Origin of the sequence: Xanthomonas vesicatoria ATCC 35937 (assembly GCF_001908725.1) — a bacterium.
GTDB lineage: Bacteria > Pseudomonadota > Gammaproteobacteria > Xanthomonadales > Xanthomonadaceae > Xanthomonas > Xanthomonas vesicatoria.
In genome coordinates this window covers 2,357,501-2,785,000 of sequence record NZ_CP018725.1, presented here as the reverse complement: position 1 = coordinate 2,785,000, position 427,500 = coordinate 2,357,501, and the positions used below count along the sequence as shown (strand labels likewise).

Below are 427,500 nucleotides of genomic sequence, written 5' to 3'. Positions count from 1 at the left end.
ATAACAGGCTGATACCGCCCAAGAGTTCATATCGACGGCGGTGTTTGGCACCTCGATGTCGGCTCATCACATCCTGGGGCTGTAGTCGGTCCCAAGGGTATGGCTGTTCGCCATTTAAAGTGGTACGCGAGCTGGGTTCAGAACGTCGTGAGACAGTTCGGTCCCTATCTGCCATGGGCGTTGGAAGTTTGAGAGGGGCTGCTCCTAGTACGAGAGGACCGGAGTGGACGAACCTCTGGTGTTCCGGTTGTCACGCCAGTGGCATTGCCGGGTAGCTATGTTCGGAAGCGATAACCGCTGAAAGCATCTAAGCGGGAAGCGCGCCTCAAGATGAGACTTCCCGGGGCACAAGCCCCCTAAAGGAACCATATAGACTATGTGGTTGATAGGTCAGGTGTGTAAGTACAGCAATGTATTGAGCTAACTGATACTAATGATCCGTGCGGCTTGACCATATAACCTCAAGTTGCCTTGGTCCCAACGAACGTTGGTAGATCATCAAACGCAAGCTACGTCACAAGTTAACTATGCGAGGCTGAGCGCCGTAGGTGCTTCCATACGCAAACGCTTGCACACCCGTGCTCACGTTTGAGGAAGCAACAACTGGCGACGCTCCAACCGTCTCCCTGGTAAAATTAGCGCTGTGGAACCACCCGATCCCATCCCGAACTCGGAAGTGAAACGCAGCTGCGCCGATGGTAGTGTGGCTCAAGCCATGCGAGAGTAGGTCATCGCCAGGGGCTTTACCCGAAACCCTCTATCCGAAAGGATGGAGGGTTTCTTTTTGCCTGACATGCGGCAACACCAATCCCAACACCGTCGCAGCCAGCCGCTGCCTCGCTTGGCTGCAGGTGTTCCGATACCCAAGCAGCAAGGCCACTTCCTGCCAGGCAGGAACTTGCGGCTACTGGCCGGTTGAGCCATCGCATGTCGCCTACGGCCAATTGCGTTGCTCGCTTTATGCATACAGAGCGGACCATAGGATGGGCAATCCAAAGTGACTTGATTGCTTTTCAACGTACAGGCCTCCATATGGTGCTGTGCCGGTGCGTGACCGGCTATTTCTGGATGCCCTGATGCCGGAGTTGCCCGAAGTCGAAACTACCGTGCGCGGACTTGCGCCGCATCTGGTCGGGCAACGTATCCACGGGGTGATTCTGCGCCGGCCTGACTTGCGTTGGCCCATCGCCGAGCAGATCGAACGCTTGCTTCCCGGAGCCACCATTACGCAGGTCCGTCGACGTGCCAAGTATCTGCTGATGGATACTGATGCCGGAGGTAGTGCGTTGCTGCATCTGGGGATGTCCGGCAGCCTGCGTGTACTGCCCGGCGATACCTTGCCGCGTGCACATGATCATGTGGATATCAGCCTTGAAAACGGCCGCGTACTGCGCTTCAACGACCCGCGTCGGTTCGGTTGTCTATTGTGGCAATCCGATACGCAGCAGCATGAGTTGCTCGCTGCGTTAGGTCCGGAGCCATTATCACAAGCATTTACTGGCGATTATCTTTATGCGCTGTCGCGCGGCCGTCGTGCTGCGGTCAAGACCTTTCTAATGGATCAGGCCGTGGTTGTTGGGGTCGGCAATATCTATGCGGCTGAAAGCCTGCATCGGGCGGGAATCAGTCCGCTGCGCGAGGCTGGAAAGGTGTCGCTCGAGCGGTACCGGAGCCTGGCGACTGCTGTAAAAGACATCCTGGGTTATGCAATCCAGCGTGGTGGCACGACGTTGCGCGACTTCATTAGTCCGGACGGTGCACCCGGGTATTTCGAGCAGGAATTGACGGTCTACGGTCGCGAGGGCGAGCCTTGCAAACAGTGCGGGCGTGCCTTGAAACACGCAACGATTGGGCAGCGCGCGACGGTGTGGTGCGGTCATTGCCAGCGTTGAGGTCTAGCAGCACTCTTGAGCAGTTCGAGGCTGCCTCCAGGCCAGGTAGATCTTCTCGATCGGCGTGCCGCTTCAACGGATGAACGGCCGGCCAGGCGATGATTGGCGCTACGTTCGCAGTGAAGATGCAAACGACTAGTCGCCGCGCCTGCACCACGCCACAATCAATACGTCCTGCGTTTGGAACAGCGTTATGCTCATGTCACGGCCTCGTTTCATTTGCCTGGCGGCTAGCGGGCTATTTGCGTTACTGCTTCTTGGCAAGACGCGTGCAGATGAGTCCGCGACAACCAGCCTCGCAGCAGTCGAGCGCATCCAGTTGCGTAACGATGTAGTGGAGCTGACCACTACACCCGCATTTGGTGGCCGCGTTCTGTCCTTCAACCTGCGCGGGCAGCCCAGCGTGTTGAAGATCGGAGCGGCAGTGGATCGGCAGCCCTCGCCTATGGTATCTGCCAGTGCGGGCGATATCCCGTATCTCGGTCACGATGTGTGGGTAGGGCCGCAGAGTCAGTGGTGGCTACATCAGCAGGTCAATCGAGAGCGCAAGGCCTCCGCTGCGGTGTGGCCGCCAGATCCGTATCTGTCGCTGGCCACCACGCGTGCCGTGATGCGTGCACCGACCGAGGTGCGTCTGCAGGGCGAGCCCAGCCCTGTGACCGGCGTGCAGCTGAGCAAGCGCATCGCGCTGTCTCCTGCACGTGCCGACACGGTGGAGGTGCAGGCCACAGCGCGTAATATCCGCAGCGAGGCGATTGCCTGGGATCTGTGGTTCAACACACGGGTTGCGGCGAGTACGCGGGTCTTTGTGCCGGTCGCCAATGCCGGCGATCTTCGGGTGCAACCACCGAGCGAGCCAGGCACGGTGCCGCCAGCGTTCGACCACCATGCAGGCATCGTGGCGTTGCGTGCCGACGTACGTGATGACGGCATGGTCCAGCGCGGCAAGGTGTTGTTGCAGCCATCGGCGGGCTGGATGGCTGGTTTCGCCGGCGAGCAAATGCTGGTGATCCGCTTTGTACACCAGCCATTGGCTGCGATCCATCCGGAACAAGGACAGGTGGAACTGTATCTGGATGCCCCACCCCTGCACCCCGAACAAGGGTTGCTGGAAATGGAAGTACATGCGCCGTATCGCCAGCTCGCGCCGGGCGCACAGATGCAGGCGCAGGAGCAGTGGACGCTGCTGCCGTACAGCGGGCCGGACGATGCGCAGGCGCAGCGAAGATTCCTGTGCAACAAGGCGAAAGAGCTGGCATTGGACAATGCCTGCGACGCGACCATTGCGAGACCTTGACTGGCGCGCGCGCGTCCGCGCCGGGCTGTGGCTATGATGGCGCCATTCCCCGATCAGACCGATGCGCATGCAACGACGCCACTTCCTGAAGAATGCTGCTGCCGCCTTGGCCGCGCTCGGTTTGCCGGCATTGCCGCAGTGGGCGTTGGCTGCCAAGGCCGTGGGGCTGCGTCGGCTCGGGCAGCCGCAACCGTTCGACTATGCATGGCTCAAGGGACAGGCGCGTGCGCTGGCGAAAGCGCCGTACAAAAGCCACAAGCAGGTGTTGCCAGGCCCGCTGGAAGCGCTGAACTGGGATCAATATCAGTCGATCCGCTATCGACAGGACCACGCGTTGTGGGCCGACGGCAACGGCAAGTTTCAGGCGAAGTTCTTCCACCTGGGGCTGTACTTCCATACCCCGGTGCACATCTACGACATCGTTGATGGCAAGGCGCAGCAGCTGGCCTATGACCCGGCTGCATTTGATTACGGCAGCAGCGGGCTGGGCGGTAAGCAGTTGCCCAAGGATCTGGGTTTTGCCGGTTTCCGCCTCAATACACGCAAGGACACCGACCGCGACTTTTCAGCGTTTCTGGGCGCCAGCTATTTTCGCGCGGTAGGCAAGGAAGGCCAGTACGGGCAATCGGCGCGCGGGCTGGCGATCGATACCGGCACCGGTGGACCGGAAGAATTTCCGGACTTTATTGCGTACTACCTGGAGCAGCCGGCCGACGACTCCGACACCGTGGTGGTCTACGGCCTGCTGGATTCGCCCAGCGTCGCCGGTGCCTACCGCTTTGCCATCACCAATGGCGACGTGCTGGTGATGGATATCGACAGCGCGCTCTACCCGCGTAAAGCCATCGAACGGCTCGGCATCGGCCCGTGCACCAGCATGTACCAGGTCGGCGAAAACGACAGCCGCATGGATTGGGACTGGCGCCCGGAGATCCACGACACCGATGGCCTGGCGATGTGGACCGGCGGCGGCGAATGGATCTGGCGCCCGCTGTGCAACCCGCCGCACCTGCGCTTCAACATGTTTGTCGATGAGAACCCGCGCGGGTTCGGGCTGCTGCAGCGCGACCGCAACTTCGACCATTACCAGGACGACGGCGTGTTCTACGAGAAGCGCCCGTGCCTGTGGGTGGAACCCAAGAGCGGTTGGGGCAAGGGGTCGGTGCAGTTGGTCGAGATCCCGACCGTGGACGAGACGTTCGACAACATCGTGGCGTTCTGGAATCCGCAGGCCAAGCCGCAGCCGGGGCAAGAGCTGCTGATGGGGTATCGGTTGTACTGGGGCGCGCAGCCGCCGGCCAGCTCGTCGTTGGCGCATTGCGTGGCCACCCGCACCGGCCTGGGCGGCATCGTCGGGCAGAAGCGCAGCCATTTTTCCTGGCGCTTTGCAGTGGACTTTGCCGGTGGCGACTTGCCGGCGCTGGTGAAGGATGCCAAGACCAAGGTCGAGGCAGTGATTCAGGTGTCGCGCGGCAGTACCGAGATCGTGTCGGCGCGGCCGTTGCATGAGCTCAAGGGCTATCGCGCCATGTTCGACCTGGTGCCGCCGGATGACAGCACGCAGCAGATCGACATCCGCCTGTATCTGCGCGCCAACGGCAAGCCGCTGACCGAAACCTGGCTCTACCAATGGACGCCGCCGCCGGCGAGCGAGCGCAAGATCTATTGAGTGGGTGGCGGTACGCGCGCCACGCATCGCGCGGTGTCGCAGGCACGTGACGTCGTTGCGATCTCGGGCGATCGGAGCTAGAAGCAAAGACGTTGCAGTGATCTCGGCGCTGTGGGTAGATGCCGACATGCATGCACTGATCGCAACTGCGACAGACTGCCGTTGTCCCAGCCCTGCGTACTTGTTGCGTGGCAAATGCGAGCACGGTGTTGCACAGCGAGTCGATCAGGTGTGGATGACGCCGGGGATCGGCGTGCGACCTCGGGCATGCCGCGTCTGCCAATGCCCTCACGCACGTCGCGTCGTGGGGTGATTGCCGTACAAGACGGTGTGTGTCTGCGAGAGCGTTTGTCTGTCGACGCGTTGCGTATGCTGCAGGACGCACTCACCGTAGTGAGTGACGTATCGCCGGAGTTTACTAAGCTCAGGCCGAAGAGGCGTTGTTGACCAGGTGCATGCGCGCACGCGGTCGTGCGCAGGCCAGTTCCACGCGGAAGCAGGTGCCGTTCTTGCCGCTGGTGATGTGCAGCTCGCCCTGATGCGCCTGCGCGATCTGCGCGGCCATGTGCAGGCCCAGATCCACTTCCGGCAGGGGCCGGCCGGCGGTATGCACATGCGTGGAGGCATGCAGCACATCCAGCCGGCGCGGATCGATGCCGTCCAGGTTGCAGACCTCGATGCGCAGGCGCCCCCGTTCGGTGACCGCGACCGCCTTGATCAACGAACTCTGCTGCCCCTGCACCACTGCGTTGATCATCATGCTGCCGAACATCTGCGCCAGACGCACCGCATCGCCATGCACCGGCTCGTCGATGGCCACGTGCGTGGACAGCACCTGGTTGGGGTAGGCGGCGCGGGTTTCGTCGACCACTTGCGACAGCGCATCGAGCAGGTCGCTGCCGTTGCCGTAATCCAGTTGCAGCCAGTCGCGCTCGATACCACGCGCAAAATCGCAGGCGAAATCGATCAGTTCTTCCATGCGCTGCAGGCTGCGTTGCAGGCTGCGGATGGCGCCGCCCTGGCGCTGGTTGAGCGGGTCGATGGCGAGCACGTCGACCACCGCATGCATGGATTGCAGCGGGTTGCGCAGATCGTGGCCGAGGATGCCGATGAACTCTTCGCGCAACCGTGCCGAGGCGCCAGCGCGGCCCAGTTCGCTGCGCGCGCGCCGCGACTCCTGCGCGCTCTCTTCGGCGCGCTGTTCGGCCTGGATCTGCGCGGCCAGCAACTGCGCAAGCAGCTCGACCTTTTCCACCAGTTGCTGGTCCATGACCCGCGGTAGCGGATCCAGCGCGCATAAGGTGCCGAACACGCTGCCATCGTCGAAACGGATCGGCACCGAGACGTAGCTTTCGAAGCCATACAGTCGCGGCGAAGGGTGGTCGCGGTAAGCCGGGTCGTCGGAGGCATGGCCAAACCACACCGCGTTGCCCTTCACTCGTACGCTGTCGCAAAAGGTAGTGGCCAAGGGCAGCTCATCGCCGGGCCCCAAGCCAAAGGACAGTTCGTCGCGTACCTGGCAGGTGATCCAGCGCGCTTCGGTGACCCGCGCGATGGCGGCAAAGCCCATGCCGGTGAGGCGGGTCAGAATGTTCAACACATCGGGAACCGACGATAGCCGGCCAACACGCGCGATATCGGCGCGCAACTCGGGAGGAAGCGGATTCATGGGTGCCTCCCGACAAGTGGATAAACGCAAGTTTACAGGACCGCGGTTGGGCCTGGTTGCACGCCAAGCCCGCTGCAATCGATGCCATCCAACCCGATTCCGGGCGCCGTCCACAATACGTCTTGTCGGCCTGTGACGGCGAGGCCGCTGCCAATCTATGCCTGCAACGGCTTAGCGATGCATTCGAAGCATAGAGCTACGTGCGAAATTCGCGCTGCCGTTCAGGGGATGCAGCCAATGGCGTCGTGGTGAGCGCAGCTGTCCACGGTGCTGTGCTTCCGCCGGGCTGATCAAGGCGACGGATGATTCGTGCATTTGTGCCACACCGCGATCCACCTGGGATGGCGGCATCATGCCGCGGTTGGCGGCGTCGGCTAACGCTGCCGGTCGTCGGCCAGGCCAGGCCGAGCGATGCTGCTGCGTCGCCAGCGCCCGCAGGATGCCGCTAAATCAGGCCCCGGCAGACGGCAGCGGCAAGGCGATCTGCAGTGGGTCGATGCGCCCTTCGCCACGCATGATCTTCTTGAACTCGGGGCGGCTGACCGACACGTAACGCTCGTTGCCGCCGATCTCCACTTGCGGGCCGTCCTGTACCGCATGACCTTGCGCGTCAACGCGCACGGTCATGGTGGCCTTGCTGCCGCTATGGCAGATGGTCTTGATCTCTTCCAGTTCGTCGGCCCAGGCCAGCAGGAACTGGCTGCCCTCGAACAGCTCGCCGCGAAAATCCGTCCGCAGGCCGTAGCACAGCACCGGGATGCGCAGCCGGTCGACCACTTCGCTCAGCTGCCAGACCTGCGCGCGGCTGAGGAACTGCGCTTCGTCCACCAGCACGCAATGCAACGCTCCTTCGGCGGCGATGTCGCGTTCGACCAGCTGTTGCAGTTCGGTGTCGCGATCGAACGCGCGGCCGTCTGCGCGCAGGCCGATCCGCGATGCGACCACGCCGCTGCCGGCACGGTGGTCGAGCTTGGGCGTCAGGATCAACGTACGCATGCCGCGTTCGCGGTAGTTGTGCGCCGACTGCAGCAAGGTCGTGGTCTTGCCGGCATTCATCGCCGAATAATAGAAATAGAGCTTGGCCATCGGGCGATTTTACCGGGCCGGGCGGCCGCCTGCAGCGCGCAGTGTCGAACGGTGACGCTGGGCCATCCACGCTGCGGCGGCTGGAACGCTGCACCACAGCTGCGGGCGCGTGGTCGGATGGGCAAGGCCAACGCCAACGCGCGCAGTGGGTTGGCGCCGATGCTGTGCCGTGACCTACCCCCTTGGTACGAACGCGTCCGTCCCCCTGCCCAGCTGAACCCATCGCGCCGGCCAGCCGCAGGCCGCCCCGGTACAATGGCGCGCTCTGTCGGAAGCCTCTATGCACGGTCTCAATCCCCCGCAAAGCGCCGCAGTGCTGCACTGCGAAGGTCCCTTGTTGGTGCTGGCCGGTGCCGGCAGCGGCAAGACGCGCGTGATCGTGGAAAAGATCGCGCACCTGATCGCCACCGGGCGCTACCCGGCCAAGCGTATCGCCGCGATCACCTTCACCAACAAGTCGGCCAAGGAAATGCGCGAGCGTGTGGCCAAACGCATCCGTGGCGATGGCGCCGATGGCCTGACCATCTGCACCTTCCATGCGCTGGGGTTGAAGTTCCTGCAGATCGAACATGCCGCGGCCGGGTTGAAGCGCGGTTTCTCGATCTTCGATTCCGACGATGCCGCCGCGCAGATCAAGGACCTGATGCATGGCGCCAAGCCCGATGCGATCGAAGACGCCAAGAACCTGATCTCGCGCGCCAAGAATGCCGGTTTATCGCCGGAACAGGCGATGGCCGCAGCACGCAGTAACCGCGAGAAGGAAGCCGCCAGCCTGTACGAGCGCTACCAGGCGCGGCTGACCACCTTCAATGCAGTGGACTTCGACGATCTGATCCGCCTGCCGGTGCAGATCCTGGAAGCCAACGAAGAGATCGTGATGGGCTGGCGCGAACGCATCGGCTACCTGCTGGTGGACGAGTGCCAGGACACCAACGATGCGCAGTACCGGCTGCTGAAGATGCTGGCCGGCCCGCGCGGCAACTTCACCTGCGTGGGCGACGACGATCAGAGCATCTACGCCTGGCGCGGCGCCAACCCGGAAAACCTGCAGCAGATGGGGCGCGATTATCCGGCGCTGGAAATCATCAAGCTGGAACAGAACTACCGTTGCTCCAATCGTGTGCTGCGCGCGGCCAATGCCTTGATCGCACACAACCCGCACGAGCACTTGAAGACGCTGTGGAGCGACCAGGCCGACGGCGAACGCATCCGCGTGTGGGAGTGCCGCGACAGCGAGCACGAGGCGGAGAAAGTGGCGGCCGAGATTTCGTTCCTGGGCACTGCCAAGCAGGTGCCATGGAGCGATTTCTGCATTCTGTTCCGCGGCAATTTCCAGTCGCGACCGCTGGAAAAAGCAATGCAGCTCCTGCGCGTGCCGTACCACCTCACTGGCGGCACCGCGTTTTTGGAGCGGCAGGAGGTCAAGGATGTGCTGTCGTGGCTGCGGCTGATCGTCAACCCCGAGGACGACGCGGCGTTCCTGCGCGCAGTGCAATCGCCCAAGCGCGAAGTGGGGGCGACCTCGCTGGCACGGTTGGCCGAGCTGGCCAGTGCCAAGTCGGTACCGATGTCGCGCGCAGCCGAATCGATGGGCGCATTGCAGCATCTGCCGCCGCGCGCGGCCAATGGCTTGAGCGCCTTCACCGATATCCTGCGTGACATGCGCGAGCACTCGGCGAGCATGCCGGCTGGCGAGCTGGTGCGCATGTTGGCCGACAAGTCGGGCCTGCTCAACGACCTGCGCAATCAATCCAAGGACGAAACCGGCTTTCAACGCCGCAAGCGCAATCTGGACGAGTTGGCCGAGTGGTTCGAAGGCGGCCCGCGTGGCGCGAGCGCCAGCGATCTGGCCGCGCAGCTGGCGTTGCTGTCGCGCAACGACAAGGACGACGGCGGCAACCAGGTGCGCATGATGACCATGCATGCGTCCAAGGGCCTGGAATTCCGCTATGTGTTCATCGTCGGCTGCGAAGACGGCGTGCTGCCGCACGAAGTGAGCCTGGAAGAAGGCAATCTGCAGGAAGAACGCCGTCTGCTGTACGTGGGCATCACCCGCGCCAAGGAGCAACTGTGGATGAGTCACAGCAAGCTGACGCGCAAGTTCGGCGAGCATGTGCGGCTCAAGCCGAGCCGGTTCTTCGATGAGATTCCGGCCGAAGAACTGCAGCGCGATGGCGCCGACCCGGTGGCCGATGCCGAGCGCAAGAAAGAGCGCGCCAGTGCCGGGCTTGCGGCGATCCAGGCGTTGTTCGACTAGCAGCGACTGATCAGAGTGCTTGTCGTCGGTGAGCGCGGCCGGCGCTCGGTGCGTGGTGAGCGTTTGGCACCACGGTCTGCACGCGTCCAAGTAGTAGCGGCGATGTGTCGATCGTTGCAGGCGTGTCAGGTTCAACACTCAGGCCAGTAGCTGCTGCGCGTGAGCAGCATGCAGCATTGCACTGGCGGCGCGTCAGAGGGCAGTTGTCGAAAGACCTAGGCGTGGCTGCATGCGGCATGCTCTGCGGCCTTGACCGTCGACGTCGACGGTCAAGGTGGCGATACGTGCATGTACGGCGCTAATCCTCTACTGGAGTAGTGCCAGTTCCTGTCAGCTGTAACGCGTGCCGAGACTTGCCAGTCACACGCCTGCACGGCAGTCTGGTTTTCCCTGCTGCAGGAGTGCGCCGTGACTGTCGTGATCGAAACCCCACGCTTGCGCTTGCGCACGCTCGATCCCGAGCGCGATGCCGATGCGGTGCTGGTCTTGGTCAACGACCCAGGGTTTATTGCCGGCATCAACGACCGCGGCATCCGCACGCGCGAGCAGGCGCGCGATCATCTGCGCGATTGGGCGCAGGCGCACCAGGAAAAATACGGCTTTGCGCACTGGGCGGTGGAGACACGCGAGCAGGGGGCGTTTGCCGGCACCTTGGGCTTGTTGTGCCGCGAGACCTTGCCGATGCCGCATATCGGTTTCGCCCTGTTGCCGGCGTATCGCGGCAAGGGCTATGTGACCGAGGCCGGGCGTGCGGTGCTGGACTACGCGCGCGATGCGCTAGGGCTGTCGCAGGTGTGCGCGATCGTCTCGCCGGACAATCCCGATTCCATCCGCGCATTGGAAACACTCGGGCTGCACCTGCAAGGGGAACGGGTGCTGAGTCCCGGCGATGCCCCGGTGCTGTACTACACGATCGACCTGCGCGGCATGGATCGCCGGGCAGGGGCCGGCCTGTCTCCGGGCTAAGCGCGGTGCGCAGGACGGCTGCATCGGTCCAGGCGCGCGGTCGATATCGAAAGGGCCGCGCACCCCCGGATACTGCTGCGCCACCCGTCCACATCCCTCTGCCGACGACTCGCTAGGCTTGTCAGCTACTTTGAACAAGGACATCCGCATGCCATTGCTGGTCAATGCCTATTCCACGCTGCGCGAAGCCCTGTGGCCGGACTTTCTGCCGCACGCCGCCGTGCAGCATCGCGACCATGCCGATCCGGAACTGGCCAACCATCTGCATGGCTTTGTCGGCTATGTGAATCAGGCGGGCGACGGGCAGATGACCCAGGCGCGCTATCACCTGATGCGGCATGTGCAGCGGGTGCGGCAGCACTTCAGCTTCGAAGTCGACGACAGCGCGTTTGGCGATCTAGCGCAGTGGGCCGAGCAGGCCAATGCGGTGTGTTTTCTGGCAGATGGCAGCGTGCGCGACCCGCAGGGGCGGGTACTGATCAGCCAAGGCGAGCCGGCGCTCGATGATCAGGCGCAGGTGCCGTACCCGCCGGATGCGCTGGAGCGGCGAGCGCATCACCTGGCACAGCTGAGCGCACAGGGCATCCGCGTGCCACCGAGCTTGCCGCCGGTGGCCGGCGAGGGCGAAGCGCGGGTGCGCGATGCAGCGGCGGTGACGCAACGGATGTTGGCGTTGTTTGCGGTGGCTTTACGCGCGGAGATACTGGCCGCCGGCGATGCGCCACCGGCGTTGGACGAGGTAGAGGCGCGCCTGCCCGGCGTGACGGCTGCGCTGTCGCCGCAGGAGCGGGCCTTCTTCGCCGAGGCGCATCCGGAAGACCAGATGCTGGCCAACTTCGGCTGGCGTTACGAAAGCCTGGCCGTGTTGCAGTGGGCGCTGGGCCTGGCCGACACCTTGCCGCAGCCGACTGCCCTGTGCGACGTGCCGCTGGCCGCGCAGACGGCGCTGGATCATGCGCAGGCGCCTGCGCGCACGGCGCTGACACTGCGGCCGTTGCCCGAACTGTTGGATGCACTGGACCTGCATCTGCGTCTGCACTGGGCTGTGCGCCAGGCCGGTCACACCCACCAGGCACCTCCGGCCGACCTCGTGGCCGGGGTGGTGTACGAGCGCCACTACGCGCTCAACTGGCTGCTGCACTTCGAAGACGCGGACTGGGATGAGGTGGATACACCGACCTGAGGTCCGTGGCCTGACTGAGGCGAGGGCATCGGACTTGCCGGTCATGCATCGGCAACTGCGCGGCGCTTGGAATTGGGTTCACTGATCCAGCGCCAAGACCGAGAGCCCAATGCCGGAGCTGCGCCAAGCAGAGGATAGCCATTGACACCGCTGTGGCGATTGAGGCGCTGATGTCCTGCGCTGGCAGTGCGTGTCACGACGGTCCGGTTGTCTTGAGCATTACCTGTTCCGGTCTGCGAACGCCTTAAAGATCAACCGCAGTACTGCCACTGCGGTGATCGATCGACGCATCCCGCAGATCATGCGCCAGCCGCATCCAGTCGTGCCTGCAGCGTCGCCAGCGCGTCCTGCAGCTCGGCGACCGTGGTTTCCAGGCCCTGCACCCGCGCCTCCAGCGCAGCGGTGTCGGCGCCGCGCGGCGTGCTCTCGCGCGCTGCCGCAGCAGCCTGCAGCGCGTCGAGATCCAGCTCGCCGCTGAGCAGATGCATGTAGCGGTCCTCGCGCTGGCCGCTGGCGCGCGGCAGTTGTACCGCCAGGGTGCGCTGGATCAGCCGGTCCAGGTGATGACGCACATCGTCGGCATCGTTGAAGCGCGCCAGCCGCTCGCTGCGTGCGAACAGCTCGCCCAGGGTTTGCGGGCCGCGCAACAGCAGCAGGCCGATCAGGGCCACCTGCTGGCGGGTCAGGTCCAGCACGCTGCCCAGCTTGTGCTCGTAGCGTTCGGCGCGCGAGGAAAACTGCTGGCGCACCAGTCCCAGCGTTTCCAGCTGACGCAACGCGTGATGCACCACGCCGGTCTGCAGGTTCAGCACCGGCTCGCGGGCAGTCTTCTGATTGGCGGCCACCTGTGCGGCGTTGACCGTGAGCGGGTAGGCGTCCGGGGTGGTGGCCTCTTTCTCGATCAGGCAACCGAGCACGCGGGCCTGGGCGGTATCGAGAACGGGCGGGGGCGAGGTCTCTGTCATCGGTGACTCCGGGGCAATCAGCGCACAAGGATATGCTGATCCTGTGCCGGTGTTCTTTAAGGCTGTTGCGATCAGCCGGCGCGCGTCGCCAAGCGGTTGTGGAAGGCGACGCGGGCGCCATCGCAGCGATCGACGGCCACGCGTGTCCGCCCACGACAGTCATGCAGGGCCGATGCAGCGGCACCTGGCCATCGGTGCCTGTCGCCTCGATCGGCAATGCTGCCGGCAGCAACAGCGAGCGGCTTGGCGCGAACCCGTTAAAATCGCGGGCTTCATGACTGCTCCTGTTCTGGTGGATGCCATGCGCCCCTCGCTTTACGCCCCGTTGTCCCTGCTCGCCTGCACCGCGCTGGCCCTGAGCGCCTGCAAGCCCGGCCAGGAGGAGATGGGCCAGCGTGCGCATGCCGCTGCCGTGTCCGCCAACGCGACGCAGGCCTCCACGCCCGCTGCCGGCGCCATCCCGGCCGGCGACGACAATCTCAATGCAGTGCTGTGGATGCAGCGCTCGGAGGAATACCGCGCGGTTGCCGAGCAGACCTATCGTGCGGCGGCCGACAAGCTCGATGCCGCGCTCAAGCAACCCAACTGGGACGCGCTGGTGCCGGAAGAACGCGGTAATGCCGCTACCGGCCTGAAGCCCGCCGTGGTGCTGGACGTGGACGAGACCGTGCTGGACAACTCGCCCTACCAGGCGCGTCTGCTGCGCGATGGCAAGGAATACGACGAGTTGAGCTGGGACCAGTGGGTGGCCGAGAAGAAGGCCAAGCCGATTCCGGGCGTGGTGGATTTCGCCAAGGCCGCCAACGCCCGCAGCATCACCCTGATCTACATCTCCAACCGCGCCGTGCACCTCAAGGACGCCACCTTGGCCAACCTGCGCAGCGCCGGTCTGCCGGTGGCCGACGACAGCGTGTTCCTCGGCCTGGGCACGGTGGTGCAAGGCTGCGAGCAGAACGGCAGCGAGAAGAACTGCCGTCGTCAGCTGGCCGGGCAGAAATACCGTGTGCTGATGCAGTTCGGCGACCAGCTGGGTGATTTCGTGCAGGTCACCGCCAACACCAGCCAGGCGCGCGGCGCGCTGCTGCAGCAGTACCACGACTGGTTCGGCGAGCGTTGGTGGATGCTGCCCAATCCCAGCTATGGCGGCTGGGAGCCGGCACAATTCAACAACGATTATTCCCAACCCTGGCAGACCCGCCACGACGCCAAGCGCGCCGCACTGGAGCTTGCACGATGAGCCGTCCCCCCTTGCCGCTGGCCGCGCACGAGCGGCTGATCTTCGCGCTGGATGTGCCCGGACATGACGAGGCGATTGCCTGGGTCGACCGCCTGGGCGACGCGGTGGCGTTCTACAAGATCGGCATGGAGCTGCTGGCGTCGGGCGAGTACTTCCATGTGCTCGATGCCCTGGCCAAGCGCAACAAGCGCGTGTTCGTCGACCTGAAGTTCTTCGACATCCCCGCCACCGTGGCCGGCACCATCCGCCGCCTGTCGCAGTGGCCGGTGAGCTATTGCACCGTGCACGGCTGGCACGCCGGCATGCTGCAGGCCGCCGCTGAAGCCAACCAGGGCGACATGCGTTTACTGGCGGTGACCGTGCTGACCTCGATGGGCCGGCCGGACCTGGCCGCGATGGGCATCGACCGCGAACCGGTGGACGTGGTGGTGGAGCGCGCGCTAGCCGCCCAGGCCGCCGGCATCGACGGGGTGATCGCCTCCGGCCAGGAAGCCGGCCCGATCCGCCGCGCCACCGGCCCGGCCTTTTCAATCGTCTGCCCCGGTATCCGCCCGGGCGGCCCGGTCGGCGACGACCAGCAACGCACCGTCGGCGTGGCGCAGGCCTTCACCGATGGTGCCGACGCGATCGTCGTCGGCCGGCCCATCCGCCTGGCTGCCGACCCGGCAGCCGCTGCCAGCGCCATCCAGGCCGAAATCCGCGCGGCAGTGGTCCAGCACCGGGACTGACAGCGCCTGGGGCCATGACTTGACGGATCCAGGCCCAACGAAATCAATAAGTTAAATGATGGGAATTAAAGTGTTGCTTTAACGTTAAGGGCTGGGTACGATGCCGGCGTCCGATGTCAGTCGGAAGTTGTGCCACTCATTGTCCACCGGGCTTGTCCCGGTTTTCGAAGGGATCGGGCCTTGTGCCCGATCCTTTTTTTTGCGTGTCGCCCGTCGCCGCTGCGCCGCTGCCGCCATCCGATTGCTTCCTGTGCTTGAGGCGTGTCTTCGGCACATCGCACACGCTCCGGCACTACCTCGCCAAGTCGTAAGGGGACCGCCTTTGGCCGGTACCGGGCGCTGCGCCGGCGCTCAACGCGCCGGTGCGGCCTTGCAGTAGCGGTCGATGAACTGCTGGTGGGTCGGCATGACGTCCACGCAGTGGCTGATGGTCTGCGCCACGCTGGACAAGAAGCCTTCGGCGTCGGTGTCGGGCACCTGGTCCACCAGCGGGTGGTAGCCGGTCGGCAGGATGCCCTGGCCTACCATCACCTGCACCCAGCTGATCTCGGCAAACATCTCCTCGGCATTGCGGTAGAAGCGCCCGCTGTCGCGGAACAGGTCCAGCGTGGTCTGTAGTTCCGGGGTGATCGGCATGTGGCGGCAATGCCGCCAGAACGCGCTGTCGTCGCGCTCGGTGGCGTGATAGTGCAACAGCAGGAAATCGCGGATGCGGTCGAACTCGAATGCCAGCCGGTCGTTATAGCGCTGCACCAGCACCGGGCTGATGCCCTCGCGGGGGAACAGCTCCAGCAACCTGGAAATGCCGGACTGGATCAGATGGATGCTGGTCGATTCCAACGGCTCCAGGAACCCGCTGGCCAGCCCCAGCGCGACCACGTTGCGATTCCAGAACTGCTTGCGCCGCCCGGTAGTGAAGCGCAGCGGGCGCGGGTCACCCAAAGGCCTGCCATCGAGGTTGGCGAGCAAGCTGGCGGCGGCTTCGTCGTCGCTGATGTGCGCGCTGGAATACACATAGCCGTTGCCAGTGCGGTGCTGCAGCGGGATCCGCCATTGCCAGCCGGCCGCGCGCGCAGTGGAGCGCGTGTACGGCGTCGGTGGGCCTACTTTTTCGCAGGGCACCGCCAGTGCGCGATCGCATGGCAGCCAGCGCGTGAAGTCGTGGTACCCGGTATGCAGCGCGTCTTCGATCAACAGCCCACGAAAGCCCGAGCAATCGATAAACAGATCGCCAGCGATGACCTGGCCGGACGCCAGCTGCAACGACACCACATGGCCCGACTCGGGATGCAGTTGCACCTGGTCCACCATGCCTTCGATGCGACGCACGCCGCGTGCTTCGGCAAACCCACGCAAGAAGCGCGCGTACAGCGAGGCATCGAAGTGATAGGCGTAGGCGATATTGGCCAGCGGCGAGTTGGCCGGCACATCGCCGGCCGAGGTCATGAACTTGCCGCGGGCGGCGGCCACGGTGTTGAGCGTGTAGGCGCCCAGCGGCTGCGCCTTGCCGCGCGCGTGCTGCTTGATCCAGTACTGATGGAACGGCAGCAGCCCGAGCGGATGGCCGATCTGGCTACCGAACCCATGGATATATGAAGTCCCTGGCCGTTGCCAGTCGACGAATTCGATACCCAGCTTGAAGCTGCCCTGGGTCTGGCGCACGAACTCGGCCTCATCGATGCCGAGCAGGTTATTGAAGGCCTTGATGTGCGGCACGGTGGCTTCGCCCACACCCACGGTGCCGAGCTGCTCGGATTCGATCAGCTGCACGTTGAAGGTGGGGCCCAGCACGCGCGCGAAGGCGGCGGCCGCCATCCAGCCGGCGGTGCCGCCACCGACGATGACGATGTTGCGAAGCGGAGCGGGGATCATGCCTGCACGTTCCTGATCAAGAGGGGACGAACAAACGAACGGGGCCAGCTGGCCCCGTTGCGAAAGACCACACGCGCGCAGCCGCACGCGTGTGGCGATGACGATCAATCAGAACTTGGCGCCGAGTTCCAGTACCACGCTGCGCGGCACATAGTTGATCTCGCCGGTGGTGTTGAGGCTGATATCCGGGTCGAACTGCCCATTGCTGCCGAAGCTGTTGTAGGCGTACGCGCTGTAGTTCTTGAAGTTGAACGCGTTGAGCAGATTCACGCGCGCGTTGAGCTTGAAGTCCCCGACCACGGTGAACTCCTTGGTGGCCTGGAAGTCCACCGTGCGGTAGCCCCAGATATCGCCACCGACCAGGAACTTGCCGCTGCCCGGCGGGGTGACACCGACCTGCTGGCAGGTCGCGCCATCGGGATCGGTGAAGCCGAAGCAGGCGATCGTGTTGATCGGCTCGGGCGTTGCCAGCACCAGCTTGGCGCCCAGCGTCACACCCCAAGGGATATCGATCGAGCCGGACGCCACGAAGCGATGTGCGGCCACGGCATCAGACTTCACGAACGGATAGCCGCGGATGGTCGCCTTGTCGAAACCGTACGGCTCATCGATGTTGCGGTTCTGGCGCGCGCTGGTGTGGGTGTAGGACAGGGTCAGGCCCCAACCGGATTCCTTGGTGTACGGCTTGTCGGCCGATAGCAAGACCTGGCTGTTGCGCTGCTCCAGGCCGTTGCTGCCCAGAATGGTGTTCTGGTAGCCCGGCACCGGCTCGCCCCACGGCACGTTGCCGTTCTGGAAGTAGGAGCCATCCGGATAGCGGTTGATCAGGCCCATCGCAAAGCCGTCGTAGCTCAGGATGCGCTGGAAGGTCACATCGGTCAGCCAGTCGCCCACCTGGTTGGTGATGCCGATGCTGTACTGGTCGCTGTACGGCGTCTTGAGCTTGTTGTTGAACATGAACAACTCGGCGCTGCCAGCGACACCGGGAATGGTATTGAGCTGATCGATGCCGTTGAGATAACGCGGGTCGAACGCAACGCACGTGCGGTCTGCGCGATAGCACTGCTGGGTTGCCGGGTTTTCGAAATACACCGCCACTGGCGACAACGCCGCCTTGCTGGTTTCCAGGGCCAGCTGCTCGAACAGGTTGCGGTCGTACGAACGCGCGGCACCGCCATGCAGGATGGCGGCCTCGTCACCGAAGAAGTCGTAGGAGAAACCGAAGCGCGGCGCCCAGGCATCCTTGAAGTTCTTGCGGTTGTTGCCGGTGCTGATGTAATCGGCCACGTTGATGCCGCTGGGCAGCAGACGGTTGGCCCATGGCTGACCGGGGTTTTCCGCATCGTTGGCGTACAGCGCGTCGACGAAGACCTGCGAGGTCACGAAGTCGGTGTAGGCCGGTGTGTCCTCGTAATCCCAGCGCACGCCGATGTTGATCATCAGCTTGTCGGTGGCTGCCCAATCGTCCTGCAGATAGATGCCGTACTGCTTGGACGGTGATACCACCGTCGCCCGCTGGCCGGGCGTGGTGTAGGGCGCAATGAAGTCGACGCGATACGGCGTGGATTCCACGCTGCCGCCGTTGACGCGGTAGCTGAACTGCGGATTCAGCGCGGCCGCGTCCTGCGAGGTCAGCTCGATGTCCTTGTAGTTCACACCCATCTTGATGGTGTGTTCGCCGTGCCACTGGAAGCTGGTGAAGGTCAGGTCGTTCTGCAGGAACCAGCCCTTCTGGCTCTTGCGCTGCGCATTCGCGCCACCGGCCGAACCGGTGGTCAGGAAGGTGCGCTCATCGATATCGGTGGAGCCGGCACGCGGCTGGAAATACGTGTAGACGATGCCGTTGCCCAGCGTGCGCGGGGTCGGGTTGTTCTCCGAGTTTTCGGTGCCGACGATGACCTCGTTGAACCAGTTGTCGGCACTGTGCTGCCAACGCAGGTTGGTGCGCTTGTCCTTGTTGATCTTGTCGGTGGCCTGCGCCAGCGTATTCGTGCCGCCGACATTCGCGGTCTGGGTTTCGTCGCGGTAGATCGTGCTCAACTCGATGCGATCGCGATCGGTGGGCTCGAAATCGATCTTGCCGAAGAACAGATCCTCTTCAAACGGCATGTTGGCCGGGCCGTACTGGCTGGCCAGGTTGGACGGCAGCTGGTTGACGAAGGTGGCCGCCTCGGCGCTCGGCTGCACGCTCTTGGGCGCAACGTTTTCCTTGCCTTCGTAGGCGACGAAGAAATGCATGCGGTCCTGGATGATCGGACCACCCAACGCAAACCCGTATTCCTTGGTCTGCGAATCGATCTTGCCGTTCTCTTCTTCGTCGGGCCGCTTGTCGCGCAGGTCCTGGTCGGTGTAGCGGTAGAACACTTCGCCGTGCAGCTCGTTGGTACCGGACTTGGTCGCCGCTGTGATCGCCGCACCACTGATCTGGCCGTATTCGGCCTTGTAGTTGGAGGTGATCACCTTGTACTCGCCGATGGCGAGCTGCGGGAATGGATTGCCCTGCGTGTCGCTCTGGCCGGCGACGCCACCGCTACGCACGTAACTCTTCTGGCCTACGCCGTCGATATACAGATTACCGGCGCTGGCGTTGGACGCACCGCCGCGCAGCTTGGTGTTGCCGTTGCCATCGACCTGAAACACCATGCCCGGCACGGTATCGGCAAACTCCAGGAAGTTGCGCGTGGCCTGCGGCAACTGCTGGATCTGCCGTGCAGAAATAGTGTTGCCCACTTCGGACGTCTTGACGTCACGAATCATCGGCGCGCTGACCGTCACCGTGTCCAGTGTGGTCGCATCACCAGCAGGTGCTGCGGCCGTCTCATTGCCAAGATCCACCGTGGCGCTGGAGGCCACAGACAAGGTCACCGTGCGGCTGATGCCGTTGGATTCGACGGTGTAGGTGCCCGGCTGCAACCCGACGATGGTGTAGTTGCCGTTCGCATTGACCGGCGCACGTCGCACCGAGCCGGTGGCGACATTGGTGACGACGACTTCGCTTCCGCTCTGCGCGGAGGCGACCTGGCCGCGCAACGTGGCGTTGCTGGACTGGGCCATGGCCGGGGTGGTGGCGAACAACGAGGCGGCCAGGGCGCAGCACAACAGGCTGCGCGCCGGCAGGGTGGAGACGGTACGGTGCTTCTTCATGACTTTCCCCCTCCCAGGGGTAAAGCGCGAACCAGTGGAGTGACTGGCGCGTCGAGGTTGGTACTTTGATGTGAGTGATACGGAGACAGCGGGCAACAGCAACAAACGACAGCAACTGCAAACAAAGACCGCAAGGAGCAGAAAAGCGGTTGGAACACGCGGCGCGCGTGATGCATGCGCACTGCGGTATGCGTATCGGATGCGCCGCTCGGCACCAGTAAACGTTACCAGTCCAAGACGTCACCATTTCCGTGCGCAGGAAGACACAAGCATGCAAAACCCGCGGTCTGCAACAGCCGGTGTTGCAGACGCAGGGCCGGCTTACCAGATAATGCGGGCGCTCAAGAACAGGGTGCGCGGCGGGGTGGAAATCGCGCCGTACTGGTTGATGCTCACGCGCGGGTTGTACACGCCGGCATCGCCCCAGTCGATGGCGTACTGATCGTAGTTGCGGAAGTTCAACGCATTGATCAGATCGCCGCGCACCTGCACGGTGAGTGCGTCGGTGACATGCATGTCCTTGGACAACGACAGATCCAACTGGCGCGTGCCGAAGATGTCGCCGCCGGCCAGGAACTTGCCACCGGGTGCGTCCACCGACACGATGCGGATGTTGTCCGAGCTCGGGCCGCCGTACTGGTCGAACGACACCGCCTCGTTGCGCGGCGCTACCGTGGCCAGCGTCAACTTGGCCGAGGCGCTGATGCCCCAGAACAGATCGTAGATCCCGGTGACCACCAGTCGATGGCGCGGTACCGAGTTCAGATCAAGGAACGGGTAGTTGGCGATCGTGGCTGCATCGAAGCCGTACTGATCGTCGTTGCCGCGGTTGCCGCGTGCGCGCGAGAACGTGTACGCCGCGGTCAGGCCCCAGCCGCTTTCCTTGGTGTAGGCCTTGTCGGTGGACAACAGCAACTGCGCGGTCTTGGTTTCGACCCCGTTGTTGCCGATGATCAGGTTGCCGAAGCCCGCCGGTGACTGGGTCCACGGCTGCGCACCGGCCTGGAAGAAATCGCCATTGGGATAGCGATTGCCAAGGGTCAGGATCAAGCCGTCCTTGCTATGGATGTAGGACACCGTACCCGAGTTGCTCCACTCGCCCACGCGTGTGCGCAGGCCGATTGAATACTGGTCCGAATACGGCGTCTTCAAATCGTTGTTGAGCAGGTCGATCTCGCCGTTGCGCACACGCGCATCGACCAAACCGCTCAAACTGTCCGGGTTGCTGACAAAAGATGGATTGAAGTTGGTGCAGGTGCCCGGCGCCGGCGTGCAACCGGAGGATTCGACAAAGCGGACGGTGTACTGCGACAGCGCCGACTTGACCTGCTCCAGGCCCATGATGTCGAACAGGTTGCGGTCGTAGCTGCGCCCGGCACCGCCGAACAGCACCAGCGATTCGTCACCACGGAAGTCATAGGAAAAACCAAGGCGCGGCGCGAAGTTGTTGTTGTCCTGTTTGCGATTACGGCCGTTGCTGATGTAGTCGTTGATGTTCACGCCACCCTTGGCCAGTTGTTCGGCATAGGTGGCGCTGACCGCCGGGTCGGTGCCCGGGCCGTTCAAGGCGGCGATCACTTCCGGCGGGGTCACGTTGTCCAGGTAGGACGGAATCTTTTCGCCATCCCAGCGCACGCCAATGTTCAACTGCAGCTTGTCGTTGACGTCCCAGTCGTCCTGCAGGTACAGGCCCAGCTGTTTGCTGGTGGTGGTCACCGACGGCGCGGCGCCGGCAAACGGCAGATTGAAGCGCACCTGATAGGGAATGGGCGCGGTGCCAGCACCATCGGCCACCGCGTAGTAGAACGACGGGTTGGCCGCAGAATTTTCGCTCTGCGTCAGTTCCACTTCCTTGTACTTCACGCCCATCTTGATGACGTGACTGCCGTGCCACTCGATGTTGTTGAAGGTCAGGTCGTTCTGGAAGCTGGGTCCTTTCTGGCCCTTGCGCTGGATCGCCAGGCCGCTGGTGGCGTCGTCGTTGAGCAACACATCGTCTTCAGCGGTGCCGCGCGTGTACACGGTCTGGCTGCCGATGGTGTAGGCGGTCGGGTTGAACAAGACGTCCTCGTACGACACCCGCGCTTCGTTGACGTAGTTTTCGCCGAAATGCTGCCAGCGCAGGTCGTAGCGTTCTTCGGAATTGAGATTGGTCTTGGCGGCGATGGCGGTGTTCTGGTCGCCCACGCTGTCGCGACTTTCTTCGTCGCGCACCTTGGCGGTGAGCTCCAGGCGATCGTTGTCGCCGATGTCCCAGTCGATCTTGCCGAAGTACAGGTCTTCGTTGAACGGACGGGTGACCGAGCCCAGACGGCTCTGCACGCCGGCCGGCAAATCGTCGCTCAGTGCGCTGAAGGCGTCCGGCACCGCGACCGGGTTGGCCGAGACCTCAAAGCCCTTGCCTTCGTAGCTGAAGAAGAAATGCGCCTTGTCCTTGACGATCGGCCCGCTCAGTGCAAAGCCGTATTCGTCCTGGTGGGTCTTGCGCTTGTTGCCGTCGGCATTGGGCGCGCCGGCACGCTCGTCGGCCTGGCGCGCGCGGAAATCGGTGTTGGTGGTGCGCCCGAAGATCTCGCCGTGGAATTCGTTACCACCAGATTTGGTGGACGCCACGATCGCCGCCGACCCCACCTGGTCAAACTCGGCCTTGTAGTTGGAGGTGATGACCTTGTACTCGCCGATCGCCAACTGCGGGAACGGGTTGCCCGCGCTCTGCTGCTGGCCGGAGACGCCACCGAACAGGTAGCTCTTCTGGCCCACGCCATCGATATAGACGTTGACTGCCGAGCTGGCCTGCGCACCGCCGCGGATGCGGCTGTTGCCGTTGGCATCGGTCTCGAACTGCATGCCCGGCACGGTGTCGGCGAATTCCAGGAAGTTGCGCGTCAGCTGCGGCACCGTGTTGATCTGCTTGAGCGAGATGTTGGTGCCCACCTCGGAGGTTTTGACCTCCTGCAGCGTGGTGGCGGTGACCTGCACCGCGTCCAGCGTGGTGGCATCGCCCGCAGGTGCCGCCGTTGCATCGCCACCGCCGCCCAGATCCAGGCTGACCGACGAAGCCACCGACAGGGTCACGGTTTTCTCGGTACCTGGGCCGGCATCCACCTTGTAGGTGCCCGGCGGCAGGCCGACCAGCGCATAGGTGCCGTCCGCACCGGTGGTCGCCCGTCGCACTGCGCCGCTGGCGACGTTGGTCGCGGTCACGGTGGTGCCTGCCTGGGAGGTGGCGACCTGCCCGCGCAAGGTCGCGTTGCTGGACTGGGCCATCGCCGGCGCGGCGGACAACAACGAAGCGGCGAGCGCGCAGCACAGCAAGCTGCGGGCCGGCAGGGTGGACACAGTGCGGTAGGTCTTCATGACTTCCCCCTCCCAGGGGTCAGGCGCGTACCGGCAAAGTGGTCGGCGTGGCGCGGGTGATGCGTTTTTCAAGGACGACAGAGCGGCAACAAACGAGCGGCAGGCGTTATAAAAAACATAAGAAAGTGTAAATAATTAGTGAAGATGCGAGATGGCGCAGTGTTTAACCGTCGGATGCGCCACGTGGGGCACTGGACGCACGCACAATCAGCTCTGGCACCATTTCCGAAAACGCCGGCGGCGCGGCATCGGCAGCCGGCGCCGGCGCATCCACCAACTGCTGCCCCAACAGCAGGCGCAACGCGCGGGCGCCGAGCCCTGCAATATCCACGCGCATGGTGGTCAGCGCGGGCAGCACGTAACGCGCCATCGGCACATCGTCGAAGCCGGCCAGCGCGATGTCGTGCGGCACCTTCAACCCGGCATGGCCAAGCGCGAACAGGCAGCCCAGCGCCATCATGTCGTTGGCAGCAAACACCGCATCCGGGCGTGCGTCCTGTGCCAGCACCTGGCCGGCGCGGTAGCCGGATTCTTCGTCAAAGTTACCGGGCAACACCCACGGCTGCGCATCCGCGTCCAGCGCCAACTCGTCGCGATAGCCACGCAGGCGCTCGTGCGCGTCGAAGTTGTCGTCAGGGCCGGCGATGAAGGCGATGCGGCGGTGGCCGCTGTCGCGCAGGTGGCGTGTCATCACCCGCGCGCCGCCGTAGTTGTCGACATTGAGCACCGGGCGCTGGCTGGCGCTGCCGGCGCAGTTGAGCAGTACCGCCGGCAGGCCGCCAGGCAATGCGTCTTCATGCACGCCCGAATCTCCCAGCGACGGCGACATCACCACCACGCCGTCCACGCGCCCAGGTAGGCGCTCGAGTGCGCGACGCTGCGCCTGCGGGTCGCCGTGCGAACTGGATACCAGTAAGTGGTAGCCCTGGTCGCGCGCCACCTGATCGATGCCGCGAATCAATTCGGAAAAGAACTCGCCATGCAAATCCGGCAGTACCACACCGATGGTATGGGTGCGACGGCTGCTCAGGCTGCGCGCAGCGTGATGGGGGATGTAATTCAGTGCCCGCGCCACTTGCAGTACGCGCTCGCGCACCGACTCAGCCACATGCTGATGCCCGTTCATGGTGCGCGACACCGTGGCCACCGACACCTGCGCCTCGCGCGCCACATCCTTGATGGTGACGCTGCCGCCTTCCGAACGGGGCCGACTCATGGGGCTTTCTCCAAAACAAGGCGGTGGCGACCGCACGCCCGCACAGGGCGCACGGTCCGCTGGCGCAGAACGTTCGTGTCGCACAGGCTCATGAATGTCATCGGCCCCATCCGATGGCGACCTCGAAGCGAGATGGCGCGCACGCTAGCAGGAACTGCAAGCGCTTACATGATGCGCTGCACCATTCGGTCAAACATAGCTGGGACAAGGGCTGCGACCTGATGCGTGGACAAAGTTGTCCGAATGAGACAACAGCAGCCAATGTCGGACACCGGCTGACATCGTGCGGGAAACTACGAAAACGTAACATCTTCGGACCATACCGGGGCGCACGGGCGAGCTGCGCCTTGCCGCCGATGCATTCAGACAGCAAGATGCGCCGATCGATCAGGGGAACATCGTGCGCATGTCGTCATTTACCGTCCGCGCCGGCCGGTGTCAGTCCATCGCGTGGATGCTGTTGGCTGCGCTATGCGTTGGCGGCTGCCAGCGCAACGACACCGCCGCCCCCTTGCCCGGTGCCAAGGCCGAGCCAGCCGCCGCGATGCAGTCGATGACCCTGCCGCTGCGGCGCAACGATCTGGTCGCCTATGCGCGGATCCGGGTAACGCCTGCGCAATACACCCAACTGGAAGCGGCCTGGCGCAGTGGTGCCAGCCGTTGGCCGCTGACCGAGTTGCCGTTACCCAATGAAGTCGGTGCGCTGCTGGGGTCGTTGTCGGCGCCCGATGCCGAGCGCCGACTGCAGCAGGCCTTTGACGCGCAGCTGGCCGGGCAGTCGCGCGGCATCGCCCAGGCGGCGCAGTCGCTGGGCCAGTTCGGCGTGCAATACCTGCGCAGCCGCAGCGATTACCAGCCCGAGCAGCGCGCCCATTACGTGCAGTTGGTCGACGCGCTGAGTGCCTGGGCCGCCACCGCGCCGCTGGCCGATCGCCCGCGCGCCAAGGCCAGCATCTCCGATCTGGTGGCGGCGGCCCGCGCCACCGGCATCACCTCTGACGCCGACCTGCAGCGGCTGGGCATGGAGGAAAGCCTGCGCCGGCTGGGACCTTTCTGGGCAGCGTGCAAGAAGGTGCTGGAGCGCTACGACCTGTCGATCGACACCAGCCTGGATGCGCTGCGCACCGGGTTGATCAAGCAGGACGGCGACAGCGCTCAGGTGCGGTTGCGGTATCCGCTGGCCGCGCATGCCATCGACCTGACCGTGGCGCTCATCAAGCGCGATGGCCACTGGTACCAGCAGCAGACCCAGAACGAGGTCCAGGCACTGCTCGACGCCATGCCGGCTCCGCCCCTACCTGACGCTGCGGCAGCTCCCGATACGGCGCCGGCACCGCCGGCACCCGCCACGGGCGCCGGGCAACGCCCGGCTGGGCGATAATGACCGCGATGCCAGAACAGAATCCCCTGCCGTTTCCAGACGGCCAGCCTGCCCCGACCACCCCTACCGCTGCCGACCCCGGCGCGAGTGCGGCTGCCTTGTCGTCGCCCTCCGCCGTTGTGACGCCAGAGGCGGCGCCGGCAGCGCTGCTGGCTACTGCGCGTCAGGCCAAGCGCCCGTGGTGGGCGCGCCTGCTCGGCCGCCTGGCCGACCCGTGGTTGAGCCTGACCATCGAGCCTGAGCAACCCGGGCGCTATGACGACGGCAAGCCGGTGGTCTATGTGCTGGAAGACTACGGCCTGTCCAATGCGCTGATCCTGGACAAGGCCTGCCGCGAAGCCGGCCTGCCCTCACCCCTGGTGCCGCTGCCGGGCGACCCGCTGGAGCGTAAGCGCGCCTATCTGGCGCTATCGCGGCGCAGCAGCAGCAACTCGCTGATCCCCGAGCAGCGCGGTGGCAAGACCCATTCGGACTCGCTGGCCAAGTTGCTGCAGGCGCACCGCGTGCGCGCCGACCTGGACGTGCATCTGGTGCCGGTGTCGATCTTCGTCGGCCGCGCGCCGGACAAGCAGAGCGGCTGGTTTGCGGTGCTGTTCTCGGAAAACTGGGCGTTGGTCGGCCGCTTCCGTCGCCTGCTGTCGGTGCTGCTCAATGGCCGCACCACCATCGTGCGTTTCGCGCCGCCGATCTCGCTGCGTCAGACCATGGCCGAAGGCCTGCCGCCCGAGCGCACCCTGCGCAAATTGCAGCGCGTGCTGCGCACGCATTTCCGGCGTATCCGCGAGGCGGTGATCGGGCCGGATCTGTCCACCCGCCGCCTGCTGGTGGACCAGGTGCTGGCCGCCGAGTCGGTACGCGAAGCCATCGCCATCCAGGCCAAGCGCGACAATTCCAAGCCGGTCGATGCCTGGCGCAAGGCGCACGCCTACGCCTGGGAAATCGCCGCCGACTATTCCAGCCCGGTGGTGCGCTCGGCCAGCTTCCTGCTCACCCACGTGTGGAACCGCATCTACGCCGGCGTGCTGGTGCATCACCTGGACAAGCTCAAGCAGGCCGCACCCGGGCACGAAGTGGTCTACGTGCCCAGCCACCGCAGCCACATGGATTACCTGCTGCTGAGTTACCTGTTGTACGAACGCGGCATCGTGCCGCCGCATATCGTGGCCGGCATCAACCTCAATCTGCCGGTGGTGGGCACGCTGCTGCGCAAGGGCGGCGCGTTCTTCATCCGCCGCTCGATCAAGGGCAACGCGTTGTATTCGGCAGTGCTGAGCGAATACGTCGCGCAGCTGGTGGCCGGCGGCTATTCGATCGAATACTTCGTCGAAGGCGGGCGCTCGCGCACCGGGCGTCTGCTGCAGCCCAAGGGCGGCATGATCGCCATGACACTGCGTGCCTACCTGCGCCAGCCGCGCAAGCCGGTGCTGTTCCAGCCCGTGTACATCGGCTACGAGAAGCTGATGGAAGGCAACAGCTATCTCGACGAGCTCACCGGCCGGCCGAAGGAGAAGGAATCCATCTGGGGCCTGCTGTGGTCGATCCCCAAGGTGCTCAAGCAGAACTACGGCCAGGTGGTGGTGAACTTCGGTGAACCGATCGCGCTCAACGATGTACTGGCCAAGCACGCCCCGGATTGGGACGGCGAGCCGCTGCCGGAAGACGCCAAACCCAGCTGGCTGGCACCGGCGGTGGACACCTTGTCCACGCAGATCCAGACCCGCATCAACTGCGCCGCCGACGTCAACCCGATCAACCTGCTGGCGTTGGCGCTGCTGTCCACGCCCAAGCACGCGATGGGCGAGGCCGACCTGATTGCGCAGATCGAGTTGTGCAAGAAGCTGCTGGCGGAAATGCCGTATTCGGACCGCGTCACCGTCACCCCGCACACCCCGGCGCGCATCATCACCCACGCCGAAGAGATCAACGTGCTCACGCGCGTGTCGCACCCGCTGGGCGACGTGCTCAGCGTCAGCGGCGATACCGCGGTGTTGCTGAGCTACTTCCGCAACAACGTGCTGCACCTGTTCACTGCGTCCTCGTGGGTGGCGTGCTGCTTCCAGAACAACCGCCGCATGAGCCGCGCCGGTCTGATCCGCCTGGGTCGTACGGTCTATCCGTTCCTGCAGGCCGAGCTGTTCCTGCCATGGAGCGAAGACCGTTTTGCCGAGCGCATCGAGCAGACCATCGACATGTTCGTACGCGAAGGCCTGTTGCTCAACGTCACCGACGACGACGGCATCCTGACGCGCAACACCGGGCAGACCGACGAGGTATTCCGTCTGCGCGCCATCGGTCACTCGTTGCAGCAGGCATTCGAGCGCTATTACATCGCCATTTCGGTGCTGGTGAAGAACGGCCCCGGCGTACTCGGTGCTGGCGAACTGGAAAGCCTGTGCCAGCAGGCCGCGCAGCGTCTGAGCCTGCTGTACGCACCGGCCGCTCCGGAGTTTTTCGACAAGACCCTGTTCCGCAGCTTCATCCAGAAACTGCGTGAGCTGCGCCTGGTGTGGCCGGACGAGAACAGCAAGTTGCTGTTCGACGAACGCCTGGATGCATGGGCCAAGGATGCCAAGTTCATCCTCGGCCGCGAACTGCGCCACACCATCGAACGGGTCAGCCCGGAGGCGGTCAAGCCGGGTGTGGTGCTGCCGCCGGAGTGAGGCAGCTGTCGTGGCGGTAAGAGCCGCCGGTTCGGTCGAGTGGGAAACGGTGCGACATCGCGCGCTGCAGGGCAGCGGCAGCAAACCGAACGCGGTGGTGCCGCTGAAGTGGGACAGCGCGACAGAGACACAACACGCGCGCAACGCAGAGAAACAACCAGCGCGGCATCGAGGCACCACACCTTCAGCAATGACCCGGTGATCTTGCTCCCATCGGGAGAAGGTGTCGCGCAGCGCCGGATGGGTAAGACTGCAGGCAACCGTGAAGCCATGCAGCACATCGCCTCACCACACAGCGAGCCGCAGCAAGGCTTCACACAACGGTTGCGCCCGTTTCATCGGCCGCTTGCGCGCAGGCAGATAGCATCGGATCACCTTTCACAGTGATCGAGCGCATCGCAATGCCGATGCGTTTGGCAGGAGATTCCATGCGCGCAGCCATCCATACCCAATTCGGCGATCCCGCCAAGGTGCTCGAACTCGGCGAACGGCCCGTGCCGCAGCCCGGTAAGGGGCAGGTGCGTATCGCCATGCGCCGCTCGCCCATCCACAACCACGACCTGTGGACCGTGCGCGGCAACTACGGCTACAAGCCACAGCTGCCGGCGATCGGCGGCAGCGAAGGCGCCGGTGTCATCGACGCCTTGGGCGAAGGCGTGAACGGCCTGCAGACCGGGCAGCGCGTGGTCGCTGCCGGCGTGCACGAGAGCTGGGCCGAGTACTTCCTGGCCGATGCAGCCGGCGTGGTGCCGCTGCCCGCCGCGCTGGACGACGAACGCGGCTGCCAGTTGATCGCCATGCCACTGAGCGCCCTGATGCTGATCGAATTCCTTCGCGTGGAAAAAGGCGACTGGATCGTGCAGAACACCGCCAACGGCGCGGTCGGCAAGACCGTGGCCATGCTCGCCGCCGCGCGCGGCATCAACGTGATCAACCTGGTCCGTCGCGATGCGGGCGTGGACGAACTCAAGGCGCTGGGCATCGGCAACGCCGTGTCCACCGCGCAGGATCACTGGCAAGACAAAGTACGCGCGCTGGCCGGCGATGCGCCGATCATTCGCGCCGTCGACTCGGTCGCCGGAAGTGCGGCTGGTGAGCTGATGGGTCTGCTTGCCGAAGGTGGCGAGCTGGTGTCGTTTGGTTCGATGACCGGCGAGCCGCTGCAGATCTCCAGTGGCGATGTGATCTTCAAGCAGGCCACCGTGCGCGGTTTCTGGGGCAGCAAGGTCATGCAAGCCACAAAACCCGAGGACAAGCGCCGCATGATCGGCGAGCTGCTCAAGGCCGCCGTCGATGGCAGCCTGGCCCTGCCGGTGGAAGCGGTGTTCGATCTGGAAGACGCCGCAAAAGCGGCAGCCGCAAGCGCCGAACCTAGCCGCCGCGGCAAGATCCTGCTGCGTGCAGGCTAGGACAAGGGAGCGGGCTGCTCTAGGAAGCTTGCAAATTTTCACCATCGGACAGATCTACGAGAATCGCTTTGAACTCCTCTATTTCGCTGGCGCGCCGCAGTCGCCCCATTGGTGTGTTTAACGTTCGAATACGTACTAGACGGAGCTGATAATGGGACTGTGTGTATCCAAAAATTCGACGAGTGTTTACGGCGGCGATTCGTCTTCCGCTGCTTCAACTAGCCCGATACCACAAGGTGCGTCAGCGGGGCCGACCCCAAGCACGCGGTCTTCGGCACTTGACGGGTTATCGCTACGCTCGATGGCGGCACGTCCATCGCATTCTCAATGGTCCTCCATCCGGACCAGTCTCCGTTTGAGTGAACCGAGCGATAGTCGTTTGACGAGAGCCATTAACGTGCTTGGCGATCTCTACCGCAGCTCGCCTACATTCAGGGCTGTGGCGGGCACGATTCGGGACGAAGGGGGCGTTGACATTCGCGAGGGGAACGTCAACGTCGCGGCCACGAATCTGACCAATCGCGCCATTCTCCTTTCGCCGCAAACGCTGTCAAATGCCGGGAGTGGAGATGGGCCTTCCCTGGTTAGCGCGCTGGTGTTCGAAATGAATAATCTAGCCCGTAGTTCCGAAGCAGAGGCCGTGTACGGCCTTGCCCAATACGGCGCATTCAATGCAGCCAGCTACGCGCGAGAGCTCGAGCGCATCGAGTACAACAGCGGCCTGTCGAGCGCCCAGATCTTTGAGGAAGCACGTGGTGCATTACGCGCCCATGGAGAGGGCGATCACCCTGACCGTTGGTTTCTTCAGGAGCATCCTCAGAGTAGAGCTCTGGAACCGATGTACAGTTCGTTTGAGGAGTCGCTTTTGTATCAGTACGAGTGTCAACACGCAACCGTTTACGAAAACGAGTTCCACCGACGCTACAATAACGCGTGACTGGTTTCTGATCCGAGCTGGAACTGCAGAATGTTTTGGAGCGCCCGCGCCGTAAGCGTGGGCCGGACGCGTAGCGGGGAGGGCGGTGAGGCACAGCGCAAGCTACTAACGCGAATAGCCTCAGCCTGCGACCACCACATCAGACAAGTCTGCATGCATCACCGACTGAATCAACTGCCTGTCACCGGCTTGCCGATACTCATCACCACAAAAGCAAGCCCAAGCAGCCGCAAGCACAAACCTCACGCCGGTTCGTCGGGCACCAGTTCCATCTCCAACCGCGTAATGCAGTCCTTGAGATGCAGCTTGCGCTTCTTCAAGCGCTTCATCTGCAACTCGTCCTCCACGTTCGCAGGCACGCGCTGAATCTCCTCGTCCAACGCGCGATGGGCGCGTCGCAACTCGGCGATCTGCTCGGTGATCTCGGCGGGTGAGAGAGTTTCCACGGCTCCGAGCATACACAACCACGGGCCGTCCGCGTCACCCGGGGCGCTTGCCAACCCGCCCGTGGCTGCGACAATGCTGGTGCGCCGCTGGGGAAAACGGCGGCGCGCCCCACCTCATCATTGCCGCGCGGCCATGGCCGTCGAGAAAGGAGTCTTTACGATGCGTTTGCGTTCTTCCCTGCTGGCCCTGAGCCTGCTCACCGCCGCCAACCTGGCCACTGCCGCCGACGTCGCCAAGTACGACGGTTTCCTGTGCTGCAACCTGCGCACCGACGGCAGCTGGATCAGCGACAGCAACTACGCCGAAGACGGCAAGCGCGTGCTCCCCGTCGGCACCCCGGTCAGCGTCACCGGTTTCGGCCGCAACCGCGTCAACCTCAAGATCGCCGGTGACAAGCAGTCCATCGGCAACGACTACAGCCGCGATCTGGACAACACTGCCTTTGCCGCGCGCTACGTGGTCACCGCCGATCCCAAGCTCAAGCTCGCCACGTATCCGCCCAAGATTCGCCAGGCCATCATGGACGGCAAGCTCACCGGTGGCATGACCCGCGAACAGGTGCTGATGGCGGTCGGCTATCCGATCAGCAGCGAGAACCCGAATCTGGAAGCCTCGCTGTGGCGCTACTGGCGCGACAGCTTTTCCGAATACCAGGTGCAGTTCGGCCCCAGCGGCAAGCTCGTCAAGGTGACGGCGGATCCGCAGGTGTTGAATCTGGTCTGGCTGCCTTGATTCACATGGAGGCTGCGCATTGAGCGTGATCGCCACTCAGCGGGCTAGTCATTTCGGCACTTCGGCAGACACAGAGAGCGCACAGCACTCCGACCCGCATCTAGCGTGCGGGTGGCCATTCAAGCAGTGCCACGCCGTTTCTTCCCGCTGGGGCTCGACGATATCGTTGAATAGGTGACTTGATCCGTTGGTCGCTATCAGCACCGCGCGTCGCTCCGGGTAAGACGGGGGTATTGTTTCGCAGTCAAAAACCGCTATTTGTGAGTACTTTATGCAGCGCGATCCAGCTCTTTATCCCAAAGACGATAATGGCGACACCCTTTGGCACATCGCGCAGCAGGGCGTGGACCTTTCCAAGCCGCGCGAGATTGCCTTTTCCGTGGTGTTCCCGAGCAAGGAATCGGCACTGGAGTTCTCGGTGACGTTGCTGCGCTTCGAGCAGAAAGTCCGCTGCTGTCATTACCCGGCAACACGGCATTCCCCATGGATGTCACCGTGTACCCGACCATGGTGCCGACCTACAAGGCGATTTGCGCGTTCGAGGAAGAGTTGGCGACGGAGGCCAAGCCCTTGGGTGGCTTGAACGATGGATGGGAATTCTCGGTGGACACCCACGGCGTCTGATGTGCGCGGCAGGTTGTTGGAGAGCGCGGCGTGCGGCTCTCCAACATGTTGGTCGGCATCAACGCGGCGACTGCGGGACGCGTCGCAGCTGTGACACGTCGTAGCCCATCGCCGCGATGCGCTCAACCGCTTGTTGATAATCGGCATCGGACACCTGTGGGGTCCGTGCCATGTACCAGACGTAGTCGCGCTTGCTCCGCGCCACGATGGTCTGGGTATAGTCGGCATCGCGCCAGGCGATGACATATTCGGCCTTGAATGGCCAGATGAATTGCATGCGCCACAGCGCGCCATTTCCCTCCTTTGCGACCTGCCCGATCGGATGCATGGACTTGAGCGGTGCCTGGAAGCTGCCCTTGCGAAACGTGAAGGTGGTCTGGATACGACCATCCGGTCGCAGCGCATAGCTCTCTACTGCATCGTAGGCCTTGCGTTCGGGACGGGTCGGAATATGCGCGATGACATACCAGTCGCCCATGAAGCGCGGCACGTCGACGCTGTCGGCGTGGGGCAGGGCGGAGCGCGGCTCGCTACCGCTTGCACTGCCGTAGACCGCAAGGGTGAGTAAGAACAGCATCGACGCCTGGCGCATGGCAACTTCTCTCAAGAGACTCAATGCATGGGCATACGTTGCGATGGCGCATGTGGATGCAGCGTGCAATGCGCTGTCTACCGAAAGTCGCGATGCTATCGATCGTTGACGGGCGCTACCGTTGCGACGGCTGCTCGGACACATTGAAGAATGGGATTGCCGCAGATTGCTGCGGTGGTCAGGCGGGCTAAGACAGGATCGCAGGATGTCGCGTCGCAGCGCGACAGTCGGCGCGCGTGCTGGCAATCAAGCGCCATGCCAGTGCAGGGCCAGGAGCACTTTTAGAGCGACTGATACGTAGCCAGCGCTCGTCAGGGTGTGTGGATGGCGCACCTAGAACCGTAGCGCGCGGATGGTCGATGCCACGCTGAGCATTGAACGGGCCGGCCTGGCGATGAGCGCCGTCGTTCTATCGGCCGCTCTGATGCACATCGGCCGACGGCCCCATGAGGGACCGATCACAGCGAACGTGACCCCCCATGTCACCACGGCGAGACGGCATCCTTTCCGTACGGGTAGATCGTCGCAATCGTGCCGTCCGCCAGATGCTCCAGCGGTGTCATCTTGATGCTGCGCAGATGCGTTTGGCCTTGCGACAGGCTGGAGTCGTGATAGAACAAATACCACTGGCCGGCGAACGCGCAGATGGAGTGGTGTGTGGTCCAGCCGATGACCGGTGCCAGCAACACGCCTTGATAGGTGAACGGGCCGTAGGGCGAATCGCTGGTGGCGTAGCAGATCAGGTGGGTGTCGCCGGTGGAGTACGACAGGTAATAGCGGCCGGCGTGATGATGGACCCAGGGGCCTTCGAAGAAACGACGGGCATGGTCGTCGGCGCGTAGCGGGGCGCCGTGTTCGTCGAGGATCTCCACCTCGCGGGTGGGCTCGATCAACTGCCGCATGTCTTCGCGCAGGCGGCCGACGCGTGGGCCGAGCGCAGGCATTGCGCCTTCGGGTTCCTGATGGGTCTGTGCGTGGACGTTGTCGCGGTAGTGCTGCAGCTGGCCGCCCCAGATGCCGCCGAAATACAGGTAGTGCTCGCCGTCGGTGTCGCGGAACACAGCCGGGTCGATCGAGTAGGTGCCTGCGATCGGTTCGGCTTCGGCCACGAACGGTCCTTCGGGGCGCTCGCTCACCGCCACGCCGATCTGGAAGATGCCGTCGGCGCGTTTTGCCGGGAAATACAGGTAGGTCTTGCCGTTGCGCTGTGCGGCATCCGGTGCCCACATCTGGCGCTGTGCCCAGGGCACAGCGCGCACGTGCAGCACTTCGCCCAGGTCTTCGACCGGTGCAGTGGGATGCGCCATGCGAAAGACGTGGTAATCCTCCATGCCGAAATGCGAGCCGTCGTCGCTGAAGGCCACGCCGGCATCGATGTCGTGCGAGGGATAGATGTACAGCGCCCCGTCGAACACGTGTGCCGACGGGTCGGCCGTGTAGAGGTGGGTGACCAGCGGTGCGGAGATGGCGGTGCGCGCCAGGGCCTGCAGTGTGGCGGCTTGCAGTTCATCGGACATGCGCGTACCTGTGCATGAGGTGGGAGGAGGGGGTTAGGGCGACGCGAGTGGTGCGGCCTGACGGCGCGCGCCCAGTTCGCGTTCGATACGGATTTCCAGCGGTTTGTCGATCTCGTACAGCACCAGCAACGCAGTGCCGAGGAGGAACGGGATGGACGCGTACACGCTGATGGCCAACCGGATGCCGTCGGTGACCGCGCTGCTTTGCTGCGGCAGCGTAGCGTCGTAGCCATAGAAGGCGAGCAGCCCGGCGACCAGTGCACCACCGACGCTGAGGCCGATCTTCAGGCCGCACAACATCGCCGAAAAGATGATGGCAGTAGCGCGGCGGTGGTTCTTCCACTCCGAGTAATCGGCCACGTCGGCAATCATCGCCCACAGCAGCGGGATGGTGATGCCGTAGAAAAAACCGTGCAGCACATAGGAGGCGAACACCCAGCCGATGGCGGTTGCCGGATACACGTAGAAGGCCAGCAGAAACAGCGTGGAAATCAGTAGCGCGCCACCAAACACGTTGCGCTTGCCGTAGCGGTCGGCCAGGCGTTTGGAAAACCCGATACCTACGATCATCGCCAGGATGCCGCCGGCACTGAACACGCTGAAGGCCGAGGTCGCTGCGTCCTGCGGCCATTGCAGCGCCGTCATGCCGGCATCGTTGAGCACGCTGTTGATGCCGCCAATGAAGCGATTGAAGCCTGCGCTGTCGAGAAACTGCGCCAGCGCGCCCGCGTCGAGGTAGTACTTGAAGTAGTAGATGTACATCCCGCCCTTCATGGCGAGATTGATGAAGACCAGAATCGTCAGTGCCAGCATCACCAGCCAGGGCTTGTTGCGTACCAGGTCGGTGAGGTCCTGGCGTACGCTGCTGCGCTGTTCGGCGATCGGCAGCACCCGCTCGCGCGTGGTGAAAAAGGTGATCAGGAAGCACAGCGTGCCGACTGCCGCGAACAACCCCATGGTGTTGCGAAAGCCTTGCGCCTTGTCGCCATTGCCCAGGATCAGCACCAGCGGCAGCAGCAGCACCTGGATGATGAACTGCGCGAACGTCACCGCCAGGAAGCGGTAGGCCGACAGACTGTTGCGCTGCTCCATGCTGCCGGTGAGTACACCGCTCAGCGCCGAATACGGCAGGTTGTTGGCCACGTACACCAGCATCAGCAAGGTGTAGGTGGCGAAGGCATAGGTGATCTTGCCGTGCTCGCCCAGCGCAGGCGTGTTGAAGGCGGCCAGCGAGAGTGCGCCGAACGGCAGCGCGGTCCACAGGATCCACGGGCGGAATTTGCCCCAACGGGTGCGGGTGCGGTCGGCCAGGATGCCGATGATGGGCGTGAATACGAACGCGCCGAGCAGGCCGACCACAAAGATCAACGTGGCCGCTGCGCTCGCCGGGATGCGGAACACATCGGTATAGAAGAACGCCAGAAACGTGACCAATGTCTGGAAGATCAGATTGGCGGCCAGGTCGCCCAGGCTGTAGCCGATCTTTTCGCGCACGGAGAGCTGCTGTGACCGATCGTTCATGAGGTGCGGCGGGCTCGAAGAGTGCTGCGGAAAACGCCGCGGCGCGCGCTACGCCGCTGGCCGCGACCTATCTGGATCGCGACCGCGGGCGCAGCAGCTGAAGTGTCCGGTAAAACATCGTGCGCCGTCGTGCACGCAGCAAAGACGGCGCACGCGCTGCGCGCTGCACGCGAAGAGCGTGTACATCGCGAACATCGGACGCACCCGGCTGCCAACGGCGAGCTCGTTTCGATGGTCACCGTCAAAATGTGCCGCGGATGCCGAGCATGACGGTGCGCCCCGGTTCGTACAGGTCGTAGGTGGCGTTGGGCCATGCATAGGTGGTGCGCAGCGGCTCGTCGGTGATGTTGGTGACGTTGAGGGTGAGTTGCGGCTTGGAGGGCAGCCAGTCCAGCGCGTAGCTGGCCGATAGATCCAGCTGGCCGCGCGCGTCGGCATTGAGGCGCGCGTACGGGATGCCGTTCTGATTGGCGCCGGAGATCACCATGTCGTCGTTCCAGGTATAGGACAGGCGCACCGACGCGGCGTTCTTTTCCCAGTACACGGTGCCGTTCCACAGGTTGGGCGCCACGCCGACCGCCACCGCCGGGATGCCTTCGCCTTCGGAGGATTGGGTGACATGCGTGTAGTTCACGCTGAAGCCCATGCCATCGACCAGCTTGTCCAGCGGCTGCACCCAGATCGCTTCGGTGCCGCGGATGTTGAGCACGCCATCGGCATTGACCTGGGTCTGCACGTCCACCGTGGCGGCATTGGGGCCGCCGCGCTGGTCCAGGCCGGCCTGCTGGATCGGCAGCAGGCTCTCGTACGGCACGCCCAGATCGTTGAAGGGAATGCGGCGCACGCCATTGACGGTGAAGCCGCTGATGCGCTTGTTGAACAGCGTCAGGCCCACATAGCCTTCGCCGCCGGTGTACCACTCGCCGCCGAAGTCGACATTCGTGGACAGGTACGGCGCCAGGTTCGGATTGCCCTGGGTTGCGGTCTGCGCGGAGGGGTCGCTGAAGTTTGTGTTGGGCAACATCGCGCTCGGGTCCGGGCGGGTGAGCGTGCGCGAGCTGGACAAGCGCAGCACCACGTTGTCGGCCACGTCCCAGGCTGCGTTGAACGAGGGCAGCGTTTCCTTGTAGTCGGAATCGAGCACCTGCACGCGGCGGATGCCGTTGATGGTGACCGGGCCGGTGATGGTCTGGTCGGTGGTCACGTAACGCACGCCGGCGTTGAAGCGCAGCGTGCGGTTCCACACTTCGGTTTCGGCGTTGGTTTCGATGTAGAAACCCAGGTTCTTTTCGCGGATGCCGCCGGCCGAGGCGCCGGTGTTGGCCGAGTTGGTTTCCGGCGCAGAGTCGCGCAGCGCGTAGTAGTTGGTGTCGCCGAGGAAGCGGTTGAAATCGGCGGTGATGAAGCCGTCCGGGCCGGGCCGCAAATAGCCGGCCAGCGCCGAGTTCGGGATTGCCGAACCCGGGCCGCCGTTGCAGATGGTGCCGCCGCCACCACGGCAGACCACCTGCTCCCAGGCGATGCTGTTGTCGAAGCCGCGGATGGTGCGCTCGGCCTGGTCGTAGGCGGCGCCGATCTTGATGTTGCGCTTGTCTTCGCCGAACTGCAGGTCGGCACGTGCGCCGCGGGTTTGCGTCACGCGCTTTTCGTTCTGAATATTGACCCGGCCCCCGTTCCAGCCCCAGCCCAGGTTGGGGTCGTTGAGATCGAGCGGGCTGCTGATCGACGGGCGGTCGCCGCCTTCATTGCGGTAGTCGACGGTGGTGAACGGCGAGGTGACCAGGATGCTGGGCGACTCGCGGTCCAGCCAGCTGCGCGTGGCATTGGCCTGCACATTGAGCTTGATGTCCTGGTCGGCGCCGAACAACAACTCTGCACCCGGATTGACGCTCCAGAACTTGACCTCCTCCCGGTACGGGCGCGCTTCCAGAAAGTACTGCGCGTTGGCGAAGGTGGCACTGGTGACCACGTTGTTCTGGTCCAGCTGCATGCCCAACGGAATCATGTTGCCGTTGCGGCCGATCAGATTCATGCTGATCCGCTCGGTGGTGCGCTTGGCTTCGGAATACAGCGTGTCCAGGTAGAAGTGCATGCTGTCGGAGGGGCGCCATTCCAGCGACATCACCGACGCATCGCGGTCGCGATCGCCATTCATGTAGACCTGGCGGCCAAGGCGCGGAATCAGCGCGTCGCTGATCTGGTCGATGCTCAAGCCGGGGTTGCGTGCCAGCAGCCACGCCGCGTCGATGGTCTCGCCGGTGGTCAGGCCGCTGCCGGCGGTGGCCGGCACGCGGTCGGGGATGCGCCAGTTGCCACCGCCATTGACGTTGCACGCCGTTGGTTGATTGGTGGCTGGTGTGCCCGCCGGCGGCGTGAGGCCGCATTGGGTGTAGGTCAGGCCGGGGTTGGTCCAACCCACGCTCTCGAAACCGCGCACGCCCAGTTTGCTGCGCACCGAAGCCACGCCGAACAGCGCGCCGAGGGTGCCTTCCTCGTTCGTCCAGCTGCCCATGAAGGCGCCACGCGGGGTGGTCTTTTCGCTGGTGCTGTTCCAGTCGGCCTGCGCCTGATAGGTGAAGTGCACACCCGGGCGATCGAACGGGCGTGCGCTGCGCATGTCCACGACACCGGAGACGCCGCCTTCGAGCATGCTGGCAGTGGGAGTCTTGCTGACGGTGAGCTGGGTGAAAAATTCCGTAGGAAACAGGTTCAGGTCGACTTCGCGATTCTGGTTTTGTGCATTCAACCCGATCGAGGCGGTGGCGATGCTGGCGCCGTTGAGCGTGGTCTTGGTGAAGCTGGTGCCCAGGCCGCGAATGGCGATGTTGAGGCCTTCGCCATTGACGTCGCGCGACAGCTGCACGCCGGGGATGCGGTTGAGTGACTCGGCGATGTTCATGTCCGGGAACTTGCCGATGTCCTCGGCAAACACGGTGTCGGCAAAGCCCACCGAGTCGCGCTTGGCATCGGTGGAAAACTGGATGCTGCGTCGGTAGCCGGAGACGGTGACGGTGTCGAGCTGGGTCACTGCGGCGTTGTTGCTGGCTGTGGCCGGTGGCGTTTGCGCGGCGTTGCTTGCGTCGCTGGACTGTGCCCAGGCGGCAGTGCTGGCCATGCCCAGCAGGATGGACCCCAACGCGCAGGACAACGCGGTTCGTGCGTAGCTGTTCTTCACCGTAATCCCTTCCCTAACAGGTGAGCAGACGTCCCACGCATCGCCCCTGCGCAGGAAGTGCCGCTGCCGGGGAGCGGCGCGGCGATGATGCGATGGGGGAACGGGCGATCAGTGGCATTGGATGTTAGCGCTACCAAATTCAGAACATCACGCTGCATGGCAGCATAGTTGCCGGGGCATAGCGCGCCGGCGTTGTCGCGCTTCCCCAGCATTTGGACGAGCGGCTGCGGCGTGCTGCACTGCGCGATGGATTTATCGCATTGCCGTGGTAATGGTAGCGCTATCACCCGTGGCGCAAGGCCACCTTCGTGCAGGTGCAGTGGTCGATGATTCGAACCGGACAACGCGCAGGCGAGCTGCATGCGCCCGTCGATGCTGCGAGGTACCGCAGCAATTGCCAGCGCACATGCGCGGCGGTTGTGCGCTTGAAGGACGCGCGCGCATGAGCGATGTGCCTGCGGTCGACGCTGCCGGGCCCGGGGCGCGCCTGGGACGGGTGCGCTGGCGTGTGTGTGCGCTGCTGCTGGCCGCAACCACCATCAACTATGTGGACCGCCAGGTGCTGGGCGTGCTGGCGCCGTTCCTGCAGGCCCAGATCGGCTGGAACGAGATCCAGTACGGTTACATCGTCACCGCGTTTCAGGCCGCGTATGCGCTGGGACTGCTGTGCAGCGGCGCGGTGATCGACCGCTTCGGGACGCGGCTGGGCTATGCGTTGGCGATCGGCGTGTGGAGCCTGGCGGCGATGGGGCATGCATTGGCCACCAGCGTGGTGGGGTTTGCGATTGCGCGTTTTTTTCTGGGCCTTGGCGAATCCGGCAATTTTCCCGCCGCGCTCAAGACCGTGGCCGAATGGTTCCCGCGCCGCGAGCGCGCGCTGGCGACCGGCATCTTCAATTCCGGCTCCAACATCGGCGCCATCGTCGCGCCGTTGCTGGTGCCGGTGATCGCCACCGCGTGGGGCTGGCAGGCGGCCTTTCTGTTCACCGGCGTAGTGAGCGCCACCTGGCTGGTGGTGTGGTGGTGCAGCTATCACCCTCCCGAACAGCAACCCGGCCTGTCGACCGCAGAACTTGCGCATATCCGCAGCGATGCGCATGAGCCGGTGCAAACGCGTCTGTCGTGGCTGCAAGTGTTGCGGCATCGCCAGGCTTGGGCATTCGTGCTGGGCAAGTTCATCACCGACCCGATCTGGTGGTTCTTCCTGTTCTGGCTACCCAAATTCCTGCACGCCGAATATGGCTTGAGTTTGCTGCAGCTGGGAGCGCCGTTGATCGTGATCTTTGTGCTGGCCGACATCGGCAGCATCGCCGGTGGCTGGATGGCAGGGCGGTTCATCGCGCGCGGCTGGAGCGTCAACCGCGCGCGCAAGACGGCCATGTTGATCTGCGCGATCTGCGTGGTGCCGATCGTGTTTGCCGCGCGCGCAGACAACCTGTGGGTTGCGGTGGGGCTGATCGGGCTGGCCACCGCCGCGCATCAGGGGTGGTCGGCCAATCTGTTCACGCTGCCCTCGGACATGTTCCCGCGGCACGCGGTGGCCACCGTGGTGGGCATCGGCGGTTTTGCCGGCGCGGTGGGCGGCATGTTGATCGCCACCTTCATCGGGTTCTTATTGCAGGCCACCGGCAGCTACGTTCCGGTGTTTCTGATGGCCGGCTCGGCCTATCTGCTGGCGTTGGCCGTCGTGCATGCTCTGGTGCCGCAGCTGCTGCCGGCGCAGCTGCCTGCAGCCAACCCAACGCCTTCAACATCTTGAGGAGTCACCATGTACCCGCACACCGCGAGAATCGGGCTGTTGCTGGCGGCAAGCATCGCATCGGTGGCGCAGGCCGCGCCGCTGGCAGCGGGCACAGCCAAGTTTCTGGGTAGCGCTTACAGCCCGCAGCAGGCGTCGGGCTTTGCGCAATACTGGAACAAGCTCACCCCGGAAAACGGCGGCAAGTGGGGCACGGTGGAAGCGGTACGCGACCAGATGGACTGGGGTGCGTTGGATACCGCTTACCGGTTCGCCAAAGCCAACGGCATGCCGTTCCAGATGCATGTGATGGTGTGGGGCAATCAGCAGCCGGAGTGGATCAAGACCTTGCGCCCGGCCGAGCAGCGCCGCGAGATCGAGCAGTGGTTTGCCGCCGTGGCCCAGCGCTACCCGGACATCGACCTTTTGGAAGTGGTCAACGAACCGCTCAACGACCCGCCGAGCAAGGACGATACCGGCGGCGGCAATTATCTGCAGGCGCTCGGCGGAAACGGCGACAGCGGCTGGGAATGGGTACTGCAGTCGTTTCGACTCGCGCGGCAGCATTTTCCCAATGCCAAGCTGATGATCAACGACTACAGCATCACCAACAGCGCACAAAGCACGCATAAATATCTGCAGATCGTGCGGTTGCTGCAGCGTGAGCAGTTGGTGGATGCCATCGGTATCCAGGAGCATGCGTTCGAGACCACACCGAACGTGGCAATGTCCGTGCATCGCACCAATCTGGATGCATTGGCCGCCACCGGCTTGCCGATCTACATCACTGAGTTCGACCTGGATGGGCCAAGCGATGCGCAGCAGCTGGCCGATTACCAGCGCGTGTTTCCAATTTTCTGGGAGCACCCGGCGGTGCGCGGCATCACGCTGTGGGGATTCCGCCCCGGCTTGTGGCGCGATAAGGAAGCCGCCTATCTGGTGCGTGGCGACGGCAGCGAGCGACCGGCGATGCGCTGGTTGCGCGATTACGTGGCCGCCCACCCCGGCACGCCTGCGCCCTGACGCGTGCGCTGCCTGACCCATCCCGTCTTGATCGGTGCCCCGACCCCATGCCCACACCCTTGCCACTGACCCTGCACGACGACCGCCTGTTACCGGCCGACCCCGGCACGCGCGCGATCGCGCGCCGCTTGTATGCGCAGATCGCCACGCTCCCCATCATCAGCCCGCATGGCCACACCGACCCGGCCTGGTTTGCGACCAACGCGGCGTTCGCCAATGCCACCGAGCTGTTGCTGGTGCCCGATCACTACGTGTTCCGCATGTTGTACAGCCAGGGCATCGCGCTGGATGCGCTGGGTATTCCGCGCGCCGACGGCACGCGCGCGCCGGTGGACCCGCGTGCGGCCTGGCGCGTGTTTGCCGAACACTTCGCGCTATTGCGCGGCACGCCGTCGGCGTTGTGGCTCAACCATGTCTTCCATGCCGTGTTCGACCTGCGCATCCGGCTGGATGCGGCCACTGCCGACCATTATTACGACCACATCACTGCCGCACTGCAGACCCCGGCATTCGCACCGCGTGCGTTGTTTGAGCGCTTCAACATCGAGGTGATCGCCACCACCGAGTCGCCGCTCGACAACTTGCAGCATCACGCCGCCATCGCCGGTAGCGGATGGACCGGACGCGTGCTCACCGCGTACCGCCCGGACCCGGTGGTGGACCCGGAGCATGAGCAGTTCGCCGGTGCGCTGCAGCAGTTTGGCGCGCTCACCGGCGAGGACGTGCTGACCTGGCCCGGCTATTTGCGCGCGCATCGGCAACGCCGCGCATTTTTTGCCGCACACGGCGCCACCTCCACCGATCACGGCCACCCCAGCGCCGCCACCGCCGACCTGTCGCCGGGCGAGGCGCAGCGCCTGTTCGAGACCGTGGTGCGCGGCGCTGCAACGCCGCAACAGGCCGAGCTGTTCCGCGCGCAGGTGCTGACCGAAATGGCCGCGATGAGTCTGGACGACGGGCTGGTGATGCAGCTGCATCCGGGCTGCTTTCGCAATCACAACCAGCCGCTGTTCCAGCGCTACGGGCGCGACAAGGGCGCCGATATTCCGATGCGCACTGACTATGTGCATGCGCTCAAGCCCCTGCTGGATCGCCACGGCAACGACCCGCGCCTGCGCCTGATCGTGTTCACCCTGGACGAAACCAGCTACAGCCGCGAGCTGGCGCCGCTCGCGGGGCATTACCCGTCGCTGCTGCTGGGTCCGGCGTGGTGGTTCCATGACGCGCCGGAGGGCATGTGGCGGTTCCGCGAGCAGACCCTGGCCAGCGCCGGCTTCTACAACACGGTGGGTTTCAACGACGACACGCGTGCGTTCCTGTCGATCCCGGCCCGCCACGATGTAGCGCGGCGCGTGGATAGCGCGTTCCTCGCCAAGCTGGTGGCCGAGCATCGGCTGGAGGAGGACGAGGCTGCGGAGATCGCGGTGGATCTGGCCTACCGCCTGCCCAAGCAGGCCTACAAGCTGTGAGAGCGGGCAAGCGCATCACGTGCGCGCAGGCGGCGACGGGCGCATTGCAGGCGGCATGCGTCGTGGGAGTGAGCGGATGACACCTGCAGCTGCACAGCGTCACGCGCACGCAGCCAAGACGGGTGCGAAGACGTGCGATGCGCCTATGTCGCTACCGCGGGCCTTGGCTAGGCGGGCTTTGCTGTCTCGCCTTGGCAGGCGCGCCCGTGACCCGGGCCCGGACATGCGGCAGCAGCACGTCCGGCGCGCTCTGAGTGCGGGCCTGGTCGCGCTTGTCTGCATCGTCAGTGCAGCAGCGGTAGCAGATGCAGCGGCAGCAACGCCAGGCAGCGCGCCGCGCGAGCGGGTGTCGCTGGACGCGGGCTGGCGTTTCCAGCGCGGTGATCCGCCGGGTAACACCGCGGAGCTCGATTACGACGTGCGCCCGGAGGTCGTTCGCAGCGAGGATGGCAAGGTGGCCGACGCGCGCCCGGATCAGGCGCAGCAACCGCAGGTATCGTCGACCGCGGTGCTCAAGCCGTGGATCCTGCCAACCGCCAACGCACTCATTGCCGACCCGGCGCAACGGCATCGACGCCCACCCGGCAATCCCGGCAGCAACGTCGCGTATGTACAGACAGGCTTCGACGACAGCCGCTGGCAACCGGTGGACCTGCCGCACGACTGGGCCATCGCCGGGCCGTTCCTTGCCGATGGTCCGTACGGCGGCATGGGCCGGCTGGCGAGCTGGGGTGTGGGCTGGTATCGCAAGACGCTGGATATCCCTGCCAGCGACCGCGGCCGCTCGCTGTTTCTCGATCTCGATGGCGCGATGTCCTATGCCACGGTCTGGCTCAACGGCACGCTGGTCGGCGGCTGGCCATACGGCTACAGCTCCTGGCGCGTGGATCTGACGCCGTATGCGATTGCCGGTGCGCGCAACCAGCTGGCGATCCGTCTGGACAATCCACCCGACTCGGCGCGCTGGTACCCCGGTGGCGGGCTGTATCGCCATGTGTGGCTGACCAAGACCGCGCCGCTGCATATCGCCCAGTGGGGCACGCAATTGACCACGCCCCAGGTGTCGAAGGCATCCGCACAGGTGCAGTTGGCTGTGACGCTGGACAACGCTGCGCATACCCCAGCGCAAGCGCAGGTCAGCACGGCCATCTATGTGCTCGACCCAGCAAGGGATACGCCTGGCGGCGAAGCGGTCGCGCAGATCCCCGCAACGCAGATTGCGGTGCCCGCCGGCGGCAGTGCCCGCGTGCAGGGCACCGTGCAAATCGAGAGCCCGCAACTATGGGGACCACCGCCCACCCAGCAGCCGCATCGCTACGTGGCGGTGACCGAGGTGCGCCAGAACGGCCAACTGGTGGACCGCTACAGCACCCCGTTCGGCATCCGCGGCATCGTGTTCGATGCCGACAGGGGCCTGCTGGTCAACGGCGAGCACGTGCCGATTCGCGGGGTCAACAACCATCACGACCTCGGCGCGCTCGGTGCCGCGTTCAATGTGCGTGCCGCCGAGCGCCAGCTGCAGTTGCTGCAACAGATGGGCGCCAATGCCATCCGCATGAGCCACAACCCGCCTGCGCCGGAGCTGCTGGAACTCACCGACCGCATGGGCCTGCTGGTGGTGGACGAGGTGTTCGACAGTTGGGAGATGAAGAAGACGCCATTGGATTTCCATCTGGTGTTTGCGCAATGGCACGAGCCGGATCTGCGCGCGATGTTGCGGCGCGACCGCAACCATCCGTCGGTGGTGGTGTGGAGCGTGGGCAATGAAGTCGGCGAGCAATACACCGGCGAGCAGGGTGCGGCAATCGCGCGCAAGCTGCATGCCATCGTGCACGACGAAGATCCCAGCCGCCCGGCCACGGCGGCGATGAACTACGCCTCGCCCGACATGCCGTTACCGGCTGCGCTGGATGTCATCAGTCTCAATTACCAGGGCGAGGGCATTCGCGATACGCCTGAGTTCGAGGGCACCGAGCGCATTCGCAAGCAACCGCAATATCCGGCATTCCATGCGAAGTTTCCGCACAAGGCGATCCTCAGCAGCGAAACCGCCTCGGCATTGAGCAGCCGCGGGGTGTATCTGTTTCCGGTGAGCCCGGACACCAGCGCACCGGTGCGCGAGGGGCGCGGCGGCGATGCGGTGGCGCATCAGGTCAGCGCCTATGAGTTGCATGCAGTGGACTTCGGTTCCAGTGCGGACAAGGTGTTCGCCGCGTTGGACCGGCACCCGTACGTGGCCGGCGAATTCGTCTGGACCGGCTTCGATTACCTGGGCGAGCCCACGCCGTATTACAGCTCGCGCAGCTCCTATTCGGGCATCCTGGATCTGGCGGGGTTTCCCAAGGATCGCTACTGGCTGTATCAGGCGCGGTGGCGCCCGGAACTGCCCATGGCGCATCTGCTGCCGCACTGGAGCTGGCCCGGCCGCGAGGGCCAGGTGTCGCCGGTGCATGTGTTCACCTCCGGCGACGAGGCCGAGCTGTTCGTCAACGGCATCTCGCAGGGGCGCAAGCGCAAGGGCGCGCTGCAGTACCGGTTGCGCTGGGACGATGTGCGCTATCAGCCCGGCGAGCTGCGCGTGCAGGCGTACAAGGACGGCAGGCCGTGGGCCAGCGATCGCGTGCAGACGGCCGGCCGCGCGGCGCGCATGCAGCTCACGCCAGACCGCAGCCGCATCGACGGCGATGGCCGGGATCTGAGCTTTGTCACCGTGCGGCTGCTGGATCGCGATGGACGTCCTGCGCCCACTGCCGGCGACCGCCTGCGGTTTCGCATCGATGGTCCTGGCGAGCTGGTCGCCACCGACAACGGCGACCCCACCAATCTGGAGTCGTTCGGCGCGTCGCAACGCAACGCCTTCAATGGGCTGTGCCTGGCGATCGTGCGGGCCAAGGCGGGCGCACGCGGCACCATCACGCTGCATGTCGAATCGGATAGCCTGGATGCCGCGCAGGCGCAGATCGTGGCGCAGTGATGGCAGTGCGCACGCCCCGTCGCCTGCGGCACCTCACCTTGGAACCTGCCATGCACAAACACGTTCCCGCCCTTGCGACCCTGTTGCGCAGTGCCACCGTGGTCGTTGGCGCCATCGCGCTGCCTGCTTTCGCGCGTTGCGACACCGCCGGCACATCGCTCAAGCATGCGTATGCGGATGCATTCCTGCTCGGTACCGCGGTCAATGCCGAGATCGTCTCCGGCAAGGACGCTGCGGCCGCAGCGCTGGTGGCCTGCCACTTCAACGCGGTCACGCCGGAGAACGTGATGAAGGCCGAGGTCGTTAGTGGTTCTTCGTGGATGCCCAGGGCGCGCCCAACACCTCGGCCGCGCAGATCGAGCGCATGCGCGCGCATATCGCAAGCGTCGCGGGGCGCTATGTCGGCAAGGTGCAGGCCTGGGATGTGGTGAACGAGATCATCGACGAGGACGGCGGCTACCGCTCCACCAACTGGGTGCAGCGCGTGGGCGATGGCGACGTCGTGGTGCGTCATGCCTTCACCTTTGCGCAGCGCTACGCGCCGGATGCGGAGCTTTACTACAACGACTTCAACGCATGGCGGCCGAGCAAGCGCGACGGCATCGTGCGCATGGTCAAGATGCTGCAACAGGCCGGTATCCGCATCGACGGCGTTGGTATGCAAGGGCACTGGGGGCTGGACTACCCCAGCTTGCGCGACATCGAGGACGCCATCGACGCCTACGCCGCACTCGGTATCAAGGTCATGATCACCGAGCTCGACGTGGATGTGCTGCCGCTCACCAAGGAGGGCCAGGTCATCGGCACCGGATTGGCGCACAAGCAGTTCCAATTGCCGGAATTCAAGCGCTTTCTCGACCCCTACCGTGATGGGCTGCCGCCCGCTGTGCAGGCGCAACTGCGCGATCGCTATGCGGAGTTGTTCGCGCTGTTCTGGCGTAAGCGCGACAAGCTTGCGCGCGTGAGTGTGTGGGGCGTCAGCGACGGCATGTCGTGGAAGAACGATTATCCGGTGCCCGGCCGCACCAATTACCCGCTGCTGTTCGACCGCAATCATCGGCCCAAACCCACACTGGACGCGGTGTTGGTCGTGCCTGCGAGGGCTGGTCGATAGTCGCGCTCGCCAGGACGCGCGCGAAACCTGCACGCAAGATGGCATGATGCACCCACCTGGATTTTCGGACGTTGCGATGCGCTTGCCGCCCTACCTGTTGTTGGCCGTTCCACTGTTGGCGATTGTCGCTGCCTGCACCAAGAAGGATCCGCCACCACCGCGCTTTCCGGCCATCGGGCATGTGGAAACGTTCGATCGTCGCTTCGGCGATGTGGTTGCCGCCGACGCGCGCATCGAAAAGCTCACCGAAGGCTTCACCTGGTCCGAAGGCCCGGCATGGGTGCGCAACGGCGGCTACCTGCTCTTTACCGATGTACCGGAAAACAAGCTGTATCGCTGGTCCGAAGAGGCCGGCCTGTCGGTGTTGCTGTCGCCCTCGGGCTATGTCGGCCCGGAGCAGGCCACGCTACGCGAAGCCGGTGCCAACGGGCTGTATGCCGAGCCCGGCGGCACCGTGTTGCTGGCCGACTCCGGCACCCGCATCGTCGCCAGGCTCGACCCGGCCACACGCACGAAAGCGCCGCTGGCAACCAGCTTCGATGGCAAACGCTTCAATAGTCCCAACGATGTCGTCCGTCGCGATGACGGCGTGGTGTTCTTCACCGACCCGCCGTACGGCTTGAAGGATCTGAACGACTCGCCGGTCAAGGAGCTGCGCTTCAACGGCGTCTATCGCTTGGACACCGATGGCAGCGTGCATCTGCTCGCCGACAGCCTGAGCTTTCCCAACGGCATTGCACTCTCGCCCGATGCGCGCACCCTGTATGTGTCCAATTCCGACCCGAAACGGCCGATCTGGATGGCGTACGCGCTCGACGCCGGTGGCGCGGTGACCGGCAAGCGTGTGTTCGCCGACGCCTCGGATCTGGTCGCCAAGGACGCTCCCGGCCTGCCGGACGGCATGGCGGTGTCGGCCGACGGCCACCTGTTCGCCACCGGCCCCGGCGGCGTCATCGTCTTCGATCCAGCCGGCCAGCGCCTGGGCCGTATCGAAACTGGCGAAGCCGTCTCCAACTGCGCGTTCGGCAACGACGGTCATACGCTCTACATGACCTCGCACGCGATGCTGGCACGCGTGCGCGTCAAGTCGCTGGGGTTGCAGTTCGTGCGTTGACGCGTCCGACGCATGCATGCGCGGCTTGGTTGCGTTCGCAGGCATCTGCAACTGCACTGTCCGAGCCGCAGATGCCATGGGTTAGAGCAGCCAGCACAACATAGCGAGTGTGGCGGGTGCGGACGGGCCGGAGTGCACACGTGGCACATGCCGCATCGAGCACCGGCCGCGCGCGTCTGAGCACCGTCCTTTTGTTAGCTGCTCTACTCTGCCAGCGTTCTCGCATCCAGCATCAGCAAGTCATCCAGCTCCGGGCTGCCGCCGCGGTTGGCGCTGCCTGCCGCCAGATACAGCTGACCATCGATGCTGGCCGCCTGCGTGCCATGTCGCCCCTGCGGCAGCGGCGCCAGCGTGTTCCAAACCGCAGTATGCGGGTCATAGGCTTCCACCTCGTCGTGCGCCTTGACCTGGCGCATGCTCTCGCCGCCGATGATGAGCAGCTGGCCATTGCGTGCAATTGCGGTGGCGCCCGCACGCTGTGTCGGCAAGGCCGCCGGTGCCACGGACCAGGTGCCGTGTTGAATGTCGTAGATGTCCACTTCCGGAATCGTCTGCGCCAGCGTATTGCCGCTTTCATGCGCGGACCTGCGCCCACCGGCGGCATATAGCTTGCCGTCGATCACTGCCGCATGAAAATGGTCGCGCGCATGCGGGGCATCGGCCAGCTGCGTCCATTGCTGTGTCCTGGTATCGAAGGCATCCAGCCATGGCACATAGCCGCTCATGTGCCCGCGGGTGTTGCCGCCCACAAGATACAGCTTGCCCTCGTGCGCAACCGCGCCTGCCGCACCACGCCGACGGTGTGCGGGAATCTCCGGCCCCACCTGCCAGCTGTCTGTCTGCGGGTCGTAGATCAGCATGTGGGTCAGCGAGGCTTCCTCCGGATAATCGCCGGTGAATCCGCCTACAAAATACAGCTTGCCCGACAGCGCGACTGCCTGCGCGTGGCTCACCATCAGCGGTGGTGCACTGCCTTGCGACCAGCGATGCGTTCGGGTGTCGAAGATCTCCAATGGCCGCTGGTCGCGCCCGCCGATCAGATACAAGCGCTCGCCGATGGCCACCAGACTGTTCTCGTGACGCGCGTGCGGTTTGCGATCGGTGCGGATCTGTTTCCAGATCCCGTCCGCATCGGCTTGATCATGTGAGGGCCGCTCTGCGGCACGCGCTTCATCGATCGGCAGTGCGAGCGGGGGCGCGGCTAATGCGAGCGCGGTGATGACGGCCAGTGCTGACAGTTTCAAGGACTCTTCCATCCGATGACCACGTGGGAGAGAGTGTATCGGCGCGCCGCCGCCGCGTCTTCGTTGCGAGCAGACTGATCCGCAGGTCACCGATCACGTACCGATGCGTTCTTTGATTTGGTCAGCTTTCGCGTACATGCAGCCGCTTGTATTGGTGTCATCATTTCAGGATGCTGCAATTCAATCGAGGACGTGCGCGATATACCGCATGCGTGCAGTAGTCGTCGGTACCCATCATGCATCGTCGACGCATGCCACTGGCGAGCACGCACCACTTTTTTGCGATTAGCTGATTGGCTTTGCGCGGGCAGTCAATACAGCGGACACGGGTGGACGATGGCCGGCCGCGGCAGGCCTTCACGTTGACTGCATCGCGGATGCGAACACTACCTGTCACGCTTCCTATCAGGACTCTTCGCATGGCGCGCACTGCGACAAGCCACACTGCCGATCTGTCACCCCCGAAGAACGTCGCGCAAGCGGCCGCGCGCGGCCCGAAGCTGCGTGAGCAGCATGGTCGCGGCGGCACCGCAATTGGTGTGGCGCGGGCGCGCGATCTGTCCGCGCGGAAGTCGCTATCTGCACAGACGATCCGCCGCATGCATTCGTATTTCGCGCGTCACAGCGTGGACAAGCAGGGCAAAGGCTGGGCGGACGCCAAGGCACCGTCGGCTGGGTACATCGCCTGGCTGCTGTGGGGCGGCGATGCCGGGCAACGCTGGGCAGAGAAGGTGCTGCGGCAGCTGGACGAGCGCTCCGCCACCAAGACGGCCGCCTCACCGAAGCGGGGCATCAGTAGTACCGCTGCCGGAGGCACGAAGGCAGCGACAACGGCTAGCGCAGCCAAGGCAGGCGCACCTAAGAAGGCCGTCAAGAAGGCCGTTGCGAAGAGGACCGCCACTCAAAAAACGGTGAGCAAAAAAGCGCTTAGCAAAAAGGGCGGATCTAATGGCGTAGCGAGGAAAGCTGTAAAGAAAGCAGCCAGTAAGAAGACAGCAGCCAAGAAGGTGCCTGCCAAGCAAGCTGGCGTCCGCAATAGCACTGCAAAGAAACGTGTTACCGCGCGTGGCTCAAGTCCGAGCGGCACGAAAAAATCAGTGCCTTGGGCCAAGCCCAATCCGGTCAAAAAGTCGGCCTCAACATCGCTGTCTCCTGCTCAAAAGGCCAAGGCCAAAAAGCGCGCCAAAGCCGCAGGCCGGTCTTATCCGAACCTGGTCGACAACATGGCAGTGGCCAGCAAACGCAGAAGCACCACGCTTGCGAGCAAGCCGGGTGCCACGAAACGAACGGCCACAAAGCAATAGCCACGGCCGGCGGAACTCCCTCATCGGGCCACGCTACGCCAGCGTCAGAAGCGTGGCCGCAATGGAGCAGCGGCCTTATCAGGCCGGGGCCCAGAAGACATTGCCAGCAGTCAGCACCCAGGCGTCTACGGCGGGTACAGCGCGGCGCAACTTAAGCGGACGCTTGCGACATAGCGATCCAGACACCGACCCTGCCTGCTCGCCGGCGGCGCACGCGATAATCCAGCGCGTTAAGGCGCGGGTCGGTGCCGCTTGCTATCGCCGCGGCATCGGTCCGAGCAGTACTTCACTTCGTGCCACACCTTCTCCCACTTCTTACGCCAACGGAATGGCCTGCCGCATTGCACGCAAGCCTTCTCCGGTAGATCCTGTTTTTTGCGTGCTGCCATTTCGAAAGTGGGTAACGCATATCGTGGTACACACGGAGGTCAAGCATGTCACAGGTATGACCTACAAAAAATGGCTAGCTGAGCTTAAGGGAGGTAGGTCAATTAAGAGAGATATTGACTTAAATTAAGAAGCAGCTACGCCTCTTGCGGTAGATAAGCGGCAACCGCTTCCTTGATCTTGTCGGCCAGACCATAAATATCGTCAATCGAGCTGATATCGATCTGTTCCTCTTCCTTGTTCTGATTGAATACGCCAATCCGCAATTTTTGAAGATTATTGAAGCGGATTCTGCAAATCGGTTTTCGGTTGTTGTCATCAAGAAGAACCGCGCAATAGCTTTGGGCATCTCTCATGAACACTCGCTTTCCAGGCACGAGTTCACGAACGATAGCGCGCACAACATGAAATCCCTCGATTTCCTCTGGGGTGGTAATAACCGTGTTGTCAGATGAGAGATTTGATGCTGCCGATGCAGCTTGCTCGGAAACAATGCTTGGAGTGTACTCATGGATAGAGATTGCTTCGGGCGCCATCGCACCCTTCAGTCTTTCATTTATCCTCTCGCTGACTAGCTGCTCAAAGGCTCTGCGTGTAATGGTGGTGAACTGTTCTCGAATAGCGGGTGTGAAACGTCGACTTCCAATAAGTTCGGCCGAGACCAGTTTGACGAAGTCTTCGGTTGGCTGATGCATCAATTCCGTAAGTCGTGTCTGAATAGCTCGAGTGTATTTTAATTCATTCGCAGTCGTCAGGATCGTCTGAAGATCAAAAGCTGACTTAGCAAATTTTTTCAGTTCTTCAACGTCCCGATCCTTGAAGTCCAGGACGTTGAACTCGAAGAATGGCTTTTCGTCCATCTTGTTCGGTTGCTCCAGATCTGTAAAGAACCGATAGACCAGACCGTTTGTGAGAACTCCAAAGCGTGCTGCTGTAACATGGAAATAACGGAAAAGTTGGCTGGCATGATTAATGCTGAGCTCTGCTCCAGCTTTCTTGCATTCAAATAAAATAATGGGTTTGCCATCGCGAAGAATTGCGTAATCTACTTTCTCTCCCTTCTTCGTTCCAACATCGGCCACGATCTCGGGTGTGACTTCTAGAGGGTCAAAAACGTTGTAACCCAAAATCTGTATAAGAGGCATCACCATAGCATTTTTGGTGGCTTCCTCTGTTTGAATCAATGCTCGCGTTGTGCTTATGCGCGTTGCCAGAACACGTAATTGATCAACAAAATCCATGTAGCTTGCTCCGTTCCCCGTTGTTTTTGTCTTCTACCACAGCCTGTGTTGATATGGGAAGCCGCTACCGTTTGTAATTTTAAGTAGATGAGTTCGCTTAATTCTTTGCCTCAATCATAAAAATGATGGTTCGCCCCTTCTCTATTGAGCAACTGCGCTCCTGAGATGCTCGGCGTTGCCAGCAGTCCTGAAGTTTTGTCATCTGCGGGTGGTGTAGTCTCCATTAAGGCCAACTGCATCATGAAAGAGCAAACCATGATCCGGCTTTCAGAGCACGACCAGACCATCCCAGTCCTTCCCAGCCGCTCCATCGCGCAGACGCTGGCGTTCTATCGTCGGCTTGGCTTCGAGGGCGAGGCGCATCCGCATGACGCGGGGTACGCCATCCTGCGGCGCGGCGATGTGGAGCTGCACTTCTTCGCGCACCCGGATCTGGATCCGGCGAGCTGCTATGCGGGCTGCTATCTGCGGGTGAGCGATGTCGATGCCATCCATGCAGCGATGCAGGTAGCGGCGCTCCCGGCCCGGGGAATTCCAAGGGTCGACCCGGTGGGCGACAAGCCCTGGGGCATGCGCGAATTTGCGATCGTGGACGAGAGCGGCAATTTGTTGCGGATCGGGCAGGTCATCGGCGACCGCTGACCCATGCTGCAATCGCGCGGCGTTCGATCGCAGGTCGGCGCCGCCATTGACGTCATGCGTGGAGCAGCACAGCGAGGATTGCATCGGGCACCCTTGCCGATCGGACGGCCCGATCCCGATGCAGCAACCTGGGTCGAGCGAGCAGCCCACACGCCGGCGGCCATCCTGGCTCCACCACGTGGCTCAGGCACTCAACGCAGCAAGGACCGCGTCCACCCGGCCTGGCGTGGCATCGCCCAGCGCGGTATAGCCGCTGGTCAGCGCATCGATAAAGCGCGGATCCGTAGACAGCGCACCGAACACGGCATCCACCGCGACAAAGCGGGCGATATCGCCGGCTGCATCGCCGGTAGCTGCACGTCCCAGCGCGCTCAGGGCATCGTTCAAGGGGTCGGCCAGGGCCACGCCGTTGCGCGCCTGCCGGCGCACGAACTGCAGCCACGCGGCGACCGGCAAACAGAGGCGGTCGATGGGCCGGCCCGCGGCAAGTGCGTCGTCGATGGTGGCGAGCAGGCGCACCGGAATCTTCTGCGAGCCATCCCAGGCGATCTGCGCAAGCAGATGGCGGATGGCGGGATTGCGGAAGCGCGCAAGAATCGCGTCGCTGTAGCGCTGCGCATCGAAGCCGTCCATCGGCTGCAGTGTGGGCGCGATGTCTTCTCGCATCAGCGCTTCGGCGAACGCCGCCAGCGGCCGATGCGCCATGGCATCGGCAACGGTTTCCAGCTGCAGCAAGCTGCCCAGATACGCCAGCGTGGAGTGCGGGGCATTGAGCAGGCGCAGCTTGGCGCGCGCATGGCCGGCGATGTCGTCGCTGAGCACCACGCCAACGCGCGCCAGGTTGGGGCGGCCGTTGCAGAAATCGTCTTCGATCACCCACTGGCTGTATCGCTCGCGCTGGATCGGCCAGGCATCGTGCAGGCCGGTCTGCGCCTGTACCTGGGTGCGTAGTGCCTCGTCGGTGGCCGGGGTGATGCTGTCGACCATCGAGCGCGGGAAACTGACGTGCTGCTTGATCCATTCTGCAAGCGCTGCGTCGTGCTGGCGCGCCAGCAGCAGTACTGCACGGCGCAGCAGGTGGCCGTTATCAGTGAGATTGTCGCAACTGAGCACGGTGAACGGTGCAAGGCCGGCCTGCATGCGCCGGTGCAGCCCGGCCACCAGATAGCCGACTGCACTGCGCGGCGCGGCGGGGTTGGCGAGGTCGTGCACGATGTCGGGGTGATGCAGGTCGAGCGTGTCGCCGACCAGGCAATAGCCTTTTTCGGTGATGGTGAGGGTGACTAGCCGCACGGCGGGATCGGCCAGGCGCGCGAGCACGGCGGCTTGCTCTTCGGCGGCGCACAGCACCTGGCGGATGGTGCCGATGATGCGCAGTTGCGGGTGCTCATCGAGCAGGGCGAGGGTGTAGAGGCCATCTTGCGGGCGCAACGCGTCGCGCACCTGCGGGCTGTGCAGCGAGACGGCGCAGATGGCCCAGCTGGGATCGTCTGCGAGCAGGTCATCGATGTAGACGGCCTGGTGTGCGCGGTGGAAGGCGCCTGCGCCCAGATGGACGATGCCGATGGTGGTTGTTGCTGGATCGTAAGCGGGCGTTGAAACCGCTGGCGTCAGGGTGGCAAGGGTATCGAGCGAAAGACGTGGGGCTTGCATCGTGGTGTCCGCGCACTAGGGAGTTGGTGGAGTCGCCTGCGCCGTCCCCAACCCCGCTCCGTGCCGCGGCACGCGCGCCAGTGGTGCGCAAGCAGTGCCTTATCGCCCCGAGGGGAGAGGGGCTTAGGGCGATCGCGGCCAGAGGATTTGTTCGCCATGTCCGCAGGGCGAGGGGGTTCTGAAAGGCGCTAGTCGTTGGTGACGGTAAAGCGTTGCTTGCTGCGGATGTCGCTGCTGGATGCGCCGATCTGCACTTCATAGGCGCCCGGGTCCACAGCGTAGGTCTTGCGCTGCTCGTCGTAGATACGCAGCGCATCGGCGGCCTTTAGCGTGAAGGCGACCTCGCGCTGTTCGCCCGGTTGCAGGGTCATGCGTTGAAAACCACGCAGCTCCTTGCCGGCCCGTTCGCGCTTGGGATCGAGCGGATGCAGGTACAGCTGCACCACTTCGTCGCCGGCGCGCTTGCCGGTGTTGCGCACCTTCAGCGTCGCGCGCAACGTGCCATCGGCGCCGAGGGTGGTGCGGTCCAGGCGCAGGTCCGAGTAGGCAAATTGCGTGTATGACAATCCATGGCCGAACGGGTACAGCGCGGTGCCGGTGAAGTAGCGATAGGTGCGCCCGCGCATGGCGTAGTCATCGAAGGCGGGCAGGCGCTCGGCTTCCTTGTAGAAGGTGATCGGCAGGCGACCACCCGGGCTGGCCTGGCCGAACAACACATCGCCCACCGCACTGCCGCCGCGTTGGCCGGGATACCACGCCAGCAGGATCGCCGGTACATGCTGCTGCGCCCAATCCACCGCCAGTGCAGAGCCGGTGGTCAACACCGCCACCACCGGCGTGCCGGTGGCCTGCAGCGCCTGCAGCAGCTCGCGCTGCGGTTTGGGCAGGCGCGTATCGGTGCGGTCGCCACCGGCAAAGCCGGGATAGTTGACGTCCATCTCCTCGCCTTCGACATCGCCGGTGAGGCCGCCGACGAACACCACCACCTCCGCGTTGCGTGCGGCGTCCACCGCTTCCTGCAGCGGGGGTTTGGCGCCGGGCATGCGCCAGGCCAGACGTACACCGGCGTCGCGGGTGGCTTCGTAATACTCAACGCGCAGGTCGTAAGCCTTGCCGGCTTCCAGGCGCACGCTGGCATTGCCGCCGCGCATGCGCGGTGCATCGCGCCACTGGTCGATCAGCAACGTGCCATCCAGAAACAGACGCACGCCATCATCGGCGGCGATCTGCAGGTCGTAATCACCGCTGACCGGCGGCAACAACTGGCCGTGCCAACGCACGCTGAAATCGTCTTTCTCCAAGGCCTGCCCGGGCTGCAGCTCGCCACGGCCCAGCGCATCGTCGGTGGGCGCATTACGGTCCCAGCGGAAGGCGATGCGTGGGTCGATGCGGGTCAGCACCGGTTGCCCGGCCAGGCTGCGCCCCTTGAAGTACTCACCGGTCAGTCCGTTTTGTTTGGCATCGGCGGCCGGGCGCAGATAGCGCGCATCGATCGGTGCGGCGGCGTTGGGGTCTTCGCGTCCTTCCACCAGATCGCTGCCGCGTGCGTACACCACCTCCGCCTGCGGCGCCGCATCGCGGATGCCTTGCAGGATGGTCACCGGCGCGGCGGGTGTGCCGTAATAGTTGCCCAGCAGCGACATCGGGTCATCGGCGGTGGGGCCGACCACGGCGATGCGCTTGAGCGTGGGTTTGAGCGGCAGCAGGCCGTCGTTCTTCAGCAACACCAGCGATTCGCGAGCGGTGCGGCGTGCCAGCGCATCGTGCTGCGGCGATTGATTCACCGAGGCAGGAATCTGCGCCCAGGCCACCTTTGCAGGCGGGTCGAACATGCCTAAACGCATGCGCGTGGTCATCAGGCGCTTGAGCGAGGTATCGATGGTGGCTTCGTCGATCAACCCGGCGCGCACCGCCTTGGGCAATGCCGCATAGGTGTCGCCGCAATCCAGGTCGGTGCCGTGCTTGACGCCCAGTGCGGCGGCGGCCTCGGGCGTGGGCACGATCTTGTGGTTCTGCCAGATATCGCGGATCGCTGCGCAGTCGCTGACGATGTAGCCATCAAAGCCCCAGTCGCGGCGCAGGATGCCTTCCAGCCGCGTGCTGGCCGAGGCGGACTCGCCGTTGACGCGGTTGTAGGCACCCATCACCGCGGCCACATGGCCTTCCTGCACCAAGGCCTGGAACGCCGGCAGATAGGTCTCATGCAGATCGCGTTCGCTGGGGTGCACGTCGAAGTGGTGGCGGTCCGCTTCCGGGCCGCTGTGCACCGCGTAGTGCTTGGCCGTGGCATCGAGCTTTCGGTACGGGCCTTGCTGCGCCTGCAGGCCCTGCACGAAAGTCACGCCCATGCGCGCGGTCAGGAACGGATCTTCGCCGTAGGTTTCCTGACCACGGCCCCAGCGCGGGTCGCGGAAGATGTTGATGTTGGGCGACCAGAACGTGAGCCCCTGATAACGCTTGTGCTCATCGCGTGCCAGAAAGGCGTGGTGCTTGGCGCGTGCCTCGTCGCTGATGGCGGTGGCCACCTCGGCCATCAGCGGGGTGTCGAAGGTGGCTGCCAGCCCGATCGCCTGTGGAAACACCGTGGCGCCACCGGCGCGCGCCACGCCATGCAGTGCCTCGTTCCACCAGTCGTAGGCGGGCACCCGCAAGCGCGGGATCGCCGGTGCGGCGTTCTGCATCTGCGCGGCTTTTTCCTCCAGCGTCATGCGCGACACCAGATCGGCAGCGCGTGTCTCGAATGGCAGTTGGGTGTCCAGATATGGCGGCGGGGGTGTGGCCGCCTGCGTGTTGCCGGCGGCCAGGGCAATCGCCAGCAGCAGGCCGGCGGCCAGGGCGCGGCGTGGGGTGGCGGTGAGACGGGTAGGGTGCGAATGCATGGTCAGTCCTCCTTGGTGCGGTCTGGTTGCAACCGGGCGAAGGGCCCGATCATGCTGCCGACGAAGCCGCCGGCCTGTGCGGTGCTGAGAAAACCGGCATCGTCGTTGCGGCGTAGCGACTGCCAACCGGCACCGTTGGCGTCGTAGTCGAAGCTGTAGGTGCCACCATCGCCGCTGATCTGCAAGCGCAGCTGCGTTGTGGTGGCCGGGATGCGGGTGTGCGCCAGTGTCGTGGTGGTGGTGCCGTCGCGCTTGTCGACAAAGACCTCTAATGCAGCGCCCTCGCGACGCACGCCCAGCGTGTACCACGCGTTGGCGTTCTGGAAGGCGGCCAGCCCGGCCTGCACGCCTGCTTGGGTGGGCACCGCCAGCGCGGTGCTGGCGTAAAAACGCGTGTGTTGCTGGCGGCGTGCAACAAACGCGGGCGTGCCGCTGCCCTCCAGCCCTTGCTCGGTTGCATGCAGAGTCAGCCAACCGGCGCGTGCCTGCGTATCGGCCACCGTGCGCTTAGGCACGCGCAGGGTAAGCCATTCGCGCTGCAAGGCAGTGGCAGTGAAGTCGTCGTGCCAGGTGAAGTTGCCCGACAGCGGCGCCTGATCGGCAGTGGCGGTTGCGCCCGCAGGTGCATTGGCGATGTAGGGAATCGGTGCGCCGGCGGGCAGAATCGACGGCCAGCCATCGCGCCATTGCACCGGCAGCAAAAACGTCTCGCGCCCGGTGTTGTAGCGATCGCCGGAATACGGCCGGCTGGCCAGGAACACCGCCCACCATTGCCCGTCCGGTGCTGCGACAAAATCCGCATGGCCGGCATTGCTGACCGGATGCGCACGGTCGGCAGGCAGATCGCGCTGGGTCAGGATGGGGTTGTGCGGCGAGGGCGCGTACGGCCCCCACACGTTGCGGCTGCGCAACACCACCTGCGAATGTTGCGGCCCGGTGCCGCCCTCGGCGCACGACAGGTAGTACCAGCCGTCGCGTTGATACAGGTGCGGGCCCTCGATCCAGATCGGCTTGCTGGCCAGGTCCACGCCGCCGTTGAGCAACACCTTGCGTGGGCCGATGGGCCGATTGCTGGCGATGTCGAAGCGCTGCATCCAGATCGCGCGGTGGCCTTCGTATAACGGCGTGCCTTGCGGTGGGCCGTTGTTGAGCAGATACGCGCTGCCGTCGGTGTCGAAGAACAGCGACGGGTCGATGCCGTCGATGCCTGGCAGCCAGGTCAGTTGCGACCAGGGGCCGGCGGCGCTGCTGGCGCTGGCGATAAAGTTGCCACCGCTATCGACCGCCGTCCCCACCACATAAAAGCGCCCGTCATGGTGGCGAATACTCGCGGCGAACATACCGCGCGAGACGGTCAGGCCGTCGTAGTTGAGCTGTTCGCGCCGCTCGACCACGTTGCCAACCTGCGTCCAGTGCACCAGATCGCCGCTCTCGAATACCGGAATCGCCGGGAAATACGCAAAGGTGGAATTGACCAGGTAGTAGCGCTCGCCCACGCGTGTGATGCTGGGGTCCGGATAGAAACCGGCCAGGATCGGGTTGCGGTATTGACCGGCCGCCAACGGCGTGGCGAACACCGCATCGTCGCCGCGATAGTCGAACCAATCGAAGGCGACATTGGCTCCGGCGCTGGCCTGCGCCTGCGCCACGACAGGCACAAGCGCGGCCATCAGCACGCTCAGCGCGGCCGGCAACAGCCGCATCACCAATCCCACATCGCGCCGTCTTCCAGGCGTGCAATCGGCAGCTGTTTAGGCACATACGGATACTTGGCGGCCAGCGCCTCGTCGATGTCCACGCCATGCCCCGGGGTTTCGCCGCAATGCAGGCGCCCGTCGCGGAACACGTAGTCGTGCGGAAACACCGCGTTGGCCTCGTCGGAATGGAACATGTATTCCTGGATGCCGAAGTTGGGCACCCAGGTATCGAAGTGCAGGGCCGCGCCCATGCACACCGGCGACAGATCGGTGGCGCCGTGGAAGCCGGTGCGCACCTGATGCAACGCGGCAAAATCCGCGAGCCGTCGCACGTGGGTGATGCCGCCGGCATGCACGATCGTGGTGCGGATGTAGTCGATCAGTTGCTGCTCGATCAGGTGCTTGCAGTCCCAGATCGAATTGAACACTTCGCCCACTGCCAATGGCGTCACCGTGTGTTGGCGAATGATCTCGAACGCACGCTGGTTTTCCGCTGGCGTGGCGTCTTCCAGCCAGAATAGCCGGTACGGCTCCAGATCGCGGCCCAGGCGCGCGGCCTCGATCGGGGTGAGCCGGTGATGCGCATCGTGCAGCAGCTCGATCTCATTGCCGTGATCGCTGCGCAATTGCTCGAACAACTTCGGCACAACGCCCAGGTAACGCGGCGTGGACCACACCGTTTCGGTAGGCAGTTCGCTTTCGGCGGGCTCGTACGGCTTGCCGCCGCTGGAAATGCCATAGGTCTTCTTGATGCCGGGCACGCCGCATTGCGCGCGAATGGCGATAAAGCCCATCTCGCGGAAGCGGCCCACCTCGTCGCTCGTTTCGGCGATATCGCGGCCGTTGGCGTGACCATAGACCAGCGCACCTTCGCGCGAGCGCCCGCCCAGCAGCTGGTACAACGGCAGGCCGGCCATCTTGCCCAGGATGTCCCACAGCGCTACGTCCACTGCGGCAATCGCGCTCATCGTCACCGGGCCACGGCGCCAATACGCACCGCGGTAGAAGAACTGCCAGATGTCCTCGATGCGCCCGGCATCGCGGCCGATCAGGTTCGGTACCAGGTGTTCCTGCAGGTACGCCGCCACCGCCAGTTCGCGACCATTGAGCGTGGCATCGCCCAGCCCGGTGATCCCTGCGCGGGTGCGAATCTTCAAGGTGACGAAGTTGCGCCCAGGGCAGGTGACGATGACGCGCGCCTCGACGATCTCGCGGTCGCGGGCAGAACCTTGCAGCGGTGCAGGGGAGTCGGAAGTCTGTGACATCGGGGTCTCGCTCATGGGGAAGAGGCGGAAGTGATGGGAAGTTCGAACGGGCCGGCCGGCAGGCCGCTGCGGTCGTACAAGGTGCAGACCGGGCTGTCGGCCCAGCAGTAGCGCACGCGGGTGGCGGCGAGGCCGGAAGGAACACGCAGGCTGGCCTCGTGGCCCTGCAGCGTGGCGCTGGTGTAGCGGCAATTGTTGGCTGCCGCAGCGCAGACTTCAAAGCCGATCGGTGCGTCGTTGCCGTAACTCAGCAACGCCGCATCCACGTCGTCGAAGGCAATGCGGATGGCATCGCCATCGCGACGTGCGCTGCGCGGCACCGGGCCGGACGGCGCAATCGCCTCGCCATACACCACATGCCGCGCCGCGCGCGCCAGGCGCCGCCCAAGCTCCTGCTTGTTGGCAGGATGGATGTCGTAGCGGTCGCCGATGTCGATGGCCACCGCCAGGCCCGCATGCGCATCGTCGGCAACGAAGCGGCGCTGCGCTTCGCGCAGCTGCGCCCACCCGCTTTCCACCGGGTGCATGGGCGGCGCGCCGTAGTTGGCAAGCTGCACCACCAGCAGCGGCAGCGTTGCACCGAAGCGTGCACGCCAGTCGCGCTGCCAGGCCTGCAGCAGCGCGGGATAATGCACCGCATCGCCGGCATTGGATTCGCCCTGGTACCACAGCACGCCCCGCAGCCCCAGCTGGCCGAGCGGGGCGATCATGCCGTTGTACAAGGTGGTCAGCCCGGCCGCCGACGACCACGGCGCGCGTGGCGGTGTGCCGAGTTGCGGCGACACGATCTGGTACTGCCACGGCGCATCCAGCGGCAGCGTGCTGCCATCGGCAAACTGCAGCGCACGCGACGATGCATCGCCCAGCAATCCACCGCGGCGATAGGTGTTGAGCACGTTGAGCACGATGCTGTTGCGCCCGGCATGCAGGTGGCCGCGCGGCAGCGTGTAGCGGCGCGGCTGGTCGGCGCCGTAGCTGCTGCCCACGCCGCGCCCATTGACCCAGGTTTGATCCAGCTCGTCCACCGGCCCAAGCAACAAGCTGGCGTCCTGCGCGGCCTGCGCGGCGCTCAGCTCAATGGTGGTGCGGTACCAGACCATGCCATTGAAACCGACCAGCTGCGGTACGCCCCAGTCGTCCCACGCGCCCAATGCCGCCGGCGCGGTTTGCCAGGCGCCGGGCGCATCCGGTTGCCAGGGATCGCCTTCGCCGTGCGCATGCCACCAGCCCTCCCACAGTGCGCCCCAACGCGGCGCGGCCTCCACCGGATCGCGTGCGTAACGCGCCAGCACATCTAGCGCCGGGCCATCGTCGCCTGCGGCACGCAATGCCGTGTCGCCGATCCAGGCCTGCAGCTGCGAGCCGCCCCACGAGGCGTTGATCAGGCCCATCGGCACATCGACGGTCTTCTGCAATTCGCGTGCGAAGTAGTAACACGCCGCAGAAAAGTCCTTCACCGTTTCCGGCGTGGTGAGCTGCCATTCCGACTGGCCACCGAAACGCGTCTGCGGGGTGGGGCTGGATTGCGCAGGCACCTTGAACATGCGGATGGTGGGGTGATCGGCATCGGCAATTTCGCTGCGTGCATCCAGCGTGCGATGCACCTGCAATTCCATGTTGGATTGGCCCGAGCACAGCCACACATCACCGATCAGCACATCGCTCACTTGCTGGGTGGTGCCATCGGATGTGCTGGCCTGCAAGCGGTACGGGCCACCGGCCGCGTGTGCAGGCAGGCGCGCCTGCCAATGCCCGTCACGGTCGGCGCGTGCTTGTACCCGCTGCGTCTCCAGTTGCACGGTGACGCGCATGCCCGGCGCCGCATCGCCCCAGACCTTGACCGGTGCATCGCGCTGCAGCACCACATGGTCTTGAAAGAGCGCGTGCAGCAACGGCGCATCGGCAGCCTGTGCAGCGCTGGACACTATTGCCGCAGACAGCAGTACCGCCAGGGGTGTCATCACGCGCGTGCTCATTTCGGATTTCCTGGTGCGTAGGGAAACGTCAATGCCTGGTAATACGCCAGCGGATGCGCGGGCGGCGCCACGTCGGCCGGTAATGCACGCCCGGACACGCTCTGGAAATAGGCGATGCTGGCATCGCGCCACCACTGCGCCTCGTTCTGCTGGATGGCCAAAAAATCGCTTACCTGCCGATAGCGCGGCGCATCGATCTTGCCAGCCAGGCCTTGCCAGGTCGCGCGCATCGCACGCACTTCGTCCACGCCATGGTCGTAGTGCCAGACCAGCTCGTCCCAGAGCGGCCGTCCCGAGGCCATGCGCCGGTCCCACGACACATGGTGGAACCACAGCAGATACTGCTCGGGCACGCGTTGCACATCGCCGAACACGCGCGCCACCGGCGCTGCGTATTGCGCTACCGCGTTGCTGCCGCTGGCGCTGCGATCGAAACCAATGCCATTGCGATCGGCGCGGTGGTAATACACCGGGTCCCAATCGGGGCGCTCGCTGCCGGCATCCCACGGCGCCGGGCCGTAATGGTGGCCGCGCCCCATCAGGTGATGCAGGCCCAGCGGCGTCATGTAGTCCACCACCGCCTCGCGCGAGCGCAGCATCATGCCCACCACCGGCGTGACCACGGCCGGATCGTTGGACAACGTCATACGCACCCAGTCCTGCGCGATCGCCTCCGGCGACAACGCCGGATTCCACGCCAACCGCCCGTAGGCATACCAGTTGGCCTGATCGAAAATCGAGCCGCTCCAGTTGTGATCGGCACCGATATTGGCCACGCCGGCAATGCCGGTGAGCCGCGCCCGCTTGCCGGAGTTGAACAGCGTGCCGTCCACCGTCTTGGCGACGGTCGAGCCCTTGCCGCGCGCATAGGTATCGGCCTGCAGGGTTTCGGCAAATAGCGTGCCCAGATAGGCAAGGTGGGTGGAAAAGCCCAGGTATTCCTTGGTGATCTGGAACTCAGGCATCAGCGGCGTCTTGCGCATCGCGCCGAACAACGGATGAAACGGCTCACGTGGCTGGAAGTCGATCGCGCCGTTCTTGACCTGCACGATCACGTTGTCGCGGAAGGCGCCATCGAGCGGCACAAACTCGCTGTACGCCTGTTTGGCGCGATCGTCCGGTTGCTCATGCGAATACACGAACGCGCGCCACATCACCACGCCCCCATGGGGCGCCAGCGCGTCGGCCAGCAGGTTTGCGCCATCGGCATGCGAGCGCCCGTAATCCTGCGGACCGGGCTGGCCTTCGGAGTTGGCCTTGACCAGGAACCCGCCAAAATCCGGAATGCGCGCGTAGATCTCGTCGGCCTTGGCACGCCACCACTGCTGCACCTGCGGGTCCAGCGGGTCGGCGGTTTTCAAGCCCCCAATCTCGATCGGTGCACTGAAGCGCGCGCTGAGAAACACGCGGATGCCGTAGGGACGAAACACCTTGGCCAGTGCCGCGGCCTTGTCCAGATACTGCGGTGTCAGACTCCAGGCCTTGGCATTGACATTGTTGAGCACGGTTCCGTTGATGCCCAGCGACGCATTGGCGCGCGCATAGTCGGTGTAGCGCGGATCCAGATAGCCGGGCAGGGTCTGCCAGTTCCATAACGATGCACCGGCATAGCCGCGCTCCACCACGCCATCCAGGTTGTCCCAGTGGTTGAGCATGCGCAGCTGCAAGCGCGGCGATTCGCGTACGTCGAGCGCGCTGACCGGCTGGCCGGTCTGCAGCAGGCGCAGGAAATGAAAGACGCCATACAACGCACCGACGTCGCTGCCGCCCACGATGGCAGTGGCGCGATGCCCATCCACGCGCACGGTCTGGATCAGATACCCCTCACGGCCCAGATCGTCGGTTTTCAGCTGCAATGCGGTGATCTGCGGTGCGCTGGCGGCGCCCAGCAAGATCGCACCATCGGCAGTCACTGTTGCAGCGCTGTGCAGGGCATAGCCGAGCAAGCCCTGCACCCCGCGCGTCAGCTCATCGCGCGCGGCATGCAGGGTGGGCGAGTCGCTGGCAATCACCAAGGTCTGCGCGTTTGCCCGCAACGGCTCGGCATCGCGCACCTTCTGGTAGCGCAACCAGAGCTCGTAACCATCTTCGGCATGTACCGGCGCCGCCGGCAGCAGCACACCGCCCAACAACACCAGCCACATGAGCGCCAACGCACGCGTGCATGCGCGACTGCGTCCCATCGGGCGTGCGCTCATGCCGTACGCTCCGATGCGGTAGTAGCGCCTGTGCGCATCTCCCCGCTCTGTCTGCTTCCCGGTACCATGGCTTGCATCCTCATGCTCGCAGCTGCTGCACGTTGATCGGCAGTACCACGCGTGCTTGGACCAACATTCGCTCGCACTTGAAGAGGCCACGCTTGGAGAAGGTCAGGAAATCGGTCCGCCGCACCAGCCGCGCGACCACCATCGACGAGGTGGCGGCGCTGGCGAAAGTGTCGCCGATGACGGTCTCGCGTGTGGTCAACAACACCGGCAGCGTGCGCGACGCCACCCGTGAGCGGGTGATGCGTGCGGTCGACAAGCTCGGCTACACGCCCAACCTGGCCGCCAGCGCGCTGGCCGCCGCGCAGAGCACGCGCATTGCGCTGATCTACAGCGACCCCAGTGGCGCGTATCTGCGTGAATTGCTGCTGGGCGTGCTGCGGGTCGCCTCGCGTACCTCGATCCAGTTGGTGATCGATTGCTGGGACGATCTCGACGCCGATGCCGAACGCAAGGCTGCACGCAAGCTCGCCAAGGGCGTGGCCGGGGTGATCCTGCCGCCACCGTTGTGCGAATCCCGCGCCGCGGTGCTGGAACTGGTGCGCGCCAAGGTGCCGGTGGTGGCGATCGCGTCCAACCATTTCAGTCCCGACGTGGCCTGCGTGCGCATCGACGAATTCGCCGCGGCCAAGGAGATCACCGAGCATCTGATCGCGCAGGGACATACCCGCATCGGCTACATCGCCGGGCATCCCAACCTGTCGGCCAGCACGCGGCGTTTCGAAGGATTTCAGGCTGCGCTTGCGCACGCCGGCCTGCGTCTGGACAAACATCTGGTGCAGCCGGGCGACTACACCTACAAGTCCGGCTTGGTCGCGGCCGAAAAGTTGCTCGCACGCAAACGTCGCCCCAGCGCGATCTTCGCCAGCAACGACGACATGGCCGCAGCGGCCATCTCGGTGGCGCACCGACGCGGGCTGGACGTACCTCGCGATCTGTCGGTCGTGGGCTTCGACGACACCTCCGCAGCCACTGCCGTCTGGCCGGAACTCACCACCGTGCAGCAGCCCATCGCCGCCATGGCCGATGCCGCGCTGGACATCTTGTTGAAGACGATTCGCGCCAAGGAACGCACGTCGAAGATGGTCGATCATGTGGTCGCGCACCTGCTGGTCAAGCGGGATTCGGTGGCCGCACCGATCGCAATCGATCCGACCGAGTAAGAGCGGCTAACGCACCACAGTGTCGCTGCAAGATGGGCGCTAGCTGCCTATTCCTGTCGCACGCATGCGACGTGTTGTCGGCGCAGCGATCCCCCTGATCGCAGCGCTATGGGTCACCCATCTCGATACCTCACACGCTCGCTTGCAGCGCGCTGTGGCCCTGCAAGCGGGTGTCATGCACGCGCAGCGCGATACGGCGCGCGTGCATGACACACATCAACGCGTCAGATACTGATTGATCAGGTTCTCGTAGGCTTCCTGGCGGCCGCTGACCTGCGTGGGCACATTCCCGGCGGCGTAGGTGGCCAGGTCCGCCAGGGTGCTCTTGCCGGAGGCGAAGTCCGCACCGGCGCCGCTGTCGAAGCTGGCGTAGCGCTCGGCGCGCCAGGTTTCCAGCGGCGAGGCCGTCAGCAGCGCATTGGCCACTTCCAGTCCGCGTGCGAATGCGTCCATGCCGCCGATGTGGGCCAGGAACAGATCCTGCGGGTCGGACGATTCGCGCCGCACCTTGGCGTCGAAATTCAGGCCACCCGGTGCCAGCCCGCCCTGCCGCAGCACCACCAGCATCGCGCCGACAGTGTCGTACAGGTCGGTCGGGAACTGGTCGGTGTCCCAGCCGTTCTGCGGGTTGCCGCGGTTGGCGTCGATGCTGCCCAGCAGGCCGGCATCGGATGCCACCTGCAGATCGTGCTCGAAGCTGTGGCCCGACAAGGTCGCATGGTTGGCTTCGATATTGAGCTTGAAATCCTGGTCCAGGCCGTGCTGGCGCAGGAAGCCAATCACCGTGGCGCTGTCGAAGTCGTACTGGTGCTTCATCGGCTCCATTGGCTTGGGCTCGATCAGGAAGTTGCCTTTGAAGCCGATCGCACGGCCGTAATCACGTGCCAGAGTGAGGAAGCGCGCCATATTGTCCTGCTCGCGCTTCATCTGGGTGTTGTGCAGGCAGGCATAGCCTTCGCGGCCGCCCCAGAACACGTAGTTCTCGCCACCGAGTTCAACGGTGGCATCGATCGCGGCCTTGACCTGCACGGCCGCACGCGCGACCACGTTGAAGTCCGGATTGGTCGATGCGCCATTCATGTAGCGCGGGTGCGAGAACAGGTTGGCGGTGCCCCACAACAGCTTGATGCCGGTGTCGGTCTGGCGCTGCTTGGCGATGCCGACCATGTGCTTCAGATTTTTCTCGTACTCGCCGATGTCATCGGCATCCGGCGACAGGTCGATGTCGTGGAAGCAGTAGTACGGCACGCCGAGCTTGGTGAAGAATTCGAATGCGGCATCGGCCTTGGCTTCGGCGCGGCCCAGTGCGGTATTGCCCGCGTCCCACGGATACGCACGCGTGCCCGGGCCGAACGGATCGGCGCCATTGCCGCAGAAGCTGTGCCAATAGGCCACGGCAAAGCGCAGGTGCTCGGCCATGGTCTTGTCGCCGATGGTCTTGTTGGCGTCGTAGACCTTGAACGCGAGCGGGTTGTCGGAGTCGCGGCCTTCGAAGCCGATCTTGCCGATGCCGGGAAAATATTCCTTCGCGCCGATGTAAACGGTGTTGCTCATGGGGTGGACTCCTGCAGAAAGGGGGGCGTCACGGGGGAGAGGGATGGCATCGGCACACCGCAGCGATGGAATGCGTAGGGGCCGGTGGCGCCGCGTCGCTGCAGCACATGCAGCGGATCTGTGCATGCGTGTTCTGCGTTGCGACGCAAAAAATGTTAGCGCTACCAAAAAGCCGACTGAAAAAAGCCGCGCCATACAGCGAAGCCGAAGGTGTCATGCCGATCCCAGCTGAAACGGTCCTGCGGACTTTACCCAGCCCGCCGTCGAAAGGCTTGCTGCGCTGCGAGATGCGAGCTGTTCCATGGCCGGGCGAGGGATATGCTTTGGGCCACGCGGGAACGTGCAGACCTCGCCTGCCATGGGGGGGGCACCTTATGCATGCGGCCACAGACACGGCCGGACAGGCCTGCAAGCAGGCAATCACAAAAACCTGCAACGCAGACCAGTCGCGCAACGGCGACCTGCAGCGCAGACGGCCCATCAGGAGGGTCCGTGGGTAGACGGCCTGCCGGAAGCCTTGCATGTGCGAGGAAGAGCCAGCGAGAGAAGGACCAAGCCAGGAAGCATCAACAGCAAACCAGGATTGCGGCGGGAGACGCATCTCCGGCACATCCGACCCAAGCCTGGCCCGCGCACCGGCGCCCAGCGCTTCCCTCCAGACTGCGTCAGCCAGCCGGCCAGCCGATGCGCTGCGGCCACGTGGGGGACCGGACAACGAGCAGATATGGCCACACACGGACCCAACGGCTGCCCGCCGGTCACCCGGCCACCCCGGCCGCTACAATGGGAGGCTTATGACCGCTGTCCTGCCGCTGCCGCAACCCCTGGCCGACCCCGCGCCGCGCGACCCGCGCCAGCGGTTGCAGCGTGAGCAGCTGCGCCTGGGCAAGCGGCTGCAGCGCCAGGTGGGCCAGGCGATCGCCGATTTCGGCATGATCGCCGCCGGCGACAAGATCATGGTGTGCCTGTCCGGCGGCAAGGACAGCTACACCTTGCTGGACATGCTGCTGCACCTGCAGCGCAAGGCGCCGGTGCCGTTCACGCTGGTGGCGGTGAATCTGGATCAGAAGCAGCCGGACTTCCCGGCCCATGTGCTGCCGGCCTACCTGCGCGAGCTGGGCGTGCCATTCGACATCGTCGAGCAAGACACCTACTCGGTGGTCAGCCGGGTGATTCCGGCCGGCAAGACCATGTGTTCATTGTGCTCGCGGCTGCGGCGCGGCGCGCTGTATGCCTATGCGCAAGCCCATGGCGTGACCAAGATCGCGCTCGGTCATCACCGCGACGACATTGTCGCTACGTTTTTCATGAACCTGTTTCACCATGCGCGTCTGGCTGCGATGGCGCCCAAGCTGCGCAGCGACGACGGCGCGCACGTAGTGATCCGCCCGCTGGCCTACGTGCGCGAGGCCGACATTGCCCAATACGCGCAGGCGCGGCAGTTCCCGATCATTCCGTGCACCCTGTGCGGCAGCCAGGAAAATCTGCAACGCCAGCAGGTCGGCCGCATGCTGCAGCAGTGGGACCACGAGCAGCCGGGCCGGGTCGAGCAGATTGCGCGCGCGCTCGGCGACGTGCGCCCCGAGCAACTGGCCGACCGCGCACTGTTCGATTTCATGCGCCTGGGCCGTGCGCCCGATGCCCCCACCTCTGCGCACGATTCCACCGCCTGGTTCGCCGCCGGCGATGCCACACACGACAGCGACTGACGCGCCCGCCCGGTCGCCGTCGGTCTTTCACCTCCACGTTTCTCTTCTTCGGTCTTACGCATGTTCTTTCGCAATCTCACCCTGTTCCGTTTTCCCACCACGCTGGACTTTTCCGAAATCGAAACGCTGCTGCCGCAGGTGCAGCTCAAGCCGGTCGGCCCGCTGGAAATGAGCTCGCGCGGCTTCATTTCGCCGTTCGGCCGCGATGAGCAGGAAGTGCTCTCGCACCGTCTGGAAGAGTTCCTGTGGCTCACCATCGGTGGCGAGGACAAGATCCTGCCCGGTGCGGTGGTCAACGACCTACTCGAGCGCAAGGTCGCCGAGATCGAAGAGAAGGAAGGCCGCCGCCCCGGCGGCAAGGCCCGCAAGCGGCTCAAGGACGACCTGATCCATGAGCTGCTGCCGCGCGCCTTCGTCAAGAGCTCGCGCACCGACGCGATCTTGGACCTGCAGAACGGCTACATCGCGGTCAACACCTCCAGCCGCAAGAGCGGCGAAAACGTGATGAGCGAGATCCGTGGCGCGCTCGGCAGCTTCCCGGCGTTGCCGCTCAATGCCGAAGTGGCCCCGCGCGCCATCCTTACCGGCTGGATCGCTGGCGAGCCCTTGCCCGAGGGTTTGAGCCTGGGCGAAGAATGCGAGATGAAGGACCCGATCGAAGGCGGCGCGGTGGTCAAGTGCCAGCACCAGGAACTGCGCGGCGACGAGATCGACAAGCATCTGGAGGCCGGCAAGCAGGTCACCAAGCTGGCGCTGGTGCTGGACGACAATCTGTCGTTCGTGCTCGGCGACGATCTGGTGATCCGCAAGCTCAAGTTCCTCGACGGCGCGCTGGACCAGCTGGAACACAGCGACGACGACGGCGCACGTGCCGAACTCGATGCCCGCTTCGCGCTGATGAGCGCCGAAATCCGCCGGCTGTTCCTGCTGCTGGAAACCGCGCTGAAGCTGAGCAAGGCCGAGTAAGCGCAACGTCGAGCGATGGCGTTGTGTCGTCGCGATCGGATGCTTGAGTCAAAAGCCTGACGAGTCGAGTGCGCGGCATCCATGCCGCCACACGGTCCCGCAATCGGTGAGGCACCGCACCAGAACGTTTGCTGGCTGTTTTGTTAAAAAACATGCGTACCGAGCAACTCGATTGGTCCTTGCCCGCTCACCGTCGCGGGACCTTACGCGGCATGGATGTCGTGTAAGAGCCTACAGGGACGGACTTGCGGCGTGTCCTGCGATGGTGGGCGGGCAAGGGCCCTGCAACCAGGCCGCAATCCGCCGCTCTGCAGCTGTTCCATTCGCGCTATCCAGGACTTCGGAGTGCGACGCCCAAAGCACAGGACTTGGCCGTGGTGAGCGGGCAAGGACCCTGCGGCCAGGTCGCAACTCTAGCGACGTCGGCTGCGCCCATCTGGCGGTGTGCAGCGTCGTTTGCCAACCACTCGAAGAAGTCGCGACAACATCGAATGCATCAATCGCCCATCTCACCACCTGACACATCGCAGCGCTATCCTGTGCCCATGTTCAAGCTCGTCCGCCGCCTCGTTGCGCCCGCCCCGCAGGTTGTCGAACGCGACTGTGTGCGCGTGCAACTGGAAGGCCGCGACATCGACGTCCTGCGCGTGCGCGACCCGCGTGCGCGGCGCATCAAGCTCAGCGTCGACGAACGCGGTGCGCGTCTGACCTTGCCGCTGCGGGCGAGCCTGATCTCCGGCGAACGGTTCCTGCATGCGCACCTGGATTGGCTAGGCACGCAGCTCTCGCGGTACCAGCAGGTCGATGCGTTTCCTGCATTGCAGCGTGGCGTGCCCGGGCTGCTGCCGTTGCGTGGCGTCTTACTGCCGCTGCACTGGCACGAGGGCCGTTACACGCGCATCGAGGTCGATGAGGCGGGCGCGCATTTCCACGTGCCGTCCCGGCTGGGCGACGCCGGCCTGCGTCGCGCGCTGAAAGAGTTCTACGAAGCGCAGGCACGCGCCGATGTCGGCCGCTGGTTGCCCACCTATCTGCCCGGATTGCCGCGCCCACCGGCGCGCCTGCGGCTCAAGGTGATGTCGTCGCAGTGGGGGTCGCTTGCGCCGGATGGCTCGATGGCGCTGGACCTGGCGTTGGTACTCGGGCGCCCCTCCGCGTTTGAATACGTGCTGGTCCACGAGCTCTGCCATCTGCTGCAGGCCAATCACTCACCCGCCTTCTGGGTCGAAGTGGAACAGCGCTTCCCCGCCTGGCGCGACGAGCGCAGCTACTTCCACGAACACGGTCGTCAACTCAAGGCGCAACTGCGGCGGTTGTTGCAGGCCGAGTGACGCAGGCCTCGTTGCCAGTAACCACGGCTCCCGTGGCCCTGTAATCATCGGTAGGCGTGTTGCATCCGGCAATGGCTCAACAACACGGCGCCGCATGCCGATCAGCCCTGATGTCACATCTTGGTTAGCGCCACGCGTATGAAGCAGCTCTGGCAAGTTGCCGGCAGGCCTGCGGCGGCAGCCAGGCAAAGCGCGTTGTCAGGGCACTCTCCGTTGCCGCTGCCCCTGCATCCAGCGCAGGGCTCGACGTCCAGCGCTCGGCGTCACACGCCACCGACCACACCTGCTGCAACAGCAGGCGATCCTCCGCAGTCAGCTGTGGCGTCGCGTGCACCGTGTCGAAAAACGTCCACGGCGCACTCCACCGCTCGAAGGATTCAATCGCAGTGACCACACGCAAGGGATCCGCCATTGCGCCGACTTGCCTGCCGATCGCACCTGCTTGCATCACGGCTGCGGCAGCGTCGCCAAAAACCCATTGATCACCGCCGCCACCGCCTGCGGTGCCTCCATATGCACATGGTGGGCGCCCGGCAGCAGGTGCAGGCGCGCGTCCGGCACCATGGCCACACGATGATCGCGCAGGGCGTCGGAAAAATACGGTTGGCCCGGCGTTGCGAAGATGGCTTGGGTAGGGCACACGATGGAGGCCAGCAGCGCATCGATTTGCGCTTCGGTCATGCGGATGGCGGTGGGCAAGGTCAGGCGCGGGTCGGTGCACCAGCTGTAGCCGCCTTCGACCACGCGCAGGCCGCGCTCCACCAGCAGGCGCGCTGCCGGCTCGGTGAGTTGATTGGCCATCATGCGTGCGCGCACTGGCGCTTCCATCGAGCTGAAGACACGCAGCGGCCGTTGCGGCAGGGTCCGGGTCGAGCGCACGGAGTCGCGCAGCCGCTCTGCGGTGCTTTCCACCGGTTCGGCCAATGCACCCAGTGCTTCGATCGCCACCAAGGCCTCGACGCGCTCCGGCGCGGCGGCAGCCATCAAGCTGGCGACGCCGCCACCCAGCGAGTGGCCCAACAAGGTAAAGCGGTCCCAACCCAATGCGTCGGCCACCTGTAGCAGGTTATGAATTGCGCTGCTCAGCGTGTATTCGGCGCCTGTCGGCAGCCAGGCACTGTGGCCGTGACCGGGCAGGTCGAGCAACACCAGATCCAGATCGGGCGCGCGCAGGTGTGCACTGAGCGGGACGAAGCTGGCCGCGTTATCAAGCCAGCCGTGCAATGCCAGCACCCGGCGTGGCCCGCGTTCGGTGTTGCGCAGACCGGTGACGCGTCCAATGGCCAGCTCGCACGCAAACGGCTCCAACCTCACGCGCGCCGCGCCACTGCGGCCAGTGCCTGCGCATGCGCCGGACTGGCGTTGAGACACGGGATATAGCTCAGTGTGGCGTTACGCTCTGCCAGCGTTTCGGCAAAGCCCAGCGCCACTTCTTCCAGCGTCTCGAGACAATCGGTGGCAAAGCCCGGGCACACCAGATCGAAGCTGCGCACGCCGCCTTCGGCCAGCGCCCACAGCGTCGGTTCGGCATACGGCTGCAGCCAACGTTCGGCACCGAAGCGCGACTGGTAGCCCATCTGCCACTCGTCCGCGCCCAGGCCGAGCGCGGTGACGATGGCCTGCGCGCTGCGCTCGCATTGCTGCGGATACGGGTCGCCGGCATTGGCCACGCGTTGCGGCAGGCCATGGAAGGAGAACATCAGCTTCTCGCTGCGCCCGTGCACCTGCCAGTGCGCACGGATGGAATCGGCGATCGCCGCCACCCAGCCGGCGTCCTCGCAATAGTCCTGGATCACGGTGACCTCGATCTCCGGCGCGCTGGGCCGCCATGCATCCACCACGTCCTGGATCGAGGCGGTGGTGGTGGTCGAATATTGCGGATACAGCGGCAGCACCACGATGCGCTTGATGCCGCGTGCGCGCAGGCCATCGAGCGTCTTGCGCAAGGCCGGCTCGCCGTAACGCATGGCCCATTCCACCTGCCAGTCCGGCATCGCCTCTTTCAGGCCCTCGGCCAGGCGGCGCGTGTAGACCGCTAACGGCGAGCCGTCAGGCAGCCACACCTTGGCGTATTTTTCCGCCGACTTGGGGCCACGGATCGGCAGGATCACCCCGTACAGCAGCGGCTTCCAGAACAGCGGCGGGATCGCGACCACGCGACGGTCGCTGAGGAACTCGGCCAGGTAGCGGCGCACGGCCGGGGCGGTCGGCGATTCGGGGGTGCCGAGGTTGACGACCAGCAGGGCGGTATCAGGAGTGGTGTTCATGCCGGCCATTCTGGCAGAGCCGGGCAGGACTGCCGAGGACAGCGCATCAATCGTCCCGATCTGCGCCGTCTTGCCGCCGGATGCGCTCACCACCGATTCATTGCGCCAGCACTAACGTCGCGGCATTGCTATCTTTGACGGATCGTCCTTTGGAGCTTGTCATGCCTCGTTTGTCGCGTCTGGCCCTGTTGTTGTCGCTGACCTTCGCCGCCGGCCATGCCGTCGCCGGCCCGGAAGAAGACCAGCGCGCACGTAATGCGGTGCGGGTGCTCAACGAGATCATGAAGATTCCCGAGCAGTCCATTCCGGACAAGCTGCTCGACGAGGCACGCGCCATCGTGGTCATCCCCGACACGCTCAAGGCCGGCCTGGTGATCGGTGGCCGCCGCGGCCACGGGTTGATGTCGATGAAGAACGCCGACGGCAGCTGGTCGCAGCCGGTGTTCGTCAAGCTCACCGGCGGCAGCATCGGCTTCCAGGCCGGTGTGCAGTCCTCCGACGTGGTGCTGGTGTTCCGCAACGACCGCAGCCTGGACAACATCGTCAACGGCAAGTTCACCCTTGGCGCCGACGCCGGCGTGGCCGCAGGCCCGGTAGGCCGCAACGCCGCCGCCGCCACCGATGGCCAGCTCAAGGCCGAAATCTGGTCGTGGTCGCGCGCGCGCGGCCTGTTCGCCGGCGTGGCGCTGGATGGCGCGGTGCTGCAGATCGACGATGCCGCCGACCTCAACGCCTACGGCGGCGGCGCCACCCCGCGCATGATCTTCGAAGGCCGGACCAACGAGCGCCCGTCCACCGACGTCATCGCCTTCCGCGACCGGCTGGAAGAAGTCACCTACACCGCGCGCACCAATCGCACCAGCGATGGCGACAGCGACGAGACCGCGCCACCGCCAGTGGCGCGCGCGCCAAGTGCGGCTCCGGCAGCGCAAACGGCCCCGCCGCCGCCGGCCAACGAGGCCAGCACGGTGCCGATGCAGCCCAGCACCACGCCGCCTCCACAGCAGGGATTCCAGCCGGTATCCGATGGCGAAATCCGCACCGAATCACTAGACGGCAACCGCTGACCGGCTGTCATCCCCCTGCGCGGTGCGCTGGGGTATCCTGAGCCTTCCTTCTTTTCAGCAAGCGAGCAGATCATGGGCGGTTTCAGCATTTGGCACTGGCTGATCGTGCTGGTGATCGTGTTGCTGGTGTTCGGTACCAAGCGGCTCACCAGCGGTGCCAAGGATCTCGGCAGCGCGGTCAAGGAATTCAAGAAAGGCATGCACGACGACGACAAGCCGGCCGGCAAGCTCGGCGACGACTCCCGCACTGCCGAGCAGGCGCGTGAGGCGCAGGCCGAACGCGACCGCGACGCGCGCTGATCCGGAGCAGCGTCGGTGTTTGACATAGGTGTTGGCGAACTGACGCTGATTGCGATCGTCGCCCTGGTGGTGCTCGGTCCCGAGCGTTTGCCCAAGGCGGCCCGTTTTGCCGGACTGTGGGTGCGCCGTGCGCGCATGCAGTGGGATTCGGTCAAGCAGGAGCTCGAACGCGAGCTGGAAGCCGAAGAACTCAAGCGCAGCCTGCAGGACGTGCAGGCCTCGCTGCGTGAGGCCGAAGGGCAGCTGCGCAGTACTCAGCAGCAAGTCGAAGAAGGCGCGCGCGGTTTTCATGACCAGGCGCGCGACCTGCACGACGAACTCGGCCGCGATATCGACATCCGTACAAGCGCCACCCCGGTGGCGGCACCGCTGGAGCTACCCGCCGACGCGCCGGTGGTGCTGGAGCAGGGCAGCTTGCAGCCGCATGCCCACGTGCCGGGCCCTTCCCCGGTGATCGCCCAGGCGCAGCCGGTTGCGCCAGCGCCCCGGCAGACGCTGGTGCCGGCACCGCACGGCAGCCTGGCTTCCGCACCGGTGAGCGCGCAGGGCACTACCGCGCCAACGACCGCAAGCAACGGCAGCACCCAGGAGAAAGCGCCTTGAGCCTGTTCGACGACGCACAGGCCGAGAGCAGTCTGATCGAGCACCTGGTCGAATTGCGCGCCCGTCTGGTGCGTGCGCTGATTGGCCTGGGCGTGGTGTTGCTGGCATTGCTGCCGTTTTCGCGCGCGATCTATTCCTGGCTGGCCGCACCGCTGGTCTCGCAGCTGCCGCTGGGGCAGACCATGATCGCGATGAACCCGGCCGGCGCGTTCTTCGCCCCGCTCAAGCTGACCTTCTTCGTGGCGGTGTTCTTCAGCGTGCCGTGGCTGCTGTACCAGGCCTGGGCATTCGTCGCACCCGGCCTGTACCAGCGCGAGAAGAAGCTGGCATTTCCGTTGCTGGCCTCGGCGGTGGCGCTGTTCTACATCGGCTGCGCGTTTGCGTATTTCCTGGTGTTGCCGGCGGTGTTCCACTTCCTGACCACGTTCAAGCCGGACGTGATCGCCATCACCCCGGACGCCAATTCCTATCTGGATTTCGTGCTGGCGATCTTCTTCGCCTTCGGCGCGAGTTTCGAGCTGCCGGTGGCCTTGGTCATCCTGGTGCTGCTGGGCTGGGTCAGCCCCAAGCAGCTCAGCGAGGGCCGCGGTTACGCCATCGTCGGCATCTTCGTGCTGGCCGCCGTGCTCACCCCGCCAGACGTGGTCTCGCAGCTGATGCTGGCCATCCCGATGTGCCTGTTGTATGAGCTGGGCATCATTGCCTCGCGTGCGGTGGGGCCGAAGGCGAGTTAGAGCGCGCCGCAGTACGGCTGCTAGTAGGAGCGCACTCGTGCGCGATGAAGCCTACCGGTAGAGCTGCATCGCGCGCAAGCGCGCTCCTACGGTCGCCGTGGCACGGGTACAAACACACTCCCGGACACGAAGGTGCTGACAGACGCGTAGGCTGCATCCAACCACCAGGTTGGATCGAAAATGCCGAAAACCGCATCGGAGCAGCTGTTCGAGACCTTCTGCGCCCACCATCGTTTGGACTGTCAGCGGATTGCCGAGACGTCCGCAAGCACACCCGACTATCACGTCCAGCTGGGCAGCACGGTGGTGGCCGTCGAGATCAAGCAGATCGAAAGTAGACGGGGAGTCGGTCCAGACGGTGGATGGTCCCGAACCATTGGCTGCAACGTCCGTCACAAGATTAACGAGGCGCGTGCCCAGCTGCGCGCCGCCGCTAGTGCGGGCATGCCGGCCATCTTGTTGATTCACAACACGGTCGATCCGATGCAGTTGTTCGGTACCGAAGAGCATGACTTTCTCAGCGCCATGTATGGCGAGCTGACGGTCCGAATCAATGCGTCTGGTCGTGCGGCAAGCGGTCTTTTCCACGGGCGCAATGCGCGCTTGCGGGAGACTGACAACACGTCTTTCAGTGGCGTGGGGCACCTGCATGCAACGCGCTCAGGTGCGGAGGTGATCGTTTACGAAAACGTGTTTGCAGCGCGTCCATTGCCATTTGGCGCCACACCCGACTGCATCACGACCGTTCGGGTAGAGCTCGACCAAACAGTCTGACGCTGCAGACCCGGATCGAACTTCGTAGGAGCGCACCCGGGCGCGATGGGCTTTGCCGCAAGTCTCGGGCGCCGAGGCGAGCTAGATCCTCCGCGCTCGCCAGAATGGCTTCTGGTAGGAGCGCACTTGTGCGCGATGAGGCCTCACCGGTAGAGCTGCATCGCGCGCAAGCGCGCTCCTACGGATGCTGCGGTATCAGGCCATCAGGCCGCAAACACGTCCGGGCGCGAGGGCGGGGCGGGCTGCGCGGCGGCGCCTTCGTGGGTGAACATCTGCTTCCACGCGGCATAGACCGAGCCGGCGAAGACCGGCATCAGCACCGCCATCAATAGCAGCTGCGCCAGCCACATCGCCACGGTTTGCCCCGCGACCAGGCCGACGATCAGCGCGACGATCATCACCGCGAAATAGATCGCGAAGATGGCGATGAAGGCCAGCACGAAGAACACCAGCATCGCCGGCAGGTTGTGCAGGCTGGCGCGCAGGCTCTCGCGCAGCGCATGGCCGCCGGTGCTGCGGTCGAACATCACCTGCGGCGGCATCACGAACAGCGCCAGCGTCATCGCCGCGAAGGTGGCGATGGTCAGCAACAGCCACAGCAGGATGCGCCCGGCCGGCAGGCTGGCGGCAAGCTGCTCGATCTGCACCGGGTCCGGCTGCGCGCCGGACTGGCTGATCTGGTTGATCTTGATCATCACCTCGGACAGCTGCTGCAGCCCGCTGGAGCCGATCATCACCAGCAGCAGCACACCCAGCAGCAGGCCGGCGATCAGCTGCGGCAGCAGCGAGACCAGCAGGTGCGGCGCGCGGCCGTCCTGCAGGCCGTGCAGCAGGTGCGATGGCTTGGCAATGCGGCCTTCGTCGACCTCGCGGATCGCCCACAGCATGCCGCCCATGAACAACGGGCCGGCCAGCACCAGCAGGAACTGCAGTGCCGGGCCCAGCAGCGGCACCAGCACCGACAGCGACACCACCAGCGAGGCGGCCACGCTCCAGATCACCCCCAGCGAGCCAAGCGCCAGCGGCGCCCGCTTCAGCAGCGAGAAACCGGTCAACAGCCATTCTGCGCCGGCAGATGCCGGCACCTTGCGAATTTCGCTCATTCCCATTCCGGATCGATACGCGCGCCGGACCATCCGGCGTATGGCGATTATCGCTGCTTTTACGTGTGCGCGGCGGGATGAGCGTTCACTGTTTGCAGGCCGCGTGCGTGATGCACGAACCGGCGCAGCAGCTTGCGGGCGACCGGGGCGGCGGTGACCTCGCGGGCGACCGTGCGGGCGCAGTGGCCGTGGCGGGCAATGCACTCGGCACGCGCGCGGACGTAGCCGCGCATGTGGTGGGTGGCGAACTCCGGGTGGAACTGCACGCCCCAGGTGGCCCGGCCCCAGCGAAAGGCGTGGCAACGGTCCTGACGCGAATGCGCCAGCACGATGGCGCCGTCCGGCGCGCGCACCACCGTCTGCAGGTGGGTGGCATGGGCCGGGAACTGCGCTGGAAGGCCTGCAAACAGCGGGTCCTGTTCGGCCGGCGGGTGCAGCTCCAGCGCGATGGTGCCGGACTCGCGGCCGGCCGGGTTGTAGTCGACTTCGCCGCCAAGGGCGTGGGCCAGCAGCTGGTGGCCGTAGCAGATGCCCAGCAACGGCTTGCCGTCATGGGCGGCGTCGCGCAGCCACTGCGCACTGCGCTCGCTCCAGTCGGCACGGTCGGTGACGAAGGCGGCCGAGCCACTGATGATGATGCCGGCAAAGCTGCCCCGGTCCGGCAGGTCGTCGCCATTGGCGACATCGATTACTACCGTCTCGTGCTCGGCGAGCCCGGCCGCCACGCGGATCCAGTGCGGAAAGCGGCCGTATCGCTTCATCTCCGGCACGGGGTGACCGGTTTCGATGATCAGGAACGGCAAAACGGACATGCGCGACAACCCGGACACCACAGATGCCCCCGATTGTAGGCGGCAGTGGCGGGGTTTTTTCAAGCGGCGGCCCAATACGGACGCTGCGGGTCATTGCCGAATGACATGTCCTGATTCCCTCGCAGCTGGATGGCGGTGGTGGTGACGGGCGTTGCCGGCGGTGGCACGCCGTATATAACGGCAGAAAAGCGCATGACTGGACTGACAGGGCCTTGGTGCCGTCGCTGTGGTCAGGTTGACGCAAGGTTCGGCTGGATTGATATGGAAAAACGTCGAATCGTGTATAGCCATCAACACACTGTGCTTGACGGCTGCGGAGCACGTCACGGTGCCGGCGTGCTGCATCCCAGGCGTTCATCCATGCAATGTGCTGGGAGCCACTTGTCCAATACGCAGCGCGTGTCGCACACGTCGTCGATACTTCGTATCGAACAAGTCGCTCGCGGGCAGGTTGACTAAAAATTTTGGGCATGAAAACCCATGCCACCCATCCAACTGCATTCCGCACAAACTCGCCTTACGCTCCTGAAGAAAAGCCCAGGCTAACGAAGGATCAGGCAGCGGCCAGCACCAGCGGCACGCATCAACCCCTTGGACTGCCGCCTAGAAAACGGCGGAGGATGGAGTCGGATGACCGAGGAGCGTCGACGCGCGACAGGCAGCCCCTTACGGCAAGCGCCGTAAAAAAAGAGCACACCGATGCCAGCGAAGGCGCATGGGACAGGCGCTTTCGGCACTGGCAGCCCCCGGCCGTAAAAAACGAGCGCATTAAAACCGAGCGGTACCCCGACAAGGTGAGCGCCGACGTCGGCGCCTCTTCATCGCATCGTCGGCCCCAACGACCGACGCAGCATGGTTTGGAAACAAGGGAAAATTTTCGACCTACCGAGCGGCAACCCGAGCGAATCGTAGGAAAACGATCGCGCGAAGAGCAAGAACCCGATCGCCAGTCAAAGCGCTCAGGCCATGGCACGCGGCTGACAGCCGAACTGCGCAGGGCCGAAGATCATCTGGACGTGGCGGCACAAAAACGGCTACAGGCGCAGCGACAGCAACAGCGGCGACAGTTGAGCGAGCCTCACGGAATCGGGCGGAACCACAACGCCGGCCTGTGCGTATCGATGGCATGCGACAACGAGCTGGCCGATCGCATGCGCGGCGGGATGGCGTTGCCCTTCCTGGAAGAGAGTTTGCATGCGCAAGTCAACGCCAGTCGGCTCGACAAATACCTTCAGCTGGTTGCCAATGCACAGCGGGTAACGCCCCGCGATCTCGATCGTTGCACCGAGCTTGCAGCGCAGTACCTCTACCAGACCGGGTGGTTCGAAGGCACATCGCTGAAGCAGCTGGCGCATGTGGGCAACAAGCTGAGCAAGCACCCGCACCAGCCCGCGTGCATGGAGGCAATCGCGTGGATCGCAGGGCAAGTCGATCAGGCCGATGATCTTGTGGGGCTGGGTAGCTACCCGTCCGCTCTGCTCCTGAACGCCTTCGCAAAAAATATCGACAGCGGTCGGTGTGAACGCGCGGTGGCGCGTGTGGCACGTCACCTGCTGCGTGATGACCACGCCTGGCAGTCTCTGAATGGGCTGCAGATCAGCCTGGCACTCAATACCTTCAGCAAGTGGTCCGATCATCCGGATTGCCAGGTCGCGGCGCATCGGCTCGCCGCGCGTGTTGCAAGCGACAACCGCTTGCGTCATACGATGGATGCCCAGGGCGTGGCAACCACGCTCAACGCCCTGAGCAAATGGCCCGACACGTCGGTCTGTGGAGCCGCCGTCGGCGCGCTGGCCGAGCGGCTGGCCGACGAACCCGAGTTGCGCGAGGACCTCAGTCCGCAAGAACTGACCAATGCGCTCAATGCCCTGAGCAAATGGCCCAATTCTCCGGTCTGTGCGGCCGCCGCCAGTGCGCTGGCCGGGCGGCTGACCGACAAGCCCGCGTTGTGCGCGGCCTTGCATGGGCAAGGCGTGTCCAATGTGCTCAACGCCCTGAGCAAATGGCCCGACGACGCGGTCGGTGCGGCCGCCGTCGCTGCGCTCGCCAGGCAGCTCGCAGACGATCCCGAGCTGCGCGAAGACCTGGACCCGCAAGGCGTGTCCAACGTACTTAACGCCCTGAGCAAATGGCCCGACGACGCGGTCGGTGCGGCCGCCGTCGCTGCGCTCGCCAGGCAGCTCGCAGACGATCCCGAGCTGCGCGAAGACCTGGACCCGCAAGGCGTGTCCAACGTACTTAACGCCCTGAGCAAATGGCCCGATACGCCGGTCTGCGCAGAGGCCGCCAGTGCGCTGGCCGAGCGGTTGGTCGACGATCCCGAGTTGCGCCAGGCCCTGGACCGCCAAGGCGTGGCGAACGTGCTCAACGCGTTGAGCAAATGGCCCGATACGCCGATCTGTGGGCAGGCCGTCAGTGCGTTGGCCTGGCGGCTGGCCCATGAGCCGGAGTTGTGTACGGCCCTCGACGCGATCAACCTGACCCAAGCGCTGGGTGCCGTGAGCAAATGGCCCGACGACCAGGTGTGTGCGTCCGCCGGCAGCGCGCTGGCCGCGCGGCTGGCATGCGAGCCCGATGTGTGCGACGCCCTGAAGCCGCAAGAAGTGGTCACCGCGCTCCATGCCCTGAGCAAAGGGCCTGACAATGAGGTCTGCGCGTCCGCCGGCAGCGCGCTGGCCAAGCGGCTCACCGATCCTGCTGTGTGCGCGGCGCTCGATCCGCTGCTGATGGCCGTCGCGCTCAAAGCCTTGAGCAAGTGGTCCGATAATGCGAGCTGTGCGTCCGCCACCAGCGCACTGGCCCAGCGGCTGGCATGCGAGCCCGATTTGCGCACGGCGCTCCACCCGCAAAGCGTGATCGTCGCGCTCAACGCCCTATCCAAATGGCCCGACATGGCCGATTGCGCCGAGGCCGTCAGCGCGCTGGCCGAGCGCCTGGCTGACGATCCCGGCTTGCGCGAGGCACTCAACGCGGTAGACCTGACCAACGCGTTGAATGCCTTGAGCAAATGGCCAAACAACCAGGCCTGTGCCGAAGCCGCCAGTGCGCTAGCCAGGCGCGTTGTCGACGATGGCCTGTTGCGCACTGCCTTCAATTCACTGGACGTGGCCAATGCATTGAATGCCTTGAGCAAATGGCCCGACAAAGCGGACTGTGCGGCCGCCGCCAATGCGCTGGCCGGCCGGCTGGCCGACGATCCGGAGTTACGCACGGCCTTCAATCCATTTGACGTGGCCACCGGACTCAACGCCCTGAGCAAATGGCCCGACAACGAAGATTGTGCGGCGGCGGCCAGTGCACTGGCCGCACGGCTGGTCGACGATCCTGGGTTGCGTAACGCCCTGGATCCGCAAGCCTTGGCCATCACGCTCAACGCCCTGAGCAAATGGCCCGACACGACGGTCTGTGGCGACGCGGTCAACGCATTGGCCGCGCGGCTGGCATCCGAGCCCGATGTGCGCCAAGCGCTCAAGCCGCAAGAGGTGGCCAACGCGCTCCATGCCCTGAGCAAATGGCCGGACAACCAGGTGTGTGCGGCAGCCGCCCGCGCGCTGGCCGAGCGGCTGGCCGACGACCCTGGGTTGGTCCAGGGGCTGGACCCGCAAGGCGTGGCAAGCGTGCTCTATGCCCTGAGCAAGTGGTCCGACACGCCAATCTGTGGGGCCGCCGTCAGCGCGCTGGCCAAGCGGCTGGCCAACGAGCTCCGGCTGTGCAAATCCCTGGAGCCCCACCACGTGGCGAGCGTGCTCAACGCCCTGAGCAAGTGGTTCGGCACGCCTGTCTGTGCGGCTGCCGCCAGTGCGCTAGCCGGGCGGCTGGCCGACGATCTGGAGTTACGCCAGGCCCTGCCCCCGCATGGCGTGGCGAGCGTGCTCAACGCCCTGAGCAAATGGCCCGACACGCCGGTCTGTGGTGACGCGGTCCACGCGCTGGCCGAGCGGCTGACCAACGACCCCGAGTTGTGCGGGGCCCTCGACTTTTCCAGCGTGCCCCTAGTGCTCAACGCCCTGAGCAAATGGCCCGACACGCCGGTCTGTGGCGACGCGGTCCACGCGCTGGCCGAGCGGCTGACCAACGACTCCGAGTTGTGCGGGGCCCTCGACTTTTCCAGCGTGCCCCTAGTGCTCAACGCCCTGAGCAAATGGCCCGACACGCCGGTCTGTGGCGACGCGGTCTACGCGCTCGCCGCGCGGCTGGCCGACGATCCCGGGTTACGCCATGCCCTGGACCCGCAAGGCATGGCCAATGCGCTCGGCGCCATGAGCAAATGGCCCGCCGACGAGAGCTGTGCAGCAGCCGCCATGGCGCTGGTCGCGCGGCTGACCGACGATCCGGACTTGCGCGAGGGCTTCGGCCCTATCGACGTGACCCAAGCGCTCAACGCCCTGAGCAAATGGCCCGGCTCCCCGGCCTGCGAGACAGCCACCGACCTGTTGGCTGCGAAGCTGGCCAACGAGCCCGGCTTGCGCAAGGCCCTGGACGCGCAAGGCGTGGCCATCGCGCTCAACGCGCTGAGCAAATGTCTCGCCAGGCCGGTGTGCCAGTCGGCATTCGTGCTGCTCGCCGAGCGCGCAGGCTCGGCCGAGCAGCCGTGGCGGCAGTTCCAGATGCGTGGGATCGCGGTGATGGCCAACGCGATGTCCCGGCTGTTGCACCTAGACGATGAGGACGATGAGGACGATGAGCAGTTCCGGACGTTGGGTGTCGCCAAGCTGCAGGCGATGGCCGGACACCTCGACCTGCACCGCGAGCGGTTTGCGTCCGCCTCGGCCGCCGAAATCGGCGTGCTCTTCAAGGCCCTTGCATCGGCGGGGCTGCAACGCCAGATGCGTCCGCTGGGGGAGCCGGCGCTGGAGCGGGTGTCGGCCCTCATCGGGGACGATGGATTACGCCAGACCAGCCTTGAGGGGATCGGCAGCCTGTGCATGGGACTGTTGCCGCTGATCCGCAGTCCGGAGCTCAGGCCCCGCCATCGGGTCCAGGCATTGCGCGTGTTCGATGCGTTGCAGCCCATCGTCGCACGCAAGATCGACCTTTATCTGCGTGGCGGCGAGGAGGGCGCGTCGGCCGACATCGAAGAACATGCAACACGCTGCCCGGCGCTGACCTTCTACCAGGTGCTCAAGGCCTACGCGGTGGTGAGCCGGCAATGGAAAGCGCGCCATCTTGACGGCCCGCGCAAGCAGCTGCGCCAGCGCCGCGACGAGCTGGTGAAGTGGGTGGACCTGACGCTGGCGCGCACGCGCGAGGCGATCGAGGTGGACCTCGGCGAGATGAGCTGGAACCTGATCGCGCAGATCGAGGCCGGCGAGCAGGTGTTCGACGCCCTGGACCTGCGCATGGCCAAGGAAGCGCCGACGATCACCCAGGCCCATCCACCGACCCGCTTCGACCTGGACAGTGGGCGCTTGAGCATGTCCACGGTTCCCGGTCGGCCGGTGGCGCCGGCGCCCGGCCGCGGCAGCACGACCCATGTGGTGGTCGATCTGGTGGGCAAGGAGCTGTCGACCAATCGGTCCGAATCGGACAAGCCGTACTCGCTGTTTGCACGCCTGACCGGGCTGCCGCTGGTGGAGGTGCAATTGCCTGGTGACCTATCGACCTTCATGCTCGCGCGGACGTTCAACTACAACGGCGAGCCCTGGCGCTTCGACCTGTTCGGCGGCAGCCGCGCCGCGCGCAGCAAATCCGGTAGCAGCAGTCTGGTGATGTCCCAACGCAAGGAGTCAGCGTCGCTGTTGCCGGCATTCCGCTATGCCGACACCGCCCCGGGCAGCAGCCTGATGCAGCTGGCCGCCAAGCTCGCTCCGCAACGCGAGGACTGGTCGCGCATGCAGCGCTCGCTGCTGGAGATGGTGCCCAGTGGCCATGTCGTGGAGGGCACGCTGCGCCTGGGCGTGTTCGATGACGTCGAGGGCCCTGCGCATCCGTTCAAGCCGTTGGCGGTGGATGGCACTGCCCTGGCGCTGTGCCCCAACGATGGCTGCGGTTTCCTGAAACTGGAGGTGGCCTTGTCCATTCCGGCCTTCCGCAAGCACTACGATGCCTGGCACGCAGTGCAGGCGAACCAGGCCACCGAGGAGCAGCGCGAGCTGGTGGCCAAGGACAAGGGCCCTTCGCTGATGCCAGCGCAGGCGCTGCACCATTACCCGCGCGATGCGGCGGCACTGGAAGAGGCGCACGCGGCGATGCAGGACCGGCTGCAGACACTGGAGCCGACGGGCGATGACCCGTTATGGGTCTACAGGCCGCTGATCAGCGGCGGCTACCAGGGGCAGCGGGTGCGGGCGGTGCCTTCGGCCGACGACAAGGTGCATCTGCCGCTGCAGCGCAGTCAGGCCTTCGACCTGGCCGGCGGCCCGCTGCTGCTCGGCAAGCCCCCCTACGACAAGGAGAATCTGCTGCCGGTGCCGGAGCAACGCATCGCCACCGTGGCCAAGGGCGACGCCACCGCCGCGTTCCTCTCGCGGTGCTTCGGCATCCAGTACAGCTACACCGGTTTCGATGATCGTTCCGGCGCCGATCCGCAGATGCTGCACAGCAAGGGCATGCTGGTGGTGGTGCCCGAGCAGCAGTGGCCGGCCGCGTTCAGCGACACCGACCTGGCCTGCTCCAAGGAAGATCTGAAGACGCTGTCGTGCTGGACGAGCGGCCGCGACCGCGGTGCCTTGCCGCGCGACATCCTCAGCACCGGCAGCCTGCGGCTCAAGGACATCGTGGAGCCTGGGCGCCTGGGCGCACTGCCGATTGACGAGTTGCGCAAACGCAACATGGATACCGACGGCGACGATGCGTTTGTCTACGCAGGCTACCCCAAGCTGGCGGCGCTGATTTCGCGGGTGATGGTGGATCGCCAGGCCCAGCGCGGTCGGCAGCAGTCCTTCAAACCGCCGAAGACGGCCACGCCGGCCATCGACACGGTCAGCGGGCACTACCAGCCCGGGCGGCTGTCGGAGATCATGTCCCTCAAGCGCGGTCAGCGCATTACCTCGGCGGCGGCCACGCTGGCGTCGCGTTTCATGGCGCAACCGGACGCGCTGCGTGAAGCGATGGCGCGCGACATGATGTTCGGCACCTACGATGGCATCGAGCGCGAGTTGCGCAACGGTTTGCGCGAGCTGCTCGAAGAGCAGGTCCGCGATCCAGTGGTGTTGGCCACTCTGCGCGTGCAGGCGCGCGATGCGATCGAGCGCGCGCATCTGCCCGAAGCGCGGGAAGCGGCCGCATTGCTGCACGCGCAGCTGCTTGCGCTTGAGACGGGCTCGGCCGCCGACAGCGCCGCGCCGGCGTTGCCCGAGGCCTTGGCCGAGGCGTTTCCCGGCCTGGCCAAAGCCTACGCGGCCGCCTCTGGCGTGCAGGCGCGCATCCACGCCATCCTGGACAACTACCCGGTGTGCCGGCTATCGCATGCGCAGTTCCCGGATGGGCAACCCGGGCTGGTCCCCGGCGAGCCGGAACTGACCATGCGCAACCTGTTCACCATTGCCATCAAGGTCGGCACCGATGCGCTGAAGTCCGACACCGGCACGGCGTTGTTCGCCAAGATCGTGGAGGCCTGCGAACGGTCCGAGCGCAGCTTCGCCGAGCGGGTCCGCGTCCCGCCATACAGCAGGGCGACCGCCCGGGCCATGCAGGACGGGCGCTTCGATCCCGAACAGACCAAGCTGCTGCTGCAGCGCATGCCATCGATGGCCGCTGGCGTCATGGAAGACGCGCTCGAGGCGCTACAGCAGGCCGGCTGGATCGCCCGCTCGCAGCCGCCGGCCGAGCGGCTGCGCGCCGTGCAGCCGCAGGACATTGCGGCTGAGGCACAGGCCTTGCTCGGGCGCGCTCGCCAGATGGAGCCGCAGGTCACCGACATGCTGCAGCGCATTGCCGCCCGCCACGGTGGGCAACTGGCCGGCACGCAGCATCAACTGAAGTCCTACGGCTCGTTGCAGGAAAAGCTCAAGCAGCGGGTGGCACTGAAAAAGCAGACGCTGGAAGAAGCGGCGGCGGGCGTCAACGATGCGCTGCGCTACAGCGTGGTGCTGGAACCGCAGGACTTCACCACCGGTCTGCGCGCCACGCTGGCTGCGCTGGACGATCAGGGCCATGCACGGGTCAAGCTGACCAATCAATTCATCGATTACCCGCCAGTCTTCAAGGCCATCAATGTCACGCTGCGCAGCCCGGAGGGTGCACTGTGGGAGATCCAGTTCCACACGCCGGAGACCTTCGCGCTCAAGGAGCGCTTCCACGATCTGTACAAGCGCGCCCATGCGCTGGCGGTTGGCGGTGCGTCGCGGGCCGAGCAACGCACCTTGCAGGCGCCTGCACTGGAGGCCTTCAAGCGCGTGGCCTCGCCGCCAGGATGCGAGGAGATCGACAACTGGCAGGAAGAGGCCGTGCCGGCGTTGCCAAGCGCGACGCCCACGCCCGGCGCCGAGCAGACTGCCGGCATTGCAGACCCATCGTCGGCATCCGGTGTGTTCGACACCGCCGCAAGCAAGCAAGCGGCGCTGACCCCTGTGCTCGACACGCTGGCCGAAGGCTTGGGCGCGCGGCTCTGGGGCAACGTGCGCTACGACGCCAAGCAGGGTCGGATCGAGCAGGTGCAACAGGCCCCGTTCCAGAAATCGGTCGCCTCGATCAAGGACAAGATCCGGCACCATCTGCGCGCCGGCATGACTGCCGAACAGGCCGCGCAGAGCGTGGGCGATGCGCTGCGCTATGCGCTTGAGCTGCCGTCCGAGGGTTTCGTGATCAAGGTGCTGGCGGCACAGGACGCACTGCGTCGGCAAGGAATCACGTGCGTGAACCTGAAAAATTACTTCACCTCGGGAGACGGCACCTACCGGGGCATCAATGCCAGCTTCACCGACGCCGAGGGCTACGCGTTTGAAGTGCAGTTCCACACGGCCGAGAGTTTCAACGCCAAGGCGCAAACGCACCTGCCTTACAAGCGGATGCAGTTGGCGCAGAGCAGGCTGGCCAAGGAGCAGCAAAAACCTCAACCCGATCCGGTCAGGCAGGCAAAACTGACGCAGGAGATCGCAGCGCACCAAAAGGCCATGCACGAGATGACCGCCAAGGTGCGCAAACCCGCCGGGGTCGAGCGTCTGGGAGCGCGCGCATGAGGCCAATCCATCTTCCGGAACGTGGACAAGTGCGACAGTTGGAAAGATCGAGCTGCGGGCCAGATGGCGTCTCCACCATGACGGCATGAGCGCCGAGTTGCACTAGTGCGCAACATCGAGCGCGTGCGTCGGTCGCCGTCATCGCGATCGAGCGCTCGGCGTACGAAAACGGCGTGGAAACCGGGCACGCTTCTGCGTGCGTGCCCACCGACAACGTGCCTGAGCGAAAACGGGCGATCGGCAGGGATCGGTCCCACTGTGCGCAAAAAATTCTCTACTCAATCCCCGACCCTCGATGCCTTGCGGCCTCGAGAATCCCCCCGATCATGCACGCGCGTGCCGGTCGCAAACCACGCCCAAGCGGCCTGCTCACCAGCACGGAGGATCCGCTCACTCCCGCGGCGGCAATACCGACAGCACTTCTTCAATGGTCGTCAGCCCGGCAGCGACCTTTTCCAGCCCGGTGCGGCGCAGGGTGCGCAGTCCACCGCCGCGCGCGGCCTGGCTGAAGCTGGCAAGGTCGGTGTCGGCGCGGATCAGGCTGCGCAGGCGCGAGCTGACCGGCAGCAATTCGTACAGGCCCACACGCCCGAGATAGCCGGTGCGGCGACATTCCAGGCAGCCTACCGGTGCATGCACGTTGAGCGTTTCCGGCAGCGCTTCGCCCGGTTCGCGGATCGCCGCCCAATCGTCGTCGCTGAGCGTGTGCGGGCGCTTGCAGTGCACGCACAGGGTGCGCACCAGACGCTGTGCCAGCACGCCGTTGAGCGTGGAGGCGACCAGGTAATGCGGCACGCCCAGATCCAGCAGGCGGGTGATCGCCGATGCCGCATCGTTGGTATGCAACGTGGACAGCACCAGATGCCCGGTCAGCGAGGCCTGCACCGCCATCTGCGCAGTTTCCAGGTCGCGGATTTCGCCGATCATGATGATGTCCGGGTCCTGCCGCAGCAGCGTACGCACGCCGCTGGCGAAGTCCAGGTCGATGTTCTGCTGCACCTGCATCTGGTTGAATTCCGGCGCGATCATTTCGATCGGGTCTTCCACGCTGCACACGTTCACATCCGGCGTGGCCAGGCGTTTGAGCGTGGAATACAGGGTGGTGGTCTTGCCCGAGCCGGTGGGGCCGGTGACCAGCACGATGCCGTGCGGGCGCTCTACCAGTGCACTCCAGCCGGCGGCCTCTTCCGGGCTAAAGCCGAGTTGTTCGATGCTCTTGAACGCCGAATCCGGGTCGAAGATACGCATCACGCATTTCTCGCCGAACGCGGTGGGCATCGTCGACAGCCGCATTTCCACCTCGCGCCCGCCCGGCGAGCGGGTCTTGATGCGGCCGTCCTGCGGGCGGCGGCGTTCGGCCAGGTCCATGCGGCCCAGCACCTTAATGCGGCTGACCACCGCGGTCATCACCGACGGCGGCACTTCCAGCACCTTGTGCAGCACGCCGTCGATGCGGAAGCGCATGCGCCCGGCCTCGCGGCGCGGCTCCAGATGGATGTCGCTGGCCCGCTGCTCGTAGGCGTATTGCAGCAGCCAGTCGACGATATGCACGATGTGGTGGTCGTCGGCGTTGACGTCGCCGGCGCGGCCCAGTTCCACCAGCTGTTCGAAGCTGGGCAGGCCCGCGTTTGATTCAGTACTGCGCGCATCACCACGCGCGCCGCGCACCGATTGGGTCACGCCGAAGAACTCCATCGTGTAGCGATGCAGGTCCAGCGGGTTGATCAGTGCCAGCTCGATGCGGCGGCGGCTCAAGTGCTGCACATCGGCCAGCCACTCCAGCGCCAGCGGCTCGCTGGTGGCGATCAGCACGCGCTCGGCATCCAGGGCCAGCGGCAGGATGCGGTGGCGGCGCGCATACGCATGCGAGACCACCCCGGTGACCGCGGCCACATCGATGCGGGTGGGGTCGATGCGCAGATAGCGTAGCCCGGTGCGGGTGGCCAGCCATTCGGTGAGCCGCTCCAGCCCCAGCTCACCGGCGGGCGCCTGCGCGGCGTGCAGCTTGAGGTTGGCCAGCAGCACCAGTGGATGCACGTCGCTGGCAGTGCGCGCGCCGGCGGCGGAGAACTGCACACGTTCGTGTTCGTGCGGCACCACCATGCCGTCGGCGAGCAGGGCGGCGGCCACCGGGTCGAACATCAGCCGGCCGCGCGGCAGGATCGCCGCTGCGCTGTCCGGGTCGGCGTTGCGCCGCTGTTCCATGCTGGTGGTTCCCCTGCCGCGCTGCTCCCGCGGCAAAGCGCCGCGGGTGGGCCGGTATACTAGCGCACCCCTTTCGCACGGCCCTTGCTGCATGTCCGATTCCCGCCGCGTTCCAATCACGTTCCAGGGCCTGATCCAGACCCTCAACCAGTACTGGGCCGATCAGGGCTGCGTGCTGATTCAGCCGCTGGACCTGGAAGTGGGTGCGGGCACGTTCCATCCGGCCACCTTCCTGCGCGCGCTGGGACCGGAGCCGTGGAACGCCGCCTACGTGCAGCCCTCGCGCCGTCCCACCGACGGCCGCTACGGCGAAAATCCCAACCGCCTGCAGCGCTACTACCAGTACCAGGTGGCGATGAAGCCCAACCCGGACAACATCCAGGACCTGTACCTGGGCTCGTTGAAGGCACTGGGCATCGACCCGCTGGTACACGACCTGCGCTTTGTCGAAGACAACTGGGAATCGCCCACGCTCGGCGCCTGGGGCCTGGGCTGGGAAGTCTGGCTCAACGGTATGGAAGTCACCCAGTTCACCTACTTCCAGCAGGCCGGCGGGCTGGAGTGCAAGCCGGTGCTGGGCGAGATCACCTATGGGCTGGAACGGCTGTGCATGTATCTGCAGAGCTGCGACAACGTCTACGACCTGGTGTGGACCTACGGCCCGGACGGCGCTGCAGTGACGTACGGGGATGTGTACCACCAGAACGAAGTGGAGCAGAGCGCCTACAACTTCGAGCATGCGAATGTGGAAGAGCTGTTCCACCGCTTCGATGCCTGCGAAGCCGAAGCCAAGCAGCTGATCGAGGTCGGCCTGCCGCTGCCGGCGTACGAGCAGGTGACCAAGGCCAGCCACGCCTTCAACCTGCTGGATGCGCGCCGTGCGATCAGCGTGACCGAGCGCCAGCGCTACATCCTGCGCGTGCGCGCGCTGGCGCAGGGCGTGGCGCAGGCATATCACGCGCAGCGCGAGAAGCTGGGGTTTCCCGGGGTGAAGAAGTAACCCAGAGCCCCTCTCCCGCCGGGAGAGGGGTTGGGGTGAGGGTACGGGGCGCAGCCCTAATGCACCCAAGCTCCATCGGCTTCGCCCGTACCCTCATCCGCCCCTTCGGGGCACCTTCTCCCGACGGGAGAAGGGAACACGTAAAGGTCCACGTCATATGAGCGAACAACTTCCCCTGCTGATCGAACTGGGTACCGAAGAGCTGCCGGTCAAGGCGCTGCCGGGTCTGGCGCAGGCTTTCTTCGATGGCGTGCTGGCCGGGCTGGAAAAGCGTGGCATTGCAGTCACCCGCGGCGATGCCAAGCCGCTTTCCACACCGCGCCGCCTGGCGGTGCTGCTGCCGGGCGTGGCCACCGAGCAGCCGGAGCAGCGCTCCGAGGTGCTGGGGCCGTATCTCAACATCGCGCTGGACGCCGAGGGCCAGCCGACCAAGGCGTTGGCCGGCTTCGCTGCCAAGGCCGGGATCGACTGGACCGCGCTGGAGCGCACCAGCGATGCCAAGGGCGAGCGCTTCGTGCACCGCGCGGTGACGCCGGGCGCGCAGACCGCCGCACTATTGCCGGACATCCTGCGCGAGGCCATCGCCGCCATGCCGATCCCCAAGCCGATGCGCTGGGGCGCGCACGATTATGCGTTCGCGCGGCCGGTGCAGTGGCTGGTGCTGCTGTTCGGCAATGACGTCATCCCGGCCGAACTGTTGGGCGTGCGGGGCGATCGGATCACCCGTGGTCATCGTTTCATGCACGAAGGCGAGGTGTCGTTGGCGGCGCCGGGCAATTACATCGACGCGCTGCGCAGCGCGCATGTGCTGGTGGATGCCGAGGCACGTCGCGCGCGCATCGTCGAAGAGGTCGAAGCGGCCGCCAAGCAGGCCGGTGGTAGCGCGCGCATCAGCGACGACAACCTGGAGCAGGTGGTCAACCTGGTGGAATGGCCGTCGGCGGTGCTGTGCAGTTTCGAGCGCGATTTCCTGGCGGTCCCGCAGGAAGCGCTGATCGAAACCATGGAGATCAACCAGAAATTTTTCCCGGTGCTCGATGACGGCGGCAAGTTGACCGAACAGTTCATCGGCATTGCCAATATCGAATCCAAGGACGTGGCCGAAGTGGCCAAGGGCTACGAGCGGGTGATCCGTCCGCGCTTTGCCGACGCCAAGTTCTTCTTCGACGAAGACCTCAAGCAGGGCCTGGAAGCGATGGGCGCGGGCCTGGCCAGCGTGACCTATCAGGCCAAGCTGGGCACGGTTGCCGACAAGGTCGCGCGCGTGGCTGCGCTTGCCGAAGCAATTGCGCCGCAAGTGGGTGCCGATCCGGTGCAGGCGCGTCGCGCCGCGGAGCTGGCCAAGAACGATCTGCAATCGCGCATGGTCAACGAATTCCCGGAACTGCAGGGCATTGCCGGGCGGCATTACGCCAAGGCCGCCGGCGAGCCCAGTGAAATCTCGTTGGCGATCGATGAGGCTTACCAACCGCGTTTTGCCGGCGATGACATTGCGTTGTCGCCGTTGGGTAAGGTGCTGGCGATTGCCGAGCGTCTGGATACGTTGGCCGGTGGATTTGCAGCCGGCTTGAAGCCGACCGGTAATAAGGACCCGTTTGCGCTGCGGCGCAATGCGTTGGGGTTGGCGCGCACGGTGATTGAGAGTGGGTTTGATCTGGATTTGAAGGGACTAATTCAGCACGCCTACAACTTAGCAAAGCAGTCGGCGTCTGAAGTTGTGCTGCGGCAGAAGAAGGATGCTGCAGACAAAATACGTGCGATAGGTGTAGATGCTCCCACGTCACATGCGAGTCAGCGATCGCTGCACCATGAAGAACTGACTGAACTTTTTGACTTCATCCTCGATCGCCTACGCGGCTACTACGCCGACAAGGGCGTGCCGGCAACGCATTTCAACGCTGTGGCCGCGTTGTTCTCCGTCGCGCCCGAAGGCACTACTGCACCGCACGGCGTAGGAGCGCACCTGGGCGCGATCCACGGCTCCCTCTACGACTTCGACCGCCGCATCGATGCCATCGGCATCTTCGCCACGTTGCCCGAAGCCGAAGCCTTGGCCGCGGCCAACAAGCGCATCCGCAACATCCTGCGCAAGGTCGATGGCGAGATTCCCGGCGACATCGACACCGCGCTGCTGCGCGAACCGGCCGAAGAAGCATTGGCCGAAGCGGTGGAAGCGGCCATCGGCGACACCGGCGATGCGCTGCACCGCCACGACTACGTCGCCGTGCTCGCGCGCCTGGCTCGTCTGCGCCCGCAGGTGGATGCGTTCTTCGACGGCGTAATGGTCAATGCCGATGACCTGCAGCTACGTGCCAACCGCCTGGCGCTGCTGAAGAAGCTCGGCGACCGCCTCGGTAGCGTTGCCGCCATCGAGCATCTGTCCAGCTGATGTCCACCGCTGCGGGCGCGACGCAGTGGCAGAGCGCCCAGGCCGCGCTGGCGCGCCGCGACATGGCTGCGGCGGCGACTGCGTTGCAGGCCGTATTGGCGGTGGAGCCAACGCATGTGTCGGCCCGCGTGCTGTTGGCCGGCACCGTGCTGGCGAGCGGCAAGATGCGCGAAGCGGTCACGCAGCTACGCTTGGCCGCGCGCGATCTAGGCGACGATGTGACGCTGCGTTGCCGTGTGGCGCAAGCGCTGCTGCGCGTTGGCGAACATCGGCCGTTGCACGCGCTGCTGCGGCATCCATCGGTATTGCAGTGTGGCGATGGCGCGACGCTGGCCTTGCTGGCGCATGTGCACCAATCCCTGGGCGAACATCCCGAAGCATTGGCGATGATGCAACGCGCGCAGGCCTGCGGATTCGATGGGGCGGATTTCCGCTTTTTCCTTGCCGTGCAATTGCAGTTCAATGGGCATCTAGATGCGGCAGCGCAGGCGCTGGAGCAGACATTGGCGCAGAAGCCCGGCTACGGCCGTGCGGCGCTGACGCGTGCGCGTTTGCACCGCCAGAGCGCGAGCAACAACCATGTCGCGCCATTGCGCCAGCAGTTGCAGTGCGCTGCCCCCGGAAGCGAAGACCGTGCCGGGCTGGCGTTCGCGCTGTACAAGGAGCTGGAAGATCTGGGCGATATCGATGCTGCCTGGGATGCCTTGCAACACGGCAATGCGGTCATGCACGCACGCTTGCGCCATGATGCCGACGCCGAGGCGTCGCTGTATGCGCAGTTGGGCGCATTGTCCGATCAAGGCGTCTTTGCAGCCCAACCAGCCGATGCTGTACAGGGCCCGCAACCCATCTTTGTGCTCGGCCTGCCACGCTCGGGCACGACAGTGCTGGAGCGCATGCTGGGCAACCATTCGCAGATTGTTTCTGCAGGCGAACTGAGCGACTTCGGCCATCAATTACGTTGGGGCGCGGACCAGGCCGGCCGCAGTCTGCTGGATGCAGGCCTGTTGCAGGCCCTGCCCACGCTGGACTACGCACAGGTCGGGCAGCGCTATCTGGAGCAGACGCAGTGGCGTGCAGGGTCGGCCCGCTGGTATATCGACAAGTTGCCTGCCAATGCGGTGGCGATCGGGCCGATTGCACGTGCCTTGCCCGGCGCGCTGATCGTACATCTGGTGCGCGAGCCGATGGCGGTGTGTTTTTCCAACTATCGCGCGCTGTTTGGCGATTCCTATGCCTACAGCTACGACCTGCAGACCTTGGCGCGCCATTACCAGGCCTATCACGGTTTGATGGCGCATTGGCGCGCCGCGCTACCGGGTCGGGTGATCGATGTGGACTACGCGCAGATGGTGCGCGATCCATCTGCGGTGTTGGAGCAATTGATGACGCGCTGCGGGTTGGCGATAGAGCCAGGGCAGATCGACATCACCCGCAATGCCGCAGCGTCGGCCACGCTGAGCAGCGTGCAGGTACGCGAGGGCGTGCATGCACGTAATGTGGAAGCGTGGCGCCGCTACGCAACGCACCTGGAGCCGTTGAGGCAGGCTTTGTTGCAGGCGGGCATGCTCGAAACAGCCGCTCGCACTAAGCCCGGCTGACAGAACGCGTGCTCGCGGCCAGGTGGACGCGGCCTGCTGTTTGATCCTCATCCGCACACCGCCACTTAGGCAGGTGCGATGTCCTCCCTGCTTGCGGGACCCTGTGGCCGGATGGATGCGGCGTGAGAAACCCGAGTAGACGGATGCACGGAGTGTCCTGACAGGCCCAGGCGATGGCGAGTAGGCGCTGTTCTTGCGCAGGCCCGCATCGTCGGGTGGGTGCACATCGGCCGCTCGTTGCGACAAAGGCCGGATTCGGTGCGGTGAACGAGCCATTGGTCTGGGTCTGGCCAATTTGCGCGACTTGGCCTACCAGCGTTTATTCAAGCACCGTAGATCGCTGCTCCAAGTCCAATTCAGGCGTACCCGCGTCGGCGGGATGGATAAAAAAGACCGGCAGTCATGATGACTGCCGGCCGTTGGTCACAACCGATGACTCACTGCGCGCCGAAGCGCCAGTTCAACTCCAGCATGTAGGAACGGCCGTAGCCGGTGTAGTTGAAGATGTTGTAGTACGGGTAGTCGGTGTAGGTGCGATCGCGCGGCGGACGCTCATTGGTCAGGTTGTTGACCGTGGCCGTGAGCGAGATGTCGTCGTTGATTGCATAGTCCAGCGTCGCATTGAAGGTAGTCCAGGGGCCGACCTTGCGTGCGCCTTCGGCCGCATAGCCATCGGTGCTCTGGCCTGCGGTGAAGTTGGGCGTACGGCCGTAACGCTGGCCGAACAAGGTGGTGGTCCACGCATCCTTCTGCCAGGTGATCGAGGCATTGGTGATGCTGCGGAACTCGGACGAGAAGAACGGCTCGCTCAACAGGTCGCGCACCGGGTCTTGCGGGAACTGCTGGCTTTCGTGCTTGAGGGTCAGGTTGTACTGCGCATCGAACACAAACAGGCCCCATGTCTCGGTGGCCAGGTTGTAGGTCGCCTTGGTCAGCATGCCGGAGATTTCCTCGTTGGAAATATTGACCGGATTGATACGGATGTTGCTCAGGCGATTGGGTACCGGCGCATCGGTGGCCGTGCGGTCGATGCGCGACAGCGCGTCCACGCACGTCGGCGAGTTGATGTCCAGCGCGCCGAGTCGGCAGGCCGATTCGTTCTGCAGCAATGCGTCGGTGCTCAGGTCGCTGACCTTGTCATCGATCTTGATGTTGTAGTAGTCGGCATTGACGCTGAAGCGTGCGTTCGGCGACCACACCACGCCGGCACCCCAGGACTTTGCGGTGATCGACTTCAGGTCCGCATTGCCGGACCGACGGCCCTGGATGCTGGTGCCGGCATAGGTGCAGTCAGAGATCGGCACGCCGGGTTCTTCGACCGCGCAGCGGTAGTAGTCGTTGACGCCCTGGAAAAAACCGCTGTCGCCAGCGAACGAGAACGCCATGTCCGGTGCCTTGAACGCAGTGGCGTAGTTGCCGCGGAACAGCAGCGAATCGATCGGACGGAACTCCAGCGCAGCCTTGTAGGTGAACTTGGAATCGCCACCGCCGCCCTGGTTCTTGTAGTCGTCGTAGCGACCGGACAGGTTGGCGGTCAAGGTGCTCAGGATCGGCACCCGCATTTCGAAGGCCGCCGCCCAGTTCTCGCGCTTGCCGCTGCCCTGGGTGCCGGTCAGCTGGTAGAAGTCGCCGGCAATCACACGCGGGTCGGTCGGATTGGTCCAGTACTGATTACCGGCCTGCAACACGCCGGCAACGCCGACCGCACCAGCCGGCATGTTGAACAACTCGGTATTGGTCAGTTGCAGGTTGACGTTCTGGGTCCAGGTCCTGGACTTGGTACGGATCTCGTCGTTGAAACTGCGGTACTGCGCCGGCGTCAACGCGCGATAGAAGTTGGCATCGTTGGGAGAATAGATCGGGTAGCCGTAGTACTCGCCTTGCGGCGCGCCAAGGAACTGTTCGCGGAAGAAATCTTCGATGCGGTCAGCCAGCGGCCACTGCTGACGGCTTTCGATGCGGTATTCCGAGCGTGCGTAGTACGCATCGTAGGTCCAGTTGCTGGCCCCCAGGCCGCCTTTCAGGCCAAGTGCGATGTTGTAGGAGTCGGCGGTCTGGCGGTTGTTGTTGAAACCGTTGTCACCGGTTTCTTCCGGTGCAAAAACGCGCTGATAGCCTTCGAGCTGCTGGCTGTCCTGGTTGTAGAACAAGCCGCCAGTATCGGAAGAGGTCTGCCAGAAGCGGGGTCCGCCATTGACCTCGACCTTGGTGCGATTGAGCAACAGGGTCGAGTACAGCTCGACGTTGTCGTTGAACGCATAGCTCAGGTTGGCATAGCCGCTGGCACTGCGTTCCTTGTTAAGGATGCTGGCGTAGCCCGGCTCGGTACGGCTGCTGCAGAAGTTGCCACGGTTGACGCGGTTGTCGTATTGCACCGACCCATTGAATAGCGCGCCCAGCGCAGCGCAGTTGTCTGCACCTGGATCGACATAAGTGGCCGGGGGGCCGGCGAGGTTATGCAGCGCGATACGCGAGCCGTAACGCAGCGTCGGGTCCGGATTGTCGTTGGTGGAATCGAAATCGCGGCGCTGATAGCCGTAGATCGGGTCCTGGTTGTTGAGCTGCAGGCCCCACACGATATTGGCGCCGCCGATCTCGTTGCCGCCGGTGAGCTGAAAGCGCTGGTTGTTGCCGCCACCGCCGTCATAGGTGCCCATGCGGTAATTCATCTGCACGCCGTCCATGCGCTTTTTCAGGATGATGTTGACCACCCCGGCGATCGCGCTCGAGCCGTAGATCGACGACTGGTTACCGGGCGCCACGTCGATGCGCTCGACCATGCCTACCGGCACGCTGGCCAGATCGACGAAGTTGCTCTGGCCGTTGTAGAGCAACGGGTAGTCGGCCATCGGCCGGCCGTCGATCAGCACCAGGGTGAAGCCGGGATCCAGGCCGAGCAGGCTCAACGACTTGGCGCCGGCGGTGAAGCCTCCGCTGAATTGGCCATCCTGCACAGAGCCGGTCGCCATCGGTTGCGAGCGCAGCACGTCGTAGACGTCCTTGAAGCCGCGGCGTTGGATGTCCTGGGCGGTGATCGAGAACACCGGGGTTGCGGTTTCGACCTGGGAACGGGGGATCAAGGACCCGGTCACCGTGACCTTGTCCAGTTGAGTGACTTCACCTTGCTCTTGTGCCATCGCAAGCGATGGCATGGTCAGGGCGGTGCAGACGGCAGTAACCAGTAGATGACGCTTCATGAAACGAACCTCTCTCTCCAAAGGTACGGACGGGCGTGCGACAAACGGGGGAGCCGCGCGCAATGGGTGTCAACGAAACGTTAACAACGCACCGACTGTACGAGTTCCTGTCGGTGCCGTATAGGCGTGTTTCCTCAGATTTTTTGTCCCTTCACGCCCAGGCTGGGTATCCTTTGCCGATGCTTAAAGCCGTCTTTGCTCTCTCCCTGCTGTGCACCCTGTTCGTTCCGCTGCAAGCGGTGGCCCGGGCAACCATCGACAAGATCGAGATCAAGGGCTTGGACGAGGGCGACGATGCCGAGATGATCGAGAACATCGAGGTCTCCCTGTCTCTGTACGAGGCCGTCGGTAAGGAGCAGGGCGAGTCGCGATTGGAGTACTTGCTGGCGCAGGCGGAGCGGCAGACGCGCGAGGCGCTGGAGCCGTTCGGTTACTACTCGCCCACCATTGAACTGGCCGCGCCGCGCAATGGCGACAAGGTGACGGTGGTGATCACGGTGAACCGTGGCGAGCCGGTGCGGGTGCGCACCTCGCATATCTCCATCACCGGCTGGGCCGAACAGGACCGGTATTTGGGGCAAGACCTCAAACAGTTCGAGCCGCGCGAGGGCCAGGTGTTCAGTCATCCGCAATACGAAGCCAGCAAGGTGCGCATCACCCGGCGCCTGGCCGAGCGCGGGTACTTCGATGCCGATTTCACCCAGCGCCGGGTCGCGGTGACACGCGCCGAACACGCTGCCGACATTGACCTGAATTGGGATAGCGGCCGCCGCTACGACATGGGCAAGGTGCGCTTCGACTACGATTATTTTCGCGAGGGCCTGTTCGACCCGCTGGTGTATTGGGACGAGGGCAGCTACTACCACGAAGGCAAGCTGGACCGATTACGTGAGTCGCTGACCAAGCTGGATTACTTCAGCACCATCGATATCCAGCCCAAGCCCGAAGAAGCCGATGCCGATGGCCGCGTGCCGGTGGACGTCAAGCTCACCCGCGCCAAGCGCACCATCTACACTTCCGGCCTGAGCTACGGCAGCGAGAGCGGCGCCGGTGTGCGCGGCGGGGTGGAGCGGCGTTATGTCAATTCGCGTGGCCACAATATGGACACGCAGCTGGACTACGCGCAGAACCGCAAGAGCCTGACCACCAGCTACCGGGTGCCGGCGTTCCGCTGGCTCGATGGCTGGTACACCGCCTCGGCGCGGCTGTACGACGAACAGACCGAGTACATCGATCTGCGCAACGTCAAACTCACCGGCAGCCGCAGCGGCCAGATCAACGAGCGCTGGAGCGCCATCGCCTCGATCAATGCCTTGCGCGAGCGCTGGCGCTTCAGCAGCGGCAACGATTTCGAAGGCGCGGTGTACGAAACCTCCACGCTGATCTATCCGCAGCTGCAGGCCAACTACGTCAATGTCGACGACCGGCTGTTTCCGCGTCGCGGTGTGTCGGGCCAGGCGTTGATCCGAGGTGGCGCCGAAGGTGCGGGCTCGGACACCAACTTCGGCCAGCTCTATGGGCAGCTGCGCTGGTTTCTGGGTGCCGGCGACAACGGACGGGTGATCCTGCGCGGCGAAGGCGGCACCACCTGGACCAGCGATCTGGTGGCGATGCCGCCCAGCCTGCGGTTCTTTGCCGGCGGTGCTAACAGCATCCGCGGCTACGCCTTCCGCGAAGTGGGTCCACGCACGCCCAAGCCGGACGAATTTGCGCTCGGTGCCAAAAACGTGGTCACCGCCAGCGCCGAGTACGAGCATTACCTCAAGGGCGGCCCCTGGGGCGGGGCGGTGTTTGTCGATAGCGGCAGCGCCTTCGACGACCGGCCCGACTGGCATACCGGCATCGGCTTCGGCGTGCGTTGGCGCTCGCCAGTGGGGCCGGTGCGCGTGGATATCGCACACGGCTTGAACGATCCGGACTCGCAGTTCCAGCTGTACATCGATATCGGGGCCAACCTGTGAGCACACCCACGCCGCCCTCCGCACCGCGCCGCGCGCGTTTCTACCGGCGGCGCCGGTTCTGGGTGGGCTCTGGCTTGACCGTGCTCGGGCTGGTGCTGCTGGCCTTGATTGCGATCTATTGGTTGCTGCAGACCGTGGCCGGGCGCGACGTGTTGCTGGCGCAGGTGGTTGCGCGCCTGCCGGTGGGTGCCAGTTTTACCTATGGCAGCGTCGAAGGCCCGGTTGCCGGCCCGCTGACACTGCGCAATGTCGACTTCAAGTATCAGGACATCCACTTCACCGCCGAGCGCGTGTATCTGGAGCCGGACCTGCGCCCGCTACTCGGTCGCAAGCTGCAACTGGACGCGGTGCAGGTCAGCAACGCGACATTGAATCTGGGCAAGAGCGACGAACCGTTCAAGCTCCCCAGCTGGCCAGAATCGCTGCCGCAGATCAACGTGCCGCTGGCGATCCAGGCCGACAAGATCGATGTGCAGAATCTGCGCATCACCCGTTTGCAGCAACCGATGATCGTGCTGCGCAAGATGCAGGGCGGGCTGGAAGTGGCGACCGGCGAACTGCGGACGCGCGATCTGGTGATCGATACCGACATGGGCGATTTCCGCCTGCATGGCGATTACATCCCCAACGACGATTACCACGCCGATCTCACCGCCACCGCGGTGCTGCCGGCCGCACGCGGCCGCACGCCGGCCAGCCTGGGCCTGGTCGCGCGCGGTGACCTGGACAAGATGGAAGTGGCCATCGCCGGCCGCGCCCCGGCCCCGCTGCAGGCCAGCTTGGTCTTCACCGGTCGCGACGACCCGACCTGGGCGTTCAGGGCCGTCACCGAGGCACTGGATACCTCACTGTTGATGCCGCCCGCCAACGGGCAGTACGCCGCACCGGCCACCCCGATCGCGTTGAACCTGAGCGCGTCCGGCAAGGGCGGCAAGGCAGACCTGCAAGGCAGCGTCAAACAGGGCGAATTGAGCGCCACCTTGCAGCCGTCGCACATCAGCCTGCAGGAGCAGGTGTTGACGGTCGAACCGTTGGTGATCGACACCTTCGAAGGCCGCACCCAGTTGCGCGGCACCGCCGATTTCCGCGATACGCAGAATCCGAGCTTCCGTTTTGCGGTCAATGCCAATGGCCTGCGTTTCACTCCCACGCCCGACCCGGCCACCCCCGATGCACCGGCGGTGCCGGTGGAATTGCTCGATGCGCGCCTGGGCGTTGCCGGCAATCTGAAGGCATGGGCGGCGATCGGCCGCGCCACCGTGGAGCGCGACGGCCAGCAGGCCGCGCTGGTGTTCGACAGCCGCGGCAACGACCAACGCGCGCAGCTCAAGCAGGTGCAGGCCACGACCCCGGGCGGCTCGCTGGATGTCACCGGCGAAGTGGGCTGGGCACCGGAGTTGCAGTGGGATGTCACCGCGCAGCTGGCCAAGTTCGACCCGGGCTATTTCGCGCCGGGCTGGAACGGCAATCTGTCCGGCAAGATCGCCTCCAAGGGCCGCCAGCTGCCGGCGCCGGCCGGCAGCGTCTCGCCAGGCTTCGAAGCCACCGCCGATATCCCGGCCCTGACCGGCCAGCTGCGCCAGCGCGCGCTGTCGGCCAACGGCAAGTTCGCCCTGCGTGGCGAACAGGGCGAGGGCGAACTGCAGCTGTCGCTGGGCAATAGCCGCGTCACTGCCAAGGGCAAGGTCGGCGACCAGTTGGACATCGCCGCGCAACTGCAGCCGCTGCAGCTGGACGACGTGCTGCCTGGCGCCACAGGCACCGTGCGTGGGCAGTTGCAGGTCAGCGGCAAGCGCGACGCACCCGACATCACCGCCGACATCGCCGGCAATGGCCTGCGCTGGGACACCTACACCGCGCAGAGCATCAGCTTGCGTGGCCGCCTGCCATGGCGCGGCAGCGATGGACAGCTGGCCTTGCAGGGCACCGCCATCGACGCTGGCGTGGTGCTGGACAGCGTGCGGGTGCAGGCACGCGGCGCGGTGGAAGCCCTGCGTCTGGACGCCGACATCGCCAACAGCATGGCCAGCGTGGCGCTGCAGGGCGATGTCAAACGCAATGGCGAGCGCTGGCAGGGGCAGGTCGCCACGTTGCGGATCACACCGTCCAAGGGCGATGCCTGGGCACTGCGGCAGCCTGCGCAGTTCAACACCGACGGCGCGGCCTTTACCTTGTCCGACACCTGCCTGGGCGCAGCCACCGGCGGCGCGCTGTGCGCCAGCGCCAACTGGCCCCGCGAGGGCATGGTGGTGCATGGCGACGCCTTGCCGCTGTCGCTGGTGCAGCCGTGGTTGCCCAAGCAGGAAGGCCGGCAGATCTATCTGCGTGGCGAGCTGTCGCTGGACGGCAGCTTCAAGCCGCGCGGCAACGCGTGGGAAGGCAGCCTGCGCATTGCCTCCCCCGAAGGCGGCATCCGCCTGGGCGAAACCCGCTATGCAGCGGTGGCCGGCAATCCCAATCGCGGCGAGTTGTTGCGCTACGACCAGTTCAGCGTGCAGGCCGATTTCACCCAGCAGCAGATCCAGGCCAAGCTCGGTGTCGGCTTCCAGGGCGCGGGCTTTGTCGATGCCAAGTTCAATACCGGGTGGGATGCCTATGCGCCGCTCAACGGCGAGCTGTATCTCAATATGTCGCGGCTGTACTGGCTGGAGCTGGTGGTGGCCGATGTGGTGCGGCCCAAGGGCCTGGTCGAAGGCCATGTGAGCCTGCGCGGCACCCGCGACAAGCCACTGCTGGGCGGCGACGCCACCTTGAGCGATTTCACTGCCGAATACCCGTCGATGGGCCTGACCCTGAGCGAGGGCAAGGGCCGCTTCGACGCGCTGCCGGATGGCTCGGCCAAGATCACCGCCGCGGCCAAGTCGGGCGAGGGCACGCTCACCGTCGATGGCGGGCTGTCGTGGTTCGGCACCAGTACGCCGCTGCTGCTCAACATCCGCGGGCAGAACGTGCTGGCCTACAACACCAGCGAGTTGCGCGTCATCGCCAATCCGGACATGCAGTTCGGCATCACCGACAACACCATGCAGTTGCGCGGCAAGGTCACCGTGCCCGAAGCCGATATCGATCTGGAACGCCTGGATCGCGGCACCTCCGTGTCCGAAGACGTGGTGGTGCTGGACCCGGTCGACCCGGAAGCCGCGCCATCCTCGCTCTTGGATATGGATCTGGCCATCGTGCTGGGCGACAAGGTCAACATGAGCGGCTTCGGCCTGAAGGGCGGGCTGAGCGGGCAGATGCAGATCCGCGCGCGCCCGGGGCGCGAAATGACCGCCAATGGCGGGCTGGATGTGCGCGGCCGCTACAAGGCCTACGGCCAGGACCTGACCATCAGCCGCGGCCAGCTGACCTGGAACAACAACATCGTCTCCGACCCGCGCGTGAGCCTGCGCGCCGAGCGCAAGATCGGCGATGTCACCGCCGGTATCGACGTCAGCGGCCGTGCCGAATCGCCACGCGCCGATGTGTGGTCGGAACCGGCGATGTCGCAATCCGAAGCGCTGTCATACCTGGTGCTCGGCCGCGGCCTGTCCACTGCCAGCAGCGACGAAACCCAGCAGGTCAGCGCCGCCTCGGCCGCACTGTCGGCCGGCAGCAGCCTGATCGCCTCGCAGATCGGCGCCAAACTCGGCCTGGACGAAGCCGGCGTCAGTCAATCCAGCACGCTGGGCTCGGTGGTGGGCTTCGGCAAGTACCTCTCGCCCAAGTTGTACGTCGGCTATGGCGTGTCGATGATCGGCGGCGGCTCGGTGCTGACCCTCAAATACCTCCTCAGCCGCGGCTTCGACGTGGAGGCCGAATCCAGCACGGTGGAGACCAAGGGGTCGATCAATTGGCGGCGGGAGAAGTAGGGTAAGGGAGTTAGGCGGCGCAAACTATGTCTCTCTGCGTCTCTGCGGCATCTGCCGCTTGTAGCTGGTGGGCCTCATTGCGTGGATCCAAGGCTACGCTGCTTGCATCGGCATGGAGCTTCCGAGTGATTGTGAGAAGGCTCCATTCGGACAGGCTTCTGTCTGACCTTTAAGTCGCATTGCACATTGATTTTCAGGTATTTCAGGCGAGCGAGCACGGCACGGCGGCTGCGAAAAGAAGATGGCTAGAAGGTTTCTCGTCTTTAAGGTCGGTTACATCATCTTTTTTTCCGGTGTTCTTTCTGATGCTTCCGCGATCTGGAGTGGACTCGGCATTGGCCAAAGCAGCAAAGCTGGTTTTCTTCTCGGAGTTATTGCTGCTGGTGGGGCCGGCAATCGCCTATGCGAAAATGCGTAGGCGTTAGGTGCGAACTTTGCATGATCAGGGTTTCACGCCATAAAAGCTTTTCAGCCTCATGTGCGCTGAACATCGCCATCGATGACGTGTCGAGCTGTGACGGACAGCCATTACGCACTCTTTATGCCCGCCCAGTAGCGCGCGAATAGTGCCTTTATGCCAGCCAGGGCTACCTTGGCACTCCCGCACAGCAGTGCGTTGAGCCAAACACGATGTGTATCCTGATTTTGCGAGGTCCTCAGGCCGATCCGGCGCCGTTGGTGCCGATGCAGTTGCCCGAGTGTGCTGGCCGTGCGTTGCGCACGCTGGCGTGTGCCGATGTGGATTGCTTGATCGCCGAGTTGCATGCGGCAGCTAGCGACGCCGAGGTGGAGCTGGTGTTGCTGGATTCGGGCGATCTGCCGTTGTTCGAGCGCAGCTGCGCCCGCGCGTTACGTGCTGCGGTGGATGCATTGCCCACGCCGTATATCGAGCTACATACCGATTCGGCGCAGGAGCTGGAGCCGTGGCTGCATCCGCAGCATGCGCCGTTGGCGGTGGTGATTGCCCCGCACGATGCGTCGCGTGCGTATGCGATGTCGCTGGGGATCGCGGCGCGTTGCCTGCCGTCGTTGCACGCGCCGTTGCGCGTGGCTGCCTGAGGCCGCCAGCATGTCGATCATGATCGTACGTGGGCCGGAAGCATCATCGCCGCTGGTGCGTGGGCCGCAGCCGTTGCCGAGGGCGGTGATCCGCCAGCTGGTGCAATGCGCCGGCGATGCAGGCAAGACGGTGGCGCTGCGGGCCTGCGGGTCGGAGCAGGAATTGCTGGATGCCTTGCGCGTGGCCGGGCAGGCGCGGATGGAAATTGCGCTGATCGATCCGGGCAGCTGCGTGGACAGCGTGCGGCTGCACCGGGTGCTGGCGTCGTTGCGCTATCCCTATGTAGAAACGCACGACGATAGTGCCGACCGGCCGGAGCGCTGCCTGCCCGCCGGCTTGGGCGAGTGCGTGGCGACGGTGCGCGGTTATTGCGCGCAGAGCTACCTGCTCGGGCTGGAGATCGCGTTGGAACATCTGGGCTGTACGGAGATTCAGGGCGATGTCCACGTCGGTACCTGAGCCGCGCCAGCTGCATTATTTCGCCGACTACGAAGGCTATTGCGATGGTCGGCCGGTGTTGTGGGGGCAACTCGCCCACAGCGTGGAGGTGCCCGCCGATGGCGAGCTGGATGCCGCCGGACTGGTGTGCGCGTTGCGGCGTCGCGCGGCCGAGGCGCATGGGCTGGAAGCGGGGCAGATCCGGTTGTGTCAGGTCACGCGCTTGTAGCGATCATGCTGCGGCCGCACGTTCCGGCAGCTGCGTCGGTGTCGCGGCCAGCACAGACACACGTTGCGTCCGCACACAACGGCGCCACCCGAAGGTGGCGCCGTCGTTCTGCTGTCACTGCGCATCACTCAACGCAGCGCTTGTGCTGGCCGATTACTTGGCCGCGCCGCTGTCCGGCACGAACTTGATCAACTGATTGCTGGTCGCAGCGGTGCCGAAGTTGAAGCGGCCATAGCCGGCGCCCCAGTACAAGGCACCATCGACCACTGCCGGCGAGCTGATGACCGAGCCGGTGGCGTCATAGTTCCACAGCGTGGCGCCGGTGTCGGTGTCGAGGGCGACCATGTTGCCGGCCATCGAACCGGCATACAGCAGGTTCGGCGACACCGTCAGCGAGCCCTGGCCGCCGGCCGGCACGGTCGGATTCACGCGGTTGATGCCGGGCACCTTGACCTGCCACTTGATCTTGCCGGTAGCCGCATCCAGCGCTGCCCACGAGCCGCCGTTATGGCTGACGGTGTTGTCCGGTCCCAGGGTGTAAGTGGCGTTGGAGCTATTGTTGATGGCCACATAGACCTGCGATTTGTACGGGTCGAACGCGGTGCCCCATTCGACGCCGCCGGTGGTGCCGCCGGGACCGACCTGGGTGGACCACACCTTGGCGCCGGTCTTGGCATCGAACGCCCAGTAGATGCCGCTCTTCTGCCCTGCGCCAACCAACTGCTGCGGCTTGCCGTTACGCCATACAGTGAACAGCTGGACGCCGGCACCGCCGAAGTCGTAATCAGGCCCGGTCAGGTTGGTCGCCTGCGTATTGGGGCACAGGCCGTTGGTGGGCGCCACGATGCACGACAGGTTCCATGCGTCGTAGCCCTGTGCGCGATCGGCCCACACCAGCTTGCCGGTGTCCATGTTCAACGACACCACCGAGTCGACGTAGTTATCCGGCGCCATGCAATTCAGTTCGTCCTGCACGGTGAGCTCGCTACCGCGGTACGAACGCGCATTGGAGACGCAGTTACCGACGCTTTGCGGAATGTTGTAGTTGTTGCCGGTGCCGAAATACAGGCGGCGGCTGATCGGGTCGATCGCCACCTGGCCCCACACCGAGGCGCCGGTGTAGCCCTCGGGCACGTTGTAAAACTGCCACAGCTTCTTGCCGGTGTTCAGATCCAGCGCCACGACGCTGCCGCGGAAGCTGAAGGTGTGGTTGGGCGCCAGATTACCCCAGTCGCCGGAAGAGATCCCGACGTAGATGCGGTTGCCGTAGATCACCGGCGAGGAGGTGATGCGCGCCTGCGGGTTGGCTTCGGCGGTGGTCTTCCACAGCAGTTTGCCGGTCTTCTTGTCGATCGCCAACACGGTGCCGGCAGCCTGGTCGCCGACGATGATGCTCTTGGCGCTGATGGCGGGGGTGTTGCGCGTCACCGAGGCCGCGTTGCCGGTGTAGTCGGACAACTTGGCTTGCCAGTTCGGCTTGCCGCTCTGGGTGTCCACGCTATACAGGGTGCCGCCCCAGTCAGGCACATACAGGGTGCCGCCTTCCACGCTTGGCGTGGCCGAGATGTCGCCGGTGGTGGTCAGGGTCCAGGCCGGCTTGAGGCCTTTGACGGTGGTGCGGTTGATCTTCCACTCACCCGGCGCGAAGCGAGAATTGAAGTAACCGCCACCGGCGGTGGGCCAGGTGGTAGGGCTCGCGAACGGGAGGTTGCTGCCGAAGGCGCTCCACACCTGGCCGGAGCGCGCGAATGCCTGGGCATCCAGGGATGAAACCGACTGTTGTGCGGTAGCGGAGCCGGACTGGGCGAAAGCCACTGCGCTGGCAAGCAGGCAGGGAATGAGCGTCAAACTGCGTAACCGCAAGCGGCGATTGGAGTTGGTCATCACGGCATGTCCATTGGTGGAAGGAAGCGCTGGATCCCCCCGGATCTGCGTGGTGCAGATCGCCGATTGCGGTGTCCACGCAACACACGCACACCCCTGTGTTCATGCAACGGTTGGGACCGTTTGCATCTGGTGGCACCAGCTTGAAAAATTTGCGTTCAATATGTGCGCTGATCGCACAAATAGTGATGATTCATCACTATTACGCGTCACTGCGATAGAAAAAATGATTCAGTGCAACGGGGCCTAATCCTGACGCAAATCATTGGTTTGCAAAAAGTAACCAGGAAATCTTGCGCCACCTTGTGCGGCTGATCGTAGTTGGATAAGGCGCTGCCGGCGCCACAGGCAGCGCGTCACGGAGTCTCGGTGGGCGGCCACCCAATCAGTGGGACGATGACACCGCTCCCTCCCCCGCGGGAGAGGAGTTGCGGTGAGGGTATGAGGCCAAGCCCTGATGTATCCCCGCGCAAGGCTCCCAGGACCTTCATCCGGCGCTTCGCGCCACCTTCTCCCGGTAGGAGAAGGAAGCATCCAGTGCCTGCGCAGCGGTGGGCGCTACCAGCGGTGAATTCGGCGCGTCACGCGCGTTGAGGCGCATGCGCATCTGCATGCACTGCTGCGGGAGCGATCAACTCCAGCTGCGCGATCGCATCCCGCACCACCTCAGGCACCGTGGCATCCACATCGACCGACACGACGTCGGCCTCGTCCAACGGCAGTTCCAGCGTCTGCAGCTGGCTGTCGAGCAGGCTGGGCGGCATGAAGTGGCCGGCGCGTGCGCTCAGGCGTGCGGCAATCACATGCGGTGCCGCATGCAGGAACACGAAGCGCATCGGCACGCCGCTGCCGCGCAGCAATTGGCGGTGCGTGCCGCGCAATCCTGAGAACGCCAGCACCACCGATTCGCCGGCATGCACGCAGTCGCGCAAGGTGGCGGCCAGCAGTTCCACCCATGGCAGACGCATGGCATCGGTCAGCGGTTGGCCGGCCGCCATCTGCGCGCGCGCAGCCACGCTGTGGTAGTCGTCGGCATCCAGAAAACGGAAGCGGTAATGCGCGGCGAGCGCCTGCGCGATGGTGGTCTTGCCGCTGCCCGAAACACCCATCACAACGATGACCAAGGGCGAAGCGGACGCGGGCGTGGCAGGTACGGCGGTGTCCATCACGTCAGGTTATATCTCCGGATCGATTCGGCATTTGAGCCGATTTGACGTTGGCGGCAGCCGATGCGTGGTGTAGCGTCGGCGCTCCTTGCCAGGTCAGCGGGCACCCAGCGTAACGGCGTGCCCGGCCGGGTACAACGCATCCGAAGGTCTGTCGATGACGTCAACACCCGCACCGTCTCCTGCATCGGCGCGCCTGCGCTGGCGCGAAAAGCTGGGCTACGGCGCCGGTGATCTGGGCCTGAATCTGTATTGGGCCAACATCTCGGCGTTTCTGCTGATCTTCTATACCGACACCATGCATCTGCCGGCCGCAGCGGTGGGCACGATGATCCTGCTGACCAAGATCGCCGATGCGATCGCCGACCCGGCCATGGGCGCCATCGCCGACCGCACCCGCAGCCGCTGGGGCAAGTTCCGCCCGTATCTGTTATGGGGTGCGGTACCGATGGCGCTGACCGGCGTGCTCGCCTACACCACGCCGGATCTGGACCAGAACGGACGCATGCTGTGGGCCACGGTGACGTTTCTGGTGATGATGCTGGCCTACACGGTGGTGAGCATCCCGTACTCGGCCTTGTCGGGCGTGATCACCGCCGACAGCAAGCAGCGCACCGGCCTGATCAGTCTGCGTTTCATCGGTGCGTTTGCAGGCACCACCTTGGTCAATTACTTCACGATGGATCTGGTGCGCTGGTTCGGCGGCGGCAACGATGCGCTGGGATGGCAGCGCACGATGATGCTGTATGGCGCCATTGCGGTGGCGCTGTTCGTCAGCGTGGCATTGACCACGCGCGAGCGCGTGCAGCCGCCGCCGCAACAGCGCACGCCGGTCCGCCGCGACATCGCCGATCTGCTGCAGAACAAGCCGTGGTGCGTGCTGTTCGCGCTGTCGTTGATCATCATGATCACCATCACCATGCGCGGCGGTGCAGGTGTGTACTACCTCAAGTATTACGTGCAACGCCCGGATCTGGTCGGCTTGTTCTTAGGCTGCTATTCGGTGGCGTTGGGCGTTGGCGCGGCAATCACGCCGCTGCTGACCCGGCATTGGGACAAGCGCCGGCTGATGTGCGGGCTGATGGTGCTTGTCGGCCTGCTGAGCTGTGCGATGTTCTTCGTGCCTGCCGATGCGGTCTGGGCGATCTTCGGGTTGAACATGCTGATCGGCCTGGCCCTGGGGCCGAAGTCGCCGCTGGCGTTTTCGATGTACGCCGATAGCGCCGACTACACCGAATGGCGCACCGGCCGGCGCGCGACCGCGATGACATTCGCGGCGGCGACGTTTTCGCAAAAGCTCGGCGGCGCGCTGGCCTCGGCCGGCATCGCCTGGGTGCTGGCCGGGATGGGCTATGTCGCCAACAGTGCGCAGTCCAGCGGGTCGTTGACCGGCATCGTGCTGTTGCTGACGGTGATCCCTGGGGCGGTCGCGCTGCTGGCTGCCTGGACCATGCGTTTTTATCCGCTGGACGATGGCTTGCTGAGCCGGATCCAGCACGAACTGGCCGCGCGCAAGCGCAACGAACCGGAGCACCCCTGACCGTGTCTGCAACGCCCACTGCCGCGTCCGACCCACTGTCCACCTTGATGGCGCCCAGCGCCGATGGCACGCGTTACGCGCTCTACAGCCCGACCGCCATGCCCAACGCCGGCGGTTTTTTGTGGAACCGCCGCATGATGTTGCAGCTGACCTGCCGTGGCTACGCCACCGGCCAGTTCATGCAGCCGGAGCCATCCAAGTACGCGCATGCGCCGGTGCTGGAAGCGCGCAATTTCATGATGCCGGAACAGCCGTACTACGCGCACCACCCCGGGCGGTTCTTCTATCTGAAGGATGAAGACAGCGGTGCGCTGTACTCGGTGCCGTACGAGCCGGTGCGCGCGCAGCCGCAGGCCTTTGAATTCTCCGCCGGCAAGCACGATGTGCGTTGGCGCGTGCAGCATGACGACATCGTGGTGGAACTATGCGTGGCCCTGCCTACCGACGATGCGGTGGAGCTGTGGGAATGTCGCGTGCACAACGCCTCCGCGCGTGCGCGGCGATTGAGCCTGTATGTGTACTTCCCGGTCGGCTACATGTCGTGGATGCATCAATCCGGCGGCTACGAGCCGGCACTGGGCGGCATCGTCTGCCGCAGCGTGGCGCCCTATCAGAAGGTGGACGATTACTTTCGTCAGCGCGACTTCAAGGACTGCACCTTCCTGCTGCATGAGCAACCGCCGGTAGCGTGGGAGGCGCAACAACTGGCATTCGAAGGCGAGGGCGGGCTGCATGCGCCTTCTGCCATCCAGGCCGAGCAGCTGGGCAACAGCGAGGCGCATTACGAAACGCCGGCCGCCGCGTTGCAATATCGTCTGCATCTGGAAGCCGAGACGGCCAGCGTGTACCGCTTCGCATTCGGGCCGGCCAAGGACGATGCAGAAATCGCCGCGCTGCGCGCACGCTATCTCTCGCAGGAAGGCTTTGCCGAGGCGGCACGCGCGTACGCGCAGTATCTGCAGGCCGGCCGTGGCTGCGTACAGATCGCAACGCCCGATGCGGCGCTGGACAACCTGGTCAACCATTGGTTGCCGCGGCAGGTGTTCTATCACGGCGACGTCAATCGTCTGACCACCGATCCGCAGACGCGCAACTATCTGCAGGACCATATGGGCATGGCTTATCTGCAGCCGGCCACTGCGCGTGCGGCGCTGCTGCATGCCTTGTCGCAGCAGGAGCCCAGCGGCGCGATGCCGGACGGCATCCTGCTGGTGGAAGGCGCCGAGCTGAAGTACATCAACCAGGTACCGCACACCGATCACTGCGTGTGGCTGCCGATCTTCCTGAGCGCGTACCTGGCTGAGACCGGCGATGCCAGCATCCTGGACGCGATCGTGCAAACCCATGACGGGCAGCGCCTGAGTGTGGCCGAGCGACTGGATGCGGCCATGCAATGGCTGCTGGACGCACGCGACGCGCGTGGCCTGAGTTTCATCGCCCAGGGCGACTGGAACGACCCGATGAACATGGTCGGCTGGCGCGGCAAGGGCGTGTCCGGCTGGCTCACCGTGGCCACTGCCTACGCGCTGCGGCTGTGGTCGGACATCTGCGTCGCACATGGGCGCACGGCGCAGGCCGAGACCTTCGGGCAGGCGGTGGGCACGGTCAACGCCGATGCCAACCGCGAACTGTGGGATGGCAATTGGTACGCGCGTGGCATCACCGACGATGGCGTGCGCTTCGGCATCGCCGACGATGTGGAGGGCCGCATCTATCTCAATCCGCAAAGCTTTGCGCTGTTGGCCGGAACCGCCAACGCGGCGCAACGCGCTGCGCTGCTGGAGGCGGTGCGCGAGCAACTGCACACGCCGTATGGCCCGGTGATGCTGGCCCCGGCCTACACCCGCATGCGCGACGACGTCGGTCGCCTCACTCAGAAGTGGCCGGGCGCTGCGGAAAACGGCGCGGTCTACAACCACGCGGTGGCGTTCTATCTGTACAGCCTGTACCAGATTGGCGAGGCCGACCGCGCCTGGGAAATTCTGCGTGCACTGCTGCCAGGGCCGACCCGCGAGGATGTGTTGCAACGCGGTCATCTGCCGGTGTCGCTGCCCAATTACTACCGCGGTGCCTGGCACCAGTATCCGCGTACCGCCGGGCGGTCCAGCCAGTTGTTCAACACCGGCACGGTGGCGTGGGTGTATCGCTGCGTGCTGGAAGGGTTGTTCGGCCTGGTCGGCGAGGGCGATGCGTTGGCGATCCGCCCGCAGTTGCCTTCGCACTGGCCGCACGCGCAGGTGACGCGCCAGTTTCGTGGTGCGCAGTTCGATGTCGTGCTGACGCGCGAAGCGGGTCGCACGGCGATAGAGGTGCTGGTGGATGGCGAGGTCTGCACCGACCAGCGGGTGCACGGCGTCGTCGCTGGGCGGACGTATCACGTGCAGGTGAGTTTGCCCCGGCTAGAAGCGGCTAACAAAAGGTAGCGAGGGCCCGCCTGGGCAGTGCAGTGGCTCTATTCGCTGCATCTTCCTGGATGCACTCAAAAGCTCAGCTGGTCGAACGCGCGGCGCCCTCACCGCTCGCGGGACACGCCGTTAACCCGTCCATGGGGGCTCGATGGCGGCATCCATGCCGCCAACGGTCCCACAAGCGGTGAGGGCACCGCGCCAGACAGTTGGCTGGTTCTTTTATTGAAGAACGAGGACACCGCACCAGAGCGTTGATGGTTGCTCTGCTGAAAATTTGCACACCGACCATCGTGACTGGTCCTTGCCCGCCGACCATTGCGGGACCTTACGCGGCATGGATGCCGCGTAAGAGCCTACACGGACGTACTTGCGGCGTGTCCTGCAATGGTCGGCGGGCAAGGGCCCTGCAGAAAACTTACGGCGTCGAACGCGCGGCGCTCTCACCGCTCGCGGGAAACGCCGTTAACCCGTCCATGGGGCTCGATGGCGGCATCCATGCCGCCAACGGTCCCACAAGCGGTGAGGGCACCGCGCCAGACAGTTGGCTGGTTCTTTTATTGAAGAACGAGGACATCGCACCAGAGCGTTGATGGTTGCTCTGCTGAAAAATTTGCACACCAACCATCGTGACTGGTCCTTGCCTGCCGACCGTCGCGCGACCTTACGCAGCATGCATGCCGCGTAAGAGCCTACAAGGACGGACTTGCGGCATGTCCTGCGATGGTGGGCGGGCAAGAGCCCTGCAGCCAAGCCGCGGGCCAGCCGCTCGGCAATGGATCGGCCTGAAGGCGGCTTGTTGGCCGCTCCAGGGACGACGCATAAGATGGCTGAGCGCCCCGCCAATCCGAGGTGTTCCGCTGTTGCGATCCCCACTCGCAACTCCCACTGCGTAAACTCCCAGGCTCGCATCGCGCCGCCTGGGAACGCCCCTTGGTATCAAGCTGGATCCTGTTGCTGGTCTCCGTCGGCTATGCCGCGCTGCTGTTCGGCGTGGCGTGGTGGGGTGACCGCCGGCCGATGTATCCGGAGCGGCCATGGCTGCGGCCGGCGGTCTACAGCCTGGCGTTGGCGGTGTACTGCTCGTCGTGGACGTTCTACGGCGCGGTGGGCTCGGCGGTGCGCAACGGCATCGGTTATCTGCCGATCTATCTGGGCCCGCTGCTGTTGCTGCTGTTCGGCTGGCGCATCATCGAGCGGCTGGCGCTGATCGCACGCGCCGAAAACACTGTCTCCATCGCCGATTTCATTTCCTCGCGCTACGGCCGCTCGCGGCGGCTGGCCGCATTGGTGGCGGTGATCGCGTTGGTGGGCATCGTCCCGTATCTGGCGCTGCAGTACAAAGCGGTGGCGATGAGCCTGGAGGTACTGACCGGGCATAGCAGCGCCGGGCGCGGCATCTTTGCTGATCCGGCGTTGTATGTGGCGCTGTTGATGGCGTTGTTCGCCACCTTGTTCGGCACCCGTCAGGTGGATGCCACCGAGCATCACCATGGCATGATGCTGGCCATCGCGCTGGAGTCGGTGATCAAGCTGATCGCCATCGTGGCGGTGGGGCTGTTTGCGTGGTTGTGGCTAAGCGATCACCAGCTGCACATTGCCGATTCGGCGCGCACATTGTTCGAGCACACCCCGTCGGTCGGCTTTATCTCGCAGACCTTGCTGAGTTTTCTGGCGGTGATCTGCCTGCCCCGGCAGTTCCATGTGGCGGTGGTCGAATGCAGCGATGTGGGCGACATCCGCCGCGCGCGTTGGTTGTTCGGTGCGTACCTGGTGATCATCTCGGCGATGGTGGTGCCGATCGCCTCGGCTGGCATCGCGCTGTTCGGCAAGGGCAGTGCGGTGGTGGATGATGCGGTGGTGCTGGCGCTGCCGCTAAGCCAGGGCAACACGGTGCTGGCGCTGGTGGCGTATGTGGGTGGGTTTTCGGCGGCCACCGGCATGGTGATCGTCGCCAGCATCGCCCTGGCCACCATGGTCAGCAACGACCTGGTGATGCCGGTGCTGCTACGCCGCCGCGGCAGCGCCGACGCACGTGCAGCGGTGGCCTCGCGCGTGCTGTGGATCCGCCGCGTGGCGATCCTGCTGCTGGCGCTGGTGGCCTATGGCTATCACCGCAGCGTGGCCGACGACACCACGCTGGCGGCCTACGGATTGATGGCGTTTGCGGCGGTGGCGCAATTTGCGCCGGGCGTGATCGGCGGGTTGTATTGGCGTGGTGCCAGCCGCAAGGGCGTGGAAACCGGCATGGTGCTCGGCTTCATGACCTGGATCTATACGCTGCTGCTGCCGGCCGCCACGCGTGCGGGCTGGCTGCAGCCGGACTGGTTGGTGGAGGGTCCGTTCGGCATCGAATGGCTTCAGCCGCAGCAGTTGTTCGGCATGCGTGGCTGGGACCCGCTGGCGCACGGCACCTTCTGGTCGCTGCTGATCAATGTCGGCGCGATGATGCTGGTGTCGGCACGCTGGCGCCCGGGTGTGGACGAGCGGTTGCGCGCCGCGCCATTCCTGGACCCGTATGCGCAGCGTCCGGCGGTGGCCGGCGACTGGCCTGGCCATGTGCGCGTGGCCGACCTGCAGGCGTTGGCCGAGCGCGTGGTGGGCGAACGGCATGCGCACCGCGCCTTTGTCGACCAGGCAGTGCTGCTGGAACGCGAGCTGCAACCGACGGTGGTGGCCGATCGCGCCTGGGTACAGTTCACCGAGCGCCTGCTGGCGGCCTCCATCGGCGCGGCGTCGGCGCGGCTGGTGTTGACCAGCCTGTTGCGTGGCTCGGGCATGGAGCTGGGCGAAGTGGTAGCGGTGCTGGACGAAGCCGGCCAGGAATTGCGCTTCAATCGCGAGATCCTGTCCACCACGTTGGAAAACATCAGCGCCGCGGTCAGCGTGGTCGACCCGGAGATGCGCCTGACCGCGTGGAATCGGCGCTACCAGCAGCTGTTCGGTTATCCGGACGGCATGTTGTACGTCGGTCGCCCGGTGGCCGACCTGATCCGCTACAACGCCGAGCGCGGCGAGCTGGGCGAGGGCGATATCGAAGACCAGATCGATCGCCGCATCCGCCACATGCGCGCCGGTTCGCCGCATGTGTTCGAGCGCACCCGCAGCGACGGCAAGGTGATCGAAATGCGCGGCCAGGCGCTGCCCGGCGGCGGCTACGTCACCAGCTACAACGACATCACCGACTACAAGCGCGCCGAACGCGCGCTGCTGGACGCCAACGAAAACCTGGAGCAACGCGTCGCCGACCGCTCGCGCGAAGCCGAGCTGGCGCAGCAGTCCAAGACGCGTTTTCTGGCCGCCATCAGCCACGACGTGTTGCAGCCGCTCAATGCCGCGCGGCTGTTCGCCTCGGCCTTGCGCGAGAGCCATCAAAATAACGAAGAACAGCGCCATCTGGCCGAACGTGTAGATGCGTCGCTGCGTGCGGCCGAGGAATTGCTCGACGGCCTGCTCGACGTCTCGCGCCTGGATGCCGGCGGGCTGCGGCCGACGGTGGAGGATTTCGATGCCAGCGCGTTGATGCACGAGCTGGCCGCGCAGTACGCGCCAGTGGCGTCCAGCCGCGGGCTGCGTTTGCAGGTGCATAGCCGGCCGATCTGGGTGCGCAGCGACCGCCGTCTGCTGCGGCGGGTGATGCAGAACTTCCTGGCCAATGCGCTGCGCTACACGCGGCAGGGCCGCATCGTGCTGGGCATGCGTGGGCGCGGCGCGTTGGTGGAGTTGCAAGTGTGGGACACCGGGCCAGGCATCCCCGAGCATCACATGCGGCAGATCTTCGAAGAGTTCCGCCGCTATCAGCAGCCGTTCGATTGGGGCGAGCAGGGCCTGGGCCTGGGCTTGTCGATCTGCCAACGCATCTCGCGCCTGCTCGATCACGATCTGAGTGCGCGCAGCCAGGTCGGCCGCGGCAGCATGTTCTCGATCCTGTTACCGCGCGTGGCGCCGGTGCCGGCAGCGCCGTTGTTGCCGGTGCCGGCCGCGCGCGCGCGACCCAATGGCGAATCGCTGGCCGGCCTGCGCGTGCTGTGCGTGGACAACGACCGCGAAATCCTCGATGGCATGCGCGCGCTGCTCGGTCGCTGGCAGGTGGAGGTGATCACCGCCAGCACCGTGGATCAGGCGCTGGAATGCGCGCGCGAGCAACCGGATGTGATGCTGGTGGACTATCACCTGCACGACCGGCTCGATGGTCTGGACACGCTGGATGCATTGCAGGCCGCCGCATCGACCCCGATTGCCGGCGCCTTGCTGACCGCCGATGGTCGCGACGAACTCAAGCAACTCGCACGCGAACGTGGCTACCGCCTGCTGACCAAGCCGGTGAAACCGGCGTCGTTGCGTGCGTTTCTCAGCGCGTATCACGACGCGAAAAAGCGCTGACGGGCCCCAGAGCGGCTAACTACACGATTGCGCGGCCGCCAGGCGGGCGTGGTCGGTGCTCGGAGCCGATAGGGACCACGCGTATACCGGTTCTGAGCGCGCCGCTCGCACTCTTGATGATCGCTCGCTACGTCGTGTCAGCCACATGATCGGATGGCAGCAGCGTGCCTGCGCGCGGCGGGCATGCCGGTAACGCCTCGTCGCGCTCATGCGCGCTCCTACAGACAACAGTCGAAAGCGTGTCGTTGAACAGGGCGCTTACGCCGCGGCGCTGAGGTGTTCGTACAGGATCACACTGCCGACGATCACCAGGATCACGCCGCCGAGGATCTCGGCGCGTTTGCCGATCAACGCGCCCAGCGCGCGACCCAGCATGATGCCGGCGGTGACCATGCTGAAGGTGCACAGCCCGACCACCACTGCCACCACGCCGATGTGCACATCCAAAAATGCCAGGCTGACGCCCACGGCCATTGCATCGATGCTGGTGGCAAAGCCGGTGGCGGCCAGTGCAAGCAGGCCGTTTTTCTTGGGTGCATCGCTCTGATCGTTATCGTCGTCAGGATCGGCACGCATGCCGGCCACGATCATATGCACGCCCAGTGCGCCCAACAGGCCGAACGCAATCCAGTGATCGAACGCCTGCAGATGGCTGGAGGCCGCCCGGCCAAGCAACCAGCCGATCACGGGTGTGATCGCTTCGATGCACCCAAAGATCAGGCCGGCGCGCAGCGCATCGCGCCACTGCGGTTTGCGCATCGCCGCGCCCTTGCCGATCGCTGCGGCAAACGCATCGGTGGACATCGCAAAACCGATCAACACAATGGAAAAAGGAGACATCGACACTCTCGGGCTGGGCACGGTCACAACGGCATGCGCCCGCGCCAACCGTCGTCGTACGCGCATGCCGCTGGTCTCGCCAAACCACGATTGGTTGCCTGCACCACGGCGCAACGGCCGAGTATGTTGATGCAGGCGCTTTCGATGGACGAAAGCAGGCTACTCCCCAAGGGGCGCGCAGTGTAACAACGCAAAACCCGCTTTCGGGCATTTTGCCCGCACGCGAAGGTCGGTCTGATCTTTATAGCCATTGCTATTGCGGCCGGGGCTGATGCGGTTCTTCAGTGTTTTGAGGCGTCAAAGCCAGAGAAGCATGTGCAGGCAACGGACCGCTGCGGCGTCCGATAGCCTTGGCTGGGTGACGAACCGTCGCTATGCCAGTGAAGCAAGCAGTAAAAAGCGCGGGAGAAGCCGTAGATGTGGAGTGCTGTCAGCAGTGCGATATGGAACTTTATGCTTGGACTCGCGTGCATGACCCAGCGCCTGCTTGGTGCTGCCTTTCAAGCGGTCGATGCAGGGATGCAGCGAGCAGCACCGATGCGGCGCTCTGTAGAGCGCTTCGATTTGCGCGGCTTGCGACGTGGAAGGGCTGCATGCGAAGCCGCGGCGTCGAGTGCGATGGTGAGATCGGCATCGCAGCCTGCGGAAAGATCACGCAGTGCTGTACGTAAAAAGGCAAGCCAGACACCGGGAGTCAGCCGCCGGAGGCGTGCAACACCGGCACCGACTCAAGCTCCCAGCGCGGACTGCGGCTACGGCAACGCTGCGGAGATTTCCGCCGTCGCCGCACACAAGGCCTGCAGCGCCGCGTGCGGGCCGACCAGTTCCGGGCGGCGCGCGATGAACGGCACCGTGAGCGTGTAGGTCGCACTGCCGCGTTGCAGGATCGGCGCAGTCAGATCGACTACGCCCACCACCGCCTCGCTGGGTTGCATGGCGTAGCCATCGTTGCGTGCCTGCGCTGCGGCGGCCAGGAACGGCGCACGCTCGAACGGCACCTCGCTGGCGTCCAGCATGTCCAGCCAGCGCGCCTGCACCTCCGGCTGCTGGAAGGCGAACAGCACCAACCCGGAACTGGAATGGGTCAATGGGCGGCGGTGGCCCGGGCGCACCACCAGGCCCAGGTCGCTGGGCACGTCCATCTGCGCGATCACCACGATCTGGTCGCCGGACGGCGCCGCCAGGTGGCAAGGCTGGTAGATCGCATCGGACAGGCGCCGCATCACCGGCAACGCGGCCTCGCTGATGCTCTGCACGTGCGGCTGTTGCATGCCGAGCATGAACAGGCGATTGGTCAGCACGTAGTCGCCCTCGCCGTCGCGGGTGAGGTAGCCGCGTTCCTCCAGCACCTGCAGCATGCGGAAGATCTCGCCGCGCGAGCGGCCGATGCCCTGTGAGATCGCGCCCATGCTCATCGGCTGCGCCTGGCGGGCGAGCAGCTCCAGGATATCCAGTCCCTTGTCCAGGGCCGGCGCGCGGTACTTGGCGGGTTCGGTGCTCATCCGTTTGCGGGTTCCAGGCAAGGTGCGGCGCGCCAGGGTACAGGCAACGCGGGCAGGGGTCAGCGGGAGACTGTGCGTGCAAATATAAACAAAGATTTTATATTTGCATGGCGTGGGCGCGCGCAGTACGCTCGCTCGATTGCAACGCAAGCGCCACAGCCTTGGGAGGGGAACGGTCGCATGCATCACAGTGACATTGCCGCGTCACCGCGCGGCAACCTGGCGCGTACCGCCCTGGTGCCCCTGGTGTTGATCGTCAGCCTGTTCTTTTTGTGGGGCATGGCCAACAACCTCAACGACATCCTGATCAAGCAATTCAAGAAGGCCTTCGAGCTGACCGACCTGCAGGCCGGGCTGGTGCAGAGCGCCTTCTACATGGGCTATTTCGTGTTTGCGATGCCGGCGGCGATGTTCATGCGCCGCTACAGCTACAAGGCTGCGGTGGTGCTCGGCTTGCTGCTGTACGCATGCGGGGCGTTCCTGTTCTATCCGGCCGCGCAGGTGCACACCTACTGGCTGTTCTTGCTTGCTTTGTTCGTCATCGCCAGCGGCCTGGCGTTCCTGGAAACCACGGCCAATCCACTGGTCACGGTGCTTGGCCCGGCTGATGGCGCGGCGCGGCGCCTGAACCTTGCGCAGGCCTTCAATCCGCTGGGTTCGATCACCGGCGTGCTGGTGGGCCAGCATTTCATCTTCTCCGGCGTGGAGCACACCCCGGCCGAGCTGGCGGCAATGGCGCCGGCTGCGCGCGATGCGTTTTTCGCGACCGAATCGTCTGCCGTGCAGATGCCGTACCTGATCATCGGCGCGGTGGTGGTGCTGTGGGCGATCCTGATCGCGCTGGTGCGCTTTCCCACCGGCGCGCCGGAGAGCGACAACGGCGTGGCGCCCAAGCGCGCACGCTTCGGCGAGCTGCTACGCAACCGGCGCTTCATGTTCTCGGTGGTGGCGCAGTTCTTCTACGTGGGCGCGCAGGTCGGCATCTGGAGTTACCTGATCCGCTACCTGCAGGATGCGGTGCCGGGTACGCCGGAAAAAACCGCTGCTACCTATCTGACCATCTCGCTGGTGCTGTTCATGGCCGGCCGTTTTGTCGGCACCGCCTTGCTACGGTATCTGGCGCCGGCAAAATTACTGGCCAGTTTTGCCACGATCAACCTGGTGTTGTGCGCCGTCGCCATCGCGTTGCCTGGCTGGACCGGGTTGTACGCGCTGGTGGCCGCCAGCGTGTTCATGTCGGTGATGTTCCCGACCATCTTTGCGCTGGGCCTGGATGGCATGCACGACGATGCCCGCAAGTTGGGCTCGTCGTTGCTGGTGATGTCGATCATCGGTGGCGCACTGCTCACTGCGGTGATGGGTGCGGTCTCCGACATGGCCGGTATCCACTGGGCGATGGTGGTGCCGGGTGCGTGCTTCGCAGTGATTTTGTTGTTCGCGTTGCGTGCACGCCGTGCAGCGCCCGTTATTGCGGGAGCCTGAGCATGCCGCGTCTTTGCTATGTGTTGGACCTGCACGACGATGCGGACTTGATCGCCGAGTACGAGCGCTGGCATCAACCCACCGAGGTATGGCCGGAAGTGGTGGCCTCGCTGCAGCAGGCCGGCATCCAGGAACTGGAGATCTTTCGCAGCGGCGACCGGCTGGTGATGCTGATGGACGTGAGCGAGCACTACGATCCGGCCGCGAAGGCGGCGCGTGATGCGGCGGACCCGCGTATCCAGGCGTGGGAGCAGTTGATGTGGCGATTCCAGAAACCGCTGCCCGATAGTGCGCCGGGCGAGAAGTGGCGGCAGGCCGGACGGATCTTTGCGCTGACTGAGGCGATCGACGCGCAGCGCTAGGCCGCGCCCTCATCCGCCTGCGGGCACCTTCTCCCGCAGGCGGGAGAAGGGCGTGATCTGACACGGGCGGAAGAGGGGCGTGATTCGGTTTGGCTCGGTCGTGTTGGGACGGCTGCGCCATGGACCCACCGCCGGGCATCTGCAGCGCCCTGCGGTCAGCTGTTGGCGTTCCGCGACGTCGGAGACCTATGACCCCCCGTCCCGGACGAACGACGCCTTCCTTCTCCCGCACGCGGGAGAAGGTGCCCGAAGGGCGGATGAGGGCGCCGGTCAGCCCTGTCGATTGGCTGCCAGGTCTTCCACCCAGAAACGTCCATCCGGGTAGCTGAATTCCGCAATCGAAGACGCGTGCATCTCTGCGGAAAAACCCGGGACTTCAGGGGCAAGATAACGGCCATGCTGGATGCGTACCGGGTCCAGGAAGTGCTGATGCAGGTGGTCGACGAATTCGATCGCACGGTCTTCCATCTGGCCGGTGATGGCGACGAAGTCGGCCATGGCCAGGTGCTGCACCAGCTCGCACAGACCCACGCCGCCGGCATGCGGGAACACGCGCACGTTGAACTTGGCGGCCAGCAGCAGGATGGCGAGGTTCTCGTTGACGCCGCCGACGCGCGCGGCGTCGATCTGGATCAGGTCCACCGCGGCGGCCTGCAGCAACTGCTTGAACATCACCCGGTTCTGCGTGTGTTCGCCGGTGGAGACCGGCACCGGCGTAATGCCCTGACGGATCGCCGCGTGGCCGAGTACATCGTCCGGGCTGGTCGGTTCTTCGATCCAGGCGATGTCGAATTCGGCGAGTTGGCGCATCCAGTCGATCGCCGGGCCCACGTCCCAGCGCTGGTTGGCGTCCACCGCCATCGCGATGTCCGGGCCGATCGCTTCGCGTGCCAGGCGGCAACGACGGATGTCGTCCTGCACGTTGGCGCCGACCTTGAGCTTGATGGTGCGGAAGCCATCGGCCACCGCCTCCTTGGCCAGGCGCACCAGCTTCTCGTCCGAGTAACCGAGCCAGCCAGGCGAGGTGGTGTAGGCGGGATAACCCTGTTCGATCAACTGCGCGATGCGTTGCGCACGGTGTGGTTGCGCCTCGCGCAGGATCGCCAGCGCTTCGTCGCGGGTGAGTGCGTCGGTGAGGTAGCGGAAGTCGATGGTGTCGACCAATTGCTCGGGCGTGAGCTCGGCGATATAGCGCCATAGCGGCTTGTTCGCCGCACGTGCGGCCAGGTCCCAGGCGGCGTTGATCACCGCGCCGATGGCCATGTGCATCACGCCCTTTTCCGGGCCCAGCCAGCGCAGCTGCGAGTCGTTGGTGAGCCGGCGCGCAAAGGCGCCGAGATCGGCGATGACCTCCTCGACCGACAGGCCGACCACATGCTCTGCCAGTGCTGCCACCGCGGCGGTCTGCACATCGTTGCCGCGGCCGATGGTGAACACCAGGCCATAGCCGGCCAGGTCATCGGGGGCATCGGTGCGCAGCACCACATAGGCGGCCGAGTAATCCGGATCCGGGTTCATCGCGTCCGACCCATCGAGCTCGCGCGAGGTGGGGAAGCGGACGTCGTGGGTTTCGAGGGCGATGATGGTGCGCATGAAAATCCTGGGCGGTGAAAGATGGAATAAGAACGGACCGACAAGAACGAAAACAGGGAATTGCTTTAGCCCTTCTCCCAACGGGAAAGGGGTTGGGGTGAGGGAACGAACGCGTAGCGTCGGCTGGTTGACGCATGGCAGGGCCCGTGCGCTTGCAACTCAAATCACTGAATCGAGTGCACGACCAACTGCGTATCGCCATTGAGGCGCTACAACGTTTGGACACTCAAACGCAGCCGCCCACTCGCTGAAGACCTGCTGATGATGCGTTAGCAGCCGCATCGAGGTAGCACACCAACCAACAGCGGCATTGCGTCGATTTGCGCGACGACGTGGTGCCGTACCCTCACCCCAACCCCTGTCCCGACGGGAGAGGGGCTTGAGCTGCAGCGCGCACCCATCGTTGCTCGGCGACGTCTACGTTTGTTGTTCGGCTTTTGCCGCAAAAGAAGGGTCTGAGTGGTGGAGTGCAACGCGTTACCAAGCTCTCAATCCCGCAACCCTCTCCTGCAGGCATGCGGCCTCAAGCCGCATCGCGTGGATGCGCCACGACCGGCTGGCGCTGGCGACCCAGTCCTTCGATCTCCAGTTCCATCAGATCGCCCGGCTTCAGATACACCGGTGGCTTCTGGCCCAGGCCTACGCCCGGCGGTGTGCCGGTGCTGATCACATCGCCCGGCATCAGCGTCATGTAGCGGCTGATGTGGCTGACCAGTTCGGCCACGCCGAACACCATCGTGCGGGTGCTGCCGTTCTGGTAGCGGTGGCCGTTGACCTCCAGCCACATCGACAGGTTCTGCGGGTCGGGCACTTCATCGCGGGTGACCAACCAGGGGCCGATCGGGCCGAAGGTGTCGGCGCTCTTGCCCTTGACCCACTGGCCGCCGTGCTCAAGCTGGAACTCGCGCTCTGACAGGTCGTTGATCACCGCATAGCCGGCCACATGAGTGAGTGCTTCGTCCACCGACACATCGCGTGCGATATCACCGATCACCACGCCCAGTTCCACTTCCCAGTCGCTCTTGACCGAGCCGCGCGGGATGATGACGGTGTCGTTGGGGCCGCACACGGCGGTGGTGGCCTTCATGAAGAGAATCGGCATCTTCGGCACGTCCATGCCCGATTCCGCGGCGTGGTCGGCGTAGTTCAAGCCCACACAGATGAACTTGCCGATGCGGCCCACTGCAGCGCCATAGCGCTGCTCGCCCTCGATCAGCGGCAGCGTGGATACGTCCAGCGCACGTAGTTTTTCAAGGCCGGCATTGGTGATGTGCTCACCGGCGACATCGTCGATCACACCGCTGAGGTCGCGGAGGTGGCCTGCGCTATCGATCACGCCGGGACGTTCGTGGCCTTCGGCGCCAACACGTACGAGTTTCATGCAGTCTTCCTTTGCAGGGGAGGAATGGAGCTGGCAGCCACCTGTTGCAAAGTTCAGCAGGTGGACGACGCGCCCGGAACAGGACTATCGGTGATGCGTACTGGCAGCAGGCCACGTCAAGCATGGAATGCGGCGTGTTGCCAGCGTACTGCGTGCGGCTTGGGCACCACTGCGAGCGGCCATAGGGCGGCCGCTGCACAGCAGTGTGGTCGGCGGCGTTTAGTTGGACCAGCCCCCGTCGATGATGTGGGTCTGGCCGGTGGTGAACGAGGATTCGTCCGATGCCAGGTACACCACCAGCTGCGCGATTTCGCGCGGGTCGCCCAGGCGGCCCATCGGCTGGCGATCGGTGAAGCTCTTCCACACCGCCTGTTCGTCGCCGCCGAGCGCTTTCACGCGCTGGCCCAGCGACGGCGTCTTGATAGTGCCGGGGCAGATTGCGTTGCAGCGCACGCCCTGTGCCACGTAGTCGGCGGCAATCGCCTTGCTCAGGCCGATCACCGCCGCCTTGGTCACGCCATAGACGAAGCGGTTCGGCACGCCCTTGATGCTGGAAGCGACCGAGGACATGTTGATGATGCTGCCGGTGCCGCGTTCGAGCATGCCCGGCAGTACCGCCTTGCAGGTGTAGTACATCGCATCGACGTTGATCGAGAACGAACGGCGCCATGCCGGCTCGTCGCAGTCGAGAATGCTGCCCTGATGCACGTAGCCGGCGCAGTTGAACAGCACATCGAACGGGCCGTGCTCGGCGACCAGTGCGGCAATTGCCGAGGCGTCGGTGACATCCAACAGCTGGGTGGTGATCGCATCCGATTCGGCGGCCAGCGCCTGCAACGCAGCAGCGTCGATGTCGGTGGCGATCACCTGTGCGCCGGCACGCGCGCAGGCCAGCGCGCTTTCGCGGCCGATGCCGGCACCGGCGGCGGTGATCAGGCACCGCTTGCCCTGCAGACGGGGATTGGGAGTGGCGGGGATCGAGACAGTCATACCGATGGGGTTCCGTGGGTTGGGGCCGCCGGCCATGGCAGACGATAGAACGTACGTGCGTTGTCGCCGAACACCGCATCAGCGTGTTCGGCGGCATGACGGGTGACGAGTTGCTGTGCGAGATCGAACCATTGCGCGTAATCGGCACGCTGGGTCAGCACCGGCCAGTCGCTGCCCCAGAGCAGCCGCTGCGCACCGAAGCGCGCAAACAGGTGCGCAACATAGGGCTCCAGTGCATCCATGCCGGCGCCGGGCGCGGCTTCGGTGAGCAGCCCGGACAGCTTGCAGTGCACGCTGGGATGCTGCGCCAATGCGGCCATGCCGGCGGCCCAGGCAACGAACTCGCCGGCCGCAATCTGCGGTTTGCCGCCATGATCGATCACCACGCGCAACTGCGGATGGCGTTTCAGGCGAGCCTGCAGTGCCGGCACATGCACGGCGCGAATCAACGCATCGAAGGCCAGATCGTGCGCCAGCATCGCATCGAAGGCGGCATCCAGATCGGCTCCTGCCAGCCATTGCGCATCGGCGATGTCCTGCACCATCGGGCGCAGCCCCTTGAGCAGACCGCCGCCCGCGCGCAACAGTGCGCCGATGCGCGCAGCAGCATCGGGTGCAGCGAAGTCGACCCAACCGACCACGCCGGCAATGCGTGGCTCATCGCGTGCCAGTTCGAACAGGTAACAGGTTTCCGCCTCCGTTGCGGCCGCCTGCACGACGACCACGCTGCCAACGCCGGCCGCATCCAGTGCGTCGTCCACATCGTGTGGCGCGAAGTCGCGGTAAAGCGGCGCCAGCGCGGGCGTCAGCCAGTCATAGTCGCCTCGGGCCAGGTGCCAGAAATGCAGATGCGCATCGATGCGGCTCATGGCGTGGGCAGGTCCGCTTCGAGCAGCCCGCCGTCGCGCAGACGCTGCCACAGCGCAGGTGGGATCGATGCCTGCAGGCGTGTGGCGACCGATTGCACCTCGGCCAGCGTGCGCATGCCGGCCACCACTGTGGTCACCGCCGGATGCGCCAGCGGGAACTGCACGGCCGCCGCGCCGATGTCCACCTCGAACGCCGCGCAAGCCGCATACAGACGCTGCGCATGCTGCAAGGTGGCGGTGTCCACCGGGCCGTAGTTATAGGTGGCGCCGGGGCCGCGTGCATCGCTGAGCAGGCCGGAACTGTACGGACCGGCAGACAGGATCGACACGCCGTAGCTCTGCGCCTGGTCGAGCAGCGCACGCGCGCCGTGCTGTTCCAGCAGCGTGTAGCGCCCGGCCAGCATCACGCAGTCGAGCGGGAAACGCGGCAACACCTCCAGTGCCACGTCCTGCTCGTTGACGCCCAGCCCGATCGCCCCGCACGCACCGGATGCCTTCAACTCCGCCATGGCCGGCAAGGCCTCCTCCAAGGCCTGCTGCAGCACGTGTGCGTGGTTGTCGCCGTGGGTCAGCGCACCGATGTCGTGCAATAGCAGCACATCGATGTAGTCGGTTCCCAGGCGCTCCAGGCTGGAGGCGAACGCGCGCCGCACGCCGTCGGCGCTGTAATCGAATGCGGCGCGGCGGCCGGCCACCGCAAAACCGTCGCGCCCGGCAACGGCCTGCGCGTCGTCGTAGACGCAACGGCCAACCTTGGTCGACAGCGTGTAGGTATCGCGCGGCACGCCGGCCAAGCCCCGGCCCAGGCGCGCCTCGCTGAGCCCGTAGCCGTAATAGGGCGCGGTGTCGAAGTGACGGATGCCGGCCTCGAATGCGCCCGCCACTGCAGCCAGCGCGTCTGCCTCGGCGACCTCGGCGTACAGATTGCCGATCGGTGCAGCGCCAAATCCCAGCGCCGACAGCTGCACGTCGGTGCGACCCAGGCGTTGCCGCGCCACGCGGCTCACGCGCCACGCTCCGCAAGGCTGGTGCAGGCGGGAGCAGCATCTGGACGGCAGAGGCTTTGCATTTCGATGTCCACCAGCCGGCAGGTGCCCGGCTGTTCGCATATGAATATGGCAATCATCAATGAACAGATCACGCTGCAGCGCAGCATGACAGGAGGGAAGCTGAACTTCGCAAGCGGGATTGGGTGACCGGCGTGATTTGCTGCCTTGCACGCGGCGGCTGTCGTCATATGGTCGGCGGGTCGACAGCTAGACCAGATTCACCGGTCAGGCTGGATGCCTCTTTACTGCAACGTCAGTAACGACGATGGAGTAACAAAGCGTGAGATCCAGGAAGCAGGCCCACTTCTCGTAGAACACGACTGCCCATCCAAGCACTCATCCGCATACGCTGCAGAAATCGCCCTGCTGCCGCACGCCGCCAGTGCACTCCCGACCGCGGGCGTGCCTGCTTCCGCAGCACAGCCACGCGCAGTGCAGCGCGTCAGCGCGGTCCCGCCTGCTGTAACCGCGCGATGCAGCTATTTCAAAATCCGGACGCCGCATCACGAGTTCCTATAACGCGGCTTGCACGGTTGCCTCGCACTGATGGGTCAGGCTAGATACCAGCCCTGATCCGATGAAGCTGATGCATGCCAGATACGACACGGCGCGATTTGTTCAAGGTGTTGGCAGCCGGCGCGCTGGTTGCGCCATTGGCGGCTGCAGCGCAGGCCCCGGCGGCGCCATGCACACGCACGCTGCAGGGCGCGCGGGGCATCGAAGGCCAGCGCAAGGCCGACCTGGGCAACGGCACCTATCTCAACCCCATCGTGGCCGGCGATCACCCGGACCCCACCATCCTCAAGGATGGCGACGACTACTACATGACGTTTTCGTCGTTCTTTTCGTACCCGGGTATCGTGCTGTGGCACTCCACCGACCTGGTCAACTGGACCCCGATCGGCCCGGCACTCCGCCAGGAACTGGGCACGATCTGGGCGCTGGACCTGTGCAAGCACGACGGCCGTTACTTCATCTACATTCCGGCCAATCCCGACGACAAGGGCTGGTCGATCTTCGTGATCTGGGCCGACGACATTCGCGGGCCGTGGAGCGCGCCGATCGATCTGGACATCGCCGGCTGCATCGACCCCGGCCATGTCGTGGGCGAAGACGGCAAGCGCTATCTGTTCGTCAACGGCATTCGCAAGATCCGCCTGCGCGACGACGGCCTGGCCACCGACGGGCAGCTAGAGCCAGCCTACGCGCCGTGGCGGTATCCCGACGACTGGGTGGTGGAGAACTTCGCCCCCGAAGGCCCCAAGCTCACCTGGCACAACGGTTGGCTGTATCTGGTCACCGCCGTCGGTGGCACCGCCGGGCCGGTGACCGGGCACATGGTCATCGCCGCGCGTTCGCGCTCGGTGCACGGGCCGTGGGAACACTGCCCGCGCAATCCGCTGGTGCGTACTCTGTCCGAACAGGAGCCGTGGTGGTCGCGCGGACATGCCACGCTGGTGCAGGGCCCGCGCGGCGATTGGTGGCTGGTCTATCACGGTTACGAAAACGGCTTCCGGACCCTGGGCCGGCAGACCTTGCTGGAGCCGATCGAGTGGACCGACGACGGCTGGTTTCGCGCCACTGGCGGCGACCTGTCCAAACCGTTGCGCACGCCGGCGCGCGCTGCCATCGGCAGTGCGAATGCGGCGAGCGGCTTCGCATTGTCAGATGATTTTTCCACCGACCGATTCGGCACCCAGTGGAGCCTGCACGCGCCCAAGCCCGGCGAGCAGGCGCGCGTACGGCGCGCCAACAAGGCGTTGACGCTCACCTGCGCCGGCACATCGCCGATCGACAGCGCACCGCTGACCTGCGGCGTGCCCGATCGTGCGTATGCGGCCGAGGTTACGTTGGAGCTGGTTGGCAATGCCGAAGGCGGCATCCTGCTGTTTTACAACCACAAGGCCTTCGTCGGTATCGGCTTCACCGCCGACACCATGAAGACCTACGAATATTCAGAAGAGCTGGTGTGGGCACGCGCGCCCAACATCCATCGCCGCATCCGCGTGCGGCTGACCAACGACCGCCACATCGTGAGCTTTGAATACTCGTTCGACGAGGGCCGGCAATGGACGCGCCATCCTACGCGCATGGAAGTGTCCGGATTCCACCACAACGTCTTCGGTGGATTCTTGAGCCTGCAGCTGGGCGTGTATGCCGCGCAACAAGGCGAGGTGGTGCTGCGCGATTTCAGGTACCGCGCGCTGGGTTGAGAGCGGCGCACGTGGGCCCCAGCGAACGGCACTACGTGGCGTCAGTGCCTGGGCTTGCGTAGAGGGCGGGGCCATGATGGCCCCGCCGCTAAACTCAACCGCAGCAATAGCAAACGTTGCCTTGCCCCAGATCGCCACCAAACTCCGGACACTCGGCCTTGCAGGCCCATGCACTACACGATTCGGCCTTCGGCTGTGCGCCGTCCACGGCCATCACCTGGAACGCACCGAAGCCGGTGCTGGCCAGAAACGTCGCTGCCATCAACGCACTGCGCAAGCTTACCCAACGCTTTTTCATGCATTACTCCCTCAACGTTGCAAAAGCCGCTGGCGCATCCGTGCGGCCCAAGGCGGCGACCAGATCCTGCACCCGCTCCGTGGTATCGAATACGCCAACATGGGAGTGGCGCACGCGCCCGTCCCCACCAATGGCCATCAGCAGCGGCACATTGCGCGCGCGGAACAGCATCAGCGCGCGACGATCGGTCAACGTGACCACCGGAAAATCGAAGCCATGCACATGCGCATAGCGCGCGGCCTGCGCCGCATCGCAGTGGCAAACGCCCAGCAGTTGCGGCCGACCCGGCAGGTTGGCCTGCAGTTGTCGCGCAGCCCGTACCACGGTCGGTGCCGAACGCTGACAATACGGGCAGGTGGTGGTGAAAAAGAACAGTACCTGCGCCTGCCCTTGCGGCGCACCCAGCAAATGGCGCTTGCCTTGGGCATCGGTCGCTTCGATCTGCGGCACATACATGCCTTCGTACGGCGTAGTGATGCGCGTCTGCATCCACTGCTGCTGCACGCGCAGTTGTCGGTTCTGCCACGCCAGCACTGCGATCAATGCACATGCCATCAGCAGGCCAATCCATAGCCAGGGAAAACGTTGCGCCATGCCAGCTCCGAAGCATCCTTGATACCCGAGCCTTGCCCAGCTATCAGCTCATGGTCAATGGTGATATCGACAACTGCGATGTCGTGCGGTGCACAGCTGTGGAGACGGTCACGCCCCGGCGCTTGGGCTTGCCAGTCCTGTGTCGGCTGGCATCGTTCGATTGCGCAATGCCTGCCGACGGCGGGCGCGAGCCCTGCTGGCATCGGTCAGCCGACATGCGGCGTGGCTTCGACACGCCCAGCAATCGGTGGGCGTGCAGTTGGCGACGCGTTGGCCACGCCAGCTACTGGACGCCACGCACGAACAACAGGTCCAGATCGCGCATCGGCACGAAGTTGGCCTGCCTGAACTGAAAGGTCAGCGGATCGATCTTTTGCAACGTGCCATCGAAGCACACGCTGAGAATGTCGCGTGCGGCTTGCTTGCGGATGGTTAGTTGAAAGTCCTTGATCGGGCCATTCCAGTTCTTTCCGGTGGTCAGTACATAGCGCAGGTTGGCCCAGCCCAGTCCGTTCTCGCCCTCGCGCCGTTGCATGCTGGCCTTGGTAGACGGGTCGATGCAGGTGCTCTTGGCATACGATTCCAGCAGGAACGCGCTGCTCTGCGGCACGCCGGTGGACAGACTGGGCGCGTAGACATGGCGGATCTGCACGCTGCCTCGTGCGGGAAAGACCTGCTGCCAGACGAAATACTCGCTGAGCGTGAAGCGTGGCTGCTGGTCCTGGTCGATCCAGCGCGCCGGCAACGGCTTGCGCCCTGTCGGCACGTCGCCCGACTCGGCAAACGTGGCGATATCGTCGGTGCTCCAACCGCTTGCCGCGAATGCCTTGGATATGTCGCTACCATCGTCCAGCAGCACCACCAGCTTGCGCGTGGTGGTCACCGGCTTGCCGTCTACCCACACCTTGAAATCGGTCAGTTCGCTGTGATCGGCCATGCCGAAATACATCGGCGGCATCGGGAAGGCGACCGGCACGCTCAATGCGCGCTCGCTGTGGTTGGTGAACACGTAATTCACCTGCACGCGCTCCTCGCTGAGCAACAGCGCTTCCTTGTCCATGCTGATATCGGGCTGATGCAGCAGCTGGATCGTGCCGTTGTCGTCGCCGAAGCTGCTGTCGTTGGCCTGCGCAGTGGCGCAACCGAGCGAAGCCAGCACGAAGGCCAGCACAAGCGTGCCGCGCGGAAAGGTAAATGGCTGCATGGATCCCCTGGAGACGGCACGCACCGATGCGCCGCAAGTGCACAGCATGCCACGCGGCTACAGATCCGTGGAGCGGGATACAAAGCATCCACCGAGCATGGCGTAGAGTCGACGCCCCGCGCACCCCGATTCCCGCTCCTAATGCCTTCCTACGTTTGCCTGCTGGCTGTCGCCGCAGGCCTGTTGCTGCCACTGCAAGACAGCCGCGCTGCTGCGTCCGACCGCAACGAGCCCAGTGGCGTTGTCCCAACCTGTCTGGTCGATGCGTACAACAGCTGTCCGTCCTGGATGCCGTCGCAGCGTGAGATGCGCAGGGTGCTTGCCGATTATTTCTGCGATGCCGCCGATCGCAGACTGGTCCGCCCACGCGTGAGTCGCGTGGTGCGCGCGGAGACCTCGCAGATCAGCTGCGCTGCGCTGGGTCCGAAGCCGAATTCCAATTTCGTGTGTGCGGGCGATATGTATTTCATTGGCCCAGATGGCCGCACCGATTTCGTCACCTTTAGCCCGACCATGCACCGTCAGGACGATGGACGCTATGCGATCTATGAAGGCGATGACGAAAACGAAAACGAGGTGTGGCATGTGCCCTCCCCGCAAAGCGCATCGAAGGTCTGCACGGACCAGTCGTTGCACTGACAACCTTATGGCTGACGCCCTCCGTTGCAGCTTCGCTGAGGTAACCAGCCCGCGCTGAGGGTGCGCGCACCCGCTCGCTGCGTTGCGCTCAGTCCTCTTCCGGCGGCGGCAATACGATGCCGTCGGCGTCGATGGCGAGCTTGCCGGCCATCAGCACCGCTTGGGTGCGGTTGGTGACACCGAGCTTGCGCAGGATCGCGGTGACGTGCGCCTTGATCGTGGCTTCGGACACGCCCAGGTCGTAGGCGATCTGCTTGTTGAGCCGGCCTGCGCCCAGCATCTGCAGCACGCGGAATTGCTGCGGGGTGAGATCGCGCAGCCGCTGACCGACCTCGCGCTCTTCGCTATCGGTGGGCGGCAGATTCTGCGCTTCGGCGGGAATCCAGCGTTCGCCGTCCAGCACCGTGGCCAACGCCCGGCCGATGGTGTCCGAATCGGCGGACTTGGGAATGAAACCGAACGCACCATGGTCAATGGCACGCCGCATCACCGTGGGCTCTTCGCGTGCGGAGACCACCACCACCGGCAACTGCGGATGCAGCGAGCGCATATGCACCAACGCACTGAAGCCCTGCGCGCCCGGCATGTTGAGATCCATCAACAACAGGTCCGCGTCCGGTTGCGCATCGGCCAGCGTGTACAAGGCATCCACGTTGTCGGCTTCGAACAATTGCACGCCCGGCATGACCCGCTGCACCGCCCCGCGCAAGGCCTCGCGAAACAGGGGATGGTCATCAGCAATCAGCAGGGTGGTCATTGAGGGGCCGGGAATCGGGAGTGGGGAATCGGGAATTGCAAAGGCAACAGCGAAGCAGCGGGGCAAGCAGCAACGACAACGAGCAAGACGGCGAAAGCGGGGTGGCGAAGTTAGTGTGGCGTGTTGGAAAGATCAAAATCGACGTGGGGAGGAATGGCCTGGGGACCGTCTCCACGAATCCCCAGGCCCGCTGATTCACCCCACTGCTCAGGGACCGCTTCAACGATTCCCCATTCCCGATTCCGACGCGCGTCAGCGCGTCAAACGTTCGCTCACCAAAGAATCCACCACCGACGGATCGGCCAGGGTGGAGGTGTCGCCGAGTTGATCGGGTGCGTTTTCGGCGATCTTGCGCAGGATGCGGCGCATGATCTTGCCCGAGCGCGTCTTCGGCAGGCCGGGAGCCCATTGCAGGTGATCGGGCGAGGCGATCGGGCCGATCTCCTTGCGCACCCAGCTCACCAGTTCCTTGTGCAATTCCTCGCTCGGGGTTTCGCCGGCGATCAAGGTCACGTAGGCATAGATGCCCTGGCCCTTGACGTCGTGCGGGAAGCCGACCACCGCCGCTTCGGCGACCTTGGGGTGGGAGACCAGCGCGCTTTCCACTTCGGCGGTGCCAATGCGATGGCCGGACACGTTGATCACATCGTCCACGCGGCCGGTGATCCAGTAATAGCCATCGGCATCGCGGCGGCAGCCATCGCCGGTGAAGTAGCTGCCCGGATAGGTACGGAAATAGGTGTCGATGAAGCGCTGGTGGTCGCCGTAGACGCTGCGCATCTGACCCGGCCACGAATCCAGCAGCACCAAATTGCCTTCGGTGGCGCCTTCCAGGATCTTGCCCTCGGCATCGACCAGCGCCGGCTGTACGCCGAAGAACGGCAGCGTGGCCGAGCCAGGCTTGAGATCGACCGCGCCGGCCAGCGGCGAGATCAGGATGCCGCCGGTTTCGGTCTGCCACCAGGTGTCCACGATCGGGCAGCGGCTGTCGCCGACCACCTCGTAGTACCAGCGCCAGGCTTCCGGATTGATCGGCTCGCCCACGCTGCCGAGCAGGCGCAGGCTCTTGCGCGAGGTCTTCTTGACCGGCGCCTCGCCGTCGCGCATCAGTGCGCGGATCGCGGTGGGCGCGGTGTAGAACAGGGTGACCTGGTGCTTGTCGATCACTTCCCAGAAGCGCGACACGCTGGGGTAGTTCGGCACGCCTTCGAACATCAGCGCGGTGGCGCCGTTGGCGAGCGGGCCATACACGATGTAGCTGTGGCCGGTGACCCAGCCCACGTCGGCGGTGCACCAGTAGATGTCGTCCTCGCGCAGGTCGAACACCACTTCATGCGTGTAGCTGGCGAACAACAGATAGCCGGCGGTGGTGTGCAGCACGCCCTTCGGCTTGCCGGTGGAACCGGAGGTGTAGAGGATGAACAGCGGGTCTTCCGCATTCATGCGCTCGGGTTCGCATTCGGCCGGCTGGCCATCCACCACATCGTGGAACCAGCGGTCGCGCGGTGCCTGCATCTCCACCGCGCCGCCGGTGTGGCGCACCACCAGCACGGTTTCGACGGTATTGGTGCCGGGAATCTTCAGCGCCGCATCCACGTTGGCCTTGAGCGGAATCTTCTTGCCGCCGCGCAGGCCCTCGTCGGCGGTGATGATCAGCTTGCTCTGGCAATCGATCACGCGGTCGGCGATCGAGTTGGCGGCAAAGCCGCCGAACACCACCGAATGCACCGCGCCGATACGCGCACAGGCCAGCATGGCCACGGCCGCGTCGACGATCATCGGCAGATAGATGGTGACCCGGTCGCCCTTCTTGACGCCGAGATTGCGCAGGGCGTTGCCGAGCTTGCACACGCGCTCATAGAGCTCGCGATAGGTCACCGGGTAGGAGGCGGCGTCCGGGCTGTCGGGTTCGAACAGCAGCGCGGTCTTGTCGCCGCGCGTGGCCAGCTGGCGGTCCAGGCAGTTGACGCTGGCGTTGAGCTCGCCGTCGCCGAACCAGCGGATGTGGAAGTCGTCCAGCGCGAAGCTGACGTCCTTGACCTGGGTGGGTTGCTTGAACCAGTCCAGCCGCTGTGCGGCCTTGCCCCAGAACTGCTCGGGATGCTCGATCGATTCGCGGTACAGCGTTGCGTACTGCTCGCCATTGACGCGCGCGCCCTTGGCGAACGCGGGATCGACGGGATAAACATCAGCCATGGCACCCTCACTTGCGATGAACTTGTCGGAAGAGGGCGCTGCTGCTGCCCTCGGTAGGCAATCAGTGTGCCGTATCCATTCTGTCCCGGTGGTCAACAGCGCGTTAGACCATGGTCGTAACCAGGGGCGTGCGTTGGCGCACATCCATTGCGGGTCCTGGTGCGACCATCGGTCACCTTGTGGAATGCTGCGTTGCAGCTACGACCAAAGGCGAATAGGCTCCGAAGCGCGGACTGCCTCACGCTCCGCACAGCATCGCCATCAAGCGCGAGGCCTTCATTGGGGAGAGGGTTCCATGAAACACCGTACTGCACCGTTGGTGCGCCATCCGTTGGCGGCCGCCTTGTTCGTGGCCAGCATCCTGCCGGGCGTTGCGTTTGCGCAGACGCCAAAGGAAAAGGCACTGGAAGCCCGCATTGCCGAGCTCGAGCGCCAGGTCCAACTGCTGGTGACCGCGCAGCAACAGCAGCAGGGCCAGATTGCCCAGACGCAGACGCAGGTCACCGAGGTGCGCACCCTGCAGGCGCAGACGCCGGCGCCTGCACCCGCGGTTCCGGCCGGCAAGCGTCCGATCCAGATCACCAGCATCACACCGAACGCAGCGGCGGGGACAACGTTCCGTTACGGTGGTTTCATCAAGGCCGACTTCATGACCACCCGCACCAGCGACGGCGCATTGCCTGAAGGTGCGGTGGGGCGTTACCTGTATATCCCGACGCAGACGCCTGTCGGGGGGCAGGCATCGAGCACCGATACCGACTTCCATGCCAAGTTCTCGCGCTTCAACCTGGGCGTGGACACGGTCACCGAAAACGGCGACAAGCTCACCGGCTTCATCGAACTGGATTTCTTCGGCAACGCGCTGGCCAACCAGGTCAACAATCTGTACGGCGGCACCCTGCGGCATGCCTACATGAGCTGGAACAATTGGCTGGCCGGCCAGACCTGGTCCAACTTCATCGACGCCACGATCCTGCCGGAAGCGGCCGACATCGTCGGGCCGACCGATGGCGCGCTGTTCAGCCGTCAGACCCAGATCCGCTACACGCGGGGCGCTTTCAGCGTTTCGGCAGAAAATCCCGAAACGCTGACCACGCCCTACCAGGGCGGCAACACCATCCTGGCCTCGGATCACGGTGCGATGCCGGATCTGACCGCGCGCTACAACTGGAAGGGCACCTGGGGCACGTTCGGTCTGTCGGCGATCGCGCGCCAGTACCGCACCCGCAGCGCACTGACCAACGACACCGACTTCGGCGGCGCCATCGCCGGCGGCGGCCGCTGGATCATCAATTCCAACAACGACCTGCGCTATCAGCTCAGCTATGGCGAAGGTCTTGGCCGCTATCTGGGCCTGGGCAACGGCTCGGATGTGGAAATCGACATGGACGGCAATATCCAGACCGTCAGCACCGTGGCCGGTTGGCTGGCCTGGCGCCACGACTACAACGCCAAGTTGCGCAGCACCATCATGTATTCCCGCGTGGATTACGACCACGACATCACCAATACCGGTGGGCTGGCGAGCAAGTCGCAGCAGAGCATCCGCGCCAATGTCTTCTATTCGCCGCTGCCCAAGGTGGATGTGGGTGCAGAGTTGATGTACGGCCGCCGCGAAGCCGAAAACGGCGATTCCGGCGACATCTCGCGCCTGCAGTTCACCACCAAGTACAGCTTCTAAGATTCACCCCGCCGGTGGCCCGCCACGTATGTGGGCGGGCCGTGCCGCCCGCACTCCAGGAGACAGACCATGACCGTCTCGAATGACGCACTGATCGCCAAGATCGATGCCAATCCGAAGTACCACGCGCTCAAACGCCAACGCAACACGCTGGGCTGGACGCTGACCGTGCTGATGTTGCTCGCCTACTACGGCTACATCGGCCTGATTGCCTTCGACAAGGAATTCCTTGCCAAACCGATCGGCGCCGGGGTGACCTCGATCGGCATTCCGATCGCGATCGGGGTGATGGTGTTCACCATCATCATCACCGCCATCTACGTGCGTCGTGCCAACAACACCTACGACCAGCTGACCGCGCAGATCCTGGAGGAAGCCCGCAAATGAGCAAGACTTCGCGCCTTCTCCTGATTTTGGCCGGCCTGCTGCCGGCCGGCCTCGCGCTGGCCGCCGGTGGCGACATGGGCCAGGTCGACAAGCAACCCACCAACTGGGTGGCGATCGGCATGTTCGGCTTCTTCGTGCTGGGCACCTTGTGGATCACCAAGTGGGCTGCGGCCAAAACCAAGTCGGCCTCCGACTTCTACACCGCAGGCGGCGGCATCACCGGCTTCCAGAACGGCCTGGCGATCGCCGGCGACTTCATGTCGGCGGCCTCGTTCCTGGGCATCACCGCGGCGGTGATGGCCAATGGCTACGACGGCCTGATCTATGCGATCGGCTTTCTGGTCGGTTGGCCGATCCTGACCTTCCTGATGGCCGAACGGCTGCGCAACCTCGGCAAGTACACCTTCGCCGACGTGGCCGGTTATCGCTTCGCGCCGACCGCCATCCGCAGCTTTGCGGCGTCCGGCACGCTGGTGGTTGTGCTGTTCTATCTGATCGCACAGATGGTCGGTGCCGGTGCATTGATCAAGCTGCTGTTCGGCCTGGACTACTGGGTGGCGGTGACCCTGGTCGGCGTGCTGATGATGGTCTACGTGCTGTTCGGCGGCATGACCGCTACCACCTGGGTGCAGATTATCAAGGCAGTGCTGTTGCTGACCGGCGTGACCTTCATGGCCGTGGCGATCATGTGGCACTTCAACTTCAGCTTCGAGGCGTTGTTTGCCGAGGGCGTGCGGGTGAAGACGGCAATTGCGGCCAACGGCGGTGCATCGCCTGAGGACGCAGCCAAGGCCGGCTTGTCGATCATGGGGCCGGGTGGTTTCGTGAAGGATCCGATCTCGGCGATCTCGTTCGGCATGGCGCTGATGTTCGGCACCGCCGGCCTGCCGCACATCCTGATGCGCTTCTTCACCGTTCCCGATGCCAAGCAGGCACGCAAGTCGGTGCTGTGGGCCACCACCTGGATCGGCTATTTCTACATCCTGATCTTCATCATCGGCTTCGGCGCGATCGCGCTGGTGCTGACCAATCCGCAGTTCGCCGATGTCACCACCGGCACCATCCACGGCGGCAAGGGTGCGGCCAACATGGCGGCGGTGCTGGTCGGCAATGCAGTCGGCGGCAACGTGTTCATGGGCTTCATCTCGGCGGTGGCCTTCGCCACCATCCTGGCGGTGGTCGCCGGCCTGACGCTATCCGGTGCCTCGGCGGTGTCGCACGACCTGTATGCCACGGTGATCAAGAAGGGCAACCCGGCGCCGGGTTCGGAGCTGAAGGTCTCGCGTGCCACCACCCTGGTGCTGGGCGTGATCGCGGTGCTGCTGGGCATCGTGTTCGAGAAGCAGAACGTGGCCTTCATGGTGTCGCTGGCGTTCGCCATCGCTGCCTCGGCCAACTTCCCGGTGCTGATCCTGTCGCTGTTGTGGAAGAACTGCACCACCCGCGGTGCGGTGGTCGGCGGCTTCCTGGGCCTGATCTCCTTGCTGGTGCTCACGGTGCTGTCGCCGTCGGTGTGGGTGGACACGCTGGGTAACGCGGCCGGGTCGGCGCCGTTCCCGTACACCTCGCCGGCACTGTTCTCGATGACCATTGGCTTTGTCGGCATCTGGTTGTTCTCGATCCTGGATCGCAGCCCGCAGGCGGCCAACGAACGCGCAGCGTTCAAGGCCCAGCAGATCCGCGCCGAAACCGGCCTGGGTGCGAGCGGTGCATCGGGTCACTGAGTGCAGCGTCGCTAAGTAGTCGCAAACGCCGGCCTAGTGCCGGCGTTTTTGCGTTTGGTCGAAGTGAGGAGACTGGGCAGCGTCGCTGCTGCCACGCCTCTACGATCATTCGCCCCAGCACGGCCTTCGTGCGCGACGGCGGGCTGGCGCTGGCGATCAATGCCAACTACTTCCTGCCGTTCGATGGCGGGCATCTGTTCGACAAGGCGTTCGTGCCGGCAGCCGGGCAGGGCGTCACCGCCGAAGGCCTGGCCATCGGTGACGGCCATCTCGATTCGGCCGCCGCCACCGGCGATGCGCGCGTCGATGCCGCGTTTTGTGTAAGCGCACGCAACGCCGCGCGCATCGTGCGCGGCAGCTGCCCGCCGGGCACGCGCCTCGGGGTGGGCGCCGGCCCGCTGCTGTTGCTTGGTGGCAAGCGCCAACCACGCGAAGCCAGCCGCGCCGACTACTACGACGGCGCCGAACCGCGCAGCGCGCTGGGCCTGGACCGTGCCGGCAAGACCCTGTGGATGGTGGTGGCCGATGGCCGCCAGCCCGGCTACAGCGCCGGCATGACGCTGGACGCGCTCACCGCCGTGCTGCAGCGGCTCGGCGCCAGTGCGGCGATCAACCTGGACGGCGGCGGCTCCAGCACCCTGGCCGCGCGCGTGGACGGCCGCGTGCGCACGCTCAACCGTCCCATCCACACCGGCATTCCGGGACGCGAGCGGCCGGTCGCCAACCAGTTGGGGGTGCGGAGCGTGGGGCAGCCCTGAGGCGTCGGCAGGTGGCGGGGGTACCATTGGTGGTTTGAACCACGGCCCCCGCCATGAAGATCGCCTCCTGGAACGTCAACTCGCTCAACGTGCGGCTGCCGCACCTGCAACAGTGGCTCACCGATTTCGCGCCGGACGTGGTGGGCATCCAGGAAACCAAGCTGGAAGACCACAAGTTTCCGGATGCGGCGCTGGCCGCGCTCGGTTACCGCAGCGTGTTCTGCGGGCAGAAGACCTACAACGGCGTGGCGATCCTGTCGCGCGCGCCGGCGCTGGACGTGCAGATGGGCATCCCCGGGTTCGATGACGTGCAACAGCGCGTCATCGCCGCCACCGTCGATGGCGTGCGCATCATCAATCTGTACGTGGTCAACGGCCAGGACGTGGGCACCGACAAATACGCCTACAAACTACGCTGGCTGGAGGCTGTGCACGACTGGATCGCGCAGGAGCTGCAGCGCCATCCGCAGTTGGTGGTACTGGGCGACTTCAACATCGCACCGGATGCGCGCGACGTGCACGACCCGGTGGTATGGAACGAGGCCCACATCCTCACCTCCGCCGCCGAGCGTGCCGCACTGGAAAAATTGCTGGCGCTGGGCCTGCACGATGCGTTCCGTTTGCATCACGACGACGCCGAGCAGTTCAGCTGGTGGGATTACCGTCAGGCCGCGTACCGCCGCAACCTGGGGCTGCGCATCGACCTGACCCTGGTGTCGGATGCGTTGCGCGCACGCGCGGTGGGGGCGGGCATCGACCGCGAACCGCGCACCTGGGAACGTCCCAGCGACCACGCCCCGGCCTGGGTGCAGCTGGCGGAGGTCGGCGCATGAGCGAGCGTCACCTGCGGCGTAGTACCCACAAGATCGGCGACGTGACCTTGGGGCCGGTGCACCGGTTGAGTTGCCATTGCGGCGCGGTGCAGATCGACCTGGAGTTACCGAACGGCCTGATCGATCCACGCCGTTGCGATTGTTCGATGTGCCGCCGCCGTGGCGCCATCGTCGCCTCGGTCACGCTCGATGGCCTGCACGTGCTGCAGGGCGAAGAGGTGCTGCGCCTGTATCAGTTCAACACGCACACCGCCGCGCACTATTTCTGCGGCGTCTGCGGCATCTATACCCATCACCGCCGCCGCTCCAATCCCAACGAGTACGGCTACAACGTCGGCTGTCTGGAAGGGGTCAACCCGTATGCGCTGAACATTGCGGTGCCGGTGGAAGAGGGCGTCAATCACCCTGCAGATCGTCGTGCTGCCGGCAGCTGAGACGACAATGCCCGGGCAAGCCCGGGCATTGTCGTAAACGCAATGGCGCGACATGGCGCAACCAGCAAAACCAGTGAACAGCCCTCAGCGCGAAAGTGCCGGCTCGGACTCTGCGTGGACGATGCGTACGCTACGATTCTTGCACCCACTGCTTGCGACCATGATGGCCGCACGCACGTTTGGTCAGAACCGATTAGCGCACACGTCCGCGGGTAAACAGGTTGACGATGGCCAGCAGAATCACCGCACCCACCAACGACCAGACGAAGGTCATCACCGTGATCGCCTGATTGATGCCGCCGCCTAAGAACCAACCGGCAATCATCGCACCAACGATACCGACCACCACATTGAGAATGATGCCCTGCTGTGCATCGCGACGCATGATGATGCTGGCCAGCCAACCCACGATGCCGCCGATGATCAACCAGATGATGATGCCCATGGTGCCAATCTCCTCGTTCGCTTGCACCGGGAGCGGTGCATGGGCGCCATTGGACGCAGCGTGCCGTGAAGCAGCTGTCGAGCGCGATGAACGATTTGGTCGAATGTTCGGTTTGGTGCATAAGGCGTGACAGCGCACGCGAGCTGGCAGGTCGGACCGGTGCAGCTGTGGCTGCGTCCGCACCGGCATGGCGAGCGCGGCGAGCCGCAGGCACGTCAGTTGCTTGGCCCGGCATTGGGGATCGACTCTGCGCGGGTGCCACTGGAGCGCGACGCGCGAGGCCGACCCTCCCTGCAGCCGGCGCTGCCCGACTGGGATACCGGCTGGAGCCACAGTGGCGACTATCTGCTGGTTGGGCTGGGTCGCGGCGTGCGGCTGGGGGTGGATCTGGAACGTATCCGCGCACGCCCGCGCCTGCTGGACATCGCGCAGCGTTTCTTCCACCCCGACGAACTGGCGTTGCTGGCGGCGCGGGGGGCCGACGCACAGCAGGCGCTGTTTTTCCGCCTGTGGTGCGCCAAGGAGGCCTTGCTCAAGGCCTACGGGCATGGCTTGTCGTTCGGCCTGCATCGGCTAGCGTATACGCTGGCGCCAGATGGCGCATTGCAGCTGCAGTGGTGCGACCCCGAACTTGGCGATGCCACGCAGTGGCAGCTGCACGAATGGTGGGCCGCGCCCGACTGCCGCGCCGCGCTGGCGTTTTATCCTCAGCCCGCCACGTGAGGCGCCGCGCCAAACGGCAAGATCGGCTGACGGAACTGCGCCACGCCATCGATATCGCGCAAGGTCACCGTCAATACGCCACTGGCGCCGTCGATCTCCACCTCGCCGAAGAACTGATACCCGGCCAGCGGTGAGGTGTTTGGCGCGGGCGGCGCCTTCTGGAACACCACCGTCGGGCCGAAGGTGGCATCCAGCGCATTCGGGCCGAAGCTGCCGGCATTGAGCGGGCCGCCGACGAATTCCCAGAACGGCTCGAACTGCTGAAACGCGGCGCGGTCCGGGTGGTAGTAATGCGCGGCGCAATAATGCACATCGGCCGTCAGCCACACCGTGTTGCGGATGCGCGCGCGGCTGATGAAACGCAGCAGTGCGGCGATCTCCTGCTCGCGTCCGCGCGGCGCGCCATCATCGCCATTGGCGATTGCTTCCCAGCGTGGGCGCCCGTTGCCATCTTCGCCATCGGGGACCTGCAAACCGATCGGCATGTCGGCGGCGATCACCTTCCACTGCGCGCGTGAGCCGGCCAATGCGCGCTGCAGCCAGGCCAGCTGCTCGGCGCCGAGAAATGCGGTCTCTGCGCTCGGCGTGGGTTGCAGGTTATCGCTATTGGCGCCGCGATAACTGCGCATGTCCAGCACGAACACATCCAGCAGCGGGCCATAGCTGATCTTGCGATAGATGCGCCCATCGCCGTCGGCGCGCACGCCGCGCATCGGTGCGTATTCCAGGAACGCTTTGCGCGCGCGCGCGGCCAGCACCTGGATATCGCGCACCTGGTAGCGCGTATCCAATTGCTTGCCGGGCGACCAGTTGTTGGTGGTTTCGTGGTCGTCCCATTGCCACAGCTGCGGCACCTCGGCATTGAAGCGGCGCACATGGTCGTCGAGCAGGTTGTAGCGGTAGTTGCCGCGAAACTCGTCCAGCGTTTCGGCCACCTTGCTCTTGGCCGCGGTGGTGAGATTGCGCCAGCGCTTGCCTTCCTCGACGATGAGTTCGGCCGGGACCGGGCTGTCGGCATAGATGGTGTCGCCGCTATGCAGGAAGAAATCCGGGTTGCGTGCGCGCATCGCGCTGTAGATGCGCATGCCGCCGACGTCGGGATTGATGCGGAAGCCCTGGCCCACGGTGTCGCCGCTCCAGACAAAGCGCACATCGCGGCGCGTCTGCGGTGCGCTGCGCAGATGCCCATGCACCGGCGCACTCAGCACACCGCTGTCGGCGTCCTCGAAGCGCACCCGATAGAAGATGTCCTGGTCGCACGGCAACCCGTCCAGGTCCACGCGCGCGGTGAGATCGTGGGCGGGTACGGCCATGCCTCCCTCCACGCGACGCGCCTGGCGCAGGCTCGGGCGCGTATCCCACTCCACCCGCAGCCGTGCGGGGCGGTCGGCGCGGCTCCATAGCAGTGCGCGGCCGTCCAGCACATCGCCGCTCTGCACCCCATCGGTGATCATCGGCCGCCCGGAGGGCGCGGCCAGACTGCGTGCAGACCAACCGCCAGCTGCCGGCAGCAAGAGTCCGGCGCCCAAACCTTGCAACACGCGGCGGCGGTAGGGATTGGAGGCGGTCATGGGGTGTCCTTCGCGCAGCGGGGAGCTTGCAGATGTAGCGCCGCTGTCTTACCGCTGCGTGTCTGTCACGGGCACCGCTCCAGGCCGCGTGCCCGGGATCACGTCGATGCCGGCCAGGGAGGCGCGGCATCGCGAGCGCCGGCCAGCATGCCCGCGATGCGTCGCCGTATCGCGCCACCAAGGCCGTGAAGTGCCGGCCGACTGCGCCGATGCGGTCCGGTTGCTTCAGATCATTCCCGCGAGCATCGACGCTTCCCCATTCCCCATTCCCGCCACTCCACCGTCAACTGCGATAATCGCGCCATGAACGATGCCGCACTTCCCTCCGATGTTTCCGCCGCGCTCGAACGCGGCCTGCAGGCCCAATCCCTGGATGCGGCGTTTGCCGCTCCGCTGCTGCGTTACCTGGCCCTGCTGGTGCGCTGGAACAAGACCTACAACCTCACCGCCGTGCGCGACCCACGCGAGATGGTCACCCGGCATCTGCTCGATTCGCTTGCCATGCAGCCGTACATCGCCAGCGGCACCCTGGCCGATCTGGGTACCGGCCCCGGCCTGCCTGGCATTCCGCTGGCCATCACTCGCCCGCAGTTGCAAGTGACCCTGGTGGAAAGCAACGGCAAGAAGGCGCGCTTCATGCGCGAGGCCTTGCGTCACCTGGCACTGGACAACGCGCGCGTGGCCGAGTCGCGTGCCGAAGCGCTGGATGAGCCGGCCGCCTACGACCACCTCACCGCGCGCGCACTGGATACGCTGGCCGGCATCATCGACGTGGGTGGTCACCTGCTGCGCCCGGGCGGCAGCCTGCTGGCGATGAAGGGCCTCTATCCGCACGAAGAGATCGCCGCATTGCCCGACGGCTGGACGATGAGCGAGGTGCACCCTTTGCAGGTGCCCGGCCTGGACGGCGAACGGCATCTGGTGGTGGTACGCAAGGCCTGAGCCAATCGGTCTCAAAGCGCCCTCACCCCAACCCTCTCCGCAGGCGGGAGAGGGAGTGAGCAGCGTCCCCGACAAGCTCAGCGCCTGTCTTCGCTGGACAGGCACACCAGCACCCTTCCCCCGCTTGCGGGGGAAGGTGCCCGCAGGGCGGAGGGGGGCAGTGCCCGACACTCCAGCCACATCAGCGCAACCGCCCACGTGCTCCCGACGGCAGGAGAGGGAGCTCAACAGCCACCGCCGGCAACAGCCCATTGGGACTTCCGGCCCATGGCAGCTCACGCGCGGGCTGCCATGATCGGGCGTTCGTTTCAGATCAGGCTCTCCGCACGTGACTTCTCCGCTCGCCGCCGCACTCTCGCTCGCCCTGCTGGGCGCAGGCTTCGCTTTCAGCTCGGCGCAGGCCGCCACGCCGCCGGCCACGCTGACTGCCGAAGCACCTGCCGACGCGCGCTTCCGCGCGATCTACGAAAAAGAGTGGGCATGGCGCCAGGCCGAGACTGGCCAGGCCGACGAAGACACCGACACCACTGGCGACAACACCAAGCTGCCGGACGTCGGCGCGGTCGCCCAGCAAGCGCGTCTGGCGGTGTGGCAGGGTGTGCTCAAGCAGTTCGACGGTATCGACCCGAAACAGCTCTCGCCCGCCAACCAGATCAACCTTGCGATCTATCGCCCGCAGGTGGAAAACCTCGCGGCCGAGGTGCGCCTGCGCCTGTACGAGATGCCGTTCAATTCCGATAGCTCGTTCTGGTCCAACCTGGGCTTCATGGCGCAGCGGCCGATGAAGACCGCTGCCGAGTACCGCGCCTACATCGCGCGCTTGAACGATGTGCCGCGCTATTTCGATCAGCAGATCGTCAACATGCGCACCGGCCTGGCGCGCGGCTTCAGCGTGCCGCGCGCGGTGCTGGACGGGCGCGATGTCTCCATCGCCACCGTCGCCGAGGTCAAGGACCCCACCGACTCCCCCTTCTACGCGCCATTCAAGCAATTGCCGACACAGATCCCGGCTGCGGAGCAGGCGCAGCTGCGCGCGCAGGCCAAGGCTGCGGTCAGCGGCGCGGTGCTTCCGGCCTACGCCAAATTGCTGACCTTCTTCCGCACCGACTACATGCCCAAGGCGCGAACCACCCTGGCGGCCGAAGCGCTGCCCGATGGCAAAGCGTTCTACCGGCAGCAGATCCGCGAATACACCACGCTGGAATTGACGCCCGAGCAGATTCACCAGATCGGCCTGGACGAGGTAGCGCGCATCCAGACCCAGATGAACGCCATCATCCAGCAGGTCGGTTTCAAGGGCAGCTTCGCGCAGTTCCTGACCTTCCTGCGCACCGACCCGCAGTTCTACGCCAAGACCCCGCAGGAGCTGCTTGATCGCGCCGCATGGATTTCCAAGCGTGTGGACGGGCAGGTGGGCAAGTTCATCGGCACGCTGCCGCGCGGGCGTTTCACCATCAAGCCGGTGCCGGACGACATTGCCCCGTTCTGGACCGCCGGGCGCGGTGGTGCGACGACCTACTGGGTCAACACCTACAACCTGCCGTCGCGGCCGCTGTACAACCTGCCGGCGCTGACCCTGCACGAGTCTTCGCCCGGGCATTCGCTACAAGGCTCGCTGGCGCTGGAGCAGGGCGACCAGCCCGCGTTCCGCCGCGAAAACTACATTTCCGCCTATGGCGAAGGCTGGGCGCTGTACACCGAAAAGCTCGGCCAGGAGATGGGTATCTACGAGACCCCGTACGAAGAATTCGGCCGGCTCACCTACGAGATGTGGCGCGCCTGCCGGCTGGTGATCGACACCGGCGTGCACCACGACGGCTGGAGCCGCGACCAGGCGCTGGCCTATCTGCGCGACCGCACCGCACTGAGCGAACACGAAGTCACCACCGAAGTGGATCGCTACATCTCCTGGCCCGGCCAGGCGCTGAGCTACAAGCTGGGCGAGATCACCATCGTCAAGCTGCGTGCCGAAGCCGAACGCGAGCTGGGCGATCGCTTCGACATCAAGGCCTTCCACGACGCGGTATTGAAGCAGGGCTCGGTGACCTTGCCGGTGCTGGAGCAGCAGGTGCGTGCGTTTATCGCCGACAGCAAGGCGCGCCCGGCTGACGCCAAGCGGGCGCGCAACGCGGCGCCGTGACGCGTGGGGGCACTGGGAGCGGCTGACAGCACCATCTGTGGAGCGGCTGGTCTGTGGTTTGGCTGCAGGGCCCTCGCCCGCCCACCGTCGCGGGACACGCCGTGAATCCGTCCATGGAGGCTCTTACGCGGCATCCGTGCCGCGTAAGGTCCCGCGACGGTGAGCGGGCAAGGACCAGTCGCGATGGTCGGTGTTCATGGCTTTCAACAAAGACCCCCAGCAGACTTTCTGGTGCGGTGTCCTCGCCAATTGCGGGATCGTGTGGCGGCATGCATGGATACCGCCACCGAGCATCCAGGGATCGATTCACGGCGTGTCCCGCAAGCGGCGAGGGCCCCGCGCGCCCGGCCGACTCGTGCTTTCGCCCCAAGTATTTGATTGCATCTGAACCACGCTACGGACTCGAAATTCCGTGTCCTGGAGCGAAGGCAATGCGGATGGATCGTCTGTGAACGACGCTACGCCGTGCATGCGATTGTGTAACTACCCCGGCCCCGATACGCTGCGCCCATGTTGTTTCGCCGCGCCCGCCTGTTGCACCCGTTGCTGCGCCTGATGGCGTTGGCGGTGCTGGTCATGGGCGTGCTGGTCGCACCGGTGGCTTGCGCGCTGGGCGATGTTCACGCGCTGGCGCACGACCAGATGCATCTGGAAGACACCGCACCGCACGGCCATGACGGTGCCGACGAAGGCGATGCCGGCGAGCGCGATGGTGCTGGCCTGATGCACGCCCTGATGCACAGCGGCTACTGCCACGGCCAGAATCCGGCGGTGTTGCCGGCGCTGGCCTGGCTGCCGCCGTCCACGCAGACCCAGGCCCAGCCAGTGGGCGTTTTTGCTTACTACCGCTCGCACCTGAGCGAGACAGGATTGCGTCCCCCGATCGCGGCCTGATGCCTTGCCGGCGGCTGCCGGCCTGACCATCGATCCCGATTCGCGGAGACACCCTCATGTGGTTGCGACTGGCGGCATTTGCCGCCTTCGCGGTCGTGCCGTGCGCCATGGCGCAGGACGTACCGCCCCAAACTGTGCTGACCCTGGACGACGCCATTGCGCGCGTCGCCGCCAAGCATCCCGATCTGCATCTGGCCGACGGCCAGCAGGCCGTGCTCACCGCCGAGGCGCAGCGCGATGCGTTGCGCCCGCCGCTGCGCGTTGGTGCGGAGATCGAAAACGTGTTCGGCACTGGGCCGACCCGCGCGCTGGACCAGGCCGAGCTCACCCTCACCCTGGCCAGTGTGCTCGAACGCGGCGGCAAGCTGGATGCGCGCCGCACGCTGGCGCAGGCACGCATCGATGCGCTGGCCCCGCAACGCGCCATCGCGCGGCTGGATGTACTGGCCGATGTGGCGCGACGCTACCTGGCCATCATCGCCGCCCGCCAGCGCCACACCATCGCGCTGGAAACCCTGACGCCGCGCCAACGCACCGTGTCCGCCGCCCGCCAGCGGCTGCAGGCCGGCGCATCGCCCGAATCGGTCCTGCTCACCGCACACGCCTTGCAGGCGCGTGCGGAACTGGACCGTGACCGTGCCCAGCTGGAGGTGGCCGCGGCAGGTCGGCAACTGGCGCTGCTATGGGGCGCGCGCAGCATCGAGGCCGGCCAGATCAGCGGCGATGCCCTGCAATTGCCGGCCATTCCGGAGTTCGAGGTCATGGCGCAATTACTCGACAGCACGCCGGAGCTGGCACGCCTGAACAACGAGCAGCGCCTGCGCGATGCGCGGTTGCAGCTGGCCCGCAGCCAGGCCAGCCCGGACCTGGACTGGCAAGTGGGTGTGCGCCGGCTCGAAAGCAACAACGCCACCGCGCTGGTCGGCAGTGTGTCGCTCGCACTCGGCAGTGCCGGCCGCGCGCAGCCGGAGATTCGTGCCGCACAGGCCGAGCTGTCGCTGCTGGACATCGAGCGCCAATCGCAGGCCTTGCAGCTGTACGCCACCTTGGCCGATGCGCACGGGCGCTACCGCGCCGGCCAGCTGGAAGTGGCGCGCATGCGCGACGAGGTGCTACCCGCGCTGGCACGCGCCGACACCACTGCAGAGCGTGCGTATCGCGCCGGAGCCACCAGTTACCTGGATTGGGCGCAGCTGCAGGCGCAGCGCAGCGATGCACGACAGCAGCAACTCGCTGCCGCCGTCGAAGCGCAGACCGCGTTGATCGAAATCCAGCGGCTGACCGGGCAACCGTTTGTCGTCACGGCGCAGGCAACGCCATGAGCGCGCGCACCGTGATGTCCACGCATGGCTATGCGCTGGGTGACTCCCTGCTGCCCACCGGGGTGGTCGGCACGCACGCGGCAACCGCATTGCGCACGCGGGGTGACCGCAATGGGCGCACGGCCGCCAACGCGCGCTGTGCGCCTTCTCCATTCGCTGCACTGGTCGGTGCACTGCGCCAGCCTTTCAAAGGAATTCCATCGATGACGCACTCCATTCTCGTGCCGCTGCTGCTGGCGCTGGTGCTTGGCGGTTGCGGCCGCACCGAAGAAGACGGCCATGCCCGTGCGGGCGGTCAGGCAGGACACAGCGAAGAGGGCGGCGGCGATCATGCCGACGAAGCGGCCAAGGGCGCGCACGGCGGCCGGCTGCTCAGCCAGGACGGCGACAGCGTGGAGCTTGCGATCGCCGAAGACGGCCGCCCGCCCATGTTCCAGGCCTGGTTGTATCGCGATGGCAAACTCCTGCCGGCCAGTGCCGGCAGCGTGGAGATCAAGACCACGCGGCTGGGCGGCAAGGTCGACACCTATTCGCTGCGTGCGCACGACGACGGAAGCCTGCTGGCCGCCAGTGAGGTGGGCGAGCCGCACTCGTTCGATGTGGAAGTGCGCGCCAGCGTGCAGGGCAAGACGCATCGCTGGACCTATTCCAGCTACGAAGGCCGCACCACGATTGCCGCTAAGATTGCGCAGGACGCGGGCATCCGTGTGGCGCCGGTGGGCGCCGGCAGCATTGCCGATCAGCACGAAGTGCAAGGCTTGCTGACGCCGGCGGAAGGTGCGCAGGCGCAGGCGACCGCGCGCTTCCCCGGGCCGGTGCGCAGCTTGCGCGCCAACGTCGGCGATCAGGTGCGTGCCGGCCAGGTGCTGGCCACGGTGGAAAGCAATCTCAGCCTCACCACCTACGCGGTCACCGCACCGATCAGCGGCACCGTGCTGGCGCGTAACGCCAGCCTGGGCAGCAACGCGGGCGAGGGCCAATCGCTGTTCGAGATCGCCGATCTGTCGAGCCTGTGGGTGGATCTGCACATCTTTGGCGCCGATGCCGGGCATATCGCCGCCGGCGCGCCGGTAACGGTGACGCGCATCAGCGATGGCGTGGTGGCGCAGACAACGCTGGAGCGCGTGTTGCCGGGCACGGCCACCGCCAGCCAGAGCACGGTGGCGCGCGCGGTGCTGCGCAATACCGACGGGTCGTGGCGGCCAGGGTCGGCGGTGAAGGCGCGGGTGACGGTGGCGCAGCAGCCGGCAGCGATGGTGGTGCCGGTGGGGGCGTTGCAGCGCTTTCGCGAGTGGGACGTGGTGTTCGTGCAGGTGGGCGAGGTGTACGAGGCGCGGCCGGTGATCCTGGGGGCGCGCGATGCGCAGCAGGTGGAAGTGGTGTCGGGTGTGGCGCCGGGCGACACGGTGGCGGTGGAGCAGAGCTATCTGGTGAAGGCCGACATCGAGAAGTCGGGGGCGTCGCATGATCATTGAGCGCGTTGGTTTGGGTGGTGTTACGTTGTCGAGTGAAGGCGTTTGTTGGGTGCAGGGGGATGTGCCACTTCCAAGGTGTTCACGCCCTTCCGGCCTAGAGCAAAGGCTTTCACGCCCTGTCGGGCGCGAGTTACTTTTCTTTGCTTGTGCAAAGAAAAGTAACCAAAAGAAAGCACACCCCGTCCTCGCGCCCTCCGCGCCTGCGGCGCTGCGGGTGCGCAAGTCCGGCAGAAATTTTTGTAAGGGACATCCCTGTCCCTTACAAAAACGTCGCGCATCCATGCGCGCCGCCCTGCGGGTTGTATCTGCCAGCCTTGCCGCTGCGGTATGGGGCCCCGAAAGCAAACAACAACAACAACAGCAACAGCAACAACAACAACAACAACAGCAACAGCAACAGCAACAACAGCAACAACAGCAACAACAGCAACAACAGCAACAACAGCAACAACAGCAACAGCGTGAACGAAAACTACGACAGTGCTGGTGCGTGGGTGGATGTTGTTATGGCGTGGTGCGGCGCGTTCCTGTGGGGGGGCGGCGCTTTCTGTCGGTGGCACGATCAGGGCGACGCTCGGCACCTTGCGGTGCCATGTCTGCACGTGGGGGGGCGCCATGCTGACCAACATCATTCGCTTTGCGATCGCGCAGCGGTGGTTGATGCTGGCGTTGACGGGGGTGTTGGTGGCGATCGGGGCGTGGAGTTTTTCGCGCTTGCCGATCGATGCGACGCCGGACATCACCAATGTGCAGGTGCAGGTCAATACCGCAGCACCCGGGTATTCGCCGCTGGAGTCCGAACAACGGGTGACGTTTCCACTGGAGACGGTGCTGGCGGGATTGCCGGGGCTGGAGTCCACGCGCTCGCTGTCGCGCTACGGGCTGTCGCAGGTGACCGCCGTGTTTGCCGATGGCACCGATCTGTACTTTGCGCGGCAGCAGGTGGCCGAGCGTTTGCAGCAGGTCAAATCGCAGTTGCCGGCCGAGCTCGAGCCACAATTGGGGCCGATTGCCACCGGCCTGGGCGAGATCTTCATGTACACCGTGGAGGCCAAGCCCAATGCGCGCAAACCCGATGGCACGGCGTGGACGGCGACCGACCTGCGCACCCTGCAGGATTGGGTGGTGCGGCCGCAGCTACGCAATGTGCCTGGCGTTACCGAGGTCAACACCATCGGTGGCTACGCGCGGCAGATCCATATCACGCCCGATCCTGCGCGGTTGGTCGCGTTGGGCTTTACCCTGGATGAGGTGGCCAATGCGGTAGAGGCGAATAATCGCAATATCGGTGCCGGTTACATCGAACGTAACGGGCAGCAGTTTCTGGTGCGCGTGCCCGGGCAGGTGGATGACATCGCGCAGATCGGCGCGATCGTGCTGGATCGCCGCGAAGGCGTGCCGATCCGGGTGCGCGATGTGGCGCAGGTGGGCGAGGGCCGTGAGTTGCGCACCGGTGCGGCCACGCAGGACGGCACCGAAGTGGTCCTCGGCACGGTGTTCATGCTGGTCGGCGCCAATAGCCGCACCGTGTCGCAGGCCGCTGCCGAGCGCCTGAAAGTGGCCAACGCCAGTCTGCCGGCCGGCGTGCAGGCGGTGCCGGTGTACGACCGCACCGCGTTGGTGGACCGCACCATCGTCACCGTCGCCAAGAACCTGATCGAAGGCGCGTTGCTGGTGATCGTGGTGTTGTTCTTGCTGCTGGGCAATGTGCGGGCGGCCCTGATCACCGCGGCGGTGATTCCGTTGGCGATGTTGTTCACGCTCACCGGCATGGTGCGCGGTGGCGTCTCCGGCAACCTGATGAGCCTGGGCGCGCTGGATTTCGGCCTGATCGTCGATGGTGCGGTGATCATCGTGGAGAACTGCCTGCGTCGCTTCGGCGAAGCCCAGCTGCGGCTGGGGCGCGTGCTCGAGCGCGACGAGCGTTTCGAGTTGACTGCCGACGCCACTGCCGAAGTGATCCGCCCCAGCCTGTTCGGCCTGGGCATCATCACCGCAGTGTATCTGCCGGTGTTCGCGCTCACTGGCATCGAAGGCAAGATGTTCCACCCGATGGCCATCACCGTGGTGCTGGCGCTGAGCGGCGCGATGCTGCTGTCGCTGACCTTCGTGCCGGCCGCGATTGCGTTGTTGCTCGGCGGCAAGGTGGCCGAGCATGAAAACCGCGCGATGCGCTGGGCGCGCGGAGTCTATGCGCCGTTGCTCGACCGCGCGCTGCGCCACGGCCGCTGGATCGGCATTGCGGCCCTTGCGACGGTGGCGTTATGCACCGTGCTGGCCACGCGGCTGGGCAGCGAATTCATCCCCAATCTGGACGAAGGCGATGTTGCCCTGCATGCCTTGCGTATTCCTGGCACCAGCCTGGAGCAGGCCATCACCATGCAATCCACCCTGGAAAAACGCATCAAGCAATTTCCGGAAGTGGCGCATGTGTTCGGCAAGCTCGGTACCGCCGAAGTTGCCACCGATCCGATGCCGCCATCGGTGGCCGATACGTTCCTGATCATGCATCCGCGCGACCGGTGGCCCGATCCGCGCAAGCCCAAGGCGCAGTTGCTGGCCGAGATCGAGGAAGCGGTGAAGCAGCTGCCAGGCAACAACTACGAGTTCACCCAGCCGATCCAGATGCGCATGAACGAGCTGATTTCCGGCGTGCGTGCAGATGTGGCGATCAAGGTCTACGGCGACGATCTGGACACCCTGGTGAAGGTGGGGCAGCGCGTGCAGCAGATCGCCAGCAGCGTGCCTGGCGCCGCCGACGTCAGCCTGGAACAGGCCACCGGTCTGCCGATGCTGGCGGTGGTGCCCGACCGCGCGGCGCTGGCGGGCTATGGGCTCAATCCCGGTGTGGTGCAGGACACCGTGGCCGCCGCGGTGGGCGGGCAGGAGGCCGGGCAATTGTTCGAAGGCGACCGCCGTTTCGACATCGTGGTACGGCTGCCCGAGGGCCTGCGTCAGGACCCGGCCGCCTTGGCGGATCTGCCGATCCCGCTGCGCGGCGATGGCGAGCGTGGCGATGTCGACGAATCCAGCCGCGCGGCCGGCTGGCGTAGCGGCGAGCCGACCACCGTGCCGTTGCGTGAGGTCGCCAATATCGAGACCGTGCTCGGCCCGAACCAGATCAATCGCGAAGACGGCAAACGCCGCATCGTCATCACCGCCAACGTACGCGACCGCGATCTGGGCAGCTTCGTGACGGAGGTGCAGCAACGCGTGCAGGCGGAGGTCGCATTGCCCACCGGTTACTGGATCGGCTACGGCGGCACCTTCGAGCAACTGATCTCTGCCGGCCAGCGCCTGGCCTGGGTCGTACCAGGCACCTTGTTGCTGATCTTCGCGCTGCTGTACTGGTCGTTCGGTTCGTTGCGCGATGCGGTGGTGGTGTTCAGCGGCGTGCCGTTGGCACTCACCGGCGGCGTGGTCGCGTTGGCCATGCGCGGGTTGGCGTTGTCGATCTCGGCCGGTGTCGGCTTCATCGCGTTGTCGGGCGTGGCGGTGCTCAACGGCCTGGTGATGATCGCCTTCATCCGTGGCTTGCGCGCCGACGGCATGCCGTTGGAGCAGGCCCTGCGCGAAGGCGCATTGTCGCGCCTGCGGCCGGTATTGATGACCGCATTGGTCGCCGCGCTGGGCTTCGTGCCGATGGCCTTCAACGTCGGCGCCGGTGCGGAGGTGCAGCGCCCGCTGGCGACGGTGGTGATCGGTGGCATCGTCTCGTCCACCCTGCTGACCTTGCTGGTGTTGCCGGTGCTGTATCGCTGGTTGCATCGCGCGCGGCCGGGGCGGCGTGCACCGAAGGCGGTGGGTTGAGGCGGGGCACGATCCCGGCAGGTGCCTCTGCCGGGATCTGGGTGGCCGCAAAGTCAGTAGAGGCCGGGTAACGGCCGCCGGGCACCGGGCGGCACCCAACGGCGGTGCAGGCTAAGTGCTTGCGGCACAAGGAATTGCCGTGCATAATGCGCGGCTCGCTGTGCCCGGGTCGCTCCGGATGGCGGCACCCAGCGCGATGGGGTTGCCGGCCGGTTCCAGCGTAAGTTCTTGATTCCCAACGTTGCGTGGCAGCTTGATGCTGTCGGGGCCGCCGCTCCCCAGGCTATGGGTGGCAATTCATTTATCGAGGTGCGTAATGTCCCGCGTATGCCAAGTGTCCGGCAAGCGTGTGCAGACGGGTAACAACGTCTCCCACGCAAACAACAGAACCCGTCGTCGCTTCCTGCCCAACCTGCACGAGCGCCGTTTCTGGGTCGCCAGCGAAAACCGCTGGGTGAAGCTCCGTGTCTCCGCGCATGCATTGCGCACCATCGACAAGAACGGGATTGATGCCGTTCTGAAAGAGCTGCGTGCGCGCGGCGAAAAGGTCTGAGGAGTAAGCAGTCATGGCAAAAGGCAAGCGTGACAAGATTCGTATGATTTCCTCGGCCGCTACCGGCCACTTCTACACCACGGATAAGAACAAGAAAAACACTCCGGGGAAGATGGAAATGATGAAGTACGACCCCGTCGTGCGTAAGCACGTGATGTACAAGGAAGGCAAGATCAAGTAATCCACCGATTACCCGATCTGCATCCAAGCAAACACCCGCCGCAAGGCGGGTGTTTGCGTTTGTATCGAGCCCCTCTCCCACCGGGAGAGGGGTTGGGGTGAGGGTACGGGCGAAGCCGCGCATTACTGGCCGAGCAGTGTCCGTAGTTCTTTGCGAGCGCAATGCGTGTTACTGGAGCATGGATTAGGCTTCGCACGTACCCTCATCCGCCCTGCGGGCACGGAGAAGGGAGCACTAACGGGAAGCTCGCCGTGCAACGCCTCGGTCAAAGCCCTCGTGCACCCATTTGCGCATCCAGCCGCGGATACATCCCCAGCGCATTGCCTTCAGACACCTTGTGCTTAGCCAGTCAAGGTCAAAATCGACAGCGGTGCGTGACAAAGCCCCTCTCCCCTCGGGAGAGGGGTTGGGGTGAGGGTATGGGGCGAAGCCGCCGCAATGATTCTGAGTGCACGAGGCTTCGCACGTACCCTCATCCGGCCCTTCGGGCCACCTTCTCCCGGCGGGAGAAGGGAGGGAGAAGGGCTACAGTCCACGCGCACGCAGCTGTGCGTCCAGGCGTGGATACACGCGCCGCGCATTGCCTTCGAACACCTTGCGCTTGTCAGCGTCCGAGATCGCCAGCGCATCGATGTAGCGTTTGGTGTCGTCGAAGTAGTGCCCCGTCTGCGTATCGATGCCACGCACCGCGCCGACCATTTCCGAGCCGAACAGGATGTTGTCGACGTCGATGACCTCGAACAGCAGGTCGATCCCGGGCTGGTGATACACGCAGGTATCGAAGAACACGTTGCGCATCACGTGCGTGGCCAACGACGGCTTGCCCAGCATGTCGGCCAGGCCGCGGAAGCGACCCCAGTGGTACGGAACGGCGCCACCGCCATGCGGGATGATGAAGCGTAACTCGGGAAGGTCGGTAAACAGGTCGCCTTCCAGAAATTGCATGAACGCGGTGGTATCGGCATTGAGATAATGCGCGCCGGTGGCGTGGAAATTGGCGTTGCAGCTGCCCGACACATGCACCATGGCCGGCACGTCCAGCTCGACCATTTTTTCGAAGAAGGGGTACCAGGCGCGGTCCGTCAATGGCAGGCCGGTCCAGTGGCCGCCGGACGGATCGGGATTGAGGTTACAACCGACAAACCCGAGCTCGGTGACGCAGCGGTCCAGCTCGGCGATCGAACGTGCGATCGACACGCCCGGCGATTGCGGGAGCTGGCACACACCGATAAAAGTGTGTGGATACAGCTGCACCACACGGCCGATGAGATCGTTGCAATGCCGCGTCCAGACCTGGCTTACCGCCTCGTCGCCGATGTGGTGCGCCATGGTGCTGGCACGCGGCGAAAAGATCGTCATGTCCGCACCGCGCTCGTGCAGCAGGCGCAATTGATGCTGCTCGACGCTTTCGCGCAGCTGATCGTCGGAGATGTGCTGATACACCGGTGCTGCCAGATGTGGGTCGTTGTAATGCGCAATCTGCGCCTTGCGGAACGCATCGTGTGCAGCGGGTGCGGTGGTGTAGTGGCCGTGGCAATCGATGATCATGATGATGCTCGTTGAGGTGCGAATCGGGATCTACAGACACAGCCGGGTGAAGGCATGCAGCGCGTGACAGTCGCCGCCGCTGCGGATGCGCGGGTGCCAGTCGACTGCAGGCGCTGAGTGCGTATGGCATCGACGACCACATCCCCGAAACGTCGTTCGCACGGACGCGACTGTTTGACGCTGACGCAGCAGCATGTGCGTACCGCAAGTGCATCGTGGCCTGCCTCAAGCTGCATCCCTTGCCTCACCTGCAGCCAAATGCGCCCACCACGTAGGAGCGCACCCGGGCGCGACCGGCACCCGATCCGCTTTCCATCTGCAGCGAAACCGCCTGGCATGCGCCGGACAGGCAGGGCGTTGCCGATAGGCAACTGGACGTTGCGCCGATGCTCGATCCGCACCGACCCAAGCGCGCTCGAATCGTGACGCAAACGGCGGGCAGCGCAGCAGCCATCGGGCGCGTGCAATGCGCATGCTGCAATGCGCCGGCGCAGGCCAGCCTGACGCCGCCAACCCAGGATGCGAATGGCAACGGCGCTCACCCAAACAACACCCCATCGAACAATTTGCGTGCCGTCCTGACCACGGCGGCGCGCACCACCGCGCCCTGTGCATCGCATTCGATGACGCAGCCGGTCATGCCGCTGGGGTGTTCCACCTCCAGCGGCACGATGCTGCCGCCCGGCAGCTGCGCCAGCGCGTGTGCTGGCGACTCCGGCAGCAGGCACGCGTTGGCAACCGTGACCGCACCCAGTACCCCGATGGACGCATGGCAGCGGTGCGGGATAAACGAGCGCACGCTGATCGCGCCACCGTTGCGCGGTGGCGCCACCAGCATCATCTTCGGCACGGTCGCGGCGCCCACCTGGCCCAACTGCATCAAGGGGCCGGCCTGCAGGCGAATGGACTCCAGCCGCGCCTTGAGAGCCTCATCCGCATCCAGCGTGGCGCGGTCTTCATAGCCACTGATCCCGACATCGCTGGCGCGCATCACCACGCATGGCATGCCGTTGTCGATCAGCGTCACCGCCACCCCATCGAGCGTGTCCACGGCGCGCCCGGTCGGCAACAGCGCCCCGCACGAAGAACCCGCGATCTCGGCGAATGCCAAGGCAATGGGCGCGGCAGTGCCCGGCACGCCGTCGATGCGCGCGTCGCCCGCATACGTGACTTGGCCGCCGGGCGTGCACACGGTGGCCGTTGCTAGGGTACCGGTGTTGCGCATGAAGATGCGTACCTCGGTCTGCCCGTCGCGGGTGGGCAGCAGGCCGCGCTCCAGCGCGAACGGTGCCACGCCGGCCAGCATGTTGCCGCAATTTTGCGCATCGCTAACCTGCGCCTGGTCGACGGCCACCTGCAGGAACAGATAGTCCACATCGGCATCGGCGCGTGTGGAGCGCGATACCACCGCGACCTTGGAGGTGAGCGGGTCGGCACCGCCCATGCCGTCGATCTGGCGCAGGTCCGGCGAGCCGTAGGCGCGCAGCAGCAACGCATCGCGTGCGGCGGTGTCGGCGGGCAGGTCGTCGGCCAGAAAAAAGCCGCCCTTGGAGGTGCCGCCGCGCATCCACATCGCACGCACCTGCTCAGACATAGCGCAGCCCCTTGGCCGCCAGGCGTTCGCGCATGGCGTAGATATCCAGGCCCAGTTCGCCGCGTGCCAGGCGCTCGCGCTTGATCAGTTCGCGCGCTTCGCGGGCCTGCGCTTCGGCCAGCACCGCGTCCGCCGTGGTGCGCGGCACCACGCACACGCCATCGTCGTCGGCCACCACCACATCGCCGGGTTGGATCAGCTGCCCGGCGCAGACCAGCGGCACGTTGACCGAGCCCAGCGTCTCCTTGATGGTGCCCTGCGCGCAGATGGCGCGGCTCCAGGCCGGGAACTGCATGGCGGTGAGGTCGCGCACGTCGCGCACGCCGGCATCGATGATCAGCCCGCGGCAGCCGCGCGCCTGCGCCGAGGTGGCGAGCAGGTCGCCGAAGTAGCCGTCGCAGCAGTCGCTGGTGGGGGCCACCACCAGCACGTCGCCGGGCTGCAGCTGTTCGAGGGCCACATGCATCATCCAGTTGTCGCCTGGCGGTACCGACACGGTGACGGCGGTGCCGGCGATGCGGCAGCCCGCGTAGATCGGGCGCAGCCGGTGATGCAGCAGACCGGTGCGCCCCTGCGCCTCGTGCGCGGTGGCCACGCCGGCCTGCGCCAGCCCGTCAACGAGGGCGATCGGCGTGCGTGCAACCTGGGTGACGACCTGGCTCATCCATCCATCCTCGTTAGTGCTGCGCCGAGTCTGCGTGGCGAGAGTCAACCAGCTCAACATTCATTTGAGGTATGCGTATTGGTTTTGCTTATAGTTAGAGCATGCCGTCGACACCCGAGCCGAATCTTCGCCATCTGCATGCCCTGGTCGTGGTGCACCGGCTGGGCAGCATCAGCGCGGCCGCGCCGCAGGTGAATCTGTCGCAGCCGGCCTTGACCCAGGCGGTGGCGCGCCTGGAACAGCAACTGGGCGTACGGCTGTTCGAACGGCAGCCCGGCGGCATGGCGGCCACCGAGGCCACCGGCCTGGTGGTGCCGCGGATCGAGCGCGCCCTGGCGCATCTGGGCCGTGGCATCCGGGTGGCGCGACGTGCGCTGCGGCTGCCAGCGCGCCCCGGTCTGGAGCGACGGGTCTCGTTGGGCCAGCTGCAGGCGCTGGTGGCGGTGGATGTGGCAGGCAGTTATTCGCTGGCGGGGGTGCAACTGGGTGTGTCGCAGCCGGCGGTCTACCGCGCGGTGCAGGCGTTTGCCGATGTGATCGAGGTGCCGCTGACCGTGCGCCGCGGCAAGGCGATGCAGCCCACGCCGGTGGCAGAGCGGCTGCTGCGGCAGGTGCGGTTGGCGCTGGCGGAGGTACGCGCCGCGCTCGACGAAGTGGCGGCCCTGCGCTCGCAAGATGCCGGGCGGGTGGTGGTGGGGGTGATGCCGCTGGCGCGGGCGATCCTGTTGCCGCAGGCGTTGGCGCGGTTTGCGCGTGCGCACCCGGCCGCCAGCATCAGCGTGGTCGAAGGCCCGTATGCAGAGTTGCTGGCGCATCTGCGCGAGGGTGGGCTGGACCTGCTGATCGGTGCGCTACGCGACCCGTTGCCGGTGCGCGACGTGCTGCAGGAGCCGTTGTTCGACGACGAGCCGGTGATCGTGGCGCGCAGTGGGCATCCGTTGGCCGGCAAGGCGTACGCATTTGCGCAGCTGCTCGACTACCCATGGGTGATGGCCGCGGCGGGCACGCCGGTGCGCGAGCGCTGGGAGCGCATGTTCCGTGATCGGCAGCTGGAGCCGCCGCCGCTGCGCATCGAATGCGGCGCCGAGCTGACCGTGCGCGGCCTGTTGCTGGAAGACGATTGGCTGACCCTGATGTCGCGCGACCAGTTCCTGTTCGAGCGCCGCGCCGGCCTGCTGCGCGAGATCGGCAGCGCCGGGCCGCGCCTGCGTCGGCAGATCGGCATGACCACGCGGAGCGACTGGCACCCCACGCGCGCGCAGACCGCGTTCGTGCAGACGCTGCGGCAGGTGTGCGCCGAACGCTCGCATCCGGCGACGGCAGATGCCGGCCCGTTTCGCCATTGCAACCAGCCGATCGGCACTGCGTCGTTGCGTTTACACGCAGCCGGGTCAGAATCGGCTTCCTCATGAGAACGGAGCGCTGATGCTGCCCAACTGGTCGCAAGGGACCTGGCTGCTGGCACTGGACTGGGCGATCCGGCTGGCCGCGCTGCTATGGATCCCCAGCCGCACCACGCCTGGCGCGGCACGCAGCTGGTTGTTGCTGATCGGCTTTGTGCCGGTGGTCGGGTTGCCGTTGTATCTGTTGCTCGGCCAACCCTGGGTGTCGCGGTTGCGCGTGGAGCGGCAGGCCACCGCCTCGCAGGTGATCCGTGAGCAGCAGTTGCCCTTGCATGCGCTGCGCTGGACGCCGCAGGCCGATACCAGCAGTGCCGAGGTGGTGCCGTTGATCGAACGGCAGGGCGATTTCATGCCCACGCTGGGCAATGCGGTGGAGTTGCTCGACGACTACGCGCAGTCGCTGCAGGCCCTGATCGCCGCGGTCGATGCCGCCGAAAAACGCGTGCATCTGCTGTATTACCTGATGTTCGACGACGCCGTGGGCGATGCGGTAGTGGCGGCGCTGCAACGGGCAAGCGCGCGCGGCGTGCGTTGCCGCGTGCTGCTCGATGCGGTGGGCGCCAAGCGCGGTCTGCGGCGTTACCGCAAGCGGCTGCAGGCCGAGGGCATCGAGGTGCTGGCGGTGCTGCCCGGCGGCCTGCGCTGGCGCCGCAGCGGGCGCATGGATCTACGCAATCACCGCAAGATTGCGGTGGTCGACAACCAGGTGGGCTTTGTCGGCTCACAGAATCTGGCCGAAGCCGGATTCATCGATGGCGTGCCCAATCGCGAGCTGGTGGCGCGCGTGCGCGGGCCGGTGGTCAATCATCTGGAAGCGGTGTTCGCCAGCGACTGGTTCACCGAAACCGGGCAGCGCCTGGATGTGTGGCCGGATGCGCCGGTGTGCGAGGCCAATATCGCCACCCAGCTGCTGCCCAGCGGGCCGGCGTATCCATTCGAAAACGCGCGCGATGCGATCAATGCGGTGATCCATCTGGCACGACGCAAGGTGGTGCTGGTCACGCCATACTTCGTCCCGGACGAAGCCTTGCTGAGCGCCTTGCGCATCGCCGCGGTGTCGGGCGTGGATGTGCAGCTGATCCTGTCCGAGCGCAACAACCAGCGTCTGGCGGCGTGGGCGCAGGATGCGTATTTCGACGAGCTGCTGCGCTGCGGGGTGAAGATTGCGCTGTATCGCCCGCACTTCCTGCATGCCAAGCACCTGAGCATGGATGAGGACATTGCACTGGTGGGTTCGATCAATCTGGATATCCGCTCGTTCGCGCTCAACGCCGAGATCGGCATGCTGTGCTACGACCGCACGGTGGTGCAGCGGCTGCGCGAGATCGAACAGGACTATCTGGCCAACGCGCGGCAGCTGGACCTGGCGCAATGGCAGCGTCGCCCGGCCTGGCGACGCAGTCGCGAAGGCATCGCACGGCTGGCCGATGCGTTGATGTAGGCGCGTGCGGTCAGTCCGGGCCAATCACCTGGAAGACGTTTCCCTCCGGGTCGCGGCCTTCGTATATCTGGTACGCAAAGCCGGGGTAACGCTCGAGTTCACCCACCGCGATGCCTGTGCTGCGCAGGTGCGCGCGATGGACGGCAAGATCGCGGGTGATGGCAAACACCAGCTGAGTGGTGGAGCCGGCCGGCGAGCGTGGCGCGTCGGATCCCGGCCATGCCGTCTGCCGTCGGTACCTGTCGTCCGCCAGGTGCAATGCCAGCGCGATCTGGCCCGCCGCCAGAACGACCCACTGATCGGCGATCTCCTCGATGACGGCAGCGCGAAGTGGGTCTGGTAGAGCGCCTTGACCGCAGCGACATCGCGCACATGGAGGATGCGCCTGACCAATGCGATGGACATCCTGTGGACCTCCTGCGGTGGTTGCCGCGCGTGGGCGGCCGATCGCAAGCGCTTCCGACGCTCTGGGTGCGCGGGTACCGGTCCGCCCCGGGGTGCCGCTGGCGACGCCTGCACAACGAAGGGCGAGCGATCGGTGCGGTGCGGCCATCGCCTACAATGATCCGATGAACCAATCGCGTGATCCCGGCGATGCAGTGATCGCCATCATCGGAGGCGGCGCTTCCGGCGTGCTGGTGGCATTGCAGCTGCTGCATCAGGCAACCACGCCGCTGCAGATCGTGTTGATCGAGCCGCACCCGGTGCTGGGCGAGGGTGTGGCGTATTCCACCGCGCGGCCCGAGCATCTGTTGAACGTGCCCGCCGCGCGCATGAGTGCGCTGGTCGATGCGCCGCAGGACTTCGTTGCCTATCTGCGCGAGCATGCGTGTTGCCCGGAGCTGGACGATGCGCAGCTGGCGCAGCACTTCGTGGGGCGGCGGCATTACGCGCCGTACCTGCGTGAGCGCCTGCAGGCTGCAGTTGCCGCCAGTCCGGCCAGCCTGCACGTGCGCAGCGCACGTGTGCAGCGGCTGCAACCCACGGCGCAGGGCGCGCAGTTACAGCTGGACGATGGACACACGCTGCAAGCCGATGCCGTGGTGCTGGCGGTGGGCAATGCGTTGCGGCCGCTGCCGGTGCGCGGCGCTGCCGGCCTGTCGCCAACCCAGCGCGTCGAGGCCTGGGACACCGAGGCAGTGGTTGCGCTGCCGCCGGAGGCGGCGGTGTGCATCGTCGGTTCCGGCCTGAGCATGGCCGACACTGTGGTGACGCTGGCTGCGCAGGCGCATCGCGGCGCGGTGCATGTGGTCTCGCGGCACGGTCTGTTGCCGTTGCCGCACGCGCATGGCAGCAGCGCCGACTTCGATCCACAACCGCTGCTGGCACTGTCGCTACGCGCGCGCCTGCGCCGCCTGCGCCAGCTTGCGCGGGATGCACAGGCGCAGGGGCGGCCGTGGCAAAGCGTGATGGAACGGATCCGCCCGTTGAGCCAGGCGCTGTGGCAGACGCTGTCGGTGGGCGATCAACGCCGCTTCCTGCGGCATGTGGTGCGCTATTGGGATGTACATCGGCATCGCATTGCAGCGCCAGTGCATGCGCAGTTGCAGGCGATGCAGGCGCGTGGGCAACTGCAGTTGCATCGGGCGCGGCTGGATGTGGCCTTTGAGGTGGGTGCATGCGTGCGCGTGAGCGCGGGCGCTGCCAGTGCCGGGCATGCGTTGCAGTTGGATGTGCACACCCTGGTCAATGCCACGGGCGTGGAAATGCGTGTGCAGGCAATGCGTAACCCGTTGCTGCAGCAGTTGCTGGGGCAGGGCGTCGCAGTGGCCGGGCCGCATGGGATCGGGGTGGACACCGACGCCGATGGCTGTCTGATCGATGCCGATGGTCGCGCCAATCGGCGGCTGCGGGCGATCGGAAGTCTACGCATCGGGTCGCTGTGGGAGAGCCTGGCGGTGCCTGAGTTGCGCGAGCAGGCGCAGGCAATTGCGCGGGATGTGTTGGTAATGCTGGGCGTTGTTCCCTTCTCCCCTCGGGAGAAGGTGCCCCGAAGGGGCGGATGAGGGTACGAGCGAAGCCTCGGGCCACCAACCATTGGGAGTGGCTTCGCCCCGGACCCTCACCCCAACCCCTCTCCCGCCGGGAGAGGGGCTTGTTTCCTTCCCCCACAGGGAGAAGGTGGCGCGAAGCGCCGGATGAGGGTAGGTGCGAAGCCTCGCAATCCCAAACCGCTTCATCGCAGTCTCAGCCGCAGCGACGCCACAACCGGTAAAATGCGCCGGTGGATGTCTCTCATTTGCTCGATCATTTAAACCCCGCCCAGCGCGAGGCCGTTTCCGCACCGCCGGGGCATTACCTCGTGCTGGCCGGCGCCGGCTCCGGCAAGACGCGCGTGCTGATCCATCGCATTGCCTGGCTCAACGAAGTCCAGGGCGTGCCCAACCACGGCATCTTCGCGGTGACCTTCACCAACAAGGCGGCCGGCGAAATGCGCCACCGTACCGACTTGCAGCTGCGCAACGGCAGCCGCGGGATGTGGATCGGCACCTTCCATGGGCTGGCCCATCGCTTGCTGCGTCTGCATTGGCAGGACGCGCGGTTGCCCGAAGGCTTCCAGGTCATGGACAGCGACGACCAGTTGCGCCTGGTCAAACGCGTGGTGCAGTCGCTGGAGCTGGACGAGAGCAAGTATCCGCCCAAGCAGATGAGCTGGTGGATTAACGAGCAGAAGGACGAAGGCCGCCGCCCGCAGCACATCCAGCCCGAGCCCAACGACGACTGGACCGAAGTGCGCCGGCAGGTATACGCCGCCTATCAGGAGCGCTGCGACCGCTCCGGCCTGCTGGATTTTGCCGAGCTGCTGCTGCGCGCGCATGAGCTGCTGCGCGACACCCCGGCATTGCTGGCGCATTACCGCGCGCGCTTCCGCGAGATCCTGGTGGACGAGTTCCAGGACACCAACGCCATCCAGTACGCTTTCGTGCGCGTGCTGGCCGGCGAGACCGGGCATGTGTTCGTGGTCGGCGACGACGACCAGGCCATCTATGGCTGGCGCGGTGCCAAGGTCGAAAACGTACAGCGCTTTTTGAAGGACTTCCCCGGCGCGCAGACGGTGCGGCTGGAGCAGAACTACCGTTCCAGCGCCAATATCCTGGGCGCGGCCAATGCGGTGATCGCGCACAACCCTGACCGGATCGGCAAGCAGCTATGGACCGACTCGGGCGATGGCGATCCGATCGATCTGTATGCGGCCTACAACGAAGTGGACGAAGCGCGCTATGCGGTCGAGCGTGCACGCCAGTGGGTGCGCGATGGCGGCAGCTATGGCGAAGTGGCTGTGCTGTATCGCAGTAACGCGCAGTCGCGCGCGCTGGAAGAAGCGCTGATCTCCGAGCAGTTGCCGTACCGCGTGTACGGCGGCATGCGCTTCTTCGAGCGCGCCGAAATCAAGGACGCGCTGGCCTACTTGCGCTTGCTCACCAATCGCAGCGATGACGCCGCGTTCGAACGCGCGGTCAACACACCCACCCGCGGCATCGGCGATCGCACGCTGGACGAAGTGCGTCGTCTGGCGCGTGCCAATGCGCTGTCGTTGTGGGAAGCGGCGATGTTGGCCACGCAGGAAAACAGCCTGGCCGCGCGTGCGCGTAACGCCCTGGCCGGCTTCCTGAGCCTGGTCGGCCAGCTGCATGCCGAAACCGGGCAGATGGAACTGGCCGAACGCATCGACCATGTGTTGATGCGCTCGGGCCTGCGCGAGCATTGGGCCAAGGAAAGTCGCGGCGGGCTGGATTCGGAATCGCGCACAGAGAACCTGGACGAACTGGTCTCGGTGGCCTCGCGCTTCACCCGCCCGGACGACGAAGACAGCCAGGGCATGACCGAACTGGTCGCCTTCCTCGCCTATGCCTCGCTGGAGGCCGGCGAAGGCCAGGCGCAGGCCGGCGAAGAAGGCGTGCAGCTGATGACGCTGCATTCGGCCAAGGGTCTGGAATTTCCGATCGTGTTTTTGGTCGGGCTGGAGGATGGCCTGTTCCCGAGCGCGCGTTCGCTGGAAGAGAGCGGCCGGTTGGAAGAAGAGCGGCGTTTGGCGTACGTGGGCATCACCCGCGCGCGGCAGAAACTGGTGCTGTGCTACGCCGAATCGCGGCGCATCCACGGCCAGGACAACTACAACGTGCCTTCGCGCTTCCTGCGCGAGATCCCGCGCGATCTGCTCAACGAAGTGCGCCCGAAGGTGCAGGTCTCGCGGACTGCGTCGTTGGGCGCGGCGCGTGGCGGCCCGGTGCATGGCATTGTCGAAACCGCACCGATCAAGCTCGGCGCCAATGTCGAGCACCCTACCTTCGGTGGCGGCGTGGTCGTGGACTACGAAGGTGCCGGTGCGCATGCGCGGGTGCAGGTGCAGTTCGACGAAGTCGGCGCCAAGTGGCTGGTGATGGCCTACGCGAACCTGACGGTGGTGTAGTCGGCGGGCTGCTTCCAGCGGTGTGGTGCTGTCATGAACGATGGCAATTGGTTGCGCTGAAACAGCCGCAGCGGTCCTTGCTCTGGCGCGGATAACGGTCCCATGGTGATGACGTGCCGCCAGCCGGCCGCTGAGATCTCATTCCTTCGTCGTGCCCTCACCCATCCCCTCTCCCGCAGGCGGGAGAGGGGCAACTGTGTGTGCTGGCGTGAGTTCCCATGCCGTTGAGACATCCGGACTGGCAAACGCCCCGCTTGGCTCCCTTCCCCCGCTCGCGGGGAAAGGTGCCCGAAGGGCGGATGGGGGCAATCGATCAGCTCATCCAGCACCTTTCAGCGTCCATCACCCGCGTTGGCGGAGCACGAAGGCCGCCCGCGTATGCTTGTGTCTCGATGACACCGCTGCGACGCGACTGCAAGACCCGGACATTGGCCATTGGTGGCATGCCAACCTGCCGAGACCCGTTGGTGCATCGCTCGATGCATTCGCTGCTGCATCCATGCCACCCTATCGCCACTTGATTGCACACTGGGCGCGCGACTGCATGCAGACAGAAAAACAGAAGATGCTGGCAGGCGAACTGTACAGCGCGACCGATGCGCAGCTGCAGGCCGATCAGGCGGCCGCGGCCGAATGGATGCTGCGCTATAACGCAGCTGTCGTGCACACGGCCGCACAGCGACATGCACTGTTGCGGGAGCGCCTGGCCGACGTTGGGGACGGTGCGGTGATTCGTGCGCCGTTCCATTGCGATTATGGCTACAACATCCGTTTGGGTGCCGGGGTGTTTCTCAACTTCAACTGCGTGATCCTGGATATCTGCGAGGTGCACATTGGCGACGGCACGCAGATCGGCCCCGGTGTGCAGATCTACGCGGCCGATCACCCGCGCGATGCCGCCGGGCGTGCCAGCGGCCTGGAATTCGGGCGGCCGATCCGCATCGGGCGCAATGTGTGGATCGGCGGCGGGGCGATCATCCTGCCGGGCGTGACCATCGGCGACGATGCGTTGATCGGCGCCGGTGCGGTGGTGACCCGCGATGTACCGGCAGGCGCGACAGCGGTCGGCAATCCGGCGCGCCTGCGCGAGACGCGCCCGGACCCGGATGCGGTTGCCACCGATTGAGCGTCGCGCGTGCCGCGTCGTGGTCTTCGTCGTCGATCGCAGATGCGCTGCGTGGTCCGCATCGCGGAGACAGGAAAAGCAGGGGCAAGCCCTGGCAGCAACAGCGACATAGCGACTGCAACCCCACACGCACGCTAGTCAGCACCAGCACCAGCAAAGCAAAGCAAAGCAAAGCAATCAAGACAGCAACATCGGCAGCATCACACCAACCCGGCCAGCGGCATCGCCGCACTGATCCGCATCAAGGCCCGCTCCACCCGCACATGCCACGGTACGTTCTAGTCCATCGGCAGCAATGCCACCCTTGCAGGAGGTCACCATGTACAAACGTATTCTTATCGCCATCGATGCATCCGAGTTGTCGCATCGCGGCCTGTTTCAGGGGCTGGAATTGGCCAAGGCCACCGGTGCCAAGGTCGACATCGTCACCGTGTCCGAGCCGTGGGCGATGGGCATGTACGATGCGATGGGCTGGAGCGTGGGGTATGAGGCGAGTCCGGAATATCGCAGCGAGCGCGAAGCCGCTGCCGAGAAGATTCTGCGTCCTGCGCTGGAACTGGCGGCCGCTGCCAATATCAAGGCCACGCCACGGCATGTGCTGGACCGTTTCGCGGCCGAAGGCATCGTGCAGACCGCCGAAGAATGCAAAAGCGATCTGATCATCATGACCTCGCACGGACGACGCGGCGTGCGCCGCATGCTGCTCGGCAGCCAGACCGTGGAAGTGCTCACGCACAGCACGATTCCGGTGCTGGTGATTCGTTGAGGCCGATTCCGATGGCGATGCGAGTGCTACGGAGAACGGCCACATAGGCAGCCTATTGCGTCGTTTCACGTAGGTGCGCACCTGGGCGCGATGCGGCGTTGCCGGTGATGCCAGTCGCGCCCAAGTGCGCTCCTACGCAGGATCTCTGGTTTGCGTCGTGCACGAGACGGGCAAACAGGCGACACTGGGTACGCGGCCCGATTCGCGCGCGTGTTGGTAGGAGCGCACCTGGGCGCGATGTGGCATTACCGGTCATGCCATCGCGCCCAGACCACCGCTTAAACCTCCATGGGCTCCAGCTGCGCCGCAAAGCGTGGTGCCGGTCGGACGAGCCGACGCAGTGCTTCGGCATGCACCAGCGGGGAGCCATGGGTGGGTGTGACTGCACCGCTGCGGATCGGTGCGTACTCGGGCGGTAGGTGCTGGCCCAGTTCGCGCATGAAGCGCCACATCGGCATGTAGTGGCCGCGACGCGGCGGCGGTGCGTGCGGTGTGGCGCGGCATTGGCGGCGCCACTGCATCGGCGGCATGCCGAACCGTTGCTGGAAGGCGCGCTGGAACTGCCGCTCGGAGGCAAACCCCATTTCGTAGAGCAGCCAGGTCAGGCTGCACTCCGGGTACGCCCGCAAATAGCGGTGCGCCGTGCACAGCCGCTGCTCGCGGATATAGCTGGCCACGCCGCCGCGCGACTGGAACAGCCGGTACAACGAGGCACGCGAAAGTGCGAACGCCTGTTGCAATGAGTCGGTGCCAAGCTCGGACTCGCCGATGTGCTGCTCGATATAGGCCAACAGATCGATCATCAGCGGCGCATGCGCCTCTATGGCCGAGGACGCTTGCGGAACGATGGCGCTGTAATAGCTGATGCTCATGCGGCACTGCCTGCGGCCCACTCCCCGGGGCCTGTCCTGTGATCAACCGAAAAAAGCATCGCCAACCCATCACGTCTATTTCACGAAGTCGGCCGTGCATCACGCATCGACACGATTGAGACGATTTGTCGGGTGAGCGCACAGGGCCATTCCTAGACTCGCCGCAACGCTGAAGAGGCGTCATCGCACGGCCTGCCGCTTGGGTCCGCGTGGTGCGGCAGTTGCGGGCACGCCCGCAGCACCGGCGTCGCACGCAGGCTCCAGGCGATCGGCCGGGCCGGCGATATCCAGGCCACAAGACAGCGTCCGTGCTCCGCACGTCGGCGCCACGGGCAAGCTCAATCGGAGATCAGGCATGGCCAGCAGTCAGAAGTTCATCGCCCGCAATCGGGCCCCACGCGTGCAGATCGAATACGACGTAGAGGTCTACGGCGCGCAGAAGAAGGTGCAGATTCCGTTCGTGATGGGCGTGATGTCGGACCTGTCCGGCGCCAACGCCGGCGAGCTGCCCTCGTTGGACGAGCGCAAGGCGTTGGAGATCGATGTCGACAACTTCGACAGCCGCCTGCAGTCGATGCGCCCGCGTGCGCAGTTCAAGGTGCCCAACACGCTCACCGGCGAAGGCGAGCTGGCGGTGGATATCACCTTCGAGAGCATGGACGACTTTTCACCGGCCGCCATCGCACGCAAGGTCGCGCCATTGGCCAAGCTGCTGGAAGCGCGTACCCAGCTGGCCAATCTGGACACCTACATGGATGGCAAGGCCGGCGCCGAGCAGTTGATTGCCAATGCCATCCGCGACCCGGCGTTGTTGCAGTCGCTGGTCTCGGCGGCCAAGCCCGCCTCCGAGCTGGAAGGAGCCTGACGCCATGTCCGCGACCGAAGCCGCACTGGCCAGCAGCAGCACCGAAACAACCGAGCAGGGCGATTTTGCCGCACTGCTCAATCGCGAGTTCCGCCCCAAGAGCGAGCGCGCCAAGGAAGAAGTGGAATCGGCGGTCCGCACGTTGGCCGAGCAGGTGCTTGCGCGCAGCGATGTGGTCAGCGAAGACGTCTCGCAAACCATCAAGGCCTATATCGCCGAGATCGACCGCACGCTGACCGAACAGCTCAACCAGATCCTGCATCACGCCGATCTGCAACAGCTCGAAGGTGCGTGGCGCGGCCTGCACTATCTGGTCAACAACACCGAGACCGACCAGCAGCTCAAGATCCGCGTGCTGAATATCAGCAAGAAAGAGCTGGGCAAGGTGCTCAAGCGCTACAAGGGCACCGCGTGGGATCAGAGCCCCATCTTCAAGAAGGTCTACGAGCAGGAATACGGCCAGCTCGGTGGCGAACCGTATGGCTGCCTCGTCGGCGATTACTACTTCGACCAGAGCCCGCCGGATGTGGAGCTGCTCAACGGCATCGCACAGGTGGCCGCGGCGGCACACGCCCCGTTCATCGCTGCGGCAGCGCCCAAGCTGATGGGCATGGACAACTGGAACGAGCTGTCCAATCCGCGCGATCTGGCCAAGATCTTTTCCACGCCCGATTACGCCGCGTGGCGTTCGCTACGCGAGTCGGAAGATTCCAAATACATCGGCCTGGCGATGCCGCGTACGCTGTCGCGCCTGCCGTACGGCGCAGTCACCAGCCCGGTGGACGAGTTCGATTTCGAAGAAGACACCGCCGGTGCCGATTCAAACAAATACACCTGGCAAAACGCGGCCTATGCGATGGCGGTCAACATCAACCGCTCGTTCAAGCAGTACGGCTGGTGCTCGCGCATTCGCGGTATCGAGTCTGGCGGCGCAGTGGAAGGCTTGCCCACGCATACCTTCCCCACCGACGACGGTGGTGTGGACATGAAGTGCCCCACCGAAGTGGCGATCACCGACCGTCGCTCGGCCGAACTGGACAAGATGGGCCTGATGCCGCTGGTGCATCGCAAGAACTCGGACATGGCCGCCTTCATCAGCGCGCAATCCTTGAACAAACCCGACGAATACGACGACCCGGATGCCACCGCCAATGCCGCACTGGGTGCGCGTCTGCCGTACATGTTCGCGTGCTGCCGCTTTGCGCATTACCTCAAGTGCATCGTGCGCGACAAGATCGGTTCGTTCTCCGACCGCGAACAGATGCAGAGCTGGCTGACGCGTTGGGTGACCCAGTACATCGATGGCGACCCGTCCAATTCCAGCGAAGAAACCAAGGCACGTAAGCCGCTGGCCGCGGCCGAAGTGGTGGTGGAAGAAGTAGAAGGCGCGCCGGGCTATTACAGCTCCAAGTTCTTCCTCAAACCGCATTACCAGCTAGAAGGCCTGACCGTGTCGTTGCGCCTGGTCTCGCGTCTGCCGTCGGCCGCCAAGGCCTGATCCGGCGTCTTTGCGTCACGGCGACGACGTGCGCTCTGCACGTCGCGTCATCCGTGTTTTCCACTTAGCGAAGGAGCAGTTCCATGGCGTTCGACATGCATATCAAGTTCGGCAGCGGCAAGGTCAAGATCGAAGGCGCGTCCAACCACAAGAAGCACAAGGGCGAGATTCCGATCCTGGCCTGGTCGTGGGGCGCGAGCAATTCCGGCGACCTGCATACCGGTGGCGGGTCGGCCAGCGGCGGCAAGGCGCATATCCAGGACATCTCCATCACCAAGTACGTGGACGGCTGCTCCAACGCATTGCTCGATGCGGTGTGCACCGGCGCACGTGTGGAAAACGCCTGGTTGTACGTCACCAACGCCACTGGCGAGCAGAGCGACTTTCTCACGCTGGAACTGAGCGAAGGCGTACTGATCACCTCGCTGTCTACCGGCGGGTCTGGTGGCGAAGATCGCTTGACCGAAAACGTGACGCTGCACTTCGGCAAGTTCAAGTACGGCTTCCAGCCACAGGACGACAAGGGCACGGCGCAGGGCGGGGCGAAGGAATTCACCTACGACATCCAGGGTGTCGCCAAGGCATAACGCGCCACGCACACCGCGTGTGCAATCGCCGGATGGCGGAGCGGATGGGAGATCGGCGTGCACCACGCGTCCATGCCGGTTGCATCGCACCGCCTGGGGTTCTCCGGCAACCGCGCGCGTGCGTCTGCTGCTGCACCCGATGCCTGCAATGCAATGACCAGCGGTGTCCACAGCGACACCGCCCCCTTCTTCGATGAGGACATGCGCGATGGATGCCACCGCACACAGCCTGCTTGCCCGTGGCGAGCCGGCGCAGGCATTGCAGCAATTGGTGCAGCAGGTACGCCGGCAGCCGGCCGATGCTGCGCAGCGCGTGTTTCTGTTTCAGCTGCTGGCGGTGCTGGGCCAATGGTCGCGTGCGGCCGACCAGTTGCGTGCCTGCGGCGAGCTGGATGGCACCACCCAGCCGTTGGTGCAGACGTATCTCACTGTGCTGCAGGGCGAGCAGACACGGGCGCAGGTGTTCGCCGGCACCCAGTTGCCGCACGTGATCGGCGAGCCGGCCGAGTGGCTGGCACTGCACCTGCAGGCGTTGCGCCTGTCTGCGCAAGGCCATGGCGCCCAGGCAAGCGCGCTGCGTGCGCAAGCCTTCGAATTGGCACCGGCAAGCGCGGGCGTGCTGGATGGCGAACGCTTCGCATGGCTGTCCGACGCCGATGCACGCTTCGGGCCATGTATCGAACTGATGCTCGACAGCGGATATGCCTGGGCACCGTTGCAGCAGATCCATCAGCTGCGCTTCGAAGCGCCGGTGGACCTGCGCGACACCGTGTGGGCGCCGGTAAGCGTGCTGTGGCGCAATGGCGGGCAAGCGTTTGCGTACATGCCGGTGCGTTACCCCGGTAGCGAGCATCTGGATGCCGGCGAGCTGCAACTGGCCCGTCGCACCGAATGGACCGAAGGTGCCCAGGGCGAAATCGGCCTGGGCCAACGCATGCTCAGCACAGAGTCGCGCGAGGTTGCGCTGCTCGAAGTGCGCGCGCTGCAGTTCGACGCGTCCTGATCGTCATGGCCGAGCTCACCACCACCGAACGCCTGCAACCCTCGCTGCTGGACCGGCTCACCGATGCCGCGCCCAGCCAACGCGAAGAGAGCCGCGAGCAACGCGTGATCTCGGCAACGCGCCTGCGCGAATGCGTGATCCGCGATCTGTCGTGGCTGTTGAATGCAGTGAACCTGGACACCAGCCGGCCGCTGGATGCGTACCCGCAGGTGCGTAACTCGGTGCTCAATTACGGCATCCCCGATCTTGCCGGCGCAGCGGTGGCCGGGATCGATGCGGCCGCGCTGCAGCAGCGCATTCGCGAGGCGATCCTGGCGTTCGAACCACGGCTGATTCCCGACACGCTGCGCGTCAGCGTGCATGCCGATGCCGCGCGGATGGACAAGCGTTCGTTGTTATTCACCATCGAATCGGAAATGTGGGCCCAACCGCTGCCGTTGAACCTGTATCTGAAGACAGCGCTGGACCTGGAAACCGGCAGACTCGAAGTGATGGAGGGCCACGGCTAAGCCCATGGACCCGCGCCTGCTCCCGTACTACAGCCGCGAATTGCAGCACGTGCGCGACATGGGCGCCGAGTTTGCGCGCGAGTACCCCAAGATCGCCGGGCGGCTGGGATTGGATGCGTTCGAGTGCGCCGACCCGTATGTGGAGCGCCTGCTCGAAGGCTTTGCGTTTCTGGCCGCGCGCGTGCAACTCAAGCTGGACGCGCAGTACCCGGTGTTCACCCAACACCTGCTGGAAATGGTCTACCCGCATTACCTGGCACCGCTGCCGTCGATGGCGGTGGTGCAGTTGGAGCCGGACCTCAAGGACAGTGGCCTGAGCGCCGGTGTCAGCGTGCCGCGCCATAGCGCGCTGCGCAGCCTGATCGGCGCCGGTGAGCGCACCGCCTGCGAGTTCCGTACCGCGCACGCGGTGACGCTGTGGCCATTGCAGCTGGCCGAAGCCAAGTATCTGGAATCGCCGGCGGCATTGGCGGCGGCAGGCATCGTGTTACCTGCCGGGCGCAGCGTGCGCGCCGGCATCCGATTGCGCTTCGAGTTGGTGGGCGGTGCCCAGACCCAAGGCCTGGCGTTGGACCGGCTGCCGTTGTTCCTGGCTGGTGCCGATGGCCTGCCCAAGCGGCTGTACGAACAATTGCATGCCGACACCAGCGCCGTGCTGGTGCGCGGCAGCGATGCGCAGGGCGCCACGTTGCAACTGCTGCAAGGCGCCGATGCCTTGCAGATGCGCGGCTATGCCGACGAAGACAGCCTGATCCCGTACGACGGGCGCTCGTTCAGTGGTTACCGGCTGCTGCAGGAATACTTCGCGTGCCCGGAGCGCTTTCTGTTCGCCGAACTCACCGGTTTGCGCGCCGCATTGCGTCGCCTGCACGGCAGCGGTTTCGAGGTGGTGATCTTGCTGGAGCGCAGCGTGCCCAGCCTGGCGGCCGCAGTGAGCGCCGAACACTTCAAGCTGTTCTGCACGCCGGCGATCAATCTGTTCGAACGTCGCGCCGACCGTATCCATCTGCAAGCCGGCCAACACGAGTACCACGTGCTGGCCGACCGCACCCGGCCGATGGATTTCGAGATCCATCATCTGGGCGAGGTGGAAGGCTTTGGCGACCGCCAGGAACCGGAGCAACGCTTCACCGCGTTCTATGGCGGCGATGCACGCACCTGGCATGCGCGGCATGGTGCGTTCTACACCCTGCGCCGCGAGCCGCGCCTGCTGTCGGCGCGGCAACGCCGCGATGGCGCGCGCTCCAGCTACGTGGGCAGCGAGGTGTTCGTCAGCCTGGTCGATGCCGACGACCAGGCGCATGCCAGCAACTTGCGTCAGCTCGGGCTGCAGCTGTGGTGCACTAACCGCGACCTGCCGCTGCATATGCCGGTGGGCAAGGGCACCACCGACTTCAGCATGGACAGTGGCGTGCCGGTATGCAGCGTGCGCTGCGTGGCAGGGCCGACCAAGCCGCGTCCGGCCATCTCAGACGGGCAGAGCGCGTGGCGCTTGCTCAGTCAATTGCAGCTCAATTACCTGTCGCTGTTCGAAGACGGCCCCGATGGCGCCGCCGCGTTGCGCGAAATCCTCACCCTGTATTGCGACCCGTTCGATGCGTCTGCGCAGCGGCAGATCGAAGGTGTCAAACAGGTGAGCGGCACACCCATCGTGCGGCGCATTCCGGTGCCAGGCCCGATCACTTTCGGCCGCGGGCTGGAGATTACGCTCACCTGCGAGGACGCCGCTTTCGAAGGCACCGGTGCGTTTCTGCTGGCCTCGGTGCTGCGGCACTTCTTTGCGCGCTACGTCTCGGTGAACTCCTTCACCGAAACCGTGTTGCGCACCACCGAACGCAACGAGGTGGCCCGATGGCCCGCCCAGCCCGGCACGCGCCCGCGCCTGTGAGCGCCGCGGCTGCCGCGCTGGAACAGGCGCTGCAGACCCGGCCGCAGGACTTCACCCCGTTTGCGGCCTTGCGCGCGATCGAGCGCTGCCATCCGCAGCAACCGCGGCTGGGCGAATCCGCCCGCGCCGTGGACGACGTGGTGCGGCTGCGCCACACCCCGTCGCTAGCCTTCGCACCGCATGCGCTGGACCGCTACACGCCGGCGCAAGGCGAACAACCGGCTGTGTTGCATGGGCTGTTTCTTGGATTGTTCGGCCCCAACGCGCCGTTGCCGCTCCACCTGACCGAATATGCCATCGAGCGGGCGCTGCAAGCCAAGGACGGCACCTTTGCCGCGTTTGCCGACGTGTTCCATCACCGCATGCTCAGCCTGTTCTACCGCGCGTGGGCACAGGCGCAGCCCACCGTACAGGCCGAGCGGCCGGCCAGCGATCAATTCCGCAGCTGGCTGGATGCGCTGGTCGGTATCGCCAGCCCGCACCTGCGCGAGCGCGATGCACTGCCGGATGACGCGCGCCGCTACCACGCTGGCCGGTTTGGTGCAGCCACGCGCACGCCGGAAGGGTTGCGCGCCGTGCTGCAGCAGTTGTTCGACTGGCCCGTGCAGGTGCAGGAATTCATTGCCGAATGGATGCGGCTTCCCGCCGATGCGCACCTGCAACTTGGCTGTGGTCCGCGCAATGCGAGGCTCGGTGTGGATAGCGTGGTCGGTGCGCAGGTACGCGGCGCGCAACAGTGTGTGCGCATTCGGCTGGGCCCGCTGCCGCGCATTGCGTTTCAACGCTTTCTGCCCGGCGGTCATGCCTTGCGCCAACTCACCGCCGCGGTGCGCAGCTATCTGGGTGACGAATTCGGCTGGGAGCTGCAGTTGCTGCTCAAGGCCGATGAGGTACCCACCCCGCAGCTGGCACGCAACAGCCGCTTGGGCCTGGACACCTGGATCGGCCGTCGCGCCTGGAGCATTGCCGACGCGGACGAGGTGCTGCTGCGCCCATCGGGCTGACGCGCACTGCCTCCCTTTCGCTCACACGCAACGTACCGACTTCGAAGGATGCACCAATGGCCGAGATCTCCCGCAGCGCCCTGTTCGGCAAGCTCAATCCACTCGCCTATCGCGGCATCGAAAGCGCCACGGTGTTCTGCAAGCTACGCGGCAACCCGTATGTGGAGCTGGTGCACTGGCTGCATCAGCTGCTGCAGCTGCAGGATTCGGACCTGCACCGCATCCTCAAACACTTCCAGCTCAATCCTTCCACGTTGGCGCGCGATGTCACCGCCGCGCTGGATGGCCTGCCACGCGGCTCCACCGCCGTCACCGACCTGTCGGCCAACGTCGAAGAAGCGGTGGAGCGCGGCTGGGTGTATGCCTCGCTCAGCTTTGGCGAGGCGCAGGTGCGCACCGGTTACCTGGTGGTCGGCATCCTGAGCGTGCGCGGCTTGCGCAACGCGCTGCTGGCGATCTCCAAAGAGTTCGACAAGCTCAAGCCTGCGGTGCTCAACGAGCACTTCGCCGAGATCGTGGCCGGCTCCCCGGAAGATGGCTTGCTGCCCAGCGATGGATTTTCGCTTGGTCAGACCGCAGCACCCGGCGAAGCGAGCGGCGCCATCGCACCTGCCGCACTCGGCAAGCAGGAAGCACTGAAGAAATTCACCACTGACCTCACCGCACAAGCGCGCGAGGGCAAGCTCGATCCGATCATCGGCCGTGACGATGAGATCCGCCAGGTGGTCGACATCCTGATGCGCCGCCGCCAGAACAACCCGATCCTGGTCGGCGAGGCCGGCGTGGGCAAGACCGCGGTGGTGGAAGGCTTCGCGCAGCGCATCGCCCGTGGCGATGTGCCACCCGCATTAAAGGACGTGCAATTGCGCACGCTCGATGTGGGCCTGCTGCAGGCCGGTGCCAGCATGAAGGGCGAGTTCGAACAGCGTCTGCGCGCGGTCATCGACGAAGTGCAGGCCAGTCCCAAGCCGATCATTCTGTTCGTCGACGAAACCCACACCCTGGTCGGCGCCGGCGGTGCCGCCGGCACCGGCGATGCGGCCAACCTGCTCAAGCCGGCACTGGCACGCGGTACCTTGCGCACCGTCGGCGCGACCACGTTCGCCGAATACAAGAAATACATCGAAAAAGACCCCGCATTGACCCGGCGATTCCAGGCCGTGCAGGTGGATGAGCCGGACGAGGCCAAGGCGGTGCGCATGATGCGCGGCGTCGCCTCGATGATGGAACAGCACCACAGTGTGCAGATCCTGGACGAGGCGCTGGAAGCGGCAGTCAAGCTCAGCCACCGCTATATCCCCGCGCGCCAGCTGCCGGACAAATCGGTGAGCCTGCTCGACACCGCCTGCGCTCGCGTCGCGGTCAGCCTGCACGCGACGCCGGCCGAGGTGGACGATAGCCGCCGCCGGATCGAAGCGCTGGAGACCGAGCACGCCATCATCGAGCGCGAGCGTGCGATTGGCATCGTGGTGGAGGAGCGTGCTGCCGCATGTGCCGGCTTGCTGGAAAACGAGCACGGCCGACTGCGCGATCTGGAGCAACGGTGGGTTGCCGAGAAGGCATTGGTGGACGAGCTGTTGTCGCTGCGCGCACGCCTGTGTAGTGGTAACGCGCCGGTGGAAGGCATGGGTAGTGCGTTGGAAGCGGAGGCCGAGGCTGACACCGATGCAGATGCAGATGCCGCACAGGCGGCGTCTGGTGACACCGCGGTGCTCGACGCACCGGTACAGGTTGATCGCGACACGCTGCTCGCACGCCTGCAGCTGGTGCAGGCCGAACTAGGCGGACTCCAGGGCGAATCGCCCTTGATCCTGCCCACGGTCGACTACCAGGCGGTGGCCGCCGTGGTCGCCGACTGGACCGGCATCCCGGTCGGGCGCATGGCGCGCAACGAGATCGACACCGTGCTGCGCCTGCCCGAACTACTGGCCAAGCGCGTGATCGGCCAGGACCACGCCATGGAGATGATTGCCAAGCGCATCCAGACCAGCCGCGCCGGCCTGGACAACCCGGACAAACCGATCGGCGTATTCCTGCTCGCCGGCACCTCCGGCGTGGGCAAGACCGAAACCGCACTCGCGCTGGCCGAAACGCTATACGGCGGCGAACAGAACCTGATCACCATCAACATGAGCGAGTACCAGGACGCGCACACCGTCTCCTCACTCAAGGGCGCACCGCCGGGCTACGTCGGCTACGGCGAAGGCGGCGTGCTCACCGAAGCGGTGCGACGCAAGCCGTACTCGGTGGTGCTGCTGGACGAAGTGGAGAAAGCCCACCCCGACGTCCACGAACTGTTCTTCCAGGTCTTCGACAAAGGCTGGATGGAAGATGGCGAAGGCCGCCGCATCGACTTCCGCAACACCTTGATCATCCTCACCAGCAACGCCGGCACCGACCTGATCGCCAGCCTGTGCAAGGACCCGGAACTGATGCCGGATCCGGAAGGCATGGCGAAGGCCTTGCGCGAGCCGCTGTTGAAGGTGTTTCCGCCGGCATTGCTCGGGCGGCTGGTGGCAATTCCGTATTACCCGCTGAGCAACGACATGCTCGGGCAGATCGTGCGGTTGCAGTTGAATCGCATCAAGCAGCGGATCGAGGAGCGCTACAGGATTCCGTTCGAGTACGACGACTCGGTGGTAGAGCTGGTGGTGAGCCGGTGTACCGAGAGCGAGTCGGGCGGACGGATGATTGATGCGATTTTGACTAATTCGATGTTGCCTGAGATCAGTCGTAATTTCCTTCGTGGGGTTGCAAATAGATCACTCGTTGGTTACCTAAAAATACATGTCTGTGACGAAGAATTCTGCTATTCGAGCAGTTTTATTTGAAGTTTATAGGGGAACTATTTTATTGGGTGAGATTGTTTGGTGCGTATTGCGAAATTTGTACGGTTAAATATTTAAATAATATACTTGGAGGAATGTATGGCATATCCAACTTGGAAAAAAATAAGGGCAACCCACAACGTGGCGCCAGCTACCTGGGGTCGAACATATACACGGCATCTCGCAAGCCATGCGGCTGAGACTCAGTTTAAAGTTGACATTGTTACTCATGCGGGTGGTGAGACTGGGGACTTAAATCCTCAAAACTATACTCTTTCTTACCTTGCAGGTTCGTCTTTCCAGCCAGCAGATGCAAGATTGATATAAACTTGTAATATTTTTTTAATATGTTATGCGGCGCTCTGGGATTATAGATTGAGCTAGTTGCGAGCTTGTTCAGGACGCAACTATTCAGGAGCATTAACCCTTAGAGCGTGTTATGAACTTGAGGCTTGCGCGGCTATCGTAAGCGGATGAAGCCACCACGCCCGTATCCGACCGACGTCTCCGATGAAGAATGGGCATTTGCTGCACCCTACTTGATGCTGATGGATCCGCAGGCGCGGCTGCGCAAGCGGGCCACGCGCTGGCTACGACGGCTACAAGCGCAAGAAGGGCAGCAAGGTGCACATGGCGGTGGATACGCTCGGTCACCTGCTAGCACTGCAGGTCACGCCAGCCGACGAGCAGGAACGCGCCGAAGTGCGATCGCTAGCGCAGGAAGTTCAGCATTTCACAGGAGATACGGTGAAACTGGCCTTCGTCGATCAAGGCTACACAGGCGAAGGACCGGCCGAAGCCGCGCAGGAGGAAGGCATTGAACTGCACGTCGTAAAACTGCCGGAGGCCAAGAAAGGTTTTGTATTGCTGCCGCGCCGTTGGGTCCTGGAGCGCAGTTTCGGTTGGGTCAATCGGTTCCGACGCCTGGCGCGTGATTACGAACGCCTGCCGGAAACCCTGGCAGGACTCCACTTCGTTGTCTTCTCCATCCTCATGCTTGGAAACGCAGCGTCTCTATTTCAAAGTTCATAAAACGCTCTAGTAGATGTATTAGCTGATGGGGTGGCAGCGAGTGCTGACGACAGCGCTCTAGCCAGACGGATTCGTATGCAATATGGGAGAAGACATGAGCCAGTGCGAAGAATGCGGTAGGACTGGGAGAGGTAAAGTTATCCACCATAAAGTGACTTGCTCCTTCCGCAACAGAATGGCGTCTACAACTGGACCTGCGCGGACCTCGGGTCGCATTGCGAAAAGGAACGAGGCCGAAATGCAGAGGCTGCTGGGCGCGGCGTATGGCCAAAGGAAGAGGGAGATTCAGGGTGACATCACCCCCTTTCTCCATTTGCCCTTAGAGGTCGGTAAGGATGGCCGGGGCTACACCTCACGCAAAGCCAGGACGAAGATCAATAACACGATCTCGTCAACACGCAAGCTATATTCCAGAAAAGAAGATTTACCGGATATTCCAAAGATGTTGAAAAAGAAGGCTGCAGATAAGAAAAGCAAGCACTTTCGCTTCAGTGACCGTAACAGCAACACTAATTTTAAGGTCGGTTCTGATGTGACATACGTGGAATACACCGGAGCAGACTTTACTGGGACGCGTACGGCCAGCGACACCCCTCGACCGAGGAGCCCAAGGCCTGAAGACACGGGTGAAGCGCTGCCGGTGCCCAATATGCGCTACGAGCAGACGCATCAAGCCGCTTACAGCTTCACGGGCGAACCGGGACATACCATTCACGCGCCGACCCAAGCCAACCAAGTTGCCGATTGCCAAATGGAAGCCCTGATCAGGGGCACACCAGGAGCTTTCATCGCGCGTGAAGACACGTACGAGCGCTCCGCGATCTGGGCGTTTCGCCCGGTTCAGGAAGGGTACGAGGGGTACACCGTGAGCTATATGCGCCGCAATGTTTCTGACGACGCATCGCAGGACGCGGAGGCTGACGATTGAATGTAACGGGCCAGATTCACTCTTCGGTAGACGAGGGTGACTTGCGGGTAGATGAGCGGGTATCGGTAACGGTGTAAGGTTAACTTATCGATCGACAACAGCGACTTGCGGTGCCGACAAGCCACTCAATGACCGCAAAGGATGCATCTACGGCGGCTGTGCTTGCGCGTCGGCGGTCAATGCAGTTTGTTTGCGCTTCCATCGCCGGATGGGTTTGTCTCCGGCGCAGCAAAGGGTGCATGCAACATCGGTCAGCGAGCGCTGTGCGCCCGCTTGGCGCTGCCTTCGGCAATGTGCCGGTTTTGTGGCGGTCCAAGCCAGTCGGGAACAAGACGCCAGGCGCGCTTTACCCATCTTCGCGACCGAAGAACAGAGCGCGTGCTCCAAGAGACAATGCTTCGCTCCCTGCTATCGGTAAGCTATGCCGTTTTGGGGGGAGGCATCAATGAACTACGATGCGTCGCGATCCGGATTTCATGCAGGCTGTCGAGCGAGCGGCCGTGCAGGCCTGTCGCTAGACAGTGCGTTTCAAGTTGAGTCTCTGCAAACAAGACATGCCAAGGACGATCGATGCAAGAACGTGAAGGAGGGTCTGCCAGATGGGGCGAGTTGTTGCTCGTGGTGACGATTGCGTTTGGGCTTTCGATCTGGTCCAGCATTTCGGCAGTGGCGCGCGATGCCGTCGAGCCGGTCTTCTCCGACGCGAGCCTGTGGGGCATGGTGTTCTACGAACTGCTCGTTCTGGCGATCTTGTTGCCAGTGCTGTGGTTCCGCGGATGGAGGCCGCAGTCATTGGGGCTGCAGTGGCAGCTGCGCGATTTGGCGGTGGGGCTCGGCTTGCTGGCGGTGTGTCTGTTGGTTACCTATCCACTGACGCTGGTGAGCTGGAGCTCGGGGAGCAACACGAATCCATTCGATGCGATGGTCGTCGGGCGGCTATCGATCACGGCTGTGCTGGCCATCTCGCTGATCAACCCGATCTTCGAGGAAGTGTTCGTGTGCGGTTACGTGATCCGCGCCCTGGAGTCGCGGCATGGCCGGGCCTTCGCGGTGAATGTAAGCGTAGCGATCCGCACCTCGTATCACCTGTATCAGGGTCCGATTGGCGCCATCAGCATCTTGATGCTCGGTCTGATCCTGGGTTGGTGGGTGGCCCGGCGAGGACGACTGTGGCCGGCGATCCTGGCGCATGGCGCGCTGGATCTGCTGGGGTTGATGGTCTACACCTGAGTGGCCTGGCGTCGCCGAGATGTCGCACACTTGCGCCCTGGTCGAAACTAGGGCGAGGCGATGGCAGGGCGATATGGATGGTGCGGAATACTGGTGGGGTTGGTGGCCTTCGGCGCGGTGGCGGCTGGTCCGGCGCCCGGTGAATACAGTACCAAGCAAGGCTGGGGCAGCCTGCAGGTCAGCGCCACGGATGGAGCGCGCCACTTCGAGATTCTCGCCGTCGGCACCAACGGCCACACCTGTTCGCTGGAGGGCACGCTGCAAGGCGACAAGGCGGAAGTAAGCGATGCCAGCGACGCGCCTTGCAAGCTATCGTTCAAGCCAGTGGCGGGTGGCTTCAGCATTGCCGCACTCACCCAGGATAGCTGCCGCGATTACTGCGGCATGCGCGCGGGTTTTGAAGGTGATTATCTGCAGTTGCCGACCGGCTGCACCTCCGCGAGCAGTAACCGACGACGTGAGGCGTATCTGCGGGACTACCGCGGCAAGCGCTATGCCGAAGCACTTGCCGGCATGCAGGCGTTTGCGGGCGAGTGCGGCGAGTTCCTCACCTGGCTCGATCGCGACCGTTTCGCCAACGACCGCGCGCTCTCCCTGCTACGCCTGAACCGTCCGCAGGAATGCCTGGCGGCGCTGGACGGCACCATGGCTAGCCGCAGCCACGATGAGGCCTCGTTCCAGGCGGAGCTGGATCAAAACAGCACGATGCTTCCGCCAAGCGACTGGGACGCCTACCTGCCTATCGCCAAGTCCACCTGGTTCAATCGCAAGCTCTGCGAGGCGGCCAAGCGCTGAGCGTGGAATGTCTTGCACTGTTGCGATCAACTAGCGCCGACTTAAGGCATCGTGCCGATGGTCGTTCGTGTGTGACTGAGAGTGTTGAAACTGTCAGCAGCCATTGCGCTCAGTAGCGATCATTGCTGGCGTCGCCTCAGGCTGCTGGGGTTATGTAACGCCGTCAGGGACAAAGACTCATATGGTGCAGACCTTTTTTGTGTTGAAGAAAACTGCAGCTCACCGAGCTGAGCACGATTAGACATGACTACATTAAAGGCAAGCGTGGAGACAGCGAAGATTCCCCAGTTCTCATTGAAGCGGGAGACGTTTTGACGGGTTAGGGGCTTCGGTCCGATGTAAAAATATGCTCAACGTCATCTAGCTGGGTCATGGCCGAAGACGTAATCTTCGACGGGGCAAACGATGTCTTGGGTACCGAATAAGCGCAAATCATTGCCTCCCGGCAGGTTCCGGGACGGCGCCAGCGAATGGGAGTTGCTGCAAAGCGATCCTGGCATCAACAGCTTGGCCAATGCCGTTGTCGACGCCAACGACGATGATTTCGACTGGGTTGGTAGCGTACCTGGGCGGCCTGGTCCTTACAGCACCACCTGGAATCTGGTCTATGCGGCCAGAAAGCCGGATGGGAAAGGCGGCTTCGAAGTGCCCTGCGGTGAGTCCGGCGACGGCGCCATCAAATTAAATGGGCAGTTTCAGGAAGTGGGCGCAGCCTCGACGCCGCATGGAAAATTGCGCAAGCCTCCTGTCTGCCACGTCATCCCCTGGGTTTTGTTATCCATCGCGCTGGACGAACACGCGCAGCTCGCCAAGAAAACGCTCAAGAGCGACTTTAAACGCTTCCTATGCTGGGGCGATGTCAGCAATTTGCGCACTGGGCACAATGGCTGCAACGCGGGTGGTACGAAGGTGACGGCGCTGACGGCAACCTCGTCGCAGAAAGCCCAAGCCTCGATATTCGTCTCAGCCTGCGCCACGACGTACGAAGGTTTGTATGGATCCAGATTCGAAACGTGATTACCGGGACGTCGCAGGCGGCACTAGATGGTGCAGTATTGATGTGGCCTTGAGCGACGGGTGTGAGAGGCGAACAGGCTCGATCTTTATTGCCATTGGCGAGGCATGCGATCGCTGTGGGCAAAAGCGATGACGAGCACCTGATGCGATATCGCGCAACAATACACGCATGCACAAACTCCTGCTCGCCCTGGTCTGCATGCTCGCCTCCCTCACCGCCACTGCCGCGTCCGCTCCGGAGCGGATGCTGATTTTCAGCAAGACCGCCGGGTTCCGCCACGAGTCGATTCCGACAGCGGTGGCGACGCTGCGGAAACTTGCGCAAGAGCAAGGCATGGCGGCCGACCACAGTGAGGACGCGGGCGTTTTCACTGCCGACAATCTGGCGCGTTACCGCGTAGTGGCATTCGCCAGCACGACAGGCGAGATTCTGGCGCCGGCGCAGCAGCAGGCGTTCGAGGGGTTTATTCGGAAGGGCGGTGGCTTCCTGGGTGTGCATTCGGCCGCCGATACTGGGTACCAGTGGCCCTGGTACGGGCAGCTGGTCGGGGCCTGGTTCAAGAAACATCCGCCGGGGCTGCAGTCCACGCGTGTACAGCCCGAGCGAGAGGGGCAGGCGCTTGGCAGTGCTTGGCCGATCACCGATGAGATCTACAACTACCGGAACAATCCGCGCGGGCAGGTGCAGGTGGTCGCCACGGTGGACGAGCGGCTGTATGCCGGTGGCACAATGGGTGCCGACCATCCCATTGCCTGGTGCCATGGCGTTGATGGCGGCCGGGCCTGGTACACCGGGCTGGGCCACGATGCGGCGGTATATGCGAATGCGGATTTTCTGGCGCAACTGCGCCAGGGTTTGCGCTATGCCGCCGGGCACGTGCCCGGCTGCTGAGTACGTTAATCGCCTGTCACCAACGAGTGGCTGACCAGGCTTTTTGTAATAAGCCTCCGGCCGCGCGATACGCAGTGGTCATCGCGCGGCACGCATAAGCATGCTAACCCGCTGCCTCGAGAATCAGCTCGGACACTTCGCGCGGGCGCGAGACCAGCGATAAATGGCTTGCCTGCAATTCAACTGTCTTTGCGCCCATCCGCTTTGCCATGAACTTCTGCAGGTCCGGATTGATGGTACGGTCGTTGCTCGACACTGCGTAGAAGCTCGGTTTGGAATGCCAGGCCGCGTCCGTGACCTTGCCTGCGAGCAGGGGCTTCTGGAATGGGTACTGCGTCGCGTAGAGAACCTGCGCCCTTGCTTTCGGGAGATCGCCAGCGAAATCACGTAGAAAGGCGTCTTCGCTGAGCCTGCCCTCGTCACCGTCATAGACAATTCCCGCACTCGCCGGCGGTGCAGGATAACGTTTGGCAAGCGCCGCAAAGTCTTCGTTTGCATCCGGTGCGCGTGCCGCGATATAGACCAACGCCGAAACAGCGGGGTGCCCCCCTGCTTGTGTCACGATCATTCCGCCGAAGGAATGACCCACCAAGACGGTGGGACCATCCTGGCGGTCGAGTACGCGCTGCGCTGCTGCGACCGAGCCGGCCAGCGTTGTCAGTGGATTTTGGACCGATGTGACGTTGAGGCCTTTCGACTGCAGGAGCGGGATCACCTCGCTCCAGCATGAGCCATCGGCAAACAACCCATGGACAAGAACGACATTCTTGGCTCGCGGTGGGCGACCCAACGCAGTAGGAGCTGCTACCGCTTTCGCTCCCACCAGCGATGCTGCAGCGCCGCCAATCAAGGCAGCTGAGAACGTACGTCGGCTTACGGTCATTGTGGTCTCCTTTCATGAGGTTTGGTTTGATGGGCTATGTGCAACGAATGCCGCGACCCAAGCGCACATCAAGATCCGCCTGGATCGCGATACGGGTCACTTAGCAGGTGAGTCCGTGGGTCTTACGAGCTCAAGCGAGCGCGTGCATACCAATCGCGTGCGGTGTGACTAGCGGGCTGATGGTGAAGACGATCAGGACAACGCTGGTCGGGTCAGAAGCAATATCCGCTGTCACGCAGCCCACCGTGTGGTCAGCGGATCGCTAATGTAGAGAGTGCTCGTTACGACGGAGTAGATGCATGCCAGCATTGAGGATGTGCATCCTGTTCCTTGATAGGTTTTGCCGGAACGGTAGGGACTCTGTCGAGCTACCTGCTCCTGTCCGGTCGCAGGTCATATCCCCCGCGCTCATGCGTATTGCGCATCATTAGAAATCAGCACTTGGCCGTTGGCGAAATCGCTTGTACCAGGCGTCAAGACGCGGGTGATCGCAGCCGAAAGGCTGATCGAATCTCTCGCGGGCCGTCTGGAAAACAGGGAAGACCGTACAGTCCGCGACAGTCGGTTCGCTGCCTGCCAGAAACGTGTTGTCGCCGATCATTGCCTCCAGTACGTCGAGCATCTCGGTGACGTACCCGAGGAGCCTGGACGCCGCTTCCGCCGACGGCGCTGGCTCCTTGGCCGGAAAGGCGTGTGTGACGTTCCACAACCAGAGCTGGGACCGGCCTACAAGATCGGTACCCAAGCGCTCAAGCGACCTGATCTGTGCCCGGGAAAGGGGATTTTTCCCTAGCATCGGCTTGTCCGGATAAAGCTCTTCCAGATATTCCACAATGGCAGCCGAGTCCGTTATCGCCACGCCACTGTCGGTCACGAGAGTGGGCGCCCTGCCGCTGGGATTGATTGCCAGGTAGTGCTGTGACCGGTGCTCGGCATGCGCGTAATCCAGCTCGTAGCGTAGAAGGTCGATGCCTTTCTCTTTCAGGTAAATGATGACCCGTCGGGGATTGGTCCCTTTCTGAAATTGGTAAAGCAACACGTCGATCAGCCTGTGCGTTTGTCTCGGGCGACTCAATCTAGCCGCGTTTCATGTTGTTACAATGGGGATTTTTCTGCTGTTACTGCAGTACTAGTGAACTCTCCCATGACAACTGATCGGCTAATGCGTTCACCTGCCCGGCAGATGCTGTCCGATTTTGTGCGCGCCTGTCGGGAACGCACGAGCCCGGAAGCGGTTGGCTTGTCGCCGGCCCGACGCCGTCGGACCAGTGGGCTTCGTTGCGAGGAAGTCGCGGCAATCGCCGGTGTTGGCGTCACCTGGTACACATGGTTTGAGCAAGGCCGTGATATTGCGGTGTCAGATGATTTTCTGTTTCGGTTAGTGCGTGGACTTCGGCTCGATCGAGCCGAGAAAGAGCACCTGTTTGCACTTGCTGGTCGAACAATCATCTTTGATGCGGAGGATGCAGAGGTGCCCCGGTCCCTGGGGAACATCATCCATTCCCTGCGCCAGCCCGCCTACGTGATGAACAGCGCATGGGACGTATTGGCATACAACAAAGCCGCCGTTGCGCTGTTTGAAGACCTGGATTCCAAGCGGCCCAACATGCTGCGCCTGGTATTCTTTTCCGACCGCTACCGGCAACAAATCAAGGACTGGCGATACGCCGCGAGACTTGTCTTGCTCAAAGCGCGCCACGATTATCTGACGCGCGGCAAAAGCCCGGTTCTGCGGTTTATCCTGGATGACATTCTCCTGGATATCCCGGAAGCCAAAGAATGGTGGGATGAGACTGAAGTCATGCGGATTGGTGACACCGACATCACCTTCCGGAATGCTCTCGGTGAGGACGATGTTTATCGGCTGAGTATTCTGGTGTCGGAGGAGCATGAGGGCATTCGGGTGGTTTTTTACGATCGTCTCCAGCCTCACTAATTGACGACTGTTGCCTGCTGCGTTTGGCGTCAAGCTTGACGCTTGCGCAGCAGCGGCGCTCCCGGCCAGCGAGTTTTCCCTGCGCCAGGTCGCGGAATCTTTCTGCTCCGCCTGGCACGGTTGTCAACCCTCATCCGCGGACTGTTTTAAAAGGCGTATTGCGCAGTACGCATTTGCAGATCCTGGCGTTACGCAATCGAGGTTCGATCACCGACGGCTGACTGTCTGAGCGCTCCAGCGGCACCTAGCTTGTGTGGCACGCTCGTCAGGCATGGAATAGATGGTTTTTTGGAGTGGAGGACCGCGCGGCCTCACGCTCGCACTCGGCCGCCTCGGCTGCTCACATGCTGATGGCCGCCAGACCGATCCAGCCCGACCGTTTCGCCCACCACCACCGGCCCAGCAAGCTAAATCGTTACGAATTGAACAGTCCACCCCGCTCCCAATGCGGGATACTGCGCTCCCACGCAGGCGAGATGGGCCCCGATGTCCGAGCTGCCGATCACCGAGTTGTTGCAGGCCTGGCAGCACGATGCGCCCGGGGCGGGCGACGCGCTGGCACGGCAGGTCTACGAGGTGTTGCGCGCCACCGCGCTGCGCGAGCTGCGCCGCGATGCGCGCGCCGGGCTGCAGGCGACCGAACTGGTACACGAGGCGTGGCTGCGGTTGGAGCAGGGGCGGCAGGCGTTCCGTTCGCGCACGCATTTCTATGCGGTTGCGGCGTTGCAGATGCGCCATCTGCTGGTGGACCTGGCGCGGCAGCAGGCCAGCGCCAAGCGGCTGGGGCAGGCGGTGACTTTGACGATCAGCTTGTCCGACGGCGCGGCGCGGCCGGAAGCGCTGATGGTGGTGGCCGATGCCTTCGACAAACTGGCGCGGGTGGATGAGCGCAAGGCTCGCGCCTTTGCGTTGACCGAGCTGGCGGGCTTCAGCGTCGCCGAAGCGGCCGAGCAACTGGAGGTGTCGGTCCCCACGCTGGAGCGCGATCTGCGGTTTGCGCGGGTATGGTTGGCGGCGCAGCTGTGAGCGTGGCAGCCACCGCCTGGCAGCGGCTGGAGGCGCTGTTCCATCAGGCCTGTCAGTTGCCGGTGCGCGAGCGCGAGGACTTTGCGCGTGTCCAGGCCGGCGACGATGCGGTGCTGCGCGACGAATTGCTGGCAATGCTGGCGGTGGAATCGCAGGCCACGCTGCGCGTACGTGGGCCGCTCAAACAGGCCGCCGCCGCGTTGCGCACACCCTTACCGGAACTGCCGGCCGGCACGCGCTTTGGTGCATGGGCGATCGACCGCCTGATCGGTGCCGGCGGCATGGGCCAGGTGTATCTGGGCCATCGCGCCGACGGTGCCTACGAGCGCGAGGTGGCGATCAAACTGGTGGCCGCGGACGCGCTGGATGTGCAGGGCCGCGCGTTGTTCGAGTTCGAATGCCGGCTGCTCGCGCAGATGGTGCACCCGGCGATCGCGCAGATCCACGATGTGGGCACCGACGCGCACAATCGCCCGTACCTGGTGATGGAGTACCTGCGCGGAGAGCCGATCACCTGGTGGTGCGACGAGCATCGGTTGTCGTTGCATGCGCGCGTTCTGCTGATGCTGCGGGTGAGCGAGGCGGTGCAGCACGCGCACCAGAAAGGCGTGATCCATCGCGACCTCAAGCCCAGCAACGTGCTGGTCAGCGAGATCGACGGGCGGCCGATGCCGGGGGTGATCGACTTCGGCATCGCCATCGATGCCGCCAACCCTGGGGTGACCTCGGCGCATGGGCGCGGCACCCCCGGCTACATGAGCCCGGAGCAGGCACGCGGCGCGCAGCAGGTGGACGCGCGCAGCGACATCTACGCCTTGGGGGCGATGTTCTATGAACTGAGTTGCGGACTGGCGCCAGTGGCCGCGCGCGACGGGCTGCCGCAGCCGCCATCGCAACGCGTGGCATCGGTACCGGCCGATGCACAGGCGCGGATCTGCGCGGCGCGTGCGACCACCCAGACGCGTCTGCAGCAGCAACTGCGCGATGGCCTGGAGGCGATCGTGTTGCGCGCCCTGGCACCGGAACCGGGGGCACGCTATGCGTCGGTGTCGGCGCTGCTGGACGACCTGCACCGCTGGCTGGACGGCTACCCGCCGCGCGCGCAGCGCGCTGGCCGGTTATTGCGGCTGCGCAAGTTCACCCAGCGCCATCGCAGTGGCGTGGTGGCCGGCGGACTGGTGGCGATGACGGTGGTGGCCGGCCTGGGCGCCACGCTGTGGTCGCTGCAGCAGGCCGCGCGCGACGCGCAACGGGCGCGCGTCACCGGCGATTTCATGGCCTCGGTGCTGTCCAGCGTGGACCCGGCGATTGCCAAGGATCTGGACAAGACCCTGATGTTGCGTGTGCTGGAACAAGCCTCGCAACGCGCCGCGCGCGAGCTGGCCGGCCAGCCCGATGCGCGCACCGATGTAGAGCAGACGCTGGGCGGCACCTTGATCGCGCTGGCGGATTTTCCCCAAGCGGTGCAGCATCTGCGTACCGCGCATGCGCTGGCACAACGGAGCATGGGAGCCGGCAGCAAACCGGCATTGAAGACCGCTTCCATGCTCGGCCAGGCACTGCGCGGCGCAGGCAAGGGCGATGAAGCGGTGCAGGTGCTGCGTCAGGGCATTGCGCAGGCCGAGCGCGGCGATCTGCAACAGCAGGCCATTGGCAATGAGATGCATGCCTGGCTGGGCTGGACGCTGCGTGAGCAGGGCCGGATGCGCGAGGCCATGACCGAGAGCCGGCGCGCCTATGTGGCGGCGCTGGCCAATCCTGCGACCAGCGCAGATCAACGCATCGATGCCGGCAATGTCTATGCCGCGCTGCTGGCCGATGTCGGGCAGCTGCTGCCGGCCATCGCCTTGCAGCGCAGCCTGCTGCACGAACGCATCGCCCTGCGCGGGGCCGAGCATCCGCTGGTGCTGTCGATGCGTAACAGCCTGTCGGTGTATTTGCTGATGCAACGCGATTTTGCCGGCGCCGAGGCCGAACTCGCGCCGCTGCTGCAGATCACGCGCAAGCTCTACGGCGACAACGCCATGGACACCTTGATGGTGGAAGGCAACCTAGCCGGCGCGTTGCGTCAGCAGGGCAAGGTGGCCGAGGCCGGCCCGCATTATCGGGCGGCGTTTGAACGCGCACGCGCGGCGCTCGGCGAGGATGCGCCGACCACCATCACCATGCGCAGCAACCACGCGTTCTGGTTGCTGGATGCCGGGCAGGCTGCCGCATCGCTGGCCGAGCAGCGTGCCGCACTGGCCACCAGCGAGCGGGTGCTGGGCCATGCGCATCCGCAGACGGCCGAGATCCTGCGCGGCATGTCCGAAGCCGAGCGCACGCTCGGCCAGACCGCCGCCGCGCGCGCGCATGCGCAGCAGGCGGTGCAGGTGCTCACCGGCATTTTTGGCGATGCCGAAGCGCCGCTGCGTGCGGCACGGCAGACCCTGACGCTGGCGGAGCCGGCCGCCTCCAGCGTTGAGGCGACAACAGCGGTGGCGCGGCGCTGAGACAAATCGTCGGGTAAGCCGCGCCGCGCGGCCGGATAGTGCCCGCATTGCCAGCCCCGGAGCGCACCCGTGCAACCTGCCGCACGCCTGACGGATCTGCATGTGTGCCCGATGGTCACCGGGGTGGTGCCGCATGTGGGCGGGCCGATCATCGGGCCTGGCGCACCGACGGTGTTGATCGGTGGCCTGCCGGCCGCGCGCATCGGTGATGCGGCGGTGTGCGTGGGCCCGCCGGACAGCATCGTGATGGGCGCGCCGACCGTGATCATCAGCGGCCAACCGGCGGCCCGCCTGGGCGACAGCACCGCGCATGGCGGGGTGATCAGCTTGGGCTGTTTTACGGTGTTGATCGGCTGATGGCCTGGCCGGGATGCGCACTGCGCTGGGCTTGCCTGGTTGACACATAGCGCCGTGGCTCGCGAGACGTCGGTGAGCGTCGCTGCATCCGCAGCGCTGCCATTGCAATGACCGGCTGCATGCGCATGCAATCGAGTGGATGCAAGGGTCGGCCCTTGCACGTCTTCAAAATGATTCAAGACGCTGCGAAAGACAGTTGAGCGTTACGGCCGCAAAGGCCGATGAGCAGCCGCATCGGCAGGGATCGCGCGGCACCGTTCCCGGATCCACCGTCATTCGACGCATCCCCTGCGTCATACCCACCAAGGAGATGCCGCATGCAGCCTGCCCGCCACGCGACCGCCCGGATGCACACCGACCTGGACGCTTTACTGCACAGCGCGATACAGGCGCATCGCGCCGGCAAGCTCGACCAGGCGGCGCAGGCCTACGCCCAGCTGCTGGAGGTGCAGCCCGGCCATGCGCAGGCGCTGCATTACCACGGCGTGTTGCTGCATCAGCAGGGCAAGAGCGCAGCGGCGGTGGCGGCCATCAGCCAGGCATTGCAGCTGGCGCCGGCACATCCGGATGCCTGCAACAACCTGGGCAACGTGCACCGCGAATGCGGCCGGCTGAGCGATGCCGAGCAGTGCTATCGCAATGCGCTTGCACTGCAACCGGCGCATGCCGATGCGCTGGCCAATCTGGCCGCCGTGCTGGAAGCGCAGCGCCGCCATGAAGAAGCCTTCCTGACCTACGCTGCATTGCTGCACACCTATCCCGAATCGGCGCATGGGCATTATTTGCTCGGCTTGTTCCTGCGCAACAACGCGCAGGACGCCGAGCATTTGCAGCAGTCGGTCGGATGCCTGCAACAGGCCTGCACGCTGTTATCGGACCATTTGCCTGCGCGCGAGGCATTGGGCACCGGGCTGTATCTGTTGGGCGAGCACGTGCAGGCGCAACAGGTGTATCGCGACTGGCTGGCGCGCGACCCGGGCAATGCCGTGGCCGCGCACATGTTGGCGGCCTGTGGCGGAACCGTGGCGCCGCCGCGCGCTTCCGACACGTATGTACGCGAGCTGTTCGACGGCTTTGCCGACAGCTTCGACGAGCAACTGGTGTGCAACCTCGATTACCGCGCACCCCACTGCATACTGAAGGCGCTGCAAGCCCGCCTGCATGCACCCGCTGCAACCTTGGACATCCTCGATGCCGGCTGTGGTACCGGCTTGTGCGCACCGCTGCTGCGGCCGTATGCATCTCACCTCGCCGGGGTGGATCTGTCGCCGGGCATGGTGGCCAAGGCACGGGCCCGAGGTGGCTACGATGCGCTGGAGGTGGCCGAACTCACCGCCTATCTGCAGGCGCACCCGCAGCGCTGGGATGTGATCGGGTCGGCCGACACGCTGGTGTATTTCGGCGCACTGCACCCGGTGCTCACCGCCGCTGCCGCTGCGTTGCGGCCCGGTGGCGTGATCGTTTTCACCGTGGAAGCGCTGGATGCAGCGGGCGATGTGGTGCGCCTGGATGCCAGCGGGCGTTACCAACACAGCCAGGCGCATATCGAAGCAGCGTTGCTGGGGGCCGGACTGCGCTTGATCGATCTGCAGGCCGATGTGCTGCGTAGCGAACGCGGGCAACCGGTGCATGGCTGGGTGGTGACCGCACGTACACCTCGGCAGGCGTGAGACGAAATGTCGGCTTTGCCCGCAGCGCGCATGTGAGCATCACGGTGCCCGGATCGCCCGCGCAGCCTTGATACGGAGCGCTGTCTGTGGCCCGTACTGTCCGGCGATTGCCTGCACTGCCTCATTTTCTGTGGATGCTTCGATGCCGCGCACCATCACGCTGCACTCCGATCTTGGCGAGCGCCTGCTGCTGCATCGCATGCAGGCCAGCGAAGCGTTGGGGCAGCTGTTCGAGTTCCGCATCGAAGCGTTGTGCACGGATGCACAACCCAACCTGCGCGCACTGTTGGCCACACCGGTCGCCGTCGAGCTGGCCGACGACAACGGCGAGCAGCGCTGGTACCACGGCATGGTGGCGACGTGCGCGCAGGCCGGCTCCACCGTGATCGATGCGCTGCCCTACACCGTGCTCGAGCTGCATGTGGTGCCGCGGCCGTGGTTGCTCACCCAACGCCGCGATTGCCGCATCTATCAGGATCTGAGCGTGCCGGAGATCGTCAGCAGCGTGCTGGCCGACAGCGGCTACAGCGACATCCAGCAGCGGCTCAGCGCGCAATACCCCAAGCGGGTGTATTGCGTGCAATACCGCGAAGACGACTTCAGCTTCATCAGCCGGCTGCTGGAACAGGAAGGCATCTATTACTACTTCACGCATACGCGCGAAGCGCACACCTTGGTGCTTTGCGACGCGCTTGGCGCGCATGTGGTGCGTAATGGGGTGAACACGCTGCCGTACGTCCCACCGGACATGCAGCACCGGCGCATCCTGCGTTCGGTGGTGAGCCAGTGGCGCAGCGCCCGTGCGCTGCATTCCACACGCCACGCACTTGCCGACTACGACCCGCAGCAACCACGTGCCTCCCTGGCGGCACAGGCGGTCGCCGGTGGCGACGACGTGCACCGGGTCGACACGCTGGAGGTCTTCGATTATCCGGGCCCGCATGCGTTGCAAGCCGATGCCCGCCGCTACGCGCAGGTGCGTAACGAGGCGGTCAACGTGCAACGCGCCAGCCACCACGCCACGACCAACGCCTGCGGGCTGATGGTCGGTGCGCTGTTCACCTTGCGCGGGCATCCCTGCACTCCGATCAACCAGGAATATCTGGTGTTGTCGGCGCAGACCACGCTGGCCGCACCGGAGCATGGCGAGGAGGCGCCGTTTTCCAGCACCGTGCAGGTACTGGAAAGCCGGCTGCCCTTCCGTAGCCTGCGGCGCACGCCCACACCCAGCATTGCCGGTCTGCAGACGGCGGTGGTGACCGGCGACACCGACGAAGACATCGTGGTGGATGCGCATGGCCGTGTGCAGGTGACCTTCCATTGGGCCACGTCCGCACGCCCGCACGGGGCGCCGTCGTGCTGGGTCCGCGTGGCCTCGATGTGGGCGGGCAAGGGCTGGGGCGCGATGAGCCTGCCGCGGGTCGGGCAGGAAGTGGTGGTGAGCTTTCTGGAAGGCGACCCGGACCGTCCGTTGATCGTGGGCAGCGTCTACAACGCCGATCACGCCGTGCCGTTCGCCTTGCCGGAAAACAAGACCCAAAGTGGCGTGCGTAGCCGCAGCCTGCTCGGCGGTAGCGCGGACTTCAACGAGCTGCGTTTCGACGACAAGGCCGGCCAGGAAGAAGTCTATCTGCGCGCACAACGCGATCTGCGCGAAGAGGTGCAGAACGACCACACCGCCACGGTGACTAACGACCAGGTGCTCACGGTCAACCACGATCGCAGCGCACGCATCGACAACAACGACAGCGTGGACGTGGGCAAGAAACTGTTGCTCCAGGCCGGCGAAGAGATCGAGCTGGTCACCGGCAGCTCGCGCCTGGTGATGAAACGCAACGGCGACATCGTGCTCAGCGGCATCAAGATCCTGATCGATGCGACGACCGAGGCCAAGACCACCTCGATGGCGATCAAGTTGATTGCCGATGCGCAGCTGCAGGCCACCTCGCCGGCCACCGAGGTGGTGGGCGATGGCACGCTCAAGCTGTCGTCCGGCGGCATGCTCAGCGCCGAAGCCGGCGCGTCGGCGACCGTCAAAGGTCCGTTGGTCAACATCAAGGCAGACGCGCTGGTGCAGGTTGCCGGCGGCCTGATCATGATCGGATGAGCGCGCCCGATCTCTCGCTGGCGCAGGCGTGTGCGGACATGCAGGTGTCCGCGCCGGCACGCGCGCAGCTGGGTGCGCCGATCGCGCCGCAGGCAGCGGTGCGTGCGTTGCTGGCGCAGGGGTACGGCGAGGATGCGATCAAACTGCTCGCGCGCCTGTTACCCAAGCGCTATGCGGTGGCCTGGCTGTGCCAATGCGTGCGCGGCGAACCGCTGGACGAGGAAGACCGCGTCGGCGCCGCTCTGGCCGAGAAGTGGGTGCGTGACCCCAGCGAGACGCATCGCCGCGCCGCGCAGGCATTTGCGCATGCGGGCGGTTACGTTTCCTTGGGCGCCTGGTTGGCGGCGGCGGTGGCCTGGTCCGGCGGCAGCCTGGCGCCACCGCAGCAGACCACGCCGGTGCCACCGCCCGAACACCTGACCGCGCGGGCGGTAGCTGCCGCACTCACCTTGCTGGCGGCACGGGAGCCGGCGCAGCTGCAGGCGCGCCGCAACGGGTATGCCGCACATGCGCTGGAGTTGCTGGCCAATGTGCGCGCGCCATGACATCGCCGATTGGTCATCGCGGCATGTGCCAGGCAGACATGCCGTCCTTGAAGACGCCGGCCACCTCGACCTATTCATTGCTCGCAACGTTTTCCAGCCACTTGAACAACTTGAGTTTGCGATCGTGTTCAAGGCTGTGGCTGCGCCGGCGGCAGAGCGGATGATCTGCGACGCCGCTGCAGAGCCCTTACCCGCCCACCATCGCAGGATATGCCGCAGGTATGTCCTCGCAGGCTCTTACACGGTCTCCGTGTTGCGTAAGGTCCCGCGACGGTGGGCGGGCAATGACCAGTCGACACGGTCGGCGTGCGTAGATCTTCTTAAAGCGGCCGACTTACTCACTAGCGCGGTGTCCTCACCGCGTGCAGGACCGTGTGGCGGCATGGATGCCGCCACCGAGGCTCCATGGATGGATCTACGACGTGTCCCGCGAGCGGTGAGGGCGCCGCGCCCTCGACCAACCCCGCTCAGGACCACCTGAGTGACGCCGAGGATGGCTAAACAATCACTGCGCGGCCGCTCGCGACGTTCGATCAGCCGCACCACGTTCTTCCCTGATATCGATCATCATTTGCAGGAGCCTGTGTCGTGTCCACTTCGCAGTTGATTCTCACCGTGAGCGGCGCGCAGACCGCGCAGTTCGGTAGCAGCGTGCAAAAACATTTTGCGGGGACCGGCGGCAGCATCGGTCGCTCCGACGAAAGCGATTGGGTGCTGGCGGCGCCGGGCATCTCGCGCACGCATGCGGTGGTGCGCTTCCTCAATGGCATGTACTTCATCGAGGACCGCAGCACCAACGGTATGTCGCTCAATGGCGTGGCACTCACGCGTGCCGACCCGTGCGCATTGAGCGATGGCGACCGCCTGCAGCTGGACGGCTTCGAGATCCAGGTGCAGGTGCACCCCCTGACCGCCGCGCCCGATCTGACGCCTGCGTTCGATCCGCTGCCGGACGCCATGGACGACCGCACCCAGGTCGCGCCGCCGCCATCGCCGCTGCGTACCGCTGCGCCCGCGCATGCGTTCGACCTGCTGGATTTCGGTGCGCCGCTTGCTACGCATCCTGCCGCCGACGACCCGTTGGACGGCCTGCTGCTCGGCAGCACGCCACGCGAGCTCGATCCATTGCGGCTGCTCGACCCCTTGCCGGACCCGCCACCGAGCGTGGTGCCCAGCGCATGGAATCACAGCAACGCCAGCCATGATCACTTTCGCCCGCCGGGCAATGGCGACACGCGCGCCACCCTGCCGGAAAACTGGGACCTGACGCTGGGCGACTTTGCGCCGCCATCGTCGTCGGTCCCTGCGGCCATGCCTGCGTCACCGGTTGCAGCGCCTGCACTGCAGGCGTCAGGCAGTCCGCCCGTCTCCACGCTGTCAGTGCCACCGGAGCTGGAGCGCATCTTTACCATCGTGGTGGATGGGGTCATGGACGTGTTGCGCGCACGCGCCGAGATCAAGAACACCTTCCGCCTACCGGTGACGGTGATCCAGCGCTCTGAGAACAACCCGCTCAAGTTCGCCGCCACCGCCGAAGACGCGCTGCAAAAATTGCTGGCCCCGCCAAGCGCGTCCTTCCTGTCTGGTGTGCCGGCATTCGAGGACGCCTTCGACGACATCCGCTGCCATCAGATGGCGATGCTGGCCGGGATGCGCGCCGCCTTCGATGCGATGCTGTTCCACTTCAGCCCCGACCGCCTGGAACAGGAAGCCGATGCCGGCGGCAAGCGCCTGAATTTCGGCGGCAAGGGCCGCTACTGGGAGCGCTACCGCGACAACTTCGAACAACTGCGCGGTGACCCGGACGACTGCTTCCGCCGCCTGTTCGGCGACGAGTTCGCGCGCGCGTACGAAGCGCAATTGGCACGGTTGAAATCGGCGCGGCGGCAGCCGTCGCGCTGACGCAGAAGGTCGGTGAGGTGGATGCCGGCGATTGCGCGCTGGCGGGCACCAGTGGCCACGAATGCGCGCCGCAATCGTGGGGCGCACCGCACTTGCGGCGAACGCGTTTTCAGTCGGGCAGTGCCTTGACGAACTCGATGAACGCGCGCAGCGGCGGCGGGGTGAGATTGCGATTGGGGTAGTACAGGTACGGCCCTGGAAACGGCTGCCACCAGGGCTGTAGCACGGGCTCCAGCGCGCCGGAATCCAGGTGCGGCTGTAGCCATTGCTCGAACAGATAGATGATCCCGCTGCCTGCAATCGCCGACTGGATGGCAAGCTCCACGCCTCCGCCGATTTCCACCAGCAGTTGCCCGCGCGGAACAATGGTGATCACTTCGCCATGGCGCTCGAATTCCCAATCGGCAATCGCTCCGCTTGGGAAGCGGCCACGGATGCAATCGTGATCGACCAGCTCGCGGGGGTGCGTCGGCCGGCCGCGTCGGTCCAGATACTTCGGCGCCGCCGCCGTGGCGCTACGTTGCACGCGTGGGCCGATCGGGATGGCCACCATGTCCTGCTGCAGCCGCTCGCCGTAGCGGATGCCCGCATCGCAGCCGGCGGCGACCACGTCGACGAAGCTTTCTTCGGTCAGGATCTCCACGTTGATATCCGGGTGCGCCGCCATGAATGGCGGGATGATCTGCGGCATCACCAGGGTGGCGGCAGTGATCGGCACATTGAGCCGAAGCGTTCCCGTGGGCGTGTTGCGGAACGCGCTCATGACATCCTTGGCGCCGTCCAGTTCGATCAAGGCAGGCTCGACGCGGGCCAGCAAGGCCTTGCCCGCGTCGGTCAGCACGACACTGCGTGTGGTGCGGTTGAACAGCCGCACGCCGAGCCAGGATTCCAGGCGCTTGATGGCATCGCTGAAGTTGGAAGCGCTGCCGCCGGCACTCTTGGCCGCCTCGCGAAAGCCGCCGGCCCGCGCAACGCGCACAAACGCGTCCATGTCTCCCAGGCGATTGCTCATTGTTCGGTTTTCCGGACGGCCTGTGCAGTTTGTGCCCGATTGTCGCACAGGGGCGGCGCCCGTAGATTGGCCCTGCACCGCGCAGTCGACGGCTTGTCTCGCTGCAGCAACCGCTGCAGTGGCCCGGTCTTGCGACTGGTTGTACCGGCTGCCCGGAAAGACCCGGCACAGCAACTCCGCTCACTCAACACAAGGAAACTCCCATGAACAGCATGACGCGTCTCGGTGGCAGCTTTACCCTGCCCGGCACGACCCTGAGCCTCAAGCGGGTGGGGTACGGCGCCATGCAGCTGCCCGGCCCGCACGTATGGGGGCCGCCGCGCGACAAGGCAGCGGCCCTGGCAGTCCTGCGCGAAGCAGTTGCGCTAGGTGCCAATCACATCGATACGGCCGAGTTCTACGGCCCGCACGTCTCCAACGCACTGATCCGCGAAGCACTGCATCCGTACGACGATGGCTTGGTGATCGTCACCAAGGTCGGCATCAGCCGGGGAAGCGATACCTCCTGGAACAGCGATCTCTCGCCAGCAAGCCTGACGCGGCAGGTGCATGAAAACCTCGCCAGTCTGGGTCTGGAGGCGTTGGATGTGGTCAACTTACGGCTGGGCTCACCGATGGAGACCGACGAGCGCTCCCTTGCCGAGCCCGTTGCGTGCCTGGTCGAGCTCCAACGCCAGGGCCTGGTGCGCCACATCGGTCTGAGCAACGTCACCGCACGGCAGGTCGCCCAGGCGCAGTCGCTGGCCAAGATTGTCTGTGTGCAGAACCACTACAACCTGGTCAAACGCAACGATGACGCCTTGATCGATTCGCTTGCGCAACAGGGCATCGCCTATGTTCCATTTTTCCCATTGGGTGGCTTTTCGCCGCTGCAATCGGACCGGCTGTCGGCCGTTGCCGAAGAGGTCGGGGCAACCTCCAAACAGGTGGCGCTTGCCTGGCTACTGCAGCGCTCGCCCAACATCCTGGTGATCGCCGGCACCTCCTCCGTGCCTCATCTGTGGGAGAACTTCGCCTCTTCCGAGCTGACCTTATCCGCAGAACAGGTGGCAACGCTGGACGGTATCGCGACCGAGGTCGGTAGATCGCATTGAAGTACACCGCGTGCGCAGTGACCCGCAGCACACAGCCCGCCGCCGCCGAAACTACAACTACAACTGCAACTGCAACTGCAACTGCAACTGCAACTACAAATGCAACATGCACGAGCCACGCGTGCCTGGTTGGCGCGCTTGGCAGATGCCTGGGCCACGGCCGCTCACAGCTCTTAAGTACGTGACGGGCTGTGAGCGGCGGTCTTGCCGAACAACAGTGCCGTTCAAGGCCAGCCGCAAGGCATCGCGGCCAAGTGCCGCCCGCGCGTCGCCTTACCTGCTTCTGTCGCAACCAGCTCGCGTAGCGCCGCGGTATAGGTCGGCCGCCGAGCATAGGGAGCGAACACTGCAAATGCGGTGCACGAACCGCTCTTTGCGATGGGGATGCCTGCGAGCGGGGCCCGGACGGGCAATCAAAGCGTGAGCGCATGCGCGCCAAAGACCAACACCCTGGTTGGCGCCAATCGAGGTTGGCAGGGCATGCAACCGACATCACGCAATGTCTGCGTTGAGGGCGTGACAGATGCTGCCGATGTCGCGGACGGCGGTCGATTGCCTGAGACATTTTGACGGGTGCGCCTGGCAGGCGCACCGCAGAATCGCCCCATCGACGCGATCCATCGGGGCCTGGCGACTGCAGCCATCGCGATCGTCCGCGGCACGCAACCGACCAACAACATGACGCTCGCGCATGGCACGCCGTGCGGTGGCGCGTGGCGTTTCCATAGCGAGTGGATCATGCACAACAACAAGGTCGTGTGGAGCGAGGGGTTGTTTCTGCGCCCGCAGCATCTGCAGCAGCAGGAGCGCTACCTGGAGCGCTATGTGGATCTGCGTGCGGCGCGGTTGCGGCCGTATGCGTGGGGCGTGAGCGAGCTGGAATGGGAGACTGATCTGCTGGCGGTGGGCAAGCTGGGACTACGCCGGGCGCGCGGTGTGTTTGCCGACGGCACGCCGTTTGCGATGCCCGGCGACGACCCGCTGCCGGTGGCGCTGGAGGTGGACCCCAACTGCCGCGATCAGATCGTGTATCTCACGCTGCCCCTGCGGGTGCCCGCGCAGCCGGAACTGGGTCGCCCGGAATCGCCGGCCGATCAGCTGTTCCGCTACCGCGTGCGTGAGACCGAAAGTGGCGATGCGTCCGGCAGCACCAGCGAGGCGGTGCTGATGGAGGTCGGTGGGCTGAGCACGCGGCTGCTGCCGCAATCGCAGCCACTGGACGGCTTGGACCGCATCGCAGTGGCGCGCATCATCGAGTCGCGCTCGGACCGTCAGGTGATCCTGGACCCGCACTTCATTCCCAGTGCGATGGTATGCCAGGCCGCCGCAAGGTTGACCACGTTCCTGACCGAACTGCTCGGCTTGTTGCATCAGCGCGGTGAGGCGCTGGCGGCGCGGGTCACGCTGACCGATCGCGGCGGCGCTGCCGATATCGCCGATTTCCTGCTGCTGCAAGTGGTCAACCGCTGGCAGCCGCAGATTACGCATTGGGCTGCCGCACCGTTGGTGCATCCGGAAGAATTGTTCCGCGCGCTGGTGGCGCTGGCCGGCGAACTCAGCACCTTTACCGCGCCGGGCAAGCGCCCGCCGGCATGGCCGGCCTATCGGCACGAGGCGCAGCAGGACAGCTTCGAGCCAGTGATCGGTGCGCTGCGCTCCAGCCTGAGCGCGGTGCTCGAACAGACTGCAACCCCGTTGCCGATGCAGGCGCGCAAGTTCGGCGTGTGGGTGGCGATGGTGCCCGACCCGAGCTTGCTGGACAGCGCCGCGTTCGTGCTTGCCGCAAAGGCCGACATGCCCAGCGAAGAACTGCGCCGGCAGTTGCCTGCGCACGCCAAGATCGGGCCGGTGGAGCAGATCCGCGATCTGGTCAACCTGCAGTTGCCCGGCATCGTGGCAACGCCCATGGCGGTGGCGCCGCGGCAGATTCCGTACCACGCCGGCTACCTGTATTTCGAGTTCGACAAGAGCGCCGCGTTGTGGCGAACGTTGAAGACTTCCGGCGGCATCGCATTCCACTTCGGCAGCGAATTCGCCGGGCTGGACCTGCAACTGTGGGCGATCCGGAGTTGAGCGCATGAGCCGTCCCATGACCGACATCGATGCCGGCCTCGCCTCGCCGCTTGCGGCCAGCCCGGTGGCTGGCGAAGACACGGACATCAGCGAGCTGTTGGGCCGCAGCGTCAACCCGTTGGTGCAGGCCGCCACCCCGCTATTGCTGTTGGCGGTGCAATTGCGCCATAGCGCGCAACTGCCGGATGTGGCCCGCCTGCGCGAGCAGGTGATGGCGCAGATTCGCCGCTTCGAGCAGCGCGCCCGCGATGGCGGCGCGCCGGTGGAAGCGGTCACCGCCGCGCGTTACGTGTTGTGCGCCCTGCTCGATGAGGCGGTGCTCAATGCGCCGTGGGGCGAGCGCAGCGGCTGGTCGCAGAAGACCTTGCTGGTGGTCTTTCATAGCGAGTCGTATGGCGGGGCCAAGTTCTTCCAGATCCTGGAGCGGCTCTGCGCGGACGTGTCGCGGCATCTGGATTTGATCGAGCTGATGTATCTATGCCTGGCGCTGGGATTTGTCGGCCGGTACCAGATCGAAGCGGGCGGGCTGGCCAAGCTTGGCGATATCCAGGATGACCTGTTCCGCCGGATCCGTGCCGCGCGCGGCGCCGCACCCGACACTCTGGCGCCGCACTGGCGCGGGGTGGAAGACCGCCGCCGACTGGGCCGTTTCTTGCCGCTGTGGGCCGCTGCGCTGCTGGGGCTGAGCGTGCTGGTGGTGGCCTTCGTGTGGATGCAGACGCGCTTGAACGCGTTGTCGGCGCCGATCAGCGCGCAGGTGGCGCAGTGGGGACTGGCGCCGGCCACACCGCCGGATGCAACGCCGTTGCCGCCGCCGCAGGTGCGTCTCAAACAATTGCTTGCGACGCAGCAGCGCGCCGGCTTGCTGAGCGTGGAGGAGCAGGCCGATGGGCAGACGCGCGTGCGCCTGAGCAGCGCGGCGATGTTCGCCTCCGGCGGCGTCGAGGTGGAGCCGGAGCAGCGTGGCTTGATCGCGCAGATCGCTGCGGCGATCGATCAATTGCCTGGCCGGGTGATCGTGGTCGGGCATACCGACGACGTGCCAGTGCGCTCGCTGCGCTTTGCCGACAACTACGCCTTGTCGGGGGCGCGTGCCGCCGCGGTGGCGCAGCTGTTGCGCACGCACCTGGCCACGCCGGGGCGGGTGGAAGCGCTGGGTGCCGGCGACTCGCAACCGGTGGCGCAGCCGGTGCAACTGCCCGCCAACCGCGCGCGCAATCGCCGCGTCGAGATTCTGTTTCAGCCTGGGGAATGACGATGAAGACGCTGTTGTCCAAGCTGAGTGCCCCATTGGTGGTGAGCGTGTTGGCGCTGTGCCTGGTGTCGCTGCTGCTGTGGGTGGGCGGGCCGTATGTGGCCATCGATGGCTGGAGCCCGCTGAACGGCGTGGCCGCGCGGTTGTTGGCCATCGTGACGTTGATCGGGGGGTGGCTGGGGGTGCTGGCATGGCGCCATTGGCGCGCGCAGCGACGTGCGGCAAGTCTGTCCAGCGCATTGGCCGCCCCGGGGCGCGATGACGACCGCGAACTGCGCAGCGGGCAGGAGCGCGCGCAATTGCAGGCGCGCTTTCAGCAAGCCATTCAACTGCTGCGCAAGCGGCGTGGCGGCAGCGATCTGTACACGCTGCCGTGGTACGCGTTGATCGGCCCGCCCGGCTCGGGCAAGAGTACGTTGCTACAGCATTCGGGCCTGCAGTTTCCGTTGGCCGCGCGCATGGGCGATGCCGCGCTGCGTGGGGTGGGGGGCACCCGCGATTGCGAATGGTGGTTCACCGACGAGGCAGTGTTTCTGGATACCGCCGGGCGCTATACCACCCAGGATTCCGATCAAGCGGTCGATGCCGGCGCCTGGCGCGACTTCCTGTGCCTGCTGCGGCGCCATCGCCCACGCCGGCCGCTCAATGGCGTGCTGGTGACCATGAGCATGTCCGACCTGTTGCTGCTGGACGATGGCGAACGCGACACGCACATGCAGGCGATCCGGTGCCGCCTGGACGAGCTGGCCGAGCAGCTGCAGGCCAGCGTGCCGGTCTATCTGATCTTTACCAAGTGCGATCTGATCGGTGGCTTTGGCGAATTCTTCGACGATCTCACGCCTGCGCAGCGCAGCCAGGTCTGGGGCATGTCGTTTCCGCTGGCGCACACGCTCGACGGCCGCGCCGCGCGCGGCTTTGCCGAAGAATTCAATCTGCTGCAGCAGCAGCTGAGCGCCCGCCTGTTCGCGCGGCTGAACCTGGAGCGCGACCGTTTGCGGCGTGCGGCGATCCTGGCGTTTCCGCAGCAGGTGGCGGCGCTTGGCGAACATGCGCGGCAATTTGTCGAAGGCACCTTTGCCGGCACCGCCTACGGGCCGGCGCCGCTGCTGCGCGGGGTGTACTTCACCTCCGGCACGCAGGAAGGCACGCCGATCGATCGCATGATGGGCGCGGTGGCACGCACCTTCGGCGTGGACGATGCACGCGTGCATGCACCCGGTGCGCAGCGCCGCACGTTCTTTGTCGAGCGCTTGCTGCGCGAGGTGGTGCTGCGCGAATCCGGACTGGCCAATACCCCGCCTACCCGGCAACGCCGCATGGCGTGGTTGCAGGCGGCCGCCTATGCCGGCGTTGCGTTGTTGAGCGGTGCGCTGCTGGCCGGGTTGGGCGTCAGTTATCTGGGCAATCGCGGCTATCTCGACCAGGTGCGTCAGGCACTGGAGGCACGGCCTGCCGTGCCCGATCCCAATACCGCCACCGCCATGCCGGACTACGTGGCGCGCACGCTGCAACAGGCCGCGGCGACGCAAGCGGTGGTGCAGGTAGCGCGCCAGTATCACCCGCACACGCCGTGGTCGCTGCGGATGGGTTTGTTCCAGGGCGCCGCTCTGGGCGACGAACTGCAGGCCGGGTATCTGCGCCAGCTCAACGCCACCCTGTTGCCTGCCTTGGCGGTGCGCTTTCGCAACGGTCTGGTCGACAACGCGCAGGCGCCGCAGGCGTTGTACTACACGCTCAAGGGGTATCTGATGCTCGGCCAGCCGCAGCATCTGGATGCGGCGCAACTCAGCGCGCTGGCGGCCATCGAGGCCGGCAAACTGTTTCCGCGCGACGTGGCGCAGCAGCAGGCGCTGAGCACGCAGTTGCAGGCCGTGCTCGATGCTCCCGAGCGCGTGCGCGCGCTGTCGCTGGATGGCGAGCGCATCGCGCAGGCACGCGCCAGCCTGCGTGCGGCCGATCTGTCCACCTTGATCTACGGCAACCTGCTGCTGACGCCGCCGGCCGGCACGCCGCTGCGGCTGGACAAGGCACTGGGCTTGCTGGCCGATACCTTCGTGCGGCGCAGCGGCACCGCGCTGTCCACGCCGGTGCCGGCGCTGTACACCCAACCGGTCTTCGCTGGCCTGCAGCGCGATGGCATTGGCCAGGCGGTGGAACGCTTCGGGCGCGACGATTGGGTGTTCGGCGGCGCGCCGCTGGATGCCCCCGCCAAGGCCGCGCTGGTGCGCGAGGTCGGCCAGCGCTACGAGGCCGACTACATCCGCTACTGGGACGCGCTGCTGGCCGATCTGCAATTGCGCCCGGCCGCTGATCTGGCCGCCGCCAGCGCCAGCGCCGCCAAGCTGGCCGGCCCCAGCTCGCCGTTGCGGTTGTTGCTGGGCGTGGTCGGCGAGCACACCCAGGCGATGGATCGCGCACCGCCGGCCGACCCTGCGCAGCGCGCCGTTGCCGCAGCAGCCGGCAAGGCAGCGGCCAAGGCCAAAGCGGCCGCAGCAACGCTGCCGGGCGGTGCCGCGATGAGCGCCGCATTGGCTACCCCGGCCGACCCCGCCGCCACCAACGCACCGGCACCGGGCGCGGCGATCAGCGAGCACTTTCTGGCGCTCAACGCATTGACGGCCGGCGCACCCGGCAGCACGCCGCTGGATCATCTGCTGAGCGTGCTCGATCAACTGGGCAGGCAGCTGCTGGTGGTGTCGCAAGGCGGCGGCGATGCGGCCGCCGCCACTGCACAACTGGCCGCGGCCCGGCAGGAAATGGCGCAGTTGCCGCCGCCGGTGACCGATTGGCTGCAAACCCTGGCCGGCGGCAGCGCCACCTTGATGACCCAGGGCGCACGCGCCGCGCTGGATGCGCAGGTGCGCCAATCGGTGGGCGAGGTGTGCAGCGATTTCGTGCGCGGGCGCTACCCGTTCGACCCGGAGGCGCAGGTCGATCTTCCGCTGCAGAATTTTGGCGAATTGTTCGGCACCGGCGGGCGCCTGGATGCGCTCTACACCGGCACCGTGCAGCCGCTGCTGGACACGCAGGCGCCGCAATGGCGCTGGAAACAAGGCCCGGATGCGGTGGTCGGCGCGCCCGGCCTGCCCGCACAGCTGCAACTGGCGCAGCGCATCCGGCAGAAATATTTTCGCGGCGGTCCGGTGCCGCAGGTGGGCTTTACCGTGCTGGCACCCACGCTGGGCGAGGGCGTCACCCGGCTGACCCTGGACATCGAAGGCCAGCGCTACGACTACCAGCCCGGTGCGGCGCAAAGCATGCCGATGATCTGGCCCGGCCCGGTGCCGGGGCATGTGTCCATCGCCGCCTTCGGCGCCGATGGCGTGGCGCTGGGCACGCTCGACTATCAAGGCGACTGGGCGCTGTTTCGCGCGCTGCAGGCCGGGCATCTGCAGAACCCGTCCGATCTGCGCTTTGTCGCCAGCTTCGCACTCGGTGGCCACGACGTGCAGGTGCCGCTGCGTGCGGGCAACCTGCGTCACCCGTTTCTGGACAGCGACGTCCAGCAGTTTGCGTGCGGCGGATGAGCATGCCGGCCACCGATCAGATCGGCTTCCACGGCAAGTTGCCTGGCGTGGGCGACTTCGTGCAGCGGCGCCTGCCGGCCAGCTTCGTGCAGCCGTGGGACGCGCACTTTGCCGGCTGCCTGGACACGGTGCGCCAGCAGCTTGGCGAGCGCTGGTCCGGCGCGTACCGGCGCAGCGGCATGCGCGCGTTCGCGTTGGGGCCGGGTGTCTGCGGTCCGCAGGCCTGGGCCGGTGTGCTGGGCCCGGGCGAAGACCGCGTGGGGCGCTGCTTCCCGCTGATCGTGGCGATGCCGTTGCCGCATGCCTGCCTGCCCAGCCACGCCTGGTTCGGCGCATTGGCGGCGTGCCTGGGCCGTGCCTTGCGCGCCCGCGCCGATGCGGTGGGCTTCGACACCGCCGTGCGTGCGCTCGCGGTGCCGGCGACGCCCTCCACCGCGCATGCACCGGCGCACGGCCAGTCGCTGTGGTGGCCGCTGGGCGGCGCCGCGCAGGCGCTCGCGGGGCTGCCTGCCGCCGAGCGCTATCTGGACTGGCTGCTGGCCGATGAGGACATCACCGAGGTCACCCGATGAGCGCGCTCTATCAATCCGCAGGGCACACCGAAACCGGCAAGGTGCGCCGGCTCAACGAAGACGCACTGCTGCTGCGCGACGACGCCGGGCTGTGGGTGGTGGCCGACGGCCTGGGCGGCCACAGCGCCGGGGATTACGCCAGCCAGTTGCTGGTGCAGCGGCTGGGCGCGTTGGTGCGCCCGCCGGACCTGTGCGACTTTCTCGACGCCATCGACGACACCCTGGCGCAGATCAACGCCGAGTTGCTGCAGGTCGCCCGGCAACGCCGCGTGGACATGATCGCCACCACCGTGGTGGTGCTGGTGCACGACCCGGACTTCATGCTGTGCGGCTGGGTCGGCGACAGCCGCATCTATGCGCACCACGGCGGCCCGCTGCGCCAGCTCACCCGCGATCACGTGCACGGCGTGCGCGAGGACGTCACCCAGTTCGGCAATGCCCAGGCCGCCGCTGCGGCAGCCGGCGTGCTCACCCGTGCAGTGGGTGCGCAAGAGCCGTTGTTCGTCGATTGGGTGCTGCTGCCAAGCCTGCCGGGCACGCAATTTTTGCTGTGCAGCGACGGCATCAACAAGGAAATCCCCGACCCGGAGCTGGATGCCGAATGCCATCGCTTCGGCGATCCACGCGCGTTGCTGGCGCGGTTGTTCGAACTGGCGATGGGCCGGGCGGCGCGCGACAACGTCACCGCCGTCGTCGTCCGCCTGCAGGAGTGAGCGCATGCACCAAGACACTGCCACCGTGACCGAACTGGTCACCGCCATGCGCAGCGGCGCATTGAATCTGGACGCCGTGCTGGCCGCGCTGGGCAAACGCGCGGCCGTGCCGGATGCCGAATACCGCGACGGCGTGGCAACGCTGTCGCACTTGCAGCGCCAGCAGCTGCTGGACGATGTCACCGTGACCACCTTGATGCATCGGTTGGATGCATTGCGCAATCGCACACCGCCGGCACCCTCGCCAACCGCTGCACCCGCCGCGCCGCCGGGCGACGACGACGCCACCGTGGTGATGCCGCGCCGCCCCATCGCACCCATCGAAGACGACATCACCCGCGTGCAACCGGCGCAGCCGCTGCCCGGCGAGGTGCCCAGCCTCACCAGCCTGGGCCTGGGCACCCAGACCGGCGTGGGCACGCACACCGGGACCGGCACCGCAGGCACCGCCAGCCTGTCCAGTTGGCAGCACCTGGCCGAGGCGGCCGGCGGCGACCATGCCAGCGTCGGCAGCTTGCTCAAGGGGCGGTTCTTGCTGGAACGCGAGCTCGGGCGCGGCGGCATGGGCGTGGTGTATCTGGCGCGCGACGAACGCAAGGTGGAAGCACGCGACCGCGACCCGTGGCTGGCAGTGAAAGTGCTCAGCGATGAGTTCCGCCGCCATCCCGATGCGCTGGTCGCGTTGCAACGCGAGGCGCGCCGCTCGCAAAAATTGGCGCACGACAACATCGTGCGGGTGTACGACTTCGACAAGGATCGCACCCTGGTCTTCATGACCATGGAGTACATCGACGGCAGCGACCTGAAAACGTTGATCCGCGAGCAGGCCTACCACGGCATGCCGCTCAAGCAGGCGTGGCCGCTGATCGATGGCATGGGCCGGGCGCTGATCCGCGCGCATGCCGCCGGCGTGGTGCACTCGGACTTCAAGCCCGGCAACGTCATGGTCACCCGCGACGGCGTGGCCAAGGTGTTCGACTTCGGCATCGCACGCGCCGGCAAACACGCCGCCGATGTGTCCGGCGAACAGACCGTCTTCGATGCCGCCACGCTCGGCGCGTTGACCCCGGCCTACGCCAGCCTGGAAATGATCCGCGGGCAGGCACCCACACCGGCCGACGATCTGTACGCGCTGGGTTGCGTGTATTTCGAACTGCTCACCGGCAAGCACCCGTTCGACAAACTCAGCGCCGAAGTGGCGCTGCGCGATGGCCGCCGTCCGCCGCCGGTGCCCGGCCTGACCCGGCGCCAGTACGCCGCGCTGTGCGCGGCGGTGGCGTTCCCGGCCATGCATCGCTTGAAGCGCGTGGATCAGTTGCTCGATGGCCTGCGCCAGGTGCCGCTGCGCGAACGCGCGTTGCCCATGCTTGGCTACGGCGCCACCGCGCTGGCGGTGCTCGGCGTGGGCGGGTGGGGCGCGTCGCGTTACCTGCATCAGCGCCATCTGGATGAGGTGATCGCACGTTTCGGTGCGCAGGACCCCCAGCAGTACCGCAACGAAAGCCAGGCCATGCAGGCGCTGTCCAGCCTCAGCGCGGACGACCGCCGGCGCGTGCTGATGGACCGCAGCGACCTGATCGAGGATTTCCTGCTGCGTCGGTTGGACGCGTTATGGAATCCGGCCAACGGCCGCGACGATTACCGCGGCGCATTGCAGGTCTTCGCGCTGCGCGACCGGCTGCGGCTGTATTCACCGTCGCTGGATGCGCGCCGCCAGGCCATCGAACGCGAAAAGAACGAACGCCTCAATGCGCTGGACACCACGCTCAATCGTCAACTCGACGCCGGCCTGTTGTTCCGCAATCAACCCGACAATGCGCTGGCCACGCTCGACCAGGTGCGCCGCATCGACCCTGACAGCAGTCTGTTGCGCCATTCCGCGCTGGAAGTGCGCCTGGACGCGGCCATCGCCGAGGCGGTCGCTGCCGGCCAACTCACCACCGCGCGTACTGAAGTGGAACAGGCACGCGCAGCATTCCCGGAGTCGTTGCGGCTGCAGTTGCGCAGCGCCGAGGTCGGCGTGGCCGAGCAGCAAGCCACACGCACACCGGTGGCCGCCGCGCCGCGCGATGCCGACAGCGCACGCAAGGCGCTGGCGGCCGACCTGGCAAACCCCGGTACCGACCCTGCCTGGCGCGCGCGCATCGACGCCGAACTGGCCGCACTGCCGGCCGCCGAGCGCAGCAGCCAGGGCACGGCACTGGCCGAGGCCATCAGCGCGGCGGTCTCCGTACAAAGCGATCCCGCGCAGCTGGCCGGCGCGCAGGCGCTGGTGGATTTCGGCCTGGGCCTGGTACCGCAATCGGCAAGCTTGCTCGCCCAGCGCACCCGGTTGCAGACGCTGGAGCAACAGCTCGAACACGCGCTGGCACGCGAAAGCACCGAGGCAGAACTGGCCGGGCGGATCGAATCGCTGCGCCGCGCCGCCGCCGCCAACGATCTGGGCAAGACCGGCGATGCGCTGGCGCGGATCCGCACGCTGCAACCCACCCATCCGTTGCTGCGTAGCGAAGGCCCGCAATTGCTGTCGCAGGTGTATCGCAACAACGCCGGCGATGCGTTCGCACAGGGGCGCTATGCGCAGGCCGCCGACCTGCTGGCGCAAGGCGTGCAGACGCTGGGCCAGCGCCCCGAACTCCGCAGCGCGCGCACCCGTTATGCCGTGGTGGCCGCCGTGATGACGGCCGCCACGCTGCCGGCCAGCGAGCGTCAGCAACTCGCCCAGCGCCTGCAGGAGCTGTACCGCAGCGACGCCACCGCATTGACGCAGCTGGAAACGCAGATGAAGGCCGCCGGGCAGCTGCCCGAAGGTTCGCTCTCCGCACGCCTGCAACGCGCACCGGTGGGTGATGCGCCCGCATCGGACAGCGTGCCGGCCGGCAATACGACCGATGCAACCGCACCCACCTCAACAACCAAACCGCCGCGCAGCACATCCACTGCCAAGCCCGGCACCGCCGCCACCGGCACCGTGCGCAGCGCCACGGCGGCTGCCGCAGTGCCCGCCAGCGCGGACGACGACGCCAGCCTGCCACCGGTGCCGACCGGCCCGGACCCGTGCGGCGGCGCCGGCCTGCCCGGACGTGGCGCGGCCTGTTTCGACACGCTGGGCGACACCCGCGGCCCGATGCTGGTGGTGGTGCCGGGCATCGACGGCGGCAAGCCGTATGCGCTGTCGCGCGGCGAGGTGGCGGTGGCCGACTTCAACCTGTTCTGCCAGGCCACCGGCCGCTGCACGGCGCAGGCCGCCAGCACGCCCGAACTGGCGCGCGCACCGGTGCGCAACATCAGCCTGACCCAGGCCCGCGCCTACCTGCGCTGGCTGACCATCGGCAGCGGCGGCTGGCGCTACCGCCTGCCCAGCGATGCCGAATGGCTGCATGCCGCGCAGGCCGGCGCCAACTGGCGCCAGGCCGAGGACAGCAACTGCGTGCCGCCCACTGCCAGCGCCGCCGAGGCCGTGCGGGCCCCGGTGTCCGCACGCGGGCGCGATGCCAACCCGTGGGGGCTGATCAACCTCACCGGCAATGTGTGGGAATGGGTCTCCAGCGGCGCCGGCGTGCAGGCGCGCGGCGGCAGCTTCGCCAGTTACTGGTCCGATTGCACCGTGCAGGCCAGCCGCGCCGACAACGGCTCGGCGCAGCCGGACGTCGGCTTTCGCGTATTGCGGGAGGTGCCATGAGCGGCAGCACGCAGCACCCGGCCAATGCCCAGCTGCATGCGCTGGCGCAGGTGCATCAGCTCGGCCAGATCGACCGCGTGCAGTACCGCGCCCGTCGGCGCAATGTGCTGGACGCCGCCCGCCAAGCGCAGGGCGCGACCTTGCGCAACCCGCAGTTGCGGCCGCTCGACGACCGCTCCAGCCCGCCGCTGCAGCGTGAGCGCTTCAGCCAATATCGCAAGCGGGCGACGGCAATTGTCGTAACGGTGACTGCCGTCGCACTAATGTTGCTAATATTCCATAAATGTACGCCAGGGTTCGACCGGCGTTCAGTCAGGGGCGAGCGCAACCACGCCGATTTCCATGCAGGCATGCACCCCGACGCATGCACCGCACGGCACGTCGGGCATGCGCGACAACGGAAGTTTTCGGGGGTAAGTGACGTATGCGTATGACGTGTCTGGCCGCGGCGGTGTCCGCGTGCCTGTGGCTGGCCGCACCTGCGTGGGCGCAGGACCCCGGCGCCGCCGATGTTGCGCCCGCAGGCGGCGCCGCATTGCCGGCAATGAAGGACCGCGGCGATACCGCAGCCACCTTGCCGGTGCGCGGATTCCGCGTGCGTGATGTGGGCAGCTACCCCGACGCCGGCATCGACCCGGCGCGCATCCAGGCCGTGGCCGATGCCGCCTTCGCTGCACTGGCGCAGGGCCAGCCAGTGGTGGCGCTGCGCTTCGACCAGCTGCAGGCGGTGGCCGACACTGTCACCCGCGCCTATCGCGAAGCCGGCTTCATCGTCAGCACCGCCTACCTGCCGGCGCAGACGCCCGGCCCGGAGCAGCTGATCGAGATCCGCGTGCTCGAAGGGCGCATCGGCCAGGTCACCGTGCAAGGCGCTGCGCGCTATCGCGGCAACACCTTGTCGGCGCCGCTGCGCCAGTTGCAGGGCCGCCCGCTGCGCAAGCAGGACGTGGACACCGCCCTGTTGTATGCGCGCGATCTGCCCGGCGTGTCGCTGTCCTCAGTGCTGCAACCGGGCCAGAACGCCGGCGAAACCGACGTGGTGCTGGTTGCCAGCGAAGCCGCTCGCCCGTACGTGATCAGCCTGGGCGGCAACAACTACGGCACCGAACTCACCGGCCGCTATCGCGCGCAGGCCGGCATCACCTGGAACAGCCCGCTCGGGCTGGGCGATGTGTTCGCTGCCAACTACGCCTATTCGCTGTCGCCGCGGCAGAGCCAGATCGGCGCGTTGTCGTATGCGTTGCCGGTGGGGCAGGTGTCCGGCCTGAGCGCGGTGGTTGGCGCCAGCCGCAGCGAGCTGGAAGTCCGCAACGGCGTGTTCGCCAGGCTTGGGCTCAGGGGCCCGACCTCGGTGGTGTATGCCGGTGCCGACTGGAAATTCATCAATCACGATCTGCTGCAGCTGCAAGGCTCGGCGCGGTATCTGCGGGAAAAATCGCGGCTGGAAGCGGCCGGTCTGAACCTGTCCGACCAATCCTTCGACGTGGCCGAACTCGGCGCCTCGCTGCGCCGCACCGACCTGCGCTGGCGCGGGGTGGATCTGCTGCAGCTCAGCGTGCGCCAGGCCGTGCGCGATGGCTCGGCCGACCCGGATCTGGTCACCCCCGACCGCGACAGCCATTTCACCCTGGCGCGGCTGTCCTACACGCGCCTGCAATATCTCACCCGCACCCAACGCCTGTATTTCAAGTTCAGCGGCCAATACAGCGACGACACGCTGGCCCCGCTGGAACAGTTCGCCGTCGGCGGGCCGGACAGCGTGCGCGCGTATCCGGTGTCCGATGCACTGGGCGACCGTGGTTACTACACCGCGCTGGAATATCACGTCGATGCGCCGGGCTTTGCCGATGCCGCCTCGCCGTTTAACGGCCGCCCGTGGCGCGAATTGCTGGAGCTGGACGTGTTCGCCGATCACGCCCGCGTGTATGCGGCCAGCGGCGTGGCCGCGCCGGCGACCTTCGACGCCGCCGGTGTGGGCTTCACCTTTCGTTTGCCGCAGTACGCCAATTTCGAATGGCGCCTCACCGCCGCCCTGCCGACCGGGAGCCGCAACGCCTCCGATGGTCGCGACGACGCCCGCATCTACACGCGTTTCGGCTTCACTTTTTAAGGGATCTGCGCATGCACGCCAACCACACCGCCGCGACCGCTGCAGCCCACTCTTTCCGTTCGTTGCCGCCCCGCGCGCCACTGGCGCTTGCGCTGGCAGCCGCGCTCACGCTCAGCGCACCGGTCGCCGCGCAGGTCACCAGCACACAGCTGCCGACCGGGGGCAGCATTGCCGGTGGCTTGGGCACCATCCAGGCGCCCAGTGGCGCCACCCAGGTGATCACGCAGACCTCGAACCGGATGGCGCTGACCTGGTCGTCCTTCGACATCGGCTCGGCGGCGACGGTGCGCTTCGATCAGCCCTCCACGAACGCAGCGGTGCTCAACCTGATCGGCGGCAGCTCGGCCAGCCAGATCTTCGGCAACCTCAGTTCCAACGGGCAGGTGTTCCTGATCAACAGCCGCGGCGTGCTGTTCGGCAACACCGCACAAGTCAATGTCGGCGGACTGGTAGCCAGCAGCCTGGGCACCACGGCGGCCGATTTCATGAACGAGAACGACGCACTGGATGCCGGCGGCGCCACGGCACGGGTGTCCAACAGCGGCACTATCACCGCGGCGGCAGGCTCGGTGAATCTGATCGGTGGTCAGGTGGTCAACGACGGCACCATCACCGCCACCGCGGGGAATATCACGCTGGCAGGCGCGGACCGTGCCACGCTCAGTTTCGAGTCCGGCGGGTTCGGTGTCGTCATCACCCGCGCGCTGCAATCGCAGCTCGCAACGCTGGCAGTGCAGAACACCGGCAGCCTGATTGCACCCGGCAACACCATCAGCCTGCAGGCAAGCGCCGCCAGTGGGGTGTTCAATCAGTTGATCAACAACAGCGGCATCATCAGCGCCGCCTCGCTGTCGTCGGCTGGCTCCGACGGCAATGTCTCGTTGATCGCCAATGGCGCCACCGGCACCTCCATCGGTGGCAGCGGCAGCATCAATGTCGATACCGGCTCGATCGGCTATAGCGCCGGCGCGGGCGGCATTGAACAGACCGGCGTCCTGACCGCCGGTGATCTCGGTGCCACGGCCGGCGGGAATTTGCTGCTCACCGGCAGCAACCAGATCGCCGGTATCCGCGCCACGGTGGGCGGCAACCTCAGCGTGACCAATGCACGCAGCCTCGGCCAGACCGACGCACTCGACGTGGACGGAACCAGCACCTTCGCGCTGGGCAGCAACGCTCTCACGCTGGACAATGCCGGCAACGACTTCACCGGCGCGGTGAACATCACCGCCGGTGCCACCCGCATCGACGACGGCAATGCGCTGACGTTGGGAGCGCTGTCCACCAGCGACCTCACCGCCAACAGTCGCGGCGCATTGCATCTGGGCAGCGGCAGGGTGGGCGGCACGCTGGCGGCCACCAGTAACAATGGCGCGATCAGCCAGTCGGCCGTGAGTGGGCTCACCGTGACCGGCACCAGCAATCTGCAGGCCGGCACTGGCGGCATCACGCTGGCCACCGGAAGCAACGACTTCCAACAGACGGTCACGCTGACTGGCGGCGCCACCAGCATCGCAGACAGCAATGCGCTGACGCTGGGCACGCTGTCCACCGGCAACCTCACCGTCAGCAGCAACGGCGACTTGAATCTCGGGCGCGGCACGGTCGGCGGTGTCTTGACTGCCACCAGCAGCGGCGGGTCCATCACCCAGACCGACGTGTTGAACGTCACCGGCACCGGCACCATCAACGCCGGTGGCGGCGCGATCGCACTGGGCAATGACAGCAACAACTTCAGCGGTGCACTGACGCTCACCGGCAGTGGCATCACCGTGCACGATCGCGACAACCTGAGCGTGGCCGCGCTGACCAGCGGCGCCGACAGCGCCGTGGACCTGTTTTCCAACGCCACGCTGCAGTTGTCGGGCTTTGCCATCGATACCGGGACCGCATCGCTGCGGCTGGCCTCCAACGGCGGTGCGCTGAGCACGGCCGGCAGCGTGCGCGGCGGCAGCGTCAGCCTGCGCGCCCGCGATGGCATCACCATCGCGCACGATGTCACCGCGGACGCGTTGAACATGACCACCGGCAATGCCGCGGTCAACCAGACCGCGGGCAGCGTGGTGGTGGCTACCACCACCACCGCCAACACGGGTTCCGGTGCGGTCACCCTGACCGGGGCGGGCAACAATTTTTCCGGGGTGTTCAATCTCTCCGCCGGCAACGTGCAACTCAACGACGTCGACGGGATGTCGCTGGGAACAGTGAACAGCGGGGCGCTGACCGTCAACAGCAACGGCGCCTTGAGCCTCGGCAGAGGGACCATCAACGGCGCATTGACCGCCAACAGCGGCGGTGGGGCAATCAGCCAGACCAATGCACTGACCGTCACCGGGGCCAGCACGCTGAATGCCGGCAGCGGCACCATCATGTTGGACAGCGCCGGCAACGATTTCCAGGCGGCTGTCAGCCTCACCGGCAATGGCATCACCCTGCGCGATGCCAATGCCCTGAGCTTGGCCGCGCTGACCACGACCGGCAACGGTGCCACCCAGGTGCTGGCCGGCGGAACACTCACCCTGCCCACCCAGGTGATCGACACCGGCACCGGTGACCTCAGCCTGACGTCGCTCGGCGGTGCGCTGACCACCGCAGGCACGCTGACAGGCAACAATGTGGCGCTGCGCGCCAGCGGCGCCCTGAACCTGGCGCACGCGATCCAGGCACGCGGCACGCTCGGGCTGACCAGCGACACGGCAGCGATCACCCAGACCGCCGGTTTGCTCGATGTCACCGGGGCCACAACCGCCACGGCGGCGGCAGGCGCCGGTGCGATCACCTTGAACGGCACCAACAACGATTTCCAGGGCGCGCTGTCGCTCACCGGCGGCACGGTGCTGGTCAACGACCGCAACGCGCTCAGCCTCGGCAGCCTCGGCACCAGCGCACTCACCGTCGCCAGCCACGGCAACCTGGACCTGGGGCAGGGAACCATCGGCGGCAGCCTGACCGCTTCCAGCAACGGCGGCACGATCGGGCAAAGCGGCGCACTGACGCTGACCGGTGCGGCGACGCTGGACGCGGGCAGCGGCGCCATCGCGTTGAGCAACAGCGACAACGATTTCCAGGACGCGCTGGCGCTGACCGGCACCGGCATCTCGGTGCGCGACCGCAACGCGCTACGCATCGGCGCCCTGAGCGCCGGAGCCGGCGGCGATGTCACCCTCACCGCCGGTGGCGGACTGTCGCTGCCCGCGCAGGCGATCAACATCGGCAGCGGCAATCTGAGCCTGACCGCCGAGGGCGGGCTGCTCGGCACCAGCGGCGCGCTGAGCGCCAACCAGATCCGTCTGCGCGGTGGCAGCGGGTTGAACCTGGCGCATGACATCACCGCCGCCGACAGCCTGACCCTGACCACCAACAACGCAGCCATTACCCAGACCGCTGGTGCGGTCACCGCCGGCGCGCTTGCCACGGTCGATGCCGGTACCGGCGCCATTGCGCTGGCCGGCAGCGGCAACGACTTCATGGCGCAACTGGCATTGACCGGCAGCGGCATCACCGTCTACGACAGCAACGACCTGTCCATCGCCTCGCTGAGCAGCGGCAGCAACAGCCCGGTCACGCTGACCGCAGGCCGCGCGCTCAGCCTGCCGGTTCAGACCATCGACACCGGCAGCGCGGATCTGCGCCTGAGTGCAGAGAGCGGCAGCTTGCTGACCAACGGCGCGCTGCGCGGTCGCAATGTCAGCCTCAACGCAGGCGCCGGCATGGCGCTGCGGCACGACATCACTGCCAATGGCGCCCTGCAGCTGAGCACCGCTGACGGCATCGTCGAACAGCTCGCCGGCACGCTGGATGTGGACGGCACGACCGACATCGACGCCGGGGCCGGCAACGTGACCCTGCAGAGCCCATCCAATGTCTTCACCGGCGTGCTGTCGGTCACGGGCGGCGCGGTGCAGATCAGCGCCCTGGATGCGTTGACCTTCGGCACTTTTACCATCACCACGCTCTCCGCCCGCAGCGGCGGCGCCCTGAACCTGGGGCAAGGCACCACCGTTGGCACGCTGCTCGCCCGCAGCAGCGGCGGCGGCATCACCCAGGCCGGCGCAATGACCGTCGGTGGCGCATCCACCGTGGATGCCGGCAGCGGTGCCATCACGTTGAACAATGCCACCAACGATTTCCAGGGGGCCGTCGGCCTGACAGGCAACGGCATCACCGTCACCGACCGCAACACGCTGTCGGTGTCGTCGATCGCCGGCAATACCAGCGGCGATATCGCGTTGACCGCCCAGACGCTCAACCTGCCGGCATCGGCAATCTCTGCCGGCACCGGCACCCTTAGCCTGACCGCCACCGGCAGCGCCTTCAGCACGGGCGGTACGCTCAGCGGCGGCAATGTCGTGCTCGATGCACGCGATGGTTTGACGTTGGCGCATGACATCACCGCCGGCAACTTGACCTTGCGCACCACCAATACCGCAATCAATCAAACCGCAGGCCAACTTGTGGTTGGCGGTATCACCGATGCAAACGCCGGCAGCGCTGCCATTGCACTGACCGGCAACAACGACTTCCAGACCACGGTGACGCTGACCGGCGGCGCTGTGCAGCTCAACGATCGCAACGCACTGACACTGGGGACGCACAACACCGGCCCACTCACGGTCACCAGTAACGGCGCCTTGAGCCTGGGCCAAGGCACCGTCAACGGCCCGCTGATCGCCAACAGCACCAACGGCACTATCGGCCAGACCGGCGCGCTGACCATCAACGGCACCAGCACGCTCAACGCCGGTAATGGTGCAATCACGCTGAATAACGCCAACAACGATTTCCAGGGCGCGGTCGGCCTGGCCGGTAATGGCATCACCGTTACCGACCGCAACACCTTGTCGGTGTCATCGATCGCCGGTAATACCGGTGGCGATATCGCGTTGACCGCGCAAACGCTCAACCTGCCGGCATCGGCGATTTCGGCCGGCACCGGCACGCTCAGCCTGACCGCCACCGGCAGCGCCTTCAGCACGGGCGGCACGCTCAGCGGCGGCAATGTCGTGCTCGATGCACGCGACGGGCTGACGCTGGCGCACGACATCAACGCGGGCAACTTGACCCTGCGCACTACCAACGCCGCGATCAACCAAACCGCCGGCCAACTCACGGTTGGCGGTACCACCGAGGCAAACGCCGGCACCGCTGCCATCGCATTGGCCGGCAACAACGACTTCCAGAATGCAGTGACGCTGACCGGCGGCGCGGTACAACTCAATGATCGCAACGCGCTGACACTGGGGACGCACAACACCGGCGCACTTACGGTCACCAGCAACGGCGCATTGGATCTGGGCCAGGGCACCGTCAACGGCGCACTGGTCGCCAGCAGCGCCAGCGACGGCATCGTCCAGACCGGCGCACTCAACATCACCGGCACCAGCACGCTCAACGCCGGCAGCAGCGCAATCACGCTGAACGACGCCAACAACGATTTTGCCGGTGCAGTGACTGCGGCAGGCTCCGGCATCGTGCTAGTGGACCGCAACGACCTGCAGATCGCTTCCTTGCAGAGCGGTGGCAACGCCTCGGTCTCGCTGGATGCCGGCGGCGCCCTGCAGCTGCCAACCAGTGCGATCGATGTCGGTACCGGCGCGCTGAGCCTCACTGCGCGCGGCGGTACGCTGACCACCACGCATGCTTTGCGCGGCGGCGATGTGCAGCTCAGCGGTGCCAACGGGATTGCATTGGGCGATGACGTCATCGCCAGCGGAACGCTGAGCCTGCGCAGCACCAACGCTGCCATCACGCAGAATGCGGGCGCATTGCAAGTCGCTGGTAACAGCGTGGTGGATGCCGGCAGCGGCGCGATCACGCTGGATGCGGCGGGCAACGATTTCCAGGGGCTGCTGGCGTTAACCGGCGGCGCCACGCGGGTGCGCGATACCAATGCACTCACCCTGGATGCACTCGACACCGGCGCATTGAGTGTCGCAAGCAACGGTGCATTGAACCTAGGCTTTGGCCTGGTCAATGGCGATCTGGATGCCGCCAGCAACGGCGGTGCGGTGACGCAGACCGGTGCGCTGACCGTGACCGGTGCCACCCGCATCAACAGCGCCGGCGCGACCATCGCGCTGGCCGATGCCGGCAACGATTTCCAGTCGGCCCTGAGCCTGAGCGGTGGCGATACCCGTGTGCGCGATCGCAACGGGCTGACGCTGGGCACGCTGGACGTGGGTGCGCTGGACGTCGCCAGCGGCGCCGGCCTGAACCTGGGTCAGGGCCGTATCGGCGGCACGCTGGCGGCGCGCAGCGGCACCGGCGCGGCCGGCAGCACCGGCCGGCTGACCGCGCAGGCGGTGGTGCGGCCAGCCGCAACCGGCGCCGACATCACCCAGCAGGGCGCGTTGACCATCGTCGGCGACAGCGTGCTCGACGCCGGCACCGGGGCCATTGTGCTCACCGATGTCGGCAACGATTTCCAGGGCAGCGTGCAGGCCAGTGGCGGCAGCATCGCCCTGGCCGATCGCAACGACCTGGCTGCCGCCGCGCAATCCAGCGGTGCGGTGAACCTGCAGGCGGGCGGCCAGCTATCCAGCAATGGCGCGATCACCGGCAGCACCGTGACTTTGGGCAGCGGCGGCGCCATGCAGCTCGCACACGACATCGCCAGTGTCGGCACACTCAACCTGCGTAGCGGCGGTGCGATCACCCAGCGTGCCGGCAGCCTGCGCGCAGCGCAACTCAGCGGCAGCGCCACCGGTGCGGCCACGCTGACCAACGCCGGCAATGCCATCGGCACGCTAGCCGATTTCAGCGCGCAAGGGCTGGACGTGTTCAGCGCCACCACGCTGCAGGTCAATGGGCGCGTGGATGGCGGCACCCTGCTGCGGCTGGGCAGCGGCGGGGCGCTGTTGCTGGATGGACAGCTCAACGGCGCAACCACCTGGCTGCAGGCCGTTGCCGGCATCCGCCAGCGCGCCGGCAGCACGCTCACCGCCAACCTGCTCCGTGGCAGTGCCGGTGGCCCGGTGTTGTTGGGAGATGCCGCCACCTTCATCGACAACCGCGTGGTGCGGCTGGGCGACTTCACCGCCAGCAATGGTTTCAGCCTGACCAACGCCGGCGACCTCACGCTGGTGCTGTCCGACGGCAGCATCTACAGCGTGGACGCCGGCAATAGCGCCCTGTTCCTGTCGGTGCGTGGCGATCTGTTGCAGGAAGGGCGCGCCACGCTGCGCAATGGCACCGGCAGCTTCTCCGCGACCGGGCGCATCGGTACCCAGCAGGATCCGATCTACCTGATCGGCACCGGCACCCAGACGATCGGCGCGGTGGGCGCACCACCGGCCTACTTCAACGCCACCACCGCCGACGGCGGCCTGCTGAACCTGAGCGGCGGCTCCAGCTTCAACGTGCCGGCCTCCGCGTTTGCTGGCCGCGCGCAAAGTTCGGCCAGCCGCACCATCGCCTTCGTGGATCTGTCCGCCAGCGGTACGCCGTACCGCGCCTTCGGTCTGGTACGTCCCGGCCTGCGCCTGCCCGACGATCAGCAGCCGGCCTGCGATGCTGGCGACCCGGACGCGGTCTGCACGCCCCAATGATCGCCTTGCCGCCGCCTCACCGCGGCGGCTTCTTCGACGGAGCCCCTGCCATGCACGACGACACCACCCTGCAGACCCTGCTCGCTCCGGTCAGCGACGACGCGCCGGCCGGCCCGGACCTGGAATACGACCCGGACTTCCTGCGCCTGGAACGCGACTCGGCCATCCGCGCCGAGCGCAGCCTGGGCGACAGCGTCATCGCCGCCGAAGAACCCGACTGGGACAAGGTGCAGACGCTCGCATTGGAACTCAGTCGGCGTAGCCGCGACCTGCGCATCGCCGGCAAACTGGGTGCGGCCTGGCTGCGCCTGCGCGGCCTGCCGGGCTGGGCCGACACCCTGGCGCTGATCCATGGTCTGCTGGAGCAGCACTGGGACAGCGTGCACCCGCAGCTGGACGCCGACGACGACAACGACCCGACCTCGCGGATCAATGCCCTGGTCGGTCTCAGCGACCCGATGGGTCTGCTCGGCGCGCTGCGTACCACGCCATTCGTGCAATCGCCGCGGTTGGGCCGCTTCAGCCTGCGCGACCTGCGCGTGGCCAACGGCAGCATCAAACTGCCCGAGGGCCAGACCGGCCCCAGCCTGGCCGAGATCGAAGCCTGCTGCCTGGACTGCACGCCGGACACGCTGGCTGCCTCCGCCCAGTCCATCGCCGAGGCGCTGCTGCAGGCGCGCGCGATCGATGCGTTGCTGAGCGAACGTGTTGGCACTGCTGCCCCGGACCTGCGCCCGCTGCTGACCGACCTGCGCGATCTGGAGCGTTTCGTGCTGCCGCACTGGCAGGCGCGGCAGGGCACCACGGCGGTCGCCGAAGATGGCGAGCAAGCTGCCGGAGAAGATCACGCCACCACGCCAACCACTGCCATGCGCCGTACCGGCGAGATCGCCGGCCCGGACGATGTGAAGCGACGGCTGGAAGAGATCTGCGCCTATTACGCCCGGCACGAACCATCCAGCCCGGTGCCGATGCTGCTGCGCCGCGCGCAACGTCTGGTCGGCTGCGATTTCCTGGCGCTGATGAAGGAACTGGCCCCGGCCGGCATCGACGACCTGCAACGCGTCACCGGCCCGCTGGAAGACAGCTGAGCCGCGTATGCGGCCGACCACGTGGGGCAGCCAACCAGCCAGTGCGCCGGACCAGCCGCAGCAAGCCGGGCCATAGGCTCAGCAATCTGCAAGAAGTGAAGCAGCGCGCCCGCCATAGGTGAGGAGCGTGGGGAATGCACCCACGCGTCTCATCACAACAATGCAGGACCGGTGGCGCACGACGCAGATGTGCCGAGCGCTGTTGCCCTGGCCAGAACAGGCCATCTCTCCAAGCATCGCCACACCGCCCCCAACCCGTACCGAACCGGTGATCGGCAACGCAAAGCCACGAAGCGTTTCAACCCTCCGACGTTTGCCGACCAATCCCCAATCCCACCTCCCGAATCACCAGCGATACAGCTGCCAATACACCTTGTTGACCTTGTCCTTCTCGGCATCGGTATGCCCGTCGTGGTCGCGGTCGTACAGAAAGTAGGGCGCACCGCGGGCAGGCGTCACGCGCACCATTTCCAGCTGGCCGTTGACGCGATATTCGTCGACCTTGTCGCCATTGCCCATGGTCTTGCTGGTGACATCGGCACCGGCAGGGATCCCGTCGCCGGCAGCGCCGCCGGAGGTGGTGGCACAGCCGCCGAGCAGCAGCAGCGGCAACAGCAAAAGACGTGCTCTCTTCATTGTCGTCATCCGTTTAGGTCGTCGGCCAGTATGCGCTGGCGCGGTGTGGCGTGAGCGTGCAGCGTAGAATTGGGCCATGAGCAGATTAGTCCTGATCGACGGGTCCAGTTACCTGTATCGCGCGTTCCACGCGCTTCCGCCGCTGACCAATGCCCAGGGCGAGCCCACCGGCGCGCTGTTCGGCGTGGTCAACATGCTGCGCGCCACCTTGAAGGAACGCCCCGCGTACGTGGCGTTCGTGGTGGATGCGCCCGGCAAGACATTTCGTGATGACTTGTATGCCGACTACAAGGCCAACCGCCCGTCGATGCCGGATGACCTGCGCGCGCAGGTGCAGCCGATGTGCGACATCGTGCATGCGCTGGGCATCGACATCCTGCGCATCGACGGCGTGGAAGCGGACGATGTGATCGGCACGCTGGCGCTGCAGGCCGCCAGCGATGGCTTGAGCGTCACCATCTCCACCGGCGACAAGGACTTCGCGCAGCTGGTGCGTCCGGGCATCGAACTGGTCAACACCATGAGCGGCAGCCGCATGGATTCGGACGCGGCGGTAATCGCCAAGTTCGGCGTGCGGCCCAACCAGATCGTGGACCTGCTGGCGCTGATGGGCGATGCCATCGACAACGTGCCCGGCGTGGAAAAGTGCGGCCCCAAGACCGCCGCCAAATGGCTGGCCGAATACGACTCGCTCGACGGCGTGATCGCCAACGCCGACAAGATCAAGGGCAAGATCGGCGAGAACCTGCGCGCCGCCCTGCCACGCCTGCCGCTCAACCGTGAGTTGGTCACCATCAAGACTGACGTAGTGCTGGCCAGTGGCCCGCGTGCGCTGGACCTGCGCGACCCCAATGCCGAAGCGCTGGCCGTGCTGTACGCCCGCTATGGTTTCAGCCAGGCCCTGCGCGAGCTGGGCGGCGCCGCGGCTGCCGGCGTGCAGACCGACGCCATGGCGGTGGCCCGCACCGAACCCGGTCGCGCCCGCGGTACCGGGTTCGTCTCCGGCCCGGCCAGCGCGCCGGTGGAGCTGGACCCGGCCCTGGCCGCGCCCGGCCAGTACGAGACCATCCTCACCCAGGCGCAGCTGGACAACTGGATCGTCCGCCTGCGCGCGGCCGGCCAGTTCGCCTTCGATACCGAAACCGACAGCCTGGACCCGCTGCAGGCCAACCTGATCGGCCTCAGCGTGGCCGCCGAACCCGGCCAAGCGGCGTACCTGCCGTTCGGCCACGACTTCCCCGGCGCGCCGGCCCAGCTCGATCGCACCCAGGCACTGGCCCAGCTGGCACCGCTGCTCACCGACCCTGCGCTGCGCAAGCTCGGCCAGCACGGCAAGTACGACCTGCACGTGATGCGCCGCCATGGCGTCGAGCTGGCCGGCTATGCCGACGACACCTTGCTGGAGAGCTTCGTGCTCAATTCCGGCAGCGCCCGCCACGACATGGACAGCCTGGCCAAGCGCTATCTAGGCTACGACACCGTCAAATACGAAGACGTCTGCGGCAAGGGGGCCAAGCAGATCAAGTTCGCGCAGGTCAGCCTGGAAGACGCCACCCGCTACGCCGCCGAAGATGCCGACATCACCTTGCGTTTGCATCAGGTGCTCGGCCCCAAGCTGTCCGCCGAACCAGGGCTGGAGCGCGTCTACCGCGACATCGAGATGCCGCTGGTGGAAGTGCTTGCCCGCATCGAAGCCAACGGCGTGTGCGTGGACGCGGCCGAACTGCGCCGCCAGAGCGCGGACCTGTCCAAGCGCATGCTCGCTGCCCAGCAGAAGGCCACCGAGCTGGCCGGGCGCACCTTCAACCTGGACTCGCCCAAGCAGCTGCAGGCGCTGCTGTTCGACGAGCTCAAGCTACCCGCCGTGGTCAAGACACCCAAGGGCCAGCCCTCGACCAACGAAGAGGCGCTGGAAGCCATCGCCGACCAGCACGAGCTGCCGCGGGTGATCCTGGAATACCGCGGCCTGACCAAGCTACGCAGCACCTACACCGACAAGCTGCCGGAGATGATCCACCCGCAATCCGGGCGCGTGCACACCAGCTACCACCAGGCCGGCGCGGCCACCGGGCGGCTGTCCTCGTCCGATCCCAACCTGCAGAACATCCCGATCCGCACCGAAGACGGCCGCCGCATCCGCCGCGCCTTCGTCGCTCCGCCCGGGCGCAAGCTGATTGCCTGCGACTACTCGCAGATCGAGCTGCGCATCATGGCCCACCTGTCCGGCGACCCCGGGCTGGTGAGCGCGTTCGAGTCCGGCGCGGACGTGCACCGCGCCACCGCCGCCGAAGTGTTCGGCCGCACCATCGACACCGTCAGCGGCGACGAGCGCCGCGCCGCCAAGGCGATCAACTTCGGCCTGATGTACGGCATGAGCGCGTTCGGCTTGGCCCGCCAGCTGGGCATCGGCCGTGGCGAAGCACAGGACTACATCGCGCTGTACTTCAGCCGTTACCCGGGCGTGCGCGACTTCATGGAAACCACCCGCCAGCAGGCGCGCGACAAGGGCTACGTGGAAACCGTGTTCGGCCGCCGGCTGTATCTGGACTTCATCAATGCCGGCAGCCAGGGCCAGCGCGCCGGCGCCGAGCGCGCGGCCATCAACGCGCCGATGCAGGGCACTGCCGCCGACATCATCAAGCGCGCGATGGTCAGCGTGGATGGCTGGATCGCCGAGCACGCGCAGCGCGCCCTGATGATCCTGCAGGTGCACGACGAACTGGTGTTCGAAGCCGACATCGATTTCGTCGATACGCTGCTGAGCGAAGTCACCGCACGCATGGCGACGGCGGCGCAATTACGCGTGCCGCTGGTGGTGGATTCGGGCGTGGGCGATAACTGGGACGAGGCGCACTGACGCAGCGAATCGCGCTGATATGCTGAATGCGCAGACCAGCCATAAGCTGGTCAAACATAATGCGGATTCATCAAGATCGAAGGAATGAATAACCGTTAAATTATACATTTTTTTAACAGTTATCTTCACGATCCATCAATGTGGAAAATGGTGTTATATCCCTCGACGGGCGCAACGCCTGTCGGCAGATCTCTCCCATCCCCTGGAGCAGATCTCGGAGCGGAAACTCCTCCCCAAGTTTCCGTTCCCTGGCCCCGCCGACCTCCCCCTGGTCTGCGGGGCTTTTTTATTTCCGGCATTGAGAATAGCAATGATGGTGCTGCAGCGAAGCATTAGTCGATGCGTTTGCAGCTGAGATCACAAATTTAAATAGGGATAATTAACTCACTCAATCAACACAGCGTTTCATTTCCGCGATGCGGCTTTTAGCGTGAGCGAATCTGAACGCGTGAATACGCGTGAATACGCGTGCATGAGCCAATGAATAAAGGCGCTGACCCTAATCCTCACAGGGAAAAGATTTCAGCGCCTTGGGCCGCACGGTGTGGGGCAGTCAGCCCAGCCAATCGCGCGGTACCAGATAGTCCAGCAATCGTGCCTCGGCGCTGCCGGGTTCGGCGCTGTAGCCGTATTCCCAACGCACCCGTGGAGGCAGGCTCATCAGGATGCTCTCGGCGCGCCCGCCGCTCTGCAGCCCGAACAGGGTGCCGCGGTCGTAGACCAGGTTGAACTCTACGTAGCGCCCGCGGCGGTACAACTGGAATTCGCGCTCGCGCTCGCCAAACGGCTCGTCCTTGCGGCGCTGTACGAGCGGCATGTAGGCATCCAGGAAGCCATTGCCCACCGCCTGCTGGTAGGCAAAATCGCGCTCGAAGTCCTGGCCCAGGTCGTCGAAGAACAGCCCGCCGACGCCGCGAGTTTCGTTGCGGTGGCGCAGGAAGAAGTACTCGTCGCACCAGCGCTTGTGGGCGGCATAGCGCTCCTCGCCGAACGGCGCGCACAGCGCCTGAGCGGTGCGGTGCCAGTGCTGCACGTCTTCATCCATCGGATAGAACGGCGTCAGATCGAAGCCGCCGCCAAACCACGCAGCCACCACCTCGCCATCGCGTTCGGCACGGAAGTAACGCACGTTCATATGCGTGGTCGGCACGTGCGGATTGTTCGGGTGAAACACCAGCGACACGCCGCAAGCGCGCCAGGTGGCGCCCGCCAGTTCGGGGCGGTGCGCGCTGGCCGACGGCGGCAGGCGGGTGCCGGACACATCCGAAAAACCGATGCCGGCCTGTTCGAAGACAGCGCCGTCGCGCAGGATGCGGGTGCGCCCACCACCGCCTTCCTCACGCTGCCAGAGATCCTCGGAGAACCGCGCTCGCCCATCGGCGGCTTCCACAGCGGCGCAGATACGGTCCTGCAGGTCGGTCAGATAATCGCGTACACGGTCGAATTCGTTCATGGCCCAATTCTAAGCCGTGCATTGCACGCGGTGCGTCCCCCACCAGCGCGCCAGTTTGTCGCAGTGCGACGCGGAAAGGTGGCAAGGTGCCGCGGCGGTTAGCGTCTAAGATCAGTCGAGTTGGTCTGTGTGTGAAGTTTCAGCGCAGCAACCACGAAACCGCACGACGCGATGGTTTCGTTCTTCAACAAAACCAGCGACAAACGGTCTGGTGCGGTTCTCGCCGCTTGCGGGACCGTGTGGCGGCATGGATGCCGCCACCGAGCCTCCAGGGACGGATTCACGGCGTGTCCCGCGAGCGGTGAGGGCACCGCGCGCTCGAGGTCTTGGTGTTTGCCACTGGTCCTTGCCCGCCCACCATCGCGGGACACGCTGCAAGTACGTCCATGTAAGCTCCGTGGCGGCATCCATGCCGCCAAGGGTCCCGCGACGGTGAGCGGGCAAGGACCAGTGGCGGTGGCCGGTGCCCAGGGTTTGGCACGGCAACCAGCAACCCCCGAAACCGCGACGCGTTGGTTTCGTTCTTCAGCAAGAGCATCAGCCAACGGTCTGGTGCGGTGTCCTCGCCGCTTGCGGGACCGTGTGGCGGCATGGATGCCGCCACCGAGCCTCCATGGATGGATTCACGGCGTGTCCCGCGAGCGGTGAGGGCACCGCGCGCTCGAGGTCTTGGCGTTTGCCGCAGGGCCCTTGCCCGCCCACCATCGCAGGACACGCTGCAAGTACGTCCCTGTAAGCTCCGTGGCGGCATCCATGCCGCCAAGGGTCCTGCGACGGTGAGCGGGCAAGGACCCGTGGCATTGATCGGTGCCCAGGGTTTGGCACGGCAACCAGCAACCCCCCGAAACCGCGACGCGTTGGTTTCGTTCTTCAGCAAGAGCATCAGCCAACGGTCTGGTGCGGTGTCCTCGCCGCTTGCGGGACCGTGTGGCGGCATGGATGCCGCCACCGAGCCCCCATGGACGGGTTTACGGCGTGTCCCGCGAGCGGTGAGGGCACCGCGCACCCCAGGTCTTCGCGTTTGCCGCAAGGCCCTTGCCCGCCCACCATCGCAGGACACGCTGCAAGTACGTCCATGTAAGCTCCGTGGCGGCATCCATGCCATTGGTTGCAAGGCCGCCGATGCGCGCGCGGACTGCATGGCCCTCGCCTGCGCCAACGTCACTAGACCTAGGCAAACTCCGCGCGAACAGACGGCGTGCACAGTCGCCAGGCGAGGGCTGCATGCACGCAGCCGATGGCCAGTGCGCCCAGGCCCATGAGTACCAGTGCCATCTGTTGCGTGGCCTGCAGGCGTGCCTGCAGTTGCGGCCACTCCGGGCTGTGCAGTACATCGGCCGGCAGCACTGCCTGCACGCCGTCGAACAACGGCCCGATCAACGCCAGCCCGGCAAAATTGAGCAGCCCGGTGGCGATCAGCACCACCACAAAGCCGATGCGCGCCCACTCGCGTCGCTGCAGCAGCGCCCAGCTCAACCATGCGAACCCCACCGACAGCACCACGCCGATCACCGACAACGCCATGCCGTGGTCGATCACCCACCGCCACGACGGTGGCAAGGCGATCCCCGGGGGCAAGGCGAGCGTGGTGGCGTCGGGCACCGCCAGCGGCACTACGATCTGAAACAGGTTGGCCAATGCGCTGACCACGCCCAGCAACAACGAGACCCATGCCAGTGGCGACACGAAGCCGCCGCGAGACTGTGGCGATGTGCGCAGCGCCGTGTTCATTGCAGCGAGGCGATATACGCGGCGACTGCGGCCTGCCCGGGCGGGTCCAGTGCGGGTTGCAGCTGTGCGTACCAGCCGGGCAGGGCATCGGCCGGCAGACACTCGCGCAGTAACGGGGTGCTGCGCTCCAGAAATGCTTCGAGGAACGGCAGGCCGCGAACGTACAGGAAATGGCTGTCGGTGATCGACATGCCGGCATAGGCTTCGCGCAGCCACTCCAGATGTGGCAAGGCATGCGCGCCGTGACCTGCTCGGGTCAGTGCGGTCAGGAAGCTGGTACGCGCCGTGGCTGGCGAGGTTGAGCGCTCTTGCGCGTTGAGGTCGTCGAAGGTCAGCAGCCATTGTTCGCCGCGCTCGATCTCGTTACACATCACCGAGGTGGTGGCCAGCTGCAGCGCGTTGTGTGCGGTCGGCTCCAGCTCATAGAGCGCGAGCCAATACGGATACGCTTCGTGGTAACGATCCAGCGCGCTCAATGCCAGCGCGCAGAGGCGCTGCGCGTCCGCACCGGCCTGCAACTGCGCTTGCGCAGCGTTGTAGGCGCCCACGTGGTCGCCGCGCTGAAACGCGCTTAATGCTGGCTGCAATGCAGGGTCGATCTCGGCAGCTGCCTCGCCGGCATCGTCGGCAGGTGCCGTGGCGACGGTGGGTTCTGCGCGCGGCGGCTTTGCCACGGCGGTCTTGCGTCCAAATAAACGGTCCCACAGGCCCATCGCGTCTACCTTGTGTGCGCCAGCAATGAGTGGAAGGTCGCCGCCAGGCCGGCGGCGCACCGGTCTTGCGGGGAACCGGTGCAGAGAGCGAACGCACGAATCTCTGCCGATCCTGCATCAAGCTTAGAGCCACTTGCGTACGGAGAGGTGAGCGCAACGCAACCAGTCTGCGTGCTGGCTGCGCGACGCGTTGCATCCGGTCAGCTCTGCGCAGGCGGTTGCACGCTGCGGCGATCGCTTCTGGACAGGGCGGCGCAAGCGATTGCCGACAACCATCAAACGCGCATCTGTAACGTCGCCAGCGACCTGGCGCCTGGAAACGCTCGTCCCGGCACCGCGACCAGCCACGGGTCTCAGTGCCGGCAAGGCCCGCTTTTCAACGGGCGAGTGGATCAGTCAGCGCTGCGGCTTCACCTGTTCGTTGAACAGTTTGAGGATGCGCTTGTACTCGTCCAGCCACGCGTCGGCGCGGGTAAAGCCGTGGCGTTCCATCGGATACGGTGCCACCTGCCAGTTGTCCTTGTGCAACTCGATCAGCTTCTGCGTCATGTCCACCGAGTCCTTGAAGAACACGTTGTCGTCGATCATGCCGTGGGCGATCAGCAGATGGTCCTGCAGCCCCTCGGCGTAGTTGATCGGCGAGGAGGTCTTGTACGCCTGCGGGTCGAGCTCGGGGGTGTTGAGGATGTTGGAGGTGTACTCGTGGTTGTACTGCATCCAGTCGCCCACCGGCCGCAGCGCTGCGCCGGCCTTGAAGGTGCCGGGGCTGCGGAACAGCGCCATGTAGGTCATGAAGCCGCCGTACGAGCCGCCATAGATGCCGGCGCGTGCACGGTCGCCCTGCTTGGTGGCGACCAGCCAGTCCAGACCGTCCAGATAATCCTCCAGCTCCGGGTGGCCCATGTTGCGGTAGATCGCGGTGCGCCAGTCGCGGCCGTAGCCTTCCGATGCGCGGTAATCCAGGTCCAGCACGATGTAGCCCTGTTGCACCAGCAGGTTGTGGAACATCTGCTCGCGGAAATACGGTGTGTAGCGCTGCGAGACGTTCTGCAGGTAACCGGCGCCGTGCACGAACATCACGATCGGATACTGCTTGCCCGGCTCGGGCGTCTGCGGCCCGTAGTACTTGCCCCAGACCGTGCCGGCGCCGTGTTTTGACGGCACCTGCACGTACTGCGGGGCGATCCACGTCTGCGCCTTGAAGGCTGGCGTGCGCGTGTCAGTGAGCACCGTGGCCTGGCCCCCCGCCGCCGGCACCACCGCCAGCTGTGGCGGCAGATAGGCGCCGGAATAGCGCACCAGCAACTGCTGCCCGTTCGGCGACAGGCTGAAGCCTTCCACGCCGTTCAGGACCGTCACCTCGGTGAGCTGGTCGGTGCGCAGATCCAGCTTGCACACCTCGTAATCCCCCGGCCATTTCTGGTTGCACAGGAAATACATGCCGCTGCCATCGGCGTTGGGCACCGGCATCGACACTTCCCACTTGCCACGGGTGCGCTGACGCGGCTTGCCGTTGCCTTCCACCGTGTACAGCTGCGAATAGCCGGATTCCTCCGACAGCAGCCACAGCGTGCGGTTGTCGGGCAACCAGCCGAAATCGTTGAAGTCCCAGTTGATCCAGGCGCCATCGCTCAGCCGATGCCGCGACTGCAGCTTGGCGTTGTCCAGATCCACGCTGGCGATCCAGCGGTCCTTGTTGTCCACCGCGCGGATTTCCACCGCCACGTTGCGGCCATCGTCGCTCCAATGCACCGCCGGGCCGCTGCCGTCGCCATCGCTTTCCACGCGTACCGCGCGATTGCCCTTGAGCGCGTCGCGCTTGGCGGCCTTGCGCAGTGCCGCCAGCGGGTCGGTGGCGATGCCGGGCAGCGCATCGAAGGACAGCTGGCGCGCGCTGCCTGCGGCCACATCGACCAGCCACAGCGTATGCGCAACTGGCATGTTGCGGCCGACGCGGGTGCGGGTTTCCTGGAATTCTTCGTAGCCGGATTCGGTCACGTACTTGGGCATCTTGCCGGCCTGGCCTTCGTCGGCAGCCTTGGCCTGGGTCACTACAAGCAGGTGGCGGCCGTCCGGCGACAGCGCGCTGTCGACGACCTCCACCTCATCGCCCAGATACACCGGCGCTGCTGCGCGCGTGGCGTCGGCGCGGCGCCAGACATCTTCCTGCGTGCGCAGCGCATCGCGCTGTTCGCGGTCGCGACGCAGCGTGGCCAACGTGGCCAGTTGCTGCTCGCGCAGCACATCGGCCTTGGGCGCGGCATTGGGGTCGCGCTCGGCCTTGACCACAGCCACCTGCGCGGTGCCGCCATCGGCATGCCAGTGGTACCAATTGTTGCCCGCACGCCAGATCGCACCACCATCGCTGGCAAATTGCGGACGCGATTCGACCTCGTTGCTGCGGGTCAGCTGGGTCAGTGCGCCCGAGCGCAGATCACGCAGGAAAATATCGCCATTGCGCGCGAACAGCATGCGCTGGCGCGTCGCGTCGTAGCTGGGGTTGGCCGCATCCAGGCCGGCGCGTGCTGTGTCGGCCACACGTTCTGCCGCCGCACCGTCGATGCCCTGGCGATAGGTGTCGCGCACCGGGCTGCCATCGCGTTTGAGCAGGTATTGCACCTGCTTGCCGTCCCATTGCCACCACGCCTGATCGACCGACGGCCCAATCCAGTCCGGATCGGCCATCACCTGTTCGATGGTGAGCGGTGCGGTGGACTGCGCATGCGCGGTGGCAGCCAGCAGCAGAAGGGTCAACGGCAGCAATCTGGGCATCGGAAACAACTGGACGCAAAGGAGAGCGCGCAAGCCTAGCAGTTCGTCTGCGCGACGGGCTTGGGCCACAGGTCATGTGCGCGCGTCGCACGCACCGTGGCTACGGAGCCAGGGCCGCCAGGCGGGCGCAACTGTCTAGCAGCTGCCGGATGACGTCTCAGCGCAACGCGCGTCGTTGCTGCGCGCGCTGTATGACGCTGCGACCTTGAACCGCGCCGTCCACTCCCATCAATGTGAGGACGCATCTCAGTGAATGCTTCAGCGTGATCGTCGGGGTTAACCGTGCGCGCTGCGTTGCGACATGGCGCGATGTTCTTGTGCACTGCTTTGCGTCTGCGGCAGGCGTTGCTGAAGGCCACTGGCGTTTGAGCCTGTGTCGATGTTGTGCGCTGCAGATGTTGCACAGTGCGATGCCGGCGCTCCGGCAATCCGTGCGCCTCTTGCCAATCGACATCGTGGTTTCTCCACGGAGGCATGTCCTGCGCGCAGTCAGCGCACGTGTCGTCGCTAGACGTATCGGCCGAATGCTGGCAATTGTGCACGTGGGTAGTGGGGCGACCGGGATTTACGATGCCAGCGTCCCGGTCGCAGGCAATGCGCAGCCGCACGCGCATGGACTAAAACACCAGCTGGAAATTCTGCGCGCCTCACCACCACTCAGGTTGAACTTGCGCAGCGTGCAACTGAGCTGGCAGCGCAATGCAGCGGTGTTTCTACCCACCGATATCCATGTGCGCCCGTCTTGAGGTCAGTCCGCATGCGTCAGGCTGCGCTGATCGCTTGAAGATTCACCCGGCCAGCCAGCTGGCTTCAGCGCTTGCCGGTCTGGACTCTGCGCCCAGCACGCGTCGCGGTTGCTGACAGCCGCCGGAAACCTCCCGACTTGCCAGCAGCCCGGGTGGCGGCCAAGCTAGCGCGCTTTTGCGATTGTCGATGCACATGTCCAGCCTGCCTGCTTCCGTTGTTTCCCGTCCCATGGCCGTCGGCGCGCCTGGCCGGCCGTTGGCGTGGCGTGCGGGGCAGTCGGTGGATCTGGCGACCTTCATCGCGCATGTGCATGGCCTGGCGCAACAGCTGCCGGAAGGCCGCCATGCGGTCAATTTATGCGAGGACCGCTACCGCTTCATGGTGGCGTTCTATGCCTGCGCGCTACGCGGGCAGGTGTCGCTACTGCCGTCGTCGCGCGCGCCGGCCGTGGTAGGCGAGGTGCAGGCCCGGCACGCCGATGCCTATTGCCTGGGCGATCTTGCGTTGGAACTGGCGCCGCCGCGGTATTGGCAACTGCCTAACGAGTTGCCGCAGGCAGACGGACCGATTCCGCAGCTGGCCGACGATGCGTTGGTGGCGATCGGCTTCACCTCCGGCAGTACCGGCAGCCCGCAACCCAACCCGAAGACCTGGGGCAGTTTTTTGACCAGCACGCGGCAGGATCTGGTTGCGCTGCAAAGCCTGTGGGCGCATACCGACGCGGTGCCGCACGTGGTGGCCACCGTGCCCCCGCAGCACATGTACGGCATGGAATTGTCGGTGCTGCTGCCGATGGTGACCGAGCTGGCGGTGCACGCGGGCCGCCCGTTCTTCCCGGATGATGTGGCACGTGCGCTGGCCGATATTCCTGCCCCGCGCGTGCTGGTGACCACGCCCGTGCATTTGCGCGCCCTGGTCGAATCCGGGGTGGTGTTGCCGCCGTTGGCCGGTATCGTCTCGGCCACCGCGCCGCTGGCGCAGGAGATCGCCGCCGCAGCCGAAGCACGGTTTGGTGGCGAAGTGCGCGAGATGTTCGGCTCTACCGAAACCTGCGTGTTCGCCGTGCGCCGCACAGCGCTGGACGCTGCATGGACCCCGCTGCCCGGCGTGCGACTCGAAACCCAGGCCGCAGGCACTTTGATACACGCGCCGCATCTGGCAACGCCGGTGTTGCTGGCCGACATGATGGAGGTGGCCGACGACGGCACTTTCCAGGTCCGTGGACGCCAGGCCGATTCGCTGGAAATCGCCGGCAAACGTGCATCGCTAGCCGACCTCACCCGCCGTCTGCTCGCCATCCCCGGCGTGATCGACGGCATCATCGTGCAGCTGGCACCGGACGCAGGGCAGTCGGTGGGCCGCATCGCCGCGTTGGTGGTCGCTCCCACCCTGGACGAAGCGCAGATCCTGGCTGCGTTACGGGTCAGCGTCGACCCGGTCTTCCTGCCGCGTCGCCTGCGCAAGCTCGCCGCTCTGCCACGCAACGAGACCGGCAAACTGCCGCGCGACGTGGTGCTGGGATTGCTCAACGGCTGAGCGGGTCGGGCAATGCCTTGGCAGGCCATTGACCACGGCTCCGTCAGCGGATTGCGCATTGGCGGGGCGCTGGATGTACGCACAGGTGGGCCGAGTTTCCAGGAATAGCCGGAGGCCACGCTCTGCGGCACACCGGCACGCACGACATCACTCAGCCGTGCACCCCATCGATCTCCACCGCCAGCTCATCGCGGCAGATCACCGCGTGCAGCAGCAGGCGCGGCACCGCGTCGCCGAAGCGGGTGTCCAGGGCCTGCGCGACCTTGGGTAGATCGTCCTGCTCGCGGACATACACCTTCAGGCGGGTACCGGCGCCGAACTGCGCGGGCAGCGCCGGTGCGTGCGTGCGTGCGGCACCGAGCAGGGCATCGAAATTGGCGAAGGTTTCTTCCAGCTGCGCCAACAGCTGGCCGGTATGCATCGAAGCATGGCCCACCACGGCGGCGGTGCCTGACAGCAGCAGCGGCATGTCGCTGCCGACGGGCGGCAGCATGGCGCGCGCAAAACTCGGCGGCTGCGGGCCGTATTGGCGCGGGTAGTTGTAGGCGCTGACCTGGCGCGGGTTTTCCAGCGGGGTGCCGGCATCGGCGGCGGCCAGCCAGTAGATCTGGATGATGCGCTCGGCATCGCAGCGGCCCACCGCGGTAGCGGCCGGCAACTGGGCGACATCGAAGGCGCCCAGGCCGCGCGCGCGGCCCACGCAGAACTGGCGGTAGCGCTCACGGTCGTCGCTGCCCAGGGTGATGGCGTCCAGGTAATTCCAGATGCGCAACAGGCGCGGCGTCTGGCTGCCGGAGACGAACGCGGTGATCTCCGCATACGCCTTGGCGGCGGCTTCTTCGATCTCCACATCCCGCTCGTCGATCTCGATCACGCCGAACTGCAGGCGGCCATCGCTGGACCAGGCAATGTTGCCGTCGCGGCCACTGCGCACCGGTGCATCGGTGCGCCAGACTTCCAGCACATCGGCCCGATAAGGCTGCAGCGGCACGCGCAGGTAGCGCGGGTCGTCCAGGTGTGGCGCGGCATCGCCGAAGCCGAACACGGCCAACACCTGCGCATCCTGTAGCAGCGCGGCGGGATCGGTCTGATCGACATAGTCGACCCGCAGGCGCGGATGACGCACGGTCTGGTTGGGCTGAAGCGTTGGTGCGGTCATGGAGCGTCTCTGTGCAAGGTGTCACCGTCGAAACCGAGCCGGGCCTGGCGCCGGCGATGACGCCAGGCATGCCAGGCGCGCGGCAGCATCGACAGCGCGGTGACGGAATAGATGGCGCGGAACACGCGCAGGCGCCGGCGCACCTTCGGGCTGTCGAACACGTCGCCCGCGAGCATCGCCACCACAGCCTGTTCCACCTGCCACACGTTCTGCGGCTGCGCGAACAGCGCGCGCATGGTGGGCGAGGTGAATCGATAGATGAACCACTTGAACTCGCTCAGGCCGCGCTCCAGTTCGCGCGACAACGCGCGCTGCAGGCTGGCTTCGCGCTGCGGCGCGCGCAGTACCGCATCCACCATTGCCGCGCCACGTTCGGCGCTGTGCATGGCCAGGAAGACGCCGGAGGAAAACATCGGGTCGACAAACGTGTAGGCATCGCCGAGCAGCAGCCAGCGCGGGCCGGCCATGCGCGTGCATTCGTAGGCGTAATTGCCGGTGGCATGCACCGGTGCCACGCGCTCGGCATCGGCCATGCGCGCGGCCACTTCCGGGTTCAATGCCAGTGTGCGCAGCAAAAAACCTTCGCTGTCGCCCTTGCGGGTCTTCATGTAGTCGGGGTAGCAGACCGCGCCCACGCTCATCACATCGTCCGGCAGCGGGATCAGCCACATCCAGCCATGCGCATGGCGGTAGATGCTGATGTTGCCGGCATCCTCGCCCGGGCGCCGGGTCACCCCGCGGAAATGGCTGAACACCGCCGCCGACTGGTGCTTGGCATTGGAGCGCTTGAGCTTGAGGCGATTGCCCATAAAGGTGTCGCGGCCGCTGGCGTCGAGCAGATAGCGCGGGCGGAACTGCCGCTCGCCGTCCACGCCACGTGCCTGCAGCACCGGCTGCTCGCCATCGAACGCCACGCTCTCCACCTTGACCTGTTCGCGCGCATCCACACCGACCTCCCGCGCCCGCGCGAACAGCACCTGGTCGAACTGCGCACGCGGCACCTGGAAGGCGTAGTCGGCCTTGGCATCGAGCGCATGCGAAAACCGGAAGGTGTTATAGCCGCCGGCGTCGTTGGGAAAGTCGGCCCCACGCTTGAGCACGCCAATGGCGCGCACCTGTTCGAGCACGCCCAGGCGTTCGAGGATCGGTATGTTCATCGGCAATAGCGATTCGCCGATGTGGAAGCGCGGGTGCTGCTCTTTTTCCAGCAGGGTCACCGCCCAGCCCTGCTGGGCGAGCACGATGGCGGCGGCGCAACCGGCGGGGCCACCACCGATGATCAGTACATCCGGACACTCCGGTCCCGGAGCCGGCCCGGCTGCCGGCTTGGCGGTCGGGGTGGGGCGCAACACAGTGGAAGTCATCCTGGAACGAACCTGCAGCGGGCGAGCGTCATGCAGTCATGATAGCCTGACCGGCGGCCCGGACATCTGTGCGTCCGCCGAGATCCACGCACGCCGACCAATGCAAGACAGAGCGATTGCCGGATGCGACGCGGGCCTGGCGCTCGGAATCGGCAGGTACGCCACGTACACTGCCGGCTCGACGCGCCGCCCGCCGCCACCGACGGCCGTGCGCTGTGGGTTGCCTGCTTAAGACTTTGACCGACCCTTACCCTGGAATTTCTGGATGTCCTCGCAAACCGCTGCCGAACGTGAACTGGCCGAACTCCTGGTCGAAAGTCTGAACCTAGAAGACGTCCAGCCCGCCGACATCGATCCGGAAGCGCCGCTGTTCAACACCGGGCTGGGGCTGGACTCGATCGATGCGCTGGAACTGGCGCTGGCGATCAGCAAGCGCTACGGCTTCCAGCTGCGCTCGGACAACGACGAGAACCGTCGCATCTTCGCGTCGCTGCGCGCATTGTCGGCGCATGTCGAAGCCAACAAGACCGCCTGAAGGTCCGACCGCAGCGCCCAGCGATGCCCCGCCGTGGGTGCTGGGGCTGGGCGTGCTGTTGGCGGTGGCGTACTCGCCGCTGGCCCACTGGGCCAACGCTAGTCATCGCTCCGACCTGGCCGTGATCGCCGGCGCCATGCTGGTGCTGATGGTGTTGATCGAGCCGATGGTCGCGCGGCGCGCGTGGGCGTGGGCGCTGGTGTTGCTGATCCTGGCCGGCCTGGGTGCGTTGTGGCAGTCGCCGCACGCCATGCTGGTGCTTGCGGCGCCGCCGGTCGTGTTCACCGGATGGGTCGCCTGGTTCTTCGGGCGTAGCCTGCGGCACGGGCGCACGCCGCTGATCACGCGCATCGTCGAAGGCCTGTACGGCCAGGCCGGCATGCCGATCACGCCCCCACAACGCCGTTACACGCGCCGCCTCACGCTGGCCTGGGCGCTGCTGCTGTGCGGCCTGACCCTGCTCAACCTGGTGTTGGCCCTGTGCGCCGAACCCAGCGGCGTGCTGGCGCAACTGGGCTATGCCTCCCCGTTGCCGATCAGCGATGAACGCGCCTCGTTGTTTGCCAATTTGCTGGTGTATGGCGTGGTTGGCGGGTTCTTTATTGGGGAATATCTGGTGCGCGGTCGCTGGTTTCCGCAGCGTCCCTATCGTAATCTGCCAGACTTCTTGCGCCAGATGGCGCGGCTCGGGCCGGACTTCTGGCGCGATCTGCTGCGCTGAGTGCGTGGCCAGGGGCAGCGACGTACGTGCACATTTTCGGGGACAAGACAAAGATGCCGTTGGCAAGGATGCCGTCGCGCCTGGCGTGGGGTGTGTTCAATCTGCTGCAATTGGCGTTCACGCTGACGTTTACCGCCGGCGGGATCGTGTATGCATTGGCGTTGCTGGCGATCACCCGCGACGCCGACCGACTGTTGCGCATGGGCAGCTGGATGTGGGCGCCGGTGCTGTTTCGCGGCGCGGGCGCCAAGGTGATCGTGGAAGGGCGCGAGCGAGTCGACTGGTCCAAGAACTATCTGTTCGTGAGCAATCACCAGTCGATCATCGACATCTGTGCGCTGTTCTACGCGCTGCCGATTCCGCTGCGGTTCCTGCTCAAGGAAGAAATGCTCAAGGTGCCGTTCGTGAACTGGTATGCGCGCGCCACCGGCATGCTGTTTCTGGACCGCGACAGCCGGCGCGCCGGCGCACTGGTCCGCCGTCAGGCGGCCGCGCTGCTGCGCGAGGGCAAACAGTTGTGTCTGTTTCCCGAAGGCACCCGTAGCCGCAGCGGCGCGTTATTGCCATTCAAGGCCGGGCTACTGCAGGCCGCTATCGATGCTGGCGTGCAGGTGGTTCCGGTGGCGCTGGACGGGTGTGGCAAGGTGCTGCCGGTGGATGGTGTGTTCAGGGTGCGTCCCGGCATCATCCGCGTGCGTATCGGCGAGCCGATCGCGGTCACCGGGCCGGATGCGCCGGATCGCCAACAATTGACCGAGCAGGCACACAAGGCCGTGGCTGCAATGCTTCAACCCAGGATCTGAGTTCCGCGCTTATGGATTTCGTCGTACCGCATGATCATCCCTGCCTGCCCGGGCATTTTCCGGGTCGTCCCGTAGTGCCTGGCGTGGTCGTGCTCGACCATGTGCTGCAGGCGGTGGAGGCGCTGCATGGCCCACGCGCCGCGGCACGGCTGCCGCAGGTGAAGTTCGTGCAGCCGTTACTGCCCGGGCAGACCGCGTCGATCCTGCTGGAAGGCGAAGGCCCGCGTTGGCGCTTCCGCGTGCAGCGTGACGATGCACTGCTGGTCAGCGGCGAACTGGTGGCGGAGGCGGCGGCATGAGCAAGCATTGGAAGCAGCGTCCGGAAGGTGGCGGGCGCTTTGCGTTGTGGTTGATCCGCGGCATCGCCCGGCATGCCGGGCGTGCGGTGGGGCGCGCGCTGCTGTACCCGATCACGCTGTACTTTTTGCTGGTGCGTGCGCCCGAGCGCGCCGCTTCGCGTGCCTATCTGGCGCGCGTGCTGGGCCGCCCGGCCACGCTGCGCGATGTGGCGCGGCATATCCACACCTTTGCGTCGACCATCCTGGACCGCGTCTACATGTTGTGCGGGCAGATGCAGCGCTTCCGCGTCGACATCACCGGGCTGGATCAACTGCACACGCAGATGGACCGCGGCCGCGGCGTGCTGATCTTCGGATCGCACCTGGGTAGTTTCGATGCGCTGCGCGTGCTGGCCACGGAGCGCCCGGACGTGCAGGTCAAGGTGGTGCTGGACAAGGCGCATAACCGCGCGATGACCGACCTGCTGGGCGCGCTCAACCCGCAGCTGGCCGCCAACATCATCGATGCAGGCATGGACGCAACCTCGATCGTCATGGCGATCAAGGACGCCACCGACGCCGGTGCGCTGGTGGCGCTGCTGATCGATCGCCCGCGCGAAGGCGACCCGGCGCTGCCGGCGATGTTCCTTGGCCGCAACGCGATGTTCCCGACCTCGCCGTGGTTGATCGCCGCCGCGCTCAAGGTGCCGGTGGTGCTGGCCTTCGGCCTGTATCGCGGCGGCAACCATTACGAGCTGGCGTTCGAGACCTTCAGTGAAGGTCTGGATGTGCCGCGCCGGCAACGTGCGCCTGTGCTGGCAGTACTCATGCGCGATTACGCCGCCAGGCTGGAACATTACACACGCTATGCGCCTTACAACTGGTTCAACTTCTACGATTTCTGGAACACACACCATGCCGATGCGCCGCACCCTGCCGTGGATGCTGATACTGCTGTTCAGCGCCGCACCGCTATGCGCCGCACCGCCTGAGGCCCTGGATGTTGGGCAGGTGCTGCAGCGCCTGGCACGTCCCGCACCGGTCAGTACCGAGTTCATCGAACTGCGTGGCTCGGCTTTGCTGAAAACGCCGTTGCGCGTGCAGGGCCACTACCGTCGCCCGGATGCGCAGACCCTGGTGCGGGAAGTCAGCGCGCCGTATCGCGAGACCACCACCTTGCGGGGCGACGAAGGCGTGCTCGAACGCGAGGGCAAACAGCCGCGCAAGTTTTCGTTGAGCCGTGTACCCGAACTGGCTGGGTTGAAGTCGGGCTTCGGCGCGCTGCTGTCGGGTGATCGCGCGTTGCTGGAACAGCAGTATCGTCTCAGCGGGCAAGGCACAGCGCAGATCTGGCAACTGACCTTGCAGCCCAAAGACGCCGCAGTCGCCAAGCAAGTGCGCGAACTGCGTCTGTACGGTAGCAACGATGAGCTGCGCTGCATCGAAAGCATCCCCGCCAAGGGCGATGTGCAACGGACGCTGCTGGCCGGTGCGGCACGTGCGGCAGCCAGCGTCAGCGATGCCGCAGCGCTGACCACGCTCTGCCACGGTTCGGGCGCGTGACCACGCACGGGCAGGTCGCGCCAGCCGTCGTCGAAAACACCAGGTCGTGTGCTTGCGAACAAGGTGTCGTAGCACCACTAGCCGATACCGTTCACGGCTTCGACGTCGTCCGTTGCAGTGAGGCGGTTGCATGTCGTTTGAATTGAACGCAAACCGTCGCATTGGCCTGGCTTTGCTGTGGCTGGCAGTGCTGGTGGTGGCCGGGCTCTGGTTGAGCGAGACGCTCAAGGTCACGGGCGATCTACGAAAATTCATGCCCGCCCCGCGCACGCCGGCGCAAAAATTGTTGATCGAAGAACTGGGCGAAGGCCCGGGTTCGCGGCTGTTGCTGATGGCCTTGTCCAATAGCGACCCGGCCACCCTGGCCGAGCAATCGCAGCGGTTGCACCATGCATTGGCCGCGCAGCCGGCGCTGTTCGAGCTGGTCGGCAATGGTGGCACTGCGGGGTTGGAGGCAATTCCGGAGCGCTTGCTGCCGTATCGCTACCTGCTCAGCGACAGCTTCGACACCGCACCGCTGGACGCGGCGATGCTCGAAGCGGCGCTGCAGTCACGCGTGCAGGATCTGGGCTCGCCGGCAGCGGCGATGGTGGAGCCGCTGCTGCCGCGCGACCCGACGCTGGAAGTGCTACACCTGGCCGAGACCCTTCAGCCGGCGGCCGCACCGCAAACGCGCAATGGGGTGTGGTTCGATCGCGCCGGCACCTCGGCCCTGTTGATCGTGCAGACGCATGCGGCCGGCTTCGATCCCACCGGCCAGCAACTGGCCTACGATGCGGTGCGGGCGGCATTTGCGAAGGTCAGCAAGGGCACCACGACGCAGCTGACCTTGACTGGCCCAGGTGCATTCGCGGTGGAGATCACCGCGCGCACCCAGGGCGAGTCGCAATGGATCGGCACGCTGGATACGGTGGGTCTGGTGCTGTTGTTGATGATCGCCTACCGCAGCTGGAAGATCCCGGTGCTGGGCGTATTGCCGCTGGCCAGTGCCGGCCTCGCCGGACTGGGCGCGGTGGCGCTGCTGTTCGATGGCGTGCACGGCATCACCGTGGCGTTCGGCTTCACGTTGATCGGCGTGGTGCAGGATTACCCGATCCACTTGTTCAGCCATCAGCGCCCCGGGCTGGATCCACGCGACAACGCGCGGCATTTGTGGCCGACGCTGGCGACTGGCGTGGTGTCCACCTGCATTGCGTATGTGACTTTTCTGTTTTCCGGCGTGGATGGCTTGCGCCAACTGGCGGTGTTCACCATCGCAGGTCTGGCCACTGCGGCAGTGACCACGCGTTGGCTATTGCCATGGCTGATCGACCCGGCCCCGCGCGACTATGCCGACTCGCGCCTGTTGGCAGGGCTGTGGCGTGGCATCGCGCGTTTGCCGCGGCCACGCATCAGCCTGGCGGTGATCGCGGTGATCGGTAGTGCGGTGATCGCGTTCGCGCCCGGCCAGTTCTGGCAGAACGACCTGTCCAAACTCACCCCGGTGCCGCCCAAGGCATTGGCGCAGGACACCCACTTGCGTCAGGAACTCGGCGCGCCCGATGTGCGCTACGTGCTCGCGCTGTCTGCGGCCAACGATGAGGCCGCGCTGCAGGCCAGCGAGCAGCTGCGGCCACGGCTGGATGCGCTGGTACGCGACGGCGCCCTGGCCGGCTACGACATGGCCGCGCGGTATCTGCCCAGTGCCAAGACCCAACAGGCGCGTCAGGCGGCATTGCCGGATGCGGCGCAGGCGCGCGCGCTGACCGAGCGCGCGGTGGCGGCCACGCCATTCCGTAGCGATGCATTTGCGCCATTCCTGCAGGATCTGGAGGCCGCCAAGCGCGCACCGCCGCTGCTGCCGAAGGATCTGACCGGCTCGCCGCTGGCCACCTCGGTGGGTGGCTTGCTGCTGGGGCGCGGCGATCGTACAACCGCTCTGGTGTCACTCACAGGCATGCATGATCCGGCCGTGTTGGCGGCGGCGTTGCAGGGCAGCGATGCGCAATTGCTAGACCTCAAGGACGCATCCGAATCGCTGGTGGCCGCCTACCGCGGCCGGGTGCTGGGGGCCCTCGGTGTAGCGGCGTTGCTGCTTGCAGTGACGGTGGCGATCGCATTGCGCAGCCCGCGCCGTATCGTGCGCGTGTTGTTGCCGATGGCGCTGACCACCGTGCTGATCCTGGCAATCCTGCGCGGCATCGGCGTGGAGCTCAATCTGTTCCATTTGATCGCGCTGATTCTGGCCGCGGGCCTGGGCCTGGATTACGCATTGTTCTTCGATCACGCCGGCGACGATCACGCCGATCAGCTGCGCACGCTGCATGCGTTGATCGTGTGCAGCCTGATGACATTGCTGGTGTTCGCGCTGCTGGCCGCTTCCAGTATTCCGGTATTGCGTGCGATCGGCAGCACGGTGGCACTGGGCGTGCTGTTCAATTTCATCCTGGCGTTGCTGGTGTCGCGCGAGCCAGCGCAGGAGCGCAGTGCCAACGGAGAGCCGCATGCAGGGACGTGACGCGATTGCCACGCTGATTCCGCACCAGGGCAGCATGTGCCTGTGGGACGAGGTCGTGACCTGTGATGCGCAGCGCATCGTCGTCCGCAGTCACGCGCATTGCAACGACATGCATCCGCTGCGTGCGGATGGACGCCTGCGCGCGGTGCATCTATGCGAATACGGCGCGCAGGCCATGGCCGTACATGGTGGCCTGCTGGGTCGAGCGTCCGGCAAGCCGGTGCGCCCGGGTATGCTCGTTGCGCTGCGTGGGGTGGAACTGCACGTGACATATCTGGACGCCCTGCCCGACGCCATCGAGTGCGAAGCGCAGGTGCTGATGCAAGGCGAGGACAGCCAACAATACAGTTTCCGTCTCACCCATCAGGCGCAGCTGCTCGCCGAAGGCCGTGCCACGGTGATGCTGGGCGCGGCGCAGGCGTAGCGCGGCCAACTCATCGATTGCGCGCATCGCCAGGGCTCGGTGAGGCATGGCACGCGTGCATTCGGTTTCCGAGTGCATCGTCATCTTCACCTGACAATTATTCGCTCCATGGTGTCGCCGCGCCTGGCAGCACGCCTTTCGTAGCGGCGCACGCACGTGCGATGCGGTAGACCGATCGTGCATCTCGCACACAAAGCTTGCTGCGATGGATGCGGCAAGGTTGTTCCTGCGCCGGCTGCGAATCGCTAGGATGGTGGGCCTCCTGCCGCGATCTGGCTTCGACGAGATTTCCATGAGCACATCCATTCCACAGCGTCGTGCGTTGGTCACCGGCGGCAGCGGCGATCTTGGCGGTGCAATCTGTCGTCATCTGGCCGCGCAGGGCCGGCACGTGATCGTGCATGCCAATCGCAACCTGGCGCGTGCGCAAGAGGTGGTTGCCGCGATCGTGGCCGCCGGCGGCAGCGCCGAAGCGGTGGCCTTCGATGTGGCCGATGCGCAGGCCAGCGGTGCGGCGCTTGAGCGCCTGCTGGAAGCCGGCCCGATCCAGATTGTGGTCAATAACGCCGGCATTCACGACGACGCGCCGATGGCGGGCATGAATGCGGAGCAGTGGCACCGCGTCATCGACGTGTCGCTGCACGGCTTTTTCAATGTCACCCAACCGTTGTTGTTGCCGATGGCACGCACGCGCTGGGGGCGCATCGTCAGCGTGTCGTCGGTGGCGGCAGTGCTGGGCAATCGCGGGCAGACCAACTACGCCGCCGCAAAGGCGGCGTTACATGGCGCCAGCAAGTCGCTCTCGCGCGAAATGGCCAGCCGCGGCATCGCAGTGAACGTCGTCGCGCCTGGCGTGATCGAAAGCGACATGGTCGGCGACAGTTTCGCGCCGGAGGTGATCAAGCAATTGGTGCCGGCCGGCCGCGTCGGCAAACCCGACGAAGTCGCCGCGCTGGTCGCCTTCCTGTGCTCGGACGCGGCTGGCTACATCAATGGCCAGGTCATTGGCATCAATGGCGGGATGGGCTGAAGGGGCTAACAAAACAACTGTGCCAACGCTAGATGGACGCAGTCGGCTTTGTGGTTCCCACCAGCACACGACCACGTTGCCAGATGCGATGTCCTCTCCGCTTGCGGGACCGTGTGGCGGCATGGATGCCACCACCGAGCCTACATGCACGTACTTGCGGCGTATCCCTCAGGCGGTGAGGCATCGCGCCTCGACGACGTTGGCTTGAGAACATCCAGGCTGCGCTGAAGCTCAAGCTTCCGGCTGCCTCGATGAGGGAATTGAATGGTGCCGATGCGTCTGGTGTGGAGCGGCCGATCTGGGCCTTCGTTGCAGGGCCCTTGCCGTGCACCCTCACGGGACACGCTGCAAGGACGTCCTTGTAAGCGCTTACCCGGCATCCATGCCGCGTCAGGTCCCGCGACGGTGGCCCGGGCAAGGACCAGTCGACGGTGTCGGTGTGCATGGTTGTGAGCAGCGTATGCCGGCTTGGCTGCCGATCTGTTCGACCTTCATGACCGGCACGCTCGCGCGTACAGTGCGCGCGGATCAAGAAAGCTTGAACCACGCAAAACGCACCGTTGCCGGTGCGTTCGCCAAGTTCATGCCGCGTCGGCGTACCAAGTGGCAGTAAGAATCGCCTCGCCGTTGGCATTGGCCGTCAATGCATCCAGGCCGTGGTCGGGCAGGTCCGGGTGGCGGTGGCGTGCCTGCTGCAGGATCTCGCGCGCCAGTACTGCCATCTGCGCGACGTTGCCATGGACGCGTGCGATAAATGCGTCGTTGTCGAGCGTGTCGTTCAAAGCGCCGTTGAGTTCGTTGAACCAGCCGATCAGGTATTGATCCAGCAGCCGGCCGGTGCCAGTGGCGACGCCCTGGGCGGTATTGCGTACACCCCAGTCGTGCAACACCTGCTGCATTGCCAGATTCATGTCGCGCGCATAGAGAAAGTCGTTTTTCATGCGCGATAGCAAGCTGAGATCGGCGATGCGTCCGCTGCAGAACAGCGGCGCCAGCAACGACCAGTAATAGGTGTAATCCCAGATCACCTTGACCGGCATGACCTGTTCGTCGCCGAACAGCGCGTACTGATCCTGGTACAACGTCAGGGTGTTCTCGTAGAACGAGAAATACAGCTGCTGGTATAGCTCCACATATGGGCCGAGCGACTTGCCGGCGCGGTCGCGGCCGATCAATTCGCAGATATACGTATTGGAGATGGCGATGAAGTCGCTGCCGGGCGAATAGAACGGGTCCAGGAACACGCCCGCTTCGCCGGTCAGTGCCCAGCGCTGCGGCGAGAACACCTGCTTGCAGCCGTAAGAGAAATTGCGCAGGAACAGGAAGTCCTGCAACCGGTAGTCGGCCTGGTCGAGGGTGGCGGCGACCTGCGGCTGATGCGTGCGCAGCCAGGTCATCGCCTTGTCGTGGGTGTTCATGCCTTCCAGCGGATGCATGTCTGCATCGCAGACGATGCCCAGCGAATGCGCACCCGAGGACAGCGGAATCAGCCAGAACCAATAACCCGGGCCGCACATGTGATTGGTGGAACGCCAGCGGTCCGGCGGGGTGCAGCGCTGCAGCCAGCTGCTGTCCTGCGACCAACCGTTCGGGTCGATCAGCCCTTCCACGCGCCACCACACCGCGTTGGCGTTGTGGTCGTTGTCCTGTGCCAGGCCAAGCTTGCGCTTGAGCAGGCCGGCGCGGCCGCTGGCGTCCACCACCCAACGTGCGCTCAGCGTGCCGACTGTGCCATCGCGGTCGTAGCGCACCGCATGGTCGGTGTCGTTTTCGGACAACTCAATGCCCTTGACGCTGCAACTGTCGACAAAGGTAATGCCCTGCGCACGGGCGCGCTCGCCCAGGAAATTCTCGAAGCGGCCGCGGTCGATCTGCCAGGACGGCGTGGGTAGGATCTTGCTCACGCCCAGCTCGGTGCAGCGGTCGATGTCTTCGCGCTTGTCGGAGAAGAAAAAGCGAAACCCGAACTTGCGGATCTGCTCGGTCTCCAGGTGCTCGCGCAGCCCCAGAACGTCGGCAAAATAATGCGCGCCGATTTCCACCGTGGATTCCCCCACCTTGAATGCCGCCTCGCGCACCGGGTGCGCACGGCGCTCCAGCACGGTGATCGCCAGTGCGGGATCGCGTTGTTTCAATTGCAATGCCAGGCTCAGGCCCGCAAGGCCGCCCCCGGTGATCACGACATCGGCGCGCTGTGCATTCATGGGGACGGGGTGCTCTTGGTGGCCGCAGGGACAGTAGCAAATTCGCCGTCGGCATCGTCAACGATCACCGGGGTGGCGCGCACGCGGCGGTATTCGCGCCAGACGTGGCCATAGGCCCAGACCTGCTTGACCACGTGCGAGGTGATGTTCCACAGGTCGCGCCCCAGCCGAAAATGGCTCTTGCGAAACGTGCCTGGCGAGGTGCCGGCATAGCGGGTTTCGATCGGCACCGCGACCACGCGCGCACCGGCCTGGCGTGCAGCCGAAATCAGCAGCTGCGCTTCGAACACGAAGCCTTCGCCGGGCACGTCGGGCAGGGTGAATACCGAGGCCGGATACAACCGCTGGCCGCTCTGGCTGTCGACCAATTGGAAGCCGCAGGCCCAGGCAATGCCCCAGTCGCCGAAGTCGTTGCCGATGCGGCGGATGGTGGGCTGGGTGGCGCGCTTGCGCATGCGCGCACCGATGATCACGCAGCCGGGGTGACGGTTGGCGGCGGCCAGCAGGCGTGGGAAATCGGCCGCCTTGTGCTGGCCATCGCCGTCCATGGTCATCACCGCGCGCATGCCAAGCCGCTGTGCTTCGGCAAAACCGCTGCGCAGGGCGGCACCCTTGCCCCTGCGCTGCGGGTGGCGGATCAACGTCACTGGCATACCGGCGATGCACTCGGCGGTGCCGTCGTCGGAGCCGTCGTCGATCACGATCACGTTTGAGCAATAGGTCAGCGCGTCGGTGACCACTTCGCGGATGCGCAGCGCCTCGTTCAAGGCCGGCACCAGGATGGCGGTGTCGTCGCGGCTCAGCGGTTGCCGGCTCATCGCTGGATCTCCACGCGCAGTACCCGGCCCGGGCTGGCATACAGCGCCACGCTGTCTCCGCCGCCGGCCAGTAGGTCGAACAGCGGCAGCATCGGCGCCATCGCATTGTTGGCGATGTGACGTGCCAGCGCGCCATCGCCGGGCGAGGGCGTACCGTCGTCCAGCTGCGCGTGCAGCTGCGGCTTGCCAGCCTGGCCGGGCGTGCCCAGCACCAGTGCGGCACCGAGCAGGCCGTGGCTGGGGGCGACCCGACCCAGCGGCCCGACCGAGCGCGCGTCATAGCCGGCCAGCAGCACCGCGTCCATGCCGGCGACGCGCTGCACCAGCGCCTCCAGCAAGCCCTGCGCGAAGCTGCCCAGGCTGGCGCTGATCGCGGTAGCCGGGGTCATCGCGCCGGCGCCGATGGTCCAGTAGCCGGCCGCGGCGTTGTGCACCGAGTTATGGAACTTGGTCGGCGAGATCGCCGATGGGTCGCTGGCCAGGGTGGTGCACATGTAGTCGGAGATGGCCAGATCGCCGTACGTGGAGGTAAAGATCGACGGCAGGCTGGCCGGGTCGCGGCCTGCGGCGTGACAGGCGGCCAGCGCGGACTCCAGCGACACCGCTACCGTGTCCGGCGCGCGGCGGCGTTCGTTGGCCGCCAGCAATTGCGGTGCCGGGCGGGTGGGGGTGTCCAGCAGCTCGCCGCCGCGCGCGAATGCGCTGGCGGCCCCCCAACTGGGCAGCCCCTGGGTCCAGAAGCCGATGCCTTCGATGGTGGCGGACAGCATCAGCGGGCCCGCCCGAACAGCAGCGAACAGTTGTTGCCGCCAAAACCGAAGGAGTTGTTCATCGCGTAGTCGATCCGGGCATGGGTGTTGTCGAAGCGGATCTGCGGGCCGCAGGCCGGGTCGGGCACGTCGCTGTTGAGCGTGCCGGGCAGCACGTCGTCGCGCAGCGCGAGCAGCGCAATCACCGATTCGACGATGCCGGCCGCGCCCAAGGTGTGGCCGGTCCAGGCTTTGGTCGAGCTGGCGTGCAAGCTATCCGGGAAGATCGCCGCCACCGCGGCCGCTTCCACGCTGTCGTTGGCCGGCGTAGCGGTGCCATGCAGGTTCAGATAGCCCACCGCGGCCGGCTCCAGGCCGGCGCGTTCAAGCGCACCGCGCATCGCCAGCTGCGCGCCCAGGCCCTGCGGATGCGGCGCCGACATATGGTGCGCGTCACTGGATTCGCCGTAGCCGTAGAGCCACAGCGGTGCATCCGGTGCGGCGGCCGGGCGTTCGAGCAGCGCAAAGCCGCCTGCCTCGCCCAGGCTCAGGCCGACCCGGCGCGCATCGAAGGGCTGGCACATCTCCGGCGCCACCACCTGCAGCGAGTTGAAGCCGAACAGCACGCTGCCGCACAAAGTGTCCACGCCGCCGACCAGGGCCGCGTCGATCACGCCGGCATCCATCAGTCGCGCCGCCTGGGCAAACACCTTGGCGCTGGACGAGCACGCCGTGGCCACGGTCACGCACGGGCCACGCAGGCCGATGGCGTGCTGCACGAAGTCGCCCAGCGAGTGCGGGGTGTGCACGATCGGGCGATTCAGATCCTCGGGGAAGCGTGCGCCGTCGGCGTCTTCGACCAACCGCGTATACGCCTCTTCGCTGGCGCCGATGCTGGAGGTGGAGGTGCCGATGATCACCGCCACGCGCTCGGCGCCATAGCGCTGCGCGGCGGCCTGCACGGCTTGCGCCATGCCGTCCTGCTGCAGGGCCAGCCAGGCCAGGCGGTTGTTGCGGCACTCCCACTGTTGCAGGGTCTCGGGTAGCACCACCGCTTCCACGCCGTCCACGCGGCCGACCCAACAGGGCAGCAGCGGTTGCGGTCCGAAATCGTTGCGTCGCAGGCCGCTGCGACGCGATTGCAGCGCGGCGGCCTGGGCGGCGAGCCCGGCACCGAGCGCGGTGGTGGAGGTGTAGGCGGTGACGGCAACCGGGGCCATCTGGGACGAATATTGCGCTTGGCTCACGATGGTCTGGCTGGCAAAAAGTGCTTGCAGTATATCGGTGGCGTGCGCCAGCCCTGTCGATGGCGCAACTGAACGCGCCGGTCATGTCGCTGACGCGGCTGGGATTTTTCGCAGCGGTCGCGCTTTCGCCGTCGCCGCAATTGGGACACAATCCTGTGACCCACCGCTCTTCGAGCGCGATCACGCGCGCATGCACGCCTACGTCTATAAAAGCCAACGCAAGCAGGACACCTTCGTCTACCTCGCCACGCGTGACGACTTCTCCGGTCTTCCCGCCGCGGTGCACACGCAGTTGGCACCATTCGCATTCGTGCTGGAGGTGGCGTTGACGCCTGAGCGCCGCCTGGCGCAGGCCGATGTGGCAACCGTGCGCGAAGCGCTCGGCAAGCACGGCTTCTACCTGCAGCTGCCCAAGACGGTGGTGCTGGCGGGCGAGTGCGACTATGACTGAGCCCCAGCGTGCCGCGCGATTGCGCGCCGCAGCGCTGGCAGGTGCCGCTGGCGTGGTGCTGTCCCTGCTCGGTGGCCTGGGAGGTGCCGTTGCTGCGGTAAGTCTGTGGCTGGCGCAGTCGGCCTTTGCCCTGGCGGTGTCGTGGGCGCGCGGCACTCGCGCGCTGGCTTCGCAACCGCGCGCCATCGCGCAGGCGCTGCCGCCACTGCTGGCGATCTGGGGCGTGGGCTTGCTCGCCCTGGCGGCATTGATCAGCTGGCCGCTGACCGCGCTGCGCGACAGCGGCAGCCTGGCCGCCGCGCTGGCCTTGAGTGTGGCTGTCAGTGCCGCCTTGCTTGGCCTGTGGCGCACCTGGCCGTTGTGGGGCGAGGTGGAACGCGATGGTGGCGCGCTGGCGCCACGCTGGCACGCGTTGGCCACCCAGGAGCTGCACGCCTGGCGCGGCCTGCTAGCCGCCGCACTGGTGCTGGCGGTGTGCACCCTGGTGGTGGCGCTGGCCTGGCCGGGCTGGTTGTCCGGTGGTCTGCGCTGGGGCCTGGCGATTGCCGCCAGCGCGCTACTGCCCGCCGCCCATCTGCTGTTGCAACGCACCGCAGCGCCACTGCGCAGCGATGCGCCGGTGGCCCGGCAGGCGGCCGATTTCTTCTCCGAAGCGGCCGCCGAACCGCGCCCGCTGGAACCGGTCGCCCAGCATCAGTTGGTGCCCGAATTGTTCGAAGCCGCACGCAGCGGCCGGGTGGATCGCGCGCTGCAATTGCTGGAGGCCGGCGCCGACCCGCAGGCGATGCCGCTGCCGGAATGGCGCGACCAACGCAGCCTGCCCGCACTGGCGGCGGTGCTGCCGGATCTACGCCTGCTGCGCGAGTTGATCGTGCGCCGTGTGGACGTCAACCAGCCGCACCGCGGCATGACGCCGCTGCTGGCCGCCACCCGCGACAGCTGGCACGGCCGCCCGGATGCGGTGATGACCTTGCTGGCCAACGGCGCCGACCCGCGCTCCACCGACAACGACGGCAATACCCCGCTGCATCACGCGGTGCGCAGTTCCGACCCCGGCGTGGCTGCGCTGCTGCGCGACGCCGCTGCCGAGCTGGACGCGCTCAACAACGAAGGCCACTCGCCGCTGGCGATGGCGTGCCAGGTCGGCAATTGGCGGCTGGCGAAATTTCTGCTGGAACGCGGCGCCCATTCCGAGCCGGAAGGCGGCGCGCCGGTGTTGCTGGCCGCGGCCGGTACCGAAGAGGACGACCCGGCAGGCGTGCAGCTGCTGCTCAAGCACAAGGCGCGCGTGGATGCGCGCGACCGCCAGCGCCGCAGTGCGCTGCACGAAGCCGCGTTGGCTGGCCACGGCGACATCGTCGAGGCGCTGTTGTCGGCCGGCGCCAATCTGGAAGCGCGCGATCTGCTCGGTCGCACGCCGTGGCTGGATGCCGCGCGTCAGGCGCGCAGCGCGGTGCTCGAACGCCTGGTCGCCCGCAAGGTCGATGTGCTGGCCATCGACGGCGACGGCCGTAACGCGGTGATGCTGGCCTGCGCCGCCGACAGCGTGTCGCCGGCGCTGATTCGCCGCCTGCTCGATCTGCAGGTGCCGGCCGATGGCGTCGATGTGCATGGCCGTCGCGCCGTGGACGTCGCCGCCGAAGCCGGGCGTTGGGCGATCGTGCAATTGCTCGATCCCGCTTACCCCTTGCCGGCCGCCGTCAGCGACGGGCATGGCGACACCCCTGGCGTTGCGGTGCTGCCCGACCGGCCGCCGCTGGTGTTGCTGCGCGAAGGCCTGCAGTTCGGCCAACGCGATGGCTTGGACGCGCTGGCGCGGCTGTGCGGCCCGGAAGAACTTGGCGGCCTGCTGCACGACGCGCATCTGGCGCTCAACGCCGATGCGGTGGACTGGCTGTTGCGCCACGGCGCCGACCCCGAAGTGCGCGATGCCTGCGGCGATGTACCGATGTTTGCGCTGCTCTCGCGCGGCGTGGAGGCGGTGCCGGCCCTGCAGGTGCTGCTGCGTCACGGCGTGTCGCCGGCCGGCGCGGGCGGCCTGACCAGGCTGCTAAGCGCCTGCGTGCAGCACGATGCGGCATCGCGCGGGCTGGAACAGTTCGCCGTGGAATTGCTCGAACGCGGCGCCGACCCATTCGCGCCGTCGGCAGCCGGCGATCCGCCGTTGTCGCTGGCGGTGCGTCTGGGCTGGCTGCGCCTGCAGCAGTGGTTGCTGGAACACGGTGTGGACCGCGAAGCGCGCGACAGCCACGGCATGACCGCGCTGCATCTGGCCACCGCGCTCGGTCGGGACGCGTCGCTGAAATTGCTGGTCAAACAGGGCGCCTCGCCGGAAGCGCGTGCCGCCGACGGGCAGACCCCGCTGGGTGTGGCGCTGTCGATCGGCCGGCGCGATTTGGCCGACTGGCTGGATTGGCGGATCTGGTCGTTGCCAGGTCGCACGCTGCGCGAAGCGGACGTGCCCGCGGCCGCGATGAGCGGCGACACCGATGCGGTACGCCGGCTGATCGACCTCGGCTTGCCAGTCGACGCCGTTGACGCCCAAGGCTGCACCGCGCTGCTGCGTGCGGCTGGCGGCGGCCACCTCGCTGTGGTGGCGCATCTGCTCGGCCGCGGCGCCGACCCGCAGCGCGCGGCCAACAGCGGCGCCACGCCGTTGTCGGCGGCGGTGAGCATGCGCCAGACCGACATCGTCGCCGCGCTGCTGCAGGCCGGCGCGCAGATCGAGCATCGCCTGCCGGGCGGCGTGACCGTGCTGATGTTGGCCTGCGCACTCGGCTTGCCGGATATCGTGGCGCGCTTGCTCACGGCCGCAGCCGACGTGCACGCGACCGACAATCAGGGGTTGGCATCGCTGCATTGCGCAGCGTTGTATGGCTTCACTGCGCGCGACAAGATCCGCCTGCTGGCGTTGCTGGATACCTTGTTGCTGGCCGGTGCCGACCCGGACGCGTTGGCCGGCGGGCGGGTCAGCCCATTGCTGCTGTTGCTGGGTGCGCGCGCCGAGCCGGGCACCGCCTGCGACGAAAAGGTGGTGCTGGCCGGCGTCGAACGCCTGCTCGACGAAGACGTCTCGCTGGATGTGGCCGATCAACGCGGCTTCGGCCCGTTGCATCTGGCCGCACTGCACGGCTTGCCGCTGTTGGTGCAGCGCCTGCTGCGTGCCGGTGCCGATGCCGACCGTCGCGACGCGCTCAACCGGACCCCGCGCGAGATCGCCATCATGCGCGGCTTCATCGATGTTGCCGGCCAGTTCGAACCGGCGCTGCCGGGCGTGTCGTCAATGGCGCGCTTCCTGCGCGAAGGCCGCTGAGCCAGCGCGGTGGCAGCCCGTTGCGGGTGCTGTTCGTGTGCAGCCGCAACCGGCTGCGCAGCCCCACCGCCGAACGCGTATTCGCCGACTGGCCGGGCGTGCAGACCCAATCGGCCGGGCTGGCCGCAGATGCGCAGGTGCAGGTCACGCCCGAGTTGCTGCACGAGTCCGACCTGGTGTTGGTAATGGAGCGCCGCCACCTGCAGCTCCTGCGCAAACGCTTTGCCACGCATCTGCGCCATTGCCGCGTGGTGTCGTTGCAGATTCCGGACAACTACGCCTACATGGATCCGGCACTGATCCATCGGCTGGAACACACGGTGCCACCGTTGCTGCGCTTGCCGGCGTATTCGTAACCTGATTCAGACGCTGCGCATGTAAGACTGCGGGCTCTTTCGCTGGAAGGAAACGCCCTTACATGAGCGTGCGTATCGAGGACCACGCCATGCTGGGCAACTGCCACAGCGCGGCCCTGGTCGACCACCATGGCACCATCGACTGGCTATGTCTGCCACGGTTCGATTCCGATGCGGTCTTCGCATCGTTACTGGGCGACGAACAGCATGGGCAATGGGCGCTGGCGCCGGCCGCCGAGTTCCGCAGCGAACGCGCGTACGAAGACGACAGTCTGGTGTTGCGGACGCGCCTGACCACCGACAGCGGCACGGTGGAACTGGTCGACTTCATGGTGGACAGCGAAGACGGCGAGGTGCATCAGCATCTGGTGCGCATCGTGCGCTGCGTGCACGGCGAAGTCCCCATGCACATGCGCTTGACCTTCCGGTTCAACTACGGCCGCACCGTGCCGTGGGTGACACGCATCGACGGTGGCATTCGCGCCATTGCCGGCCCCGACCAGCTCGCCTTGCGCTCGCCACAGGAGCTGCACGGCGAAGACATGGGCACCGAAGCGGACTTCACCTTGCGCGAAGGCGAAAGCACCTGGTTCCTGCTCAGTCACGGCGCATCGCATCAGCCCACGCCGCCGCAGATCGACCCGGAACAGGCGCTGCAACGCACTGCCGCGTTCTGGCATGGCTGGGCACGCCGCTGCACCGACGTCGGTCCCTGGACCGAGCAGGTGCGTCGCTCGCTGGTGGTGTTGAAAGGCCTCAGTTATCTTCCCACCGGCGGCATCGTGGCTGCGCCCACCGCGTCGTTGCCCGAGCACCTGGGCGGCACGCGCAACTGGGATTACCGCTACTGCTGGTTGCGCGATTCGGTGTTCACCCTGATCGCCTTGCTGCAGGCCGGCTACCGCGACGAGGCAGCCGCGTTTCGCGACTGGGTCCAGCGCACCATCGCGGGGTCGCCGGATCAGTTGCAGGCGCTCTACGGCATCGGGGGCGAGCGCCGCCTGCAGGAATGGGAAGCACACTGGTTGCCGGGCTACGAAAATTCCGGTCCGGTGCGCATCGGCAACGGCGCGGTGGATCAATTCCAGCTCGATGTCTACGGCGAGCTGATCGGCGCCTTCCATTACGCACGTGAAAAAGGCGTGGGGCCACCTGCCGATGACGATGGGTCGTCCGCATCCTTACTTGAAAAGATTCTCGACACACTGGAAACGCTGTGGCGCCAACCGGACGAAGGTATCTGGGAAATCCGCGACGAGCGCCGGCATTTCGTGCACTCCAAGGTGATGGCATGGCTGGCATTCGATTGCGGCAGCCGCGATGGCATCACCAACGCCGATGCCGACAAGCGGGCGCACTGGGGCCGTCTCGCCGAAGAAATTCGCGCCGAAGTGCTGGAAAAAGGCGTACATCCGGACGGCCACTTCGTGCAGAGCTACGGTTCCGATCGTCTGGATGCATCGCTGCTGCTGATTCCCATCGTCGGTTTTCTGCCGCCGGACGATCCACGCATCGCCGCCACCGCCGATGCGATCGCGCGCGACCTGACCATCGATGGCCTGGTCGAGCGGTATCGCGCCGACGACAGCGCCGATGGCCTGCCGGCGGGCGAGGGCACTTTCCTGGCCTGCAGTTTCTGGCTGGTGGAAAACTTTGCGTTGATCGGTCGCACCGATGAGGCGCGCGCATTGCTTGAGCGTTTGCTTGGGCTGTGCAACGACGTGGGCCTGCTCGCCGAAGAATACGACCCACGCACCAAACGCATGCTTGGCAACTTCCCGCAAGGGTATTCCCACGTGGCCCTGGTCAATGCGGCATTGCGCCTGCACGGACGCATGGGCGAGAAGGAGACGCATCCATGAATGAGCAACAAACCACACCGCCGTGCATCATCGTGGTGTTCGGCGCACGCGGCGACCTCACCAAGCGCCTGGTGATGCCGGCGCTATACAACCTGCGCCGCGCCGGTGCCTTGGGCGAAGAATTCGCCATTGTCGGCATGGACCATGGCGACATCAGCGAACGTGCCTGGCGCAGCAACATGGGTCAGTCGATGACGCAGCTGCTGAGCAGCCGCGACGCCGAATTCCAGACTGACGAATTCGACACCGACACCTGGGACTGGCTGCGCGAGCGCATGCATTACCTGCGCGGCGACTTTACCGACCTGGGCGCGTATCAGGCGCTGGATGGGGTGCTGGAGAAACTGCACAAGCGCTACGGCACGCAAGGCAATGTGCTGTTCTATCTCGCCACCGCCGCACGCTTTTTCGAGCCGGTGCTGCTCAACCTGGGCGAAGCCGGCCTGGTCAAGCAGCGCGAAAGCCAGGGCTGGCGCCGCGTCATCGTGGAAAAACCGTTCGGCCACGATCTGCCCAGCGCCAAGCATCTCAACGCCACCGTGGCCAAGGTGCTGCACGAAGATCAGGTGTTCCGCATCGACCATTTCCTGGGCAAGGAAACCGTGCAGAACATTCTTGCGTTTCGTTTCGCCAATGGCTTGTTCGAGCCGGTGTGGAACCGCGACCGTATCGATCACGTGCAGATCACCGCCGCCGAAACCATCGGCGTGGAAGGGCGCGGGCGCTTTTATGACCCCACCGGTTGCCTGCGCGACATGGTGCCCAATCACCTGTTCCAGTTGCTGGCGATGATCGCGATGGAGCCGCCGGCCGCCTTCACCACCGAGGCGATGCATCGTCGCCGTGCCGAGGTGATCGAGGCCGTGCGCCCGATCAAACCCGAAGATGTGGTGCGCGGCCAGTATGCATCCGGCGCGGTCAATCGCAGCGCCGTGCCCGGCTACCGCGAAGAAGACACGGTGCCCGACGATTCGGATACCGAAACCTATGTGGCGATGAAGCTGCAGGTCGATACCTGGCGCTGGGCCGGCGTGCCGTTTTATTTGCGCACCGGCAAGCGTCTGCGCGAGCGCACCACCGAGATCGCCATCCGCTTCAAGCCGGCGCCGCTGGCACCGTTCCGCAGTACCGAAGTCGGCGGTTACGGCCCCGACTGGCTGGTGCTGCACATCCAGCCCGACGAAGGCATCTCGCTGCAGTTCGACGTCAAGCGCCCGGGCGCGCAGGTGGCGCTGGCGCCGGTGCGCATGGACTTCCGCTACCGCGACTGGTTTCCCAAGGAATACACCGTGGGCTACGAGCGCCTGCTGCAGGACTGCATGAACGGCGAAGCCGGCTTGTTCCAGGACGCGGCGATGGTGGAAGGCGCCTGGCGCATCGTGCAGCCGATCCTGGACGCGTGGAAGCAACCAGCCAGCGATTTCCCCAACTACGCCGCCGGCAGCGCCGGTCCCTCGGCTGCCGACGCACTGTTGGCCATGAATGGCGGACACGCCTGGCGCGCGCTCACCCCGGGCCGCAAGCCGCCACCGCGCCGCCCGCCGGAAGTGCGCGCCAACGCGGCAACGCCGGTCAAGAAAGCGGCTAAAAAAGCTACAAAGAAAGCCAATAAAGTACCGGCCAAGCGTGCATCTGCCTCTTCGGCAAATCCCGTGCGAGCGTCAGAAGCCGCGTCTGCCAAGCCTGCAAAGAAGACGCCGGCCAAGCGAGTGGCCAAGCAGGCGGCGAACACGGCGAAGAACGTCGGCAAGACTGCGGTCAGCAAGGTCGAACCCAAGACGTCGGTTGGTAAAACCGCAGCGCGCAAACGGCGAGGCTGAGTGAAGCGATCGACACACAGCCGCTGCAGTCGTGCGGCGGCTGTGTGTGCACGCAACATGCAGCAACGCACCGCAGTCGCGCGTGGGCTGCATACACCCCCATTCCGGTGGAGAAGCACTAACGCATTGCCGGGAACGCTTCATCGCGCCCAGGCATGCTTCTACACGATCTCAACGATCTGGTGCTGTCACCGCAACCGCTTCTTCATCCCCATCCACATCTGCCTTGACGTCGGCTTCGAACAGATTCATCAGGTCGGCGCGGGCGTCGCGCGAGGTCTGGATCACTTTGGCTTCGTCGTCGTAGACCAGGTGCTGGCGGCGTAGCAGGTCTTCGTCGTGCTGGCGGAAGCGTTTGACGTGCTCGCGCGCGTCCGCTTCGCCAAGGCCCAGCGAGGTCAATACCCGCCCGCTCAGTTCCAGGCTGGAGGCAAATACCTCGCGGAACGGTTCTGCACCCAGGTCCATCAATTTCCAGGCGTGTTGGCGATTGCGCGCGCGCGCCAGCACGGTGGCCTGTGGGTAAAGACGGCGGATCAGCCGCACCGTCTTGATATTGGTTTCCGGGTCGTCCACCGCGATCACGAACACCTTGATGCGGTCGGCACCGGCGGCGCGCAGCAGCTCGGGACGGGTGGGATCGCCGTAATACAGCTGGCTGCCGAAACGGCGCAGGTCCTCGACGGTGTCGGGATTATGTTCCAGCGCCACGAACGGTACGTGCCGCGCCGTGAGCAGGCGTGCAACGACTTGGCCGAAGCGGCCCATGCCGGCGATCAGCACCTTGGGGGTCTGCGCATCGATGGTGTCGAATGGGCGGTCGTTCTTGGGCGCGCGCAGGCGCAGCGGGCCGTTGAGGATGCGTTGCATGCCCAACAGCAATAGCGGCGTCAGCGCCATGGAGACACCGACGATGGCCACCAGGCGGTCATGATTGGCCTGGTCGAGCAGACCCACGCGATCGGCTTCGTTGAACACCACGAACGCGAATTCGCCGCCCAGCCACAGCACGCTGCCCAGCATCAGGCTGCTGCGCAGCGGCAGCTTCGCCACGCTGCCGATGCCGACCAGAAGCGAGAACTTCACCACCAGCAGGATCGCCACGCCGGCGGCGATCAATCCCGGCTCGGCGACCACGCGATTGAGGTCGATGCCCATGCCGACCGAGATGAAAAACAAGCCCAGCAGCAAGCCTTCGAATGGTTCGATCTGCGATTCGAGTTCGTGGCGGAATTCCGAATCGGCCAGCAGCACACCGGCGATGAAGGCGCCCAGGCTGGCGCTCAATCCTGCTTCCTGCATGATCCATGCGGTGCCCAGTACCACCAGCAATGCGCTGGCGGTGAACACCTCCGGCATACGCGTGCGCGCCACCACATTGAACAGATAGCGCAGCACGAAGCGCCCGAGCAGAATCACCAGTGCCAGTGCGGCCATCGCCTTGATCACATCCGGCCAGGCGAGGGTGGCGTTCTTGCTGCCACCGAGCAGCGGAATGGCCGCCAGCAGCGGGATTGCGATCAGATCCTGAAACAGCAGGATGGCGAAGGCCAGCCGACCGTAGTCGCTATTCAGCGCCTTGCGTTCGGCCAACAGCTGCAGGCCCACTGCGGTGGACGACAACGCCAGCGCCACTCCGACGATGAGCGAGGTTTTCCAGCCCAGGTTGCCCAGCATCAGCAAGCCGCCCAGGATCATGGCAGTGACCACCACCTGGGTGGTGCCGGCGCCGAACACCGAGTGGCGCATCACCTTCAACCGGGCGGGTGAGAGCTCCAGGCCGATCACGAACAGCAGCATCACCACGCCGATCTCGGCCGCGCCGCTGATGCGCTCGGCATCCTGCACCACGCCTACGCCATCCGGGCCCAGCACCACGCCGGCGACCAGATAGGCCAGCACTGCGCCCAGGCCGAAGCGCTTGAATACCGGCACCGCCACAATGGCAGCCAGCATCAGCACCAGAGCCAGTTCCAGACCGCCGCTATGCATGTACGTTCTCCGTTGAGGTGCGCATTATGCCGCCCGCGTGCGGCTGCTGGCCTGGATCGGCGTGCGCTGCGTGCAACGGTGTGGATTGGCGGTGTGTCCTGGGTCGGTGATGCAAGCCGGCAGCACCACCTTGCGTGCTGCGATTCACCACGTTGCGCCACGTCGCCGAGGCGCATTGCCAAGCACCTGCGCGTGCATGCATGCCACCGTGGCAGGCACTGCCAGATCGTCGCCGCCGCAGCGGACGGCCGGTTCTCGCGGCAATGCAGTTGCTGCCGATATGGCGAAAGCTGCGCTGTGGCGTCCGCCTGGATGCTCCCTGAGCAGGGGGTGCGCAGGGCATTGACCAAGCCCACGCAGGAGCGCAGACTGCGCCGCGCCGTCACCCGGATCACCGGGCGGTGCGCACCTTTCGGAGCCCTTTCTCATGTCCAGCGACAGTCACCCTAGACCCGGGTCGATGACCCAGCTGGCGCGCGCCTGAGGCTCAGGTTCGCCGGCTGTCATCGACGACGGTCGTCACCAGGCGAACCTCATGCACAACGAAACCCTGCGCCTTGCCCAAGGCGTCGATGCCTTGACCGCACCCCTGGCCGAGCTCAACACGGCCGATGCGGTGGAATTTCTCAACACCCTCGATCGCGATGATGCCGCCCAAGTGCTGGCCGCGTTGCCGCCGCCGCGTGCGGTGAAGCTGCTCGAGCAACCCGAGCTGCGCGATGCCAGCGCACTGGTCGGCCTGCTGCCGGCCGAGCAAGCCGCTTCGTTGCTCGGGCAGATGGCCGACGACCGCGCCACCGACATCTTTCATGGCCTGGATGCCGAGCAGCGGCAGCCGCTGCTGTGGTTGCTCAGTGCCGAAGCGCGGTTGTCGATCCAGGCGTTGATGCGCTACCCGCCCAACACCGCCGGCGCGCTGATGACCACCGAGTTCGTGGCGGTGCCGGCCGACTGGACAGTAGGCCGCACCTTGCAGCACATCCGCGAAGTGGAGCGCAGCCGCGAGACCGTCTACGCCATTTATCTGCTCGACCCACACAGCCGCGTACTCACGCAGGTGGTGACCATGCGCCGGCTGATCACCGGCGCAGACGATGCACCGATCCTGGACGTGGCGCAGGTCAATCCGCCGGTCACCGTGGACCCGGCACTGGACCAGGAAGAAGTCGCGCGCCTGATCCGTCGCCACGACCTGCTCGCGATCCCCGTCGTGGATGTGCGCGGGCACGTGTTGGGCATCGTCACCGTGGACGATGTGCTCGACGCACTGATCGCCGAATCCACCGAAGACGTGCACAAGTTCGGCGGCATGGAAGCGCTGGACAAGCCCTACATGCAGATTGGCTTCGGTCAGATGATCAAAAAGCGCGCCGGTTGGCTGAGCGTGCTGTTTTTGGGCGAAATGCTTACCGCCAGCGCCATGCAGCATTTCGAGGACGAGTTGTCCAAGGCGGTGGTGCTGACCTTGTTCATTCCGCTGATCATGAGCTCGGGCGGCAACTCCGGCTCGCAGGCCACCTCGCTGCTGATCCGCTCGCTGGCGCTGCGCGAAATCCGCCTGGGCGACTGGTGGAAGGTGGCGCTACGCGAGCTGCCCACCGGCCTCACCCTGGGCACCATCCTGGGCATCCTGGCGATCGTGCGCATCACCATCTGGCAGACCGCCGGCCTGTACGACTACGGCCCGCACTGGCAGATGGTGGCGCTGACCATCGGTGCGGCGTTGATCGGCATCGTCACCTTCGGTTCGCTCTCCGGCTCGATGCTGCCGTTCGTGCTGCAACGCCTCGGCTTCGACCCGGCCAGTGCGTCGGCCCCGTTCGTCGCCACGCTGGTGGATGTCACCGGGCTGGTGATTTATTTCAGTATTGCCGCGGCGATCTTGAGTGGCACGTTGTTGTAAGCGGTACCCCGGAGGCCTGGCGAGCAATCGCCAGGCGTCCATCTAGGTGGGACGTGGAGGGTTTCGTCAGGATGATCTCTGCGCGCTACGCACGGACCTCGATGACTGCGTCCTTGGCGCATCAGGGTGGTTCGGCATGGCGCATCGCCGAATCAGCAAGGCCTGTGCACCCTCTGTTGCGGCTGGTCGCCCGGGCGTGACACAGGCGTGTTGCACAGCACGCCATGCCTGGAACCATCAGTGCGTGTACCGTAGCGCGATGGCAGTGTTCTCCCCCGCACGATGAGTACCTATCACCTGCAACAGGTCTTCCGCCCCAGCACCGTGGCGGTGGTCGGTGGCAGCCCGCGCGATCGCTCGGCCGGGCGCGCGGTGGTGCGTAATCTGCGCGCGGCCGGATTCCCGGGGCAGATCGGTTGGGTGAGCCCGCGCTATAGCGAGATCGACGGCGTGCGCACGGTGGCGCGCCTGACCGATCTGCCGTGGGTCCCCGACCTGGTGGTGATCACCGCGCCGGCGCGCATCGTGCCGCGCATCGTCTCCATCGCCGCACGGCGCGGGGTGGCCGCGGCGATCATCCTCACCGCAGGCCTCGGCAGCGGCCCCGGCTCGCCGGCCGCGCGCATGGAAGCCTCGGCGCGGGCGAAGGGCATGCGCATCCTTGGCCCGCACTGCCTGGGCGTGATCGCCCCGCATGCGCGGCTCAATGCCAGCATCGCCGCGCATTGCCCGCAGGCCGGCGATCTGGCGCTGATTTCCGAATCCAGCGCGATTGCCGCGGCGCTGGTGGAGTGGGGCGTGGCACGCTCGGTCGGCTTTTCGGCAGTGGTGTCGCTGGGCGATACGCTGGATGTGGACTTCGGCGACCTGCTCGACTACTTCGCCACCGACTACCGCACCCGCGCGATCCTGCTTTACGTCGAACGCATCGGCGATGCGCGCAAGTTCATGTCGGCCGCACGTGCCGCCGCGCGCGCCAAGCCGGTGGTGGTGGTCAAATCGGGACGCCAGTTCCGCATCAACCCCAATGCCGACACCCATGCGCAGGCGCTGGCCGGCTCGGATGCGGTGTACGGCGCCGCGTTCGCGCGTGCCGGGCTGCTGCGCGTCGGCGCGCTGGATGAGTTGTTCGCCGCAGCCGAAACCCTGGGCCGGCTGGGCAGTTTTCCCGGCCGGCGGCTGGCCATCCTGAGCAACGGCGGCGGGGTGGGGCAGCTGGCGGTGGACCAACTGGTGCTGCGCGGCGGTACCCTGGCCGAGCTGTCGGCCAAGACGCTGGAGCGGCTGGATCAATCACTGCCCGAAGGCTGGTCGCGCAGCAACCCGGTGGACATCATTGTCGACGCCGATGGCGCGCGCTATGCCGCGGCGATCGAAGCGTTGCTGGACGACCCCGAGAACGACGCGCTGCTGGTGGTCAACGTGCCCACCGCGTTCACCTCCTCGGCCGACGCCGCCAAGGCGCTGACCCGCGCGCTGGAGCAACGCAACCGCTACCAGCGCGACAAGCCGGTGTTTGCGGTGTGGCTGGGCCAGGACGATGCGGCGATCGCTGCGCTCAATGCCGCGCGCGTGCCCACCTACGCCACCGAATCGGACGCGGTGCGCGGCTTCACGCATCTGGTGCGTTACCGCGAGGCGCAGGCGGCACTGATGGAAACCCCGCCCAGCCTGCCGGAAGACTTCGTGGTGGATGCCGGCATCGCGCGCGCGGTGGTTGATGAAGCCTTGGCCGCTGGTCGCCGTTGGCTGGATCCGGTCGCGATCAACCGGCTGCTGGCCGCCTACGGCATCCCGATCGTGCCGCTGCAGGTGGCCGCCACTGCCAATGATGCCGCGTTGCTGGCCGACCCGTTGTTGGCCATGGGGCGCACGGTCACCTTGAAAGTGTTGTCCAGCGAGATCGCGCACAAGTCCGATGTGGATGGCGTGCGCCTGAACCTGTCCAGCGTGGCGGCGGTGCGCGAGGCTGCTTCCGGCATTCTGGCGCGTGCCCGCGCCGCGCTGCCGAACGCGGTCATCGAAGGGGTGATCGTGCAGCCCACCGTGCTGCGGCCCAAGGCGCGCGAATTGATTGCCGGCATTGCCGACGACCCGGTGTTCGGCCCGGCGATCGTGTTCGGCCGCGGCGGTACCGCGGTGGAAGTCATCAACGACCGCGAACTGGCCTTGCCGCCGCTGGACCTGCGTCTGGCCCACGAGCTGATCGGCCGCACCCGCGTCTCGCGCATCCTCAAGGCCTACCGCGACGTGCCGGCCGCCGACGAGCGCGCGGTGGCGCTGGTGCTGGTCAAGCTGGCGCAGCTGGCGGCCGACATTCCCGAAATCACCGAGCTGGACATCAACCCGCTGCTGGCCGACCGCGATGGGGTGATTGCGCTGGACGCGCGCGTGGCGGTGGCGCCAGCGCGCAAGCTGCACAAGGGCCGCGGCCATCCACGCTTTGCGATCTTTCCGTACCCGAAGGAATGGGAGCGCCAGATCGGGCTGGGCGATGGCACCCATGCGCTGGTGCGCCCGGTGCGCCCGGAAGACGACGCCTTGTTCCGCGCGTTCTTTGCGCGGGTCACCGACGAAGACCTGCGGCTGCGCTTCTTCCAGTCGGTCAAGCATTTCAGCCACGAATTCATCGCGCGGTTGACCCAGCTCGACTACGCCCGCTCGATCGCGCTGGTGGCCATCGACCCCAAGACCGGCGACATGCTGGGCGCGGTGCGCCTGCACGCTGATGCGGACTACGAACGTGGCGAGTACGGCATCCTGATCCGCTCCGACCTCAAGGGCCACGGCATCGGCTGGCAGCTGATGCGCATCATGATCGAGTACGCGCGTTGGCTGGGCCTGAAGCAGATCGAAGGCCAGGTGCTGCGCGAGAACCGCACCATGCTGGCGATGTGCCAGAGCCTGGGCTTTGGCGTGCGCCCGGATCCGGACGATGCGACCCTGATGGCCGTGACACTCCCTATAATGGGCGAGCCGCGCCCGGCCTGACGTTGCGTCACGCCGCGGTCCCCCATCCTCCACCGCACGCCGGATCTGCCAGGCCTTGCCCTGGCCCGTTGCTCCGGCTGTCGTCTCGGCCCGCCTGGGAGTGTCAATGTTTCGCGAGTTCAGAATGTCGTTGTTGGTCGCCGCCGTCTGCCTGGGCGTCGCCGCCTGGTGGGGCCACACCACCTCCATGGGCCTGTGGCAGGCATTGTGGCTATGCCTGGTGCTGAGCGTGCTGGAGGTGTCGCTGTCGTTCGATAACGCGGTGGTCAACGCCGGCGTGCTCAAGCACATGAACGCGTTCTGGCAGAAGCTGTTCCTCACCGTGGGCATCCTGATCGCGGTGTTCGGCATGCGCCTGGTATTCCCGATCGTGATCGTGTCGGTGGCCACTGGCATGGGCCTGGTACCGGTGATGCAGATGGCGCTCAAGGAGCCGGAACGCTACAGCCAGGTACTGACCGACAACTACCCGTCCATCGCGGCCTTCGGCGGCATGTTCCTGCTGCTGGTGTTCCTGAACTTCCTGTTCGACCAGGAGCGCAAGCTGCACTGGCTCGGCCCGGTGGAACGGCTGGTCGGCAAGCTGGGCAAGGCCGACGCGATGTCGGTGATCGTGGCGGTGACGGTCCTGCTGTGCACCAAGCTGTTCCTGCCCGAGGCGATCTTCCAGAGCGTGCTGTTTGCAGGCCTGGGCGGCATCCTGCTGTATCTGCTGGTGGGCAGCGTGGATGCCCTGTTCGAGTCCGAAGAAAGCGAAGACGGCAGCATGGGCCCGGCCAAGCGCTCGGGCATCGCCGCGTTCCTGTACCTGGAAGTGCTGGACGCGTCGTTCTCGTTCGATGGCGTGATCGGCGCGTTCGCGATCACCCGCGATGTGGTCATCATCATGCTGGGCCTGGCGATCGGCGCGATGTTCGTGCGTTCGATGACGGTCTACCTGGTGCACAAGGGCACCCTGGACGAGTTCGTGTTCCTGGAGCACGGCGCCCATTACGCCATCGGCGTGTTGGCGATCATCATGCTGGTGGGCACCGTCTACCACGTGCCGGAAGTGCTGACCGGCCTGATCGGCGTGGCCTTCATCGCCGCCTCGGTGTGGTCGTCGATCCGCTACCGCAAGCGCCACCATCTCGGTCCGACCGAGATTTGATGTTGCACTGCTGTGCTCAGGGTCTAATGCTGTCACCTGAGAGCGGCCTGACAGCGCCTTCGTAGCGATAGGTCGGGTGCTGCTGGCGAATGGGTGCCGCGACTTCTGTGGCTTGGCTGCAGTGCCCTTGCCCGCCCACCATCGCGGGACACGCCGCAAGTACGTCCCTGTAGGCTCTGGCGCGGCATCCATGCCGCGTAAGGTCCCGCGACGGTGAGCGGGCAAGGACCCGTCGAGATGGTCGGTACGCAACGTAAGAGCAGTGCCGGATGCGCCTTGTTCGATCGTGAAGCATTGGCTCCAGGTCTGATGCACACGCATTACAGGCAGCTTTCAGATGAGCGCCCACCAACTGTCTGGTGCGGTGTCCTCGCCGCTTGCGGACCGTGTGGCGGCATGGATGCCGCCACCGAGCCTCCAGGGATGGGTTCACGGCGTGTCCCGCAAGCGGTGAGGGCACCGCGCCCTCGACGCTGCGAGTTCTTGCTGCAGGGCCCTCGACCGCAACGCCAATTATAGAGCGGCGGCGCGCACCTGGATTCGGCAGTGGTGAATTTGCTTCCGCAGCTTGGGTGGGCCGGCGTCGGAGCGGCGCGCCAGGCGTGCGGTGCCGCCTGACGCACTTACGGCCAACTGTGACTGGCTTCAGCATCGATGCGTGTCGCAGCCAACCCAACCGGACCCAACTGGTTGGCAAAAATGCCGGTTTGGGCCTTGACTGCGCAGTCCACTTGGACGGGTTCGCGCCCTCCAGATGACCGTTCGTCAGACAGTGCTTTGCGCCACAAGGGTTTGCGGGTTTTTCCCACATTTGGTGTTGACCCCTCACCGGCACCCCACTATCTTGGGGGAGTCGGTGGTTGGTCGCACAAGGCGGCCGGACCAGTGGGAGCACGTATCGCGGCAGTGTCGCGGTCGAAATGGTCTCCCTGCCGCAGTCGCAACGATGACTACAGCCATCCGGGCGTTGCCTGGAGTTGGCGGCGTGGTCCTGTTGTGCCGCGGTTGTTTCGCCACCGACCACCACGCGACAGCACACCGCGCGGTGGCGGCCGTGGAATCTCCGGTGAGGAGATGGCTGGTGATGGCGATGCCGCCGCAGACTTCATGTCGTGCGTGCTGGTCGTCCCGCACCGCCATCGCTGTCCAGGGAGTCCGGAACCGGTCGCAGCCCGTCCCCGAACGGGTTCGTGTGCCTACGCATGGAGGACGCATGACCACCAACGACACCCTTGCCGCGATCGCCGCCGGTACCTTAGCCACCACCCCCAGCGCTCCGGCCAGTGTCGGTGCACCCGGTTGTGGCGCGCCGGAGTTGACCGACCCGTCGGACGTCGTGCCGCCCCCCCGCCAAGCCATTGCAATGCACGCACAGACCATCGAAGAACAAACCGTCTCCACCTGGATCACCAAGGAAGCCGGCAACCGCAAGATTCCGTTCGAGGCCGAGCGCCTGAATCGCGCGATCGACCAGATCCATGCCGAGTTCCCGCAGCTGGACGTGGCCGACTACAAACGCTCGGTGTTCGGCTTTGTCGAGCGCAAGGACAGCGTCAACGCCGACGACCTGGTCGACCACCTGATCCGCGAGGCCGAAGCCCGCGTCGATCTGACCACCCCGGAATGGGAGCACTTCGCTGCGCGTCTGTACCTGCGCCGCCTGTACAAGCGCGCCAGCCGCAACCGTTTCTACGACGCCAGCCAGAAGTACGGCTCGTTCGTCGGCCTGCAGGAAAGCCTGGCCGACCGCAATGTCTATTCCAACGACATCCTGCGCCGCTATTCCAAGGACGAACTGATCGAAGCCGGCAAGATGATCGAGCCCGAGCGCGACAAGCTGTTCGCCTATAACGGCCTGTACCTGCTGGCCACGCGTTACCTCGCCACCGACAACTCGCGCGGTGTGTTCGAGCTGCCGCAGGAGCGCTGGCTGACCATCGCGCTGTACCTGATGCAGGATGAGATCGGCACCGGCAAGGGCAGCCGCGAGCGCCGCATGCAGCTGGTGGGCGAGGCCTACTGGGCGCTGTCCAACCTGTACATGACTGTGGCAACGCCGACGCTGGCCAATGCCGGTAAGGTCGGCGGCCAGCTGTCGAGCTGCTTCATCGACACCGTCGACGACAGCCTGCAGGGCATCTACGACTCCAACACCGACGTGGCGCGCGTGTCCAAGCACGGCGGCGGCGTGGGCGCGTACCTGGGCTATGTGCGCTCGTCGGGTTCGGCGATCCGCGGCGTGTCCAATTCGTCCGGCGGCGTGGTGCCGTGGATCAAGCAGCTCAACAACACTGCGGTGTCGGTGGACCAGCTGGGCCAGCGCAAGGGCGCTATCGCGGTCTACCTGGACATCTTCCACCGCGACATCGAGTCGTTCCTGGATTTGCGCCTGAACAACGGCGACCAGCGCCTGCGTGCGCACGACGTGTTCACCTCGGTGTGCATCCCCGACCTGTTCATGGAAGCGGTCGAGCGCCGCGGCGACTGGTACCTGTTCGATCCGCACGAAGTGAAGCGGATCAAGGGCTGGTACCTGCAGGACTTCTATGACGAGAAGAAGGGCGACGCTAACAGCAGCTTCCGTCGCAAGTACGAAGAAGTCGTTGCCGACGAGCGCATCACGCGCAAGACCGTCAAGGCGATCGAAATCTTCAAGCGCATCATGGTCAGCCAGCTGGAAACCGGCAACCCGTTCATGTTCTATCGCGATGAAGTCAATCGCAAGAACCCGAACAAGCACGAGGGCATGGTCTATTCGTCCAACCTGTGCACCGAGATCCTGCAGAACATGAGCCCGACGCGGATGATGCAGGAGATCATCAGCGGCAATCAGATCGTCACCACCAAGAAGGCGGGCGACTTCGTCGTGTGCAACCTGTCCTCGATCAACCTGGGCCGCGCGATCATCGCGCAGGACGACCAGGCAGATCTGCTGGGCGCCGACGTGCTGGAGCGGTTGATCCCGATCCAGGTGCGCATGCTCGACAACGTGATCGATCTCAATCAGCTCCCCGTGCCGCAGGCCACCATCACCAACCAGAAGTACCGCGCCATTGGTCTTGGCACCTTCGGTTGGCACCACCTGCTCGCGCAAAAGGCCATTCATTGGAACGCCAAGGAAGCCGAGGATTACAGCGACGAGTTGTATGAGCGCATCAACTATCTGACCATCCAGGCGAGCATGGAACTGGCCAAGGAAAAGGGCACCTATAGCGTGTTCCGCGGCAGCGACTGGCACAACGGCGAGTACTTCCGTGCGCGTGACTACAACAGCCCGCAGTGGCTGGAGTTGTCGGCGCAGGTGTCGGTCAATGGCGTGCGCAATGCGTGGATGCTGGCCGTGGCGCCGAACATGAGCACCGCGCAGATCGCCGGCTCCACCGCCTCGATCGACCCGATCTACAGCGCGTTCTACTACGAAGAGAAGAAGGACTTCCGTCGTCCGGTCGCCGCGCCCGGCCTGTCGCTGGAAACCTGGCCGTACTACGAAAAGGGCGCCTACAAGGTCGACCAGTTCGCCAGCGTGCGCCAGAACGCGCGTCGCCAGCGTCACGTGGACCAGTCGATCAGCTTCAACTTCTACGTGCCCAGCACCATTCGTGCGAGCACGTTGCTGGACCTGCACATGACGGCCTGGCGCGAAGGCTTGAAGACCACGTACTACGTGCGTTCCAACGATATCGACATCAGCGAATGTGAGTGGTGTTCGAGCTAAAGCGCATTCCACGGTTCGCGTTGCGAACCGTGGACCCTGCTTCACCAGCTCCCACACCCCGCGCCTTCGGCGCGCCCCCTGACTCAGGGGGCTTTGCTCCAGCACGTATAGCGCCGTGATTGGCGCAGTGAAATTCGAGAAAGAACCATGGCCCTGTCCGCAACACCGCTTGAACGCATCAAAATTCTTGAGCCGCGTCACCCGAACCGTTCGACCAGCATCATCAACGGTCAGACCTCGGGCATCCTCAACTGGAACGACATCCCGTACCCGTCCTTCTATCGGGCGTACAAGGAACTGTCGACCAACTTCTGGATCCCTGACGAAGTGGACATGAAGGGCGACGCGCGCCAGTACAACGAGCTGTCGTCGCGCGAAAAGAACGCCTACGATTCGATCATCGGCTTGCTGGCCACGCTGGATTCGCCGCAGACACGCTTCATCTATAACGTCGCCGAATACATCACCGACCCGGCCGCGCATGCCAATGCTGCGATCATCGGCCAGCAGGAAGTGATCCATAACGAGAGCTACAGCTACGTGCTGGCTTCGATCACCGGCCTGGCCGACCAGAACCGCGTGTTCGAAATCGCGCGCACGCACCCGACCATCATCAAGCGCAATGCGCCGATCATGGGCGCCTACGAAGACTTCATGCGCGACAAGACGGCCGAAACGCTGATCCGCGCGCTGATCCAGTCCTCGATCCTGGAAGGCATCAACTTCTACTCCGGCTTTGCGTATTTCTACAATCTGGTGCGCCAGAACCGCATGACCGGCACCGGCAAGATCATCAGTTTCATCAACCGCGATGAGCTGGCGCACTCGAAGTTCATCAGTGAGCTGATTCGCGCCATCATCGGCGAGAACCAGGCGCTGCAGGGCGACCAACTCACCGATTACGTGCACAAGGCGTTCGAGCACGCGATCGACCTGGAAACGGTGTGGACGGCCGAAGTGCTGGACGGCATCGACGGCATCGACGTCGACGAGATGATCCGCTACGTGAAGTACCGCGCCAACAAGATGGCCGGCATGCTAGGCATCGAAAAGCTGTACGAAGGCGCCAACGACAACGTGATGCCCTGGATCAAGGCCTACGCCGACAACTTCACCGAGACCAAGACCGACTTCTTCGAGATGCGGAATGCGTCGTACAAGAAGACCAACTCAGATAACGGCTTCGACGATCTCTGACGCGGAACTTCAGCACCTCTCAGTAATTCCACTTAGTACGGGGGCACCATGAGCAAGCGATTGGATCCACGCATCTCGTCTAGTCGCATGCGGCTGCAGAACCCGTACGCGCACATGGAAGAAATTGAAGAGTGCTGGCAAGCGGGTAATGATCTGAATCGATATCGTTTTGCGAGATTGGACGGAAAGACGTTCTCTACGAAGAAAAGCCATAGCTTTGAGTCGATAGAGGCACAGGCTAAGGAGTTGCAACGCGCGATTTGGAAGAAGCGGACGGAACTCGGGTTGAGTCAAAATGTGCACCCGATTGACGTATTAGACCCGCAGCTTGCCGCGGAGCTGCTGGACTTCGAGCTCACCCTTCATTCTAGTCTTGGCTGTATGGCCAGCGGCCGCCGCAGAGTTTCGGTCGCGGGCGTAATTGATCAATCGGCCCGATCCATCAAAATCGCAACGGATGCTGACCCGAGAGTCATGCGTTTCACTGCGGCTCATGAGATCGGCCACGCGATTCTTCATCCCGATCAAAATGGGTTACATCGGGATCAGCCGTTAGACGGAGCTCGGCAGGCGCGCAGTCGGACCGAGCTCGAAGCGGATAAGTTCGCGACCTACTTTTTGCTGCCAGAAAAACTTCTCACTGAAGAATTTAAATCGCGCTTTCTGGGTGTTTTCGCCCTGGATGAGCAGACCGCATTTGCTTTGTTGAGTAAGCCTATTTTCGAAGTGATCGAAGCTCTTCCGACTCTCCGTCACGTCTCTAGGAGGCTTGCGAGTTCGACTTATTACAACGGATCCCACTTCGTATCGTTGTCCGAGTCTTTTGGGGTCAGCATCGAAGCAATGGCCATTCGTCTTGAAGAATTGAAACTCGTTATCTCGTAATTGCTTCTCCGAAATGCGCATTCTCCTCGCCCACACCTCGTTAAGCGGCAACACCCGCGATGTCGCGCGTGCAATCCAAACGCGCTGCGAGGAACAAGGCCACGCGGTAACCTGGATCGATGCCGACATCCAGACGCTGGCGCAGGCCTGCCCGGATGGTGCCGAACACGATCTCTACATCCTCGGCAGCTGGAGCATCAACGCCGGGCGTACGCCGCCGGAGATGAAGCGCTTCATCGAACAACTCGTTGCCGCGGTCGGCAAGCCGGAGCGCCTGGCGGTGTTCGGTACCGGCGAGACCCAGTGGGGCGAAGAGAACTACTGCGGTGCGGCCCGCCGCATCGCTGCGTTCTTCGGCACGCGCTACCCGCGGCTGGAGATCGAACAGATGCCCCACGGCGAACGCGACGCCACCAAGATCCAGCGCTGGACCGACCACATTCTTGCCCTCACCGATACACCGTTCGAGAACACCTCCCATGCAGACGCTCCACGCCACCACCCCTGACGACTACGCCGCTGCCCTGGCCGCGCATCCGCGCTTGCTGGTCGACTACTACAAGGACAATTGCCCGGGCTGCAAGATGCTCGACATGTCGCTAAACAAGTTCGCCGCGAGCGAGGACGCCGCAGGCGTTGCACTTCTTAAGGTGAAGTTGGAGGTTGTGGGCGAAGACTTCTTCCGCGAGCTGGGCCTGCGGCAGACGCCGACCCTGGCGTTGTTCAAGGACGGCGCCGAAGTGACGCGTCTGCCGGGCTTCCAGTCGCCGGCGCAGGTCGAAGCGGCGGTCAAGAGCAGCCTCTGAGTTGTCGATATAAATCATCTTCGATGCGCGTCATCGAAGATCTCGGTACACGCCGCCGTATCGCCAAGCGAGCGACGACGTAATGTCAGCGCTCTCGTAGGAGCGGCGCAGGCCCCGATGGCTTCTCGGAAAAACCGCCCGCGCACTGTAGTGCGTGGGCGTCAGCCACACAGGATGCCGGTCGTCGGTCGATGTCGTGGAGCCGGCAGCATTACTCAAACGCACATTTGCGCCGGCATCGGCACGACGGACAGCGATACAGCCGCAGCGCTACGTTCGGACGGACGCCGCTGCGGCTTGAAGGCATCTCCGGTGCGTGCCCGACTGCTGCAATTGCTTCGGCACGCAGCGGCCGCACATCTCCCTCTTTGGATATCCGCATGTCAGACAGCCAGCAGACCTCTCCACCCATCGAAGCCCGTATGGCCGAGATCGTGTTCCCCAACCACACCAATCACATGGGCACGCTGTTCGGTGGCCAGGCGCTGGCGTGGATGGACAAGGCTGCGTTTCTGGCCGCATCGCGTTATGCGCGGCGTGCGGTCGTCACCGCGCGCTCGGACCAGGTGGATTTCAAGCTGCCGATCCGCCAGGGCCAGATGGTGGAAACCATCGCGCGCGTGGTCTCGGTGGGGCGCAGCTCGATCAAGGTGGAAGTGGAACTGATCGCCGAAGACCTGCTCAGCGGCGCACGCGAGCTGTGCACGCGCGGGCACTTCGTGATGATCGCGCTCGACGCCGACGGCAAGCCGACCTCGGTTCCGCCGCTGCCAACGACTGCTGACTAGGTTGAGAGCGGCTGAGAAGAACGACTGTGCTGCCGCGAAATAAACTCGGACAGCACTCGAAATCGAAAAGTGCGCGCGTGCACTGCATTGCGTCGTCAGGTTCGCGCGCAGATCGGACGATCGCCAACGACTGCCTGTCAGGCGCGATTATTCCTCGACCTCGCGGTCTTCGCGCTTGGTTTCTTCCATCGCCTCGGGTTCCAGCTCTTCGGCGCTGCGATTGAGTTTGACGAACACGCCCCAGGCGATCAGCAACAACGCTGCGCACAAGCCAACTGCCGCGGCATACGGCAGCTTAGCCGGGTCGTCGTGCATCAGCTCGAAGATCGACACCAGCGTCTCGATCGCCAACGCAATCACGATCACCACGAAGAAGCGCGACAGGTAGCGGCGCACGCGGGTGGGGCCGCTGACCTTGACGTCGCGCAGGATCTCTTCTTCGAAGATGGTCTGGCCCAGTTCCAGCGTCACCAGCGCCACGGTGAGCAGGCCGATCGCCTCCAGCACCACATTGAAGCGGTCGCGCACCACCATGTCCCCGCCGGGAGTGAAGCCGTGCCACAACTCCAGCCCGGCCATCCCCACCAGCCCCGCCGCGCACAGCACGAAGAACGCCAGGATCACGAAGTGACCGGCACGGAACAAGTGGCTGAGCAGCTTCATGATGATGACGGCGATGGAGGGATGCAGAGCATCGTGTGCGTGGCGTCGTGGCGGTGCGAAGGCTACGCCAAGCCGACGCGCGCTCATCCAGCGCTTCGCGCCACCTTCTCCCGCGTGCGGGAGACGAGGCTTGCGGGGAGCAAGCGGCGGAGTGGCCGGGGGCGCTGTGGCGGCGCAGGCTATGCCAAGCAAGCGCGCCCTCATCCGGCGCTTCGCGCCACCTTCTCCCGCGTGCGGGAGAAGAAGTCTGCGGGGAGCAAACGGAGGAGTGGTCAGGAGGTCGCTGCGGCGGTGCGCAGGCTACGCCAAGCAGACGCGCCCTCATCCGGCGCGTTGCGCCACCTTTTCCCGCACGCGGGAGAAGGATCTGCCTGGGCCAAGCGGCGTAGGAGTACGCAGCCCACTCGGCCAGTCATGCAGCGGTAGCGACCACTCCCTTCTCCCGCTTGCGGGGGAAGGTGCCCGAAGGGCGGATGGGGGCGAGGCATGCGTCGCATGCGCACAGCCGCCCGCCATCCCCATCAGCTATGCCGCAACACCTGATACGCCTGCAGATGCACATTGGCGGCCATCAGCAGCGGTGCATTGCGGCCGGTTTCGCGCACGCGCTTGAGCATGTCGCCGACGATCTGTGCCGCTTCCACGTCCTGGCCGGCTTCCAGATCGCGCAGCATCGATGCCTTCAACGGCGAATCCACCTGCAACAGCGTCTGCAGCGCCTTGGCGCGTGCGCCTTCCGGAATCGATTGCCCAGTCGCATCGGCGGCCCACAGGCATTCGTTGTACAAGCCGTTGATCAACGCACGCCCGTCATCGGTGGCCACGATCGCGCCGACCGGTGCCCGCATCAGGCAGGTGGCCGCCGCCAGTGCAGTGAGGAAGCTGTACTTGATCCACTGCTCCTGCGCGATCTGCGTGCTGGCCACATGGTCGATACCGGCCTGCGTGCACGCCGCCGCAAACGCCTGCACACGTGCGGAATCCGCGTTGCCATCGCGCTCGCCGAAGGTGATCGACGCTGGCTTGCCCATGTGCAGGATCTCGCCATCGGCGCCCTTGGCTGCGCTGATGAAGCACAGCCCGCCCAGCACGCGCGCCGCGCCGAAGCGCTCGTCCAGCACCGCGTAATGACGCAGGCCGTTGAGGATGGGCAGCACTGTGGTGTGCTCGCCCTTGGCCGGTGCAATCGCTTCAAGCGCGCTGTCCAGGTCGTAGGCCTTGCAGCTGAGCATCACCAGATCGAACGGTTGCTGCGCCACCAGTGCCGGCAACGCCTGCGCGGTGACGTGCGTCACCGCGACCTGTGCATCGCCGAGCGGGCTGCGGATGCGCAAGCCATCGGCCTGCAACTGCGCCGCACGCGCTTCGCGCACCAGGAAGGTGACGTCTACGCCGGCCTGCGCCAGCCGCCCGCCGAAGTAGCCGCCGGTGCCGCCGGCGCCAAGGACCAGGATGCGCATGGCCATCAGCTCCGTAACCCCACGCCACGGCGCAGCAGCCACAGCGCCAGCGCGCTGAGCACCGCGACAAAGCCCAGCATCAGCGCGTAGGCCACCCAGATCGGCACGTCGGAGCTGCCGAGCAGGCCGTAGCGGAAGGCGTTGACCATGTAGAAGATCGGGTTGGCATGCGTGGCTGCCTCGGCCCAGCCGGGCAGCAACTTCACCGAATAGAACACACCGCCCAGGTAGGTCAGCGGGGTCAGGATGAAGGTCGGCACGATCGCCACGTCATCGAACTTCTTGGCGTACACCGCGTTGACGAAGCCGGCCAGCGAAAAGATGATCGCGCCCAGCAGCACCGTGGTCAGCGTGACGAATGGATGCGGGATGCGCACCGGGGTGAAGAACATGGCGATGATCAGCACGATCGCCCCGACCATCACCCCGCGCAGCACCGCGCCGGACACATAGCCCCACAGGATCACCCAGTTGGGCATCGGGCTGACCAGCAACTCTTCCACGTGGCGGCCGAACTTTGCGCCGAAGAAGCTCGATGAGATGTTGCCGTAGCTGTTCTGGATCACGCTCATCATCACCAGGCCGGGCACGATGAACTGCATGTAGCTGTAGCCGCCCATGTCGCCCACGCGCGAGCCGATCAGCCCGCCGAAGATCAGGAAGTACAGCGTCATGGTGATGGCCGGCGGCACCAGGGTCTGGCCCCAGATGCGCAGGATGCGCTGCACTTCGCGGCGCACGATGGTGCCCAGCGCAATCCAGTTGCGTTGGCGGGAGGTGGCAGGAACAGCGGACATCGAGGGCTCCGGGGAACTCATGGGTGACCTGCCGGGCGCGCGGGCGCCGCTGCAGCAGGGGCCGGGTCGGCGAGGGTCTCGCCGGGCCCGGTCAGACGAACGAACAATTCTTCCAGCCGGTTGCTCTTGGTGCGCATCGAGCGCACCCGGATGCCGGCATCGCCCAGTGCGGCGAACACGCGGTTGAGGTCCATCGCACGCGGCATGTCCAGATCCAGCGTATGGCCGTCGATGGCGGTCAGCGTGGTGCCTTCGATTTCCGGCAGCTGGGCAGGCAGTTCACCGTCGATGTCGAACAGGAAGCCTTCCACGTCGAGCTTGGCCAGCAGCTCGCGCATCGGCCCCTGGGTGACGATCTGGCCGTGGTTGATGATGGCCAGGTTGCGGCACAGGTGCTCGGCTTCTTCCAGGTAGTGCGTGGTCAGGATGATGGTGGTGCCGGCGGCGTTGATGTCCTTGAGTACGCGCCACATGTCGCGGCGGATCTCGATATCCACGCCAGCGGTGGGCTCGTCCAGGATCAGCAGGCGCGGCTGGGTCATCATGGCGCGGGCGATCATCAGCCGGCGCTTCATGCCGCCGGACAGCGTGCGGCTCATCACCTGGGCCTTTTCCCACAGGTGCGCGCGGCGCAGTTCCACTTCGGCCAGCTGTTCGGCCTCGCGCCGCGGCATGCCGTAGAAACCGGCGTAGTTGACCAGGATGTCGAAGGGTTTTTCGAACAGGTTGAAGTTGATTTCCTGCGGCACCAGGCCGATCAGGCGCATTGCCTCGCTGCGATGCGCGACCAGGTCGGTGCCGAACACTTCCACCTGCCCGCCGGACAGGTTCACCAGCGAGCTGATGATGCCGATCAGGGTGGATTTGCCCGCGCCATTGGGGCCGAGCAGGGCGAAGAAGTCGCCCGGAACCACGTCCAGCGACACGCCCTTGAGTGCCTGGGTGCCGTTGTCGTAGGTCTTGCGCAGATCGCACACGCGCAGGGCGGGCGCACTGGGAGATGGTGAATTCAAGATGGTCCTTCGCGCCAGGGTGCCGGCGCAGCGAGTTGCAGCCCGTTATTATAGAAGCCCATGGGGGTTTGCCCCGATCACAGACTGTCCCAAATACGTTCGTGCCCGTTCAATTCCCCCTCAAGCTTGTCGACCGGCGCATGATTGCGCCCACCGTGGCCCATTGCCAGTTCGTGCGTGATGACGGGCAGCCGCTGGATTTCCAGCCCGGGCAGTTCATCCAGATCCACTTCAACGGCGCCGATGGCACCCCGACCAAGCGCAGCTATTCGCTGGCGACCATCCACGACCACGCGTTTGGGCCAGGCGAGGCAGTCGATATTGCGGTGAGCTTTGTGCCCGGGGGCTCGGCCACGGCGCTGTTCGAAGGCCTGCAGATCGGCGACCAGCTGCAGGCCAGCGGCCCCTACGGGCGTTTCTGCCTGCCGCCGGGCGATGTCAACCAGCGTTACGTGCTGATCGCCACCGGTACGGGCGTCACCCCGTACCGGTCGATGCTACCGTTGCTGGCCGAGGCGATCGCCTCCCGTGGCGTGCAGGTGGTGCTGCTGCAGGGCGCGCGCACCCCGGCCGAGCTGCTGTACGGCGACGATTTCCGCGCGTTTGCCGATGCGCACCCGCAGTTCCGCTACGTGCCGTGCCTGTCGCGCGAGCTGCCTGCCGCGCCGCATGCCGATGTCCGGCACGGGTATGTGCAGCAGCATCTGCCCGAATTCGCGCCCGATGTGCAGACCGATATCGCCTACCTGTGCGGCAACCCGGACATGGTGGACACCTGCGTCGAGGCGTTAAAGGCCGCCGGTTTGACGAATGCGCAGATCCGCCGCGAGAAGTACGTCAGCCCGACCCCGTCGAAGACCTGAGCGTCCAGCTCGGGCGGTGCAGCGATAGCACCGGCAACTGCATGCACGCTGTGTCGTATGCAACAAGCACGCGGTTGCGCCTACGCAACGCTACACCCACGCTGCATGTAGTGCCGGGCGCTGCAGCTCGACGGTGATGTGCACCAGCTCTTGGTGGATCTGCAAGGCATTGCGCACCGTATCCGCATCAATGTCGGCCGCAGTGACCAGGCTGACGATGCAGGCATAACGCTCGCTGCCGACGCGCCAGACATGCAGGTCGGCGATGTCGATCGCATGCGGCAGCTCGGCGATGACCTGCTTCACTTCTGCCACCAACGGTGCGTCCATCTCCGCATCCAGCAGGACGCGACCGGTGCTGCGCAGCAGCCCCCAGGCCCAGACGGTCACCAGCGCCGCGCCGACGATGCCCATGATCGGATCCAGCCAGGTCACGCCCCAGTGCATGCCGGCCACCAGTGCCACGATGGCCAGCACCGAGGTCGCGGCATCGGCCACCACATGCAGATATGCGGCACGCAGATTGAGATCGCTGTGCGCATCGTGACCATGACCAAGACCCGCGTGCGCGTGGCCATGATTGTCATGGGCGTGAGCGTGGCCGTGCTGATGACCATGCGCGTGGCCATGCGCATGCCCGTGGGAATCGCGCAGCCACCATGCGCAGATCAGGTTCACCAGCAGGCCGATCACCGCAATGACGGTGGCCTCCTGGTACTGGATGGGCTTGGGTGTAAACAGCCGTTCCACCGACTGGAACGCCATCAGCCCGGCCACGCCCAGCAACAGGATCGCGCTGGTGTAACCGCCCAGCACCTCGACCTTCCATGTGCCAAAACTGAAACGCACGTCGCCGGCATGCTGCCGCGCAAAGCGGTAGGCGAACAACGCCAGCCCCAGTGCCAGCGCGTGCGAGCTCATATGCCAGCCGTCGGCGAGCAGGGCCATGGAGTTGAGCGTCCAGCCGCCCACGATCTCCACCACCATCATGATCACGGTCAGGATCACCGCCTTGCGGGTGCTGCGCTCGGCGAGCGGGTTGGCGCTGGCAAACGTGTGCGACTGCGCGCAGTTGGGCGCGGGGTGCGTGATCGACATTGGCGGCGGCTCTGGCTAAGGTACCCCCACAGGGTATCCTAAATACCCCCGGGGGGTATATATCAATGGCGCATCTCAATCAGGAAAAATCCAAGCTGCTCGCACGCGTACGTAGGATTCGCGGGCAGGTCGAAGGGTTGGAAAAAGCCCTAGCCCAGGACGTGGAGTGCACGGCGTTGCTGACTCAGGTGGCCGCCTTCCGTGGGGCGGCGCAGGGCCTGATGGTCGAATTGCTCAGCGAGCATCTGAAGCATCACGTTGCCGCGCCGGAGACGCTGGGCGACCGAGAGCTGGCGGTGGATGACATCACCGCCATCCTCAAGACCTATCTGAAGTAAGCGCGACCCCCGCAATGATCGCGCTTACGCGGGGGCGCATGGTCTGCGCCCGTGCGGCATTCGCAGGGCGTGTCACCTATGCAACGGGATGCGGCCATGCACGTGAGGAGCCGCATCGCACGCACCCAACACCCGTGAAGCGTGCACGCGAGGGGGCCAGGCGTATCGCGCGCTGGAATGGCCTGCATGAGCCTGGCGCGCCGATGACCCCAAAAGCGCGCACCGACTGCAACGCGCGATCTGTGCCAGGCGCTCAGCGTGCCGCCGGCACCAGTGTCACCAGCACCACATCGTTGCTGCGCATCGGCACGCTGACCTCCACCAGGCCATCGGCACCGACACGAATGCGTTTGTCCTGCTCGGGCGTGTCGCGCGTGGCCTGCTGCAGTTGGCTCAACTGCTTGCTATCCAACGTCTTGGGCAGGCCCATGTCGATGTACAGCGACAGCGGGTCGTTGCGGCGGTAGCCGGTCTTACGCACCTGCAAGGTGTAGTTGCCGGCAGGTACCCGGGTCATGCGCAGATGCAGCGGTGCGCTATCGGTAGCGGCGACCAGCTTGGTATAGAACGGCGTGTTGCTCACCGCCTGCACCGGCTGTTGCCAATCCCACACCAGCGCGGCGATGCGCTTGCCGTCCACCGCGGCCAGCGCATGCGCATCGGCTAGCGGAATCTCGCGGCCCTGCAGCGCATTCAAATACTTGTAGGCAAACCACGCCGGCTTGCGAATGCCTTCGCGATTCATCAGCCCGAAACCGCCATGGAACGGCGTCGGCGGCGGGCCGGGTTCTTCGAACAGATCGGTATAGGTCCAGTAACTCATGCCCTGCACCAGGCCCTGCACCTGCTTGAGTTTGGTCAGGATGTACGGCGCGCTGATGTAGCTGTCGTGGACGTAATCGCGTGGTGTGTAACTGGCGCTCCACTCGGTGAAGTACAGGGGCAACTGCGGAAATGGCGATGCCTGGATCTGCGCATGCACGCGACGCACATCGCCCACGATGGCATCCGGCGATGCAGACAGTTTGACGTCCTGCTTGCCGTCCTCATCGAGAAAACCGCCGTCCACGCCATAGGTATGGGTGGTGACGAAATCGATCGGCAGTTTGTTCTTCGCGACGAAGGCCAGCAACTCCGGCACCCAGTCCGCCCCGGCGGTGGATGGGCCACCGACACGCAGCTGCGGGTCGATGGCCTTGATGGTGCGCGCGGTGTTGGCATACAGATCGAAATAGGCCTGCTGGTCGGCGTTCTCCCAGAAGTCCTTCAAATTGGGCTCGTTCCATACCTCGAAATACCACTGCCGCACTTCATCGGCACCGTAACGGTCGCGGATGTGCCGCACATACGCGTCGATCAACTGGGCCCACTTGGCCGGATCCGGATGTGAGGTGTTGCCCTTCCAGTAGAACAACGTCTGCTCGGAGGTTTTCATCGCGCTTGGGGTGAAGCCCAGCTCGACAAACGGCCGGATGCGCTTGGCCAGCAGCGCGTCGTACAACTGGTCCAGCTTGGTCCAGTCGTACACCAGTTTGCCGTCCACTTCCTTCACGGTGCCAAGCGCATCGTGGAAGACGTCATGGAAGCGGATGTAGCGAAAGCCCAACTCCTGCACGGCAGGCACCAGGTGCGCCTGGGTATCGGGGCGAATCAGCGTACCGGGGAAATCCGAGCCGACCGACAGATTGTAGAAACGATCGACGGGCGCGCCGGCTGTCGTCAGATCCAGCTGGATCGTACGCGGCGCTGCGTGCTGCGCCAGTGCAGAGGTCGCTACGCAGCACAGGGCGGCCGCCAACAAAACATCCAAACGCATTGTCGCTCCCGTTGAAGTTGGAGCGTGCAGCGTAACGCACGCGTGGTGTAGCACCGCAGCTGCACACCGCAGCAGACGAGGCAGTCTCCGCGCACAAGGATGGGGTTGCTTCGATGTGTAAAGGGTGCTTGACATGCGATTGCGACCGGCGCATCGTGCCTGTCAAGCGTACTTGACAGGCGGATGGGATGGAGCACCGGCGACACCTGGATTACCGGACGACAGGCTCGTTGCCGCATTGCGTGCGAACGGCTGCCATGCACGCACGAACCGCTCGGCTGTCGCGGGCGCTTGTTGCGCCTCGGGCCTGCGCATGACCCGCTGCAAACGCAATGCGCTGCTCCTGGCCGGCCTTGGCGTGGTGTTGATCGGCAGTGGGCTGCTCGGGCTGGTGCATTGGTTGCCACTGACCGATTACATGGCCGGGCTCAGCATCGGCATCGGCCTGATCTATTTGGCGCTGTCGCTGCTGATGTGGATCTCGCGCAGCGTCATGCGCGACAGCGCCCGCCCGGCACTGGCGCGGCGCTATCACCGCGAATTCGGTGTGCCGATGGCGTTGTATGTGGGGGTGATGCTGGTTTGGCGCTACCTGCTTGCGCACGTGGCTGCGGACTGGACGCGGGTGCTGATTGCCCTGTTACCCGCATTGCTGGTCGTGTTGGTCATCCGCGCGGTGGCGCGTTATGTGCGCGATTCGGACGAGATGCAACGTCGTATCGAGCTGGAAGCCATCGCTATTGCTGCAGGCCTGGTCAGCGGCGGGTATATGGCCGCAGGATTCTTGCAGGCCGCCCGGCTGATCGATCTCCCGGCAAGTGCGGCAATGCTATGTGTGTTTCCGTTGTTGTGCGCCATCTACGGCATCACCAAAGGCATCCATGCGCGTCGATTTGCATGAATAGCCGCGTGCGTGAATTGCGCGAGTCCAATGGCTGGTCGCAAGGCGAACTGGCCGAACAGCTGGGCGTCTCGCGGCAGACCATCAATGCACTGGAAACCGGCAAATACGATCCCAGCCTGCCATTGGCGTTCCGTATCGCACGTTTGTTTGGCGAGCCGATCGAGCAGGTGTTTTTGTATGAAGGCAATGAATAGGTGCGGCGATCGTCACCGACCGGCAGCCTGTCAGGGAATGGAATCAGGAGAAAATCAATGCTCAAGCACGTAACGATGGTAGCGGCCTTGCTAGGCGCGCTGCTGGCCGCCGGATGCGAGCGCACGCAGGCGCCTGCCGCGGAGAAAGCCGATGCAGCCGCGTCGGTTGCTGCCGCAACACCGCCAGCGGCAACGCCGTCGCCCGGCAGCGCAGCCGGCCACCATTACGGTGGCCTGCAATTTATGCCGTGCACGCTCAGCTCCGGCAGCGCCGCAGGAAACATCGAGGCGCAATGCGCACAACTGCAGGTCGCGGAAAATCCGGCTGCACCGAAGGGGCGGCAGATTGCGCTGAAGATCGCCTGGCTGGAAAGCGATGCCGGTGGCGGCACGACGCAGGACCCGGTGTTCTTCATCGCCGGCGGGCCAGGGCAATCGGCAACCGAGGTATCGGCCATCGCTGCGGCTGCATTGCGTGAAGTGCGCAAGACGCGCGACATCATTCTGGTCGATCAACGCGGTACCGGCGGCTCGCATCCGTTGCGCTGCGACCATACCGATGGCACGCCGCTGCAGGCGGAGATCTCCTCCAATCCGGAAGCGATGCTGGCCTACGTGCGCCAGTGCGCGCTGGCGCTGAGCGCGTATGCAGATCCACGCTACTACACCACTGCCGAAGCGATTGGCGATCTGGATGCGGTCAGGGCAGCCCTGGGTGTGCCACAGATCGATCTGGTCGGCGTTTCTTACGGGACGCGCGTTGCGCAGCACTACGCCAGGCGCTATCCCTCGCACACACGGGCGATCGTGCTCGATGGCGTTGCCCCCAGCGACCTGGTCATCAGCGGCGAGTTCGCACGGACCTTCGAAGATGCGCTCACGCTGCAGGCTGCGCAGTGCCGCTCCAATCCGGCATGCCACGCGCGCTTTCCCACCGAGGTGCGCGCGCAGCTGCGGAGCATCATGGAGCGGCTGCGCAAGGAGTCGCCGGAGGTGGACTACCGCGATCTGCGGACCAATGCGGTCAAGCGCGATCGGGTGACGGCCGACGCGGTGATCGGCCTGGCGTTCATGTTCTCCTATGCGCCACAAAGCGCGGCGTTGCTGCCGCTGGTGCTGGATGAAGCGGCTGCCGGGCGCTACGCGCCGTTGATGGCGCTGTCGCACATGGACATGCAGATCAACCAGCCGATGCAATGGTCGGTGGTGTGCGCCGAGGACGCGGATCGCTACCGTCCAAGCGCGGCGCAGCAGGCGCTGTTGCTGGGCGATGAAGTGCCGCGCAGCGTGTTTGCCGCCTGCCCGGTATGGCCCACCGGCAAGCGCGCCGCCGACTTCACCGCGCCGCTGCGCTCGCAGGTGCCGGCGCTGTTGCTGTCCGGTCAACTGGATCCGGTGACGCCGCCACGCTATGCCGAGGTGGTGCTCAAGGGCTTGCCGAACGGGCGGCATCTGGTGGCGCCCCGCCAGGGCCACAGCGTCATGGCACTGGGCTGCATGCCCAAGCTGATGGCCCAATTCCTGGAAAGCACCGATGCGCGCGCGTTGGACACGCGCTGCGTGGCCGACCTTTCCGCCGTTCCCGCGTTCACCTCGTTCAACGGATGGGAACCATGAGCCGCATCGACCACGCCACGGAGGCGCACGCATGATCGTCGTCGAGAACCTGCACAAGTCGTTCAAGACCAAGACCGGGCTGGTGAAGGCGGTCGATGGGGTCAGTTTCAGTGCCGCCGACGGCCAGATCACCGGCCTGCTCGGGCCCAACGGTGCCGGCAAGACCACCACCTTGCGCATGCTCTACACGCTGATGTCGCCTGACCAGGGGCGTGTCACGGTCGATGGCGTGGATGCTGCCCGCGACCCGGTCACGGTGCGCCGCGCACTGGGCGTCCTGCCGGATGCGCGTGGCGTCTACAAGCGCCTGACCGCACGCGAGAACATCGCCTACTTCGGCGAGTTGCATGGCATGTCGCGTCGCCAGATCGCCGAGCGCACGCGTGTGTTGGCCAGCGCATTGGACATGGACGACATTCTCGACCGCCAGACCGAAGGGTTCAGTCAGGGGCAGCGCACCAAGACCGCCATTGCGCGCGCGTTGGTGCACGACCCGCGCAACGTGATCCTGGACGAGCCCACCAATGGCCTGGACGTGATGACCACGCGCGCGATGCGGGGCTTCCTGCAGCAGCTGCGCGCGGAAGGGCGCTGCGTGATTTTTTCCAGCCACATCATGCAGGAGGTCGCTGCGCTGTGCGACCGCATCGTCATCGTCGCCAAGGGCACGGTGGTGGCGTCCGGCAGTGCCGACGAACTGCGCGCGGCCACTGGCGAAGACAACCTGGAAGACGCCTTCGTCAAGGCGATCGGCTCGGAAGAAGGACTGCACGCATGAGCACGCGTTCCCTGATGGCCACGTTGTGGACGGTGCTGCGCAAGGAACTGCGCGACATCGGCCGTGATCGCCGCACCCTGGCATTGGCGTTGCTGCTCTCGCCGTTGCTGTATCCGATCCTGATCCTGGGCATGGGCGCGTTGAGCGAAAGCCGCGTGCGTACCCAGATCGACAAGCCGCTGGACATTCCCACGCTCGGTCGCGAGCACGCTCCCAATCTGGTGCGGTTTCTGGCCGCACAGGGGCTCAACGCCGTGGATGCGCCGGCCGATCTGACCGCCGCAATCCGCAACCAGGATGTGGACGTGGCGCTGCGCATTAGCGACAGCTATGCGCAGGATTGGCGCGAAGGCCGTCCGGCGCTGGTGGAAATCATCAAGGACAGCACCCGCCGCGAGGCCGACGTGCCCAGCCTGCGCCTGCAGGCCGCATTGAGTGGCTACAGCCAGCAGGTCGGTGCATTGCGCTTGTTGGCGCGCGGCATCGATGCGCAGGTGGGCCGGCCCTTGGAAATCGCTGCGCAGGACCTGGCCACCGCCGAGGCCAAGCGCGGCCAGATGATGGCGGTGCTGTTGCCGGTGCTGCTGGTGATCACCTCGTTCCTGGGCGGCGCGTCGTTGATCCTGGATGCCACCGCCGGCGAACGTGAGCGCCAATCGCTTGAACCGTTGCTGGCAACGCCGGCACCGCGCAGTGCGATTGTCAGCGGCAAGATCGCCGCCGCCTGCGTGATCGGCATGGTGTCGTTAGTGCTCACCTTGCTGGCCTTCAAATTGAGTGCGCAGTTGTCCTCGTCCAACCTGGGGCGCCAGCTCAATGTGGGCTTCGTGCCGATGTTGCAGATGCTCTTCATCCTGGTGCCGATGCTGTTTGTCGGTACCTCGTTGCTGACCTACCTGGCTGCGGCTGCCAAAAGCATGAAGGAAGCGCAGGCACACATGACCTGGTTACTGCTGCTGCCGATGCTGCCCGGCTACGCGTTGATGGCGTATCCGCTCAAGACCCAGCTATGGCACTTCGCGGTGCCGTTCCTGGCGCAGAACCAGATGCTGCTCAAGGTGATCCGCCACGAACCCATCAACGCGCAGACCTGGGCGGTGTATCTGCTGGCCGGCTTCGGCGTGGCAGGCCTGTTGTGGTATGCGGCCGTGCGGCGGTATCACCAGGAGCGTTTGGCGATTTCCGGGTGAGTTTTTTTGAGCAACTGGCTGTTTGCTGCAACGCTTTGCGACACCGTACCCGCATCCCAACCCCCCGCTCAGCGCCCTTGCCCACGCTTGCGGCGCGGGCGCTTCAAGGCAAGCGCGCCAGCGGCGCGCAAGCTGTGCCTTCTCGCCCCGCAGGAAGAGGGGCGTTATCCTTCTCTCATCGGGAGAGGGAGAGGGGCTTTATCCTTCCCCCATCGGGAGAAGGTGGCGCGCAGCGCCGGATGAGGGTACGGGCTCGCGTGCAGGTTCAGCAGCACATGCAGCCACTGCTCTTAGGTGCACAACCATCTAAGCATGTCGGTGCACCAGCCGCCACAACGCAAAAGCCCGCATCGCTGCGGGCTTTTGCGTTTCCTATGTCATCACTAATCCAGGCATCAACCGCCCGGATTGAACGACAGCGTGCGGCGGGTGGTGACCGGTGCGGCCACCGGCTCGAAGCGCCAGCGCTTGACCGCATTGAGCGCTTCGCGGTCGAACACGCGCGGCGGGTTGGCGCGCAGCACGCGGGACGCGGTGATCGAGCCGTCGGTGCCGACCGTGAGCTCTACCAGCACTTCGCCGGAGGTGCCGGCGCGCAGCGCTTCGGGTGGGTAGCGCGGTGCCGGGGTGCTGATCGGGCGCAGCGATTGCGCAGCAGGGGCCGCGGCGGCGGCCGGGGTCGGGCGTGGCGCGGCCGGGGTGGGCGCAGGGGCCTCTGCCTGACGGCGGGCAGCGGCCTGGCGCTCGGCCTCGGCGGTCTGCTGGCGGGCGGCTTCCTGCTGGGCGGCAATCTGCTGGGCAGCGGCGGCTTCGCGGGTCTGCTGTTCGGCCAGGCGCTTCTGCTCGGCGGCCTGCTTGGCCTTGTCCTCGACCAATTTCTTGGCCTGCTCGGCATCCTGCTCGGAGCGGCTGGCGGCGGTCTTCATGCCGGTTTCCAGGCCCGACTTCAGGCGCGGCAGCGCCGGTGCCTTGGGGTCGACCTTTTCGATCAGTGCGATCAGGCGCTGCGCCTCGGGGAATTCTTCGCGGCTGATGCCTTGTTCGGCGGCGATCAGCGTGTACGGCAGCAGATCGGTCAGCGCGCTGTTGACGGTGGCGTCCTGCGGCTGCTTTTCGCGCAGGGCCAGGTAGTACTCCACCGCGTTGTCGCCGGCCGGGGCGTACATGCGATTGTCCTGCAATGCCTTGGTGGCCGATGCGCGCAATTGGTCGGCGGCCATCGACTGCACCTGCGGCGACACCGCGGTGGCGGGCGTCGGTGCAGATGCCGGCGCTGCCGGCGTGGCGCCGGTGGCAGGCGCGGTGGTGGCGGCCTTGTCTTCCTGCTTGGAGCAGGCGGCCAGGCCAACCAGCAAAATGACCGGCGCGATCCGGCGTGCCATACGGCCCTGTGTCAGATCCAACATGCGTCCCCCTTACCCCGAGTGCGAAAGATAACGTTGCTGCGGCGAGCGCCGGCCATTGTTCCCGCAATGGACGGCAATGCCGCAATCTAGCATTGCTGGGGCGGTGTAAGCCAAGGGTTGCGGCAGCCGGATGCGAAATTCATCCCGCCGGGGTCGCCAGCGCCGCATCAAACGGCACGCGCGAGGCCGGGGCGGGCGGCGGCGGGGCGGGGCAGTGGTGACGCAGGAAGTTTGCATGCGGCGGCAACGTGGCCACGGTTGCCTCCACGCGCTGGCGGATGCTGTCCAGAAAATGGGCCAGCTCCGCATCGCCCATCAGGTCGGCGACCGGATGATGCTGCTGTGGGGTGATGCCCTGGCCCAGCATCACCTGCACCCAGGAGTTCTCCGCAAACAACTCGTTGCCCTGGTGGAACACGCGCCCGCTCTGGCGGAACAACTCCATGCGGTGGCGCAGCGAATCGGGGATGTCCATCGCCGCGCAATCGCGCCAGAACGGCGTGTCGCGGCGGTCGGTGGCGTGGTAATGCAGGATCACGAAATCGCGAATATGCGCGATCTCGTCGGCGGCCTGGCGGTTGTATTCGGCGATGTCGACCGCGTTGATCACCTGCGGGAAGGTCTGCAGCAAGCGCACGATGCCGCGCTGGATCAAATGGATATTGGTGGACTCGATCGGCTCCAGGAACCCGCTGGCCAGCCCCAACGCCACGCAGTTCTTTTCCCACACGCGGTGGCGCTGATTGGGCGTGAAGCGCAGCGCACGCGGTTCGGTCAGCGCGCGCCCCTGCAGGTTGCGCTCCAGCACCGCCCTGGCACTGTCCTGATCGGTGTAGCGGCTGGAATATACGATGCCGTTGCCCACGCGGTGCTGCAGCGGAATGCGCCACATCCAGCCAGACTGGTCGGCGCGCGCGCGGGTGTAGGTCACCGGCGGGCCCACCGATTCGGTTTGAACGGCGAGTGCGCTGTCGGCAAACAACCAGTGCGACCAATCCTCGCTGCCCACGCCCAGCGTCTTGCCGATCAGCAACCCTGCAAAACCGGTGCAATCGATGAACAGATCGCCTTCCACGCGGGTACCGTCCTGCAGCGTCAGCGCGGTGAGATAGCCGCTGTCCGGGTCGGTCTGCACCTCGCCAATGCGTCCTTCGAGACGCTGCACGCCAAAGCCTTCGCTGAAGCGGCGCAGGAAGCGCGCATACAGACCCGCATCCAGGTGGTAGGCGTAATTCATGCCGCCGTTGGGCAGGTGCGCGAAGCGGCCCTCCTGGGCGGCGCGTAATTCCAGGCAGTAATCGCCGAAGTCGCGCGCCACACCGCGCTGGCGGCCCTTCAACCAGAAATGATGAAACCCTGCGCTCCAGTGATCGGTGCCGGTGTGGCCGAAGGAGTGGATGTAGTGCTTGTCCACATCGCGCCAGTGCTCGAAGCCGATGCCGAGCTTGAAGGTGGCCTGGGTGGCCGCCATGAAGGCTGCCTCGTCGATTTCCAGCAGCCGGTGGAAGGTGACCAGGCTTGGGATGGTGGCTTCACCCACACCCACCGTCCCGATCTCGTCCGACTCCACCAGGGTGATCTGCAATTGCCGGCCCAACAGTTTGGACAAGGCCGCCGCCGCCATCCAGCCGGCGGTGCCGCCACCGGCGATGACCACGCGCCGCACCGGGCGTTGTTGCGGATTGGAAGGCGTGGTGTCGGGCATTGCGATGTCCTCAGCGGTTCAAGCGTTGCAGCAAGCGTGCACGCAGGCTGCGGGCGCGGTTATCGTCCATCGGGGCCAGCACACCGCGCGCTGCGTCGGGGACATGTGCTGCAGTGCCCGCATCGGCTTCGAACACGTAATGCCGGAACACCTCCTGCCAGGTGGCGCGCTGCTCGGGCGGCAGGTCGCGCACGGTGAGCAGCGCCAGCATCAGCGCGTTCATCGGCGAATCCATGTAGGCAGGGCTTTGCCGCCACCAGAAATTCACCAGCACGTTGAAGCTTTCCAGCGCCTGGACGTGGTGCCACCACATGCTGGGAATGAACAGTGCATCGCCCGGTTCCAGCTCGGCCACCAATGCATGCTCCAGCGCTTGTGCATAGCGCGGAAAGCGTTGCAGATCCGGCGCGGCGATATCCACCAGGCTGACCGGTTGCCCGGCCGGGGTCAGGTCCAGCGGGCCGATGTACAGATTGCTCAATTGCTCGGGCGGAAACAGCGTAAAACGGCGCCGGCCGGCGACCACGCAGGCCAGGTTGTCCGGCAGGTCCTGATGCGCGGCGATGCGGGTGCGGTTGCCGATCCAGATGCTGGCCAGTGGCTCGGCCTGCGGCAGCGCGATCGGGTTGGCCGCGCGCAGGCCGGGCAGGTAGGTATCCAGCGTGGTGGAGCCGACATAGATCGCCGGTGGATGGGCGTTGTGCAGGTCGCGCAACAAGGTGTCCAGCACCACCGCCAGCGGCACGCGCTCGGGGCGGAAGTTGAAGCCGCTCATGTCCGCGTTGTAGAAGAACCGCCCGTCGATCTCCGGCGGCCCGACCTGCGCCACCACCGCCTCGCCACGGTCGAATCCACGCAAGTACGCGGCGGCGGCCTGCGCGGACTGCGCACCGGCGCGCGCCAGCGGCCAGTCGCGCACCAGCCCGCGCAATACCAGCGGCGTGGTCGAACGCAGCAGCGTCGGATCCAGCTGCTGCGGTTCCAGGCCGTGGCGCTCGTCGATGGCGCGTGGCTCAGCCGGCATGGCGGCGATTCAGACGTTCGAGCAGGTGGCGGAATTGCGCGACCGAGGCCACTGCCATGTACAGCGGCTCCAGATCGCCATGCCGGTGCAGGTCCAGCAGCGCGGTCTTGCCGAGTGTGCGCAGGCGTTCCTCGTGCACGGTGTGCAGGCCGGCCAGCCGGCAGTCCAGACCGTTATCCAGGGTGGCTTCGAACACGAACGGTTCCAGCAACTCGTAGCGCAGCAGGCGCTCGACAAAGGCGTCGCTCGCCGCCAGCCCATCGTGCAGCGTGCGCAGCAATTGGCTGATGTGATACAGAAAATCGGTAGTGCCGCCGTGTTCGCGGAACAGCAGCTCGCCGTCCTGGGTGCTGACGCGTGGACTGTCCAGATCCACGTGCACCATCGGCCCTTCCGGTTGCTGGCCGATCAGGAACGGTTGGCGCTGGATCGCCAGTGGCACATACGGCGCATCCCAGCGCGCACCATCCAGAAACAGGTTTTCGCCCAGGCGCAATCCCAGCAGGGCCAGCGGCTGAAACCGCCCGCTGTCGTTGCGGTGGAACACGATCGGGTACTGGCCCTGCAGCTGGCGGAATTCCTGCGGAAACGTCGCCGCCGACATCACGTCATCGCCATAGGCGGCGCCATGGGCGGTGATCACACGCAGATCGCGGTGATCGAGATTGTTCAACAACACGGCATTGGTCATGGGGGTCGCTATATCACGCGGGGGCGCGTGGCCCATGCTTGGACATTTCCCCGTCGCGCGGCAAGTGCCGGATACACCGCATCCGGCACTGCGCGTGAGGGTTGGAGCAGCGTCCCGGCAGGCGCGCTGCCGGGACGCTCGGTGCTGCGGTTACATCACCAGAACTTGTAGCGCAGACCCAGCATGTAGCGCGGGCCGGTCTGGGTGGCATAGACGATCTGGTTGGGATGACGGCCGTGCTGACGCTGCACTTCGTCGGTGAGGTTGATCGCCTCCAGACTCAGCGACAGGTTCTCGTTCCACTGGTAGCCAACGCTCAGATCCAGCTGACCATAGGCTTCGGTGTAGACCGGGTTGGGCTGGCCACTGCCGTCGAAGCGCGCAGCCAGGAACTCGTCGCGCCAGTTGTAGGCCGCACGCACCTGCCACTTGTCCTTGTCGTAGAAGCCGACAAAGTTAGCCGAGTCGCTCAGACCTTCCAGCGCGAACTGCTCGCCGATCACCGCATTGTTGTAGGTCAGCCCGGAGTCGACCTTGGTGTAGTTGGCCGACACGCCGAAGCCGCTGGCGCCGAACATGTGCTGCAGATTGAATTCCCAACCGTCCAGCGAAGCCGAGCGCTGGTTGGCCGGCGCGGTGATGGCGAAGTTGGCCACCGGGTCGCCTGGCTGTCCGCTGATCACGCCGGTGGCGTTGCCGTTGGCGTCGTCGGCCCCGCGCACCACGCCGGGCGCACTGCCGCGGTTGCGGAAGATGTAGTTGCGGATGCAGGTCAGGTCGGCCGAGGCGCAGCCGTTACCCAGCGCTTCGTTCCAGTACGCACCGCCGACCGGGGTGTTCAATCCCAGCGAGGTGTCGTTGCGCGTGGTCACGCCGATGTAGTTGTCGATGTTCTTGCGGAAGAAGCCCACCGAGGCGTAGCTGGCATCGCTGTAGTACCACTCCAGCGAAAAATCGACGTTGTGCGAGAGCAGCGGCTTCAGGCCGGGGTTGCCTTCCTGGCCGGTGCCGCCTTCCAGGCGCGCGATCTGGTTGAGCGTCTGCCCGCCCTGGATATCGCCCCAACCGGGACGGCCGATGGTTTCGCCGTAGCTGCCGCGCAGCACCAGGTCCTCGGTGAGCTTGAAGCTCAGGTCCAGGCTGGGCAGCCAGTATTCGTACTTGCCGCTGCCGCCGGCGAAGGCCGAGTCGGCCAGGCGGATCGGCAATTCGTTGTTGGCGACCCAGTCGATGCCCACCGCCACGGGCACCAGCGCCTGCGCGTCCACCTTGGTTTCTTCGTAACGCACGCCCGCGGCCAGGCTGATCGGCACGCGCAGATCGTCCCAGCTGTTGTTCCACTGCAGGTAGGCGTTCTTGGATTTCTCGGTGACGCGGCGGTCGGTGGTGAACACCGGCGAGATGCGATACAGCGCGTCATCGCCTGCGGCTTGCGCCGCGGCCTGACGTGCGCGCTCGAAATCGAACAGGAACAACTGGTTGAACTGCGCCGGATTGCCGCTGCCGTCGATCGCATCGAAGTACTGCGCAAACGAGCTCGGAATCCACAGATCGTCCGGATAATCGGCCGCCGTGCCGTTGCCGCCCCAGGTATCGCGCTGCACGTTGGAGAACGCGGAGCGGTTCTTGACCTCGGTGCTGCCGATGCCGAACTTCAACTGCGAATAGTTTTCGAAGGTGAAGTCGCCGTTGACCTGGGCCTGGTCGATCTCCGACTTCATGTAGCTGTTGCGGAAGGCCGAGCCGGTGACCAGCGTGCGCGACGGGTCCAGCCCGTTCAGCCCGAAGCCCAACTGCTGCTGCAATACCGGGAAATCCTTGCTGAAATCCACCACCGAGGTACCGCGGTAGAAGCCGGACACGCCCAGCGAATTGCTCGACCCGTACGGGCTGTCTGCGCCGGCTTCGGCGGTGGAGCGGTGGATGTCGAAGTTGAGCTTGAACTGATCGTTGACCGCCCAATCCACGTTGAAGCCCAACGACTTGTTCTGGTTGCGCGTGGCCGCATTGGAGCCGGCAGTGGCCAGATCGCTGGTGGCCGGGTTGACGAATTCCGAGTAGGTGATCGGACCCGCCACCGGGCCGTTGGTCCAGGCGCTGGCGGAGGGGCCGTAGTTGAACCACACCGACATTTCGTTGCGCTGCTGCTGGATCTTGTTTTCCGAGTACGTGTAATCCAGCGTGGTGGTGATGTTGTCCAGCGGCTTGTACTGCAGCACCAGCTGCCCGTTGGTGCGCTGGCGTTCGACGCCGACCACACGGTAGTTGAGGTTCTGCGGCACCGAATAGATATCGTTCGGGCCAGGGCGGTTGACGATGTTTTCCGAGCCCGCCGTGCCCGGCTGCGGAATGGTGCCGTAGGCGGTGGAATCGCCGCGGAACGAGCGCCAGCCGTTGGGCACGCCGACCTGGCTGTAGCCGAAGTCGCGTTCCTGGTAGCTGCCGCTCAGCGACACGCCAAAGCGGCCATCGTCCGAGGTGGTGCTGAAGATGCCGGAGATCTCCGGCGTCAGCGAATCGCCCTGCAGGCGGCCGGGCAGGTTCTCGTTGGACGCATCGTGCACGCCCTTCAGCCCCACATTGGCATGCATGCCCGGGTTGTCCAGCGGCCGGGCGGTCTTGATGTTGATGGTGGCGCCGATGCCGCCGGTGGGGGTGCTGGCGCGGCTGGTCTTGAACACCTCGATGCCGGAGATCGACTCGGACGCCAGGTTGGCGAAGTCAAACGCGCGCGAGTTGGACGCATTGGATTCTTCGATACTGGCGCCCGGCATCTGCCGGCCATTCAACAGCACCAGGTTGAAGTCCGGGCCGACGCCGCGCACGGTGACGCGCGAGCCTTCACCCAGCGAGCGGTCGATCGACACGCCGCTGATGCGTTGCAGCGACTCGGCCAGGTTGGTATCGGGGAACTTGCCGATGTCCTCGGCCACGATGCCGTCGACGATGCCTTGCGCGTCGCGCTTGACGTTCATCGACGAGGTAAGGCTGCCGCGGATACCGCTGACCTGCACGGTATCGAGCGTGGCGGGGTCGGCCTGGCTGGAGCCGGGGACGGTCGAGGCCGACTGCGGCGCCGGTGCGGTTTGCGCGGCCAGCGGGGTCGACAATGCGAACAACAAGGCAGACGTCAAGCGCCGCGTGCGCGGCAGGGTGCGTAGCTCTCTCACGATGATTCCATCCCCAAGCAAGGAAAAGCCGGCCCCGAGTGGGACAGGCAAAAGGTCGATACAGCAATCGCGCATTTGTTAGCGCTGGCTTAACAAAGTCAATTTGCAGTGCAGCATCGACCGCTAGCCAATCGCGTCACACATCGTTCCAATGCGCGCATCGTTTGATGTCTCTGCGGCCGATCGCTTGGCCTTACCATCGAGCGTCGATGGCACAGTGCCACCTACATCAATGCGCCGATGCCACTGCGCGTATCCCGGCAGCGGCTTCGCGCAGCTTGGGCGCGTCGGTGCCGACCTGAGGCGCGTTGCAAGCGTGTCGAAGGTTGCGTGCCGTCGGCCGCGCTGATCACCCCTTACGCACCGGAGCGAACCGAATGATCGACCTGTACTACTGGCCCACCCCGAACGGCCACAAAGTCACCTTATTCCTGGAAGAGGCCGGTCTGGACTACACCCTCAAGCCGGTCAACATCGGCAAGGGCGAGCAGTTCGAGCCAGCGTTCCTGCAGATTTCGCCCAACAACAAGATGCCGGCCATCGTCGACCACACGCCTGCCGATGGCGGTGCGCCGCAGGCTGTGTTCGAGTCCGGCGCCATCCTGCTCTACCTGGCCGAGAAGACTGGCCGCTTTCTACCGCGCGATGCCCGCGGCCGCATCGCTGCACTGGAATGGTTGTTCTGGCAGATGGGCGGGCTGGGACCGATGACCGGCCAGATGGGCCACTTCAACGTCTACGCGCCCGAAAAGATTCTCTACGCAATCGACCGCTACAACGCCGAGGTACGCCGCCTGCATGGCGTACTCGACAAGCGCCTGGCCGACCACGCATTTCTTGCCGGCGACGATTACGGCATCGCCGACATGGCCAGCTATCCCTGGCTGGAAGTCTATGGCGACCTCAAGCCCGACTTCGCAGCATTTCCCAATCTGCAACGCTGGCACGCCGCCATCGCCGCTCGCCCGGCCACCCAACGCGCGTATGCACTCAAGGAGAAGGTCAACCCCGACGCAGGCAAGCCGCTCAGCGACGAAGAGCGCAAGCACCTGTTCGGCAAGCGCTGAGGCAACGTCGTGGGAGCGGTTGCGCAACTGTACAGACGGCGAAAGCGGCTGCTGCTGCGACTGCACAGCAAGCAGCAAGCAGCAAGCGGCAATAGCATCACCACTCGCAGTGGTAGCAGTAGCAGCGCAGTAACCGCACGCGACATCATCGCGGCGGCTCAAGCCCCTCTCCCACCGGGAGAGGGGTTGGGGTGAGGGTACGCAAGTAGCGCCAGACCTACCGCGCCCTGCAATCATGCTTCGCATGAAATGCGCATGCAGCAGCTGCAGCGCGCCCATTGCAACCAGCTCGCGCGCACTTTTGCCGCACAAAGCAGAGCAACCACACCCTCAGCGCACCCCTGCATCGCACGCACACAACCACGCGTACAACTCTGATCTCGCACACGCATCATCGCCACGCTTCTCAAACGCTCCACGCGCCCGCATCCTGTGCGCTGTCTCCAGACAGGATCTTCAATGCGCGCCCTGTTCGCCGCCCTTGCCCTCATGCTCACCACCGTCCCCATGGCCCACGCCGAAAAACTCACCCTGGAGGCCATCACCGGCCCGTTGCCGCTGTCCGGCCCGACGCTGATGAAACCCAAGGTGGCTCCGGACGGCTCGCGCGTGAGCTTCCTGCGTGGCAAGGACAGCGACCGCAACCAGCTGGACCTGTGGGAATACGACATCGCCAGCGGCCAGACCCGCCTGCTGGTCGATTCCAAGGTGGTACTGCCCGGCACCGAGACCTTGAGCGATGTCGAAAAGGCCCGCCGCGAGCGCCAGCGCATCGCCGCGCTCACCGGCATCGTCGATTACCAGTGGGCGCCGGATGCGCAGGCGCTGTTGTTCCCGCTGGGTGGCGAGTTGTATCTGTACGACCTGCACAAGACCGGTGTCGCCGCAGTGCGCCAGCTCACCCACGGCGAAGGCTTCGCCACCGATGCCAAGCTCTCGCCCAAGGGCGGCTTTGTCAGCTTCGTGCGCGCGCGCAACCTATGGGTGATCGACCTGGCCAGCGGCAAGCAGCTGCAGCTCACCGGCGATGGCAGCGACACCATCGGTAACGGCGTGGCCGAGTTCGTCGCCGACGAAGAAATGGACCGCCACACCGGGTACTGGTGGGCGCCGGACGACTCGGCGATCGCGTTTGCGCGCATCGACGAATCGCAGGTGCCGGTGCAAAAGCGCCCGGAAGTCTATGCCGACCACACCGAGGTGGTCAGCCAGCGTTACCCGCAGGCCGGGCAGCCGAACGTGGCCGTGCAACTGGGCGTGATCGCGCCGCGCGCCGGTTCCGCGCCGAAGTGGATCGACCTGGGAAAGCACCCGGACATCTACCTGGCGCGCGTGGATTGGCGCGATGCGCAGCGGCTGACCTTCCAGCGGCAATCGCGCGACCAAAAGACCCTCGAGCTGATCGAAACCACGTTGGCCAGCGGCAAGCAACGCACGCTGATCACCGAGACATCGCCGACCTGGGTGCCGCTGACCAACGATCTACGGTTTCTCAAGGACGGCCGCTTTGTCTGGAACTCCGAACGTAGCGGTTACGAACACCTGTACGTCGCCTCCGAAGACGGCGCCACGCTCACGCCGCTGACGTCCGGGGCCTGGGTGGTGGATGCGCTACTGGCCGTCGACGAGCAGGCTGGCCTGGTGTACTTCTCCGGCAGCAAGGACTCGCCCACGCAGACCCACATCTACGCGGTGCCACTGGCTGGCGGCGCGATCGAAAAACGCTCGGCATCCCGTGGCACCCATGCGGCCAGCTTCGCCAACAACGCCAGCGTGTATGTCGACACTTGGTCCAACACCACCACACCGCCGCAGATCGAGCTGTTTCGCGCAAATGGCGAAAAGATCGCCACCTTGCTCAAGAACGACCTGGCCGATCCGCAACATCCGTATGCCAGATACCGCGATGCGCAGCGCCCGATCGATTTCGGCACGCTCACCGCAGCCGATGGCAAGACGCCCTTGCACTATCGGCTGACCAAGCCGGACAACTTCGACCCGGGCAAGCGTTACCCGGTCATCGTCTACGTGTATGGCGGCCCCGCTGCACAAACCGTGCTCGATGCCTGGCCCAGCCGTGGCGATGCGTTGTTCGATCAATATCTTGCCCAGCGTGGCTATGTGGTGTTTTCGCTGGATAACCGCGGCACCCCGCGACGCGGCCGCGACTTTGGTGGCGCGCTATACGGCAAGCAGGGCACGGTGGAAGTGGACGACCAGTTGAAGGGCGTGGCCTGGCTCAAGCAGCAACCCTGGGTCGATGCCAAGCGCATCGGCGTGCAGGGCTGGTCCAACGGCGGCTACATGACGCTGATGCTCCTGGCCAAGCACAGCGATGCCTATGCCTGCGGCGTGGCCGGCGCACCGGTCACCGATTGGGGCCTGTACGACACCCACTACACCGAGCGTTACATGGACCTGCCGGCCGGCAATGCCGATGGCTATCGCAACACGCGCGTCGCCACCCATCTGGACGGCCTGCATGCCAAGTTGCTGTTGATCCACGGCATGGCCGACGACAACGTGCTGTTCACCAACTCCACCGCGCTGATGAGCGAGTTGCAGCAACGCGGCACCGCATTCGAGTTGATGACCTATCCAGGCGCAAAGCATGGCCTGTCCGGCACCACGGCATTACATCGTTACAAGACCGCAGAAGCCTTCATTCAGCGCTGTTTGATGCCGTAATACAGACATCGTGTGGCTGCGCGTTGTCGCAGCCACACGCAATGCCATCGGATTCCAAGCCTGATCGACGATGCGCGCCACGCGTGCCGTATTCGGAGAAAAGCGACGACGCCCTTGCTTGGCATGTAACGTGCTTCGGCTATCGCATCTGGGTCGTTGTCGGCGTGCTCTTGGCCGGTACACGCGGTGTGCGCCCGGCCACACGCCTCATCGGTTGCTCACTGCGCTGCAAAGGATCTGCCATGTCACTTCCGCCCCCGCTTCCAGGGTCACCGCAACGCGGCGTGCGAGCGCCCGATTTCTGGAGCCGCAACTGGAAATGGATCGTGCCCGGTATCGGGTTGGCGCTGTTTCTGGTGTTGGCGTTGGTGGTCGGTGCGCTGGTCTACGTGATCACCGGCGCGGTGAAATCCAGCGATGTCTACCGCGGTGCGCTGCACATTGCGCGCGCCGATACACGGGTCATACACGCGCTGGGGACGCCGATCGACGAGGCGTTTCTGCCCGATGGCAGCGTCAGTTACGTCGGTCCACTAGGGGAGGCGCATTTCAGTGTTGGCCTGCACGGGCCGCGTGGGCAGGGCAGTGTGCAAGTGGACGCCACACGCAGGCACGGCCGCTGGACGTACCAGAGGCTGACATTCGCCAGCACACAGGCCGCCCCGATCAGTCTGTTGCCCACCGCGCAACCGCCACCCTGCCCACCATGACCTAAGACGCATTGCCGCCACCGCTGCAGATGGGTAGGGTCGCGCTACTTCTCCTCGCAGATGTTCTTCCATGAAACCACTTGTCGTTGCTGTCGCGCTCGTTCTGGGCACCGCGTTGCCGGTGTCCCAAGCCCCGGCCCAGAGCCAGACGACCAAGGCCGCGCCGGCCCAACGCCCGACGCCGGCCTGGGTGCAGACCAGCAACGGCTATGCGCAGATCCTGCTCAACGCGCAGGCACCGTTCCAGCCCGAGTACGCCAGCTTCTTCGGCGTGCCTGGCTATGACGATCATGTCGTGGACCTGGGCCCGGACAACGCCGCGCGCTATCGCGATGCCATGCGCAAGGCGCGTGCCGCGTTGCAGGCCAAGCTGGCGACCGAGCGTGATGCCAACGTACGCCAGGACCTGCAGATCATGATCGGCGCGGCCGAGCAGAATATCGAAGGCAGCGAGCTCAACGAGCGCTATCTGCTGCCCTGGAGCGACGCCCCGGAGGCGGTCTTCAGCGGCCTCAATGGTCTGCTGTCCGACCAGACTGTGCCCGAGCGCCGCGCCAAGGCGCTGGACCGCCTCAAACGTTACGTTGGCCTGGTGCCGGGCAGCACGCCGACCACCACGCTGGCGCGCCAGCGCTACGAGGAAAAGCTGGGCAACGCCGCGTTGCTGCAGCCCACCCAGCGCGAAGTGGAGCAGGCGCTGGCCAATGTGGACACCTACGTCGCTGGCATCGGTGAGCTGTTCGCCAAGTACAAGATCGCCGGCGCCGACGAAGCGCTCAAGGCCATGTCCACCCAGCTCAAGGACTACGCCAATTGGACCCGCACCAAGGTACTGCCGAAGGCACGCAAGGACACCCGCTTGCCCGAGCCGCTTTACGCGTACCAGCTCAAGCAGGTGGGCATCGATATCGCCCCGCAACAGTTGATCCAGCGCGCGCAACTGGAGTTCATGGAAACCCGCTCGGCGATGCGCCAGTTGGCCCCGCTGGTGGCCAAGGCCAAGGGCGTACAAGGCGATGACTACGTGCAGGTAATCCGCGCGCTCAAGGGCAACACCATCGCCGACGACCAGCTGGAAACCCATTACCGCGGCGTGATCGACCAGATCGACCCGATCATCCGTCAGCAGCGCATCGTCGATGTGCCTAACCGTCCGATGCAGATGCGCCTGGGCAGTGCCGCCGAAAGCGCCGCACAACCGGCGCCGCACTTCCTGCCCGCACCGCTGATCGGTAACACCGGCCAGCAGGGCCAGTTCGTGCTGCCGCTGGGCAACCCGACCGCTGACGGCGGCAAGAAGGAGCAGTACGACGACTTCAATTTCGGCTCGGCCGCCTGGACGCTCAGCGCGCATGAAGGCCGCCCCGGTCACGAACTGCAGTTCACCGCCATGGTCGAACGCGGGGTCTCGCTGGCGCGCAGCCTGTTCGCCTTCAACTCGGTCAACGTCGAAGGCTGGGCGCTGTATGCCGAAGCCGAAATGGTGCCGTACGAGCCGCTCGACGGCCAGCTGATCGCCTTGCAGTTCCGCCTGCTGCGCGCTGCCCGCGCCATGCTCGACCCGATGCTCAACCTGGGCCTGATCGACCGCGAACGTGCGCGCCAGGTGCTCGAAGACGATGTCGGCCTTTCGCCGGCCATGACCCGCCAGGAACTGGACCGCTACACCGTCCGCGCGCCCGGCCAGGCTGGCAGCTACTTCTACGGTTACACCCGCATCCTCGAATTGCGCATGCGCACCGAACTGGCCCTGGGCAAGAAGTTCGATCGCCTGGCCTTCAATAACTTCCTGCTCGACCAAGGCCTGCTGCCACCGGATCAGCTGGCCAAGGCGGTGGAGACGCAGTTCATTCCGGCGCACGCCAAATAGCGGCAGAACGGCTGCCGGGTTCAGCGGCTCAGGACCCTGCTGCACTCTCCAAGCCGGAGTATCGAATGCCGTTGTGCGTCAGCATTGCGACATCAGGCAGTCGATGGAGATGCGTTTGCGCAAATATGCGTTAACGCGCCTTCGTCAGCGTTCGTTTCTGGAGTAGGTAGGCAAGGTTTCGGCTCATACCGCTCGGGCTGAAATCAATGCTTGAACGGAACCATGTCCGCAGGCTTTTTACCGGTCCAGTCGCCCGTCTTGTTAGCCTTGGGGCAGACGCTGACGTACTGGAAATACGCCGTGAAGGCCCGTTGCGACCAGCCCTTGCAGTAATTCGTATCCGCAGTCGTCGGAAACGGACAATAGGGCGCAACGGGTTTTATGGTTGCCTGGATTGGGTCCAGTGGTGCCCAGTGGTGGTCTGGGTCCGCACAGCCGTCCGAGCAAAAAAGAAAAGGATCGTTCATGCGGCATACCAACGTTACACCCGTGGTCTGTGCCGCCGCCTGTCCAACAAAGCATCCCGCCAACATCAATATCCCTATCCAGCTTTTCATGGCTATTCCTTAGGTGATTGAGATCAAGGGTGACGCTTTGCCAAGTGCGAGTGATGTCTTGCGAGTCAGCAGCAACCCTGTGGTGAACCATCGCCTGGCCAGCTCAACCTGTCCGCCGGCGGAGGATACTGCATCCGATTTGGCGTTTCACTACAAGCCGGCCTAGAGCGCTTTGTGGCTAAAGGCAGAAAAAAGGCTAGTCCCTGTTGGTACTGGCGTCTTGCGGGTCGAAAGCGTCTAAATCCAAGTCGAGCGGTTTACTGGTTAAGCGGTGAGCGAGAAGCATCGCTCGCCCCCGCCGGCACCCAGATCGCCATGCCCGCTGCGCGTTTCTGCGTGGTCGGAATGCCGATGCCCAAGCCGCCGCCTACGCGGCCGCCGTAGCTGCCGCCGCCGACCGACAGGCCGCCGCCGGAGCGCTCGGAGCCGACGCCAACGATGACCACGCCGTTGGCGCCGAGCTTGGCCGCCTCGCGCTTGAGCCGCTGCACGGCGGCATCGGTCTGGCCCTGGGTGCCGAAGCCGGCGGCGCTGGTGGATTCGAGTTGGGCGATCTCCACCGAGCCGACCGGCGCGTGCGAGTAGACCTGTACCTGGGCGGGGTCGATCGGTGCGCGTGCCTGGCCGAGCATCACCTTGGAGCTGCTGGCGCAACCGGCCAGCAGCAGGGCCAGTGCAGCGCCGACGACGAAATGCCTGTTCATGATATGGCCCCCTTGAATGATGGTGATGACGGCGATGATCCGGCGCCCGGACTGAAGAGTGGCTAACACGGGCTAGCGCCGCCGTCAGGCGGGTGCTGGCCACGCGGAGTCGCCGAAATGGACGAACGGTCCAGTTCGCGCGGGCACCCGCCGGGCCACCTAACGGCGGCTGCGCAATGGGGCTGTCGGCCACACTGCGTCGCTCCGGACCTTGTCGCACCCTAGCCACGCCCATGTGAGGCTGCTGCCAAGCCGCCATTGGTCAGGGTGACCACCCGCCCACGGCATCTTGGCAGGCCGCCCGTTAAGCTTGGCCTTTCTTCGACGGACGAGGTGGCACGTGGGATTGATCAGCCTGCTGTGGGGCATTGTGGCGTTGCTGTGGATGGTCCTGGCCTTCATCCCGTTGTTGGGCTGGGGCAACTGGTTCCTGATCCCGTTTGCGGCGGTGGGCGCGCTGATCGCGGCAATCGCGCTGTTGTTCACGTCGGCGGGCAATCGCGGCCGGGCCAAGACCGGTCTGCTGCTCAACGGTCTGGTGATCGTGGTCGGGGTAATCCGCCTGAGCCTGGGCGGCGGGGTGATCTAGCCGTTGCAGCGCTGCGACACTGCGTCGCAGCGCGTTCTGCGTGGGATGGCGGGCGTAAACTGATGCGTTGTCTAAAGGAGCCGCGTCATGGCCCATCCGCACTATCGTCCTCGCCGCATGCGCCACGACGCGTTTTCGCGTCGGTTGATGCGCGAAAACACGCTGACCACCGATGACCTGATCTGGCCGGTGTTCGTGCATGAGTTGTCCGGCCGCGCGCCCATCGCCTCGATGCCGGGCGTGGAGAGGCTGTCGCTGGATGAGTTGCTGCGCGAGGCGGAAAACGCGCTGGAACTGGGCATCCCGGTGATCGATCTGTTCCCGGTGATCGACCCGGCCGGCAAGAGTCTGGATGCCGCCGAGGCCTGGAATCCGGACGGCCTGGCGCAACGTGCGGTGCGCGCGCTCAAATCGCGCTTCCCGGAGCTAGGGGTCATGACCGACGTGGCGCTGGATCCGTACACCACGCACGGCCAGGACGGCATCATCGATGACACCGGCTATGTGCTCAACGAGATCACCGTCGAGGCGCTGGTCAAGCAATCGTTGTCGCATGCGCAGGCCGGCGTGGACATCATTTCGCCGTCGGACATGATGGACGGCCGCATCGGCGCGATCCGACGTGCGCTGGATGCGCAGGATCACCTCAACGTGCGCATCATGGCGTATTCGGCCAAGTACGCCTCGGCGTTTTACGGCCCGTTCCGCGATGCGGTGGGCAGCGCCGGCAATCTGGGCAAGGCCGACAAGACCACCTACCAGATGGATCCGGCCAACGGCGACGAGGCCATGCGCGAGATCGCGCTGGATCTGGAAGAAGGCGCGGACATGGTGATGGTCAAGCCAGGCATGCCGTACCTGGATGTGGTGCGCCGGGTGAAGGAAGAGTTTCGCGTGCCGACCTTTGCGTATCAGGTCAGCGGCGAGTACGCGATGCTCAAGGCGGCGGCGGCCAATGGCTGGCTGGATGAGCGCAAGTGCGTGCTCGAGGCACTGATGGCCTTCAAGCGCGCCGGTGCCGATGGCGTGCTGACCTATTTCGCGCCGCAAGTGGCGCGCTGGCTGCGCGAAGGCTGAGCGCCTCATACATGCCGAGTGACTGACGTTGTGGTGGCATCTCTCGTGGATGCCGCTGCAGGTGCATCCGGTGCGGTGAACCAGGCGCCGATGGTCTTGTCGGATCTTCGGCAATTTGCATGGACCTGACGAGCCGGACGCGCGTCCAGGACACCCGCCAGCACGCCGTTTGCCGGTGCCGCGGGGGCGGCCGAAGCGGCCGGCGTTGCCTGCCGCTGCAGTGGCACTGCGTCATCAGCACTGCGCATGCCGCGCGACATCGCCGACGATGCGCTGGCAGTGAGCACCACCGGCTGCGGCGCGGTCGCGGTGGCAAGGATTTGATCTGATTCGGCACGATTGGCTTCCTGCACCTGCCACGTTGTCGGCCTGACAACACAGGCCGACAATCTAGAGTTGGATGCCGATGCGCAGGCATCGTGGTCGGGCAAGGACGTCGGCGCAATCGCACCCGATCCACTCGCCGACTGCGATAACGATTCTCATCTACAATAGCGAGCCCTGCTGCTTCAGGTTATTCGCGCGTGTTCAAGACGGTCGTGTTCCAACTGCACTGGTTGCTCGGCATCACTGCCGGTCTGGTGCTGTCGGTGATGGGCGTGACCGGCGCGCTGATGTCCTTCGAAAACGAAATCGTGCAGCTGGCCAACCCGGCCATCGCGCAGCTGGCGGTGCGGCATGCGGCCGGCGAGCGTGCGTTGCCGGTGAATGTGTTGCTGCAGCGGCTCGACCTGCTGCCGCGCGACGCAGGAAAACAGCAGGCAGTGACACGCATGCTGATCGATCCCACTGGCGCGCGGCCATCCAACGCACGCTTGGCGGGCAAGGGCGGCCGACGCGTGTACTTCGACCCTTACACCGGTGAGCGTGTCGCCCCACCGCGCCTGAGCGGCGCGTTTGCGTTTATCGAAGACCTGCACCGCGATCTGACCGCGGGCAAGCGCGGCCAGGCAGTGACCGGGGCGTGCACCTTGATCCTGGTGTTTTTTTGCGCGTCCGGGCTGTATCTGCGTTGGCCGCGGCGCTGGTGGAGCCTGCGAACCTGGTGGGTGGTGGAATGGCGGCGGCAGGGGCGCAGTTTTCTGTGGAGCCTGCACGCGGTGTTCGGCACCTGGTGTCTGCTGGTCTATCTGCTGGTCGCGCTGACCGGACTGACCTGGTCGTACGAATGGTACCGCGACGGCATGGTGGCCTTGCTCGGCAAGGAACCCGCCATGCGCGGCGACGGCGGCGATCATCGGCCGGCGACGGTGGATTTCGCGCGTGTGCAGTGCACCCTGGACGGCATCCCGGGCACCCATCACGCCGCGTTGGATCTACGCGTCCCCACCCGTGCCGGGCAGCCGATGAGCGTGCGGTTCTTGCCGGACCGGCCCGACCACGACCGCGCCTACGACAATCTGGAAATCGATGCCGCCAGCGGCGCGCTGCTGCGTCGCCAGGATTACGCGCAGCTGCCGCGCGGCCAGCAGTGGCTGGTGAGCATGTTCCCGCTGCATACGGGCAGTTTTTTCGGTTTGCCGGGGCGCATCGTGGTGATGCTGGCGAGCATCGGCATGTCGGTGTTCTTCATCAGCGGCTGGATGCTGTACCTGGATCGCCGCCGCAAGAAGCGCGCGTTGCGCGCCGCACGCGTGGTGCTGCAGAGCGCACCGCCGGCCTCGCAGGCCGAGCCTTGGTTGATCGCCTTCGCCAGCCAGAACGGCTTTGCCGAGCGGTTGGCCTGGCAGGCGGCCGGGCATCTACAGGCGGCCGGCCTGCCGGTGCAGGTGCGCGCGCTGGCGCAGGTGGATGCGCAGCAGCTGCAGGCCACCCGGCGCGCCTTGCTGGTGATCAGCACGTTCGGCGATGGCGAGCCGCCGGATGCCGCGCGCGTGTTCGAGCGCGAACTGCTGCGCCAACGCATCGCCTTGCCGCAGCTGGCTTATGCAGTGCTGGCGTTGGGCGACCGCCAGTACGCGCAGTTTTGCGGGTTTTCGCGGCGCATCGAGCAGTGGCTGGACGCGCAGGGCGCACGCGCGTTGTTTCCTGCCGTGGAAATGGACAACGCCGATCCGCAGGCGCTGGCGCAATGGCATGCGCAGCTGGCGCAGATTGCCGGTGCGCCGGTGGCCGCTGTCGCGCTGACGCGGCCGCGCCTGACGCAGTGGACGCTGTCTTCGCGCACGCATCTCAACCCCGGCAGCGAGGGTGCGCCGATCTGGCGCATCGACCTGCAGCCACCGCTCCAGGCGCACTGGCAGGCGGGCGATATCCTTGAAATACAGCCCGCGCAAGCCGACGTGCAGGTGCGCGCATGTCTGGCAGCGTGGGGCCTGTCGCCCGATGCGTTGGTGCATGTCGATGCCCAGTTGCTGCCGCTGCATCAGGCCGCCGCCGAGCGCGTGCTGCCGCTGACGCCGGCCACGCCGCCGGTGCCGTGCCCCGATCCACAGGCCTGGCTGGATGCCTGCGACTGGTTGCCCACGCGCGACTATTCGCTGGCCAGCGTGCCGGCCGATGGCGTGGCCACGGCGGTGGTGCGCCTGACCACCCGTAGCGATGGTAGTCCGGGGCTGGGCTCGGGCTGGTTGATCTGCCATGCGCCGATGGGGGCAGGGGTGCGCGCGCGGTTGCGCACCAATCCCGGCTTCCACCGCGTCGATGCGGCGCCAATGGTGTTGATCGGCAACGGCACCGGCATTGCCGGTTTGCGCGCCTTGTTGCGCGAGGCCGAGCTGGCCGGCGTGCACGGGCATTGGCTGCTGTTCGGCGAACGTCATGCCGCACACGACCGGCTGTTGGCCGATGAACTACAGGGCTGGCAGGCGAGCGGTCACCTGCAGCAACTGGATTGGGTGTTCTCGCGCGATCAGCCGCACAAGCGCTACGTGCAACATCACCTCCGCGATGCCGGCGACGCGCTAAGGCACTGGATCGATCGCGGCGCAGTGATTTACGTCTGCGGCAGCCTGGACAGCATGGCGCGCGAAGTCGACGCCACGCTGCGCGAGCTGTTGGGCGACACCCGCGTGGACACGCTGACCGCGGCGGGTCGCTATCGGCGCGATGTGTATTGAGCGCGGTGATGGCCGCTGCATCACCGCCTTAGCCCGGCTAGCAGAGCGTGGTGACTGAGCGTCAGGCCGGTGCGCAGAGTGCAGAACCGAAGGCCGCAATGCACGACGGAGACATACCGATTTTGATCATTGGCCGCTCGTCGTTGGTCTCGCATCTACGCGGCGGTGTGTTGGTCGCATCTGATGGATGAGTCGGAAGCCTGGCGTATCGCGTGCGCGGTGCCCGCGCCGCTTGCAGGACACGCCGTGACCCGACCCTGGGAGCTCGATGGCGGCATCCATGCCGCCAACGGTCCTGCAAGCGACGAGGACGCCGCGTCGGACCGTTCGCGGGCGAACGGTCGAGAGGGGGCGGCGAACGGCTAGTGACCGAACGCATCCATCCACCTCAACGGCAGCTCGCGTCGCCCTCTGCTGCAGGTGCCTTCATCCGATAGATATCCAGCTGCCCTGCACGGGGTGCGCGGGCCCTGCCGGTCACCAGCAATTCGCCTGGCTTTGCCGCATCCACCACCGCGCCGAAGGTGCGCTCCTGCGGCCCGTTGAACGATAGCGGCACCGGTTGGCCCTGGGCGTAGTGCCCGTTGCTGCATGCGGTCAGCAGCAATTGGCTGGGGCCATCGATTGCACCGCGCGCCCACAGCAGGCCACGCCCGTCGCCGAGCCAGGCCGCATCCAGTTCGTCGTCGGCGGTATTGATATCGCGCAGCGGCGCAGGTGCGGCGAACGCGCGCCCGTCCCAGTGCGCCACGAACACATCCAGGCCACCGGCGCCGCCATGGCCATCGCTGGCGAATAGCAGGCGCGTGCCGTCCAGCGACAGGCTGGGTGCGCGCTCGTTGCCGCGGCTGTTGATCGCGATGCCCAGCGATTGCACCGCGCCCAGGCCACCTTGCGCATCCACCGGCACGCGGTACAGATCGCTGCCACCGGCGCCGCCGGACCGCGACGAGGCGAACAGCAGCCAACGTCCATCGGCACTGAACAGCGGCGTGATCTCGTCCTGGGCGGTGTTGAGCGACAGCGGCTGCGCGTCTTGCCAGCGCCCGCCTTGCAGATGCGCCTGCCACAGGTCCCAGCCCCCGGCGCCACCGGCGCGGTCGCTGGCCCAGACGATACGTTGCCCATCCGGGCTGAGCGTGGCGTGCGCCTCGTTGGCCGGCGTGGAGACCACGCCCATGCCCTCGATGCCGAACTCGGCAAGCCCCGAAGCAGACGGGACGAAGAGTAAACTCGCCGCCAGCGCGAGCGGCGTCCATCGAAGTTGCATGCGGTGTTCCTGCTCCAAGTCGCGCACAGTCTAGTCAACCAGAGAGCGTTTCATGCCCGTATCCCGTTATGCCGTGTTCGGTCACCCTGTCGCCCATTCGCTGTCGCCGGCCATCCATGCCGACTTCGGCAAGCAGACCGGCATCGCGCTGGACTACACCGCCATCGATGCGCCGCCGGAGGCGTTCGCCAGCACGCTGCAGCGCTTCGCCGACGAAGGCGGCAAGGGCGCAAACGTCACCTTGCCGTTGAAGGAGGCCGCCTTTGCGCTGGTCGCCAGCCTCAGCGATCGCGCGCAGCTTGCCGGAGCGGTGAACACGCTGGTGCGTAACGACGGCCAATGGCAGGGCGACAACACCGACGGCGTCGGCCTGGTGCGCGACCTCACCGATCGCCATGGCCTGGATCTGCGCGGTCGTCGCGTGTTGCTGCTGGGTGCCGGCGGTGCAGCCCGCGGGGTGGCGCCGGCGCTGCTGGACGCAGGGATCACCGAGATGGTGGTGGTGAATCGCTCGCCCGAGCGTGCCGACGCGTTGTGCGATGCGCTGGGCGAACCCGGCCGGGTGGTCTCGCGCTACATCGAAGACCTGCGCGAACTGGGGGACTTCGAACTGATCGTCAATGCCACCGCCGCCGGGCGCGACCGCGATGCCGGTGCATTTTCGCTGCCGCTGGGCCTGGTCAACAGCCTCACCGCCGCGGTGGATCTCAACTACGGCGAAACCGCCATCGCGTTCCTGGCCTGGGCACGTGCGGCGCACTGCCGTTACGCCATCGACGGCCTGGGCATGTTGGTAGAGCAGGCGGCGGAAAGTTTCGCGTTGTGGCACGGCGTGCGCCCGGACACCGACCGGGTCTATGCCGCGTTGCGCGCGCGCGATGCCGTACTGATCAGCGCGGACTGAGCCGCTGGCCATGACCACCACCGACATCCTGCTCAGCCTGATCACCAGCCTGCTGTCGCGGGCGCCGCTGCTGATCGCCTTGTTACTGGGGCTGGTGCTGCTGTGGCGCGCCCCGCACGGGCCGCTGCGGCGCGACGCGCTAGCCGGGCTGTGGTTGCTGCTCGGCTGCGTGCTGGCCGAGGTGGCCCTGCAGGCGATTCCGATGCTGTTGATGCAGCAGGGCAACGTGCGCCAGATCGGTCTGGTGATGGGCATCGGCCGCTTCGTGCTGACGGCGGTGCAGGGCGTGGGCATCGGCGTGCTGGTGTGGACGCTGGCGCGCAGCCTGCAACGGCTGCCGCCTGCTTCCGGTCCGCACGCATGATTCCGCTCAAGGCGCTGGCGCTCACCCTGGTCGGGCTGATCTGCGCAGGGCAGGGCGGTTGGACATTGCTGCATCCGCAGGCGCTGGCGACGGTCAACCGGGCCGGCTTGCTGTACGAGCACTTTGGTCCGGCGGGTGTGGGCATCGGCATGCTGGTGCTGGGCGTGGCCATGGCGGTGATCGGCGTGGCCTGGGCGTGCTATGCCTGGCCGCGCCGCAGTTGAGCGCAGCGCTTCGGCAGTCGGTTGCGCGTCATGCCGGTCGGTTGCCAGTCATCGGCACAGCCAACGCCTCGCTACTGGCCAGGGTCGCTCGATAACCAAGGCGCAGCGCGCATGCGGATCCCCGGCGTAGCACGCGCTCCGTCCCGCCGACGCTGCAGGTCGTTGGCCGCATTTGGCACTGGTCGCTCCACCGTGTAACGGCAGCCGACAAACAGGTTCAGCTGACGCGCGTATCGGTCGCAGGCGCTGCGTCGGTCCGTGCGAAAATAGCGCGATGAGTGACCTTGCCCCACCGGCCGCGCCGTCCGCGCCCCTTCCCACGCAGCGTGTGCTGACCGACCCGATCAAGGCCGGCATCCGCGACGCCTACGCCAAGCTGCAGGCCAATACGCCCGGCTTCGCCACCCGGCGTGCGCAGAGCCAGATGATCGGCTTGGTCTCGCGCGCGCTGGCCACCTCCGGTGGCATCGGCATCGCCGAGGCGCCCACTGGCGTGGGCAAGAGCCTGGGCTATCTCACCGCTGGCGTGCCGATCGCCCTGGCGACCAAGAAAAAGCTGGTGATCAGCACCGGCACCGTGGCGCTGCAGTCGCAGCTGGTGGAGCGCGACATCCCGGCCTTCCTCAAGGCCACCGGGCTGGAAGCGACCGTGGCGCTGGCCAAGGGCCGCACCCGTTACCTATGCACGCGCAATGCCGCAGAGCTGGAAGGCGACACCAGCCAGAACGCCATGTTCGAAGACGAGCAGGCGCTGTACGACCGCCCGCTCAGCCCGGTCGATGCGGATCTGGCCAAACGGCTGGCCAAGGCCTACGCCGCGCGCACCTGGAACGGCGACCTGGACGATGCGCCCGAGCAGGTCTCGGTGCCGCTGCGCATGCGCATCACCACGCCGGCCTCCGGCTGTGCGGGGCGTCGCTGCAGTTATGCCGCGCAATGCCCGGTGCTCAAGGCGCGTACCGACGTGCGCGAGGCGCAGATCGTGGTCACCAATCACGCCCTGCTGCTGTCCTCGCTGTCGCTAGGCGATGCCGAAAACGGCCAGCCGCTGATCGCCCCGCCATCGGACATGCTGCTGGTGCTCGACGAAGGTCATCACATTGCAGGCGTGGCCATCGACCAGGGTGCAGCCAATCTGCCGCTGGACGAGATGGCCAAGCGCACCGGCCGCATGCAGATCCTGATCGCCGCCGCATACCGTGCGGTGGACAAGGACAAGATCGGCAATTTGCTGCCCAACGAAGCCATCGAGGTGGCGGCGCGGGTGTCCAAACTGCTCAAGGCCTTCCATGCCGAAGTCGAGCGCGTGTGGAAGCCCGAGCCCGGCGAGCGCGATCCGTTGTGGCGTGCTGCCAACGGCAAGCTCCCGCCGCAGTGGGGCCCGGCCATCGAAGAGCTGGGCGAAGAAACCCGCGCGCTGTTCAACTGGGTGCATGCCGCACATGGCGCGGTTGCAAAAGGCAAGCAGGACGATGCCGCACGCGAACGCCTGCAACGTAATCTGGGCCTGGCGCTGGAAATGGCCGAGCAGCAGCACAATCTGTGGAGCGGCTGGCGCCGCGAGGACAAGGAGGGCCAGCCGCCGATGGCGCGCTGGATCACCCTGTCGCGCGACGGCGATCTGATCTGTCACTGCTCGCCGGTATCTGCCGCGCAGGTGCTGCGCACGATGATCTGGAACGAGGTGGATTCGGTGGTGATGACCTCGGCCACGCTCACCGGCGGCGGCGATTTCCAATCCTTCGCTATCGACAACGGTCTGCCCGATCACGCCGAAATGGCCTCGCTGGCCTCGCCGTTCGACCTGCCCAATCAGGCCGAATTGATCGTGCCCAATTTTCCGGTGACCCCGGACGACCGCGAAGGGCATCCCAAGGAAGTAGCCAAGTACCTGGTGCGCGAACTGGACTGGAATGCCAAGGGCAGCATCGTGCTGTTCACCTCGCGCTGGAAGATGGAAAAGGTCGCCGACCTGATGCCGCTGGCGCAACGCAACCGCGTGTTGGTGCAGGGCGAGGGCAATAAGTCGCAACTGATCACCGAACACCTGCGCCGCATTGCCGCTGGCGAGGGCTCGGTGTTGTTCGGTTTGAATTCCTTCGGCGAAGGCCTGGATCTGCCCGGAGACGCCTGCACCACGGTGGTCATCACCCAGGTGCCGTTCGCCGTGCCGACCGACCCGCAGACATCGACCTTGAGCGAATGGCTGGAAAGCCGCGGCCACAACGCCTTCAACCTGATCGCGATTCCGCATGCGTTACGCACGCTGACGCAGTTCGCTGGCCGCCTGATCCGCAGCTCCAACGACCATGGTCGCGTCATCATTCTCGACTCGCGCCTGCTCACCCGTCGCTACGGCAAACGCATCATCGATGCCTTGCCGCCGTTCAAGCGGGTGATCGGGCGCTGAGGGCGTCGGCACGTGGTGTGCCAATGCAGCGCTCAGAGATCTCAGGCGATCAATGCTATCGATTGCCTGGTCTCGGTCGATAAAGGGTGCATGAGCACTAGATAGCGAATGCCACGCAGGGCAGCGCCGTCGTCCGGCATCCGTCGCCTCACGCACTGACCATCTGCTTGCCAGGTATCGAGTTGATTGCTGTAGATGCAGTGCGTTTCTCGTGCCGCATCGTCTTTGCAGTGCAATATCGGTGTACAGATTTTAGCTGCGATGTCGTGTGATGCGATCACGCGCGGGACGCTTGCACATCGCACATGTCCGTTATCTGCAACGCGCTGCCACACGGAAAGCGATGCATATCACGTAACGCTGTGGTGATCATGTTCACCTATCGCTGCGATCAGAACTAACGACTTCTCACGCTACGGCCCGCTAGCCATGATTCAGCACCTTCAACACGAGCTGACGCCATGCGCCCTGGATCCCTCATGGTGCTAGCCCTGCTAGCCCCCACACTGATCGCCCCGCCGGTCTTTGCCCAATCTGTGCTGACCCGCGACAACGGCGCCAAGGTTGGCGACAACCAGAATTCGCAGACGGCCGGTGCCAACGGCCCGACCTTGCTGCAGGACGTGCAGTTGATTCAGAAGCTGCAGCGTTTCGATCGTGAGCGCATTCCTGAGCGCGTCGTGCATGCGCGCGGTACCGGTGTCAAAGGCGAGTTCACCGCCACTGCCGATCTGTCCAACCTGACCAAGGCCAAGGTGTTTAGTGTCGGCGAAAAGACACCGGTATTCGTGCGCTTCTCATCGGTGGTGCATGGTAATCACTCGCCTGAAACGCTGCGCGACCCGCATGGTTTCGCCACCAAGTTCTACACCAGCGAAGGCAACTGGGACTTGGTCGGTAACAACTTCCCGACCTTCTTCATCCGTGATGCGATCAAGTTCCCCGACATGGTCCACGCGTTCAAGCCGGACCCGCGCACCAACCTGGACGACGATTCGCGTCGTTTCGATTTCTTCTCGCACGTGCCCGAATCCACCCGCACACTGACCCTGCTGTATTCCAACGAGGGCACGCCGGCCGGCTACCGCTTCATGGATGGCAATGGTGTGCACGCCTACAAGCTGGTCAATGCGCAGGGCGAGGTGCATTACGTCAAGTTCCACTGGAAGACGCTGCAGGGCATCAAGAACCTTGACCCCAAGCAGGTTGCCGCCGTCCAGTCCAAGGACTACAGCCACCTGACCAACGACCTGGTCGGCGCGATCAAGAAGGGTGACTACCCGAAGTGGGACCTGTACGTGCAGGTGCTCAAGCCCGAGGACCTGGCCAAGTTCGATTTCGACCCGCTCGATGCCACCAAGATCTGGCCGGATGTGCCGGAGCAGAAGGTCGGCCAGATGGTGTTGAACAAGAACATCGACAACTTCTTCCAGGAGACCGAGCAGGTGGCGATGGCGCCGGCCAACCTGGTGCCGGGTATCGAACCGTCTGAAGACCGTCTGTTGCAGGGCCGCATCTTTTCCTACGCCGACACCCAGCTGTATCGCATCGGTGCCAATGGCCTGAGCCTGCCGGTCAACCGCCCACGCGTGGCCGTCAACAACGGCAATCAGGATGGCCAGGGCAACATCGGTCAGACCAGCAGCGGCGTGAACTACGAGCCGAGCCGCCTGGAGCCGCGTCCGCAGGACACCGCGGCGCGCTACAGCGAACTGCCGCTGTCGGGCACGACCCAGCAGGCCAAGATCACCCGCGAGCAGAACTTCAAGCAGGCGGGTGAGTTGTATCGTTCCTACAGCAAGAAGGACCGCGCCGATCTGGTGCAGAGCTTCGGCGAGTCGTTGGCCAACACCGACACCGAAAGCAAGCACCTGATGCTGTCGTTCCTGTACAAGGCCGACCCGGAATACGGCACCGGTGTGACCCGTGTTGCCAAGGGCGACCTGGCCCGCGTCAAGCAGCTGGCCTCCAGCCTGCAGGACTGATCCACCCGACGGCATCGCGGCCTCCGCCGCGATGCCGTCCTTTTTGAGGAGAGCGACATGCGCACTCTGATGTTGATCCTGCTGAGCGCCCTCAGCGCGACAGCCATCGCTGCCTCGCCGTCAGCCACGCCCGAAACGACCACCTCATCCACGTCCAGCCCGGAGCAGATCAAGCTGCAGCTGCGTGAGTACTTCTTCGATGCCGCACGCGAAGGCCGCCAGGACATGCTGGCCGAGTTCATTCGCTCGCATTACGACCTCAACACCCGCGACGAGAAGGGCTATACCGCGCTGATCCTGGCCGCCTACCACGGCCAACGCCCGGCGGTGGAGCAGTTGCTGAGTGCAGGAGCCGACCCTTGCGCGCAAGACAAGCGTGGCAACACCGCCCTGATGGGTGCGATCTTCAAGGGCGAGCTGGGCATCGCCAAGCGCCTGATGCAAGCCGACTGCGCCCCAGACCAACGCAACAACGCCGGCCAGACCGCGGCGATGTACGCAGCGCTGTTCCAGCGCACCGACGTGCTCAAGGACCTCGCCGCCAAGGGCGCAGACCTCAGCCTCAAGGACGGGCAGGGCAACGACGTGACCAAGCTGCAGCGCGGCGAGTTCGCCACCGCCCCGGCACGCTAAGACGTTCGATTGCGTGACCGGCATGCCATGCCTCGCAGGCTTGGCCAGTTGCGCGTGTGCTGGAGCCGCTCTGGGGAATGCGTGACACGCCGGGGGGCCCGACTATCGTCCGTAGCAGCCGTCCGCAGCAGCACTCGCCAGCCGGACCTCTGCCGTCACGTGTGCCGATGCTTCGGGCGGCATCGACCTTGGCACGCGCAGGCGGCCACATGGCCAGCGCATCGCACTACCGCGTAGCCTGCAAACAGGCGTGGCGGATGTCCAGATTCGGCATTGATGGCGCAGACGCCGCGGTCGCTCCGTCGCGTACGTCTCTCTCCGATCCCGGAACGCCGGCTCGCACGGAAGGCGCCGCATGGCAACAGCCACGATGTCTCGCGGTGCCTGCAAGCGCCCGGCGGACATGCCTGTTAGCGGGCGAGTGCTCGCATCTGGCAGTAGCCCGGCACGATGCTCCGGTTTTCTTCCGCATGCACCAGGGCAGTGACAGCCAAGATCGCGACGCGCGTGGCCTCGTCTGCACCTCGCCAAACCGTGACGTCCACCCCGTCGGTTTTCCGCCGCGCCTGCGCTGGAAGTCTGGCACCGGTGATGATTTTTCCACCATCCGGTCAGGAGATTTCTGACGTCAAAACCCTTGTGCGCCAAGGCTTTGACAGAAAACTGAGCGCGCGCTGACTTGCTTGAAAGTCGTGAGAAAAAAGACGTGGAAAACAGTTCAAGAACCCGCCGGGAACGCCGATGCTGGAGCTATCACACCTTGGAACCCCCCGGCCATGAAGCTCGATCCTTCCATCCCTTTTCTGATGTCCCTGCTTTCCATGGTGCTGTGCACCGCTACTGCGGTGGTTGCGCTGGTGTTCGGCCAGGTGCATGTGCTGGCGACCTCGTGGACCTTCTATGCAGTGATGGGCACGTCCCTGATCACCCTGGCTGCTTCCTACCACGCCCTCGGCAAGCCGCTGAGCGCCGAAGAGCGCGTGGGCTTCCGCAACCCGTAATCGCAGCCATGTCCGGTAGCGCGGCCTTACGCCAGCACCGGACGCAAGAAGCTGCGCTCGTAACTGACGATGCACCGCGTTCGCTCCGCATAAGCGAACGCCGACAGGCACTCCGCATCCTGTAGCGATGCCGCCCGATAGTGCTCGTACTCGGCGAGCGAGGGAAACGAAAACAGCGCCAACGCGATGTTGTTCGCCCCTTCCGAGGGCAAAAAGTAACCGTGATGCTGGCCGCCGAAGCGCGTCACCAGCGGGATCCACAGCCGCGCGTAATGTTCGAATGCGGCCAGTTGGTAGGGGTCGATCACGTAGCGCAACGAACAGGTAATCATGCGGCGGAGCCCGGCGGTCGAGGGAAGCCTCAGCATGCCATGCCGCACTGCCGCAGATTCATCGGCGCCCGTGTAAGCTGTTGATCCTGCTTCGCATTCCAATGGCCGCTCGCTGCGGCCACCTGTCGATGACCGCTTCCGCCGATCGCTACGCCGCCTCCCTGCGCCTGTCCGTCGCCCCGATGATGGATTGGACCGACCGGCACTGCCGGGTGTTCCATCGCCTGCTGGCACCGTCCGCACGCCTGTATACCGAAATGGTGCATGCCAACGCCGTGATCCATGGCGATCGCATGCGGCTGATCGGTTTCGATCCGGTCGAGCACCCGCTGGCCCTGCAACTTGGCGGAAGCGATCCGGCGCTGCTGGCGCAGGCGGCCACCATCGCCCAGGACTGGGGCTATGACGAAATCAACCTCAATTGCGGCTGCCCGTCCGACCGCGTGCAGGCCGGACGCTTCGGCGCTTGCCTGATGCGCGAGCCGACGTTGGTGGCCGAGTGCGTCGCCGCCATGTGCGCGGCGACCGCCTTGCCGATCACGGTCAAATGCCGTCTGGGCGTGGACGACGATGACGACTACGCGGTGTTCGCCCGCTTTGTCGATCAAGTCGTCGCGGCCGGCGCGGCGATGGTGGTGGTGCACGCCCGCAATGCCTGGCTCAAGGGTCTGTCGCCAAAGGAAAACCGCGAAGTGCCGCCACTGCGCTACGACTGGGCGTATCGGCTCAGGCAGGAGCGCCCAGGCTTGCCGGTAGTACTTAATGGCGGCATCGCCGCTGTCGACACCGCGTTGGCACACCTGCAACAGACCGATGGCGTGATGCTCGGTCGTGCCGCCTACCACGACCCGTATGTGCTGCATCAGCTCGATGCCGCATTGACCCAACGCCCGGAACAGCCGCGCGAGGCGTTGCTGCGGGCGCTGCGTCCCTATGTGGAGTCCCAGCTGGAACAGGGGCTGGCCCTGAAGCACATCACCCGGCACGTGCTGGGCCTGTTTCATGGGCAGCCGGGTGGGCGTGCGTTTCGTCAGGTCTTAAGTGAAGGCGCACACCGCCCAGGCGCTGGCTGGGAGCTGGTGGAGCAAGCATTGCAGCGCACCGACAGCCGGCCCTGGCGCACCGTTGCCTGACTGGCCCGGCGCTTGCATTAGCTGAACACGCAATCTGGGTGGCTTGGATCGCGTCGTCGGCAGCCGAGATCGGGCGTGAAAGCCTGGTTGGCAAGGCGTCTTCCCCTTCGCGGCATTCATTTCACTGAACGGCGTTAACACGAAGCTAAAAAGTTCAGATCGGATTCACCCCCAAAAATCAAGAATTTGGCTCGATTTCCGTTGTCCGGCTATTTGTGATGCATCGCCGGTTTTACGAATTTTGAATGTTCCTGAACAACCCGCTAGGATCCCGTTGTGACCCACTCGCTCAGCCGCGCTCGCTATGTCGTCCTGGTCGCCCTCTGGGGTGTCCTGGCCGCGCCGTCGGCATGGAGCCAGGGGTATCCAATGGCGCAGGGCGGCCGCGAGGGCATGCCGGCATCGGCGCGCGGCAACAGCCGAACCTTGTCGGACACTATTCGCCACGTGCAGCGGTCTACCGGTGGGCAAATTTTGGGTGCAGAGCGAGTGCCGTTTGATGGCGGCAACCTCAACCGGGTCAAGTACATGAAGGACGGGCGCGTCCACACGGTTTACGAACCGGAGCAGACGCAGGCAGCACCCCCGCGTAGCCCGCCGCCTCCCGACGCGCCACCACGCGACGATAACCACTGAACGTAGATAGTTTGGCGTTCAGTCTCATAAATTCCCCGGCCGTGGGCCGATAACGTTACTAGGGAGAGTGCATGCGTATTCTTTTGGTCGAAGACGAAGCTCCGCTGCGCGAGACCCTTGCCGCGCGTCTGAAGCGTGAAGGCTTTGCTGTCGACGCTGCACAGGACGGCGAAGAAGGCCTGTACATGGGCCTCGAAGTGCCGTTTGACGTCGGCATCATCGATTTGGGCCTGCCCAAGATGTCGGGTATGGAGTTGATCAAGGCGCTGCGCGACGAAGGCAAGAAATTCCCGGTGCTGATCCTCACCGCACGTTCGAGCTGGCAGGACAAGGTCGAAGGCCTCAAGCAGGGCGCCGACGACTATCTGGTCAAGCCCTTCCACGTCGAAGAGTTGCTCGCGCGCGTCAACGCGCTGCTGCGCCGTGCCGCCGGCTGGAGCAAGCCCACGCTGGAATGCGGCCCGGTGGCCCTGGATCTGGCGGCGCAGACGGTGAGCGTCAACGGCGCCAATGTCGACCTGACCAGCTACGAGTACAAGGTGCTCGAGTACCTGATGATGCATGCCGGCGAACTGGTCTCCAAGGCCGACCTCACCGAGCACATCTATCAGCAGGACTTCGATCGCGACTCCAACGTGCTGGAAGTGTTCATCGGTCGTCTGCGCAAGAAGCTCGACCCGGATGGTGAGTTGAAGCCGATCGAGACCGTGCGTGGTCGGGGCTATCGCTTCGCCATTCCGCGCACCGAAGGCTGAGTCCGCGCGTCGGCAAGCAGAAGACTTAGGTGCCGATGCGCTCCAAATGGTACAAACGCTGGCGCCCGCGTTCGTTGCAGGCGCGCCAGCTACTGGCCGCCAGCCTCAGCCTGGTGGCGTTCCTGGCGTTGGCCGGTTACGCGCTGGATGTCGCCTTTGCCGACACCGCCGAAAAGAATCTGCGTGAGCGGCTGAAGAACTACGCCTCGGCCTACGCCGCCAATATCGATTTTGTCCGCGACGGCTCGATCTACATCGGCGGGCAACCGCCCGACCCACGCTTCGACGTTCCCGGTGGCGGTTTATATGTGGAAGTCGTGCGTCCGGACGAAAGCTGGACTTCGATGTCTGCAGAAGGGCCGAACATCCCGCATGGCCGCATGCTGGAGCCGCGCCAGGAAGAATTCATCGGCCCGCTGGAGATGACCCAGATCGATGGCAGCCTGGGCCAGTTGTATCGTTATGGACTGGGCGTCAGTTACGTCGAACGCGAGCACGGCGGCGAGATTCCCTACACCATCTACGTGATGGAAGATGCGCGCTCGATGGGCGCGCAGCTGCGCGTATTCCGCGGTGCGGTTTGGTTTTACCTTGGCAGTGCCGGCGTGGTGCTGCTGGTGCTGCAGGCGTTCATTCTGCAATGGAGCCTGCGCCCGCTGCGGCGTGTGATCAACGAGCTGACCAAGGTGCAGCGCGGCGAGATCCAGCGCATGAGCGAGCAGCATCCACGCGAGCTGGAGCCGCTCACCGACAGCATCAACGCCTTCATCGAGAGCGAGCGCGACAATCTTGAGCGCCAGCGCAACACGCTGGCCGATCTGGCGCATAGCCTGAAGACGCCGATCGCGGTGCTGCGCACGCAGCTCGACAGCGGCGCGTCCGAGCACGACCTGCACAAGGAGATGGACGTGCAGCTGCGGCGCATGAATGACCTGGTGTCGTATCAGCTGGCGCGTGCGGCCTCCAGCGGCCACAAACTGTTTGCCGCCCCATTGCCGATCGAGCCGTCCGCCGAAGAAATCGTGCGCGGGCTGGAAAAGGTGTATTCGATCAAGGGCGTGCTGTGCGAGTTCGATATTTCCCCGGATGCGCGTTTTCATGGCGAACCGGGCGATCTACAGGAACTGCTCGGCAATCTGCTGGAAAATGGCTTCAAGTGGGCGCGTAGCCGGGTGCTGCTGACCGCGCAGCCCGGCCCGACCACCGGCAGCCGACGTGCCGGTCTGATCCTGTCGGTGGAAGACGACGGCCCTGGCATCGCGCCGGAAGATGTCGCCAAGATTCTGCAACGTGGGGTGCGTGGCGATGAGCGCGTGCAGGGCCATGGTATCGGCATGTCGATCGTGCAGGATCTGATCAAGGCCTACCGCGGCGAACTGCAGGTGGTGCGCTCCCAGGAACTGGGCGGCGCGCGCTTCGATGTGACGCTGCCTCCGGGGCTGTGACGACTGAATGCCCGGATGAACCCGTGGGCAACGGCCTATACCGCTCCGACAACCGATTAACGCCTCGATCGTTTGCTTGACCATACTGGTCCGGCTGCAGGCATTGCGATGGAGAGCCGCATGATCGAGCGTGTTGCACAGGTCTCTTGCGCGCAAACGCGCCCTTTGCCACGGCGACGCTCGCGCGCTTGGGGCCTGGCGTTGCTGCTCGCCGGCTGCGCCTTTGTTGTCGTCGGCAACGCTGCCGACGCGCCGCTGACGCCCACCCAGACACGCTGGCTGCAACGCGCCACCTATGGCGTGAATGCCGATACTGTTGCGCAACTGCAGCGGCTTGGCGCCAAGCGCTATGGCGCGCTGTTGCTCCAGCCCAGCGACGATGCTGGGTTGCCGGCGCCGGTGCGCGCGCAGCTGCAGGGCTTCGATGCGTTGCATACCCCGCTGGAAACCTTGCTGACGCGCTACGAGGCCGACAAGCTCCGGCTGCAAGCCATGCCAGATGGCGATGAAAAGGTCGCCTTGCGCAAGGGCTGGCAGGCGCGCGGCGGGCAGATGATCACCCAGGCGCGTCAGGCGCAATTGCTGCGCGCGGTCTACGCACCGGATCAGCTCCGCGAGCAACTGGTGTGGTTCTGGCTCAATCACTTCAGCGTGTATGCCGACAAGGGCCGCGTGAAATGGATGGCCGCCGATTACATGGAAAACGCGATTCGGCCCAATGCCACCGGCAAATTTGCCGATCTGGTAATGGCCACGCTGCAAAGCCCGGCAATGCTCGAATATCTGGATAACGCCAAGAATGCCAAGGGCAAGGTCAATGAGAACTACGCGCGCGAACTGATGGAGCTGCATACCCTGGGCGTGCACGGCGGCTACACCCAGCAGGACGTGCAACAACTGGCGTTGATCCTCACCGGCGCAGGCCTGGTGCCGATCAAGGCCGATGGTGCGCCGCCGGTGCGGGCGACCGCACCTGGTCAACCACAGGTGGTGCGCAAGGGATTGTTCGAATTCAATCCGTCACGTCATCAGCCCGGCGACAAGATGCTGCTGGGCCAGCGGATTGCCGGCGGTGGCCTGGATGAAATCGAACGCGCGGTGCAACTGTTGGTGCGCCAGCCGGCTTGTGCGCACTTCGTTTCGCAGCGCTTGGCCGAGTACTTCGTCAGCGACACGCCGCCACCGGCGCTGGTGGCGCGCATGGCCAGCACCTTTCAGCGCAGCAACGGCGATATCGGCAAGGTCATGCAGACCATGGTGAGTGCTGCGGAGTTTGCACAGCCGCAACCGCGCAAGTTCAAGGATCCCAATCGCTTCGTGGTGTCGGCGATGCGACTGGCCTACGAAGATCAGCCCGTGATCAATGCCGGCCCTGTGGCCAGTTGGGTGCAGCAACTGGGCGAGCCGCTGTTCGGGCGCATCACACCGGATGGATGGCCGCTGCAATCGCAGGCCTGGACCAGTTCCGGGCAATTAGCGCGTCGGTTCGAGGTGGCGCGCACGCTGGGCAGCGGCCCCAAACAATTGTTCCGGCGCGATGGCGACAACGACACGCCAATTCCGCCGCTGACGCGCATCGACGCGCGCGCTGCGTATCGCTGGATCGCACCGTCGCTCGCGACAGGCACGCAGCAGGCGCTCGAGCAAGCGCGCTCGCCGGCGGAATGGAACGTGTTTTTGTTGGCCTCGCCGGACTTCAACTATCGCTGATCCACCGACACTGATCATGAGGTGCGATGCAGTCATCGCCGTGGGAGTACACCATGCAACGACGTCAATTCCTGCTTGCTTCTGCTGCCGCAGCCACGAGTCTGCCTTGGGCCGGTCGCCTGTTTGCCGCGCCTCGCGATAGCGCGCGCATGCTGGTGGTGTTCTTGCGCGGCGGCTACGACAGCAACAATTTGTTGGTGCCGCATGGCAGCGATTTTTATTACCAGTCGCGGCCCACACTGGCGATTGCGCGGCCGGATCCGGCCAACCCCGACAGTGCCGTCGCGCTGGACGCGCAGTGGGGCCTCAACCCGGTCATGCGCGATGCCTTGCTGCCGTTATGGCAACGCAATCAGCTGGCATTCGTGCCGTTTGCCGGTACCGATGATGTCTCGCGCAGCCACTTCGAAACCCAGGACGACATCGAATCCGGGCAAGCCGCCAAGCACCGCGACTATCGTTCCGGCTTCATGGCGCGGTTGTCGGGTGTCCTCAGCGGCGTGCCGGCGATTGCTTTCACCGATTCGTTGCCGTTGACGTTTCAAGGCGGCGGTGATCTGCCCAACGTCTCGCTGCGCGGCATCGGCAAGGGCGGGCTAGATGCGCGTCAGTCGCAAATCCTGTCGCAGATGTACGACGCCACGCCGCTGGCGACGGCGGCGCGCGAAGGGCTCGCGTTACGCCAGCAGGTCACCGCGCAGTTGCGCGAAGAGATGGAACAGGCCGGCCGTGGCGCCGCCAGCGCGCGCACCTTTGCCGATGAAACCCGGCGCATGGCCAGCTTGATGCGCGAGCGGTACCGGCTGGGATTTGTGGATGTCGGCGGTTGGGACACACATGCCAATCAGGGCAGTGTGGCGGGCGGATTGGCGAACAACCTGCGTAATCTCGGCGAAGGGTTGGCTGCGTATGCCGATGCCTTGGGCCCGGCCTGGGACGACACGGTGGTGGTGGTGATTTCCGAATTCGGCCGCACCTTCCGCGAGAACGGCAGCAAAGGCACCGATCACGGGCATGGCACCACCTACTGGGTGTTGGGCGGCGGCGTGCGCGGCGGCCGCATCGCCGGCGAGCAGGTGGCGGTGGATCAGGCACACCTGCTGCAAAACCGCGATTATCCGGTGCTCAGCAATTACCGCAGCTTGTTCGGTGGCGTGTTGCAGCGCTTGTGGGATTTGTCGCCCGCGCAGCTGGAACGCGTGTTTCCAGGCGCGATACCGCGTGATCTTGGATTGGTGTGAGCGCTACGGATCAGGTCTGCTGTGGCGACGTCGCACCACCAAGCGGTGCGACGTCGCATCTGCCCCACTAGCGCGCCGCGTGTTCCTGCAGTGCCCGTGTGTAGGTGACGATCACTCGTGCGGGTGGTCAAGCATTGCGCTGCAGCGGGGCGCTAATGCTCTGGTGCAGTGCGCAAGTGCAAAGACGATCAAGTTCATGCAACACGCGATTGGCGCAATCGTCTTGACGCAAACAATAGCTGCGCCATCACACATCCAAACATCCTGCACGTAAACCAGTGCGCAACCATTACGCGACGTAATCAACCATGGCCGTGCCCAGCGAACGGCGAAGGTCCGTAGACGCTGACCAGGTGCGCAGCGACCTCCGGCATCAACCGCTGCAGCACCTGCGGCGCGGAGAAGTGATACTCGCTGACCACCGCGAAGAATTCTTCCGGTGCTTCGGCTCGTACGGGTCGATCTCGGTGTCGTGGCCGGCGTCCACGCGTTGGCAGAACGCATCGAAGGCTTGCTGGAAATCGCGTGCCCAGCGGCGCTGTCGATCGCGCGGCAGCGGCGGGGTGCCGTCGAGCGCGCCGTCAAGTGCATCGAGCTTGTGCGCCATCTCGTGCACGATCACATTGAAACCGGCCTGCGGGTCGTCCAGATCGGCTTGCACATCGGCCCAGCTGACGATCAACGGACCTTGTTCCCAGGACTCGCCGATCAAGGTGTCGTCCCATGCATGCATCACCCCGGCCGCATCCACATGGGTGCGCTGCACCCGAAAGGCATCCGGATAGACGATCAGCTGCGACCAGCCGCGCCATCCCGCTGCGCCGATTTCCAGCAGCGGCAGGCAACAGGTGGCAGCCAGCAAGATGTGATCGTGCGGCTGCAGCTGCAATCCATCGACCGGCGAAATGGTTTTTTGATGCAGGAACTGCGCGGTCAGTGCACGCAGACGTTGTTGGCGCTGCGCATCGAGCGCGCCAACCCAGGCGCAGCGGTCGCACACCGGTTGCCAAAGCGCATCAGGAATCTCGAGCGGCGGCCGGCATAGCCAGCGCGTTAACCACTGGATCAGCGGAACATGCCCGGCAGAAAACTGTGCCAGCGCGGCATCATGCGCATGCGTGGGAACAAGCCGTCGCCATCGCTACCACCACCGCCGGTTGCCGGTGCAGGCTTGTGCTGCGGGGCGCGTGCCGGTGTTGCCGGTTCGGCATTGGGCGTTCTGCCGCGTGCGGCCGAGTTGGTGCTGACGCAGCTCTCATGATCGCCGTCGACCAACTGGTCCGATGCCAGGGCGGCAAGCGGAGCCAACAAGAACAGCAGGCAAACCGTGAGTCGGCGCATCGTCCACATCCAGGGCAAGCGGCGTGAGTCACCGATCATAACGCGGTTTTCACTCCATCACGCAAGCCGCGCTGGGCGGCTGCGTAGGCTTGGCGCATACTTTCACGGATCGATTTGGGAACCGTTGCCGTGGATGACCGCGCGTTGCTGGCCAAACTTGCGAGCGGCCGGCTGTCCGGCGATGCGCTGGCACGCGATGCCGGGTTGACCCGTGCCGCGGTGTGGAAGCGCATCCAGAATTTGCGCGCCGCCGGTGTCGACATCGACGGGCGGGCGGGCGATGGCTACCGCTTGGCCGCGCCGCTGGACCTGCTGGATGTTGCGCGTATCCGTGAAGCCATGGCGACCGACGCGGTAGCAAGCCTGGCCGCGCTGGAGGTGGCCTGGACGCTGGAATCCACCAACACCACCCTGCTGGCGCGCCCGGCGCCGGAACACGGCGTGTCTGTGTTGCTGGCCGAGCGACAGACCGGCGGGCGCGGTCGACGCGGCCGCCAGTGGACCTCGCCGCTGGCCGCGCATCTCTATCTGTCGGCATCGCGCCGGTTCAGTGGCGGGCTGGGTCAGCTCGCCGGGCTGAGCCTGGCGGTAGGCGTGGCCGTTGCCGAGGCGCTGCGCGGGTGCGGGTTTGCCGATGTCGGTCTGAAGTGGCCCAACGACCTGCTGGCGCGTGAGCGCAAGCTGGGTGGTCTACTGATCGAAGGCGGCGGTGAGATGGCGGGTAACGCGCGCGCGGTGATCGGGCTGGGCTTGAACGTGCACATGCCGCCGTCGGCGGCCGCCACGATCGACCAACCCTGGGTGGATCTGGACACATTGGCCGGCCGCGCCGTGTCGCGCGACGCCGTGGTCGCAGCGGTGCTGTCCGGCCTGCTGCCGGCACTGGACCTGTTCGAAGCGCAGGGGCTGGCGCCGTTTCTGGCCCGCTACGCGGCGCTGGATGTCTTGAATGGGCGCTCAGTGCAGGTCGAGGAAGCCGGCACTCTGCACCACGGGGTGGCACTTGGCCTGGCCGCCGATGGTGCGTTGCGGGTGCAATTGGGCGAGACGGTGCGCCTGTTTCACTCCGGAGAAGTCAGCGTGAGACCTGCATGAGCGAGTGGTTGTTCGACCTGGGGAATTCGCGGTTCAAGTACGCGCCGCTGCACGGCAACCGCGCTGGCGACGTGCAGGCGTGGGCGCACGGTGCCGAAGCGATGGACGCGGCTGCGTTGTCGGCACTGCCGTCCGGGCGCGTTGCGCACGTGGCCAGCGTGGCGGCGCCCGCCTTGACGCAGCGGATGATCGCTTGCCTGCAGGAGCGCTTCGAGCAGGTGCGCATCGTCCGGACCGCGGCCGAATGCGCCGGTATCCGCATTGCCTATGCCGACCCGAGCCGCTTCGGTGTGGATCGGTTTCTGGCCCTGCTGGGCGCGCGTGGCGACGCCCCGGTGCTGGTGGCCGGGGTGGGCACCGCGCTGACCATCGATGTACTCGGCGCCGATGGGCAGCACCACGGCGGGCGGATCGCTGCCTCGCCCACCACAATGCGCGAAGCGCTGCATGCGCGCGCGGTGCAGTTGCCGGCCAGCGGCGGTGACTATGTCGAACTGGCCAACGACACCGACGATGCCTTGGCCTCCGGTTGCGACGGCGCGGCGGTGGCGCTGATCGAGCGCAGCCTGCACCACGCACAACGCAGCCTGGGCGTGCCGGTACGCCTGCTGTTGCACGGCGGCGGCGCGCCTCCGCTGCTGCCGTTGTTGCCGGACGCCACCTTCCGCGCGGCCTTGGTGCTGGATGGACTGGCGACCTGGGCGATGCATTCGTCTTCGCTGTAATGCGTTGCCCTGTGCGGCTTGGGTAAGAGGCGTGGGCCACCGGTGGGTCGAGTGGATGCGCGGAAGATGTAGGCTTGGTTGGCTGACGAGGTTCTCGGCACCAGGATGCCTGGCACACCGGCGCCATAGCCGTCGGCAGAGCTGCCGGGGACACGTGTTGCCTCCGGCCGGCGCAGGGGGCGTCCGGTGGCGCACCGGGAATGTGCCGTGCGCCTGGTCGCGTCGCGGCCACTTCTTACGCCCCCAAGCCACATGACAGGCTCTAAAATCGGCGCATGTACGTACGCGCGCTCATCGTTGTCCTGATCATCCTCAATGCTGGGGTGGCCCTGTGGTGGGCGGTGCAGCCACCGGCGGCGGCGCCGGCTGCACCGCCGCAACCGTCCGGTGTTGCTCGACTGGACTTGCTGCCGGTGTTGCCGACCAAGGCAACAGCGGCAGGGCCGCATCCCGAAGTGATGACAGCCGCAACGCCGGATGCCGGTGCAGCGCTCGCCTCCAATACGCCGGCCCCTGCGCCGACGGCAGCGACGGCGCCTGTGCCCAAGGCTGGGTCAGCGCCGGCAGTTGCCGAGCCGGCTCCGCGTCCGGCCACCGCGGCAGCGGCAGCGAACAGCCCTTCCCAAGCAGTTGAGGAAAGCGCCGCCGTCGCAAAGCCGGCTCCAGTGCCGACACCGCCGGCCGTCCCGGAGCGCTGCCTCAGTGTCGGGCCGTACACGTCACGTAGCGAAGCCGATGCGGCACTCGCACGTGTTCGCGGGCAGGCCAGCCGCACCAGCGTGCGCGAGGATAAGGACGCCGGAGTCAGCACGTTCCGCGTGATGTTGCCCAATGTGGGCGACCGCGCCGCGGCGCAGGCCCTGGTCAAGCGCATCGCGGCCGCCGGCATCGGCGACTATTACGTGATTGCGCAGGGCGAGGACAACACGGTGGCGCTGGGGCAGTACCAGAGCCGCGAGCGCGCCGAGCGTCGCCAGGCCAGTCTGGTCAGTGCAGGGTTTCCGGCGCAGTTGGTACCCAGCGGCAACGGTCAATCGCGCTGGTGGATCGATGTGCGCAGCACGGCGGCGGCCGCTGCCGTGCAGAGTGCCGCAGGTGCGACGCGTCAACGATCGCTAGATTGCTCCGCGCTGCGCTAGAATGCGCACCGGCGCGCAATGCGCCTGCCAGTGCCGGCATAGCTCAGTTGGTAGAGCAACCGCCTTGTAAGCGGTAGGTCCCCAGTTCGAATCCGGGTGCCGGCACCATTTCCAGACACTCCCATCGACGTTTCGGTCACGCGTGTTGTCAGCGCTAGCTACGTTGTGTGCGTTTTGCACGAGCGTGGTCGTGCCTGCGGGCAAGTGGGGTGCAGCGTTGAATGCGTAGTGGATCGATGTAGTCGCATCGCCATCCCCGCATCGCAAGATCTATTCCGGCCAGGAAAAGTCGGCCCGCGTTCCGACCCTTTTCGCCGGGGAGGAGGGCTGGTCATGGTTTGTGGATGTGTGTCGATCAGCACGTGTTGGCCTGCGGGTCGCGAGGCCCATCGCAAGAAACCTTCCGGATGCGACGACATTTGCGGTGACATCAGCTGCGTCGTGGTGGCGTTGACGCCGTCGCATGGCCGCCCAACCCCTCTCCCAGGCGGGAGAGGGGTTGGGTCATGAGTGTGGACGTGTTATCGCTGGAACCACTACGGTGACGCGGCTGTTGTGTCGCCCTGTCTGGTTGCGCCTCTGAGAGCACGCGATGTGTACCCAGAGTTGCGCGCAGCGATCAGGCAAGGCGGCCCGCTGACAGCAGGTCGAGCGCGGCCTTGCCGGCGTCGGTGTGCGTGCCGTTGCTCAGGCGCTCGGCCAGGGCGGCGATGACAATGGTGAGTGCTTGGCGCAAGACGCTATCGGCGTCGGCGCTGGCGTCCAGCACCTGTTTGCCGGGCAGCTGTAGCGCGTTGAAGATCGCGCGGCAGCGTTCCAGGTTGTCCTGGGTTTCGAAATGGTTGGGCGCGTCGCCGCGGGCGCGGATGCGGGCCAGACCGGTGGGCGGCGGCAGGTCGAGCAGCAGCAGTACGTCAGGGCGCGGCGCAAAGGCGTTGCGTTCCAGCAGCGCGTCCAGCGGCAGGCCGGCGGCGCCCTGGTAGGCCACCATCGACGGAAAGTAGCGGTCCAGGATCACGATCTCGCCGCGCGCCAATGCCGGCGCGATCAAGGTCTCTACATGTTCGTGGCGGTCGCGGATCAGCAACTCGGCTTCTTCGTCTGCGCTGAGGCGGCCGGTGGCGGCGGATTGCCGCAACTGGGTGCCCCAGTGGCCGTTGGTCGGCTCCTTGCTGGATTTCACACGTGCGCCGGCTGCTTCCAGGGTGGTTGCCAGGTTGCGCGCAAGCGTGGTCTTGCCGGCGCCGTCGATGCCTTCGATCGCGATCAATAGCCCGCCGGGCTTCAGTTCGATTGTCATCGCGCTACTTTATCTGATCGTGGCAATGGAGCAGTAGCTGGCGATTTAGCAGTGTGGCCGGCAGCCAACTGCGACCGGCGGTGGACCCAGCAACCGCCTGGCAATCACGTGCGCGACGACCTTAGCCACGCATGAGCATGTAAGGCATGCCACTGGTTCCCAGAGTGCGGCGCAAACAGCGGTCATACGCTGGACACATCTGCCAACCGGAGTCTTCGTCCAATAGTCGAGTTCGTGCGCAGGTCGCCGAGTCTTCAGAGACTCCGCGGCTCGGCTCACCTGCCGTTCCCGTTCGTCCCATTGCAGACATCGCCATCGCCATTGCCGCTGCTATGGCGAATGTCGTATCACGGGTATGTCCTGCGCGATGTCGGGAATGTCCTGATGCCCACGCTTCCGTCCGCTGGGCATACTGAACAAGTCAGTTCCAGCGGTCGCTCGTATTACGATTGAGTCGCGTTTCTGGCTTCAAGGAAGAAGGACGCGTTCGCCGCCACCCTAGAGGCGGCATCCCCCGCGTGACGCCCGCTCAGGCCCGTCGTGACCGGATTCCTTGTTTATCCTTGCGCCGCTTCCGGCAAAGCTGCCGCACCACGACCTGCGACGGCGATCAGCTTGTCGAGGTATAGCGATAGGACAGCAGCGACTTCACCAGGAAGGTGATCTGAGTCGCCGAGCGCGCATCCACGCGCATCACCGGAATGCGGAAGCCTTCGGCCGCCAGCGCATCGCGAAAAGGCGGCAGCAGAAAGTCTTCGACCTCGTCGGTCATGGTGATGCCCACAGCCAGGCTGGCATCCGCTGCGATCTGCGAAAACTCACGAAGCAGCGCCAGGGTGGCCTCCAGCATCTGCGGGTCGCGTGCATTGGTCAGCACGATCACACCCAGTGCGCCATCGCAGACCAGCGGCCACATGAAATCCAGATACTTCTGGCCGGGCACACCGTAGACGTGCAGCAACTCGCCGTCTTCCAGCTCGATGGAGCTGTAGTCCAGCGCGACCGTAGTGTAGGTCTTGTCGCCATAGGCATCCTGGCTGAGCGGCATTTCGGTGCTGACCGGCTCTACGTCGGAGATGGCGCGTACCGCGGTGGTCTTGCCGGCGCCCATGCCGCCAACGAACACCAGTTTGTTGGCTGGAAGACTCATGACTGCGCCTGAGAAAGAGAGAGGCCAAACCGACGTGCGACCCAGGAGAAGAACCGGGAGTTGCTGCTTTCCGGACGACGTGGCGTTGAAGGCACGGACATCTCCGCAGTCTGGGCAAGGCCGCTGGCAAGTGCGGCGGCGAACAGGCATTCCACCGTCTGTAGCGGCAGCTTGCAAGCATTGGCCAGCGCCTGGGGGCGCCACGGACGCGCATGCAGGTGGGCGATGGCCAGCAGTTGCGCAGGCGAGCTGGTGTCGGCGGTGAGCTCCGGCCACTGCCGTAGCTGCAAGGCATGGCTGGGTTCCACCGCCGGCAGCGCGGGGCGCAGGTGCTCGGGCAGCGCGAAATACAGCGCTTCGAAGGAGATGCGTTGCGTCAGTGCGGCAGCGGCGTCGTCGGCCACGCGTTGCCAGCCGGGACGATCCAATGCGGCAACGAGTTCGGACAGCGACGCGGCGGATGGCAGATGCAGGCAGCGACTGGATGGGTCCACGCGCACCTGCAGGGTGGCGTGGCGCAGAAGTATTGGGCTTGCGCCGAATTCACCGCTGCAATGGCGCAGCAGCAGCGCCGGCTCGGCCACCGGAGTGGCATGTGGCGATGACAGCAGCAGGCGCATCTGTTCGTTGAGTTCACGCACGGTGGCGCCGTGCTTGAGCCAGGCGCCGGCGACCGGCGTGCGCGAGACCACCAGCACGCGCATCGGCTGGCCTTGCAGTGCCTGCCATGCGGCCAGGCCGTCAGCAGTTTCCAGACCCAGCACCACCACATCGGCTGCATGTTGCGGCCATTCGCCCAACTGTACGTCGATGCGTTCGGCAAGCAGCAGCGAGCACGCCAATTTCAGGCGCGTGGTATGCAGCAGATCCAGGCCGGCCGTGGCGACCCGCATGGCGTGAATGGGTGTAGTCATGAGAGGGCGCCGTCGCGGCGCAAGAGAACGACAACGCCTGCCGGTTCGCACCGGCAGGCAGAGGCGGCGACGCGGATGCACCGCCGGACAGGCATCAACCGAAATCCAGGGTCTTTTCGAACGCCTTGAGCTCGTGACGCGCCATGGCCAGATTGGCCTTGGCGCGATCCAGCACGACATACAGGAACAACGTGCCGTTGCTTTCGAGCGGACGCAGCAGGTGGTATTGGCGCGACAGCGTGATCAGGATGTCTTCGATGGCGTCGTTCAGACCGAGCTGCTCGGCAATGCGGCGCTTGGCACGCACCACTTCGGTATTGCCGGCTGCAGCCAGCTCAAGGTTGAGCTCGGTGCCGCCGGTCATGCCCAGGGCCATGCCGCTGTCGCTGTCGACCAGCGCGGCGCCGACGAAACCGGCGAGAGAATGCAGTTGTTCCAGATTGAGTTTTGACATCGGTGGTCCCCTTCCAAACGGTGAGAAAAATCGGTGCGCACGTGCAAGCACGAACAATGCCAACGACATCAGCCGGGCGGTTGTGCCAGCGCAGCGGCCAGGCGGCCGGCGCAGTCGCGCGCGTTGAACAGCAGCGCAGCGGCATTGAGGTGGTCGCTGCCTACGGCGGTCAGCGTCAACGGCTTGTCGGCGCGGATGCGGATCAGCACCAGCTGCCCGCCGCGGGTGCTGATGGTGGCGTAGTCGGCTTCACTGAGGCTGGATTCGCGCGCCAGGGTCTCACCCAGGGTCAGAAACGAATTGGCCATCGCGGCCAGGCGGCGCCCGTCCACATCCAGGCTGGATTGTTCGGTAATGGCGCGGCCATCGGCGGTGGACAACATCAACAGCCGGATCCCCGGCTCGCGCTCGATGGTCTGCGCGAACTCGCGCCCGATCCGGGGCAGGTCGTACTGATGCGACGCCCGCGCGACTTCGCCCACGGCAGCCTTGACGACCTGGTTGACGGCGTTATGCGGCATGAAACTCCCCTATTGCTGTTGGCCCGAGCGCGTACGTGATGCGTGTGCTGCGCTGGCCGGCGCACCATACCATCGCGGTATTAGTGCGCAGTCACACCAGCCTCAGGCACTTAACTGGGCGGTCAGACAAGCAGAATCTGCAAAGTCCAGCACGCCACAAACTGCCGTGGCACGTCACTGTAGCGGCGCGTCCAGGCAGATCTAAACCCGTCTGTTTTGCCTGCAGACAGATGCAAACTGCATGCCGTGCTGCGCTGCCGCGCGTCAGTGCGCGGGCGCGCCACTAGACTGCACGGCTTTATCGACGCTGGAGCAATGCATGGCAACGCAGTACGTGCCGGTTTCCCTGATAGGCGTTCCCACCGACATCGGTGCCGGCCACCGTGGCGCACGGATGGGGCCGGAGGCGCTGCGTATCGCCGGCTTGCAGGAGGCCTTGGTCGGCCGTGGCGTGGAGGTGCGCGATCTGGGCAACCTGGACGGCCCGCGCAATCCCTGGCAGGCGCCGCAGGCCGGTTACCGGCATCTGGACGAAGTGGTCGCCTGGAACCAGGCGTTGATGGACGCCAGCTACGCCGAGCTGCAGGCCGGTCGCATGCCGATCATGCTGGGCGGCGACCACTGCCTGGGCATCGGTTCCATTACTGCGGTGGCCAAGCATTGCCGCGAGCAGGGGCGCCCGCTGCGGGTGCTATGGCTGGATGCGCATTCGGACTTCAATACCAGCGATGTGACCCCGTCCGGCAACGTGCACGGCATGCCGGTGGCCTGCCTGTGCGGGCTGGGCCCGCAGGCGCTGACCCATCTAGGCGGCAGTGCGCCGGCACTGCTGCCCGAACAGGTGCGGCAGATCGGCATCCGCTCGGTGGACCCCGAAGAGAAGCGCCTGATCAAGCAACACCGCATCGACGTCTACGACATGCGTTACATCGACGAAGCCGGGATGAAGCGCACCATGGAAGTTGCGCTGCAGGGCATGAGCGCCGACACCCACCTGCACGTGAGCTTCGATGTGGACTTCCTCGACCCCAGCATCGCGCCGGGCGTTGGCACCACCGTGCCGGGCGGCCCCAACTACCGCGAGGCGCAGCTGGTGATGGAGATGATTGCCGACACCGGGCGAATGGGATCTTTGGATATCGTCGAGCTCAATCCGGTGCTGGACAACCGCAATGCCACCGCCGAGCTGGCGGTGGATCTGGTCGAAAGCCTGTTCGGCAAGTCGACCTTGATGCGAGATTGATCCAGCGCTGAACAAGTCACGCCTTCGTTCACATCAAATCCACGTCCGCGCAGTCAGATTTATCGCCAAGCGAGGTGCATTGGCACCGGGCGCAGACCGAGGAAGAGCAATGAAGCGACTGCTGACACTAATGGTGCTGGGCCTGTTTTCGGCCGGCGTGATGACTGGTTGCAACACCATGGCTGGCGCCGGCAAGGACATGCAAGGTGCGGGCGACAAGGTCGAAAAGACCGCCGATAAATGCAGCGACGGTAAGTGCTGATTCGTCACCGTCGTGTGGCACCTGTTTGATGTGATTGATCTGCGGCAATGCGCCGCTTTACCCATGAAGGAGTCTGTTATGAAGCGTGCAATTGTGCTGCTGGTGCTGTCGATGTTCTCGGTCGCGATGTTGTCGGGTTGCAACACCGTCGCAGGTGCCGGTAAGGACGTGCAGGGCGCCGGCGAGAAGGTGGAAGACGCAGCGCGTAAGTAATCCGACGCCGCATGCAACAAAAACGGGCCGCAAGGCCCGTTTTTTTTGTGTGGCATTTTGTATGCGTAACCTAGTGCAGCGGGTCCACGCCGGTGGAAGGTAGAGGTGCGCCCATTCAGTGCGGTGATTGCCGGCTTGACACCTCTTGATGCATAGCAAACGTGTGCGAAGGCACCCTGCTGACACGGTCAATAGCGACCGCAAGCAGCGGAGAACCGCAATGAACAAAGACATCATTTCCGGCAAGTGGACCCAGCTCAAGGGCCAGATGCAGGCCAAGTGGGGCGACCTCACCGACGATGACTTCAAGGTCGCCGAGGGCAATGCGGAATACCTGCAGGGCAAGCTCCAGGAACGCTATGGCTGGGACCGCGACCGCGCCCAGACCGAAGTCCGCGCCTTCGAAAAGTCGCTGCGTGACGACACCTGATGTACGCCTAGCATCGCTCCCGCAACGGTGAGCGATGTCAGCGAGCTTCGACGCAGAGCGGGCCGCCATGTGCGGCCCGCTCTGCGTCTGGCGGTGCGCAGCCGGTGATGGGGCAATGGGCGGCACGCGGAACCGTTAAACTTGCGCGCTGACTCCCTGGCATTACCGCAGATGACCACTCGCGTTCTCACCGGCATTACCACTTCCGGCACCCCGCACCTTGGCAACTATGTCGGTGCGATCCGTCCGGCCATCCAGGCCAGCGCCGGCGACGATGCGGAGAGCTTCTATTTCCTGGCCGACCTGCACAGCCTGATCAAGGCACAGGACCCGGCACGCACGCAGCGCTCCACCCTGGAGATCGCAGCCAGCTGGCTGGCCTGCGGCCTGGATCCGGACAAGGTCTGGTTCTACCGACAATCGGATGTGCCCGAGACCACCGAGTTGATGTGGTTGCTCACCTGCGTGGCCGGCAAGGGCATCCTCAATCGCGCGCATGCCTACAAGGCGGCGGTGGACAAGAACCGCGCCGACGGCGAGGACGACGATGCAGGCGTGAGCGCCGGCTTGTTCATGTACCCGGTACTGATGGCGGCGGATATTTTGATCTTCAACGCGCACAAGGTGCCGGTGGGACGCGATCAGATCCAGCACATCGAAATGGCGCGCGATTTTGCGCAGCGCTTCAACCATGTCTATGGCCGCGACTTTTTCACGTTGCCCGATGCGGTGATCGACGAGCAGGTGTCCACCTTGCCGGGCCTGGATGGCCGCAAGATGAGCAAGAGCTACGGCAATACGATTCCGTTGTTCGCCCCGCGCGAGGAACTGCGCAAGCTAGTGTTCTCGATCCTGACCGACTCGCGTGCGCCGGGCGAAGCCAAGGACATGCAGGGGTCGGCCCTGTTTCAGCTGTATCAGGCGTTTGCCACGCCGCAGGAAACGGCTGCCTTCGCGCAGGCGTTTGCCGATGGCATCGGCTGGGGCGATGCCAAGCAACAGCTGTTCGAGCGTATCGATCAGGAGATCGCACCGCTGCGGACGCGTTACGAGGCACTGATGGCCGAGCCGGCCAAGATCGAAGCGATTCTGCGCGCCGGCGGCGCACGCCTGCGTGCGCGCTATGCCACGCCACTGCTGGCCGAGCTGCGCAATGCGGTGGGTCTGCGCGACCTGTCCGATCAGATCGGTTCTGCAGCCGCGCAGGCAGGCGAGAAAGTCGCCTTGCCGGTGTTCAAGCAGTACCGCGAGAACGATGGCCAGTTCTATTTCAAGTTGAACGATGGCGGCGGTGCGTTGCTGTTGCAGAGCGACGGGTTTGCCTCGCCGCGCGATGCAGGCCAGTTGATCGCACGGTTGAAGCAGGCCGAGCAGGCCAGCGATCTGCAGCTGCCTGGCGTGCATGGGCAGGTGCACGCGGATGCGATCCTTGCGGCGATGCGCGCATTGCGCGAGGCGTGATCGATGCGGGTGCGCAAGGCGCGGCGACCGCCTTGCGCGCGAGCGGAGTGCGTCGCACATGCAGTGCCAATATCCGGCAAGTGCTTTCGTAGTGCGTGAGGCAACCGTGTTCATTCATCGTTGCCTGGAACCACGGGCACACTCCGCCCGCACTGCCTGCGCCTACACTGCCGCTGCCCTCATCGCCACGGAGTAGGAATGACAGCACTGGCCGATCCCAGCATCCACACCATCGATACCGGTTTCGGCGGCGTGCAGTTCGACGCGGCGTATCTGATTGTCGAGGCGCAACGCGGTGCATTTGTCGATTGCGGGACCTCGCTGTCGGTACCGCACATGCTGGCGGCAGTGCAGGGCGCCGGGCTGACGCCGTCGCAGGTGGAGTGGTTGATCCTGACCCATGTGCACCTGGATCACGCCGGTGGTGCCGGTGCCCTGCTGCAGCACCTTCCCAATGCGCGCGTGCTGGTGCATCCACGCGGCGCGCCGCATCTGATCGACCCCACACGCCTGATTGCCGGTGCTACCGCGGTGTATGGCGAGGCGGAAATGGCGCGCAGCTACGGCGAGATCGTTCCGGTGCCGGCCGAGCGTGTGGTGGAAGCGGTCGATGGCCAATCGGTGCTGCTGGGCGAACGCGCGCTGCGCACGATCGAGACGCCCGGACATGCGCGCCATCATCTGTGCGTGTGGGATGTGCGCAGTCGCAGCTGGTTCACCGGCGACACCTTCGGGCTGTCGTATCGCCAGCTCGATAGCGCGCAGGGCGCCTTTATTCTGCCGACATCCTCGCCGGTGCAATTCGAACCGGACGCGATGCTGCAGTCGATCGCCCGCTTGATGGAAGCCGCGCCGCAGGCGATGTATCTCACCCATTACGGCCGCGTCACTGCGCCCGAACCGTTGGCGCACGCATTGACGCAGCAGATCCATGCGATGACCGAGATTGCGCTGGGCTGCGCGCCGCGTGCGGACCGCCACCGCTGCCTGGTGGCGGCGCTGACCGAGCTCTATCTGGAACGTGCGCGCCAACATGGTTGCCGCCTGGACGACGCGGCGGTGGAGCAGTTGCTGGCCATCGATATCGAGCTCAATGCGCAGGGCCTGGCGTGCTGGCTGGATCGCGCGACGCGTTAGCGCTCTTGGAGCAGCCAAGCACTGCAGCGTGTCCCGCGATGGTGGGCGGGCAAGGGCTTGCAGCAAACTCACAGGGTCGAGTGCGCGGTGCCCTCACCGCTCGCTCGACACGCCGTGAACCCGTCCATGGGGGCTCGATGGCGACGTCCATGCCGCCAACCGTCCCGCAATCGGCGAGGACACCGCACCAGACAGTGCGTCGGTGACCCCTCTTCAAAGATCGATCGTTGCTCGGCGCGAAGGGACGTTCGTTGGGAGCGACACCAACAATGTCAGTGATGACTAGCTTGCCAACCTGCGCACCGTCCATCTCGACGGTCCTTGTTCGCGCGCAATCCTGTCGTGACGTACGGGCGAGGCGTTCTGCGATGGTGCGCGGGCAAGCGTCCTGGCGCCAGATCGGGGATCGTCCGCTGTCGGCCAAGCCTGCAGTCCCTACGGTGATTGGATGCATTGTCGTGGCATGGCCGTCCAGTGTTGGTCGCGCGCTTGTAAACTGTGTGTCATCACCCTGTTGCAAGGCCTTGCCGTGAACCCGATGCGCATCCTGTTGTTGTCCGCCTGCCTGTTTGTGGGAGGAGTGGCGCAGGCCGCCAACGATCTGCCCGGTGGCGGCATCGATGCCGAGGCATTGTCGCGGCACGTACGGTTGCTGGCATCGGACGAATTCGAAGGCCGTGCGCCGGCCAGCGCGGGCGAGCAGCGCACCGTCGATTATCTGATCGAGCAGTTCAAGGCCGCGGGCGTGCAGCCGGGTGGCGAGGAGGGCGGCTGGACCCAGGCCGTGCCGCTGGTCCGCGCGCAGGTGGATGGCCCGGTCAATGCCACGTTGCGTGTGGGCGGCAAGACGCAGACCTTGGTCAACGGTACCGATGTGACCTTGCAGAGCCTGCGGCCGATCGACAAGGTGGCGTTGAAGAATGCGCCGCTGGTGTTCGTCGGCTACGGCATCAGTGCGCCGGAGCGGCAGTGGGACGATTACAAGGGCGTGGATCTGCGCGGCAAGATCGCGGTGGTGCTGATCAACGACGCCGACTTCGACACCGCACAAGCGGGCGCATTCGACGGCAAGGCGGTCACCTATTACGGCCGCTGGACCTACAAGTACGAAGAAGCCGCGCGCCGCGGCGCCGCCGGTGTGCTGATCGTGCACGAGACCGCGCCGGCCGCGTATGGCTGGGCCACGGTGCAGAGCTCGGGCCTGTCGCCGCTGTTCGATATCGAACGCAGCGATGCCGATGCCCGCGCGCAGCATGTGCCGGTGCGTGGCTGGATGCAGCGTACGTTGGCCACGTCGTTGTTCAAGCAGGCCGGGCTGGATTTCGACCAGGCCAAGCAGCGTGCGCAGCAGCGCGATTTCGCACCAATGGCGCTGGGCGATGCCACGTTGTCGGTGGACTTCAAGCTCAAGCGCGAACGGGTGGTCACGCATAACGTGGTGGCCAAGCTCACCGGCAGCCAGCACCCGGACGAGACGGTGATTTTCTCCGCGCACTGGGATGCGTTCGGCATCGGCAAAGCCGATGCCAGCGGCGACACGGTGCGACGCGGTGCGGTGGACAACGCCACCGGCGTGGCCAGCGTGCTGGAACTGGCGCGCGTGTTCGCCGCCGGCCCCAAGCCGCAGCGCACGCTGTACTTCATTGCATTGACCGCCGAAGAAAAGGGCTTGCTCGGTGCCAACTACTACGCCGCCCATCCGCTGGCGCCGTTGGACAAGACGGTGGCGGTGCTCAATATGGAGATGTTCAGCCCGGATGGCCCGACGCGCGATATCGCGTCGTGGGGGCGCGGCCGCGTGTCGCTGGAAGGCGATCTGGAACAGGCCGCCAAAGCGCGCGATCGCACGTACTCGCCGGACCCGAATCTGGAAGCGGGATTCTTTTACCGCGCCGATCATTTCGCCTTCGCGCGCATGGGCGTGCCGGCGATTACCGCAGGCCCGGGGCTGGACATGCGCAAGGGCGGCGTCAAGGCGGGCAAGGCGTTGCGCGATCAATACTTCGCCGACTGCTACCACCAGCCCTGCGACCGCTGGACCCCGCAGTGGGATGCCACCGGGCATGCGGCCGACACCACGCTGGTCTACGACGTGGGCGTAGCGCTGGCCAACGGCCGGCAGTGGCCGAGCTGGCAGGATGGCTCGGAGTTCAAGGCCATCCGCGCCAAGAGCGATGCCGCGCGCAAGTAACGCCTGAGTGGTGGAGCCGCATCCGCTGCGGTTTTTGCCCGCCCGGGCGTCGAATCATTGGCGATGGCCGTGCCCAGCGCATCCAGCCGCCAGGGCGCGGAGCAGCGGCTGCGGTTTTACGGCGTGCGTTTGCCACATGGATAGCGCTTGCGCAGCGCCTCGACGATCAGGCCGGGAGCTGCTTCGTCCAGGCGCGCATCGGGTAGCGCGGTCAGGTCGGCTATGATCGGCTGCAGGTCCGGCGGGCCTTGCTTGCCCGCAGGCATGCACCATTGCGTGCGATAGCTGGTGCTGGCCACGCCGAGCACATAGGCGCCGGCGCGGCTGGCCGAGACCATGACCTTGAGTTCGGGCTGGTGCGGCGCATCGATCTCTGGCGCCAGCGAGCCATCCAGCCCGGCCTCGATCAATTTGCGTCCGCTGAGTTCCCACGGCTCTAGGGTGCGTGCCGTTGCCGCGGTGGAGAGGACGATCAGGGCGGCCATGGCCAGCCAGGGAAGGCGACGCTGCATCTGCGCTCCGGAACGAGGGATAAGCTGCACCATAGCGCGCAAGGCGGCCGAAGCGCATGTAGGCAACGACAAGGCCCGCACACAAACCAGCGTGCGCACCGGCAGGCGGGTGCCGCCAGCATGGACCAGTCGTACATTTCGGATCTGGGCGCCGTCCACAGCGGCCTCGCGAGTACTCGCGATGTTTTGGTAGTCGCTTTAGAGCGGCCAGCACAAAGAGTGCGCGACGAGCAGCACGCGCGGCCGGTGCTCGGCATGGGCATGGCGACGCCGAAGTTGCACTCCCTGTGCAGCTCCACATCGCACCTTGCACCGGCTCTTGCGTCGCGGCCGAACAGATGTGGCCGTCGTCCATCATCGCGCCAGGGCTGCCGCGGTGCCGCCGAATGCCATCCTTGCGTCTGGTGCGTGCTTGCCTCGTGGCTTCAGCCGTCTTTGGGCTTGGGCGGGTGCTCTAGCTAGAATGGCGGCTTCCGCTGCACTTGGCTCTGTTCCGATGTCTTCCTCTCACGGCGCTGCCGCGCCTGCGCGCAGCGGGTTGGTTGTTGTTGCGTTGCTGCTGGTCTATGTGGTCTGGGGCTCGACCTATCTGGCAATCCGCTTTGCGCTGGAAGGCGGCGCGCAGCCGCTGACGATGGTGTCCGGTTCGCGCTTCATCATTGCCGGCAGCGTGCTCTACAGCGTGCTGCGTTGGCGCGGTGTGGCAGCACCGACGCGTGCGCAGTGGAAGAACGTGGCCTTGATGGGCGCGGCGTTGCTGCTACTGGGCAACGGCATGGTGGTGCTGGCAGAGCGCAATGTGTCCTCGGGCCTGGCGGCCACGGCGGTGGCGTCGGTGCCGTTGTGGATGGCCTTGTTCGGCGCCTTGCGCGGGCAGCACGCCAGCGGCGGCGAATGGCTGGGCATCGTGATCGGATTTCTGGGCGTGGTGTGGCTCAATGCCGGCAGTAGTCTCACTGCAACGCCGGGGGGATTGGTGTTGCTGCTGATCGCACCGATCGGCTGGGCATTCGGTTCGGTGTGGTCGCGCGGACGCGATCTGCCATCGCCCTTCATGACCGCCGCCGGGCAGATGCTGTGCGGTGGCGTGCTGCTGGTCAGCACTGGCCTGCTGATCGGCGAGCGCCCGCAGGCCTGGCCAACGCCGCATGGCCTGATGGCGGTGGCGTACCTGTGCGTGTTCGGCTCGATCGTGGCATTCACCGCCTATGTGTGGCTGCTGCACCACGTGCGCCCGGCGCTGGCCGGCAGCTATGCCTACGTCAATCCGGTGATTGCGGTGGCGTTGGGTGCGTGGCTGGGGCATGAGCAGTTCACCGCGCACGATATCGGCGCGATGGCGGTGATTCTGGGCGGCGTGCTGGTGGTCACCCTGGCCAGGGCGCGACGATGAGCGCGGCTGTGCCGGTGTCGGCGGTGGAAGCGCGGCGCGGTCTGCTGATGACCGCCGCGAGCTTTGTGATCTGGGGCCTGGTGCCGCTGTACTGGCACCTGCTCAAGGTGGTGCCGTCGCTGCAGATCATCGCGCACCGCATCGTGTGGAGCGCGGTGCTGGTGGTTGTGTGGCTGGTGGCGAGCTCGGGCCTGCGCTGGTGGCGCACGATTGCTGCGCAGCCACGCGCGCTGTGGATGCTGGCCGCCAGCAGCGTGGCGATCGCCTTCAATTGGGGCCTGTATATCTGGGCCATCAATGCCGGGCATGTGATCGAAGCCAGCCTGGGCTACTTCATCAACCCCTTGCTGAGCGTGTTGCTGGGCGTGCTGGTGCTGAAAGAACGCCTGCGCGGCATCCAGTGGCTGGCGGTGGCGTGCGCGGCAATTGGCGTGCTGTGGCTGACCATCGATGCCGGTGCGCCGCCGTGGATTGCGCTGGGGCTGGCGGTCTCGTTCGGACTCTACGGGTTGCTGCGCAAGCTGGTGGCGGTGGACCCGGTGGCCGGCCTGGGCGTGGAAAGCGTGTACCTGTTCGTGCCGGCACTGCTGCTGGCGGCATGGGGTGAGCAGGGCCATGGCGGCGCATTCTTCAGTGGCTGGGATCTGCGCACCGATCTGCTGCTGATCTTCGGTGGCGTGGTGACGGCGGTGCCGCTGATCGGATTTGCATACGGCGTGCGGCGCATCCCGCTGTCGCTGGTGGGCATCCTGCAGTACATCGGGCCGAGCCTGCAGCTGTTGCTGGGCGTGTGGTTCTTCCATGAGCCGTTCGACCAGGGGCGCGCGATCGGATTCGCTGCGATCTGGGTCGGGCTGCTGCTGTTTGTCGGCGATAGCGTGTTGCGCGCGCGGCAGCCGCTGGCGGTGCGCTGAGCGCGCCGGGCTGCGTCTGTGCGAAGGAAGCAGCGCGTGCAACGATCAGCTACTGGGCACCGGTACCGGCATCGCAACCGCCAGCGTGGAGGCCGGCAGGGCCTGCGGAGCGGGGCAGTGGTCGGGGGCCTGTTGAACCTGTGCCAGCCATTGGTCGATCGGTGCGCCGAGCAGGTCCAACCGCAGCGGCAGGCTCAGATGATTTTCGCCGCGCAATTCGACGTAATGCGCGCGGGTGCTGGCCAGCGCCAGGGCGCGGCCATGCGCCACCGGAATGTGTTGATCGGCATCGCCATGCAGCAGCAGCACGCAGCTGCGCGTGTCGGCTAGCGCCTGCGTCACATCGACATGGTCAAGATCCAGCTTGAGCTGGGTGTCGGCGGCGGCGATCACCGCATCCAGATTCTGGTCGGCATAGCGCCAGCGTGCGTACGCCGCCACCGCCTGCCCGCGCCAGCCGCTGGGCTGGCTGGTCAGCAGGTGCGGCACCATGTCGCGGATGCCGCGCCCGGCATTGGCGAAGGATTCCATCGCCACCACGCCGGCCACGCGCGGGCCGAGTTTGTCGGCGGTGAACAGCGCGGTGGCCGCACCGTAGGAAATGCCGAACAGGTACAGCGGCCCGTGGATCTCGCCGCGCGGCTGCAATGCGTTGATGACGTCGATCACATCGTCGGATTCGCGTGTGCCATAGCCCGACGGCCCACCGCCGGAATGGCCGTGGTTGCGCAGATCGATGGTGATCACCCGGTAGCCAGCCTGTGCCAGTTGCAGCGACCACGGCAGCAGCGAATCGCCGTCCATCATCCAGCCGTGCAGCAAGACGACGGTGCCACGCGGCGCCGGCGCCGGCACGCGCGGGACACTGAAGCTGAAGTCCACATCCAGCGCATGCGCCGCGTCGTTGCGCTGGCCCAGGTAGCGGTAATGCATGGCGTATTGGCCCGGATCGATCGCACGCCAGAAGATCGGCACCTGATCACGCGTGGTCACGTGGCCGCTGCGGCTGGGCACGGTGGCGATGGTGGCGGCGATGCGTTCTTCGTCCAGCAACGGCGACACGCCACCGGGCGCGACCAGGCGCTCGCTGAGCGAGGTGGAGGACGAAGAACAGCCGGCCAGCCACAGGCAGGCGCAGGCCAGCAGAAACAGGCGCTTCATGGCGGTATATCGTTGAATCGAACGGCCGAGCAGGCTACGGCCTGCCAAGCCCGCGCATCTACCTCACTGCGGTGACAAAACGATGACAGCCTGCACTATGTTCAGTTACTGCAGGTAGCGGCGGGCGGCGGTGCCGGGTCCCGGCGGCCCAACACCCGCAAGAACTCGGATCCTCCACGAGGCCGCCGCCACCGGCATCGCGCTTTGTTGCTACGAATTCCCGCTCCCCACTCCCAAATCCCAAATCCCGGCAGCCCACTGGGCTGCCTACACCTCACGCAATGCGGTGGTGATCGGCAACCGCGCCGCGCGCAGTGCCGGGAACAGCCCGCCGACCAGGCCAATGCCCAGCGCCCACTTCAAGCCGCTCCACAGCAGCTCCGGTGACACCTTGAACTGGAACACCACCTGGCTGAAATTGTTGCCCAGCGTGGAGACCGTGTAGCCATTGAACACCGCCCAGGCGATCAGCCCCCCCAGCAGCCCGCCCAGCAGTGCCAGCAACATGGTTTCCAGCATCAGCGCCATGATCACCGGCGTGCCGCGAAACCCGATCGCACGCATGGTGGCGATCTCGCGCGCGCGCGTGGCCACCGCCGCATACATGGTGTTGAGCGCGCCGAACACCGCGCCCACCGCCATGATCGCGCCGATCACCGTGCCCAGGATGCTGATCAACTTGTTCAAGCCGCCACCTTGTTTGCCGTAGTAGGCGCGCGTGGTTTCCACATCCAGTTTGAGCCGCGGGTCGGCGGCCATGGCGGTCTTGAACTGGGCGAAGCCGGCCTTGCCACTGGTGCGCACGCTGATGGACTGATAGGCGCTGCGGTTGTAGGTGGTGGCCAGGGTCTGCGCGTCGGTCCACAGCTCCGAATCGTGCGCATCGCCGGAGGCGAACACGCCCACGACGGTCCACTGCTGGCTGCCGAGCGTGAGCGTCTTGCCCAGCTCCAACCCGCGGAACTGGTTCAGGGCGCCCTTGCCCACGACCATCTCGCGCAGGCCGGTGGTGAAGCGGCGGCCTTGCACGATCTTGACCTTGTCATGCACCGCCCAGGCCTGTTCGCCCACGCCACGCAACTGCGCGTTGACGTCGGTGCCATCGGAGCGGGAGGCGATATTGACCACTTGCGAGAGTTCCGGCGACAGCGTCGGGCGGCCGTTGGCATCGGCGGCGATGCCGGGCAGACTGCTGATCAGCGGCACCAGATCGCGGGTGATCACCGAGTTGGTCTCCGCCTGCGAACCGCCGCGCAGGACGATCGCGGTAGTGTCGTCGCCGGTGCTGTTGAGCGTGGCCTGAAACCCTTGGCCCATCGCCAGCATCGCCACCAACACGCCGACCACGCCGGCAATGCCGACCACGATCACCGAGCTGGACCCCCAGCGTTGCGGCAAGGTGGCGATGCCGATGCGCGCGGCGGCCAGCGAAAGCCGGCCACTGCGCGTGACCACCAGCCACACCGCCAGTAATCCGCCGATCGGCAGCAGCAGCATCCACGGCAGTGCGATCCAGGCAGCCAGTCCGATCGCCAGCAGCAAGATCGACAGCAGGTTGATGCCACGGTCTTTCCATTTGCGTTGCATGTGCATGCTCCTGTCAGCGGCCGGCGAGGGCATCGACGATCTTCAAGCGCTGCGCGCGTAACGCCGGCAGCACACCCACCACGATGCCGATGCCGGCCATCAGCCCAAAGGCCACCAACCAGGTCTGCAGCGGCACGCTTTGCGTTGGCATCAGGCCACCGCTGCGTGCTGCCACGGCCGGGATCACCAGCGCCGCGAGCCCCATGCCGATCAGGCCACCCAGGCCGATCAGCAACATCGATTCCACCATCACCAGACTCAGCACGGTGCGGTCCTGAAAGCCCAGCGTCTTCAGCGTGGCCAGCTCCGGGATGCGCTCGCGCACGGCCTGGGCCATGGTGTTGCCGGTGAGCAGCAGCAAGGTAAAAAACACCGCAGCCATGATCGAGGTGACGATCAAGCCGATATCGGCAAACTGTTTGACGAAGGCCTGCTGGAACGCCGATTCGGTTTGCGATTTGGTTTCATGATCGGAGTTGGCCGACAGCGCATCGATCGCCTGCGCCACGCGCGAGGCCTGGTCGGGATTGCGCAGCGTCACCGTGTACCAGCTGACCTTGCTCTTGATGTAGTCATTGGACTCGTCGAAGTATTTCCAGTTCATCATCAACTGGCGTTCCTGGTTGGCGGCCAACGTGCGGTCTTTCATGCGGAAGATGCCGACCAGTTTCAGCGGCCAGTCGTTGCTGCCGCCGCGTGGAAAGATGGTCGCCTGCAGCGGGATGGTGTCGCCGATCTTCCAGCCATTTTCCTTGGCGAGGCTTTCGCCGACCACCGCGCCAGTGCGGGTGGTCTGCAAGGCTTTGAGCTGGTCCTTGGGCAATTGGTATTCGCTGTAGACATCGAAGAAATTGGGCGCCACCGAAAAGTTCGGAAAGAAGTTCTTCGGGTCGCGGTAGATGCCACCGAACCACATCGCCGAGGTCACATCGCGCACGCCCGGCACGCTGCGGATCTGCGATTCCAGATTGATCGGCAACGATTGGGTGATCGACAAACGCGAGGCCACCACCAGCCGATCCACGCCGCTGACGCTGCCGCCGGAGGTGAAGGCCACACGCACCGAATCGAGCATGCCGAACAATAAAAACGCCGCCACCACCGAGAGTAAGGTCAGCAGGGTGCGGGTCCTGCTGCGGAACAACTGGGCCCACACCAACGAGAGATACTTCATGGCCGCGCTCCCTTACAGTGCAAGCGGCGCATCGGCCAGCTCGCCCTTGTCCAGGTGGATGGTGTGGGTGGCGTACTCGGCGGCCTTGGGGTCATGGGTGACCATCACGATGGTCTTGCCGTGTTCGCGATTGAGTTCCTGCAGCAGGCACAGGATTTCTTCGGCGTTGTGGCGGTCCAGATCGCCGGTGGGCTCGTCGCAAATCAGGAAGGTAGGGTCGGAGACAATCGCGCGCGCAATCGCCACGCGTTGCTGCTGCCCGCCGGACAACTCGCTGGGCTTGTGGTTGCGGCGCTCCTGCAGGCCGATCAGGGTCAAGGCGATTTCTGCATTGTGTTTGCGCTGCGCGGCATTGAGCGAGGTGAGCAGCAATGGCAGCTCCACGTTCTTCTGCGCGGTGAGCATCGGCATCAGGTTGTAGAACTGAAACACGAAGCCGACGTGATGGCTGCGCCAGGTGGCGAGCTGCCCACCACTCATGCGGTCGATGCGCTCGCCTTCGATTTCGATCTCGCCACCGCTGGGGGTGTCGAGCCCGCCGATCAGATTGAGCAAGGTGGTCTTGCCCGAACCGGACGGACCCATCAACGCAACGAAATCGCCCGCGGCAATTTCCAGGTCGATGCCGTGCAGCACCTGCACCTGCTCCGGGCCGCGTTGGTAGGTTTTGGTGATGTTGCGCAAACTGACGAGAGCAGACATGGCGACTCCTGGCGGTGCAATGGGAAGAGATAACAGCGGTGCGGCAGAGCGACTGCGGACGTCTGATGCGGCGCTGCAGTGACACGACGAGGTGGTGTGCGGTGGAGCTTGCGTGCTGCTTGCAGGTCATCGACCGTGACTGCGGCAACGCGCCGCACGCGCCATCAACGACTGAAATGCGTGCGCTTCTACAACGGTTGAGGTGATGCTGAAGAACATCGCGATGGCGCATGCGCTGCCGTGATCGAGATCGCTTTACTCCGTTTCAAACGCGTTCGTCGCAGTGCGGCGCAGGCGCCAGCACATCTACCGTTTTCCTCGACGCGCCTGCCGTGCTCCCCTAAGCAGTGGCGCTGCCTGCGCTGTCTTTGGTTCTTCGTTACTCGGCAGCGTCCGGTTCTGCTTCGGCCACGCTGTCGCCTTCCTTCAATTCTTGCGGCGGATTGAGCACCACGCTATCGCCTGCAGTCAGGCCCGACAGCACCTGCCTGTCTTCGCCCATCACCATGCCAGTAGTGACGGCATGCGCGCTGACCGTGTTGCGCTCGCCAACCACAAACGCGACCGTGCGCGCCTCGCGTTCCACCAGTGCGGCGGCCGGCACCCGCACGCCCTGCGGCTTGGCGGCTTCCTGCGGTTTGGCCTGTTCCAGAAAGCTCACCCGCACGCCCATTTCCGGCACGATGCGCGGGTCCTTGAGCTTGAGCGCCACGCGCACCTTCACCGTGGCCTTGCCGCGGTCGGCGGTGGGGATGATGGCGATCACTTCGCCGGGAATCTTCCACTCAGGATAGGCATTGAGCACGGCTTCCACCGGCATCTTCGGCTGCACGCGGCCGATGTAGGACTCGCCCACTTCCACCTCGATTTCCAGCGATTCCATGTCCACGATGGTGCCGATACCGGTGCGCGTGAAACCGCCGCCGGCCGACAACGGCGAGACGATTTCGCCCGGCTGCGCCGCCTTGGCGGTGACTACACCGGCAAACGGTGCGCGCACCACGTTGAAGTCCGAGCGGATGCCCGCGATGGCAAGCTGGTCCGAGGCGACCTGCACGTTGCGTTGTGCATTCTGCAACTGCGCACGCAAGGCATTGCGCTGTGCGGTGGCCTGTTCGTACTGCGACCGAGAAACCAGTTGCGCGCCCACCAGCGACCGCAGGCGCGCAGCATCGGCGTTGGCCACGGCCAGTTGCGCCTGCATGTTGTCGACCTGGCTGCGCGCGGCCGACAATTGCGAGGCCGACAAGGTGCGCTGCGCATCGGCATCCAGCGGGTCCAGCGTGGCCATGACCTGGCCCTGTTCGACGCGCATGCCTTCTTCGATCATCACTTCACGCACCTTGCCGGTGACCTGCGCCGACACCGTGGCCATGCGCCGCGCCACCACATAACCCGAAGCATCCAGTACCGAAGCGCTGCTGCTGCCGGCACTGATCGCCACCACCGGCGCGGTCTGCACCTTCACCACCGGGCGGCGCGTGAACCACCACGCGGAGGCGGCCAGCACGATGACGATGACAATGGCGGCAATGATCCAGCCGCCGCGGCGCGTGGGCGGCGGCGTGGCAGGACGCTGGCGGTCGATGCGGAGTTGCTTGAGCAGATCGGCGGATGTGTTCATCGATAACCAGGACAGAAGGCTGCGCAGAATGTGACCGCCTGCAGGGCGCGCTGCAAGCTGCCGGAAGTCACCAATCGCAGCGGGGCGACGAACGGTCACGCGACCGAAGCGGCTGCGAGGTGCTGCGCAGCATGCGGCGAGCGCGGGCACGCTCACCAGTGACAGCTGTCACCTGAAGTGCATGACAGCGGCGACTGTGCGCCATCGGCGCCACTGCCGATGCTGATGGCTCTCCGGCCACGCGACATCGGCATGCTCCGACTGCAACTGCAACTGCAACTGCACCGCCCGCGCCCACAGGTATCGGCACCAGCAGGCATCGGTGCCGCGGCAACGGTTGACGGTGCATGCAGACGCATGAGGTCGCTCGCCTGTAGTGTCCTGCCACGTGCCGCGCGCAGGCGGGCCCGGCAGTGGCAGAATCCGCTCACCCACACGGACCTTCGCTGATGCGCCTCCGGTTTCCCGCATGGCTTCGCCCCGCCGCCAATTCGCAGGTTGCCGCGCGGCTGGCACAGGGCCAGTCACCGTGGATGGATACTGTGCATCTGCTGTGGTCGGCCTGGGTCTTCGTGGTGCCGGTGTTTTCCGCGCGTGGCTACGACAACACCTGGTTGCTGTGCACACTGGCGTCCTACCCGCTGTTCCTGCTGTTGTACGCGCGCATGCTGCTCGCGCCACGCGGCACCTTGTACCGCTATGCCTGGGCGATGGGCATGCTGAGTGCCGCGTTGCTGCCGATCTATTCGGCGGGCGTCAGCTATTTCGTGTTCGCCTGCCTGAGCCTGCGCCCGCCGACGCGGCACGCGGTGTGGCGCCACTTCGCCATGCTGCTGCTGATGAATGTGTTGTACCTGGGCTGGGCGCATTGGCTGGGGATGCGCCTGCAATCGCTGGTGTGGTTGCCTGTATCGGTACTGGGCATGGCTGCGGTCGGCGCGGTGTACAGCATCAACGAACGCAAGGATGCGCTGTTGCGGTTATCGCAGGATGAGGTCCGCCGACTGGCGGCCACTGCCGAGCGCGAGCGCATCGGCCGCGATCTGCACGATCTGCTCGGCCACACCTTGTCGCTGGTGGCGCTCAAATCCGATCTGGCTGCGCGCCTGATCGAGCGCGATCCGCAGGCGGCGCGCAGTGAAATCGATGCAGTGGCGCAGATCTCGCGCGATGCACTTGCGCAAGTGCGGCGCGCGGTCACCGGCATCCGTGCCGCCGGGCTGGTGGCCGAGCTGGCCTCGGCGCGGGTGCTGCTGGACCTGGACGGTATTGCGCTGGAACAGCAACTGGAGACCCTGCCCCTGCCGCCCGAACATGAGACCGCGCTTGCGCTGGTGGTACGCGAAGCGGCCACCAATGTGCAGCGCCACTCGCAGGCAAAGCGCGTGCGTGTGCAGTTGCGCGCGCAGGGCGAGCAGGCAGTACTGGAAATCACCGACGACGGACGCGGTGGCGTGATCGTGCCCGGCAACGGCCTGGATGGCATGCGCACGCGCTTGCATGGTCTGGGCGGCGCGCTGGATGTCCAAGCCCTGCCACGCGGCATGCGGCTGCGCGCAAGCCTGCCGTTGCCGCGCCAGGCAACTGTTTCAGCGACAGCGCCGTTGCCGGTCGTGCCGCAATCGCATTGAAAGCGGCCAACCAAACATAGCGGGCAATCGTCGGGCGATGTGGACAGCATGCAGGAACCGCAGTGTCCGAGTGGCAGGCTGCACCGAGCCGCGCGCCACGCCTGGCGGTTGCACAATTGGTGCGTTGGCCGCTCTAGGTGTCCTGGCAGATTGCGCGGCCAAGTGCACGACCAAGTGCACGACCAAGTGCACGACCAAGTGCACGACACGCATCGGCGCTGCTATCGTGCGCAACCGTTGCATGCATGCGAGCGCGACCAATGATCCGGGTATTGCTGGCCGAAGACCAAGCCCTGCTGCGCGGCGCGCTGGTGGCCCTGCTCGGGCTGGAAGACGACATCGCCGTGGTCGGCAGCGCTGGCGATGGCGAAAGCGCATGGCGCGAGCTGCAGCGGCTGCAGCCGGATGTGCTGGTCACCGATATCGAGATGCCGGGTCTGACCGGGCTGGAGCTGGCGCAGCGGATCCAGCGCCAGGCGCTGCCGGTGCGGGTGATGATCGTCACCACGTTTGCGCGCCCAGGTTTTTTGCGTCGTGCGCTCGATGCCGGCGTGGCGGGCTATCTGCTCAAGGACGCGCCGGCCGAACAGTTGGTCGATGCGCTGCGTCAGGTGCAGCGCGGCGGCCGGGTGATCGACCCGCAACTGGCCATCGATGCATGGGTGGAAGCGGACCCCTTGAGCGAGCGCGAACGCACGGTGCTGCGGCTGGCGGGCGAAGGCCGCTCGGCCAGCGAGATCGCACAGCAGTTGCAGCTCTCGCACGGCACCGTGCGCAATTACCTGTCCGAATGCATCGGCAAGTTGGGCGTGGCCAATCGCATCGAAGCGTATCGGTTGGCGCGGCAGAAAGGTTGGTTGTAACTGCTGGCGGACGCCGGGGTACGTGATCGCCATCGGCGTGTTTGCTTGCGCCATCTGCACACTGCTGCTGATCGCAAAGCGGGCGCGGCCAGGGCATTCAATCACCATGGTCCTGCCAGGGGTTGGCCGCCGCACTGCAACCATCATCTCGTGCGCGTGCGTGCGGCATCGTGTAAGCAAGCCCACTGTGGCGTTGCATGCAATGCGTGCTTTGCGATCGCGTCGACACGCAGTGGCTTGCCTCGCCCATGCGCTCTACAGCTATTCCAAATGCGTGCGAAGGCATGCCGCCGCCGCGCAGGTACACTGCCCAGTGATCGTCACCATCACGAGTAACTGCATGAAATCTGTGTGGCTGTTGGGCTTGCTGCTGATCTGCGCATTCAATGCATCGGCCGAGCAATTCAAGATTCTGGTGGCGGCCATTCCCAACCAGTATCACCACGATTACATCCCCGTAGCCAAGCCGCAGTTCGAGGCGATGGCGCGAAAGCATTACGTCGAAATTGTGTGGGCATGGAATGCCAAGGCTTTCGACGGCGATCTGTCGCAATACGCGGCCATCGTGTTGCTCAATACCCCGGCTACCGATCTGGATCCGGCCCAGCGGGCCAACTTCCAAAACTACGTGCGCAACGGCGGTGGCGTGGTCGCGGTGCACAAGGCGTTTGCGATCAAGCGCGGCGACTGGGAGTGGTACGACCACATGATCGGCCGCTCGTTCCGCACTCATCCTTACCTGCAGACAGCGATGGTCGATGTGGTGGACGCCAATTTCCCCGCCACTGCGGGCCTGCCCAAGCGCTGGGTGTGGAGCGATGAGTGGTACGAATACGACCCGCCCTACAGCGACGATCTGGTCACGCTACTCACGGTGGATGAAACCAGCTACGACCCCACCCTGATCTGGCCGGGCCAGGTCGCCAAGGGCATGGGCAAACAGCACCCGGTGGCGTGGTATCACCACTTCGAAGGCGGCCGCGTCTTCGCAACGGCGCTAGGCCACCAGGCCGAGGCGTACAACGACCCGCGCTATCTGGAGCATGTGTACGGCGGGATTTATTGGGCGGCGACCGGCAAGGGCATCGCAGCGCCGGAATCTGCGACAAAGGCAAAACGCGCCCGCTGAGCCATGGTGCTTCTGTACACATGCAGGACGAGTTGAGCCGCGCCGCGTCAATGCAGAGCGCAAGGCTGGGTGCGCAGCACTCTGCCAACCGAAGTACGCCGCTTGATAAAGCCCCTCTCCCAAGGGAGAGGGAGAGGGTGAGGGTGAGGGTGAGGGTGAGGGTGAGGGTGAGGGGACAGGCGAAGCGAAGCCACGTGTGTGGCAGCGGCAATACGCTCCATCCGTCCCCTCACCCGCCCTGCGGGGCCCTTCTCCCGGCGGAAGAAGGGCCCTTGGCGCTGTCGCTGCGCGCAGCCGGTCACTGCCGAGCTCTAGAGCTTTCCATCAATTCACGATCAACCCAAACCCATCAACGTGCAGAGCGCTCCCCACGCGCCATGCTGGAAAACACGCCGTCGCGTCGCACCCACGCGTGGAACAGCGCTGTGCTCAGATGCCCCAGCACGGCGGCGAACAATAGATACGCCAACCAGCTATGCGCCGTGCGTAGCCACGCGTACAGCGCCGGGTCGTGCGGGGCGATCGCCGGCAGGTTTGCGCCGGGCCATAACACAATCGGGTAGCCGCCGGCCGACAACATCGCCCAGCCGATCAGCGGCATGCCCAGCATCAACGCATACAGCAGCCAGTGCGAGGCGATCGCGGCGGCCTTCTGCCAGGCAGGCAAATCCGCAGGCAATGCCGGCGGCCGATTGCGCAGGCGGTTGATCAGGCGCAGCACCGCCAGGATCAAGATCGCGATACCCAGCGGGCGGTGCAGATCGATCAACCATGGCCGCTGCGTCACCGAGGCCACCATGCCCACGCCGACGAACAGCATGGTCAGGATCATCGCGGCCATCAGCCAATGCAGCACGCGCGCGGGCAGGTTGAAGTGGGTACGGCGGCTCATTGATGTGCTCCCTGGCCGGTGGCAGCGCTGCCCGTGCCGTTGGCGATCTCATGCTCGCGCCGGTTGAACGATTGCGAATACACCGACGAGCGCGCCGCCAGGATCGGGTCATTGGAGGCGGCAAGGCCCTTGGGCAGAATCAACGGGTCATAGTTGAGATCGCGGCACGGGCCGTTGGCCTGCGGTTGCGCGCGGTCCAGCGACAGCGTACCGGCCACGATCTGTTTGCGATTGGCCGGCCAGGGTTGCGAGGGGTCATCCACCGGGTCGCCCGGCTCGGCCACGGTCAGCACCATGTCCCAACGTAGCGGCCCCTGCGCCAGGCGCGCGTCCAGGTCGGTGGCCAAAAAATCGCCATCGGCTTGTTTGCGCTGTTCGGCGCTCAACTCCTTGAACGGCGTATGCGGGCGCATCGACCAGCGGATGTAGCGCTCGCGTCCATCCGCTGCGATCGCACGGAACGCATTGACGCCGTTGTACTGCGTGTTGGCCCAGCTATCCGACCACGATGCGGTCTTGGCCCACTGCTGGAATTTGGCCGCCTCCGGGTACTGCTTGCCGAACGCTGCGAGTTTTTCCGGATCCGGTTTGCCGGTGGCAGGGTCCGGCTTGGAGGCCACATTCAAGGCCTGAAAGCCGGCCGGGGTCGCCACCACGAAGAACGGAAAGCTGTTCATCGCGGTACGCCATTCCTGCCCATCGTCGCTGCGCAACAGCAGCGCCATGCTGCGCACGCGCGCCGCGCCATCGGCACCGTGCGGGTCGCCGCCGCCGATCGACATGCGTCCCAATACCGGTGTGCTGGCCTGGCTGAAGATGCGCGCCGCCGACACCCAGGTCGCCTTGCCGCTGGACTGGAACTGCCCGCTCACGCACACGCCCTTGGTATGCGCACGGCGGAAGCCCGGATGCGGCGGCCCGCTGGATTCGATGGTGTCGGTCATGCGTGCGGCGGTGAGCCTCTCGCCGCCGATCCATCCGGCGGTCCAGGCAAACGCGAGCGCAACGCCGCCGGCAATCGCGGCAATCCCCAGCAATGGCAGCACGGGGCTGCGTGGGGTCGAGGGAGGTGGCAACGTCATGGCTGGCTCCGGTCTTGGGTGCAATGGGCAGTAGGCGGCGTGCTCACTGTCGCACGGCATGCCTTCAATGCCGCAGTCGAGCACGCCTGATGTCGCATCATCCGGAAGAGGCTGCCTTGGGCGCGTGATGGGCACACGGTGCTTGGAGGCCTAGCGCGATGCGCATATCCCACTGCAGGCATCAACGGAACTCAATAGATTTAGTGCTGATAGGCATTAGCCCAGAGGCCCGTGGCGTCTCAAGTAGACGCTAGGAGTTTCTTTGTTGCTGATTCGCCTTGTGCTGGAGAGCCAAGCTGTAGAGCAGTTCCGGGTTAATAGTTCTGACCAATTCGAAGGCGTCACGGATGATGCGGTCCATGCGCGGGCCACCTCCGCCAAGGATGGCCGTAGCTAGTGTCGGGTCGATCAATCCGAGAAGCTCCGGCACAGTGGTAGCGCAGCGCGCAAGCGCCTGCAGTGCATGCGCGGCGAAGGCTGTGTGGCTCAGTTTCGGCGATGCCACGTAGCTGACGAATTACATCTGCAGCTTGCTCAGTCGACACGTCGGCCATGACCAAGACCGGCCAGGAAGCAACGGTCTCGACGCGATTCGGTTCGTTTTGTTCGCATGCCGCATCGATAGCTGCATTGAGAAGGGCCGCGCGTTTAGTACCAGAGGAGAATCTGGCGGCACGCGACAGCGCCTGACACCGGTACCAGGGATGTTTGATTTTTGAGCGACCGCTGCGGCGGCAACCGGATCATTGGGGGCCATGGCGAAGGCGCGTGCGCGCCTACGTATATCAGCCGTTGTAGGCAACTCACTCAATGAGATCTAACGCCTTAATTAGCCAAGCGGTACTGGGACGAGAGAATTTCGCTAATCCGACCCTCGTTCATTGCGCATCTTCGCTGCGAAGCGGTGAAAACGACCAATCGAACATCGTCAGGAGTTCTTCGGCCAATGGGTCAAACTCAGGGCGATAGTGATGTTCGTGCGGTATTGGAACCACGGTCTTCCCACGGGTGAAACCCATCGCCTGCAAGGTTGTCGAAAACTGCACGAGCGGGCCGTAGGCAAATAACTGGTTGTGGCGGTCCCATACCACCGTCGCTTGGCTAGTAGGCGAATGCGCCCACAGGTCATAGCGCGCATCTGCGGAAAGAAATGCGCCAAACCGTGCGAGGAATGCTTTGACATCAGAACGCTGTAGTGCGGGAGTTTGGTAGCGGCCTGGTTGTGCCTCTCCACGCGATGTGTGAAGCACATACAGCAAGTAGTATGGCGGCTCCATGCACTCGGTCAGACGCTCGAAAATTGCAGGATCCCCGCCGGGAACGCCTGCCACGATGCGGTCTGTAGATTCGAAGACCGCCGGATGCGAGTGAGCGCGCCACTGCCCGTCTTCCAGATGTCCCAGTCGGTACATACGTGTTCATTGCCTTGGTTGAAGCGGCTCGCTTTGGTCTGACCATGATCAGATCGGGCCAGGCCTGGCCAGAGTTTGAACGCGACGTCCGAGTTGAGAAACAACCCGGACACCGCCAGTCAATCCTAGACCCACCGGTCGAGCGAAACGCCTGCTTGCAACGCTATCGCACTCAGCTGCCGTAGCGCTGCTGCAGCATCGCAAACGCCGAGCGCAGCGCCAGCGCCTCGCCGCCGGCAGGGCGGCCGGGGCGGTCGCTGTCGTTCCATGCGTAGACGTCCAGGTGCGCCCACTGTTGCCCCGGTGCCACGAAGCGCTCCAGATACAGCGCGGCGGTGACCGCACCGGCCATGCGCGAGCCGGCATTGGCCATGTCGGCCACGTGGCTGTTGAGATAGCGCAGGTACGGGCGCCACAACGGCATGCGCCAGACCGGGTCGCGGGTCTGCTCGCCGGCGCTGATCCAGGCTTGCGCCAGCGCATCGTCGTTGGCGAACAATGCCGGCAGGTCCGGGCCCAGCGCGATGCGCGCGGCGCCGGTGAGCGTGGCGAAATCCAGAATCAGGTCCGGGCGTTGTTCGGTGGCATAGCTGAGTGCATCGCACAGCACCAGGCGGCCTTCGGCATCGGTGTTGTCCACTTCCACCGTGACACCGGCGCGTGTGGTGATGACCTCGCCCGGGCGAAACGCATCCGGGCCCACCGCATTTTCCACCGCCGCAATGAGCAGCGTCAGGCGCACCGGCAACTGCTGCGCCATCACCAAACCGGCCAGTGCCAGCGCATGCGCTGCGCCGCCCATGTCCTTTTTCATGTTGCGCATGCCATCGGCAGGCTTGAGATCCAGCCCGCCGGTGTCGAAGCACACGCCCTTGCCGACCAGCACCAGATGCGGATGCGCGGCATCGCCCCATTGCAGCTGGATCAGCCGCGGCGCGCGATGCGAGGCGCGGCCGACCGCATGGATGGTGGGGAAGTTCTGCGCCAGCAACGCATCGCCCACGATTGCCTCGACCTGTGCGCCATGCATCTGCGCCACGGCTCGGGCAGCGTCTTCCAGTTGCTGCGGACCCATGTCCTCGGTCGGCGTATTGACCCAGTCGCGCACCTGCAGGCAGGCCGCGATCACTGCACGCGTGGCAGCCGAGGGCGTGGCCGCCAACTCGGCCGGTGCGCGCGGCACCTTGCGATACCGCGCGAAGCGATAGGCGCCCAGCCCCCAGCCCAGATGCAGCAATGCCAGCTCGGCATCGCTCAGGCTGTTGGCCAGCCTCCAGCGGCTGGCGGGCGGCAGCGCCATCGGTGCATGCGCGTAGGCATATGCATCGGCGCGGTCGCCGACACCGACAATCGCGCCTGCCAGGCCTTGCTCGCCGGGCAGCAACAATACGCTACCGGGTGAGGCATCGAACCGCTGCGCCTGCGCCCATGCCAACACCCGCGTGGGTTGCTCGGCGCACCAGCGCACAAAGCCCTCACGGTCGAGCACATACAGCGGCAGCGCGGCGGCGGCGGGATCGGTGAAACCGGTGAGGTGCGACATGGACATCCTTCAATGGCGGTGTGCGCCGTTGGGTTGAACTCAGGCGGGAATGCAGATGCCGTCGCGCGCGGCGCCCGGGTGCGGTTGCTGCGCGTCCAGCCAGTCGGCCAGCCCGGTCATGCTGTCGAACTCCAGGTCCGGCTGCTGGGTGGGGTGTGACCACACCGCGCCATCGCGATTGATCCAGCAAGCACGCAAGCCGGCATCCAGCGCGCCCAGCACGTCCATCCGGATATGGTCGCCCACATGCAGCACCTGTGCGGGCGGAACGTCCAGACGCGCGCACGCGGCCAGAAAAATGCTCGCATCCGGCTTGGCGCTGCCGTGTTCGCGCGAGCCCAACTGAAATGCGAAGTGGTGCATCAGGCCGATACGTTGCAGATCGGCATTGCCGTTGCTGAGCGCGGCCACCGGCACATGCGCGGCGATGCGCGCCAGTGCGTCCAGCGCATCCGGATAGCATTCCACCTGGTTGCGCGCGGCGTAGAACACCTCATAGGCCGGTTCTAGCAGCGCCAGATCGCCGCCGCTTTCGCGCAAGGCCATTTCCAGGGTCAACCGGCGCAGCGCGCTGAGGTCGTGATGCAGGTGCGGGTTGTCGGCAAAGCTGCGCTCACGCAGCTCGCGCATCGCCGTCACTGGAAACCGCTCGGCCGTGACCGGGCTGTGCTCGCGCATCCAGTCGTACAGCACCTGATCGATGCGCGCACCGATCGGTGCGAACGGCCACAACGTATCGTCGAGGTCGAGAGTGATGGCGCGGACAAGAAAGCTCATTGTCTGATTTTACGGCCGTTACGCGGGAATGGGGAATCGGAGTAGTGCATCGGTAGAGCAGCGCAGCTGCGGATAGCGTCACTGCTCTTGCGATTCCCGATTCCCAACTCCTGATTCCCGGCTACTCAAGCAGCCTGGCCCAGCGCTGCATGCCTTCCACCCGGCTCAGCACCATCTTGATGCACACCAACAGCGGCACCGCGAGTAACAAGCCGACCATGCCCCACAGCCAGCCGAACAGCATCAGCGCCAGGATCAGCATCAACGGTGAGATCGCCATGCGCCGGCCCAGCACGATCGGGGTGACCACCTGGCCTTCGATGGTGTGCAGCGCCAGATACAGGATCGCCGGCAGCATCGCCGATAACGGGGTGTGGAATTCCACAAACCCCATCAACAGCATCAGCATCACGCCGATCAGCGGACCCACATACGGCGCAAAATTCAACAGCGCCACCACCGTGCCCCATAGCAGCGCCTCGGGCAGCGGAATCTGCAGCACATACAAGATCCCGGCAAAAATCAGGCCCACCAGCGTGTTGATCACACTGATGGTGAGCACATACCGCGAGACCTCACGCTCGATGTCCAGCATGATCTCGGTGGTGAAGCGTTGTTGCTGCCGATTGGGCAGCAATGCAATTGCATGCCGTTGCAGGCTCTCGCCATAGACCATGAAGAAAAACGTCAGCAGCACCACCGCAAGCACGGAGGCGGCCAGCTTGGGTGTACGCACCAGTGCCTTGTACGGGTCGTCCATCTGCGTGCGCACGATCTGCACACCGCGTTGGCCTTCGCCACCTGCGGCGCGTGCAAAGTTTTCCGCCGCCTGATTGGCCTGCATCATCGGCTTGGTGAAGTCGCGCACGTCGCGTGCGATCTGGCGCATCTGGCGCGGCGCCTGTTGCACCCATTCGGCGGCAGGGCCGGCCAACTGCGCCGCCAAGGTGACGGTGCCGGCCAAGCCCAGGCATAGCACCAGCAAGGCGCCGAGAAAGCGCGGAATGTAGAGCTTGCGCAAGCCGCGCAGAATGGGGTTGCCGATCAGTGCGAAGAACGCGGCTAGCATCACCGGCAGGATGATCGTCTGTGCGGCCCATAACGTGTAACCCACGGCCAGGGTCGCCAAGACCACCAGTGACGCTGGTGCGCGCGGGCGCGGTGCCGGTGGCGGAAGCGGATCTACCGCGATGGCGGCATCCAAAGATTCAACGGGGAGAGACATGCGCGCCCTGACGGCAGACTGGCGTGCTGCCAGCGGTGGCCATTATCAGCACAATGCGTCAACGGCGTGCACAGGCGCCGTGCGCATCGCGTCAGCGCCTGAGCGAACTACTGGCGACCTCAACCGTCACTGACGACGCAATGAGGCCGCCAGCAGGATGCGATTTAGGCTGCGCGCTCGGTGGGGACCTGTACCACCGTGACCGGTGGATCAGACGCAACCTCTTGCGCATTATCCGCAGCGCGTTCGGCCTGCTCAGACGCTTCCTGCGCACGATGGGCCGTAAATAGCGCCGAGATCGTGCTGATCATCTGCAAGATCTTGGGAATGCCGCCCAGCTTGCAGGCAATGCTGCCCAGCGCGGCCTGAGGTTCATTACGGCCGGTCACAAAGCCCAGCCCGAAGCCGACCATCACAATGCGCACCGGCGACCAGCCTGCACGCCAGGTCTGACGTAACTCTCCCCAGTGCGTACGCGTTTCCAGCGCCCGTCCTTCTACCAACAATTCAGCGCGTTCCACGCGCTGACGCAAGGTGCCGAATTTCATGGATGCCCTTCACTGGCAGATGCGGAAGCAGTGTCGTCCTCATTGGAATCGTCGAAGATGCCCAACTTGACCAACTGGCGCCGCGTTGCATTCATGCCGGTGTGATCGAAGTAGAAGAACACCCGCCACGCCGCAATGCCGGTAACCAGCAGACTGGCCAACGCAGTAAAAAACATCGCCTGAAACCACGACAGCCCGGCGCGTTGCAGTAAGGCAATGATGGCGCCTGCCAGCAACAGCCAAGAGGACGCGCCGAAGACGATCGCTACGCACGCCCATGCCAGGCCACGCCCGAATGCACTGCGTGCCAGCCGTAGGTCGGCCGACACCAGGCGCCGCAATGCGCGACTAGCGTCCTTCGCCGATCCCAGCGTTGCGCGGCCGGCAGCGCCGACCGCACGTACGCTTTCGTCCAGTCCCGGGGATTCCGGACGCGCCTCTGGCGCGCCGGAACCGGCAGCTGTAGAAGCCTGATCGCTCACGACTTAGTTATCGTTGCCACGTGCCAGCTTGGCGATGACCCAGCCAGCGGCAAATGCGACACCGAAGGCGGCCAGCGGACGCTCGCGGATCAGGTCGGTAGCGCTGTCGAGCAGATCGTTGCCCTTGGCAACCAGCACATCCATCTGTTCTTTGGCAGCGGCGCCGCCGAACTCTGCTGCGGCCATGCCGGCCAGCGCGGTGTCGGACAGTTCGGCCTTGACGTTGGCACGGCCAAGCTTGAGCTCGTCGCCGGCCGCGCTGGTGGCGCCCTTGACGGCTTCACCGGCTGCGCTGGCAGCCGACTTCAGGTGGGTGCCGGCTTCGCTCAGGTTTTCCTTCAGCTGATCGGTATTGGTGGGGCTCATGCGATATCTCCTTCGTTCATTGATGGCAGCCGCCACTCACGTGCGGTCGAGCAGTAGCAATAGCATCGGGGGGGTGTAGGAGGCGTTAGTGGAAACAGCGGGCGGTACACGACGCGTCAACGCATCAACGCGTCGTACTGCGCATTGCCGCGCAGGATACGCACGACCAGTTGCTGCGGTTTGCGCTGGAAATTGGCACGCCAACTTGCCAAGTCCGCAAACTCGCCCACGCTGCTGGCCACGATCACATCGCCGGAGACCAGGCCATTGGCCGCCGCACGTCCGCCACGTTTGACCTCGCTGACCATGACGCCGGTGATGCCGGACTGACGCAGCGACTCGGGCAGGTCCACAAATGTGGCGCCGCCCAATCGCGGGTCGAGCATGTCGCCGGTGACCGCGCGGTCCTGTTCCTTCAACGTGGCCTTGAGCTTGAGCGGCTTGCCATCGCGACGGATGTCCAGCGTCACCGCGCTGCCAACCGCCTGCAGGCCTTCGTAGTTGTGCAGCGCTTCGGCGCTGTCCACGCGTTGATCGTTGGCGGCCACCACCACATCGCCCGGCTGCACGCCGGCCGCGGCTGCCGCAGAGCCGGGCAATACGCGCGTCACCAACGCACCGCGCAGCGAGTCCACACCCAGGCCCTGCAGCATCTGCTGGGTGAGGTTCTGGGTTTCCAGCCCCAGCGTGCCGCGCACCACCACGCCCTTAGTCACTAGCTGCTCGACCACGTTGCGCGCCAGGTTGGAGGGAATCGCCAACCCCAGGCCGATATTGCCGGCCATGCTGCCCTGCGGATTGAAGCTGGCGGTGTTGATGCCGACCAGCTGGCCCTGCAGGTTGACCAGCGCACCGCCGGAATTGCCGGGGTTGATCGAGGCATCGGTCTGGATGAAGTTTTGATAACCCAAGCCCCGAATGCCGCTACGCCCCACCGCCGACACGATGCCGGAGGTCACCGTCTGGGTGAAGCCGAACGGGTTGCCGATCGCCACCACAAAGTCGCCTACGCGCAGTGCGTTGCTGTCGGCCAGCTTGATGTCGGTGAGCTTGTCTGCCTTGATGCGGATCAGCGCGATGTCGGTGTCGGCATCGGAACCGATGAAGTCGGCCTTGACCGTGCGGCCGTCGCCGAGCGTCACCTGCACATCGTCGGCATTTTCGATGACGTGATGGTTGGTCAGCACATAGCCTTTTTGCGCGTCGATGATCACGCCCGAGCCCAGCGACTCGTTGATGCGGTCCTGCGGAATCTCCGGGAACAGCCGGCGCAGGATCGGGTCGTTGAAGAACGGGTTGCGCACCCGCACCACCTGCTTGGTGTTGACGCTCACCACTGCCGGCATCGCCTGCTGCAGCATCGGCGCCAGCGAGGGCACCGGCTGCCCGGCAACCGCGGCCGGCAATGCGGCAGCTGCCGGCAGGGTGAAGTTGGTCGCGGCGGCCGGCGTGGCCTCGGCGCGGTTATCCAGCCAAGCGTTGATGCCGGTGGCGGCAAAGCCACCGAAGGCGGCGGCCAGGGAGAGCGTCAGCAAGGTGGGAAGCGGTCGCATGGAACGGATTCCGGGTTACGCGGTGGAAAGGGAATAGGGGATCTGACTGCGTAAATCAAGCTGAACGAGAGTGCCAGCCAGCAATTTAACTGCCGGTGAAAGAGCCGCGCATGCCTTGCCGCCATTGCGTTGACAGCCCGTCGAGCCCGGCGTAGCGTCCGCTTGATCCGATGCCTGTTCAGCATTTGCATGCCGTCGCGCATCGCCCGCGGTTACCGCATTGATGCCCTAAGGAGGGTGTATGAGCAACGGCAATGGTGTGACAGCAACCCTGTCCGACGCCGTCGAAAGCGTAAAGAGCACTGCAACCGAGCTGACCGACAGCATCGCCAGCACCACCAGCGAGGCGTTGACCAACGTACAGGAAGCTACTGGCGTGGCAGTAGCAGAGATCAAGACGCGCGTTACCAAGGCCCGCAAGGCGGTGGTCAAGGCGGAGAAAAATGTGGTGAGCAAAGCGGGCGAAGCAGCCACCGCAGTCAAGCGTAGCGTAGCCAAGACCAAGCGCTCATTGGCCGCTACCAAGGATGCTGCCAAAGACAAGCTCACCGCCACCAAGGATGCTGCCAAGCAGTCGCTGCTTTCCAGCAAAAATGCGGCCAAGCACAAGCTGACAGCGACCAAGGACGCAGCCAAGCAGAAGTTGAGCAACACCAGCGCCGCGGCCAGGAAAAAGATCGCCGATACCAAAGCCAACACCAAGCAGAAGCTGGAAACCGCCAAGGCCAACGCCAAGGCCGAAGCCGCCGCATTGAGCGCCAAGACCGCCGCCAAGAGCGCGGCACGCAAGACCGCGGTGGCAACGGTGAGTGCGCGCACGGCCGCGAAAAAAGCCGCAGCCAAATCGGCGTCGCTCAAGAAGTCGGTCGCAAAAAGCATCGCCAAGAAGTCGCCGGTCGCCAGGCAGACCGCAACCAAGCAGGCCGCAGTGAAGAAGGCTCCGCTGAAGAAGGCCGTGACCAAGACGGCTTTGAAGAAAGCGGCCAAGGTCACCAAGACGCCGGCAACGCGCGCCGTGGCCAAGACGACCGCCGCCCGCAAGGCGGTAGGCAAGAAGGCCGTCAAGCGCGTCACGCGCTGACGGTCGAGGGCAACATTGGGAGGGGGCGTGGCACTCGTGCTGTAGGCACCGATGAGCGCGGCAAGTTGAGACGTGTGGGCCTGTTGAGATGTACGTAGAAGGTGATGCGTACTCAAATCGCAAATGTACTTGCAAGCGGAACTTGCCTAGACGTTGAGACGTAGCTGGACCTTGAAGCGGATCGAGAAGGGCCGGCGCTGTCGTAAAGCGTCGGCCTTTTTCATGCGCGTAGCAGATGCGTTCGCGGTAGTAAGGCAGGGGGAAGCTCAATCCCCCTGCTGCGGGAGAGCGATTGGGTGAGGGGACGGGGCCGACTCCTCAAGATGTCTCGACGGCAGCACGTGTAACTCCCGATGAATTCCGAAGACATGTCGTGTCGCCCGAACTGCACGATGCTGCGTACCCTCATCCTGCACGAGTCTGCGCACGTGCCCTTCGCGCCCTGCAGGGCACCTCTCCCGTTGGGAGAGTGATGTGCGCAAGCCCCCTCTGACCTACTCGATCCCTTCGACCAGCTGCTCTGCGCCCTTGCGGATTCCCGCTTTCGCCGCGTCATATGCGCCCAGGCTGGCCTTGATGTTCATTGCGCTGGGGTATTGCTTCTCGACATATGCGGCGAGTAAGCGATCGCTTTGCGCATCGAAGATTTCCACCGCATAGCTGACCGAGCCGGAAAATGCGCCCTCTTTGCCGCGCGCGGCCTGTACGGCATTGTACGAACCGCCGCCCAGATCCACCTTCATGATGGTGCCCAACACGCGCTTGCCCGGCTTGGCGCCGGTCAGGGTGACGCGAACGCGCAAGGTGTCGCGATCGGCCGATGTCGTCGGGCGCCAGCGCCGCGCAATGGCGTTGCCGAAGTCCTGCTGCATGACCTCGGCCAGCATGCGCTTGTCCTGCTCCGGCACGTTTTCGAACTGCGCATCCGGCCCGCGATAAATGGCGACCGGCTCGATGATGGCTGCGCGGTAGTGCGTCCAGTCCACGTCGCTGTGATACGTGTACGGCATGCGGTCGCCGCGGCTGCCGTCATGCGGGCGCAGGTAATTGGACGATGGCAACTGGCGATACGGCATGGGGCCGGTGCTGGCGCAGCCAGTCAGGAGGATGCCGACAACAGCGAGCGTGCAACAACGCGCGATGAAACAGACGGGCATGACAGGGTCCTGTAAGAGACGAAACGTTTGGGGAAAGCGGGGCCGGCATCAATACTCAGTGCAGCAGAAGACGGACCAGCGCCAGCGCAAACAGCGCGCCCGCAGCGGTGAACAGCACGCTGCGCGTGGCCCAACGTTGCAGGCGATGTGTCTGGCGCGCGCTGCGGATATCCGGCAATGCGCACCAGATGTCGCGGTTACGGATACCAGTGCGGCCGCAGCGAAATTCCGCTGCCGGTACCCATGGAGTGCCAGGCGCGACCTCGCTGTCGTTGGCGGCGGCCTGCATGGCCCAGTGCGGCAGCACGGTTGGAGCGTGTGGGGTGGAGCGGGTCGAGATAATCATCACCATGCATCCTGGATGCGTGCGGTGAGTGCACTCTAGGCAGGCAGGTTTAGAAAGTTATTGGAAGCAAACAGCACGCCGCCCTGATTGCATCTGACCTCAAGCGCGGCCCACAAAACCCATGTGCGCCCACCGGACGGACGCTCTTGTCTCACAGCGGCAGCATCGTTGGCGCTGGGTCCGACAGTGCTGCCTGGCTGGTTCGACCCGATTACCTCGCGCGCGAATCGGCGAGTGACGAGCTCGATCGCGGTTTCGACGCGCCCTCTACAGCCGCGCGGCGGCCGTTCGCTAGGTTTCCTCAGCTGCCCTCGGCAGTTGGCGCGCTGTTGCCGGCAAACACCACGCGTACGCACAGGCCGCGTCCTTCGCTGCCATCGCTGGTTTCGATCGTCGCGCCATGCAGGCGCGCAATGCCGGCGACCAACGACAGCCCGATGCCGCTGCCCTGCACTTGGCCGCCGGGAACACGATAAAAGCGCTCAAAAATGGACGCGTGCGCAGCTTCGGGCACACCGGGGCCGTCATCGCTCACCTGGACGAAGGGGTGCAGCACATCGGCACGCAGGCAGTAGCCGCAACTTACTTCCACCGTGCCGCGGATGCGCCCGTAGCGGATGGCGTTGTCGACCAGATTGCGGATCAGGATGCCCACCGCATCCACATCGCAGCGCAACAGGCACGGCGATGCTTCTACCTGCAGATTGATCTGACGCGCATCCGCCTGCACGCTGAACTCGTCCAGTACATGCGAGATCAATTTGCCCATCTCGACCTGATGATAGGCGGCAGTACTGATGCCGGCGTCCAGTCGCGCCAGATCCAGCAGTTGCTCGGCTAGGCGGTTGCTGCGGCGTGCGGTCTCCAGCAACTGATGCAGCGCCGCGTCCTTGGCCTCCAGCGTGGGCGCGCGCAGGGCGACCTCTGCATACGCATGCAATGCCGACAAGGGTGTGCGCAGTTCGTGTGCGGCATCGGCAACGAAATCGCGCTCGACCTGCACGGCTTTTTCGACGCGCGCCAGCAAGGTGTTGAACGAGGCGATCAGCGGACGGATTTCATCCGGCACCCGCTCTAACGGCACCGGTTCGGTATCCAGGCCGGTGCGCTGCGCAATGGCGAGCGAGACCGCACGCAATGGCCTGAGCGAGGTGCGTACCGCCCACCACACCAGCATGCCCAGGACCGCCAGCTGCAAGGTGTTCAGGACAACGGCGGTCAGCGTCTGGTTGAGGCTCATGCGCGAGGACGTTGTGCCCGTCGTCGCGGTGGCGCCATTCGGGGCGCCGATGGCATCGTTGGCCGTGTCGAAGCGCCGTTCCAGCGCATCGGGCAATGCGCTGACCAGGCGGTCGCCAAGCAGGTTGAGGTCCTGCTCAACCACGCTGTGGTGGCCCTGGGTGACCAGCGCGATCAGGATCCACAGCGACGTCGACCAGCTCAGCACAACGATGGCCGCCAACGCCGCCAGCATGCGCGCCTGCAAGGAGGTCATTCCGGTGCCTTGCCGATCATGTAGCCCTGGCCGTAGACGGTGGAAATCAGCTCGTCGCCCAGCTTGCGCCGCAACTGATGCACATACACCGCAATCATGTTGCTGCCGCCTTCGGACGGGCCGCCATACACGCTTTCCTCCAGCTGATCCTTGGTGACCACGCGCCCGGCACGCTCCATCAATGCCAGCAGCAATCGATATTCGTGCGCGCTCAATGCCACCCAGGTGCCGGCGCGGGTGACCTTGCGGCTGCTCGGGTCCACGCAGACATCGCCCTGGCTGAGCACCGGCACCACGCGGCCCTGGCTGCGCCGGGTGATCGCGCGTAGCCGCGCCATCAGTTCATCGAACTGGAAGGGCTTGACCAGGTAATCGTCGGCGCCGGCATCCAGCCCGCGAATGCGGTCGGTGAGCTGGCCGCGCGCGGTCAGCGCGATCACCGGGGTGGCGTCATAGTGACTGCGCAGGAAGCGGATCACCGTCAGCCCGGATTCGCCGGGCAGGCCGATATCCAGCAACACCGCGGTGTAGCGGTGATCCACCAGTGCGGTCTTGGCCGCGTTGGCGCTGCCGACATGGTCGATGGTCCAGCTCTGCTGGCGTACGCCGTCGCAGATGGCATTGGCCAGCATGGTGTCGTCTTCGACAAGGAGCAGGTGCATAAGGGGTCCGCCGGGCATCGGGCAATCCGAGATCCGCAGCACTGTCGAAGATGCGCGTTAGGGAAATATTAGTGCATGCCTCGTCCGCCGCGGTTGCGTCCCCGATGGGCGGCCCCTGCGCTCGGCCCGCCTGGCCCGCCTGGCCACTTAGCGCTGCAGGATCGCGCGTAATGCCGGCTCCAGCTGCGGGTACTGGAAGCGGAACCCGGCATCGAGCGCGCGTTGCGGCAACACGCGCTGACTGATCAGCAGCAGGTCGGCCATTTCACCGAAGCCCAGCCGCAGCAGCCCAGCCGGCAGCGCCAGCAGCGCCGGGCGGTGCAGCACCTTGGCCAGCGTGCGTGCGAACTCGGCATTGTTGACCGGGTTGGGCGCAGTGGCGTTGTAGGCGCCGGGCTGGCCGTGCTGCAGCAGCCAGATCAGCAACGCCACCATGTCGGCGCGATGGATCCAGCTCATCCAGTGCCGGCCGTTGCCGAACGGCCCGCCACCGCCCAGCTGAAACGCCGGCAGCATGCGCGCCAGCGCGCCGCCATCGCGGTCCAGCACGATGCCGGTGCGCACCCAGCTCACGCGAGGGCCAAGTGTACCGATGCGGGCGGCTTCGGCTTCCCAGTCGCAGCACAGCACGGCCGAAAAGTCATCGCCCGCAGCATCTGCTTCGGTCAGGGCGGTGTCGCCGCGCTCGCCGTAATAGCCCACCGCCGAGCCGGAGATCAGCACCGACGGGCGCTGCTCGGCTGGCTGTTGCGCAATCCAGTCATGCAGTTGGCGGGTGATGCCCAGTCGCGAATCGCGAAAGCGTTGTTTGCGGGCATCGGTCCAGCGGCCGGCGGCCAACGGTTCGCCGGCCAGATTGATGACGGCATCGGCCTGCACCCCGGCCAGCGTGTCGACAGCGTTCACGCCGGGCAGGGTACGGCTGGCGCGGCGGGTGTCGCGCGTCAGCACGCTGACCTGATGGCCGGCATGCAGCAGCGCCGGGCACAAGGCCTGGCCGATGAAGCCGGTGCCGCCGGTGATGAGCAAACGCATGGGGGGGCTCCTGGGCCAAGTCGATGCGGCACCATAGGCCAGGGCAGACCGAAGCGGAGTGAAGCTGGTGCGTGGCCGGTAAATGCGCTGTCGCTGTCGGCAGTGTCCTCATGCAGCCGGATCAGGAAGCGGGCGGCCGACCTGTCGCCTGCAGTCCCGCCTGTGGATGGGAGCACAAAAATGTAGCAGCGATGCAGCGCACTCGATGCGCTGCATCGCGCCAAACGCAAACGCGCCGGACAGGCCGGCGCGTTTGCGTGATGCAGGGTGATGCGTTTACTTCGACGACGACACTGCGTGGGCGCGTTCGAAGTGCGCCGATACCACGCGGCGGGTCTCTTCCAGATGCTGCTTGACCGGCGCGCTCTCCGCGGCGGGCAGCAGTTCGGCGTCGATGATCTTGATGGTGTCGCCGTGGTCCATGACCATGTTGCGCATGAAGGCATTGCGGTACGCATCCTTGCCGTCAGGCAGGGTGAGCGTCTTGGACAATGCTTCCACCGCAGCCTTGCCCTTGGCGCGCATCGCATCCGCCCGCGGGCTGTCTTTCGCGCCCAGCGCCTTGGTCTTCTCGAGATTGGCCTCGTGGTCATGCAACATCTGCTGCGCGAACTCGCTAGTCGCGCCACCCAGGTCCTGTTCGATGGCCTGCTTGGCCAGCGCGATCTCGTTCTCGTCGATCGCCGCCAGTACGCCCAGCGCGCCGCCATCTCCCTTCGCCAGTTCTGTGGCGCCGCTTCCGCTCACAGGTGCGGCGGTCGGCTCGGGCGATACGGCAGGTGCAGTGCGCGAAGCGTCGCCACCGGGGCGGTCGCAGGCGGTAAGGGTCAACATGGCAAGCAACGATGCAGCAACAAAAGTGGATTTCATGAATGTCTCGGGGTGGGTCGGCACTGCCGATGGTGAAATGCAAAGGAGCCGCTGCGCGGCTCCGTTGATGCGTTGATCAGGCCCACTGCGGCTGGGCGACCGATGTGATGCCCAAGGGTCTGATCGGAGTGCGGATCGCGTCCTGCGCGGTGCGGCACTGGCGTGCCATACGCGCTGTGCGATCGCGAATCATGGCGTGTTCGCTGGCGGGGGCACTGCCCAGCAGGCTGGCCACATGGAAGCCAAGGATTTCCTCCGCGCGGTCGCCCTGGTCGCTGATGATGTGCGGTACCAACCGCTCCAATCGTTCCAGCTCCTGCTGCACTTGATACGGGGTTTTCATGACGATCTCCAATGAATAACGGGTCTTGCGTACGACGGAGGTGCTCAACTGTTGCGCGCACCCAGGCGCTGCCAGCAGTCGGTCGCCAGCTGTTCGTAGTTGGACTGCGTGCTGGACGAAATGAAGTGATGCTCAAGGCGGTCGCGAAACAGGCGCAGACGTTCCTGATCGCTCGAACGCGGCGCCTGCAGATAGATATCGCAGGCCATTTTCACCACCGGGGACAATTCGCTGAACTTGCCTGCGCCCAGATTTCCTTGGGCGTGGCGCGCCTGCCAATGCGCGATTTCGGCTTGTACATCGATGACGGATGGGTCTCTGCTCATGACTTGGGGCGTTCCGGGGTTAAACAAACTTGACGTGCAGGGTAACTGCGGGTATGTCAACGAATGATCATCGAACGCGACCATTGCGCGCGTCTGCAGCATGCAACGCTTAATTAGTCAGCTTGCTCTGTGTCTCTACACGCCTTGCATGCACTTACGTCGGTGTTAGCTGTGCCGCCACGCAACGTCATGTGCCGGCAATCGCATGCGGTGGATGGGCTGCCGCACACCAGTGCGCTGTGTCAGTCGCCACCGTGCTGACGACCTGACTAGAAAAAACGGCGTGCAACGCCGCATTTTACGGAAGATTCTGAACCGCTCCACACCTGTGTAACGTCTGATCGTTACTGTATGCGATGACGTAATGGAGAGAGCAGACAGGATGCAAGAGAGTGAAAGCAGTCGTCGCAAGCCGCACCATGCCAGCGGCACACCGGAAGCACGCGTGTGGTGGCATGCCTTGCTGGAGCTGCGTGGTGGGCGGATGGCCATCAGTTTGATCGTCGTGGTGCTGATCGTAATCGGCCTCTATCTAGCCTTGAAATGAGCGCAGACGCGTACCCGTAACATGGTATTGCGTCCCTCGGTTGTCGCGAGGCAGGCGCGTGGATGCGGCCTCGCCGCAAGGGGATGTGATGGCGGATCCGCCATATGGACTGGTGCGTGGACACACCACACGCGCCGTGCCTGCGCAGGGTCATGAGCGTGCCACGCATGCGTGGGTGTGTAGCGAGATTGCACGGCTGCTTGGTGCGCGCGATGGCGGGCTAGGGGATAGCGCGATACCCGACGAAGACGCCGAGTACCGCACCTTGCATGTCCCCGACGACACCTTGACCATCGAACAAGCGCAGGCATTAGGAATCGACGATGCGCGCGGCTTGCTTGGCGGCATTGTGCCGCATGCGTTTGTCGCGACCAAGGTCATCGGTCACCCGTTGATTGGCGAGACGGCCGCGCACATCGATGGCTGGAATCAGGCACTGGCCACCGCGCTGGTGCCAGCGACCTTGCCAGGCTACACCGTGTTTTCGCGGGAAGATGCCCTGCACGCTTTGGATCTGTTGTTGGCCGAAGGTGGCGTGCGTTTGAAGCTACCCACCGGCGTCGGTGGCAACGGACAATGGCGTATTACCGGCGCTGCCGCGCTGTTGCAGGCGTTGGACACGTTGCCGGAGGAGTACTTGCGCACCCACGGCGCTGTGCTGGAGCGCAATATCCTGCAGCCGGTAACGCATAGCGTGGGGGAGCTAAGTGTGGCCGGTATCCAGATCGCGTATTACGGCACGCAATGCAGCGTGCGCAATGTGCAGGGCGATGAGGTCTACGGAGGATCATCGCTGCATGTGCATCGCGGCTCCCTGGAAGCGCTGCTGGCCACGACGTTGCCGCCTTTGCAGCGGCGCGTTGTGGAACAGGCATGCCGCTACGATCGCTGCATCGTCGCTGCCACGGCCGGCTTGCATATTTCGAGGCGCAATTACGATGTGGTCAGCGGCGAAGACGCGCATGCCGGGTCTGTCTGCGGTGTGCTGGAGCAATCCTGGCGGATTGGCGGCGCGACACCGGCCGAGCTCGCGGCGATCGCTTGTTTTCAGCAGCACGCCGGCCGGCACTGGGTGCGCGCCTCCACACACGAAATCTATGCAGGCGAACCACCGGCCGATGCACAGGTGTATTACCGTGCAACCCAGCCTGGCGCCGGTCCGCGCTACAAATACCGAAGGGTCTCAACCGACTGATGGAAGCCAAACTTTCCAGCATCGACATTCCGGTCGATCACGACGCGCTCAGCGGCACCTTGCTCACGCCCACCGGCATTCCGGCGGTGCTGTTCGTCCACGGCTGGGGCGGCAGCCAGCATCACAGCCTGGTGCGAGCGCGCGAGGCGGTGGGCTTGGGCTGCATCTGTATGACCTTCGATCTGCGCGGCCACGAAGGCCATGCTTCGATGCGGCAGACCGTCACCCGCGCGCAGAACCTGCAAGACATCATCGCCGCCTACGATCAGCTGGCGGCGCTTCCGTATGTAGATCAACAGTCGATCGCCGTGGTCGGCTTGAGTTATGGCGGCTACCTGTCGGCGCTGCTGACGCGCGAGCGCCCGGTGGAATGGCTGGCGTTGCGTTCCCCCGCGCTGTACAAGGACGCGCATTGGGACCAACCCAAGGTCAGCCTCAATGCCGATCCGGACCTGAGCGCGTACCGCCAACTTACACTGACGCCCGATGACAACATCGCACTGGCGGCCTGCGCTGCATACACCGGCGATGTATTGCTGGTCGAAGCCGAAAACGATGTCATCGTGCCGCATCCGGTGCTGCGCAACTATGCCGATGCTTTCGTCAATGCGCGCTCGCTGACCTCGCGCGTGATTGCAGGTGCGGACCATGCATTGAGCGTCAAGGAGCATCAGCAGGAGTACACCCGCGCGCTGATCGACTGGTTGACCGAAATGGTGGTGGGCCGCCGGATTGCCCTGGCCAAGGAAGTGGTGGCCGCACGCAAGCAGATGCTCAAACAGCAGGGCGATGCGGCACCGGTGGGGCAGGACGCGCTGGCGTTTCGCGGCGATATCCGCGCAGTGGAAAACACTTCGGGTTGAACTTGCATGGCGTTTGCGTCGGTGTGCAGTCGGACGTGGCACAGCACGTGATGCGACGATCCTGGCCATGCGGGACTGGCAACACGCAGTGATATGCAAGGCAGTACGAAAGCCGTAGGTCATCGGCTCACGGCAGCCCACACGCGCAGACGGGTCCTTGCGGACCCGTCTGTTTCGTGCTGATCACCTGCGTCTACCGCGCTCAACGCACCGTGGTTAGACGCGCCCCGGACTACACGCGCGGGTCAGTGGGGTTGCGACGTGCCGCATCGCCATGATGATCCGAATCGAATGCCTCACGCACCGCGTACTTGGCCTTTTCCCAGGTCAAACGTGAGTCCGCCTTGAAGCGGTCCCAGCCATCGCCCAGGTCGCGTTCCAGATGGTCGTCCCACTGGCGGCCGGCATGCTGCTGGCGCGCCTGCATGCCATAGCGGTAAGCGGGGCGATAGTCATCGTAGGAGTATTCGTTGTCACGGTAGCTGGCGCTGTCGAAACGGCCGGCATAGTGGGTGTCGCCATCGCGGTACACGGTGTGGGTGCGATCGGCGCGCTCCCACGCATCGCGTGCGGCCAGGCGTGCTTCATCCCATTCCAGGCGCGATTCGCCACGATTACGTGGCCACTCGCCGGCGAGCGTCGCTTCGGTCTCTTCCCAGGTGCTGGCCGGGCGCGTTTCGCGCGCTTGCAGGCCAAAGCCGTAGACAGTGGCGTAATCGCGGTCGTAGTCGGTGCCTTCCTTGTAGTACGGACGGTTCTGATGCTCCTGGCGCCAGTATTCGGTTTCCACCGTCGGGTCGAGTCGCTCGGCCACACCCTTGCCTGCAGCTGCGCCTGCCACAACGCCGGCAGCCGCACCGATCAAGGTGCCAAGCGGCCCAAATACGGTCCCTGCCAGGGCGCCTGCCGCCGCACCGCCAGCAATGCCGCCCACGCCCACACCAACCGGATGCGAGCCCGGCGCACCGGAGATCGGGTCGCGGTTCAAGTCCTGTGCCTCTGCTTTGCGTTCCTGCTTGTCGAGATTGCTCATGCCGCCTCCGGTTCACTTGTTGGATGCAGCCTGCGAACACAGGCCGCGAATGTGGGGCAACCATGGCGGCGCAAGAGTGAAACGCTTGTGCTTTGATGTGAGTGCCGTCGCGACATGACTGAACTGTGCATGCGCCCATGCGGATGAGGTCGCCGGCCGCCCACACGCAATATCGCTGACAACTACGAAAGAGGGCCGCGACTGCGGCCCTCGTTACCTTCTCTTGGTTATCCCTTGATGCACACCACCTGGCGCAGCGTGTGCATGACCTCGACCAGATCCTGCTGCGCGGCCATCACCGCATCGATCGACTTGTACGCTGCAGGCGATTCATCGATCACTGCAGCATCCTTACGGCACTCCACATGTGCGGTGGCCTCGCGATGCTGAGCCAGCGTGATCTGAGCACGCGCTGCGGTTCGGCTCATCACCCGTCCCGCACCGTGGCTGCAGCTGTGGAAGCTCTCCGCGTTGCCCAGCCCGCGCACGATATAGCTGCGCGTGCCCATGCTGCCGGGAATGATCCCCAACTCGCCGCGACGTGCGCTCACCGCGCCCTTACGGGTGATCAGCAGTTCCTCGCCATGGTGGGTCTCGGTCTGCACGTAGTTGTGGTGGCAGTTGACTGCCAGCTTCTCCAGCTGGAACTTGGGCAGGCGGTGACGCATCTCCGCCAACACCCGCGCCATCATCGCTTCGCGATTTTCGCGGGCGTAGTCCTGTGCCCAGGACACCGCTTCCACGTACTCATCGAACAACGGCTCGTCCTGCATGAAGAAGGCCAGGTCCTTGTCGGGCAGATGAAAGCCCAGCACGCGGTGTGCCAGCTGCTCACGCGCCCGCTCGATGAAGTAGGTGCCGATCAGGTTGCCGGTACCGCGCGAGCCGCTGTGCAACATCACCCACACGGCGTCTGTCTCGTCCAGACACAGTTCGATGAAATGGTTGCCGCCGCCGAGCGTGCCGATCTGGCATTCCAGCTTGTCGGTGCGGATGCGCCGGTGTTGCTGCTTGATCGCATCCAGGCGCTGCACGAGCCCCGACTGCGTAATGCGGGTTTGGATGCTGTCGGGCAGCTTGCGATGCTCGCCGCCGCGACCGTTGCCCACCGGCACGCTACGCTCGATGCTGGAGCGCAGTTGCGCCAGATTGTCGGGCAGGTCGTTGGCACGCAGCGTGGTGCGCACCGCGGCCATGCCGCAGCCGATATCCACACCGACGGCCGCCGGGATGATGGCGCCACGGGTCGGGATCACCGAGCCCACGGTTGCGCCCTTGCCCAGGTGCACGTCGGGCATCACTGCCACCCAAGGCCCGACGAACGGGACGGCGGCGATATTGCGCAACTGCGCATGGGCTTGTTCTTCCAGCGGCACGCCGCGCACCCAGCCCTTGATCGGGGTGGTGCTGCCTTCGGCATGCAGCCATTCGAAATGTTGTGAAGTACTCATGGTGTTCATTCCTTTGCGCCGGTGTGCGGCCAGTCCTTCGCCGCACACCGGCATGACTATCTGAGCGTCACCAACTGCTTCAGCACGCCATCCAGGCCGCCGAACACGGTGAGCCTGTCGATCTTTTCGGTGACCTTTTCCAGCGCCTCCAGCTCCTTCAGTCGCATCAGCACCGGGCTGTCTTCGATCAGCTTGGCGGTGTTGAGCAACGAGCGGGTGGCGTTGGCCTCCTCGCGCCTGCGGATCACATTGGCTTGCGCCTGCTTCTCCGCCTGCACGACCGCATTGAGGATCGCTCGCATCTCACCGGGCAGGATCACGTCCTTGACGCCCACGCCGAGCACGTCGATACCGAAACCCCCGACGCTGCCACGCACGTAGCCGAAGATGTCCGCATCCAGCGATGCCTTGTCGGCCAGCAACTCGTCCAGCGTCTTGGACGCAACCGCGCGGCGCAACCCGTACTGCAGTTCGCGGTACAGGTAGTCGCCCGCCTTGGCCACACGCGTACGCATCGCCACGGCATCGGTCACGCGCATGCTCGCTGCCAGATTGACCCGCAACGACACCTTGTCGCGCGTCAACAGCTCCTGTCCCGATACCTCGACTGACTGCACGCGCAGGTCGATCACCTCGGTGGATACGTTCTTCTGGAAATTCCAGAAGGCGTATGCGCCGGGGCCGAACGGTGCCATCAGCCTGCCGTCGACCAACACCAGCCCTTGCGACTCGGCGGGCACGTCCATGCACGCGGCCACGCGCGACAAGGTGCCGAGCTGACGCAAACGCCGCTGCACATCGCCCGGCACCTGCAACCCATCGCCCAACGGCAGGGTCTGTACCTCGATGGCGGCGTCGCGCCAGTACAGCGCGCGGGTGCCCGGTGGCAGCACCTGGTCCAGCTTGCCGTTGCGGATCAGCAGGCCCACCTGCGCGGTGCCGATGTCGGCCAGCACGAAGTGCTGCGGCAATGCGGCGCCCAGCGTGTCGATCAGCATGTCGGCATCGTGGCCGACCTCATCGTCGCGGTGGATGGTGTGCACGCTGACCTCGGTACGGCTCAGCGGGTCGAACAGGCGGTAGACACCGGGCACGAGCACGCGCTCGAACCGACGATTTCGATACACCAGGCCGCGCTCGCCGTCGCCGATCACGACCCTCTTGGTCCAGAACATGACACATCTCCTTGGGTTGGCTCTGGTGGTCCGATCCGTAGGTAATGCCGTTTTGCCGCCCGGATCGGACTGATGGCCAAACGCGTGCCGATGCAACGCGGCGTTGGAAGGTGGAAACGCCGGTGACGGCGGCGGTGCGGGGCGCCTGCGCTGTTTGCGCCTGCCGATGCGTTGCCGCAGCCGCGCGATGGTTTGCGAAGGCACGGCGGAGCGTAGGGCGACGCGTCCAGGGCAAGCGCCCGGCGACCTCGCCGCTGCCGCGTGCAATCACGCGATGCATTGCGTAATTGCGCCCGGCATGGGCGTTTCCGTAAAGGGACTTGCGTCCCCGAGATGACCGGGAAGGTCATTGCTTGGAGCGGGAGTCGAACCCGCGACTAACAGATCAAGATCTGCTGCTCTACCTCTGAGCTATCCAGTGGTGGGTAATGCGGAATTGAACCGCGCCTGCGGAGATTGCCGCTGCTCGACCACGAGCCGATACCCAAAACAAGAAACACGAGAAAGATGATCGGTATACGCCACGGCACAGCCGCGCGCACCGGCTGGAATAAACTCCAGTCCGCTGATGATCTTTCGCAATGTTTCCGATTACCGTTTTATTCAAACGGCAATTCAGTAAGTGCATGGCCACATACCACCCGTGCCCGAAACCTGGGCACAGCGCTGTCGCGCCTCGTGGCAATGCAACATCCCTATCGTCGGGCAGTCCATCCACCCGTGCCCGAAACCTGGGCACAGCGCTGTCGCGCCTCGTGGTAATACAACATCCCTGTCGTCGGGCAGTCCATGCCCGGGTTTCAACTGCGGTCATCCACAGGTTCGCGACGAACGCACAACGAAAACGCCCCCGGATGCAGCATCCGAGGGCGTTCGCGTGCCTCGGAGATCGGGTGACCGATCTCCTTGAATCAGGACATCAGCCGATGATGGTGCGCACGGCCTGTTTGGCCGTGCACGCAAACGATGCCGCGCCAAGCGCGCCGGGCAGTCGATTGCGTTGGATGAAATGGCTGGTGTGCATGAGCGTGCGTCAGGTCCGGTTGCAGGCAGGGCTGCGTAGGGCGCGAACATTACCTGCTGGTTTTTATTTGTGCAAGCACTTTATGAAAATAGCGATTATGTTTTTTTCGGCGAATGGGAATGTGGCGCTTGAAAGTGCAGGTCCGGATGGAGAAGGAACGGGTCGGTTGGATAATCACCGACACACGTTGTGCAGGAACTGTCGATGCGCGGCTGTACAGGCGAGCGATCTTCCCGGTACGCGGATGCGACCGGGCGTGCAGTGGTACGCGAGACCGATCTTGCGCGTGTAGGGCGCTTGGGAATGCGTGGCCGCAACGTGGATGTGCGGCGGTTGCCGTTGGACCTCGTGCCAATCGCGCGCCTGCCGCGCACAACGGCGTGACCGGTCATTCATTGCGAAAGGCGCAACCCGTGCGTCAGCAGTGGGCTGCCGCACGAAGACTCAGAGCGGCAAAGGAAACCATGGCGCTCAGCGTTAGGCGAGCGCGATGGGTGCGCGATGTGGCATGCGCCGCGCGTCCACTGCCGTGACAAGCACGCCGCCCACACACAGACTGAGCACTGCGCGTAACGCGCTGTGAGCCGCGCTCAGCCGCCGTGCGTGCCCAGCGTGCGCGCGCCGGTCAGGATCATGCGCAGCATCTGCGAGATCTGTTCGATCAGTTCGGGGTCTTTTTCCGGCGGCGAGTCCATCGCCACCGCACCCATCGCAAAGACCAAGCGGGTGATCGCCTTGGACACCAGCGCCGGTGCGTGCAGCTTGGCGTTGTCGGCGGCGGCCAGGCGGATCAGGTCCACGCGCAATTCGTCCTCGAAGTAGGTGAGCTCGCGCTCCACCGCCTGCTTGAAGGCGTCCGAACCTACTGCGCCTTCGCGCAGCAACACGTGCAACAGCTTGTCGTCGGCGCGCAGCTGCTCCATGAACGCCTCCACCGACACGCGGATTACGCTACGGTCGGTGGAAGTAGCGCGCTGCCGGGCCTGTCCGATGATGGTGCGCAGCGAGCGGCCGGCTAGATCGATCAGCGCCACCGCAAGCTCATCCATATCGCGGAACTGGCGGTAGAAGCTGTTGGGCGCAATGCCGGCCTCGCGTGCCACTTCCCGCAGGCTCAGCGTGGACAGGCTGCGGTGCGGGCCGATCAGCGACAGCGCTGCGGCAATCAGGTCCTCGCGTGAGATCGCCGGCTTGCGTGACGGCGGCGCGTCGTGGGAAGGCAGGGCGATGGAGGTCATGGGGCGGCAGCCGGACGTGGGGATGAATCATAGCCCCTCTGGTCGATATACAACTGTATACACGCCTGTGCATGCATGCGTATAGTGCAACCTATGAGCCTGGCACCCACTCCCAAGACCAAATCTCCGCTGCCCGCACGGCTGGCGCGCAGGCTGGTGTCGCCGCAGCTGTTCGATTTCTGGGCAACCCGGATCAATCCGCTGTGGACGCTGGATCGGCCCATGGCCCGTCTGGTCGAACGCAGCGCCGCCAGCCGCGACGCGGTCACTCTGGTATTTCAGGCCAATGGCCACTGGCAGGGCCTGCAGGCCGGCCAGCACGTCAGCCTGGGCGTGGAGATCGATGGCCGCCGCCTGCTGCGCAGCTACAGCCCGACCGTGCTGGCCGATGGCCGTCTGGCGATCACCGTCAAGGCGATCGAGGGCGGGCAGGTAAGCCGTTATCTGGCGCACGATGCGGCGTTGGGCACGGTTGTATCGCTGGACCCGGCGTTTGGCGACATGCTGCTGCCGGCCGCGCCCACCCCGCTGCTGTTGCTGGCCGCAGGTTCGGGCATCACCCCGATGCGCGCGCTGCTGCGTGCGGCCACGCACGCCGGCATGCCGGTGGATGTGGACCTGCTGTACTGGGTGCGTCAGCGCGATGAAGCCTGCTTCCTGGACGAATTCGAGACGATGGCCGCCGCGCACCCACGTCTGCGCGTGCAGCTGCTGACCACCCGCGAAGGTGCAGCGCCGGCCGCGCGCGTGGACCGCTATCCGCTGGAGCAGATCGCCGATCTGTCCGCGCGCCACGTCATGGCCTGCGGCCCGGGCGGATTCGTGCAGGCAGCGCGTGCGCGGCTGGAAGGTCAGGTGGCGGCGTTTCAGGCCGAAGCCTTCAGCGTGCCGACCCTGGAAGAGAACGAGGCTGGGCTGGTGCAGGTCCAGCTGTCACGCAGCGGCCGTACGCTCACCCTGCCGCGCGGCCAGTCGCTGCTGGAAGGGCTGGAGGCGCAAGGCCTGCGCCCGAAACACGGCTGCCGCATGGGCATCTGCAACAGCTGCGCCTGTGCGCGCCAGTCCGGCACCACGCGCCACCTGCTGACCGGTGAGCGCAGCAACGAACCCTCCGCACAGGTACGCCTGTGCATCAGTGCTCCGAGCACTGACCTGATCCTGGATCTGTAAGGAATCTTCATGAGCCGAGTTCATAACCGTGCCCTGTCCGCCGCCGAACTGCAGTCGTTCGGCGACGAGCTCGATGCCATCCGCGCCCGCGTGCAGCGTCAGGTCGGCGCCGCCGATGCGCGCTATATCCGCCGCATCGTGGCGGCCGTGCGCTGGACCGGCGTGGCCGGTCGCACGCTGCTGTTCCTGGGTGCGTTCGTGCACAGCGTGCTGATTCCGGCCTGGATCGCCGGTGTGGTGCTGCTGACGCTGTCCAAGATCCTGGAGAACATGGAGCTGGGTCACAACGTCATGCATGGCCAGTACGACTGGATGGGCGACCCGCAGCTCAACGGCAACACCTATGAGTGGGACATCGTCGCCACCGGCGACAACTGGCGCAAGACGCACAACTTCAAGCACCACACCTATACCAATGTGCGCGGCATGGACGACGACATCGGCTACGGCCTGCTGCGCATCTTTCCCGAGCAACGCTGGCGCCCGTTCTACCTGCTGCAGCCCTTCATCGCGGTGGTGTTTGCGCTGCTGTTCGAATGGGGCGTGGCCATCCAGGACCTGCGCCTGGGCCGCTGGTTCGCCGGCAAGATGAAGGCCGCCGAATTGCGCGCCTCGTTCCTGCCGGTCGGCCGCAAGATCGGCCGCCAGATGCTCAAGGACTACATCGTGTTCCCGCTGCTGGCCGGCCCGTTCTTCCTGACCGTGCTGCTGGGCAACCTGGCCGCCAACGTGCTGCGCAGCATCTGGACCTTCGTGATCATCTTCTGCGGGCACTTCACCGCCGATGCAGAGGTATTTCCGAAGGAATCGATCCGCAACGAGTCACGTGGCCATTGGTATCTGCGTCAGCTGCGCGGCTCGTCGAATCTGACCGGCGGCAAGCTGATGAACGTGTTGTCGGGCAATCTGAGCCACCAGATCGAACACCATTTTTATCCGGATCTGCCGGCCAATCGTTATGCGCAGATTGCGGTCGAGGTGAAGCAGGTCTGTGCGCGCTATGGCCAGCATTACAACACCGGCTCGCTGCCGCGCCAGTTCGGGCAGGTGATGTGGCGGATCGTGCGGCATGCGTTCCCGAGCCGGCCCAAGCCGGTGCGGCAACGCAGCGCTGCGCTGCAGAGCGCTTGAGTGATGCAAAAAAGGCCGCCATTGGCGGCCTTTTTTTATGGGCTTGGGTTTAACGACGGCTGTGGGCCGGGCGCCCCGATAGTGCCGGGCGAGGCCAAGATCATTGCCGCGCAGAATAAACCCCGCGCGTGATCTTCAAGGTATCGAAGCCGCATGCCGGATGCCTCGAAGGCAGCGGTTGCCTACTTGAAGCCGTGCGCGGCCACACTGCGGGCCTGCGCGTGATACGCGATGAAGCCGGTTGCCGGTAGCGCGCGCGAGAACAGCCAGCCCTGCGCCAGGTCCACGCCATGCGCGCGCAGGTAATCCAGTTGCTCTTGGCGCTCCACGCCTTCGGCGATGGTGCGCAGCTGCAGGGTCTTGGCCATTTCGATGATGTGCGCGGTCACCGAGCTGGTGGCCGAGTGGGTGCCGATGGTGTCCACGAACGACTTGTCGATCTTCAGCGCATCCAGTGGCAGGCCTTGCAGATACTGCAGGCTCGAATAGCCGGTGCCGAAGTCGTCGATCGATACGGTGTGGCCGGCACCGCGCAAATGGGTGATGGTGGTACGCGCCGCATCGATGTCCATCAGACTGCGCTCGGTGGCCTCGACCCACAGCTGCCCGCTGTCTACCCCGGTGCCATGCAGGGCCTGGGCTAGCACCGACTGCACACGGCCGCTCTTGATATCGTCGGCCGACACGTTGATGGCCACGTGCAGCGCCGGATCGGCAGCCAAGGTGGGGCCGAGGTCGCGGATGACTTCGGCCACCACCAGATCGGTGATCGGCAGGATCAGGCCGCTTTCTTCTGCCAGCGGAATGAAGGCATCCGGCGGCACCAGCACGCCGTCGGGCTGTTGCCAGCGCACCAATGCCTCGGCGCCGACGCAGCGGCCATCGTCGAGCGCAATGATCGGCTGGTAGTGCACGATGAATTCGCCGCGCTGCACGGCAACCTCCAGCCGTGCCAGCGGCGACAGGCGGCGCCGTGAGACCCACAACACCACGCCGACCAGCAAGGCTGCCAGCACGATGCCGCCTGGCACCACCTGCAGTCGAGCAGCCGCCAGCGGCCCGCGGAGATACGCTATTGGCTCAGTGACCACTGCGACCCAGTCGCCGCGCCGGTCGCGGCCGGACAACACCTGCGGCTGTGCATCGGCGGGGGTCCCAGTAGCGGCGTCGTCGACCGGCGCGACCAGCAACTGCTCGGCCGCGGTGCCGGTACTGCTGAGAATTTGTCCGTCGGGCGTACCGATCGCCAGCTGCAGGCCCGGCGGAATATTGATGTCGGCCAGCGTAGTGGGGTTGATCAGGACGTTGTAGTTGCCAAGCTGCAACGCCATCAATGGGTGCTGCGGATTGGCCAACGGCAGCAGCCGGGTGGTCACCGCGATGCCGCGCTTGACCACGAAGTCCGGCCTGGTCTGCGGAATGCTGGTGGGCAGCTTGCCCCACGAGGTACACAGCAAGCGGCGTTGCTCGAAGCGCCCCAGCTCGACGATGTAGTGACTGGTCAGTACCAGCGCGCGCATCTGCGCCAGATGCGTGGGCGAGCAGGGCGGCGCGTGCGAAGCGGCCATGCTCAGCAAGGCCCCATGCGCCTCGTCGAAGGCGGTTTCGGTGCGCCGGATAGACAGCGCCGCCAGTTGGCTGAGCCTGCTTTCCTCACGCGACAGCGCCAGCCGCCCTGCCAGGTAGTAGGACAGGCCGATGGGGAGCGTTGCGCACAGCAGCACCAGCAGTACGGTGACGCTGATGATGCGTTGACGCTTCACGTCACCACCTGCATCGGCTTGGGGGCCAGCTCATGCGCGCGCCCCGGTGTGCGCGCTGCTTGCCGCTGTCTGCGCCTGCGCCCGGGCGGGGTTGCGGCACGCAGTAGCACGCCGTACCGGCGTGATGGGGACCACAGATATGGACTGATGAGGCTGCACGTCGCGAATGTACGACACACGCGTGCATTGCGCGCGTCTGTCGAGCGAAGTACATGTGATTTTCTGGCGGCAGCTGTCTCTGCGCTGCAGCAATTGACGTAGCCGATGGATTCACGCGCTTGCACGCAGTCGCGCGCTAGGGTCAGTCCGTCGGCGCTAGCCACCGCGGGCTGCGGGACCATCCGGTCCCTTGCAAGGCGCTTTACTGGAGGATTCACCCATGACAACGCAAAAAGAACGCGTCGGCGGTACCGATGCGGTACCGATCTTCAAGATGCACGAAACCACCCGCGACGGCGAACTGGTCAAGTACGTGGTCGGCGACACCGGCGTGGCCTTCGACAGCCTGGAAGGTGCACAGGCCGCTGCCAAGGATCTGGGCACACTCAACGGCTGAGGCGCAACGTGTCACGCGTTGATTGCAACTGACGGCTTAGTGCCGAGGCTGATTGCGACGTTTGCAGCAACAGGCGACCGGGGCGTGCCGCAGTGGCGGGGCCGAGATGGCCGGAGCAGCGAAGGTGCAGCGTGCGAGCTGCTGCTCGCATGCTCCGGCTGTTGTTGCCTCGAACCAGGATCGCCTTGCAGCGCTTGTTCCAGGGCACGGGCACGTCGATGGCGCCGCCACGGTTGAGCAATCGGGTATCTGGCCTCGGTCCGCGACACGCCGGCTCAGCAATGCACGGCTGCTCTTACTCGTGCCTGCGCGCGTCGGGCTACGTTATGCACGCGACGCACAGCGCAGGGCTGCGAGTGGATCCGACCCTGAGACGGACGTTGCGGCGCACGTGCCCGGGCACCGTCGGGCCAGAGCAGCTCACAAGACCACTGCATCACTGCAAAGTAGACGCGGCCGATGCTGTGTGCGGCCTATGCCACCACGCATACACTTCGACGCTTGAGCGCCGTCTACGCTCAGCCGAAGAGCGCTCGCTGTGTTTTGCCAGCCGCTCTTCGCGTGCGTCTTGGCGATGCCCGCCGCCACGCTCAGGGAAGCGGTTGCTCGGTCAGCCGCCCGGTGTGCGGGGTATGGATCAGCGGCGCCAGATCAAACCCCTGCTCGCGTGCATGCGCCAGATAGGCCTGGGCGATGTTTTCGTCCAGCTGCGGCAGACGGGCCAGCAGCCAGAGGTATTTGCGATCGGGGCCGCCGACCAATGCGGCGGTATAGTCCGCGTCGATCTGCATGACCCAATAGTCGCCCTTGGTGAAGGGAATCCAACGCAGGCCTTCTGGCAGGAAGGTCACTTCGAGCCGGGCGTTTGTCGCATCGATGGCGCGTGCCTGGCCAACCGCTTCCTCCAGCTCACCGGCCGCGGTCAGGCAGCGGTTCTGCACGCGCACGGTGCCATCGTCCTCCAGCGAATAATGCGCCGACACATCGGTGCAGTCCGCGTCTTCGAAGCGGATCGGCAACCTGGCGATTTCGTACCAGGTGCCGAGATAGCGGTTCAGATCCAGCGATGCAACGGTGATCAACTCGGGAAGTCGGCTCATGACGGCCTCTGCGCAAAGGGATGGCAGACGTTGTACGTGCAACGCCATGAAGTGGATGTTGGCAAGCGCTGTGCGCAGCAGCCAGGTGCGTGCACTCTTTTGCGCCGTCACTGCCGGTTGCCGGTCCCTGTTTGTTGCTGGCTCGCCGACCGGGTATCAGTTGCTTGTCATCGCTTGCGCCATCACTGTCGACGCCTGTTTGTCGTCGACCATGCGCAGGCTATTGCTTGCTGGTAGCGACGGCGTGGCTTGTCTGCAGTGCAATCATTGGCTGCACCGCACCGGGTGAGGTCTACTCTGTTCTGCGCAGCCAGCCAAGAGCGGCTCGCAAAAATGACCGCACGCCACCAGGTGGGCACCGCTGGCGCTCGCGGCGGCAGGGCCGCTCTTGCGCGCCGGTTTCAAGTTCGCCGCCTACATCCACCTGGCGACTGCTCGCAACGTTTTGTAACCCGCGCTATGCCGCGCTGGCGGCGGTCAGCGCGCGATCCAGTTTGCGATAGCCGATCGCTTCGGTCAGGTGGCGTGTTGCAATCGTGGTGCTGTCGTCCAGATCGGCAATGGTGCGCGCCACGCGCAGGATGCGGTGCATCGAGCGTGCGGACAGCTGCAGATGCTCGATCGCACGCTCCAGCAGCAGTTGGTCGTCGTTGTGCAGTCGGCAATGGCGATCGGTGTCGGGCTGGTCGAGCTGCGCATTGGGTAGGGGCCCGCGGGCGAGCTGGCGCTGCCGCGCGGCGACCACCCGCAAACGTACGCTCGCGCTGTCCTCGCCCAGGTTGCCGCTACGCAATGCTTGCGGCGGCAGACGCGGGACTTCCACATGCAGGTCGATGCGGTCCAGCAACGGCCCGGAAATGCGGCTGCGATAGCGGCGGATGCTGTCACTACTGCAGCGACACCGCCCGCTGCCGTCGCCGGCCCACCCGCACGGACACGGGTTCATCGCCGCAACCAGTTGAAACCGTGCCGGGAAATCCACGCTGCGCGCTGCCCGCGAGATCGTGACCAGACCCGATTCCAATGGCTCGCGCAGTACTTCCAGCGTCTGGCGTTGCCACTCGGGCAGTTCATCCAGAAACAGCACGCCGTTATGGGCCAGCGAGATCTCGCCGGGGCGCGGGTGCGCGCCGCCGCCGACCAGGGCGACGGCGCTGGCGGTGTGGTGCGGGGCACGGTAGGGGCGCTGCCGCCAGCGGGCAAGATCCAGCCTGCGGCCGCTGATGGAGGTAATCGCGGCGGTTTCCAGTGCTTCGGCTTCGCTGGCGTCCGGTAGCAGGCCGGGCAGGCGCGAGGCGAGCAGGGTCTTGCCGCATCCGGGGCTGCCGACCAGTAGCAGATGATGGCCACCGGCTGCGGCGATCTCCAGTGCGCGGCGTGCGTGCGGCTGGCCACGCACATCGGCCATGTCGGGCAGGGCGCGTGCGCCCATGGCTGCAACCGCCAGTTCGGCAGCCGGCGCCTGCTGGGTGCCGTTGAGGGCCGCGCAGACTTCCAGCAGGGTGCGAGCGGTGAAGGCCTGGACGTGCCCGGCGATGGCGGCCTCGGCACCGTTGGCCAGCGGCACGATCAGCCGCCGCCCGGCCTGCGCGGCAGCCAGGGCGGCCGGCAGCACGCCATCGACGCCGCGCAGCTCGCCGGTCAGTGCAAGCTCGCCAATGAATTCATACTCGGCCAGCGCCTGCCGGTCGATTTGCCCGCTGGCAGCCAGAATGCCGAGCGCGATCGGCAGATCGAAGCGGCCGCCGTCCTTGGGCAGATCCGCTGGCGCCAGATTGATGGTGATCCGCCGGGCCGGGAATTCAAACTGGGCGCACAGCAAGGCGGCACGCACGCGTTCGCGTGATTCGCGCACCGCTGCCTCGGGCAGGCCCACGATCTGGGTGGAGGGAAGGCCGCCGGACAGATGCACTTCCACCCGAACTTCGGGCGCGTGCACCCCCACGCGGGCACGGCTGTGCACCAGCGCCAGACTCATGGTGGAGGACCCGGGTCAAGGAGTGTCGGAGCCGGGCGCCGCACTGGGCGACGCGCCCGGTGCGCGCGCTTCCAGCGCGGCGACAGCCTGCTCCAGCGCGTCGAGCTTTTCGCGCGTGCGCAGCAGCACCGCGCGTTGCACATCGAATTCTTCGCGGGTGACCAGGTCGAGCTTGCCCAGGCCGGCCTGCAGTGCGCCCTTGAAGGTGCTCTGCAGTTCTTCGCGTGATTGGCGCAGGCCCGGCGGCACCAGGTCGCTGAGGCGGCGGGCGAGGTCGTCGAGCTGATTGAAATCGATCATGGTGTTCTCCGCAGGTCCGTAGGAAGCCTAGTGCAGGCCGGGACGCGCGGGACATCGGCAAGGCAGTCGGCAGGCGGTAAGGATAGTCCCATTCGGCTGTGGGCCGAGGTGACGGCACGCCGGCATGGGTGAGTGTTGCAGCCGTCCACGGTATGCTGCGCGCCCGTCATGCCCTGGGATCTGCACCGATGAAAATGATCATGGCCATCGTCAAACCGTTCAAGCTCGACGATGTGCGCGAAGCACTCGCCGGCTGCGGCGTGGCTGGCATCACGGTGACCGAAGTCAAGGGCTTCGGCCGGCAGAAGGGTCACACCGAGCTGTATCGCGGCGCCGAATACGTCGTCGATTTCCTGCCCAAGGTGAAGATCGAAGTGGCGGTGACCAATGACCAGGCCGAGCGCGTGGTCGAGGCCATCGTAGCCGCCGCCGGCACCGGCAAGATCGGCGACGGCAAGGTGTTTGTGTATGACCTCGGCACCGTGGTGCGCATCCGCACCGGCGAGCTGGATAGCGACGCGCTGTAAGCCTGTCGTGCGCCACGCTGCGGCGTGGCGGTGGTTGTGCTGGGTGCTGAAAGCCGCTGGCATCATTGACACGCGCAACAGGATTTTTCCGTGCTGGCAGCGCATGCGCCGATTGACGGATGCGCTGGGTCATGCGGTGTTTCGGGCAAAGCGCAACGGCGCGATGGCCGCCCTGCGCTTGCTACGGGCGTAGGGGCGGTGTCGGCCTTGCGATGCAAGGCGTTTCTTCATTAACGCGCATCAGTTCTACAACGCTGATGACTTCTGCGCCGCCGCCGCCGCGCATGCCGATCGAGTGATGCAGGCGGCGACACCGCGTTTACGACAAAACGGCACCGTGGGACAGCTACTCAGGCCGGCAATGGTGGACGCCTACGAATCTGACGCGACTGCTGCCTCAGGCGGCCATGACTCAGATCGGTTAGTGCGCCAGCGTGAGGCCTTGGCAGATCACGTGATGGCAGCCGCTCTGGTCGGGCGTCGAGGAGACTCGCCTCATCCGACGATACGGCCGTCTTGCCCCCCGCTTTCGGGGGCTGCTGTCGCGATCGTGGTCCCGACGGCGCCAAGCGCAGTGCTTTTCATACCATTTCCATACCGCAGCCCATGGCCTGGTCGACTGGTTTCTTCGGTCCAGATAGACCGTCAGCGCGCAGGTGACAAGGCTGAGAGCGGGCTCGACCTTCTAAGACCAAGCTGCGCTTGTCGCCATGCAGCGACTTGCCTACTCTAGGCCGTAATACCATTCCAATACCGGAGTTCGGACATGAAGCGACGTGACAGGAAGCCGGGCTTGCGCCTGCTCTCGGTTTTGGTGGCAGTGGGACTGGCCGCGCCCGCGCTGGCCGAGCCAGTGACCCAGCCGGCGCTGTTCCCGACCCCGGTGTCGATTGCGCTGGATGGACAGACGATCGCCTTGGGCCGGTCGGTGGTGCTGGTCGTCGCGCCGGGCTCGGACTCGGCCTCGGTCGCCTTGGTGCGCAGCCTGCTCAACGCTGCCGGCGTCAGCAAGATCGCGACTGCCTCGCGGTTGCCGGCCACGTTGGACCGCCCGCACATCGTCATCGGCACCGGTGAGACGGCCGTGGTGCGCGATGCATTGACGCGCAGCAAGGCCACCCAGGATACCCATGCCGAAGGCTATACGCTCACCAGCGTCGCGCTGGGAAGTGGCTTGATCACGCTGGCGGGGCATGACAGCGATGGCCTGTTCCATGCCGTGCAGACGCTGCGTCAATTGCTTCAGCGGCCGGCCATGCCGACGCTAACGATCCAGGATTACCCGGCCATGCCGATCCGCGGCACGATCGAAGGTTTTTACGGTGCGCCGTGGTCGATGGCCGATCGCAGCAAACACATCGATTTTCTGGCGCGCACCAAGGCCAACACCTACATCTACAGTCCCAAGGACGACCCGTACGCGCGCGACCGTTGGCGCGATCCGTACCCGAAAGCGACCTTGGAGGCGCTGGGCACGTTGGCGGCCACCGCCAAACGTAACCATGTCGATTTCGTCTATGCGATCTCGCCGGGGCCAAGCGTGTGTTTTTCCGACCCGGCCGATGCCAAGGCGCTGTTGCGCAAGTTCGATGCGTTCCGCGCGCTGGGCGTACGCAGCTTCTATGTGGCGTTGGACGATATCGAATACACCAAGTGGAACTGCGAGCGCGACAAGACCACCTTCGGCGAGTCCGGCGCGCAGGCGGCAGGCATCGCGCAGTCGCATCTGCTCAATCTGGTGCAGGCCGATCTGGTTGCCCGCCACGATGCCGCGTCGGAGCTGATCATGGTGCCGACCGAGTATTACGACGCCAAGGAAAGCCCGTACAAGGAAGCGCTGCGCAAGCACCTGGACCCGAAGATCGTGGTGCAGTGGACCGGTACCGACGTGGTGCCGCCGGCCATCTCCATCCCGGATGCGCGCGCGGCCACCAAGGCGTTCGGGCGCAAGACGCTGCTGTGGGACAACTACCCGGTCAACGATTTCGAAACCTCGGCCGGCCGCTTGCTGATGGCGCCGTATGCGCGCCGCGAAGCGGGCCTGTCGGCCGAGTTGTCCGGCATCGTGTCCAACCCGATGAACCAGGAAGTGCCCAGCCGCGTGGCGGTGATGGGGCTGACCGCGTTTGCCTGGAATGACAAAGGCTATGACGCGCAGCGCACCTGGCACGTGGCGGCGCGCGAACTGGCCGGCGACGACGCGCGTGTCACTGCCGCATTGCTGACCTTTTTCGATACCCAGCATCTGGCGCCCACCTTCGGTAGCCAGCCGTGGCAGGAACAGGCGCCGCGCCTGAAGGGCGTGCTCGACCAGGTGCGCGAGGCCATCGCGCTGGGCGATGCCACGGCACGCAGCCAGGCGATTGCAATGTTGGCGCGCACCGCCGACGACATCGCTGCCGCGCCGCAGATCATTCGCGACGGCGTGGCCGACAAGGGCTTTGCCGAACAATCACGCCCGTGGTTGGAGGCAATGGAGGGCTGGGGCCGTGCGCTGCAGCAGACCGCCGCGGGCCTGGATGCGGCCAATCGCGGCGACACGCAGGCACCGGCGTTGTTTGCCGATGCCGCTGCAGTGGCCGCCATGGCCGCGGCCGTCCCCTCGATTCCCGGCGCCACGCGCTTCGGTGGTCCGGTCAAGATTGCCGATGGCGTGCTAGACCGCTTCATCACCGAGGCGCCGCGCTTGATCGCCTATCGCGTGCCGGCCGTTGCCGAGCCGGCGGCAGTGCACTGATGGTCTAGTAGACAGGCACAGCTGCGCGCATGGGTGACTGTTCGCGTCGCTGTGCCTGCAAACGCGGGAGCGCCATTGCCATCTGCATCGCACCATCTGCATCGCAGCACACAACACGGCATACAGCGCTCGGGCGACGTTGCGCTCTGCGGATGGAACTGACCGATCAGCGCAGCGGTTGGCGTAACACAAGTGGTCAGCCGCTCTCAGTCAGCAGCGTCAGTTACGCATTGCCTTTCAACCGCCGATACAGCCGCTTCCAACCACTGCGAAGCGCATGCACCCAGCGCGGCTCGGCGCTGCGTGCGGCCTCATCGGCGGTGGGTGCGATACCCGCCAGACGCTGGCGCATCTTCTGCAAGTTGGCCACATCGCTGCGCTGCAGCTGACGTGCCAGCGTGCCGCGCCGCAACCAGCGCGGGAATCGCCACGCCGAGGTGAAATCGATCAACACCGGCACCCCGGCACTGACCACCACGTTGGTGCCGTGCAGATCGTTGTGGGTGATGCCGAACGCATGCAGCCGACGCAGCGCCTGCTGCAATTGCTGGAAGACGTCCTGGCCCACCACCGCGCTGGCGCTGAGCGTGTCGCCGGGGATGAACTCCATGCCCAGCGCCAGACCACCCAAGGTGCCGAGCAGCGCCGGGGCATGCCGCCAGCCGTGGAGGCTGCGCAGCATGCGCGCCTCATGGCGGACCATCAGCCGTGCGATGGGTGCCAGCAGCGAGCGGCGATAACGGCCGTAGTCCTTGACCACCGCCAGCTGCCCGTCCAGGTGGGTGCGGTAGACGTCGGGTTCGAGCAGCCGTGTGCCTTGCTTGAGCAGCACGGGAGTAACGAGGCGCAAGCTGGACACATCCAGCGGTTGGTAATGCATGACTGTTCTCCAGACCCTGGCGGCGCGGAGATGTCACGCGTGACGCAGGTCCAAGGGGATCCCAAGGGATCGGAATCACGCAATTTTAGAACTTGCGAGTATTGAAATTACATTTGTTTAACAAATGAAATGTTCCGGACATGGAACAGCCTTGCAATTCAGAGGGTTGAGGCGCCCGGGTCTTGCGGAACATCAGCTCCGACACGATGCGCAAGCGCGCCCCGTGCAATTTGCAGCCACCTATGACCCAACGGTCGCGTTGCGATCTGCGCAAAATCGAAAGGGGAACTTACGATCGGCTCGCGGTCTATCGGTGCGGATGCGGGAAGCAGCACCGGCGCGGCGTCATTCGATGCGCATCTCGGCGCATCTTGACAGCCAATGAGACTCCAGACACTGTGCGCGCTGCGGTCAGGGGGCTGCATCACGCGCGTGCCGCGCACTCCATGCCGGTGTGCCACGCCGGTGCTTTGGCACTGTAGTGATGCGGGGAAGCTCCCGGAGAGATGACGGCACTGCGCCACTTCCAGACGCCGCCGGGTCCGCCTGCGCGCGCACGGATGCGGGAACGAAGGAAGACCACTCATGGGGAATGCGATGAAAAGGACTGCAACACTGCTGTTGGCCTGCACGGCGCTTGGCGTCACGGCACAGGCCTCGGCGCAATCGTTGTCGCGCGGCTGGGACAGCTACCGGCAACAGCAAAAGCAACCGCAGACCGGCACGCAGGGCGCCCCTGCGCCAGCAGCGCCGCCGTCGCGCCCGTCGCAAGCAGTCAACGGCGGCGCGCCCACCGCCATCGGTGGAAGCGGAAGCGCGGGCGTGGCCGACGAAACCGGTGGATTTACCACCGTCACCGCGCAGACGCCTGCGGTGGACGCGCCGCCTGCACCGGCTTACGCAGCAGCTCCAGTACCAACAACGGGCACTGCGCGGACTGAGCAATCGCGTATCGACAGCGGCGCATTTATTAGCGTGCAGCGTGGTAAGGGCGAGGTGTTCAGTGGCTACAAGCAAGACATGCTTGGCCTCAGTGCTGGCTATCGCTGGCGTGCCGGCTCGGTGACGTTGATCGGGCTTGAGGGGGCGGTTGGGCGCCTGGATCGAGGAGACTCCACCGACGATGTTTTTATCCCCGCCGTGAAGTTTTTCGGCATCGGCGGCACGGCCCGATTCAATTTTGGTGACACTCCGCTGTTTGCCGTGGTGCGTGTTGGCTCATGGTATGCGGATGTCGCAGAAATGAGCGATGAAATCTACGGTGGCTATGCGAGCCTCGGCCTGGGCGTAGATATCGGCAAGCACGCGAGTGTGAGCGTGATGTACACCAATTACGTTTACGCCAACGATTACTACGACTACGCCGAAGACACCACCATCAATCGTGCCGATGTACTGAACGCGGCACTCGAGGTGCGCTTCTAATCTGCGCAAACGATCCAGTCAGGGCGGGCGGCAACGCCTTCCCTTATTCGTCAGATGTATTGCAACAGCGACGCGGCAGACGGCAGTGCTGTTTGAAAACCGCACCTTGAAGCCGCATCGCATACGGTCATTGGCGTTGCAGAGGCATCCATGCGGCTTGTTGTAGTGTCACGGCCAACGCATTGACTTAGCCGTTGGCGAGGACAGATGGACGCACTAGCGCAGTTTTTGACAGACGAGCAGGACCCGGCGGCAGTGGGCAAGATTCTGCCCAAGGTCACCGAGTTGCTGACTCGCGACGAGCAGGTCGATTACATCGCCGTGCAGAAGAAGATGGTGATGAACCTGTCGCCGGACGCGGTGGTGCTGACCAACCGCAGATTTATCGTGGTCTACCCAAAACTGTTCGGCATGACGTTTCGCGATTTCCCCTGGCGCGAGGTGCTCGATGTGCACATGAGCGAGCAGATGCTGGGAGCCACTATCATGTGTCGCACCACGCAGGGCGCGTACGCATCCATCGATAGCCTGCCGAAAAAGCAAGCGCGGCGCGTATATGCCTACGCGCAGCAGGTGGAAGAATCCGCCTACGAAAAACGCCAGCAGCTGGAGTTCGATAAGTTGCGCGCGTCGGCCGGCGGTGTGGTGGTGCACGCGCCGCCGGCGCACTTGCAAGCATCCACGGCACCGCAAACGCCGGCGATGGATGACCCGGTGCAGGTGCTGGGCAAGTTGAAGCAATTGCTGGACGCCGGGCTGGTCACCCAGCAGGAATTCGATGCGAAGAAGGCCGAGATATTGGCGCGGCTGTGAGCTGCGTGCTCTGCGCGCAGCCCTAACCGGATGGGTGAGGCTACCTGCGGTAGGCCTGGAAGAGGCCGACAGAACGGAGCGAGCAGTCGTCGTGCGGGCGGGAGCGACACGCACGAAGCCGGCGTGGACGCATGGTAGACACCGATTCCGGGCAGTCCGCGCCCGCCTGGCGGTAAGTGCCGTCGTTCTGTTGGCTGCTCCTCGTGGCCCGGCCGCCCGGGTACGCACGGCAGTGCACTCAACCTTCGTTGCAGCGGTTGCGTCATCGCAACGATCTTCCAACCCGATCGGCCACACTTGGCAGCGCAGTCATCGAAGCGATGGCTGCGCATCCGATGGCCAATAACCACCGCGAGCGCAATGCAGCGCTCGTGGTGGTCGAGGGGTTTACTCGCCCAGCGCCTTGGCCACGAACGGCGGCGCAACCAGCACGCCGGTATGCAGGTGGGCGGTGTAATACAGCGTGTCGAAGCCCTTGGCCTGCGCATCGGCCAGGCGGAACGCGAAGTCGGCCTTGGGCTGCTTGCTGGCCATGGTCACGCTCCACCAGCCGGTGGGGTAGCACGGCTGCGGGAACGGCAGGGTCTTGAACGACTGGAAGCCGGCCTTGCCCATCTCGGTGCGCATTTCGTTGATCAGGTCCAGCAGCGCCAGCGGCGATTCGGACTGCTGCACCAGGATGCCGTCGTCCTTCAATGCCTTGAAGCAGCTCTCGTAGAAGGCCTTGTTGAACAGGCCCTCGGCCGGGCCGACCGGGTCGGTGGAGTCGACGATCACGATGTCCACGCTGCCGGCCGGGCAGTTGGCCATGTAGGCCACGCCGTCGTCGAACAGCAGTTCGGCGCGCGCATCGTGGTTGGAATCGCACAGCTCGGGGAAGTACTTCTCCGACATGCGGGTGACCTGCTCGTCGATGTCGCACTGGGTTGCGCTGTCCACGCCCGGGTGCTTGAGCACCTCGCGCAGTGTGCCGCAGTCGCCGCCGCCGATGATCACCACCCGCTTGGGCGCGGGATGGGTGAACAGCGCCGGATGGCTGATCATCTCGTGATAGAAGAAATTGTCGCGGCTGGTCAGCATCACCGCGCCATCGATGAGCATCAACTTGCCCCAATCGGTGGTCTGGTAGATCTCGATCTTCTGGAACGGGGACTGCACCTCGTCCAGCTTGCCGCTGATGCGGAAGCCGATGGCCGAGCCGGTCGGCTGGAAGTGTTCGATGTACCAGTTGTCGTTGGCGCTCATGCGGACGTCCTAAGCTAGAAGAAGCGGGCTGTTCCTTCCCCCGGCGGGAGAAGGTGGCGCGTAGCGCCGGATGAGGGTCGGGCGTCGCCTCGTGCAGCGCGAACTGCGCAGCGGCTGACCCTTGCTCGGCCCCGTTCCGATCAGGAGCGGGGCGTGAAGTCGGCGCGGATTGTAACGGACCCTGCGCGTGCCAGGCGTTACACTTCACGCCCTTTTTGCCCCAGCCGAGACAACGAAATGAGCGATTGGTCCCTCGACCAAGCCCGCAAGACCTACTCGATCCCGCATTGGGCCGATGGGTATTTCGATGTGAACGCCGCCGGTCACGTGGTGGTCACCCCCACCGTTGACGGCCCGTCGGTGTCGCTGCCCGAGGTGGTGGATGCCGCGCGCGCGGCCGGCGCCAAGCTGCCGCTGCTGGTGCGCTTCCCGGACATCCTGGGCCAACGGCTGGGCAAGCTGCAGGCAGCGTTTGCGCAGGCGCAATCGGAGTGGGACTACGCCGGCGGCTACACCGCGGTGTACCCAATCAAGGTCAATCAGCACCGTGGCGTGGCCGGCACCCTGGCCAGCCATCACGGCGACGGCTTCGGGCTGGAAGCGGGCAGCAAGCCGGAGTTGATGGCGGTGCTGGCGCTGTCGCGTCCGGGTGGGCTGATCGTCTGCAATGGTTACAAGGACCGCGAATACATCCGCCTGGCGCTGATCGGGCGCAAGTTGGGCCTGCAGACCTTCATCGTCATCGAAAAGCCTTCCGAGCTGAAGCTGGTGCTGGAGGAGGCGCGCGCGCTGGACGTCAAGCCGGGCTTGGGCGTGCGCATGCGCCTGGCCTCGCTGGGCGCGGGCAAGTGGCAGAACAGCGGTGGCGACAAGGCCAAGTTCGGGCTGTCGCCGCGGCAGGTGCTGGACCTGTGGAAGACGCTGCGCGACACCGAGTACGCCGACAGCCTGAATCTGCTGCATTTCCACATGGGCTCGCAGATCTCCAACGTGCGCGACATCGCCAACGGCATGCGCGAGGCCACCCGCTATTTCGTGGAGCTTTCGCGCCTGGGTGCCAAGATCAGCCATGTCGACGTCGGTGGCGGCCTGGGTATCGATTACGAAGGCACCCGATCGCGCAGCTATTGCTCGATCAACTACGGCCTGCATTCGTACGCCAGCAACATCGTGCAGCCGCTGGCCAGCGCCTGCGAAGAGCACGGCCTGACCCCGCCGCGCATCGTCACCGAATGCGGCCGTGCGATGACCGCCCACCATGCCGTACTGATCGCCAACGTGTCCGAAGTGGAGCAGGCGCCGGAAGGCCGCGTGCCGGACGCGCACGACGACGAACCGGCGGCGATCCGCCACCTGCGCGAGATCCACGACGAGCTCGACGTGCGCCCGGCAGTGGAACTGTTCCAGGAGGCGCAGCACTTTCATGCCGAAGGGCTGAGCGCCTATGCGCTGGGCCAGATCGACCTGACCCACCGCGCGCGCATCGACGATCTGTTCTATGCCATCGCCCACGGCGTGCGTGCGCGGCTGAGCTTCGACGAGAAGAGCCACCGCCCGGTGCTGGACGAACTCAATGAACGGCTGGTGGACAAGTACTTCGTCAACTTCAGTGTGTTCGAGTCGATCCCGGATGTGTGGGCGATCGATCAGGTGTTCCCGATCGTGCCGATCGAACGCCTGAACGAAGCGCCGCAGCGGCGCGGCATCATCGCCGACATGACCTGCGATTCGGACGGCATGGTCAAGACCTACGTCGAGAACGAGAGCCTGGACAGCTCGATGCCGCTGCACACCTTGAACGCGGGTGAGAGTTATCGCATCGGCTTCTTCCTGGTCGGTGCCTACCAGGAAATCCTGGGCGATATCCATAACCTATTCGGCGATACCGACGCGGTGGAAGTGGCCGTGGATGGTGACGGATATCGCATCGTGCAGCAGCGTCGCGGCGACACCACCGATGTGATGCTCGACTACGTGGGCTATCAGCTGGACACGCTGCGCGCGACCTACGCCGAGCGCATCGCCGCAGCGCAACTGCCGCCCGAGCGCGCGCAGGAATTGCACGACGCGCTGGAGGCCGGCCTGACCGGCTACACCTATCTGTCCGACGAACCGTTGGGCTGAGGCACGTCGCGCGCTGCGGGCCAGTCCTGCAGCGCGCTGATTCTGTCTTCAAACAATGCGGTGCAGGCGTTGAAGCCCGCGCAGGGCACTCGCTCGCGCACTGCCCAACGGCGCAATGCTGCGACCGGCATCCGCCGCGTCGCACGCGATCCCCGATACACAGGCGGCCGCCAGGCACGCCATCGGCCGCGTCTCGATGCCGCAGTCGGACCCGCGTCTAGCAAGCTCAGCCACATTAGGCGCTGCGGTCTGCACAGCATCACACCAGCAAAACGCAGCGACGCTTCATCCAGATGACAGGCAGACGACGTTTGCGTGATTGCGCGATCACCGACCGCATTGCTGCAGAAAACACTTGTTTCATGCGGTGATTTGCGCCATAAGCAGGCGCATCAACGCTGGCGTGCGCACTGGTCTTATGCGTCGCAATCGTTGAAACGGTGCGAACGCTATCCCATGCATCATTGCGCTCGGGAAAATCTGTATCTCATGCACTGTCGTTGCAGATAGCGGGCGCCGCAAAAAACCCGCTGTTTTAAGCAGTGATTCGCACAAAGCGCAGGCGTATCAACGCTGGCGCGCGCACTGGTCTTATGCGTGGCGCTCGCTGCACGTACCGCAATCAACGTCGCGTCTGTTCGCTACCGGGCGCGGCGCGGTTGCGCATTGGGTGCTGTATTTGCGGTGTTTTCTTGCAATGCGCATCGGTGTCGCATCGCATCTGCCTGTGGCTATGCACCCAGAACACTAGTTGAAATCACGCTTCAGCTAAAAAATTTTGCATGTCACGCGCATTTCGTGATTTTTGCACGGTTCTGCGCTCGGACGAATTGTTAGTGTTTGTTTAACTTGTCGGGATACAAGTTGCTCCAATCAGACATCTGCACATCGGGGTTTCGATGGTGCCTGTCGCGTCGTAGTGCGTGTCCATTGTGCGTTTCCACTGCGTATTGCCGGCTTCTGCCGGCAGTCGATGGTGTTTTCTATCTTGCGTTTCATTACCAAGTGCTGATCCGGCGTCACTTTGACCGCAATGCGGTCAAGTCGCTCCGGGCGACCGCGCGCCATACAAAAGGATGCTTGCAATGCACGCCGATGCCGCCCCCCTGGTTCCCTTGACCCGAGCGCAACGCGGCCTGTGGGTGGCCAGCAAGTTGCATACCGACAACACTTTGATGTTGTCCGAAGCGTTGGAGATGTTCGGCCCACTGGATCCTGCGCTGCTGATCCGCGCCACGCTGCAGCTGGCGCGCGAGTTTGACACGCTGCGCCTGTGCATTCACGAGCACGAGGGCGTGCCGCACCAGGTCGTCCTGCCCGAGTACACCGCGCCGGTCCCCTATTTCAACGTCAGCGAAGATCCTTCGCCGCGCAATGCCGCCGAGCACTGGGTGGCCGAGGAAGTCCGCAAGCCGGAGGACCTGCGCAATGGGCCGTTATGGCATTGTGCGGTGTTCCGGCTCGGCGAAGACCATCATATGTGGGTGCAATGCGTCAGCCATCTGGTGATGGACGGCTATTGCGCATCGATCATGATGCAGCGCATGTCGGTGCTTTATAACGCCTACGCCGCAGACGTGGAGCCGGAACCTGCGCACTATGGCAGTGCGTTGTCGCTGGTGGAGATGGAGCAGCAGTACCGCGCCTCCGACCGCTTCCAGCGCGATCGCGAATACTGGATGCAGCAGCTGGCCGATCTGCCGCCACCGGCAACCCTGGCGCGCCCGGGCAACCATCTCTCCACCGGGTTGTTGCGCGGCACCGGGCAGTTTTCGCCGCAGCAGGTGGTGCGTCTGCGCGCGATGGGCAAGGACTACGGCGCTAGCCTGCCGCAGATGCTGATCTCGCTGATCGCCGCCTATTACTACCGCTGCACCGGTGCCGAAGATCTGGTGCTGGCGATGCCGGTGACCGGCCGCATCAATGCGCGCTACCGGCAGACCGCCGGGCTGGTGGCCAACGTGATTTCGCTGCGCCTGAAGATGGACCCGCAGCAGCCGATCCACGCGTTGTTCGCGCAGGTCGCCTCGGTGGTCAGGCATGCCTTGCGGCATCAGCAATACCGCTTCGAGGACGTACGTCGCGACATCGGCATGTTCGGCATCGACCAGAAGTTCGCCCGCCTGGCCGTCAATATCGAAGCCTTCGATTACGCGCTGCGCTTTGGCGAGGCGTATGCGACACCGCATAACCTGTGCAACGGCCCGGCCGACGATCTGACCATCTTCTGTTACGAGCGTGGCAATGGCGCGGCCCTGCGCTTCGATCTGGACGCCAATCCGGCGTTGTACGACAGCGACGAGCTGGCCGAACACTGCCGCCGCCTGACTCATCTTGCCGATGCGGTGCTGGCAAACCCGGAATGCGCGCTGGGCGAAGTAGACGTGCTGGGAGATGCAGAGCGCCGCCAGTTGCTGCACACCTGGAATCACACTGCGGCAGCGCTGCCGGAACCGGCCACGTTGTTGCACGGCATGTTGCAGCGTGCCGAGACGATGCCTGCGGCCGTTGTCGTGCACTACGACAACCGCACCCTGGATTACGCCACGCTATGCGAGCTCGCCTCGCGGATCGCAGCGCAATGGGTAGCCGACGGGGTACGCCCCGGCGATGTGGTCGCAGTCGCCTTGCCGCGCAGCGAGCACCTATTGGTGGCCTTGCTGGCCATCATGTGGAGCGGCGCGGCCTATCTGCCGCTGGACCCGGAAAGCCCCGCGGCGCGCAACCGGCAGATGCTCAACGATTCCGGCGCCATTGCGCTGGTCTGCGAGCCGGCGTTGTGCGACCGCTATCTGCTTGGTGGCATGGTCTGGCTGGACCCACGACCGGCGCACCTGCCAGCGGCCATCGCTCCACTGGCGACCCCGGACGGGACGGCCTATGTGCTGTACACCTCCGGCTCCACCGGCGCGCCCAAAGGCGTGGAGATCAGCCATCGCAACCTGTTTAATTTCCTGCATGCGATGGAACACGAGCTGGCGTTGCGTCCGCGCGACCGCGTCCTGGCAGTCACCACCATCACCTTCGATATCGCCGGGCTAGAGCTGTATCTGCCGTTGCTGGTGGGCGCGTGCGTGGTCATCGCACCGGCGGGCATCAGCCACGACCCGCGCAGTCTGTCGCGCTTGATCGTCCACGAGCAGATCAGCCTGGTGCAGGCCACGCCGTCGCTGTGGCGCATCCTGCTGGCCAATCGGGATCTGGCGCTGGATCGCATCCACGCGCTGGTCGGTGGCGAGGCCCTGGTGCCCGAGTTGGCGACGCAATTGTTGAGCCGCGTCGGGCGCCTGACCCAGTTGTACGGGCCAACCGAAACCACCATCTGGTCGACCATCATGCCGCTGCAGTTGACCGATGCGGCCGCACCGCCGATCGGCAGGCCGCTGCTCAACACACGCGTCTATGTGCTGGATGCGCAGCGGCAACCGCTGCCGACCGGTGCGATCGGCGAGCTGTATATCGGCGGTGCCGGCGTGGCCAAGGGCTATCGCGGCAAGCGCCAGCTCACCAGCGAGCGTTTCGTGCGCGATCCGTTTGCCGACGACGGCAGCACCATGTACCGCACCGGCGACCGCGTGCGTCAGCGTCGCGACGGCTTGCTGGAATTCATCGGCCGCGCCGATGCGCAATTGAAGATCCGCGGTCACCGCGTGGAGCCGGAGGAAATCGAAAATGCATTGCTGCTGCATGCGCAGGTGGCGCAGGTGGCAGTGGTTGCGCACCGCGATGGCGACGGCGCCGTGCAACTCCTCGCCTACGTGGTAGGCAAGCATGGCAACACGCCGTAGGGCGAGTTGCTACGCGCCCATCTGCAACAGCGCTTGCCGGCCGCGATGATTCCAAGCCTGTGGATGCCCTTGCCGGCGTTGCCGCTGACGGCCAATGGCAAGCTGGATCGCCGCGCCTTGCCTGCACCGGGCGCATTGGCCAAGCGCGCGCATGTGGCGCCGCGCGACGCGCTCGAACATCAATTGGCAACCCTCCTGCAGGAGGTGCTGGGTATCGAGGTGGTGGGGGTGGACGATAATTTCTTTGAACTCGGTGGCGACTCGCTGCGCGCGGCAGAAATGGCGGCGCGCTTCCCGCAACTGTTCGGCGTCGAGCTACCGCTGGGCACGCTGTTCCATGCGCCGACGATTACCGGCTTGTCGGAGGTGATCAAACGCAGCGCGCAGGCACCGAACGACCCGCTCGGCGTGCTGCTGCCGATGCGTGCAGGCAGCGCCGGCGCCACGCCGTTGTTCTGCATCCATCCGGTCATTGGCCTGGGCTGGTCGTATCTCACCTTGCTGGGCCAGCTCGATCCGCAGTGGCCGCTGTATGCGTTGCAGTCGCCGGCATTGAGCGACCCGCAGCATCGCCCGGAAAGCATCGAGGCGATCGCCCGCGATTATCTGGCGCGTCTGCGCAGCGTGCAGCCGCATGGTCCGTATCGCTTGATGGGCTGGTCGTTGGGCGGTCTGATCGCGCACGCCATGGCCGCGGAACTGCATGACCTGGGCGAACAGGTGGAATTGCTGGCGATGCTCGACAGCTACCCGCATCTCGAACAGGCCGCCGCGCTGCCCGAAGCGGAAAACGTGCGTGCATCGGTGCATGCGCTGGGGCTGACGCTGGCGCACGACCAACCGATGCCGACCACGGTGGCGCAGCTGGCCAGCTTGTTGTGCGATCACTACGGGCTGACCACCTTGCCGGCAGTGCGGCAGTTGCTGGAGCACCGCCCCACGCTGCTGGACGACCTGGGCGCAGTGACCCAGCATCACCTGCACTTGGCGCGACGTCACCGGCCGCGTGCATTGAATCAGGATGTGCTGTTCGTCGAAGCCAGTGTGCGCATGAGTTCCGGTGGCGACGAGGCGCAATGGGTGGACTACCGGCCGCAGGCATGGCGTCCGTATGTGCGCACGCTGCATCTGCACACCCTGGACAGCGACCATCATTCGATGTTGTCGGCCGCCCACTCGGCAACGCTGTGTGCGCTGCTGCATCAAGCCAGTGCACAGGTAGCGCTGCGCGACGCCAGCATTGCCAGCGCCAACGACGGGGTGGCCGAATATGCCTGAGTTTCTTGCATCGGCCACAGCAAACCGCCCGATCGTCATCGCCACCTTAGGGACGCATGGCGATGTGCGCCCGATCATCGCGCTTGGGCGTGGTCTGCAGCAGCGCGGTTACACGGTGCGGGTACTGACCAGCCCCAACTTTGAAGTGCTGATCCGCGCCAACGGGCTGGAGTTTTTTCCGCTCAGCGGCGACCACCAGAAGCTGCTGCAGGGCAATCCGGACGTCGCAGAAATGCGCGGCGGCTGGCGTGGCATCTGGGGCACCTTGCGTGCGCAGTTGCTGAGCTGGGCGCGCGATTGGGCAGAGCAGGGCAGGGCGGCCTGCGCCGATGCCGGTTTGATCCTCGGGGTGGGCAGTGCAAGTTTCCTGGCGCACAGCCTGGGTCAGGCCTACGGGTTGCCGGTGTGCTTTGCACAACTGCAGCCGCTCACTGCCTCGCGCCATCTGCCGTTGATGGTGATGCCCAACGTACGTCTGCCCGGGCAGGTGAATGTGGCCCTGCACCACGTGGTGCGGTTTGCCGGCTGGCAGCTGATGCGCCCTGCGCTCAATGACATCGTGCGGCCGGCGCTGGGGTTGCCGGCGTATCCATGGCGCGGCCCGGACCGTGCTGCGTTGCGTGTGATCTATGGCTACAGCGCGCAGCTGTGCCCACGCCCGCCGGACTGGCCGCAAAGCGCGCAGATCTGCGGATTCTGGCAACTGCCGCAGCCGCAGTGGCAACCGCCGGCTGCACTGCAGGCGTTTCTGCAGGCCGGGCCGCCCCCGCTGTATCTCGGCTTCGGCAGCATGACCAGCAGCGATGCGGTGCAGCTCACCGCCACGGTCAAGGCCGCCGTGCGCCTGACCGGGCAACGCGCATTGCTTGCCAGTGGCTGGGGCGGTTTGGCAACCGCCGACACCGCAGGCGCAGAGGACGCCGGGCGCTTCTTCCATCTGGAACAGGCGCCGCACGATTGGTTGTTTCCACGGGTGACTGCGGCCGTGCATCACGGCGGCGCCGGTACCACCGGTGCGGCGCTTGCGGCAGGGATTCCGTCGGTAGTGCTGCCGTTCGGCTACGACCAACCGTTCTGGGCGCATTGCCTGGCCCAACGGGGGGTGGCGCCACCTGCGCTTGCACGTGTCGGCCTGCAGCCGGAGACGCTGGCCGAGGCGCTGCGCCAGGCAAGTACACCCACCATGCGCGCGGCGGCACGCGCGCTGGGCCAGCGCATTCGCGACGAAGACGGCGTGCGCAACGCGGTCGATCAGTTGGAAGCCTGGGGCCTGTTGCATCCAGTCGCGCGGGTGACACGGATCGAGCAGGCCGCGGTGGCTTGAGGATGATCGTGCCGTGTCACTCTCAGGCCGCGCGTCGTGCTGGCCGACAGATGCGTGCCAGCATGGGCTAGCAGGACAGGGGCGTCTAACAAGACGCCTGCGCCCACCGTCAGGTGGACACGGCCGTTGTTGGTTGCGCCATGTGCGACTCGTACACGTTGGTTTGAGCGCGCCGTGCGCATCGTCTGACGATTGCTCGCCCGGTAGTGTTAGCCGTTCACGTCGGCGGTGTCATGCGGTGGGGCGGTAGCGGCAAGGGTTAAGCGTTGGGCTGTCGATGCGTGTCGGTCGCCGCCGCCGACCACATCGCTGCTGATCGACGATGCACTCCTCGCCATGCGGCGCAAGTGCAGTGGCATGTCGCAATGCTGCCAACCGCACCCATTGCGCGCTGCCATGGTGGTATTTCAAGGCACGTCCGTCGCAGTGATCGTCTGCCGCTGAATGCCTGTCTGTCGCCTTGGCGGGTGGCGTCTTGCATGCCGATGCTTGCCCAGGGTGCGAGGCCGCCCCGACTGCGGGTCACTTTCGGTCTCGTCTACCGTACTGCACCGCTGGTTACGCAGACAGCGACTTACGCACGGGCGGAGGTCATGCGGCACAATCGGGCTTCCTCATTGCCGATCGCTGATATGCGCTATCCCGCCCTGGACCTGCTGCGTGGTATCGCGATCGTCTGGGTGATGCTGTTCCACGCATTCGTGGTCGGTGGCCTGGGGCCGGACTGGGCATGGCTGTCGCGCTATGGCTGGATGGGGGTGGACCTGTTCTTCGTGCTCAGCGGGTTTTTGATCGGCAGCCAGGTGCTGACGCCGTTGGCGCGCGGGCAGCGCCTGGACTTCAAGGATTTTTATCTGCGGCGCGCGTTGCGCATCCTGCCGGCGTTTGCAGTGGTGTTGCTGGTGTACATCGCGTGGCCGGGCGTGCGCGAAGCGCCCGGCCTGGCGCCGTGGTGGATGTTCGCCACCTTCACCTTGAATCTGTTGGTCGATTACGGCCAGCAGGCCGCGTTTTCGCATGCCTGGTCGCTGTGCGTGGAAGAGCATTTCTATCTGGTCTTTCCCTTGCTGGCCATGCTGTTGTTACGGCGGCCGTCGGCCGGGCGCTTCATTGCGTTGTGCGTGGCGGTGGTGCTGGCCGGCATCGCATTGCGCACCAGCGTGTGGCTGCACAACACGGCGCTGGATCAGGTGGGCGGCGGGCAGCAGCGCAACTGGTTTGTCGAAGATCTCTATTTCCCCACCTGGAACCGTCTCGACGGCCTGCTGGCCGGCGTGGTGCTGGCGGTGCTCAAGGTGTTCCGTCCGCAGCTCTGGCAACGGCTGCAGCAGCGCGGCGGCACCTGGTTGCTTGCCGGCGTTGCGGTCATGGCGCTGGCAATGTGGCTGTTTCGCGAGCGCACCGGGTTGATCGGCAATGCGTTGGGTTGGCCGGTGCTCTCGCTCGGGCTGGCATTGCTGGTGCTGGCAGGCACTGCCACCCACACGCTGTTCGGCCGGCTGCGGGTGCCGGGCGCGGCATGGCTGGCGGCGATCTCCTACAGCCTGTATCTGACCCACAAGGCAATGTTCCATGTGACCCAGACCTGGTTCGGCGCGGCATTGGACGGCCGTGGCGTGCTGGCATTTGCGGTGTATGGCGTGGTTGCGCTGCTGGCGGGCGCATTGCTGCACTACAGCGTGGAGCGTCCTTTCCTGCGGCTGCGCGGTGTGTTGCTGCGTAGCCGTGCGCAATCGGGCGGCATAGCCGAGTCGGCGTAGCGCAGCTTGCGGAATCGCTGAAAAGAAAAGCCGCGCAGTGCGCGGCTTTCGAGAATCGCTGTGCGTGTCTGCAGTGGATCAGCAAGGGGCGATAGAGGGGGCGCTCACCACCCACGAGGCGGGTCGGAACCCCGCTGCCACACCGTGGATGTGGGCAGCGCATCTTCACTGCGGGTCGCCGCAGATGCGGCGTCGTTTCCTCACTGCGCGTCGCGCGCCACCTGAAACCCGGCGAACGACTGCGTCACCGGCATGATCTCAAGACGGTTGATGTTCAAGTGCGCCGGCAGGCTAGCGACATAGAAGATCTGTTCGGCGATGTCCTCGGCCGTCATCGGGGTGGCGCCGCGGTACAGCGTGTCCGATGCGGCTTGGTTGCCGCCGGTGCGCACCAGGGTGAACTCGGTTTCGGCCATGCCCGGTTCGATCGAGGTCACGCGCACGCCGGTACCGTGCAGGTCCGCGCGCAAGCCCAACGAAAACTGCTGCACAAACGCCTTGGTGCCGCCGTAAACGTTGCCGCCGGTGTACGGGTAGGTCGCCGCGACCGAGGCGATGTTGATGATGGCGCCACGACGCGCGATCAGCGCCGGCAGCAGACGGTGGGTGAGGGTGACCAGCGCGGTGACATTGGTGTCGATCATCTGCTGCCACTGCGCAAGGTCGGCCTGCTGCGCGGGCGCGGTGCCCAGTGCCAGACCGGCGTTGTTGACCAGCACATCGATGTCGGCAAATGCGGCTGGCAGCGTGTCGATGGCCGCCGACAAGGCCTGCGCATCGCGCATGTCGAACGCGGCGGTGTGCACCTGGCCGGCGGGCAGTTCGGCCGCCAGTGCATCCAGGCGCTCGGCACGTCGACCGGTGGCGATGACCTTCCAGCCGGCGGCGGCAAAGCGGCGTACCGCTGCGCTGCCGAATCCGGAGGTGGCACCAGTGATCAGGACGGTCTTGGACATGGGAACTCCAGGGGAAGGGGGAGGCTTAGTACAGCTAGAAAACGTAAAAAGCAGTGGTCAGAGGGGGGTGGCTGGCGCGTCCGGAATTAAAGCGTACGAGTGATGCATGCCACACCGAGCAAAGGCCCCGCCCGCCTGGCGGTGAGCGCAGTGGTCGTATCAGCCACTCTCAGGGACCAGGAACCGGGCGTGCAGCTGCGTCCTGACGTGCGCGCAGCATGTCCGCAGTGAGCGGTTCGCGAGCCAATACATGTCCTCGACGCAACCGCAGCAGCACATAGCTGGCGGGCACATCGGACGGTGCGTTGTCTGCAGCCGGCAGAGCGGCAATCACCTCGCCATCCACCCACACCGCCGCGACCGGCGCGCGCTGGTCGGGGAACAGCACTGACAGCGGCAGCTCCGGCGGCGCCTTGGCGCAGGCGCCCAGCACCACGCGATCGAGCACCAGTTGCTGGGCATCCACGCGCCAGAACGCCTGATAGCCGCGCCAGTTGGCGCTGCAGCCGCCCAGCGCACTGCCTGCCTGCGCCACGAAGCGCTTCCAGGTGGCGGGGTCATCCAGCGGCCCGGACAGCGGCTCGGCCAGCAACGTTGCCTGCCGGCCATCGATCTGGATCTGGTCGGGAATCTGCTCGGTGGCCTGCGCCGTGCCGGCCAGCGCAAGCAGCCCTAGCAGCGCAATGGCGAGGCGACGCATCACGGCGCTTACTGCGCCTTGATCGCGATGGCCGGCAAGCCGCTGCCGGTGAGCTTCTGCTTGGCTTCGGCCAGCTCGCTTGCGGTACCGTACGGCCCCATGCGCACGCGATAAACCTTCTTGCCGCTGATGTCGGCCGATTCCACGCGCGCGGCAAGCCCCATCATCGCTAGCTTGGCCTTGGTCGACTCGGCGTCGCCAGAGGCGCCGAACGAGCCGGCCTGCAGGATGTAACGGGTGTTATCGGTGGCGGCCGGTGCTGCCGTCGCCGTCGCCGGAGGCGCAGCGGCCGGCGTGGTGAGGGCCGCTGTGGTGGCCGGTGCTGGCGTGGCTGCCGGACGTGTCTGAGTGGCTTCCGGCAACGGCTTGGGCGCGCTGGTGGCGGTTTCCTTCAACGGCATCGGCACGCTGGCCGCTGGCGTGGCCGCAGCGACACTGGCCGCTGCTCCCGGCGCCGGCGCGATGGGCTTGCCTTCCAATGCAGCGCGCGCACGCGCGGCTTCTTCGGCACGTGCACTGGCAGCCAGCTCGGCGTCGGACATCTGCACTTCCTTGCCGGGCAGCACGGTGTAGAAGTCGTATTGGGTCTGGGCATCGCCCGGCTTGGGCTGCGGCTTGGGCGGTTGTGCCCCGGGCTTGGGCAACTCGGCCGGCGTATCGGTGTCGGCATCGGCCACCGGTTCGGGCTGCGCGTCCGGATTGGCTCGCGGCCCCACCCGCAGGAAGCCGTCGCCGTCCTTCTTGAACAGGTTGGGTGCAGCCAGGAAGATCACTGCCGCAATCGCGGCGCCCGCTACCAACCACACCCAACCGGGCGTGCCATGGCTGGTGTTGCGTCGTGCCTGGCTCTTACCGCGTCGTGCTGCCATCTACCACTTCTCCGAATCGTGTCGTTGCGGGCGGTGCGCCCGGCTTGGTGCGGCAATCGCCGCCGCCGCTGCCGCGCGACGGCGACCGCTGCTGAGTGCGCAAACAGGCGTAGCCCACGCCTGCCTGGCAGCTCCTAAGTGACTTACATTTTTTCTGGGGCGCTGACGCCGAGCAATTCCAGGCCGTTGGCAAGCACCTGCTGGGTCGCGACGGCGAGGGTGAGTTTTGCGTCGCGCTCTGCCGCATCGTCCACCAGCAGCTTGGTGTTGTGATACCACGTGTGGAAGGCATGCGCCAATTCACGCAGGTACTGTGCGATCTGGTACGGCTCCAGCGCCTGGCCGGCGATGTCCACCACTTCCGGGTAGCGCGATAGCTCCAGCATCACGTTGAGCGAATGCTCGTCGTCCAGCCGGGCCAGCTGTGCAAGACCATTGGCCTGCTCGTACTTGAAGCCCTTTTCCTGCGCCTGACGCAGCACGCTGCACACCCGTGCGTGCGCATATTGCACGTAGAACACCGGGTTATCGTTGCTCTGCGCGCGCGCCAGGTCGATGTCGAAGGTGAGCTGCGAATCGGGCTTGCGCGCGATCAGGAACCAGCGCACCGCATCGGCGCTGGTTTCTTCGATGAGGTCGCGCAGGGTGATGTAACCGCCGGCGCGCTTGCCGAGTTTTACTTCTTCACCGTCACGCATCACCGTGACCATCTGGTGCAGCACGTATTCCGGCCATCCTTGCGGGATGCCTAGCTCCATCGCCTGGAGGCCGGCGCGCACGCGGGTCAGCGAGCCGTGGTGGTCGGCCCCCAGCTCGGTGATCGCGCGTTCGTAGCCGCGTTGCCACTTGGTCAGGTGATAGGCCACGTCCGGCACGAAGTAGGTGTAGGTGCCATCGGACTTGCGCATGACACGGTCCTTGTCGTCGCCGAAGTCGGTGGACTTCAGCCACAACGCGCCGCCTTCTTCATAGGTATGGCCGGACGCGATCAGCTTCTGCACCGCCTCTTCGACCTTGCCGTCCTTGTACAGCGAGCTTTCCAGGAAATAGATATCGAAGTCGACGCGAAACGCGGCCAGGTCGTGGTTCTGCTCGTTGCGCAGATAGGCCACCGCAAAGCGACGGATCGATTCGAGATCGGCCGGGTCCTTGCTGCCGGAGACCAGGTGGCCTTCCAGATCGACGGTGTCGCCGGCCAAGTAGGCGTTGGCTACATCGGCGATGTAGTCGCCGCGGTAGCCATTTTCCGGCCAGCCAGCGCTGTCGGGAGTGAGCCCCTGCGCGCGCGCCTGCACCGACAGCGCCAGGTTCTCGATCTGCACGCCGGCATCGTTGTAGTAGAACTCGCGCTTGACGTTCCAGCCATTGGCTTCGAGCACGCGGGCCAGGCTGTCGCCGATCGCCGCAGCGCGGCCGTGGCCCACATGCAGCGGGCCGGTGGGGTTGGCCGAGACATATTCCACGCCGACCGAGCGGCCGTTACCAGCCAGGCCGCGACCGTAGTCGTTGCCCTGCTTGATCACATGGGCAACCTCGCGCTGATACGCGGTGGGCGCCAGATGGAAATTGATGAAGCCGGGCCCGGCGATCTCCACCTTGGCCACGTCGTCGCTGGCCGGCAAGGCCGCGACCAGCGCCTGCGCCAGCGCACGCGGGTTGCTGCGCGCAGCCTTGGCCAGCAGCATCGCGGCATTGGTGGCGAAGTCGCCGTGTTCGCGTGTCTTGGGTCGCTCGACCACAAAATCCGGCGGCAGGGTGTCGGCGGGCAGGGTGCCGTTGGCGCGCAAGGCTTCGATGCCTTGGCCGATCAATGCGCGGAGTAGGGCTTTCACGTGGGATCTGCTTGGAACCAAACCAGCGATTTTACCCGACCGCGCGGCACACGGTCCGGCCGATGGTTCAGGTCGGCGCGGCGGACTCATTCCAGCCAGCCGCGCTCGGCTAACGACACTGGACGTCCATCGCCGATCACGAAATGGTCCAGAAGGCGGATGTCCACCAGGTCCAGGCCCTGCAGCAAACGCCGGGTGACCGCGCGGTCGGCTTCGGACGGCTCCGGGTTGCCGGACGGGTGGTTGTGCCCGACGATCACTGCAGCGGCGTTGTGCAGGAGCGCCCGCCGCACCACTTCGCGCGGATGGATGTCGGCACCGTCGATGGTGCCGGTGAACAGCTCCTCGAAGGCGATCGCGCGGTGGCGGTTATCCAGGAACAGCACCGCGAACACTTCATAGGCCCGCGCGCGCAGCCGCTGCGAGAAGTAGCGGCCCACGCTGGGCGGGTCGCTCAACGCCTCGCCGCGTTCCAGTTCGCTCATCAGGTGGCGATGCGCCAGTTCCATTGCTGCGCTGAGCTTGCACGCCGAGGCGGGGCCCAGCCCGGGCAAATGCGCCAGGGCCTTGGCCGGGCGATCCAGCAACAGGCGCAGCGGGCCGTGGCGATGCAGCAGATCGCGCGCGGTCTGCACCGCATCCTGGCCGCGCAGCCCGGAGCCGACAAAGATCGCCAACAGCTCCGCATCGGAGAGGGCGGCGGCTCCGCGTGCCAGAAGTTTCTCGCGCGGGCGTTCGTTGGTGGGCCAATCGTGGATGTGCATATGGCGAGATTGCCGGTGCTTATCGCCCACGCACATCAGGGCAAGCGGGGGCATCGGCTAATCTAGTTGTCCTTGTAACCGTAGGACGACCCCGACGTGATCGGCTCCACTCAGGCCCGCCCCCTGGACGGACAGCGTTTGCTGCTGTGCGTCGGCGGAGGCATTGCCGCTTACAAATCGCTCGAACTGGTCCGTCGCCTGCGCGACGCCGGCGCACAGGTGCAGGTCGCCATGACCGGCGGCGCGCAACAATTCGTCACCCCGCTGAGCTTTCAGGCACTGTCCGGGCAACCGACCCGTACCACGCTGTGGGACAGCGCCGCCGAGCAGGCGATGGGGCATATCGAACTGGCCCGCTGGGCCGACCGGGTGATCGTGGCGCCGGCCACCGCCGATCTGCTGGCGCGCCTGGCACACGGGTTGGCCGACGACCTGGTCACCACACTGTGCCTGGCCACCACCGCGCCGCTGACCGTGGCCCCGGCCATGAACCACCGCATGTGGCTGCACCCGGCCACCCAGGCCAATATCGCCACCCTGCGCGCGCGCGGCGTGGCAGTGATCGGCCCCGACGACGGCCCGCTGGCCGAAGGCGAGTCCGGACCCGGCCGCCTGGCCGAGCCGGCGGCGATCATTGCCGCACTGGCCGGCACCGCCGCCGCTGTCGACGCGCCCCCGCCCACTGCTACGCCGGCCTTTGTGCCCAGCAGCGCAGAGCTGGATGGCCTGCGCATCGTCATCAGCGCCGGGCCTACCTTCGAGGACCTGGACCCGGTGCGCTACGTCGGCAACCGTAGCAGCGGCAAGATGGGCTACGCGCTGGCCGCCGCCGCCGCGCGCCAGGGCGCCGAGGTGGTACTGGTCAGCGGGCCGGTGCACCAGACTACGCCGGTCGGCGTACAGCGCATCGACGTGCGCTCGGCGGCACAGATGCGCGATGCGGTGCTGGGCGCGTTCCCGGCCGATATCTATATCGGCGCGGCCGCTGTCGCCGACTACACCCCCAAGCGGGTGGTGTCGCAGAAGATCAAAAAGACCGGTGAAACGCTCACCCTGGAACTGGTGCGCACCCCGGACATCCTGTCCGAGGTCGCCGCGCAGACCGGCGCGCTCAAGCTGGTGGTCGGTTTTGCGGCCGAAACGCACGACGTGGAGCACTACGCGCGTGGCAAGCTGGCGGCCAAGCGGCTGGACCTGATCATCGCCAACCAGGTGGGGATCGAAGGCGGCGGGTTCGAAAGCGACAACAACGCCGCCACCGCCTACTGGCAGGGCGGCGAGCGTGTGTTCCCCAGCAGCAGCAAGACGCAGCTGGCCGACCAACTGCTGGCCCTGATCGCGGAGAGATTGCAGGCATGAGTGACACGACCCACTCCTTGCAGGTGAAGTTGCTCGACCCGCGCTTCGGCGACGTATGGCCGCTACCGGCCTACGCCACCGAGGCCAGCGCCGGCATGGACCTGCGCGCCGCACTGGAAGCGCCGATGACGCTGGAACCCGGCGATGCGGCGTTGATCCCTAGCGGCATCGCCATCCACCTGGCAGATCCACAGGTATGCGCCGTGATTTTGCCGCGCTCGGGATTGGGCCACCGCCACGGCATCGTGCTTGGTAATGGCACCGGTCTGATCGACGCCGATTACCAGGGTCCGCTGCTGATCAGTACCTGGAATCGCGGTCGAGCGGCCTTCACCATCGAGCCGGGCGACCGGATTGCCCAACTGGTGATCCTTCCGATCGTGCGCGTAGGCTTGCAAGTGGTGGATACTTTCGTGGACAGCGCACGGGGAGCGGGTGGATTCGGCCACACCGGCGTGCGCTGACGGGGGAGCTTGACGATGAGCAAGGCGAACGAGCGCAGGCAGGGGATGTCGAGCGTGCGTACGAGTGGTCCGGTGTTGGGGGGCGTGTTGTTGCTGCTGGCCGCCTGGTTCGGCTGGAACAGCTACGCGCAATGGCGTGAGGATGCGATCTCCCAGGACCTCGAACAGGCACGCGACCGCGCCGTGCAGGACGTCGGCAAGGCGATGGCTGCGCAGGCCACCCAGCTCGACGCCGTGCTCAAACAGCCACCGGTGGTCGGCGCGTTGGCCGCTGGCGACGCACTGGCGGCCGCTTCGGCAATCCGCGAGCGCTTCAAGGGCGCCGAGGACGTGCAGGTGCTGCCCGGTGATCTGGCCGCCGCCTATGCCAACCCCAAGGATTTCGGCTACGCGCGGCTGAGCCTGCTCGAGTCGGCCTTGGTGGCCGAACGTGCGCAAGTGCGCGTGGTGCGCGATGCCAAACAGGTGCGTCTGGGCGTGGCCGCCGCGGTGCGCCTGGGTGCACAGCCTGCGGTGGCGTATGCACGACTGCCGCTGCTGCGCCTGACAGGCCCGCTGGATGCGATCGCGGTGCCCGGCAGCGCCTATCTGGCATTGCGCCAGGGCAGCTACAACGTCGCCCAGCAGGGCGATGCCGGGCTGGCCGATGCCGCCGAAACCCTGGCGAAACCGCTCGGCACCAGCGGCCTGCGCGTCGCCGCTGCGGTCCCGCAGAACGACAGCGGGCCGTTGGGTCTGGGCGCGCTTGGGTGCGCCATCGTGGCCGCGTTGCTCGCCCTCATCGCGGTGTTGCTGGTGCTGGCCAGCCGTGGCCGGGTGGCGCTGCCGCGCCGCCGCGTTGCCGGCGAGCCAGCGACCGACGAGCCGACCTTCAGCCAAAGCTTGCAGCACGACGCCAGCCTTGCCAGCGAAGTGCGCGCGCTGGACGAGGCGGCAGCGCCTGCGCCGCCGCCGCTGGTACCGGCGGTGCAGATCGCTACCGAGATGTTCCGCGCTTACGACATCCGCGGCGTGGTCGGCAAAGACCTCACTCCCGGCGTTGCCGCGTTGATCGGCCAGGCCATCGGCAGTGTGATGCAGGCGCAGGAGCTGCGTGATGTGGTGGTGGGCCGCGACGGGCGTCTGTCCGGGCCGGAGCTGACCAATGGCCTGATCGAAGGCCTGCGGCGTGCCGGCTGCAATGTCACCGACATCGGCCTGGCGCCGACGCCGGTGGTGTATTTCGGGGCCTATGAACTGCGCGCCGGCAGCTGCGTGGCGGTCACCGGCAGCCACAATCCGCCCGACTACAACGGTTTCAAGATCGTGATCGGCGGTGAGACGCTGTCCGGCACTGCCATCACCGAGCTGCATCAACGCATCAACGAAGGCCGCCTGCATACCGCAGCCACGCCGGGCGAGCTGGACCAGCGCGACATCAGTGACGCCTATATCCAGCGCATCGCCGACGACGTGCAGCTGGACCGCCCGATCAAGGTGGTGGTGGATGCCGGCAACGGTGCGGCCGGCGATATTGCGCCGCGCCTGCTGGAGGCCATTGGTGCCAAGGTCGTGCCGCTGTATTGCGATATCGACGGCACCTTCCCCAACCATCACCCCGACCCCAGCGAGCCGCACAACCTCGCCGATCTGGTGAAGATGGTGCAGCGCTTCGATGCGGATATCGGCGTGGCCTTCGACGGCGATGCCGACCGCCTGGGCGTGGTCACCAAGGAAGGCGCGGTGGTGTTCCCCGACCGCTTGCTGATGCTGTTTGCCGCCGACGTGCTGCAGCGCAATCCCGGCGCCCTGGTGATCTACGACGTGAAGTGCACCGGCAAGCTGTCGGACTACGTGCTGCGCAACGGCGGCAGCCCGCTGATGTGGAAGACCGGGCATTCGCTGATCAAGTCCAAGATGCGCGAAACCGATGCCGAACTGGCCGGCGAGATGAGCGGGCATTTCTTCTTCAAGGAACGCTGGTACGGCTTCGACGACGGCATCTATGCCGCCGCGCGCTTGCTGGAAATCCTGGCCCAGCGCGAGGAAACCCCGTCCGAAGTGCTCGATGCCTTGCCGGAAAGCGTCTCCACGCCGGAAATCAAGGTGCCGGTGGAGGGCGATGCGCATGCGCTGGTGGCGCGCTTTGTCGAGCGCGCACAGGCCGGGGACGAGTCGCCGTTCGAGTCGGCGCGCTTGTCGACGATCGACGGCCTGCGCGCGGATTTTGTCGACCGCTGGGGTCTGGTGCGTGCATCCAATACCACGCCGATCCTGGTGCTGCGGTTTGAAGCCGACAGCGAGGCCGCGCTGGAGCGTATCCGTACGCTGTTCCGCAGCCAGTTGCAGACGCTGCTGCCCGACCACCCACTGACGTTCTGAGCCGCACACGCAAGGGGGAGCGCGGTGACCACCACGTGGGCCGCGCTCATAGCCAGCGGTGTTGCCGGATACGCGGTGCAGGCGCCAGTCTGCAACCTGCGGCTGCTGTGCGGTATCGAGCGAGCAGGTAAGGTCACTCTCGCTTGCCGCCCATGCGTGCCAGGCGCGTTGCATCCTGCGGCGCAGGTTCCCGTGCCGCAACGTGGATGTCTTGCGACAACCACACCGCGTCCCAGTACGGGTAGGCGCCGATCCGTTCCGCCAGGCCGGCACGTAACGGCAAGGCGATCAGGCTGCGGGCGAACTGCCGGTAATCGATGTGCGATGCCACCGCGCTCGCCTCCACGTCCGGCTGCCAGACGATGCCGCCGCGCCCACGCGCCCGATTGATCGCCTCGCTGGCGGCCTGCCGCGCAGCAGTTGCCGTCTGCAGCACGGTGGCTTTATCCGGCGCCTGCAGCAAGGCGCACCACATCTCTGGCAGCAATACCCAGCACAGCACCTGCGCACCTAACCAAGTGCGTGGCATCGCCAAGATAGCGGCCGCTGCACGCGCGCAACGCCAGTCCGCGAACAATGGCACGTGCTGATGCGTGTGCAGCCTCAGGTGCCAATGCAGTGTGGCAGGCGTAGATACGGCAAGCGGGCGGTGGAGCAGGGCGCTGGACATGACCACAGCGTGCCCACGGACTCAGCGTAGCGACATCGGCCGTCGGCGCGGTCTCAGGTCAGTCAATCGCGCAGCGCCATGTCCGGACAAATGCATCGACCTTGGGCGCCGCTGCGGCCGCCGCCAGCTGCCCGGTGACCCAACAGCACCACCCATCGAACCAGCGGCAGTACCTCACAAGCCTGACGCTCCCTGAACCCCGAATCCCAAATCCCCGCCCCTCAATGTTCCGCCCGATCCCGCTTCCAGCCGCGGTGCTTCACATCCAGATACAGGCTGTAAAACGCGGTAAACGCCGGGAACAGGTTCTGCAGCACGCCCACCGAATCCTGCTTGGCCGAAAACACGAAGTAGCTCAGCGTCATCAGGCTGCCCACCACGCTCATGTACCAGAACAGACGCGGGATCACCGGCTTGCCGGCACGCTTGGAGGCGACGAACTGCACCAGCCAGCGGCCGCCGAACATCAACGCGCCCACATACCCGATCAACTTCCAGCCGGTGACATGGATGCCGGTCCAGTACAGCCAGGTCAGTTGCTGGTCCAGCAGGCTCGTTTCCATCAACGTTCCTCCACCACGGTGCGCTTGCTGCGGGTGATCAGCCACGCCACCCCGCGCAGGTCGCGGATGCCCACCAGCGCGCGATTGAGATTGTTGTACTTGGAGACGCCGGCGGTACGATGGCGGTGGTTGACCGGCACGCTCACCGTGCGCCAACCGGCGCGCTGCATCAGTGCCGGCAGGTAACGGTGCATGTGGTCGAAGTAGGGCAGGTCCAGGAACGCCTCGCGCTCGAACAACTTGATGCCACAGCCGGTGTCGGGCGTGTTGTCCTGCAGCATGCGCGAGCGGATCGCGTTGGCCCATTTGCTGGCCCAGCGCTTGGACCCGGAATCCTGTCGGTTGACCCGCCAGCCGGCGAACAACTTGACCTGCGGTTGCGCCTGGCTGCGCGCGATCAGCAGCTTGGGGATGTCGGCCGGATCGTTCTGGCCATCGCCATCGAGCGTGGCGATCCAGCTGGCGCGCGCGGCCTTGACCCCGCTGCGCACCGCGGTGCTCTGCCCGCTCTGGGTGGCGTGGTGCAGGACCCGCAGTTCCGGGGTGGTGGTCTTCAGACCTTGCAGCACCGCCAGGGTGTCGTCGCGCGAATGGTCGTCGACGTACACGATTTCGAAGGCTACCAGGCCACGCAAGGCAGCGACGATTTCGCCGACCAGCGTTGCGACGTTATCGCGCTCGTTGAACACCGGGACGACGACGGAAAGCTGAGGTTGGCTCATGGATTCGTGGTGGCCCGATGATGGCTGTGCAAAAAAGATCGCGCATTGTGCCCTGAGCGTCTGAGCCAGGCATGAAGCCGGCGCGCGTTATGTGCAGTGGAGCGATCGTAAAACGGCCTGTAGCGGATGGCGCAGCCGATCAGCGGCGATTGCCGACTGGTGCATGCCTGCCTCAGCTGCCCCGAACCCTGGCGACATGCCAGTGCACGAACCCGCGCAGCATGCGCGCGGCCTGCCGGCCATTCGACTGCACGGCTCAGGCGCGCTCGCCGAAATAGCTGCGGCACCAGTCCACCACCTGCGGCAAGCCGCGCTCCACTGGCGTGGCCGGATCGAACCCGAACGCGGCCTGCGCGCGCCGCGTGTCGGCCATGGTGCGGATCATGTCGCCCGGTTGCATCGGCCGGTAGAGCTTTTCGGCCGGGCGGCCTGCCGCCTGGGCGATGACGTCGATGAAATACTCCAATTCCACGGGCGTGTGGTTGCCCAGGTTGAACACCCGGTGCGGGATCGCCTCGCCGCTGGGGGTATCCAGCGCGCCGAGCACGCCGGCCACGATGTCGGCCACGAAGGTGAAGTCGCGCTGCATCTTGCCGTGGTTGAACACCTCGATCGGGCGCCCGGCCAGCACCGCGCGGCTGAAGATCAGCGGTGCCATGTCCGGTCGACCCCACGGGCCGTACACGGTGAAAAAGCGCAGTCCGGTGGCGCGCAACCCATACAGCTGCGCATAGGTGTACCCCATCAGCTCGTTGGCAGCCTTGGTCGCGGCATACAACGAGCGTGGCTGGTCCACGCGCTGGTCTTCGGAGAACGGCGGGGTGGCCGAATCGCCGTAGACAGAGCTGCTGGACGCATACACCAGGTGCTGCACGCCGCGGTGCCGGCACAGCTCGAGCATGTTGACGAAGCCGACCAGGTTGCTGTCGACATAGGCAGACGGGTTTTCCAGCGAATAACGCACCCCGGCCTGCGCGGCCAGGTGCACGACGCGGCTGGGCTGGATCTCATCGAACAGCGCCGCCAGGCCATCGCGGTCGGTCAGGTCCAGCGTGCGGATGTCGATCTGCGGGCATAACGCCGCTACCCGGTCGCGCTTGAGCTGCGGGTCGTAGTAGCTGTTGTAATTGTCCAGGCCCACCACGTTCTCGCCACGCGCAGCCAGTGCGCGGCAGGTGTAGGCGCCGATGAAACCGGCGGCGCCGGTGACGAGGATGGTCATGGCAATGGTCCTGAAAACGTCGAAGGGAGGCAGGGAACAGTGCTCAGAACAACCCGAAAAAGCGCTTTTTCGCCACGTTGCGGCGGCGCAGGTCGATGCTGTCCTGAATGTTGCAGGCATCGAAGCGGTCCAGCAGTGCATCGCTGCCCTGGCTCAGCTTCAACGCCATCTCTTCCGGATACAACGGCACCACCGTCATGAAGGCGATGGTCTTGTCGGCATCGATGCGCAGATGGGCGAACTCTGGCGGCGTGCTCAGCGGCGGCAGCACGATCGCGCCGTCGAAGGCGACGCCTGGCGCATACGGCTCGGCTGGGTTGCCATTGGGAAGGGTATGGCCAAACCCCAACCAGGTGTCGAACTTGTGCGGCAGCCGCGCCAGGTTCTTGAGCAGGCGGATGGGCCAGTAGTGGCGCTCGTCGTCGAAATCGCGCTGGTCCATCGACCAGTCGCCCGGCAGGCTCAGCATCAGTTCCATGGAACGCGGCGCCTCCACCCTGTCGGGCAGCGTCATCGGCAGATCGCTCATACCCGAGGTCACCAGACGCAGGCACGGCGAGTGCGCGTTGGGCGGCACGATGTGCACGTCCAGATGCACGGTGTCGGAGACGAGTGCATGAAACACGCTGGCAATCGGTCCCAGGTGCTGCTCGATATGCGCGCTGATCTGCTCGATGCAGTCTTCGCCGCGTACCGGCTCAAAGCCTTTGGCCTGCGCGTGATGCAGGATGGGGCTGCCGGAGGGGCTGGTCGTCTCGTCGGCGTGGCTCATGGGCGGTGCTTGCCGTCCCTACCGGCGCTGGCGCCACTGCCGCTATTGGCGACACGGCGCCCTGGCAGCGGAGCGGTTGCCGGTGTCCCGGCGCGCTCGGCGGCCAGGGTTGCCTTGCGCTCGGCACTGAACTCCCACCAATTGCGCGCCGGCTCGCCCTGCATGAAGCGCACCAGCGAGAGGAACACATCGATCACGCACGGGTCATGGGTGACGCCGGTACGCAGGCAGAGCTGGGCATGCATGTCGTAGGCATCGCGGCCGTGCAGTTGCGCCGGCATGCGGATGCCGATCAGTTGCAGATCCTTTTCGCAAGCCGGCCCGACGTTGGGCAGGTCGGTCAGGCGCAGCAGATGCGCGCGGTCCACTTTGGCGGGATGCATCGCTGATCCTCCTGCGCTGGCCGCATCACCCCTTACGGGTGCGCAGGCGTTCCAGCACGCCTTCCAGGGTATCCAGATCGGTGTAATGGATCACCAGCTTGCCCTTGCCGCCGCGGCCGTGATTGAACACCACCTTGGTGCCCAGCGATTCGGACAGTTCGGTCTGCAGCGAGGCGATGTCTGCCTGCGGCGCCGCGGTCACCGGCTTGCCCTTGCGCAGCGAGCCCGGCACCTTGCCGGCGGCGAACTGCTGCGCGCGGTGTTCGACCTCGCGCACCGACCAACCCTGGTCGGCCGCTTCCTGCGCCAGCTTGCTGGCCAGTTCCGGCGCCAGGGTGAGCAGCGCACGCGCATGGCCCATTTCCAGGCGGCGGGTTTCCAGCAGCACCCGGATCGCCACCGGCAGTTCCAGCAGCCGCAGCAGGTTGGACACCGACGCACGCGAGCGGCCCACCGCTTCGGCGGCCTCGGCATGGGTCAGCGAAAATTCGTCGATCAAGCGCTGCAGTGCCTGCGCTTCTTCCAGCGGGTTGAGGTCTTCGCGCTGGATGTTCTCGATCAGCGCCATCGCGATGACGGTGCGGTCGTCCAGCTCGCGCACCACCACTGGCACTTCGGTCAGCCCGGCCAGTTGCGAGGCGCGCCAGCGGCGTTCGCCGGCCACGATCTCGAACTGCCCCGGTGCCAGCGCGCGCGCCACGATCGGCTGGATCACGCCCTGCGCCTTGATCGACTCCGCCAGCTCGGCCAGCTTGACCTCGTCCATCTCCCGACGCGGCTGGTACTTGCCCGGCTGCAGTTGGTCCACCGGCAACTGGCGCAGGGTATCGCCCGGCTGCAGCGCGTCCTCGCTGGTTGCCCCGGGTGCCGCTGCCGCTGCTGCGCCCTTCGGTCCCAACAGCGCTTCCAGGCCACGGCCCAGACCGCGCTTTTTTGCGGGGATCGGCTTGTTCATCAGGCGGTCTCCACGGGCCGGTAGGCCTTGTTGCGGTCGTTCTGCCGGCGCACGATTTCGCCGGCCAGGCCCAGGTACGCCACGCCACCGCGCGAGGTGCGGTCGTAACCGACGATGCTCTGGCCATGGCTGGGCGCCTCGGCCAGGCGCACGTTGCGCGGCACGATGGTGCGGAACACCTTGTCGCCGAAATGCTCGGTCAGCTCCGCCGACACCGCATTGGCCAGGTTGTTGCGGATATCGAACATCGTGCGCAGCACGCCTTCGATTTCCAGCGCCGGGTTGAGGTTGGCACGCAGCGCTTCGATGGTTTCCAGCAGCGCGGTCAGCCCTTCCAGCGCGTAGTACTCGCACTGCATCGGCACGATGATCGAGTCGGCGGCGGTCAACGCATTGAGCGTCAGCAGCGACAGCGCCGGCGGGCAGTCGATCAGGATGAAGTCGTACTCGTCGCGGATCGGTGCCAGTGCGCGTTTGAGCCGCTGCTCGCGCTCGCCCTGGTCCATCAGCTGGATCTCGGCGGCGGTCAGGTCGATGTTGCCTGGCAGCAGGTCGAAGCCTTCCGGCGCGGTGACTCGGATCTCGGCAGCGGTGTTCTCGCCCAGCAGCAGATCGCAGGTGGAGGCGGCCACATCGCGCTTGTCGATGCCGCTGCCCATCGTGGCATTGCCCTGCGAGTCCAGATCCACCAGCAACACACGCTTGGGCGCGCGCGCCAGGCCGGCCGCCAGATTGACTGCCGTCGTGGTCTTGCCGACGCCGCCCTTCTGGTTGGCAATGGCGATGATCCGGGCCATGCGGGAGAGCCTCGTGGGCAAAGAGTAAGACCGGCCATTATGCGGGCAGGGCGTCGGATCGGGAAATGCCGCACGCAGCGGCGCATCGGGCAGGCGGGAATGACGCCCGTGCGGTTCAGCCGGCAGGCGAGCTGGCGCCGGGCGGTTCCTTCATGGCGCGGTAGCGCTGCAGGATATCGGCGATTTCGCCGTCCAGCGCGGTGCGCTGTTGCTCGAAGCTGGTCTGCAGTCGCAACTGCGCCATCAGTTCGCGATGGCGTTGCTGGATGTCGTCGGCCAGCTTGTCGGCCACTGCCTGGCCGGCAAGTTCGCGGTCTCCGGCGGTGCGCAACATGCTGGCCAGGCCCTCGCGCAGGCTGGTCACATTGAATCGCGCGGTATGGATGTTGTTGTCCACGATGGCGATGCGCTCGTTGAACACCCGGCGCAGGTCGTCTTCGCTTTGATAGGACATCAGCATCGCCTGGTCGGTGCGCTGGCGCATCTGCTCGGCGGCCAGGTCGGCCTGGCGCTGCTGCTCGCTGGCGGCGGCTGCGGCGCGCTCGTCACCGCTCATCGCCCGCTGCACCTCGGCACTGCGCAGCCCGCTCTTGGCGTTGAATTCGTCGCGGGCCTGGTTCACCGCCTCTGGCGGCAGCGTATCGCTGCACACCCGGGCGCCGTTCTGGTTCCAGCAATAGAGTTTCTTTGCGGCCGGCTTGTCCTGCGCAATGCCGGGTGCGGCCACCACGGCGACCGCAACGGCGGCGAGTAACGCCAAACGTGTGTGTTTCGGCATCAGCGCAGCCCCCTGTCGCCTGCTATCAGCCCGTGGTGTCGGTTCCGTAGCGGCCACGATAGGCCAGCAGCGGTTCCCGGAAGCCCACAAGGTCGGCGTTTCCTGCCGCGAATGCAAGCAGGTCGGCGAGGTTGGCCACGGCGATCACCGGAATGCCGGTCTCGGCCGCCACTGCCTGCGCCGCCGAACGGCGATCCTGCTCGGAGGCGATCTCCTGCCGGTCCAGCGCCACCACGATGCCGGACGGTGTGCCGCCAGCGGCGCGGATGATGCCCAGCGCCTCACGAATCGCGGTGCCGGCGGTGATCACGTCATCGACGATCAACACCTTGCGCCCGGCCAGCGGTGCGCCGATCAGGGTGCCGCCCTCGCCATGGTCCTTGGCTTCCTTGCGGTTGAAGGCCAGCGGCAGATCGCGCCCGCGCCCGGCATAGGCACAGGCCAGCGCGGTCGCCAACGGGATGCCCTTGTAGGCCGGCCCGAACAGCAGGTCGAAGTCCACCCCGGCCGCATCGATCGCATCGGCGTAGCATTGCGCCAACTGCGCGGTCTTGACCCCGGAATCGAAACGCCCGGCGTTGAAGAAGTACGGGCTGAGCCGCCCGGACTTGAGCGTGAACTCGCCAAAGCGCAGGGCATCGGCGCCCAGGGCCAGCTGCAGGAAACGGGTGCGGTGGTCGGTCATTGGACGGGAATGGGGAATGGGGAGTCGGGAATGGTAAACGCATCGCGCCTCGGCAGCCTTCGCGGCCGCGCTGGGGTAGGCTTTACGATTCCCCATTCCCGACTCCCCGTTCCCGGCCTATGCGCATCATCAGTTTCAACGCCAACGGCCTGCGCTCGGCCGCCAGCAAAGGCTTCTTCGATTGGTTCGCCACCCAGGACGCGGACGTACTGTGCATCCAGGAGACCAAGGCGCAGGAACATCAGCTGGCCGGGCCGGAATTCCTGCCTGCCGGCTACAAGGCCTGGTTTCGCGATGCCAGCACCAAGAAGGGCTATAGCGGCGTGGCGATCTACGCCAAACAGGCCCCCGACGAAGTGCGCACCGCGCTGGGTTGGCCGGAGTTCGACGAAGAAGGCCGTTATATCGAAGCGCGCTTCGGCAATCTGAGTGTCGTCTCGTTCTATATCCCGTCCGGGTCTTCCGGTGAGCTGCGCCAGGACTACAAGTTCCAGGTGATGGAATGGCTGCGGCCGATCCTGGACGAGTGGCTGGCCAGTGGCCGCCAGTACGTGCTGTGCGGCGACTGGAACATCGTGCGTACCGCGCTGGATATCAAGAACTGGAAGTCCAACCAGAAGAACTCCGGCTGCCTGCCGCCCGAGCGCGACTGGCTCAATGGCCTGTGCGCTGATACGGCAAGCGACGCCAGCCCTGCCGATGGCCGTGGCTGGGTCGACAGCTACCGTGTATTGCATCCGCAGGGCGAGGACTACACCTGGTGGAGCAACCGCGGCGCCGCGCGCGCCAACAATGTCGGTTGGCGCATCGACTACCAGCTGGTCACCCCCGGCCTGCGCGATGCACTGCAGGCTTGCACGATCTATCGTGAGCAGCGTTTCTCTGATCACGCGCCTTATATCGTGGATTACGTGCAGTGAGGCAGGCAGGGGCGATGGTTTTCGTGACATTGCGCCAGTGTCTTGCAGCGCAAGGCGCAGGCCGTGCCGGCGACATCGCCAGCTGGTTGCGCCTTGGGCAGAGCAGCAAGCGCGGTGGCTCTCGGTTGCCATCGCGCGGTCTGCCGATGCCGATCAATGCGTCTGTCTTCGAGACCGCCATGCGTCGTCGCTTGGCCGCGCACGCCGCTGCGGACCTAACTCCAGAGACGATGCCTGTCTTGGGGCGCGCGCTGCATGCGCCGGCGCAGTCCGCCTTGCCCGCCACCGCCGCGCGCGTTCGTTCTCACTGGTTTGACGCATGACCGAGCCCACCCGAACCTATAAAGGCTGGCGCGGCATCCGACACGCCTTCGCCACGCCATCAGCGGCGACCATGGCCCTGCTGGGCTTTGGTAGCGGGTTGCCATTTCTGTTGATCGCCTCACAGACCCTGTCGACCCGGCTCCGCGACGTCGGCCTGGATCTGGGCAGCATCGGCCTGATCAGCCTGGCCAGCTTCTTCTATCTGCTCAAATTCCTGTGGGCGCCACTGATCGACCGCTATGCGTTTCCGCTGACCGCGTTCCTGGGCCGTCGCCGGTCCTGGCTGCTGGTCGCGCAGATCGGTGTCACCGTTGGCCTGGTCGCACTGGCGTTTTCGCGGCCTGACCTGAGTGTGACCGGGCTGGTGAGCTGGGTGCTGTTCGCCTCGTTCTGGGGCGCCACCCAGGATTCGGTCGTGGATGCCTATCGCATCGAAATCGCCCCGGAGACCGCACAGGCCGCGTTGGCTGCGACCTACACGCTGGGGTATCGCGTCGGCTTGATCCTGGGCGGGGCGGGCGCCCTGTATATGGCCGAATACCTCGACTGGACCTGGGCCTACCTGGGGATGTCGGCATTGATGGTGCTGCCGATCATCACCACTCTGGTCTGCCGTGAGCCGGACCGCCCCGAAGCGACCGTGGTGCGCCGTGTCGACGTGGCGGGTGCATTCTGGCAACCCATTTCCAGCTTCTTTTCCAGCAACGGCTTGGCATTGGGGATCGTGCTGCTGCTGTTCGTCGGCCTGTACAAGTTCCCGGACCAGGTGATCGGCGTGATGGCGGGCCCGTTCTATCTGGACTCCGGCTACACCAAGGCAGACATTGCCACCGTCTCCAAGCTGTTCGGTGTCTGGATCGGCATTGCCGGTGCTTTCGCCGGTGGAGCCGCAGTGGCCGCGTTCGGCTTCCGGCGCATGCTGCTGGTCGCCGCCCTGGGCGTGGCGCTGTCCAATCTCGCTTTCCTGCTGATGGCGCACAACCCCGGCAAGCTGTGGGCGTTCTACGCCGCACTCAGCGCCGATAACCTGTTTCAGGGGTTTGCTGGCAGCGTATTAGTGGCCTTCATGTCTTCGTTGACAGACCGCAACTTCACCGCCACCCAGTACGCGTTGCTGGTCTCGCTGGCCAACCTGCCGGGCAAGTTCGCCGGCGGCGTGTCCGGGTTCTTGGTCGAGTCCACCTCGTACAGCACCTTCTTCATCTTTAGCGCGCTCACCGTGATTCCCACCCTGGCGCTGCTGGCCTGGCTATGGCCGCGCTTGCTGGCGCACGACCGGCGGCCGGATTGAAACGTCCCTCAAGGTTGCCGATGATGCCTACGGGGCAATCCGTCGCACGAGGAAGGGCATGACCGATCTGGTGTTGCGTGACATCGATCCGCTGCTGGTGGACCGCATCCGCCGCATTTCCGTCGCACGCGGCTGGACCCAGCACCAGACCGTCATGCATCTGCTCGAACAGGGACTGTTCGCCAGCGAGTACGAAGTCACCGGTGGCCTGCAGCACCCGGAAGTCGATGCCCTGGCCGAAGCGATCGCCGCGCTGAAGGCACTGCCGGCCGGCAACATGCCTTAGGGTCTCAGATAACACGGCGTGAACGGTCGTCGGATGGGTGTAGAAGGCGCGCTCAGAATCGCAGTCGGGAGTGGGAAGCGAGGCTCGCCCGCACTGCCTACGCCGGCATGGCGGTGAGCGCACTCGTCTTGCTAGCCGCTCTGGCGGCCACGCCCTCTACCTGCGCGTCTTGCAAGGCGTCCGTCGTAAAGCCTCAGCCCTATCTAGGCATCCAATGGGCCAGGCAGAGCAGTCGCCGTGCATTCATCGGCATTGCGTTGCCGACCATGCATCACTCGCCGAGCGCTACGGCGCGATGGCGGCCGGCACGCTTGAGTGTGTTTCCAAACCACTTTGCCGCGTTGGCCCGCACACCTGGCGCATGGCGCATGGCGCCAGCGCAGGCCGGGTGACGCGTCACGCCGGATAGATCGCCCCTAACAGCCGTAGCCCCGCAGCGCCGGTAACCGACGGCAGATTTGCCGGGCGCCCGGCCAGCAGTTCGGCCGCCAGCCACGCAAACCCCATCGCCTCGAGATAATCCGGGTCCAGCCCGTATCGCGCGCTGGATTCCACTACCACGCCCGGCAGCCGCGCCGCCAGCCGCGCCATCAGCACCGGATTGCGTACGCCGCCGCCGCACACCAGCACGCGGCGGGTCTGCGGCTGCAGGCGCAGCAGAGCATCGGCCACGGTGGCTGCGGTGAGTTCGAGCAGGGTCGACTGCACATCGGCGGCATCCAGCGGCGCGCCGCCCATCGCCTGCAGCACCCAATCCAGATGGAACTGCTCGCGACCGGTGCTCTTGGGCGGCGCCAACGCAAACCACGGCTCGGCCAGCAACGCCTGCAGCAGCGCGGAGTCGACCCTCCCGCTCGCAGCAAACGCACCCTCAGCGTCGAATGCCGCACCACGCTGTTGCAGGCACCAGCTGTCCAGCAACGCATTGGCCGGGCCGGTATCGAAGCCCAGCACCGTGCCGTCGCGCGGAATCAAGGTCAGATTGCCGATGCCGCCCAGATTGAGCACCGCGCGATCTTCATCGCCTGCCCCCAGCATTGCCAGATGAAACGCCGGCATCAGCGGCGCACCCTGGCCCCCGGCTGCCACGTCGCGGCGGCGGAAGTCGGCTGCCGTGGTGATCCCGGTGTGCTCGGCAATCCGGCTCGCATCGCCGATCTGCCAGGTAAACGCCGGGTCGCCGGTCGGCCGATGGCGAATGGTCTGCCCATGCGAGCCGATCGCGCGGATGCGCTGCCGCGCAACGCCACTGGCATCGATCAATTGATTGGCCGCGTCTGCAAAGGCCAGGCCCACCTGCGCATCCAGCCGGCCCAGCGCATCGATGGCGATGGTCTCGGCGCCCTGGCCCAGCGCCACCAGGGTCTCGCGCAGCTGCGGTGCCCACGGCACCGTCATGCCTGCAACCAGCTCGCAGCGCCGGTGGCTGTCATCGGCAAAACGCACCAGCGCGGCATCGATGCCATCGGCGCTGGTGCCCGACATCAGGCCCAGATACAGCGGGGAGTTTTCGTGTTCCAGAACGGTCATGCCAGAGCCAGATGCGCAGCGGTCATGCAGCTTGTGCAGCCGGGGCGATGCCGTCAACTGGCGGTCTATGGATGCGGCCCGAAGGACAGCGACCTTTGCAAACAAAGGCCGCCAGTAGCCGGGAATCCGCGTGACCATCCGAGAGCGGTTAACAAGACGTAGCCAGCAATAGACCGGTGTGCGGATGACATGGAGATACCGGAGTGTACGAAAGGTACCTGCCGCACCGAGTAGGGACCCGCCCGCCTGGTGGCTGCATCGCAAGTTGTTAGTGGCTGTAATGCATCACTTACGTCTTGCTCCGCGCTGATCGCGAAAGTTTGCTGACGTGCTGGCTGGTGCGGACCATGTTGTCGGCCACGGGCACTGCCAAGGCGACGCGCAGGTCTCACGTCAACTCGCCCAACTTACGACCGCTTGGCGCTGCGGCACCCTGACCAGTGCGATCCGCACCGGTCAGGCCCGCCGCAGCCTTCAACCGCGCGGCTTGCTCTTGGCAGGCTTGCCGGCATCGGCGTAGATCATCTTTTCCATGCCTTCGATGCGTGCCATGGCCGGCGCGGTCTGCGCACGGAAGGCCGCCAACTCGGCGCCCTGCAGCGGCTCCGGCGGCGGCATCGTCACCGACATCGGGTTGCGCTGCTGGCCTGCGACGCGGAATTCGTAGTGCAGATGCGGGCCGGTGGCCAGGCCGGTCATGCCGACATAGCCGATCACCGTGCCCTGGTTAATGCGCTGGCCGGCCTTGATCTTGCCGAAGCGCGACATATGCCCGTACAGCGTGCTGTAGTTCTTGCCGTGATCCAGGATCACCACATTGCCATAGCCACGCTGGGTGCCGACGAACACCACCCGCGCGTCGCCTGCGGCCATGATCGGCGTGCCCGACGCGGCCGCGTAATCCACACCTTTATGCATGCGCATCGTGCCCAGCACCGGATGCTTGCGCGCACCGAAGGTGGAGCTGATGCGGCTGTAGGCCACCGGCATGCGGATGAAGCTCTTCTTCAACGGCCGGCCGGTGATGTCGTAATACTCGGCTGGCTTGCCGACACGCTCGAAGCGGAATCCGGTATAGGTCTTGCCGCCGGTGGTGAAGGTCGCCGCCAGGATGTCGCCGGTGCTGATCCGCTCGCCTTCGCGCCAGGTTTCGTCCATCACCACACTGAAGCGGTCGCCTGGCTGCAGATCCTTGTCGAAGTCGATGTCGTACTTGAAGATCTCGTCGGTCATGATCGCCACCGCGGCCGGCGACAACCCCGACTTGCCGGCCGATGCGTACAGCGAACTACTGATTTCGCCGCTGGCCACCACGGTGCGCGTGGTCGTCGCGCGCTCGGTCACCTTCTCGCGCACGCTATCGCCGAGCAGGCGCAATTCCACCCGATGGCTGTCGTCGCGATCGAAGCGCAATGCCCGCAACTCACCCGGCGTCGGCAGGTCGAACGCGATCTCGGTACCCGGACGCAGTTTGGTCAGCGCCTCCTTGGTGCCCGGATGCGCTAGCACCTGGTACATCACCGCGGTCGGGATTCCCAACTCCCCGAACAGCGTGCTCAGCGTCTGTCCCGGCTTGACCTGCAGGATCTCCCACTCGGTGCCCGGCGCCAGCTGCTTGCGGCTAGGCACCAGCGGCGGCAACGGCAAAGCCAGCGTGGAATGGCTGGAAAGCGGCGTGTCGATGGCATTGGAGAAACCCGGCACGATCGTCGCAACCAGTGCGCCGATGGTGGCGAACAGGCTGGCGTGGATCCAGTGGCGGCGCGTCCAGCGGTCGTTGAATGCCGCCGGAAGGTGCTGCTTGAGCTTGCGATGCAGTGCAGTGTCGTGGAGGACGTGGAGGCGTTCTTGAAAGCGCCGCTTGCGTGCACGGCCCTGCTCTGAGTTCTGCATCGTTAGATTTCCTCGCTGGCTCGAAGTGCGAGCCCAATCGCCGGTACCATAGACAGCCTGTAACAGCGCGTCAAACCATTGAGCCTGTTCATTATTTTCAGTTGGCGCGGAATTAACCCGCGTTTAACATCATTCACGTTGTTGACGGCAAACGCCGCTGGAGTCCGTGGTTGGCCACTATTGAAGAATCCCTCGCACTCATCGGCCGTGGCGCCGACGAGATTCTCAAGCTCGATCAGCTCGAAGCCCGCCTGAAGTCGGGCGTCCCACAGCGGGTGAAGGCCGGCTTCGATCCCACCGCGCCGGACCTGCATCTGGGCCACACCGTGTTGCTCAACAAGATGCGGCAGTTTCAGGAGTTGGGTCACCAGGTCATCTTCCTGATCGGCGACTTCACCGGCATGATCGGCGACCCGAGCGGCAAGAACGTAACCCGCAAGCCGCTCAGTCGCGACGATGTGCTGGCGAACGCCCGCACCTATGAAGAGCAGGTCTTCAAGATCCTGGATCGAGAACGCACCGAAGTGCGCTTCAACTCCGAGTGGTTCGGCCAGATGAGCGCCGCCGACATGATCAAGCTGTCCGCCCAGCACACCGTGGCGCGCATGCTCGAGCGCGACGATTTTGCCAAGCGCTTTGCCGGTCAGCAGCCGATCGCCATTCATGAGTTCCTCTATCCATTGGTGCAGGGCTACG

General features: G+C 65.3%; 321 protein-coding genes, 2 tRNA genes, 2 rRNA genes, 2 other RNA genes, 8 pseudogenes and 1 riboswitch (2 of these 336 only partly in view). Of the genes and pseudogenes, 195 read left to right on the top strand and 140 right to left on the bottom strand.

All coding sequences use genetic code 11. From position 1 onward, the window contains the following. The 5 genes from BJD12_RS12060 to BJD12_RS12040 all read left to right on the top strand — a co-directional run. Window positions 1-455 (top strand): 23S ribosomal RNA (locus tag BJD12_RS12060); it begins 2,426 nt to the left of the window's first position. 170 nt (window positions 456-625) lie between these two features. Continuing rightward, window positions 626-740 (top strand): 5S ribosomal RNA (gene rrf, locus BJD12_RS12055). Between the two features lie 336 nt (window positions 741-1,076). Further along, a complete protein-coding gene (mutM, locus tag BJD12_RS12050) occupies window positions 1,077-1,892 on the top strand; it encodes a bifunctional DNA-formamidopyrimidine glycosylase/DNA-(apurinic or apyrimidinic site) lyase (protein ID WP_042828024.1) in 816 nt (271 codons plus the stop codon). A 193-nt stretch (window positions 1,893-2,085) separates the two neighbouring features. Continuing rightward, entirely contained in the window at window positions 2,086-3,189 is a 1,104-nt protein-coding gene (locus BJD12_RS12045) for a DUF4380 domain-containing protein (RefSeq protein ID WP_074059383.1), read from the top strand. Between the two features lie 67 nt (window positions 3,190-3,256). Further along, on the top strand, window positions 3,257-4,858 hold the full coding sequence (locus BJD12_RS12040) for a glucan biosynthesis protein D (protein WP_042828023.1): 1,602 nt from the start codon (window positions 3,257-3,259) through the stop codon (window positions 4,856-4,858). 424 nt (window positions 4,859-5,282) lie between these two features. Here BJD12_RS12040 and BJD12_RS12035 read toward each other — a convergent pair whose 3' ends face one another. Both BJD12_RS12035 and BJD12_RS12030 read right to left on the bottom strand, forming a co-directional pair. Then, complete coding sequence (locus BJD12_RS12035; RefSeq protein WP_042828013.1) at window positions 5,283-6,527, bottom strand: GAF domain-containing sensor histidine kinase; 1,245 nt, start codon at window positions 6,525-6,527, stop codon at window positions 5,283-5,285. 450 nt (window positions 6,528-6,977) lie between these two features. Continuing rightward, window positions 6,978-7,613 (bottom strand): thymidine kinase, encoded by a 636-nt coding sequence (locus BJD12_RS12030; protein ID WP_005992589.1) that lies wholly within the window; start codon window positions 7,611-7,613, stop codon window positions 6,978-6,980. A 280-nt stretch (window positions 7,614-7,893) separates the two neighbouring features. Between BJD12_RS12030 and BJD12_RS12025 the strand changes: the two genes are divergently transcribed. The 3 genes from BJD12_RS12025 (at window position 7,894) to BJD12_RS12015 (ending at window position 12,019) form a co-directional block, all read left to right on the top strand. Further along, the gene (locus BJD12_RS12025) at window positions 7,894-9,870 is read left to right on the top strand and encodes a UvrD-helicase domain-containing protein (RefSeq protein ID WP_005992587.1); all 1,977 of its coding nucleotides are present in this window, start codon (window positions 7,894-7,896) and stop codon (window positions 9,868-9,870) included. 390 nt (window positions 9,871-10,260) lie between these two features. Next, window positions 10,261-10,836, top strand: coding sequence for a GNAT family N-acetyltransferase (locus BJD12_RS12020; RefSeq protein ID WP_042828011.1), 576 nt, complete (start codon window positions 10,261-10,263; stop codon window positions 10,834-10,836). A gap of 148 nt (window positions 10,837-10,984) precedes the next feature. Then, window positions 10,985-12,019, top strand: coding sequence for a DUF4272 domain-containing protein (locus BJD12_RS12015; RefSeq protein WP_042828021.1), 1,035 nt, complete (start codon window positions 10,985-10,987; stop codon window positions 12,017-12,019). A gap of 299 nt (window positions 12,020-12,318) precedes the next feature. Here BJD12_RS12015 and BJD12_RS12010 read toward each other — a convergent pair whose 3' ends face one another. Then, a complete protein-coding gene (locus BJD12_RS12010) occupies window positions 12,319-12,984 on the bottom strand; it encodes a YceH family protein (protein WP_039422066.1) in 666 nt (221 codons plus the stop codon). Between the two features lie 292 nt (window positions 12,985-13,276). Here BJD12_RS12010 and BJD12_RS12005 point away from each other — a divergent pair, with 292 nt between their 5' ends. Continuing rightward, window positions 13,277-14,221 carry a 5'-nucleotidase, lipoprotein e(P4) family gene (locus tag BJD12_RS12005; RefSeq protein ID WP_005992578.1) on the top strand — a complete coding sequence of 315 codons (945 nt, stop codon included), beginning with the start codon at window positions 13,277-13,279 and terminating at the stop codon, window positions 14,219-14,221. Beyond that, a complete protein-coding gene (gene pyrF / locus BJD12_RS12000; RefSeq protein WP_042828010.1) occupies window positions 14,218-14,949 on the top strand; it encodes an orotidine-5'-phosphate decarboxylase in 732 nt (243 codons plus the stop codon). Before BJD12_RS12005 ends, pyrF begins: the two co-directional genes overlap by 4 nt. Window positions 14,950-15,300: 351 nt before the next feature. Here the strand turns inward: pyrF and BJD12_RS11995 are convergent, their stop codons facing one another. From BJD12_RS11995 to BJD12_RS11980, 4 genes are all read right to left on the bottom strand, one after another. After that, window positions 15,301-16,821, bottom strand: a complete 1,521-nt coding sequence (locus tag BJD12_RS11995) for a tryptophan halogenase family protein (RefSeq protein ID WP_005992574.1) — start codon at window positions 16,819-16,821, stop codon at window positions 15,301-15,303. Between the two features lie 108 nt (window positions 16,822-16,929). Beyond that, window positions 16,930-19,965 (bottom strand): TonB-dependent receptor domain-containing protein, encoded by a 3,036-nt coding sequence (locus BJD12_RS11990; RefSeq protein ID WP_005992572.1) that lies wholly within the window; start codon window positions 19,963-19,965, stop codon window positions 16,930-16,932. A 321-nt stretch (window positions 19,966-20,286) separates the two neighbouring features. After that, entirely contained in the window at window positions 20,287-23,322 is a 3,036-nt protein-coding gene (locus BJD12_RS11985; protein WP_005992571.1) for a TonB-dependent receptor, read from the bottom strand. Between the two features lie 163 nt (window positions 23,323-23,485). Next, complete coding sequence (locus BJD12_RS11980) at window positions 23,486-24,538, bottom strand: LacI family DNA-binding transcriptional regulator (protein ID WP_005992570.1); 1,053 nt, start codon at window positions 24,536-24,538, stop codon at window positions 23,486-23,488. 406 nt (window positions 24,539-24,944) lie between these two features. On the opposite strand from BJD12_RS11980, the gene BJD12_RS11975 reads away from it, so the two are divergent. The 4 genes from BJD12_RS11975 to BJD12_RS11960 all read left to right on the top strand — a co-directional run bounded on the left by BJD12_RS11975 (window position 24,945) and on the right by BJD12_RS11960 (window position 30,925). Continuing rightward, window positions 24,945-25,919, top strand: a complete 975-nt coding sequence (locus BJD12_RS11975) for a hypothetical protein (protein ID WP_039422050.1) — start codon at window positions 24,945-24,947, stop codon at window positions 25,917-25,919. Continuing rightward, window positions 25,919-28,579 (top strand): glycerol-3-phosphate 1-O-acyltransferase PlsB, encoded by a 2,661-nt coding sequence (plsB, locus tag BJD12_RS11970; protein WP_005992568.1) that lies wholly within the window; start codon window positions 25,919-25,921, stop codon window positions 28,577-28,579. Before BJD12_RS11975 ends, plsB begins: the two co-directional genes overlap by 1 nt. Window positions 28,580-29,007: 428 nt before the next feature. Next, on the top strand, window positions 29,008-29,988 hold the full coding sequence (locus tag BJD12_RS11965) for a zinc-binding dehydrogenase (protein WP_042828020.1): 981 nt from the start codon (window positions 29,008-29,010) through the stop codon (window positions 29,986-29,988). Window positions 29,989-30,367: 379 nt separating this feature from the next. Continuing rightward, window positions 30,368-30,925: a hypothetical protein gene (locus tag BJD12_RS11960; protein ID WP_005992566.1), complete on the top strand. Its 558-nt coding sequence runs from the start codon at window positions 30,368-30,370 to the stop codon at window positions 30,923-30,925. A gap of 242 nt (window positions 30,926-31,167) precedes the next feature. Here the strand turns inward: BJD12_RS11960 and BJD12_RS11955 are convergent, their stop codons facing one another. Then, window positions 31,168-31,371: a YdcH family protein gene (locus BJD12_RS11955; protein ID WP_042828019.1), complete on the bottom strand. Its 204-nt coding sequence runs from the start codon at window positions 31,369-31,371 to the stop codon at window positions 31,168-31,170. Between the two features lie 160 nt (window positions 31,372-31,531). Between BJD12_RS11955 and BJD12_RS11950 the strand changes: the two genes are divergently transcribed. Together BJD12_RS11950 and BJD12_RS11945 are read left to right on the top strand one after the other, a co-directional pair. Continuing rightward, a complete protein-coding gene (locus BJD12_RS11950; RefSeq protein ID WP_005992564.1) occupies window positions 31,532-32,104 on the top strand; it encodes a hypothetical protein in 573 nt (190 codons plus the stop codon). A 343-nt stretch (window positions 32,105-32,447) separates the two neighbouring features. Continuing rightward, a pseudogene (locus BJD12_RS11945) lies at window positions 32,448-32,728 on the top strand (ribonuclease E inhibitor RraB). Between the two features lie 58 nt (window positions 32,729-32,786). On the opposite strand, the gene BJD12_RS11940 reads toward BJD12_RS11945, so the two are convergent. From BJD12_RS11940 to BJD12_RS11925, 4 genes are all read right to left on the bottom strand, one after another. After that, a complete protein-coding gene (locus BJD12_RS11940) occupies window positions 32,787-33,320 on the bottom strand; it encodes a lipocalin family protein (RefSeq protein ID WP_005992562.1) in 534 nt (177 codons plus the stop codon). A 482-nt stretch (window positions 33,321-33,802) separates the two neighbouring features. Next, window positions 33,803-34,837 (bottom strand): glycoside hydrolase family 43 protein, encoded by a 1,035-nt coding sequence (locus BJD12_RS11935; protein ID WP_005992561.1) that lies wholly within the window; start codon window positions 34,835-34,837, stop codon window positions 33,803-33,805. A 33-nt stretch (window positions 34,838-34,870) separates the two neighbouring features. Then, window positions 34,871-36,358 (bottom strand): MFS transporter, encoded by a 1,488-nt coding sequence (locus BJD12_RS11930; protein WP_005992560.1) that lies wholly within the window; start codon window positions 36,356-36,358, stop codon window positions 34,871-34,873. A 241-nt stretch (window positions 36,359-36,599) separates the two neighbouring features. Further along, entirely contained in the window at window positions 36,600-39,533 is a 2,934-nt protein-coding gene (locus tag BJD12_RS11925; protein ID WP_005992559.1) for a TonB-dependent receptor, read from the bottom strand. 271 nt (window positions 39,534-39,804) lie between these two features. On the opposite strand from BJD12_RS11925, the gene BJD12_RS11920 reads away from it, so the two are divergent. The 6 genes and pseudogenes from BJD12_RS11920 (at window position 39,805) to BJD12_RS11895 (ending at window position 48,965) form a co-directional block, all read left to right on the top strand. After that, on the top strand, window positions 39,805-41,292 hold the full coding sequence (locus BJD12_RS11920) for an MFS transporter (RefSeq protein ID WP_074059381.1): 1,488 nt from the start codon (window positions 39,805-39,807) through the stop codon (window positions 41,290-41,292). A 9-nt stretch (window positions 41,293-41,301) separates the two neighbouring features. Next, the gene (locus BJD12_RS11915; protein WP_005992557.1) at window positions 41,302-42,294 is read left to right on the top strand and encodes an endo-1,4-beta-xylanase; all 993 of its coding nucleotides are present in this window, start codon (window positions 41,302-41,304) and stop codon (window positions 42,292-42,294) included. A 47-nt stretch (window positions 42,295-42,341) separates the two neighbouring features. Continuing rightward, window positions 42,342-43,763 (top strand): glucuronate isomerase, encoded by a 1,422-nt coding sequence (gene uxaC, locus BJD12_RS11910; protein ID WP_042828008.1) that lies wholly within the window; start codon window positions 42,342-42,344, stop codon window positions 43,761-43,763. Window positions 43,764-43,986: 223 nt separating this feature from the next. Then, window positions 43,987-46,737 (top strand): beta-galactosidase GalB, encoded by a 2,751-nt coding sequence (gene galB, locus BJD12_RS11905; RefSeq protein ID WP_042828007.1) that lies wholly within the window; start codon window positions 43,987-43,989, stop codon window positions 46,735-46,737. 50 nt (window positions 46,738-46,787) lie between these two features. After that, window positions 46,788-47,851 (top strand): annotated as a pseudogene (locus BJD12_RS11900) (endo-1,4-beta-xylanase). A 76-nt stretch (window positions 47,852-47,927) separates the two neighbouring features. Beyond that, on the top strand, window positions 47,928-48,965 hold the full coding sequence (locus tag BJD12_RS11895; RefSeq protein WP_005992553.1) for an SMP-30/gluconolactonase/LRE family protein: 1,038 nt from the start codon (window positions 47,928-47,930) through the stop codon (window positions 48,963-48,965). A gap of 203 nt (window positions 48,966-49,168) precedes the next feature. Here BJD12_RS11895 and BJD12_RS11890 read toward each other — a convergent pair whose 3' ends face one another. Continuing rightward, a complete protein-coding gene (locus tag BJD12_RS11890) occupies window positions 49,169-50,221 on the bottom strand; it encodes a Kelch repeat-containing protein (RefSeq protein WP_005992552.1) in 1,053 nt (350 codons plus the stop codon). A 407-nt stretch (window positions 50,222-50,628) separates the two neighbouring features. On the opposite strand from BJD12_RS11890, the gene BJD12_RS24775 reads away from it, so the two are divergent. Further along, a complete protein-coding gene (locus BJD12_RS24775; RefSeq protein WP_050812872.1) occupies window positions 50,629-51,513 on the top strand; it encodes a hypothetical protein in 885 nt (294 codons plus the stop codon). 230 nt (window positions 51,514-51,743) lie between these two features. Here BJD12_RS24775 and BJD12_RS11880 read toward each other — a convergent pair whose 3' ends face one another. Both BJD12_RS11880 and BJD12_RS11875 read right to left on the bottom strand, forming a co-directional pair. Next, a complete protein-coding gene (locus tag BJD12_RS11880) occupies window positions 51,744-51,902 on the bottom strand; it encodes a DUF2256 domain-containing protein (protein WP_074052584.1) in 159 nt (52 codons plus the stop codon). 135 nt (window positions 51,903-52,037) lie between these two features. Further along, entirely contained in the window at window positions 52,038-53,141 is a 1,104-nt protein-coding gene (locus BJD12_RS11875; protein ID WP_042828005.1) for a type I restriction endonuclease, read from the bottom strand. Between the two features lie 255 nt (window positions 53,142-53,396). Between BJD12_RS11875 and BJD12_RS11870 the strand changes: the two genes are divergently transcribed. Beyond that, entirely contained in the window at window positions 53,397-53,783 is a 387-nt protein-coding gene (locus BJD12_RS11870; protein WP_042828004.1) for a bleomycin resistance protein, read from the top strand. 183 nt (window positions 53,784-53,966) lie between these two features. Here BJD12_RS11870 and BJD12_RS11865 read toward each other — a convergent pair whose 3' ends face one another. From BJD12_RS11865 to BJD12_RS11840, 6 genes are all read right to left on the bottom strand, one after another. After that, entirely contained in the window at window positions 53,967-55,436 is a 1,470-nt protein-coding gene (locus BJD12_RS11865) for a mannitol dehydrogenase family protein (RefSeq protein ID WP_005992544.1), read from the bottom strand. Window positions 55,437-55,624: 188 nt separating this feature from the next. Next, complete coding sequence (locus BJD12_RS11860; protein ID WP_172797289.1) at window positions 55,625-58,246, bottom strand: glycoside hydrolase family 3 protein; 2,622 nt, start codon at window positions 58,244-58,246, stop codon at window positions 55,625-55,627. 71 nt (window positions 58,247-58,317) lie between these two features. Continuing rightward, on the bottom strand, window positions 58,318-59,985 hold the full coding sequence (locus tag BJD12_RS11855) for a glycoside hydrolase family 43 protein (protein WP_425480576.1): 1,668 nt from the start codon (window positions 59,983-59,985) through the stop codon (window positions 58,318-58,320). A 32-nt stretch (window positions 59,986-60,017) separates the two neighbouring features. Next, window positions 60,018-61,277: a D-mannonate dehydratase ManD gene (gene manD / locus BJD12_RS11850; RefSeq protein WP_058564154.1), complete on the bottom strand. Its 1,260-nt coding sequence runs from the start codon at window positions 61,275-61,277 to the stop codon at window positions 60,018-60,020. Between the two features lie 11 nt (window positions 61,278-61,288). Further along, window positions 61,289-63,238, bottom strand: coding sequence for a sialate O-acetylesterase (locus tag BJD12_RS11845; RefSeq protein WP_425480575.1), 1,950 nt, complete (start codon window positions 63,236-63,238; stop codon window positions 61,289-61,291). Window positions 63,239-63,249: 11 nt separating this feature from the next. Beyond that, window positions 63,250-65,451: an alpha-glucuronidase family glycosyl hydrolase gene (locus tag BJD12_RS11840; protein WP_050812898.1), complete on the bottom strand. Its 2,202-nt coding sequence runs from the start codon at window positions 65,449-65,451 to the stop codon at window positions 63,250-63,252. A gap of 161 nt (window positions 65,452-65,612) precedes the next feature. On the opposite strand from BJD12_RS11840, the gene BJD12_RS11835 reads away from it, so the two are divergent. Further along, complete coding sequence (locus tag BJD12_RS11835) at window positions 65,613-66,680, top strand: LacI family DNA-binding transcriptional regulator (protein WP_005997607.1); 1,068 nt, start codon at window positions 65,613-65,615, stop codon at window positions 66,678-66,680. 216 nt (window positions 66,681-66,896) lie between these two features. Here BJD12_RS11835 and xylA read toward each other — a convergent pair whose 3' ends face one another. After that, window positions 66,897-68,234, bottom strand: coding sequence for a xylose isomerase (gene xylA / locus BJD12_RS11830; protein WP_005997609.1), 1,338 nt, complete (start codon window positions 68,232-68,234; stop codon window positions 66,897-66,899). A 794-nt stretch (window positions 68,235-69,028) separates the two neighbouring features. On the opposite strand from xylA, the gene ttcA reads away from it, so the two are divergent. The 3 genes from ttcA to BJD12_RS11810 all read left to right on the top strand — a co-directional run bounded on the left by ttcA (window position 69,029) and on the right by BJD12_RS11810 (window position 72,240). After that, entirely contained in the window at window positions 69,029-69,943 is a 915-nt protein-coding gene (gene ttcA / locus BJD12_RS11820) for a tRNA 2-thiocytidine(32) synthetase TtcA (RefSeq protein ID WP_005997612.1), read from the top strand. 60 nt (window positions 69,944-70,003) lie between these two features. Beyond that, a complete protein-coding gene (locus BJD12_RS11815; RefSeq protein ID WP_005997614.1) occupies window positions 70,004-70,909 on the top strand; it encodes a recombination-associated protein RdgC in 906 nt (301 codons plus the stop codon). A gap of 545 nt (window positions 70,910-71,454) precedes the next feature. After that, entirely contained in the window at window positions 71,455-72,240 is a 786-nt protein-coding gene (locus BJD12_RS11810; RefSeq protein WP_005997615.1) for a YgjP family zinc-dependent metalloprotease, read from the top strand. A 447-nt stretch (window positions 72,241-72,687) separates the two neighbouring features. Here the strand turns inward: BJD12_RS11810 and BJD12_RS11800 are convergent, their stop codons facing one another. Together BJD12_RS11800 and hemH are read right to left on the bottom strand one after the other, a co-directional pair. Then, window positions 72,688-73,554 carry an alpha/beta fold hydrolase gene (locus tag BJD12_RS11800; protein WP_005997618.1) on the bottom strand — a complete coding sequence of 289 codons (867 nt, stop codon included), beginning with the start codon at window positions 73,552-73,554 and terminating at the stop codon, window positions 72,688-72,690. Further along, window positions 73,551-74,516: a ferrochelatase gene (gene hemH, locus BJD12_RS11795; protein WP_039425615.1), complete on the bottom strand. Its 966-nt coding sequence runs from the start codon at window positions 74,514-74,516 to the stop codon at window positions 73,551-73,553. The genes BJD12_RS11800 and hemH overlap by 4 nt, the downstream gene beginning before the upstream one ends. 152 nt (window positions 74,517-74,668) lie before the next feature. Between hemH and BJD12_RS11790 the strand changes: the two genes are divergently transcribed. The 5 genes from BJD12_RS11790 to BJD12_RS11770 all read left to right on the top strand — a co-directional run bounded on the left by BJD12_RS11790 (window position 74,669) and on the right by BJD12_RS11770 (window position 77,985). Beyond that, entirely contained in the window at window positions 74,669-75,574 is a 906-nt protein-coding gene (locus BJD12_RS11790) for a lipid-binding SYLF domain-containing protein (RefSeq protein ID WP_005997622.1), read from the top strand. 72 nt (window positions 75,575-75,646) lie between these two features. Then, the gene (tatA, locus tag BJD12_RS11785; RefSeq protein ID WP_003484969.1) at window positions 75,647-75,874 is read left to right on the top strand and encodes a Sec-independent protein translocase subunit TatA; all 228 of its coding nucleotides are present in this window, start codon (window positions 75,647-75,649) and stop codon (window positions 75,872-75,874) included. Between the two features lie 15 nt (window positions 75,875-75,889). Continuing rightward, entirely contained in the window at window positions 75,890-76,477 is a 588-nt protein-coding gene (tatB, locus tag BJD12_RS11780) for a Sec-independent protein translocase protein TatB (protein WP_005997624.1), read from the top strand. Further along, the gene (tatC, locus tag BJD12_RS11775) at window positions 76,474-77,211 is read left to right on the top strand and encodes a twin-arginine translocase subunit TatC (protein ID WP_005997625.1); all 738 of its coding nucleotides are present in this window, start codon (window positions 76,474-76,476) and stop codon (window positions 77,209-77,211) included. The genes tatB and tatC overlap by 4 nt, the downstream gene beginning before the upstream one ends. 180 nt (window positions 77,212-77,391) lie before the next feature. After that, a complete protein-coding gene (locus tag BJD12_RS11770) occupies window positions 77,392-77,985 on the top strand; it encodes a hypothetical protein (protein WP_005994440.1) in 594 nt (197 codons plus the stop codon). A gap of 203 nt (window positions 77,986-78,188) precedes the next feature. On the opposite strand, the gene BJD12_RS11765 is transcribed toward BJD12_RS11770, so the two are convergent. Next, window positions 78,189-79,088 carry a BPSS1780 family membrane protein gene (locus BJD12_RS11765; protein ID WP_042828698.1) on the bottom strand — a complete coding sequence of 300 codons (900 nt, stop codon included), beginning with the start codon at window positions 79,086-79,088 and terminating at the stop codon, window positions 78,189-78,191. A 59-nt stretch (window positions 79,089-79,147) separates the two neighbouring features. Then, window positions 79,148-79,900 (bottom strand): glutamine amidotransferase, encoded by a 753-nt coding sequence (locus BJD12_RS11760; protein ID WP_005997628.1) that lies wholly within the window; start codon window positions 79,898-79,900, stop codon window positions 79,148-79,150. A 470-nt stretch (window positions 79,901-80,370) separates the two neighbouring features. On the opposite strand from BJD12_RS11760, the gene xopAD reads away from it, so the two are divergent. Continuing rightward, window positions 80,371-89,019, top strand: coding sequence for a XopAD/skwp family type III secretion system effector (xopAD, locus tag BJD12_RS11755; RefSeq protein WP_074059380.1), 8,649 nt, complete (start codon window positions 80,371-80,373; stop codon window positions 89,017-89,019). A 390-nt stretch (window positions 89,020-89,409) separates the two neighbouring features. Here xopAD and BJD12_RS11750 read toward each other — a convergent pair whose 3' ends face one another. Continuing rightward, complete coding sequence (locus tag BJD12_RS11750; protein WP_042828562.1) at window positions 89,410-91,224, bottom strand: GspE/PulE family protein; 1,815 nt, start codon at window positions 91,222-91,224, stop codon at window positions 89,410-89,412. A 91-nt stretch (window positions 91,225-91,315) separates the two neighbouring features. Here BJD12_RS11750 and glyQ point away from each other — a divergent pair, with 91 nt between their 5' ends. The 3 genes from glyQ to BJD12_RS11735 all read left to right on the top strand — a co-directional run bounded on the left by glyQ (window position 91,316) and on the right by BJD12_RS11735 (window position 96,214). Then, window positions 91,316-92,224 (top strand): glycine--tRNA ligase subunit alpha, encoded by a 909-nt coding sequence (gene glyQ, locus BJD12_RS11745; protein ID WP_005996494.1) that lies wholly within the window; start codon window positions 91,316-91,318, stop codon window positions 92,222-92,224. 157 nt (window positions 92,225-92,381) lie between these two features. Further along, on the top strand, window positions 92,382-94,613 hold the full coding sequence (glyS, locus tag BJD12_RS11740) for a glycine--tRNA ligase subunit beta (RefSeq protein WP_005996493.1): 2,232 nt from the start codon (window positions 92,382-92,384) through the stop codon (window positions 94,611-94,613). Continuing rightward, window positions 94,613-96,214: a tetratricopeptide repeat-containing sulfotransferase family protein gene (locus tag BJD12_RS11735; protein ID WP_005996492.1), complete on the top strand. Its 1,602-nt coding sequence runs from the start codon at window positions 94,613-94,615 to the stop codon at window positions 96,212-96,214. The genes glyS and BJD12_RS11735 overlap by 1 nt, the downstream gene beginning before the upstream one ends. 437 nt (window positions 96,215-96,651) lie before the next feature. Here BJD12_RS11735 and BJD12_RS11730 read toward each other — a convergent pair whose 3' ends face one another. Continuing rightward, complete coding sequence (locus tag BJD12_RS11730) at window positions 96,652-99,351, bottom strand: TonB-dependent receptor plug domain-containing protein (RefSeq protein WP_206501090.1); 2,700 nt, start codon at window positions 99,349-99,351, stop codon at window positions 96,652-96,654. A 239-nt stretch (window positions 99,352-99,590) separates the two neighbouring features. Between BJD12_RS11730 and BJD12_RS11725 the strand changes: the two genes are divergently transcribed. The 5 genes from BJD12_RS11725 to BJD12_RS11705 all read left to right on the top strand — a co-directional run bounded on the left by BJD12_RS11725 (window position 99,591) and on the right by BJD12_RS11705 (window position 106,950). Further along, window positions 99,591-101,372, top strand: a complete 1,782-nt coding sequence (locus BJD12_RS11725) for an autotransporter assembly complex protein TamA (RefSeq protein WP_005996490.1) — start codon at window positions 99,591-99,593, stop codon at window positions 101,370-101,372. Next, on the top strand, window positions 101,369-105,223 hold the full coding sequence (locus BJD12_RS11720) for a translocation/assembly module TamB domain-containing protein (RefSeq protein ID WP_042828559.1): 3,855 nt from the start codon (window positions 101,369-101,371) through the stop codon (window positions 105,221-105,223). The genes BJD12_RS11725 and BJD12_RS11720 overlap by 4 nt, the downstream gene beginning before the upstream one ends. Window positions 105,224-105,853: 630 nt before the next feature. Then, window positions 105,854-106,282 carry a hypothetical protein gene (locus tag BJD12_RS11715; RefSeq protein ID WP_005996488.1) on the top strand — a complete coding sequence of 143 codons (429 nt, stop codon included), beginning with the start codon at window positions 105,854-105,856 and terminating at the stop codon, window positions 106,280-106,282. Window positions 106,283-106,292: 10 nt separating this feature from the next. After that, window positions 106,293-106,742, top strand: coding sequence for a hypothetical protein (locus BJD12_RS11710; protein WP_005996487.1), 450 nt, complete (start codon window positions 106,293-106,295; stop codon window positions 106,740-106,742). After that, window positions 106,723-106,950: a hypothetical protein gene (locus BJD12_RS11705; RefSeq protein WP_005996486.1), complete on the top strand. Its 228-nt coding sequence runs from the start codon at window positions 106,723-106,725 to the stop codon at window positions 106,948-106,950. The genes BJD12_RS11710 and BJD12_RS11705 overlap by 20 nt, the downstream gene beginning before the upstream one ends. A 153-nt stretch (window positions 106,951-107,103) precedes the next feature. On the opposite strand, the gene BJD12_RS11700 is transcribed toward BJD12_RS11705, so the two are convergent. Both BJD12_RS11700 and BJD12_RS11695 read right to left on the bottom strand, forming a co-directional pair. Continuing rightward, complete coding sequence (locus BJD12_RS11700; RefSeq protein WP_005996485.1) at window positions 107,104-108,834, bottom strand: outer membrane protein assembly factor BamB family protein; 1,731 nt, start codon at window positions 108,832-108,834, stop codon at window positions 107,104-107,106. Between the two features lie 581 nt (window positions 108,835-109,415). After that, entirely contained in the window at window positions 109,416-110,000 is a 585-nt protein-coding gene (locus BJD12_RS11695) for a gluconokinase (RefSeq protein ID WP_005996484.1), read from the bottom strand. A gap of 157 nt (window positions 110,001-110,157) precedes the next feature. Between BJD12_RS11695 and BJD12_RS11690 the strand changes: the two genes are divergently transcribed. The 4 genes from BJD12_RS11690 to BJD12_RS11670 all read left to right on the top strand — a co-directional run bounded on the left by BJD12_RS11690 (window position 110,158) and on the right by BJD12_RS11670 (window position 118,328). After that, the gene (locus BJD12_RS11690; protein WP_005996483.1) at window positions 110,158-111,540 is read left to right on the top strand and encodes an MFS transporter; all 1,383 of its coding nucleotides are present in this window, start codon (window positions 110,158-110,160) and stop codon (window positions 111,538-111,540) included. A 2-nt stretch (window positions 111,541-111,542) separates the two neighbouring features. Beyond that, complete coding sequence (locus tag BJD12_RS11685) at window positions 111,543-113,963, top strand: GH36-type glycosyl hydrolase domain-containing protein (RefSeq protein WP_172797254.1); 2,421 nt, start codon at window positions 111,543-111,545, stop codon at window positions 113,961-113,963. Between the two features lie 239 nt (window positions 113,964-114,202). Beyond that, window positions 114,203-114,538, top strand: coding sequence for a hypothetical protein (locus BJD12_RS24590; RefSeq protein WP_080763076.1), 336 nt, complete (start codon window positions 114,203-114,205; stop codon window positions 114,536-114,538). A 340-nt stretch (window positions 114,539-114,878) separates the two neighbouring features. Continuing rightward, complete coding sequence (locus BJD12_RS11670; protein WP_005995510.1) at window positions 114,879-118,328, top strand: hybrid sensor histidine kinase/response regulator; 3,450 nt, start codon at window positions 114,879-114,881, stop codon at window positions 118,326-118,328. 258 nt (window positions 118,329-118,586) lie between these two features. On the opposite strand, the gene BJD12_RS11665 is transcribed toward BJD12_RS11670, so the two are convergent. Both BJD12_RS11665 and BJD12_RS11660 read right to left on the bottom strand, forming a co-directional pair. Next, window positions 118,587-119,168, bottom strand: coding sequence for a manganese efflux pump MntP (locus BJD12_RS11665; protein ID WP_005995508.1), 582 nt, complete (start codon window positions 119,166-119,168; stop codon window positions 118,587-118,589). A 12-nt stretch (window positions 119,169-119,180) separates the two neighbouring features. Beyond that, window positions 119,181-119,342: riboswitch (yybP-ykoY riboswitch) on the bottom strand. 578 nt (window positions 119,343-119,920) lie between these two features. Continuing rightward, window positions 119,921-120,670, bottom strand: coding sequence for an IclR family transcriptional regulator (locus tag BJD12_RS11660; RefSeq protein WP_005995507.1), 750 nt, complete (start codon window positions 120,668-120,670; stop codon window positions 119,921-119,923). Window positions 120,671-120,850: 180 nt separating this feature from the next. Here BJD12_RS11660 and fucP point away from each other — a divergent pair, with 180 nt between their 5' ends. Both fucP and BJD12_RS11650 read left to right on the top strand, forming a co-directional pair. After that, on the top strand, window positions 120,851-122,152 hold the full coding sequence (gene fucP, locus BJD12_RS11655; protein ID WP_005995505.1) for an L-fucose:H+ symporter permease: 1,302 nt from the start codon (window positions 120,851-120,853) through the stop codon (window positions 122,150-122,152). A gap of 2 nt (window positions 122,153-122,154) precedes the next feature. Then, window positions 122,155-122,514 (top strand): L-fucose mutarotase, encoded by a 360-nt coding sequence (locus BJD12_RS11650; protein ID WP_005995504.1) that lies wholly within the window; start codon window positions 122,155-122,157, stop codon window positions 122,512-122,514. Window positions 122,515-122,784: 270 nt separating this feature from the next. Here the strand turns inward: BJD12_RS11650 and BJD12_RS11645 are convergent, their stop codons facing one another. The 5 genes from BJD12_RS11645 to BJD12_RS11625 form a co-directional block, all read right to left on the bottom strand. Beyond that, a complete protein-coding gene (locus BJD12_RS11645) occupies window positions 122,785-124,107 on the bottom strand; it encodes an L-fuconate dehydratase (RefSeq protein ID WP_005995503.1) in 1,323 nt (440 codons plus the stop codon). A 523-nt stretch (window positions 124,108-124,630) separates the two neighbouring features. Continuing rightward, window positions 124,631-125,488 carry a fumarylacetoacetate hydrolase family protein gene (locus BJD12_RS11640; RefSeq protein WP_005995502.1) on the bottom strand — a complete coding sequence of 286 codons (858 nt, stop codon included), beginning with the start codon at window positions 125,486-125,488 and terminating at the stop codon, window positions 124,631-124,633. Window positions 125,489-125,707: 219 nt separating this feature from the next. Then, window positions 125,708-126,478: an SDR family oxidoreductase gene (locus BJD12_RS11635; protein ID WP_005995501.1), complete on the bottom strand. Its 771-nt coding sequence runs from the start codon at window positions 126,476-126,478 to the stop codon at window positions 125,708-125,710. Further along, the gene (locus tag BJD12_RS11630) at window positions 126,475-127,347 is read right to left on the bottom strand and encodes an amidohydrolase family protein (RefSeq protein ID WP_005995500.1); all 873 of its coding nucleotides are present in this window, start codon (window positions 127,345-127,347) and stop codon (window positions 126,475-126,477) included. The genes BJD12_RS11635 and BJD12_RS11630 overlap by 4 nt, the downstream gene beginning before the upstream one ends. After that, window positions 127,344-128,354 (bottom strand): aldo/keto reductase, encoded by a 1,011-nt coding sequence (locus BJD12_RS11625; RefSeq protein WP_005995499.1) that lies wholly within the window; start codon window positions 128,352-128,354, stop codon window positions 127,344-127,346. The genes BJD12_RS11630 and BJD12_RS11625 overlap by 4 nt, the downstream gene beginning before the upstream one ends. 632 nt (window positions 128,355-128,986) lie before the next feature. On the opposite strand from BJD12_RS11625, the gene BJD12_RS11620 reads away from it, so the two are divergent. Beyond that, on the top strand, window positions 128,987-130,609 hold the full coding sequence (locus BJD12_RS11620; RefSeq protein ID WP_005995498.1) for a family 43 glycosylhydrolase: 1,623 nt from the start codon (window positions 128,987-128,989) through the stop codon (window positions 130,607-130,609). A 94-nt stretch (window positions 130,610-130,703) separates the two neighbouring features. Here BJD12_RS11620 and BJD12_RS11615 read toward each other — a convergent pair whose 3' ends face one another. The 3 genes from BJD12_RS11615 to BJD12_RS11605 all read right to left on the bottom strand — a co-directional run bounded on the left by BJD12_RS11615 (window position 130,704) and on the right by BJD12_RS11605 (window position 132,705). Continuing rightward, window positions 130,704-130,907, bottom strand: a complete 204-nt coding sequence (locus BJD12_RS11615; RefSeq protein ID WP_039421648.1) for a hypothetical protein — start codon at window positions 130,905-130,907, stop codon at window positions 130,704-130,706. Window positions 130,908-130,910: 3 nt separating this feature from the next. Then, on the bottom strand, window positions 130,911-131,474 hold the full coding sequence (locus tag BJD12_RS11610) for a peroxiredoxin family protein (protein WP_172797222.1): 564 nt from the start codon (window positions 131,472-131,474) through the stop codon (window positions 130,911-130,913). A 310-nt stretch (window positions 131,475-131,784) separates the two neighbouring features. Further along, window positions 131,785-132,705, bottom strand: a complete 921-nt coding sequence (locus BJD12_RS11605; protein ID WP_005995496.1) for a DUF4424 family protein — start codon at window positions 132,703-132,705, stop codon at window positions 131,785-131,787. A 141-nt stretch (window positions 132,706-132,846) separates the two neighbouring features. Between BJD12_RS11605 and BJD12_RS11600 the strand changes: the two genes are divergently transcribed. Beyond that, on the top strand, window positions 132,847-133,344 hold the full coding sequence (locus BJD12_RS11600; RefSeq protein ID WP_005995495.1) for a hypothetical protein: 498 nt from the start codon (window positions 132,847-132,849) through the stop codon (window positions 133,342-133,344). A gap of 88 nt (window positions 133,345-133,432) precedes the next feature. Here BJD12_RS11600 and BJD12_RS11595 read toward each other — a convergent pair whose 3' ends face one another. Further along, window positions 133,433-134,101, bottom strand: a complete 669-nt coding sequence (locus BJD12_RS11595; RefSeq protein ID WP_005995494.1) for a response regulator transcription factor — start codon at window positions 134,099-134,101, stop codon at window positions 133,433-133,435. A gap of 252 nt (window positions 134,102-134,353) precedes the next feature. Further along, complete coding sequence (gene acs, locus BJD12_RS11590) at window positions 134,354-136,297, bottom strand: acetate--CoA ligase (RefSeq protein WP_005995493.1); 1,944 nt, start codon at window positions 136,295-136,297, stop codon at window positions 134,354-134,356. A gap of 295 nt (window positions 136,298-136,592) precedes the next feature. On the opposite strand from acs, the gene BJD12_RS11585 reads away from it, so the two are divergent. The 6 genes from BJD12_RS11585 (at window position 136,593) to BJD12_RS11560 (ending at window position 142,114) form a co-directional block, all read left to right on the top strand. Next, on the top strand, window positions 136,593-137,978 hold the full coding sequence (locus BJD12_RS11585) for a DcaP family trimeric outer membrane transporter (protein WP_039425802.1): 1,386 nt from the start codon (window positions 136,593-136,595) through the stop codon (window positions 137,976-137,978). 69 nt (window positions 137,979-138,047) lie between these two features. Beyond that, complete coding sequence (locus BJD12_RS11580; protein WP_005995490.1) at window positions 138,048-138,365, top strand: DUF485 domain-containing protein; 318 nt, start codon at window positions 138,048-138,050, stop codon at window positions 138,363-138,365. Next, window positions 138,362-140,089 carry a cation acetate symporter gene (locus BJD12_RS11575; RefSeq protein WP_074059378.1) on the top strand — a complete coding sequence of 576 codons (1,728 nt, stop codon included), beginning with the start codon at window positions 138,362-138,364 and terminating at the stop codon, window positions 140,087-140,089. Before BJD12_RS11580 ends, BJD12_RS11575 begins: the two co-directional genes overlap by 4 nt. A 128-nt stretch (window positions 140,090-140,217) precedes the next feature. Beyond that, the gene (locus tag BJD12_RS11570) at window positions 140,218-140,847 is read left to right on the top strand and encodes a phosphodiester glycosidase family protein (protein WP_005995486.1); all 630 of its coding nucleotides are present in this window, start codon (window positions 140,218-140,220) and stop codon (window positions 140,845-140,847) included. Window positions 140,848-140,900: 53 nt separating this feature from the next. Continuing rightward, window positions 140,901-141,680: an exodeoxyribonuclease III gene (gene xth, locus BJD12_RS11565; protein ID WP_005995484.1), complete on the top strand. Its 780-nt coding sequence runs from the start codon at window positions 140,901-140,903 to the stop codon at window positions 141,678-141,680. Next, entirely contained in the window at window positions 141,677-142,114 is a 438-nt protein-coding gene (locus tag BJD12_RS11560) for a GFA family protein (protein WP_039425809.1), read from the top strand. Before xth ends, BJD12_RS11560 begins: the two co-directional genes overlap by 4 nt. A gap of 193 nt (window positions 142,115-142,307) precedes the next feature. Here the strand turns inward: BJD12_RS11560 and BJD12_RS11555 are convergent, their stop codons facing one another. Further along, window positions 142,308-142,559 (bottom strand): GlsB/YeaQ/YmgE family stress response membrane protein, encoded by a 252-nt coding sequence (locus BJD12_RS11555; RefSeq protein ID WP_039425819.1) that lies wholly within the window; start codon window positions 142,557-142,559, stop codon window positions 142,308-142,310. A gap of 126 nt (window positions 142,560-142,685) precedes the next feature. Here BJD12_RS11555 and BJD12_RS11550 point away from each other — a divergent pair, with 126 nt between their 5' ends. After that, window positions 142,686-143,282 carry a 4'-phosphopantetheinyl transferase family protein gene (locus BJD12_RS11550; RefSeq protein ID WP_005995478.1) on the top strand — a complete coding sequence of 199 codons (597 nt, stop codon included), beginning with the start codon at window positions 142,686-142,688 and terminating at the stop codon, window positions 143,280-143,282. On the opposite strand, the gene BJD12_RS11545 is transcribed toward BJD12_RS11550, so the two are convergent. Continuing rightward, window positions 143,267-144,853: an alkaline phosphatase D family protein gene (locus BJD12_RS11545; RefSeq protein WP_042828374.1), complete on the bottom strand. Its 1,587-nt coding sequence runs from the start codon at window positions 144,851-144,853 to the stop codon at window positions 143,267-143,269. The genes BJD12_RS11550 and BJD12_RS11545 overlap by 16 nt on opposite strands. Before the next feature lie 303 nt (window positions 144,854-145,156). On the opposite strand from BJD12_RS11545, the gene rsmG reads away from it, so the two are divergent. The 5 genes from rsmG to BJD12_RS11520 all read left to right on the top strand — a co-directional run bounded on the left by rsmG (window position 145,157) and on the right by BJD12_RS11520 (window position 151,626). Next, on the top strand, window positions 145,157-145,795 hold the full coding sequence (gene rsmG, locus BJD12_RS11540) for a 16S rRNA (guanine(527)-N(7))-methyltransferase RsmG (RefSeq protein ID WP_005995473.1): 639 nt from the start codon (window positions 145,157-145,159) through the stop codon (window positions 145,793-145,795). Between the two features lie 328 nt (window positions 145,796-146,123). After that, on the top strand, window positions 146,124-147,935 hold the full coding sequence (locus BJD12_RS11535; protein WP_005995470.1) for a DUF885 domain-containing protein: 1,812 nt from the start codon (window positions 146,124-146,126) through the stop codon (window positions 147,933-147,935). A gap of 510 nt (window positions 147,936-148,445) precedes the next feature. After that, window positions 148,446-148,829: a hypothetical protein gene (locus BJD12_RS11530; RefSeq protein WP_005998251.1), complete on the top strand. Its 384-nt coding sequence runs from the start codon at window positions 148,446-148,448 to the stop codon at window positions 148,827-148,829. A gap of 56 nt (window positions 148,830-148,885) precedes the next feature. Next, window positions 148,886-150,151 (top strand): TolC family protein, encoded by a 1,266-nt coding sequence (locus BJD12_RS11525; protein WP_005996014.1) that lies wholly within the window; start codon window positions 148,886-148,888, stop codon window positions 150,149-150,151. 203 nt (window positions 150,152-150,354) lie between these two features. Further along, window positions 150,355-151,626, top strand: coding sequence for an efflux RND transporter periplasmic adaptor subunit (locus BJD12_RS11520; protein WP_005996012.1), 1,272 nt, complete (start codon window positions 150,355-150,357; stop codon window positions 151,624-151,626). A 259-nt stretch (window positions 151,627-151,885) separates the two neighbouring features. Here BJD12_RS11520 and BJD12_RS24585 read toward each other — a convergent pair whose 3' ends face one another. Then, window positions 151,886-152,083 carry a hypothetical protein gene (locus BJD12_RS24585; RefSeq protein WP_005996730.1) on the bottom strand — a complete coding sequence of 66 codons (198 nt, stop codon included), beginning with the start codon at window positions 152,081-152,083 and terminating at the stop codon, window positions 151,886-151,888. 158 nt (window positions 152,084-152,241) lie between these two features. On the opposite strand from BJD12_RS24585, the gene BJD12_RS11510 reads away from it, so the two are divergent. The 3 genes from BJD12_RS11510 (at window position 152,242) to rpmG (ending at window position 156,170) form a co-directional block, all read left to right on the top strand. Further along, window positions 152,242-155,436: an efflux RND transporter permease subunit gene (locus BJD12_RS11510; protein ID WP_058564148.1), complete on the top strand. Its 3,195-nt coding sequence runs from the start codon at window positions 152,242-152,244 to the stop codon at window positions 155,434-155,436. Between the two features lie 316 nt (window positions 155,437-155,752). Beyond that, window positions 155,753-155,989, top strand: a complete 237-nt coding sequence (rpmB, locus tag BJD12_RS11505; protein ID WP_002809459.1) for a 50S ribosomal protein L28 — start codon at window positions 155,753-155,755, stop codon at window positions 155,987-155,989. Between the two features lie 13 nt (window positions 155,990-156,002). Next, the gene (gene rpmG / locus BJD12_RS11500) at window positions 156,003-156,170 is read left to right on the top strand and encodes a 50S ribosomal protein L33 (protein ID WP_002809462.1); all 168 of its coding nucleotides are present in this window, start codon (window positions 156,003-156,005) and stop codon (window positions 156,168-156,170) included. A gap of 525 nt (window positions 156,171-156,695) precedes the next feature. Here the strand turns inward: rpmG and BJD12_RS11495 are convergent. The 3 genes from BJD12_RS11495 to BJD12_RS11485 form a co-directional block, all read right to left on the bottom strand. Further along, window positions 156,696-157,718 carry an amidohydrolase family protein gene (locus tag BJD12_RS11495; RefSeq protein WP_005993920.1) on the bottom strand — a complete coding sequence of 341 codons (1,023 nt, stop codon included), beginning with the start codon at window positions 157,716-157,718 and terminating at the stop codon, window positions 156,696-156,698. A gap of 538 nt (window positions 157,719-158,256) precedes the next feature. After that, entirely contained in the window at window positions 158,257-159,312 is a 1,056-nt protein-coding gene (locus tag BJD12_RS11490; protein ID WP_005993921.1) for a 4-oxalomesaconate tautomerase, read from the bottom strand. Next, window positions 159,305-159,976, bottom strand: coding sequence for a 4-carboxy-4-hydroxy-2-oxoadipate aldolase/oxaloacetate decarboxylase (locus BJD12_RS11485; RefSeq protein WP_039425482.1), 672 nt, complete (start codon window positions 159,974-159,976; stop codon window positions 159,305-159,307). The genes BJD12_RS11490 and BJD12_RS11485 overlap by 8 nt, the downstream gene beginning before the upstream one ends. Before the next feature lie 101 nt (window positions 159,977-160,077). Here BJD12_RS11485 and BJD12_RS11480 point away from each other — a divergent pair, with 101 nt between their 5' ends. Both BJD12_RS11480 and cls read left to right on the top strand, forming a co-directional pair. Further along, entirely contained in the window at window positions 160,078-161,388 is a 1,311-nt protein-coding gene (locus BJD12_RS11480; protein WP_005993923.1) for a LysR family transcriptional regulator, read from the top strand. 13 nt (window positions 161,389-161,401) lie between these two features. Beyond that, window positions 161,402-162,820 (top strand): cardiolipin synthase, encoded by a 1,419-nt coding sequence (cls, locus tag BJD12_RS11475; RefSeq protein ID WP_005993924.1) that lies wholly within the window; start codon window positions 161,402-161,404, stop codon window positions 162,818-162,820. 10 nt (window positions 162,821-162,830) lie between these two features. Here the strand turns inward: cls and BJD12_RS11470 are convergent. Beyond that, window positions 162,831-163,225 (bottom strand): annotated as a pseudogene (locus BJD12_RS11470) (VOC family protein). Between the two features lie 164 nt (window positions 163,226-163,389). Between BJD12_RS11470 and BJD12_RS11465 the strand changes: the two are divergent. The 4 genes from BJD12_RS11465 to BJD12_RS11450 all read left to right on the top strand — a co-directional run bounded on the left by BJD12_RS11465 (window position 163,390) and on the right by BJD12_RS11450 (window position 169,123). Next, window positions 163,390-164,826, top strand: coding sequence for an FAD/NAD(P)-binding protein (locus BJD12_RS11465; RefSeq protein ID WP_005993926.1), 1,437 nt, complete (start codon window positions 163,390-163,392; stop codon window positions 164,824-164,826). 218 nt (window positions 164,827-165,044) lie between these two features. Continuing rightward, window positions 165,045-167,231 (top strand): DNA helicase II, encoded by a 2,187-nt coding sequence (uvrD, locus tag BJD12_RS11460; RefSeq protein WP_039423154.1) that lies wholly within the window; start codon window positions 165,045-165,047, stop codon window positions 167,229-167,231. A gap of 544 nt (window positions 167,232-167,775) precedes the next feature. Further along, window positions 167,776-168,357 (top strand): sugar O-acetyltransferase, encoded by a 582-nt coding sequence (locus BJD12_RS11455; RefSeq protein ID WP_005993928.1) that lies wholly within the window; start codon window positions 167,776-167,778, stop codon window positions 168,355-168,357. Window positions 168,358-168,676: 319 nt separating this feature from the next. Next, on the top strand, window positions 168,677-169,123 hold the full coding sequence (locus BJD12_RS11450; protein ID WP_039423166.1) for a universal stress protein: 447 nt from the start codon (window positions 168,677-168,679) through the stop codon (window positions 169,121-169,123). A gap of 278 nt (window positions 169,124-169,401) precedes the next feature. On the opposite strand, the pseudogene tagK reads toward BJD12_RS11450, so the two are convergent. Next, a pseudogene (tagK, locus tag BJD12_RS11445) lies at window positions 169,402-170,060 on the bottom strand (transcriptional regulator TagK). 290 nt (window positions 170,061-170,350) lie between these two features. On the opposite strand from tagK, the gene tssB reads away from it, so the two are divergent. From tssB to BJD12_RS11375, 14 genes and pseudogenes are all read left to right on the top strand, one after another. Further along, window positions 170,351-170,860, top strand: a complete 510-nt coding sequence (gene tssB / locus BJD12_RS11440) for a type VI secretion system contractile sheath small subunit (protein ID WP_005993931.1) — start codon at window positions 170,351-170,353, stop codon at window positions 170,858-170,860. Window positions 170,861-170,864: 4 nt separating this feature from the next. Beyond that, the gene (tssC, locus tag BJD12_RS11435; RefSeq protein ID WP_005993932.1) at window positions 170,865-172,358 is read left to right on the top strand and encodes a type VI secretion system contractile sheath large subunit; all 1,494 of its coding nucleotides are present in this window, start codon (window positions 170,865-170,867) and stop codon (window positions 172,356-172,358) included. Between the two features lie 83 nt (window positions 172,359-172,441). Beyond that, window positions 172,442-172,945, top strand: coding sequence for an Hcp family type VI secretion system effector (locus BJD12_RS11430; RefSeq protein ID WP_005993934.1), 504 nt, complete (start codon window positions 172,442-172,444; stop codon window positions 172,943-172,945). Between the two features lie 208 nt (window positions 172,946-173,153). Beyond that, on the top strand, window positions 173,154-173,948 hold the full coding sequence (locus BJD12_RS11425) for a type VI secretion system accessory protein TagJ (protein ID WP_005993935.1): 795 nt from the start codon (window positions 173,154-173,156) through the stop codon (window positions 173,946-173,948). Between the two features lie 5 nt (window positions 173,949-173,953). After that, a complete protein-coding gene (gene tssE, locus BJD12_RS11420) occupies window positions 173,954-174,457 on the top strand; it encodes a type VI secretion system baseplate subunit TssE (RefSeq protein ID WP_005993937.1) in 504 nt (167 codons plus the stop codon). Between the two features lie 4 nt (window positions 174,458-174,461). Next, window positions 174,462-176,345, top strand: coding sequence for a type VI secretion system baseplate subunit TssF (gene tssF / locus BJD12_RS11415; protein WP_005993938.1), 1,884 nt, complete (start codon window positions 174,462-174,464; stop codon window positions 176,343-176,345). Then, window positions 176,309-177,349, top strand: a complete 1,041-nt coding sequence (gene tssG / locus BJD12_RS11410; RefSeq protein WP_005993940.1) for a type VI secretion system baseplate subunit TssG — start codon at window positions 176,309-176,311, stop codon at window positions 177,347-177,349. The genes tssF and tssG overlap by 37 nt, the downstream gene beginning before the upstream one ends. Window positions 177,350-177,405: 56 nt before the next feature. Continuing rightward, window positions 177,406-180,180: a type VI secretion system ATPase TssH gene (gene tssH / locus BJD12_RS11405; protein ID WP_005993942.1), complete on the top strand. Its 2,775-nt coding sequence runs from the start codon at window positions 177,406-177,408 to the stop codon at window positions 180,178-180,180. A 570-nt stretch (window positions 180,181-180,750) separates the two neighbouring features. Further along, window positions 180,751-181,209 (top strand): annotated as a pseudogene (locus BJD12_RS11400) (transposase); the annotation flags it as partial. A 238-nt stretch (window positions 181,210-181,447) separates the two neighbouring features. Continuing rightward, entirely contained in the window at window positions 181,448-182,137 is a 690-nt protein-coding gene (locus tag BJD12_RS11395; RefSeq protein WP_005993946.1) for a hypothetical protein, read from the top strand. Between the two features lie 570 nt (window positions 182,138-182,707). After that, window positions 182,708-183,367: a CPBP family intramembrane glutamic endopeptidase gene (locus BJD12_RS11390; protein WP_005993947.1), complete on the top strand. Its 660-nt coding sequence runs from the start codon at window positions 182,708-182,710 to the stop codon at window positions 183,365-183,367. A 60-nt stretch (window positions 183,368-183,427) separates the two neighbouring features. Continuing rightward, window positions 183,428-184,162 carry a hypothetical protein gene (locus BJD12_RS11385; protein WP_042828169.1) on the top strand — a complete coding sequence of 245 codons (735 nt, stop codon included), beginning with the start codon at window positions 183,428-183,430 and terminating at the stop codon, window positions 184,160-184,162. A 405-nt stretch (window positions 184,163-184,567) separates the two neighbouring features. Then, complete coding sequence (locus tag BJD12_RS11380) at window positions 184,568-185,179, top strand: hypothetical protein (RefSeq protein ID WP_058563281.1); 612 nt, start codon at window positions 184,568-184,570, stop codon at window positions 185,177-185,179. Between the two features lie 169 nt (window positions 185,180-185,348). Then, window positions 185,349-186,071: a ThuA domain-containing protein gene (locus tag BJD12_RS11375; protein ID WP_005993952.1), complete on the top strand. Its 723-nt coding sequence runs from the start codon at window positions 185,349-185,351 to the stop codon at window positions 186,069-186,071. A gap of 103 nt (window positions 186,072-186,174) precedes the next feature. Here BJD12_RS11375 and BJD12_RS11370 read toward each other — a convergent pair whose 3' ends face one another. Both BJD12_RS11370 and BJD12_RS11365 read right to left on the bottom strand, forming a co-directional pair. Then, on the bottom strand, window positions 186,175-186,954 hold the full coding sequence (locus BJD12_RS11370; RefSeq protein WP_042828172.1) for an alpha/beta fold hydrolase: 780 nt from the start codon (window positions 186,952-186,954) through the stop codon (window positions 186,175-186,177). A 427-nt stretch (window positions 186,955-187,381) separates the two neighbouring features. Beyond that, the gene (locus BJD12_RS11365) at window positions 187,382-187,993 is read right to left on the bottom strand and encodes a glutathione S-transferase family protein (protein ID WP_042828174.1); all 612 of its coding nucleotides are present in this window, start codon (window positions 187,991-187,993) and stop codon (window positions 187,382-187,384) included. A gap of 123 nt (window positions 187,994-188,116) precedes the next feature. Here BJD12_RS11365 and BJD12_RS11360 point away from each other — a divergent pair, with 123 nt between their 5' ends. The 8 genes from BJD12_RS11360 (at window position 188,117) to tagH (ending at window position 198,989) form a co-directional block, all read left to right on the top strand. Then, a complete protein-coding gene (locus BJD12_RS11360; protein WP_157999006.1) occupies window positions 188,117-188,890 on the top strand; it encodes a helix-turn-helix transcriptional regulator in 774 nt (257 codons plus the stop codon). Between the two features lie 486 nt (window positions 188,891-189,376). Continuing rightward, window positions 189,377-189,916: an ECF-type sigma factor EcfK gene (ecfK, locus tag BJD12_RS11355; protein ID WP_005993961.1), complete on the top strand. Its 540-nt coding sequence runs from the start codon at window positions 189,377-189,379 to the stop codon at window positions 189,914-189,916. Continuing rightward, a complete protein-coding gene (locus BJD12_RS11350; protein WP_005993963.1) occupies window positions 189,895-192,408 on the top strand; it encodes a serine/threonine-protein kinase in 2,514 nt (837 codons plus the stop codon). Before ecfK ends, BJD12_RS11350 begins: the two co-directional genes overlap by 22 nt. A 111-nt stretch (window positions 192,409-192,519) precedes the next feature. Further along, a complete protein-coding gene (locus tag BJD12_RS11345) occupies window positions 192,520-192,765 on the top strand; it encodes a PAAR domain-containing protein (protein ID WP_005993965.1) in 246 nt (81 codons plus the stop codon). A gap of 317 nt (window positions 192,766-193,082) precedes the next feature. Beyond that, window positions 193,083-194,435: a tetratricopeptide repeat protein gene (locus tag BJD12_RS11340; RefSeq protein ID WP_005993967.1), complete on the top strand. Its 1,353-nt coding sequence runs from the start codon at window positions 193,083-193,085 to the stop codon at window positions 194,433-194,435. Window positions 194,436-194,577: 142 nt separating this feature from the next. Then, window positions 194,578-196,542, top strand: a complete 1,965-nt coding sequence (locus BJD12_RS11335; RefSeq protein ID WP_005993968.1) for a type VI secretion system Vgr family protein — start codon at window positions 194,578-194,580, stop codon at window positions 196,540-196,542. Continuing rightward, a complete protein-coding gene (locus BJD12_RS11330) occupies window positions 196,539-197,087 on the top strand; it encodes a DUF6931 family protein (RefSeq protein WP_005993970.1) in 549 nt (182 codons plus the stop codon). Before BJD12_RS11335 ends, BJD12_RS11330 begins: the two co-directional genes overlap by 4 nt. A gap of 588 nt (window positions 197,088-197,675) precedes the next feature. After that, window positions 197,676-198,989 carry a type VI secretion system-associated FHA domain protein TagH gene (gene tagH / locus BJD12_RS11320; RefSeq protein ID WP_005998267.1) on the top strand — a complete coding sequence of 438 codons (1,314 nt, stop codon included), beginning with the start codon at window positions 197,676-197,678 and terminating at the stop codon, window positions 198,987-198,989. A 109-nt stretch (window positions 198,990-199,098) separates the two neighbouring features. On the opposite strand, the gene BJD12_RS11315 is transcribed toward tagH, so the two are convergent. Further along, a complete protein-coding gene (locus BJD12_RS11315; RefSeq protein WP_042828800.1) occupies window positions 199,099-199,980 on the bottom strand; it encodes a LysR family transcriptional regulator in 882 nt (293 codons plus the stop codon). A gap of 224 nt (window positions 199,981-200,204) precedes the next feature. On the opposite strand from BJD12_RS11315, the gene BJD12_RS11310 reads away from it, so the two are divergent. The 11 genes from BJD12_RS11310 (at window position 200,205) to tssA (ending at window position 223,665) form a co-directional block, all read left to right on the top strand. Next, complete coding sequence (locus tag BJD12_RS11310; RefSeq protein WP_005991905.1) at window positions 200,205-201,095, top strand: aldo/keto reductase family oxidoreductase; 891 nt, start codon at window positions 200,205-200,207, stop codon at window positions 201,093-201,095. Between the two features lie 738 nt (window positions 201,096-201,833). Continuing rightward, a complete protein-coding gene (gene tssK, locus BJD12_RS11300; RefSeq protein WP_042827954.1) occupies window positions 201,834-203,168 on the top strand; it encodes a type VI secretion system baseplate subunit TssK in 1,335 nt (444 codons plus the stop codon). Window positions 203,169-203,172: 4 nt separating this feature from the next. Continuing rightward, window positions 203,173-204,423 carry a type IVB secretion system protein IcmH/DotU gene (gene icmH, locus BJD12_RS11295; RefSeq protein WP_042827953.1) on the top strand — a complete coding sequence of 417 codons (1,251 nt, stop codon included), beginning with the start codon at window positions 203,173-203,175 and terminating at the stop codon, window positions 204,421-204,423. Next, complete coding sequence (gene tssM / locus BJD12_RS11290) at window positions 204,420-207,950, top strand: type VI secretion system membrane subunit TssM (protein WP_005991902.1); 3,531 nt, start codon at window positions 204,420-204,422, stop codon at window positions 207,948-207,950. Before icmH ends, tssM begins: the two co-directional genes overlap by 4 nt. Further along, complete coding sequence (tagF, locus tag BJD12_RS11285; protein ID WP_005991901.1) at window positions 207,947-208,522, top strand: type VI secretion system-associated protein TagF; 576 nt, start codon at window positions 207,947-207,949, stop codon at window positions 208,520-208,522. Before tssM ends, tagF begins: the two co-directional genes overlap by 4 nt. Beyond that, window positions 208,519-209,235 (top strand): PP2C family protein-serine/threonine phosphatase, encoded by a 717-nt coding sequence (locus BJD12_RS11280; protein ID WP_005991900.1) that lies wholly within the window; start codon window positions 208,519-208,521, stop codon window positions 209,233-209,235. Before tagF ends, BJD12_RS11280 begins: the two co-directional genes overlap by 4 nt. Window positions 209,236-209,239: 4 nt before the next feature. After that, the gene (locus BJD12_RS11275; RefSeq protein ID WP_074059376.1) at window positions 209,240-212,917 is read left to right on the top strand and encodes a bifunctional serine/threonine-protein kinase/formylglycine-generating enzyme family protein; all 3,678 of its coding nucleotides are present in this window, start codon (window positions 209,240-209,242) and stop codon (window positions 212,915-212,917) included. Continuing rightward, the gene (locus BJD12_RS11270) at window positions 212,914-213,351 is read left to right on the top strand and encodes a hypothetical protein (RefSeq protein WP_005995020.1); all 438 of its coding nucleotides are present in this window, start codon (window positions 212,914-212,916) and stop codon (window positions 213,349-213,351) included. The genes BJD12_RS11275 and BJD12_RS11270 overlap by 4 nt, the downstream gene beginning before the upstream one ends. Next, entirely contained in the window at window positions 213,348-215,027 is a 1,680-nt protein-coding gene (locus BJD12_RS11265) for a ShlB/FhaC/HecB family hemolysin secretion/activation protein (RefSeq protein WP_005995018.1), read from the top strand. Before BJD12_RS11270 ends, BJD12_RS11265 begins: the two co-directional genes overlap by 4 nt. An 11-nt stretch (window positions 215,028-215,038) precedes the next feature. Continuing rightward, window positions 215,039-222,574 (top strand): two-partner secretion domain-containing protein, encoded by a 7,536-nt coding sequence (locus tag BJD12_RS11260; RefSeq protein ID WP_058564104.1) that lies wholly within the window; start codon window positions 215,039-215,041, stop codon window positions 222,572-222,574. 50 nt (window positions 222,575-222,624) lie between these two features. After that, window positions 222,625-223,665 (top strand): type VI secretion system protein TssA, encoded by a 1,041-nt coding sequence (gene tssA, locus BJD12_RS11255; protein WP_039423155.1) that lies wholly within the window; start codon window positions 222,625-222,627, stop codon window positions 223,663-223,665. A 345-nt stretch (window positions 223,666-224,010) separates the two neighbouring features. Here the strand turns inward: tssA and BJD12_RS11250 are convergent, their stop codons facing one another. Next, complete coding sequence (locus BJD12_RS11250; protein ID WP_039423115.1) at window positions 224,011-224,301, bottom strand: DUF2782 domain-containing protein; 291 nt, start codon at window positions 224,299-224,301, stop codon at window positions 224,011-224,013. 76 nt (window positions 224,302-224,377) lie between these two features. On the opposite strand from BJD12_RS11250, the gene polA reads away from it, so the two are divergent. Then, a complete protein-coding gene (gene polA, locus BJD12_RS11245) occupies window positions 224,378-227,158 on the top strand; it encodes a DNA polymerase I (protein ID WP_005995280.1) in 2,781 nt (926 codons plus the stop codon). Between the two features lie 553 nt (window positions 227,159-227,711). Here polA and hemF read toward each other — a convergent pair. The 4 genes from hemF to BJD12_RS11215 form a co-directional block, all read right to left on the bottom strand. Next, window positions 227,712-228,611, bottom strand: coding sequence for an oxygen-dependent coproporphyrinogen oxidase (gene hemF, locus BJD12_RS11240; RefSeq protein ID WP_005995282.1), 900 nt, complete (start codon window positions 228,609-228,611; stop codon window positions 227,712-227,714). Between the two features lie 1,170 nt (window positions 228,612-229,781). Continuing rightward, window positions 229,782-230,342, bottom strand: a complete 561-nt coding sequence (locus tag BJD12_RS11225; RefSeq protein ID WP_005995009.1) for a hypothetical protein — start codon at window positions 230,340-230,342, stop codon at window positions 229,782-229,784. Then, complete coding sequence (locus BJD12_RS11220; RefSeq protein ID WP_005995007.1) at window positions 230,339-231,055, bottom strand: SH3 domain-containing protein; 717 nt, start codon at window positions 231,053-231,055, stop codon at window positions 230,339-230,341. The genes BJD12_RS11225 and BJD12_RS11220 overlap by 4 nt, the downstream gene beginning before the upstream one ends. A 396-nt stretch (window positions 231,056-231,451) precedes the next feature. Continuing rightward, on the bottom strand, window positions 231,452-233,818 hold the full coding sequence (locus BJD12_RS11215) for a S9 family peptidase (protein ID WP_039426008.1): 2,367 nt from the start codon (window positions 233,816-233,818) through the stop codon (window positions 231,452-231,454). 948 nt (window positions 233,819-234,766) lie between these two features. Here BJD12_RS11215 and BJD12_RS11205 point away from each other — a divergent pair. Further along, window positions 234,767-236,110 carry an AMP-binding protein gene (locus BJD12_RS11205; protein WP_050812892.1) on the top strand — a complete coding sequence of 448 codons (1,344 nt, stop codon included), beginning with the start codon at window positions 234,767-234,769 and terminating at the stop codon, window positions 236,108-236,110. A gap of 151 nt (window positions 236,111-236,261) precedes the next feature. Here BJD12_RS11205 and BJD12_RS11200 read toward each other — a convergent pair whose 3' ends face one another. After that, window positions 236,262-237,269 carry a chorismate transformation FkbO/Hyg5 family protein gene (locus tag BJD12_RS11200; protein ID WP_005995004.1) on the bottom strand — a complete coding sequence of 336 codons (1,008 nt, stop codon included), beginning with the start codon at window positions 237,267-237,269 and terminating at the stop codon, window positions 236,262-236,264. Next, on the bottom strand, window positions 237,266-238,633 hold the full coding sequence (locus BJD12_RS11195) for an NAD(P)/FAD-dependent oxidoreductase (protein WP_005995003.1): 1,368 nt from the start codon (window positions 238,631-238,633) through the stop codon (window positions 237,266-237,268). The genes BJD12_RS11200 and BJD12_RS11195 overlap by 4 nt, the downstream gene beginning before the upstream one ends. Window positions 238,634-238,898: 265 nt before the next feature. Here BJD12_RS11195 and xanC point away from each other — a divergent pair, with 265 nt between their 5' ends. The 9 genes from xanC (at window position 238,899) to fabG (ending at window position 246,484) form a co-directional block, all read left to right on the top strand. Continuing rightward, on the top strand, window positions 238,899-239,168 hold the full coding sequence (xanC, locus tag BJD12_RS11190) for a xanthomonadin biosynthesis acyl carrier protein XanC (RefSeq protein ID WP_005995002.1): 270 nt from the start codon (window positions 238,899-238,901) through the stop codon (window positions 239,166-239,168). Between the two features lie 37 nt (window positions 239,169-239,205). Further along, window positions 239,206-239,889 carry a COG4648 family protein gene (locus BJD12_RS11185; protein ID WP_005995000.1) on the top strand — a complete coding sequence of 228 codons (684 nt, stop codon included), beginning with the start codon at window positions 239,206-239,208 and terminating at the stop codon, window positions 239,887-239,889. Between the two features lie 53 nt (window positions 239,890-239,942). Then, the gene (locus BJD12_RS11180; protein ID WP_039429243.1) at window positions 239,943-240,692 is read left to right on the top strand and encodes a lysophospholipid acyltransferase family protein; all 750 of its coding nucleotides are present in this window, start codon (window positions 239,943-239,945) and stop codon (window positions 240,690-240,692) included. Between the two features lie 11 nt (window positions 240,693-240,703). Next, window positions 240,704-240,991 (top strand): ApeI family dehydratase, encoded by a 288-nt coding sequence (locus BJD12_RS11175; protein ID WP_039427216.1) that lies wholly within the window; start codon window positions 240,704-240,706, stop codon window positions 240,989-240,991. Continuing rightward, on the top strand, window positions 240,988-241,962 hold the full coding sequence (locus BJD12_RS11170) for a lysophospholipid acyltransferase family protein (protein WP_005994993.1): 975 nt from the start codon (window positions 240,988-240,990) through the stop codon (window positions 241,960-241,962). The genes BJD12_RS11175 and BJD12_RS11170 overlap by 4 nt, the downstream gene beginning before the upstream one ends. Next, complete coding sequence (locus BJD12_RS11165; protein ID WP_039427219.1) at window positions 241,886-242,533, top strand: LolA-related protein; 648 nt, start codon at window positions 241,886-241,888, stop codon at window positions 242,531-242,533. The genes BJD12_RS11170 and BJD12_RS11165 overlap by 77 nt, the downstream gene beginning before the upstream one ends. A 130-nt stretch (window positions 242,534-242,663) precedes the next feature. Continuing rightward, on the top strand, window positions 242,664-245,030 hold the full coding sequence (locus BJD12_RS11160) for an MMPL family transporter (protein ID WP_005994990.1): 2,367 nt from the start codon (window positions 242,664-242,666) through the stop codon (window positions 245,028-245,030). Next, the gene (locus BJD12_RS11155) at window positions 245,017-245,454 is read left to right on the top strand and encodes a hotdog family protein (protein WP_005994989.1); all 438 of its coding nucleotides are present in this window, start codon (window positions 245,017-245,019) and stop codon (window positions 245,452-245,454) included. Before BJD12_RS11160 ends, BJD12_RS11155 begins: the two co-directional genes overlap by 14 nt. Before the next feature lie 292 nt (window positions 245,455-245,746). Continuing rightward, the gene (gene fabG / locus BJD12_RS11150; protein ID WP_042828311.1) at window positions 245,747-246,484 is read left to right on the top strand and encodes a 3-oxoacyl-ACP reductase FabG; all 738 of its coding nucleotides are present in this window, start codon (window positions 245,747-245,749) and stop codon (window positions 246,482-246,484) included. A gap of 581 nt (window positions 246,485-247,065) precedes the next feature. Here fabG and BJD12_RS11145 read toward each other — a convergent pair. From BJD12_RS11145 to BJD12_RS11130, 4 genes are read right to left on the bottom strand one after another with little or no spacing between them, the layout of a single operon-like run. Then, entirely contained in the window at window positions 247,066-248,688 is a 1,623-nt protein-coding gene (locus BJD12_RS11145; RefSeq protein WP_005994987.1) for an NAD(P)/FAD-dependent oxidoreductase, read from the bottom strand. Next, window positions 248,685-249,506 (bottom strand): glycosyltransferase family 2 protein, encoded by an 822-nt coding sequence (locus BJD12_RS11140; protein WP_005994986.1) that lies wholly within the window; start codon window positions 249,504-249,506, stop codon window positions 248,685-248,687. Before BJD12_RS11140 ends, BJD12_RS11145 begins: the two co-directional genes overlap by 4 nt. Continuing rightward, window positions 249,503-250,276 (bottom strand): beta-ketoacyl synthase chain length factor, encoded by a 774-nt coding sequence (locus BJD12_RS11135; RefSeq protein WP_005994985.1) that lies wholly within the window; start codon window positions 250,274-250,276, stop codon window positions 249,503-249,505. The genes BJD12_RS11140 and BJD12_RS11135 overlap by 4 nt, the downstream gene beginning before the upstream one ends. Further along, on the bottom strand, window positions 250,276-251,475 hold the full coding sequence (locus tag BJD12_RS11130; RefSeq protein ID WP_005994984.1) for a beta-ketoacyl-[acyl-carrier-protein] synthase family protein: 1,200 nt from the start codon (window positions 251,473-251,475) through the stop codon (window positions 250,276-250,278). Before BJD12_RS11130 ends, BJD12_RS11135 begins: the two co-directional genes overlap by 1 nt. Window positions 251,476-251,692: 217 nt before the next feature. On the opposite strand from BJD12_RS11130, the gene BJD12_RS11125 reads away from it, so the two are divergent. From BJD12_RS11125 to zwf, 5 genes are all read left to right on the top strand, one after another. Beyond that, window positions 251,693-251,953 carry a YcgL domain-containing protein gene (locus BJD12_RS11125; RefSeq protein WP_005994983.1) on the top strand — a complete coding sequence of 87 codons (261 nt, stop codon included), beginning with the start codon at window positions 251,693-251,695 and terminating at the stop codon, window positions 251,951-251,953. Then, window positions 251,946-255,266, top strand: coding sequence for an ankyrin repeat domain-containing protein (locus BJD12_RS11120; protein WP_005994980.1), 3,321 nt, complete (start codon window positions 251,946-251,948; stop codon window positions 255,264-255,266). Before BJD12_RS11125 ends, BJD12_RS11120 begins: the two co-directional genes overlap by 8 nt. Window positions 255,267-255,292: 26 nt before the next feature. Further along, window positions 255,293-255,622 carry a low molecular weight protein tyrosine phosphatase family protein gene (locus BJD12_RS11115; RefSeq protein ID WP_074052857.1) on the top strand — a complete coding sequence of 110 codons (330 nt, stop codon included), beginning with the start codon at window positions 255,293-255,295 and terminating at the stop codon, window positions 255,620-255,622. A 62-nt stretch (window positions 255,623-255,684) separates the two neighbouring features. Beyond that, the gene (locus BJD12_RS11110; RefSeq protein ID WP_005994978.1) at window positions 255,685-257,484 is read left to right on the top strand and encodes a glycoside hydrolase family 15 protein; all 1,800 of its coding nucleotides are present in this window, start codon (window positions 255,685-255,687) and stop codon (window positions 257,482-257,484) included. Beyond that, window positions 257,481-259,304, top strand: coding sequence for a glucose-6-phosphate dehydrogenase (gene zwf, locus BJD12_RS11105; protein ID WP_005994977.1), 1,824 nt, complete (start codon window positions 257,481-257,483; stop codon window positions 259,302-259,304). The genes BJD12_RS11110 and zwf overlap by 4 nt, the downstream gene beginning before the upstream one ends. A 171-nt stretch (window positions 259,305-259,475) precedes the next feature. Here the strand turns inward: zwf and BJD12_RS11100 are convergent, their stop codons facing one another. Then, window positions 259,476-261,296, bottom strand: coding sequence for a monovalent cation:proton antiporter-2 (CPA2) family protein (locus tag BJD12_RS11100; RefSeq protein ID WP_005994976.1), 1,821 nt, complete (start codon window positions 261,294-261,296; stop codon window positions 259,476-259,478). Between the two features lie 535 nt (window positions 261,297-261,831). Between BJD12_RS11100 and mgtE the strand changes: the two genes are divergently transcribed. The 9 genes from mgtE to BJD12_RS11045 all read left to right on the top strand — a co-directional run bounded on the left by mgtE (window position 261,832) and on the right by BJD12_RS11045 (window position 274,731). Then, window positions 261,832-263,199, top strand: a complete 1,368-nt coding sequence (mgtE, locus tag BJD12_RS11090; RefSeq protein WP_005994974.1) for a magnesium transporter — start codon at window positions 261,832-261,834, stop codon at window positions 263,197-263,199. Between the two features lie 282 nt (window positions 263,200-263,481). Further along, window positions 263,482-266,190, top strand: a complete 2,709-nt coding sequence (locus tag BJD12_RS11085; RefSeq protein WP_005994973.1) for a bifunctional acetate--CoA ligase family protein/GNAT family N-acetyltransferase — start codon at window positions 263,482-263,484, stop codon at window positions 266,188-266,190. 106 nt (window positions 266,191-266,296) lie between these two features. Further along, window positions 266,297-267,340, top strand: a complete 1,044-nt coding sequence (locus BJD12_RS11080) for a DUF475 domain-containing protein (RefSeq protein WP_039422155.1) — start codon at window positions 266,297-266,299, stop codon at window positions 267,338-267,340. 1,213 nt (window positions 267,341-268,553) lie between these two features. Beyond that, complete coding sequence (locus tag BJD12_RS11070; protein ID WP_005989842.1) at window positions 268,554-271,055, top strand: ribonucleoside-diphosphate reductase subunit alpha; 2,502 nt, start codon at window positions 268,554-268,556, stop codon at window positions 271,053-271,055. Between the two features lie 153 nt (window positions 271,056-271,208). Next, complete coding sequence (locus tag BJD12_RS11065; RefSeq protein ID WP_074052856.1) at window positions 271,209-272,252, top strand: ribonucleotide-diphosphate reductase subunit beta; 1,044 nt, start codon at window positions 271,209-271,211, stop codon at window positions 272,250-272,252. Window positions 272,253-272,300: 48 nt separating this feature from the next. Next, a complete protein-coding gene (locus BJD12_RS11060; RefSeq protein WP_042827724.1) occupies window positions 272,301-273,137 on the top strand; it encodes an ImmA/IrrE family metallo-endopeptidase in 837 nt (278 codons plus the stop codon). A gap of 13 nt (window positions 273,138-273,150) precedes the next feature. Beyond that, window positions 273,151-273,645: a flavodoxin gene (locus BJD12_RS11055; RefSeq protein ID WP_005989848.1), complete on the top strand. Its 495-nt coding sequence runs from the start codon at window positions 273,151-273,153 to the stop codon at window positions 273,643-273,645. Continuing rightward, window positions 273,617-273,943, top strand: a complete 327-nt coding sequence (locus tag BJD12_RS11050; RefSeq protein ID WP_005989849.1) for a thioredoxin family protein — start codon at window positions 273,617-273,619, stop codon at window positions 273,941-273,943. Before BJD12_RS11055 ends, BJD12_RS11050 begins: the two co-directional genes overlap by 29 nt. A gap of 380 nt (window positions 273,944-274,323) precedes the next feature. Continuing rightward, complete coding sequence (locus BJD12_RS11045) at window positions 274,324-274,731, top strand: acyl-CoA thioesterase (protein WP_005989850.1); 408 nt, start codon at window positions 274,324-274,326, stop codon at window positions 274,729-274,731. Between the two features lie 147 nt (window positions 274,732-274,878). On the opposite strand, the gene BJD12_RS11040 is transcribed toward BJD12_RS11045, so the two are convergent. The 4 genes from BJD12_RS11040 to BJD12_RS11025 all read right to left on the bottom strand — a co-directional run bounded on the left by BJD12_RS11040 (window position 274,879) and on the right by BJD12_RS11025 (window position 278,664). Further along, complete coding sequence (locus BJD12_RS11040; RefSeq protein ID WP_005989851.1) at window positions 274,879-275,394, bottom strand: hypothetical protein; 516 nt, start codon at window positions 275,392-275,394, stop codon at window positions 274,879-274,881. Between the two features lie 521 nt (window positions 275,395-275,915). Continuing rightward, window positions 275,916-276,860, bottom strand: coding sequence for a 2-dehydropantoate 2-reductase (panE, locus tag BJD12_RS11035; RefSeq protein ID WP_005989852.1), 945 nt, complete (start codon window positions 276,858-276,860; stop codon window positions 275,916-275,918). Beyond that, complete coding sequence (locus tag BJD12_RS11030) at window positions 276,860-277,672, bottom strand: ABC transporter permease (protein ID WP_005989853.1); 813 nt, start codon at window positions 277,670-277,672, stop codon at window positions 276,860-276,862. The genes panE and BJD12_RS11030 overlap by 1 nt, the downstream gene beginning before the upstream one ends. Beyond that, window positions 277,669-278,664, bottom strand: coding sequence for an ABC transporter ATP-binding protein (locus BJD12_RS11025; protein ID WP_039422385.1), 996 nt, complete (start codon window positions 278,662-278,664; stop codon window positions 277,669-277,671). The genes BJD12_RS11030 and BJD12_RS11025 overlap by 4 nt, the downstream gene beginning before the upstream one ends. A gap of 35 nt (window positions 278,665-278,699) precedes the next feature. Here BJD12_RS11025 and BJD12_RS11020 point away from each other — a divergent pair, with 35 nt between their 5' ends. Further along, entirely contained in the window at window positions 278,700-279,527 is an 828-nt protein-coding gene (locus tag BJD12_RS11020) for a ferredoxin--NADP reductase (protein WP_162096960.1), read from the top strand. A 90-nt stretch (window positions 279,528-279,617) separates the two neighbouring features. Here the strand turns inward: BJD12_RS11020 and dmeF are convergent, their stop codons facing one another. After that, window positions 279,618-280,625, bottom strand: a complete 1,008-nt coding sequence (dmeF, locus tag BJD12_RS11015; RefSeq protein ID WP_005989856.1) for a CDF family Co(II)/Ni(II) efflux transporter DmeF — start codon at window positions 280,623-280,625, stop codon at window positions 279,618-279,620. Window positions 280,626-280,690: 65 nt separating this feature from the next. Between dmeF and BJD12_RS11010 the strand changes: the two genes are divergently transcribed. Beyond that, window positions 280,691-280,963 (top strand): metal/formaldehyde-sensitive transcriptional repressor, encoded by a 273-nt coding sequence (locus tag BJD12_RS11010; protein ID WP_058563979.1) that lies wholly within the window; start codon window positions 280,691-280,693, stop codon window positions 280,961-280,963. 253 nt (window positions 280,964-281,216) lie between these two features. Here BJD12_RS11010 and BJD12_RS11005 read toward each other — a convergent pair whose 3' ends face one another. After that, on the bottom strand, window positions 281,217-282,779 hold the full coding sequence (locus BJD12_RS11005; protein ID WP_005996386.1) for a GH39 family glycosyl hydrolase: 1,563 nt from the start codon (window positions 282,777-282,779) through the stop codon (window positions 281,217-281,219). A 313-nt stretch (window positions 282,780-283,092) separates the two neighbouring features. Between BJD12_RS11005 and BJD12_RS11000 the strand changes: the two genes are divergently transcribed. The 5 genes from BJD12_RS11000 to BJD12_RS10980 are packed head-to-tail and all read left to right on the top strand — an operon-like array spanning window position 283,093 to window position 287,462. Beyond that, window positions 283,093-283,680, top strand: a complete 588-nt coding sequence (locus BJD12_RS11000) for a hypothetical protein (RefSeq protein ID WP_005996388.1) — start codon at window positions 283,093-283,095, stop codon at window positions 283,678-283,680. Beyond that, window positions 283,677-283,877, top strand: a complete 201-nt coding sequence (locus BJD12_RS10995; RefSeq protein WP_005996390.1) for a helix-turn-helix transcriptional regulator — start codon at window positions 283,677-283,679, stop codon at window positions 283,875-283,877. The genes BJD12_RS11000 and BJD12_RS10995 overlap by 4 nt, the downstream gene beginning before the upstream one ends. A 57-nt stretch (window positions 283,878-283,934) precedes the next feature. After that, a complete protein-coding gene (locus tag BJD12_RS10990) occupies window positions 283,935-285,494 on the top strand; it encodes an alpha/beta fold hydrolase (protein WP_005996391.1) in 1,560 nt (519 codons plus the stop codon). Between the two features lie 31 nt (window positions 285,495-285,525). Then, the gene (locus tag BJD12_RS10985) at window positions 285,526-286,272 is read left to right on the top strand and encodes an ABC transporter ATP-binding protein (RefSeq protein WP_005996392.1); all 747 of its coding nucleotides are present in this window, start codon (window positions 285,526-285,528) and stop codon (window positions 286,270-286,272) included. Then, window positions 286,269-287,462, top strand: coding sequence for an ABC transporter permease (locus BJD12_RS10980; protein WP_005996393.1), 1,194 nt, complete (start codon window positions 286,269-286,271; stop codon window positions 287,460-287,462). Before BJD12_RS10985 ends, BJD12_RS10980 begins: the two co-directional genes overlap by 4 nt. Window positions 287,463-287,857: 395 nt before the next feature. Here the strand turns inward: BJD12_RS10980 and BJD12_RS10975 are convergent, their stop codons facing one another. From BJD12_RS10975 to BJD12_RS10955, 5 genes are all read right to left on the bottom strand, one after another. Continuing rightward, window positions 287,858-288,868, bottom strand: a complete 1,011-nt coding sequence (locus BJD12_RS10975) for an energy transducer TonB (RefSeq protein WP_074059374.1) — start codon at window positions 288,866-288,868, stop codon at window positions 287,858-287,860. A gap of 139 nt (window positions 288,869-289,007) precedes the next feature. After that, entirely contained in the window at window positions 289,008-290,573 is a 1,566-nt protein-coding gene (locus BJD12_RS10970) for a tryptophan halogenase family protein (RefSeq protein WP_005989404.1), read from the bottom strand. A 10-nt stretch (window positions 290,574-290,583) separates the two neighbouring features. Then, window positions 290,584-291,597 (bottom strand): cupin-like domain-containing protein, encoded by a 1,014-nt coding sequence (locus BJD12_RS10965; RefSeq protein WP_005989403.1) that lies wholly within the window; start codon window positions 291,595-291,597, stop codon window positions 290,584-290,586. Then, on the bottom strand, window positions 291,587-292,288 hold the full coding sequence (locus BJD12_RS10960) for a SapC family protein (RefSeq protein ID WP_005989401.1): 702 nt from the start codon (window positions 292,286-292,288) through the stop codon (window positions 291,587-291,589). Before BJD12_RS10960 ends, BJD12_RS10965 begins: the two co-directional genes overlap by 11 nt. 155 nt (window positions 292,289-292,443) lie before the next feature. Next, window positions 292,444-295,458, bottom strand: a complete 3,015-nt coding sequence (locus BJD12_RS10955) for a TonB-dependent receptor (RefSeq protein WP_042827699.1) — start codon at window positions 295,456-295,458, stop codon at window positions 292,444-292,446. A gap of 377 nt (window positions 295,459-295,835) precedes the next feature. Here BJD12_RS10955 and BJD12_RS10950 point away from each other — a divergent pair, with 377 nt between their 5' ends. The 4 genes from BJD12_RS10950 to BJD12_RS10935 all read left to right on the top strand — a co-directional run bounded on the left by BJD12_RS10950 (window position 295,836) and on the right by BJD12_RS10935 (window position 301,793). Further along, complete coding sequence (locus BJD12_RS10950; protein ID WP_005989397.1) at window positions 295,836-296,525, top strand: glutathione binding-like protein; 690 nt, start codon at window positions 295,836-295,838, stop codon at window positions 296,523-296,525. Between the two features lie 459 nt (window positions 296,526-296,984). After that, entirely contained in the window at window positions 296,985-299,213 is a 2,229-nt protein-coding gene (locus BJD12_RS10945) for a S9 family peptidase (RefSeq protein WP_005989395.1), read from the top strand. A 242-nt stretch (window positions 299,214-299,455) separates the two neighbouring features. Further along, entirely contained in the window at window positions 299,456-299,923 is a 468-nt protein-coding gene (locus BJD12_RS10940) for a cytochrome c oxidase assembly factor Coa1 family protein (protein ID WP_229003520.1), read from the top strand. 70 nt (window positions 299,924-299,993) lie between these two features. Beyond that, window positions 299,994-301,793: a DUF885 domain-containing protein gene (locus BJD12_RS10935; RefSeq protein WP_005989392.1), complete on the top strand. Its 1,800-nt coding sequence runs from the start codon at window positions 299,994-299,996 to the stop codon at window positions 301,791-301,793. A gap of 203 nt (window positions 301,794-301,996) precedes the next feature. Here the strand turns inward: BJD12_RS10935 and BJD12_RS10930 are convergent, their stop codons facing one another. Beyond that, on the bottom strand, window positions 301,997-302,350 hold the full coding sequence (locus tag BJD12_RS10930; protein WP_074059372.1) for a hypothetical protein: 354 nt from the start codon (window positions 302,348-302,350) through the stop codon (window positions 301,997-301,999). A gap of 257 nt (window positions 302,351-302,607) precedes the next feature. Then, window positions 302,608-303,054 (bottom strand): hypothetical protein, encoded by a 447-nt coding sequence (locus BJD12_RS10925; protein ID WP_005989388.1) that lies wholly within the window; start codon window positions 303,052-303,054, stop codon window positions 302,608-302,610. A gap of 346 nt (window positions 303,055-303,400) precedes the next feature. On the opposite strand from BJD12_RS10925, the gene BJD12_RS10920 reads away from it, so the two are divergent. The 3 genes from BJD12_RS10920 (at window position 303,401) to BJD12_RS10905 (ending at window position 307,779) form a co-directional block, all read left to right on the top strand. Beyond that, the gene (locus BJD12_RS10920; protein ID WP_005989387.1) at window positions 303,401-303,643 is read left to right on the top strand and encodes a hypothetical protein; all 243 of its coding nucleotides are present in this window, start codon (window positions 303,401-303,403) and stop codon (window positions 303,641-303,643) included. A gap of 87 nt (window positions 303,644-303,730) precedes the next feature. Next, window positions 303,731-304,720 (top strand): porphobilinogen synthase, encoded by a 990-nt coding sequence (hemB, locus tag BJD12_RS10915; protein ID WP_042827698.1) that lies wholly within the window; start codon window positions 303,731-303,733, stop codon window positions 304,718-304,720. Window positions 304,721-305,244: 524 nt separating this feature from the next. Further along, window positions 305,245-307,779, top strand: a complete 2,535-nt coding sequence (locus BJD12_RS10905) for a PepSY domain-containing protein (RefSeq protein ID WP_005989384.1) — start codon at window positions 305,245-305,247, stop codon at window positions 307,777-307,779. 388 nt (window positions 307,780-308,167) lie between these two features. Here the strand turns inward: BJD12_RS10905 and BJD12_RS10900 are convergent, their stop codons facing one another. Beyond that, window positions 308,168-309,049 carry a TolB family protein gene (locus BJD12_RS10900; protein ID WP_042827705.1) on the bottom strand — a complete coding sequence of 294 codons (882 nt, stop codon included), beginning with the start codon at window positions 309,047-309,049 and terminating at the stop codon, window positions 308,168-308,170. A gap of 52 nt (window positions 309,050-309,101) precedes the next feature. Between BJD12_RS10900 and aroE the strand changes: the two genes are divergently transcribed. The 7 genes from aroE (at window position 309,102) to BJD12_RS10860 (ending at window position 316,570) form a co-directional block, all read left to right on the top strand. After that, window positions 309,102-309,953 (top strand): shikimate dehydrogenase, encoded by an 852-nt coding sequence (gene aroE, locus BJD12_RS10895; protein WP_005989380.1) that lies wholly within the window; start codon window positions 309,102-309,104, stop codon window positions 309,951-309,953. Between the two features lie 10 nt (window positions 309,954-309,963). Next, a complete protein-coding gene (locus BJD12_RS10890) occupies window positions 309,964-310,317 on the top strand; it encodes a hypothetical protein (RefSeq protein ID WP_005989379.1) in 354 nt (117 codons plus the stop codon). Further along, window positions 310,314-310,541, top strand: a complete 228-nt coding sequence (locus BJD12_RS10885; protein ID WP_005989377.1) for a hypothetical protein — start codon at window positions 310,314-310,316, stop codon at window positions 310,539-310,541. Before BJD12_RS10890 ends, BJD12_RS10885 begins: the two co-directional genes overlap by 4 nt. Window positions 310,542-310,815: 274 nt before the next feature. After that, window positions 310,816-312,951 (top strand): ATP-dependent DNA helicase DinG, encoded by a 2,136-nt coding sequence (dinG, locus tag BJD12_RS10880; RefSeq protein ID WP_042827696.1) that lies wholly within the window; start codon window positions 310,816-310,818, stop codon window positions 312,949-312,951. Window positions 312,952-313,430: 479 nt separating this feature from the next. Then, entirely contained in the window at window positions 313,431-314,936 is a 1,506-nt protein-coding gene (gene katB / locus BJD12_RS10870; RefSeq protein WP_005989373.1) for a catalase KatB, read from the top strand. 57 nt (window positions 314,937-314,993) lie between these two features. After that, complete coding sequence (locus tag BJD12_RS10865) at window positions 314,994-315,569, top strand: ankyrin repeat domain-containing protein (RefSeq protein WP_005989371.1); 576 nt, start codon at window positions 314,994-314,996, stop codon at window positions 315,567-315,569. A 776-nt stretch (window positions 315,570-316,345) separates the two neighbouring features. Next, window positions 316,346-316,570: a hypothetical protein gene (locus tag BJD12_RS10860; protein WP_005989369.1), complete on the top strand. Its 225-nt coding sequence runs from the start codon at window positions 316,346-316,348 to the stop codon at window positions 316,568-316,570. A 26-nt stretch (window positions 316,571-316,596) separates the two neighbouring features. On the opposite strand, the gene BJD12_RS10855 is transcribed toward BJD12_RS10860, so the two are convergent. Beyond that, window positions 316,597-316,902, bottom strand: a complete 306-nt coding sequence (locus tag BJD12_RS10855; protein ID WP_005989367.1) for an NIPSNAP family protein — start codon at window positions 316,900-316,902, stop codon at window positions 316,597-316,599. A 128-nt stretch (window positions 316,903-317,030) separates the two neighbouring features. Here BJD12_RS10855 and dusA point away from each other — a divergent pair, with 128 nt between their 5' ends. The 6 genes from dusA to BJD12_RS10825 all read left to right on the top strand — a co-directional run bounded on the left by dusA (window position 317,031) and on the right by BJD12_RS10825 (window position 323,822). Next, window positions 317,031-318,035: a tRNA dihydrouridine(20/20a) synthase DusA gene (dusA, locus tag BJD12_RS10850; RefSeq protein ID WP_005989366.1), complete on the top strand. Its 1,005-nt coding sequence runs from the start codon at window positions 317,031-317,033 to the stop codon at window positions 318,033-318,035. A 333-nt stretch (window positions 318,036-318,368) separates the two neighbouring features. Continuing rightward, complete coding sequence (locus tag BJD12_RS10845; RefSeq protein ID WP_039427763.1) at window positions 318,369-318,671, top strand: hypothetical protein; 303 nt, start codon at window positions 318,369-318,371, stop codon at window positions 318,669-318,671. Between the two features lie 71 nt (window positions 318,672-318,742). Further along, window positions 318,743-319,426, top strand: a complete 684-nt coding sequence (locus BJD12_RS10840) for a response regulator transcription factor (protein ID WP_005989364.1) — start codon at window positions 318,743-318,745, stop codon at window positions 319,424-319,426. Window positions 319,427-319,500: 74 nt separating this feature from the next. Further along, the gene (locus BJD12_RS10835; RefSeq protein WP_172797239.1) at window positions 319,501-320,871 is read left to right on the top strand and encodes an ATP-binding protein; all 1,371 of its coding nucleotides are present in this window, start codon (window positions 319,501-319,503) and stop codon (window positions 320,869-320,871) included. A gap of 120 nt (window positions 320,872-320,991) precedes the next feature. After that, complete coding sequence (locus BJD12_RS10830; protein ID WP_050812844.1) at window positions 320,992-322,581, top strand: DUF1800 domain-containing protein; 1,590 nt, start codon at window positions 320,992-320,994, stop codon at window positions 322,579-322,581. A gap of 53 nt (window positions 322,582-322,634) precedes the next feature. Further along, entirely contained in the window at window positions 322,635-323,822 is a 1,188-nt protein-coding gene (locus BJD12_RS10825) for a DUF1501 domain-containing protein (protein ID WP_039421589.1), read from the top strand. Window positions 323,823-324,124: 302 nt separating this feature from the next. Here the strand turns inward: BJD12_RS10825 and BJD12_RS10820 are convergent. Further along, window positions 324,125-324,921: pseudogene (locus BJD12_RS10820) on the bottom strand (M90 family metallopeptidase). Next, window positions 324,888-325,202, bottom strand: coding sequence for a hypothetical protein (locus BJD12_RS10815; protein WP_005989354.1), 315 nt, complete (start codon window positions 325,200-325,202; stop codon window positions 324,888-324,890). The pseudogene BJD12_RS10820 and the gene BJD12_RS10815 overlap by 34 nt, the downstream one beginning before the upstream one ends. A 75-nt stretch (window positions 325,203-325,277) precedes the next feature. Here BJD12_RS10815 and birA point away from each other — a divergent pair, with 75 nt between their 5' ends. The 4 genes from birA to BJD12_RS10795 all read left to right on the top strand — a co-directional run bounded on the left by birA (window position 325,278) and on the right by BJD12_RS10795 (window position 328,230). Next, window positions 325,278-326,258, top strand: a complete 981-nt coding sequence (birA, locus tag BJD12_RS10810; protein ID WP_005989352.1) for a bifunctional biotin--[acetyl-CoA-carboxylase] ligase/biotin operon repressor BirA — start codon at window positions 325,278-325,280, stop codon at window positions 326,256-326,258. Further along, window positions 326,255-326,983, top strand: a complete 729-nt coding sequence (locus BJD12_RS10805; RefSeq protein WP_005989350.1) for a type III pantothenate kinase — start codon at window positions 326,255-326,257, stop codon at window positions 326,981-326,983. The genes birA and BJD12_RS10805 overlap by 4 nt, the downstream gene beginning before the upstream one ends. 275 nt (window positions 326,984-327,258) lie before the next feature. Further along, complete coding sequence (locus BJD12_RS10800) at window positions 327,259-328,122, top strand: SPOR domain-containing protein (RefSeq protein ID WP_042827692.1); 864 nt, start codon at window positions 327,259-327,261, stop codon at window positions 328,120-328,122. Between the two features lie 32 nt (window positions 328,123-328,154). Then, window positions 328,155-328,230 (top strand) — tRNA-Thr (locus BJD12_RS10795). Window positions 328,231-328,741: 511 nt separating this feature from the next. Here the strand turns inward: BJD12_RS10795 and tmk are convergent. From tmk to BJD12_RS10770, 5 genes are all read right to left on the bottom strand, one after another. Next, on the bottom strand, window positions 328,742-329,422 hold the full coding sequence (gene tmk / locus BJD12_RS10790; RefSeq protein WP_005989346.1) for a dTMP kinase: 681 nt from the start codon (window positions 329,420-329,422) through the stop codon (window positions 328,742-328,744). A 610-nt stretch (window positions 329,423-330,032) separates the two neighbouring features. After that, window positions 330,033-330,572, bottom strand: coding sequence for a GTP-binding protein (locus BJD12_RS10785; RefSeq protein ID WP_005989344.1), 540 nt, complete (start codon window positions 330,570-330,572; stop codon window positions 330,033-330,035). After that, complete coding sequence (locus tag BJD12_RS10780) at window positions 330,569-331,486, bottom strand: hypothetical protein (RefSeq protein ID WP_042827691.1); 918 nt, start codon at window positions 331,484-331,486, stop codon at window positions 330,569-330,571. The genes BJD12_RS10785 and BJD12_RS10780 overlap by 4 nt, the downstream gene beginning before the upstream one ends. A gap of 94 nt (window positions 331,487-331,580) precedes the next feature. Next, complete coding sequence (locus BJD12_RS10775; protein ID WP_005989340.1) at window positions 331,581-331,940, bottom strand: roadblock/LC7 domain-containing protein; 360 nt, start codon at window positions 331,938-331,940, stop codon at window positions 331,581-331,583. Window positions 331,941-332,008: 68 nt separating this feature from the next. After that, window positions 332,009-332,461 (bottom strand): roadblock/LC7 domain-containing protein, encoded by a 453-nt coding sequence (locus BJD12_RS10770; RefSeq protein ID WP_005989338.1) that lies wholly within the window; start codon window positions 332,459-332,461, stop codon window positions 332,009-332,011. A 319-nt stretch (window positions 332,462-332,780) separates the two neighbouring features. On the opposite strand from BJD12_RS10770, the gene rocF reads away from it, so the two are divergent. The 7 genes from rocF to BJD12_RS10735 all read left to right on the top strand — a co-directional run bounded on the left by rocF (window position 332,781) and on the right by BJD12_RS10735 (window position 339,398). Next, the gene (rocF, locus tag BJD12_RS10765) at window positions 332,781-333,704 is read left to right on the top strand and encodes an arginase (RefSeq protein WP_005989327.1); all 924 of its coding nucleotides are present in this window, start codon (window positions 332,781-332,783) and stop codon (window positions 333,702-333,704) included. Between the two features lie 109 nt (window positions 333,705-333,813). Continuing rightward, complete coding sequence (locus tag BJD12_RS10760) at window positions 333,814-333,966, top strand: entericidin A/B family lipoprotein (protein ID WP_039421598.1); 153 nt, start codon at window positions 333,814-333,816, stop codon at window positions 333,964-333,966. A 78-nt stretch (window positions 333,967-334,044) separates the two neighbouring features. Then, complete coding sequence (locus BJD12_RS10755) at window positions 334,045-334,179, top strand: entericidin A/B family lipoprotein (RefSeq protein ID WP_005989324.1); 135 nt, start codon at window positions 334,045-334,047, stop codon at window positions 334,177-334,179. Between the two features lie 220 nt (window positions 334,180-334,399). After that, a complete protein-coding gene (locus BJD12_RS10750; protein ID WP_005989323.1) occupies window positions 334,400-334,609 on the top strand; it encodes a CsbD family protein in 210 nt (69 codons plus the stop codon). 171 nt (window positions 334,610-334,780) lie between these two features. Then, on the top strand, window positions 334,781-336,070 hold the full coding sequence (locus tag BJD12_RS10745; protein WP_005989321.1) for a tryptophan--tRNA ligase: 1,290 nt from the start codon (window positions 334,781-334,783) through the stop codon (window positions 336,068-336,070). A gap of 198 nt (window positions 336,071-336,268) precedes the next feature. Beyond that, the gene (locus tag BJD12_RS10740) at window positions 336,269-337,207 is read left to right on the top strand and encodes an MBL fold metallo-hydrolase (protein ID WP_005989319.1); all 939 of its coding nucleotides are present in this window, start codon (window positions 336,269-336,271) and stop codon (window positions 337,205-337,207) included. Between the two features lie 538 nt (window positions 337,208-337,745). Further along, window positions 337,746-339,398: a M28 family metallopeptidase gene (locus BJD12_RS10735; RefSeq protein WP_005989317.1), complete on the top strand. Its 1,653-nt coding sequence runs from the start codon at window positions 337,746-337,748 to the stop codon at window positions 339,396-339,398. A 116-nt stretch (window positions 339,399-339,514) separates the two neighbouring features. Here the strand turns inward: BJD12_RS10735 and BJD12_RS10730 are convergent, their stop codons facing one another. Then, window positions 339,515-339,910, bottom strand: a complete 396-nt coding sequence (locus tag BJD12_RS10730) for a Rap1a/Tai family immunity protein (protein WP_005989315.1) — start codon at window positions 339,908-339,910, stop codon at window positions 339,515-339,517. A gap of 496 nt (window positions 339,911-340,406) precedes the next feature. Between BJD12_RS10730 and yedA the strand changes: the two genes are divergently transcribed. Continuing rightward, window positions 340,407-341,303, top strand: coding sequence for a drug/metabolite exporter YedA (yedA, locus tag BJD12_RS10725; RefSeq protein ID WP_039423877.1), 897 nt, complete (start codon window positions 340,407-340,409; stop codon window positions 341,301-341,303). Further along, window positions 341,300-342,217: an EamA family transporter RarD gene (rarD, locus tag BJD12_RS10720; RefSeq protein ID WP_005989311.1), complete on the top strand. Its 918-nt coding sequence runs from the start codon at window positions 341,300-341,302 to the stop codon at window positions 342,215-342,217. Before yedA ends, rarD begins: the two co-directional genes overlap by 4 nt. Window positions 342,218-342,262: 45 nt before the next feature. Here the strand turns inward: rarD and BJD12_RS10715 are convergent, their stop codons facing one another. From BJD12_RS10715 to BJD12_RS10695, 5 genes are all read right to left on the bottom strand, one after another. Continuing rightward, the gene (locus BJD12_RS10715; RefSeq protein ID WP_005989310.1) at window positions 342,263-343,378 is read right to left on the bottom strand and encodes an alpha/beta hydrolase family protein; all 1,116 of its coding nucleotides are present in this window, start codon (window positions 343,376-343,378) and stop codon (window positions 342,263-342,265) included. A 267-nt stretch (window positions 343,379-343,645) separates the two neighbouring features. Beyond that, window positions 343,646-344,971, bottom strand: coding sequence for an ABC transporter permease (locus BJD12_RS10710; RefSeq protein ID WP_425480567.1), 1,326 nt, complete (start codon window positions 344,969-344,971; stop codon window positions 343,646-343,648). Window positions 344,972-344,978: 7 nt separating this feature from the next. After that, window positions 344,979-346,139, bottom strand: coding sequence for an ABC transporter permease (locus BJD12_RS10705; protein ID WP_005989308.1), 1,161 nt, complete (start codon window positions 346,137-346,139; stop codon window positions 344,979-344,981). 12 nt (window positions 346,140-346,151) lie between these two features. Continuing rightward, the gene (locus BJD12_RS10700; RefSeq protein WP_042827689.1) at window positions 346,152-346,841 is read right to left on the bottom strand and encodes an ABC transporter ATP-binding protein; all 690 of its coding nucleotides are present in this window, start codon (window positions 346,839-346,841) and stop codon (window positions 346,152-346,154) included. Window positions 346,842-347,220: 379 nt separating this feature from the next. Beyond that, window positions 347,221-348,465, bottom strand: coding sequence for an efflux RND transporter periplasmic adaptor subunit (locus BJD12_RS10695; protein WP_005989306.1), 1,245 nt, complete (start codon window positions 348,463-348,465; stop codon window positions 347,221-347,223). 449 nt (window positions 348,466-348,914) lie between these two features. On the opposite strand from BJD12_RS10695, the gene BJD12_RS10690 reads away from it, so the two are divergent. Next, window positions 348,915-350,096 carry a sensor histidine kinase gene (locus BJD12_RS10690; RefSeq protein ID WP_005989305.1) on the top strand — a complete coding sequence of 394 codons (1,182 nt, stop codon included), beginning with the start codon at window positions 348,915-348,917 and terminating at the stop codon, window positions 350,094-350,096. A 4-nt stretch (window positions 350,097-350,100) separates the two neighbouring features. On the opposite strand, the gene BJD12_RS10685 is transcribed toward BJD12_RS10690, so the two are convergent. Further along, window positions 350,101-350,173, bottom strand: a non-coding RNA gene (locus tag BJD12_RS10685) — sX9 sRNA. Window positions 350,174-350,356: 183 nt separating this feature from the next. Here BJD12_RS10685 and BJD12_RS10680 point away from each other — a divergent pair. Both BJD12_RS10680 and BJD12_RS10675 read left to right on the top strand, forming a co-directional pair. Further along, complete coding sequence (locus tag BJD12_RS10680) at window positions 350,357-350,959, top strand: response regulator transcription factor (RefSeq protein WP_005989303.1); 603 nt, start codon at window positions 350,357-350,359, stop codon at window positions 350,957-350,959. 340 nt (window positions 350,960-351,299) lie between these two features. After that, window positions 351,300-352,088 (top strand): ThuA domain-containing protein, encoded by a 789-nt coding sequence (locus BJD12_RS10675; RefSeq protein WP_005989302.1) that lies wholly within the window; start codon window positions 351,300-351,302, stop codon window positions 352,086-352,088. Window positions 352,089-352,437: 349 nt separating this feature from the next. On the opposite strand, the gene BJD12_RS10670 is transcribed toward BJD12_RS10675, so the two are convergent. The 10 genes from BJD12_RS10670 to BJD12_RS10625 form a co-directional block, all read right to left on the bottom strand. Further along, window positions 352,438-352,980, bottom strand: a complete 543-nt coding sequence (locus BJD12_RS10670; protein WP_005989300.1) for a cytochrome b — start codon at window positions 352,978-352,980, stop codon at window positions 352,438-352,440. Next, entirely contained in the window at window positions 352,977-354,062 is a 1,086-nt protein-coding gene (locus tag BJD12_RS10665; protein ID WP_042827688.1) for a catalase family peroxidase, read from the bottom strand. Before BJD12_RS10665 ends, BJD12_RS10670 begins: the two co-directional genes overlap by 4 nt. A gap of 878 nt (window positions 354,063-354,940) precedes the next feature. Then, window positions 354,941-355,474, bottom strand: coding sequence for a hypothetical protein (locus BJD12_RS10660; RefSeq protein WP_201765698.1), 534 nt, complete (start codon window positions 355,472-355,474; stop codon window positions 354,941-354,943). A 172-nt stretch (window positions 355,475-355,646) separates the two neighbouring features. Continuing rightward, window positions 355,647-357,017 carry a leucyl aminopeptidase family protein gene (locus BJD12_RS10655; RefSeq protein ID WP_005989294.1) on the bottom strand — a complete coding sequence of 457 codons (1,371 nt, stop codon included), beginning with the start codon at window positions 357,015-357,017 and terminating at the stop codon, window positions 355,647-355,649. Between the two features lie 39 nt (window positions 357,018-357,056). Beyond that, on the bottom strand, window positions 357,057-357,794 hold the full coding sequence (locus BJD12_RS10650) for an HAD family hydrolase (protein WP_005989292.1): 738 nt from the start codon (window positions 357,792-357,794) through the stop codon (window positions 357,057-357,059). A 121-nt stretch (window positions 357,795-357,915) separates the two neighbouring features. Continuing rightward, entirely contained in the window at window positions 357,916-359,019 is a 1,104-nt protein-coding gene (locus BJD12_RS10645) for an AI-2E family transporter (RefSeq protein ID WP_039424630.1), read from the bottom strand. A gap of 164 nt (window positions 359,020-359,183) precedes the next feature. Beyond that, on the bottom strand, window positions 359,184-359,567 hold the full coding sequence (locus BJD12_RS10640; RefSeq protein ID WP_005989288.1) for a hypothetical protein: 384 nt from the start codon (window positions 359,565-359,567) through the stop codon (window positions 359,184-359,186). Then, the gene (locus tag BJD12_RS10635) at window positions 359,564-360,049 is read right to left on the bottom strand and encodes a phage holin family protein (RefSeq protein ID WP_042827685.1); all 486 of its coding nucleotides are present in this window, start codon (window positions 360,047-360,049) and stop codon (window positions 359,564-359,566) included. The genes BJD12_RS10640 and BJD12_RS10635 overlap by 4 nt, the downstream gene beginning before the upstream one ends. 3 nt (window positions 360,050-360,052) lie before the next feature. Further along, a complete protein-coding gene (locus tag BJD12_RS10630) occupies window positions 360,053-360,415 on the bottom strand; it encodes a hypothetical protein (protein ID WP_005989285.1) in 363 nt (120 codons plus the stop codon). Between the two features lie 116 nt (window positions 360,416-360,531). After that, a complete protein-coding gene (locus tag BJD12_RS10625) occupies window positions 360,532-361,968 on the bottom strand; it encodes a Do family serine endopeptidase (protein WP_042827684.1) in 1,437 nt (478 codons plus the stop codon). Window positions 361,969-362,209: 241 nt separating this feature from the next. On the opposite strand from BJD12_RS10625, the gene BJD12_RS10620 reads away from it, so the two are divergent. Beyond that, a complete protein-coding gene (locus BJD12_RS10620) occupies window positions 362,210-363,049 on the top strand; it encodes a hypothetical protein (protein WP_005989281.1) in 840 nt (279 codons plus the stop codon). A 494-nt stretch (window positions 363,050-363,543) separates the two neighbouring features. Here the strand turns inward: BJD12_RS10620 and BJD12_RS10615 are convergent, their stop codons facing one another. The 8 genes from BJD12_RS10615 to BJD12_RS10580 all read right to left on the bottom strand — a co-directional run bounded on the left by BJD12_RS10615 (window position 363,544) and on the right by BJD12_RS10580 (window position 369,283). Continuing rightward, window positions 363,544-364,206: a DUF3313 domain-containing protein gene (locus tag BJD12_RS10615; protein ID WP_042827683.1), complete on the bottom strand. Its 663-nt coding sequence runs from the start codon at window positions 364,204-364,206 to the stop codon at window positions 363,544-363,546. A 55-nt stretch (window positions 364,207-364,261) separates the two neighbouring features. Further along, on the bottom strand, window positions 364,262-364,552 hold the full coding sequence (locus BJD12_RS10610; protein WP_042827703.1) for a hypothetical protein: 291 nt from the start codon (window positions 364,550-364,552) through the stop codon (window positions 364,262-364,264). Between the two features lie 301 nt (window positions 364,553-364,853). Further along, window positions 364,854-366,047, bottom strand: a complete 1,194-nt coding sequence (locus BJD12_RS10605; protein ID WP_005989276.1) for an ATP-binding protein — start codon at window positions 366,045-366,047, stop codon at window positions 364,854-364,856. Further along, complete coding sequence (locus BJD12_RS10600) at window positions 366,044-366,709, bottom strand: response regulator transcription factor (RefSeq protein ID WP_005989274.1); 666 nt, start codon at window positions 366,707-366,709, stop codon at window positions 366,044-366,046. Before BJD12_RS10600 ends, BJD12_RS10605 begins: the two co-directional genes overlap by 4 nt. 147 nt (window positions 366,710-366,856) lie before the next feature. Then, the gene (locus BJD12_RS10595; RefSeq protein ID WP_005989272.1) at window positions 366,857-367,744 is read right to left on the bottom strand and encodes a TIGR01777 family oxidoreductase; all 888 of its coding nucleotides are present in this window, start codon (window positions 367,742-367,744) and stop codon (window positions 366,857-366,859) included. A 276-nt stretch (window positions 367,745-368,020) separates the two neighbouring features. Then, a complete protein-coding gene (locus BJD12_RS10590) occupies window positions 368,021-368,614 on the bottom strand; it encodes a DUF4142 domain-containing protein (RefSeq protein ID WP_039424612.1) in 594 nt (197 codons plus the stop codon). Between the two features lie 76 nt (window positions 368,615-368,690). Beyond that, a complete protein-coding gene (locus BJD12_RS10585; RefSeq protein ID WP_039424609.1) occupies window positions 368,691-368,957 on the bottom strand; it encodes a hypothetical protein in 267 nt (88 codons plus the stop codon). 44 nt (window positions 368,958-369,001) lie between these two features. Then, window positions 369,002-369,283 carry a hypothetical protein gene (locus BJD12_RS10580; RefSeq protein ID WP_003486531.1) on the bottom strand — a complete coding sequence of 94 codons (282 nt, stop codon included), beginning with the start codon at window positions 369,281-369,283 and terminating at the stop codon, window positions 369,002-369,004. A 364-nt stretch (window positions 369,284-369,647) separates the two neighbouring features. Between BJD12_RS10580 and BJD12_RS24235 the strand changes: the two genes are divergently transcribed. The 3 genes from BJD12_RS24235 to BJD12_RS10570 all read left to right on the top strand — a co-directional run bounded on the left by BJD12_RS24235 (window position 369,648) and on the right by BJD12_RS10570 (window position 371,888). After that, window positions 369,648-369,830 (top strand): hypothetical protein, encoded by a 183-nt coding sequence (locus BJD12_RS24235; protein ID WP_126936656.1) that lies wholly within the window; start codon window positions 369,648-369,650, stop codon window positions 369,828-369,830. Window positions 369,831-369,918: 88 nt separating this feature from the next. Next, the gene (locus BJD12_RS10575) at window positions 369,919-371,025 is read left to right on the top strand and encodes a DUF3182 family protein (RefSeq protein ID WP_042827701.1); all 1,107 of its coding nucleotides are present in this window, start codon (window positions 369,919-369,921) and stop codon (window positions 371,023-371,025) included. Further along, window positions 371,025-371,888 carry an alpha/beta hydrolase family protein gene (locus BJD12_RS10570; protein WP_005989265.1) on the top strand — a complete coding sequence of 288 codons (864 nt, stop codon included), beginning with the start codon at window positions 371,025-371,027 and terminating at the stop codon, window positions 371,886-371,888. Before BJD12_RS10575 ends, BJD12_RS10570 begins: the two co-directional genes overlap by 1 nt. Window positions 371,889-372,120: 232 nt before the next feature. On the opposite strand, the gene BJD12_RS10565 is transcribed toward BJD12_RS10570, so the two are convergent. The 5 genes from BJD12_RS10565 to fabR form a co-directional block, all read right to left on the bottom strand. Continuing rightward, window positions 372,121-372,921, bottom strand: coding sequence for a hypothetical protein (locus BJD12_RS10565; RefSeq protein ID WP_005989264.1), 801 nt, complete (start codon window positions 372,919-372,921; stop codon window positions 372,121-372,123). 227 nt (window positions 372,922-373,148) lie between these two features. After that, a complete protein-coding gene (locus BJD12_RS10560) occupies window positions 373,149-374,372 on the bottom strand; it encodes an RtcB family protein (protein ID WP_042827700.1) in 1,224 nt (407 codons plus the stop codon). A 56-nt stretch (window positions 374,373-374,428) separates the two neighbouring features. Beyond that, the gene (locus tag BJD12_RS10555) at window positions 374,429-375,547 is read right to left on the bottom strand and encodes a slipin family protein (RefSeq protein ID WP_005989262.1); all 1,119 of its coding nucleotides are present in this window, start codon (window positions 375,545-375,547) and stop codon (window positions 374,429-374,431) included. A 353-nt stretch (window positions 375,548-375,900) separates the two neighbouring features. After that, window positions 375,901-375,965: transfer RNA gene (locus BJD12_RS10550), tRNA-OTHER, on the bottom strand. A 1,196-nt stretch (window positions 375,966-377,161) separates the two neighbouring features. Further along, window positions 377,162-377,809, bottom strand: coding sequence for an HTH-type transcriptional repressor FabR (fabR, locus tag BJD12_RS10545; protein WP_005989260.1), 648 nt, complete (start codon window positions 377,807-377,809; stop codon window positions 377,162-377,164). 93 nt (window positions 377,810-377,902) lie between these two features. Here fabR and BJD12_RS10540 point away from each other — a divergent pair, with 93 nt between their 5' ends. Further along, complete coding sequence (locus BJD12_RS10540; protein ID WP_005989250.1) at window positions 377,903-378,979, top strand: ferredoxin reductase; 1,077 nt, start codon at window positions 377,903-377,905, stop codon at window positions 378,977-378,979. A gap of 9 nt (window positions 378,980-378,988) precedes the next feature. After that, complete coding sequence (locus BJD12_RS10535; protein ID WP_005989249.1) at window positions 378,989-380,110, top strand: fatty acid desaturase family protein; 1,122 nt, start codon at window positions 378,989-378,991, stop codon at window positions 380,108-380,110. Window positions 380,111-380,292: 182 nt separating this feature from the next. On the opposite strand, the gene BJD12_RS10530 is transcribed toward BJD12_RS10535, so the two are convergent. Beyond that, window positions 380,293-381,873, bottom strand: coding sequence for an EAL domain-containing protein (locus BJD12_RS10530; protein WP_005989248.1), 1,581 nt, complete (start codon window positions 381,871-381,873; stop codon window positions 380,293-380,295). 379 nt (window positions 381,874-382,252) lie between these two features. Here BJD12_RS10530 and BJD12_RS10525 point away from each other — a divergent pair, with 379 nt between their 5' ends. Continuing rightward, window positions 382,253-382,429, top strand: coding sequence for a hypothetical protein (locus tag BJD12_RS10525; protein ID WP_005989247.1), 177 nt, complete (start codon window positions 382,253-382,255; stop codon window positions 382,427-382,429). 590 nt (window positions 382,430-383,019) lie between these two features. On the opposite strand, the gene BJD12_RS10520 is transcribed toward BJD12_RS10525, so the two are convergent. The 3 genes from BJD12_RS10520 to ubiK form a co-directional block, all read right to left on the bottom strand. After that, window positions 383,020-383,529, bottom strand: coding sequence for a lipocalin family protein (locus BJD12_RS10520; protein ID WP_039423865.1), 510 nt, complete (start codon window positions 383,527-383,529; stop codon window positions 383,020-383,022). 457 nt (window positions 383,530-383,986) lie between these two features. Beyond that, complete coding sequence (locus tag BJD12_RS10515) at window positions 383,987-385,507, bottom strand: YifB family Mg chelatase-like AAA ATPase (RefSeq protein ID WP_005989245.1); 1,521 nt, start codon at window positions 385,505-385,507, stop codon at window positions 383,987-383,989. Between the two features lie 15 nt (window positions 385,508-385,522). Beyond that, entirely contained in the window at window positions 385,523-385,807 is a 285-nt protein-coding gene (ubiK, locus tag BJD12_RS10510; RefSeq protein WP_005989244.1) for a ubiquinone biosynthesis accessory factor UbiK, read from the bottom strand. A gap of 152 nt (window positions 385,808-385,959) precedes the next feature. Between ubiK and BJD12_RS10505 the strand changes: the two genes are divergently transcribed. Together BJD12_RS10505 and BJD12_RS10500 are read left to right on the top strand one after the other, a co-directional pair. Then, window positions 385,960-386,334: a P-II family nitrogen regulator gene (locus BJD12_RS10505; protein ID WP_196769974.1), complete on the top strand. Its 375-nt coding sequence runs from the start codon at window positions 385,960-385,962 to the stop codon at window positions 386,332-386,334. A gap of 766 nt (window positions 386,335-387,100) precedes the next feature. Next, window positions 387,101-389,071, top strand: coding sequence for a glycoside hydrolase family 84 protein (locus BJD12_RS10500; RefSeq protein WP_042827682.1), 1,971 nt, complete (start codon window positions 387,101-387,103; stop codon window positions 389,069-389,071). Between the two features lie 223 nt (window positions 389,072-389,294). Here BJD12_RS10500 and BJD12_RS10495 read toward each other — a convergent pair whose 3' ends face one another. Further along, window positions 389,295-389,951, bottom strand: a complete 657-nt coding sequence (locus BJD12_RS10495; protein ID WP_005989238.1) for an RIO1 family regulatory kinase/ATPase domain-containing protein — start codon at window positions 389,949-389,951, stop codon at window positions 389,295-389,297. Between the two features lie 597 nt (window positions 389,952-390,548). On the opposite strand from BJD12_RS10495, the gene BJD12_RS10490 reads away from it, so the two are divergent. After that, window positions 390,549-391,376, top strand: coding sequence for a hypothetical protein (locus BJD12_RS10490; protein ID WP_005989236.1), 828 nt, complete (start codon window positions 390,549-390,551; stop codon window positions 391,374-391,376). A gap of 207 nt (window positions 391,377-391,583) precedes the next feature. Continuing rightward, entirely contained in the window at window positions 391,584-392,189 is a 606-nt protein-coding gene (locus tag BJD12_RS10485; RefSeq protein ID WP_005989234.1) for a PH domain-containing protein, read from the top strand. Between the two features lie 387 nt (window positions 392,190-392,576). Here BJD12_RS10485 and speE read toward each other — a convergent pair whose 3' ends face one another. Beyond that, the gene (gene speE / locus BJD12_RS10480) at window positions 392,577-393,434 is read right to left on the bottom strand and encodes a polyamine aminopropyltransferase (protein WP_005989233.1); all 858 of its coding nucleotides are present in this window, start codon (window positions 393,432-393,434) and stop codon (window positions 392,577-392,579) included. Between the two features lie 237 nt (window positions 393,435-393,671). Here speE and speA point away from each other — a divergent pair, with 237 nt between their 5' ends. The 5 genes and pseudogenes from speA (at window position 393,672) to BJD12_RS10455 (ending at window position 403,708) form a co-directional block, all read left to right on the top strand. Then, window positions 393,672-395,558: an arginine decarboxylase gene (gene speA / locus BJD12_RS10475; RefSeq protein WP_005989231.1), complete on the top strand. Its 1,887-nt coding sequence runs from the start codon at window positions 393,672-393,674 to the stop codon at window positions 395,556-395,558. A 1,142-nt stretch (window positions 395,559-396,700) separates the two neighbouring features. Beyond that, a pseudogene (locus BJD12_RS10470) lies at window positions 396,701-400,624 on the top strand (amino acid adenylation domain-containing protein). Beyond that, a complete protein-coding gene (locus tag BJD12_RS10465; protein WP_039424665.1) occupies window positions 400,617-401,948 on the top strand; it encodes a glycosyltransferase in 1,332 nt (443 codons plus the stop codon). Before BJD12_RS10470 ends, BJD12_RS10465 begins: the two are co-directional and overlap by 8 nt. Window positions 401,949-402,088: 140 nt before the next feature. Beyond that, a non-coding RNA gene (locus tag BJD12_RS10460) (sX9 sRNA) lies at window positions 402,089-402,163 on the top strand. Window positions 402,164-402,580: 417 nt separating this feature from the next. After that, on the top strand, window positions 402,581-403,708 hold the full coding sequence (locus BJD12_RS10455; RefSeq protein WP_042828381.1) for an acyltransferase family protein: 1,128 nt from the start codon (window positions 402,581-402,583) through the stop codon (window positions 403,706-403,708). Between the two features lie 200 nt (window positions 403,709-403,908). Here BJD12_RS10455 and BJD12_RS10450 read toward each other — a convergent pair whose 3' ends face one another. The 5 genes from BJD12_RS10450 to radC form a co-directional block, all read right to left on the bottom strand. Next, window positions 403,909-404,664: an SDR family NAD(P)-dependent oxidoreductase gene (locus BJD12_RS10450; RefSeq protein WP_005995556.1), complete on the bottom strand. Its 756-nt coding sequence runs from the start codon at window positions 404,662-404,664 to the stop codon at window positions 403,909-403,911. A gap of 169 nt (window positions 404,665-404,833) precedes the next feature. Next, a complete protein-coding gene (locus BJD12_RS10445; RefSeq protein ID WP_042828382.1) occupies window positions 404,834-405,367 on the bottom strand; it encodes a hypothetical protein in 534 nt (177 codons plus the stop codon). Window positions 405,368-405,372: 5 nt separating this feature from the next. After that, on the bottom strand, window positions 405,373-406,233 hold the full coding sequence (locus BJD12_RS10440) for an SPOR domain-containing protein (protein WP_042828383.1): 861 nt from the start codon (window positions 406,231-406,233) through the stop codon (window positions 405,373-405,375). A gap of 143 nt (window positions 406,234-406,376) precedes the next feature. Next, window positions 406,377-408,065: an arginine--tRNA ligase gene (argS, locus tag BJD12_RS10435; RefSeq protein WP_042828385.1), complete on the bottom strand. Its 1,689-nt coding sequence runs from the start codon at window positions 408,063-408,065 to the stop codon at window positions 406,377-406,379. Between the two features lie 86 nt (window positions 408,066-408,151). Further along, complete coding sequence (gene radC / locus BJD12_RS10430) at window positions 408,152-408,829, bottom strand: RadC family protein (RefSeq protein WP_039426615.1); 678 nt, start codon at window positions 408,827-408,829, stop codon at window positions 408,152-408,154. A gap of 96 nt (window positions 408,830-408,925) precedes the next feature. Between radC and coaBC the strand changes: the two genes are divergently transcribed. Genes coaBC through BJD12_RS24230 form a run of 3 tightly spaced genes read left to right on the top strand, consistent with a single transcriptional unit; the run spans window position 408,926 to window position 413,013 of the window. Continuing rightward, complete coding sequence (gene coaBC, locus BJD12_RS10425; protein WP_005995564.1) at window positions 408,926-410,188, top strand: bifunctional phosphopantothenoylcysteine decarboxylase/phosphopantothenate--cysteine ligase CoaBC; 1,263 nt, start codon at window positions 408,926-408,928, stop codon at window positions 410,186-410,188. After that, window positions 410,185-410,652 (top strand): dUTP diphosphatase, encoded by a 468-nt coding sequence (dut, locus tag BJD12_RS10420; RefSeq protein ID WP_005995565.1) that lies wholly within the window; start codon window positions 410,185-410,187, stop codon window positions 410,650-410,652. The genes coaBC and dut overlap by 4 nt, the downstream gene beginning before the upstream one ends. 15 nt (window positions 410,653-410,667) lie before the next feature. Further along, window positions 410,668-413,013 (top strand): phosphomannomutase/phosphoglucomutase, encoded by a 2,346-nt coding sequence (locus BJD12_RS24230; RefSeq protein WP_005995566.1) that lies wholly within the window; start codon window positions 410,668-410,670, stop codon window positions 413,011-413,013. Between the two features lie 133 nt (window positions 413,014-413,146). Here BJD12_RS24230 and BJD12_RS10410 read toward each other — a convergent pair whose 3' ends face one another. The 10 genes and pseudogenes from BJD12_RS10410 to pyrE all read right to left on the bottom strand — a co-directional run bounded on the left by BJD12_RS10410 (window position 413,147) and on the right by pyrE (window position 420,560). Further along, on the bottom strand, window positions 413,147-413,683 hold the full coding sequence (locus tag BJD12_RS10410; protein WP_005995567.1) for a hypothetical protein: 537 nt from the start codon (window positions 413,681-413,683) through the stop codon (window positions 413,147-413,149). A gap of 221 nt (window positions 413,684-413,904) precedes the next feature. Further along, the gene (locus BJD12_RS10405; RefSeq protein WP_005995568.1) at window positions 413,905-414,246 is read right to left on the bottom strand and encodes a lipid-A-disaccharide synthase N-terminal domain-containing protein; all 342 of its coding nucleotides are present in this window, start codon (window positions 414,244-414,246) and stop codon (window positions 413,905-413,907) included. Then, window positions 414,246-414,968 (bottom strand): glycosyltransferase family 2 protein, encoded by a 723-nt coding sequence (locus BJD12_RS10400; RefSeq protein ID WP_005995569.1) that lies wholly within the window; start codon window positions 414,966-414,968, stop codon window positions 414,246-414,248. The genes BJD12_RS10405 and BJD12_RS10400 overlap by 1 nt, the downstream gene beginning before the upstream one ends. 256 nt (window positions 414,969-415,224) lie before the next feature. After that, window positions 415,225-416,190 (bottom strand): SDR family NAD(P)-dependent oxidoreductase, encoded by a 966-nt coding sequence (locus tag BJD12_RS10395; RefSeq protein ID WP_005995570.1) that lies wholly within the window; start codon window positions 416,188-416,190, stop codon window positions 415,225-415,227. Window positions 416,191-416,233: 43 nt separating this feature from the next. Beyond that, complete coding sequence (locus tag BJD12_RS10390; RefSeq protein ID WP_005995571.1) at window positions 416,234-416,962, bottom strand: suppressor of fused domain protein; 729 nt, start codon at window positions 416,960-416,962, stop codon at window positions 416,234-416,236. Between the two features lie 95 nt (window positions 416,963-417,057). After that, window positions 417,058-417,345 (bottom strand): annotated as a pseudogene (locus BJD12_RS10385) (helix-hairpin-helix domain-containing protein); the annotation flags it as partial. Window positions 417,346-417,370: 25 nt separating this feature from the next. Then, the gene (locus BJD12_RS10380) at window positions 417,371-418,300 is read right to left on the bottom strand and encodes a ParB/RepB/Spo0J family partition protein (protein WP_005995573.1); all 930 of its coding nucleotides are present in this window, start codon (window positions 418,298-418,300) and stop codon (window positions 417,371-417,373) included. Continuing rightward, complete coding sequence (locus BJD12_RS10375; RefSeq protein WP_005995574.1) at window positions 418,300-419,097, bottom strand: ParA family protein; 798 nt, start codon at window positions 419,095-419,097, stop codon at window positions 418,300-418,302. The genes BJD12_RS10380 and BJD12_RS10375 overlap by 1 nt, the downstream gene beginning before the upstream one ends. A gap of 115 nt (window positions 419,098-419,212) precedes the next feature. After that, window positions 419,213-419,857 carry a hypothetical protein gene (locus tag BJD12_RS10370; RefSeq protein ID WP_042828387.1) on the bottom strand — a complete coding sequence of 215 codons (645 nt, stop codon included), beginning with the start codon at window positions 419,855-419,857 and terminating at the stop codon, window positions 419,213-419,215. 43 nt (window positions 419,858-419,900) lie between these two features. Further along, the gene (gene pyrE / locus BJD12_RS10365) at window positions 419,901-420,560 is read right to left on the bottom strand and encodes an orotate phosphoribosyltransferase (protein WP_005995578.1); all 660 of its coding nucleotides are present in this window, start codon (window positions 420,558-420,560) and stop codon (window positions 419,901-419,903) included. A gap of 119 nt (window positions 420,561-420,679) precedes the next feature. Between pyrE and BJD12_RS10360 the strand changes: the two genes are divergently transcribed. From BJD12_RS10360 to BJD12_RS10345, 3 genes are all read left to right on the top strand, one after another. Further along, window positions 420,680-421,480 carry an exodeoxyribonuclease III gene (locus BJD12_RS10360; protein ID WP_005995579.1) on the top strand — a complete coding sequence of 267 codons (801 nt, stop codon included), beginning with the start codon at window positions 420,680-420,682 and terminating at the stop codon, window positions 421,478-421,480. A 319-nt stretch (window positions 421,481-421,799) separates the two neighbouring features. Beyond that, a complete protein-coding gene (locus BJD12_RS10350; RefSeq protein WP_005995583.1) occupies window positions 421,800-423,095 on the top strand; it encodes an AmpG family muropeptide MFS transporter in 1,296 nt (431 codons plus the stop codon). A gap of 58 nt (window positions 423,096-423,153) precedes the next feature. Then, window positions 423,154-423,381, top strand: coding sequence for a hypothetical protein (locus BJD12_RS10345; protein ID WP_005995585.1), 228 nt, complete (start codon window positions 423,154-423,156; stop codon window positions 423,379-423,381). 396 nt (window positions 423,382-423,777) lie between these two features. On the opposite strand, the gene BJD12_RS10340 is transcribed toward BJD12_RS10345, so the two are convergent. Both BJD12_RS10340 and BJD12_RS10335 read right to left on the bottom strand, forming a co-directional pair. Next, window positions 423,778-424,911, bottom strand: a complete 1,134-nt coding sequence (locus tag BJD12_RS10340) for an anhydro-N-acetylmuramic acid kinase (RefSeq protein WP_042828386.1) — start codon at window positions 424,909-424,911, stop codon at window positions 423,778-423,780. Between the two features lie 474 nt (window positions 424,912-425,385). Further along, a complete protein-coding gene (locus BJD12_RS10335) occupies window positions 425,386-426,804 on the bottom strand; it encodes a M23 family metallopeptidase (protein WP_005995588.1) in 1,419 nt (472 codons plus the stop codon). 170 nt (window positions 426,805-426,974) lie between these two features. Here BJD12_RS10335 and tyrS point away from each other — a divergent pair, with 170 nt between their 5' ends. Next, window positions 426,975-427,500, top strand: the start of a protein-coding gene (gene tyrS, locus BJD12_RS10330) for a tyrosine--tRNA ligase (RefSeq protein WP_005995591.1). Its footprint extends 686 nt past the window's final position; only the first 526 of its 1,212 coding nucleotides appear in the window; the start codon lies at window positions 426,975-426,977; the stop codon falls past the right edge of the window.

Coding starts and splice junctions, on each gene's coding strand:
- BJD12_RS11100 (WP_005994976.1), bottom strand. CDS start 261,296: ATGCATAGCGGCGGTCTGGAACTGGCTCTGGTGCTGATGCTGGCTGCC.
- BJD12_RS10960 (WP_005989401.1), bottom strand. CDS start 292,288: ATGACCAATGCCGTGTTGTTGAACAATCTCGATCACCGCGATCTGCGT.
- BJD12_RS10495 (WP_005989238.1), bottom strand. CDS start 389,951: ATGCATTACCAACCGCTGGATGTGTCCAGCTTGCGCCTCGTTACTCCC.
- BJD12_RS11560 (WP_039425809.1), top strand. CDS start 141,677: ATGAGCGAGCGTCACCTGCGGCGTAGTACCCACAAGATCGGCGACGTG.
- BJD12_RS10645 (WP_039424630.1), bottom strand. CDS start 359,019: ATGTCTCTCCCCGTTGAATCTTTGGATGCCGCCATCGCGGTAGATCCG.
- BJD12_RS11620 (WP_005995498.1), top strand. CDS start 128,987: ATGCCAGATACGACACGGCGCGATTTGTTCAAGGTGTTGGCAGCCGGC.
- BJD12_RS10980 (WP_005996393.1), top strand. CDS start 286,269: ATGAGCACGCGTTCCCTGATGGCCACGTTGTGGACGGTGCTGCGCAAG.
- BJD12_RS11815 (WP_005997614.1), top strand. CDS start 70,004: ATGTTCTTTCGCAATCTCACCCTGTTCCGTTTTCCCACCACGCTGGAC.
- BJD12_RS11485 (WP_039425482.1), bottom strand. CDS start 159,976: ATGAGCCAGGTCGTCACCCAGGTTGCACGCACGCCGATCGCCCTCGTT.
- fucP (WP_005995505.1), top strand. CDS start 120,851: ATGCATCACAGTGACATTGCCGCGTCACCGCGCGGCAACCTGGCGCGT.
- BJD12_RS11845 (WP_425480575.1), bottom strand. CDS start 63,238: ATGACACCCCTGGCGGTACTGCTGTCTGCGGCAATAGTGTCCAGCGCT.
- galB (WP_042828007.1), top strand. CDS start 43,987: ATGCGGCAGCAGCACGTCCGGCGCGCTCTGAGTGCGGGCCTGGTCGCG.
- BJD12_RS11490 (WP_005993921.1), bottom strand. CDS start 159,312: ATGTCTGAGCAGGTGCGTGCGATGTGGATGCGCGGCGGCACCTCCAAG.
- BJD12_RS10700 (WP_042827689.1), bottom strand. CDS start 346,841: ATGTCTGCTCTCGTCAGTTTGCGCAACATCACCAAAACCTACCAACGC.
- katB (WP_005989373.1), top strand. CDS start 313,431: ATGGTGCTAGCCCTGCTAGCCCCCACACTGATCGCCCCGCCGGTCTTT.
- BJD12_RS11695 (WP_005996484.1), bottom strand. CDS start 110,000: ATGGACACCGCCGTACCTGCCACGCCCGCGTCCGCTTCGCCCTTGGTC.
- BJD12_RS11585 (WP_039425802.1), top strand. CDS start 136,593: ATGAAACACCGTACTGCACCGTTGGTGCGCCATCCGTTGGCGGCCGCC.
- BJD12_RS10750 (WP_005989323.1), top strand. CDS start 334,400: ATGAACAAAGACATCATTTCCGGCAAGTGGACCCAGCTCAAGGGCCAG.
- BJD12_RS11495 (WP_005993920.1), bottom strand. CDS start 157,718: ATGATCATCGATTGCCACGGCCACTACACCACCGCACCCGCTGCACAC.
- BJD12_RS10855 (WP_005989367.1), bottom strand. CDS start 316,902: ATGATTACCTGTTCGTTGCGCTACGTGATCGACCCCTACCAACTGGCC.
- BJD12_RS10585 (WP_039424609.1), bottom strand. CDS start 368,957: ATGAAAACCCCGTATCAAGTGCAGCAGGAGCTGGAACGATTGGAGCGG.
- BJD12_RS11055 (WP_005989848.1), top strand. CDS start 273,151: ATGCGCATTCTCCTCGCCCACACCTCGTTAAGCGGCAACACCCGCGAT.
- uxaC (WP_042828008.1), top strand. CDS start 42,342: ATGCCCACACCCTTGCCACTGACCCTGCACGACGACCGCCTGTTACCG.
- BJD12_RS10400 (WP_005995569.1), bottom strand. CDS start 414,968: ATGAGCCAACCTCAGCTTTCCGTCGTCGTCCCGGTGTTCAACGAGCGC.
- BJD12_RS11645 (WP_005995503.1), bottom strand. CDS start 124,107: ATGCGCACCATCATCGCCCTCGAAACCCACGACGTCCGCTTCCCCACC.
- BJD12_RS11980 (WP_005992570.1), bottom strand. CDS start 24,538: ATGAGTCGGCCCCGTTCGGAAGGCGGCAGCGTCACCATCAAGGATGTG.
- BJD12_RS10640 (WP_005989288.1), bottom strand. CDS start 359,567: ATGAAATTCGGCACCTTGCGTCAGCGCGTGGAACGCGCTGAATTGTTG.
- BJD12_RS11155 (WP_005994989.1), top strand. CDS start 245,017: ATGCAGGGACGTGACGCGATTGCCACGCTGATTCCGCACCAGGGCAGC.
- BJD12_RS10840 (WP_005989364.1), top strand. CDS start 318,743: ATGCGTATTCTTTTGGTCGAAGACGAAGCTCCGCTGCGCGAGACCCTT.
- BJD12_RS11890 (WP_005992552.1), bottom strand. CDS start 50,221: ATGGAAGAGTCCTTGAAACTGTCAGCACTGGCCGTCATCACCGCGCTC.
- ubiK (WP_005989244.1), bottom strand. CDS start 385,807: ATGATCGATTTCAATCAGCTCGACGACCTCGCCCGCCGCCTCAGCGAC.
- plsB (WP_005992568.1), top strand. CDS start 25,919: ATGACCGCGATGCCAGAACAGAATCCCCTGCCGTTTCCAGACGGCCAG.
- BJD12_RS10660 (WP_201765698.1), bottom strand. CDS start 355,474: ATGTACCGACTGGGACATCTGGAAGACGGGCAGTGGCGCGCTCACTCG.
- BJD12_RS10735 (WP_005989317.1), top strand. CDS start 337,746: ATGCGCATCCTGTTGTTGTCCGCCTGCCTGTTTGTGGGAGGAGTGGCG.
- BJD12_RS11790 (WP_005997622.1), top strand. CDS start 74,669: ATGCCTCGTTTGTCGCGTCTGGCCCTGTTGTTGTCGCTGACCTTCGCC.
- BJD12_RS11070 (WP_005989842.1), top strand. CDS start 268,554: ATGACCACCAACGACACCCTTGCCGCGATCGCCGCCGGTACCTTAGCC.
- xth (WP_005995484.1), top strand. CDS start 140,901: ATGAAGATCGCCTCCTGGAACGTCAACTCGCTCAACGTGCGGCTGCCG.
- tssC (WP_005993932.1), top strand. CDS start 170,865: ATGTCCGCGACCGAAGCCGCACTGGCCAGCAGCAGCACCGAAACAACC.
- BJD12_RS10805 (WP_005989350.1), top strand. CDS start 326,255: ATGAGCGAGTGGTTGTTCGACCTGGGGAATTCGCGGTTCAAGTACGCG.
- BJD12_RS10650 (WP_005989292.1), bottom strand. CDS start 357,794: ATGAGCTTTCTTGTCCGCGCCATCACTCTCGACCTCGACGATACGTTG.
- BJD12_RS11600 (WP_005995495.1), top strand. CDS start 132,847: ATGCCTTCCTACGTTTGCCTGCTGGCTGTCGCCGCAGGCCTGTTGCTG.
- BJD12_RS10995 (WP_005996390.1), top strand. CDS start 283,677: ATGAATAGCCGCGTGCGTGAATTGCGCGAGTCCAATGGCTGGTCGCAA.
- BJD12_RS10770 (WP_005989338.1), bottom strand. CDS start 332,461: ATGCCGCATAACGCCGTCAACCAGGTCGTCAAGGCTGCCGTGGGCGAA.
- BJD12_RS11765 (WP_042828698.1), bottom strand. CDS start 79,088: ATGAGCGAAATTCGCAAGGTGCCGGCATCTGCCGGCGCAGAATGGCTG.
- BJD12_RS11345 (WP_005993965.1), top strand. CDS start 192,520: ATGGTCACCGGGGTGGTGCCGCATGTGGGCGGGCCGATCATCGGGCCT.
- BJD12_RS10350 (WP_005995583.1), top strand. CDS start 421,800: ATGACCGAGCCCACCCGAACCTATAAAGGCTGGCGCGGCATCCGACAC.
- BJD12_RS11730 (WP_206501090.1), bottom strand. CDS start 99,351: ATGGCACAAGAGCAAGGTGAAGTCACTCAACTGGACAAGGTCACGGTG.
- BJD12_RS10505 (WP_196769974.1), top strand. CDS start 385,960: ATGCTGCGCGCCCGTCATGCCCTGGGATCTGCACCGATGAAAATGATC.
- BJD12_RS11525 (WP_005996014.1), top strand. CDS start 148,886: ATGTGGTTGCGACTGGCGGCATTTGCCGCCTTCGCGGTCGTGCCGTGC.
- BJD12_RS10780 (WP_042827691.1), bottom strand. CDS start 331,486: ATGACTACACCCATTCACGCCATGCGGGTCGCCACGGCCGGCCTGGAT.
- BJD12_RS11385 (WP_042828169.1), top strand. CDS start 183,428: ATGGCAGGGCGATATGGATGGTGCGGAATACTGGTGGGGTTGGTGGCC.
- glyQ (WP_005996494.1), top strand. CDS start 91,316: ATGTCCGATTCCCGCCGCGTTCCAATCACGTTCCAGGGCCTGATCCAG.
- BJD12_RS11700 (WP_005996485.1), bottom strand. CDS start 108,834: ATGACCAACTCCAATCGCCGCTTGCGGTTACGCAGTTTGACGCTCATT.
- BJD12_RS10970 (WP_005989404.1), bottom strand. CDS start 290,573: ATGCCCGACACCACGCCTTCCAATCCGCAACAACGCCCGGTGCGGCGC.
- BJD12_RS10625 (WP_042827684.1), bottom strand. CDS start 361,968: ATGCGACCGCTTCCCACCTTGCTGACGCTCTCCCTGGCCGCCGCCTTC.
- BJD12_RS10410 (WP_005995567.1), bottom strand. CDS start 413,683: ATGTCCAGCGCCCTGCTCCACCGCCCGCTTGCCGTATCTACGCCTGCC.
- BJD12_RS11950 (WP_005992564.1), top strand. CDS start 31,532: ATGCGTTTGCGTTCTTCCCTGCTGGCCCTGAGCCTGCTCACCGCCGCC.
- dmeF (WP_005989856.1), bottom strand. CDS start 280,625: ATGTCGATCACGCACCCCGCGCCCAACTGCGCGCAGTCGCACACGTTT.
- BJD12_RS11395 (WP_005993946.1), top strand. CDS start 181,448: ATGCAGAGGCTGCTGGGCGCGGCGTATGGCCAAAGGAAGAGGGAGATT.
- BJD12_RS10930 (WP_074059372.1), bottom strand. CDS start 302,350: ATGAAAAGCTGGATAGGGATATTGATGTTGGCGGGATGCTTTGTTGGA.
- dinG (WP_042827696.1), top strand. CDS start 310,816: ATGAGTGACCTTGCCCCACCGGCCGCGCCGTCCGCGCCCCTTCCCACG.
- BJD12_RS10715 (WP_005989310.1), bottom strand. CDS start 343,378: ATGAAGCGCCTGTTTCTGCTGGCCTGCGCCTGCCTGTGGCTGGCCGGC.
- BJD12_RS11390 (WP_005993947.1), top strand. CDS start 182,708: ATGCAAGAACGTGAAGGAGGGTCTGCCAGATGGGGCGAGTTGTTGCTC.
- BJD12_RS11595 (WP_005995494.1), bottom strand. CDS start 134,101: ATGACCACCCTGCTGATTGCTGATGACCATCCCCTGTTTCGCGAGGCC.
- BJD12_RS10900 (WP_042827705.1), bottom strand. CDS start 309,049: ATGCAACTTCGATGGACGCCGCTCGCGCTGGCGGCGAGTTTACTCTTC.
- BJD12_RS10515 (WP_005989245.1), bottom strand. CDS start 385,507: ATGAGTCTGGCGCTGGTGCACAGCCGTGCCCGCGTGGGGGTGCACGCG.
- BJD12_RS10610 (WP_042827703.1), bottom strand. CDS start 364,552: ATGATTATCTCGACCCGCTCCACCCCACACGCTCCAACCGTGCTGCCG.
- BJD12_RS10535 (WP_005989249.1), top strand. CDS start 378,989: ATGAGCCGAGTTCATAACCGTGCCCTGTCCGCCGCCGAACTGCAGTCG.
- BJD12_RS11160 (WP_005994990.1), top strand. CDS start 242,664: ATGTCGTTTGAATTGAACGCAAACCGTCGCATTGGCCTGGCTTTGCTG.
- BJD12_RS11000 (WP_005996388.1), top strand. CDS start 283,093: ATGACCCGCTGCAAACGCAATGCGCTGCTCCTGGCCGGCCTTGGCGTG.
- speE (WP_005989233.1), bottom strand. CDS start 393,434: ATGAGCGCCAACGACAACTGGTACATCGAACACTTCCAGCCGACCGGC.
- BJD12_RS11140 (WP_005994986.1), bottom strand. CDS start 249,506: ATGAGCCGGCAACCGCTGAGCCGCGACGACACCGCCATCCTGGTGCCG.
- BJD12_RS11865 (WP_005992544.1), bottom strand. CDS start 55,436: ATGCAAGCCCCACGTCTTTCGCTCGATACCCTTGCCACCCTGACGCCA.
- BJD12_RS11425 (WP_005993935.1), top strand. CDS start 173,154: ATGGATGCCACCGCACACAGCCTGCTTGCCCGTGGCGAGCCGGCGCAG.
- BJD12_RS11310 (WP_005991905.1), top strand. CDS start 200,205: ATGAACAGCATGACGCGTCTCGGTGGCAGCTTTACCCTGCCCGGCACG.
- BJD12_RS11340 (WP_005993967.1), top strand. CDS start 193,083: ATGCAGCCTGCCCGCCACGCGACCGCCCGGATGCACACCGACCTGGAC.
- hemB (WP_042827698.1), top strand. CDS start 303,731: ATGGCCCATCCGCACTATCGTCCTCGCCGCATGCGCCACGACGCGTTT.
- rarD (WP_005989311.1), top strand. CDS start 341,300: ATGAGCGCGGCTGTGCCGGTGTCGGCGGTGGAAGCGCGGCGCGGTCTG.
- BJD12_RS11275 (WP_074059376.1), top strand. CDS start 209,240: ATGCACCAAGACACTGCCACCGTGACCGAACTGGTCACCGCCATGCGC.
- BJD12_RS11330 (WP_005993970.1), top strand. CDS start 196,539: ATGAGCGCGCCCGATCTCTCGCTGGCGCAGGCGTGTGCGGACATGCAG.
- BJD12_RS11665 (WP_005995508.1), bottom strand. CDS start 119,168: ATGTCTCCTTTTTCCATTGTGTTGATCGGTTTTGCGATGTCCACCGAT.
- polA (WP_005995280.1), top strand. CDS start 224,378: ATGAGCAGATTAGTCCTGATCGACGGGTCCAGTTACCTGTATCGCGCG.
- ecfK (WP_005993961.1), top strand. CDS start 189,377: ATGTCCGAGCTGCCGATCACCGAGTTGTTGCAGGCCTGGCAGCACGAT.
- BJD12_RS10890 (WP_005989379.1), top strand. CDS start 309,964: ATGACCACCACCGACATCCTGCTCAGCCTGATCACCAGCCTGCTGTCG.
- BJD12_RS11555 (WP_039425819.1), bottom strand. CDS start 142,559: ATGGGCATCATCATCTGGTTGATCATCGGCGGCATCGTGGGTTGGCTG.
- BJD12_RS10785 (WP_005989344.1), bottom strand. CDS start 330,572: ATGAGTCTTCCAGCCAACAAACTGGTGTTCGTTGGCGGCATGGGCGCC.
- manD (WP_058564154.1), bottom strand. CDS start 61,277: ATGTCACAGACTTCCGACTCCCCTGCACCGCTGCAAGGTTCTGCCCGC.
- pyrE (WP_005995578.1), bottom strand. CDS start 420,560: ATGACCGACCACCGCACCCGTTTCCTGCAGCTGGCCCTGGGCGCCGAT.
- BJD12_RS10705 (WP_005989308.1), bottom strand. CDS start 346,139: ATGAAGTATCTCTCGTTGGTGTGGGCCCAGTTGTTCCGCAGCAGGACC.
- BJD12_RS11280 (WP_005991900.1), top strand. CDS start 208,519: ATGAGCGCGCTCTATCAATCCGCAGGGCACACCGAAACCGGCAAGGTG.
- rpmB (WP_002809459.1), top strand. CDS start 155,753: ATGTCCCGCGTATGCCAAGTGTCCGGCAAGCGTGTGCAGACGGGTAAC.
- tssH (WP_005993942.1), top strand. CDS start 177,406: ATGGCCGAGATCTCCCGCAGCGCCCTGTTCGGCAAGCTCAATCCACTC.
- acs (WP_005995493.1), bottom strand. CDS start 136,297: ATGGCTGATGTTTATCCCGTCGATCCCGCGTTCGCCAAGGGCGCGCGC.
- BJD12_RS11690 (WP_005996483.1), top strand. CDS start 110,158: ATGACGTCAACACCCGCACCGTCTCCTGCATCGGCGCGCCTGCGCTGG.
- ttcA (WP_005997612.1), top strand. CDS start 69,029: ATGACCGCTGTCCTGCCGCTGCCGCAACCCCTGGCCGACCCCGCGCCG.
- rsmG (WP_005995473.1), top strand. CDS start 145,157: ATGAACGATGCCGCACTTCCCTCCGATGTTTCCGCCGCGCTCGAACGC.
- zwf (WP_005994977.1), top strand. CDS start 257,481: ATGAATGAGCAACAAACCACACCGCCGTGCATCATCGTGGTGTTCGGC.
- tssE (WP_005993937.1), top strand. CDS start 173,954: ATGGCCGAGCTCACCACCACCGAACGCCTGCAACCCTCGCTGCTGGAC.
- BJD12_RS24235 (WP_126936656.1), top strand. CDS start 369,648: ATGGAGAGAGCAGACAGGATGCAAGAGAGTGAAAGCAGTCGTCGCAAG.
- BJD12_RS10675 (WP_005989302.1), top strand. CDS start 351,300: ATGAAATCTGTGTGGCTGTTGGGCTTGCTGCTGATCTGCGCATTCAAT.
- BJD12_RS10455 (WP_042828381.1), top strand. CDS start 402,581: ATGCGCTATCCCGCCCTGGACCTGCTGCGTGGTATCGCGATCGTCTGG.
- BJD12_RS11040 (WP_005989851.1), bottom strand. CDS start 275,394: ATGAAGCTGCTCAGCCACTTGTTCCGTGCCGGTCACTTCGTGATCCTG.
- BJD12_RS10490 (WP_005989236.1), top strand. CDS start 390,549: ATGAAAAGGACTGCAACACTGCTGTTGGCCTGCACGGCGCTTGGCGTC.
- BJD12_RS10395 (WP_005995570.1), bottom strand. CDS start 416,190: ATGACCATCCTCGTCACCGGCGCCGCCGGTTTCATCGGCGCCTACACC.
- mgtE (WP_005994974.1), top strand. CDS start 261,832: ATGCACAACGAAACCCTGCGCCTTGCCCAAGGCGTCGATGCCTTGACC.
- BJD12_RS10620 (WP_005989281.1), top strand. CDS start 362,210: ATGAGCAACGGCAATGGTGTGACAGCAACCCTGTCCGACGCCGTCGAA.
- fabG (WP_042828311.1), top strand. CDS start 245,747: ATGAGCACATCCATTCCACAGCGTCGTGCGTTGGTCACCGGCGGCAGC.
- BJD12_RS11940 (WP_005992562.1), bottom strand. CDS start 33,320: ATGCGCCAGGCGTCGATGCTGTTCTTACTCACCCTTGCGGTCTACGGC.
- BJD12_RS11455 (WP_005993928.1), top strand. CDS start 167,776: ATGCAGACAGAAAAACAGAAGATGCTGGCAGGCGAACTGTACAGCGCG.
- tatA (WP_003484969.1), top strand. CDS start 75,647: ATGGGCGGTTTCAGCATTTGGCACTGGCTGATCGTGCTGGTGATCGTG.
- BJD12_RS12015 (WP_042828021.1), top strand. CDS start 10,985: ATGCCATTGCTGGTCAATGCCTATTCCACGCTGCGCGAAGCCCTGTGG.
- BJD12_RS11920 (WP_074059381.1), top strand. CDS start 39,805: ATGGTAGCGCTATCACCCGTGGCGCAAGGCCACCTTCGTGCAGGTGCA.
- BJD12_RS10565 (WP_005989264.1), bottom strand. CDS start 372,921: ATGAGCAATCTCGACAAGCAGGAACGCAAAGCAGAGGCACAGGACTTG.
- BJD12_RS11760 (WP_005997628.1), bottom strand. CDS start 79,900: ATGTCCGTTTTGCCGTTCCTGATCATCGAAACCGGTCACCCCGTGCCG.
- BJD12_RS11370 (WP_042828172.1), bottom strand. CDS start 186,954: ATGACCGTAAGCCGACGTACGTTCTCAGCTGCCTTGATTGGCGGCGCT.
- BJD12_RS11135 (WP_005994985.1), bottom strand. CDS start 250,276: ATGCTGTCCGCCACCATCGAAGGCATCGGCTTCTGGACCCAGGGGCTG.
- BJD12_RS11260 (WP_058564104.1), top strand. CDS start 215,039: ATGCACGCCAACCACACCGCCGCGACCGCTGCAGCCCACTCTTTCCGT.
- BJD12_RS11615 (WP_039421648.1), bottom strand. CDS start 130,907: ATGAAAAAGCGTTGGGTAAGCTTGCGCAGTGCGTTGATGGCAGCGACG.
- tagF (WP_005991901.1), top strand. CDS start 207,947: ATGAGCATGCCGGCCACCGATCAGATCGGCTTCCACGGCAAGTTGCCT.
- BJD12_RS11840 (WP_050812898.1), bottom strand. CDS start 65,451: ATGAGCGCACGCCCGATGGGACGCAGTCGCGCATGCACGCGTGCGTTG.
- BJD12_RS11050 (WP_005989849.1), top strand. CDS start 273,617: ATGCAGACGCTCCACGCCACCACCCCTGACGACTACGCCGCTGCCCTG.
- BJD12_RS11930 (WP_005992560.1), bottom strand. CDS start 36,358: ATGAACGATCGGTCACAGCAGCTCTCCGTGCGCGAAAAGATCGGCTAC.
- tssA (WP_039423155.1), top strand. CDS start 222,625: ATGCACGACGACACCACCCTGCAGACCCTGCTCGCTCCGGTCAGCGAC.
- BJD12_RS10575 (WP_042827701.1), top strand. CDS start 369,919: ATGGCGGATCCGCCATATGGACTGGTGCGTGGACACACCACACGCGCC.
- BJD12_RS10555 (WP_005989262.1), bottom strand. CDS start 375,547: ATGTTCTGGACCAAGAGGGTCGTGATCGGCGACGGCGAGCGCGGCCTG.
- tssK (WP_042827954.1), top strand. CDS start 201,834: ATGCACAACAACAAGGTCGTGTGGAGCGAGGGGTTGTTTCTGCGCCCG.
- BJD12_RS10975 (WP_074059374.1), bottom strand. CDS start 288,868: ATGTTGGATCTGACACAGGGCCGTATGGCACGCCGGATCGCGCCGGTC.
- BJD12_RS10885 (WP_005989377.1), top strand. CDS start 310,314: ATGATTCCGCTCAAGGCGCTGGCGCTCACCCTGGTCGGGCTGATCTGC.
- BJD12_RS11205 (WP_050812892.1), top strand. CDS start 234,767: ATGTCCAGCCTGCCTGCTTCCGTTGTTTCCCGTCCCATGGCCGTCGGC.
- BJD12_RS12045 (WP_074059383.1), top strand. CDS start 2,086: ATGCTCATGTCACGGCCTCGTTTCATTTGCCTGGCGGCTAGCGGGCTA.
- pyrF (WP_042828010.1), top strand. CDS start 14,218: ATGAGCCGTCCCCCCTTGCCGCTGGCCGCGCACGAGCGGCTGATCTTC.
- panE (WP_005989852.1), bottom strand. CDS start 276,860: ATGGCCATGCGCATCCTGGTCCTTGGCGCCGGCGGCACCGGCGGCTAC.
- BJD12_RS10710 (WP_425480567.1), bottom strand. CDS start 344,971: ATGCACATGCAACGCAAATGGAAAGACCGTGGCATCAACCTGCTGTCG.
- BJD12_RS11465 (WP_005993926.1), top strand. CDS start 163,390: ATGAACCAATCGCGTGATCCCGGCGATGCAGTGATCGCCATCATCGGA.
- dut (WP_005995565.1), top strand. CDS start 410,185: ATGAGTGACACGACCCACTCCTTGCAGGTGAAGTTGCTCGACCCGCGC.
- BJD12_RS11750 (WP_042828562.1), bottom strand. CDS start 91,224: ATGGAACAGCGGCGCAACGCCGACCCGGACAGCGCAGCGGCGATCCTG.
- BJD12_RS11085 (WP_005994973.1), top strand. CDS start 263,482: ATGAGTACCTATCACCTGCAACAGGTCTTCCGCCCCAGCACCGTGGCG.
- BJD12_RS10730 (WP_005989315.1), bottom strand. CDS start 339,910: ATGCAGCGTCGCCTTCCCTGGCTGGCCATGGCCGCCCTGATCGTCCTC.
- BJD12_RS11380 (WP_058563281.1), top strand. CDS start 184,568: ATGTCTTGGGTACCGAATAAGCGCAAATCATTGCCTCCCGGCAGGTTC.
- BJD12_RS11935 (WP_005992561.1), bottom strand. CDS start 34,837: ATGTCCGATGAACTGCAAGCCGCCACACTGCAGGCCCTGGCGCGCACC.
- BJD12_RS11315 (WP_042828800.1), bottom strand. CDS start 199,980: ATGGACGCGTTTGTGCGCGTTGCGCGGGCCGGCGGCTTTCGCGAGGCG.
- BJD12_RS10590 (WP_039424612.1), bottom strand. CDS start 368,614: ATGAAATCCACTTTTGTTGCTGCATCGTTGCTTGCCATGTTGACCCTT.
- BJD12_RS12030 (WP_005992589.1), bottom strand. CDS start 7,613: ATGGCCAAGCTCTATTTCTATTATTCGGCGATGAATGCCGGCAAGACC.
- BJD12_RS24775 (WP_050812872.1), top strand. CDS start 50,629: ATGGCGCGCACTGCGACAAGCCACACTGCCGATCTGTCACCCCCGAAG.
- BJD12_RS11350 (WP_005993963.1), top strand. CDS start 189,895: ATGGTTGGCGGCGCAGCTGTGAGCGTGGCAGCCACCGCCTGGCAGCGG.
- BJD12_RS11870 (WP_042828004.1), top strand. CDS start 53,397: ATGATCCGGCTTTCAGAGCACGACCAGACCATCCCAGTCCTTCCCAGC.
- BJD12_RS10815 (WP_005989354.1), bottom strand. CDS start 325,202: ATGATCGGTGACTCACGCCGCTTGCCCTGGATGTGGACGATGCGCCGA.
- BJD12_RS11855 (WP_425480576.1), bottom strand. CDS start 59,985: ATGGCCGCGCTTGTGCCTGTCGTGGCGCAGGCGCAGGCCAGCGCCGGA.
- BJD12_RS11875 (WP_042828005.1), bottom strand. CDS start 53,141: ATGGATTTTGTTGATCAATTACGTGTTCTGGCAACGCGCATAAGCACA.
- xanC (WP_005995002.1), top strand. CDS start 238,899: ATGTCCTCGCAAACCGCTGCCGAACGTGAACTGGCCGAACTCCTGGTC.
- BJD12_RS11725 (WP_005996490.1), top strand. CDS start 99,591: ATGCTTAAAGCCGTCTTTGCTCTCTCCCTGCTGTGCACCCTGTTCGTT.
- BJD12_RS10925 (WP_005989388.1), bottom strand. CDS start 303,054: ATGAACAGGCATTTCGTCGTCGGCGCTGCACTGGCCCTGCTGCTGGCC.
- BJD12_RS10985 (WP_005996392.1), top strand. CDS start 285,526: ATGATCGTCGTCGAGAACCTGCACAAGTCGTTCAAGACCAAGACCGGG.
- BJD12_RS10690 (WP_005989305.1), top strand. CDS start 348,915: ATGCGCCTCCGGTTTCCCGCATGGCTTCGCCCCGCCGCCAATTCGCAG.
- BJD12_RS11145 (WP_005994987.1), bottom strand. CDS start 248,688: ATGAATGCACAGCGCGCCGATGTCGTGATCACCGGGGGCGGCCTTGCG.
- BJD12_RS11010 (WP_058563979.1), top strand. CDS start 280,691: ATGGCGCATCTCAATCAGGAAAAATCCAAGCTGCTCGCACGCGTACGT.
- BJD12_RS11165 (WP_039427219.1), top strand. CDS start 241,886: ATGCCGATGCGCCGCACCCTGCCGTGGATGCTGATACTGCTGTTCAGC.
- tssF (WP_005993938.1), top strand. CDS start 174,462: ATGGACCCGCGCCTGCTCCCGTACTACAGCCGCGAATTGCAGCACGTG.
- BJD12_RS10965 (WP_005989403.1), bottom strand. CDS start 291,597: ATGCCGGCTGAGCCACGCGCCATCGACGAGCGCCACGGCCTGGAACCG.
- BJD12_RS11110 (WP_005994978.1), top strand. CDS start 255,685: ATGAGCGTGCGTATCGAGGACCACGCCATGCTGGGCAACTGCCACAGC.
- tmk (WP_005989346.1), bottom strand. CDS start 329,422: ATGACAATCGAACTGAAGCCCGGCGGGCTATTGATCGCGATCGAAGGC.
- BJD12_RS12040 (WP_042828023.1), top strand. CDS start 3,257: ATGCAACGACGCCACTTCCTGAAGAATGCTGCTGCCGCCTTGGCCGCG.
- BJD12_RS11630 (WP_005995500.1), bottom strand. CDS start 127,347: ATGAGCCGCATCGATGCGCATCTGCATTTCTGGCACCTGGCCCGAGGC.
- BJD12_RS10860 (WP_005989369.1), top strand. CDS start 316,346: ATGAAGCTCGATCCTTCCATCCCTTTTCTGATGTCCCTGCTTTCCATG.
- BJD12_RS11120 (WP_005994980.1), top strand. CDS start 251,946: ATGACTGAGCCCCAGCGTGCCGCGCGATTGCGCGCCGCAGCGCTGGCA.
- BJD12_RS10605 (WP_005989276.1), bottom strand. CDS start 366,047: ATGACCTCCTTGCAGGCGCGCATGCTGGCGGCGTTGGCGGCCATCGTT.
- BJD12_RS11005 (WP_005996386.1), bottom strand. CDS start 282,779: ATGCGTTTGGATGTTTTGTTGGCGGCCGCCCTGTGCTGCGTAGCGACC.
- BJD12_RS10825 (WP_039421589.1), top strand. CDS start 322,635: ATGCAACGACGTCAATTCCTGCTTGCTTCTGCTGCCGCAGCCACGAGT.
- BJD12_RS11375 (WP_005993952.1), top strand. CDS start 185,349: ATGCACAAACTCCTGCTCGCCCTGGTCTGCATGCTCGCCTCCCTCACC.
- BJD12_RS10755 (WP_005989324.1), top strand. CDS start 334,045: ATGAAGCGTGCAATTGTGCTGCTGGTGCTGTCGATGTTCTCGGTCGCG.
- rpmG (WP_002809462.1), top strand. CDS start 156,003: ATGGCAAAAGGCAAGCGTGACAAGATTCGTATGATTTCCTCGGCCGCT.
- BJD12_RS10745 (WP_005989321.1), top strand. CDS start 334,781: ATGACCACTCGCGTTCTCACCGGCATTACCACTTCCGGCACCCCGCAC.
- BJD12_RS11990 (WP_005992572.1), bottom strand. CDS start 19,965: ATGAAGAAGCACCGTACCGTCTCCACCCTGCCGGCGCGCAGCCTGTTG.
- BJD12_RS11965 (WP_042828020.1), top strand. CDS start 29,008: ATGCGCGCAGCCATCCATACCCAATTCGGCGATCCCGCCAAGGTGCTC.
- BJD12_RS11575 (WP_074059378.1), top strand. CDS start 138,362: ATGAGCAAGACTTCGCGCCTTCTCCTGATTTTGGCCGGCCTGCTGCCG.
- xylA (WP_005997609.1), bottom strand. CDS start 68,234: ATGAGCAACACCGTTTACATCGGCGCGAAGGAATATTTTCCCGGCATC.
- BJD12_RS11060 (WP_042827724.1), top strand. CDS start 272,301: ATGAGCAAGCGATTGGATCCACGCATCTCGTCTAGTCGCATGCGGCTG.
- BJD12_RS10525 (WP_005989247.1), top strand. CDS start 382,253: ATGACAACGCAAAAAGAACGCGTCGGCGGTACCGATGCGGTACCGATC.
- BJD12_RS10680 (WP_005989303.1), top strand. CDS start 350,357: ATGATCCGGGTATTGCTGGCCGAAGACCAAGCCCTGCTGCGCGGCGCG.
- BJD12_RS10630 (WP_005989285.1), bottom strand. CDS start 360,415: ATGAGCCCCACCAATACCGATCAGCTGAAGGAAAACCTGAGCGAAGCC.
- BJD12_RS11995 (WP_005992574.1), bottom strand. CDS start 16,821: ATGATCCCCGCTCCGCTTCGCAACATCGTCATCGTCGGTGGCGGCACC.
- BJD12_RS11175 (WP_039427216.1), top strand. CDS start 240,704: ATGGATTTCGTCGTACCGCATGATCATCCCTGCCTGCCCGGGCATTTT.
- xopAD (WP_074059380.1), top strand. CDS start 80,371: ATGAAAACCCATGCCACCCATCCAACTGCATTCCGCACAAACTCGCCT.
- BJD12_RS11915 (WP_005992557.1), top strand. CDS start 41,302: ATGTACCCGCACACCGCGAGAATCGGGCTGTTGCTGGCGGCAAGCATC.
- BJD12_RS11170 (WP_005994993.1), top strand. CDS start 240,988: ATGAGCAAGCATTGGAAGCAGCGTCCGGAAGGTGGCGGGCGCTTTGCG.
- BJD12_RS11650 (WP_005995504.1), top strand. CDS start 122,155: ATGCCGCGTCTTTGCTATGTGTTGGACCTGCACGACGATGCGGACTTG.
- BJD12_RS11985 (WP_005992571.1), bottom strand. CDS start 23,322: ATGAAGACCTACCGCACTGTGTCCACCCTGCCGGCCCGCAGCTTGCTG.
- yedA (WP_039423877.1), top strand. CDS start 340,407: ATGTCTTCCTCTCACGGCGCTGCCGCGCCTGCGCGCAGCGGGTTGGTT.
- BJD12_RS10570 (WP_005989265.1), top strand. CDS start 371,025: ATGGAAGCCAAACTTTCCAGCATCGACATTCCGGTCGATCACGACGCG.
- BJD12_RS10990 (WP_005996391.1), top strand. CDS start 283,935: ATGCTCAAGCACGTAACGATGGTAGCGGCCTTGCTAGGCGCGCTGCTG.
- dusA (WP_005989366.1), top strand. CDS start 317,031: ATGACCGCTTCCGCCGATCGCTACGCCGCCTCCCTGCGCCTGTCCGTC.
- BJD12_RS10360 (WP_005995579.1), top strand. CDS start 420,680: ATGCGCATCATCAGTTTCAACGCCAACGGCCTGCGCTCGGCCGCCAGC.
- BJD12_RS11705 (WP_005996486.1), top strand. CDS start 106,723: ATGTCCACGTCGGTACCTGAGCCGCGCCAGCTGCATTATTTCGCCGAC.
- BJD12_RS10540 (WP_005989250.1), top strand. CDS start 377,903: ATGAGCCTGGCACCCACTCCCAAGACCAAATCTCCGCTGCCCGCACGG.
- speA (WP_005989231.1), top strand. CDS start 393,672: ATGAGCGATTGGTCCCTCGACCAAGCCCGCAAGACCTACTCGATCCCG.
- BJD12_RS10695 (WP_005989306.1), bottom strand. CDS start 348,465: ATGAACACATCCGCCGATCTGCTCAAGCAACTCCGCATCGACCGCCAG.
- hemF (WP_005995282.1), bottom strand. CDS start 228,611: ATGAACGAATTCGACCGTGTACGCGATTATCTGACCGACCTGCAGGAC.
- BJD12_RS11880 (WP_074052584.1), bottom strand. CDS start 51,902: ATGGCAGCACGCAAAAAACAGGATCTACCGGAGAAGGCTTGCGTGCAA.
- BJD12_RS11635 (WP_005995501.1), bottom strand. CDS start 126,478: ATGACTGTCTCGATCCCCGCCACTCCCAATCCCCGTCTGCAGGGCAAG.
- BJD12_RS10670 (WP_005989300.1), bottom strand. CDS start 352,980: ATGAGCCGCCGTACCCACTTCAACCTGCCCGCGCGCGTGCTGCATTGG.
- cls (WP_005993924.1), top strand. CDS start 161,402: ATGCTGCCCAACTGGTCGCAAGGGACCTGGCTGCTGGCACTGGACTGG.
- rocF (WP_005989327.1), top strand. CDS start 332,781: ATGGCAACGCAGTACGTGCCGGTTTCCCTGATAGGCGTTCCCACCGAC.
- BJD12_RS10740 (WP_005989319.1), top strand. CDS start 336,269: ATGACAGCACTGGCCGATCCCAGCATCCACACCATCGATACCGGTTTC.
- BJD12_RS10775 (WP_005989340.1), bottom strand. CDS start 331,940: ATGTCAAAACTCAATCTGGAACAACTGCATTCTCTCGCCGGTTTCGTC.
- BJD12_RS10390 (WP_005995571.1), bottom strand. CDS start 416,962: ATGAGCCACGCCGACGAGACGACCAGCCCCTCCGGCAGCCCCATCCTG.
- BJD12_RS11125 (WP_005994983.1), top strand. CDS start 251,693: ATGCACGCCTACGTCTATAAAAGCCAACGCAAGCAGGACACCTTCGTC.
- BJD12_RS11660 (WP_005995507.1), bottom strand. CDS start 120,670: ATGAGCACCGAACCCGCCAAGTACCGCGCGCCGGCCCTGGACAAGGGA.
- BJD12_RS11530 (WP_005998251.1), top strand. CDS start 148,446: ATGTTGTTTCGCCGCGCCCGCCTGTTGCACCCGTTGCTGCGCCTGATG.
- BJD12_RS12010 (WP_039422066.1), bottom strand. CDS start 12,984: ATGACAGAGACCTCGCCCCCGCCCGTTCTCGATACCGCCCAGGCCCGC.
- BJD12_RS10800 (WP_042827692.1), top strand. CDS start 327,259: ATGTACGTACGCGCGCTCATCGTTGTCCTGATCATCCTCAATGCTGGG.
- BJD12_RS11030 (WP_005989853.1), bottom strand. CDS start 277,672: ATGAGTTCCCCGGAGCCCTCGATGTCCGCTGTTCCTGCCACCTCCCGC.
- BJD12_RS11605 (WP_005995496.1), bottom strand. CDS start 132,705: ATGCAGCCATTTACCTTTCCGCGCGGCACGCTTGTGCTGGCCTTCGTG.
- BJD12_RS11510 (WP_058564148.1), top strand. CDS start 152,242: ATGCTGACCAACATCATTCGCTTTGCGATCGCGCAGCGGTGGTTGATG.
- BJD12_RS10560 (WP_042827700.1), bottom strand. CDS start 374,372: ATGAGTACTTCACAACATTTCGAATGGCTGCATGCCGAAGGCAGCACC.
- BJD12_RS11480 (WP_005993923.1), top strand. CDS start 160,078: ATGCCGTCGACACCCGAGCCGAATCTTCGCCATCTGCATGCCCTGGTC.
- BJD12_RS11080 (WP_039422155.1), top strand. CDS start 266,297: ATGTTTCGCGAGTTCAGAATGTCGTTGTTGGTCGCCGCCGTCTGCCTG.
- BJD12_RS10865 (WP_005989371.1), top strand. CDS start 314,994: ATGCGCACTCTGATGTTGATCCTGCTGAGCGCCCTCAGCGCGACAGCC.
- BJD12_RS10760 (WP_039421598.1), top strand. CDS start 333,814: ATGAAGCGACTGCTGACACTAATGGTGCTGGGCCTGTTTTCGGCCGGC.
- mutM (WP_042828024.1), top strand. CDS start 1,077: ATGCCGGAGTTGCCCGAAGTCGAAACTACCGTGCGCGGACTTGCGCCG.
- BJD12_RS10405 (WP_005995568.1), bottom strand. CDS start 414,246: ATGGAAACGAGCCTGCTGGACCAGCAACTGACCTGGCTGTACTGGACC.
- BJD12_RS10375 (WP_005995574.1), bottom strand. CDS start 419,097: ATGGCCCGGATCATCGCCATTGCCAACCAGAAGGGCGGCGTCGGCAAG.
- tssB (WP_005993931.1), top strand. CDS start 170,351: ATGGCCAGCAGTCAGAAGTTCATCGCCCGCAATCGGGCCCCACGCGTG.
- BJD12_RS11250 (WP_039423115.1), bottom strand. CDS start 224,301: ATGAAGAGAGCACGTCTTTTGCTGTTGCCGCTGCTGCTGCTCGGCGGC.
- BJD12_RS11975 (WP_039422050.1), top strand. CDS start 24,945: ATGTCGTCATTTACCGTCCGCGCCGGCCGGTGTCAGTCCATCGCGTGG.
- BJD12_RS11895 (WP_005992553.1), top strand. CDS start 47,928: ATGCGCTTGCCGCCCTACCTGTTGTTGGCCGTTCCACTGTTGGCGATT.
- BJD12_RS11715 (WP_005996488.1), top strand. CDS start 105,854: ATGTGTATCCTGATTTTGCGAGGTCCTCAGGCCGATCCGGCGCCGTTG.
- BJD12_RS11130 (WP_005994984.1), bottom strand. CDS start 251,475: ATGGCCCCGGTTGCCGTCACCGCCTACACCTCCACCACCGCGCTCGGT.
- BJD12_RS10950 (WP_005989397.1), top strand. CDS start 295,836: ATGATCGACCTGTACTACTGGCCCACCCCGAACGGCCACAAAGTCACC.
- BJD12_RS10940 (WP_229003520.1), top strand. CDS start 299,456: ATGTCACTTCCGCCCCCGCTTCCAGGGTCACCGCAACGCGGCGTGCGA.
- BJD12_RS10945 (WP_005989395.1), top strand. CDS start 296,985: ATGCGCGCCCTGTTCGCCGCCCTTGCCCTCATGCTCACCACCGTCCCC.
- BJD12_RS10485 (WP_005989234.1), top strand. CDS start 391,584: ATGGACGCACTAGCGCAGTTTTTGACAGACGAGCAGGACCCGGCGGCA.
- BJD12_RS10655 (WP_005989294.1), bottom strand. CDS start 357,017: ATGTCGCACCTCACCGGTTTCACCGATCCCGCCGCCGCCGCGCTGCCG.
- BJD12_RS10615 (WP_042827683.1), bottom strand. CDS start 364,206: ATGCCCGTCTGTTTCATCGCGCGTTGTTGCACGCTCGCTGTTGTCGGC.
- BJD12_RS11580 (WP_005995490.1), top strand. CDS start 138,048: ATGACCGTCTCGAATGACGCACTGATCGCCAAGATCGATGCCAATCCG.
- BJD12_RS11045 (WP_005989850.1), top strand. CDS start 274,324: ATGTCAGACAGCCAGCAGACCTCTCCACCCATCGAAGCCCGTATGGCC.
- BJD12_RS11220 (WP_005995007.1), bottom strand. CDS start 231,055: ATGGGCCTGTGGGACCGTTTATTTGGACGCAAGACCGCCGTGGCAAAG.
- BJD12_RS11430 (WP_005993934.1), top strand. CDS start 172,442: ATGGCGTTCGACATGCATATCAAGTTCGGCAGCGGCAAGGTCAAGATC.
- tssM (WP_005991902.1), top strand. CDS start 204,420: ATGACGATGAAGACGCTGTTGTCCAAGCTGAGTGCCCCATTGGTGGTG.
- BJD12_RS11265 (WP_005995018.1), top strand. CDS start 213,348: ATGACGTGTCTGGCCGCGGCGGTGTCCGCGTGCCTGTGGCTGGCCGCA.
- BJD12_RS10600 (WP_005989274.1), bottom strand. CDS start 366,709: ATGCACCTGCTCCTTGTCGAAGACGACACCATGCTGGCCAATGCCATC.
- BJD12_RS24590 (WP_080763076.1), top strand. CDS start 114,203: ATGGTTGCTCTGCTGAAAATTTGCACACCGACCATCGTGACTGGTCCT.
- BJD12_RS10520 (WP_039423865.1), bottom strand. CDS start 383,529: ATGAGCCGACTTCCCGAGTTGATCACCGTTGCATCGCTGGATCTGAAC.
- BJD12_RS12035 (WP_042828013.1), bottom strand. CDS start 6,527: ATGAATCCGCTTCCTCCCGAGTTGCGCGCCGATATCGCGCGTGTTGGC.
- tssG (WP_005993940.1), top strand. CDS start 176,309: ATGGCCCGCCCAGCCCGGCACGCGCCCGCGCCTGTGAGCGCCGCGGCT.
- glyS (WP_005996493.1), top strand. CDS start 92,382: ATGAGCGAACAACTTCCCCTGCTGATCGAACTGGGTACCGAAGAGCTG.
- BJD12_RS10580 (WP_003486531.1), bottom strand. CDS start 369,283: ATGAGCAGAGACCCATCCGTCATCGATGTACAAGCCGAAATCGCGCAT.
- BJD12_RS10500 (WP_042827682.1), top strand. CDS start 387,101: ATGAAGCGACGTGACAGGAAGCCGGGCTTGCGCCTGCTCTCGGTTTTG.
- BJD12_RS11195 (WP_005995003.1), bottom strand. CDS start 238,633: ATGACTTCCACTGTGTTGCGCCCCACCCCGACCGCCAAGCCGGCAGCC.
- BJD12_RS11450 (WP_039423166.1), top strand. CDS start 168,677: ATGTACAAACGTATTCTTATCGCCATCGATGCATCCGAGTTGTCGCAT.
- radC (WP_039426615.1), bottom strand. CDS start 408,829: ATGCACATCCACGATTGGCCCACCAACGAACGCCCGCGCGAGAAACTT.
- BJD12_RS11770 (WP_005994440.1), top strand. CDS start 77,392: ATGCCGAAAACCGCATCGGAGCAGCTGTTCGAGACCTTCTGCGCCCAC.
- icmH (WP_042827953.1), top strand. CDS start 203,173: ATGAGCCGTCCCATGACCGACATCGATGCCGGCCTCGCCTCGCCGCTT.
- BJD12_RS10340 (WP_042828386.1), bottom strand. CDS start 424,911: ATGACCGTTCTGGAACACGAAAACTCCCCGCTGTATCTGGGCCTGATG.
- BJD12_RS10595 (WP_005989272.1), bottom strand. CDS start 367,744: ATGCGTTTGCTCATCACCGGCGGCACCGGCTTCATCGGCCAGGCCTTG.
- fabR (WP_005989260.1), bottom strand. CDS start 377,809: ATGACCTCCATCGCCCTGCCTTCCCACGACGCGCCGCCGTCACGCAAG.
- BJD12_RS10665 (WP_042827688.1), bottom strand. CDS start 354,062: ATGACGTTGCCACCTCCCTCGACCCCACGCAGCCCCGTGCTGCCATTG.
- BJD12_RS10440 (WP_042828383.1), bottom strand. CDS start 406,233: ATGGCAGCACGACGCGGTAAGAGCCAGGCACGACGCAACACCAGCCAT.
- BJD12_RS11360 (WP_157999006.1), top strand. CDS start 188,117: ATGCGTTCACCTGCCCGGCAGATGCTGTCCGATTTTGTGCGCGCCTGT.
- BJD12_RS11640 (WP_005995502.1), bottom strand. CDS start 125,488: ATGAAACTCGTACGTGTTGGCGCCGAAGGCCACGAACGTCCCGGCGTG.
- BJD12_RS11225 (WP_005995009.1), bottom strand. CDS start 230,342: ATGAACACGGCGCTGCGCACATCGCCACAGTCTCGCGGCGGCTTCGTG.
- BJD12_RS10830 (WP_050812844.1), top strand. CDS start 320,992: ATGATCGAGCGTGTTGCACAGGTCTCTTGCGCGCAAACGCGCCCTTTG.
- BJD12_RS11520 (WP_005996012.1), top strand. CDS start 150,355: ATGACGCACTCCATTCTCGTGCCGCTGCTGCTGGCGCTGGTGCTTGGC.
- BJD12_RS12025 (WP_005992587.1), top strand. CDS start 7,894: ATGCACGGTCTCAATCCCCCGCAAAGCGCCGCAGTGCTGCACTGCGAA.
- BJD12_RS11270 (WP_005995020.1), top strand. CDS start 212,914: ATGAGCGGCAGCACGCAGCACCCGGCCAATGCCCAGCTGCATGCGCTG.
- BJD12_RS24230 (WP_005995566.1), top strand. CDS start 410,668: ATGAGCAAGGCGAACGAGCGCAGGCAGGGGATGTCGAGCGTGCGTACG.
- BJD12_RS10380 (WP_005995573.1), bottom strand. CDS start 418,300: ATGAACAAGCCGATCCCCGCAAAAAAGCGCGGTCTGGGCCGTGGCCTG.
- BJD12_RS11180 (WP_039429243.1), top strand. CDS start 239,943: ATGCCGTTGGCAAGGATGCCGTCGCGCCTGGCGTGGGGTGTGTTCAAT.
- hemH (WP_039425615.1), bottom strand. CDS start 74,516: ATGGCCGGCATGAACACCACTCCTGATACCGCCCTGCTGGTCGTCAAC.
- BJD12_RS10450 (WP_005995556.1), bottom strand. CDS start 404,664: ATGTCCAAGACCGTCCTGATCACTGGTGCCACCTCCGGATTCGGCAGC.
- BJD12_RS10935 (WP_005989392.1), top strand. CDS start 299,994: ATGAAACCACTTGTCGTTGCTGTCGCGCTCGTTCTGGGCACCGCGTTG.
- aroE (WP_005989380.1), top strand. CDS start 309,102: ATGCCCGTATCCCGTTATGCCGTGTTCGGTCACCCTGTCGCCCATTCG.
- BJD12_RS11335 (WP_005993968.1), top strand. CDS start 194,578: ATGCCGCGCACCATCACGCTGCACTCCGATCTTGGCGAGCGCCTGCTG.
- BJD12_RS11710 (WP_005996487.1), top strand. CDS start 106,293: ATGTCGATCATGATCGTACGTGGGCCGGAAGCATCATCGCCGCTGGTG.
- BJD12_RS10335 (WP_005995588.1), bottom strand. CDS start 426,804: ATGCAGAACTCAGAGCAGGGCCGTGCACGCAAGCGGCGCTTTCAAGAA.
- BJD12_RS10345 (WP_005995585.1), top strand. CDS start 423,154: ATGACCGATCTGGTGTTGCGTGACATCGATCCGCTGCTGGTGGACCGC.
- BJD12_RS10465 (WP_039424665.1), top strand. CDS start 400,617: ATGCCTGAGTTTCTTGCATCGGCCACAGCAAACCGCCCGATCGTCATC.
- BJD12_RS11545 (WP_042828374.1), bottom strand. CDS start 144,853: ATGACCGCCTCCAATCCCTACCGCCGCCGCGTGTTGCAAGGTTTGGGC.
- BJD12_RS11200 (WP_005995004.1), bottom strand. CDS start 237,269: ATGACCGCACCAACGCTTCAGCCCAACCAGACCGTGCGTCATCCGCGC.
- BJD12_RS11735 (WP_005996492.1), top strand. CDS start 94,613: ATGTCCACCGCTGCGGGCGCGACGCAGTGGCAGAGCGCCCAGGCCGCG.
- BJD12_RS11810 (WP_005997615.1), top strand. CDS start 71,455: ATGTTCAAGCTCGTCCGCCGCCTCGTTGCGCCCGCCCCGCAGGTTGTC.